327 protein-coding genes, 6 tRNA genes, 3 pseudogenes, 2 riboswitches and 1 other annotated feature are annotated in these 425920 nt (G+C 44.3%); of the genes and pseudogenes, 149 read left to right on the top strand and 187 right to left on the bottom strand.

Annotation, left to right across the window (positions count from 1 at the left end; translation table 11 throughout):
• From ATB74_RS09670 to ATB74_RS09685, 4 genes and pseudogenes are all read right to left on the bottom strand, one after another.
• The coding region (locus tag ATB74_RS09670; RefSeq protein ID WP_179946907.1) for a transposase at positions 1 to 343 on the bottom strand (343 nt) is incomplete at its 3' end.
• A gap of 79 nt (positions 344 to 422) precedes the next feature.
• A pseudogene (locus ATB74_RS09675) lies at positions 423 to 1049 on the bottom strand (tryptophanase); the annotation flags it as partial.
• 748 nt (positions 1050 to 1797) lie between these two features.
• A complete protein-coding gene (locus ATB74_RS09680) occupies positions 1798 to 3474 on the bottom strand; it encodes a GTPase family protein (RefSeq protein WP_061018264.1) in 1677 nt (558 codons plus the stop codon).
• A complete protein-coding gene (locus tag ATB74_RS09685; protein ID WP_061018266.1) occupies positions 3461 to 4576 on the bottom strand; it encodes a YcjF family protein in 1116 nt (371 codons plus the stop codon). The genes ATB74_RS09680 and ATB74_RS09685 overlap by 14 nt, the downstream gene beginning before the upstream one ends.
• 241 nt (positions 4577 to 4817) lie before the next feature.
• On the opposite strand from ATB74_RS09685, the gene ATB74_RS09690 reads away from it, so the two are divergent.
• Together ATB74_RS09690 and ATB74_RS09695 are read left to right on the top strand one after the other, a co-directional pair.
• Positions 4818 to 5327 carry a peptide-methionine (S)-S-oxide reductase gene (locus ATB74_RS09690; protein ID WP_061018268.1) on the top strand — a complete coding sequence of 170 codons (510 nt, stop codon included), beginning with the start codon at positions 4818 to 4820 and terminating at the stop codon, positions 5325 to 5327.
• 182 nt (positions 5328 to 5509) lie between these two features.
• Positions 5510 to 6118 carry a toxin-antitoxin system YwqK family antitoxin gene (locus ATB74_RS09695; RefSeq protein WP_061018270.1) on the top strand — a complete coding sequence of 203 codons (609 nt, stop codon included), beginning with the start codon at positions 5510 to 5512 and terminating at the stop codon, positions 6116 to 6118.
• A 228-nt stretch (positions 6119 to 6346) separates the two neighbouring features.
• Here the strand turns inward: ATB74_RS09695 and ATB74_RS09700 are convergent, their stop codons facing one another.
• The 3 genes from ATB74_RS09700 to speA form a co-directional block, all read right to left on the bottom strand.
• Positions 6347 to 26731, bottom strand: coding sequence for a retention module-containing protein (locus tag ATB74_RS09700; protein WP_061018272.1), 20385 nt, complete (start codon positions 26729 to 26731; stop codon positions 6347 to 6349).
• Positions 26732 to 27394: 663 nt separating this feature from the next.
• Positions 27395 to 28321, bottom strand: a complete 927-nt coding sequence (speB, locus tag ATB74_RS09705; protein ID WP_017105806.1) for an agmatinase — start codon at positions 28319 to 28321, stop codon at positions 27395 to 27397.
• Positions 28321 to 30228 carry an arginine decarboxylase gene (gene speA / locus ATB74_RS09710; protein WP_061018558.1) on the bottom strand — a complete coding sequence of 636 codons (1908 nt, stop codon included), beginning with the start codon at positions 30226 to 30228 and terminating at the stop codon, positions 28321 to 28323. The genes speB and speA overlap by 1 nt, the downstream gene beginning before the upstream one ends.
• A 561-nt stretch (positions 30229 to 30789) precedes the next feature.
• On the opposite strand from speA, the gene ATB74_RS09715 reads away from it, so the two are divergent.
• From ATB74_RS09715 to ATB74_RS09730, 4 genes are all read left to right on the top strand, one after another.
• A complete protein-coding gene (locus tag ATB74_RS09715) occupies positions 30790 to 32226 on the top strand; it encodes a coniferyl aldehyde dehydrogenase (protein ID WP_061018274.1) in 1437 nt (478 codons plus the stop codon).
• A complete protein-coding gene (locus tag ATB74_RS09720) occupies positions 32223 to 32810 on the top strand; it encodes a TetR/AcrR family transcriptional regulator (RefSeq protein WP_061018276.1) in 588 nt (195 codons plus the stop codon). Before ATB74_RS09715 ends, ATB74_RS09720 begins: the two co-directional genes overlap by 4 nt.
• A gap of 499 nt (positions 32811 to 33309) precedes the next feature.
• Positions 33310 to 34884, top strand: coding sequence for an ATP-binding cassette domain-containing protein (locus ATB74_RS09725; protein ID WP_061018279.1), 1575 nt, complete (start codon positions 33310 to 33312; stop codon positions 34882 to 34884).
• A 115-nt stretch (positions 34885 to 34999) separates the two neighbouring features.
• Positions 35000 to 36238 (top strand): leucine-rich repeat-containing protein kinase family protein, encoded by a 1239-nt coding sequence (locus tag ATB74_RS09730; RefSeq protein WP_061018281.1) that lies wholly within the window; start codon positions 35000 to 35002, stop codon positions 36236 to 36238.
• 138 nt (positions 36239 to 36376) lie between these two features.
• On the opposite strand, the gene ATB74_RS09735 is transcribed toward ATB74_RS09730, so the two are convergent.
• From ATB74_RS09735 to ATB74_RS09765, 7 genes are all read right to left on the bottom strand, one after another.
• Positions 36377 to 36826 (bottom strand): hypothetical protein, encoded by a 450-nt coding sequence (locus ATB74_RS09735; RefSeq protein WP_060982480.1) that lies wholly within the window; start codon positions 36824 to 36826, stop codon positions 36377 to 36379.
• 49 nt (positions 36827 to 36875) lie between these two features.
• Positions 36876 to 37190 carry a N(4)-acetylcytidine aminohydrolase gene (yqfB, locus tag ATB74_RS09740; RefSeq protein ID WP_017055195.1) on the bottom strand — a complete coding sequence of 105 codons (315 nt, stop codon included), beginning with the start codon at positions 37188 to 37190 and terminating at the stop codon, positions 36876 to 36878.
• A 212-nt stretch (positions 37191 to 37402) separates the two neighbouring features.
• Positions 37403 to 37756, bottom strand: a complete 354-nt coding sequence (gene rplT, locus ATB74_RS09745) for a 50S ribosomal protein L20 (protein WP_004733517.1) — start codon at positions 37754 to 37756, stop codon at positions 37403 to 37405.
• Positions 37757 to 37798: 42 nt separating this feature from the next.
• Entirely contained in the window at positions 37799 to 37993 is a 195-nt protein-coding gene (rpmI, locus tag ATB74_RS09750; RefSeq protein ID WP_004738430.1) for a 50S ribosomal protein L35, read from the bottom strand.
• Between the two features lie 104 nt (positions 37994 to 38097).
• Positions 38098 to 38655 carry a translation initiation factor IF-3 gene (gene infC, locus ATB74_RS09755; RefSeq protein WP_425598716.1) on the bottom strand — a complete coding sequence of 186 codons (558 nt, stop codon included), beginning with the start codon at positions 38653 to 38655 and terminating at the stop codon, positions 38098 to 38100.
• Entirely contained in the window at positions 38652 to 40580 is a 1929-nt protein-coding gene (thrS, locus tag ATB74_RS09760; protein ID WP_016768282.1) for a threonine--tRNA ligase, read from the bottom strand. Before thrS ends, infC begins: the two co-directional genes overlap by 4 nt.
• 497 nt (positions 40581 to 41077) lie before the next feature.
• Complete coding sequence (locus ATB74_RS09765) at positions 41078 to 42733, bottom strand: GMC family oxidoreductase (protein ID WP_155645139.1); 1656 nt, start codon at positions 42731 to 42733, stop codon at positions 41078 to 41080.
• Positions 42734 to 42931: 198 nt separating this feature from the next.
• Here ATB74_RS09765 and ATB74_RS09770 point away from each other — a divergent pair, with 198 nt between their 5' ends.
• The 4 genes from ATB74_RS09770 (at position 42932) to ATB74_RS09785 (ending at position 46918) form a co-directional block, all read left to right on the top strand.
• Positions 42932 to 44161, top strand: coding sequence for a TRAP transporter substrate-binding protein (locus ATB74_RS09770; RefSeq protein ID WP_061018284.1), 1230 nt, complete (start codon positions 42932 to 42934; stop codon positions 44159 to 44161).
• Positions 44162 to 44200: 39 nt separating this feature from the next.
• On the top strand, positions 44201 to 44770 hold the full coding sequence (locus ATB74_RS09775) for a TRAP transporter small permease (protein WP_061018286.1): 570 nt from the start codon (positions 44201 to 44203) through the stop codon (positions 44768 to 44770).
• The gene (locus tag ATB74_RS09780) at positions 44767 to 46050 is read left to right on the top strand and encodes a TRAP transporter large permease (RefSeq protein WP_061018288.1); all 1284 of its coding nucleotides are present in this window, start codon (positions 44767 to 44769) and stop codon (positions 46048 to 46050) included. The genes ATB74_RS09775 and ATB74_RS09780 overlap by 4 nt, the downstream gene beginning before the upstream one ends.
• A 73-nt stretch (positions 46051 to 46123) precedes the next feature.
• Complete coding sequence (locus tag ATB74_RS09785) at positions 46124 to 46918, top strand: IclR family transcriptional regulator (RefSeq protein ID WP_061018289.1); 795 nt, start codon at positions 46124 to 46126, stop codon at positions 46916 to 46918.
• 289 nt (positions 46919 to 47207) lie between these two features.
• Here ATB74_RS09785 and ATB74_RS09790 read toward each other — a convergent pair whose 3' ends face one another.
• Positions 47208 to 47951, bottom strand: a complete 744-nt coding sequence (locus tag ATB74_RS09790; protein WP_060982479.1) for a sporulation protein — start codon at positions 47949 to 47951, stop codon at positions 47208 to 47210.
• A 181-nt stretch (positions 47952 to 48132) separates the two neighbouring features.
• Here ATB74_RS09790 and hutC point away from each other — a divergent pair, with 181 nt between their 5' ends.
• From hutC to ATB74_RS09820, 6 genes are all read left to right on the top strand, one after another.
• Positions 48133 to 48846 (top strand): histidine utilization repressor, encoded by a 714-nt coding sequence (gene hutC, locus ATB74_RS09795; protein ID WP_017070233.1) that lies wholly within the window; start codon positions 48133 to 48135, stop codon positions 48844 to 48846.
• 113 nt (positions 48847 to 48959) lie between these two features.
• The gene (gene hutI / locus ATB74_RS09800) at positions 48960 to 50210 is read left to right on the top strand and encodes an imidazolonepropionase (RefSeq protein ID WP_061018291.1); all 1251 of its coding nucleotides are present in this window, start codon (positions 48960 to 48962) and stop codon (positions 50208 to 50210) included.
• Positions 50197 to 51222, top strand: coding sequence for a formimidoylglutamase (hutG, locus tag ATB74_RS09805; RefSeq protein WP_061018293.1), 1026 nt, complete (start codon positions 50197 to 50199; stop codon positions 51220 to 51222). Before hutI ends, hutG begins: the two co-directional genes overlap by 14 nt.
• Before the next feature lie 66 nt (positions 51223 to 51288).
• Positions 51289 to 52983, top strand: coding sequence for a urocanate hydratase (gene hutU, locus ATB74_RS09810; RefSeq protein WP_048615115.1), 1695 nt, complete (start codon positions 51289 to 51291; stop codon positions 52981 to 52983).
• A gap of 14 nt (positions 52984 to 52997) precedes the next feature.
• Positions 52998 to 54530, top strand: a complete 1533-nt coding sequence (hutH, locus tag ATB74_RS09815; protein ID WP_061018295.1) for a histidine ammonia-lyase — start codon at positions 52998 to 53000, stop codon at positions 54528 to 54530.
• A gap of 226 nt (positions 54531 to 54756) precedes the next feature.
• Entirely contained in the window at positions 54757 to 55482 is a 726-nt protein-coding gene (locus ATB74_RS09820; RefSeq protein WP_010438254.1) for a DUF3581 domain-containing protein, read from the top strand.
• 128 nt (positions 55483 to 55610) lie between these two features.
• On the opposite strand, the gene ATB74_RS09825 is transcribed toward ATB74_RS09820, so the two are convergent.
• Together ATB74_RS09825 and ydiJ are read right to left on the bottom strand one after the other, a co-directional pair.
• A complete protein-coding gene (locus ATB74_RS09825; RefSeq protein ID WP_061018297.1) occupies positions 55611 to 56072 on the bottom strand; it encodes a methyltransferase family protein in 462 nt (153 codons plus the stop codon).
• A gap of 67 nt (positions 56073 to 56139) precedes the next feature.
• The gene (ydiJ, locus tag ATB74_RS09830; protein WP_061018299.1) at positions 56140 to 59175 is read right to left on the bottom strand and encodes a D-2-hydroxyglutarate dehydrogenase YdiJ; all 3036 of its coding nucleotides are present in this window, start codon (positions 59173 to 59175) and stop codon (positions 56140 to 56142) included.
• A gap of 222 nt (positions 59176 to 59397) precedes the next feature.
• Between ydiJ and ATB74_RS09835 the strand changes: the two genes are divergently transcribed.
• From ATB74_RS09835 to ATB74_RS09865, 7 genes are all read left to right on the top strand, one after another.
• A complete protein-coding gene (locus ATB74_RS09835) occupies positions 59398 to 60081 on the top strand; it encodes a DUF3334 family protein (protein WP_017059770.1) in 684 nt (227 codons plus the stop codon).
• A gap of 209 nt (positions 60082 to 60290) precedes the next feature.
• Entirely contained in the window at positions 60291 to 60980 is a 690-nt protein-coding gene (locus ATB74_RS09840) for a DUF2786 domain-containing protein (protein ID WP_017059769.1), read from the top strand.
• Between the two features lie 113 nt (positions 60981 to 61093).
• Positions 61094 to 61759: an OmpA family protein gene (locus tag ATB74_RS09845; RefSeq protein WP_048607125.1), complete on the top strand. Its 666-nt coding sequence runs from the start codon at positions 61094 to 61096 to the stop codon at positions 61757 to 61759.
• 157 nt (positions 61760 to 61916) lie between these two features.
• Positions 61917 to 63017, top strand: coding sequence for a J domain-containing protein (locus ATB74_RS09850; protein WP_061018302.1), 1101 nt, complete (start codon positions 61917 to 61919; stop codon positions 63015 to 63017).
• 165 nt (positions 63018 to 63182) lie between these two features.
• Positions 63183 to 63371: a hypothetical protein gene (locus ATB74_RS09855; RefSeq protein ID WP_004733419.1), complete on the top strand. Its 189-nt coding sequence runs from the start codon at positions 63183 to 63185 to the stop codon at positions 63369 to 63371.
• Positions 63372 to 63713: 342 nt separating this feature from the next.
• Positions 63714 to 64121, top strand: a complete 408-nt coding sequence (locus tag ATB74_RS09860) for a SulA-like leucine-rich domain-containing protein (RefSeq protein WP_060982471.1) — start codon at positions 63714 to 63716, stop codon at positions 64119 to 64121.
• Between the two features lie 293 nt (positions 64122 to 64414).
• Positions 64415 to 65518 carry a phosphoribosylaminoimidazolesuccinocarboxamide synthase gene (locus tag ATB74_RS09865; protein WP_061018304.1) on the top strand — a complete coding sequence of 368 codons (1104 nt, stop codon included), beginning with the start codon at positions 64415 to 64417 and terminating at the stop codon, positions 65516 to 65518.
• A 172-nt stretch (positions 65519 to 65690) separates the two neighbouring features.
• Here ATB74_RS09865 and ATB74_RS09870 read toward each other — a convergent pair whose 3' ends face one another.
• A complete protein-coding gene (locus ATB74_RS09870) occupies positions 65691 to 66068 on the bottom strand; it encodes a hypothetical protein (protein ID WP_019821854.1) in 378 nt (125 codons plus the stop codon).
• 203 nt (positions 66069 to 66271) lie between these two features.
• Positions 66272 to 68656 (bottom strand): helicase-related protein, encoded by a 2385-nt coding sequence (locus ATB74_RS09875; RefSeq protein WP_061018306.1) that lies wholly within the window; start codon positions 68654 to 68656, stop codon positions 66272 to 66274.
• 183 nt (positions 68657 to 68839) lie between these two features.
• Here ATB74_RS09875 and ATB74_RS09880 point away from each other — a divergent pair, with 183 nt between their 5' ends.
• The 3 genes from ATB74_RS09880 to ATB74_RS09890 all read left to right on the top strand — a co-directional run bounded on the left by ATB74_RS09880 (position 68840) and on the right by ATB74_RS09890 (position 73069).
• Entirely contained in the window at positions 68840 to 70528 is a 1689-nt protein-coding gene (locus ATB74_RS09880) for an NAD-dependent malic enzyme (protein ID WP_060982468.1), read from the top strand.
• A gap of 172 nt (positions 70529 to 70700) precedes the next feature.
• Entirely contained in the window at positions 70701 to 71501 is an 801-nt protein-coding gene (locus ATB74_RS09885) for a SanA/YdcF family protein (protein ID WP_061018308.1), read from the top strand.
• A 197-nt stretch (positions 71502 to 71698) separates the two neighbouring features.
• Positions 71699 to 73069 carry an SLC13 family permease gene (locus ATB74_RS09890; RefSeq protein ID WP_048607137.1) on the top strand — a complete coding sequence of 457 codons (1371 nt, stop codon included), beginning with the start codon at positions 71699 to 71701 and terminating at the stop codon, positions 73067 to 73069.
• A 252-nt stretch (positions 73070 to 73321) separates the two neighbouring features.
• On the opposite strand, the gene ATB74_RS09895 is transcribed toward ATB74_RS09890, so the two are convergent.
• Together ATB74_RS09895 and ATB74_RS09900 are read right to left on the bottom strand one after the other, a co-directional pair.
• Complete coding sequence (locus ATB74_RS09895; protein WP_048659546.1) at positions 73322 to 73672, bottom strand: GlpM family protein; 351 nt, start codon at positions 73670 to 73672, stop codon at positions 73322 to 73324.
• Positions 73673 to 73795: 123 nt separating this feature from the next.
• Positions 73796 to 75091: a GGDEF domain-containing protein gene (locus ATB74_RS09900; protein WP_061018309.1), complete on the bottom strand. Its 1296-nt coding sequence runs from the start codon at positions 75089 to 75091 to the stop codon at positions 73796 to 73798.
• A 301-nt stretch (positions 75092 to 75392) separates the two neighbouring features.
• Here ATB74_RS09900 and ATB74_RS09905 point away from each other — a divergent pair, with 301 nt between their 5' ends.
• Complete coding sequence (locus tag ATB74_RS09905) at positions 75393 to 76217, top strand: DUF2797 domain-containing protein (protein WP_061018311.1); 825 nt, start codon at positions 75393 to 75395, stop codon at positions 76215 to 76217.
• 110 nt (positions 76218 to 76327) lie between these two features.
• On the opposite strand, the gene ATB74_RS09910 is transcribed toward ATB74_RS09905, so the two are convergent.
• Positions 76328 to 77578, bottom strand: a complete 1251-nt coding sequence (locus tag ATB74_RS09910) for a sensor domain-containing diguanylate cyclase (RefSeq protein ID WP_061018313.1) — start codon at positions 77576 to 77578, stop codon at positions 76328 to 76330.
• A 285-nt stretch (positions 77579 to 77863) separates the two neighbouring features.
• Positions 77864 to 78748 carry a LysR family transcriptional regulator gene (locus tag ATB74_RS09915; protein ID WP_061018314.1) on the bottom strand — a complete coding sequence of 295 codons (885 nt, stop codon included), beginning with the start codon at positions 78746 to 78748 and terminating at the stop codon, positions 77864 to 77866.
• A gap of 217 nt (positions 78749 to 78965) precedes the next feature.
• Here ATB74_RS09915 and ATB74_RS09920 point away from each other — a divergent pair, with 217 nt between their 5' ends.
• Positions 78966 to 79637: a type 1 glutamine amidotransferase domain-containing protein gene (locus tag ATB74_RS09920; protein WP_061018317.1), complete on the top strand. Its 672-nt coding sequence runs from the start codon at positions 78966 to 78968 to the stop codon at positions 79635 to 79637.
• Positions 79638 to 79744: 107 nt separating this feature from the next.
• Here the strand turns inward: ATB74_RS09920 and ATB74_RS09925 are convergent, their stop codons facing one another.
• Together ATB74_RS09925 and ATB74_RS09930 are read right to left on the bottom strand one after the other, a co-directional pair.
• The gene (locus ATB74_RS09925; protein WP_061018319.1) at positions 79745 to 80983 is read right to left on the bottom strand and encodes a cysteine desulfurase-like protein; all 1239 of its coding nucleotides are present in this window, start codon (positions 80981 to 80983) and stop codon (positions 79745 to 79747) included.
• Positions 80967 to 81623 (bottom strand): 2OG-Fe dioxygenase family protein, encoded by a 657-nt coding sequence (locus ATB74_RS09930; protein ID WP_061018321.1) that lies wholly within the window; start codon positions 81621 to 81623, stop codon positions 80967 to 80969. The genes ATB74_RS09925 and ATB74_RS09930 overlap by 17 nt, the downstream gene beginning before the upstream one ends.
• A 950-nt stretch (positions 81624 to 82573) precedes the next feature.
• On the opposite strand from ATB74_RS09930, the gene ATB74_RS09935 reads away from it, so the two are divergent.
• Positions 82574 to 84160 (top strand): AAA family ATPase, encoded by a 1587-nt coding sequence (locus ATB74_RS09935; protein ID WP_061018322.1) that lies wholly within the window; start codon positions 82574 to 82576, stop codon positions 84158 to 84160.
• A 13-nt stretch (positions 84161 to 84173) separates the two neighbouring features.
• A complete protein-coding gene (locus ATB74_RS09940) occupies positions 84174 to 85250 on the top strand; it encodes a hypothetical protein (RefSeq protein WP_061018324.1) in 1077 nt (358 codons plus the stop codon).
• 156 nt (positions 85251 to 85406) lie between these two features.
• On the opposite strand, the pseudogene ATB74_RS24415 reads toward ATB74_RS09940, so the two are convergent.
• Positions 85407 to 85469 (bottom strand): annotated as a pseudogene (locus ATB74_RS24415) (regulator); the annotation flags it as partial.
• A gap of 194 nt (positions 85470 to 85663) precedes the next feature.
• Positions 85664 to 85837, bottom strand: coding sequence for a hypothetical protein (locus ATB74_RS09945; protein WP_244270921.1), 174 nt, complete (start codon positions 85835 to 85837; stop codon positions 85664 to 85666).
• Between the two features lie 189 nt (positions 85838 to 86026).
• Between ATB74_RS09945 and trxB the strand changes: the two genes are divergently transcribed.
• The 4 genes from trxB (at position 86027) to ATB74_RS09965 (ending at position 92278) form a co-directional block, all read left to right on the top strand.
• Positions 86027 to 86986, top strand: a complete 960-nt coding sequence (gene trxB, locus ATB74_RS09950; protein ID WP_060982451.1) for a thioredoxin-disulfide reductase — start codon at positions 86027 to 86029, stop codon at positions 86984 to 86986.
• A 161-nt stretch (positions 86987 to 87147) separates the two neighbouring features.
• Positions 87148 to 88932: a heme ABC transporter permease/ATP-binding protein CydD gene (cydD, locus tag ATB74_RS09955; RefSeq protein ID WP_061018325.1), complete on the top strand. Its 1785-nt coding sequence runs from the start codon at positions 87148 to 87150 to the stop codon at positions 88930 to 88932.
• The gene (gene cydC / locus ATB74_RS09960; RefSeq protein ID WP_061018328.1) at positions 88925 to 90646 is read left to right on the top strand and encodes a heme ABC transporter ATP-binding protein/permease CydC; all 1722 of its coding nucleotides are present in this window, start codon (positions 88925 to 88927) and stop codon (positions 90644 to 90646) included. Before cydD ends, cydC begins: the two co-directional genes overlap by 8 nt.
• A gap of 225 nt (positions 90647 to 90871) precedes the next feature.
• Positions 90872 to 92278, top strand: a complete 1407-nt coding sequence (locus ATB74_RS09965) for a hypothetical protein (protein WP_061018330.1) — start codon at positions 90872 to 90874, stop codon at positions 92276 to 92278.
• A gap of 81 nt (positions 92279 to 92359) precedes the next feature.
• Here ATB74_RS09965 and ATB74_RS09970 read toward each other — a convergent pair whose 3' ends face one another.
• From ATB74_RS09970 to ATB74_RS10010, 9 genes are all read right to left on the bottom strand, one after another.
• Complete coding sequence (locus ATB74_RS09970; RefSeq protein WP_061018332.1) at positions 92360 to 94243, bottom strand: methyl-accepting chemotaxis protein; 1884 nt, start codon at positions 94241 to 94243, stop codon at positions 92360 to 92362.
• 297 nt (positions 94244 to 94540) lie between these two features.
• Complete coding sequence (locus tag ATB74_RS09975; protein WP_061018334.1) at positions 94541 to 96112, bottom strand: BCCT family transporter; 1572 nt, start codon at positions 96110 to 96112, stop codon at positions 94541 to 94543.
• Between the two features lie 271 nt (positions 96113 to 96383).
• Entirely contained in the window at positions 96384 to 97982 is a 1599-nt protein-coding gene (locus ATB74_RS09980; protein ID WP_061018336.1) for a BCCT family transporter, read from the bottom strand.
• 169 nt (positions 97983 to 98151) lie between these two features.
• Entirely contained in the window at positions 98152 to 98790 is a 639-nt protein-coding gene (locus tag ATB74_RS09985; RefSeq protein WP_061018338.1) for a response regulator transcription factor, read from the bottom strand.
• Complete coding sequence (locus ATB74_RS09990; protein ID WP_060982443.1) at positions 98783 to 100138, bottom strand: cache domain-containing protein; 1356 nt, start codon at positions 100136 to 100138, stop codon at positions 98783 to 98785. The genes ATB74_RS09985 and ATB74_RS09990 overlap by 8 nt, the downstream gene beginning before the upstream one ends.
• Positions 100139 to 100242: 104 nt before the next feature.
• Complete coding sequence (locus ATB74_RS09995) at positions 100243 to 101526, bottom strand: TRAP transporter large permease (protein WP_060982442.1); 1284 nt, start codon at positions 101524 to 101526, stop codon at positions 100243 to 100245.
• A gap of 9 nt (positions 101527 to 101535) precedes the next feature.
• Complete coding sequence (locus tag ATB74_RS24105; RefSeq protein ID WP_061018339.1) at positions 101536 to 102081, bottom strand: TRAP transporter small permease subunit; 546 nt, start codon at positions 102079 to 102081, stop codon at positions 101536 to 101538.
• Between the two features lie 177 nt (positions 102082 to 102258).
• Positions 102259 to 103353, bottom strand: a complete 1095-nt coding sequence (locus ATB74_RS10005; protein ID WP_061018342.1) for a TRAP transporter substrate-binding protein — start codon at positions 103351 to 103353, stop codon at positions 102259 to 102261.
• 535 nt (positions 103354 to 103888) lie between these two features.
• Positions 103889 to 104281 (bottom strand): hypothetical protein, encoded by a 393-nt coding sequence (locus tag ATB74_RS10010; protein ID WP_004733388.1) that lies wholly within the window; start codon positions 104279 to 104281, stop codon positions 103889 to 103891.
• A gap of 220 nt (positions 104282 to 104501) precedes the next feature.
• Here ATB74_RS10010 and ATB74_RS10015 point away from each other — a divergent pair, with 220 nt between their 5' ends.
• On the top strand, positions 104502 to 105302 hold the full coding sequence (locus ATB74_RS10015; protein ID WP_060982440.1) for a DUF2982 domain-containing protein: 801 nt from the start codon (positions 104502 to 104504) through the stop codon (positions 105300 to 105302).
• Between the two features lie 112 nt (positions 105303 to 105414).
• Here ATB74_RS10015 and ATB74_RS10020 read toward each other — a convergent pair whose 3' ends face one another.
• From ATB74_RS10020 to nrfB, 15 genes are all read right to left on the bottom strand, one after another.
• Positions 105415 to 106068, bottom strand: coding sequence for an MBL fold metallo-hydrolase (locus ATB74_RS10020; protein ID WP_010438163.1), 654 nt, complete (start codon positions 106066 to 106068; stop codon positions 105415 to 105417).
• A gap of 99 nt (positions 106069 to 106167) precedes the next feature.
• Entirely contained in the window at positions 106168 to 106716 is a 549-nt protein-coding gene (locus ATB74_RS10025; protein WP_048659567.1) for a YcbK family protein, read from the bottom strand.
• A 198-nt stretch (positions 106717 to 106914) separates the two neighbouring features.
• Positions 106915 to 108453, bottom strand: coding sequence for a L,D-transpeptidase family protein (locus ATB74_RS10030; RefSeq protein ID WP_061018343.1), 1539 nt, complete (start codon positions 108451 to 108453; stop codon positions 106915 to 106917).
• Positions 108454 to 108533: 80 nt separating this feature from the next.
• Positions 108534 to 109619 (bottom strand): DUF1513 domain-containing protein, encoded by a 1086-nt coding sequence (locus ATB74_RS10035; RefSeq protein ID WP_061018345.1) that lies wholly within the window; start codon positions 109617 to 109619, stop codon positions 108534 to 108536.
• Entirely contained in the window at positions 109609 to 110670 is a 1062-nt protein-coding gene (locus tag ATB74_RS10040) for an imelysin family protein (RefSeq protein ID WP_060982437.1), read from the bottom strand. The genes ATB74_RS10035 and ATB74_RS10040 overlap by 11 nt, the downstream gene beginning before the upstream one ends.
• Before the next feature lie 159 nt (positions 110671 to 110829).
• Positions 110830 to 112218 (bottom strand): di-heme oxidoredictase family protein, encoded by a 1389-nt coding sequence (locus ATB74_RS10045; protein ID WP_061018347.1) that lies wholly within the window; start codon positions 112216 to 112218, stop codon positions 110830 to 110832.
• A 110-nt stretch (positions 112219 to 112328) separates the two neighbouring features.
• Positions 112329 to 113588 carry an imelysin family protein gene (locus ATB74_RS10050; RefSeq protein ID WP_060982435.1) on the bottom strand — a complete coding sequence of 420 codons (1260 nt, stop codon included), beginning with the start codon at positions 113586 to 113588 and terminating at the stop codon, positions 112329 to 112331.
• A 176-nt stretch (positions 113589 to 113764) separates the two neighbouring features.
• Complete coding sequence (locus tag ATB74_RS10055) at positions 113765 to 114361, bottom strand: GTP cyclohydrolase II (RefSeq protein ID WP_009848836.1); 597 nt, start codon at positions 114359 to 114361, stop codon at positions 113765 to 113767.
• 248 nt (positions 114362 to 114609) lie between these two features.
• Entirely contained in the window at positions 114610 to 114786 is a 177-nt protein-coding gene (locus tag ATB74_RS24270) for a hypothetical protein (RefSeq protein WP_060982434.1), read from the bottom strand.
• Between the two features lie 89 nt (positions 114787 to 114875).
• Entirely contained in the window at positions 114876 to 115316 is a 441-nt protein-coding gene (nrfF, locus tag ATB74_RS10065) for a heme lyase NrfEFG subunit NrfF (RefSeq protein WP_061018349.1), read from the bottom strand.
• Complete coding sequence (locus ATB74_RS10070) at positions 115310 to 115867, bottom strand: DsbE family thiol:disulfide interchange protein (RefSeq protein ID WP_060982432.1); 558 nt, start codon at positions 115865 to 115867, stop codon at positions 115310 to 115312. The genes nrfF and ATB74_RS10070 overlap by 7 nt, the downstream gene beginning before the upstream one ends.
• Positions 115848 to 117764: a heme lyase CcmF/NrfE family subunit gene (locus ATB74_RS10075; protein WP_061018350.1), complete on the bottom strand. Its 1917-nt coding sequence runs from the start codon at positions 117762 to 117764 to the stop codon at positions 115848 to 115850. The genes ATB74_RS10070 and ATB74_RS10075 overlap by 20 nt, the downstream gene beginning before the upstream one ends.
• Positions 117765 to 117895: 131 nt before the next feature.
• Positions 117896 to 118870, bottom strand: a complete 975-nt coding sequence (gene nrfD, locus ATB74_RS10080; protein ID WP_061018352.1) for a cytochrome c nitrite reductase subunit NrfD — start codon at positions 118868 to 118870, stop codon at positions 117896 to 117898.
• A 2-nt stretch (positions 118871 to 118872) separates the two neighbouring features.
• Positions 118873 to 119559: a cytochrome c nitrite reductase Fe-S protein gene (gene nrfC, locus ATB74_RS10085; RefSeq protein ID WP_060982429.1), complete on the bottom strand. Its 687-nt coding sequence runs from the start codon at positions 119557 to 119559 to the stop codon at positions 118873 to 118875.
• A 3-nt stretch (positions 119560 to 119562) separates the two neighbouring features.
• A complete protein-coding gene (nrfB, locus tag ATB74_RS10090; RefSeq protein ID WP_017101427.1) occupies positions 119563 to 120147 on the bottom strand; it encodes a cytochrome c nitrite reductase pentaheme subunit in 585 nt (194 codons plus the stop codon).
• 481 nt (positions 120148 to 120628) lie between these two features.
• On the opposite strand from nrfB, the gene nrfA reads away from it, so the two are divergent.
• Both nrfA and ATB74_RS10100 read left to right on the top strand, forming a co-directional pair.
• Positions 120629 to 122059, top strand: coding sequence for an ammonia-forming nitrite reductase cytochrome c552 subunit (gene nrfA, locus ATB74_RS10095; protein ID WP_179946910.1), 1431 nt, complete (start codon positions 120629 to 120631; stop codon positions 122057 to 122059).
• Between the two features lie 127 nt (positions 122060 to 122186).
• Positions 122187 to 122531, top strand: a complete 345-nt coding sequence (locus ATB74_RS10100) for a rhodanese-like domain-containing protein (RefSeq protein ID WP_060982427.1) — start codon at positions 122187 to 122189, stop codon at positions 122529 to 122531.
• Positions 122532 to 122667: 136 nt separating this feature from the next.
• Here the strand turns inward: ATB74_RS10100 and ATB74_RS10105 are convergent, their stop codons facing one another.
• Together ATB74_RS10105 and gyrA are read right to left on the bottom strand one after the other, a co-directional pair.
• Complete coding sequence (locus ATB74_RS10105) at positions 122668 to 123297, bottom strand: TPR domain-containing protein (RefSeq protein ID WP_060982426.1); 630 nt, start codon at positions 123295 to 123297, stop codon at positions 122668 to 122670.
• Between the two features lie 173 nt (positions 123298 to 123470).
• Positions 123471 to 126131, bottom strand: coding sequence for a DNA topoisomerase (ATP-hydrolyzing) subunit A (gyrA, locus tag ATB74_RS10110; RefSeq protein ID WP_060982425.1), 2661 nt, complete (start codon positions 126129 to 126131; stop codon positions 123471 to 123473).
• 258 nt (positions 126132 to 126389) lie between these two features.
• On the opposite strand from gyrA, the gene ubiG reads away from it, so the two are divergent.
• The 4 genes from ubiG (at position 126390) to yfaE (ending at position 131439) form a co-directional block, all read left to right on the top strand.
• Positions 126390 to 127133, top strand: coding sequence for a bifunctional 2-polyprenyl-6-hydroxyphenol methylase/3-demethylubiquinol 3-O-methyltransferase UbiG (ubiG, locus tag ATB74_RS10115; protein ID WP_019821739.1), 744 nt, complete (start codon positions 126390 to 126392; stop codon positions 127131 to 127133).
• A 508-nt stretch (positions 127134 to 127641) separates the two neighbouring features.
• Positions 127642 to 129924, top strand: coding sequence for a class 1a ribonucleoside-diphosphate reductase subunit alpha (gene nrdA / locus ATB74_RS10120; RefSeq protein ID WP_061018354.1), 2283 nt, complete (start codon positions 127642 to 127644; stop codon positions 129922 to 129924).
• Between the two features lie 103 nt (positions 129925 to 130027).
• On the top strand, positions 130028 to 131161 hold the full coding sequence (gene nrdB / locus ATB74_RS10125; RefSeq protein WP_060982424.1) for a class Ia ribonucleoside-diphosphate reductase subunit beta: 1134 nt from the start codon (positions 130028 to 130030) through the stop codon (positions 131159 to 131161).
• Positions 131161 to 131439: a class I ribonucleotide reductase maintenance protein YfaE gene (yfaE, locus tag ATB74_RS10130; RefSeq protein WP_060982423.1), complete on the top strand. Its 279-nt coding sequence runs from the start codon at positions 131161 to 131163 to the stop codon at positions 131437 to 131439. The genes nrdB and yfaE overlap by 1 nt, the downstream gene beginning before the upstream one ends.
• A 171-nt stretch (positions 131440 to 131610) precedes the next feature.
• Here the strand turns inward: yfaE and napF are convergent, their stop codons facing one another.
• Both napF and ATB74_RS10140 read right to left on the bottom strand, forming a co-directional pair.
• Positions 131611 to 132126, bottom strand: coding sequence for a ferredoxin-type protein NapF (gene napF / locus ATB74_RS10135; RefSeq protein ID WP_060982422.1), 516 nt, complete (start codon positions 132124 to 132126; stop codon positions 131611 to 131613).
• On the bottom strand, positions 132126 to 132692 hold the full coding sequence (locus ATB74_RS10140) for a TorD/DmsD family molecular chaperone (RefSeq protein WP_061018356.1): 567 nt from the start codon (positions 132690 to 132692) through the stop codon (positions 132126 to 132128). The genes napF and ATB74_RS10140 overlap by 1 nt, the downstream gene beginning before the upstream one ends.
• A gap of 198 nt (positions 132693 to 132890) precedes the next feature.
• Between ATB74_RS10140 and ATB74_RS10145 the strand changes: the two genes are divergently transcribed.
• From ATB74_RS10145 to ATB74_RS10155, 3 genes are read left to right on the top strand one after another with little or no spacing between them, the layout of a single operon-like run.
• The gene (locus ATB74_RS10145) at positions 132891 to 135329 is read left to right on the top strand and encodes a DmsA/YnfE/YnfF family dimethyl sulfoxide reductase (RefSeq protein ID WP_061018358.1); all 2439 of its coding nucleotides are present in this window, start codon (positions 132891 to 132893) and stop codon (positions 135327 to 135329) included.
• Between the two features lie 11 nt (positions 135330 to 135340).
• A complete protein-coding gene (locus tag ATB74_RS10150) occupies positions 135341 to 135961 on the top strand; it encodes a DMSO/selenate family reductase complex B subunit (protein WP_061018359.1) in 621 nt (206 codons plus the stop codon).
• Position 135962: 1 nt separating this feature from the next.
• Complete coding sequence (locus ATB74_RS10155) at positions 135963 to 136808, top strand: dimethyl sulfoxide reductase anchor subunit family protein (protein WP_061018361.1); 846 nt, start codon at positions 135963 to 135965, stop codon at positions 136806 to 136808.
• A 161-nt stretch (positions 136809 to 136969) separates the two neighbouring features.
• Here ATB74_RS10155 and ATB74_RS10160 read toward each other — a convergent pair whose 3' ends face one another.
• The gene (locus ATB74_RS10160; RefSeq protein ID WP_061018363.1) at positions 136970 to 138208 is read right to left on the bottom strand and encodes a CinA family nicotinamide mononucleotide deamidase-related protein; all 1239 of its coding nucleotides are present in this window, start codon (positions 138206 to 138208) and stop codon (positions 136970 to 136972) included.
• Between the two features lie 210 nt (positions 138209 to 138418).
• On the opposite strand from ATB74_RS10160, the gene ATB74_RS10165 reads away from it, so the two are divergent.
• From ATB74_RS10165 to ATB74_RS10180, 4 genes are all read left to right on the top strand, one after another.
• Complete coding sequence (locus ATB74_RS10165; protein ID WP_050646058.1) at positions 138419 to 139327, top strand: DUF3943 domain-containing protein; 909 nt, start codon at positions 138419 to 138421, stop codon at positions 139325 to 139327.
• 267 nt (positions 139328 to 139594) lie between these two features.
• Positions 139595 to 140107, top strand: coding sequence for a glycine cleavage system protein R (locus ATB74_RS10170; protein ID WP_050646057.1), 513 nt, complete (start codon positions 139595 to 139597; stop codon positions 140105 to 140107).
• A gap of 190 nt (positions 140108 to 140297) precedes the next feature.
• Positions 140298 to 141938, top strand: coding sequence for a DUF1566 domain-containing protein (locus ATB74_RS10175; protein ID WP_061018365.1), 1641 nt, complete (start codon positions 140298 to 140300; stop codon positions 141936 to 141938).
• Positions 141938 to 142477, top strand: a complete 540-nt coding sequence (locus ATB74_RS10180; protein WP_048659590.1) for a DUF1566 domain-containing protein — start codon at positions 141938 to 141940, stop codon at positions 142475 to 142477. The genes ATB74_RS10175 and ATB74_RS10180 overlap by 1 nt, the downstream gene beginning before the upstream one ends.
• Positions 142478 to 142554: 77 nt before the next feature.
• On the opposite strand, the gene nspC is transcribed toward ATB74_RS10180, so the two are convergent.
• The 10 genes from nspC to uvrY form a co-directional block, all read right to left on the bottom strand.
• On the bottom strand, positions 142555 to 143688 hold the full coding sequence (gene nspC, locus ATB74_RS10185) for a carboxynorspermidine decarboxylase (RefSeq protein ID WP_061018367.1): 1134 nt from the start codon (positions 143686 to 143688) through the stop codon (positions 142555 to 142557).
• 211 nt (positions 143689 to 143899) lie between these two features.
• Complete coding sequence (locus ATB74_RS10190; RefSeq protein WP_050052945.1) at positions 143900 to 145150, bottom strand: carboxynorspermidine synthase; 1251 nt, start codon at positions 145148 to 145150, stop codon at positions 143900 to 143902.
• Between the two features lie 8 nt (positions 145151 to 145158).
• Complete coding sequence (locus tag ATB74_RS10195; RefSeq protein WP_179946911.1) at positions 145159 to 148098, bottom strand: pyridoxal phosphate-dependent class III aminotransferase; 2940 nt, start codon at positions 148096 to 148098, stop codon at positions 145159 to 145161.
• A gap of 970 nt (positions 148099 to 149068) precedes the next feature.
• Positions 149069 to 149144 (bottom strand) — tRNA-Gly (locus ATB74_RS10200).
• A gap of 32 nt (positions 149145 to 149176) precedes the next feature.
• A tRNA-Leu gene (locus tag ATB74_RS10205) sits at positions 149177 to 149263 on the bottom strand.
• A gap of 80 nt (positions 149264 to 149343) precedes the next feature.
• Positions 149344 to 149419 (bottom strand) — tRNA-Gly (locus ATB74_RS10210).
• Positions 149420 to 149455: 36 nt separating this feature from the next.
• Positions 149456 to 149529: transfer RNA gene (locus tag ATB74_RS10215), tRNA-Cys, on the bottom strand.
• A 266-nt stretch (positions 149530 to 149795) separates the two neighbouring features.
• Positions 149796 to 150353: a CDP-diacylglycerol--glycerol-3-phosphate 3-phosphatidyltransferase gene (gene pgsA, locus ATB74_RS10220; RefSeq protein ID WP_019821134.1), complete on the bottom strand. Its 558-nt coding sequence runs from the start codon at positions 150351 to 150353 to the stop codon at positions 149796 to 149798.
• Positions 150354 to 150399: 46 nt separating this feature from the next.
• Positions 150400 to 152232 (bottom strand): excinuclease ABC subunit UvrC, encoded by a 1833-nt coding sequence (gene uvrC / locus ATB74_RS10225; protein WP_155645141.1) that lies wholly within the window; start codon positions 152230 to 152232, stop codon positions 150400 to 150402.
• Positions 152233 to 152247: 15 nt separating this feature from the next.
• Complete coding sequence (gene uvrY / locus ATB74_RS10230) at positions 152248 to 152892, bottom strand: UvrY/SirA/GacA family response regulator transcription factor (protein ID WP_004729778.1); 645 nt, start codon at positions 152890 to 152892, stop codon at positions 152248 to 152250.
• Positions 152893 to 153318: 426 nt separating this feature from the next.
• On the opposite strand from uvrY, the gene ATB74_RS10235 reads away from it, so the two are divergent.
• Positions 153319 to 155682, top strand: a complete 2364-nt coding sequence (locus ATB74_RS10235) for a DNA polymerase II (RefSeq protein WP_061018371.1) — start codon at positions 153319 to 153321, stop codon at positions 155680 to 155682.
• Between the two features lie 82 nt (positions 155683 to 155764).
• Here the strand turns inward: ATB74_RS10235 and ATB74_RS10240 are convergent, their stop codons facing one another.
• Positions 155765 to 156532: a hypothetical protein gene (locus tag ATB74_RS10240; RefSeq protein ID WP_061018373.1), complete on the bottom strand. Its 768-nt coding sequence runs from the start codon at positions 156530 to 156532 to the stop codon at positions 155765 to 155767.
• Between the two features lie 137 nt (positions 156533 to 156669).
• Between ATB74_RS10240 and efpL the strand changes: the two genes are divergently transcribed.
• The 3 genes from efpL to ATB74_RS10255 all read left to right on the top strand — a co-directional run bounded on the left by efpL (position 156670) and on the right by ATB74_RS10255 (position 158209).
• The gene (gene efpL, locus ATB74_RS10245) at positions 156670 to 157239 is read left to right on the top strand and encodes an elongation factor P-like protein EfpL (protein ID WP_017055115.1); all 570 of its coding nucleotides are present in this window, start codon (positions 156670 to 156672) and stop codon (positions 157237 to 157239) included.
• Between the two features lie 10 nt (positions 157240 to 157249).
• Positions 157250 to 157579: an HI1450 family dsDNA-mimic protein gene (locus ATB74_RS10250; RefSeq protein ID WP_004741258.1), complete on the top strand. Its 330-nt coding sequence runs from the start codon at positions 157250 to 157252 to the stop codon at positions 157577 to 157579.
• A gap of 147 nt (positions 157580 to 157726) precedes the next feature.
• Positions 157727 to 158209: an RNA methyltransferase gene (locus tag ATB74_RS10255; protein ID WP_017061495.1), complete on the top strand. Its 483-nt coding sequence runs from the start codon at positions 157727 to 157729 to the stop codon at positions 158207 to 158209.
• A gap of 240 nt (positions 158210 to 158449) precedes the next feature.
• Here ATB74_RS10255 and rluB read toward each other — a convergent pair whose 3' ends face one another.
• The 3 genes from rluB to rnm all read right to left on the bottom strand — a co-directional run bounded on the left by rluB (position 158450) and on the right by rnm (position 161181).
• Positions 158450 to 159484 (bottom strand): 23S rRNA pseudouridine(2605) synthase RluB, encoded by a 1035-nt coding sequence (gene rluB, locus ATB74_RS10260; protein ID WP_017055112.1) that lies wholly within the window; start codon positions 159482 to 159484, stop codon positions 158450 to 158452.
• 159 nt (positions 159485 to 159643) lie between these two features.
• Complete coding sequence (locus tag ATB74_RS10265) at positions 159644 to 160264, bottom strand: L-threonylcarbamoyladenylate synthase (protein WP_009848751.1); 621 nt, start codon at positions 160262 to 160264, stop codon at positions 159644 to 159646.
• Between the two features lie 62 nt (positions 160265 to 160326).
• The gene (gene rnm, locus ATB74_RS10270; protein WP_048659601.1) at positions 160327 to 161181 is read right to left on the bottom strand and encodes an RNase RNM; all 855 of its coding nucleotides are present in this window, start codon (positions 161179 to 161181) and stop codon (positions 160327 to 160329) included.
• Positions 161182 to 161301: 120 nt separating this feature from the next.
• Between rnm and ATB74_RS10275 the strand changes: the two genes are divergently transcribed.
• The 7 genes from ATB74_RS10275 to trpA all read left to right on the top strand — a co-directional run bounded on the left by ATB74_RS10275 (position 161302) and on the right by trpA (position 168433).
• A complete protein-coding gene (locus tag ATB74_RS10275) occupies positions 161302 to 161427 on the top strand; it encodes a trp operon leader peptide (RefSeq protein ID WP_009848753.1) in 126 nt (41 codons plus the stop codon).
• Positions 161374 to 161488, top strand: a sequence feature (Trp leader region). It overlaps the preceding gene by 54 nt.
• Before the next feature lie 125 nt (positions 161489 to 161613).
• A complete protein-coding gene (locus tag ATB74_RS10280) occupies positions 161614 to 163221 on the top strand; it encodes an anthranilate synthase component 1 (RefSeq protein WP_061018375.1) in 1608 nt (535 codons plus the stop codon).
• Positions 163222 to 163223: 2 nt separating this feature from the next.
• Positions 163224 to 163832: an aminodeoxychorismate/anthranilate synthase component II gene (locus tag ATB74_RS10285; protein ID WP_017063544.1), complete on the top strand. Its 609-nt coding sequence runs from the start codon at positions 163224 to 163226 to the stop codon at positions 163830 to 163832.
• Positions 163833 to 163841: 9 nt separating this feature from the next.
• Entirely contained in the window at positions 163842 to 164837 is a 996-nt protein-coding gene (gene trpD / locus ATB74_RS10290) for an anthranilate phosphoribosyltransferase (protein ID WP_061018377.1), read from the top strand.
• A 25-nt stretch (positions 164838 to 164862) separates the two neighbouring features.
• Positions 164863 to 166314, top strand: coding sequence for a bifunctional indole-3-glycerol-phosphate synthase TrpC/phosphoribosylanthranilate isomerase TrpF (gene trpCF / locus ATB74_RS10295; RefSeq protein WP_061018379.1), 1452 nt, complete (start codon positions 164863 to 164865; stop codon positions 166312 to 166314).
• A gap of 122 nt (positions 166315 to 166436) precedes the next feature.
• Positions 166437 to 167627 carry a tryptophan synthase subunit beta gene (gene trpB, locus ATB74_RS10300; RefSeq protein ID WP_060982409.1) on the top strand — a complete coding sequence of 397 codons (1191 nt, stop codon included), beginning with the start codon at positions 166437 to 166439 and terminating at the stop codon, positions 167625 to 167627.
• Positions 167627 to 168433, top strand: a complete 807-nt coding sequence (trpA, locus tag ATB74_RS10305) for a tryptophan synthase subunit alpha (RefSeq protein WP_061018380.1) — start codon at positions 167627 to 167629, stop codon at positions 168431 to 168433. The genes trpB and trpA overlap by 1 nt, the downstream gene beginning before the upstream one ends.
• Before the next feature lie 116 nt (positions 168434 to 168549).
• Here trpA and ATB74_RS10310 read toward each other — a convergent pair whose 3' ends face one another.
• Both ATB74_RS10310 and ATB74_RS10315 read right to left on the bottom strand, forming a co-directional pair.
• The gene (locus tag ATB74_RS10310) at positions 168550 to 169347 is read right to left on the bottom strand and encodes a slipin family protein (protein ID WP_048664711.1); all 798 of its coding nucleotides are present in this window, start codon (positions 169345 to 169347) and stop codon (positions 168550 to 168552) included.
• An 82-nt stretch (positions 169348 to 169429) separates the two neighbouring features.
• Positions 169430 to 170836: an NfeD family protein gene (locus ATB74_RS10315; RefSeq protein ID WP_061018382.1), complete on the bottom strand. Its 1407-nt coding sequence runs from the start codon at positions 170834 to 170836 to the stop codon at positions 169430 to 169432.
• Between the two features lie 409 nt (positions 170837 to 171245).
• Here ATB74_RS10315 and ATB74_RS10325 point away from each other — a divergent pair, with 409 nt between their 5' ends.
• Positions 171246 to 172565, top strand: a complete 1320-nt coding sequence (locus ATB74_RS10325; protein WP_347876248.1) for a dicarboxylate/amino acid:cation symporter — start codon at positions 171246 to 171248, stop codon at positions 172563 to 172565.
• A 136-nt stretch (positions 172566 to 172701) separates the two neighbouring features.
• Here the strand turns inward: ATB74_RS10325 and ATB74_RS10330 are convergent, their stop codons facing one another.
• A complete protein-coding gene (locus ATB74_RS10330) occupies positions 172702 to 173475 on the bottom strand; it encodes an ABC transporter substrate-binding protein (protein ID WP_061018562.1) in 774 nt (257 codons plus the stop codon).
• A 10-nt stretch (positions 173476 to 173485) separates the two neighbouring features.
• Entirely contained in the window at positions 173486 to 174637 is a 1152-nt protein-coding gene (gene hisC, locus ATB74_RS10335; protein WP_061018384.1) for a histidinol-phosphate transaminase, read from the bottom strand.
• A 181-nt stretch (positions 174638 to 174818) separates the two neighbouring features.
• On the opposite strand from hisC, the gene ATB74_RS10340 reads away from it, so the two are divergent.
• The 6 genes from ATB74_RS10340 to ATB74_RS10365 all read left to right on the top strand — a co-directional run bounded on the left by ATB74_RS10340 (position 174819) and on the right by ATB74_RS10365 (position 178489).
• Positions 174819 to 175706, top strand: a complete 888-nt coding sequence (locus ATB74_RS10340) for a LysR substrate-binding domain-containing protein (RefSeq protein WP_060982402.1) — start codon at positions 174819 to 174821, stop codon at positions 175704 to 175706.
• 287 nt (positions 175707 to 175993) lie between these two features.
• On the top strand, positions 175994 to 176242 hold the full coding sequence (locus ATB74_RS10345) for a hypothetical protein (RefSeq protein WP_004736516.1): 249 nt from the start codon (positions 175994 to 175996) through the stop codon (positions 176240 to 176242).
• 125 nt (positions 176243 to 176367) lie between these two features.
• Positions 176368 to 176934 carry a septation protein A gene (locus ATB74_RS10350; RefSeq protein ID WP_061018385.1) on the top strand — a complete coding sequence of 189 codons (567 nt, stop codon included), beginning with the start codon at positions 176368 to 176370 and terminating at the stop codon, positions 176932 to 176934.
• 267 nt (positions 176935 to 177201) lie between these two features.
• Positions 177202 to 177600, top strand: a complete 399-nt coding sequence (yciA, locus tag ATB74_RS10355; RefSeq protein ID WP_017061510.1) for an acyl-CoA thioester hydrolase YciA — start codon at positions 177202 to 177204, stop codon at positions 177598 to 177600.
• A gap of 195 nt (positions 177601 to 177795) precedes the next feature.
• The gene (locus tag ATB74_RS10360; protein ID WP_004741234.1) at positions 177796 to 178092 is read left to right on the top strand and encodes a YciI family protein; all 297 of its coding nucleotides are present in this window, start codon (positions 177796 to 177798) and stop codon (positions 178090 to 178092) included.
• 1 nt (position 178093) lies between these two features.
• Positions 178094 to 178489 carry a GspS/AspS pilotin family protein gene (locus ATB74_RS10365; protein WP_017062026.1) on the top strand — a complete coding sequence of 132 codons (396 nt, stop codon included), beginning with the start codon at positions 178094 to 178096 and terminating at the stop codon, positions 178487 to 178489.
• Positions 178490 to 178583: 94 nt separating this feature from the next.
• Here ATB74_RS10365 and metE read toward each other — a convergent pair whose 3' ends face one another.
• Positions 178584 to 180929, bottom strand: a complete 2346-nt coding sequence (gene metE, locus ATB74_RS10370; RefSeq protein ID WP_061018387.1) for a 5-methyltetrahydropteroyltriglutamate--homocysteine S-methyltransferase — start codon at positions 180927 to 180929, stop codon at positions 178584 to 178586.
• A 281-nt stretch (positions 180930 to 181210) separates the two neighbouring features.
• On the opposite strand from metE, the gene ATB74_RS10375 reads away from it, so the two are divergent.
• Positions 181211 to 182122, top strand: coding sequence for a LysR substrate-binding domain-containing protein (locus ATB74_RS10375; RefSeq protein ID WP_061018389.1), 912 nt, complete (start codon positions 181211 to 181213; stop codon positions 182120 to 182122).
• 150 nt (positions 182123 to 182272) lie between these two features.
• Here the strand turns inward: ATB74_RS10375 and ATB74_RS10380 are convergent, their stop codons facing one another.
• Both ATB74_RS10380 and ATB74_RS10385 read right to left on the bottom strand, forming a co-directional pair.
• Positions 182273 to 182473 (bottom strand): DUF4250 domain-containing protein, encoded by a 201-nt coding sequence (locus ATB74_RS10380; RefSeq protein WP_004741624.1) that lies wholly within the window; start codon positions 182471 to 182473, stop codon positions 182273 to 182275.
• A 98-nt stretch (positions 182474 to 182571) separates the two neighbouring features.
• Positions 182572 to 183252, bottom strand: a complete 681-nt coding sequence (locus ATB74_RS10385) for a hypothetical protein (RefSeq protein ID WP_061018391.1) — start codon at positions 183250 to 183252, stop codon at positions 182572 to 182574.
• A 237-nt stretch (positions 183253 to 183489) separates the two neighbouring features.
• Here ATB74_RS10385 and ATB74_RS10390 point away from each other — a divergent pair, with 237 nt between their 5' ends.
• The gene (locus ATB74_RS10390) at positions 183490 to 185877 is read left to right on the top strand and encodes a YgiQ family radical SAM protein (RefSeq protein ID WP_081090098.1); all 2388 of its coding nucleotides are present in this window, start codon (positions 183490 to 183492) and stop codon (positions 185875 to 185877) included.
• 118 nt (positions 185878 to 185995) lie between these two features.
• Here ATB74_RS10390 and ATB74_RS10395 read toward each other — a convergent pair whose 3' ends face one another.
• From ATB74_RS10395 to ATB74_RS10405, 3 genes are read right to left on the bottom strand one after another with little or no spacing between them, the layout of a single operon-like run.
• Complete coding sequence (locus tag ATB74_RS10395) at positions 185996 to 186460, bottom strand: GtrA family protein (protein ID WP_061018395.1); 465 nt, start codon at positions 186458 to 186460, stop codon at positions 185996 to 185998.
• On the bottom strand, positions 186447 to 187934 hold the full coding sequence (locus tag ATB74_RS10400; RefSeq protein ID WP_061018397.1) for an ArnT family glycosyltransferase: 1488 nt from the start codon (positions 187932 to 187934) through the stop codon (positions 186447 to 186449). Before ATB74_RS10400 ends, ATB74_RS10395 begins: the two co-directional genes overlap by 14 nt.
• Positions 187931 to 188950 (bottom strand): glycosyltransferase family 2 protein, encoded by a 1020-nt coding sequence (locus ATB74_RS10405; RefSeq protein WP_061018399.1) that lies wholly within the window; start codon positions 188948 to 188950, stop codon positions 187931 to 187933. Before ATB74_RS10405 ends, ATB74_RS10400 begins: the two co-directional genes overlap by 4 nt.
• 125 nt (positions 188951 to 189075) lie before the next feature.
• Here ATB74_RS10405 and ATB74_RS10410 point away from each other — a divergent pair, with 125 nt between their 5' ends.
• The 5 genes from ATB74_RS10410 to ATB74_RS10430 all read left to right on the top strand — a co-directional run bounded on the left by ATB74_RS10410 (position 189076) and on the right by ATB74_RS10430 (position 194154).
• The gene (locus tag ATB74_RS10410) at positions 189076 to 189753 is read left to right on the top strand and encodes a response regulator transcription factor (protein ID WP_061018401.1); all 678 of its coding nucleotides are present in this window, start codon (positions 189076 to 189078) and stop codon (positions 189751 to 189753) included.
• On the top strand, positions 189750 to 191048 hold the full coding sequence (locus ATB74_RS10415) for a sensor histidine kinase (RefSeq protein WP_061018403.1): 1299 nt from the start codon (positions 189750 to 189752) through the stop codon (positions 191046 to 191048). The genes ATB74_RS10410 and ATB74_RS10415 overlap by 4 nt, the downstream gene beginning before the upstream one ends.
• Positions 191049 to 191175: 127 nt before the next feature.
• On the top strand, positions 191176 to 192105 hold the full coding sequence (locus tag ATB74_RS10420) for a pyridoxal-phosphate dependent enzyme (RefSeq protein ID WP_061018405.1): 930 nt from the start codon (positions 191176 to 191178) through the stop codon (positions 192103 to 192105).
• A 229-nt stretch (positions 192106 to 192334) separates the two neighbouring features.
• A complete protein-coding gene (locus ATB74_RS10425; RefSeq protein ID WP_060982390.1) occupies positions 192335 to 193072 on the top strand; it encodes a dienelactone hydrolase family protein in 738 nt (245 codons plus the stop codon).
• A 176-nt stretch (positions 193073 to 193248) separates the two neighbouring features.
• On the top strand, positions 193249 to 194154 hold the full coding sequence (locus ATB74_RS10430) for a MalM family protein (RefSeq protein WP_061018406.1): 906 nt from the start codon (positions 193249 to 193251) through the stop codon (positions 194152 to 194154).
• Between the two features lie 90 nt (positions 194155 to 194244).
• Here ATB74_RS10430 and ATB74_RS10435 read toward each other — a convergent pair whose 3' ends face one another.
• Complete coding sequence (locus ATB74_RS10435; protein WP_061018408.1) at positions 194245 to 197058, bottom strand: glycoside hydrolase family 3 protein; 2814 nt, start codon at positions 197056 to 197058, stop codon at positions 194245 to 194247.
• 141 nt (positions 197059 to 197199) lie between these two features.
• On the opposite strand from ATB74_RS10435, the gene ATB74_RS10440 reads away from it, so the two are divergent.
• A complete protein-coding gene (locus ATB74_RS10440) occupies positions 197200 to 198084 on the top strand; it encodes a helix-turn-helix domain-containing protein (RefSeq protein WP_061018410.1) in 885 nt (294 codons plus the stop codon).
• A 263-nt stretch (positions 198085 to 198347) separates the two neighbouring features.
• Here ATB74_RS10440 and ATB74_RS10445 read toward each other — a convergent pair whose 3' ends face one another.
• Positions 198348 to 199682: a carbohydrate porin gene (locus ATB74_RS10445; protein ID WP_061018413.1), complete on the bottom strand. Its 1335-nt coding sequence runs from the start codon at positions 199680 to 199682 to the stop codon at positions 198348 to 198350.
• Positions 199683 to 200137: 455 nt separating this feature from the next.
• Positions 200138 to 201736 carry a glycoside hydrolase family 16 protein gene (locus ATB74_RS10450; protein WP_061018414.1) on the bottom strand — a complete coding sequence of 533 codons (1599 nt, stop codon included), beginning with the start codon at positions 201734 to 201736 and terminating at the stop codon, positions 200138 to 200140.
• A 548-nt stretch (positions 201737 to 202284) separates the two neighbouring features.
• On the opposite strand from ATB74_RS10450, the gene ATB74_RS10455 reads away from it, so the two are divergent.
• A complete protein-coding gene (locus ATB74_RS10455; protein WP_061018416.1) occupies positions 202285 to 203280 on the top strand; it encodes a LacI family DNA-binding transcriptional regulator in 996 nt (331 codons plus the stop codon).
• An 84-nt stretch (positions 203281 to 203364) separates the two neighbouring features.
• Here the strand turns inward: ATB74_RS10455 and ATB74_RS10460 are convergent, their stop codons facing one another.
• From ATB74_RS10460 to ATB74_RS10485, 6 genes are all read right to left on the bottom strand, one after another.
• Positions 203365 to 206808, bottom strand: coding sequence for a hypothetical protein (locus tag ATB74_RS10460; protein ID WP_061018418.1), 3444 nt, complete (start codon positions 206806 to 206808; stop codon positions 203365 to 203367).
• Between the two features lie 74 nt (positions 206809 to 206882).
• On the bottom strand, positions 206883 to 207872 hold the full coding sequence (locus ATB74_RS10465; protein ID WP_061018419.1) for an ABC transporter ATP-binding protein: 990 nt from the start codon (positions 207870 to 207872) through the stop codon (positions 206883 to 206885).
• A 10-nt stretch (positions 207873 to 207882) separates the two neighbouring features.
• Positions 207883 to 208836 (bottom strand): ABC transporter ATP-binding protein, encoded by a 954-nt coding sequence (locus tag ATB74_RS10470; RefSeq protein ID WP_061018421.1) that lies wholly within the window; start codon positions 208834 to 208836, stop codon positions 207883 to 207885.
• The gene (locus ATB74_RS10475) at positions 208836 to 209813 is read right to left on the bottom strand and encodes an ABC transporter permease (RefSeq protein ID WP_019821070.1); all 978 of its coding nucleotides are present in this window, start codon (positions 209811 to 209813) and stop codon (positions 208836 to 208838) included. The genes ATB74_RS10470 and ATB74_RS10475 overlap by 1 nt, the downstream gene beginning before the upstream one ends.
• A gap of 20 nt (positions 209814 to 209833) precedes the next feature.
• Positions 209834 to 210808, bottom strand: a complete 975-nt coding sequence (locus tag ATB74_RS10480; RefSeq protein ID WP_061018422.1) for an ABC transporter permease — start codon at positions 210806 to 210808, stop codon at positions 209834 to 209836.
• 55 nt (positions 210809 to 210863) lie between these two features.
• On the bottom strand, positions 210864 to 212498 hold the full coding sequence (locus ATB74_RS10485; RefSeq protein WP_050651497.1) for an ABC transporter substrate-binding protein: 1635 nt from the start codon (positions 212496 to 212498) through the stop codon (positions 210864 to 210866).
• Positions 212499 to 212999: 501 nt separating this feature from the next.
• Between ATB74_RS10485 and ATB74_RS10490 the strand changes: the two genes are divergently transcribed.
• Positions 213000 to 213779 carry an ABC transporter substrate-binding protein gene (locus ATB74_RS10490; RefSeq protein ID WP_060982380.1) on the top strand — a complete coding sequence of 260 codons (780 nt, stop codon included), beginning with the start codon at positions 213000 to 213002 and terminating at the stop codon, positions 213777 to 213779.
• Positions 213780 to 213894: 115 nt separating this feature from the next.
• Here ATB74_RS10490 and ATB74_RS10495 read toward each other — a convergent pair whose 3' ends face one another.
• The 6 genes from ATB74_RS10495 to ATB74_RS10520 all read right to left on the bottom strand — a co-directional run bounded on the left by ATB74_RS10495 (position 213895) and on the right by ATB74_RS10520 (position 221445).
• On the bottom strand, positions 213895 to 215148 hold the full coding sequence (locus ATB74_RS10495) for a D-amino acid dehydrogenase (protein WP_061018423.1): 1254 nt from the start codon (positions 215146 to 215148) through the stop codon (positions 213895 to 213897).
• Between the two features lie 225 nt (positions 215149 to 215373).
• Positions 215374 to 216300, bottom strand: coding sequence for a LysR family transcriptional regulator (locus ATB74_RS10500; protein WP_061018425.1), 927 nt, complete (start codon positions 216298 to 216300; stop codon positions 215374 to 215376).
• A 253-nt stretch (positions 216301 to 216553) separates the two neighbouring features.
• Positions 216554 to 217768: a sodium/glutamate symporter gene (gltS, locus tag ATB74_RS10505; protein WP_060982377.1), complete on the bottom strand. Its 1215-nt coding sequence runs from the start codon at positions 217766 to 217768 to the stop codon at positions 216554 to 216556.
• A 254-nt stretch (positions 217769 to 218022) separates the two neighbouring features.
• Positions 218023 to 218113 (bottom strand) — tRNA-Ser (locus tag ATB74_RS10510).
• A gap of 180 nt (positions 218114 to 218293) precedes the next feature.
• On the bottom strand, positions 218294 to 218743 hold the full coding sequence (locus ATB74_RS10515; RefSeq protein ID WP_017062062.1) for an L-alanine exporter AlaE: 450 nt from the start codon (positions 218741 to 218743) through the stop codon (positions 218294 to 218296).
• Between the two features lie 248 nt (positions 218744 to 218991).
• Entirely contained in the window at positions 218992 to 221445 is a 2454-nt protein-coding gene (locus tag ATB74_RS10520; protein ID WP_061018427.1) for a hybrid sensor histidine kinase/response regulator, read from the bottom strand.
• Positions 221446 to 221616: 171 nt separating this feature from the next.
• On the opposite strand from ATB74_RS10520, the gene ATB74_RS10525 reads away from it, so the two are divergent.
• Positions 221617 to 222186 carry a UPF0149 family protein gene (locus tag ATB74_RS10525; RefSeq protein WP_017062064.1) on the top strand — a complete coding sequence of 190 codons (570 nt, stop codon included), beginning with the start codon at positions 221617 to 221619 and terminating at the stop codon, positions 222184 to 222186.
• A gap of 77 nt (positions 222187 to 222263) precedes the next feature.
• Here the strand turns inward: ATB74_RS10525 and ATB74_RS10530 are convergent, their stop codons facing one another.
• The 18 genes from ATB74_RS10530 to aspS form a co-directional block, all read right to left on the bottom strand.
• The gene (locus ATB74_RS10530) at positions 222264 to 223295 is read right to left on the bottom strand and encodes a potassium channel protein (protein WP_048659644.1); all 1032 of its coding nucleotides are present in this window, start codon (positions 223293 to 223295) and stop codon (positions 222264 to 222266) included.
• A 174-nt stretch (positions 223296 to 223469) separates the two neighbouring features.
• Positions 223470 to 224531 (bottom strand): quinolinate synthase NadA, encoded by a 1062-nt coding sequence (gene nadA, locus ATB74_RS10535; protein WP_017062067.1) that lies wholly within the window; start codon positions 224529 to 224531, stop codon positions 223470 to 223472.
• Positions 224532 to 224741: 210 nt separating this feature from the next.
• Positions 224742 to 225530 carry a tol-pal system protein YbgF gene (gene ybgF / locus ATB74_RS10540; protein WP_061018429.1) on the bottom strand — a complete coding sequence of 263 codons (789 nt, stop codon included), beginning with the start codon at positions 225528 to 225530 and terminating at the stop codon, positions 224742 to 224744.
• 33 nt (positions 225531 to 225563) lie between these two features.
• A complete protein-coding gene (pal, locus tag ATB74_RS10545; protein WP_017062069.1) occupies positions 225564 to 226106 on the bottom strand; it encodes a peptidoglycan-associated lipoprotein Pal in 543 nt (180 codons plus the stop codon).
• Positions 226107 to 226217: 111 nt separating this feature from the next.
• A complete protein-coding gene (gene tolB / locus ATB74_RS10550) occupies positions 226218 to 227570 on the bottom strand; it encodes a Tol-Pal system beta propeller repeat protein TolB (RefSeq protein ID WP_061018431.1) in 1353 nt (450 codons plus the stop codon).
• 12 nt (positions 227571 to 227582) lie between these two features.
• Complete coding sequence (tolA, locus tag ATB74_RS10555) at positions 227583 to 228650, bottom strand: cell envelope integrity protein TolA (RefSeq protein WP_052879046.1); 1068 nt, start codon at positions 228648 to 228650, stop codon at positions 227583 to 227585.
• A 13-nt stretch (positions 228651 to 228663) separates the two neighbouring features.
• Positions 228664 to 229107, bottom strand: a complete 444-nt coding sequence (gene tolR / locus ATB74_RS10560; RefSeq protein WP_017062072.1) for a protein TolR — start codon at positions 229105 to 229107, stop codon at positions 228664 to 228666.
• Between the two features lie 3 nt (positions 229108 to 229110).
• Positions 229111 to 229794 (bottom strand): protein TolQ, encoded by a 684-nt coding sequence (gene tolQ, locus ATB74_RS10565; protein ID WP_010437896.1) that lies wholly within the window; start codon positions 229792 to 229794, stop codon positions 229111 to 229113.
• The gene (ybgC, locus tag ATB74_RS10570) at positions 229784 to 230221 is read right to left on the bottom strand and encodes a tol-pal system-associated acyl-CoA thioesterase (RefSeq protein WP_061018433.1); all 438 of its coding nucleotides are present in this window, start codon (positions 230219 to 230221) and stop codon (positions 229784 to 229786) included. The genes tolQ and ybgC overlap by 11 nt, the downstream gene beginning before the upstream one ends.
• Positions 230222 to 230393: 172 nt before the next feature.
• Entirely contained in the window at positions 230394 to 230696 is a 303-nt protein-coding gene (gene ybgE / locus ATB74_RS10575; RefSeq protein WP_060982372.1) for a cyd operon protein YbgE, read from the bottom strand.
• Positions 230689 to 230796, bottom strand: a complete 108-nt coding sequence (gene cydX, locus ATB74_RS10580; RefSeq protein ID WP_000270284.1) for a cytochrome bd-I oxidase subunit CydX — start codon at positions 230794 to 230796, stop codon at positions 230689 to 230691. The genes ybgE and cydX overlap by 8 nt, the downstream gene beginning before the upstream one ends.
• Positions 230797 to 230827: 31 nt before the next feature.
• Positions 230828 to 231964, bottom strand: coding sequence for a cytochrome d ubiquinol oxidase subunit II (cydB, locus tag ATB74_RS10585; protein ID WP_061018435.1), 1137 nt, complete (start codon positions 231962 to 231964; stop codon positions 230828 to 230830).
• 13 nt (positions 231965 to 231977) lie between these two features.
• Complete coding sequence (gene cydA, locus ATB74_RS10590; RefSeq protein WP_060982370.1) at positions 231978 to 233564, bottom strand: cytochrome ubiquinol oxidase subunit I; 1587 nt, start codon at positions 233562 to 233564, stop codon at positions 231978 to 231980.
• Positions 233565 to 234115: 551 nt separating this feature from the next.
• Positions 234116 to 235132, bottom strand: a complete 1017-nt coding sequence (gene ruvB / locus ATB74_RS10595) for a Holliday junction branch migration DNA helicase RuvB (protein WP_017062078.1) — start codon at positions 235130 to 235132, stop codon at positions 234116 to 234118.
• A 103-nt stretch (positions 235133 to 235235) separates the two neighbouring features.
• Positions 235236 to 235847: a Holliday junction branch migration protein RuvA gene (ruvA, locus tag ATB74_RS10600; RefSeq protein WP_017062079.1), complete on the bottom strand. Its 612-nt coding sequence runs from the start codon at positions 235845 to 235847 to the stop codon at positions 235236 to 235238.
• Positions 235848 to 235939: 92 nt separating this feature from the next.
• Positions 235940 to 237400 carry a methyl-accepting chemotaxis protein gene (locus tag ATB74_RS10605; protein ID WP_061018437.1) on the bottom strand — a complete coding sequence of 487 codons (1461 nt, stop codon included), beginning with the start codon at positions 237398 to 237400 and terminating at the stop codon, positions 235940 to 235942.
• Positions 237401 to 237592: 192 nt separating this feature from the next.
• Positions 237593 to 238114 carry a crossover junction endodeoxyribonuclease RuvC gene (gene ruvC, locus ATB74_RS10610; RefSeq protein ID WP_008219936.1) on the bottom strand — a complete coding sequence of 174 codons (522 nt, stop codon included), beginning with the start codon at positions 238112 to 238114 and terminating at the stop codon, positions 237593 to 237595.
• Between the two features lie 171 nt (positions 238115 to 238285).
• A complete protein-coding gene (gene aspS / locus ATB74_RS10615) occupies positions 238286 to 240064 on the bottom strand; it encodes an aspartate--tRNA ligase (protein WP_017062081.1) in 1779 nt (592 codons plus the stop codon).
• Positions 240065 to 240365: 301 nt separating this feature from the next.
• Here aspS and ATB74_RS10620 point away from each other — a divergent pair, with 301 nt between their 5' ends.
• The 6 genes from ATB74_RS10620 to ATB74_RS10645 all read left to right on the top strand — a co-directional run bounded on the left by ATB74_RS10620 (position 240366) and on the right by ATB74_RS10645 (position 246839).
• On the top strand, positions 240366 to 241250 hold the full coding sequence (locus tag ATB74_RS10620) for a DUF72 domain-containing protein (protein ID WP_155645142.1): 885 nt from the start codon (positions 240366 to 240368) through the stop codon (positions 241248 to 241250).
• A gap of 139 nt (positions 241251 to 241389) precedes the next feature.
• Positions 241390 to 242118 (top strand): carboxy-S-adenosyl-L-methionine synthase CmoA, encoded by a 729-nt coding sequence (gene cmoA, locus ATB74_RS10625; protein WP_017062083.1) that lies wholly within the window; start codon positions 241390 to 241392, stop codon positions 242116 to 242118.
• A gap of 186 nt (positions 242119 to 242304) precedes the next feature.
• Positions 242305 to 243276 carry a tRNA 5-methoxyuridine(34)/uridine 5-oxyacetic acid(34) synthase CmoB gene (gene cmoB, locus ATB74_RS10630; protein ID WP_009846365.1) on the top strand — a complete coding sequence of 324 codons (972 nt, stop codon included), beginning with the start codon at positions 242305 to 242307 and terminating at the stop codon, positions 243274 to 243276.
• Positions 243277 to 243591: 315 nt separating this feature from the next.
• Positions 243592 to 244332, top strand: coding sequence for an ATP-dependent zinc protease family protein (locus ATB74_RS10635; protein ID WP_061018440.1), 741 nt, complete (start codon positions 243592 to 243594; stop codon positions 244330 to 244332).
• Positions 244333 to 244349: 17 nt separating this feature from the next.
• On the top strand, positions 244350 to 245855 hold the full coding sequence (locus tag ATB74_RS10640; RefSeq protein ID WP_060982366.1) for an inactive transglutaminase family protein: 1506 nt from the start codon (positions 244350 to 244352) through the stop codon (positions 245853 to 245855).
• A 3-nt stretch (positions 245856 to 245858) separates the two neighbouring features.
• A complete protein-coding gene (locus ATB74_RS10645; protein WP_060982365.1) occupies positions 245859 to 246839 on the top strand; it encodes an alpha-L-glutamate ligase-like protein in 981 nt (326 codons plus the stop codon).
• 131 nt (positions 246840 to 246970) lie between these two features.
• Here ATB74_RS10645 and fdhF read toward each other — a convergent pair whose 3' ends face one another.
• From fdhF to cmoM, 5 genes are all read right to left on the bottom strand, one after another.
• Positions 246971 to 251200 carry a formate dehydrogenase subunit alpha gene (gene fdhF / locus ATB74_RS10650; RefSeq protein WP_061018442.1) on the bottom strand — a complete coding sequence of 1410 codons (4230 nt, stop codon included), beginning with the start codon at positions 251198 to 251200 and terminating at the stop codon, positions 246971 to 246973.
• Positions 251201 to 251519: 319 nt separating this feature from the next.
• Positions 251520 to 255980, bottom strand: a complete 4461-nt coding sequence (gene mukB, locus ATB74_RS10655) for a chromosome partition protein MukB (protein WP_061018444.1) — start codon at positions 255978 to 255980, stop codon at positions 251520 to 251522.
• Positions 255977 to 256777, bottom strand: coding sequence for a chromosome partition protein MukE (gene mukE / locus ATB74_RS10660; protein WP_061018447.1), 801 nt, complete (start codon positions 256775 to 256777; stop codon positions 255977 to 255979). The genes mukB and mukE overlap by 4 nt, the downstream gene beginning before the upstream one ends.
• Complete coding sequence (gene mukF, locus ATB74_RS10665; protein WP_017055049.1) at positions 256758 to 258095, bottom strand: chromosome partition protein MukF; 1338 nt, start codon at positions 258093 to 258095, stop codon at positions 256758 to 256760. The genes mukE and mukF overlap by 20 nt, the downstream gene beginning before the upstream one ends.
• A 125-nt stretch (positions 258096 to 258220) precedes the next feature.
• Positions 258221 to 259006 carry a tRNA uridine 5-oxyacetic acid(34) methyltransferase CmoM gene (gene cmoM / locus ATB74_RS10670; protein WP_017063509.1) on the bottom strand — a complete coding sequence of 262 codons (786 nt, stop codon included), beginning with the start codon at positions 259004 to 259006 and terminating at the stop codon, positions 258221 to 258223.
• A 115-nt stretch (positions 259007 to 259121) separates the two neighbouring features.
• Here cmoM and elyC point away from each other — a divergent pair, with 115 nt between their 5' ends.
• On the top strand, positions 259122 to 259976 hold the full coding sequence (gene elyC, locus ATB74_RS10675) for an envelope biogenesis factor ElyC (protein WP_061018449.1): 855 nt from the start codon (positions 259122 to 259124) through the stop codon (positions 259974 to 259976).
• Between the two features lie 94 nt (positions 259977 to 260070).
• On the opposite strand, the gene torR is transcribed toward elyC, so the two are convergent.
• A complete protein-coding gene (torR, locus tag ATB74_RS10680) occupies positions 260071 to 260784 on the bottom strand; it encodes a two-component system response regulator TorR (RefSeq protein ID WP_060982359.1) in 714 nt (237 codons plus the stop codon).
• A 256-nt stretch (positions 260785 to 261040) separates the two neighbouring features.
• Between torR and torD the strand changes: the two genes are divergently transcribed.
• From torD to ATB74_RS10705, 5 genes are all read left to right on the top strand, one after another.
• Positions 261041 to 261688 carry a molecular chaperone TorD gene (gene torD / locus ATB74_RS10685; protein ID WP_061018451.1) on the top strand — a complete coding sequence of 216 codons (648 nt, stop codon included), beginning with the start codon at positions 261041 to 261043 and terminating at the stop codon, positions 261686 to 261688.
• A gap of 316 nt (positions 261689 to 262004) precedes the next feature.
• A complete protein-coding gene (gene purR, locus ATB74_RS10690; protein ID WP_060982357.1) occupies positions 262005 to 263009 on the top strand; it encodes an HTH-type transcriptional repressor PurR in 1005 nt (334 codons plus the stop codon).
• A 170-nt stretch (positions 263010 to 263179) separates the two neighbouring features.
• Positions 263180 to 263265: riboswitch (cyclic di-GMP riboswitch) on the top strand.
• Positions 263266 to 263392: 127 nt separating this feature from the next.
• Complete coding sequence (locus ATB74_RS10695; RefSeq protein WP_081090099.1) at positions 263393 to 263983, top strand: TfoX/Sxy family DNA transformation protein; 591 nt, start codon at positions 263393 to 263395, stop codon at positions 263981 to 263983.
• Between the two features lie 133 nt (positions 263984 to 264116).
• Positions 264117 to 264797 (top strand): TVP38/TMEM64 family protein, encoded by a 681-nt coding sequence (locus ATB74_RS10700; protein ID WP_060982355.1) that lies wholly within the window; start codon positions 264117 to 264119, stop codon positions 264795 to 264797.
• Between the two features lie 46 nt (positions 264798 to 264843).
• A complete protein-coding gene (locus tag ATB74_RS10705; RefSeq protein WP_061018452.1) occupies positions 264844 to 265161 on the top strand; it encodes a DUF2007 domain-containing protein in 318 nt (105 codons plus the stop codon).
• A 131-nt stretch (positions 265162 to 265292) separates the two neighbouring features.
• Here the strand turns inward: ATB74_RS10705 and ATB74_RS10710 are convergent, their stop codons facing one another.
• The 4 genes from ATB74_RS10710 to topA all read right to left on the bottom strand — a co-directional run bounded on the left by ATB74_RS10710 (position 265293) and on the right by topA (position 272204).
• Positions 265293 to 266090 carry an alpha/beta fold hydrolase gene (locus ATB74_RS10710; RefSeq protein WP_060982353.1) on the bottom strand — a complete coding sequence of 266 codons (798 nt, stop codon included), beginning with the start codon at positions 266088 to 266090 and terminating at the stop codon, positions 265293 to 265295.
• 286 nt (positions 266091 to 266376) lie between these two features.
• A complete protein-coding gene (glgA, locus tag ATB74_RS10715) occupies positions 266377 to 267831 on the bottom strand; it encodes a glycogen synthase GlgA (protein ID WP_061018453.1) in 1455 nt (484 codons plus the stop codon).
• The gene (gene glgC, locus ATB74_RS10720) at positions 267821 to 269050 is read right to left on the bottom strand and encodes a glucose-1-phosphate adenylyltransferase (protein WP_081090100.1); all 1230 of its coding nucleotides are present in this window, start codon (positions 269048 to 269050) and stop codon (positions 267821 to 267823) included. Before glgC ends, glgA begins: the two co-directional genes overlap by 11 nt.
• A gap of 523 nt (positions 269051 to 269573) precedes the next feature.
• Complete coding sequence (gene topA / locus ATB74_RS10725; RefSeq protein ID WP_061018455.1) at positions 269574 to 272204, bottom strand: type I DNA topoisomerase; 2631 nt, start codon at positions 272202 to 272204, stop codon at positions 269574 to 269576.
• A 439-nt stretch (positions 272205 to 272643) separates the two neighbouring features.
• On the opposite strand from topA, the gene ATB74_RS10730 reads away from it, so the two are divergent.
• Entirely contained in the window at positions 272644 to 272889 is a 246-nt protein-coding gene (locus tag ATB74_RS10730) for a YciN family protein (protein ID WP_017062104.1), read from the top strand.
• Positions 272890 to 272933: 44 nt separating this feature from the next.
• Here ATB74_RS10730 and aroA read toward each other — a convergent pair whose 3' ends face one another.
• Positions 272934 to 274214, bottom strand: coding sequence for a 3-phosphoshikimate 1-carboxyvinyltransferase (gene aroA / locus ATB74_RS10735; RefSeq protein WP_061018458.1), 1281 nt, complete (start codon positions 274212 to 274214; stop codon positions 272934 to 272936).
• Positions 274215 to 274376: 162 nt separating this feature from the next.
• Positions 274377 to 274832 carry a glycine zipper 2TM domain-containing protein gene (locus tag ATB74_RS10740; protein WP_004736438.1) on the bottom strand — a complete coding sequence of 152 codons (456 nt, stop codon included), beginning with the start codon at positions 274830 to 274832 and terminating at the stop codon, positions 274377 to 274379.
• Between the two features lie 53 nt (positions 274833 to 274885).
• Here ATB74_RS10740 and aat point away from each other — a divergent pair, with 53 nt between their 5' ends.
• The 3 genes from aat to infA all read left to right on the top strand — a co-directional run bounded on the left by aat (position 274886) and on the right by infA (position 276594).
• Positions 274886 to 275596: a leucyl/phenylalanyl-tRNA--protein transferase gene (gene aat / locus ATB74_RS10745; RefSeq protein WP_061018460.1), complete on the top strand. Its 711-nt coding sequence runs from the start codon at positions 274886 to 274888 to the stop codon at positions 275594 to 275596.
• Positions 275596 to 276294, top strand: coding sequence for an arginyltransferase (locus tag ATB74_RS10750; protein ID WP_060982347.1), 699 nt, complete (start codon positions 275596 to 275598; stop codon positions 276292 to 276294). Before aat ends, ATB74_RS10750 begins: the two co-directional genes overlap by 1 nt.
• An 81-nt stretch (positions 276295 to 276375) precedes the next feature.
• The gene (infA, locus tag ATB74_RS10755; RefSeq protein WP_001040192.1) at positions 276376 to 276594 is read left to right on the top strand and encodes a translation initiation factor IF-1; all 219 of its coding nucleotides are present in this window, start codon (positions 276376 to 276378) and stop codon (positions 276592 to 276594) included.
• Between the two features lie 162 nt (positions 276595 to 276756).
• On the opposite strand, the gene clpA is transcribed toward infA, so the two are convergent.
• Together clpA and clpS are read right to left on the bottom strand one after the other, a co-directional pair.
• Positions 276757 to 279030 carry an ATP-dependent Clp protease ATP-binding subunit ClpA gene (clpA, locus tag ATB74_RS10760; RefSeq protein ID WP_060982345.1) on the bottom strand — a complete coding sequence of 758 codons (2274 nt, stop codon included), beginning with the start codon at positions 279028 to 279030 and terminating at the stop codon, positions 276757 to 276759.
• 39 nt (positions 279031 to 279069) lie between these two features.
• Entirely contained in the window at positions 279070 to 279390 is a 321-nt protein-coding gene (clpS, locus tag ATB74_RS10765; RefSeq protein WP_004737430.1) for an ATP-dependent Clp protease adapter ClpS, read from the bottom strand.
• Positions 279391 to 279975: 585 nt separating this feature from the next.
• Between clpS and cspD the strand changes: the two genes are divergently transcribed.
• The gene (cspD, locus tag ATB74_RS10770) at positions 279976 to 280197 is read left to right on the top strand and encodes a cold shock domain-containing protein CspD (protein WP_004736548.1); all 222 of its coding nucleotides are present in this window, start codon (positions 279976 to 279978) and stop codon (positions 280195 to 280197) included.
• 326 nt (positions 280198 to 280523) lie between these two features.
• Here the strand turns inward: cspD and ATB74_RS10775 are convergent, their stop codons facing one another.
• Complete coding sequence (locus ATB74_RS10775) at positions 280524 to 282749, bottom strand: NADP-dependent isocitrate dehydrogenase (RefSeq protein ID WP_061018461.1); 2226 nt, start codon at positions 282747 to 282749, stop codon at positions 280524 to 280526.
• A gap of 320 nt (positions 282750 to 283069) precedes the next feature.
• Between ATB74_RS10775 and ATB74_RS10780 the strand changes: the two genes are divergently transcribed.
• Entirely contained in the window at positions 283070 to 283798 is a 729-nt protein-coding gene (locus tag ATB74_RS10780; RefSeq protein WP_061018463.1) for a pseudouridine synthase, read from the top strand.
• A gap of 136 nt (positions 283799 to 283934) precedes the next feature.
• On the opposite strand, the gene ATB74_RS10785 is transcribed toward ATB74_RS10780, so the two are convergent.
• Positions 283935 to 284942, bottom strand: coding sequence for a hypothetical protein (locus tag ATB74_RS10785; RefSeq protein ID WP_061018465.1), 1008 nt, complete (start codon positions 284940 to 284942; stop codon positions 283935 to 283937).
• A 517-nt stretch (positions 284943 to 285459) separates the two neighbouring features.
• Here ATB74_RS10785 and dinG point away from each other — a divergent pair.
• The 5 genes from dinG (at position 285460) to ATB74_RS10810 (ending at position 290358) form a co-directional block, all read left to right on the top strand.
• Positions 285460 to 287535, top strand: coding sequence for an ATP-dependent DNA helicase DinG (dinG, locus tag ATB74_RS10790; protein ID WP_017066711.1), 2076 nt, complete (start codon positions 285460 to 285462; stop codon positions 287533 to 287535).
• A 128-nt stretch (positions 287536 to 287663) separates the two neighbouring features.
• On the top strand, positions 287664 to 288443 hold the full coding sequence (locus ATB74_RS10795; RefSeq protein WP_050651534.1) for a sulfite exporter TauE/SafE family protein: 780 nt from the start codon (positions 287664 to 287666) through the stop codon (positions 288441 to 288443).
• Between the two features lie 22 nt (positions 288444 to 288465).
• Positions 288466 to 289014 carry a primosomal replication protein gene (locus ATB74_RS10800; RefSeq protein ID WP_061018467.1) on the top strand — a complete coding sequence of 183 codons (549 nt, stop codon included), beginning with the start codon at positions 288466 to 288468 and terminating at the stop codon, positions 289012 to 289014.
• Complete coding sequence (gene rsmS, locus ATB74_RS10805; RefSeq protein WP_017055021.1) at positions 289004 to 289174, top strand: pleiotropic regulatory protein RsmS; 171 nt, start codon at positions 289004 to 289006, stop codon at positions 289172 to 289174. The genes ATB74_RS10800 and rsmS overlap by 11 nt, the downstream gene beginning before the upstream one ends.
• Positions 289175 to 289224: 50 nt before the next feature.
• Complete coding sequence (locus tag ATB74_RS10810) at positions 289225 to 290358, top strand: cupin domain-containing protein (RefSeq protein WP_061018469.1); 1134 nt, start codon at positions 289225 to 289227, stop codon at positions 290356 to 290358.
• Between the two features lie 147 nt (positions 290359 to 290505).
• On the opposite strand, the gene ATB74_RS10815 is transcribed toward ATB74_RS10810, so the two are convergent.
• On the bottom strand, positions 290506 to 292623 hold the full coding sequence (locus tag ATB74_RS10815; RefSeq protein WP_061018471.1) for a methyl-accepting chemotaxis protein: 2118 nt from the start codon (positions 292621 to 292623) through the stop codon (positions 290506 to 290508).
• A 497-nt stretch (positions 292624 to 293120) separates the two neighbouring features.
• On the opposite strand from ATB74_RS10815, the gene emrD reads away from it, so the two are divergent.
• From emrD to xthA, 3 genes are all read left to right on the top strand, one after another.
• On the top strand, positions 293121 to 294326 hold the full coding sequence (gene emrD / locus ATB74_RS10820; RefSeq protein ID WP_061018473.1) for a multidrug efflux MFS transporter EmrD: 1206 nt from the start codon (positions 293121 to 293123) through the stop codon (positions 294324 to 294326).
• A 346-nt stretch (positions 294327 to 294672) separates the two neighbouring features.
• Positions 294673 to 296763: a S9 family peptidase gene (locus ATB74_RS10825; protein WP_061018476.1), complete on the top strand. Its 2091-nt coding sequence runs from the start codon at positions 294673 to 294675 to the stop codon at positions 296761 to 296763.
• Between the two features lie 169 nt (positions 296764 to 296932).
• Positions 296933 to 297739 (top strand): exodeoxyribonuclease III, encoded by an 807-nt coding sequence (gene xthA, locus ATB74_RS10830; RefSeq protein ID WP_060982334.1) that lies wholly within the window; start codon positions 296933 to 296935, stop codon positions 297737 to 297739.
• Between the two features lie 37 nt (positions 297740 to 297776).
• Here the strand turns inward: xthA and ATB74_RS10835 are convergent, their stop codons facing one another.
• From ATB74_RS10835 to ATB74_RS10855, 5 genes are all read right to left on the bottom strand, one after another.
• The gene (locus ATB74_RS10835; RefSeq protein WP_061018478.1) at positions 297777 to 300620 is read right to left on the bottom strand and encodes an ImpA family metalloprotease; all 2844 of its coding nucleotides are present in this window, start codon (positions 300618 to 300620) and stop codon (positions 297777 to 297779) included.
• A 227-nt stretch (positions 300621 to 300847) separates the two neighbouring features.
• Positions 300848 to 301525, bottom strand: a complete 678-nt coding sequence (locus ATB74_RS10840; RefSeq protein WP_060982332.1) for an ABC transporter permease — start codon at positions 301523 to 301525, stop codon at positions 300848 to 300850.
• A 2-nt stretch (positions 301526 to 301527) separates the two neighbouring features.
• Positions 301528 to 302268: an ABC transporter permease gene (locus ATB74_RS10845; protein WP_048659692.1), complete on the bottom strand. Its 741-nt coding sequence runs from the start codon at positions 302266 to 302268 to the stop codon at positions 301528 to 301530.
• A 79-nt stretch (positions 302269 to 302347) separates the two neighbouring features.
• Positions 302348 to 303118 (bottom strand): ABC transporter substrate-binding protein, encoded by a 771-nt coding sequence (locus tag ATB74_RS10850; protein WP_048659693.1) that lies wholly within the window; start codon positions 303116 to 303118, stop codon positions 302348 to 302350.
• A 136-nt stretch (positions 303119 to 303254) separates the two neighbouring features.
• A complete protein-coding gene (locus ATB74_RS10855) occupies positions 303255 to 304025 on the bottom strand; it encodes an ABC transporter ATP-binding protein (protein WP_004736532.1) in 771 nt (256 codons plus the stop codon).
• Positions 304026 to 304824: 799 nt separating this feature from the next.
• On the opposite strand from ATB74_RS10855, the gene ATB74_RS10860 reads away from it, so the two are divergent.
• From ATB74_RS10860 to ATB74_RS10880, 5 genes are all read left to right on the top strand, one after another.
• Positions 304825 to 306366, top strand: coding sequence for a DUF3360 family protein (locus ATB74_RS10860; RefSeq protein WP_061018480.1), 1542 nt, complete (start codon positions 304825 to 304827; stop codon positions 306364 to 306366).
• Between the two features lie 307 nt (positions 306367 to 306673).
• Positions 306674 to 308950 (top strand): formate C-acetyltransferase, encoded by a 2277-nt coding sequence (pflB, locus tag ATB74_RS10865; protein ID WP_060982330.1) that lies wholly within the window; start codon positions 306674 to 306676, stop codon positions 308948 to 308950.
• A 200-nt stretch (positions 308951 to 309150) separates the two neighbouring features.
• Positions 309151 to 310152, top strand: coding sequence for a lipid A deacylase LpxR family protein (locus ATB74_RS10870; RefSeq protein WP_060982329.1), 1002 nt, complete (start codon positions 309151 to 309153; stop codon positions 310150 to 310152).
• A gap of 164 nt (positions 310153 to 310316) precedes the next feature.
• A complete protein-coding gene (gene pflA / locus ATB74_RS10875) occupies positions 310317 to 311057 on the top strand; it encodes a pyruvate formate lyase 1-activating protein (RefSeq protein WP_010437353.1) in 741 nt (246 codons plus the stop codon).
• A gap of 220 nt (positions 311058 to 311277) precedes the next feature.
• Positions 311278 to 311778 (top strand): YfbU family protein, encoded by a 501-nt coding sequence (locus ATB74_RS10880; RefSeq protein ID WP_017066932.1) that lies wholly within the window; start codon positions 311278 to 311280, stop codon positions 311776 to 311778.
• Positions 311779 to 311887: 109 nt separating this feature from the next.
• On the opposite strand, the gene ATB74_RS10885 is transcribed toward ATB74_RS10880, so the two are convergent.
• Positions 311888 to 312643 (bottom strand): MipA/OmpV family protein, encoded by a 756-nt coding sequence (locus ATB74_RS10885; protein ID WP_061018482.1) that lies wholly within the window; start codon positions 312641 to 312643, stop codon positions 311888 to 311890.
• Positions 312644 to 312997: 354 nt separating this feature from the next.
• Between ATB74_RS10885 and ATB74_RS10890 the strand changes: the two genes are divergently transcribed.
• The 3 genes from ATB74_RS10890 (at position 312998) to ATB74_RS10900 (ending at position 317918) form a co-directional block, all read left to right on the top strand.
• Positions 312998 to 314932: a PrkA family serine protein kinase gene (locus tag ATB74_RS10890; protein WP_061018483.1), complete on the top strand. Its 1935-nt coding sequence runs from the start codon at positions 312998 to 313000 to the stop codon at positions 314930 to 314932.
• 140 nt (positions 314933 to 315072) lie between these two features.
• Positions 315073 to 316344, top strand: coding sequence for a YeaH/YhbH family protein (locus tag ATB74_RS10895; protein ID WP_017091537.1), 1272 nt, complete (start codon positions 315073 to 315075; stop codon positions 316342 to 316344).
• Positions 316345 to 316355: 11 nt separating this feature from the next.
• Positions 316356 to 317918 carry a SpoVR family protein gene (locus ATB74_RS10900; protein ID WP_060982326.1) on the top strand — a complete coding sequence of 521 codons (1563 nt, stop codon included), beginning with the start codon at positions 316356 to 316358 and terminating at the stop codon, positions 317916 to 317918.
• 186 nt (positions 317919 to 318104) lie between these two features.
• Here the strand turns inward: ATB74_RS10900 and sohB are convergent, their stop codons facing one another.
• The gene (gene sohB, locus ATB74_RS10905; protein WP_155645145.1) at positions 318105 to 319166 is read right to left on the bottom strand and encodes a protease SohB; all 1062 of its coding nucleotides are present in this window, start codon (positions 319164 to 319166) and stop codon (positions 318105 to 318107) included.
• Between the two features lie 147 nt (positions 319167 to 319313).
• Here sohB and ATB74_RS10910 point away from each other — a divergent pair, with 147 nt between their 5' ends.
• The 4 genes from ATB74_RS10910 (at position 319314) to ATB74_RS10925 (ending at position 325599) form a co-directional block, all read left to right on the top strand.
• A complete protein-coding gene (locus ATB74_RS10910) occupies positions 319314 to 320054 on the top strand; it encodes a YciK family oxidoreductase (protein ID WP_050621848.1) in 741 nt (246 codons plus the stop codon).
• A 154-nt stretch (positions 320055 to 320208) separates the two neighbouring features.
• Positions 320209 to 320916 (top strand): translesion DNA synthesis-associated protein ImuA, encoded by a 708-nt coding sequence (imuA, locus tag ATB74_RS10915; RefSeq protein WP_061018487.1) that lies wholly within the window; start codon positions 320209 to 320211, stop codon positions 320914 to 320916.
• A gap of 3 nt (positions 320917 to 320919) precedes the next feature.
• Positions 320920 to 322392: a Y-family DNA polymerase gene (locus ATB74_RS10920; protein ID WP_061018489.1), complete on the top strand. Its 1473-nt coding sequence runs from the start codon at positions 320920 to 320922 to the stop codon at positions 322390 to 322392.
• Between the two features lie 114 nt (positions 322393 to 322506).
• Complete coding sequence (locus ATB74_RS10925; protein WP_061018491.1) at positions 322507 to 325599, top strand: error-prone DNA polymerase; 3093 nt, start codon at positions 322507 to 322509, stop codon at positions 325597 to 325599.
• 336 nt (positions 325600 to 325935) lie between these two features.
• Here the strand turns inward: ATB74_RS10925 and ATB74_RS10930 are convergent, their stop codons facing one another.
• Together ATB74_RS10930 and mlc are read right to left on the bottom strand one after the other, a co-directional pair.
• Positions 325936 to 326877 carry a chemotaxis protein CheV gene (locus ATB74_RS10930; RefSeq protein ID WP_017062139.1) on the bottom strand — a complete coding sequence of 314 codons (942 nt, stop codon included), beginning with the start codon at positions 326875 to 326877 and terminating at the stop codon, positions 325936 to 325938.
• Between the two features lie 168 nt (positions 326878 to 327045).
• Entirely contained in the window at positions 327046 to 328263 is a 1218-nt protein-coding gene (gene mlc / locus ATB74_RS10935; RefSeq protein WP_048607464.1) for a sugar metabolism global transcriptional regulator Mlc, read from the bottom strand.
• 318 nt (positions 328264 to 328581) lie between these two features.
• Between mlc and pyk the strand changes: the two genes are divergently transcribed.
• Positions 328582 to 330027, top strand: coding sequence for a pyruvate kinase (gene pyk / locus ATB74_RS10940; protein ID WP_061018492.1), 1446 nt, complete (start codon positions 328582 to 328584; stop codon positions 330025 to 330027).
• A gap of 161 nt (positions 330028 to 330188) precedes the next feature.
• Here pyk and ATB74_RS10945 read toward each other — a convergent pair whose 3' ends face one another.
• Positions 330189 to 331403 (bottom strand): patatin-like phospholipase family protein, encoded by a 1215-nt coding sequence (locus ATB74_RS10945; protein WP_061018494.1) that lies wholly within the window; start codon positions 331401 to 331403, stop codon positions 330189 to 330191.
• 41 nt (positions 331404 to 331444) lie between these two features.
• Positions 331445 to 331534: a YnhF family membrane protein gene (locus tag ATB74_RS24555; RefSeq protein ID WP_122053551.1), complete on the bottom strand. Its 90-nt coding sequence runs from the start codon at positions 331532 to 331534 to the stop codon at positions 331445 to 331447.
• 145 nt (positions 331535 to 331679) lie between these two features.
• On the opposite strand from ATB74_RS24555, the gene ATB74_RS10950 reads away from it, so the two are divergent.
• Positions 331680 to 332273, top strand: coding sequence for an outer membrane beta-barrel protein (locus ATB74_RS10950; protein ID WP_061018495.1), 594 nt, complete (start codon positions 331680 to 331682; stop codon positions 332271 to 332273).
• A 112-nt stretch (positions 332274 to 332385) separates the two neighbouring features.
• Here ATB74_RS10950 and ATB74_RS10955 read toward each other — a convergent pair whose 3' ends face one another.
• From ATB74_RS10955 to yceD, 15 genes are all read right to left on the bottom strand, one after another.
• Positions 332386 to 332790: a hypothetical protein gene (locus tag ATB74_RS10955; RefSeq protein WP_061018497.1), complete on the bottom strand. Its 405-nt coding sequence runs from the start codon at positions 332788 to 332790 to the stop codon at positions 332386 to 332388.
• A 230-nt stretch (positions 332791 to 333020) separates the two neighbouring features.
• Positions 333021 to 334451, bottom strand: coding sequence for a PTS glucose transporter subunit IIBC (gene ptsG, locus ATB74_RS10960; protein WP_017062145.1), 1431 nt, complete (start codon positions 334449 to 334451; stop codon positions 333021 to 333023).
• Between the two features lie 444 nt (positions 334452 to 334895).
• Positions 334896 to 335663, bottom strand: a complete 768-nt coding sequence (locus ATB74_RS10965; RefSeq protein ID WP_060982317.1) for a TatD family hydrolase — start codon at positions 335661 to 335663, stop codon at positions 334896 to 334898.
• On the bottom strand, positions 335654 to 336619 hold the full coding sequence (locus tag ATB74_RS10970; RefSeq protein WP_061018499.1) for a DNA polymerase III subunit delta': 966 nt from the start codon (positions 336617 to 336619) through the stop codon (positions 335654 to 335656). Before ATB74_RS10970 ends, ATB74_RS10965 begins: the two co-directional genes overlap by 10 nt.
• A gap of 6 nt (positions 336620 to 336625) precedes the next feature.
• Complete coding sequence (gene tmk / locus ATB74_RS10975) at positions 336626 to 337258, bottom strand: dTMP kinase (protein WP_060982315.1); 633 nt, start codon at positions 337256 to 337258, stop codon at positions 336626 to 336628.
• 10 nt (positions 337259 to 337268) lie between these two features.
• On the bottom strand, positions 337269 to 338285 hold the full coding sequence (gene mltG, locus ATB74_RS10980; RefSeq protein WP_017062149.1) for an endolytic transglycosylase MltG: 1017 nt from the start codon (positions 338283 to 338285) through the stop codon (positions 337269 to 337271).
• Positions 338282 to 339157: an aminodeoxychorismate lyase gene (gene pabC / locus ATB74_RS10985; protein WP_061018501.1), complete on the bottom strand. Its 876-nt coding sequence runs from the start codon at positions 339155 to 339157 to the stop codon at positions 338282 to 338284. Before pabC ends, mltG begins: the two co-directional genes overlap by 4 nt.
• A gap of 104 nt (positions 339158 to 339261) precedes the next feature.
• Positions 339262 to 340506, bottom strand: coding sequence for a beta-ketoacyl-ACP synthase II (gene fabF, locus ATB74_RS10990; protein WP_010437291.1), 1245 nt, complete (start codon positions 340504 to 340506; stop codon positions 339262 to 339264).
• Positions 340507 to 340599: 93 nt separating this feature from the next.
• Positions 340600 to 340833, bottom strand: a complete 234-nt coding sequence (gene acpP, locus ATB74_RS10995; RefSeq protein ID WP_004737381.1) for an acyl carrier protein — start codon at positions 340831 to 340833, stop codon at positions 340600 to 340602.
• A 166-nt stretch (positions 340834 to 340999) separates the two neighbouring features.
• A complete protein-coding gene (gene fabG / locus ATB74_RS11000) occupies positions 341000 to 341734 on the bottom strand; it encodes a 3-oxoacyl-ACP reductase FabG (protein ID WP_029235138.1) in 735 nt (244 codons plus the stop codon).
• A gap of 24 nt (positions 341735 to 341758) precedes the next feature.
• Complete coding sequence (fabD, locus tag ATB74_RS11005) at positions 341759 to 342682, bottom strand: ACP S-malonyltransferase (protein ID WP_017630537.1); 924 nt, start codon at positions 342680 to 342682, stop codon at positions 341759 to 341761.
• 80 nt (positions 342683 to 342762) lie between these two features.
• Positions 342763 to 343713, bottom strand: a complete 951-nt coding sequence (locus ATB74_RS11010; RefSeq protein WP_017054985.1) for a beta-ketoacyl-ACP synthase III — start codon at positions 343711 to 343713, stop codon at positions 342763 to 342765.
• Positions 343714 to 343718: 5 nt separating this feature from the next.
• On the bottom strand, positions 343719 to 344744 hold the full coding sequence (gene plsX, locus ATB74_RS11015) for a phosphate acyltransferase PlsX (RefSeq protein ID WP_017062152.1): 1026 nt from the start codon (positions 344742 to 344744) through the stop codon (positions 343719 to 343721).
• 9 nt (positions 344745 to 344753) lie between these two features.
• Entirely contained in the window at positions 344754 to 344924 is a 171-nt protein-coding gene (rpmF, locus tag ATB74_RS11020) for a 50S ribosomal protein L32 (protein WP_004737376.1), read from the bottom strand.
• Between the two features lie 35 nt (positions 344925 to 344959).
• Positions 344960 to 345487 (bottom strand): 23S rRNA accumulation protein YceD, encoded by a 528-nt coding sequence (yceD, locus tag ATB74_RS11025; RefSeq protein WP_046222705.1) that lies wholly within the window; start codon positions 345485 to 345487, stop codon positions 344960 to 344962.
• Positions 345488 to 345636: 149 nt separating this feature from the next.
• On the opposite strand from yceD, the gene ATB74_RS11030 reads away from it, so the two are divergent.
• Positions 345637 to 346218, top strand: coding sequence for a Maf family protein (locus ATB74_RS11030; RefSeq protein ID WP_061018503.1), 582 nt, complete (start codon positions 345637 to 345639; stop codon positions 346216 to 346218).
• 378 nt (positions 346219 to 346596) lie between these two features.
• On the opposite strand, the gene rluC is transcribed toward ATB74_RS11030, so the two are convergent.
• The gene (gene rluC, locus ATB74_RS11035) at positions 346597 to 347541 is read right to left on the bottom strand and encodes a 23S rRNA pseudouridine(955/2504/2580) synthase RluC (protein WP_061018505.1); all 945 of its coding nucleotides are present in this window, start codon (positions 347539 to 347541) and stop codon (positions 346597 to 346599) included.
• A gap of 618 nt (positions 347542 to 348159) precedes the next feature.
• Between rluC and rne the strand changes: the two genes are divergently transcribed.
• Entirely contained in the window at positions 348160 to 351279 is a 3120-nt protein-coding gene (gene rne, locus ATB74_RS11040; protein ID WP_061018507.1) for a ribonuclease E, read from the top strand.
• Between the two features lie 258 nt (positions 351280 to 351537).
• Positions 351538 to 353085: a SulP family inorganic anion transporter gene (locus ATB74_RS11045; protein WP_017063477.1), complete on the top strand. Its 1548-nt coding sequence runs from the start codon at positions 351538 to 351540 to the stop codon at positions 353083 to 353085.
• Between the two features lie 157 nt (positions 353086 to 353242).
• On the opposite strand, the gene ATB74_RS11050 is transcribed toward ATB74_RS11045, so the two are convergent.
• Positions 353243 to 353692: a low molecular weight protein-tyrosine-phosphatase gene (locus tag ATB74_RS11050; protein WP_061018512.1), complete on the bottom strand. Its 450-nt coding sequence runs from the start codon at positions 353690 to 353692 to the stop codon at positions 353243 to 353245.
• 84 nt (positions 353693 to 353776) lie between these two features.
• On the opposite strand from ATB74_RS11050, the gene cobO reads away from it, so the two are divergent.
• Complete coding sequence (gene cobO / locus ATB74_RS11055; protein ID WP_061018514.1) at positions 353777 to 354382, top strand: cob(I)yrinic acid a,c-diamide adenosyltransferase; 606 nt, start codon at positions 353777 to 353779, stop codon at positions 354380 to 354382.
• Positions 354383 to 354603: 221 nt separating this feature from the next.
• On the opposite strand, the gene ATB74_RS11060 is transcribed toward cobO, so the two are convergent.
• From ATB74_RS11060 to apbC, 3 genes are all read right to left on the bottom strand, one after another.
• On the bottom strand, positions 354604 to 356730 hold the full coding sequence (locus ATB74_RS11060) for an AsmA family protein (protein ID WP_061018516.1): 2127 nt from the start codon (positions 356728 to 356730) through the stop codon (positions 354604 to 354606).
• Between the two features lie 106 nt (positions 356731 to 356836).
• A complete protein-coding gene (gene udk, locus ATB74_RS11065; RefSeq protein WP_004734002.1) occupies positions 356837 to 357478 on the bottom strand; it encodes a uridine kinase in 642 nt (213 codons plus the stop codon).
• 257 nt (positions 357479 to 357735) lie between these two features.
• On the bottom strand, positions 357736 to 358812 hold the full coding sequence (gene apbC, locus ATB74_RS11070; RefSeq protein ID WP_009848619.1) for an iron-sulfur cluster carrier protein ApbC: 1077 nt from the start codon (positions 358810 to 358812) through the stop codon (positions 357736 to 357738).
• A 157-nt stretch (positions 358813 to 358969) separates the two neighbouring features.
• Between apbC and metG the strand changes: the two genes are divergently transcribed.
• Together metG and ATB74_RS11080 are read left to right on the top strand one after the other, a co-directional pair.
• Complete coding sequence (gene metG / locus ATB74_RS11075) at positions 358970 to 361030, top strand: methionine--tRNA ligase (RefSeq protein ID WP_017062160.1); 2061 nt, start codon at positions 358970 to 358972, stop codon at positions 361028 to 361030.
• 220 nt (positions 361031 to 361250) lie between these two features.
• On the top strand, positions 361251 to 361730 hold the full coding sequence (locus tag ATB74_RS11080) for a DUF1456 family protein (protein ID WP_010437231.1): 480 nt from the start codon (positions 361251 to 361253) through the stop codon (positions 361728 to 361730).
• Positions 361731 to 361897: 167 nt separating this feature from the next.
• Here ATB74_RS11080 and fadR read toward each other — a convergent pair whose 3' ends face one another.
• Positions 361898 to 362737: a fatty acid metabolism transcriptional regulator FadR gene (gene fadR, locus ATB74_RS11085; protein WP_060982306.1), complete on the bottom strand. Its 840-nt coding sequence runs from the start codon at positions 362735 to 362737 to the stop codon at positions 361898 to 361900.
• A 640-nt stretch (positions 362738 to 363377) separates the two neighbouring features.
• Between fadR and nhaB the strand changes: the two genes are divergently transcribed.
• A complete protein-coding gene (gene nhaB, locus ATB74_RS11090) occupies positions 363378 to 364970 on the top strand; it encodes a Na(+)/H(+) antiporter NhaB (protein ID WP_048659726.1) in 1593 nt (530 codons plus the stop codon).
• 147 nt (positions 364971 to 365117) lie between these two features.
• Positions 365118 to 365627: a disulfide bond formation protein DsbB gene (gene dsbB / locus ATB74_RS11095; protein ID WP_048617897.1), complete on the top strand. Its 510-nt coding sequence runs from the start codon at positions 365118 to 365120 to the stop codon at positions 365625 to 365627.
• 124 nt (positions 365628 to 365751) lie between these two features.
• Here dsbB and ATB74_RS11100 read toward each other — a convergent pair whose 3' ends face one another.
• The gene (locus ATB74_RS11100; RefSeq protein ID WP_061018518.1) at positions 365752 to 366372 is read right to left on the bottom strand and encodes an SEC-C metal-binding domain-containing protein; all 621 of its coding nucleotides are present in this window, start codon (positions 366370 to 366372) and stop codon (positions 365752 to 365754) included.
• Between the two features lie 210 nt (positions 366373 to 366582).
• Between ATB74_RS11100 and ATB74_RS11105 the strand changes: the two genes are divergently transcribed.
• Together ATB74_RS11105 and dusC are read left to right on the top strand one after the other, a co-directional pair.
• Positions 366583 to 367137, top strand: coding sequence for a prepilin-type N-terminal cleavage/methylation domain-containing protein (locus ATB74_RS11105; RefSeq protein ID WP_061018520.1), 555 nt, complete (start codon positions 366583 to 366585; stop codon positions 367135 to 367137).
• Between the two features lie 71 nt (positions 367138 to 367208).
• The gene (gene dusC, locus ATB74_RS11110) at positions 367209 to 368165 is read left to right on the top strand and encodes a tRNA dihydrouridine(16) synthase DusC (RefSeq protein ID WP_060982302.1); all 957 of its coding nucleotides are present in this window, start codon (positions 367209 to 367211) and stop codon (positions 368163 to 368165) included.
• Between the two features lie 30 nt (positions 368166 to 368195).
• On the opposite strand, the gene ATB74_RS11115 is transcribed toward dusC, so the two are convergent.
• From ATB74_RS11115 to yfbV, 4 genes are all read right to left on the bottom strand, one after another.
• Positions 368196 to 369662, bottom strand: a complete 1467-nt coding sequence (locus ATB74_RS11115) for a GGDEF domain-containing protein (RefSeq protein ID WP_061018522.1) — start codon at positions 369660 to 369662, stop codon at positions 368196 to 368198.
• Between the two features lie 190 nt (positions 369663 to 369852).
• Complete coding sequence (gene malZ / locus ATB74_RS11120) at positions 369853 to 371700, bottom strand: maltodextrin glucosidase (RefSeq protein ID WP_061018524.1); 1848 nt, start codon at positions 371698 to 371700, stop codon at positions 369853 to 369855.
• Positions 371701 to 371897: 197 nt separating this feature from the next.
• Positions 371898 to 372863 carry an ABC transporter substrate-binding protein gene (locus ATB74_RS11125; protein ID WP_061018526.1) on the bottom strand — a complete coding sequence of 322 codons (966 nt, stop codon included), beginning with the start codon at positions 372861 to 372863 and terminating at the stop codon, positions 371898 to 371900.
• Positions 372864 to 373168: 305 nt separating this feature from the next.
• Positions 373169 to 373621: a terminus macrodomain insulation protein YfbV gene (gene yfbV, locus ATB74_RS11130; RefSeq protein WP_017099049.1), complete on the bottom strand. Its 453-nt coding sequence runs from the start codon at positions 373619 to 373621 to the stop codon at positions 373169 to 373171.
• Positions 373622 to 373962: 341 nt separating this feature from the next.
• Here yfbV and ATB74_RS11135 point away from each other — a divergent pair, with 341 nt between their 5' ends.
• Together ATB74_RS11135 and pta are read left to right on the top strand one after the other, a co-directional pair.
• Positions 373963 to 375159 carry an acetate kinase gene (locus ATB74_RS11135; RefSeq protein ID WP_017107306.1) on the top strand — a complete coding sequence of 399 codons (1197 nt, stop codon included), beginning with the start codon at positions 373963 to 373965 and terminating at the stop codon, positions 375157 to 375159.
• A 147-nt stretch (positions 375160 to 375306) separates the two neighbouring features.
• Positions 375307 to 377472, top strand: coding sequence for a phosphate acetyltransferase (gene pta, locus ATB74_RS11140; protein WP_060982298.1), 2166 nt, complete (start codon positions 375307 to 375309; stop codon positions 377470 to 377472).
• 101 nt (positions 377473 to 377573) lie between these two features.
• On the opposite strand, the gene ATB74_RS11145 is transcribed toward pta, so the two are convergent.
• The 11 genes from ATB74_RS11145 to moaA all read right to left on the bottom strand — a co-directional run bounded on the left by ATB74_RS11145 (position 377574) and on the right by moaA (position 388161).
• Positions 377574 to 378521 (bottom strand): glutathione S-transferase family protein, encoded by a 948-nt coding sequence (locus tag ATB74_RS11145; protein WP_061018527.1) that lies wholly within the window; start codon positions 378519 to 378521, stop codon positions 377574 to 377576.
• 355 nt (positions 378522 to 378876) lie between these two features.
• Entirely contained in the window at positions 378877 to 379863 is a 987-nt protein-coding gene (oppF, locus tag ATB74_RS11150) for a murein tripeptide/oligopeptide ABC transporter ATP binding protein OppF (protein WP_060982296.1), read from the bottom strand.
• On the bottom strand, positions 379860 to 380831 hold the full coding sequence (locus ATB74_RS11155) for an ABC transporter ATP-binding protein (protein ID WP_012603544.1): 972 nt from the start codon (positions 380829 to 380831) through the stop codon (positions 379860 to 379862). The genes oppF and ATB74_RS11155 overlap by 4 nt, the downstream gene beginning before the upstream one ends.
• Positions 380832 to 380873: 42 nt before the next feature.
• Positions 380874 to 381776: an oligopeptide ABC transporter permease OppC gene (gene oppC / locus ATB74_RS11160; protein WP_050647432.1), complete on the bottom strand. Its 903-nt coding sequence runs from the start codon at positions 381774 to 381776 to the stop codon at positions 380874 to 380876.
• Between the two features lie 15 nt (positions 381777 to 381791).
• Entirely contained in the window at positions 381792 to 382712 is a 921-nt protein-coding gene (oppB, locus tag ATB74_RS11165) for an oligopeptide ABC transporter permease OppB (RefSeq protein WP_017062174.1), read from the bottom strand.
• 114 nt (positions 382713 to 382826) lie between these two features.
• Positions 382827 to 384458 (bottom strand): ABC transporter substrate-binding protein, encoded by a 1632-nt coding sequence (locus tag ATB74_RS11170; protein ID WP_061018529.1) that lies wholly within the window; start codon positions 384456 to 384458, stop codon positions 382827 to 382829.
• Between the two features lie 652 nt (positions 384459 to 385110).
• On the bottom strand, positions 385111 to 385566 hold the full coding sequence (moaE, locus tag ATB74_RS11175; protein ID WP_061018531.1) for a molybdopterin synthase catalytic subunit MoaE: 456 nt from the start codon (positions 385564 to 385566) through the stop codon (positions 385111 to 385113).
• A gap of 2 nt (positions 385567 to 385568) precedes the next feature.
• Positions 385569 to 385814 (bottom strand): molybdopterin synthase sulfur carrier subunit, encoded by a 246-nt coding sequence (moaD, locus tag ATB74_RS11180; RefSeq protein WP_019823606.1) that lies wholly within the window; start codon positions 385812 to 385814, stop codon positions 385569 to 385571.
• Positions 385811 to 386290 carry a cyclic pyranopterin monophosphate synthase MoaC gene (gene moaC, locus ATB74_RS11185; protein ID WP_004734026.1) on the bottom strand — a complete coding sequence of 160 codons (480 nt, stop codon included), beginning with the start codon at positions 386288 to 386290 and terminating at the stop codon, positions 385811 to 385813. Before moaC ends, moaD begins: the two co-directional genes overlap by 4 nt.
• Before the next feature lie 12 nt (positions 386291 to 386302).
• Positions 386303 to 386815, bottom strand: a complete 513-nt coding sequence (moaB, locus tag ATB74_RS11190; RefSeq protein WP_004734027.1) for a molybdenum cofactor biosynthesis protein B — start codon at positions 386813 to 386815, stop codon at positions 386303 to 386305.
• Positions 386816 to 387171: 356 nt separating this feature from the next.
• On the bottom strand, positions 387172 to 388161 hold the full coding sequence (gene moaA, locus ATB74_RS11195; RefSeq protein ID WP_009848642.1) for a GTP 3',8-cyclase MoaA: 990 nt from the start codon (positions 388159 to 388161) through the stop codon (positions 387172 to 387174).
• Positions 388150 to 388302, bottom strand: a riboswitch (molybdenum cofactor riboswitch). It overlaps the preceding gene by 12 nt.
• A 194-nt stretch (positions 388303 to 388496) precedes the next feature.
• Between moaA and ATB74_RS11200 the strand changes: the two genes are divergently transcribed.
• Positions 388497 to 389384: a YvcK family protein gene (locus ATB74_RS11200; RefSeq protein ID WP_060982291.1), complete on the top strand. Its 888-nt coding sequence runs from the start codon at positions 388497 to 388499 to the stop codon at positions 389382 to 389384.
• Between the two features lie 90 nt (positions 389385 to 389474).
• Here the strand turns inward: ATB74_RS11200 and luxU are convergent, their stop codons facing one another.
• The 3 genes from luxU to uvrB form a co-directional block, all read right to left on the bottom strand.
• Positions 389475 to 389819: a quorum-sensing phosphorelay protein LuxU gene (gene luxU / locus ATB74_RS11205; RefSeq protein ID WP_060982290.1), complete on the bottom strand. Its 345-nt coding sequence runs from the start codon at positions 389817 to 389819 to the stop codon at positions 389475 to 389477.
• 24 nt (positions 389820 to 389843) lie between these two features.
• The gene (gene luxO / locus ATB74_RS11210) at positions 389844 to 391232 is read right to left on the bottom strand and encodes a quorum-sensing sigma-54 dependent transcriptional regulator LuxO (RefSeq protein ID WP_060982289.1); all 1389 of its coding nucleotides are present in this window, start codon (positions 391230 to 391232) and stop codon (positions 389844 to 389846) included.
• A gap of 302 nt (positions 391233 to 391534) precedes the next feature.
• The gene (uvrB, locus tag ATB74_RS11215) at positions 391535 to 393565 is read right to left on the bottom strand and encodes an excinuclease ABC subunit UvrB (RefSeq protein ID WP_061018534.1); all 2031 of its coding nucleotides are present in this window, start codon (positions 393563 to 393565) and stop codon (positions 391535 to 391537) included.
• Positions 393566 to 394073: 508 nt separating this feature from the next.
• On the opposite strand from uvrB, the gene ATB74_RS11220 reads away from it, so the two are divergent.
• Positions 394074 to 394149: transfer RNA gene (locus ATB74_RS11220), tRNA-Asn, on the top strand.
• A 169-nt stretch (positions 394150 to 394318) separates the two neighbouring features.
• Here the strand turns inward: ATB74_RS11220 and melB are convergent.
• Both melB and ATB74_RS11230 read right to left on the bottom strand, forming a co-directional pair.
• A complete protein-coding gene (gene melB, locus ATB74_RS11225; RefSeq protein ID WP_061018536.1) occupies positions 394319 to 395692 on the bottom strand; it encodes a melibiose:sodium transporter MelB in 1374 nt (457 codons plus the stop codon).
• A gap of 475 nt (positions 395693 to 396167) precedes the next feature.
• Complete coding sequence (locus ATB74_RS11230) at positions 396168 to 398285, bottom strand: alpha-galactosidase (protein ID WP_061018539.1); 2118 nt, start codon at positions 398283 to 398285, stop codon at positions 396168 to 396170.
• A gap of 947 nt (positions 398286 to 399232) precedes the next feature.
• Between ATB74_RS11230 and ATB74_RS11235 the strand changes: the two genes are divergently transcribed.
• From ATB74_RS11235 to ATB74_RS11285, 11 genes are all read left to right on the top strand, one after another.
• Positions 399233 to 402334, top strand: coding sequence for a beta-galactosidase (locus ATB74_RS11235; RefSeq protein ID WP_061018541.1), 3102 nt, complete (start codon positions 399233 to 399235; stop codon positions 402332 to 402334).
• Positions 402335 to 402619: 285 nt separating this feature from the next.
• Entirely contained in the window at positions 402620 to 403624 is a 1005-nt protein-coding gene (locus ATB74_RS11240) for a substrate-binding domain-containing protein (protein ID WP_060982284.1), read from the top strand.
• A 300-nt stretch (positions 403625 to 403924) separates the two neighbouring features.
• Positions 403925 to 404503 carry an electron transport complex subunit RsxA gene (gene rsxA / locus ATB74_RS11245; protein WP_004737335.1) on the top strand — a complete coding sequence of 193 codons (579 nt, stop codon included), beginning with the start codon at positions 403925 to 403927 and terminating at the stop codon, positions 404501 to 404503.
• A 2-nt stretch (positions 404504 to 404505) separates the two neighbouring features.
• A complete protein-coding gene (rsxB, locus tag ATB74_RS11250; protein WP_048611571.1) occupies positions 404506 to 405099 on the top strand; it encodes an electron transport complex subunit RsxB in 594 nt (197 codons plus the stop codon).
• 7 nt (positions 405100 to 405106) lie between these two features.
• Positions 405107 to 407845, top strand: coding sequence for an electron transport complex subunit RsxC (gene rsxC / locus ATB74_RS11255; RefSeq protein ID WP_061018543.1), 2739 nt, complete (start codon positions 405107 to 405109; stop codon positions 407843 to 407845).
• Entirely contained in the window at positions 407845 to 408891 is a 1047-nt protein-coding gene (gene rsxD, locus ATB74_RS11260; protein WP_061018545.1) for an electron transport complex subunit RsxD, read from the top strand. The genes rsxC and rsxD overlap by 1 nt, the downstream gene beginning before the upstream one ends.
• 13 nt (positions 408892 to 408904) lie before the next feature.
• Entirely contained in the window at positions 408905 to 409534 is a 630-nt protein-coding gene (gene rsxG, locus ATB74_RS11265) for an electron transport complex subunit RsxG (protein ID WP_061018547.1), read from the top strand.
• Positions 409534 to 410226, top strand: coding sequence for an electron transport complex subunit E (locus tag ATB74_RS11270; RefSeq protein WP_012603531.1), 693 nt, complete (start codon positions 409534 to 409536; stop codon positions 410224 to 410226). Before rsxG ends, ATB74_RS11270 begins: the two co-directional genes overlap by 1 nt.
• A 178-nt stretch (positions 410227 to 410404) precedes the next feature.
• Complete coding sequence (gene nth / locus ATB74_RS11275) at positions 410405 to 411040, top strand: endonuclease III (RefSeq protein ID WP_060982280.1); 636 nt, start codon at positions 410405 to 410407, stop codon at positions 411038 to 411040.
• A gap of 113 nt (positions 411041 to 411153) precedes the next feature.
• Entirely contained in the window at positions 411154 to 411570 is a 417-nt protein-coding gene (gene gloA, locus ATB74_RS11280; protein ID WP_019822356.1) for a lactoylglutathione lyase, read from the top strand.
• A gap of 202 nt (positions 411571 to 411772) precedes the next feature.
• Positions 411773 to 412207, top strand: coding sequence for a DUF2753 domain-containing protein (locus ATB74_RS11285; RefSeq protein WP_061018549.1), 435 nt, complete (start codon positions 411773 to 411775; stop codon positions 412205 to 412207).
• 102 nt (positions 412208 to 412309) lie between these two features.
• Here ATB74_RS11285 and motY read toward each other — a convergent pair whose 3' ends face one another.
• A complete protein-coding gene (gene motY, locus ATB74_RS11290; protein WP_060982279.1) occupies positions 412310 to 413191 on the bottom strand; it encodes a flagellar protein MotY in 882 nt (293 codons plus the stop codon).
• A gap of 188 nt (positions 413192 to 413379) precedes the next feature.
• Between motY and rnt the strand changes: the two genes are divergently transcribed.
• From rnt to ATB74_RS11310, 4 genes are all read left to right on the top strand, one after another.
• Entirely contained in the window at positions 413380 to 414024 is a 645-nt protein-coding gene (gene rnt / locus ATB74_RS11295) for a ribonuclease T (RefSeq protein ID WP_017061178.1), read from the top strand.
• A 65-nt stretch (positions 414025 to 414089) separates the two neighbouring features.
• A complete protein-coding gene (locus ATB74_RS11300) occupies positions 414090 to 415415 on the top strand; it encodes a Na+/H+ antiporter family protein (RefSeq protein ID WP_061018551.1) in 1326 nt (441 codons plus the stop codon).
• Positions 415416 to 415687: 272 nt separating this feature from the next.
• The gene (locus tag ATB74_RS11305; protein ID WP_060982278.1) at positions 415688 to 417031 is read left to right on the top strand and encodes a response regulator; all 1344 of its coding nucleotides are present in this window, start codon (positions 415688 to 415690) and stop codon (positions 417029 to 417031) included.
• 46 nt (positions 417032 to 417077) lie between these two features.
• Positions 417078 to 421436 (top strand): transporter substrate-binding domain-containing protein, encoded by a 4359-nt coding sequence (locus tag ATB74_RS11310; RefSeq protein WP_061018554.1) that lies wholly within the window; start codon positions 417078 to 417080, stop codon positions 421434 to 421436.
• Between the two features lie 39 nt (positions 421437 to 421475).
• Here the strand turns inward: ATB74_RS11310 and ATB74_RS11315 are convergent, their stop codons facing one another.
• Both ATB74_RS11315 and ATB74_RS11320 read right to left on the bottom strand, forming a co-directional pair.
• Entirely contained in the window at positions 421476 to 422105 is a 630-nt protein-coding gene (locus tag ATB74_RS11315; protein WP_060982276.1) for a DsbA family protein, read from the bottom strand.
• A 98-nt stretch (positions 422106 to 422203) separates the two neighbouring features.
• A complete protein-coding gene (locus ATB74_RS11320) occupies positions 422204 to 422542 on the bottom strand; it encodes a Grx4 family monothiol glutaredoxin (RefSeq protein ID WP_004741702.1) in 339 nt (112 codons plus the stop codon).
• 269 nt (positions 422543 to 422811) lie between these two features.
• Between ATB74_RS11320 and sodB the strand changes: the two genes are divergently transcribed.
• From sodB to ATB74_RS11335, 3 genes are all read left to right on the top strand, one after another.
• Positions 422812 to 423396, top strand: coding sequence for a superoxide dismutase [Fe] (gene sodB / locus ATB74_RS11325; RefSeq protein ID WP_060982275.1), 585 nt, complete (start codon positions 422812 to 422814; stop codon positions 423394 to 423396).
• 247 nt (positions 423397 to 423643) lie between these two features.
• Positions 423644 to 424147, top strand: a complete 504-nt coding sequence (locus ATB74_RS11330; RefSeq protein WP_279626280.1) for a VC2046/SO_2500 family protein — start codon at positions 423644 to 423646, stop codon at positions 424145 to 424147.
• Between the two features lie 278 nt (positions 424148 to 424425).
• Positions 424426 to 425109, top strand: a complete 684-nt coding sequence (locus tag ATB74_RS11335; protein WP_060982273.1) for an SDR family oxidoreductase — start codon at positions 424426 to 424428, stop codon at positions 425107 to 425109.
• Between the two features lie 188 nt (positions 425110 to 425297).
• On the opposite strand, the pseudogene ATB74_RS11340 reads toward ATB74_RS11335, so the two are convergent.
• Positions 425298 to 425920: pseudogene (locus ATB74_RS11340) on the bottom strand (iron-containing alcohol dehydrogenase); the annotation flags it as partial.

Genomic DNA, 425920 nt, shown 5'->3' on the forward strand with positions numbered 1-425920 from the left:
GTATCGCTCCTCTCGTTTTAGTCTTAAATGAAACCTCAACTTGCTTGGCTCTACGACTGATGCAGGTGTAATGCGGACAACTTAACGGTACATGGGCTAACCTAAATATCGAGTCGATAAATCCTTGAAGCGCTCTCAATGGCATAGAAAAAACTCGTTTCACCATGAGTGCTGTCGTGATAGCTAAATCACTGAACCGACGCGGCCTCCCGCGCTTATTCTGTTTACTTTGCGCCCACCCGCTTATTGCTTCTTCATCAATCCAAAAGGTCAGAGAGCCACGGTTAATGAGTGATTGGTTGTATTGCTTCCAGTTGGTTGTTTTGTAACGAGGCTTAGGCATAGGGCTACGAGAGAGGGGGGAGGTAGCTGATCAGATCGTAGGTTCTTGATTTAGTTCCATTGAATTACGCAACAAAGCCGTTGGCGATAGACACTGGCTGTCCACCAGCAGAGTTACAAGTAATGGTGCTCACAATATAAGGAACATTGGCCGCGCCCGCTTCTAATATAGCTTCTTCCAATTTGATGATATCGAAGTTGCCTTTGAAGTCGGCATTCACTGAGGTATCAAACGCTTCCTTGGTATAAACGTTTTTCGCCACACAACAATTCACTTGTGTGTGACCTTGTGTTGTATCGAAGAAGTAGTTAGACAAGGCAACCATTTTGCTGCGATCGAGCCCTTTCTCCATTTCACGCTTCTTGATAAGAACAGGAATGTAGATCTGCTCTGCACCGCGTCCTTGGTGCGTTGGAATCGTCAACTCGTAACCGAATATATCCTTAACCGCATTCGACAATTCGTAGTAACTGCGGCTGCCACTATAAGCTTCATCCCCCATTAACATCGCAGCTTGCATCCGCTGCGTGATAGAGCCGGTTCCGCTGTCTGTCAGTAAGTCGATAAATACATCATCACTGTCGAGCAAAAATGGGTTCATACCTGCTTCGACAATGGCTTGTTCACGATAGGCACGGGTTGTTCTTTTTACTGGCTCTACAACGCGAATACGAAACGGTTCTGGTAGATGTTTGAAGTTTTCCATAATAATACCTTTCAATACATTCCGATCAGGTCGAAATCTATTTCTTTAGATGTCACGAATCCTCACCATTAATTTAATAGATCCGTATAAAGACACACGGAAAATTAACAGTGAAAATAAACAAGTTAAATAATGACTTATTAATCAAACCTAAACAGAGGCTAAGATAATTATCGGGAACGACAAAACAACGAATACCCTGCACAGAATAATAAGTGCGAAATTCATGCGTTCAAAGGTTATCAAAGCTGCTGATAGGCAAACAAAGCGCGCTGCTTTGCTGGCGCGTGACGCCTAGAGGGTACTACTCTGAAGAAAGGTGGAACGAGAGCTGATGATCTAAAGTATACCAAGCTAACAAGGTTAGCCATGTTGTTGATTGCCATTTCAGATACATGTTCACAATATATCCCTACGTTGAAATCAAGATGATCCGAAATTTAAATATAGTGCAATAGTTTTATAAATAAAGCTTAGGTAAGTATAAATGTGATCAATATTTAGAATGGCAATTAATTGCGACAGCGTGTTATATAAACTGTGAATGCCATCCGTTTATATACTATTAAACTAGTTCGAAGGGATAATTAATAATAGTGGCTACCTTTTAAATTCAATGCTTATCGAATAAAGAACGAAGATAGCGACTTTCGAAAAAGCCAAGATCTAAAATCCTCCGTTCTAGAAAATCCAAGTTCTGATGAGACTCCCCCCTCATCAGAACCTGTCGCGGAGATGTGGTCGTAGATTACTTTTTCTTCACTACTTGTTTGATCGCCATCTCAGCCAGTTTTGGTGTCGCTGCTTTCAATGCACTTGGTGCAACCTTCTTACCCGCCTTAACAGCTTTATTTAGTTGGCTTTTAACTGACGTCCCTCTTTTCATTGCTTCTAAACGTTGGCGGTTTCTCTGAACGTTATTTGCATCAGCGATACGCTCGATCAAAGTCTGCCTTAAAGTATCTAAACCAAACTGCGCTTTTTCTGGTGCAATCGCCAGCGGCAAAGCAATGTCCGGCTGTAACAGTGTTTGATTGTATTCGAGTGCTTGAGCAATGATCTTCGCTTTGGCCGATGTTGGGTTATCTAAGTCATAAGGCGGTTGCCAATCGTCTACAGGCTTTAATCGGTCTACCTGATTAACAACCGAGACAACTATCGGCTTCTTGCGTGAGATGTTCTTAGAATCATCATAGAAAGCATCAAATCTATCTTTCAACTGCTTATCCAAATCACGTGCAGACTGATTGGCCTTAAGTACCCATAACACGACATCGGCTTGGGTCATCTCTTTCAGCATTAAGGCTTCGGTTTTAGGATTGCCATCAAGCCCTTGAAGATCAACCACGCGAACATCATTATCGTCGACAAACGCGTTGTACACCATTGAAGTGTCGGTTGATGGCAGTACATCCACTTCTGCAACCAACTCTTGCTTAAGCGCGTTGATAAGTGAAGATTTACCAGAACTGGTTTGCCCCACCAGCACAATTCGCACAGGTTCTAACTCTGGAGCAAAGCGTTGTTCGTCGAGTTCAGAAACATCAGACGCTTTCAGTGCTTCATCTTCAATGCTGAAACGTCCGCTATAGAGGTCAATCGCCACCGCCGCGACTTCATCTAACAAGGCTTGTTTGGCGGCATATTGCATGTCATCAACCACACCTCTTGTCATCGAAGCCGTCGCTTGTTCTCGACCCAAATCGGAAATCACTTTAAGCGGGTTCAAATAGAGGTTTTTGAGGTGATTACCCCAGATGGCAGCCTTAACGATCTTTTGCCCTAGCTCGCCATATTTGTCATAGGCTTCATAGCCCGCTTTGATGTAAGAAACCTTGAGATACTCAATGCCGGGTATATGCTCTCGTACTACCAATTTGTAACGTCGGCTGACCTCTTCGAACAGCTTTAGCCCTTCAGGAATCGAAAAATCGAGTGATTTCTTATCAAACTTTTTCGCAACAAATTCAAGTACCTCTAAACCGGTTTGGTCTAAGTTGCCCCACTCTATGTCGACCATTAATTGTTGGCGTACATGGTGTTTTGAATCATTCCAGATCGACAGTTCTTTCTGAGACCAATCAGTCGAAGCCTTAACCAATGCATCGTTGATATCAGCTTTGTTATGTTGTGATTCAGACTCAGAAGCATCCTCGCCAAGGTCGTCACTCTCTTTATTTGAGAATGGCTCCGTACTTGAAGATCGGCGTGAAGAACGGCTAGAAATAAACAGAGGAATGGTGAACACCAAGGTACTCACGGCAATGGCAATCGACATTTCGAGTAGGTAACCGTATTTGACCGCCAAGAAGACACCAAAAACCATCATGATAATGCTTGGGAAAATGGCCGAAATCAGGGCAATGCCCCAGCGGCCGCTCGATAGCACCGCCAGTAATCGAAATAGGTTTCTAATTTTCTTCATAACCCGACGCCGCCTTTCCTTTTTTCAGGGATTCTTTGTAGATCTTCTGCATCTCTTGTTCAGACACTTCTTCACCTTTGTTCTTATGATAGAAGTAAAAACAAGCCGCGCGACCTAAACCATAAGAGGTGCCGAAACTCATTGCCGCTGCAGCCACCGCACCTACCGTTTGACCATAAACTGGAATCAGCTTTATCAACTGTCGAGTGCCCAGCTTCATTCCGTATTGCAAAGCAAAGCTGCTTCCCAGAGTGCCTATTAACTCACTGAAGACTCTCTTATTCCATTCGACCCCATACTGGTTCGCCAAGCTATGAAGCATTTTGGCTTGAATCGCAGGTACCGATACCAAGCCAACGCCCGGAATTAGGTCACTCGCTGCTGCACTTCCTGCATACCAAAGCACTTCATTTTCTACTTGGTCAAAGTTGGCTTCTTCTTGGGTGGAATGCTCTTTGTCTTGCACCATCATTCCTATCACCGGAAGAATACTGGTCAGCTTTTCTAACAAGATGTCATAGTTGTAAACCGCTTCGCTGTTAGACATAGCGTTGTCATCCGTTTCGAAATCGACCGCTACCGATTCAAACTCTTTACCCCAAGCCTTCACTACTTGATTGGTGTTGAACTGAATTTGCCTTGCTCGATCTGTTTCACTGGAAGACAACACCGCCGTATGAACCAGCAGCAAATGTTTAATTTTCTTCTGTTTCTTAATCTGTTTTAGCGCCGTAAGCACAGCGGATTGTTCAGGTTCGTCGGCTTTCATCACAACGACTAACGCATTACCTGCCTGACCAATCTCTTCCAGATCCTCTTTCGCATCGTAATTCGCTTCACTTAAACCTCTAGTATCGAGAAACCGAATCACGGGTTTGTCTTGCGGAAACTCATACGACATCGCCGTCATGGTACAGGGAGCAAAACCATTGCCTACTTTTACAGAAGAGTCGCCAGTAACCGCTTGAATAAACGATGACTTGCCCGCCCCCGTTTTGCCCAACAGCCACAACGTAGGAAGATGCTTGCGCTGATATTCATGGGCCAGAGTCAAGTCTGGGTTCTTGCTCGGATTAATGAAGTCTTTTATTTGATCAAACATGTTTAGAGTAACGCTCACTTGATGTTGAGATTCGAGTTGATGACAAAGCAATACTGACTTATATAATCACAAATCCTATTAAACTTATGTTTGTTCAGTCGCACAGGTTTACAATGCCCAAACGCTTGTTTTTATTTGCGCGCTCATTTTTTATAGGCGTTTTTTTTATACGTGCGGGTACCATCGTATTGATTCGCATACCTAACGAACATCAACAAACACAGAGAGCTCAAAGAGAAGTATGGAACAAATTTATTTAGCTGGCGGTTGCTTGTGGGGTGTACAAGAATTTATTAAGTACGTTCCTGGTGTTATCAGCACAGAAGCAGGCCGTGCAAATGGAAGCGCTCAGCCAACAGAGAACAAGACGGTACAAAGCGACGGCACACAAAGCGATTACAATGGCTACGCAGAGTGTGTACAAATTGAATTTGATCCAAGCATCACGTCAGTAACGATTTTGATGGAACACTTGTTTGAGATTATCGACCCTTACAGCTTGAATAAACAAGGTGTCGATGTCGGAGAGAAATACCGCACAGGCGTATACAGCACTAATGCAGAACACTTAATCGAAGCTAAGCATTATATCGCTTCACGAGATGACGCAGACCGTATCGCTGTGGAGGTATTGCCATTGACCAATTATGTTGCCAGCGACGACATCCACCAGCATCATTTAAGTCACTTCCCTGAAGACCATCATTTATGCCACATCCCTTGGGATCTGCTGCATAAGTACAAACCTTAGGCTCAAGTACTTATCGATGGCTCGATTTCACCATCAAATCGAAAATGAAATAAAGTTCCCCAATACGACACACCAATAGTGAAAACTTGAAAACCAGTAATAAGTACTGACAGCCGTTCGGGAAAATGGAATGCTTTTAACACACCGATTACATTTTCCCCGTCCATTAAAAAGGTGTCATTATGAAGAAATACGTTCCAATCTTAATTGCTCTTAGTACGGTATCTTCTATGAGCTATGCGGCCACCAGCGAAGATGCTGTTGACTACTTACAAATGCGTAAAGGCGTGGCTTACCAAGTAAACCACTCAAAACCCTTTACTGGTCAATTTGAAGAGAAGTTCGATAATGGCCAAATCGCGACCCAGGCTCAGTTTGCCGATGGTCTAGAACTTGGCTTAGAAACCAACTGGTATCCAAATGGTCAAGTCGCTTCTAAAGTGAACTACGTCAAAGGTGAACTGCAAGGCAAAGCCGAAACCTGGTACCCCAATGGGCAGAAAAAAGCAGAGCTCAATTATAAAGACAATGAGCTGTCGGGTGTTGCTTCTCGATGGTATCCAAATGGCGAACAAAGCCTAACGGCAGAATACAGTGACGGACAAAAAGATGGGCTGGTAACGGATTACTATCCAAATGGCAACAAAGCTAGCCAAGCGAAATTTGACGAAGGCGAAGTGGCAAACGGGAAACTCACTCGCTGGAACACTAACGGTGACAAGGTTGAAGAACTGACCTTCAAAGACCACAAAGTCATATCTAAACAAGTGTGGATGCCTACCCAAAGCTAGCTTTATGTAAGACAACTTACAGAACTTCAACCTATATTATGAATCTCATAAAATTCATCTTATTTATCTAACAACAATGAAACGAACATTCATGTAACTGTGCATGAATAGGTGTTGAAGAAGAGTTTCTGAGCCACAACTCTTTGAAATAAATTGTTTTCGATTTATACCGTAACAAAAAAGAGGCCAGCATTACTGGCCTCTTTCATTATGGTTTAATGTTTAGCTTTAACCGTGAGTTATCACATTCTGCTGCACGAGTGCATCCAGGATATCTGACGGCATGGTGCCGCTTAACGTCAACTGAGGCGCGAGGTCTTCAACCACAATTACTTGCTCTGTGGTTCCTAAGCCATCTGGGTTGATCGTAAGCTCAATATCATCCCCGTCCACTTTCGCGTCTATCTGCTGCAGCAACGCTGTCATGTCTGGTGAAGTATTCTTCAACTCTGGCAACACTTCTCTTAGGTCGATCTGGTCTCCTTCAGACAGGCTGAAATCAGTGATGGTGTCTTCAACGCCATCTTCGATATTAAGCCATACAAACGAATCCATACCATCGCCACCAGTCAGAATGTCTGAGCCTCCACCACCAATCAGGGTGTCGTTCCCATCGCCACCAACAAGCGTATCATCTCCGGCTCCGCCCTCAAGACGATCATTGCCAGATCCGCCAGTAAGATTGGTATCAAAACTACTCGCTAAAAGTTGCACATCCTCTGTTTCAGAAGACAGATCGAGGTCTAATGGGTTCGCCACAATATTGAGATTTAGATCGATGTTTTGAGATATCGCAATATCGTTATTGTCCGTCTCTTCAGATACCGCCTCCACTTTCAACGTATAGTTACCCGGAGTTAACGGCTTACCAACTGATGGCTGCTCGACGAGTCTGAGACTATCAATCGCATCAGCCGTCGCTATCCAAGTGTCACCCACCAGCGAAACCGTCCCCACATCACTGGTTACGTCAACACCTTCCGGAACATCACTGATCTTCAGCGTCAACTCTTCAGTAATATCCGTCAATGCAGCGACAATTCCGACTAAAGCTATCCCACTATTAGCAACCACAGATGAGCTAGTCGTAATGTTTCTCACGTAGTTGAATGCCGGGTCAATAGACAAGGTTGGCGCATTCGCCACTGGTGTCACCGCGATGTTATAAACCACTGGCGCAGTTTCAATCGCGATACCAGAAGGGTTACCGCTGTCTTTGGCGATGACTTCCAATCCAATGCTATTGGTTGGAGATAAACTCGCATCGAGGTAAACACCACTTGGACTGATTGGCGTATCAATCAGAGCATTCAAATCGCTCAGAGTACCGACTAAGATGACCGAACCGGTATTGTTGCCGTTAACCATCACCGTCGTCCCTGTTGGGAGTGCTACATTCAATGTGCCGTAATCCACTGTCAGCGTGACTGTCATTAAGTCATTAGCATAGGAATCAACATAATCAGGGTCAGTAACATTAATGCCACTCAACAACTGACCGGCGTCTTCGTCAATCAAGTCAGTGACGTTGTCACCATTAACGATAGGCGTATCGTTAACGCCTTGTACCACAACACTGATTTCTGCGGTATCCGTTAGGAAGTCATCAATCCCGTTGGTTGTGCCATTGTCTTCCACTGTGTAAGTGAATTTAACGTCGCCATTGTAATCATCGGCCGCTGTGAATACCCAATATGGGCCGTTGATCGAGTTGTCATCCGCACCACCGACATTTTCGAACTTCTGAATCTGTCCCTGACCTTGGTCGATAACGACTCCAGTCACGGTAATGGCATCGCCTTCAGGATCAGTCGTCGCTGCAATCAGGTCTTCAGCTTTGATGATCAATTGGCCTTCTTCAAGCATGGTACCCAAGTCAACATTGGTTGCCACTGGCTGATCATTCACTTCTGTCACCACAACACTGATCTCGGCAGTATCCGTTAAGAAGTCATCAGCACCGTTAGTCGTGCCATTGTCTTCTACGGTATAAGTGAACTTAACGTCCCCGTTATAATCATCTGCAGCCGTAAATACCCAATATGGGCCATTGATCGAGTTGTCGTCCGCACCACCGACATTTTCGAACTTCTGAAGCTGCCCCTGACCTTGGTCGATAACGACTCCAGTCACGGTGATGGCATCGCCCTCAGGATCGGTCGTCGCTGCAATCAGGTCTTCAGCTTTGATGATCAACTGACCTTCTTCAAGCATGGTACCCAAGTCAACATTGGTTGCTACCGGTTGGTCATTGACTTCTGTTACTACAAGGCTGATTTCCGCATTGTCTGTTAGGAAGTCATCCATGCCGTTGGTGGTACCATCATCGATGATGCTATAATCGAATTTAACGTCACCGTTGAAATCATCAGCAGCCGTAAATATCCAGAATGGGCCCGTAATCGCAGCATTGTCAGCACCACCAGCGTTTTCAAAGCGCTGTAATTGACCTTGGCCTTGAGTAAGGGTCACACCCGTTACGGTGAGGTTATGATTTTCAAGGTCAGAGCTTGCTGTAATTAAGTCACCTTCAACGATAACAAGCTGGCCTTCCTCGGCAATCGAGCCTAGATCAACGTTGTTTGCCACCGGAGCATCATTCACTTCCGTCACCTTAATGGTGAAGGTAGTTTGATTGGTTTGAGCGGTATTCGGATCACCCGCGTCAATCAGACCGTTATTACCACCATCATCGAGCGCTGCATTAATCGTGACTAATCCACCCTGATTGAGGTAGTTTTGGTCTGGGTCTGGCTTGAAGGTCACCGCTCCATTGGTCAAAGCCGTATTGATGTCGGCCTCTTTACCCGTAATCACCAGCGAGCCATTAGGTTGCAATACAAACGTCACATCTGGAGAGCTTGTAAACTCAAATACGCCCTGTGCTCCCGGTAATGTTTGGTCAATTGCCAACGTCAGTACATACGGTGCATCCGGGTTATCAAAATTAGCGTCTACATCGTAGATGCTGAAGTTGTCAATCGCCACACCACTTGAGTCTTCTTGCGTTTCAATGTTGGTAACATTCACAAACGTTGGTTGATCGTTAATAGGATCAATCACTAAATCAACATCGAAGCTCGTTGGAGTACCCAAGTATTCCGTGTTATCAGCGTCCGTATCAACAGAGCGAACGGTAATCTGCAGTGGGCCATTGATGCCCAGCACATTACCTGTGTCACTGTTATGCTCACCGGAGTTAAATACGATCTTATCTAGCGACTGAGCCGGAACATCAAGAGTCCAGATCTGTGTCACTGGATCATAGCTAGCCAAGGTGGTTCCATCTGGATAGTAGATAGAGGCATCTTGAGGAACACCAGCAACTTCTACTCGAAGTGTCTCTGGCGCATTCTCGGTATAAGTGCCGCTTCCGGTTGCAGATAGCTCTTTATCCAAAATCGTCGCATTGATTTCGATATCAATGTTTTGACCTTCATTGCCTGTCACTGAATCGGTTGGGTTGGTATCTACATCATCGCCCACAGGTACCACATGCAGTTTGAAGCTTGGTAGATTTGCCGCCGCAGTAGGCACGCCCAACAAAGATTCTTGAGTGAAGACCTCAACGCCAAACTCAGCGGTACCACTGAAATTTTTAGGAGGTAAAATCGACAATTCACTCAAGTCAAATGACAGCCCTGAAGCTTGCGGTAGTTGAACACTCCATTCACCTCCACCGTTGTTCTTTATCGTGTAAGCTGAACCCGAGTCTGCACTCATCAAGAAGCCGTCTGGCACACCTGTAAACTTAACCGAAACAAACTGCTCAGAGCCATCGAGGTCAGTCAATGCAATAGATACTGGCCCAGTTCCAGACAGTGAAATAGGCTGATCTTCATTACCCGTAATCTCAATCACATCAGGGTCACTGCCCGGCCCTGTGACAAGTACATCATCGACAACCGGAACAACATCAAAACTAACACTCGTATTGAAAGTGTCGGAGTCTGCTGCCGTGCCTACAGGAGAAGCAGGATCATTATAGGATGCTGTATCTGTCACTGTGCCGCTGACATTAATCTGCACTTGGTTAATATCATTTCCAGTTGGATAATTCGCTATTGCCCTAAAGAGCACGTTATCGAGTGCACCAGCCGCGATTTCAGCTTGATTAAACGTCACAGTTGTTCCTAATGACGCGCCCGTACCGTCATAGAATGCCCCTATCGAAGGATCATCCAAGGTCAAGGTAATGGAGGTAAACTCTTCTTGGCCACCTTCTAAACCTGAAACTTGATCCGAAATGGTCGAATTGAAGTCGAGCTGAATATAGGTGTCTTCGTAACCCACTGGATCTTGTCCAGCCTGGCCGTCGTTATCAACAGGATTGAAGAGATCATCAAGAGAGCCTACAACATTAACTTCAATTGTTGGGTCCGTTTCTGCATCTGGTGCTACCTTAATAACTACCTCTGTGTCTAACGTCTTCTCATCACCCGATAGAAGGTCTTTAGTCACGATCGAGATTGGCAACCTAAAGTCACCAGAATAGTCTGCAGGTAAATTGAGCAGCAACCCAGCAAAGTCTGTTGAAACACCCTGTTCTACGGTTGTCTCAAATACATATTTTCCGTTAACGAAATCGATATCACTATTGCCAGATACGCTGATTGGGAATGTAACTTCATTTGGCGTTCCTGGATTTATAGTGATGCTGTCGTCGATAATAATCGTTACTTGGTCAGTCGAGTCGTCTTCACCCGAGAAGGTAATCAAGCTATTTAATGCTATACCAAGATCGAGTTGTGTATCTTCAATGGCATCAATAACACTGTCTGGCACTAAAGCAATGTCAGCAGCAACTTTATCTGGGGCTGTCAGCACTTCAGGATAAGAAAGCGTGACCTCTCCCGTACGTTGCACTTGGGCAGACGTCTCATTGTTAGCATCACCAGGATCTGATACCAAAGTGAAAATTGTCATCTTGATATCATTGAAATCAGTAACGACATCATCTGCATCATTGGCAGGGGTGAAATCTAGCCCACTAGGAGCACTGACACTGAAGGCATCTTCATTGGTTACAACCCAACGGCCACCACCTTCGTATGCAGCCCCGTTAACGACGAGTTGTCCCAACACTTCATCAGACAGCGCACTTCCGTCGGTATTAGTTAACTGGACGATCACTTCATCGACTTGTTCTTCTACTGTGCTTAAATCTGTTTCTTGGTATCGGACAACGTATTCATCCGAAATTGATGTGTTATCACTGTTCGTTGTAAATTTAATTACGCCATTAGCATCAGCCGTAATCGTAGTGAGATCTCCAGTGCCATTTTCATTTGAAACAACAATCTTGTTGTCGGCATCTCCAGGTTCAACAACGGGTCTTACACGTACATCTATAGTGCCGGTAATAGTGGCTGTCACAATACCTTCACCAGGATTTGTGGCATCAACGTATTCATGATCTCTTTCTTCAATCATGACAACCGTATTAAGCGTAAAGTCGGTGCTCGAATCTTGAGCTGGCGTTATCTGGATAAAGTTATTGTTCAGCGCGATCTGAGTAAAGTCTTCTGCCGTCTGACCGCTCTTCGGAGTGATGGTCAAAGTACCTGCAGCTGCATCGTACACCTGAGTTACGTCGCCGTTAACCACAACACTTTCAACATCAGTTGGAATACCACTGATGACAATAGAAGTGAAATGCTCATCATCATCAATATAATCCGTGCCCTCTGGGTGCCAATCAATGTTGATCGCGGTATCTTCATCACCATTAGTAACCGTGTTATACGTCGCAGAGGTATCGATTCTAGGTTCGACTAGCACTCGAATTTCTTGATCAAACGTAAGCGTGTGACCATCGTTCTCAGTCACAATCACTTTACCTTGAATATGAATATTCTCAGTTGAAGAGTCCACAGGTCTGATACGGATCCCTGACGTTTTACCCGCCTCAGTAATATTAGCTTCATAGATAGGTTTAGATAAGTCAGGGCTACCACCCGGCCCGGTTTCGTAACCGACAAAGTTAAGGTCAATAACCGTACCGTCCCCATCTTCCAAAATTACGCCGTCAGGAATACCCGAAAGGATAACGGTTATGGATTCTGAACCATCGTCCGGTAATGGTGTGGTGCCAGTCTCCGGCTTTCTCTCACCCGACAATACGGTGAAATCAAGCTCGGCAAAGCTATCGCCATTTTGGCTCTCTTGAATCGTCGTTTGCACACCATTTACAGAGCCGTCTGTAATGGCACTCCAAGCCGTGCCATTCGTTCCACCATAAGGAGTATCAGCAACGCCTTTCACCTCAACATTAACAGTTTTAGTCCCCAGGATTTCTTCGTCGACTTGAGCACCCGTTGATAGGTTTGCAGTGTCTTTGACCACGCCCGTTATATCGAAGGTGAAATCTACATTACTGTGTTTGGTTGGAACAACCTCAACGTTTGCCAAATCGGAATACGCTATTTCTTGGTAATCGATACCATTAATAGTGACTGTTGGAACGACATTCGTGGTCCCTAGGTAATAGAGCACCGCACCTTCAGTAATATTGCTGATACGAACAAACAATTCTTCAGAGCCGTCAGTGTCCACCGAGCCGTTCATGGTGATCACTTCGTCCAGCGTGAAGGCATCTTTGTTAGCCAAAGGACCGATATAATCTGGATCATCAATGTTGTCTTCGTTAATACGAATCCTGTTAACACTGAAGGTTCCCGGATCGGCATCGGCAGTCACATCAATGATAATATTCTGTTCGACAGAGCGAGCAGTTGTCTTATCATTTGCCCCGCCGTTAGCCGAATCATCGTATGGGTTGAGCGTCTCCTCAGTAATTGCCGTTGCTTTGAACTCAATTTGTCCAGAGAAGTTGTCGATTGGATTAACCACGGTGCTATTGATATCTGCGGCAGCAATCGTGTAGACACCATTAACTGGCGTTAACACATTGCCATTTTGATCCAACAGCTCAAACTTCCCGTCACCTTGAACTGCTTCTAGCTCATAGGTAATCGTCTCAGTATTACTGTTATCTTGCGACTCTGCATTCAGCTGAAGTGTCACATTGTCTTGATCTTCATTCACTTGATATTGATACGTACTATTCGCATCATCCCAAGTGGCAATATCCGCTACCGCTTCAATCTCAATTCTGAAGTTTGAATTTACTGTATGGTCAAGCGTGCCATTATTATCAATTTCGAGCTCATAACGAACTCGCCCACCAGTTTCATCCGAACTAGCGTGTTGGTCCGGAACAAAGAACAAGTTATCTATCGTCGCGATAGTTTGTCTTGGTTCATTCGGATTTGGAGCAAAGCTTTGTTCGAGCTGAGGAGGGCCAAATATAATGCTCCCATTTGACGCAGGCATTAATTCAATATAATCAGTACCATCGAAGTAATAAAACGTACCTTGATGACTGTCACCTCCGTTCGGGCTTTTAATCGTCAACTGCCCAATAGATTCAGCGTTGTCTTGGTCATACAGGTTAACTTGCAGTGCAACTTGCGCTGGTGCATTAGGCAAACCATTTTGGTTATCTTGAACATTCTCAAAAGCGGGTTCATCACCCGATGCGTAAGGTATCGTTAAATCTCTACCCGCATCCTCAAACGTAGTCACTTTCAGCGAGATAGCTGACGAGTTTCGATCTGTAATAGTGATATCTAATGGTGTTTCTGATGTATCTAAATCCCCATCTGTTGCAATCACATTAATAGAGAAATCTATTGTCTCACCGTCATGCTCTAGATAACCGTTAGCTCTAAACTCAACCTCACCATTTGAGTTAATACGCAATCGACCAAGCTCACGAGTATCAACACCTCCATTGGTCTGCTCGTATACTCGAACCTCTTGACTACCATTGTTTAAATCGAAACCATCACTGTAAGGCCCACTATTTCCGGTACGGAAAACGATATCAGCGCCATTGCTAGTAATACCTTCAATTCGACTCAGAACAGCACCATCAGCACCCACATCCGTCGTATTGGCAAACATGTCAACTTTGGAGTTACCATAGCCCTGACCTTCAAGACGAGTAATCGACTGGGTTGTCACCAGTGGAACATCATCAGTCACGGTAATTTTCAAATCGATAGCATTCGATTGGTCTTGGTCGAAATCTTCAGCCACGACTGAGAAATCAAGCTCTATGGTGTTTTCATCCGCGCCATCAGGGTGTTTAAGTGGTTTAAATAACTCAAATTGATAACTGTTGTTTGAGGTATCAAAAATAATTTCAAACACAGGCTGATTGCTGGTTACTGTCTGTGCAACATAAGTGAAGGTAGTGCCGCTTTGTGAAACAGGCAGCCACTCTAAGCTTTCTCCATCAGAGGTTAAGCCCGCGATAACTAAGTCTTCATCGACCAGTTCATACTTAACAACGCCATCAGCACCTTCATCAACCGTGAATAGTCCGTTAATAAGGGTATCTTCGGATTGATCCGAACCAATCCCAGTAAGATCATCTTCATCAACAACCGTTTCACCTGTTGGCGCACTCATTACTGGCACATCATCAAGCACTTCGATTGGCAATACATATTGATTAGAATCATCACCGTCACCATCAACCGCAACGACATCGAATGGAATCGTTAAGGTATTGGAATTCGGACTTGTTGGATGATTTAAAGGCCCTAATAGCGTAAATGTATACGAACCATTATCACCTAATTCCAACGTGAAGATTGGCGCCCCGCTTGTCGTCGTACCTTGATAGGTGGTTGTGTTAGCTGCCCCTGTGATTTCTGTAATAGAAATCGCTTCAGTTCCAGAGGTCAATGTCGCTTCAAGAGCAGAGATATTACGCAGTTCGTAAACCTCTACTTGGTCAGCACCTTCTGTCGTGACAAATGCACCTGTCGCTTGTGAAACCACAGAGCCCAAGTCATCTTCATCAACCACAAACGTGCTGGTCGCTGTCGTGTCAGTAATGACAGGCACATCATCGGTTATAGTAACGGTCAGAGGTTTCATTACAGAATCGGTATTGTCTTGGTCGACTGCGATCACTGGTAAAGTGAAGATTTGATCGTTGTTGCCTTGTACAGGCAGGTGATCGAGCTCTTCCAATAAAGTGAACGTGTATTCGCCTAGCACCACACTACTAAAAGTGATGGTGAAAATATCGGTTTGGACACCACCACTTTCAACGTAACCAATATAATGATCGCTGTTTAGAGGATCTTCTTTTAACTGAACCACCAAACCATCCGCTTTCAAATCGCCCGACGTGTTGAACTGGGTGGTATCAATACGGAAATGACTAACATCATCACTTCCCGCTGTGAAAGTAATGGTTTCAGTTTGGCTAACAGGTAAACCCGGTGAAGAGCCATCAATAAGATTCGCTTCTTCCAATGCAACTGTTGGTACCGTATCTATTACCGGTGGAGCGCCATCTGAGATCGTCAGTGTTACTGTCGAGGTGACAATATCGCCATCTTTATCTTCTGATGTCACGGTAATGGTCTTAACGATGTCACCACCAGAATGATCCAGATTTCTATTCGGCTCAAAGCGCATATCACCTTCAAGCGTGATAAACAGCGAACCTTCCGTAAATACGAACTCTTGCTCACCAGTGTTGGTTTGCACTAGAGATTCTTCAGGCTGGCTACCATAAGTAAATTTGGTGATAGTCGCACCATCGGCACTTTGCGCAGGCATCACATCAAATGTCGTTGTGGTAGGCGTGCCTGTGCTAGGCTCTGTGATGCTAAGCGCACCAGATTGCATTAATTGAACGTCATCACTGATGGTCACAGAAAGCGGTTTAGACGGTGAAATATCGCCATCGGTGTCTTGCGCATACACCGACAAGTCAAAGCTGAGATCGTTGTTTCCTAGTCCGTCAACATGATCCAAACGCTCAAGCAAAGTAAACGTGTACTCACTCGGATTCGTATCATCAAAATCTAGGGTAAAGATAACTTTCTCAACACCCGAGCCATCCGTTGTGAATGCTATGTAATCCCCTGAACCCACAGGCTCTTCACGCAAGCTCAATTCAAGGCCATCAGACTTCAATACACCGCTGGTATTAAACAGCCCTACTTCAACGACAATTTTCTCAATATCATCACTGCTTGCTAGTGAAGTAATAGTCTGGGTCACGCTAACTGGGTTGCCACTCGGTGTTGAACCATCAGCCAGTAAGCTTTCAGACAAGCTAACGCTCGGCACTACATTCAACGTTGGTCCATCACCATCAACAATTGTAAGAGTGACAGCTGATGAAAAGGTGTCCTTATCAAAGTCAGAAGACGTAAACACAATAGACTTAACAATGTCGCCTGCAGAGTGGTCAAGATTACGATTTGGCTCAAACCTTACATCGCCATCCAAAGTGACAAACAACGAGCCTTCCGTGAAAACAAATTCCTGCTCACCGCTGATGTTTTGATTCAAAGTAATCGCAGATCCACCGTCATAGGTGAACTGTGTAATGGTTGCTCCATCAGCACTTGGCGTAGGCAAGACATCAACGGTCAAGGTAGTTGGTGTGCCAGTATTTGGCTCTGTGATGGTTAAAGAGCCATCTTGCATCTGCTGAAGGTCATCTTGAATGGTGACAACAACATCACGCTTAACCGAGTCATCACCATCAGTATCAACCGCATAAACAGGCAAGTTGAAGTTAAGGTCGTTATTGAGAGCGCCATCAAGGTGATCGAGTGCCTCAATCAGCATGAAGGTGAACTGACCTTTATTGACACTATCAAAATCAATGGTGAATACATTGGTTACGTTACCCGCCCCATCATCAGTAAATCCGATGTAATCGCCAGGTGAAGCAGGATCTTCTTTTAGCTGAACAACAAGACCATTTGATTTCAGCACATCGCCAGGATTGAACTCGTTGGTCGCAATTCTGAAGTGACTCAAATCATCACTACCCACCGTGTAGGTAATGGTTTGTGTTGAGCTCACCGCAGAACCACTTGGTGTTGAGCCATCTGCTAGGTTCACTTCCGATAAGTTCACGCTAGGTACGACATCGATGACCGGATCAATACCATCTTGGATCGTCAATGTGACATCCGCGGTATCAGTATCGTTATCAAAGTCGCTGGTCGTTACAACAATCGTTCTAACAATATCACCCGCTGAGTGATCCAGGTTTCGATTTGGCTCAAAACGAACTTCGCCTTCAATCGTGATGTACAGTAAACCATCGGTTAAGGTAAATACCTGCTCTGTCGATACATTCGGATCCAAGGTGACGGCAGTACCACCATCGTAAATAAATTGGGTTACCTTTGCGCCATCAGCACTTTGAGTCGGCATAACATCAATGGTTGGCGTAGTTGGTGTGCCAGCCACTAGATCAGCCAGTGAAGGCTCAACAATATTCAATGAACCGTCTTGTACACCTTGTACATCATCGGTAATGGTCACTGTCATTGGTGACATCGCCGATTCATCACCGTCGGTATCCACAGCTAAAACAGGCACATCGAAATTTAAGGTGTTGTTCTGCAGGCCATCCACATGGTCTAACGCTTCAAGCAGTGTAAACGTGTATTGTCCTAAATTGGTGGTTGAGAAACTGATCGTGAAGACGTTGGTTTCTACGTTAGCACCGTCTTTTACAAAGCCAGTGTAGTTACCAGAGTTCGCTGGCTGCTCTTTAATCTCAACCTCTAATCCATTCGACTTCAAAGCACCCGAAGTATTGAACTGAGCAGGGTCAATTCTGAAATGACTAACATCATCACTACCCTCGGTATAGGTAATCACTTGAGTCATCGATACTGGATTGCCCGTTGGCGCAGAGCCATCAGCCAGATCGACCTCAGAAAGGCTCACACCAGGAATGACGTTGATGATTGGTAGATCACCATCCGTAATAGTTAGCGTTACTGTCGAAGTCACCACATCACTATCAGAATCACTTGAACTGACGACTATCGACTTAACGATATCCCCGCCCGAGTGATTAAGATCGCGGTTCGGTTCAAAGCGAACATCGCCTTGCAGCGTGATATAGAGCGAGCCTTCAGCAACCACAAACTTTTGCTCACCCGTATTACTCTGGTCAAGCGTAAACACGGTACCATTGTCGTAATTGATTTGGGTGATAGTCGTGCCATCAGCCCCTTCTTGATCAAGAACGTTGACGGTCGTGGTTGTCGGCGTACCCGCGGCTAAGTCAGCCACTGTTGGCTCTTCAATGCTGAGAGCACCATCCACCATGACTTGAATATCATCGGTAATCGTTACAGCCAGAGGTGACATCAGAGAGTCATCGCCGTCGCTATCGACCGCGTACACAGGCAAGTTAAACGTTAGATCGTTATTACCTTGAATTGGTGTATGGTCAATCGCTTCTAGAAGCGTAAAGGTGTACTCACCTAAAGTCGTGCTGCTAAATGCAAGTGTGAAGACTGTGGTTTCTACATTTGAAATGTCAGTGGTGAAGCCAATATAGTTACCTGACCCCGCAGGCTCTTCTCGAATCTCAATCACTAAGCCATCAGATGTCAGGGTACCGCCAGTATTAAACTCACTCGGCTCCAAACGGAATTTTTCAACATCATCACTTTGGTTGGTAAAAGTGATGGTTTCTGTTTGACTAACCGCACTACCACTTGGTGATGAGCCATCAGCCAGATCCGCTTCTTTAAGTGATACGCTCGGTACCGCATCGATAGTCGGGTTATCACCATCAGTAATGGTCAAAGTTACGGTTGATGTCACTGGATCATTATCAAAGTCATTGGATGTCACGACTATGGACTTAACAATGTCTTCGTTCGCGGAATGGTCTAGGTTACGGTTGGGTTCAAAGCGCATCTCACCTTGAAGCGTGATGTATAACTCACCTTCTGTGAAACTGAATTGCTGTTCGCCTACGATGCTCTGATCCAACGTTTTAACGACGCCACCAAAAGAAAACTCAGTGATGGTTGCACCATCGGCACTTTGGTTTGGCATCACATCAATGGTGTTAGTTGTCACCGTACCGTCAGCAAGATTTGGCTCAACGATATCTAGCGTGCCATCTTGCATGATTTGAACATCATCACCGATAGTCACATTCAGTTGAGACACAACAGAATCATCACCATCGCTGTCTACCGCATAGACCGGAAGATCAAAGCTCAGATCATTGTTCGCTTGGCCATCTACATGGTCTAACGCTTCCAATAAAGTAAAGGTGTATTCACCAAGAGTCGCGGTCGAGAAGCTAATCGTGAACACTGGGATTTCAGTGTTTGAACCATCGGTAATAAAACCGATATAAGTACCTGGACTCGCTGAATCTTCTTTAATCTCGACCACAAAACCATTCGATTTGAGAGCACCGCCGGCATTGAACTCGGTTGGTTCAATGCGGAAGCTGGTCACATCATCACTTTGATTAGTAAAGGTAATCGTCTCAGTTTGACTTACAGCACTACCACTTGACGCTGAGCCATCAACAAGGTTGCTTTCAGACAGAGTAACGCTTGGCACCGTGTCAATGGTCGGGATATCACCATCGATAATCGTCAGGGTGACGGTAGAGGTCACTGTATCCTTATCGAAATCGCTTGAGGTGACCTCGATCTGTTTAACTATATCTCCACCAGTATGGTCGAGATTACGATTCGGCTCGAAGCGAACGTCACCTTGGATAGTGATATACAGTGAACCTTCAGCAACAACGAACTTCTGCTCACCAGTGTTGTTCTGGTCAAGCGTTAACACAGTCCCGCCATCATAAGTAAATTGTGTGATGGTCGCGCCGTCTGCCCCTTCTTGATCAAATACATTAACGGTAGTTGTCGTAGGTGTGCCCGCAGCCAAATCAGCAACCGCTGGCTCGACAATATTTAGAGCTCCGTCTTGCATGATTTGAACATCATCACCGATGGTCACATTCAACTGTGACACCAATGAATCGTCGCCGTCGGTGTCTACCGCATAAACAGGAAGGTCAAAGCTAAGATCGTTGTTCGCTAAACCATCCACATGGTCTAACGCTTCCAATAACGTGAAAGTGTATTGGCCGAGGGTAGTACTAGAGAAACTGATCGTGAACACGTTGGTCTCGACGTTCGAACCATCAGTAACAAAACCGATGTAACCACCTGGTGTGGTTGGGTCTGCTTTTAGCTCAACCACCAGCCCATTTGATTTGAGCGCCCCACCAACATTGAACTCTGTCGGTTCAATGCGGAAACTCGCCACATCATCACTTTGATTAGTGAAGGTAATCGTCTCTGTTTGACTTACCGCGGCGCCGCTTGGTGTAGAACCATCACTCAAATTAGTTTCAGATAAAGTAACGCTCGGTACATTATCAATCGTTGGGATGTCACCATCGGTAATAGTCAACGTCACCGTAGAAGTAACAACATCACTATCTGAGTCGCTTGAAGTCACGACTATCGACTTAACGATGTCTCCACTTGTGTGGTCGAGGTTACGATTTGGTTCAAAGCGCACATCACCTTGCAGCGTGATATAAAGCGAACCTTCAGCAACTACAAACTTCTGCTCACCAGTATTGTTCTGGTCAAGCGTAAATACCGTGCCATTGTCGTAGTTGATTTGGGTGATGGTCGTGCCGTCAGCCCCTTCTTGATCAAGAACATTCACGGTCGTGGTTGTCGGTGTGCCAGCGGATAAATCGGCCACAGTCGGCTCTTCAATCGTAAAAGCACCATCTACCATGACTTGGATATCATCGGTAATCGTCACTGCAAGTGGCGACATGAGAGAATCATCGCCATCGCTATCGACCGCGTACACTGGCAAGTTAAACGTTAGGTTGTTATTACCTTGAATTGGTGTGTGATCAATCGCTTCTATAAGCGTGAAGGTGTATTCACCTAAAGTCGTGCTGCTAAATGCAAGTGTGAAGACTGTGGTCTCGACATTTGAAGTGTCAGTGGTGAAACCAATGTAGTTACCCGAACCCGCAGGCTCTTCTCGAATCTCAATAACTAAACCATCAGATGTCAGAGTACCGCCAGTATTAAACTCACTCGGCTCCAAACGGAATTTTTCAACATCATCACTTTGGTTGGTGAAGGTAATGGTTTGAGTGGAGCTTACCGCGCTGCCACTTGGAGCAGAGCCATCACTCAGATTAGTTTCAGATAAGCTAACCGTTGGAATAACATCAATGGTTGGGTTATCACCATCGGTGATGGTCAGAGTCACAGTGGATGTCACTGGATCGTTATCGAAGTCATTCGACGTCACGACTATAGACTTAACAATGTCTTCGCTCGCGGAATGGTCCAGATTACGGTTTGGTTCAAAGCGCATGTCACCTTGAAGCGTGATGTACAACTCACCTTCTGTGAAACTGAATTGCTGTTCGCCAGTAATACTCTGATCCAGAGTTTGAACAATGCCGCCAAAAGAGAACTCAGTGACGGTTGCACCATCGGCACTTTGGTTTGGCATCACATCAATAGTGTTGGTGGTCACCGTACCGTCAGCAAGATTAGGCTCAACAATATCTAATGTGCCATCTTGCATGATTTGAACGTCATCGCCGATGGTTACATTGAGTTGAGACACTAAAGAATCATCGCCATCGCTGTCTACCACATAGACCGGAAGATCAAAGCTCAGATCATTGTTCGCTAGTCCATCTACATGGTCTAGCGCTTCAAGTAAGGTAAAGGTGTATTCACCTAACGTAGTAGCAGAGAAACTAATGGTGAACACTGGGATTTCAGTGCCCAAACCGTTGGTAATAAAACCGATGTAAGTGCCCGGATTAGCAGAGTCTTCTTTTATCTCGACCGCAAACCCATTCGATTTCAGTGCCCCGCCCACATTGAACTCGGTTGGCTCAATACGGAAACTCGCTACATCATCACTTTGGTTGGTGAAAGTAATCGTCTCTGTTTGACTGACAGCGCTGCCGCTTGGTGCAGAACCATCACTAAGGTTGGTTTCAGACAAAGTAACGCTTGGTACCGCATCAATGGTTGGGATATCACCATCAGTAATCGTCAGCGTCACTGTGGAAGTCAGTACATCGTTGTCTAAATCGCTTGAGGTCACCACTATCGACTTCACGATGTCTTCGCTAAGCGTGTGGTCTAGATTACGGTTTGGCTCAAAGCGTACTTCACCTTCAAGAGTGATGAACAACTCTCCTTCCGTGAAGCTAAATTGCTGCTCACCATTGTCCGTTTGATCCAGTGTTCGAACTTGACCATCATAAGTGAACTGAGTGATCGTCGCACCGTCAGCACTTTGATTTGGCATCACGTCGATGGTGTTGGTTGTGACTGTACCATCTGCTAGATTTGGCTCAGTGATATCTAACGTACCACCTTGCATGATTTGAACATCATCACCGATGGTTACGTTAAGCTGAGATACAAGCGAATCATCGCCATCACTGTCTACCGCATACACCGGCAGGTCAAAGCTCAGATCGTTGTTTGCAAGACCATCAACATGGTCTAACGCTTCAAGTAAAGTGAAAGTGTATTGGCCTAAATTGGTACTTGAGAAACTAATCGTGAATACATTGGTTTCAACGTTTGAACCATCAGTAACAAAACCGATGTAACCGCCCGGTGTGGTTGGGTCGGCCTTCAGTTCAACCGCCAATCCATTTGATGTCAAAGCGCCACCAACATTGAACTCAGTTGGTTCAATACGGAGACCAGTCACATCATCACTTTCAGTGGTGTAAGTAATACTTTGAGTTGAACTAACGGCACTGCCACTTGGCGCAGAGCCATCATTCAAATTCGTTTCAGACAAGGTAACAGCTGGCACATTATCAATAGTTGGGATATCACCATCGGTAATGGTCAGCGTGACTGTTGAGGTCAGCACATCGTTATCGGAGTCACTGGAAGTGACCACGATTGATTTCACGATGTCTTCGCTTAGCGTGTGGTCTAGATTACGATTCGGCTCAAAGCGCACTTCACCTTGAAGCGTGATGAACAACTCACCTTCCGTGAAGCTAAACTGTTGCTCGCCATTATCATTTTGGTCAAGTGTTCGAAGCTGACCATCATAAGTGAATTGCGTGATCGTCGCGCCATCGGCACTTTGATTTGGCATCACATCAATAGTGTTAGTTGTCACAGTGCCATCGGCAAGATTCGGCTCGACGATATCTAACGCACCATCTTGCATAATTTGAACATCATCGCCGATGGTCACATTTAACGGCGACATCACTGAATCATCACCGTCACTGTCTACCGCATACACGGGTAAACCAAAACTGAGCTCGTTGTTGCCACGGGCATCTTGGTGGTCCAAGGCTTCAAGCAAAGTGAAGGTATATTCACCTAATGTGGTGCTAGAAAAACTCAGCGTAAATACCGTGGTCTCTACATTCGTCGCACTGGTAGTAAAACCAATATAGTCACCCGACCCTGTCGGATCTTCACGTAATTCAACAGCTAAACCGTTCGATTTAAGATCATCGTTGGTATTGAACTCAGTAGGCTCAATACGGAAACGAACCACATCATCACTTTGGTTGGTGAAGGTAATGGTTTGAGTGGAGCTTACCGCGCTGCCACTTGGAGCAGAGCCATCACTCAGATTAGTTTCAGATAAGCTAACCGTTGGAATAACATCAATGGTTGGGTTATCACCATCGGTGATGGTCAAAGTTACGGTAGATGTCACTGGATCGTTATCAAAGTCATTCGACGTCACGACTATAGACTTAACAATGTCTTCGCTCGCGGAATGGTCCAGATTACGGTTTGGTTCAAAGCGCATTTCACCTTGGAGCGTGATGAACAACTCGCCTTCAGTGAAACTAAACTGTTGCTCGCCAGTATCATTCTGGTCAAGCGTTCGAAGTTGGCCGTCATAGGTGAACTGAGTAATCGTCGCGCCATCTGCACTTTGGTTTGGCATCACATCAATAGTGTTGGTGGTCACCGTACCGTCAGCAAGATTAGGCTCGACGATATCTAAGGTGCCATCTTGCATGATTTGAACATCATCACCGATAGTCACATTCAGTTGAGACACAACAGAATCATCACCATCGCTGTCTACCGCATATACTGGAAGATCAAAGCTCAGATCGTTATTCGCTAGGCCATCCACATGGTCTAGCGCTTCAAGTAAGGTAAAGGTGTATTCACCTAACGTAGTAGCAGAGAAACTAATGGTGAACACTGGGATTTCAGAGCCCGAACCGTTGGTAATAAAACCGATGTAAGTGCCCGGATTAGAAGAGTCTTCTTTTATCTCGACCGCAAACCCATTCGATTTCAGTGCCCCACCGACATTGAATTCAGTTGGTTCAATGCGGAATTTAGCTACATCATCACTACCAGCGGTAAAGGTAATCGTTTCGGTAGTGCTGACCGCACTCCCGCTTGGAGAAGATCCATCAGCTAGATTGGTTTCAGAGAGAGTAACAGGCGGGACCAAATCAATGATTGGATCTTGGCCGTCAATGATACTTAGCTCAAGCGTTGAAGTATCAGTGTCTCCATCACCATCTTCAGTTAAAAATGAAAACTGTTTGACAATGGTTTCACTGTTTGTGTGGTCAATATCGCGCGCAACTTCAAAACTAAAATCACCATTCAGTGAGATGGTTACAACACCTTCAGTAAAACTGAAGGTTTGAGCAGCATCTGGCAGCAAACTCTGATCTAGCGAGTAATCAACACCATCATAGTTAAATGATTGAATTGTTGAGCCATCAGCGCCTTCAAAATTAAATAGGTTGTACGAAACAATCGTATCGCCGGCTAAAGTAGGCTCAGTAACGGATTCAACCTTATCAACCAGTTCAACAACATCATCTTTTACATTAACTAGAATCTCTGCGGCTTCTGGTGTACTCGAACCGCCAGCTAGTGCAGAACGATCTCCATCCGCATCCACCGCATAAATTGGCAGTGCAAAAGTTAATAACGCATCTTCAGCGCCTTGGTGCGACAGTTCTTCATAGAGGTTAAATTCATAGTTACCCAATGATGGGCTATCAATTTTAACGTCAAAGATCGTAATTCTCGAGCCATTGCTCTCAACATAACCCTCGTAAGTTCTTACACCATTGGTTTCATCCACCAACTCTAATAGCACTGCTTCACCATTAGAAACCAAGGTGCCATCAGTATTAAACTCAGTCGGTTCAAGCTCGTAATGGTCAATGATGTCACTGTTAAAAATATCGGCAGTGACACTACCACTTCCAGTTACTGGCGCTGTTCCCTCTTTTGAACCGCCAACGATGCCCGCTTCATCGACATTAATACTGTCAACATTGGTAATAACTGGGCTGTCGCCATCAGTAATAGCGATGTTGATGGTATTGGTTACTACATCTTGGTCGAAATCGGTAATCGTGATTGGTAATGCAAACGAAAGAGTATCGGTTCCAACTTCTTCTATCGGTTTGAACTGTTGGAAGTTATACGTGCCATCGGTATCAAGGGAGATGGTCAGAACAACCTCACCCCGCCCTTGAATAGACAGAGTGATCGTTGTGCCATCATCAGACAACCTTGCAAGCGTTGTTTGATTATCACTATATATCCCATCAAATTGGTCCAATGCACTAGCATCAAAGACCGCCGATTGAAGATGATCACTTCCAATAATCGAAAAAGTCCCTTCGATAGCTGTACTACTTGTTTCAACATTATTGATAGTCACGCTTTCTGCTGACGGGTCCTCCCAGTCAAACACCGTAACTTGTGCGCTGATTGGTGCTGCAATCGGGTTTCCTGCGGAATCTTCACCTTGAACATCAAAGACAATATTAATTTGATCGCCAGTATAAGAAACTTGGCCACCACCAATAGAAGGCACATGGTCAATAGGTTGAGAAACTGTTGTGGTCAGCGAGAGTTCAATGTTATTTCCAACACTGATAGCTTCAATATCAATGCGTAGTACTTCGTCGGAACCTAGAACACCGACGATAGAATTAGTCGCCGCATCATAAGTAAACGTAACGGGCTGACCACTTGAGGTAATATCACTGTTGAGTTCATTGAGTAGTGAAGCAAGGGATAGTGCTTCTGGAGCGAAGGAATCAGGAGAGAGAGCCAAACTACCAGCAACAATCGTTTCGCTAATCGTTAAGGATTGAGGATAGGTATTACCTGATATCGAGCCTTCATGGAGCTCTTCACTAATAGATTGACCACCAGCTGAACGGGTTATCGTTCTGAACTCTTCTCTATCTTCATCGATGGTTTGATCTTCTAAACCTGAGGTCTCAAAGAATGTCGATGGCTGAGTCTGTGTGTAGTTGTAATCAATCGTTACAAAACCTGCGTTTGCAGAACCTAACCCACCACCAGCGGCCGTTGCTTCTAAGATTTGAGTTGGATCGGCGCCACCTAAAATGGCTTCTTGAATGGCAGCGAGATCACCATCTGTAAAGGTACTGGCGTCAGCTTGCTGTAAATCGAAGTTAACCTCTCCCGCAATTGGAGCGTCTGTCCATGCGGCAGTCTCATCAACACAGCCAACACAATTCTCTCCAACCGGAATCGAATCATTCTGAACGCCTAATACAAGCTCTGACTTGTTGGCCGTAATCACGATCTCATTTTCACGGATGATATCGCCAACTGAAATCTTTCTTGCGCTGCCGTCAGGCTTAACTACGACGACATCTCCACTAGTTGCTTCAACTACCGCAACCTGGCGCGAAACTTCGATATCCATATATCCCCCGATGTCACAAAACACTATCTATTAGAGCTGTGAAAATTATTTGTAATGGTAATTACAGGTTTTCATTGCGCGTATACCTAACTCTTTTCATCGCTAGTCAATGATTGTGTCTCACTGGCATAACAAGAGAATAGTTTTCACCTGTTTTTTTATAGTTTACTTACTCTTAAGCCTAGTCTTCCCCATAAAAAATGCCATGTCTGTGCTAAACAACGCTTTTTCACAAATCGCTCATTCTCTATGGATTACTAGAAACACGAGTTAAAAGCTCGTAGGGTGTTGATTTATATGCATATAAACTCACAATAATATTACACCTCTTAATTTTATAAATATATACAGGATTAAAGTTAATAAATCATTAGAATTTATGAGCAATTAATAGAGCCCATCTATACCTAAACCACAAAGAAGAACTAAATCCCATATTTGAGACAAGGTTCAGCACAAAGCTGATGAGAAACTGTTAAAACACCGTATACGGGGTCAACTGAATACGCAACCACTAGAGTATTGAACGAGTATGCAGGAACAATGAGTAGAATTTGCCAATGGATATTTCAAGATACCAAGAACAAAAAAAGCCCACTAAGTTAAACCTTAGTGGGCTTTAAAATCAGTATATCGCGTTATGCTGTTAGCAATGACACACTATTATTTAGCAAGGCGATTTGCCGTCCAAACGTAAAGTAGCTCGAGGGCAATCGTCGCACCAGCCAATGCCGTAATCTCGCTTTGGTCATACGCTGGAGAAACCTCAACAACGTCCATACCAACCATGTTGATACCTTGCAAGCCACGGATAATTTTCAGAACTTTATCTGAATTCAAACCGCCGCATACCGGTGTACCTGTACCCGGAGCAAAAGCAGGATCCAGACAATCGATATCAAACGTTAGGTAAACTGGCTTATCACCAACAATGCCTTTCACTTGAGCAATGATCTCGTCCACGCTCATGTCGTTCGCTTGCATCGCGTTAATTACGTTAAAGCCGTGACCTTCCTGCTTGTACTCTGTACGAATACCAATTTGCACTGAATGTTCAGGCGAAATTAAACCTTCGTTTGGCGCATGGTAGAACATGGTGCCGTGATCGTAACGACTACCCTGACTGTAAGTGTCAGTGTGCGCGTCGAAGTGAATCAGAGCCATCTCACCGTACTTCTTGCCGTATGCTCTAAGCAAAGGCAGTGTAATGAAGTGATCGCCACCTAAACCTAACAAAGTTTTACCACTGTTTAGAATCGCATCAGCAGCAGCTTCTAAACGTTGAGTTAGGTCTTCTGCATCACCACAGTCAAACACAAGGTCGCCAGCATCAATCACCGAGGTATGTTCAAAGACATTGAAGTCCCACGGGAATTTCTTACCTTCCCACGCCAAGTTTACCGATGCACGACGAATCGCATCAGGGCCCATGCGAGCACCCGGGCGACCAGATGTCGCCATATCTAGCGGCGCACCCAAAACAACCACATCAGCATCGTTGTCGATAGGGTTTTGCACCAATGGACGACGCATAAATGTCATCGCATTGGAATACAGCGAGTAATCTGGTTTGGTAAATAGATCGTTCATTAAAAATCCTCAAGATAGGTGTAACCCATCAAGCCTTGCTCTAGCTCTTCAAGTACGCTTTGCTGCTCTTGCGCTGGTACTTTCGCTGTTACCAATTCTTTGTAGTTCTGACGAATTAGGTCCATATCAATGTGAACGTAACGCATCATGTCTTCTACCGTATCGCCTTCGTTGATGTAGTCAATGTTCGCTTCTCCGCTCTCATCAACATTCACCACAACACTGTGTGTATCACCAAATAGGTTATGCATATCACCCAAGATCTCTTGGTATGCACCTACTAGGAAGAAGCCCATTAGGTATGGTTCATCTGGGTTCCACGCAGGCACTGGCAATGTTGTTTCAATGCCTTGACCATCAACATACTGGTCAATCGTACCATCAGAGTCACAAGTGATATCCAATACTACCGCACGTCGCTCGTCCGCATTATCCAAACCACTTAGAGGCAATACAGGGAACACCTGATCGATACCCCAAGCATCTGGCAATGACTGGAACAGTGAGAAGTTCACAAAGAACTTGTCCGCTAGTCGCTCGCTCAACTCATCCAATATAGGACGGTGGTAACGGTTCTTAGTGCTCATACGAGTGCTAAGCTCGTAGTTGATACGCAAAGACATCTGCTCAGCCCAAGCACGGTGCTGAAGGTTCAGCATACCGGTCGCAAATTGGTTGTGCGCTTCTGCAATATCACTCTGCGTGTCGTTGTAGATCTCAATCAACGCACGGTCGTCGTTACCAGCATCGAGTTCTAAGAAGTTCTTCCACATGTTGTTAAGCAGCAGTGGTGCGTCTGCTTCTGGCGCTGCCATGTCTTCAGGTGAGTAGCTTTCAGTACCAATCACGTTGGTGATCAACACAGCATGGTGCGCAGTCAGTGAGCGGCCAGACTCCGAAATAATTACAGGTTGTGGTTGATTGTAGAGCTTACAAATATCCCCGACTGTCATCACGATATTACGAGCGTATTCAAGCAAGCCGTAGTTCATTGAGTTTGAAGATTGGCTGCGCGTGCCGTCGTAATCGACCGCTAAACCACCACCAACATCTAAGAACTTCAGTTGAGCGCCAATATCACGCAGTTCACAGTAGAAACGAGCCGCTTCACTCACACCATTGCGCACATCACGAATGTTCGCCATTTGCGAACCTAGGTGGAAGTGCACGAGCTCAAGCACATCCAGCTGGTCTTCAGCTTTCAAACGTTCGATAACAGTAAGCACTTGTGATGCAGACAAACCAAATTTCGACTTCTCACCACCACTTGCTTGCCATTTACCTGCGCCTTGAGAAGCAAGACGAATACGTAAACCCAAACGAGGTTTTACGCCAAGTGCTTTCGCTTCAGAAAGAACAAGATCAAGCTCTGACAACTTCTCTAGAACGATAAATACTTTGTGCCCTAGCTTTTCGCCAATAAGCGCAAGACGGATGTATTCTCTGTCTTTATAACCATTGCATACGATCACAGAGCTCGCTTTTTGAGCCAGCGCCAATACCGCTAATAGTTCAGGTTTACTGCCTGCCTCTAGACCTAGTTGCTTCTGCTCTAATTGAGCTTGGCTTGCTAAGATCTCGTCAACCACTTCTTTTTGCTGGTTAACTTTAATCGGATAAACCAGTAGGTAGCGGTTGTCGTACTGATATTCGTCGATCGCTTGGTTGAATGCGTTACAGATATTGTGCACACGTTGATGCACTATTTGAGGAAAACGCACAAGAGCAGGTAAACCAATATTTCTTTGCTCTAACTGTTTTACGATCTTACTTAGGGGAACTTGATGATCGGTTTCGCTCGGTGAAACATACACTTCACCGTTGTCATCAATTCCATAAAAACCTTGGCTCCAGTGCTTTACATTATACTCAGCACGGATGCGTTCCAAATTAACCGAATTTTCCAATTCTAGAGACCTCACACTATAGGGCCATCGACAGAAGATACCTCTTTGGAATAGCGAGGTATAACCCAACAAAAAACGCTCAAAAACGATTTGTTGGCTGCATTAACCGATATTATGAAGAGCGAGTCCAACCATAGATATTTGTGGTTACGATTACGTTTTTTTATCGACCGATCGACTTAAAATGACAGATAAGGAATTACAAGGTTTTAGGGCAAAAAGCAGGCTGAAGCGCATTAAATATAAAGCACTTTCTCATAAAAAATCAGGTGAATAAAATAGCATTTGCACCTAAAACTCTTGGCTAATTTGGTGATGTTAAGTCAGGTTTGTGACAAACATGCGCACTTCCCGATCACAACTCTCGCTATCACCAACACGGCTTGTATCCCTCGATTCGATGCCTACTAATACTTCATTCTTCCTACTAAAAATCGCCCAGTTCAATGTTGTAGCCGCTCAATTATTGAACTTTTCTTGCGCGCATCTTGTATTCGGTTGGATATTCTTGTAATTTTAACTGGCCGACCAATCGGTCAGCCTTCGAATTTAGGGGATACTATGAGCCATAATCTAGACCTTGAACCAAACACGTCAAGCACCAACGACATGGATCAACTGTTCAACCGACAACAAGATCACTACCGTAACAACGTTAATCCAACACTTGAGCAGAGACGAAATGATCTCTCAGTCTTGAAAAAACTATTAATGCGCTACCAAGAGCAGTTAATTGAAGCGGTATCAGAAGATTATGGCCATCGAGCAAAGCACGACAGCTTAATTGCTGACATCACCCCTTCCCTACACCAGATCAATTACAGTGATAAAAACCTTAAGAAGTGGTTGAAGCCTTCACGTCGAAAAGCCGGCTTGATGCTAACACCAGCCAAGATTACTGTGCATTATCAACCGGTAGGTGTGGTTGGCATCATCGTGCCTTGGAACTTCCCAGTTATGCTCTCTTTGGGTCCTCTAATTACAGCATTGGCAGCAGGTAACACAGCAATGCTCAAGATGTCTGAGTTTACTCCTGCAACTAACCGTGTTTTGAAAGCGATGTTGGCCGAAGGTTTCAGTGAAGAACAAGTGGCGATCATCGAAGGTGAAGCCGACGTTTCTGCTAAGTTTAGCCAGCTGCCGTTTGACCATATCCTGTTCACAGGCTCAACCGCTGTTGGTAAGCACGTAATGAAAGCTGCAGCCGCGAACTTAACGCCAGTGACACTTGAGCTAGGCGGCAAGTCTCCAACGATTATTGCCCCAGATTTCGATGTCGCTGACGCCGTTGAACGTATCTTGTTTGCCAAGAGCTTAAACGCAGGTCAAATCTGTGTCGCGCCTGACTACATCTTGCTGCCAAGAGAAAAAGTCGATGCGTTTATCACCGCTTACAAGCGCTACTTCAAGAAGCTCTATAAAGCGGGAATTGAGAGCAAAGACTTAACCTCAGTGGTTAACATGCGCCAGTACAATCGATTAAAAGGTGTGGTTGAAGATGCGAAGTCAAAGGGTGCTGTGATACACACAGTTACCGAGCAGGCACAAGACGATGTGAACCACAGAATGACACCGCACCTTCTCACCGAAGTGAATGATGACATGGTGGCAATGCAAGAAGAGTTGTTTGGTCCAGTGCTTCCTATCGTGCCTTATGATTCGATTGAAGAAGCGATAAGCTACATAACAACAAGAGAACGTCCACTTGCGCTGTACCTAATGAGTCACGACAAGAAAACCCAAGACCGATTCCTATCGGACACTCATTCAGGCGGCGTTTGTATCAATGACTCTTTGGTGCATGTGGCAGCAGAAGACGCACCGTTTGGTGGTATTGGCCCTTCAGGCATGGGACACTACCACGGTATTGAAGGCTTCAAGACCTTTAGCCATGCAAAAACCGTTCTAAGCAGAGGAAAAATCAACTTCACCAAGTTAATGCACCCTCCATACAACAACCCAATCAAGAAAATGATGTTCAAAGTACTGAATCGATGATTACAAAAAGGCAAAAAATCCTAGATGCCGCGCTCCTACTCTTTTCCCAACAAGGGTTAGAGGGCACATCTACTGGGCAAATAGCGAAGACCGCCGGTGTAGCGAAAGCGACACTGTTTCATCACTTTGAGAACAAATCTCTACTGATTGATGAACTGTTTCGTGAATTGAAAGTAGAGCTATTTTCTACTCTGGCTCAGCACACAGAAATTGCTGAACAAAATCGCTATCAAGCCTTTAAATTCATGTGGATGACCGGAATTGAGTGGGCATTGGAAAACCCAGTCGCCATGAAATTCTTCACCAATGTGCACTTTGACCCAACGACTCAAACTCGTGAAGTCATTGTTTCGCAGATGTTTGCGTCACTCGATGACATCATTTTGAAAGGACAGCAAGCCGAAGAGTTGATGGTGTTAGAGATTAATCTCGTGAGACACTTCATCCATAGCCACTTTTTGATCTGTGCGAACTGGCTTATTGATCAACAAGAGCCGCAGCCAGAGCAGTCAGAAAAGTACATCAACGACAGTTTTGATATGTGCTGGCGTGCTATTGGTGGTCAAGCTCAGTCGTCCTGTTAGCTAGATTATCTGCGAGCTATAAGCTAAATACCCTGCCATTTAGCAGTGTCAGGTTTCATCGAATCAATAAAAGCGTCCCATCGGCGCTTTTATTATTTGGGTACATTTTAATCACTTCACCCTGTTGACTTTCTAAGCCCGTATTCAGTACCATTCCACCATCATTTCAAAAGAGAATAACGCCATAATGAAGTACTAGCATCCTGACATCCGATTTATTTTTTAAAAATCATTTGGACACTCGGGGTTAGTGGGCGTTACTTCGTCATCTATTTTCGCGACAAATCAAGTTCTTAAAGATCCGTTTTTTACAAACAACCATCTTTAAGACCAGCTCCTCAAAGACAGAAATCACATCAACACCCTATTTCCTATCTTTGATTGGCATGCTACCTAAGTAACGTCTTTGGCGATCTATACATAGAATTCTGTGTAGGGTTCTATATAGAAAAAGCGCCTCACCCCTTTTACTCGTTTACACGTAAAGGGAGGTATTTCTATGCCTACTATATTAGCCAATAATCTCTCATTCCAACTCAATACTGGTGAGTGGTTATTCAAAGACATCACCTTCAATTTGAGCACTCGCCTCACCGGCCTAGTCGGAAGAAACGGGGCTGGAAAATCATTGTTGCTTTCATTGCTCGTTGGACAAAAACAGCCCACAACGGGCAGTGTTTCGCGCCAAGGTTCAATCGGCTTCTACTCTCAGTTACCCTCAGAGCTTTTAGATAGCGAAATCAACATTGCTGACTTCTTAGGTATCACTGAAAAGCTAAATGCCTTGCAAGCCATCGAGCAAGGTAGCTGCGAAATTCAGCACTTCAATATCGTTGGTGACGATTGGGATTTACAAGAAAGCATTCAACAGCTTTTAGCTACATTGAAAATAACCAGTGAGTTAACGACACCGTGCAACACATTAAGTGGTGGCCAACTTGCCCTCTTGCAACTCCATCGCTTATTTACCTCGAACCACGACATTTTAATTCTCGATGAACCTTCCAACCATTTGGATAGCGACGGACGTAATTGGTTATTAGAACAGTGCCAGTTGTTTGAAGGCAAAATACTAATCGTCAGTCACGACCGAAGCTTATTGAGGAACATGGAGGGGATCTACCACCTTAATAGTTTGGGGTTACGTTTCTACAAAGGAAACTACGATGATTACTTCAAACAAATGTCGAGCCAAAGTGAAGCATTGGACAAGCAGATTGCGCATCATCAGTCCGAAAAGAAACGACTCGAGCGTCAAGCTCAAGCCAACAAGGAAAAGGCGCAGCAGCGAGAATCTCAGGGAAACCGACTCAGAAAGTCAGGCAGCCAACCCAAGATCCTATTGGATGCGATGAAAGACAAAGCAGGACAAAGCCAAGCCGCGTCTGCGATAAGCCAAAGGAATCTCATTGACCAAAACCAACATAAACTTCAGTCGCTTAAAGAACAAAAGGAACGGCTGAAACCGCAGGCCTTGTATCTACAACAGAGTAATAGCAAGAAAAAGAACGCGCTGTTAACTGTTGAAGATTGCCGACTTGACTATGGATCTGGTGCCGCTATCCACTTTTCTCTATCACAAGGTGAACAATGTTATCTAACAGGCGCAAACGGCTGTGGTAAATCGACACTGTTGAAAGCGATTCACAACGAGCACACGAACTACACTGGTATCATCAAACGCTTAGGATCTACGGTATACCTTGATCAACATTTTGGTTTATTGGATACCCACGACACCATGTTCGATAGCCTTATGATACATAGTGATGAGCTCACAGAAAGTGATGTTCGGACATTGTTAGCAGCTATCGGCTTTAGGCGTGATTCCGTATACCGCAAAGTCGCTCACCTTAGTGGCGGAGAGAAAATGAAACTGGCGATGTTGATTGTCAGCCATAAGCAAGACTCTCCACTACTCCTGCTTGATGAGCCAGACAATCATCTAGACATCGACTCAAAGCAGATATTAGCGTCAGCTTTGCGTGAATACCGAGGTGCTTTTATCTTAGTCAGTCATGACGTGGATTTTGTTGAGGAGGTCGGAGTTAGCCAAAATCGTATTCAGCTTTAAGCTTGATATCAACGACCACTGAGCATAGATAGGCGAGTATTGTTGCGGATACTCGCCTTTCTCGATTGAGACAAGTAAACTACGCGCCTCGAACATCTAATCATAAGGCTAAGGTTTGCATACTCTAGAACAATTAAAATCAGGGCAACTTAAAGGTATTAAGCGCTTAAAATTATCAGAAGCTCTCACTGAGTTTCCATTGGAAATCTTGGATCTCGCCGATTCACTAGAGATTCTGGATCTTTCGGGGAATCAGCTATCAGACTTGCCTGAAGAGTTATCACAGCTTACTCACCTACGTATCATCTTTGCATCGAATAACCTGTTCACGCACCTTCCTGATGTTCTTGGGTCACTTCCTAAGCTTGAAATGATCGGTTTCAAGACCAACCAAATCAAAACCGTAAGTGAAGTATCTCTACCACCTCAATTACGCTGGTTGATCCTGACCGACAACGCCATCGAAGTTCTACCGAACTCACTGGGTGAAAGACCAAGACTGCAGAAGCTAGCACTCGCAGGTAACCAGCTTCGCGCTTTACCTGAGAGTATGGAAAAGCTATCCAACCTCGAACTGGTTCGCTTGTCTGCAAACCAACTGACTGAATTCCCAGAGTTCCTTATCAAGCTACCAAAACTGGCTTGGCTAGCGTTTGCGGGTAACCCGTTTTGCAAACACCCTAGCAGCTTAGATAGCGTGCCTGCGGTTAGCTCGCAAAGCTATTCACTGAATCAAGTACTTGGCCAAGGCGCATCTGGCGTGATCTCGCATGCAAGCTGGCTAAACAGCGACTTCGATTTTCCACAGGAAGTGGCGGTTAAAGTGTTTAAAGGCGAAGTCACCAGTGACGGCTACCCACATGATGAACTGGAAGCGTGCCTTCAAGCAGGCCACCATAGCAACCTAGTAAAGTCTATCGCCCAAGTGGACGAGCAAGATTACCTTGCATTGGTGATGGAGCTTATCCCAAGTAACTATTACAACCTAGGTTTGCCACCTACTCTTGAAAGCTGTACTCGTGATACGTTCAACGAAGGCTTTGAACTTCCGCTCTCGCAAATCGACAACATTGTGACTCAGATGATCGATGTATTTAATCACCTACATGACAACAAGGTTTGTCACGGTGACTTGTATGCGCACAACACCCTAGTCAATGAACAAGGCCAAATGATCTTTGGTGATTTTGGAGCGGCGACCATCTATGGTTACTTGAATGAAGAGCAGCAGCAAGGCATTCGACGTATCGAAGCTCGCGCTCTCAAGTACTTTATTGATGACTTGCTAACGGTTTGTGCGAAACAAGATGTTGGAAGTGAACTGCACTCTCGCCTAACAAACTTTGAAGCGTAAACGCAGTAGATAAACAGAATTCAAAGAATGCTAGCGCTTAGTTAGCTTCGCCAGAAACAACAAAGCCAACATCACTGTTGGCTTTTTGCTTTTTGCTTTTTGGAAAGTCGCCAGCTTGATCAAGCTCGACGAAAAGAATTAACGCTCAACTTGCACCAGCTTGAGATACGAATGCAGCTCGCCGTTCTTATATTCCACCGCTGAGTGAATATTAAGGTCTGCTCGAGCTACAACCGCGAATTGGTATCGGTTATCGCCTTTAGTAATCTCAACGTGCAGTAAGCCGTCTTTTAACTGCCATCGCCCTATCGTTTTAAAGCGGTCAAATAAACGGTATTCAGTAAGAGTGCCATCCGCTTTAAAATGCACTTCAGTAATGTATCCACCCGGGCAGCTTTTTACCCAAACACGGTTTTCAATATCACTGATAACAAAGTCGCGCTTGGTTGCACGCCAAACTAAAAACGCTTCGCTGTCGTAAAGATCGATGTCGAGATCGGTACGAGGAATTAACGGCTGGTCAGTTTGCTCACGACAATAAAGTTGAAGCAAGATTTGCGGTTTAGTGTCGTTCGATAACTCTGCCATAATCCCTCCTCCCCACCCAAAAACTGCACTAAACGTGCGTTGTTAGTGATTAAACCAGCTCGTAAGAGACAACGTAAAGCTGAGAAATACCTGGGTAGATATCTTGAATCACATCTTTCAGCACTTGCAGCGTCATGTTCTCTTGTTGTGCATGGAACTCACCCAGCTCATCGAACAGAATTGGTTCTACGCTGATGATCTTAAGATTACAGAACACGCGCCCTTCTTCTAACGTTGAGACTTCAACAACGCTGCCCGGTTGGTAATCACGCTCTGATTCATCGCGAATAGTAATGGTCTTTTTGCCAGAAAGGATGTCAGCTTCAAAACGTCCAAAGAACGTCATAGTAGTTGGTGCGGTCATTTATATCGGTCGCTTAACATTTAAAGGTTAGGTAGATGTTTATATACCAGAATGCCAGATCAAGCGAATAAAAATTAGATGGGGAAGTTCATCTCGTCATTCCCAAGACTGACGGTGGAAGGAGTTGGGAATCTCTAAAAGAGACAAATTACAGACAATAAAAAAGGAGAACCGAAGTTCTCCTTTTCTTAAACCTTTAAGCTAACTCTAAATTATAGAGATGCTTTCGCTTTTTCAACTAGAACAGCAAATGCTGCTTTGTCGAATACTGCGATGTCAGCAAGAATCTTACGGTCGATCTCGATAGATGCTTTCTTAAGGCCATTGATGAAACGGCTGTAAGATAGACCATTTTGACGAGATGCCGCGTTGATACGTGCAATCCAAAGTTGACGGAATTGACGTTTCTTGTTGCGACGGTCACGGTAAGCGTATTGACCAGCTTTGGTAACTGCTTGGAAAGCTACGCGGTAAACACGTGAACGTGCTCCGTAGTAACCTTTAGCTTGTTTTAGAACTTTCTTATGACGTGCACGAGCTTGTACACCACGTTTTACGCGAGGCATTATGCTTCTCCTAAACTAAACGAATTTATAAACTAAAAAGAATTAAGCGTATGGCATCATACGTAGAACTTGAGCAACTTCACATTTAGGAAGGATCGAGTTCGGACGTAGCTGACGCTTGTTCTTAGTAGTACGCTTAGTCAGGATGTGACGTTTACCAGCGTGCTTAAACTTAATACCACCAGCAGTTTTCTGGAAACGCTTAGCAGCACCTTTGTTGGTTTTCATCTTAGGCATGATGAATAACTCCGCATTGTTGAGTTGTTAATAACATAGTAATTAGGGCGAATAAAACCCCGCAACCTGAGGCTGCAGGGTTTAATTACTTGCAAAGCCGTTAATTACTTCTTTTTAGGGGCCAACACCATGATCATCTGGCGACCTTCAATTCTCGTTGGGAAAGATTCGACTACTGCAAATTCTTCAGTATCCGCTTTCAAACGATTAAGAACGTCAACACCGATTTCTTGGTGAGCCATTTCGCGGCCACGGAAGCGAATTGTTACCTTCACTTTGTTGCCGTCTTCTAGGAAACCAGTCAGGTTGCGTAGTTTTACCTGATAGTCTCCAATATCAGTTCCAGGTCGGAATTTAATTTCCTTGATCTGAACCTGCTTTTGCTTCTTCTTCTGCTCTTTCGCAGCTTTGCTCTTCTCGAAGAGGAACTTACCGTAGTCCATCACACGACAAACTGGCGGCTCGGCGTTAGGGCTGATCTCTACAAGATCCATACCAGCTTCATTTGCAGCTTCCATCGCTTCAGCGATTGATACTACACCAACAGCTTCGCCGTCTGCGCCAGTTAGACGCACTTCACGAACGCCACGAATGTCACCGTTTAAACGGTGCTGGTTTTGTTTGGCCGGTTGTTGGCCACGTCTTCCGCCTTTAATAGCTATTCCTCCAGATTGAGCTTACGGCTTGAAACCTCAGCTTGGATGTATGAAATAAAGTCATCCACTTTAAATTTGCCAAGGTCCTTACCTTTACGTGTACGTACTGCAATTTCGCCGGCTTCCATTTCTTGGTCACCACACACAAGCATGAACGGTACACGTTTCAAAGTATGTTCGCGGATTTTAAAGCCAATCTTCTCATTTCTCAAGTCTGCTTTGACTCTAAATCCACTTTTTTGCAGTTTTTTCGTAATTTCTTGTACATATTCAGACTGTTTGTCTGTAATGCCCATTACAACTGCTTGTTCTGGCGCCAACCACGTTGGGAAGAAGCCAGCGTATTCTTCAATAAGAATACCGATGAAGCGTTCTAGTGAACCTAAAATCGCGCGGTGGATCATAACTGGCGTGTGACGCTCGTTATCTTCACCTACGTAAGTAGCACCTAAACGTTCTGGTAATGCAAAATCGAGCTGCACTGTACCACATTGCCAAGCGCGGTCCAAACAATCATGCAAAGTAAATTCAATCTTAGGTCCGTAGAACGCACCCTCGCCTTCTTGAATCTCGTATGCAATGTCCATTGCCTCTAGCGCTTGCTTAAGGTCAGCCTCTGCACGGTCCCACATTTCGTCTGAACCTACACGCTGTTCTGGACGAGTAGATAGCTTAACAACGATGCTTTCGAAGCCGAAAGTTGTGTAAGTATCGTAAACCATTTCAATACAAGCTTTAACTTCTTGTTGAACTTGGTCTTCAGTACAGAATACGTGAGCATCATCTTGAGTGAAGCCACGAACACGCATGATACCGTGAAGTGCGCCAGACGGCTCGTTACGGTGACATGAGCCGAACTCAGCCATACGTAGCGGTAGATCACGGTAAGATTTCAAACCTTGGTTGAAGATTTGAACGTGACCAGGACAGTTCATTGGCTTAATAGCGTATTCACGGTTCTCAGAAGAAGTTGTGAACATTGCTTCAGCGTACTTATCCCAGTGACCAGAGCGTTCCCAAAGAACACGGTCCATCATTAATGGGCCTTTAACTTCTTGGTAATCGTACTCAGTCAGCTTCTGACGAATAAATACTTCTAGCTCACGGAAGATAGTCCAACCGTTATGGTGCCAGAACACCATGCCTGGTGCTTCTTGCTGCATGTGGAATAGGTCAAGCGCTTTACCGATTTTACGGTGGTCACGTTTAGCCGCTTCTTCAAGGCGCACAAGGTGAGCTTTAAGCGCCTTCTTGTCGTGGAATGCAGTGCCGTAGATACGTTGAAGCATCTTGTTGTCACTGTTACCACGCCAGTATGCACCTGCTACGTTAAGTAGAGTGAAGTGCTGGCAGAAGCTCATGTTAGGCACGTGTGGACCACGACACATATCGATGTATTCTTCGTGATGGTACAGGCCTGGACGATCGTCTTTAGAAACGTTCTCGTCCAAGATTTCAATCTTGTAAGTCTCGCCGCGAGCTTCGAATGCGTCGCGCGCTTCCTGCCAGCTAACTTTCTTCTTAACAACCTGGTACTTGGTCTTCGCTAGCTCTTTCATACGCTTTTCAATCTTTTCTAGATCTTCTTGCGTTAGAGAGTGCTCAAGGTCGATATCGTAGTAGAAGCCGTTATCGATAGTAGGACCGATCGCCATTTTCGCTTCTGGAAAAAGCTGCTTAACCGCGTGGCCTAAAAGGTGAGCACAAGAGTGACGAACGATCTCAAGGCCATCAACTTCATCTTTAGCTGTGATGATTTCTAGGCTTGCATCGTTTTCGATAAGATCACAAGCATCAACGCGCTCGCCATCTACACGACCAGCAATGGTTGCTTTCGCAAGACCAGGACCGATTGATAGGGCAACATCTAGAGTTGATACAGGGTTGTCAAATTGACGCTGACTACCGTCAGGAAGAGTAATAATTGGCATTATTTGTCCTTTACAGTGGTGTTGCACACCAAGCAACACATGAAAATGTTTAATATATGTCTTTCAATCAACTAGTACGCTGATTGGGGATATATGCATAATAAATATACCCACATAGAAGCAAATACAGATGCCACATCTGTGAGTAGCCGAACATTGTAACGAAATAATATGAAATAACAATGATGCGCTGTTGGTATGGCGCTGACGTCCCCTCTCTTCAGCTGTCAAATTCTAGTAATTTGCACACTTATCCTGTTCTCGACGTGATAAATCTTCTTATCATAGGACTGATGAAGCGAGAGAAAAGAAGCAAGTAGAGGGTATTGATATTCGGAGCCTAAACAGTTCCTTTAACTCTGAACAAAAATATAGGCTCATAAGAGTAATTTTTTGGAGTGTTTTCGTCAGTGGTTTGGCAAATGATTTATTAGCAGGAAAGACTATTTGGGGGCCGTAATACATCTAATTTAGAGATTAAATTTAGCCCCGATGCACTAAATCGCTTCTTCGCACAGTTCTGCCGACTTTGATTTAGGCATACTAGTTTCTTTTTTTATCATAGCTGCACATTTTTCACCGATCATAATAGACGGTGCATTAGTATTTCCCGACACAATAATGGGCATGATAGATGCGTCCGCTACTCTTAAGCTTTTTAACCCATGAACTTTTAGCTCATTATCAACGACTGCCATTGCGTCATTGCCCATCTTACAAGTACCAACAGGGTGATAGATGGATTGACTGTATTTTGTCGCAGCTTCCAACAATTGTTCATCCGTTTGATACTTTGAACCTGGTACAAACTCTTCAGAAATAACCGAAGATAAAGGACTAGCATCGGTGATTTCTCTCGCGACCTTTATCGCGTTTATTGCAACAGCTTTATCTTTAGGGTGCGAGAGATAGTTAGGTTGGATACTAGGGTGCACGGAGTGATCTTTGCTGGTGATCTTCACACTACCTCGACTTTCAGGACGCAATTGACAAACCGAAGTGGTAAAGGCCGAAAATGGGTGCACTCCTTCTCCAGGTTTGTCCGCACTGAGTGGCTGCATATGAAACTGTATATCAGGCCTTGTTAAGTCAGGGGAAGACTGAGTGAAAATACATACCTGACTAGCTGCCAACGTTAAAGGACCTTTACGAAACAGAGCATATTTAACTCCCACTGTCAGTTTATGCAAAGGTGTTCTCAACTCATCGTTCAGTGTTGTACAACTAGTTTTGTAGACTAGACGAATTTGTAAGTGGTCTTGAAGGTTTTCTCCAACTCCAGGTAAATGATGAACACAATCAACACCTACTGCCTCTAACTCCGCTCTGTTGCCAATGCCAGACAACTGTAATATTTGCGGTGAGCCAATTGCACCAGCACTGACAATAATCTCTTTAGCTGCCGAAACATACGTTGCTTTGCCATTGCAAAAAAATTCAACACCTTTCGCTGTCTTATCGACAATATCAAGCTTGGAGGTATGTGCATGAGTCAATATTGTTAAATTGTGGCGCTTTCGAGCCGACGTTAAGAAAGCTTTTGCACTGCTGCACCTCAATCCATTAAATGCAGTCTGCTGAAAATAGCCTACTCCTTCTTGGTGCTCACCATTAAAATCATCATTCCAAGGAATACCTACCTCTTGAGCTGCCTCCACAAATCGTTCGGCGATATCTCGTTTCAGTCTAAGATCTGACACTTTCAACGGCCCATCCACACCATGGTACTTATCTTTTCCTCGGCTTTGACATTCAGACATTTTAAAATAAGGAAGCACGTCGTCATAACTCCATCCCTCATTACCAAGTGACGCCCAGTCGTTATAATCTTCTTTTTGCCCACGTATATATAGCAACCCATTCAAGGAACTGCTCCCACCAAGCACTTTGCCTCTAGGCCATTGTAATTGTCGATTATCAATACCTTCATCACGATCGGTTAGATAACACCAATCGGTTGACGGGTTGTGCATGGTTTTAAAATAACCAACAGGGATATGAATCCAAGGGTTCCAATCTCGACCACCAGCCTCAAGCAACAACACCGAAACATCTGGATCCTCACTTAAACGACTAGCAATTGCGCACCCAGCCGACCCCGCCCCTACAACAACATAATCAAAGACACCCACATCCTTATGTAACCTTCCCATAACAAAACCCCTTTACTTTTTCATAAATCGAGACACAACGTCCCAAAAAACATAAATCAATAACAATAATTAGTAAATATCGAGAGAATATGAATTGTTTTTTGTTGACTTATCGCACATTAATAACAATCCAACTTGGACATTTAACATTTTTTAAACAAGTGTAATTGAGCTATTTAAATGAATCAGGATGGATACATGAGAACTTCAAAAGATAAACCATATAGTCGACGAGATTTTTTTAATGTCGCAAAACGTGTCGGGCTAACATCAGCTTTATTCGCAGCAGGAACATTAGGGGCAGGAGCTACACTAAGTAGCTTGGCAAATGCTTCGGAAAACGTATCTCGAACACGAGAAAAGAAAAAACCAATCGTGATCTTAAAATTTGGTGCATCAGGTTTTAACGAGCAAAACTTAGATATTCAAAAATCAGGACAATTATTTTTCGCTAGAGATCTTGAAGAAAGAACAAATGGTGAAATACAAGTTGAATTCTTTGGCTCCAATCAACTATGTGGGCAATTGGACTGTATAAGAAAAACTCAACAAGGAATCGTTGATATATATTCCGCATCTACACAAAATTCCGCTGCAGCTGCGCCATACATGAACGTTCTTGATTTTGCCTACATGTTCCCTACGCGCGCTTCGCAATTCCACTTTTTTTATGACCAACGAAGCGAATCATTATTTCGCGAGCCATTGCGTAAACGCCATAACATTCAATTCCTATTCACGCATTGTGACTTACGTGGGCTCATGTTAGGTAGCAAATGGAAAGACAAACCCTTAGTTACGTCGCTGGCCGATATTCAAGGAACCAAAAACCGAGTCACAGGAACCCAGTTAGGGCGCATTGCCATGGAACAACTCAATCTCAACCCTGTACCTGTTGCCTGGGCGGAAACAATAGATGGGCTCCGACAAGGACTACTTGATGGTGCGGAAACTTGGATGAGTGCAGCAGCATATTCAGGAATGACATCAGTAATATCGCAAGCGATTGATTTACGTATGTTCTCTGGCAACGAAAGTACAGCTATGAATTACGACGTTTTTGAAAAGTTAAGCGATAAACACAAAGAAGCGGTCATGGAATCAGCATATTGTGCACAAATTTTCACTCATGGAATGAATGAAGCAGGGTTGTACGAAATCATTGGTGCACAAACTCACCCTAACGAGAATACACAATTCCAACAAAATAATATCCGCTTTGCTGCACTCTCAGATGAAGAAAGATTTAAAGCTGAACAAATATGTTCACCAGAATACAACCCAGAACCATGGCAAAAATGGCGTAATCGTCTGAATGCTTGGGCTGGCGACATTGATATCTATCAAGAGATTCACGGGATCGCTAGAGAACTCCCTAACGATGCAGCGGTAGTCAACGTCAAACCACAACGTTGGTGGTTAGGTTAATGCTCTGACACCCCATTAAATAAACTAAGGCATGACATCATGAATGAAATCATCAGCACTGCCGTCTCCCCGGCGAACCCAGTCAAAAAATGTTTGTATTGGCTAGATAACAATATAGAAAAATATCTCATTGTGAGCAGCTACTCGATAATGACAGTTATTATCTTCGTAGAAATAATCAGACGTTTTTTCTTTAGTATTCAGGCTCCGTGGAGCACAAGTATCCCCGTACTACTATTTTTATGGCTTACCTGGGTCGGCGCAGCTGTTAATGTCAAGAACCGTACTCACTTATCACTCACCGAAATCAGATTACGCCTCCCTTATCAAATACAGTTTGTATGCCTCATATTAGACGCAGTTCTCTGGCTAGTTTTTGCAGGCGTCGTTCTTTATTTTGCATCAGATCAGGTCAGAATTGCTTACGACAACTTTGCAATTGTTCAAGGAACAGATGATGTAATGCAATGGTGGTTCTATATGGCAACACCCGTAGGCTGGGCATTAATAATCTATCGAGTGATACAGAACTTCTGCCAAGATTGTCAACGGTACATAAATAATGAGCCATTGGTACTCCAGACATCATTAGCGGAGAAAGAAGCATGAGTGAAGGTGATTTGATTAGCATTATTAGTGTCATCGTTTTAATTTTATTTCTAGCTGGCGTTCCTATATTTTTAATAATAGGGCTATGGGTAGTTGGGGTAAGTATCGTCATTGATTTTACCCTCGCGAACATCGGCGTAACGTTATTCGAAGGATTAAACTTTTTCGGCTTACTAGCATTACCTCTTTTCATTCTCACTGGCGATCTAATTAATGCTGCGGGCATTGCTAAACGACTATCTGATTTTGCGTACTCGATTTTAGGTTTCATTCGCGGTGGTATGGGTATGGCCGCGATTGGAGCTTGTGGGATGTTCGCAGCTATTTCCGGTTCTAACGCCGGGACAACAGCCACAATTGGCTCAATCATGGCACCTGAAATGAAGAAGAATGGTTACGATGAAAGGTTTTCTGCAGCAACAGCAGCATCAGGAGGAACTGTTGGAATTATAATTCCACCAAGCGTTATATTCATTGTATATGGCTTCATGATGAACCTTTCCATAACGGATCTGTTTATTGCAGGGATGCTGCCAGGTAGCCTCATGGTTTTAGCAATGATGTTCGCATGCCATCTTGTTGCTCGAAAACAAGGATGGGGAACAGTTATTCCTTTTGTTGCAAAGACCAGTTTCAAATGTGCAAGACGAGCTTACCTCGGCTTCATTACTATTGGTGTAGTCGTCTATGGTATTTACTCCGGAGCATTCTCGCCTACAGAGGCTGCGGCATTCACCGTTGGATTCACAGTTATCGCAGGCTGTATTCTAACCAAAGACTTACACTTCAAGAACATCCCTTCTGTGATGCTCAAGTCCGGACAGATAACGGGGATGCTAGCACCATTAATTGCGATTTCTGTTGTTATGCAACAATTACTTTCCATGATGGGAGTCGGCGAAATAATTGGTAACGCACTTAATGGGTTCGGAAGCTATTACGTAGTCTTATTTATGTGTATGGGAATTATACTTTTGGCTGGGATGCTCCTAGAAAGCTTACCGGTTACAATTATTTTAGCGCCAATTCTCGCTCCCATAGCTGCAGGCATTGGCGTAGATCCAGTTCATTTTTCAGTTATTTTCTTAGTCGGTGCTGCAATTGGGTTTGTCACGCCACCATTCGGCTTAAATTTATATGTGGCAAGTAGCGTAACTGGGATCCCTTATGGTAAGTTGGTGCGATTTGTCATTCCTTATTTCACAGCGCTATTTGTCACATGGATTTTGATTGCTTTGTTACCGAACATTTCATTGTTCTTGGTTCAATTTAGCGGCTAAAGTAGATTAACTGAATTTGCAAGCAATGACGTATCGCTTGCAACTTTATCAAAATAAACAAAGGAGAAGCCGCATGAATGATAACGGATCGTCTAGTAATTCAGCGCTGTCACGTGCTTTTAAGATTGCAGAGTTCATAGCTCATGAGACACGCCCCGTTACCGCGGTTGATATTGCTTTGTTCCTAAACCTTCCTAAGGCCAGTGTGCACCGAATACTCAGCCAACTTGAGGAGGAAGACATTATTGCACGAGATCTTCAAGGTCGTTTCTTGTCTATTGGTTCTCGATTTAAAAAAATGTCTCTAGACGTCCTGTCACATTTTGATGGGCGCGCGCCTCGCCAGATGGTTTTAAAAGAATTAACAGACGAAATACAGGAAACCTGTAACTTATCCGTATTAGATGGATATGAATTGTTATATTTTGAGCGAGTTGAGGCAAATTGGCCTGTGATGGTCAACTTAAAATTAGGGTCTAGGTTACCTCTTCACTGTACTGCCAGCGGCAAACTATTTTTGGCATTAATGCCAAGAAATAAACGAAAGCAGATACTTTCTACTCTAACGCTAGAACCTCAAACAAAACATTCGCTCACCAATATCGACGACCTCAATAAAGAGCTCGATGAAATTGGGATTCGTGGTATTAGCATAGACAATGAGGAGCTCATTGAAGGTATGGTTGCTATTGCTGTCCCAGTTTGTGATCAAGACGGAAATATGATTGCAGGCATGGCGATACACGCACCTACATTACGATTGAGTGTCAGTGACTTACTCACTAAAGCAGGGAGATTGAAGCTTGCAGCAAAAAAACTAGAAGGGCTAATGACGTTCCAATCCCAAGTTGCCGGTGAGATAGTATAACAACGTAGCATTAATCGATAAATCCAATAGACGTAAATACCGAGCCCACTAGTGGGTATCAGTTAAAATACAAAATAATAGGCGATATTGCTTCAATGATTCCTCATTAACTTACAGTTCTTTGGTGCACTGTGAGTATTCTTAGCTCTACTGTTCAAACTCACCTTTCGAACTAAGCTATATAGGTGTACCGAAATAATGATGAAGTGTGTATGGGAAAACGAGGGGGGGGGGGAGGCTATCGCTCATACCAGTTTTGCCCTTAATTGCCTCTATTAATAGAGAGCAACTACGCACTCATGATTCTTGAGACTGCATTGCGAATGTCCGAGTCGGCCGCATTGGCAGGCAGGCTGAATGAGATGTATTGGTCGCCACGGAAGCTCATTGAGCGGTCGATTTCTGCTAAGCAGTGAACCATAGAACCATCTACGATGAATGACAGCTCGATCTCTTTGTTATTCATAAAGCCACCGCTGCGAAATTCAATCTCTTGATAACAACCCGAACGTGAAGCGAAGGTGTTCCCCTTCAAGTAGCCCTTCTCTACGTCTGCTTTCACCATTGCCATGCCCGATGCTTCCACACCTTGGATGATTTTAGCGACTGTTGGCAGTGGATGAACGGAGATAAAGTCACGATCTTTAGGATCAATCGCGAAGCCGATATCTAAGTTGGTTTCAACCCACACATGACATTGGTTCATTTGTGCGTTCAACGCGGTGACTGGCGTTTCATCATTCAGTTTAAGACGGAATGGCACCAATTTGGTTTCACCTGGTTGGATCAAGAAAGGCTCAACGGCTTGAATACGACCCAGTGAAAAGGTTTCGTAGCTGGTGCTATCTTCCGTTTCGACTTTTACTTCTGTGTTGAGAACCAAGTTAATCAGGTCAATTTGTTGCTCAACGTCACCGCCAACAATGTGAACATTGCCAGACAACTCGCCACCTTGGAAAACTTCAATATTATCTAAGACGGTATCAACCTTTGCTGCACCAATGCCCAACGAGGCCTTTAATTTCTTAAACATATTATTTCCCTTTCTAATTATCTGATTTACGAATAGTTATTGCGTGACAATTTGCGACACTTGCCTCACAGAATCAAGTAATTTGCCCCATCTATGTTGAATAAGGTCACATTGCCCGAGGAAATGTTGAAATCATGAAAAAATCCGTTACTCTATTTGTATAGTCAAATAAGGTTTCATTATGTCGAAAGCGCCGCTCTACCTTCAGATAAAACAGTTCATAGACGACAAAATCACCAATGGTCACTGGCCGGTGGGTTATCAAATCACCACCGAACTCGAACTCACAGAGCAGTTCAACGTGAGTAGAATGACGGTCAATAAAGCCATTCGAGATCTTGTGTCTGAAGGCAAGCTCATCAGGAAGCCAAGACTAGGTACTTTTGTTTGTGAACCAGACGAAAAAGCACAATCTCCGCTACTTGATATCAACAACATCGCGCAAGAGATCAAAGACCGAGGCCAAACGTATACTAGCCAAGTTATCAAGCACGATAGCATCAAGGCTGATGAAAGCACGGCTACACGGCTAGGTGTGATGATTAACGCAGAAGTATTCTATAGTGAAATCATACACTTTGCCGACAATACGCCGATACAATTGGAAGCGCGCTGGGTGAACTCTCAAGCCGCTCCAAAATATCTAGAGCAAGATTTTTCAACCTCTACCCCCAATGAATACCTTTCAAAAAGCTGCCCGTTAAGTGCTATCGAGCACACGGTTGAAGCCATTATTCCGGACTCTCAAATTAGAACATCACTAAAACTTTCTGAATCAGAGCCTTGCCTTCTTTTGAATAGAAGAACATGGAGCAAAGAACGCCTCATCAGCTTTGCATTGCTCTACCATCCTGGCTCTAAGTACAAATTAAGCTCCAAGATACTTCTAGATTAAAGAACATCATCCTGATCGCCGATCACATTTTTGCAACATCAACTTGATTCGGGTCAGCGTTTAGCCTATTTATTTGTATATACATTTAATGTTTAGCAAAGATCTAGGTGATTATGAATTTGATCCTCAAAAACGCACGAGTGGTCTCCATGAGTTCGGGAACCGATGGTTATCAGCCCTCTTCCCCTCAAGATATCGTTATCGAGAACGGTAAGATCGTGTCCATATCTTGTTCAAACCACGAAGTACATGCTTCTGAGGTAGAACAACCAAGCACTGATAGCTCCGCGGATTACATCACCTATGATTGCAAGAACAAGCTCGTCACCCCAGGGCTGATTGATTGTCACACTCACCTCGTATTTGCGGGTAATCGCGCCAACGAATTTGAACAGCGTTTGAATGGTGTCTCTTACACCGACATCGCCAAACAAGGCGGTGGGATTCTAGCGACAGTTACGGCAACACGCGCAGCGCAAGAGTCTGAGCTAGTTGAAATGGCATTACCGAGACTCGATGGCCTACTAAGAAGTGGCGTAACCAGCATCGAAGTAAAATCTGGCTATGGTTTAACACTTGAAGATGAGCTCAAGATGTTACGTGCTGCTAAAGCGTTAGAGAATCATCGCCGAATTAAGATCACCACCACTCTCCTTGCTGCACATGCTGTACCGCCCGAATACAAAGAACAACCGGACAGCTATATCGATTTGGTTTGCCAAGAGATCATTCCCAAAGCCGCAGAGCAAGGGCTAGCCGATGCGGTTGACGTGTTCTGCGAATCCATCGGCTTCAACCTAGAACAAACCGAGCGTGTATTTGCGGCCGCCAAAAAGCATGGACTCGCGATTAAAGGCCACACTGAACAACTTTCGAATATGGGTGGCAGCGCGCTTGCAGCAAAATACGGTGCACTCTCTGTTGATCATGTTGAGTACTTAGATAAAGCCGGAGTAAAAGCGCTGGCAGAATCAGGAACAGTTGCCACCTTGCTACCCGGTGCTTTCTATTTCTTGAAAGAGACTCAACAGCCGCCTATCGCCCTATTTCGTGAACACAATATTCCAATGGCAATAGCGACCGACTTAAACCCCGGCACCTCTCCTTTTGCGGATTTAACGCTGATGATGAACATGAGCTGTACCCTGTTTGGTACGACGCCTGAAGAAGCATTGCGTGGTGTAACTTGTAACGCTGCGGCTGCCATTGGCAACTCACAAACCAAAGGCAAAGTCGAAGTTGGTTATGCCGCAGATTTAGCTATCTGGAATATCGACCACCCTGCCGACTTGAGCTATCAAGTCGGTGTTCCTCATCTGCATAAACGTATTGTTAGTGGCGAGGTATGTCATGACTCAATCTAATTCCAACAGCACTAACACAGTATCCACTACTCACAACTTTGTATGGACGGGACGCAATGATCTTGAAGATAGTGAGCTCGGTACTCGCGTTCATCACATTACCAAGCAAGTGCAAAGTACTGATTTAAATGACGGACTTAATGACAACACTGTTGCGTTGGTTGGCTTTGCTAGCGATGCCGGTGTTGCAAGAAATAAAGGACGTGTTGGCGCAAAACAAGCACCTAATTTGATTCGCCAAGCGTTAGCTAATATGGCTTGGCACAATGATGCTCGCATTGCTGATCTTGGCGATATCGAATGTAACGATGATCAATTAGAAGTGAGCCAGAAGCAGTGCGCTGATGTGATTGCCAATGCGCTATCCACCAGCAAAGTGATTACCCTTGGCGGTGGTCACGAAGTGGCTTGGGCTTCTTTCCAAGGTCTCGCTGAGCACCTAACTAAAGTTCAATCAGATCAAAAACCTAAAATCGGTATCGTTAACTTTGATGCTCACTTTGATCTTCGTGAATTTGAAAGCGACATTGCTGATGTTAAACCAAGCTCAGGCACGCCTTTTAACCAGATAAGTGATTACTGTCACTCGCATCAGTGGCCGTTTCACTACGCTTGCCTGGGTGTTAGTGCAGCCAGCAATACCCAAGCGCTGTTCAACAAAGCCGACCAACTTGATGTGTGGTATGAACAAGACCGCAACATGACCCAAGCGAACCAAGTCGCTCAACAGGCCAAGTTACAAAAATTCATCGCTGAGTGTGATTACCTCTATCTCACCATTGACTTAGACGTATTCCCAGCGGCGACTGCGCCGGGTGTCAGTGCTCCAGCAGCACGAGGCGTGAGCTATGAAGCGCTCGCACCTTTTTTAGAACAGATTTTTAAACACAGTGAAAAACTCATTATCGCGGACATTGCGGAATACAACCCAGACTACGACGTCGATGGCCAAACGGCTCGATTGGCGGCTCGTTTATGTTGGGATATAGCCAGTGCAATGGCCAGCGACTAATCCAGCTATACCGATAACTACAACTACAACTACAACGATATAACGTGAAACAGAAGGAATTCCAAAATGACGGAACACCACAACAGTGACCCTCGTCTCGACACGACTCGCGAAATTCGCGCACCTCATGGCACCACTTTGCGCGCTAAATCTTGGTTAACAGAAGCACCGCTGCGTATGCTGATGAACAACCTAGACCCAGATGTGGCAGAACACCCACATGCACTGGTTGTGTATGGAGGTATTGGTCGCGCTGCACGTGATTGGAAATGTTATGACAAGATTGTTGAAGTATTAGAACGTTTAGAAGACGACCAAACATTACTTGTTCAATCAGGTAAACCTGTAGGCGTGTTCCCGACTCATAAAAACGCACCTCGCGTACTGATCGCTAACTCGAACCTTGTTCCACACTGGGCAAACTGGGAACACTTCAACGAGCTCGATAAAGAAGGCTTGATGATGTACGGCCAAATGACCGCAGGCAGTTGGATCTACATCGGCTCACAAGGCATCGTGCAAGGTACTTATGAAACATTTGTCGCGATTGCCAAGAAGCACTTCCAAGGCGAAGCAAACGGCAAATGGGTTCTAACTGGCGGTCTTGGTGGCATGGGTGGCGCTCAACCTCTTGCTGCAACGATGGCTGGCTTCTCAATGATCGCCGTAGAATGTGATGAATCACGAATCGACTACCGCTTGCGTACTGGCTATGTAGACAAAAAGGCCACCAGCCTAGATGAAGCAATGGCAATGATTAAAGAATCAGATACACCTATCTCAGTTGGCTTATTAGGTAACGCCGCAGACGTGTTCCCAGAGTTAGTTGAACGCAATATCACACCTGACGTGGTGACTGACCAAACCTCTGCCCACGATCCTCTTAACGGCTACTTGCCGCAAGGTTGGACGATGGAGAAAGCCGCACAAGAGCGCACCATTGATGAAGCAAAAGTGGTGAAAGCCGCAAAACAATCGATGGCGATTCAGGTTCAAGCAATGCTAGACCTGCAATACCGCGGCGCAGCGACCGTGGATTACGGTAATAACATTCGCCAAATGGCACTGGAAGAAGGCGTGGAAAACGCATTTGATTTCCCAGGCTTTGTTCCTGCTTATATTCGTCCATTGTTCTGTGAAGGTATTGGGCCATTCCGTTGGGCAGCCCTCTCTGGCGACCCAGAAGACATCTACAAAACAGACCAAAAAGTAAAAGAACTGATTCCAGATAACCCACACCTACACAACTGGTTAGATATGGCGCGTGAACGCATTCAGTTCCAAGGCCTACCAGCGCGTATTTGTTGGGTTGGCTTGAAAGACCGTGAACGTTTGGGCCAAGCATTCAATGAAATGGTGAAAAATGGCGAACTAAAAGCACCAGTTGTTATTGGTCGTGACCACCTAGATTCAGGTTCAGTTGCGAGCCCGAACCGCGAAACTGAAGGCATGATGGATGGTTCAGATGCCGTATCAGATTGGCCTCTATTGAATGCCCTTCTGAACACAGCTGGCGGCGCAACTTGGGTTTCTTTGCACCACGGTGGTGGCGTTGGCATGGGCTTCTCGCAACACTCAGGCATGGTAATTTGTTGTGACGGCAGTGAAGATGCATCACAACGCATTGCTCGCGTACTTCACAATGACCCAGCAACCGGCGTAATGCGTCATGCTGATGCAGGTTACGATATTGCCAAGCAGTGTGCCAAAGAGCAGAAGCTTGATTTACCTATGCTAAACGAAGAACTTCGTCGCCTTTAATGTCTGGAGAAAACATGTTGAATTTATTACTTAAGCCAGGACTACTAGGCCTATCTGAACTGCGTAAAATCAGCCGTAGCCCTGTGAACCTTTCACTGGATCCAGCAGCAATCCCCGATATCGAAGCGAGCATGCAGGTTGTCGAGCAAGTGATTGCTGAAGACCGCACTGTGTATGGCATCAACACGGGTTTTGGCTTACTAGCAAATACCAAAATCGCCCCTGAAGACCTCGAAGTTCTACAGAAAAGCATCGTACTTTCTCACGCAGCGGGCATTGGCAAATTTATGTCTGATGAAACCGTGCGTTTGATGATGGTATTGAAGATTAACAGCTTGTCTCGCGGTTACTCGGGTATCCGCCTCAAGGTGATTAATGCTCTTATCGACCTTGTGAACGCACAGGTTTATCCGTGTGTTCCACAAAAAGGATCAGTAGGTGCCTCTGGAGATCTTGCTCCCCTCGCCCACATGAGTACCGTTCTGCTAGGTGAAGGCCAAGCAAGACACAACGGTAAAATCATCACAGGCTTAGAAGCAATGCAGATCGCAGGTCTTGAACCAATCACACTTGCGCCGAAAGAAGGCTTAGCGCTGCTAAACGGCACACAAGCATCGACTGCATTCGCGTTAGAAGGTCTATTCGCAGCGGAAGACTTGTTTGCATCTGCAACAGTGTGTGGTGCGATGTCTGTTGAAGCAGCACTCGGTAGTCGCCGCCCATTTGACCCTCGTATTCACCGCGTTCGTGGTCATCGTGGCCAAATGGATGCAGCGCTTGCTTACCGCCATATGCTTGATCAAAAGAGTGAGATTGGTGAATCACACACTTGTTGTGAAAAGGTTCAAGATCCTTACTCACTGCGTTGTCAGCCTCAAGTGATGGGTGCCTGCTTACAGCAGATTCGTAATTCAGCTGACATTTTAAATGTTGAAGCGAACTCGGTATCGGACAACCCGCTGGTTTTCGCTGATGATGGCGACATTATTTCAGGGGGTAACTTCCACGCAGAACCCGTCGCAATGGCAGCCGATAACCTTGCGTTGGCCATTGCCGAGATAGGTAGCCTGTCAGAACGAAGAATGGCATTGCTGATTGATAGCGCGCTAAGCAAGTTACCACCTTTCTTGGTCGATAACGGCGGCGTGAACTCAGGCTTTATGATTGCTCAGGTTACCTCTGCAGCATTGGCGAGTGAGAACAAAACCTTAGCGCATCCTGCGTCAATAGACAGCCTACCTACTTCTGCAAACCAAGAAGACCACGTATCAATGGCAACCTTCGCAGCACGTAGGCTTAGATACATGGCTGAAAATACCCGCGGAATATTGGCAGTAGAATACTTAGCAGCAGCACAAGGACTCGATTTCCGAGCACCAAACCTATCGTCCCCTCGTGTCGAAGAAGCGAAACAGATTCTGCGTGAAAAAGTCAGCTTCTACGATAAAGACCGATATTTTGCTCCGGATATTGAACAAGCTAACCTATTACTCAAGTTATCAGTGCATAACCACCTAATGCCTGAAGGTACTCTGTGTAGCTTTTAAGACAGAAACAATCTGAACAACACTCATTAGAGTGTTATATAAACAAGGGCTATTGATTAGCCCTTGTTGCATTGAGCTAATCACCATATCCTCCTTAAAATCCCAACATACCATCCAACGTATTTATCTAATCGATTGATATATAAGTAAAGTTAACTGGATAGACCATTAGAGCGAAGTTAGTTAGCTATAATCCACCCCAGATTTGATGACTAATAGCGATACTATGTTTCTGACACCTTACTTTTCTACTGAAGACAATCAATTTCAATTCACTCGTGAACAGGCTAGCCACTTTGCTAAAAAAGTAGCCGCTGACTTCAACCCAATTCACGATGAAGACAACAAGCGCTTCTGCGTGCCTGGCGACCTTTTGTTTGCAGTTCTTCTGCAGAAAGAAGGCATCAGCCAAAAAATGCGTTTTGATTTTTCAGGTATGGTGGGTAACGGTATTGCGCTAAGCGTTGACAACAAATGTGAGAAAGAAAGCTCACTGGTTGACGAGAAAGGCAAAGAGTACCTACACATGTCTTGTGAAGGTGAAAAGAGCCACGACCAAGCGTTCATCGAGCACGTAGTAACAAACTACGTTAAGTTCTCTGGCATGAACTTCCCTCACATCATGGTTCCTCTTATGGAAGAACAACAGATGATGATCAACTGCCAACGTCCTCTTGTGATTTACGAGAGCATGGAAGTTGAATTTACTCGCCTAGACCTGTCTCACCCAGAAGTTGAGTTCTCTGGCGCGACTTTTGATGTTGAAGGCAAGCGTGGCATCGTGACTCTGAACTTCGACTTCAAAGAAGACGGCGAAGTAGTCGGTAAAGGCGTGAAGCGCATGGTTGCAAGTGGCCTTAAGCCATACGACCAAGCTTCTGTAGACGACCTAGTAAACCGCTTCAACGAACGCAAAGAGATGTTTCTAGCTCAGTTCGCAGCTGCCGCTTAATCAGCATCCTTATTTACACCACGTGATGTAAATAACTCTAGAACAAGATCAATAAAGCCCAGCTTGATAATCTCAAGCTGGGCTTTTTTATTTCGAAGTCTAATTCCACTAAGCCACTCAAATCGGCACTAAATCCAGCGTCTAACCTTTTGTTTGTAATCAACATATTCCGCGCCGAACAATCGTTCTAGTGCTCGCTCTTCGGGTTTGATTTGGAACTGAGTCATGTACATTACAAATACAAAACTGAGTAAAACACTGAACAGGTTTTGGAAGAAGTAACCAAAGCAAAACAGTAGGATGAATAGTCCTAGATACATTGGGTTTCGCGTGTAGCCAAAGATCCCACTGTCCACAACTGCCGAGGCGGTTTCGACTTTGATCGGATTAACGGTGGTTTTCTGTTTTCGAAATTCCAATATGCCTGATATTCCAATCACACCACTCAGTGCGACCCCGATACCTAACACAACCATTCCATAAGGTAATGCCATTGTACCTTGGCTCAACTGCTGAGCGCAGAAGTACGAGGCTATGAATACAATAATGAACAGTGCAACGGGTGGTACTTTTAACTCTAGAAATCTCATAGCTTTCCTTATTAACAATTCCATTGTTAGTTTAGAAAAAAGCCCAGCAATTGCTGGGCTAAATGTATTAAAGAATTTTTGCGAGCGCCTGTAATGGGTGGGCAAGCTTCTCACCCTCAAAGCGCTTCACTTGGCTTCGGCATGAATACCCCGTCACTAAGCAACGCTCTTTCGGTAAGTCTTGCATCCTTGGCTTCCAACTTAGACCGTATATGTCTTTCGACATTTGCAGCTTATCAACTTCGTGGCCGAACGTACCCGCCATACCACAACAGCCGACAGGAACGCTGGTTAACGCAGCACCAAAGTGTTTGAAGATAGTGCCCCACTCTTTTTCGGCGTTCGGCATTTTGGTCTTTTCAGTACAGTGAGCAAACAAGTACCACATCTCTTCACTTGCTGAGCGTACTTCGAACTCACCTAACGATGGCATTAACCATTCATGCACGGTAAGCACATCAAAGTCGCCGCGTTTGTCACCTAAGATCTCGACGTATTCATCGCGGTAACAAAGCACGAGAGCAGGATCAACACCGACCAAAGGAATACCGATATCCGCCACCATCGACAAGAAATCCGAAGTCGATTTCGCCTCACGTGCAAATCGATTTAAGAAGCCCTTGATGTGTAGCGCTTTACCATTCGGTTTGAATGGCAGTAGTATCGGTGTTTTGCCAAGCTTTTGAGCCAGAGTGACGAAGTCTTCAATCACCTCTGCATCATAGAAGCTGGTAAACGGGTCTTGAACGATCAATACATGCTGTTTCTTCTGTTCCGAAGAAAGCCCTTCTAGGTACTGAATATCGAATAGTTGCAGCTCTTTGCTCGCCAGACGATTTTTCAGAGTAGGCACCGACATCAGTGGTGCATCAACATAACCAATCGTTTTAGCCGTTGCGGTTTGTATCCACTTTTGACCCAATGCTGCGTTCACCACTTTCGGCGCTTTCGCCATCAGTGGCAGCATGGTCTCGATATTAGCCACCAAGTAATCTTTCGCAGGACGTTGGTAGCGTGAGTAATAGATATTTAAGAATCGCGAACGGAAACTCGGCACATCAACTTTGATCGGACACTGGCTCGCACATGCTTTACATGCAAGACAACCGTTCATCGCTTCATGGACTTCATGCGAGAAATCGTACTCATGGCGTTTGTTCATCGTGTTGCGAACACGCTCAACCATGGTTTTAACGGGTGTGTTGTCTTTCAACGCTTCTTGTTCAAGGTCGAGAATATCTACACCTTGCTCAGTCAGTTGACGCAACCATTCTCGAACCAAGCCTGCGCGGCCTTTCGGTGAATGACGTCGGTCAGCCGTAACTTTCATTGAAGGACACATTGGCGAGCTCGTATCGTAGTTGAAACACAAGCCGTTACCGTTACATTCCATCGCTTGCTTGAAGCTGTCACGAACTTGTACGTCGATCTGACGGTCGTAGAAACCACGCTTAGTATCAGTGACCTTCACCAATTCAGCGTCACTTTCTAAGGGCGTACAGATTTTGCCCGGGTTCATCTTGTTATGCGGGTCAAATGCTGCTTTCACGCGTCTTAATTCGGTAAACAGCTCTTCACCAAAGAAGTCTGGTCCATACTCAGAACGGAAGCCTTTACCGTGTTCACCCCACATTAAGCCACCGTATTTCGCCACCAGCTTAACCACTTCATCAGAGACTTCGTGCATCAAGGCTTCTTGCACCGGATCACACAGATCTAATGCTGGACGAACGTGCAAAACGCCAGCATCAACGTGACCAAACATGCCGTAGTTCAACTCTTTTGAATCAAGCAGGACTCTAAACTCAGCGATGAAGTCAGCCAAGTTTTCAGGTGGGACACAGGTATCTTCAGCAAATGCGACAGGCTTAGCACGACCTTTCGCTGCACCTAATAGACCCACTGCTTTCTTACGCATGTTGTAGATTCGGCCAATGCTCGCCAAGTCGCTACACACTTGGAAGCCAATCACACCGGCTTCTTCGCTTTCAACCATGGTTTCAAGGCGTGCAGTCAGCGCTTGAACTTGTTGTTCAACTTCCGCTTCATCTTGGCCTGCAAACTCAACCATGTTGATGCCAAGCATCTCTTTGTTCGGAACGTCCATCAGCAGGTCGCTCACGGTGTGCCAAACAATGTCTTGCTTCGCTAAGTTCAATACTCTTGAATCGACCGTTTCAACAGAGAGTGCTTTCGCTTCAACCATAAACGGCGCATTACGCAGCGCAGAATCAAACGTGTTGTATTTCACGTTAACCAGCGTTCGCGCTTTAGGAATCGGGGTTAGATTGAGCTTTGCTTCAGTGATGAAGGCCAAAGAGCCCTCTGCGCCACACAGAACGCGAGTCAGGTCAAAACTGTCGTCTTGTTCGCTTATCGCGTTCTTTAGGTCATAACCTGTTAAGAAGCGGTTCAACGGTGGGAATTTATCTAAGATTTGAGCGCGCTTGTCTCGACAAACCGCCTCAGTCACCGCAAGTGCATGGTGAGCGAATTCACCCTCAACAGGTAAGCCGTGTGATAAATCAGATTCTAGACACGAACCATCTGCGAACACCGCTTGCAGCGACAACACATGGTCCGACGTTTTGCCGTACTTCAATGACCCTTGACCCGAAGCATCGGTATTGATCATGCCACCCAAGGTTGCTCGGTTACTAGTAGAAAGGTCTGGAGAGAAAAAGTAACCATACGGGCGAACAGCGTCGTTCAATTGATCTTTAACGACACCAGACTGAACTCTTACCCAGCCTTCTTTCTCGTTAATCTCAAGAACCTTATTCATGTATCGCGACAGGTCAACCACGACACCTTTTGTTAAAGATTGTCCGTTGGTTCCAGTACCACCGCCACGAGGGGAAAAAGTCACTCGTTCGTAAGCGGATTTAGAAACCACTTTACCGATAAGCACAACGTCTTGCGTTGTTTTAGGAAGGATGACCGCCTGCGGCAATTGCTGATAGACACTGTTATCAGTCGCCACAGCCAAACGGCTAGAATATTGAGATTCAATGTCGCCAGTAAAGCCCGCTGTTTTTAGTTCATCTAAAAAGCGTACGACAACTGGATCGACATCAGCATTGAGTTGAAGTCTTGGTAACATTTGCTTCCTGCCCCTACTTCGCTGATCCTATCAGCATTGGGTTATCTGAGATTTTTAATAATTTTCTTTGAATTTCGTCACTTTACTACTATTAAGATCATATAAAAAGGTGATCAAATCAGAATCTCAGTGCAAGAATGGAGAAATAGTCACTTTCGTCTTAATTCAGTAGCAATATACTGAATAACATTTTGTTTAAGACATCTCCACGAGCACATCACAATGAAAAAAAACAAAACAGTCACAACTGAAGATATCCTTCTTAAACTATGCCAATCAGTCTCAAGCGTACTTACTTCAGCGACGGCTTCTCAGGTGTCCTATTCAGCCATGGTTCAAAAGATCAACAAAACAAGCCTAAAGCCAGACTTTGGTTGCTTCGTTCTGTTTGACGGCGGCTTTTCTGGTCTTGTTGTTATCAATTTTACGTCCAAAGCAGCGCTAGAGATCTACACCAATTACATGCGCAATATGGGCATGCCTGAAAACGAGCTCGCTGTGCTTCATACTTCAGACGAAGTGGGTGATGTATTGGGTGAGTTGATGAACCAATTGGTTGGCGACTTCACCAATAAAATCCGCAAAGAGCTGCAAACCAACATCACACAAAACCAACCGAAAATGCTGGCTCTGAACAAGCAAGTTAACCTTTCTGTTGATACTAATCTCGATCGTCCACAAGCTCGTCGTGTTACTTTCTCTACCGCTAATAACAACATTTTCTACCTTGAGCTTGCGATGGATAAGACCGAATTCATTCAATTGGAAGAATTTGAAATCGCGGAAGACGAATGTCCAGACAGCATTCTTGAAGCGACTCAGAAAAAAATGCAAGAAGCGAACAAGCCAGCTCAAAGCTCAGGCAATGATTCTGCAGCAGATCTACTCGATGAACTGGGTATCTAGATTACTAATACTCTAGTTAATCAGGAAAATCGTGTCACTAACGCCATCAATACGCTTGATGGCGTTTTTGTTTTTGTCGCCAACTCGGCTCATGCAATCCAATGTTCACCACCTCCCTTGTTCATCAAACCAGTTTTGCCTTTCTGTTACCCGCGAAAACATGTAAAATGTTGGACTTTTAAAAATTTGCGGTACTGATTAAATTGTCGATGGATAAGAAAAAAGCCCTAAAGAAAATTGCCAAGTGTCTTGAGCTTGGAAATTCTGCGAACGTCAATGAAGCTGCCAATGCGATAAAAATGGCGCATAACTTGATGCTGAAATATGGTCTCGAAAAAGACGATATTGAATTTATCAAGATGGGGAAAACTCAGTCCAGTCACCTGTTACCTGCAAATATCAGTTCTACATTGCTGCGTGTTATTCGCGGTATCAACACCAAATTTGGCGTAGAAGCCGTGTTACTGAATCACAAAGGCCTTAAGCGTGTTGAGTTCATTGGTGAAGCCGACCGCGCGATCTTCGCAGCCTTTGCGTTCGATATTATTTATCGCGAACTGAATGAGCACACAGGCCAATTCAGAAATAGCTTTGCTGGCTCTGGCACAGGCTCATTAGAAGTGACACGCCGCGTGAACTCGTTTGTTTCAGGTTGGGTTGAAGGTGCGCTTGAAAAGCTACCAACCATTACTCCAGACGACGAATCAAACAACAAGATCAATAACTACATTGATAAAGAATTCAAAAATATCGACCGTGAGACCTTCAAGCAGCAACTGAGAGAAGCGATGAAAAACCTCACCGCCGATTATGAAGTTGGTTTGAAGAAAGGTCGTAAATTGTCTGTTAATCGACCAGTTGGCGGTACCCAGGCAGCTAAAAAGATAACTAAATCATAGAGCCACTTTACATTACTTCGACGTATTGATAAAAACCATCAATAAGATTTACAGGACTATGTTTGTCACTCGGATTCATTCGTTTGACAGAAGTACATGATGGAGAAAATACGTTGAAAAAAATCACACTAGCCCTAGCGCTTACTATCGCTTTAACGGGTTGTCAGGCAACTCAACGCCAAAACGCGACAACTGGCGAATCTGAGACTAACTCTGCAACTCAAGGCGCTCTAATTGGTGCACTTGCTGGTGCCGTTGCTGGTGCTGCAACTGGTGACTCAAAAGACCGTGGTAAACGTGCACTTATTGGCGCGGCAGGTGGTGCGGCTGTTGGCGGTGGTATTGGTTACTACTTTGACCGACAAGAAGCAGCCCTTCGTGAAGAGCTAATGAATTCAGGCGTTCAAGTTGAACGCGTCGGTGAGAACCAACTTCTACTTCGCCTAGAAAACGGCATCGGTTTTGATTCTGGCTCTTACGCTTTGGAATCAAGCATTCACAACACCCTTCGCGGCGTTGCTCGCATCCTAGTTGAATACCCAGACACTAGCCTAGTGATTGAAGGTCATACTGACAGCACTGGCAGCGAATCGACGAACCAAATTCTTTCTGAGCGTCGTGCTGAATCTGTTCGTGCATTCTTGATCTCTCAAGACGTTGCTGCAGGTCGTGCTATTGCTCGTGGTAACGGTGAGCGTTACCCTCTATGTGACAACAATACCTCTCAAGGTCGTGCTTGTAACCGTCGCGTAGAAATTCAAATCTTGCCGCTTAAGTAGCACGATTAAAGCCCAGTCCATCTTTATCTATTGAATTAACCTCTATATAGTTGTTTATCAGTTATGTTACTCAATTAACGTAATACTAATAACCAACAACCATAAAGCGTATTCATACTGACATATCGACTCTGGGCTTTTTTACGAGACTTATCTTTTGCTTATCCTATCCAACTTTTTGTCATCGTCACTGCTTAGAACTCTATTTCTAGCCCTCATCTTTTCCACGATACAGTTGTCCATACCACATTTCGTGCACGCTGCAAGTAATGATGAGTTTTCGCTAGAATCACAATCTCAAGATCCCATTTCTCAATACCAATTAGCTCAAGCTTATGAATCGGGTGTCGACGTCCCTCTTAGCACCAGTGATGCATTGTATTGGTACACGCAATCAGCAGAAAGCGGTAACCCAAACGCGCAATTTAGACTGGGTGAATGGTACTTGGCAGGCACAGGTGTTGAACAAAGTAACAAGCTTGCTTTGGAATGGTTTATTAAAGCAGCGTTGCAAGGTAACCAGCGCGCGCCTATCGAGGTCGCCAAACTCTACGAATCCTCGCTAGAACAAGACCTCCTTCAACCATTAGATAAAGCGCAGCTATGGTATGAAGCAGCCTTAAAAGATAATCCACAAGCAGAAGATGGTTACAACCGTATTTTGGAAGCGCAATTCAACCAGCAACGTGCAAAGCAGATCTCTTCGATTGAGAAGCTTAACGACAACGTCAAAACTGAAACCAGCACGAATCAAGGGCTATCTAGTCAAGAGCGAGCAAGCACTCTCCCTTCGGCTCTGCCATACGAAGAGCAGACGACACGTTCTAACCTAACGTATTCAGACTATCTGATTGGCACAGCCTTGGCCGTGTTGATTTCAATTATCAGTATCATTGCAACTCTCGTTATCTCAAGAAAAAGACAAACTCTAAAGTCGGGTGATTCGCGACAGCAACAACAATCACTGGAAGCGCAGCTTAGCTCGAAGGACCTTACGATTAAGCAGCAAAAACGACAATTGCACACTATGTTCCACGAATTGAAGAAGCAGAAAAACAGTAAAGGTCTGAGTAATTTGCAGGTGGCCTGCGCGCTATTTGGCTACACACCTAGCTCAATCCCTGATCAAAAAAGCATCAAGACCCGATACAAACAGCTATCAAAGATCTACCATCCAGATGGTCACGGATGTGACGAAGAAATGAAACGTTTGAACAATGCGCTAAAAACCATCTTACAAAATGTTACAAAACCGTAAACAAACACACATCTTCATTTTCCTAGATCCCAAAGATATCGATTTTATTGGTGTTGCAATCGATCCCCCTCTCAAAAACGGGTAACAAACTATTAACTAATGGGTCTTACTTGTGTCATAATTTGCGCCGAAAATACACCTGACTTAAACAGGTGAGGAGAGAATATGTTCACAATAGAAGGCGTTTGTGATTGGTGCAAAAAGCCAAGCCTAGTTAAAAAGCACGACTACCTAGATGGTAAGTGTCATCATGCATGTAAAGAGTGCAATGATATTGCAACCATTGATGTTCGCCAGTTCAATATTGGTGAAATGGAAATGAGAGCAAAACTCTCCCAAGCGACATTGAGATAAGCAACACCGTGAAATATAGGAAAGCGCCTAAGGCGCTTTTTTTGTGCCTGTGGTTTTAGATCTTCTCTATCTCTATCTCTATCTCTATCTCTATACAGGTGTATACAGTACTTTTCTGTCAAAACTACTGTATACACCTGTATAAAGCTCACATTTTTTTCAACTTATAAGACAAAACAGCAAATTCATTCAAATTTAATTTATCACATAATTTCAATGACTTAATTGTATTTCATTCATAACCTCACACGGAATCGTCCAATAATCCCGCAAAAAACGCTTGATCTTATAAGCAACTAAAACTACTGTATACACATACAGCATGTATATAAGGACAGCAAAATGATTCAAGCACACGTTAAAGCACAACACTCTAGCCCGCTAGTTCACTGCGCATTTACATCAGTTTCTCGTAAAAGCACAAATTCAAACGAGGAAGCGTTGTTTGCAAGAATGGCGTTGCTGTCCAATCAACATCAGTGGTTACTGTTTACGGCTCAAACACCAAGACCATCGGCTAAGCAGCTTAAGCAACATAATGTTTGCTGCGACCGCGTTATTCATATGAAAGCCTCTCATCAAATGACTGAAGTAGAGACCGTCGAGAAAGCAATCCGCTCTAAGAATGCGAGTGCGATTGTTGCAAGTGCATCGATTGATCAGTTCAGCCAACAGTACCTAAGAACACTAGGATCGCGCTTTCAGTGTGAAGTCTTCTTTATGGATGCGAATTCAGAGCGTATTCACTAAACCACCTTGCTTAATAACATTTTGGCTCAAAAACATAGCTCACAATCATAGCTCAGCCTTTAAGCTAACAAACATAGCTCAAAAACACAGTCCAAATATACTGCCTTCCCCTGCCCTACGATTCGCCTTTAATTTGGTGGATCGTTAGGCAGGGGGTTTTTATTTGATTAGCAGATTTAGCAAACGTTTGCTTTTTCTCTGGAAGCGAACGTTAGATTGGGTATAATGCCCGTCTAATCATGTGCACATTGCACTTCTCTGTATGACGTTTGATAAAAGATAGGAATGTCTAAATGAGCCTCGCTGATCAAGTTCTTGCCGTAAATGATGACCTCCCAATCCGCACTGATAAACCTGTCCACAGTGGCAAGGTTCGTTCGGTTTACTGGTTAACTGAAGAAGATAGCCAACGACTAATTAAAGAGAAAGGCTACGATGTAGCACCAGATGCACCTTTAGCAATCATGGTGATCAGTGACCGTATCTCTGCATTTGATTGTATCTGGCGTGGTGAAGGGAATCTGAAAGGTGTTCCAGGTAAGGGAGCAGCTCTAAATGCTATCTCTAACCACTGGTTCAAATTGTTTAAAGACAACGGACTTGCTGACAGTCATATTCTTGATATCCCTCACCCGTTCGTATGGATTGTACAAAAAGCTCGCCCAGTGATGATTGAAGCGATTTGTCGTCAATACATCACAGGTTCTATGTGGCGCGCATACGCAAACGGCGAACGTGAGTTCTGTGGTATCGAGATGCCTGAAGGCCTTGAGAAAGACAAGAAGTTGCCTGAGCTACTGATCACTCCTTCAACAAAAGGGATTTTGAAAGGTATTCCTGGCGTTCCAGAAGCTGATGATGTGAACATCACACGTAGCAACATCGAAGACAACTTCGCAGCCTTCAACTTTACTCAAGCAAGTGACATCGCGCATTACGAGAAACTTCTTAAAGAAGGCTTCAACGTAATCAGCCAAGCGCTAGCAAAAGTAGACCAAACCTTTGTTGATACCAAATTTGAGTTTGGCTACGTCAACGATGCTCAAGGCAAAGAAAAGCTTATCTACATGGACGAAGTTGGTACTCCAGATTCATCTCGCATTTGGGATACTCAGGAATACAACAACGGCAACATCGTTGAGAATTCAAAAGAAGGCTTCCGTCAATTCTTGCTTAACTACTTCCCTGATGCTGACATTCTTTTGAACAAAGAACGTATGCCAGAACGTGAAGCACTAGCTCGTGACAACGAACTGCCTCTTGATTCGCTAATGTCTCTGTCTCGTACTTACCTTGATATCGCAGCGAAAATCACAGGTGCGGAGATCGTACTGAGCGAGAATCCTAAGCAAGAGATCATCGATGTGCTGCGCGCTGACTATGGTCTAATCGACTAATTGCTTAACTGCTTAACTGCTTAACTGCTTAACTGCTTAATCTCAACATAAAAAGCTAGAAAGCTAATAAGCTCGTAAACACAAATTTTAGATACTAAAAGGGCCTCAATACTGAGGCCCTTTTTACGTGTACGTTTTACTATTCCTGAGAGAGGTTATCGGCGAACTGAAGTTACAGCCTAATCGTGAACTCTTCTCCAGAATTACCCGCAATCACTAAATGACTGCGCGATTCAATATACTCGATCTGCTCTTCTTCAAGAGAATATGGCATCACTACTTTGAGCTCATTGATTCCTTCTAGCTTCGCGAGCTTGAGTAAGGTCACAATGTTCGACTCATCACTTTTACGCGTCGACATTGATTTCAATGCCATCTGCCATAAACGATCTTCAGGGCTTGCTAGCTCTTTAATGCTATCTCGCCAGACGGTACTGAACACTGGCGCAATTGTGGTGAGTGCTTCCAGAAAAGTCCATTTTTTACTGCATGAGGCGCCAAGAAATGTTGTGTAATCGAACTCTACACGCGTCTCTTCCTGTTTATCCATGATGTCCCCCGACACTTTGGCAACACAATATACTCAATATCTATCAACTCTTTCTTTATAGCAATAGGATATAGAAGAATAGTCTTTTATGACCTTTTGATTGGTTAAAAAGGCATATAAAAATCAAACTTGTAACAAAATAAGCACTGAAAAATCATATATGCACCTATTTGATTAATATTTTAGAGATAAAACTTATCCATCTATTTGATATCAATTATTCGGCTCGCTTTTTTGTACTGAATACGCCAGCCTGACCATGTCGGCAGCTCCCAACGTTTTGGCGATAACTTTCGACTACCCGATTGATAGTGAACGTAAATCAGCTTTCTCGCGGGCAAGTATTCTACATCGAGTTGCAAGTCGGCAAGGCTCAATGCAAACGGATATTTTTCCGAAAATTCTGAATAGAGCCAAGTTGGAATGCCATCGAACGGTATGTCTGCGTGGTCAAACATTTCCAACTCACTGACATCAGTAACCCCTAACACTTCAAGCTGCTCTATAAACCATAGCTCAAAGTTAATGTTCTCAATTTCTGGTGTGTATTGTGTTTGCTCGTCGAGACCGAGTTTCACATACAGCTGCCAGTGTTTGATCTCTTGAGTGCGAGCCTTTGCAAAACCGGGAAGCTGGTCTCCATTTAACACGAGGTCGACGATAGGTTTTAACGATAATTGCCCTTCAGCCGCGACAAGCTTGGTTGTAATCGTACGGCCTGCGTACACCAACGCCATCTCGGTAAATACGCCATCGTCATTTACTACTGTTTCACCTTGCTCCCACTCTCCTAGCCGAGCATCTACTATAAGCTCAAGAGGAATAGGGGCCGTGACCGTCGCTAAGGTCAGTGTCTGCTTAACACCTCTTCCCGGCAAGCTGTGGGTATCAAGCACCAACATCGCTTGTGCATTGTCTGGGAAACGGTTCTGACGACCAAGTACTACCTCTAACGCTCCATTAGCAAACGCTTCTTTCCTTTTCAGTCGGCGCACAAACACCAATTCAGGATGCAGATTTACAATAGTCTTGAGCAGTTCAATGCGTTGGAAACGTGACGCGACTCCTAACTGAGGAAGTTCAAACACCTCACGCATTTGCTTCGCCAATCCTTGCGCTTCATTCAGTGCTTGTTGATCTATTTCTAGATGCGGATATTCGCGACCACGCACAATCTGAATCAACAGGCTTAAATCACACCCTTCCTTCTCCTGTTGCGCGAGCGCTTCTAGATGTTCTGCATTATTCGGTAACTGATATAAGCGAGCAGGAACGGACAACGCCGCTGTGAGATCGACCATCGCCTCTTTCAGTGCTTTGGTTTTGATTCGAGTAACGATATCGGCATACAAGGCATCAATCGGCAACGGATACAGCTTTTTGCCATGCTCGGTAACTTGATGGTTGGCGTTAATCGCTTCCATCGTCAGCAAGGAATGAGTTGCGCTATTTAGCGACTTATCAGGAATAGGATCGAGGAAAGACAAACTCTCAAGCGGAGATCCACAACATGCTGCGGCCAACATAGGTTCGGTCAGCTCTTCACGCTGCAATTCAGGCGGTGTGACTAACTCTAACGCCGCATGCTCACCATATAGACGCACACAAACGCCGTCCATGACCCTACCCGCGCGGCCAGCTCGTTGTTTGGCACTCGCTCGTGATATGGATTTAAGCATCAAAGTGGTTCTGCCATTACGCTGAACGGTGCGTCTCTCTAATCCTGAATCTATCACCACACCGATGTCAGGAATGGTTAATGAGGTTTCTGCAACGTTAGTCGCAAGGATGACCTTTCTCAAGGCATTACCGTTAGCATTGATATCGGTATTACGACCCGATAACGCTAAATCTCGCTCTTTATCACTGACCGACGCATGCAATTTAACGACTTGGATATCTGGATTTTTCGCTAAGGCTTGTTCGCATTGCACGATCTCTTTTTTACCCGGCAGAAAAACCAACATATCGCCGGAAGACGCAATCAGTTGATGATTCACTTCGTCCGCGATGCGCTGTTCTAGATGTCGAATATCAGGCAGGGTTCTGGATTCATTCGCTCGGTGTTCAATCTCAACTTGATAAGTTCGGCCTTCACAACTGATTCGATTCGCATCCAAATACTGAGCAAGGCGTTCACCCTCAATGGTTGCTGATGTGATCACCAAGCGATGACTCGCTTTTTGTTTCAGAATCGCCACCAGCAAGTCGATGTCCCAGCGTCTCTCGTGAAACTCATCCACCACGATCACATCAAAACTAGCTAATCCATCTTCTGATAGCCAACGCAGCGCGATACCGGGTGTCACAAAAACAACATCAGTTTGCTCGTTGTATTCTGATTCAAGCTTAATCGCATAGCCCACTTTGCTCCCAAGCTTCTCGCCCGATTGCTGCGCGAGATATTTAGCCAGTGATGTACACGCGATGCGTCTTGGCTCCACTACCAGCACTCGCCCATGTTGAGAAGCCCAAAGCGGCAGGCGCGTTGATTTACCAGATCCGGTTTCAGCCTCCACGACAAGGTGAGAATTAACGATTTGTTCGTGGAATACGTTTTGATAAGCATCGATGGGAAGTAATGACATAAAATGGCGAGTCGCGAAAAAGTGTGAGCAAAGTATAACGAATTATCGTGTTGAAATTCGATAAGTGTGGGACATGGGTAAGAATATCATTTTGTTTGCTCAGATCGCGGAGAAACTATTTACAATTGAATAACTAAACCGTTATCATTTTTCAGTTACCCTTTCTCCCATATTAGGCATCCAATGAACAACGATAAACGCCCTCTATATATCCCTTATGCTGGTCCTGCTCTACTAAGTACCCCTCTTCTAAACAAAGGCAGCGCATTCTCTGCTGAAGAGCGCAGTTCTTTCAACCTTGAAGGTTTATTACCGGAAACAACCGAAACAATCCAAGAGCAAGTAGGCCGTGCATACAAGCAATATTGTAACTTCGAAAGTGATATGGATAAGCATATCTACCTTCGTAACATCCAAGACACTAATGAAACGCTTTTTTATCGTTTAGTTCAAAATCACATCTCTGAAATGATGCCTATCATTTACACGCCAACGGTTGGCGCAGCATGTGAGAACTTCTCAAATATTTACCGTCGTGGCCGTGGTCTGTTTATCTCATACCCGAACCGCGATCGTATCGATGATCTACTGAATAATGCGACAAACCACAACGTTAAAGTTATCGTGGTTACGGATGGTGAGCGTATTCTTGGTTTGGGAGACCAAGGCATCGGTGGTATGGGTATTCCAATTGGTAAGCTAGCACTTTACACAGCTTGTGGCGGCATCAGCCCAGCTTACATGCTACCAATCGTGCTCGATGTGGGTACTAACAACCCCCAACGTCTTGCTGATCCAATGTACATGGGTTGGCGTCACCCTCGTATCACAGGTGCTGACTACGATGCATTCGTTGAAGAGTTCATCCAAGCGGTTCAACGCCGCTGGCCTGATGCATTAGTTCAGTTCGAAGATTTCGCACAAAAGAACGCAATGCCACTGCTTGAGCGTTACAAAGATCGCATCTGTTGTTTCAACGATGACATCCAAGGCACAGCTGCCGTAACGGTTGGCTCTCTACTTGCAGCATGTAAAGCGGCAAACAGCAAACTGTCAGATCAGCGTATCACCTTCTTAGGTGCCGGTTCTGCAGGTTGTGGTATTGCTGAAGCTATCATTGCTCAAATGGTGTCTGAAGGTATCAGCGATGCACAAGCTCGCTCTCAAGTTTACATGGTTGACCGTTGGGGTCTGCTACAGGAAGGCATGCAAAACCTGCTTGATTTCCAACAGCGTCTGGTTCAAACCAACGAAAACACCAAAGACTGGGAAAGCGACGGCACTGGTTTCTCTCTACTAGACGTTGTTCGCCACGCTAAACCGACAGTATTGGTTGGTGTATCTGGTGCTCCGGGTCTATTCAGCAAAGAAGTCATCAAAGAGATGAACCTGCACTGTGAACGCCCTATCGTGTTCCCACTGTCTAACCCAACAAGCCGTGTTGAAGCGACACCAAACGACATTATTCGTTGGACTGATGGCCAAGCACTTGTTGCGACAGGTAGCCCATTTGAGCCAGTAGTTCACAACGGCACGACTTACCCAATTGCTCAGTGTAACAACAGCTACATCTTCCCAGGTATTGGCCTTGGTGTATTGGCTGTGAATGCTTCACGTATCACTGACGAAATGCTAATGGAATCAAGCCGTGCACTTGCTACGTGTTCTCCACTTGCTATCAATGGTTCGGGCGCTCTACTTCCACCACTAGAAGAGATCCACACCGTATCTAAGAAGATTGCTTTTGCTGTTGGTAAGAAAGCGATTGAGCAAGGTGTTGCTCTAGAGATCACTGAAGAAGCATTACAACAAGCGATTGACCAGCACTTCTGGCAGCCGGTTTACCGTCGCTACAAGCGTACTGCATTCTAATAAAGCGTGCTGTACTTTGAATAAAGAGCGTTAATTCCTCTTCTAAGAGCCTCTGCCATTGCAGGGGCTTTTTTCTTTACACTGTCTTGTCTTTTTAACTGATTTTTCTCATTTTTATTTGGTATTATCGAGCACTCAAAAATTAATGCTCAGTCAAAGGACCATACCGAGAGTGAAATTTGATTCTCACATTATCCGTAGCTACTTAAATAAAGCTTACAAAAAACTGCAAGGTTTTCTGTTTAGCGCTTTCCTCGTGTTCTTAGTAGGCAGCGCTGCGGTTATTGCGATCGATTATTGGGTTTCATGGCAAGCGGAAGATCGCATCATCTACGATATAGATGAAGTGCCCGAGCTTGAGGTTGCCGTTGTACTTGGCACGAGCAAATATTTGGGTCGAACACTCAACGATTATTATAAGCACCGAATCGAAGCTGCGATTGAGCTGTTCGATCGTGAAAAAGTGGACCAATTTCTACTGAGTGGCGATAACGCTCATCGCTCTTACAATGAGCCGTGGACGATGAAGCGCGACTTGTTGAAAGCTGGCGTCCCCGATGAACGCATCAATCTAGATTACGCGGGGTTCAGAACCTTAGACTCGATTGTTCGCGCCAAAAAGATATTCGACACCGATAACTTCCTGATCATCACTCAAAAATTCCACTGTGAAAGAGCACTGTTTATCGCCAATTCTTACGATATTCACGCGCAGTGTTTAGCCGTTTCAGGACCAACCCACCATTCCGGAACCACGATACGTTTACGTGAAGTGTTTGCGCGTACCAAAGCATTCCTTGATCTGTATATTATGGGGACAACACCGAAGTTTCTTGGCCCTAAAGAGCCTATTCAACCGAGTCCAAAACCGGAATCATTTCCGATTCCAAACCCTATTACTGACCCCACTGTAAACCCTGTTGTCGACCCTACAACAAGCCCGATTGCAGCCCCTGAAGAGACCGATGTGTAGAAAACTACACATTTTGAATTTGTTGCCTCACACTTCCCCATTGTTAAGCAAAAACACACCAACACTCCTTTATTAACTTGAGTAACATTCTTCCAACAAAGTCTGACCCTACATCAAGCTATATACCTCGAAAATAATAAGCACGACTCAATGAAGTCGTGCACCAATAAAACGAGGATAAACAAAAGGAGCGTCTTATGACGGCACTTGTTACTACACTGAAACACTGGTTGTTTACCCGCAACAGCATGATATTAATTGGTAATTTCACGCTATTTGCAGTTTTGCTCAATACCCTGCCATTCGAAGCGCAAGTGAATACAGGTTTAAGTATTCTCGTGTTCGTTGCCATTCTATGGTTAACAGAAGCTATTCACGTCAGCATCACCGCTTTGCTCGTTCCCCTATTGGCTGTCTTGTTTGGTGTATTCAACACGCCCGCAGCGCTGGCTAACTTTTCAAACCCGATCATCTTCTTGTTCATGGGTGGCTTCGCATTAGCAGCCGCACTGAACAAACAAGAGCTAGATAAAGCGATTGCTGACAAAGTACTGCTGATTGCAAAAGGCAGAATGTCGGTCGCTGTGTTCATGTTGTTCGGTGTGAGTGCCGGTCTATCAATGTGGATCTCAAACACAGCCACCACTGCAATGATGCTTCCTCTTGTTCTTGGCATCATGAACAAAGTCGACCAAAGTGAAGACCGCAACACCTACGTGTTCGTGCTATTGGGTATCGCTTACTGTGCATCAATCGGTGGTATCGCAACCTTGGTTGGTAGCCCACCAAACGCAATTGCAGCGGCAGAAGTTGGCTTGAGCTTCACAGAGTGGATGGCGCTTGGCTTACCTATCTCAATGATCTTACTGCCAATCGCGATGATTATTCTTTACGTGATGACTAAGCCAAAGCTTGACCATAAATTCGAGCTAGACCATGCCCCAGTTGAGTGGACAAACAGCAAGAAAATCACACTGTCTATCTTCCTTTTAACGGTAACGCTTTGGATATTCGGTAAACCAATCAACGCAATGATTGGCGGATTCTCTAAGTTTGATAGCTTGGTCGCGATTGGCGCAATTGTACTGCTTGGCGCTTCTAGAGCGGTGGAATGGAAAGATGTTGAGAAGACAACCGACTGGGGTGTTCTTATCCTGTTCGGTGGCGGTATCTGTTTAAGTAACATTCTGAAAGCAACAGGAACCAGCGTATTCCTAGCACATTCACTAAGCGGATTTTTAGAAACAGCTGGCGTACTTCTTACGATTCTAGCCGTGGTAGCGTTCGTGGTATTCCTAACGGAATTTGCGAGTAACACAGCAAGTGCCGCATTGCTTGTTCCTGTATTCGCGACCATTGCTGAAGCGCTGGGTATGTCGCCGGTTATCTTGTCTGCACTGATTGCGGTTGCCGCATCTTGTGCCTTCATGCTACCAGTAGCCACACCACCTAACGCAATCGTGTTTGGCTCAGGTCACATCAAGCAGAAAGAGATGATGCGAATCGGTATGGTGTTGAACCTAGTTTGTATATTAGTTCTGACACTGTTCGCTTGGATTTTCTGGTAAGCACTAGCGTCCAATAGACTTATGTTTATAGACAAGTACTTTTAGGGAATGCTCCCCTAAACTGATTGAGCTTCCCCCGACTCAACCAGTACAAAAATGCCCGCTCAGTTTGAAGCTATCACTTAGTATGAAGCAACCACTGAACGGGCATCCAAAAAAACAATAAAACGCTTTTCCCTTTTGGTGGCTCTTCGCCACCTTTTTTGTATCAGCTCGCCATCAACCTATCATTACCGCTCTAAGACCTGGTTCTCACGCCACACTTGGCACCAAACGCGTCCAACCCAACAGCAACATAGATGCACACAATACCCATACTACAGTCGCTAACGAGAGTGTCGACACCAAATTGTATCGATAACTGAACACATACACTGCGCCAAGATAAGCGGCGTACGGGACAAGCGAAAACAGACCAAACAGCGCTGTGGTACGTAACTCCACCATGGTTTGTTCCGTGCCGACAATGTAGTGAGCAATCAGAGCAAAGGTCGGAAACAACGGCACTAAACCAGAGATGTAGAAGCTCTTACTCTTCGACAATAGCGCAATCAACAAAACCGCCGCTGCACCCAGCAAGCATTTAAAGAACAGGGAAATCATTTTTGTACATTTTCCAAACAAACTAACAAAGACTCTAGAGGGTAAACTCATCTAGCAGCCATAAAAACGCCACACGTCACATATGCACGCGTGGCTTATAAACTAATCAAAACAATTTTCAGATTAGTGACTCAAGATCACCTGATTTCGACCTGAATGCTTCGCTTGATATAAAGCTTCATCAGCGCGAGCAATGGTCTCTGTCACTCGCTCTTGTTTCATCTCAGCAACACCAATACTGCATGTCAGTGGATCGCCATGCACCCAAAGGTGCTGGCTCACTAAGAGTCGGATTTTCTCAGCCTTTCTTTGTGCTTCGCCAAGATCAGTCTCCGGGCAAAAAACAATAAACTCTTCACCACCCCACCTCACCAACTTGTCGGTAGCGCTGATCGAACTGCCGACCACCATGCTGAACTCGCGTAAAATATGGTCACCCATTTGGTGTCCGTATTTGTCATTCACGCTCTTGAAGTAGTCAATATCGAGATACAACATACTTAGCTTTCCATGCCCCTGCTTAACCTGCTGAGACTGCATTTTTAGCCAATCACGAATCGCGTGTCGGTTTAGTATTCCGGTCAACTCATCACGGTGTGCCATTTCAGAGAATTCAAAGTTTTGCTCTCTCAGTGCTCGGTTTACGTTCTTAAGGTGATGGTGTCTTTTTTCGGCAATCAGCATACGCTTTCTTGAACTGTTTAATTCAGAAAGCAAGAACACCGTGCCGGTTCCGACCCAAACAAACAGTAAAATAAGGAACAAGCTCTCGCCTGTGATGTAAGAGCCTTCAAACTCGATGCTACGGATAACGATTCTATGATGGCCAAGCTTCGCACCAGATGCGGTCGCAAACTCGACCATATTCACATTCGAATACTCAGGCGCTGAGTGCTCTAGCGCAATGTCGTTATCAGCTAACCACCATGTCATTACTTGCAGGTTTTTGATCGGAATCTCAATCACACCACCATCAACGCCTGGAGAAAACTCCATCCCGTTGTACTTATGTGTGTACTCATCATCAGGAACCGAATAAGCAGGATTATAATTACGTAGATAAGTTCTTAAACGACCGCTAGAATCGGCCTCCGCATGGTAATCGATGTTCACTCTAAAAGTGTGATACTGGGAAAGGTCAAGACCTGTGGTTATATCTGGATCGATACGAATCGATAAGCCGCAGTAAGGCCAAGGATACTCCGAGGCCTTCAACTCACAATCGAGAACATATAACCCATTTGCATAGGATAATTGAGAGGTACTCGTCCCCCTGTCAACTTGATCGCTGGTCGCGATAAACTCATATTTATCTGGCGTAATTGCCGTTATCACGCGATTTCCGCTCACACGGTAATACTGCACAATGGCAAGTGTTGCGATAACTAGAAAGATAACAATCTTATGGATCCACTTCACGTCTAAGCTTCCGGCTTATATCCCTAGAGTTGGGATTTCACGATATAAAATAAGTTACGCGAATTAGTGATACTAATACCAATAATCCGTTAAAAAACGTTATATCACGCCTGAACAAAATGTCATACTATATTTTTCGCTTACATTTCATGCTAATTATTTACATCGAGAATCAAGTATTATTGCGTATAAAAATAGACTCCATTTGTTATACTCATCGCATAATCATCGTTAACCGAACAGGCTGCTTACAGAGCATTCGAGTCGACGAAATAATAATCAAAATACAACGAGTAATGTCATGTCTTTATTAGCGAAAGGAACACTCAAGAAGATGAGTGCTTCCCTTGATGGCGCGGTAACTTACCGTTTGCCTGTAGGCGAAGAGTTTGTAGAACTAAACCCTCTGATTGGTAAAACCATCAACCTAACTCACACTGGCAATATTTTTTGCTGCTCTTGTGGTAAGAAAACCAAGAAGAGCTACTCTCAAGGCCACTGCTTTGTGTGCATGAAAAAGCTAGCTAGCTGCGATATGTGCATCATGAAGCCAGAGACTTGCCACTACGATGAAGGCACATGTCGTGAGCCTCAATGGGGTGAAGAGAACTGCATGGTTGATCACTTCGTTTACCTATCAAATACATCAAGCCTAAAAGTAGGTATCACTCGTCATACACAGATCCCTACCCGTTGGATTGATCAAGGCGCGACTCAAGGCCTACCTATCTTGAAGGTAAAAACGCGTCAGATTTCTGGCCTTATCGAAGTTGAATTGGCAAAACACATCGCCGATAAAACCAACTGGCGCACGCTGCTAAAAGGCGACGGCGACGATATGGAATTGGTAGAGAAAGCAAAAGAGCTGCTACCACTGGTTGAGGATAAAATCCAAGAGATCAGAGCAAAATTTGGTGACGATGCGATCGAAGTTCTAAGTGAGAACATCACTTCACTGAGCTACCCCGTTGAACAACACCCAGTGAAGATTGTGTCGCACAACTTTGATAAGAACCCTGAGGTGACCGGTGTACTTCAAGGCATTAAAGGCCAATACCTTATCCTAGATACTGGTGTGATTAACATCCGTAAATTCGGTTCTTACGAAGTTGAGGTTTCTGCTTAATCAGCAGAGCACCATCACAAGTGAGATACAAAAATGCCCTGAGGCTTCTGCTTCAGGGCATTTTTCATTTCAGATGAGACGATCAGCTTTAATAAAGCAACGTACAAATACTAGAGCGCGACCACATCTCCGTCGACACAGTTCTTGCCGTTGGCTTTCGCGCGATAAAGAGATTGATCGGTTAAATTCACGAGTGCATCAATAGTGACACCATCTTCACAGGCTAGGCTATCACTGATTCCGATACTAACACTCGAATTAAATCGAACCTGTTCATCAATTTTGAACTCAACGTGATGGAACTGTTGGCGAATCTCTTCTGACACCTCGTGTGCTGTTTCAAGAGACGCATTTGGGATAAAGATAATGAACTCTTCACCACCCCAACGCCCTGCGACTCCACCGACTTTCTCAGCATTGCGCTTAGTAATATTAGCCAAAGCACAAATGACCTCATCACCGACCATATGACCGTAAGTGTCATTAATCGACTTAAAATCATCGATATCCAACAACATACACACAAGGTAATTTTCAGAGATAATATGTTCTCTTATCCATTCATAAATGGCCCTACGATTGAGCAAATCCGTCATTTCATCGTAATTAGCTTGGTGAACCAACTGCTTTTCCAACATCACCTTTTGCGTCACATCTTCGAGCACAACCTGAACCGCAGGCTGACCTTTCCACGTAATCGCATTGTCGTAAATATTGAAAAATCGATGCACACCGTCAAACCCAATGTTTTCGACCACAGTGCTCGTTCCAGACAACTCACCAGACATAAGCGCATGATAGTGCTTATTGATGCCATCGGTGTTCTGCTTGGGTACCAACTCAAGGATCGAATCCAGCGCTAATACTTGCTCTATGGACGATCCACCTTGTAATTTGACCCACGATTGATTGACCATCAAAGGTTTAAAATCTCGGTGAACCAAGATTCCCTGCCCTGATTGCATGATCATGTCGTGATACATCTTATCTTGCTCACGCACCGCATTTTGCAGCTGAATCGCAGGGGAAAGATCGATAACCGTGACTTGCAATGCAGGTCTTCCCTGCCACTCCGTCACATGGTCGATAGAAAACACGGTGAACTCTCTGCCATTACGATCAACATTGGTATAGGTATGAACCTGAGGGTCTCGTTGACCACTGACCGTTTCAAGGTAATTTTGATAGGCTAGAACATGGTAATCTTCTGAGATTAAATCTAGAAAGCTATCGATATTAGAAAGTAGTTCTTCGGGTGATTGGTATCCATATATGCGAGCATAGTTAGCGTCAACACTAACTACATTCATATCTTGAATAGTTATTACACCGTACGTGGATTCGAAATTTATTGAAGACATTGCCAACTCCGCACTCTAGCTATACTTCATAAACTGGAGCATAACAACACATCCTGCCAACGCTTCCACAGAATCTTTCATGCGTTAGGGACATTAATATGGTATCTAGTATATCGTACTGTTGCGGGCTTCTCTACAATTCAATCGCTAACACCAGTTATCAAAAGTAGACAAGCATCTCAATCCTATTACTCGCGTCAAAAAACAAAAAAAGATAACGTATATCTATGTAAGCATTACCTTTTCTGCTTTTGGTTTTAAAGTGGTTAGCTGAAACCTTATCAGTTATTCATTCCAATCAGAAAAATAAGCAACCAAGAAATCGATCGCTAACCGTGCTCTCTGAGGTAAAAAACGGCGGTTTTGATATACGACCCAACTGCTGGTTCCTGCTCCCCAATATTCTTCAAGTACCGGGACAAGCTTTCCATTAGTCAGACCGCCATTGAAACTGCTTTTGGGAAGGTAGACAACACCAAGCCCCTCTTCACATGCTTTCAGTACTGCACTCGAATTGTTACTGCGCCATCGCCCGTGCACTCGCACTGCATTTAGCGATTTGCCCTCTTTCTCAAATAGCCACTGATCACTGTTTGCGATAATGCAGCTGTGCATTTTTAACTGTTCAGGATGAGTGGGCGTACCAAATTGCTCGATATAGTCTTTGCTGGCTGCGGCCGCCATTGGGCGATCGACGAGCTTTCTTGCCACCAAACCTGAATCGTCCAATCGGCCGTAACGAATGGCGAAGTCGATACCATCTTCGATGAAGTTAACCATCTTAGTATTGAAGTTCATTTCGATGGTGAGCTCAGGATGATCTTTGGCAAACTCCATCAACGCCGCCGCGACATGATTCTCGGCAAACGCACCTGCGGCACTCACACGCAAAGTACCGCTAAGCTGAGTTTGTTGAGAAGTCACTTGTTCATTCGCTTGCTGAAGCCCTATTACTAAGTCTTTGCACTGTTGATAATAGGTGTGACCCGATTCAGTTAGGCTTACCATTCGTGTAGAGCGTGCAAGCAACGCCACACCCACTCTCTCTTCTAACCTTGAAACTTGGCGACTGACATGGCTGGTACTGCAACCCAGTTGTTTTGCTGCTGCAGAAAAGCCGTGACACTCGGCTACCGCAACAAACTCATTAATCCCTTCAAAGCTGTCCATACTTCACCTGTTTACGTCTAACGAATTCACATTCTACTGTTGCTATATAGCAATAATGTTTTGTCTATTCGGCATATTATCACTCAAATGGTTTACTACTAGTATTACAGGTAACGAAACAGCGGCATCTCTATTAAAAAACTGATGTCTGTCTTAAAAACGCGGATGTCTAAACAACGACGCTGAAACTAAACAAACGTGCTCAAAGGGAAGAATCATGAAAAAAATACTAATACCTGTAACTAACCACGCAACACTAGGCGATACAGACCAAGCGAACGGGACTTACGCGCCTGAACTGACTCATGCTCTGAAAGAGATCTTGGCTGCGGGTTTTGAGTACGACATCGCTTCTATCAAGGGTGGTAAAGGTCCGCTGTATGGGACAGATATTGAAGGGGATTCAGTAAACGCGGAGATCTTGGCTGATGATGATTTCCAGAACCGTATCAACAATACGATTCCTGTAAGCCAAATTAATGCAGAAAGCTACGATGCTATCTTCTACCCAGGTGGATTCGGCTTGCTTTCAGACCTAGCAACTAACGAGCAATTCGCTGCTATTGCGGCTAAGCACTATGAAGATGGTGGTGTGATTGCATCAGTATGTCACGGCCCTGCGGCGCTGCTTCCGATTGTTTTAAGCAACGGCGAGAAGCTACTAAGATCTAAATCGGTGACTGGCTTTACACGTGAAGAAGAGATCGACTTTGGCACCATCAACGACATTCCGTTTCTACTGGAAGAGTCTCTTGCTCGCAGCGCTGCGCGTTTCAACAAGGTTCAACCTTGGCAAGAGCTTGTGATTGTTGATGAGCGAGTGATTACCGGTCAGAACCCAACCAGTGCTCACGCAGTAGGTGCCGCTCTGGTTAAGCAGCTGTCTTAGTAGACTTTACTAAAAAGATATAAGTTCATGAAACAAAAAGAGCATACTTCCACCTCAATATTCATGAGAGAAGTATGCTCTTTCTAATTCTGTAATAGCCAAAATTGTTAGTTACTACTGCGCAAAACTCCTTCAAGCACATTAAACAGCAAGTCGATCTCTTCAATCGAGTTGTAATGCATACAACCAATACGCACCACGCCCTGCTCTTCAATACCCAACTGTTTCACCAAACCTAATGCATAGAAATGTCCATTCCACACACAGATATTATGCTCACCCAGCTTCTTAGCGATGAACTCTGGAGAATGGTTTTCAAAGGTAACCGCAAAGGTTGGCGTTCTTAGGTTCGAATCAAACTCTGTTTTCCCGTAAAGCTTTGCCCCTTCAAGATCGGCCAAGCGTTTAAGGAAGTACTCACTCAGTTGGCTTTCATGCTTATTGTACAGCGCGTAGCTTTGCTCTAAACGAGAACGCAATGAATCGGTTGGTTCACCGAACTGCGCTAAGTAATCGACCGCTGCAATCACACCGGCAAGGCCTTCAAAACTTTGCGTACCTGTTTCAAAACGACCTGGGCCGATATTGGTTGCAGGCTCTACCTTGTAAGGTTTTAACGTGTGTAGCCATTGAGGTGCAACATAAGCAATGCCCACATGCGGGCCGAAGAACTTATAAGCTGAGCACGCTAAGAAATCACAATTCAGTTGCTGAACATCGATCAAGTGATGTGGTGCGTAATGCACGGCATCGACATAAACCTGCGCGCCATGCTGATGTGCAAGCTCAATAACTTTTGCCATGTCGACAATAGAGCCTGTCGTGTTCGAAGCAAACGTCACCGCGACAAGTTTGGTTTTCTCGTTCAGCAGCGACTCAAAATGCGCCATATCCAAACTGCAATCTGACTCGTCGACACGAACCTGGCGAACAATCGCGCCTTTGTCGTCTGCCGCTTGCTGCCAGCTCGACACATTCGAGTAATGATCTAACGCAGTGACGATAACTTCATCGCCTTCTTTCCAATCGCGGCTGATCGCTCGGCTCAATTGGAAGGTCAGCGATGTCATGTTCGCGCCGAACACAACGTTGCCAGAAGACTCCGCATTAAGCAGTACTTGCGCCGCTTCTCGCGCTTGCTGCATTAAGCTTGTGGTCTTTTGGCTAGAAAAATAGTGTCCGCCTAGGTTTGAATTAAAGTGCCCGAGATATTCCGTCATGGATGCTAAAACATTTTCAGGAACCTGAGAGCCACCCGGCCCATCAAAAAAGGTCACCGGCTTACCGTTATGGTATTGGCCTAGCGCGCTAAACTGCTGGCGCACATCATTAAGAGTGAAGGACATTGCGCGCATCCTTAGCCGTTAATACAAACACATCCATGTAGCCCATCTCGCCGTGGTCTATGGTACGAATCGGTTGCGCATTGTGCCAAAGCTTACTGTCAGCAAGCATTGCAACTTCTCCATCTTCGAGCACTTTTCTAAAGAATGGGGCTTCGTGGCTATCTTGATAAAGCATCACTTCACCACCAACGATGTTATGGCGAGTAACACCAATAATCGCGATGTGGTCAAAACCGTCTTGATGAACACCTTCTGGCGCAACTTGTGTCTCTTCAAAAATGGCAGCGATACGGATTTGATGGATTTCGATTTCTTGTCCGTCTTCAAGCCCGTTGGTTTCAATAAACAGTTCACACATCTCTTGCATGCCTTCACTGCTTAGAATCTTCGCTTCAATCGGCTCGAATTGGCGAACAACGTCACCTTGAAAGTGATTAATGTCTTCAGACTGAACAAAGTTATGTTTGTCTAGCTCAACGACTTGTCCATTACTGAATTCAACCACTGAGTACCTTCTCAATCGAAACTGACCATCCGCATGCTCTGTGCTTGGTAGCTTAGAGAATGATGGTGACAACTCCTTAACTGCGTGGTTACTGAGGTGGGTAATATGTAGGGTGTTTTCGTGAGCATGTAACATCATCGACTCCTTAATGATTGTTAATTAACTTTCGATATTTAACGTTTTATTTACATAAAGGATACTTGAAGATCTTGCCAAATCAACATTAAACAATCATTTATCCCGTCAGATTTAATAATTCAGACACTAAATCCAACCGAGAAATAAAAAGCAGTGTATAACACCAGAATAAAAGATGACCAACTCTTAAAACTAGCACACTCCACTAGCTAGTTATAAATACCTATAAATTTAACGATATTATTGACTATCAAACCAAGTTTCATATTGTGTAAGCCCTTTCCCTTTGATACGCCAACCTCCTTGCCTGAGTTCAGGTATCACACTTGCCATCATTCATTTCTATGCTTTTGCACAACGAAATACGACCTACCTATCAGTTGGCAAGCTATTGATTATTTACACAACAAACTGAAATTGGTTAATTTATCAGTACGCCAGAAACCAAACGCCTTTGCTTGCGCGTCTGGAACAGGTCGAGTTCGGGGGGAACTCGGCCGCCCTCAAATTAATTTGCTTCCTTTAAAGGCTAAGACTTCACTGATCTTTTCAGTCACGAAAACACTCAGCTTTAAACGATGTGCACCTAATTCGAATTGATGATGCGGTTTATGTGGATTGATTAAAGTGGAATATTGCGAGAGGGATTTACTTAGTATTTTTGACAGCCCAGAGCATCAGTAGGTGTTCACAAATATTAGGCGCTCTTCGCTAACACGTTTATGCTTTTTTTGGATAGACCTTTTACTCATTCACATCCTGTTTATGGGCTTTTTCCTATCAAAGGCTATCCACTCTTCTAATTCTGTCCGCTGTGAATCCTCATTATGTATCACGACAGTAAATTCGATTTACTTTCAACTATGCAACTAAACCAAAGTAACTGATTGCACATATAACATTGAGAAGTATAATGGAATTTATGTTACCTATTGATATATATAGACATGAAAAAGATTTTGATTACTGGACTTCGTTCTCTGCATGATACTGGGGTTGTCGACATTAAACCTATAAATGTACTTGTTGGTACAAATAGTTCCGGAAAAAGTACTTTCCTGAGAACATTTCCTTTGTTAAGGCAAAGCGTTGAAAAAAGAACTCGTGGACCAATTCTATGGAATGGTACATATGTCGACTTTGGTTCATATAGTAACGCGATCCATCAAAATGATGAGATTAACGGTGAAGGTAAGTCTATAGCACTTCATTTTAGTTTTGATTACAGATCTCGTGTCAATTGGAAGGACTTCAAATCAAAATCTCTCGCTATAAGTATAAATATTTTACCGACTAAAGATAAACTGTCATGTTATACAAATGTCTTTGCGGTAGGTTTCGACGATCATACATTTACATTCACTTTGGATAAAGATGGGAATCTATTAAAGGTTGATTCTCCAAGAGTTAATTGGGAATTAAACAAAGACGATATTAGAATGACATTGTCAGATCCAAATATTATTTTCCCAGTTATATTAAATAGAGATTTTAGCTATAACTTTAATGCTGATAGAAAGAAATCAAATCCTGGTAACAATCAAAATAGTTTCACTCTAACGACACTTAGGAGGACTATATTTGATTTAATTAAGGAATATACGGGCAGTCGTAGTGATAACAAAACAAATAGAATGACAAGGCAGTTCATTGGTATCCTCCGTACAGATAAAGAGAAACTAAGCCTCTTCTCTGAAATTAGCTCGACTTTAAAATGGTCTAAATTAACTTCTTCTTGGAATGAAAAAAGTTCAGATTTTTTATATTTATCTTCCTTGATCGACTTACATTACTTCTTAAGTAACAGCTATGAAATAAATAGTCAACTTACTCAGTCAATGCGCAACGTTAGATATATAGCTCCGTTACGAGCTTCGACTGAAAGATATTATAGATACCAAGACCTTAGTATAGATGAGTTAGATCATAGAGGTGATAATATCGCTATGTTTCTAACTAACATACCTAAGAGTTGGAAAAATAAACTAGATGAATGGACAGATACACACTATGGATTCACTATCCTTGATAAAAGAAGTACTGGTCATGTCAATATACAGATAAAATATGATGATGATAATATCTCTGACAATGTTACTGATATGGGTTTTGGATTCTCACAGATTTTACCCATAATCATTCAGCTATGGTCTGTTGCATCAGGTTATGAGAAAACATTAAAAAACAATCACGAATTACAGTCAAATAACCGTGCTCCTTATATCTTTGCAATCGAACAACCGGAGTTACACTTACATCCAAGGATGCAAGCAAACCTTGCTCCAATTTTCAACAATGCAATTGATCTAGGTAAAAAAAATAACATAGATATTAAATTAATTATTGAGACTCATAGCGAGGCATTAATATCTAAATTTGGCGACTTGGTTGCTTTGGAAGAATTAAATGAAGACGAAATACAAGTTATGCTGTTTGAACAGGACCGTAAGAAAAAGCTTACTCAAATAAAATATTCATCGTTTGATTCCGATGGTGCTTTAAAAGATTGGCCAACTGGTTTCTTTGCATATTAAGGAGGAATCACTAATGAAAATTGGCATTGACACCTCTGTGGGTTTTTCGATGATTGATGAAGGAGATTCGATGGATTCTCTTGCGTTTATTAACGATTTATGTTGTTTAAGGCGCCTTGGACATGCTTTGGTTTTGATAAAAAAGAAAACCGCACTTCTAATCTTAAAAAGTAAAAAGCTAAACATATTGAATGAGAGAATAGTAAGCCGATTGAATCAAGATTCAACTTTTATAAATCAAGTTGCGGAATATAATGATGCTCGTGTTGTTTATTTCCATTCTGACTACTCTGACTTTGAACAAATACCAAGTAATTATATTGATATTAAAGGTTATATCAACTCCAATCTGATAATATCCCATTCACATTTAGTTCTTGAGGACATAGTAGATGATTATGTGTACTCTGTTATAGGTAAATGGTCTATAAAAAATAAAGATGAATATTTACCATTTCATGTTTTTTACGAACCTAAACATGGTGGTGGTTCAAGAACGCCGGTTGTGTGCCAACATTTAATAAACGATAATAAAGCCACCTTCTCTATTTGTGATAGTGATAAGAAAACACCAGCTTGTAATATAGGAGAAACAGCTAGAGATACACTTGCTGTATTTGTCAACAATCAATTATCCGATAATTATTTTCAATTAGATGCGCATGAAGTAGAGAATCTTTTGCCTATTGACTTGTTAATAGACAAAGCACGGGAAGAGCAAACTCCGGCTTTGTTATTTTTACAGTCCACTGCACAAGAACATCCAAATGCTTATATTTACTATGACATGAAAAATGGGTTCAAATATAAAGATGTATACCAAAATGAAGGTAATATAAAAGACTATTGGCAAGATATTTATGAGGGTAGCGATGGAATTTTAGAATTCAAAAGACAATTGTCTTCAGGAGAAAAAAATGATCGTTCCGTTATATTTAACAAATTATCATCAATGTTAGTTCATGCTATAACAGATTTGCCTGACTTTTCATTCGAAAGTATCAAACCTACAGTAGTTGAAGAGCATTGGAATAATATTGGTCAACAGTTTTGTCATTGGTTTTTGTGCTCTAAACCACTGAATATCTAGCCTGATTAGAGGATTGACAAACCTCTAATTAAAAAGCTCCTTCCGGAGCTTTTTAATTTCATAATTTTAGCTAATACTATAGTAAATTCCAAGCCGCTCTCTACCTTTGGCCATTCGTATCAGCCTTTTACATTCGGGAGACATCGGCCTCCCCTAGTACCAACTCCTGATGGTTCTCACTATTTTGAAACACAGTTCTGTGACCTCTTCCTTGGTCATTTAGCACTCTAAATGTAATAGATTGTACTGACCCCATAAGATGTGCATAACTAGGCAAAGTACGTACTATATGAAGGCGTATTAATTGGCAATATTTGACTTATGAAAAGTAATTCATGAATTTCTAATTCAGCAAAGTTACTGGCTAATTTTTCTCTAGCTGTAAACTTAAGAACCGACGAATCTTATGCGCCCTAAAACATACAAGCTTCTTCAAGGTCGATTTCAAAATCAACGGGTGGCAGGTTTACTAACTGCTTGTTCGTTGCATTCAGTAGTTCGACTTTCACGGGCTTCCCTACTTCGTTTGTGTAGATAGTCGTTAGGTAAAGCTTGTCTAAACGGTGGAATGCATCGTGAAAACTCACTTCTTTGTAAACAAGCTGCCAGCAATGGTTTTCACTGCTCTTCCAGCCACGAAAACGTTTGTCTCGATTAAGTTCTAACGTATAACGATTAATTACACTTCAGCCCTTGTTTAACCTTTTATTGCCTCCATATTTTCCATACAATCCTAAGCGATTATAAATTAAAACAATTTCAATTTCGGAGTCCTCATGAGCGACGTAAAGCACTGTAATTTATTGATTCTTGGTTCTGGCCCTGCTGGCTATACAGCTGCAGTTTACGCTGCTCGTGCAAACCTAAACCCAGTACTTGTTACCGGTATGCAGCAAGGTGGTCAGCTTACAACCACAACAGAAGTAGAAAACTGGCCGGGTGATGCTGAAGGTTTAACGGGTCCAGCTTTAATGGATCGCATGAAAGAGCACGCAGAGCGCTTTGAAACAGAGATCCTGTTCGACCACATTAACGAAGTAGACCTTTCAAACCGCCCTTTCCGTCTTAAAGGCGATTCTGGCGAGTACACATGTGATGCGTTGATCATCTCAACGGGCGCATCAGCTAAGTACCTAGGTTTAGATTCTGAAGAAGCATTCAAAGGCCGCGGCGTTTCTGCTTGTGCAACGTGTGATGGTTTCTTCTACCGCAACCAGAAAGTAGCGGTTGTGGGTGGTGGTAACACCGCTGTTGAAGAAGCACTTTACCTGTCTAACATCGCATCTGAAGTTCACCTAATTCACCGTCGTGACACGTTCCGCGCTGAAAAGATTCTTGTGAAGCGTTTAATGGACAAAGTAGAGAACGGCAACATTGTTCTTCACACTGATCGCACGCTAGACGAAGTTCTAGGCGACGACATGGGCGTAACGGGCGTTCGTATTAAAGATACTCAGTCTGATAAGACAGAAGACATCGAAGTAATGGGCGCATTCATTGCTATCGGTCACCAACCAAACACTGAAATCTTCAAAGGCCAAGTGGATATGAAAGACGATTACATCATCGTTCAGTCTGGTCTTGAAGGTAACGCGACACAAACCAGCATCCCAGGCGTATTCGCTGCAGGTGATGTAATGGACCACAACTACCGCCAAGCAATCACTTCTGCTGGCACGGGTTGTATGGCTGCTCTGGATGCTGAACGCTTCCTAGATGGCCTTAACGATAAGTAAATCTGAGATTGCGGATTTGAATATCGGTGCTCTCGCCTTAGTAGATGCAGGGCGTCATCACATTTTGTTGTAAATCCCTAGAGCCCAGTGGTATATCCACTGGGCTTTCTTTTGTATACTAGCCGCCCTCAACAAATAATAATTATCATTAAGCCTTCATAATGGATAAGAAAAAACAACGCAGCTTGAACAAGTGGCTTAAGCAACAGAGTAAGTTAGCGAAACGCTGGCTTATGATTGCGATTAGCCTTGGCGTACTTTCAAGCGTGTTTTTAATTGCTCAAGCAGCTCTTCTCGCCTCTATTCTTCACCAACTGATCATCGAGAATGTCGATAAATCTGAACTGGTTGGTCATTTCGCAGGCTTGGCATTATCGGTCGTTGGCCGTGCTGGCTGTACATGGGGACGTGAGATCGCAGGTTATCGCTGTGGTGAACAAATCCGTGTCTACATCAGGCAACTCATCCTGGATAAATTACGTGAGTTAGGCCCTGCTTACATTAAAGGTAAGCCGGCCGGTACGTGGGCAACGCTGTTGTTAGAACAAGTAGAAGACATGCAAGATTTCTTCTCTCGTTACTTACCTCAGATGTCTCTGTCGGTAATGATTCCGTTCATTATTTTGGTCGTAGTATTCCCTGTAAACTGGGCAGCAGGACTGATCTTCTTGATTACTGCTCCACTGGTGCCGATGTTCATGGCACTTGTTGGTATGAAAGCAGCCGATGCAAACCGTAAAAACTTCAAAGCGCTTCAGCGTCTTTCAGGTCACTTTTACGACCGTTTGCAATCAATGACAACCATCCGTCTTTTCGATCGTACCAACGCTGAAACAGAAGTATTGAAAGGTGCATCTGAAGTGTTCAGAACGCGTACTATGGATGTATTGAAGATCGCTTTCTTGTCTTCTGCTGTGCTTGAATTCTTCACGTCTATCTCTATTGCGATGACGGCGGTTTACTTTGGTTTCACCTACATTGGTGAGCTTAACTTTGGTCACTACGGCGCAGGCATTACGCTATTCGCTGGTTTGTTTATCCTTATCTTGGCGCCAGAGTTTTACCAACCTCTGCGTGACTTAGGTACTTTCTACCATGCAAAACAACAAGCAGTTGGCGCAGCCGAAAGTATTGTCGAGTTCCTAGAAACAGACATCACTAAGGTTAAATCAGGCGACACTCAGCTCGATCCGGCTCAAGGCATCAATATTGAAGCTCAAGATCTCAAAGTGTTAAGCCCTGAAGGTGTTCAATTGGTTGGCCCTATCTCGTTTGCACTGAACACTCGCCAATCGACGGCGTTAGTTGGCCCAAGTGGTGCGGGTAAAACAAGTTTGATCAACGCCATCCTTGGTTTCATGCCTTATGAAGGAAGCTTGAAAATCAATGGCATTGAACTGCGTGATCTAGATTTAGCCTCTTGGCGTAAAACCATTAGCTGGGTTGGTCAAAACCCGTTGCTACTCCACGGCACGATTCGTGACAACGTCACGCTAGGTAAGCACAATATCACTGACCAAACGGTTCAAAACGCACTAGACCAATCTTTTGCTAGTGAGTTCGTTAATGACCACGGCTTGGATTATATGATTTCTGATCGTTCGGGTGGCTTATCTGTTGGTCAATCTCAACGTTTGGCACTGGCTCGCGCAATGATTCAAGACGGTCAATTCTGGTTGCTTGATGAACCGACAGCCAGCCTAGATACTCGCAGTGAGCAGCTAGTGATGAAAGGCATCAACAGCAATATCGAAAGCCGCACAGCTCTGCTTGTGACGCATCAACTTGCCCCGCTTCAATCGGTCGATAACATTCTGGTTATGCGCGATGGTGGTCTTGTTGAACAAGGTCATTACTCTCAGCTTTCGACTGCGGGTGGTTTATTCGAAGAGATGCTTAACGCGAACTTAGCTCAACAAGACAATAAGGGTAATTTAGATGCGTGATTTACTGCCTTACCTGAAACTCTATAAAAAGCATTGGTTTGGCCTGTCGCTAGGCATGCTATTGGCTTTCGCTACTCTGTCGGCTTCTATCGGCTTGTTAACGCTATCAGGCTGGTTCATTTCAGCTTCTGCGGTTGCTGGCCTTACGATTGCGCGTGAAACCTTCAACTACATGCTACCGGGCGGTGGTGTACGTGGTTTGGCAATGAGCCGAACAGCGGGTCGTTGGGGTGAACGTGTTGTTAGCCACAATGCGACATTCAAACTACTGACTGATCTGCGTATCTTCTTCTTCAAGAAGCTGGCTCCGCTGATCCCAGGTCGTATTTCAAACCTTCGTGATGCTGACCTTCTCAACCGTTTGGTTGCTGATGTCGATGCAATGGACCACGTTTACTTGCGCTTAGTAAGCCCAGTGACGGTTGGTGTGTTTGGTATCTTCTTCCTGACTCTGTTCTTGATGTGGTTTGATACTTCACTAGGCCTGATCTTAGGTTCTATCCTGCTTATCATGCTGTTGGTTTGGCCTGTCTTGTTCTACAAGCTGGGTAAACGTAACGGTGGTGAGCTTACTCAGAACAAAGCGGATCTTCGTGTAACTACGCTAGATTGGATTGAAGGCTACAGCGAGCTGACTCTGTTCGGTGCTGAAGAGCGTTACCGTAATGCGATTCTAGAAACGCAACGCAAGCTGATGGCGAATCAGTTTGTGAACGCTAACCTAACCGGTATGGCTTCAGCAGCGCTAATGCTGTTCAACGGTTTAACGCTTGTTCTTATGCTTTGGCTTGCAGCTGATGGTGTGGGTGGTAATGCGCCAGACCCGTTCATCGCGCTAATGGCGTTCGCAACCATGGCAAGTTTTGAACTGCTGATGCCAATCGCAGGTGCGTTCCAGCATTTAGGTCAAACTCTGTCTTCAGCACGTCGCTTGAACGAAGTGATTCTGTCAGAGCCTGAAGTTCAGTTTGCTGAAGAGAAGCTCGACATCAACAAACCGCTTGATATTACGTTCTCAAACGTGACGTTCAACTACCCTGATTCTGAGCGCAGTGTTCTGAACGCTGTCGACCTAACGATTCCTGCAACGAATAAGGTCGCAATTGTGGGTCAAACGGGTTCGGGTAAATCGACACTGATTCAGCTTCTGACTCGCTACTGGGACCCTAAAAAGGGTTACATCTCAATCGCAGGCATTGAACTGACTCAGTGGAATGAATCACAGCTTCGTGAATCAATCAGTGTAGTAAGCCAACGTGTCGACATTCTAAATGGAACTTTGCGTGACAACTTGTTGATTGCAAGACCAGAAGCGACCGATGATCACTTAGCGAATATCTTAAAAGACGTTGGCCTAGAAAAGGTGCTTGAGAATAATGCACTTGATAGCTGGTTAGGTGACGGTGGTCGTCAACTGTCCGGTGGTGAGAAGCGCCGTATTGGTATCGCACGTGCGATTCTTCATGATGCCCCTATCCTGCTTCTCGATGAGCCAACAGAAGGCTTAGATAAGCAAACTGAACAGAGCATAATGGCACTGTTTGAGAAGCATTTTGAAGGCAAGACGGTTATCTTCATTACGCACCGTTTGATTGGTCTGGAATCGATGGATTCGATCGTTCTGATTGAACAAGGCGAGATTGTTGAACACGGCTCCCATGAGAAGCTGTTAAACGAAGAAGGACGCTACTTCCAACTTCGCCAGGCAATCTAGCTCCTTCATAAGTTATAAAACAACCATTCAAAGCCCGAGTCCATGCTCGGGCTTTTTTATTGCCTGTGATTCGAGTATCGAGCAGCTGCCGAATGATAACCCTAGGGAATAACACCCCAACCATTTGTAAGTACAATCAATACACAACTTACAATAGCTTACCAAGAGCAAACGCCATTTCTTGTAACATGCAGGCTTTATAGCTTGCAGATAACGTGGTCTCCTATGGTACACAAACTCACTATTCCAACTCTTGTTTTTACAGCGATGCTTACCGCTTGTGGCGGAAGCAACGACGGTAATAACGCCAACGCATCAAAGAATGTCATCGACGCATCAAGCGCTAGCTCAGTGGTTAGCTTAGGAAGTAATTACTCACTGCAATTCAGCGTGAAGTCGATTGCTGCGGGTACAGACAAAAACGTGAACATTGATATTACTCAGTATGGTAATAATCTAAAATCTAGCGGCAGCTTCGCGCAAGTTCACGGTATTCCTGAGCGCAATTACAAAACCCAAAACGATGCTGATATTACCTTTTCAGTAACGGCAACAAACTCTGCAGGAAAAACGTTTAGCGTTGAAAACTTCGATATTTACTACGAAAACTTTAACTCAACAACGACACCTGAAATGCTTGCTATCGCAGAGGTCGAAAACAACATAAACAACGTCATTCGATGGAAAAAAGCGGATACCGTGACCATCAATAAGCAATTCATTATTGATAACAGCGGCATCAAATTTAATATCGACCAAATGAGACCTATGAACCTTTATGTTCGTGTCGGTAACACTTTAAGTAATGGCATTCAATTTGTTCCATCCTTCGCTCAAAGCGCCTCAGAGACATTCTCACGAGTGCCTACAGCTGACTGTTCTGTTATCTCAAATACAACGGGTGAGCTGCTTACAAATGGCATCAAGCAACAAACTTGCGTTGAAGCTCACGGTTATAAGATCCCACTATTAATTGAAGACAAATCTGCAAACAATTCGGAAGCAAAGGTCGCTCATGTTAAGAACATCATGCAGTACTACCTTGATAGCTTCCCTTCTGAAGTGACTAAGGCACTTTACGACAGTAAAGTTGCGATGGCATTCCTATCAGATCAAAACTGGGATAAGAGAGTTGGTGACTTCTTAGAAGACAATTACCGCTTCCAAGATCTTTTTGCTACCGAAACCACAGACACGACAACCGACGAGAACAAGCCTGACTTAGGGACTCAAAGAGACGCTGCGTTTGAAGAGATCATTCACTTTGTTCACGATTACGGTGTGATGAACCTAGCGGTACAATCATCTTCGTCGAAATGGGGTGTGATGCAGAAGGAGTTAGATAAACTGAATGAGAAAGCGATTCTTGCAAGCTCTTACTTTCCGAACGGAAAAGACTCGACGATTGTCGAAGCTGATTTAGACGCAGAGTCATACGATCAAGAGTACCTAGCCTATTCTCTTTATGCCTACTACGACCTGAACTATCAGGGTTACAGCGCGCAAGAGTTAAGTTCAGCAACCTTCACAGAGCTACAAGCGAACGATCCTGCGATGGTTAAATTTATGGAGCAGTACTTCCCGACTCGTGCGGCCCTTAAAGCTAAGTTTCCAGGTTACCCGAATAACTAGTTTGGGTCACAACTCTAATTAGCATGCACAAAAAAGCCGAATGTGATATTCACATTCGGCTTTCAAATTATCAGTTAGCGCTTACAGCTTGAAGCGGCTGATTTCGCTTTCTAGCTCGTGAGACAGCTCAGAAAGCTGCGCAGCTTGCTCTGCAGCTTGGTGTGCTTCGTCTGCTAGCTCGTTAGATACGTCACGGATTCCTTCAGTATTACGAGTAATCTCAGACGTTACTGACGCTTGCTCTTCTGCAGCAGAAGCAATCTGTGTTGCCATGTCGCTGATGCGTTCAACAGCAGCATGGATTTGCGTTAGGCTTGCAGCCGCTGAGTTCGCGTCATCAACACTGGTTTCAGCAAGAGTACGGCTATCGTTCATGATATTAACCGCTTTGCCTGTTGTACCTTGCAGCAACTCAATCGTTTGTTGAATTTCTTGCGTTGAACCGTGTGTACGTTGGCTTAGAACTCGAACTTCATCCGCAACTACTGCGAAACCACGACCTTGCTCACCGGCACGTGCAGCTTCAATAGCGGCATTAAGTGCAAGTAGGTTCGTTTGTTCTGCAATACCTTGAATGTTAGACAAGATAGCGTTGATGCTGTTGCCGTGCTCTTCAAGTTCTAGAATCACGTTGGTTGCGATTTGAACTTCTTGAGCAAGGTTTTGGATAGAACTTTGAGTCTGTGTTACTTGACCAGTACCGTGCTCACACGCGCCAACCGCTTCAGATGAGTTCTGTGCCGTGTGGTCTGCGTTACCTGCGATCTCTTGTGTTGCTGCAGCCATTTCGTTAACGGCTGTCGCTACCATGTTGATCTCGTCTTGTTGCATTTGGATACGAGCACTACGTTCTTCAGCTTGAGAAGCCGTTTGACGTGCTTGGTTGCCTAGCGCAGCAGATACTTCGCTTAGCTTGATCACCATGGTGTGCATATTGCCCACAAAACGGTTGAAGTTTGTAGCAAGTTGACCAATCTCGTCGTCGCTCTTAGGCTCAAGACGTTGAGTAAGGTCGCCCTCACCTGAAGCGATCTCTTCAAGTGCAGCAGAAACGCGGTTTAGGTCGCGGAATAGGAAGCTCACTAACCAAGAAACCAATACGATCACGATAAGCGTAATCACAACAGCTGTCATGATTAGCTGAGTAAGCAGTGTTGAGTGGTTCGCTTCTTCAGTCGCTCGGTCCATTTGAACCGCGAAGATCCAGTTAGTGTTAGGCACCTTAGTGAAGTAAAGCAGCTTCTCAGCGCCACGCTCTTTAATAATCTCGATGCTACCAGTACGCACTGCGTTCTCGATGATAGGCATAGAGATGTCGTTTGAAAGCTGACCTACCGGCTTCAGGCTCAATGCTGAATCTGGGTGTGCTAAGAAGGTGCCGTCAGAGGCATCAATTAACATTGCGTAAGCGTTGTCACCAACATCAAGGCTGATTACATCGTTAACCAATTGGTCGATAAGTACGTCTGCACCAACAACACCAACAAGTTGGCCGTTGTGGCGAACAGGTTCTGCGATCGTTACTAGAAGTGCTTTCGTGATTGCATCTTGGTAAGCCGTGGTAATGATTTGCTTACCTGCAGCGTTTGCTTCTTGGTACCAAGGACGTTGACGAGGATCGTAATCAGCACGATTACGTTCAGGGTGTGAACGGTACATTCCACCTTCTGGAGTACCTAAAAAGATATCGTCAAAGCCACCCGCTACACGAGCTTGCTTAAGGAAAGGAACAACATCACCCTCTCGTGAAAAGTCATTAAATGCTGATGCGATATCCGTGCGGATATCAATCCAGTTTTTAATACCTTCAGATGCTGCTTCAGATACGCTTTCAGCTCGTAGGTATACGCCATTACGAGTCTGTTCAAATAATTGGTTTGCTGATAACCAAGTCAACGCTGTAGCCATAACGACAACAGCAGATAGGCTAGCACCTATCAACTTCTGCTTTAGTGTTAGTTTCATGTCAAAGTTTCACGAGTGGTGGGAAATCCCGCGCATACTACCCAATATCAGTATTAAATTCGAGCGATTTCACAATTTAATATCGGAATATAATTTTAAGCAAACCATAAGCTTACCTAATGTCAATTCCTTGGCTTGTCGCCAAATTTAAGGCGCTATTTATTATGTGATTATTAGAAATAATGTCAGATTTAGTACGGTAAAAAAAACAAAAAGGCAGAAGAGTTTCCTCTTCTGCCTTCATATTATCTACCGCTCTACTGCGTATAAATTGCAGTAGATTTTAGCTTAGAAAGCCTAGCGTTTTTCTGTACGCATACCCATTAGCAAGCTCACACACATCAGTAATAGAATGATGGTGAATGGCAATGCCGTCGAGATTGCACCCGCTTGTAGAGCTTGTACTGCTTCAGTACCACCAACCCACAATAGAGCGACAGCAATCGCACCTTCAAGGAACGCCCAGAACACACGTTGAGGCACAGGCGTATCAACTTTACCACCAGCAGTAATGCTGTCGATTACTAGGGAGCCTGAGTCAGACGATGTAATGAAGAAGACTAGAACCAATACAACCGCAATGATTGAAAGCAGAGTACCGAACGGCAGTGCATCAAACATTTGGAACATTGCTAATGATACATCCGTTAGGCCGTCTTGACCAAGAATACCAACGTTATTCACGATTTGGTCAATCGCCATGCCACCGAATACTGACATCCAGATGATAGTCACTGTGGTCGGTACAATCAGTACTGCTGTGATGAACTCACGAACGGTACGACCTTTAGAAACACGTGCGATAAACATACCTACGAATGGAGACCATGAGATCCACCAAGCCCAGTAGAATACAGTCCAACCGTGCATCCATGTTTCATCTTCACGACCGTGAGGGTTACTTAGCGGAATGATGTTTTCAATGTATGCCATCAATGTTGTTGGGATAGAACCTAAAGTCACCGCGTAGCCGATTAGAGCCACTAAGATCAGCAGTAGGAAAGCAACCAACATGTTGATGTTACTGATAACTTTAACGCCACCATCAATACCACGAAGTACGGAGACAACCGCCAATAAAGTCACCGCTGTAATCACAATAACTTGCAGCCCTAAGCCCGCTTCGATGCCGAATACATGCTGAATACCACTTGCCGCTTGTTGTGCACCAAGACCTAACGATGTCGCCAGACCAAATAGGGTTGCAAGTACAGCAAGAATATCAACAATGTGACCTGCCCAGCCCCAAGCTCTATCACCTAAAATTGGGTAAAAGATAGAACGAATTGAAAGAGGCAACCCCTTGTTGTAAGAGAAAAACGCAAGTGACAGTGCTACTACGCCATAAATCGCCCAAGGGTGTAGACCCCAGTGATACATGGTTGCACCTAATGCCAGTTTTGCAGCTTCTGGTGTGTTTGGTTCAACACCTAACGGAGTTTCAAACCAACCCGTGAAGTAAGCAGCAGGCTCAGCCACACTCCAGAACATCAAACCGATACCCATACCTGCGGCAAACAGCATCGATAGCCAAGACATGAATGAGTAATCTGCCGTCGCATCAGCACCACCAAGGCGGATTTTGCCGTATGGAGAAACAATCAAGCCCAAGCAGAAAATTACGAAAATATTACCCGACCAGATGAAAAGCCAATCAAACGAATTGATAATCTGGCCTTTAACACCATCTAATGCAGCCTTTGCTGAAGCGGTATCTGTAATAAGAACACCGATCAGGAACAAAGCGATAAGTCCCGCACTGATACCAAATACTGGGTTATGAACATCAAAACCCCATTTTTGGACGTTATCTTGACCGACAGTGTAATCCGTACTGTCGATACTGTATTTATCTATACCTTTAGTCATTATCCCTCTCTACGGAATACTAATAGGGTCTATTGACCGCGTATTCCTTACTTACCTGCGACTTAATTACAAACTCGAACCTACGATCCAAGTAGTACAAGCTGTTGTCACAATAATTCAAATACTTGGATGTCTGAAGTTTAGCAGGTTAACTTGTTGTTTTCAGTAAACCAGAATCGGTTCGATGGAATTTCAAACAATATTCACGTAATTACTCAAGTTTATGACGAAAAAAAGGTCGACCCTGTCGACCTTTTTATCAAAAGTACTTTTAACTCAAAGCATTTTGATGCTTAACCAATTGATTTTCAGTTCGTAAACCTAGCAATAAGCTTAGGCACATAAGCAATAATATGAAGGCAAATGGTAGCGCCATTGATACCGTTCCAGCTTGCAGTGCTTGAATTGATTCCGTACCACCAACCCACAGTAGAACCGCTGCAATCGCGCCGCCCATCAACGCCCAAAATACGCGTTGTGGAACAGGTGCATCCACTTTACCGCCAGAGGTAATGCTATCGATAACCAATGAGCCTGAATCAGACGAGGTGATAAAGAACACCATAATCAAACCAATCGATACCACTGAAAGCACAGAGCTCATTGGTAGTGCATCGTAAGTATGGAAAAGAGAAAGTGTAATATCTTGCAGACCATTCACACCAATCTCGCCCACCTTGTTCGCCACTTGATCAATCGCGATACCACCGAAAATAGCCATCCAGATAATGATTACAGTCGTTGGAATGAACAATACAGCGACGATGAATTCACGAATCGTACGACCTTTAGAGATACGAGCGATGAACATGCCTACGAATGGTGACCAAGACATCCACCACGCCCAGTAGAATACCGTCCAACCTTGCATCCACGTTTCATCATCACGACCATGAGGATTACTTAAAGGAATAAAGTTTTCAATGTAGCCCATTAGCGCAGTTGGGATTGCTTTAATACCCGCCATACCACCAGCGATGGTTACGAAGATAAGTAAGCCCAAAGCAACCAACATGTTGACGTTACTTAGTACTTTTACGCCACCGTTGATACCACGAACCACTGACATTGTTGCTAAGAAAGTAACCACTGCGATAACAATCAGCTGCATGCCAATACCACCATCGGTACCGAACACATGGTTAATACCACTGGTTGCTTGTTGTGCACCTAAGCCCAATGAAGTTGCAAGGCCAAATAGCGTTGCAAGCACAGCGACGATATCAACGATATGACCAAACCAACCCCAAGTTCTATCACCCAAAATAGGATAGAAAATAGAGCGGATTGATAGAGGTAAACCTTTATTGAAGGTGAAGAAGGCAAGCGCTAGCGCAACAACTGCGTAAATCGCCCAACCGTGAAGACCCCAGTTGTAGATGGTTGCACCAAGAGCCAACTTCGCCGCTTCAGGAGAGTAAGCTTCAACACCTAATGGCGTTTCATACCAGCCAGTGAAGTAAGCCACTGGCTCAGCAACACCCCAGAACATTAAGCCAATACCCATTCCTGCGGCGAATAACATCGACATCCAAGATAGGTTTGAGTGCTCTGCTTTGGCATCATTGCCACCAATACGTATCTTGCCATACGGGGAGACAATGAGGGCAAAACAGAAAATAACGAAGATGTTTGCTGCCCACATGAAGAAACCATCGAAGTTACCGATGACTTTCCATTTGATTCCATCAAGCGCCGCTTTTGCGGTGTCAGGGTCTGCGACTAGAAGTGCCAGAAGAAAGACAATGATCGCTCCTGCACTGATTCCAAATACTGGGTTATGAACATCAAAACCCCATTTCTGAACGTTATCTTGTCCTACTGTATAATCGGTATTTTCAATACTATACCTATCTTTTACAGGCTCCATGCTTCCTCTCTAATTTGCAGCGCACAGTTTGCAACATTGCATTCGGCACTTAAATTTCGAAAAGAAGAATATCAACCTGTCGCAAAAATACTAAAAAAACCTCCATAAAGGAGGCCTAAATTACACATTTAGTAATTAAATTACACATTTAATGTAATTTAGCGTAGGATCAGTCGACAAGCCCGGAGCTGACCGCGTACTTAGCAAGCTCTGCTGTAGAATGAATATCCAGCTTGTGCTTAATATTTTGCCTATGGGTTTCGACCGTTCGATAGCTGATATTCAGTGCCTTTGCGACCTCTTTACTGCTCTCCCCTTTTGCGACTAATTTCAGCACAGCCTCTTCACGTCTGCTCAATGGATTTTTGACCGATGGCGTAGGAGTAATCGGCTGAGTAAACAAATTCTGCGTGACTTTTTCACAGAAATAAGTCGAGCCTTGATTGACGGTTTTGATTGCCTGCACCATTTTTTCAGCCGAAATCTCTTTCAACATATAGCCGACCGCACCCGACTGCCTCACCTTCATGATGTATTCACGGTTGTTATGCATAGTCAGCATCAGCACCTTGGCTTCCGGGTCTTCTTCTTTAATCAGGTGGGTCGCATCAATACCATTCATGATAGGCATGCTAATATCCATCAACACCACATTAGGGCGCAGCGTTTTCACTATCTCAACCGCTTCTAATCCATTACTGGCTGTGCCTATCACACTAATATCAGGCTCGAGTTCTAATCTCGCCATAAAGCCATCCAGTACGACTTGGTGATCGTCAGCAATCACAACTCGAATAACTTCACTCATTCACTAATCCTTCTAGTGTCAGTAACACCGTAATTTCCGTTCCGAAACCAATCTCACTCATCAACTCAAAATCACCGCCAATGAACTCCACTCGCTCTCTCATGTTACGCAGCCCGATCCCTCGTTTTTCCATCGCTTTATAGGTATTGAAACCGACACCATTATCTTGGATAAGCAGTTGCAACACGTTACCAATTTGCTGGGCGATAACCGTTACTTTGGTCGCTTGTGCGTGTTTCTCTATGTTATTCAGAGACTCTTGCACCACTCGATACAAGGTCGTTGCGGCTTCTGATTTTAACTTCCCCGGTTGAGTGCTAAATAAAGTTTCCACCTCAATGCCGGAGTGCGCCTGAAAATCTAATAACAACGAAGACAATGCCGCTTCTAAGCCTATGTCATCCAGTGAACTTGGGCGAAGTTGATGTGAAATGTGCCTCACCTCTTCAATCGCTCGCATCAGTGAGTGCTGTGACTTATTCAAATGTGCTTTAAGGTCTTCACTTTGTAGCTTATTACCGAGTAGCTCTAAGTGGCAACGACTCGACACTAATAATTGGTTAATACCATCATGTAGCTCACGCGCTAAGTGCTTCTTCTCGTCTTCTTGGAACATCACTGTCTTGTGCGCCAGTTCTTTTAAGTTGTTATCCGCAATCCGATGTTCATGCATGTTAATGGCCAAGGTCAGTACGATGATGACCGCGACCGTCACGCTCAGAATCACCACAATCGAAAAGAACGTGGTTTCAATATTCTTGTTTATTGCGGCCTGCATCGAGGCCACTTCTTGGTGTACATCTTCAATATACAAGCCAGTGCCAATCATCCAGTCCCAACGTTCTAACCAAGCGGCGTAGCTCAACTTAGACACCACCTCACCCGTCGACGGTTTTTGCCACAAATACTGGTGAAACCCGCCTCCAGTTTGCGCTTCTCTTAACAGAGCTTCTATCAGAAAGTCGCCATCCTCATCTTGCAGTTGCAGTAGGTTTTGACCTATCAGCTCTGGCTGTATTGGATGAACCAAGTTGGTCCCGTGGCGATCATAGGCGAAGAAATACCCATCAGAGCCATATCTAAGTTTAGACAATATGGTTCGAACTTCTTTTTTGGCTTGGGCTTCTTGGATATTTGGATCGTTATAGATGTGTTCTATGGCATCGAACGCAAGGTCAACCGTGTCTTTGAGGGCGTTTTCGCGCGACTTGATTAGGCTATCTCTAAAGATCTCAACTTCTTTATCACCCAATGTCTTGGTTTGATGTAACGAGATCCAGCTGATACTCGCAGTTACGAGCAGCAACGGGAGCAGCGTCAGCAAAATCAGCTTGGCTTTTAGAGGCATTCCTTTCCCTCACAAAAAACGGCTTACTGAACATCAATAAGCCGTTTTACTTTAGCAATTTATAGATAGCCGTTGAAACATATCATTCACATTCTAGGCTTCACTCACATTCCATAGAAAGAAGGGAAAGCGAGAAGTGATCCAAGTACGAGGATTTGAATCAAAATGAACGGCATCACGCCACGATAGATGTCCTTAGTCGTCACGCCTTTTGGTGCTACCCCTTTTAAATAGAACAGACTAAAACCAAATGGTGGCGTTAAGAAGGAGGTTTGTAGGTTCATCGCGATAAGGATAGCAAACCATGTCATGTTGATGCCCATTAGCTCGGCTACTGGCGCAATGATCGGCACGATGATGAAACAGATCTCTACGAAGTCGATGAAGAAACCAAGAATCAGAATCACCAACATAGTAATGATCAGGAAGCCCCATTTCTCACCTGGCAGTTGTAGCATCCACTCTTCAACCAGATAATCACCACCAGTGTAGGTAAACGCCATAGAGAATGCCGTCGCACCCAACAAGATAGCGAATACCATCGCCGTGACTTTCACCGTCTCTTTAGACGCGTCATACACCATTGACCAACTAAACTGACCGTATAGCAAAGCAAGTACCATAGCACCCGCACCACCTAATGCAGCAGACTCTGTTGGCGTAGCAACACCCGCAAAGATTGAACCCAGTACCACTATGATTAACGCGAGAGGTGGAAGAATCGCTTTCAGTGCATTAAACACTTCTTGTTTACGGCTGATGGAGTCATCACGTTCAATCGGTTGAGCCGCTTCAGGGTGTAGCTTTGCGTATATCAAGATATAAACAATGTACGCGCCGACCAGCATCACACCCGGCCAAATCGCCGCTTGGAACAAGTCACCAACAGGCACACCAAGAACATCGCCTAATAGAATCAAAACGATAGATGGCGGGATGATTTGCCCTAACGTACCAGACGCACAAATAGTGCCGCAGGCTAAGCCTTTATCGTAGTTGTATTTGAGCATTACTGGTAACGAGATAAGACCCATCGCCACTACTGAAGCACCTACTACGCCGGTTGAAGCCGCAAGCAATGAACCTACGAGTACCGTCGAGATTGCGATACCACCACGAACACCACCAAACAATCGCCCCATAGACTCAAGCAACTGCTCAGCAAGCTTGGTCTTTTGCAGAACAAGCCCCATGAAAACAAACAATGGAACGGCCATCAGCACCGTGTTTTCCATGATTGATTGAATTCGATATGGCATGAAGGCAAACATTTCGATGCCCTCAGCCCAAACACCAAAGATTAACGCGATACCACCAAAGGTGAACGCGACAGGGAAGCCAAGTAAAAGTGCAAACAAGGCTACGAAAAACATTACTATTCCAATCATGTTCAGCCTCTACTTGTTCTTTGTATGAATATTGTTTGCATGGATAAGGTGCGGATTAAAAATCTTGTTCAGTGAATGCAGGATCAAACCTACACCACTCAGTGCCATTAAGAAGAATGACAGCGGGATCATGGCTTTGATGATCCAGCGATATGGCAAGCCACCGGGATCGCCTGAGGTTTCACCAAGTTCATAACTCTCTTTGGCCACATCAATACCGAACCAAGCCACCAGCAAACAAAACGGCAGTAGAAAGATAAGCGTGCCTAACAGATCGATAATGGCCTGTGCTTTAAAGCTCAACTGCTCATAGAACACGTCGACTCGAACATGACCACCCGCTTTGATGGCATATGGCACACCTAATAGGAAAACGGCGGAGAACAGGTGCCATTCCATCTCTTGAAAGGCAATTGAGACATCGTTGAATGCATATCTCATGACAACGTCATAGACGACGTTGGCGATAAGTAAAATAAACAACATACTGGAAAGCCATCCCAGTGCATCACCGATACGATTAAATATGCGTTCAATATAAATTAGACTTCGCATTCCCGACTCCATGGAATTTGAAAAGACATCGCGCAGCGGGGTAACAAGCTGTTCGATGTAGAAAGGGTTCTTGGGCATTTAATTATTATGTTTAAAATGAACCCGCCGCTTATTCACTCTTAAATACTCAATAAGAAAAGCTTCGGGTTCATTTAGATTCAGTTCAACAAGGGGCGATTATTTCGCTTGGCTATTTAGGTAAGCTCTGTGTGAAATATCCGTCCATGAACGTACCTGCTCTAGGTAGTTTGCTTGAGAAGCTTGGATTTCTTTTGCCAATGCATCTTTCTCAGCGTGCTTAGCAAGTAGACGATCGTTCGCTTCTTTCAGTGCAGACATAACCTCTGGCGGGAAGTCTTTCACTTGTACATCTGGGTACTCAGTCTTCATTGAAACCCAGTTCTTGCCACTTTCGTGCGTAGCTTGTGTGTACATGTCGTAAGCCGCTGTACGCATTGCAACACGTAAGATTTCTTGTAGATCTTCAGGAAGCTTGTTCCATGTACGCTTGTTCACTAGGAATTGAAGCTCTGAGCCCGGCTCATGCCAACCTGTGTAGTAGTACGGCGCGATTTTGTGGAAACCCATACGCAGATCAAGTGATGGACCAACCCACTCTAGTGCATCAATCGTGCGACGCTCTAGAGACGTGTAAAGTTCACCTGGGGCAATATTCGTCGGTTTAGCACCTAGTTCAGCAAGAATCTCACCCGCAAAGCCTGGGATTCGCATTTTCAGACCTTGTAGGTCTTCAACACTATTGATCTCTTTTTGAAACCAACCACCCATCTGAATATCCGTGTTACCGCCAGGGAATGACATCAAGTTATGTGGAGAGTAAACCTGCTCCATCAACTCCATACCACCACCATGATAGAACCATGCATATTGTTCTGCTGGCGTCATACCGAAAGGCATAGATGTGAAGTAAAGCGTGTTTGGAACTTTACCTTTCCAGTAGTAAGAGCCTGAGTGACCCATGTCGTATTGACCAGACTTAACCATGTCAAAAACGCCAAGCGGTGCTTTGTGTTTGTTCGCTGAATCGATTCTGATCTGCAGTCGACCATTCGACATCTTCTCAGCCATCGCCGCCATGTTCTTCGTTGCATCACCGAAAACGGGGAAGTTTGGTCCCCAAGTTTCTGCAAGCTTCAAGCGGTAAACCTTATCAGCAGCAGTTGCACCAGTAGCGACCAAAGCTAAACAAGCCGCAGCAGTAACTGCAACGTTTTTGAAAACTCGTGTTAGGGAGTTAGAAATGAGACTCATGTTCACGTCCTTTGTTGGGTTAACACTCTTTCTATGAGCATTTTTTATGATTCAACATAAGAGTGCACCGTGATGAGGTAACAAGATATCAGGGAGAGCACGCACGACGGGCGTACACAAGCTGCGTATTAGACCAAAGGATTACGTAGAACTACGTAGGAGATGATGGAGTGATGTCGATTTTAAAGGAATCACCTCATTCACTAGAAGAATGTTTATTGATAAATACCTAAGTATTAATAATTAAATACCGTTAACAATTGATTGCTATTTCGTGATGAGGCTCTATTCTCACCACACATCAAATACGCACCTAAATGCACTCAATCCGAGAAAATCATAATTTCAGAGAATCAGAAAACCTACTTTGATGCTTATTGTTTTAAAACATAGGACACGCGAAAGACAGACTAAAAACGTAAGGGGTCAGCCAATTGGAAATAAGACGTTTGGGATTGGCATAATCCGACAAATACAAAAAAGCCTCGAAAATCGAGGCTTAAAAACTTAACGAAGCGAATATAATCCCAAAGGATTAGATAGCTTTGTAGATAACCTTGTTACCTGCTAGCTGCTCTTTCGCTACTAGGTTTTCTTCAAGAAGTTTTTTCAATGCGCCTGTTGCCCATGAAGCTGCTTTCGCGTCTTCTTGACCAGCTGCTAGGCCGATACCTTTAGGGTTAATGCCTTCAGCATTGCTAACAACGATGTCTAGAACTTGTTGTTGCTTAGGAGTCAGTGCTACTGCAACTTCTTTAGTTGCTGCTACTGCTTTTTCTACCGCTGGTTTTGCTGCTACAGTTTTTTCTGCTACAACTTTCTCTGCGACAGGCTTCGCTTTTTTCGGCGTTGCCACTGCTTTAACTACAGCCGCTTTAGTGCGTTTCTGCAGTTTAGCCTGCACCTTACGCTTATGAGCAAGTCTCATTGAATATTTCTCCAGTTCACTGCTCTTTTCGCAGTGGTGAAAATTTGAAGCGCGATTTATACCAAAAAACAGGAGCTATTTGTAGAGTGAAGCGTCGAAAGTCGACGAAAAATACCGATATTGTCTACTAGCGTCTATTATTTAAACATCGACTTATCAATTCAGGGTCATATACACTGGTTATCCATCCAGACAAAAATATGAAAACTTGGTGTTGCCTATGGACACTCGTCACCTTACTAATTTTTCTTTGCCTTCATTCACTCGCTCGTACCGTATCCTCGCCGTTATTTTAGGCTTCATTTGCTTGATCGTTGCGCTCTACAGTGACAACCCAAAGTTACTGATCGTGGGTGCTTTTTGCAGTATTGCCCTTCTGGGAGCCGGCTACTATTTGATGCTGCGCAGCCGAGTGATGTTCACACTTACCCCGACTCATTTTCAGCAGCATTTTTATAAAGGGGGGTGGGTCTTAAAGTGGAACAACATCCAAAAAATTGGGCTTTGCACCTATGAACAAGATGGCTGGCACCAACCTTTGCCTTGGATTGGTATCAAGGTTAAAGATTACTCGCCCTACCTCGATTCGATCTGCCCCAAAATCACCTGTGAGTTATTACTCAGCCAACGAGCACTTTTGTATCTAGGAGCCAAACAAGCGGGTAAAGAGTCAAACTTTGAAGATATGGTTCTCGACTCATCGCATTACCATGCCCGCTGTACTGAAGCTGGCTGTGTAGAGCTAAGTAAATTTAAAGAATCAGAAAACACTGAAGAGAGCTATTTCAGTGACAGCCAAACACTAGCTGCATCTGAACCCTCTAAAATATTAAGTGACAAGAAAGCCGTCATCAAAGATTATTCTGGACTACAGGCGATGCTCGCTAACAGAATGAAATATCAAAGAGGTTTTCACGGCTACGATATTTTTATATCAACCAATGACCTAAATATGAGTGGAGAAGAGTTTGTTGGACTGGCTCGACGCTACTTGGCTGCTGCTGAACGCCTTTCTGATTAAGGGTTGCCAGTAAATTTTCGCGCAATAAAAAAGCTTAGCTTTCACAACAAAAGCTAAGCTTCATTTTTCAATCAATCGACACGAATAATCAGTCTCTTAATCAAAGGTTTAATTAGTATAGAGGCATTTCATCTGCTACGAACGGGTTTGATGCGCGCTCGCGACCGAATGTCGATTCAGGACCATGACCCGGAACGAATGTTACGTCACTGCCTAGTGGCCAAAGCTTTGTCTTAATTGAAGCGATAAGTGTATTGAAATCACCTTGTGGGAAGTCAGTACGACCAATTGCGCCGTTAAACAATACATCACCCACAAACGCTAGACGTGCTTGCTCGCTGAACAGTACAACATGGCCTGGAGTGTGGCCCGGCGTGTGAATCACGTCGATCACTTGATTACCAAACGTGACTTTGTCACCCTCTTCTAACCAAGTGTTTGGTTCAAAGGCTTTACACAGTGGGAATCCAAACATTTGGCTTTGATTCTCTAGACCTTGAAGCCAGAAGTTATCGGCCTTATGTGGACCAACAATATTCACCTTCAAGATCTCAGCAAGTGGTACCGTACCACCAACATGATCTAAGTGACCGTGCGTCAGTACCAAGTTCACCACTTTAACACCTAGCTCTTCAATGATCGCAGCTAGTTGTTGAACATCACCGCCCGGATCGACAACGATGCCTTCCATTGTCTCATCACACCACACAATTGAGCAGTTTTGAGAGAAAGAGGTAACAGGTACAACTTGATACTTAAGAGACATATACAAACCTTAGAGGGCAAACTGAAATTTGGGCAAACTATGACATTGGATGTCTACTTTGACAAGTACCTAGCATTCGCTCGCAAATTCAACCTCACTCTACCAGCTACGTACTGGACCAGTATCGATATGGATAAAGTTGCTACGTGCATAATAACCTACACCACCGGCATTCAGGCTTTTGGCTACGTCTCTTAGCTCTTTCAGATCGACACCATCGATACGAAAATCGATCGCTTTACCAAGCATGTGATAACTCTTCTTCGCCACGCCACTCGACTTTGAGCGCAATGCTTCATTGGTCGCTGGAGAACGGTAACCAGAGATGATCTGGACTTCTTTTTGAATACCTAAGACATTTTGAATCTGAGTGATCTGATCAAACAGGTTTTTATCCATTGGATGAATTTCATTGCGGCGGAAATCGCGACATAGCTTGCTAAGGCGTGCCATCTCGTCACCAACATAGTTAGTACCATCGAAATAACAGGTCTCTAATCTTTCACCGGTGTGAAGGTTATTCATGCTAATCGTTCTTGGTTGATCCGGGTATGAAGCAAAAGCGATAGAAGGTGTAATTGAGGCGATAACAGCGGTACCACCAGCGTAAGTCAGAAACTGACGGCGAGAAAATAAACTTTGAGACATACAGCAAAAAAACCAATTAGATCGAACGAAAAATGCACGATACATAATGGAAATTGCTGCGTCAACGTACTAAAACCGCTCAAAAGGTTAGTATTTGTAACCTTTACGCGGTTAGTTATTGATCCACATTATAATTTTATCAATAGAAGCTTAGTTGTCATTTTTTAGTCAAGATCACCTTTATTGAACACATTTCAATCAACCACCCTCTTTATCATATTGGTAGATATCGCCACGGTACTGTATGCCCCCTTCTTCAAACAACACGGTTTGATAGATGATATGCACAGGAATTCGCTTTTTGAGGCGAACCTTAGTGTTCGGAGCAAGGTCATCATTTTGGTTCGGTACTTTCCTTACCTTAGTGGCAAACAATAACTCAGCAAGTTCTTCTGCATGTTCGACACGTATGCAACCTGAGCTATAAGCACGGAAGTCATCATTAAACAGACCTTTACTTGGCGTATCGTGCAGATAGATCGCTCTTTTGTTAGGTGTGTTGAACTTGTACAAACCTAATGCATTACGCGAACCTGCCTGTTGACGCATTCGATATGGGAATGAATTGAAATTGATGGTCTGCCAATCTATCTCGGTGGTATCGACCGTTTCCATGGTACGCCAGCCATCAATGACTTGGAAGTTGTGTGTCTCTAAATAGCTTTCGTCCGCTTTTACTTTGGGCAGGATATCTTTGACCATGATTTTCCATGGCACATTCCAAGTCGGGTTTAGAATGACAGAATCGAGGTTTATCTCTAAAAGCGGGGTTTTTCGCGATTTTCTTCCCACGACGACCTTAGACTCAAATACCTCTTCGCCATCTTCCCAATACTTCATATCAAAGCTAGGCACGTTGACTACTATAAGAGAGTCTCTATTCCTTGGCCACAAGCGAACACGCTCTGCATTCAAAGCCAAAGAGCTCAATCGATCATCGAAGCTCATGTTGATCCACTTGATCGTGTCTGGCCCAATAATCCCATCCGCAGTTAAGCCGTGCATGCGCTGGAAGGACTGAATCGCCACTTGCAGATCTCGATCAAACACAGGGAAATCGACAGCAATCATAGAGGTATCCACGCCGACTAACGCAATGCGCTCAACAAGAACCACTTTGTCTGAAAGCTTATCCCCCAAGCGTTTTAAGCCTTTCTGTCTGTACCGCTCAATATCGAGTTCAGACGCGGTTTCTAACACAGAATAGGTTGCTTTGAATTGGTCAAAATCCCCTACTGGCGGTGCGTAAGACAGCACCATCTCCAATAAGTAATCATTGGCGACACTGCTTTTTAGTCTCATCAAAATATGGGGGGACGGTGGAGGTAATTTGGAATGCAGCTTACCTGAGAAATACCACTCCTTACCGGCAAATGGTGCGTTTTCAACATAGCTTAAATAGTAGATAAAGGTGTCGGTGAGTAAGATGTCCAACTCTTGCCATTGTGCATGGGATTGATAGTGACGGATTTGCTTGAGTTGTCGTTCAAAGAGTGGTGCCATTTGTGCTTGTTCGAGCAGCGACAATTGAAATTCGAATGCCTTAACTAGTTCAGGCGAATCCCAAAGAATAGGGAGAGATGAGTCTTGATAAATGCTCTGGGTTAGTTCGGGATAAATCAGCATGAAAGATAGCTCTGAATCAGCCGGAAAGAAACGACCTTCATCAGAACTCGTATAGCTCCATGTGTGCACAGAAACTAAAACTAATAACCCACAGAAGTATTTCGCGAACATGCTTAACTCCATCACCAACCATCCCATAAGTATGGCAAAGAAATGGGAGTAAGCATGTTATTTTTAAGAGGCTTTATGAATCAGATTGAGCTCCAATGGTTATCCCATTGGATCGATGATTGCTGAGTTGATTTCTCATAAGGCTTGCGCTGACTAACCACACTTCCCGCCCCAGAGCTTAATCGGAACTCACCATCCAACAGCACGGCGCCAGAAGCATCAGACAATGCCGACAGCTCAACTAACTCTTTGGTTTCTTTAGACCAAATACCGTAGCAATTCCCTCTTGGCGAGGTCGCGATAATCCAATCATCTGAGGCTGCGATACTCGCAATATAATGATTGAACCTTGCCCATTGCTCCGGCTCCGCATTCAATGATTCAAACTGCCCACCTTTGATGTGCATCGCCAAAAGTGAGGGGTATTCATCCGGTTCGCCGCGATATTGCTGGCCACAAAGTACAGTCTCTGCCCCATCATGCGCTAAGTGTCGAATGCTCAGTTTTTTATCCATCAATTCAACTTGATCAAGTAACACACCTTCAGGAGAAACATAACTCAAGCTTGGTTGCATTGAATCCAAGTTTTTCGGTGTTCTGCCATCAGTATGAACGCCACCAACGCCTATCGCGAGATTACCATCAGGCATGATGATCACCTCATGGGGCCCAATACCAAAACCGCTGAACTCCTCGACCTTTCGATACCCTTGTGCGACATCGTAGACGCCAATCACGCCTTGACTGGTGTCGGTTTTCCCTTCAGTGGCATACAGTAGTGTGCCATCTAATGAGTAAACGCCATGACCATAGAAGTGGCGGTTGTTACCTTTCACCACCATTTTGATCTGCTGACCGTTTTTGTAGTCAAACACCATAAAATAGTCACCAGGACGACGGGCAAAAACCACCGCATGTGATGAGGTTGGGCAAATTGCGACGCCATGGCCACGCTCAGGGATAGGTAGCTGGCTCAGTGGCATGCCATACTCATCAGCCACAACCGCGGAATACTGGCCACGGCCATTAAGCGCACAACCAATCAACTGAGGTTTGTTCAATGAGTTTTCACCTGAACGGCTAGCACATCCGAACGGCAGCACAGGCACAGCAGCACACCCAAGTGCTGCTTTCAGTAAGGTTCTTCGTGTAGTATCAGTCACCATCGGTAGCATTAAATCCTATTACAACGCCAAGCTCTATCGCCACTTCTTCATGAATCAGGTACTTCAAACGTTCTAGCTTGTTGTATTGAGTCAGCACCTCGCGGTAACCTTCTTTGCTCTGCAGCAGAGCAAACAAGCTGGAATCCGTCGGCCAAGTATCTAGCGTCAATGTAAACTGGTCAGCAACACGATCGGCAAGGTCATTTAAGCCTTTCTCTCTCAACAAACTATCGAGACCATCTCCATCTGCGAGGTAAAGTTTCTCAAGCGCCGCTACATTGGCTTTCAGTTGAGTCATCGAGGTTTGAGCACGCCATGATTCTGAGAAATACGGACGCGGATGACCAATTTTAGCCATCGGACGACTCAGCTTTTTCATGCTGTAATCAAGTTGGTTGGTCAATAAAGCGATGTATTCAGATTCCCAACGCATCTCGTCTAGCGCTAGCCAAGGGTTAACCTGCCAAGCTTCAGCGATAGAGGCAGATTTCATTGCCAAGTTTTGTGCGATCGCTTGTGAAGATAGACAACCAGACACTTTGTCTTGCAGTAATGGGGATTGCTCGTCGTACAGAGACCACTCCAACGCACCTAAACCTTGAACAGTCACACTCTGCTGTGCGATTTCACCTTGAGACCAAGCTTTATCTTGCTGAGTCAGTTGGCGCATTTTTAGACCGGTGGTGTTCTTTTTGTCTGGCCAGAATTGAACATTCCAGCTCTCCTCTAATGCCGCTGTTGGGCCGCGCTCTTGCCCTTGCAATGCCATCCAGCTGTTCATTGTGATCTGCCATTGAGTTTTCAAAGCGTCTAACTCAACGTTATCCGTTTCACAGTAACCTTGCATCAGAGCTTCTAATTCGCTCGATTGCTTCGCGAATAGCACCGCAGAATCAAACTCTTGTCGATAAACACTGCGACTAATATGGGCTGTAGTGTCTGCTTGGTAAGACAAACCGTTAACCTCAGAGGAAGCAACTTGCTCACCTGACGATTGACAGCCTGCCATGACCAATACCGACAAAGGCATTAACAATAATTTCTGAGCCATGCTGTTACCTTACTTCCTAATTTTTTTCTAATTCTATGAGTTCATTAAATATGAAAACTACCGCTGCGCTCGTATTGCTACAAGTTCAGCGGTAGTCAGTCATTTGTTCGCTACTTGCTTCGCTCATTAAGCCGTTGGCTCAACTGAGTTCAAGACAGCTTATAGAGAATCTAAGAACGACAGCAGTGCTTCGCGTTCGCTGCTACTTAACGACAACACTTCCTGTTTCGCCACTTCAGCTTCTCCACCGTGCCAAAGTACCGCTTCCATAACGTTTCTTGCACGGCCGTCATGAAGTAAGAACGTATGACCATTCACTTCTTTTGTATAACCCAAGCCCCACAGTGGCGTAGTTCGCCACTCGCGTCCATTCGCTAGGTACTCTGGGCGATTGTCGGCTAAGCCTTCTCCCATATCGTGCAGTAACATATCGGTATATGGGCTGATTAGCTGTTTAGACAACGCAGGTAAGCCTTCACGTTCTGCTGTGCGAATTTCAGCTTGGTGGCAACTTTGGCAACCAATATCTTTGAACAGTTTTTTACCTTGAACAACCGCAGGGTTATCAACGTTACGACGAATAGGTACCGCTAGATGCTGAGAATAGAATTCAACAAAATCTAGGATGTTATCGCTGACTTCAGGTTCACCACCATTTGGAAAATCATCACAGGTTGATTGAGCTGATGTGCAGTTTTCGTTCGGGAACAAACTGCTTGTTAAGCCCAAATCACCGTTAAATGCTGCTGCATTTTGTTGCATTAGGTTTGGCTGTCCGGCTTTCCAACCAAATCGACCCAACGCCATTTCGTTAGTTTGAACATCAAGAACGTAATTGGCTTTGCCTGTTACGCCTTGGCTGTCCGCAGCTTGTTGCTTCGCGAAGCCAAGAATCGTTTCTTGTGGGATGCTCTCAAGCAGACCTAGGCCGATCATTGGTGGTGCAACACGAGCCGAAAATTCTGTTTTAGGGTGCATTTCACCAAACGCGAGTTCAGTGATTTTTAATGTTGGTTTACGCAGAGTAACAACCGTGCCGTCTTTGAAGGTAACAGGCACATCTGTGTAACTAATGTTCACCTTGCCCTCTGGTTTTACCCCTTGAAGTGCAAAGTCTTGTAGCTGACCGCCGTAAGTTGGCTCTGGAATACCACCATCGCGAATAAAGGCTTGTCTCTGCTCTGGCGTCTCCGCCGGAATGCTCAAGCGAACCAACATGGATACCGCGTTCTCATCACCTTTTTCAGGCGCATGACCTCGACCATCTTTGATATGGCAGTTTTGACAACCGTTGGTATTAAATAGTGGCCCCAACCCATCACGCGCATCGGTTGATGACGGTGCAGGAACCCAAGGATTTCTAAAGAAGCTGTTACCTACACTGAAATCTAAGCGTTTGCTCATTGGTAGGTTGGCAGCAGGAAGAGAAAAAGCGTTTGCTCCCTCTTTCTTCACGGTTGTTTTGCCACCTGAGTAGGTTTCATGGGCATGTAATGGAGCTAAGAAAAACAGTGCGGTTAATAGTGAGGCTGATAGATACGACTTCATACATTGCCTTGCTGTGTTTTTGGTTTTAGTTTTTATAAAGAAGTGGCTTTTTTCTTAGGAAACAATTAAGGGCTCTATCAGAGCCCTTACATTAGTTTCTGATCGGGTTCTTAGAACTCGTGATCAGCCGTATCTGGGTTTAGGCTATCAATGCCAATCACACCCGCAGCACGCTCAATTGCAGCGGTTTGAGACACTAGCGCAACAATTGTTTTGTTTACTAGTGCATTACCCGCAGCGTTGTTAGCCGCGATTAGCTGATCGAAGTGCTGGTTGTTTTTCTCAGCAGATGTGACGAGTTGACCAACTTGTGCACGTGCTAAGTCAAACTGCTTTTGGATCTCTTTCGCAGCTTGCTCATCTTTTTGCTCTACTAGGTCAAACAGGCTAGGACCTGAAAGCAGAGTACCGTCTTCACGCTTGTATAGACCCGTGTAAACGTTGTAGATGCCTTGCTCGTTGTAGTAGTGAGAGTTGTGCGTGTTATCAGAGAAGCAATCGTGCTCATCTTCAGTAGAGTTCGCCTCTAGTGCCACCTTCATACGCTCACCAGCAAGCTCACCTAGAGAAAGTGAACCCATGCCGAATAGCATTTTACGTAGGCCGTTTTCGCTAGATTCAGAAAGCAGTTCTTGACGGTAGTTACCTTTCTCGCCTTCAGCCCACTGCTTTTCCATCCACTCTAGGTCTTGGATAAGTAGCTCAGCAGATGCTTTTAGGTATGCACCACGACGGTCACAGTTACCGTTAGTACACTCGGCACCAACAACGAAGTCAGTGTAAGCACGCTCACCTGCACCGCTGTTTGTGCCGTTTAAATCTTGGCCCCAAAGTAGGAATTCAATTGCGTGGTAGCCAGACGCTACGTTCGCTTCAGAACCGCCGATCTCGTTCAAGTCTGCGATTAGCTCTGGAGTAATGTTAGTTGCATCAACAGTAGTCTGACCAATTTGGAAAGTCTTGTTAGCCACGATGTTTGCGCTAGCGCCTTCATTACCAAGCTCATATTGGTAATCAGAAGATACGTAGTCAATCAGGCCTTCATCTAGTGGCCATGCGTTCAATTGGCCTTCCCAATCATCAACAACAGCGTTGCCGAAGCGGAATACTTCTGACTGTTGGTATGGTACGCGAGACTCAAGCCAAGCTTGTTTTACTTGTTCAAAGTTGCCAGCAGAAGGAGAAGCTAAGAAGGTATCAATAGAAGAGTTCAACGCTTTGGCTGTAATTACGGAATCGGCAAACACGGCATGAGCAATATCTGCATAGTGTTCTACAACTTGATCTTGAGTTACTGCTGCAAAAGAAGAAGCAGAGGCAAAAATGAGTGACGAAGTTACTGCTTTTGTCACTAAAGATTTAATGGTCATGAAGCATCCTTGTTGAGCTTTAAATTATTATTCGTAGTAATAGTGCAAACCATTATCATTTGCACTACGGATTTGAATAATACAAACTTACAATTTTATTGCAAGATAAATACAAAAAAACCTCACATATGTGAGGTCTTTAAACATTTTTATGTTAAGCGCAACAAGCAAGCGAATCAGATATCTAGGTTATGCTTACCGTGTGAAACTTTCGCCTTCAGATAGCTTTCATTACCCGATTTGATATGAGCAGAGGTGTTCACCACTTCTTCAATCTCAATACCAAAGGATTTAAGTTCATTGATTTTCTTAGGATTGTTAGTCACCAAACGGATTTTTGTGGTGCCTAAAGCGCGTAACATTTCCGCTGCTTCAGTAAAATCACGTAAGTCATCACCAAAGCCTAAGTGGTTGTTGGCTTCGTAAGTGTTCATACCTTCGCTTTGCAGACGGTATGCATCGATTTTGTTGTATAAACCAATACCACGACCTTCTTGGCGTAAGTAAAGAATCACGCCGCCCGTCTCACCCATAATTCTAATGGTTTCGTCTAGCTGCTCGCCACAGTCACAGCGAGAAGAATGGAAAACATCTCCAGTAAGGCACTCAGAGTGCATACGAACTAGAGGTATGTCTTGTGTCTTATCTGCTGATTTAAATATCACAGCAACATGCTCTTTGTCTGTTTTCAATCCATGAAAAGACAGAAGTTCAGCATCAATACTGCTTGTTACCCCTACTTTGAAATCTATTCTGGCACGCACTTCCGCCATAGCTATACTCACTTGAAAATTCGATGTGTTTAACGACACTACATTATATGTCTAGGCAATATTTTGTAGCTAACTATCTAATGATAGACACTATGAGGCTGTTAACAATTTTTTTCAAGGTCGACTACGCACAAATTGTTATATTATAACAATAATTTTTCAGGTAACAAAAAACCCCATATTGGGATGACCAACATGGGGTTATAAATTAATCAGTTGCGGCTAAGACTACACTTTTTACAGAACGATCAACTTACTTGAGTTTGCTTCCAGATGACAAGTTGAACCCAAGCGTTTTCTAATTCAGCTAACTCTTCTTGAGTAAGCGTAGAAATGCTCGATTTCGCACTGTATTTTTCTGCCCATTTGTCAGAACGGACATGAGTATGGAACTCTTTCTTTAAATTTGAGATTACGTTATCCACAGATACATCCTTATATAACAGTGCTTAGCCTTTATAATCCTTTAATGTTACAAAATACAGGTCAATTGGTAAACAGTAATACATAATTTTTATGAGCTCTTTCTAACACTTTTTACTGATAGATATATAAATAAAAGAAGTAATAGGCTCGGAAGTAGCCAAAGTAATAAGTTTGAAACACTCATTGCCGGTTTATAGAGCACAAATTCACCGAACCTTTCTGTCATATATTGAGTAATTTCATTATTACTCTGCCCTGCTTTCACCATATTGAATACAACGAGGCGTAAGTCTTTTGCTATCGGAGAGTTCGACTCAATCAGGTTTTGGTTCTGGCATTGCGGACAACGTAGCGTTTTTGCCAATGTAATAGCGCGCTGCTGCTGTTCTGGGTTTTCAAACTCAAAGAGTTCAACTTGAATACTCGTGTCCTTATTACTGGCTGTAAACAAGTCTTCCGCCAAAGTCGGAAAACTAACAAACATAAGCGTAGACAACATAACGAGTGTTTGTATTAAAGACTTCACCATCGATTCACACCATCAAAATACATCGCAAGTTCTTCTTGCCATACGGATTCATTGATCACGCCCAGTAACTTCTTAATAATTTGGCCATCAGCGTCGACCAGATACGTTTCAGGGGTGCCAATTACGCCCAACTCTAACGCTAGCTTACCTTGAGGATCACTGATCACCGTTGAATACGGATTGCCGTCGTTTGATAGCACATTAATTGCTGCCGCAGAATTATCTCGATAATTGAGCCCAACAATTGGAATGCCTTTGTCATGAAGTTTGAGCAAAAAAGCATGTTCGGTTTTGCAGATACCACACCACGACGCCCATACATTCACTAGTTGATAAGGATGCTGAGTGACATCAGTCAACGTAATTTCCTGTTTGCTACTGATGCCTTCACTATTGGCTAACGCAGTAGACACGAATTCTGGAAATGCCCTCTTCTGCTCCGACACAGTCGTGGATTGCTGCTTATTATTGAGTGCAAAGGCAAACCCCAACACCATCACTAATGCCAAGACAATTAACGTGATGAGCTTGTTACGAACGCTGGTATGCATACTGTGACGCCTTTACGGTTTTCTTTTTACGATGAGTTAATGAGAGTAAAGCGCCGAGAATGGAGAACAACCCACCAAACCAAATCCAACGCGCATACGCCTTGTACTGAACACGGAATGCATAGGCTGTTGAGTCTACTTTCTCTCCCATGGTGATATAAACATCGCCATGCCAGAACCACTTCATTGCGGGCTCACTCATGTTCATGACTCGAACTTGGTAGTGTCTTCTTTCCGGCGAAATAGAAAAGCTCTGCTCGCCTGACTCTAGGTTAAGTATCGCCTTCTCTGCGGTAAAATTTGAAGCGACATACAGCTCAGTATCACGATGAGAAAGCGTCCAATCCATGAATTCAACTTCTGCGCCCAGGCTTAACTTATAGCTGCGCTCAAACGAGTGGTAGCTATTCATGGCAGCACCTACCGCTAATACCGCAACTCCAATATGAGCAAAGGTCATCACCCAGACTTTGCGTTGGAACTTGGAACTGTGCGTTACTGCCAAGCCATAAACGTGAGTGAATAAAACCCAAAATGCGAGTGACCATGTCATCAGAGCCATCACTTGAATCTTGTCTACTTGCAAAACGTAACAGGCGGACCCGAGACAAATAGATGCTAGAGCTATCAACATAATGGCGCCTTTCGACGCTTGAGGCTTAATACTCAACAAAGGGGCTAAGCCTAAGACGGCTAACGCAAGCAACGCCAAAGGTGCAATCAATAGATTAAAGTAAGGCGCACCTACCGATATGTTACCCAGTCCAAGCAGTTCAAATACCATTGGATAAAATGTGCCGAAAACGACCACGGCTGTTGCGAGAACAAAAATGAGTACCGCGACTAAACTCAAAAAGCTCTTACTGGCGAAGCTGGTAATAGGGCTTGATTCAAAAGATTCCCCTCTAACGATAAGCAGAGAAAATGAGCTCACCAGTACCAAAACCAATATAAGCAACAGTGCGATACCTTTGGTTGGGTCAACAGCAAAAGCGTGTACCGATGTAAGTACGCCAGAACGAACAATAAAGGTGCCTAAGATACTCAAACAAAACGTAATAAAAGCAAGACTGAGAGACCATTTCAGTAGTTGTTGCTTGCCCTTTGCAACGCCTAGGCTGTGCAGCAAAGCGGTCGAAGTAAGCCACGGCAACAAGCTGGCATTTTCAACAGGATCCCAGAACCACCAGCCACCCCAACCTAATTCGTAATAAGCCCACCACGAACCAAGAATGATCCCTGCGGTTAAAAAGATCCAAGCGACCAAACACCAACTTCGACAATGGGCAACCCAATCAAACTCAATTGGATCTACCAGTAAGGCTGCAACGGCAAACGCCAACACCACAGAAAAGCCGACATAGCCAAGATAAAGTAATGGAGGGTGAAAAATCAGCCCAACATCTTGCAGCATTGGGTTTAGGTCACGCCCTTCTAGCGGCAAAATCGAATTCATTTCAAATGGGTTTGATGCGAATAAGGTGAACCAAGCAAATATCGCGAGCAGTAGATTCATTACCCACAACACACGGCTTTGGTATTCATCCGAATAGTGTTTTTGTAAGGCGATAACGCCAGACCAGATACTGATCGTCAGCACCCAAAATAACAAGGAACCTTCATGGCCCGCCCATACGGCTGCTAGCTTAAAAAATGAGGGTAATTGAGTATTGGAATGTTCAGCGACATATAAGATAGAGAAGTCATCACTGACAAAAGCGTAGCCAAGCAATGCGACAGAAGTGAGAGAGAACAGCGCACTTGAAAGAGAGAAACTGCGGATTAAACCTATATTTTGCGTCCGTTTGTTTAGCATTTGATAAAACGAATGCACACCAATAATGCTACTGAGTACAGCAACCAACACTAAACTAAACAGCCCCAAAGAACCGACCATATCACCTCAATAAGGCTCCACCTAAGCAGAGCCAAGTTAAACCATTATTAGCTTCTTTACTCAAAGAAACAGAGAATTAGTAAGCAGATGCTCAGTATCCAACATCTGCTTATTCATTAACTTGAGCGAAATTAAGCTATCGTTAACTGCCCTGCATAAAGGACAAAAGTTCGCAGCATTAATACACCCATTAGGCTTAGCGAAGTCACAGAAAAAATATACACCGAGCTATGGCGGATCGAGGTTGGTGTAACGGCATTCAGCAACAACGGTAGAACCATGCCGACACCGATGACGCCGTACCAGAACCAACTCGCCCAGAAACCACTGCCAATTGCGTTCCATACTGCTTGCTCACTTTGACCACCAGCGAAGATAAGCCCAGTAAAGAAAGTAATAAGAACAAACAACTCAAACATCACGACCGGACGTTCGAATCCGTGGATCCATGAAATACTCGGGCTATGAGGTGATTCTTTAAAGACCAACACACCAAATAAAATACACGCCGCCGCTCCTGAAGATAAGCTCGAGAATAAGAACAAAATCGGCAAAACTGGGTTATTCAATAGTGGGAAGGTATTCAAAGCTGACAACAAGAATCCGGTATAAGCGGCAAGCATCAGAGCAAGAACAGCTAAGAAGATTTCCAAAGCATTCTCAAACACTTCTAATTTGCCAATCCAGTTACCTACGAAATCGAGTCGCCCTTTTAACCATGCTTGGTCGTTTAAGAATGTGACTATTTGATCTCGAAAGATAATGCCGATCCAAAGGAACAAGATCACCATATATACTTGAAATAAAATCACACCCATCGACATCACAGACGTTGGATTATAGAAGATCATGATCTTCCAAAATGATAACGGTTTTGTTAGGTGGAAGACCAAGATCAACAGACCTGAAATGATCCCAAATGGCGCAAGAAAAGCCGTGGCCTTTAACACACCATTATGAGCAGGATCACCTTCAATGACCTTACGTTTTAGGTAAATGGAGATCATTACGGCACCTGCCGACATCCCCGCGAGAAATAGATAGATTGCTATAATCCAGTCCCATACCACGGTACCAGACTGAAAAGCTGTGTCCCATGCACTCATAATCAGATCTCCCCTTTTTGGTGTGGCACTTTGTAGAGTTTTGGCTGAGTACCTAGATAAGCTTTATCTCTGTAAACCACCTCAGATTTAAGCACCTGGTTTATCTCACTCTTAGGGTCATTTAGATCGCCAAATACTAGTGCCTTGGTCGGGCACGATTCTACACAAGCAGGCAACTTCCCTTGTGCAAGATTGGTATCGCGACAGAAGTTACATTTATCGGCCGATTTGTTCTCTGGGTGGAAGAAACGCACTTGATACGGGCACGCTAACAAACAGTAACCACAACCGACACACTTCTCTTTATGCACATCAACAATGCCAGTTTTTTCATCTTTATAGGCCGCGCCTGTTGGGCATACCATCACGCACGGCGCGTTATCACAATGTTGGCAAGAGTTACGAGTAAAACGGTAATCAACATTTGGATATTCGCCTTGAGGCTCGCTCTTAATAATTTCTAAGCGCGATACACCTTCAGGCACTTTGTTCACTTCGCGGCACGCTTCTGTACAAGCAGTACAACCAATACAAGCGGTCTCGTCATGAATCATTCCATAACGCTTGGCACCATCTTCTTGAACATTAGCCAATGTTTTACGACTTGTTACTGCCGCCGTTCCAGCAACACCAGTGGTGAAGATAACGGCACCAGCGCCTGCTAAAAAGTTTCTTCTTGAGCAGCTCATAGATTACTCCTCTTCTTTCTTCTGGTTGAAGTCTGAATGGCAATCCACACACAGCTTGATGGTTTGCTTTTTATCTAAGCCCAACACCTTTGCTTCAGTCGCATGAACATCATGGCAGTTTGAACACGTTAAGTTTTGCGCGTGAACATCGTGGGTCCAACTCGCTTCACGCAGATCATCCGGTTTGTGACAATCTATACATTGGCTATTGGCATCTAAAATTAAGCTAGGGTCTAGGAATACCTTTTCGGTTCCCGGTTGTGATTGAGCCGCGCGATACTTCACCACTTCAGGCGCACCTTCACGGTGATCGGGGCTAATAGAACTATGACAGTCGGTACAATTTACTTCACGACCAAGTAAAGCGTGTGCACTTTCACCATGTGAACCCAATACCGTTTCTTTTGAATCTTTATGGCATTGAACACACTTGTAGTCTTTGTCACGTATTAATTCGACTTCATGTCTTGTTGACTCTCCTACTGGCGTAACAGCAGGCTCAGCAACAGCATGAATGGAATAACCATAGAGGCAGAATGCTAGAAGGGATTTAAGCATTATGACTATGGCCAATTTAATATTGCCCATTTTATCCTTTCCTTATACCGGCACTATTTAACTCTCAACTAAATAATATTCCGGTTAAACAAAAGTACCCTTAAACGATATTATTATCGTTTAAATGATATCAATTCTTATTTTGGATAAGCCACAACGCTTTCTACAGTTAGAATATACCTCCAATTGGGTAATACGAAATTTGAATGGGTTAATCTGTGAAGGCAATCACCCTATTTATATCATAGCCAATTCAGGTAATTGCTTGTTATATATGATAATAATTCTCAATTAATCTCGAATAAATGCAACCACCAATACCACTTTAGGGTTATATAAACTTCAACGTGATTGAAGTCACTACCATTAATTGATCTAAAACAAGCAATACTCAACACGTAACAAAATGTGTTTGTTTATGAATTAATATAAACAGGAATTCTCCAGTTCTTAATTTGAATAGCAAACTCACAACGCTTGGTATAAAAATCAGTATATTGGAGATATCACTGTGAAAAAGCATTGGATACGTAATTCGGTCACAGCACTATTAATGGTTAGCGCATCACTAGCAAGCGCGACCAGTTTTGCTGCGTCTGAACAAAAAGAAATTGGCGATCCTCGTAACGACCAGTTCGAGCAAAACCACCCTGATCAATATCATTCATGGAGACAAACTTCAGAAAGCGAAGCCATTGAAGATGCACTAAAAGAAGATCCAAATATGGTCATCCTATGGGCTGGCTATGGGTTTGCAAAAGATTACAACAAAGCCCGTGGGCACTTTTATGCCCTTGATGATGTACGACAAACACTTCGTACAGGTGGCCCAACTGACGAAAACTCTGGTCCAATGCCAATGGCATGTTGGAGCTGTAAGAGCCCTGACGTAGCACGTGTTATCGAAGAACGTGGCGAAGATGGTTACTTCGAAGGTAAATGGGCGCGTCTTGGTAGTGAAATCACTAACCCTATTGGCTGTGCCGACTGTCATGACACACAAAGTGAAGGCTTTAAAAACGGTGAGCCTGCACTGAAAGTGACTCGTCCTTATGTAGAGCGTGCGTTCGAAGCGATTGGTAAGAAGTTTGAAGACCAAGGTCGTTTAGATCAACAAGCTTCCGTTTGTGCTCAATGTCACGTGGAATACTACTTCACAGGGCCAACAAAAGGCGTGAAGTTCCCTTGGGATAAAGGGACTCGTGTTGAGCAAATGGAAGAGTATTACGATGACATTGGCTTTAAAGATTGGACGCACAAAGTATCTAAAGCTCCAATGCTAAAAGCACAGCACCCTGGCTATGAAACATGGCGTGAAGGTATTCACGGCAAAAACAAAGTGGCTTGTGTTGACTGTCATATGCCGAAAGTGACCAAAGAAGATGGCACCGTTTATACCGACCATAAAGTGGGTAACCCATTCGACCGCTTCGAAGATACGTGTGCAAACTGTCATACTCAGTCTAAAGAAACTATGCGTAACATCGTTTCAAGCCGTAAAGCGCAAGTGCTAAACATGAAGTTGACCGCTGAGAAACAAATCGTTGCCGCTCACTTTGAAGCCGGCGCGGCATGGGAAGCAGGTGCGACAGAGCAGGAGATGGAGCCTATCCTACTGGATATCCGTCACGCTCAATGGCGTTGGGACTACGCTATTGCGTCTCACGGCGTTCATATGCATGCACCTGAAATCGCTCTAGAAGTGCTAGGTACTGCCGTTGACCGCGCAGCAGATGCTCGTACTAAGATTGTTCGCCTACTGGCGAAGAAAGGCATCACTGATCCAATCGAGATTCCAGACATCTCGACAAAAGAAGCGGCTCAAAAAGCGCTTGGAATGGACATGGATAAGATGAACGCTGAGAAACAACACTTCTTAGACACGGTTGTTCCTAAGTGGGAAGAGCAAGCTGAAAAGCGTGAAGCCAACTACGAATACTAGTTTCTTCAATTAGACCATTACGTAAAAACCAGTCACACTATTATTGTGTGGCTGGTTTTTTTAGGTTTTGGGGCAACACACATCCATATCTCCTCCCCGATCCACTCGCCAATTCAAGGAATAAACAATGAAAACCTTACTTTCACTTTCAGCATTATGTATCGCACTACTCAGTTCAGGTGTTCACGCCTCTGAGCGTGCTGAGACAGGGTGGGAATTAATAGAGAAAGGCGCATTAGTGGTTGATGTCAGAACACCTGCAGAGTTCAAACAAGAGCATCTGGACAACGCCATCAACTACCCTCTTTCTGAAGTCGCTACTCACTTCGCTAAAATAGATAAAGACCAACCGATCGTTTTGTATTGCCGCAGTGGTAACCGTTCAGGACAAGCCTATCAATTCTTACGAGCTCAAGGGTTTACTCAAATCCATAACGCTGGTGGGTTAATCGAAATGCAAGAAAGCCAATAACTTGAGAGATTAATGGCTTTAGAGGCTAATCGCTTCAAAGGTAAGTCGTTTCAATGGCTAAACGTTTCAAAAGCAAATCGCTTCAAAGACAAATAGCTTCAAAAGCCAATCAGGAAGAACAGCCTATTAACCAAGCCTAGCGGATCATCTGTTTGGCTTGGTTGATCGAATGAATAATCGAAACACGATCAATGCCTTTTTGATTGGAATCGAGGATTTGAGTCCAGGCATCAATCGCTTGTTGATAGCGCATGCTGATGAAGTGATCGGTCGCAATCAGCATCAATGCCGTACGATCGTTGGGATCAAGCTGCATTGAGTGATCCAACAACGCATTCACGTCATCGCTCATAGCTTGGGAGCGAAGATAGTAAAGTGCGGTTGCTTTGGCAGCATAAAGGCCCGATGGTGCTTGAGGATCTAATCGAATCGCGTAGTCATAACAGGTGAGCGCCGCATCAAACTCCCCTTTCTGCATATACACACCACCAAGCTTAAACCACAAGTCAGATTGATTCGGGTCTTGTTTGAGGCTTTGTTGAAGCTCACCTTCGAAATCTGTTGCCGTGTAACTATTGCTATCATCCAAAGGAAGTTGAGGTGTCTCCTGTTTCAGTTGAGACCAGACAAGCACACTCAGAGCCACTGCAGTAAGGGAAATCACCACATTGCCTTTTAGATGACTGCCATTGTTGCTCGCGGCAATAACGACCACGATCAAAAACAGGCTCATTAGTACTAACGCAACCAACAACCAGATGTCCATTCCACACTCCTTTATCAACCCTTTAAGTTTACCACTTTCCCAATCAGGCAATATTGATCGAGACTTAGCTATTAGGATTTACGCCAATCAGAATAAACGAGCAGACAATAAAAAACCGAGCACTTAGGCTCGGTTTTTTCAATGGTAAGCTTAATTACTTAACGTAATCGAGATTACTCAGTGTCTTGCTCGTTATCACTTTCAGAGTCAGAAGCATCTGATGCTTGCTCTTCACTTGATTCAGAAACTTCAGTGTTGATCGTTTCAGCATTTGCTTCTTCAGCTTCGCCTTCTACAATCTCAGCTTCTTCTACTTCGTCGATACGTTGTAGACCTACAACATTCTCGTCATCAGCAGTACGAATCAGTGTTACACCTTGAGTGTTACGACCAACTTGGCTTACTTCCGCTACGCGAGTACGTACTAGTGTACCTGCGTCGGTGATCATCATCATCTCATCGCCTTCTTCAACTTGAACAGCACCAACAACTGGGCCATTACGTTCAGAAACTTTGATAGATACTACACCTTGCGTTGCACGGCCTTTCGTTGGGTATTCTGCTAGCTCAGTACGCTTACCGTAACCGTTTTGAGTCACAGTTAGGATATCGCCTTCGTTAGAAGGAACAATCAGTGAAACCACTTGATCGTCTTCTGGAAGCTTCATACCACGAACACCAGAGGCAGTACGGCCCATTGCACGTACTTTGTCCTCGTTAAAGCGAACAACTTTGCCCGATTTAGAGAACAGCATGATGTCGCTATCACCGTTAGTGATATCAACGCCAATCAGTGAATCGTCGTCACGTAGGTTAACTGCGATTAGGCCGTTAGCACGTACGTTTGCGAATTGATCCAGAGATGTCTTCTTAACTGTACCGTCACCCGTAGCCATGAAAATGAATTTCTCGTTAGAGAACTCAGAAACAGGCAGGATAGCCGTAATACGTTCACCTTCTTCTAGAGGAAGAATGTTAACGATAGGCTTACCACGAGCAGTACGACTTGCTAATGGTAGTTGGTAAACTTTCAGACGGTATGTCTTACCACGAGTAGAGAAACATAGGATGTTATCGTGAGTATTGGCAACAAGCAGACGCTCAATGTAATCCTCATCTTTCATCTTAGTTGCACTCTTACCTTTACCACCACGACGTTGAGATTCGTAGTCGCTTAGGATTTGGTACTTAACGTAACCTGCGTTAGAAAGCGTTACTACAACGTCTTCTTGAGCAATCAGCTCTTCCATGTCGATGTCATGAACTGCCGCTGTGATTTCTGTACGACGCTCGTCGCCATAGATTTCACGTACCGCTTCAAGTTCTTCACGGATAACTTCCATCAAACGCTCAGTGCTTGCAAGAATGTGCATTAGCTCAGCGATTTCTTCTAGAAGTGCTTTGTACTCGTCTAGAATCTTCTCGTGCTCAAGGCCTGTTAGGCGGTGAAGACGAAGTTCTAGAATAGCTTGTGCTTGCGTTTCCGTTAGGAAATATTGGCCATCACGGATACCGTATTGGTCTTCCAACCAATCAGGACGAGCCGCATCAGTACCAGCGCGCTCAAGCATTGAAGCAACGTTACCAAGATCCCAACCGCGTGCAACTAAGCCAGCCTTTGCTTCAGCTGGTGTTGGAGCGTTACGGATAAGCTCAATGATTTCGTCGATGTTAGCAAGAGCTAGAGACAACGCTTCAAGGATGTGTGCACGATCGCGCGCTTTCTTCAGTTCGAAGATAGTACGACGTGTAACAACTTCGCGACGGTGGTCTACGAAGCACTTAAGCATGTCTTTGATGTTGAACAACTGTGGTTGACCGTTGTTCAACGCAACCATGTTGATACCGAAAGTCGTTTGCAGTTGAGTTTGAGCGTATAGGTTGTTTAGAACCACTTCGCCTACTGCATCACGCTTACATTCAATAACAATACGCATACCATCTTTATCAGATTCGTCACGTAGTGCACTGATGCCTTCTACTTTCTTATCTTTAACCAGTTCAGCAATCTTCTCGATCAAACGAGCTTTGTTTACTTGGTAAGGGATCTCAGTAACGATAATGGTTTCTTTACCATTCTTCTCTACTTCGATATCCGCTTTTGAACGCATGTAAACCTTACCGCGGCCAGTCTTATAAGCATCAACGATGCCTTTACGACCACTGATAAGTGCTGCTGTTGGGAAGTCAGGACCAGGAATGTAGTCCATTAGCTCATCAATAGTGATCTCTTCATTATTGATATAAGCCAAACAGCCATCAACAACTTCACCAAGGTTATGTGGTGGAATGTTGGTAGCCATACCTACTGCGATACCAGAAGCACCGTTTACCAATAGGTTAGGAATTTTTGTAGGAAGTACTGCTGGAATTTGTTCTGTACCATCGTAGTTCGGTACGTAATCCACAGTTTCCTTATCAAGGTCAGCCAGTAGCTCGTGCGCAATTTTCGCCATACGAACTTCGGTATAACGCATTGCAGCCGCGGAGTCGCCATCGATAGAACCAAAGTTACCTTGGCCATCAACTAGCATGTAACGCAGCGAGAACGGTTGAGCCATACGAACAATTGTATCGTATACAGCGCTATCACCATGCGGGTGATATTTACCGATTACATCGCCTACTACACGAGCAGACTTTTTATATGGTTTGTTCCAATCATTACCTAGTACATTCATCGCGAACAAAACGCGGCGGTGTACTGGTTTTAGGCCATCACGCACATCTGGAAGGGCACGACCGACGATGACGGACATCGCGTAGTCTAGGTATGAACCTCTAAGCTCATCTTCAATATTTACGGGCGTGATCTCTTTCGCTAGATCGCTCATAGAGCCATTTTCCCTCTATAGTCAGATCGTATTTTTGAATACGTATAAGACCGAAAAATATAACACAAATTTACCTACGGAGGCATCACTTTCCCTCTCCTTTTACCATCTTGTGACCCTTGTAGCCAATCAATTGATGAGAAATTGCACCTCCGCATCATATCTTGCTGAAACATGGTCACTTTACATCCAATAAACTAGCAAAATTGTAGATCTTCTGGTCAGCGCGAAAAGGCAAGTTATAATGCCTGCAATTTCATGGATGCATTATTTAACTTGGAAATGCCGATTATGACTAAATCACAGAACGTAGACCCAGCAGAAATCAAGAAATTCGAAGACATGGCGTCACGCTGGTGGGATCTAGAAGGCGAATTTAAGCCGCTACATCAAATCAACCCACTGCGCCTAAATTACGTATTAGAGAAGACGGAAGGCCTATTTGGCAAGAAAGTCCTCGATGTTGGCTGCGGCGGCGGTATTCTTGCAGAAAGCATGGCGGTAGAAGGCGCGATAGTGACTGGCCTAGACATGGGTAAAGAGCCGCTAGAAGTAGCGCGCCTTCACGCATTGGAAACTGGCACCAAGCTCGATTACATCCAGAGCACTATCGAAGACCACGCAGACCAGAACCCACAGACGTACGATGTGGTAACGTGCATGGAAATGCTTGAACACGTTCCTGATCCGCAATCTGTTATCACTGCCTGTTCGAAATTGGTGAAACCGGGCGGCCACGTGTTCTTTTCTACATTGAACCGTAACTTCAAATCTTACTTGTTTGCGATTGTTGGTGCAGAGAAGCTATTGAAGATTGTTCCTGAAGGCACTCATGAACACGAGAAATTCATTCGCCCTGCTGAACTTATCAAGATGGTTGATAACACGCCGCTGCAAGAATTAGGGATCACAGGACTGCACTACAACCCTCTTACGGACACTTACCGTTTAGGCACAAATGTAGACGTAAACTACATCGTCCACACGCAAAACTTTGGCTAAAAAATATCGGTAGCCCTACCGTAAAACCTTTTGTAAAAAAGACGAATGAAAAGAGTTGCAATTACCATAAGTTTGCGACTTTTTTCAGTCTAAATTTCGTGCGCTAGCTTCCATTTTGACCACCTCGATTTAAATTTAATCGCCCAAAATCCATCGCCTATTTTGGTCAAAGATCAAGGGATTTTTTTTTATGGGCGTGCAAAAATAAAGCATCATTAAAAGCCGACTTTTATACAATCAAGTCACATCTAACCTCATCAGTTAGTGGTCACTTACAGTTTTTTTTCAATCCACCACTTATCCACAAGCAACCCAATTTCTTTACCTTGAAAAATATCAGTTGTAGCACTATCTTGTAACCCAACAAACAAATGACCCCTATATGTTGTGTTTGAACTACAATATATGGGTAGACCAAGATCACAAAGCCGAAACGTAATTTACAAAAGTTACACAGAAATACACAAAAACACGGCCTTGTTCAGTTTTGTTAGGGAAATTAAGCAGAATGAACCAACAACTTACTGTTACCAAGCGTAACGGGCGCAAAGAAACGATCGATCTAGAGAAGATCCATCGCGTGATTACATGGGCAGCTGAAGGCTTGCACAATGTTTCTGTATCACAAGTAGAATTGAAAGCTCACATTCAGTTTTACGATGGCATCACCACTACTGACATTCATGAGACTATCATCAAGTCGGCAGCGGATTTAATCTCTGAAGAGACTCCTGATTACCAATATCTAGCAGCACGTCTGTCTGTATTCCACCTACGTAAAAAAGCGTACGGCGAATACGAGCCGCCTGCACTGTATGACCACGTTGCAAAACTGGTTGATATGGGTAAATACGATAGCCACCTTATGGAAGACTACACGAAAGCTGAGTTTGACGAGCTTGACGAGTACATCGACCACAAACGTGACTTAGACTTCTCTTACGCAGCGGTTAAGCAGCTCGAAGGTAAATACTTCGTGCAAAACCGTGTAACGAAAGAAATCTACGAGAGTGCTCAGTTCCTTTACATTTTAGTTGCTGCGTGTTTATTCGCTAAGTACCCGAAATCGACTCGTCTTGACTACATCAAACGTTTTTACGACGCATCGTCTACGTTTAAGATTTCTCTACCTACACCGATCATGTCTGGTGTACGTACGCCTACTCGTCAATTCAGTTCTTGTGTACTGATCGAGTGTGGTGACAGCCTAGATTCTATCAACGCAACAGCAAGCTCAATTGTTCGTTACGTATCTCAACGTGCTGGTATTGGTATCAACGCAGGTCGTATCCGTGCGCTTGGTTCTGAAATCCGTAATGGTGAAGCGTTCCACACTGGCTGTATCCCTTTCTACAAATACTTCCAAACAGCAGTAAAATGTTGTTCTCAAGGTGGTGTTCGTGGTGGCGCAGCAACAGTGTTCTACCCACTATGGCACGGTGAAGTTCAGTCTCTATTAGTACTGAAAAACAACCGCGGCGTTGAAGAGAACCGTGTTCGTCACATGGATTACGGCGTACAGCTGAACAAGCTTATGTACTCTCGTCTTGTTCAAGGTGGCAACATCAGCCTGTTCTCACCTTCTGACGTACCTGGCCTTTACGATGCGTTCTTCGAAAACCAAGACCGTTTTGAAGAGCTATACGTTAAGTACGAAAACGATCCATCAGTGAAGCGTGAAACAGTAAAAGCTGTTGAGCTGTTCTCTCTGCTAATGCAAGAGCGTGCTTCTACTGGTCGTATCTACATTCAGAACGTTGACCACTGTAATACACACAGCCCGTTTGATTCTGAAGTTGCACCTGTTCGTCAATCGAACCTATGTCTAGAAATCGCGCTACCAACTAAGCCGCTTTCTAACGTAGAAGATGACGAAGGCGAAATTGCACTTTGTACGCTTTCAGCATTCAACCTTGGCGCAATCAATGAACTAGACGACCTAGCAGAGCTTTCTGAACTGGTTGTTCGTGCACTAGATGCACTTCTTGATTACCAAGACTACCCGCTTCCAGCAGCATACAAGTCGACAATGAACCGTCGTACTCTAGGTGTGGGTGTAATCAACTACGCATACTACCTAGCGAAGAATGGTGTTAAGTACTCTGATGGCAGCGCCAATGGCCTGACTCACCGTACTTTTGAAGCGATTCAATACCACTTGCTAAAAGCATCTGTTGAACTAGCGAAAGAGCAAGGTCGTTGCCCATCTTTCCACGAGACCAACTACGCGAAAGGCCTACTGCCAATCGATACTTACAAGAAAGATATCGACTTAGTATGTGAAGAGCCATTGCACTACGATTGGGATACTCTACGTGAAGAGATCATGGAGCACGGTCTGCGTAACTCTACGCTAACTGCGCTGATGCCTTCTGAGACATCGTCTCAAATCTCGAACGCGACTAACGGTATCGAGCCACCACGTGGTTACGTATCAGTGAAAGCATCGAAAGACGGCATCCTTAAGCAAGTTGTTCCAGATTTCCTAAATCTTAAAGAGAACTACGAGCTACTTTGGAACATTGGTTCTAACGACGGTTACCTACACCTAGTGGGTATCATGCAAAAATTCGTTGACCAAGCTATCTCTGCAAACACTAACTATGATCCAAGTGTTTACGACAGCGGTAAAGTTCCAATGAAGAAATTGCTTCAAGACCTACTAACAGCGTACAAATACGGTGTTAAGACGCTTTACTACCATAACACTCGTGATGGTGCTAAAGACGACCAAGGCGACGCAGTTCAAGTGCCGGAAGAAGATTGTGAAGGCGGCGGTTGTAAGATCTAAACCGTAATAAACATTAAGACCCCAGAGAAGAGTTATCTTCTCTGGGTTTAAAGCATTAACAGGGTCCGTTTTATTACGGGTCTTTAAAGGATTTGAGGCATTTATGGCTTACAGTACTTTTTCTCAGACTAAAAATGACCAACTAAAAGAACCAATGTTCTTGGGTCAGTCAGTTAACGTTGCACGTTACGACCAACAAAAATTCGAAATTTTCGAAAAGCTTATCGAGAAGCAGCTTTCTTTCTTCTGGCGCCCAGAAGAAGTAGACGTGTCGAGCGATCGTATCGACTACAACAAACTTCCTGAGCATGAAAAACACATCTTCATCTCTAACTTGAAGTACCAAACGCTTCTAGATTCTATCCAAGGTCGCAGCCCTAACGTTGCCCTACTTCCATTGGTATCTCTACCTGAAGTTGAAACTTGGATTGAGACTTGGTCTTTCTCTGAAACGATTCACTCGCGTTCTTACACGCACATCATCCGTAACATCGTGAATGATCCAGGCGTAGTATTCGACGACATCGTTGAAAACGAAGAGATCCTTAAGCGTGCGAAAGACATCGCATTTTACTACGATGACCTAATCAAGCTAACGGCTGACTACCACCGCTACGGTGAAGGTAACCACAGCATCAATGGCGAAGACGTTAAGATTTCACTTCACGACCTGAAGAAGAAACTTTACCTATGTCTAATGTCTGTAAACGCACTAGAAGCGATCCGTTTCTATGTAAGTTTCGCATGTTCATTTGCATTCGCTGAGCGTGAGCTAATGGAAGGTAACGCGAAGATCATCAAGCTAATCGCTCGTGATGAAGCACTTCACCTTACTGGTACTCAGCACATGATCAACTTGCTACGTAACGGCCAAGACGACTTCGCATTCATGCAGATCGCTGAAGAGTGTAAGCAGGAGTGTTTCGACCTATTCAAAGAAGCAGCAGAGCAAGAAAAAGAGTGGGCAGAATACCTATTCAAAGATGGCTCTATGATTGGTCTAAACAAAGACATTCTTTGCCAATACGTTGAGTACATTACCAATATTCGTATGCAAGCTGTTGGCCTAGGTACCGCTTACCCAGAAGCAACATCAAACCCAATTCCATGGATCAACGCTTGGTTGTCTTCAGATAACGTTCAAGTTGCTCCACAAGAAGCAGAAATCAGTTCTTACCTAGTTGGCCAAATCGACAACGAAGTAAAAGCTGACGACTTTGAAGGATTTGAGCTGTAATGCCAACAATCAAAATCAACAAGCTGATTTCAATTGAATCTAACCCTTCAAACACTCTATTGGAAACAATGGAACAAGCTGGGTTAGAGCCAGAATACAACTGCCGAGATGGCCATTGTGGCGCTTGCCGCTGCACGTTGGATTCTGGTGAGGTCGAGTATGTTGGTTTTGCTATGGCTTACACGCAAGGTAATGAAATATTGCCTTGTATCTGTAAAGCAAAGACTGAGTTATCGCTGAGTAACGTTATTCATAGAAACAAGCAGAAACGCGCATAAGCCAACTGGTTTAGGTCGCTTTGTTCGAATATCGTCAATAAGAACTAAAAAGGGTCCGCTTCCTTTAGGAATGCGGACCCTTTTCTATTTATGCCTTTGGTATCTAAGACGACTCGTCTATCACTCTACCAAAGTCTTCCTGTTGGTTTATGTCATACCGAAGCCAAACGTTTATTGCTGAGTCAGGTTAAGAGTCACAGAGCCAATATAACAAGCGCTTCGGCACTCTCCACAGCCGTTACACTTATCTTTTTCCACCGTAGGTAATTCTCCTACTTCGATGTATATCGCACCTGATGAACAAGCAGTTTGGCATGCCGAGCAGTCCATTTGCATGTAGTTATTGCAGCTATCAGAAAAGCTAGGCTTGAGGTCGATATAAGGCGTGACCGTTGGATGGAGCGCGCCAGTCGGACACACTTCACTGCACTTGTTACACAGAGAACAATGGTTGTAATCCAAATTCAGCAGCGCTCTGTCCTCTAGCATCTCGATAACACTATTCGGACACGCTTGCTCACACAGCCCACAACCGTCGCAAAGACGCTCAAACAGCACTTCATCAACAGCTCTTGGCGGTCTGGCATGCAAGCGCTGTGATATCTCTTCATAATTCGCGGCTGCTTTAACCGGTTTAGAAAGTCGAGTTAAGAAACCGCGTCTATTTGAATTTATTTGTTCAGACATTAGTCGATATATAACTTTTTAGTAGCAACGTTTAAATTATATTCAGATGTTAAGTACTTAAACCAATCTATTACATCAACCGATAGCTTTTTATAAAAAGATAGCTCTGATGCTTTATTTAGTTTTTCTAAATAAACAGAAGACCAAGTTAATAAGTGACCCTCAATTAATTCACCAGCTGAATTGATGTTATTATTTTCTAACAAATATGCATGAGCGAATAACATTAAACCAAATTGATCTTCCGGCTCTCTTAACCCAGTGTCTAATTCAATCTGATTCAATTCTAAAAACTGGCGATACTCTACAGTAGAAGCACCGAACACAACGCGATCTTTATCTAAGTACACAGACCCCCAAGGCGGAGCAGGCATGTCTCCAACGCCTTCAAACAGGCGACTGAACTCTGCAGCGAGCGCATCTTCGTCTTCGCCTCTCAATGCCTGCAAGCATTCCTCAGAGAGCACTTCGCTCTCAACCAAAGCTTCAACAATGGTGACCAACTGTTCTTTACTTGTCGCTTGATAAAATAGCGAACCCAATAATTTATGCGTATCGATAATCATTATTATTTATACCGTTATAGGTTTAAAGATAATTATATAAATAAGACGATTTAATTCTTTGATCTATTTTATACATTCGATTCATAAGATTTAAATTTATCTCTTATTTGATGCCAATCAATCAACAATCCGAAATAAAAACATAAAGAACAAACTACCTATAAAGTGCTAGTCATCAATAACAAAAGGCATCTTAGAATGACGAATAAGAAAGAATCTGGGGTAATGAATCTTACTCGAAGAGGCTTCATGAAAGCTTCTTCTGCAGTAGGTAGTGCAGCCGCACTTGCGGGCGGTATCGCGTTACCTTTCAAATCCAAACCAGTAGCGGCTGCGGTTGCTGAGAATGTGGACGAGAAAATCGTATGGAGTGCATGTACGGTAAACTGTGGCTCTCGCTGCCCGTTACGTATGCATGTACAAAACGGTGAAATCAAATACGTAGAAACCGACAACACAGGTACTGACGAATACGGTCATCACCAAGTGCGTGCGTGTCTACGTGGTCGCTCGATGCGCCGCCGTGTTTACAACCCAGATCGCCTAAAATACCCAATGAAACGTGTGGGTAAACGTGGTGAAGGTAAGTTTAAGCGTATTAGCTGGGAAGAGGCTTACGATGAAGTCGCTGGCACCATGCAACGCCTTATCAAAGACTACGGTAACGACACTATCTACCTAAACTACGGTACAGGTACACTGGGCGGTACGGTTACTAAATCTTGGCCACCAGCTCAAACGTTGATTGCTCGTCTAATGAACCTAAGTGGTGGTTACCTAAACCATTACGGTGACTACTCAACAGCGCAAATCGCGAAAGGCTTGAGCTACACCTACGGTGGTTGGGCAAACAACAACTCTTTCTCTGACCTAGAGAACACTAAGCTTAACATCCAATTTGGTAACAACCCTGCCGAGACACGCATGTCTGGCGGCGGTCTGATCCACCACTACGTTGAAAGTAAAAACAAATCGAACGCAAGAACGATCATCATTGACCCTCGCTATACCGATACTGCTGGCGGCCGCGAAGATCAATGGATCCCAATCCGTCCTTCTACAGATGCGGCATTGGTAGCGGGTCTTGCACACGTGATGATCACTGAAGACCTTGTCGACCAACCGTTCCTAGACAAATACTGCGTAGGTTACGACGAGAAGACTCTGCCTGCATCAGCGCCTAAAAACAGCGACTACAAATCTTACATCTTAGGTTTAGGTGAAGATGGCGTAGAGAAGACACCTGAATGGGCCTCTAAGATCACAGGCATTCCAGTTGATACTATCGTTAAGCTTGGCCGTGAAATGGGCACAGCAAAACCATGTGCAATCCACCAAGGTTGGGGCCTACAACGTACAGCGAACGGTGAACTAGCTTGTCGTGCAATCGCGATGCTGTCGCTACTCACTGGTTCTGTGGGTGTATCAGGTGGTTCAACAGGTGCTCGTGAAAGTGACATCAACATTCCGTTTGTTCGCTTCCCTACTGTGCCAAACCCAGTTGAAACATCAATTTCAATGTTCATGTGGACAGATGCGATTTACCGTCACCATGAAATGACCGACATCACTGATGGTGTTCGCGGTGCAGAGCGCCTTAAAAACCCAATCAAGATGATCTGGAACTATGCAGGTAACTGCATCATCAACCAACACTCAGACATCAACAAGACTCACGCGATTCTTCAAGATGAAAGTGCGTGTGAAATGATTGTCGTGGTTGATAACCATATGACTTCTTCTGCGAAATACGCCGATATCATCCTGCCAGACTTAACGACGTCAGAGCAAGACGACTGGTGTATGGATGGTAAAGCATCGAACATGCCTTACTTCATCTACGCGCAAAAAGCGATCAAGCCTCAGTTCGAAGCGAAATCTATCTACGAGATGTGTTCTCAACTGGCGAAACGCATGGGCGTAGAAAAAGAATTCACAGAAGGCCGTACTCAAGAGCAATGGATTGAGCATCTTTACGCTGAAACTCGTAAGAACGATCCAACACTGCCAACCTTCGAAGAGATGAAAGAGCTGGGTATCTACAAACGTAGCTATGACCACCACTACATCGCTTACGAAGATTTCCGCAAAGATCCTGAAGCGAATCCACTGACCACACCAAGTGGCAAGATCGAGATCTACTCAGAGCAACTGGCTGATATCGCGAAGACTTGGAAATTGAAAGAAGACGAAGTGATTCACCCTCTTCCGATTTACGCCGATTCTTTTGAAGGCCACAACGACCCATTAGCAGAGAAGTACCCACTTCAGCTAACTGGTTTCCACTATAAGGCTCGTACTCACTCGACTTACGGCAACGTTGCAGAAATCAAAGCAGCAGCACCGCAAGAGTTGTGGATCAACCCAATTGATGCGAAAGAACGTGGTATCGAAAACGGCGACATGGTGAGTATTTTCAACGACCGTGGCGAAGTACACATTCCAGCGAAAGTGACACCAAGGATCCTTCCTCGAGTTGTCGCGCTAGGCGAAGGTGCATGGTACGCACCAGATGGTCAGAAGATCGACCATGCAGGCTCTATCAATGTGCTGACCACTCAGCGCCCGAGCCCACTTGCTAAGGGTAACCCTCAGCATACAAACCTAGTTCAAATCAAAGCGCTAAAGAAAGCATAAGGTAGGTTGGAATGAAACAATACGGCTTTTACATTGATTCAAGTAAATGCACGGGTTGTAAAACCTGTCAGCTTGCTTGTAAAGATTATAACGATCTCGACATCAAAACGAACTACCGTCGCGTATACGAATACGCAGGTGGTGGCTTCACTCAAGATGGCGATACCTGGGTTCAGAAAGATGTTTTCTCTTACTACCTGTCTATCGCTTGTAACCACTGTACTAACCCTGCGTGTGTGAAAGTGTGTCCTTCGGGTGCAATGCACAAACGTGATGAAGACGGCTTGGTTGTGGTTGACGAAAGTGTGTGTATTGGTTGTCAGCACTGTAGCAATGCGTGTCCTTACGGCGCACCACAATACAATGCTAAGAAAGGTCACATGACTAAATGCGATGGTTGTTACCGACGTGTTTCTGAAGGCAAACAGCCTATCTGTGTTGAATCTTGCCCACTTCGTGCATTGGAGTTTGGTGAAATCAATACACTTCGCGAGAAGTACGGCTCTGGTGCGGATGTGGCTCCCCTGCCATCTTCAACAGAAACGCTACCAAACATCGTGATTAAGCTGAACAAAAACGCGAAACCGACTGGCGATACCAGTGGTCACTTAGCAAACCCGAAGGAGGTGTAAGATGATTTTTCATGAGTGGTCTTTAATCTTCTTTACAGTGCTAGCGCAAACTGCGGTTGGTGGTTACTTACTAATTGGCACACGTGCGCTGGTACTTGGTCATGACGAAGAGAAGCTGAACAGCTACAAGATTCCAATGTTCATCCTATGGGCACTGATGGGTCTTGGCTTCATGTTCTCGACAACGCACCTTGGCTCTCCACTGCGCGCGTTTAACGCTTTTAATCAACTAGGCTCGGCTTGGTTGTCTAACGAAGTGTTCTTCGGTGCGGCATTCTTCGCTGTCGGTGGCCTGCAATGGTTACTGTCGGTAGTTAAGAAAGGTGGCGTTGCTATCCAGAAAGCACTGATGGTTGGCGCGATGGTACTGGGTGTTATCTTCATGTACGCGATGATCAACGTATACATGATCAACACCGTACCGACGTGGGACAACATCTACACACCACTGAGCTTCATCATGACGATGGTTGTGGGTGGCTTGCTGTTATCTCAGTTCGTGATTGTATTCGCAAACGACAGTCGCTTTACGGTTGACCGTAACATCACCATGCTGGCTGTTATCGCTGTTGCTATCAGCTTGCTTGTGACAGTAGGAAAACTGAACCTAATCGGTGACATCCAAACTTCAGCGGCAAAAGCGTCTGAGTTAGTCGATGGTTTAGGTAGCTATGTGATTCTTCAAGTGGCACTGCTAATGGCAAGCTTGTTGATTTGGATTCTACCTATGCTGAACAAAGCAAAAGTTAACCCAGTTAACCTTGGCTTAGCACTGGTATTGTTCTTGGCTTCAGAGTTAATCGGCCGTGGTTTGTTCTACAGCCTACATATGACAAGCGGTTTGTAATCGAGTTCTTACAGACATGAGTTGCGTGTAAACATCGCTGCTTGTTTGGTTATCTAGAAGGCTAGATAACCAAAAGGCCCAACACCTATTTAGATGTTGGGCCTTTTTATTTCGTTTTTTCTAGCGTTTTTAATACAGACTTAGCGAGTTCGCTTACATAGCTACTTAATGATAGCCGCTGGAATAAACATGTCTTTCAATCGCTTAACCGAAGAATAAGTACCAAACATCGGTTTGTTGTCTAAATGCCTTCTCAGCATATCGGCGGCAACGGTCTTAATCACGTTGCGTTGGTCTTTACGCGAGTACTGACGATAAAACTCAAGTACCTGCCCCCACTCGCCTGCTTCAGTCGACAATGCAACGCTGAATGTGTTGCCTTCCAGTTTACCAGTCACCAAAGCCAATTCAGTTCCGCACTTCTCTCTTGTTGCTCCAGCCAGCGCAAAGGTCGCGGCTAATGGATCGCTCTTTTCAAGTTCGCTCTCTTTTGGCTCAGCCATCACCCATGAGTGTCCGAAGCAATCTTCTATCTGCTCATTCAATTGCAGCCACGCTGACAGTGAACCTTTGGTCGACACTTCAGACACAGATAACGTCTTCTTTTTTTCCGCCATGATGTGTCCAATATGGTCAATCATCGGCTCATCAACACTCACGACATTACTCTCTAGCAGCTTGTAAACCATCTGCAGAAGCTTAACGCGAGTTTCTAAGTCTGCCTTAGGACCAAACAGTTTAACCTCAATGAATGGCAGATAAGAGCGATAACCCAACTCATAACCTTCTGGCAGCTTTAGTTGGTCCAAAACATCAGAGATACCAGACTCAGACAAACCAAACGTAAACAGTCGACTGCATTCAGAGGCAACCACTTGAGGGTAGGTACGCGACAAGTCAGGAAGAATCTCAAACGTGACCATGCGTTTGAACTCACTCGGTACACCCGGCGTGAAATAGAAAGTCGCATCGTTGATTTTCAGTTTGAAGCCACAAGCCGTCCCCACAGGGTTATCGACAATATCTGAACTCGCAGGTAACAAAGCTTGTTTAAGATTGCTGTCAGGCATGGGCATGCCACGTCCGGAGAACATCTCTTCCATACGAGAAAGCCATTCAGGGAACATGACGAGTTTCTGCTCAGAAGCCGTTGCAGCGGCTGCAGCACTCATATCATCGGTTGTTGGCCCTAGACCACCATTAACGATAACCACATCATAGTTAAAGCTCAGCATCAACAGTTCTTCAACAAGAGCATTCATTTGATCACCCACAGTTGAGCGCTTAGCAAGAGCAAAACCATGCTGATAAAACTCACCAGACATCCAAGCTGCGTTTGTATCTACAATGTCTCCATGAAGAACTTCTTCACCTGTACTTAACATTGCGATTTTCGTCATATTTCTATCCCTTGTTGTCATAAAAAGACACTGCATTATTTACAAACTGGTCTATGGTTGAATTTGGAGCAATTCGCCTTTTCACTAATATTAATAATGTTAAACCTAAGGTTTTCTTAGGAAAAGCTATAAATTATTAGTTCCCTAAATCAGGCATTTAATAGATAATTGTGACCCTGATCAATTCCAAACTTTCTCATGGAGACCCTTGTGGCCAAATCACCGTTACTAGCAAAGGTTACTGCTGCATTTTCAATGCTAATGTCAGTTAACTCGGTTGCAAGCCAATACGACTTCGACCAGCCAATCAACCTTTCTTACTCGGATGAATGTGCTCAAGATTACTGTTTTAATGACAACTTGTATACCTACAAGCCTAGTACCAATTACGCACTGAGCGAATCGAGTGATGAGTACGACTTCTCAATCCAACAACCAAAACACATGTTGGTGAGCCAGGAGAAAGATTGGGATTACCTAATGGGTCAAACCTACACCATTCTAGGCTTAAGTGTCGCGACAGTGGGTCTAATGACTCTGCTCCCTGAAAGTATTACTAAGTGGGATGATGACCAACGTGATATCAGCTCATTAGGTAAAAAGTGGAAAGATAACGTTTCTGAAGGCCCAGTATGGGACCGTGACGAACACTTCCTAAACTACGTAATGCACCCATATTTCGGTGGTGTTTACTACACCGCAGCTCGACACGCAGGTTACGACGAGTTTGAGTCATTCTTATACTCTTGGACTATGTCGACGTTCTTCTGGGAATACGGCGTAGAAGCATTTGCTGAAGTACCTTCATGGCAAGATCTCTTCATCACACCTTTCTTCGGTGCGGTTGTGGGTGAAATAATGCTAGAAACCGAGCAAGATATCATTGCTTCAGGTGGCGAAGTGATGGGCTCTCAAACGATGGGTGATGTGTCGCTATTCTTCCTTAACCCTGTTGGTCATATTCATTACTGGGTAAGTGATGCATGGGGCGGTGACGCAGAAGTGAACCTGAATACTAACCCTTGGTGGGATAACCAAGACGCTGCGCGTTTTGCTTACGATGCTGGCGCACCATACGACTCTCAGTTTGTTGGCATGAACTTCAAAGTAACGTTCTAATTCGTCTCTAGTATTACTCAATATAAGTTATTGAATATAAGTTGCTGGATCATCAATCACAGTGACAATTCTTCTAAAAAGCGGCTCTCTAGCCGCTTTTTTTGTGCCCTACTCTTCATTCTCTTTTTTTGCATCGAAGCTTAGTTTCAAAAATTGACCTAGGTCAAACATTGTTCGATGTAACCTTCTACACTGAAATTAAAGAACTTTATCGCGTGATATCAAACATTTAATTAGCAAAGAATAATTGAAACCTTGGGGGCTGATATGAACAGTACATTTATCGTAAACTTTATCGGAAAAGCATCACCAGCAACAATCAAACAGCTTGCTGCGGTTACTCACGAAAACGACGGCAAATGGCTCATCAGTAAAGTGAACTTTATTGAAGACCAAGTCGCTGGCGTACTAAAGGTTCAACTTCCAGCCATCAACGAATCGATTGTCAAAGAAGCGTTTAGCGCCAATCCGGATCTCATCGTGCAGTTTGTCGATTCCGATCATACGCACAATGCTCAAGACACAATCCATCACTTAAGGCTCGACTCTAACGACCGAGCAGGTATCGTCAACGAAGTGACACATGTATTAGATAGACAAGGGATCAGCATTCTAGATATGGATTGCCACCGAGTCTTTATCGCTGGTGGAGGTGGTGTTAGTTCAAGCTTATTCACTTCAAAAATCGCCGTTAAGCTGCCAATTGAAGTTCAAATCGATGATGTTGTTAATGAACTCGAAACCCTTAGCGAAGATACTCGAGTAATGATTGAAAGCTAATTAAACTTTACCTCCTGACGGTGCACTTATCGTTAGGAGGTTGCCTCACAGCCCCCCTCCCTTACATAACTTACAAAAAAAACGCATCAAAACCCCAAAAACACATAACTATGACATATGAAATTAAGCATTTATATATTTTTTTTGATACGATAGATATCTTATATAATTTAGTAGCTTAGGTTCACACATGGAAAGAAAAAGGTCGAGTTGGCAGCTCAATGTCACCTCAGCAATCCTTCTTACGACACTGTTTAGCGGTTGCAAAAGTGGTCATGAAAATAACGATAGTGGAACAACTACTACGGGAACAACTTCAAGTACGTCATCTTCCCCTATTACGCTTAGCATCCCAAATAGTGTCTCATTTTCTGAACCACAATCAGGGTCGAAAACAGAATCCATTACCGTTTCTCTTTCCGAAGCATTAGCTCAAGAACTCACCTTAACTATCTTAACCAGTGACGTGACAACTCGCTCTAATGGCACCTTCAAAAACTACGATGCTATCTCAAGTCAAAACGTCAAAATTGCGGCAGGTGCAACCAGCGCTGCTCTACCACTAAACCTTGTGCACAATAATCTGTACGAGGGCAGTAAAACACTTCATTACTCTATTAGTGCTGATAACGGTGCAAATTACACTCTTTCAAACGAACGAACTGTAGTAACCATTGATGATAGCGATACTCAACCAACCGTTAGTTTTAGTAACGACTTAAGTACCGTTGTAGAAGGTGACAGCATTATTCAACAAGCTGTTTTGAGTCATTACACATATCAAGACGTAACACTTACCCTAACTCAAACCGGTATTGCCGCGCCTGAGGACTTTACTGTTGATATAGCAGGGTTAACTCTTAAATTGCCAGCAGAAACCCTATCAACAAATATCACTTTTTCTGCTCGTGATGATAGCTTCGATGAAGGTGGCGAATCGGTAATATACACAATAGCTTCCGTTGGTAACGCGACTATCGATTCGAGTAAAAACACTCTCGCGTTCTATATTCCTGGACAGAAAAGTTTCAATGATACTGGGTATGTCACTTATTTTGATGGAACAGACTACGACAGCGTCACTCCTCCAGCATCACATCCAAATCAAGATGCCGATTTTGGTTTAGATGTCACAAATGGAAGTGAACATTCGGATGGGGAATATGGCTTTCGCTACACCAAGCTAGATGCTCACGGAAACCCTCTAATACCTAGCGCTACTGATTGGCGCTGTGTTAAAGATGAGCATACTGGATTATATATTGAAGCAAAACAAGATCCGATAGCACTGCCCAGCCAGTCCGAGGTCGATACTTGGGTTAAGAACCATAAAGACGACCCTGACGCCAACCCTTACCCTTGGGGCAGTGAATCAAGCTCATGGAGAAGCGCCTCATACACATATACTTGGTACGACTCTGACAATACAACCAATGGTGGCTATGCCGGAGCACCCAATGATCTCTTGTATAGCGCCGGCCCGATATCTTCTCAATGTGCGTACATTAATGATGGTTCAGGAAGTAACTACTGTAATACAAGTAGTTATATTAGTAGTCTAAACAGTCGCTCTATTTGCGGTATTACAGATTGGCGCTTACCTTCACCTGTTGAAGCTCGTTCATTTATCAACTTCAATGTCGGCACTGCACCAGCAGGAGCCATTGATTTCTTTCCTAATCTTGGAGACCGACTCTTCACGCACTCTAGCTCTGTTAAACAAGATGGTAGTGCTAGATGTATCGACTCTCAAAATGGAGAGCTTGAGCTTTGTAATAAAAACATCGCAGGCTCGACAGGAATTGTGGCTGTAAGTGGGGGTATTGAGTAATGAAACTAAAACTATGCTTAGGTGTAATTGCCTCTCTGTTAAGTGCAAATACCATCGCGCAAACCTGCGTGCAAACTCAAACGCCCTCTCACCAAGACGGGCAATTTATTGACCGTAAAGATGGTACATTACTCGACGTAACGACTAATTTGCTTTGGTCAAAATGCAACCTAGGCGAAACCTACAATCAATCCAATGACACATGTGATGGTACCGCGATTAAATATCAAAATTGGCAGGATGCGCTCATCGCAACTGAAGATTCGAATCTGACCACTATCGCAGGTCAGGTTGGTTTTAGGTTACCTAATATCAAAGAGTTAAGTTCAATCGTTGACTATAGCTGTACTAGACCAGCAATTAACCTGACACACTTCCCGACAACAACCAACGAACCATATTGGACTAATACTCCTGACGCTCATAAAATCAACAGTGACTATGATGGTTTAATTATTGATTTTGAAGAAGCTTTGGAAGTCATTACCGACCCAGATGATATTCCACATCCTCTTGTTCGATTAGTGAAAACATTTTAATTAGTTTTTACGGTACAAATAATCAAAAAGAGCAGCTCATCCGCTGCTCTTTTTATTTTTCTGAACAATATAGTCCGTTACTTAACTGACCATTGTGACAATGAACGTTTGAAGTCTTCATAGCCAAACTCATTCAGTTTTTGAACGTCACCATTGCTGCGCTCGCAGTAGATTGAGGGCATTTTAAGGCCATTAAACCAGTTCAGTTTCACCATGGTGTAGCCTGCGCTGTCCAACAAGTGAAGTTTTTGACCAATCTGTAGTGGCTCATCAAAGCTCGCTTCACAGAACTGATCGCCCGCCAAGCATGAACATGAGCCAATCACATAGCTATGGCTACCACTTTCGGACGCTTCTAATACCGATGCTGGTTCATTGTAGATAAGCGTGTCTAAACGGTGTGCCTCGGTTGCTGAATCCACAATCGCTGTTTTCTTCACGTTCTCAACAATATCAACCACAGTCACAACTAGGTCGGTTGTTTTAGTGATGATCGCTTCACCCGGCTCAAGGTACATCTGCACGCCGTGTTTCTCAGAGAAAGCTTTTAGTGCAAGACCAAGCTTTTCGATGTCATAGCCCGGCCATGTGAAGAACACACCACCGCCCATGCTCACCCAGTCTAACTTATCTAGGTGCTCGCCAAACTGTTCTGAGATTGAATCAAGCAAACCAATAAAGGCATCGACGTCTTTGTTCTCACAGTTCATGTGGAACATCACACCATTAATCTCATCAAAGATTTCAGGTTTGATGTGGTCAGCTTGCACGCCCAAACGCGAGAATTGACGAGCTGGATTCGCCAAGTCTTGTCCTGCGTAACTCACACCCGGATTTAAACGTAAACCCAATGAAGCTTTACCTTCAACAATATGACGGTAAGCAGCAAGTTGGCTTTGCGAGTTGAAGATCATCTTGTCACAGATATCAGCCACTTCTCTCACGTCATCTTCGCTGTAACCCACACTATAAGCATGCGTCTCACCACCAAAGGTTTCGTGGCCAAGTTTTACTTCGTATGGACCAGAGCTTGTCGTGCCATCGAGATAAGGTTTGATGATGTCAAACACACCCCATGTAGAGAAGCACTTGAGTGCCAATACCAACTTCACACCTGAAATCTCTTTCAGCTGCTTAGCTTTCTCTAAGTTCGCAATCAACTTGTCTTCGTTGATCATGAAATAAGGCGTTTTTAGTTCGTTGTTTTGCATGTTAATACCTTGCGGCCCTCGAGTTCACGAAGGCACATGATAATCGAACAAAGCCGATGCAACAGCATCGGCTTGTAATTATACGTTCTCGTCAATCATATGACTTTGAATGGAATTCGCAGAGCTTTGCCCTTGTCGCCAGGACATCGCGCGGAGTTTACGAACGTAAATGAGCACGATGGACAACGCGACGAGGGCAAAGAACCAGAAATTACTTCAAAGTGTGGATCAGAGGTAAACCGGCTGTCGGCTCTAGCTCTTGAACGTGCCAATCTAGACCGATTTCAGGCATGGTTGCTAGGAACGGGTCTGGGTTTAGCTGTTCCATGTTGAACACGCCTTTATCAGCCCACTCGCCACGGAAGAACTGAAGTGCAGCAGTAATCGCTGGAACACCTGTTGTGTAAGAGATCGCTTGGTGCTCTACGTCTTCGTAAGCCACTTCGTGGTCTGCATTATTGTAGATGAATACGCTACGCTCTTTACCGTCTTTCTTACCTTGAACCCAAGTACCGATACACGTTAAACCTGTGTAACCCGGGGCTAGAGATGTTGGATCCGGTAGTAGTGCTTTAAGAACATGCAGAGGCTGAACCACAGTACCATCGTGCAGTGTTAGCGGGTCTGGGCTAAGAAGACCGATATCACGCATGCAGTTGAAGTAGTTCAAGTATGCATCACCAAAGCCCATCCAAAATTCGATACGCTTCGCTGGGATGAACTCTTTCATTGAACGAACTTCATCGTGTGCCATTGAGTAAACTTTGTGAGAACCACAGTTCGGGAATTCAAACTCAAGCATACGAGAGTGACAAGGTACTTGTTTCCACTCTTCATTTTCCCAGTAGAAAGAGTCGCCTTGGATCTCAAGCATGTTGGTTTCTGGGTCAAAGTTTGTCGCAAACTTCTTGCCGTGGTCGCCAGCATTCACATCCATTACATCAATTGAGTCAATCTCATCGAACAAGTGCTTAACCGCGTATGCAGCAAAGATTGATACCACACCTGGATCAAAACCAGCGCCTAGAATACCTGTGATGCCCGCCTCAGCGAACTTCTCACGGTAGCCCCACTGCCAATCGTAAGCTTGTGGTACTTGCTGGCCTTCAGAACATAGGTCAACCGCAACCGATGTATCTAGGTAAGAGACTTTAGTTTGGTAACACGCTTCCATGATCGCCATGTTTACCCATGGAGGACCAGCGTTGATAACAAGATCAGGCTGAACTTCTTTAATCAAAGCAACAAGCGCATCAACATCATCAGCGTCGACTGAACGTGCTTCTAGTTTCTTAGTTGAATCTTTAAGGTTGTTTTTGCCTTTGATAGATTCGATGATTTTTTCACACTTCGCGATTGTGCGAGAAGCGATTGTGATATCACCCAGTACTTCGTTATTTTGTGCTGCTTTATGTGCAACAACCCAACCAACGCCGCCTGCACCAATTTGTAGAATAGCCATAGTTTTAATTACCCTTGTTGTTCTGCTAGCTCAATAGCTAAAGTTTGAATTTTGTTAATTAGAGATTTGAAGTCTGATGTCGTTAAGCACGGATTCAAGATAGTGAATTTCAGCGCGCTTTTACCGTCAACGACCGTTTCGCCAAGCACGGCAACACCACGAGTCAGTGCTTCCAGTCTTAGCGTTTGATTCAGTTTGTCTAAATCTAGCTCACGGTTTGCTGACGGCTTAGATCGGAACAGCACAGTAGACAGTGACGGCTCAGCAAGCAGTTCAAAATCGTCTTGGTTTTGAATTAGGTCTGCAACTTGAAGCGTCTGCTCTAGAAGATGATCGTACATATCACCCAGCTGCTTTGGCCCAACGCTTTGCATCGTCATGAAGACTTTCAATGCATCGAAGCGTTTAGTAGTCGCAATAGACTTATCGACTAGATTCGGCAGCTCATCGTGCTCGCGATTCAAGTAATCTGCGTGATGCAGTAGGTACTTAAAGTTCGCTTTGTCTTTCAGCAGCACAGCACCACAGCTGATTGTTTGAAAGAACAACTTGTGGAAATCAACGCTGACAGAGTCCGCTTTCTCGATGCCTTTCAGGCGAGCTTTATGGCTACTTAAGATAAGCGCGCCACCGTAAGCACTGTCGACGTGGAACCAAAGATCTTGTTGGTTGGCGATGTCGGCAATCGCTTCAAGGTCATCAATAGCACCGTGATCGGTTGTACCTGCAGTACCGACAACAGCAAAAGGAATCAACCCTTGTGCTTTAAGCGCTGTCACTTCTGCATCTAACAAGTCAGGCTTGATAGTGCCGTTTGCATTGGTGTCAACACAGCACACTGCAGCTTCGCCTAGCCCTAGTAGAGAGGCTGATTTTTGAACCGTGAAGTGAGATTTCTTTGAACATAAGATGCGCAGCTTGCTCGCATATTCTGGTAAGCCAAGCTTTTGGATAGAATGACCATTATGCTTATCCGCAACCCAGTCTCTCGCAAGCAATAAACCCATTAGGTTACTTTGCGTGCCGCCGCTGGTGAAAACACCGTCAGCTTGTGCGCCAAGTTGGTATTTGTCACACATCCAATCCACGACGCGCTGCTCAACATAAGTCGCAGCCGATGCTTGGTCCCAAGAATCCATTGATTGATTCAACGCCGCGATAATCGATTCCGCTGCTACCGAAGCCATAAGAGGAGGAGTGTGAAGGTGTGCAATACAGTCTGGGTGTTGCACGAAGATGGAGTTTGCAGCGACAAGGTCTGCAGTGCTATCTACAACATCAACCAATGCATGTTGATTGTTATCGAGGTCGACAGCATTGATAGCAGCTTCTAGCACTTTTGGATCTAAACCCGAATAAGGGGTTTCAACCTGTTCAAAAACCGCTTTCATCGCTTGAGTGGTTTGGTTCATCACGCTAGCAAATTCGTCGCTACCGCCTAGGCCTGTGTGAATGAAGTGCTTGTTCCACTCTTGATTTGCTTGCTTATCTGAAGCTTGCTCTTCTTGAACGCCTCCGCCGGCAGCAATGATGGCTTCTTCCATCACTCGCAGGGCAAAGTCTATCTGCTCGAAAGAGATAATCATCGGTGGCAGGAAGCGAATCACAGATCCATCACGACCGCCCTTCTCGACCATCAAACCACGCTCTAATGCCGCGCGTTGAATCGCTAGAGTCAGTTCACCGTCTGATTTCGGCTCACCAAATTTATTGAGTTCACCGTTTGGTTGCTTGATCTCGGCTCCGAGCATCAAACCTTTACCACGAACTTCAGCAATACAGCTAACGCGTGATTGAATCTTCTCAAGCCCATGACGTAAGTATTGGCCTGCGATGTTCGCGTGCTCAACCAGCCCATCACGTTCGATGATTTCCAACGCCTTAGCGCCAGACACCATTGCTAATTGGTTACCACGGAATGTACCGGTGTGCTCACCCGCTTTCCATGTATCTATGCTCTTATCGAACACAAGCAGCGACATAGGCAGTCCGCCACCGATCGCTTTAGATAAACATAAGATATCAGGGTTAACGCCTGACTCTTCAAACGCGAATCGATGTCCTGTTTTGCCGACACCACACTGAATTTCATCAAAAATCAGTAGGATACCGTGCTCATCACAAAGGCGACGTAAACCTTGTAGCCAAGATACTGGAGCTGGAATTACACCACCCTCACCTTGCACGGGCTCAACGATCATCGCCGCTGGTTTCATGATGCCGGATTCATCGTCATTCAACATACGCTCGATGTAACGAATGCTCGCGTTGGCACCCGCTTCACCACCAATGCCAAACGGGCAGCGGAGGTTGTATGGGAAAGGCATGAAATGTACGTCAGACATCAAGCCGCTACGACGCTCTTTAGTGCCGAGGTTACCCATCATTCCCATGGTGCCGTTCGTCATGCCATGGTAAGCACCACGGAAAGCAAACATGGTGTTGCGACCAGTGGTTTGCTTAGCGAGCTTGATCGCGGCTTCTACAGCGTCAGCACCCGATGGGCCACAGAATTGAAGAACCGAGTTATTTGAAAAGTCTTGAGGAAGAAAAGCTTTAACTCGCTTGATAAACGTCTCTTTTGCTTGAGTCGTAATATCAAGAGTTTGGTATGGCAAACCAGAATCGAGCTGGTCTTTGAGTGCTTGATTAATCTCAGGGTGGTTATAACCCAGAGAAAGTGTACCCGCACCGGCTAAGCAATCGAGAAAGAGTTGGCCACGAGTATCTTCAACTAAAGCGCCACATGCTCGTTTAATAGCAATAGGCAGACGTCTTGGGTAAGAGCGAACATCCGACTCATGCTGTTCTTGCTCTAGCAAAATAGCGTCAGGTGTTAGGTCGTAAGTCCCCTCTAAGATAGGAACCATAGTTGAAAATGAATTTGCGATAGTATTGATATCGACTTCAAAGGCGGTAGTCATAAAAGTCCCCTTGAATGTATTCATACTCACCTCCATCAGACGCAATTATCCACCAACTCTCGTTAAATTTGGAGAGAGTTCATAGTGAAGCACGCGTATCGTCTAGAAATGAGATATAGCTGTACGCTCGCATAAGTCAAATGACGAATACGAAATTAAGCCGTCTTAAGACAGCGATAAATTGTTAGCGTGAGCTCAAGGTTCAGTAATGCTACTGTTTTGAAGAATTGGACATTTTTGCAGGATCGGGCAGCTATGAGGAGCTGGTCCCTTTGGAAATGCAGAGCTGATTAGCAATGTTGTAATTAGTGTGTTCAATGTTGGGTTTCCCATTAACATGGCGAACTGCGCCATAAGTATCCCGTCTATCAGCTAAAGGACTAGCCAATACCTACCCTACGTAATGTCCCAATCAGCAAGAATGGTCACTACGCGTATCCCCCAGAAGCAATCGTTGCTCTTCTTGAACATTGTTCATTCCGAGATTGCGCGGGAAAGTAACATAAAGTGAAATGAACGATCAATAGTTTTTAATAATAGCTTGATAAATAGCAGCGGTGGCTAAGCAATTGCTGCAAATATCGTCAACACTATCGTTTAGGAAAGAGATCCCCGGTTCATTCGTTCCTCATGCCCGAGGATGACGACGTAGGTATACAGGCATGTTAGTGATGGCTTTGAGGCTGTGGCGTCTTTCCCTAGAGCGAGGAGCGAGTTCATAGAGAATCTCACACTGAAACCAACAGAGTTCACTACATAGATAAAAGAATCGAAAGTTAATCACCTGCCCACGTTTACGTCATTCCCTAGTACGAGGAACGAGTTCATAGGGAATCTCGCTTTTAAAAACTAACTTATCTAAACGAACTTGATTGCGAAATTTTGAGATAGAGATGAATTCTAAGTGAGGGCTCGAGCAAGCAAAGTACTTACACGTAAAAGCTAAACGTCAGAAACCAAAAAGCCCGAACATTTCTGTTCGGGCTTTTTAATTTGGAGCGATACATCGGGTTCGAACCGATGACCTCAACCTTGGCAAGGTTGCGCTCTACCAACTGAGCTAGTATCGCATTTGCTTTATCGAGATAAAGACTTTAATAGATGGTGCCCCGGGCCGGACTTGAACCGGCACAGCGCGAACGCCGAGGGATTTTAAATCCCTTGTGTCTACCAATTCCACCACCAGGGCACGCAATTCTTTATTGCGATGCCGATTACTGAAAAGTAAAACACCATCTTAATGCTGACGCCAATCAACATTACAAAATTTGGAGCGATACATCGGGTTCGAACCGATGACCTCAACCTTGGCAAGGTTGCGCTCTACCAACTGAGCTAGTATCGCATTTTCATTCAAATTCTTTCTAGAAGAAAGAGAGAATGGAGGCGCCTCCCGGAGTCGAACCGAGGTCCACGGATTTGCAATCCGCTGCATAGCCACTCTGCCAAGGCGCCTTAGTAACTCCAATCGAATCGCTCATTGCCATCCTCTTGGGTACGGGATGCATTCTACGGATTCAGACGATTGAGTCAATAATATTTTTGTATTTTTAATTCGTTTGAATAGATTTCATACGAAACAGGCCAAATAGCTGACTTTATGTTCAAAACACACTGTGAGCGGGTTATTCAAAGGAGATCTATATCACATTAGATATCCAGTATTGATAACTTAACCTTAGATTAAAGATCAAAAAAGCGAGCCTCAGCTCGCTTCTTCATCAATGATGTTTTTCGTCTAACAAATCGTCTTTGGCAGCCATCAAGTATTGCGCCATCGACCAGTAGGTTAGAATCGTTGCAACGTAGAGCGCGATGTAACCAACCCAAACCATCCAATCGTCATAGCGCCAGATAAGCACCCACAACGCGAACATCTGAGAAACCGTTTTAACCTTGCCGACCCAAGACACTGCAACACTTGCGCGTTTACCGATTTCAGCCATCCATTCACGAAGCGCCGAAATGATGATCTCACGAGCAATCATGGTCACGGCTGGGATAGTCACCCAAATCGAGTGGTAATGCTCTGTAATCAGGATAAGAGCCGTAGCGACCAGCACTTTGTCAGCCACAGGGTCAATGAAGGCACCGAAGCGAGACGTTTGCCCTAACTTACGAGCTAGCATGCCATCAAGCCAATCAGTGAAACCGGCTACCCAAAACACCATTGCAGCAGCGAAAGGAGCCCATTGATAAGGTAGATAGAAAACGACAACGAATACTGGGATCAAAAATAGTCTCAGTAAGGACAAAATGTTAGGTATATTCAAACGCATATTATTGGGCTCTTATTAATTGCGCTTTAATGGTGCGGGATTTTTACTATTGTTTCAATGCTTGATAAATGTTTTCTGCCAAAGAATGACTAATGCCCGGCACTTTGGCTATTTCTTCGACAGTTGCACGCTTAAGTTCTTGTAAGCCACCCATATATTTCAGCAAAGCTTGACGACGTTTAGGCCCTACCCCTTCAATTCCTTCCAAAGCACTGGTTCTGCGCGTTTTACCACGTTTCGCCCTGTGCCCTGCAATCGCATGATTATGACTCTCATCACGAATGTGTTGGATAAGGTGCAGCGCTGGTGCATCACTTGGTAAGTTAAATTCTTCACCTTCAAGGGTTACCAAGGTTTCTAAACCCGGTTTACGAGTCACGCCTTTCGCAATACCCATCATTCTTGGTCTAAACGGCCAATCACCCCAGTATTGAGAAATGATCTCATGAGCGCGGTTTAGCTGACCTTTACCACCATCGATAACGATGATGTCTGGGATCTTGTCGACATCGAGTTGCTTCGAATAACGTCTCTCAAGCGCCTGAGCCATCGCTGCGTAATCATCGCCACCGGTAATGCCGGTGATGTTGTAACGACGGTACTCCGGTTTAACCGGGCCTTCTTGATTGAATACCACACACGACGCAATCGTGCTTTCACCCATGGTATGACTGATATCGAAACATTCCATACGTTTGATAGCATCCATCGACAGCACTTCTTGAAGCTCTTTGAAGCGCTGATTAATCGTCATCTTGTGATTAATCTTGGTGGTAATAGCCGTCAATGCATTGGTATTCGACAATTTAAGGTAACGACCTCGAGTACCTGAAGGGTTGGTGTTGAAGTGAATCTTACGACCTGCCACTTCACACAAGGCTTCTTGAATCGGTGTGACATCTTCCATCAAATCGGCATTGAGAATCAAACGAGTTGGGATGGTTCTTGCTTCATTATGCGCAAGATAGTATTGGCTTAAAAAGCTCGAAAAGACCTCTTCTCGCACCGTATTGTTTGGAATTTTAGGAAAATGACTTCTACTTCCTAAAACCTTGCCTTGGCGAATCATCAAGATATGAATACACGCTACGCCATTCTCTTGAGCAAAGCCCAACACGTCCATATCTTCCATTGAATCGTCAGATACGTATTGTTGTTCTTGCACGCGTCGAATCGCTTGGATTTGGTCACGGAAAGCGGCAGCTTGTTCAAAGCGAAGCTCTCGGCTAGCCTTGTCCATTTTGTCGATAAGCGTTTCAAGGACGAGCTTGTCTTTCCCCTGTAGGAATAGACGAACGTAGTCGATAAGCTCACTGTACTCTTCATCTGAGATAATAGAGCTGACACATGGCGCAGCACAACGGCCAATCTGATACATCAAACACGGGCGCGTTCTGTTGGCATAAACCGTATCTTCACACTGGCGTGCAGGGAAAATCTTTTGGATTAGGTGTAGCGTCTCACGCACAGCGCCGGAATCAGGGTAAGGACCAAAGTATTCGCCCTTTTTCTTCTTAGCACCACGGTGCATCGACAAACGAGGATGCTTGTGACCGCTAATAAAAATATAAGGGTACGACTTATCATCACGCAAAAGTACGTTGTATTTAGGTAAGTACTGCTTGATGTAGTTATGCTCAAGAATGAGCGCTTCTGTTTCCGTGTGCGTTACAGTGACATCGATCTTGTCAATATTACTGACTAGAGCGCGTGTTTTTTCACTGTCGACTTTTTTACGGAAATAACTGGAAAGGCGTTTTTTGAGGTTCTTAGCTTTACCGACGTAAATAACGACAGCCTCGGCGTTATACATTCGATAAACGCCGGGCTGCTCTGTTACTGTCTTGAGGAATGAGACTGAGTCAAACAAGTTGGTCACTATACGATCTCAGTGTTAAAGGGTCTCAGTGTCTAACATTCCGTGTCTAATCGCTAAATGCGTCAGCTCTACATCGCCACTAATATCCAGCTTGCTGAACAAACGGTAGCGGTAACTGTTGACTGTTTTAGGACTTAGATTGAGTTGTTCTGAAATATCCGTCACTTTCTGACCTTTGGTAATCATCATCATGATTTGAAGTTCACGTTCAGATAAGTCTGCGAATGGATTTTCAGACGCAGGAGAGAATTGGCTCAAAGCCATCTGCTGCGCAATTTCTGGTGAAATGTATCGTTGGCCACTGTTAACCACTCGAATTGCATTTACCATTTCATCCGGACCTGCTCCTTTCGTAAGGTAACCAGCAGCCCCAGCTTGCATCACTTTAGTTGGAAACGGATTTTCCGTATGAACAGTTAAAACGATGATTTTAACATCAGGGTTGAAACGCAAGATTTTCTTGGTTGCTTCTAAGCCACCAATACCAGGCATATTCATATCCATCAAAATAACGTCAGTATTGTTAGTACGACACCATTTTGCAGCATCTTCACCGCTTTCAGCTTCCCCTGCTACGTTCATTCCACGGACGTCTTCAATAATACGTCGTATCCCTGTGCGAACCAGCTCGTGATCATCTACAAGGAAAACATTTATCAAACTTGTATCTCCACACTATTAATTGGCTCTGCAACCACTGTGTCGTTTCATCTGTTTGAAACAATTAAACAAAGAAACAGTGGATCGCAGCATTGAGTACATCTTAACTTAATTACTAAAAAAAAGCTCTGTTGAATATGTGCTGAAACACGAACTTTAGCAAGTACTTATTAACAAATAAGCCAACTAAAACAACAAGCTTTTTCTAAAAATCAATCAGTTAAAACAACACCCAATAAAATTACACAAGATAAAGATATTTTCAATACCATTGAATAACCATTCGCGACAATTTCACTTATTTGCTTATAGAGTCCCGTTATTTGCCTCTGTTAACTAGAATTTAGTTAGTATTTTTGCTGCCTGTTGTGCGCTAAGGCTCGCTAGGTGGTAATATTCGATTCCCAATTTCAATAGGTTACTACATTGGATATTCAGCAAGGCTTTGTGCTCACAAGACAAGCAAGAGACTTTTCAGGGCGCACGCAAATCGACTTGTGGTTAAGCACCCCTCAAGGCCCTACTCTACTGACAATTCAAAATGAAAAGCCTGTATTTTTCGTCGCGCAAGCTGATGTAGAAGCATGTCAGGCTATCGTAGCGAAAGAGTCAATCAATTGCCAATTCAAGCCTCTAGAGCTAGCCACATTTGAGCAAACACCTCTAGCCGCGTGTTATACATCTCTGTCGAGAAGTAGTTTTGGTTTAGCGCAAGCCTTTCACAACGAAGAAATCCAAACCTTTGAAAGCGATATTCGACTCGCCGACCGATATCTGATGGAACGATTTATCAAGGGAAGTATTGAGTTCACCGGATCTGCTACGCAAAAAAATCAGTATCGTCGAGTCTCAAACGCAAAATGCCGAGCAGGTGATTACTTACCCAACCTATCAGTGGTCTCGCTTGATATTGAGTGTTCAGAAAAAGGCGTGCTTTATTCAATTGGCCTAGACAGCCCGATGGACAGTCGAGTGATCATGGTCGGCGAGCCACAACGAGCTGAAACCAATATCCAATGGGTAGCCAACGAGAAAGCGCTACTCGAAGCAATGATAGCTTGGTTCTCTGAATTTGATCCTGACATCATCATTGGTTGGAACGTTATTGACTTCGATTTTAGGCTGCTGCACAAACGTTCAGAATGGAACGAAGTGAAACTCAGCATTGGTCGAGACAATCAACCTAGCTTCTTTCGTAGCTCGGCACAAAACCAGCAAGGCTTTATCACCATTCCTGGGCGCGTTGTCTTGGATGGCATCGATATGCTCAAAACGGCGACCTACCACTTTCGCTCTTGGTCTCTTGAATCGGTATCGCAAGAACTGCTTGGGGAAGGCAAAGACATCCATAACGTTCATGACCGTATGGATGAGATAAACCGAATGTTTAAGTTCGATAAACCTTCACTCGCTAAGTACAACCTTCAAGACTGCGTGCTAGTAAACCGCATCTTCGAACACACTCACCTACTCGACTTCGCCATTGAGCGTTCTCGATTAACCGGTGTAGAACTGGATCGCGTTGGTGGCTCTGTTGCTGCCTTTACAAACTTATACCTGCCTCAAATCCACAGAGCGGGCTATGTCGCACCAAACTTAGAGCCGGAGAATTGGATTGCGAGCCCCGGCGGTTATGTGATGGATTCGATTCCCAACCTGTACGACTCGGTGTTAGTCCTCGACTTTAAGAGCTTGTATCCATCGATCATTCGCTCGTTTCTGATTGACCCAATGGGGCTTATTGAAGGGTTGAAGCTTGAACTAGGCCCAGCAGAAGACCAAGCCGTTGATGGCTTTCGCGGTGGACAATTCCACCGCTCTAAACACTTCTTGCCAGAGATGATTGAAAACCTTTGGGCAGCACGTGATGTGGCTAAAAAGAACAACGAGAAGGCGTTCTCTCAGGCGATCAAAATCATCATGAACTCATTCTATGGTGTGTTAGGTTCGTCTGGTTGTCGTTTCTTCGACACCCGCTTAGCGTCTTCGATTACCATGCGTGGACATGAGATCATGAAGCAAACCAAGGTTCTGATCGAAGACAAAGGCTATCAAGTAATTTATGGGGACACCGATTCAACCTTCGTTTCTCTGAACGGCAGTTATGATCAGCAAAAAGCCGATGAGATCGGGAACACACTGGTCGCTTACATCAACGATTGGTGGACGAATCACTTAAAAGAGACCCACAACCTAACCTCAATACTCGAACTGGAATATGAGACTCACTATCGCAAATTCCTGATGCCAACCATTCGAGGCTCTGAAACAGGCTCTAAGAAGCGCTACGCCGGTTTAATCAATCACGGGGACCAAGAGAAGATCATCTTTAAAGGACTGGAGAGTGCTCGTACCGATTGGACACCTCTCGCACAACAGTTCCAACAGACCCTGTATGAGATGGTGTTTCACGATCAAGACCCAACCGACTATGTCAGACAATTTGTTAATGAGACTTCAGCGGGTAAACATGACGATTTATTGGTTTACCAGAAGCGTCTGCGTCGTAAGCTACATGAATACCAAAAGAACATTCCGCCACAAGTCAGGGCTGCAAGAATGGCCGATGAAATAAATGCTCAGTTAGGACGCCCTCTTCAATATCAAAACAAAGGACGTATTGAGTATTTGATTACACTTAGTGGCCCTGAGCCTAAAGAATATTTAAAGAGTGGCATTGATTATCAGCATTACATCGACAAACAAATTAAACCAGTCGCTGAAGCTATCTTGCCCTTCATCGGTTTGGATTTTGAACGAGTCAGCGGGCAGCAATTAGGTCTATTCTAAGATTCTTATTGAGGTTTAATCAAAAAAAAGCAGAGGAATGTTCAATTCGCTCTGCTTTTTTATATCGATAGATTACGAAGCTCTATCCGATTCGAAACTCGGTTTTCTGATATTGCTTAACTAACCACTCACCAAAGCCATCTAGAATACCGATCACCGAACGTTTAGGGATCGGTCTACCTGATAGTAAAATACCCAACCTTTGAATTTCGACTTCTCTATCTGGGTGATACTTCAAGAACTGTTGGCCACACTCTACTGGATCATCGAACCAATATTTATCGCGATACATCACCAAAGAGTAACTCGCTCGTAGCAACTTCTTGGCGATAATCACCTGCGCGACGACTTGCTGTTCTGGCGTTGTTGCTCGGGCAATCTTGTTGCGATACACCGCTAACCAGTTTTCAGCATCCATATTCCAGTGCTTAGCAATTTCCCAGCTCGTCTCGAAATCGCCATAGCAATCCGATAAGTCTTCACCGTGCACACATACAGCCAAATGCTTAAGCATAAAGCCCCAGGTGAAGATGTTGTCGAAATCGACTATTTCGCTCACCAAGGTGGTTTTAATCGCCACTTGAGTAACCTGTGGGAAGCTTTTTTGGAAGCGCCATTTAATGGTATTTAGCAGCGTGGTTCGCTGATCAGGAAACGGGCGGTGTGTCACCACAACCACATCAAGATTTGAGCGACCGACGACGGCTTGCTTGCGTGCGACACTGCCATAAATATAGACACTGTGTAGATTAGATCCTAACCCACCTTTTAGAAAGGTAATCAGATCGTTAACCACAGGTTGAAATTCAGGTTGAAATGGCTGTGTTGGGTCAATAACGGGTAGCGGCATAGGTCGTTTCGGTAAATAAAATCATGATTTAACAGTAACTCTATGATCGCCTAGGTGACTTTATGATTCAAGCTATTCCTATTTATAGCATCTCCGAGATATAATCAGCGGATAGACCCACTAAGGACAAACACAAAATGCCTAGAGCAAGTGAAATTAAAAAAGGTTTTGCTATCACAGTAGAAAGCAAAACAGTGATCGTTAAAGATATCGAAGTAACAACACCAGGCGGCCGCGGCGGCCAAAAAATTTATCGCTTCCGTGGTAACGATGTAGCAACTGGCGTTAAAACTGAAGTTCGCCACAAGGCTGACGAAATCGTTGAAACTATCGACGTAACTAAGCGTGCAGTAATGTTCTCTTACGTTGATGGCAACGAGTACATCTTCATGGACAACGAAGATTACACACAATTCATCTTCAACGGTGAAACAATCGAAGACGAACTACTGTTCATCAACGAAGAAACTCAAGGCATGTACGCGATTCTTATCGATGGCAACGCTGCAACGCTTGAGCTTCCAACGTCTGTTGAGCTAGTTATCGAAGAGACTGATCCTTCAATCAAAGGTGCATCAGCGTCTGCTCGTACTAAGCCTGCTCGTCTTTCTACAGGTCTTACTATTCAAGTACCTGAATACATCGCGACTGGCGACAAAGTAGTAGTAAACACTGCTGAACGTAAATACATGAACCGCGCAAGCTAAGATACTTATTATGACCGAAGCTAACGACCTAATGTCTTATGACGACGCAATTGATACTGCATACGACATCTTTCTAGAGATGGCTCCCGATAACCTTGAACCTGCAGACGTGATCTTATTCACGGCTCAGTTTGAAGATCGTGGCGCTGCAGAACTTGTTGAAACTGGCGATGATTGGGTTGAACATGTTGGCTTTGAAGTCGACAAAGAAATCTACGCTGAAGTGCGCATTGGTCTTGTGAATGAAGCTGATGACGTTCTAGACGATGTATTTGCTCGCATGCTGATCAGCCGTGACCCAGAACATAAGTTCTGTCACATGCTGTGGAAACGCGACTAATACCGCTGTTGACGCTCATCAGCATGAGTAAACAAGTATTCATGTAAGCGAGTTAAAAGTTAGCCGAGCCGATTGCTCGGCTATTTTTATCACGCCATTTCTCATCGTGATTACTCACTTTCATCATCAACTTTAGATTCACTGATTATGACCAAAGCAAAAACAGACACACAATCAAAAGGCTATGCCTGCATTGGCCTAGTTAACCCAAAGACGCCTGAAAACGTAGGCTCTGTAATGCGAGCAGCTGGCTGCTACGGCGCCAACTCCGTGTTTTACACTGGCACACGCTACGACCATGCGCGAAAATTCCATACCGACACCAAAGAAAAGCACTTAGCCCTGCCTTTAATTGGTGTTGAAGAGCTGAAAGATATTATTCCAGTAGGCTGCGTACCGGTTGCTGTTGATCTGATTGAAGGTGCTAAACCGCTACCTGATTACAAGCACCCACCACGTGCGTTTTACATTTTTGGCCCAGAAGATGGCACGCTAAAGAAAGAGATCACAGATTTCTGTCGTGAGACGATTTACGTTCCGACCAACGGCTGCATGAATCTAGCGGCATCAGTGAACGTTGTGCTTTACGACCGACTGGCGAAGGGTGATAACTTTTCGAATCATAAGTAGAAGATACGAGATACGAGATACGAGATACGAGATACGAGATACGAGATACGAACAGATTATAGATGCGCGCGTACACGAAAGGCACGCTTGCTGTCGTTTATAACAGCATGTTTTCTATACTCGGTTACTCGCATCACGCATCTTCTATTTCTTCAGACGTAAAAAAACCTGCTAAGTTAGCAGGTTTTTTAGTATTCAGTGCTTTCAGCTAATGAAGCTTACGCGTAAGAACTTACGTAATTACTGACGTGTTCTTGGCTTAGCTGGTTTAGCCGGACGACCGTTGTTCAGTTTAGGCTTACTTTTGTTAGCCTGAGGTTTGCCTTTGTTTGCAGCTGGAGCGCTACGACCTGAATCAGGTGTTGTAGTACCGCGAGTTGCAGGCTTCTTGCGTTTAGTTTGGTTGCTACGGCCTTTTGGTGCGTTTGCACGCTCTTCGTGACGCTTAACAGCACGACGAATTTTTTGGCTACGAGAACGCTCACGCTTACGAGAAGTGTTTGAAGGATCAAGATCCAACAGTGTCTCTTTCTCTGGCTTAAGCTCAACAAGCTCACGCAGGTAGTTAACTTCTTGAAGATCTAGCTCTTTCCAACCGCCACGAGGCAGTTTCTTATCAAGGTAGATATCACCGTAACGTACACGTTTTAGGCGGCTTACTGTTGTTTCTTGAGATTCCCAAAGACGACGAACCTCACGGTTACGACCTTCGTTAATCGCTACGTAAAAAGTATGGTTCATACCTTCACCGCCAGCGTAAACCACATCTTCAAAACGAGCCATACCGTCTTCTAGTTGTACGCCACGAGTAACATTTTTAACTTTCTGCTCAGTCACTTCACCAAACACACGTACTAAGTACTCACGTTCAACCTGACGGCTTGGGTGCATTAGGCGGTTTGCAAGTTCACCATCAGTAGTGAAAAGCAAAAGACCCGATGTGTTTGCATCAAGACGACCAACTGAAATCCAACGAGAACCACGGATCTTAGGTAGACGATCGAAAACAGTACGGCGGCCTTCAGGATCGTGACGAGTACAAAGCTCACCTTCAGGTTTGTAGTAAGCAAGTACACGACAAACCACTTCTTCAGAAGCCTTGCCTGAAACAGTATGGCCATCGATACGGATCACTGAGTTCTCGTCTTCAAGACGCTCGCCCAGTTTCGCAACTTGACCGTTAACACTTACACGACCAGATTTGATTAAACCTTCTAGTTCACGACGAGAACCGTGACCAGCTCGCGCTAAAACCTTCTGTAATTTTTCGCTCATTTACTCTTTTCTACCTAATTGTCGTCTTCACAGACGTCGAATGAATTTTTCGCGACCAAATCGCGGTCGCGTATTATCGCAAATAACCTGCCAAAAAGCACTTGTTATTTACTCTGGCAGGTTTGCTGTATCGTTACAGACTGTTAATCAGTAAAGCGATTATTCAAACGGCGCAGGATCGCCAGCACCACGACGTAGAACCACGGCATCGTCGTCACTAAAGTCAATAACCGTCGTCGGTTGCTCACCTAAGTAACCACCATTCAAAATGACATCAACCGCATGCTCTAGGCTGTCACGAATTTCTTCTGGATCCGACTCAGTCGTCTCGTTACCCGGAAGAATCAATGACGTCGACATCAATGGTTCGCCCATCGCTTCCAACAAGTCGAGTGCAATCTTGTTGTCTGGGACACGAATACCAATCGTTTTACGCTTGGCGTTCATCAAACGCTTTGGCACTTCTTTGGTTGCTTTAAAGATAAACGTGTAAGCACCTGGCGTGTGTGCTTTCAGTAGACGGAAAGCCACGTTATCGACGCGTGCATACAGTGATAATTCAGAAAGATCACGGCATAACAACGTGAAGTTATGCTTGTCATCGATGCGACGAATTTTACAGATACGTTCAAGTGCTTGTTTGTTTTCAAGCTGACAGCCCAGCGCATAACCGGAATCTGTTGGATAAACCACTACGCCGCCATTGCGAATAATCGCAACCGCTTGAGTAATTAAGCGTGCTTGTGGGTTATCTGGGTGTACATAAAAAAACTGGCTCATTGTTGATCCTCGTTATCGAATCTCTCGACTCTATCATCAGAAGGAGCTGGTTCACCTAAAGACTATTCAGATGGTGAAACCGTTTGAAACTCCCAATCTTTCCATACTTCTTCGACCCCAGAAGGTAGCCAGAGATTACGTCCAAGTTCCATCCACGGAGATGGGTAATGGAAATCACTGCCTTGGGAGGCTAATAGTTTGTATTGTATAGCATAATCCGCGAGTGTGCGTCTTTCTTGTTGCGCTTGCTGAGGTTGAGCGACTTCCATCGCATCCCCTTTCGCTTCAACAAATGCAGCTAGCAAGCGCTTAACCCACTTGGCTGTAAGGCCATATCGCCCAGGGTGAGCGAGTACGGCTTGACCACCAGCAGCATGAATGGCCGTGACAGCATCACTCATTGAGCACCACGTCGGCGGCACATAACCTGGGTTATTGCGAGTAAGAAACTTTTTAAACACCTGCTGCATGGTTTTTGCGTAGCCGTTGTCGACTAACCACTTAGCAAAGTGAGCGCGAGTAATAGGCGCATCACCCGCAATCAATTTAACTTCTTCTAGCACCCCTTCACGAGTCGCTTTCTCAAGACGTTGAGCAATCATCTCTGCGCGTCCAATACGGTGTTGCTTCTGTTGCTCAATGAGTGCTTTGAGCTCTGGTGACTCAGGATCAACGTTTAACCCAACAATATGGATATCTTTGTTTTGCCAAACGGTCGAAATCTCAATGCCGTTGATCAGCTGAATAGGAAGGTTGTTATCAGCAATATAGCTGCGTGCTTCAGCAAGCCCATCAGTCGTGTCATGATCTGTAATCGCTAGCGCTTCGATATTAAAGCCAAGCGCTCGGTCAATTAGCTCAGGTGGAGTAAGTCGGCCATCTGAGGCTGTTGTATGACTATGTAGATCAATTCTCATATATTCTTTTTCATTGTTTTCAATTTTTATCGTTATATTTGTGTCAACACACTTGACCCGCAAGCAGAAAACTAGTTAACTAGTACACAAATACGAAGTATCACATTTGATAGGTTCACCATGTTACAAGAATTTAACCAAAACCATAAAGATAAAGTTTTAGAACTTTCTTCAGTAGAAGCAAGTTCAGAGCTTAATTGGTGGCGCACTTGGACAAGTTCTTGGTGGGCTAACGTGTACTTCTAGTTAAACAGTTTGTTTATAAAAAAGTTATCACTAAGCCCGCTTTAATAGCGGGCTTTTTAATTTGTCGAACATCTCACATTCAACTGACTAACAAATCATCGAATTGACCATATTCTAGATTGGGTGAAAGGTATCTTTATGCGACTATGTACGGCAGGAAATTTAAAGAATCATAAAGGAGGTCTTGTGAACAAGGCCATTGAAATCAAAAAGCTGGGAACCATTGAGGTCATCAATTCATCAGTTCCTTACTCGCAAGATCCAACCAGCGTTTTTCATACTCTGTGTGAAAACAAAACAGACAGTTTGCTGTTGGAATCGGCTGAGATTGAATCCAAACAGAACCTAACAAGCCTACTCCTTATCGACTCTGCTGTTCGTATCGTATGTCGCGGACATGAAGTAACCTTTCAAGCATTGACTAAAAACGGTCAAGCGCTTATCAAACATCTCACTCAAAACGTGAAAGCAGAAATTAAATCTGACCTTACTGATAACGTTTTGACGCTGACTTTTGTCGAGCCAAGCAACGAATTAGACGAAGACTCACGTTTAAGAGAAGCCTCTTCATTCGATGCACTGCGTTTGGTTCAGCACAGCTTTGAGCAAGACGCAGATAACAAACACGCGCTATTCATGGCGGGCTTATTCGCTTACGACATCGTGGCTAACTTTGAACCGCTAGGTGATGCTGAAGCAACCAACAATTGTCCTGACTTTGTATTCTACGTTGCGGAAACACTATTGCGTTTCGACCACCAAGAGAACGAAGGCCTACTTCATGCGAGCTTGTTCGCTCAAGATGACAGTATCAAAGCGCAATTAACTGACCGTTTAGCCGACATTCAAACTCAGTGCCAGTCACTGAAAGCAATCACTGAAGTAACGCCGCTCGACAACGTTGAAGCAGTACCGAGCGTTTCAGATGAAGACTTCTGCCAAACGGTTCGTGATTTAAAAGAGTACGTAGTTAAAGGCGACGTATTCCAAGTGGTGCCTTCACGCCGCTTTACTCTACCTTGCCCTGCTCCACTGGCGGCTTATAAAGAGCTCAAGCAAAGTAACCCAAGCCCTTACATGTTCTACATGCAAGATGAGCTGTTTACTCTATTCGGTGCTTCTCCAGAAAGTGCGCTTAAGTACGAGACCGAAACCAACCAAATCGAGATCTACCCAATTGCTGGTACTCGCCGTCGTGGTAAGCGCCCAAATGGCCAAATCGATTTCGACCTAGACAGCCGTATCGAGCTTGAACTGCGTACCGACAAAAAAGAAAACGCTGAACACATGATGCTAGTCGACCTAGCGCGTAACGATGTAGCACGTATTGCGGAAGCTGGCACTCGCCACGTAGCAGACTTGTTGAAAGTAGACCGCTACAGCCATGTAATGCACTTGGTTTCTCGTGTTGTTGGTCAGCTCCGTGAAGACTTAGATGCCCTACACGCTTACCAAGCTTGTATGAACATGGGTACGCTAACAGGCGCACCAAAAATCCGCGCAATGCAGCTTATTCGAGATGTAGAGAAAACGCGTCGTGGTAGCTATGGCGGTGCGGTAGGTTACCTAACAGGTGAAGGCACGTTAGATACGTGTATCGTGATTCGCTCTGCTTACGTTGAAGATGGCATAGCACAGGTACAAGCGGGCGCTGGCGTGGTATTCGACTCAGACCCACAAGCAGAAGCTGATGAAACTCGCGGCAAAGCTCAAGCGGTCATCTCTGCGATTCAAGCAGCGCATACTAAGAGCTCTACTACAAACCAACACTCATCAAATAAGAAGGAGTCGTAATCATGGCTGATATTGTATTCATCGATAACTTCGACTCATTCACATACAACCTTGTAGACCAATTTCGTTCATTAGGTCACAGCGTAAAGATTTACCGTAACAACATTCCGGCAAAGGTTGTTGAAGCGGCGATCAACGAACTAGACAACCCTGTTGCTCTGCTTTCACCAGGCCCAGGCGCTCCGGCGGATGCGGGCTGTATGCCAGAGCTGATTCAGCTGCTAAAAGGTAAAGTACCAATGATTGGTATTTGTTTAGGCCACCAAGCAATTGTTGAAGCCTATGGCGGCACCGTTGCAGGCGCGGGCGAAATCATTCATGGTAAGGTGTCGATGATGGAACACCAAAACCATGCGACTTACCAAGGCTTACCTTCGCCATTGGCTATCGCTCGCTACCACTCTTTAGTGGCAACGCATGTATCTGATAGCCTAACGGTGACCGCTGAAGTCGATGATTTGGTGATGTCAGTGGTTCAAGAACAAGACAAGGTTTGTGGATTCCAATTCCACCCTGAATCAATTATGACGACCTACGGTGCAACGCTTCTTGCGAACGCTATCGAATGGGCACTTGAGAAACCTCTTCGCCTTGAAAAGACTGGAAAATAGGAAACGATCATGGAACAGATTAATAAACTTTACGAACAGCAGTCTCTTACTCAAGAAGAAAGCCAACAATTGTTTGATGTGATCATCAAGGGCGAACTTGACCCAATCTTGATGGCTTCTGCGCTAACGGCACTGAAAATCAAAGGCGAAACGCCCGATGAGATCGCAGGTGCAGCGAAAGCACTGCTTGCGAATGCAAACCCGTTTCCGCGCCCTGATTACGATTTCGCAGACATCGTGGGTACAGGTGGCGACGGTCACAACACCATTAATATCTCGACGACTTCTGCATTTGTTGCCGCAGCGTGTGGCTTAAAAGTCGCGAAACACGGTAACCGTAGTGTATCGAGCAAGTCAGGCTCTTCCGACCTACTGGATTCATTCGGTATCAACCTAGCGATGACAGCAGAAGACACACGAACTGCTGTTGATGAACTCGGCGTAGCATTCCTATTTGCTCCGCAGTATCACGTTGGTGTACGTCACGCGATGCCGGTTCGCCAAACAATGAAAACGCGCACTATCTTCAATATTCTTGGCCCACTGATTAACCCTGCTCGCCCTAACATCGAGCTAATGGGTGTTTACAGCAAAGAGTTAGTACGCCCTATCGCAGAAACCATGCTGCAAATGGGCATGAAGCGTGCTGCTGTTGTTCACGGTAGCGGCCTAGATGAAGTGGCGATTCATGGCGAGACCATCGTTGCTGAAATTAAAGATGGCGAGATTCACGAGTACACCGTAACTCCGGCTGACTTTGGTTTGAACACTCACCCTCTTGAAGCAATCAAGGGCGGCGAGCCAGAAGAAAACAAAGCCATCACAACCGATATCCTGACGGGTAAAGGCACTGATGCTCAAGTTGGTGCAGTGGCAGTCAACGTTGCTCTATTGATGCGTCTATTTGGTCATGAAGATCTAAAAGCCAACGCACAGCAAGCAATTGACGCGATGAACTCAGGCAAAGCTTACGAGCTTGTGCAAAAGCTTGCTACTCACGCCTAACGAACGACGAATTGAGACAAAGAACATGACACAGACTACCGATAAACTGTCGACCCACGTTTCAGTCAAAGAAGCTGAAATGGCGGAAGTATTAGCAAAAATCGTTCGTGATAAATACCAATGGGTTGAAGCGCGTAAGCAGACTCAACCACTAGACGAATTTAAAGCGTCACTAACTGTAACAGACCGCAGCTTTTATGATGCTCTGAGTGGTGAGCAAACCGTTTTCATCACTGAATGTAAGAAAGCCTCTCCGTCAAAAGGTTTAATCCGTGACGAGTTTGACCTGGACTACATTGCGTCAGTTTACAACAACCACGCAAACGCGATTTCAGTGCTGACAGACGAGAAGTACTTCCAAGGTGACTTTGAGTTTTTACCTAAGGTTCGCAGCATTGCTAAGCAGCCTATTTTGTGTAAAGACTTCATGGTTGATACCTACCAAGTGTACCTAGCTCGTCACTACTCAGCTGACGCAATCTTGTTGATGCTATCGGTATTGGATGACGAAGAGTACAAAGCGCTGGCGGAAGTCGCTCATTCACTCAAAATGGGTGTGCTAACCGAAGTCAGCAACGAAGAAGAACTTCACCGCGCTGTGGCTTTAAAAGCGAAAGTGATCGGCATTAACAACCGTAACCTGCGTGACCTGTCGACGGATTTGAATCGCACTAAAGAGTTGGCTCCGCTGATTCGTGAACTGGCTCCAAACGCAGTCGTGATTTCAGAGTCTGGTATCTACACTCACCAACAAGTACGCGACCTTTCAACATTTGCAGATGGCTTCCTAATCGGCAGCTCTCTGATGGCTGAAAAGAACCTTGAACTTGCAGTACGTAAAGTGACACTCGGTGAAAATAAGGTATGTGGTTTAACCCACCCTGACGATGCCGCGAAAGCGTATCAAGCAGGTGCAGTCTTCGGTGGTTTGATTTTCGTTGAAGCGTCTAAACGTCATGTGGATATCGAAGGGGCTCGTTTAACCATGAGTGGCGCACCTTTGAACTACGTGGGTGTGTTCCAAAACCATAGCGTTACTAACGTGGCAAAAACCGTTTCTGAGCTAGGTTTATTTGCGGTGCAACTGCACGGTGACGAGTCTCAAGCGTTTGTCGATGAACTAAAGCAATCACTGCCTGAAAGCGTTGAGATTTGGAAAGCCTACGGCGTTGCTTCTGGTGCTGCTTCCGGTGCTAAAAGCTCGCTACCAGAATTACTGGAAAGCAACGTGACTCGTCACCTACTAGATACTAAAGTGGGTTCTCAAACGGGTGGTACAGGTCAAGCGTTCGATTGGAGCCTAATCAATAACCAAAGCGCAATCATGTTGGCTGGTGGTCTAAATCCAGAAAATGCTAACCAAGCGGCTAGGTTAGGCTGCTTAGGATTAGACCTAAACTCTGGCGTTGAATCAGCTCCAGGTAAAAAAGACGCAGACAAACTGCAACGCGCTTTTACAGCGATTCGTAATTACTAAGCTTTTCTAAATTACGAGCCTAATCACTAGAAACTTATTTGTGGGCTTTGCCTTTTGCGGAGCTCAAGCAAGATTAAATGACTTGGTGTGATACACATCAATAGAATTGAAGGAATAACACAATGGCTAAACTCGATGCCTACTTTGGTGAATACGGTGGTCAATACGTACCGCAGATCCTAGTGCCAGCACTAGACCAACTTGAACAAGCATTTATCGATGCACAAGCTGATCCTGAGTTCCGCAGTGAATTCATGACGCTTCTTCAAGAATACGCAGGTCGCCCAACGGCGCTCACGCTAACACGCAACCTGACAAAAGGTACAAAAACCAAACTGTACCTTAAGCGTGAAGATCTACTTCATGGCGGCGCTCACAAGACAAACCAAGTACTTGGTCAAGCATTGCTAGCAAAGCGCATGGGTAAGCAGGAAATCATCGCTGAGACTGGCGCAGGCCAACACGGTGTTGCAACGGCTCTAGCTTGTGCTCTATTAGGTCTGAAGTGTCGTGTTTACATGGGTGCAAAAGACGTTGAACGTCAAAGCCCGAACGTGTTCCGCATGAAGCTAATGGGCGCAGAGGTTATCCCTGTTCATTCTGGCTCGTCAACGCTAAAAGATGCATGTAACGAAGCGCTACGTGACTGGTCTGCAACTTATGAAGACGCACACTACCTACTGGGTACTGCAGCGGGTCCTCACCCATTCCCAACGATTGTTCGTGATTTCCAACGCATGATTGGTGAAGAGACGAAGAACCAAATTCTCGCTCGTGAAGGTCGCCTTCCTGATGCGGTTATCGCTTGTGTCGGCGGTGGTTCAAACGCTATCGGTATGTTCGCGGATTTCATTGAAGAAGAATCTGTACGCCTAATCGGTGTAGAGCCAGCTGGTAAAGGTATTGATACCGACCAACACGGCGCGCCACTTAAACACGGTAAAACCGGCATCTTCTTCGGTATGAAAGCACCACTAATGCAAGATGAAAATGGCCAAGTGGAAGAGTCTTACTCTGTTTCTGCGGGTCTAGACTTTCCATCAGTTGGTCCTCAACACGCGCACCTAAATGCCATTGGCCGTGCTGAATACGACAACGTGACTGATGACGAAGCACTAGAAGCTTTCCAAGCTATCGCACGTAACGAAGGTATTATCGCAGCGCTAGAGTCATCTCATGCTTTGGCTCATGCAATCAAAATGGCTCACGACGACCCAGAGAAAGAACAACTATTGGTAGTTAACTTATCTGGCCGTGGTGACAAAGACATTTTCTCTGTACACGACATTCTTAAAGAGAAAGGAGCATTATAATGGATCGCTATCAATCACTCTTCACTCGCTTAGCTGAAAAGAATCAGGGCGCATTTGTACCATTCGTAACGGTTGGCGATCCTAACCCTGAGCAATCACTTAAGATCATGGAAACGCTGGTAGAAGCAGGGGCTGATGCTCTTGAACTTGGCATTCCGTTCTCAGATCCGCTTGCAGATGGCCCGACAATCCAAGGTGCAAATATCCGCGCGTTAGATTCAAAAGTAACACCAGATGTGTGCTTCGATCTTATCGGTCAAATCCGTGCTAAGTACCCAGAGCTACCAATCGGCCTACTGATGTACGCAAACTTGGTATACGCACGTGGTATTGAAAACTTCTACGAGCGTTGTGCAAATGCTGGTATTGACTCGGTACTGATTGCAGACGTACCAACCAACGAAAGTGGTGAGTTTGTTGCGGCAGCGAAGAAGTTTGGTGTTCATCCAATCTTTATTGCTCCACCAACAGCAAGTGATGAGACGCTTCAATCGGTTTCTGAGCTAGGTGGCGGTTACACTTACCTACTTTCTCGTGCTGGCGTAACGGGTGCAGAAACCAAAGCAAACATGCCTGTGACTGCCCTACTTGACCGTCTGAACAAGTTTGATGCGCCACCAGCACTGCTTGGTTTCGGTATCTCCGCTCCTGAGCAAGTAAAAGAAGCCATCGAAGCTGGCGCTGCCGGTGCTATCTCTGGCTCAGCAGTTGTGAAAATCATTGAAAACAACGTTGAACAACCAGAAGCAATGCTTAAAGCACTTGCTGAGTTTGTTACGCCAATGAAAGCGGCTACGCAGAAATAATCGACGATCATTAAATAGACGCTCGTAATCAATGGTCAATAAATAGAACTAACGATTCAAATATCAAAAGGCTCCACAGATGTGGCGCCTTTTTTATTGCTGGTCATTCACGCTAGCTAATCATCCACTTTCATCGCTTTCTTAATAGCCGCTTCATTAAGTGTCGCTTTGATGGGGTCGGTGATCTTATCCACCAAGTCGACAGGCATCGGGAAGACGATGGTCGTGGTGCGTTCATTCGCCACTTCGGTTAGAGTCTGCATGTAACGTAACTGAATGGCGTTAGGTGCTTTGTTTAGCACTTCCGCGGCTTCTCTTAGCTTAGTGGATGCCTCTAACTCACCCGTTGCATGTATCACCTTAGCTCGACGAGAACGTTCCGCCTCGGCTTGTTTAGCAAGAGCTCGCACCATACTGTCATCAAGATCGACATGCTTGATCTCGACATTGGCAATCTTAATCCCCCAGTTATCGGTGTGTTGATCCAGTATCGATTGCAAATCTCGATTGAGCTCTTCTCGCTCTGACAATAGCTCGTCCAACTCATGTTGCCCTAGAACAGAACGTAACGTTGTTTGTGAAAGTTGACTGGTGGCCTCAAGATAGTTCTCAACGTTGTTGATCGCCATTTTCGGATCAAGCACTCGAAAATAGACCACAGCATTGACCTTAACCGACACGTTATCTCGAGTGATCAAATCTTGCGTCGGTACATCCAAAACGATAGTTCGTAGATCCACTCGCACAATTTGTTGGATAAATGGAATGATGATTATCAAACCTGGTCCTTTAACACCGTAAAAGCGCCCTAAGAAGAACACTACTGCACGCTCGTACTCGCGCAGAACTCTGAACATACTGGCTATCAACAAGATAACGAGCACGATGACAATACCTATAGTGTGTATAAACATAACCGCCCCCTAATGGTAACGATGGTTAAGCAATAAATAATTCAATAACGTTTGTCCTAGCATTCCACGCTAACAGTCCGCGCTAACTAGGTTTCGATGATGTCTCATCGGACAGCGCCTCAACATCTAACAGTAATCCAGTCAGTTTGGTCACCCTGATAGGTTGCCCAGCTTGCAATTCATTGGGACATTGAGCTTGCCAAATCTCACCTTCAACCAGAACTCGACCAGCCCCCGGGAAACCACTGACGACTTTGCCTGTCTCGCCAACCACCGCTTCCATCCCTGTAGTCACAGGCTTATTTCTCACTCGAACTAACATAGAGATAGTTACGACGATAAAGGCAACAGAGAACAAACTGATCCCGATAATTAACGGCAATGCGATTTGATAACCCGGCACTTCGGTGTCCATCAACATGATCGAACCGAGCGTGAACGCAGCAACTCCGCCCAAACCGAAAATACCAAAGCTTGGACTAAAGGCCTCTGCGACCATTAAGGCAATTCCCAATAGGATTAAGGCAAGGCCCGCGTAACTCACCGGCAGCATTTGTAAGGAGTACATCGCCAATAACAGACAGATGCCTCCCAATACACCCGGCAAACCTACGCCAGGGTTATAGAACTCAAGCAATAAGCCGTAGATACCGATTAACATGAGAATGTAAGCGACATTTGGATTAGTAATCACAGAAAGTAAACTGAAACGCCAGTCTTGCTCTCGCTCGACAAAGGTCACTTCATTAAGCTGAATCTCCTGATTGATGCCATTGATCGCGATGGTGCGTCCGTTACTCATTTCCACCAGTTGTTGTAAATCACTCGCAATGAAATCAATCACGTTAAGCGAGAGTGCATTCTCTGAGTCCAAACTCGCCGCTTCTCTTACCGCTTTTTCTGCCCACTCTTCGTTACGTTTGTGCAGCTTAGCCAAACTAACGATGTAGGCAGCAGCATCATTGATAACTTTCTTCTCCATCGCAGTGGTGGCTTTTACTTGGCCTGAATTCTCTTGTTTTGTTTCGTCTTGCTCACTCGCTGACGCGTTGTCATCTTTATTGGCATCGTCTTGAGGTGATAATGGATTAGTCGGCGCTTTGCCACCGCCAAGAGACACCGGCGTGGCTGCGCCCAAATTGGTTCCGGGCGCCATAGAGGCGATGTGACTAGCAAGTAGAATGTAGGTTCCCGCACTCGCCGCACGTGAGCCCGCAGGTCCAACCCAAGTTGCTATCGGAATCGGTGACGTGGTGATGGATCGGATAATGTCGCGCATCGACGAATCTAACCCGCCGGGCGTGTTCATTTTCAAAATGATGAATTTAGCTTGCTCATCGTGAGCTTGTTCTATTTCTCTAGTGAGGTAGTCACTGGTCGCAGGACCTATCCCTCCATTCACCTCAATAACCCAGACATCATCGGCCTGAGCAAATACTGAGCTGAACAACAGAAGAAACGCAAACAAGTACTTTAATATAAAAGTCATAGCCCCTCTCCTTACAACTGAGATGCTAGATAGACGTTTTATTTAAAGCGTAGAGATAACATCTTGGTAATAAATAGATACCTTAAGCATAGTTCAGGCGAAATTTCACACAACACGCATCTTTCAATTCATTCAAACATTCAGACTAAAAAACACACAAAAATGAAAACCAAATGTTAACAAAACGGCTCCAATACCAACGCCTCGAAATCATTCACAAAACACCCAACAAGAAGACTTTTATAAATCCAACAAATAATATCGCAATAAAAAACCAAAGCAAACGATTGCATTATTGTGCAAAATCAACAAATGACATTAGACCACCTATTTTTGGAGGACTTTCACCTCTGCTCATATTGATAAATGTAAAGGATACGTGTAAAACTCTTCGCGAAATATTAATCCAATGGTACATCGTACATTGGTGAGTAGTTCTGGGATTTTTATATTTAGTAGCACAGAGGTTATGGAAGTGTTAAAAGAAAAGAGTTTACTAAGCAACATCGGCGTTCAAGTCGTTATTGCAATGATCGTCGGTACTGTAGTCGGTGCGATGATGGGTGACAGCGCAACTATGTTCGCTCCACTGGGTGCTATCTTCATCAATTTGATCAAGATGCTGGTTATTCCTCTAGTCGCGGTTGCTCTAATTTCAGGTGCTGCAGGTCTAGGTAATAGCTCATCGGCTGGTAAAGTCGGTGTAACAACACTGGGTTACTTTGCACTAACGTCTGCACTTGCTGTAGCACTAGCGCTGGTAATGGGTGAAGTGTTCGAACCCGGTCGTGGTATCGATGTTTCTGGCGTTGAAGGCATGTTCTCTTCAGAATACGCTGCGAAAGGCGAACTTCCAACGTTCTGGGCAACCATCACTGGCATGATCCCTACCAACGTTTTCCAATCACTGAATGAAGCAAACATTCTGCAAATTCTCGTTTTCTGCTTATTCTTTGGTATTGCGATTTCTAAACAAGCAAAAGAGAAACGTGACCCTATCATCAACGGTGTAAATGCTATCGTTGACGCTATGGTATGGATGATCAACAAAGTTATGATCATTGCACCACTTGGCGTATTCGGCCTGATGGCAGAAGCAGTAGGTACATTCGGTTTCGGCGCGCTTATGGTCGTGTTCAAGCTGTTCATTGTTTACATCGCTGCGATTCTTATCTTCGGCTTTGTTGCTTACCCACTGATGATTCAAATCTTCACTAAGACTTCAGCTAAGAAGTTCCTAGTGGCAATGAAGAAGCCTCAAGCGGTTGCACTATCAACAGCATCGTCAATGGCGACACTACCAGTAACAATGGAAACGGTAGAGAAAGAACTTGGCGTTCGCAACTCTACGGCTTCATTCGTTCTGCCACTTGGTGCGACGATCAACATGTCTGGTAACGCAATTTACTACGGCCTAGTGGCTATCTTCTTTGCACAGCTGTTCAACATCGACCTGTCTATGGGCGCTTACGTTGCTATCATCGTAACGTCTACCCTAGGCGCAGTTGGTCAAGCTGGTGTTCCAGGTCCTTCTTTCCTAGTGGTTGCGGTTCTTCTAGCAGCTGGTATCCCTATCGAAGGTCTACCTCTGTTGTTCGCTCTAGACCGTATCTTCGACATGATTCGTACTGCTCTGAACATCACTGGTGATGCAGCATGTGCAGTAATCGTTGATTCTCTAATCAAAGACGAAGAACAAGAAGCTGAGCTACAAAAACAGCAAGCGTAAAGATTTAACGCTCAGTTGATGGTTGATTATTGATTATTGATTGAATTGATACCGCTGACATAAACGAAAAAATCCGAGAGCCTCACAGCCCTCGGATTTTTGTTTTTGGTGTTCTAGTTTTTAGGCGTTAGACGAATTACAAATCAGCGCCATAGATATCAAACGTGAAGTACTTAGCGGCAATCTTGTCGTAGGTACCGTTGGCTCTGATCTCTTCAATGGCAGCATTGAATTGTTTAGCCAGTTTTGAATCCTGCTTTCTTAACGCTAGTGCCGTGCCTTCGCCAATGTAGGCTTTGTCGGTCACTGCTTTGCCTTTGAATTCAAAGCCCTCGCCTTCTTTCTTGTCTAAGAAAGCCAATGACAGTTGATCTGAGTTACCGAAGGTTAGATCTAGACGACCGTTTTGCAGATCCAGATACACTTCGTCTTGGCCGGTATAACGCTTAATGTTTGCCACATCGCCAAACTTGTCTGTTACGTAGCGATCGTGAATCGTACCTTGCTGAACGCCGATGGTTTTGCCTGCTAAGCCTGCCTCATCAACGCTGAATTCTGCGCTTTTAGCAGCAACAAACACAGCTGGGGTCTGGTAGTACTTATCAGTGAACAAGATCTTGCGCTTACGCTCTTCGGTAATACGCATCGACGCCATGATCACATCTGACTTTCTTGCCAATAAACTTGGGATCAACGAATCCCAACTTTGTGAAACCCAAGTACAATCGAGTTTGGCTTGCTCACACAAGGCATCAGCTATCTCAATATCAAACCCAACAGGCACATCGTCACTGTTTTTATAGTTGAATGGCGGATACGTAAAGTCCGACGCCAAACGGATTTCTTTCGCCTGTACCGTTGTACCAAGTAAAGCGGCCGTACAAGCGAGTCCTAGTATTATCTTTTTCATCATTGCCATCCTAGATATGATCTTTATCGAGTTGAGATTGAATTTCTATATATTGATCTTGTTGATGCTGTCGTTTTTGCTGATCTTGTTGAGTCTGTTGTAGCTCGGTTTGGTAGCGTGTAAGTGACGTTATCACTTCTAGCATGCTCTCTTGGCTACCAATACTGATTCGAACACAGTTACGCAAAGCAGGTTCATGGTTTTGATTCCTTGTCACAATGCCATCCTTCGCCAAGACACTGAACACTTGGTGCCCAGCTTTTTGACGCAGCAAAATGAAGTTTGTCGATGAAGGGTAAACAGACTCGATGAAATCAAACTGCGTTAACTCACAAGCAAACCAGTTACGTAGCTCAACCAGTTTTTGCGTCGCATCTTGCATCACTGAGACTCGTTCATCAGACAAAGCGTCTAACACGATTTGAGATGAGCAATCTGGCATCGGATAAGGTGGAATCAACTTCGCGACATACTGCATCACATTTTGACTCGCTAAGATAAAACCACAGCGAACCGCAGCCAATCCAAATGCCTTAGACAAAGTGCGAATCACAACCAAGTGCGGATAACGCTCAATAAGACTAACGGCTGACGTTTGTGGTTCAAATTCGATATACGCTTCATCGACGACCACTAGCGACTTTCCAATCGTGCCTTCCAGTACCTGAACCAAATCCGATTTAGGAATCACATTGCCCGTTGGATTGTTTGGTGAGCAAAGAAACACGATATTCGACAGCTCTGCCTTATTCACAATATCAGCGACGTTCAGGCTAAAGTCTTCCTGCAATGGAGAGTCCAAGGTATTAATCGCCAATGCATCGGCGCAAAACTCATACATCGCATACGTTGGAGAACAGATAAGTATGTTATCGCTCGCTGGTTTACAGAATGTTCTGATCAGCAAATCAATCGCTTCATCGGCGCCACGAACGGCAACCGTTGCAGCATCAGTTCCGCAATACGCTTGGTAAGCCTTAGCAATATCTTGTGGTAAGAAGTCTGGGTATCGGTTGTGACTTGCTTCTCCTTGAAACAGCGAGCTTTCCAATTCGTTCGCGTTTAGCCAGATACGTCCATCACCACCAATTCTTCTTGCCGATTGATAAGGTATTAATTTTTTTACAGCCTGAGGCACTAAGCTATCAATAAAAGATGTCAAGAAGCTATCCCTTTCACAAAATCACAATGTCTTCATCATTGCCTTCATATTCACAAAATGCGCCCTATACACATATTGAATCACAAATGATGATTAAGTATTTACATTCAAACAGAACACTATTGATAAATGAATCGAAATAATCACATAATAGCCATGATAAAAAGTCATAGGTAAAGATATGAATCGCACACTTCCTTCTACCAAAACCTTGCTCGCGTTTTTGTCTACGGCAAGGCATCTCAACTTTACACGCGCGGCACATGAGCTCAATGTTACGCAAGGTGCAGTGAGTCGTCAGGTATTGTCGTTTGAAGAAAGCCTTGGCTGTGATCTCTTCTATCGCCATGCTCGTGGGCTGTCTTTAACGCCGAAAGGAGAAGAACTGGTTCCCCTGATACAAGGAACGATTCATCAGCTGCAATCGGCTCTAAATCAAGTGGCTAGCTCTCCCTCTAAGATCAAACTCAACGCACCGAGCTGTATTACCTCTTGGTTGTTGCCTAAGCTGATGTCTTTTCAGCAAGCCTATCCTGAAATTGATGTCGAACTCACATCGACCATCAAGCACGTCTTCGAACCAAGCTTTGACCCATTTGATGCCGTAATTACCTATGGTAAGAAGCCAAACCAGCAATCGATTATCAGCCAGTTATTGTTCAACGAGCAACTAGCTCCTGTCTGCCAAGCACAAAGCATTACGCAAAGCCATCTTGTCAACGGCGAGTCGACCATCATCAAGCCACACAAGCTTGCCCAATACACTTGGCTACACGCCAACAATGAGCAAAGTGATTGGCGACTTTGGTTAGAACACATAGGCAGCCACGACCTTTCAAGCAAGAACAATCAACAATTCGCGACACTCGATCAAGCGATGAACGCAGCCATTCAAGGGTTTGGTATTGCCATCGGCGACATCACGCTGGCCAAGCAAGATATTGATTTGGGTAGATTGGTGAAAGTGAGTGAAGGCAGTGTCTTCTCTGGAAATGGATACTTCCTATTACAACCCAAGAACCGTCAGAATGCCTCGCTATCAACCTTAGTCGATTGGCTAGTCGATTAACGGTTATCAAATTGCCAATTCAGGAGCCTAAAAGCTTCAGTAGATCGTCATAATGAGAATTTTACCATTCTCAAAATAAAACTATTTTTCGTCAGCTCCGTATTGGTGTTTAGAGAATAGAACGTGCGTTCCTTTAACTAATTGAAAAGAAATTCAATTCTATTTGGTAGGGAAGTTGTTCTGTTCAATTGGAAAAAATGGCATTCGAATTGCTTTGTCAAAGATAACCCAAGCAATATACAGCAGGTTGCATCATTTGAACTGCAGCTTGTCACGGAGGATAGGCTATGACCTTACAAAGACATACGTATTACGGCTTAATTCACCATGGAATTAAAACCCTGCTAATGGATCGAATTGGCCACTTCACAGAGCGTGAATATCACGAGTACCTAGATCTAACAACGGGTAAATCGACGTGTTTTGCCATGAGTGAGCAAGAACTCGAAAATACCTTAGATAGCTTGAAGAGCGAAGGCTACCTTGAAGACATCAAGAAACTGATACCTCGTTATCAAACCACATCAATGCGATAACGTGCTCCGACCCGATAAAGTGGTTAGATGTAATTAATTGGAACCCAATTGTCTCGGGCTATTTAGCATCGAGACAGTTTTCGTTAGACTGTCAGCAACTCAATTAACTGGATAGTCAGTGTCTCATGAAACAAATTCTTGATTTCATTCCTCTCATTATTTTCTTTGCGCTGTATAAGATGTATGACATCTATACAGCGACTGGTGCTTTGATCGTTGCATCTGCAGTTCAAATTATTTTGACGTACTTCATCTACAAGAAAGTAGAAAAAATGCAGATCATCACGTTCCTTATGGTTGCCGTATTTGGTGGCATGACCATCTTCTTGCACGACGACAACTTCATTAAATGGAAAGTCACCATTGTTTACGCACTGTTTGCTATCGGCCTGACGGTCAGTCACATCATGGGTAAATCGGCGATTAAAGGTATGTTGGGGAAAGAGATTTCACTGCCTGATGCGGTATGGGGCAAGATCAACTGGGCATGGACTCTGTTCTTTACTCTATGTGCCATTCTCAACGTTTACGTTGCTTTTAGCCTACCGTTGGATGTTTGGGTGAACTTCAAAGTGTTTGGTTTGCTCATCGCGACCTTGCTCTTCACCTTGCTGACTGGTGTGTACATCTACAAGCATCTACCAAAAGATCAGCAGAAAGAATTAACGGATAAAAATACCGACGAGAAGTAACCCTAAGGGATGAGTCCTCATTCCCTTTTTGATACAATTCTTATCAATATGCTATTTAACAGTGGCCAATGATACTCGTGATCATTGGCCACTGGCTTTTTTGTGTTGCGGAAACTGGTTAAAATAAAGCCTATTATTTAATGACAATCTCACTAAATTAACGGCCATCTGGTTTCTTGTTGTTCATTGCACTCATTTGCCAATGTACTCAACCAGTCAACACATCAGTTTTTATTTAAGATAATCAATACCACCAAGAGTACTACAATGACTATTCAATCAACTTTGAACCCTATTGGTTCTTTACTTCTTCGCACATTAGCGATGCCTTCTGATACAAATGCAGCAGGCCAGATTTTCGGTGGTTGGATAATGTCTCAGCTTGACCTTGCTGGCGGCATACTGGCAAAAGAGATCTCTAACGGCAAGATAGTCACGGTTTCAGTATCGAGTATCGAGTTCAAACAGCCGGTTTCAGTGGGTGATGTTGTGTGTGTTTATGGTGACTGCACTAAGATTGGTCGCAGCTCGATGAATATCGACCTAGAAGTATGGGTTAAGCCTGTACTTGACCACGGTATTGGTGACCGCTACAAGGTATGTGGCGCGACATTCAACTACGTTGCGGTTGATGAAAGTGGGAAGCCTCGCCCAATCAACAAATAACACTTTATATTAAGCGTGTGGCATCGATGGTCTTTAGTTTTTATAAATGAAATTGCTAAAGACCATACAACTCTCTCGCACCAATTCACAATTTCTTATCATTAGCCCTTCCAATACCAATTAGTTCGCGTAAATTAGCAAGATAGCGAATTTAAACGCCCCAAATTTAGTGAAGTAAAATAAGGATATCTCAATATGTGGTACGTGATTTTTTCTCAAGACGTCGAAAATTCATTAGAAAAACGCCTAAGTGTTCGCCCACAACATCTAGAACGCCTACAAACACTTCACGATGAAGGCCGACTGTTAACAGCGGGTCCAATGCCAGCTATTGACTCAGATAACCCTGGCGAAGCGGGCTTTACAGGTTCAACTGTGATTGCTGAATTTAACTCTTTGGAAGATGCACAAGCATGGGCAGACGCTGACCCGTACATTGATGCTGGCGTTTACCAAAATGTGATTGTAAAACCATTCAAGAAAGTATTTTAACGTGAAAAAATGGATTATTGGCTCACTAGCTTTAGCTCTGCTTGCAGGCTGTGCTTCAAGTGAGCAAGACGAACAAAGACAGCTAGAGATGATGGCACAGCACCGAGCTGGCGTTTTATCTGCAGGCCTGCCGATTGAGTATGGTCCACTGTCGGTCATGCGCGTGTTAGCAAAAAACACGGTTATCGAAATCATGATGATCTACAACCAAGATGCAAAAGGTGCTAAGCCTTTAAACCAAGTTGTAGACATGAGTGTGAATAGCTACTGCACCAACTCTGAAGTGAGAGCAAACCTCGATATGGGCTTGGCTTACAACATCAAGATTCGCAACACTCGCGGACAACTGATGGTTGAAAAGTTAATCAGCAAAGAGACGTGTCAAAGTAGCAGCTAGATTCGAACAAGTATAAAATCAGAAGGCCTCGTAAATGCGAGGCCTTTTTTGTGGTTCATCGTGGATTAGCGGATCAATCAAATCTTAGAGCGAACTATGCCTCAGCTGATTCCCACTCTTTGCGCAGTGCCTTAGTCGCAGAGACTAAGTTTGTCAGCGCCGCTTCTGTCTCTACCCAATTACGTGTTTTTAGCCCACAGTCCGGGTTTGCCCATAAACGTTCAGCCGGAATTTTCTCTGCCGCTTTCTTAAGTAAATCAACAATCCACTCTTGTGATGGAATGTTTGGAGAGTGAATGTCGTAAACACCAGGGCCAATCGCATTCGGGTAGTTGAACTCTTCAAACGCTTTAAGCAGTTCCATGTTTGACCGAGAGGTCTCAATGGTAATTACATCGGCGTCTAGTGCGGCCACTGAATCAATGATTTCGTTGAACTCGCTGTAGCACATGTGAGTATGAATTTGCGTCTCTGGTTTAGCACTCGCGGCCGAGATCTTAAAGGCATCGACGGCCCATTCTAAATATTCTGCGTGGTCACGTTTTTTCAATGGTAAACCTTCACGAATCGCTGGTTCATCAATCTGAATAATATTGATTCCTGCATCTTGTAGATCAGACACTTCATCACGCAGCGCAAATGCCAATTGATTAGTGATCTCTTCGCGTGAGATGTCTTCACGTGGGAACGTCCAGCACAAGATTGTGACAGGGCCAGTTAGCATCCCTTTCATTTGTTTAGAAGTTAGAGATTGGGCATAGGTAGACCACTCCACCGTCATCGGTTTCTCACGCTCGATATCCGCGACTACAATAGCTGGTTTCACGCAGCGAGAGCCATAACTCTGCACCCAACCGAATTTAGTGGTTTGGAAGCCAGCTAAGTTTTCTGCAAAGTACTCCACCATATCATTACGTTCCGCTTCACCATGAACCAACACATCCAAATCTAGCGCTTCTTGGCGTTTCACCGCATCCGCAATATGGCCTTTCAATGCGGTTGTGTATTCCGCTTCACTCAGTTTGCCGGTTCGGTAAGCACTACGCTGAATTCGGATCTCCCCTGTTTGTGGGAACGAACCAATGGTTGTGGTTGGTAATAGTGGTAAACCCAGCACCTCAGACTGATGAACCGCACGTTCTGCATAAGGAGCACTACGCTCTGCTAACGCTTTGGTAAGCGTGCTAAGACGAGCCTGTACTTGAGGCTTATTCACATGAGTCGAGCTCTTGCGTGCAACAATAGGTTGGCTATAAGTCTCACACGCCAAGATGGCATTTTGATCGCCGTCTAGCGCCGCACCCAATAAGCTAACCTCTGTAACTTTCTGTTTCGCGAAAGCAAACCAGCTTTTCACTTCATCGCTAAGTGAATCTTCTAACTCTAAATCAACTGGGCTGTGCAGCAGCGAACATGAACTTGCGACCCAAAGCTTATCGCCTAACTTCTCTTTCACTGGTTGCAGTTTCGCTAGCTGAGTAGCCAAGTCTGCTCGCCAAACATTGCGTCCGTTGATGACACCTGCAGACAACACCCAATCTTCAGGTAGTTTATTCACCACTTCATCAAGTTGCTGCGGCGCAGCGGCTAAGTCGATATGTAAACCGTTCACTGGTAGTTTTACGATTTTGTCTAAAGTGTCTGTCACCGAATCAAAGTAAGTGGTCAATAGCAGCTTCACATCACCTTGAATCACTTGATAAGCCAGCTTGAATGAATCAGCCCACTTAGTTTCAAGCTCCAGGGATAGTATGGGCTCATCGATTTGCACCCACTCAACGCCCAACTTGGAAAGTTTTGCCAGAATCGCTTGGTAAGCAGTAAGTAGACGTGGAAGCAAGGTTAAACGGTCAAAGCCCTCTTCCGCTTCTTTACCTAGATATAAGTAAGACAGAGGGCCTAGAAGAACTGGCTTAACCTTATGCCCAGCTTGAATTGCTTCATTCACTTCATCAAACAATTGAGGCCAGCTCACTTCGAACGAGTCACCTTTGCTGAACTCGGGCACAATGTAGTGATAGTTGGTATTGAACCACTTGGTCATATCTGACGCCGCTGCACCGTTTTTCGTGCCGTCAGAGGCGTGTTTCCCACTACAACAAGCGGCTTCAACTTGTGATTGCCCACGTCCCACTCGGAACAAGATATCCAAATCAGGGAAAGCTTTCTCACCTTCGCTACCACCAGCATGACGCTTTGGTACGTGCCCTAAAAGCAAAGTCGTTGTCAGTACATGGTCGTACCATGCGAAATCACCCGCAGTTGCAAAGCTTAGATTCGCATTAGCTTGTACATTCCAGTTACGATTTCTCAGCTCGCTACCTAGCTGTTTGAGTTCTGATTGGCCAATCTCACCGCGCCAGTATTTCTCTAATGTGAATTTGAGTTCGCGTTTTTCACCGATGCGTGGGTAGCCAAGAATATGCGTTGTCGTAGTCATGAACCTGTTCCTTATTCAATAATTATTAGTATCTTTTCAGACTGCCTATTGAAAATTGCGCTTTCCCTAAAAGGCGTCTGGATGGCTAAACTATCTACCGAATCAGCTCGATGAACAACGTCCAAATATTCATCTTGTTTATTAAAAATATTCATCTTGGGCAAAGCAAAGATGAATAACTCAAATCCATCCAGACATCTAGACGTTTACAAATGATAAAAAAAACCGTAGGGTGATTATTAAGAAATATTGAATTGGCTTAGGGAATATGAGGATTACTCATGATAGAGCTTAAACACCTTCGAACATTGACTACCTTGAGAGACAGCGGCTCACTGACCGCAACGGCAACCTCTCTTCATCTGACTCAGTCGGCGCTCTCTCACCAGTTGAAAGACCTTGAGGCACGTATTGGTGGTCAGCTTTTTCTGCGTAAAACTAGGCCAGTGAAGTTCACCTCTGAGGGTGAGATCTTGCTTAAGCTCGCCGATGAGATACAGCCAAAAATCGCTAAAGCAGAGAATGAGTTGGCGAGCCTAAAAGAGGATGTGAATGGTCGATTGCACATGGCGATCGAGTGTCACTCATGCTTCCAATGGCTAATGCCCGCTTTGAAGGAATATCAAATCGCTTGGCCAAGCGTGACCCTAGATTTCTCGTCAGGATTTGGTTTTGAGCCGCTGCCTGCATTAATGGCTGGTGAATTAGATTTGGTGATCACCTCAGATATACAGCCGCGTTCTGAAGTTCACTACGAACCTCTTTTCGATTTTGAGATGCGTCTTATCACAGCTATCAACTCGCCTTTAACTGACAAAACGAGCATTGAACCGCAAGATCTTAGCGATCTCACCATGCTCTCCTATCCAGTTCAAAAACAGCGTTTAGATGTCGTGAAGCACTTTTTGCAACCTGCAGGTATAGAACCTAAGAAGTGGAAGCAAGCAGACAACACCTTGATGTTGGTGCAAATGGTATCGGCAGGATTAGGTGTCGCGGCATTGCCAAACTGGGCGATCAGTGAGTTTTCACGACAAGGCTTAATCGCCAGTAAACCATTGGGCAAAGGGCTTTCAAGAAGGCTATTCGCTGCCGTTAGAAACTCGGAGAAAGACAAGCGTTATCTACAAGCATTCTTCAGCACTGCAAGGCAGCAGAGTAAGAGCCATCTGGATGGAATAAAGGTCGTTTAACGGTATTTCTGATTGTATTCGCTAAGACAACAAGCAAACGCCAGAACGCCAGACACACAAATCATAAACAAAAAAAGTCACAGATTATCTGTGACTTTTTAGGTTCAGTAGCGCTTGTTTTGCGTTATCTGTTCATTCGCGAAAAATAGACTATCTTGCGTATGACTTAAACTGATTAGTCAGCGGATCGTATTGATAGCCAAGCATGTCTAGCTTGCCTACGACACTTTCTATATCCATTTCATACATGCTAATGAGTTCTTCAAAACTGTCACATTCCAAGCGCAGTTTTTCGTTCACTATTCCCAGCAAAATAATGCTATCTAGGCTTTTGACGTTGCTTAAATCCATCTCGTACTCCTTACGAACACACTGACTAGAATTAAGTTTAGAACGCTTACCAAGGTCACGCTAAAAAACAGATCACACTTCTTAAATCAGACGAGTGGTTACAGTGCCCAAACTGGCGTTAAGCCAACAGCGGCCGTCAATAACATCAACAACGACACTGTAAGCTGAACCTTTTCTGGTGTTTTAACGAACAATAGGTGCCAACACCACACCACGATCGAAGAGATAAGCAGCGCAAAGCTGAACAACAGAGTTGAAATTACTGGTTCTAACTGAGCTTCAGAAAGTGAGTAAACGTTCACAACCGTCGCGAGTACCACTAACATCCCCGTCAATACACCTACAACTGGCAGCACACGGTGAAACGCCTGCAAGCGTGTTCTTGCAATTGTCAGCAGTAAATGACCAAACGCAGCCCCCAACAGTGCTACTAGCAGTAAAGTTGTAATGATACCGACAGTGGTTGCTTGCTCAGTCGCTTGAATTGCAACGTATGACAGCGCTAAACCACAAGCTAAGTACATCACCCAAATAGGGCCAGAATCGCGTGTCTTCTTGGTTTGAACTTGAGAATAGAAATAAAAGATTGCGAACACGACCAGAAAGGCTTCAATTTTTACTGAAGCGACGGCAAGCCAAAGCACGCCAATCGCAGGTAACATCTTGTGGATACGACCACGTTGCCCCGGACAAATATCCCCTTTCACCAAGATGAGGGTTAAGATCAGTTGGGCTCCTAAAAGCATCGGAGCAAATTGTACTAATAACGTTTCGACCATTGTGGATCTACTTCTTCAGACTTATTTTCGCGAATAATATCAAAAACTGCTGCGAACACTAATCAAAATCACAAATTAGCGACGTTACTCAAGGCTTCAACTATGCTGTTGTATGGCTCTTTTGTCGCCATCTACCGTAAAAAGACGAAAGACACCAGAACTAACAGGGGCATGTTCTACTGGCTAGTCTAGGCTCATGCCGCTATAATTCCCGCCTCAAAAATCAGAGGTTGAAATATGTACAGCGATATCACTCCTATTCACGAACACAAAAAATACTGGGCCGAGTGCTACGGAACTGCACCCTTTTTGCCTACCAGTAGAAAGGAGATGGATGCTCTTGGATGGGATAGCTGTGACATTATTATTGTAACTGGTGACGCGTATGTCGATCACCCGAGTTTTGGTATGGCTATCATCGGCCGTCTGCTTGAAGCTCAAGGTTTCCGCGTGGGCATTATTGCTCAACCAAAGTGGGATAATAAAGATGCCTTCATGAAGCTAGGTAAACCGAACCTATTCTTCGGCATCACAGCGGGTAACATGGATTCCATGATCAACCGCTACACCTCTGATCGCAAATTACGTCACGACGATGCTTACACACCGAACAATGAAGGTGGCAAGCGTCCTGACCGTGCAACTCTGGTTTATTCTCAACGTTGTCGTGAAGCTTACAAAGGCACACCAATCGTTCTTGGTGGTATCGAAGCGAGCTTGCGTCGTGTAGCTCACTACGATTACTGGTCAGATAAAGTTCGTCGCTCTGTATTGTTTGATGCAAAAGCTGACATTCTTCTTTTTGGTAACGCTGAGCGTGCACTGGTTGAAGTGGCACACCGTATTGCTGATGGCGAGGACATGTCTACGCTGACCAATATCCGTGGTACCGCTATCAACCTTCCTGCAGCCCCTGAAGGCTTCAAGATCATTGACTCTTCTCGCATTGAAAAGCCGAACAAAGCATATGTTCCGGTTAACCCGTACGAAGTTGAAACTCAATGTGATACGAAGAAAGACGAAGAGCCAAAAGCAGAACCAATCGTCATTCGTCCATCTCGCCACGATTCAAAAACAACCGCTATTCGTATACCTGCGTTTGAAAAACTAATAAACGACCGCATTTTGTATGCGCACGCTAGCCGTATATTACACCTAGAAACGAACCCACACTCAGGCCGAGCGCTCATTCAGCGCCACGGAGACCGTGAGTTATGGGTGAACCAAGCGCCGATCCCTCTAACAACGGAAGAGATGGACCACGTATTTGGCCTGGCTTACGCACGAGTCCCACATCCAATGTACGGCAAAGCGAAAATCCCAGCGTATGATATGATCAAAACATCGATTAACATCATGCGTGGTTGTTTTGGTGGGTGCTCATTCTGTTCGATTACCGAGCACGAAGGTCGCATTATCCAAAACCGTTCAAAAGAATCGATTCTAGAAGAGATTGAGGACATCAAAGAGAAAGTGCCAGGGTTCACCGGTACAATTTCTGATCTTGGTGGCCCAACGGCAAACATGTATCGCTTAGGCTGTTCGATTCCGAAGGCCGAAGCAACTTGCCGTCGACCTTCATGTGTTTTCCCGAAGATTTGCGACAAGTTAAACACCGATCATAAGCACACGATCGATTTGTATCGCTCTGCCAGAAAGATTAAGGGCGTTAAGAAAATCATGATTGCTTCTGGTGTTCGTTACGACTTAGCAATCGAATCTCCAGAATACGTACGTGAGCTTGTGACTCACCACGTTGGTGGTTACCTAAAAATTGCTCCAGAGCATACTGAAAAAGGCCCACTGGATCTGATGATGAAACCGGGCATGGGCACTTACGATCGTTTCAAAGAGATGTTCGAGAAGTACAGCGCTGAAGCCGGTAAAAAACAATACCTAATTCCTTACTTCATCTCTGCTCACCCGGGCACAGAAGATGAAGACATGCTTAACCTTGCAATGTGGCTGAAAAAGCACAACTACGAGTGTGACCAAGTACAGAACTTCTACCCATCGCCAATGTGTAATGCAACGTCGATGTACTACTCAGAGACCAACCCTCTGAAACGCGTGAAATATAAAAAGCGTGAAGATGTTCCTGTACCTAAAGGTGATCGTCAACGTCGTCTGCATAAAGCACTGCTTCGTTACCACGATCCTGAAAACTGGAAAATCATCCGTGAAGCGCTGATCAGCATGGGCAAACAGCACTTAATCGGCGACAAAGTAAACTGCCTAGTACCAGCAGAAGACTTTGATGCTCAAACGCCAGCACAACGTCGTAAGTCTGGTCGTCACGGTTCACAGCGCTTTGCGACTAAGCACAGTAAGTCTCAGCCAGGTCTTGGTGGCGAAAAGCCACGTAACCACTCTGGTAAGAAACCAGGAGGCAAGAAGCCGACTGGTAACGGCAACGATAGCCAAGGTAACGCTAACCAAGGTAACGGAAAGCAAAGCGGTGGTGGTAATGGCAACGGTCGTAAGCCAGCGACTGGCTTCATTAAGAAAGGTTCTGGTGGTCAATCACAAGGCAATGGCAGCGGAAACCGCAATAAAGCAGGTAATGGTCAAAGTGGCAAACCTACTGGTAACGGAAAGAATCGCCAACGCGCGACGCAACGCTAATACTGTTAACCAATAACTTTGTCAGAAAATACAAAGCGCAGCTGTTTAGCTGCGCTTTTTTGTATCTGTTACCAATGACTAACCAAAGTTTTCACTTGGCTATGTGATTACAAAGAATCTAACGAGTGAAGACCCAATACTGACTAAACAAATAGTTGGTGACCATGCCCACCAAGATTCCAGCGGCCATTGCGATAAACACCGCCCCAGTAAATACAGGAAGAAATTCCGTCATCAGCTTAAAGCACAACAAATTAGGTATCGCCGATATCGATGCGGAAAACATAAACTTTTGCCACTGAATCAGCTTCTCAGACCAATTCCCCTGCCCTTTGAAATCGAAAGTCAGCACTCGATTACCAAACCATGTTGTCGTTGCGGCTACCACGAAGGCTCCAACTCGAGCACTCATCAAGGGCAGTCCAACAACGTAATACAGCAGCGCAAACACCGAGCAATCAACAACAAACCCACCAACGCCGACCACAGCAAACCTCACCATCTTGTGGTGAGACTGTAGTCTCTGACTGTGTACTTGAAGCTTATTATTGAACATTCTTAGCCTTGAGTTAACGCTGAACATCACTTTCACTTCGAATATGACTCAACGACAAATTTGGTTTAATGTTTTGGCTATGACAACTGAATAAAGCACGCTTTATTTTTACTGTCGGCTCTAGAATACACGTTAATGCGTTGTCTTTAATCTTGGTTTCCACCTCAGATCTTTTTCCAATCAGATAGAACTTATCAATACCATCTAGCTGCTCGATATCGGTAAGTTTTTTCGCTTGCCCGTGGCTGTAAAATTGCCCAGAGAACGGTCGTTTACCAACATAAAAACTTGGCGATGAATCGGTGATCTGTTCAAAGATGATACGGTCACTCTTCTCGTTCGCTTTACCTAAGTTCAGGTAAACCATCGCTATCATCAGCAACACTGGCAGAACTAAAGCCACGCTCGAGAACCACTTCTTATCTTTTTCCACCACAAGTATAGCAACCAATAAACCAAGGGCTGGAATGCCCGGCAACACGTAAGCAGGAAGAATATTGCCCGCCATAGTGAAAAGAATCAGAGGTGAAATCAACCAACAGACAAGAAATGAAAACAACCCACTATTTTCGGCGTTAATTTCCGCAATTTTCTTACGACGAGCGAAAGTTAAAACAGGCAATACAATCGACCAAGGAGCAGCGGCTTGGATCCAGAATATCCAGATCATACCTCTCGCTTGGTCATGTGCAGAACCGTAAAGGTCCCCTTCCCAACCACTCACTACGAAACGCTTAAAGTGTTCGCCAACAATAAAGTAATCAATAAAGCCCGGTGTCGCCATTTCTGCCATGATGTACCAAGGCAAGGCAATCGCCAGCATCACACCTAATCCAGACAACAGTGGAAAGCGTTGCCATAACACTTTAAAAGCACCAAAGAAGCCATGTTGTAATACTAACCAAGGAAAAACTGCGATACCCATGATCACAATCGCTACTGGCCCTTTTGCAAGTAAGCCTAATGCCAAGCCAATAAAGCCGACGTAGCCCCAGTATCTATTGGTCTTCGCATTCCCTTCTCCTTTCCAACCCTCTCCTCCTAACCAACATAGATAAAAACCCAGCATGGCAATAGTCATCGCTAGCGTCAGCGCGATGTCTGTCATCACCGCACCCGCAGCGATAGAGAAAATTCCGCATGTCGCCAACACAACGGCTGCGACTAAAGCGCTTTGTCCTGTTCGTTTCGCCATGTAAGCGGTTAATAAAATCGTTGCGACTCCCGCTAACCAATGTGGTGCACGAACGGCAAATTCACTCAAACCAAACAACTCAATACCGACAGCACTCATCCATGTAAACAATGGTGGCTTGCCCCAAAAAGGAATGCCGTAATCGAACTGAGGTGTTAACCAATTCCCAGTTTCCACCATCAAGCGAGCCATTTCTCCATAGCGCGCTTCCGTAGTATCCATTAAAGGGTACGTCGCTAGAGATAAGAGCCTTAGAACCAATGCAAAAGCCAACAAATACCATAGGTGCGTTCGGTTCAGGCTCATGCTGACTCCTCTAATTTAAAATGTGTTTTTAATGCCGGTGTATCGACGACCGATTGGATCAAATACAAAGGACGGTTCTTGGTTTCAATGAAAATACGACCTATGTATTCCCCCATTAAACCAATACTCAGAAGTTGAATGCCGCCAAGGGCAAGTTGAACAACCATCATTGACGGGTAACCCGTGATAGGCTCACCAAACATCATGGTTTTGAACACGATGAAGACGCCATACACGAAAGCAGTAACTGCCACTAAACCACCAACAGCCGTCGCAATACGCAGTGGGCGGATAGAGAATGATGTGATGCCATCCATCGCCAATCCGATAAGCTTCAGGTAGTTCCATTTTGTCTCGCCACAGAAGCGAGCGTCGCGCTTAAACTGAATCGTTGCTTGTCTAAAACCCGGCCATGAAAAAATGCCTTTCATGTAACGGTTACGTTCTGGAAGCTGATTGATATGGTCGACAACTTCTCGGCTTAACAGTCGGAAGTCACCCACATTCTCAGGAACATCAATCTTCGCAGCCACGTTCATGACTTTATAAAAGCACGCTGCTGAAAACTTCTTAAACCATGTTTCACCGTCGCGCTGGCTACGCTGCATATTGACTACGTCATAACCTTCACGCCACTTGGCAACCATTTGCGGGATAAGCTCAGGTGGATCTTGTAAGTCAGCGTCTAGCAAGATCACTGCCTGTCCTCGACAATGCTCTAGGCCAGCACTCATCGCAGACTCTTTACCAAAGTTACGGCTTAAACCAATCACCGAGATTGAACTATTGATCGAGGTGAATGAACTCACCAAATCCAAGCTGTTGTCTTTGCTGCCATCGTCGACATAAACAATCTCGCTCGTAATCGGTAAGCTATCGAGAACCTTAGTGAGGCGAGAGTGAAACTCTTCCAACACCTCTTGTTCATCGTAGAAAGGCACAATGATAGACAGAGATACCGCAGGGTTAATCTGCGATGTAGATATCTTAGGGCGGCTAATATGAAGTTCAGACATAATACGTTCTTCTATTTTTTAATCTGAACCCAATCTACCCCCTCATAAGTGAAAGTTATGTCATTGACATATTTTTCACGCTCACTCAGGATAATATTACCGTCTATTTCTGTATGAGAATCAAAATGAAACGAGTTCTATTAGTCGAAGATAACCGTGAAATTGCAGGTGTTTTATTTGATTATTTTGAGTGTATTGGCATGGAACTCGACTACGCGGACAACGGCGAACTTGGCCTTCAGCTCGCAATGGAAAACTCATTTGATATCATAATATTAGACCTAATGCTGCCACGAATGGACGGCCTAACGGTTTGTAATAAACTGCGAGATCAAGGCAATGCAACGCCCATTCTGATGCTTACCGCACTAGATAGCCGAGATGATATGTTAAAAGGGTTTGAGCACGGTGCCGATGACTATCTAACTAAGCCTTTCGATTTGGATATTCTAGAAGCGAGAATGAACGCGCTTGTTCGCCGTTATCGCGGCAAAGTGGCGTCTTCTAAACTTCAATTTGACACTCTAACCATTGATCAAAAAACCCGCAAAGCCTATCGTCAAGACAAACTGCTCGCACTTAACCCAACCACTTACACCATACTTGAGATGCTTTGCCAAAATGCACCTGAAGTGGTTACTCGCGAAGATATTTCCTACAAATTATGGGAAGAAGACGAACCCAACAACGATGTATTACGTAGCCACATCTATCAACTGCGTAATCAACTCGACAAACCTTTTGACACCCCAATGTTGATTACCGTACCTAAAGTTGGATTCCGTTTGGAGCCATCGAATTGATCTTAAATGTTCTCACAAGCACCAAAACCTTAACTGGCCGCTTAGCGCTTTTCTTTGGGTTAATGGCCGTGATCGTATCTGCATTCGTCTATGTCGTTTTTGTTGCCGCGCTTTACATGTCAGAAGATCGGGTCGGTGAAAGACGTATCCTGATTGACCGAAATTATGCGGTAAGGTTATTTCAAGCAGGAGAAAGTGGTGAGTTAAGGATAGATGATCTGACAATCGCCTATAACGATCCTTCATTCATTCCTGCCAAATATTACAAGTTTATTAAAGATAAAGAGAGCTTCATTGGTGAAGTCGGCGAAGAGCCAGAATCTCGTATGGTGTATGTGGGAGAATACACTGACGAAGGAGAAAACTTTCCAATTATCTTGCTTTCCGAGATAGACCTTGTTGAGTTTGATGTTTCTGAACTCATGTACGCAACCACCTTTGTACTCACACTGCTTTCTATCTTGATTTTTGGCTTCGGAGCGTTGCTCTATCGCCTGTCTAAGAGACTGATTGAGCCCTTCAACTCTCTTTCTGAACAGCTTGAGTCGAATAAGCTCAACCTCAATGAAGAGTTTGGTGTGAGCGATGATGCGGCAGTTGAGTTTCGTCAGTTAACAGACCAACTCAATCAATACCGTAGAGATATCAACTCCTTGCTCAAGCGCGAACAAGCATTTGCTCGCTATTCAAGCCATGAGCTAAGAACCCCACTAACGGTCGCTCGTGGTGCGAATAAATTACTTTTAAGAAGCGAAACCACGGAATTTCAATCTCGCCAGGTTGAACGTATTGATGAAGCTATTGTTCAGATGTCAGAGATGGTCGACGCTCTGCTCGGTTTAGTCCGTTATGAGAGAGACAGTGACGACGCACCTCTGCGCTTGTTTAGCCAGCAAGAGCTAGAAGCCATCATTTCCAAGAACTCATTACAAGCGGATGAAAAGGAAATCAAGATATCCTTACACGTTCAATCAGAGCCAACTATTCAAGCCACCAGCGCAATAATGAATATGTTGATCGGCAACTTGTTGAGGAACGCCATTGCAGCGACTAATAGTGGCACTGTCACTATTAACCTGTCCCAAGAAAGTATCGTAATAGAAGACCAAGGCGAAGGCCTTCAGGAGCAATACAACCCGAATGGTCATGGATTAGGTTTATTGATTGTCGATGACTTGTGCCAACGCTTCCATTGGGGCTTTGAATTAGTCAACCGCAGTTCTGGTGGGTGCACTGCAAAAATCAGCTTGCAAACCGGTTCAACGTCACCAATTTTCGAGCGAATAAACTCGTAACGCAGAGCTCAATATCCAATGAAAACTTGATTTAGTTGGTTTACAGCACTCGCTCGCTACTAGATACTTACTAATCCTATTTGATATAAAAATGCTGGCTCTTTAGTCAGCATTTTATCTAAGTGCGATGAAACTAAATAATAGCCCTGTAACTCAGCATCAATACAATGAGCACACCTTTTTCTTAAAGCGTGACGATCAACTTCACTCCCACTTTTGTGGCAATAAAGCCCGAAAATTCATGAAGCTACTCGAAGACGAGCACCCAAACGTCACTACTTTAATCAGCTACGGTTCTGCGCAAGCTAATTCTCTGTTCTCGCTCGCTGCACTTGCTAAAATTAAAGGCTGGACGCTTGAATTTTATGTCGACCACCTTCCTCAATGGCTACAAGAACGCCCGCTAGGTAACTACCGTGGCGCTATCGATCTTGGGGCTAAGGTTATTTCAGTCAAAGAAACAGGCTCTGAGCTTCATCCACAAGAGTATATTGAGCAACTAAGACAGCCAGACTCTCAGTGCATTGTGTTACCGGAAGGTGGACGTTCTCAGCTTTCTGAATACGGTGTGAAACAACTGGCGATGGAAATACTCAGCTGGACTCGCTTCGAAAACAAACACGATTTCGTCGTTGCACTACCAGCAGGCACCGGCAGCACCGCACTGTATCTACATAAGCATTTAAAAGTGCATAACATCCCAGTTTTAACCTGTGCGTGTGTGGGTGGCAGTGAATACTTAACACAGCAATTCAATGAACTTGGTGAAACCGATCACCCGCAGATCTTACCGCTCAAAACCAAGCACCACTTTGGTAAGCTGTATCAACAGGACTATCAAACTTGGTTGGATCTACAAGAACAAACTGACATTGAATTCGATCTGCTCTATGACCCATTAATGTGGCAATGCCTACAACAATGGCAAGAAGACAACCCAACCAAAACCATCATCTATATCCATCAAGGTGGCATATTAGGTAATGAATCGATGTTGCCACGCTATCAACGGAAATATCCAGATATGAGCATCAACAGCACCGAGGCATCTTGGTAGTCACCAACTCAGTTTCTCAGATCTAACTAGAGAAGCCTCAGTAATGCGCTAGTTTAAAATATCATCATTGAGTGGTCGCTACATTCTCTCGCGGTGGCCACTTTTGACACTTCTATTCTCCATCTCAGCCTAGAGCTAGAACTTCAAATCAGACAAAGGAATCTGGCGAGAATCATCGCGTTATCTATACTTTGGATTGGAACGTCACTGTCATCGAAAGGAATAACGCATGCGAAAACTCACTATGCTAAGCCTGCTTTCAGTTTTACTGCCCTTCTCTGCAATGTCAGGAGAAAACGTTATTTACCAAGTTGACGGTATGGACTACGAAGGTTATTGGAGTGAAGCCAGTGACCAAGCGCCTTTGGTGCTGCTAATACACGATTGGGATGGCTTAACCGATTACGAAAAAAAACGTTCTGAGATGCTCAACGAGCTAGGTTACAACGTGTTCGCCATCGACCTATTTGGTAAAGGCATCCGCCCGACCGAAGTGAAAGACAAAAAACAACACACAGGCGAGTTGTATAAAGACAGAGAAAAAATGCGTGCACTACTTAATGCGGGAGCGATGGAAGCCAAACGACTTGGTGGTAACTTAGATAACAACGTGATGATGGGTTACTGTTTTGGTGGCGCAGCCGTTTTAGAAGCCGCTCGTGCGGGCATCCCATCGAAAGCTTATGTCACCTTCCATGGCGGTTTATCGACACCTAAAGGACAAGACTACTCTGAGACAAAAGCTCCGGTTGTCGTGTTCCATGGCACAGCAGATTCTATGATTACAATGGAAGATTTTGGCAGCCTTGCCGCTCAGCTTGAAACAACCAAGGTTCCGCATGAAATGATCACCTACAGTGGTGCGCCACATGCCTTTACCGTATTCGGCTCAAACAACTATCAACAAGAAGCAGACCAAAAATCCTGGGAACGCTTTACTCAGTTGTTAAGTTCGGTATCTCGTTAACGTTCAATCTAGGTAACAGCTCAACGGCAGCCTGTTACCTAATTCGTACTAATTATTAGCGAGTATTTCTTTAAATTTGGCGTCCGTCACTCAAAAAGAAAGCGCTTTCTTGTAGTGTATCTCTATTATCAATTAAGCACTCTGAATCTGATATGCTTTTTTAACTGTGAGAAATTATGAAATATTTAGCAATACTACCAGCGGTATTCGCACTAAGCGCCTGTTCAACAGTGACAGAGTCACCGGTTAGCTACCACAAAACTTCTCCGGGGCTTGAGTCACTACAAAACAACGAAAACTGCTGCGAAAGCCTGAGTACCATTCAATATCAAAGTGTTACGAATCCAGAAGAAACATCTGTTTCGATCACCACAGCCAGCCCTAAGATCGAGTTCAAATCTGGCCGATCCTTTGCTCGAGGGCTAAAGCTTCCTACAACACTAGATGCTATTCGTTTTTCAATGACTTCAAATGCTAATTATTCAGCATTCGTTCCGTCACTTTTGGTCTTAGACAAAAATTACCAGCCGCTAGATGTCATTGGCAATGAAAGTATTAAGTACCAACCACTTAGCCTGCTTGATGGTGCACAATATGGCGCACAAATAGAACTGCAAGAACGTTACTTAAACGGCGAGGCTCCTGCTTACTTAGTCGTATTCACAACCAGCGAAGCACTCGCGGAAACAACTCCTGTCGAAAAACCAAGTGATATGGCAATACGTTCTGGCGATATCCAGGCAAACATCGCTCACAATACGGACTACGCAATCCCCCACGCTGCAATCGGGAAAGTCTCCTTTGATTTTGAATTCACAGCAGTAACCACTGTTGTTGAAGAACAAAATCGTCAAAAGCGAGTTCAACAAATTATTCCTAAAGCAACCGCAATAAAGTCTGATCTATTAACGGAGAACCCCTTAAACCAGAAAGAGGTTTATAGCACTCTTATTGAAAACTCAGTTTCATCGGGAGACTTCAGCGCAGCACTGACTTACGTTGAAGAATCTGAACGACTAGGAATTGAAGGGATGCGAAACACCTTTGTTGACGCGATGAAACAATATCAAAAAGCACAATAACCTATCCTAAAAGCAGTCGTTTATTTTCCTCTTATTCCACATCCATTTTTGGTGAATGAGAATTCAATAAACGACTGCTACTTCTGAACTCTACTCGGGTATAAACGTGAATTCTAATTGCTCTAATTCTAAGCCTAATTTGATGAATTCAATATCCAACGAATAAAAGCCTTTATCAAGCTTAACGGACAGCCCCTCAACCGAAACTGTCTCGCCATTAGTACCATTCACTGATAGAGACATCGCATACACTTTATTGAGACTCAAACTACACGCAGATTGAGCCAAAGTACCGCTATCGTAGTTAACAATACCTGAACATCGATACACACCAGCATGCTTAACGTCCAAAATAATGCTCCGGTTTTCTTGGGTATTAAGTGGTAATACTATTACACGTTGCTCAGTAGTAAGCTGACAAAAATCACCATCAATCTTGTCCTGATACCTGTCTGAATTTTTCGTCGAGTCAAAGCTCTTAATCGGATCAAATGCAACTAAAGGTCTATCCATTGCCGGAGATTCCATGATAAAGCGGCAAATATTGATCGCGCTTCTTTGCAACTCACCTAAGCTCAACGTTCCGTTTTCAAGCGCCTGTAACGTATCGTCATTCGACACGTTATTTTCCGCACCATCATGCTCAACAACCATATACAGATCATTTTGAGAACGAAGCATAAAGGATGTGTAACTTCGACTTTCAGAACCACCTTTGATTGGGTCATTCATTTTTGCCCACCAGTCCGTCATCACGATCCCCTTATAACCCCACTCCCCACGAAGAATCGTGGTATTGAGGTCGTAATTGGATGCAGCCCAGTGACCATTAATAGGATTATAAGAGGTCATAACACTCGAAGCTCCTCCTTGCTTTACCGCTATTTCAAAAGGCCTTAGATGAATCTCACGGAGCGCTCGCTGAGAAACCACACTATCAACATCAAATCGTCCAGTTTCTTGGTCGTTTGCAACCAAATGCTTGATAGTACCGGACACGCCTGCAGATCTAAGCCCAGAAACCTGAGACGCCGCCATAGCTCCGGTCAAAAGAGGATCCTCAGAAAAATACTCGAAGTTTCGCCCGTTCAAAGGGTGACGATGAATGTTAATCCCAGGGCCAAGCAATGTATCAATATGATTGACTTGCATCTCTTTCCCTACTAAATGAAACAGTTGTTCATTCAGTTCTGTATTCCATGTGCAGCCCAATAGCGTGCCAATCGGGACTTGTGATGCTTTGTGTCCACTATCCATTCGGATACCCGATGGGCCATCAGCAGCCGCAACAATAGGGATACCTAAATCAAACAAGCTTGGTGATACGCCACCAAAAGCCGCAGCCGTGCCAGGGGTTACCTTGGGGCTGCACATACCTTCCCCACGAACAATTGTCGCTAACTGCTTTACAGTCATTTGCGAGATAAACTCGTCAATATCCGCCTGTCCCTGCTTCACATCAAGCAACTTGATCCCCTTATCGTCACTAAAAGGAATCGAAGCAGGGAGTTCACTGAGGATACGGTCGCTCAAATCTACGCTTCGTAGTGGTACAGATTCATAGTCGCAACTGTAAACCCCATTTTGCCCTATCTCTTTTGGAACGAGTCTTTTAAAAGCGGTGACGGGTGCCAGAGCTTCCGTTAGTTGCTCAACAACTATTAGCTCATCAACTGTTATGCTTTCGTCAACCAGCCTTGCTTGTCGAACGCTGCCTCCCAAATAAAACTGATATTCCCCGGCTTCAAGCACATAGCTATTTGGGTGGCCCGTCTTACCACTATCATCAAATGACGCTAACGAAGATAGAAGAAATGAAACCTTCACACGTGCTGTTTCGTTTGGAGCCAAAGTGGGTGTTTTTGCAAATCCTGTAAGTGCTCTAGATGGCTTCCCCAGCTGACCTGGAGGCGATTCAACATATAATTGAACAACATCCTTGCCACTGTATTGGTCGCCTATGTTTTTAACTTCAATATCAAACACCAACTCTTGTTCAGAGCCGCAACCAAGAATCGCTAGCGCATTTAATTGATTGGAAAAGCGGGTGTAGGACAGCCCAAAACCAAATTCAAATTGAACAGCTTTAGGGTTGAAAGTTTCAAAATACCGATACCCGACATAGACATCTTCTTGATATAAATTCCGGTCTTTATTTCCAAAATTCGAGCTCGAAGGGTAATCAGATAAAGAGTGCGCAATAGTGTCGGTCAAACGTCCACTTGGGCTAACATCACCAGATAAGACATCCGCAAGAGCATGCCCACCTTCCATACCTGCGGCCCAACTATACAGAACAGCCTTAATCGCAGCAGCACCTTTAAGTGAACTTGTCCATGACATATCGATAATGTTGGTCACGTTCAGTATCACAATGACATCATCAAAATGTTCTGTCACTTTCTCCAACATTTGTATTTCGAGCGCGGTTAAATTGTAACTGCCTTGCTGCTGTGCATTATCTTGATCTTCACCCGCCGTTCGACCGATAAAAATAATGGCTTTGTTAGATTTGGCGGCGGCATCCATCACAACAGAAGCTGAAAGAGGCATTTCATCTTGAAACCAAGGTTCTGCTGCCCAACCACCACCGCCGTCATTGAACGGGTTGTCCTTGATCCAACGTTGGTATACCGCCACCAAACTGAGATTAAGATTGATGTTTGGATTCTCATACAAGCCATGTAATGCATTAACGGAATAAGGTACATTCACCGCTCCACCAGATCCAGTGCCACTTCGGTAGGTATCAATCTGACAGCGACCAAAAAGAGACACCGTATCACGAGTCTGCAATGGCAATATTGAATCGCTATTTTTTAGTAGCACAATGCCCTCAGCAGCCGCTTGTCGACTTATTGGGGCAAGCTTCTTCTGTGCTTCGAGAATTTCCACAGTATTCATTTTGAGCCCTACTATTTTTTACTTAGAGCAAAAATTTGACCTCTCGCTCTAAAAGTTAATATTGTCTTTGTTCAAAAAATAGTAATCTTAACTACGGCGTGTAACTACCAAATAAGCGACAGAAATAGGTAAAATAGCGACATGAAAACCAAGTTTAAACTCCAAAGTCATCAGAGATATCCCCAGATAAAATTTGCCTATGTTGATGGTCATCACGATTTCGACTTTGACGTACATAGCCATGACTTTTCTGAACTTTTCTTAGTTGTGAGTGGCAGTGGAAAGCATGCGGTAGCTAGCCACACTTACCCTTTAAGTACAGGAGATGTATTTGTTATTAATGGGGATATTGAACATGGATTTTGTGAAGTAAATAAACTGAAGATTGTAAACTTGATGTTTGATACGGCATTGCCTTTTTTTGAGGTTCCTTCAATGCGTCAAATGCCAGGCTATCAAGCACTTTTCAAGGTAGAACCGATTGCTCGACAAGCATCTGAATATCAAGCAAAGCTTACGTTATCACTTTCTCAGTTGAAACGAATCAATGGACTTCTACAACAAATCAAATCGGAATACGACAATGCAGAACAGGGGTTTGAAATCATATTGACAAGCACAATGCAGCAACTTGCGATAGAACTTGCTCGGCGATATCAAGAACAGACCCATAGCTTACCAAAAACAACCCTAGCATTGAGCCGTGCTCTCGCACATATTGACCGTCATTACAAAGAAGTGGGATTAGATACAGAAACCATTGCGCAAGCGGCGTATATCAGCAAGCGGCAACTAGAAAGGTTATTCAGGCAGTTTTTAAATACATCCCCAAACCAATACGTCAAAGACCTTCAAATTCGACACTCGGCAACCTTATTGTTAAACGACAACAAAAGCATCCAACACATTGCTGAGTCTTGCGGCTTTTCTGACAGCAACTATTTCTCCAAGTGTTTTAAGGCCCAAAATGGATGCAGCCCTCGCGAATTTAGAAAGCAAAATTCTTCCCATAGAACTGAGTTTTGAGTATTAAAAGACTAAATGCACAGGCATAAAAAAACCGCCTCTCTCGAAGCGGTTGATGAGCAGCCTTTGGCAAGGAATTACTGAGATAGACTCAAAACATAAGCGACTCATAGCAATAAAAATGAATCTCTATGTGCTGCTAGGATAGAGCTCAACTATTGCAATAAATAGGATATCGAGAACCTTGCCCGCCCTAAAGGCAAGGCCGTCATACCACTCCCCCGGTATGCTCGATATCACTTAAGACCCGAAGGTAAAAGATTCTACCACCACATGTCAGCTTGAATACCGACAACAAAGTCACCCTCTTTACCCGTGCCGTCTTGCATTTCACCATCAAGGTAAGATGCCATGAAGCGAATTTCTGGAGATGGACCGAAGCCAGAGTGCACAACTAGAGTCGGTGCTACTGTTAGCTTGTAATCATAAGAATTCTTTGACTCACCATTACGGTCTTCGTAGTTGTACATGTAACCAGCTTCGGTAGCGATAAAGAAGTTTTCTGAAATTGGGAACGTTGGTCGCACCATTGCTGATACCCAGCCGTCTGTGTCGCCATTGTCAAAATCGTTGTACTGGGTTTGAAGAGAGTGGAAAATATTCACACCATTTTCGAAGAAGTAACCACCCCACACTAAAGCACGTAGTGATACATCGTCTTCATCAACAGCTTTGAGACATGATGTTCCACATCCTTGATGTTCAGTTATCAACCAACTTTGATAATCACTTCCAGGCTTGTACGTGTTGTAAGTTGTAAGTGTACCGCCTAAAAGATTACCCGAACCTAAACCTTTACCAGCTTGTGCTATGTACTTAGTAAAACCTTTATCCGACAAACCAAAGAACGACTCAGTGTGAACGATAGCTGTCATTTCATAACCATTCTCAGCGAATGCTTCTAAGCCATCACCTTTGGTTAAATCAACCATGTTATCTGGCATATACTTAGCCATAGCGTGAAGTTCAACACTGCCAAAGTTCACGCCAGCATGGAGTGCATGCATGATGTTGTTACTGTCGCCCCAGAAACTTGTATCTCCAGAGTCATCGCTAGCAATATAAGCAAAGTCCCACTTATTACCACCTAGCTCAACACCTTCAATACCAACACCAGTACCCGACATATCCGTGTAGAAAAAGTCGGTCATAAAGATGTAATTATCTTTACCATAAAAGCGCTTACCACCCCATACAACACCGGTTTCAGATACACCTTCAAACTCGACAAAAGTTTCTGCCATACCAATTTCGCTGTTGGCTGCATCGGCATTGGCACCAAGTTGGTTTGTTGCATACGAATCGTTGTTTGCAGCCGCACGGGTCTTGATTCGAATTTTCTGACCACCGTCATTCTCAAAATTTTTCTGCAGCGCAACTTCAAAGTGGTTATCCGATTCAACACCCAATCGACCTAAACGCTCTTTAGATGCTGGGAACTTTGCACGTTTAAAATCATCATTTTCACTGAATAGAACACCAGCACGGAAATAACCGTGAAATTCAAATCCATCCGATTTTTCGGCATGTACAGCAGGTGCAGTAGACAAGCCAGCAGTAGCGACTAAACAAGCAAGGGTAAGCTTAGAAAGTTTCATAATAACTCCATGTTCCAAATTATACTTTCAAAAAGAAAGCGCTTTCTTTATTTTTCTTAAAAAAACCAATCGAACAGATTTAAAGAAGATCAAATCTAAGCCCACATTCACTATGCACTCTTAACCTTATTGGCTTTAACCGCTCAGTTGGTATGGAAAGAGTATAAATCGATATCGTGAATATAAACCGTGATCAACCCCACCAAAGAAAGCGCTTTCTTATGCGTGAGTCACAAAAATAGAGATGTTAAGTATTTTGTTTGAACAATCATGGAACCAAGTAAAATGTCACTATTCACATATTAAGGACGAATTGCTCCGTTCAATCACTCAGAGCCTGTTTCGGAATACATCGTCGATTGCCTTCCTCAAATAATCGTCGAAATAAAAAAGGGAACATACATTGTATGTTCCCTTTATATTCAGAATTTTATTCACCCCCTTAGTTAAGAGGCTTACTTTTCAAATCGAATATTGTCTAATTTAAAACTCATTTGTCCTTGAGGCTCAAACACTAAAAGGTTGGTGATCATTGTTGGATCAGCCTGATTCCCACCAGCAAAACGGTTGTCTCTCTTTAAAATGTCAGCTATTGGAATACGTACCGTCTTCCATTCATTCATTGCTGATAGCGGCACGGTATAGTCACTTGTTTTCGGCCAGCCGCTGTCCATCTTAACCAGTAGTTCGACCCCGTCGGCCATACTCTCAACTTTCAAATCAAAGACCAGTTCACCCGTTTCTTGCCAATGTGTCACATCCGTTACAGGAGAACGAAAATAGATATTTCCTGATCCTTCATTCTTATTCACTTGTAGCACTATTCCACGATCTGGTTCGATCACTTCTTGATAGTCAACAATATCCAATGGGTCATAACTTGCATAAGCCAAGCTTGCGTTAAGAGTTTCGGTAAAAACCTCTAACGTTGGCCCATCAGCATAACTATCATCGGTTGCTAAGATCTCTGGAGCTTCGTGCCCTATTACTTGTATTGCGTGTTCAGAGCGGCTTGCACACCCTTTTCCTTTCCAACGATCAACCTTGCAACGGTATACCTTTACTGAATCAACTAACATTGTTTTCGGAAACAAACCTTCGTCGATGCCTTTATCATTTGCGTTTGCTGACCACGCTCCACCGACAGCTAAGTTCAATAACAAATGAAACTTTTCATCAAACGGAGCTGCTCCACTCGCATTAATGAGTTTCCCTTCTTCCGCTTCATATTGGCTGTACCAGCCCTCTTGAGTTTGAGTCGCGTAATGAATATTGTCTACATACCAACGAATTTCACCTTCTTCCCACTCAATCGCGTATGTATGGAAGCCCTCAGTAGGGTTCACACCGTTTGGCAATGTCGCGGCTTGCCCTTTATAAACATTGTCTGGCCAATTTCGTCCGTAATGTAACGTCCCGTAAACTCGGCTCTCTAGTTCATCATTTTTCGCTCCCGCCGCATCTGAAAGCGTGTTTAGGTTAACCGCTTCCATAATATCGATTTCGCCAGAAGCTGCCCATGTGCCATATTTATTGTCAGTTGGCAGCATCCAAATTGCGGGCCATGAACCTTGTCCACCAGGTAACTTTGCTCTGATTTCATAACGGCCATATTTGGTGTCACGCTTGTCTTTTGTGCTCAGCCTCGCAGAAGTATAAGGGAGTGTCTTAGTTGCTCCGCCAATCGTACCTTCGGCATTGTCAGGCCCAGTATGACTTTGCTTCAGCGCGACAATGTGTAAAAAGCCATCTTTAACAAATGCGTTATCAGGATCATCCGTGTAGCACTGTTGTTCATTGTTCCCACCTCCCCAACAGTTCGCTTCTAATGACCAATTACGTTTATTTATTTGCTCGCCTTCAAACTGGTCTTCCCATACCAATTGCCAGTCTGGACTTAAAGTAACTGGAGCATGGGATAGCACGATCGGTTTTTCAGTTTGAGCTAAGTCAGCACTTTCGGATACCGGCAGCTCTATCGCCGTGCAGCCAGACATCAAAGCGGCAGAAATAAAAGACGTTAATATCTTTACCTGATTGGTTAGATCTTGCATTACAACTCCTTGTATCACGACTTTCTATGCAGGCGACACGTAATATCGGAACCCATAAAAGAAAGTCGATTAGTGAATAACTCCCCGAGCATGGACCCAATATGCCATGCGCGACTTTTTCAAAATGAGTATATAAAAGTGCATAGTTCAAAAAAGAGACAACGCTCACCTTAAGAAAGCGCTTTCTTGTTGGGTTTCACATTTTGCTAAACTTCATTGCGGTTTATATAGATTCCCAAGAATCTTAATGACCTGATTATCAGCGATAACACCTAGTAGCCCTTTATCCTCAGACTTCTATTTTATCTAGTTCATAATTAAGATCAGAAAAACAGATTCACTTTCACTACAACGGCAAAGAAAGCGCTTGCTTGATATTTAATCGAGTCTATGAAAATATTCGTTACCTTACTTTGTATGCTTAACCTTCAAATTTAGCGTTAAGCAGTTCAGAGTTTTTAAATATTAATCATTGGATTACTAGGCTCTTATTGATCACGAAGGTAATATAGCTTAGTTCACTCCTTGTAGAGATAAGGCCACTACCATTGATCACCATTAAAGAAGTATCTGAACTTGCTCAAGTTTCTCAATCAACTGTCTCACGAGCATTAAATGGTCACCCTACGGTAAAGGAAGCCAATCGCGAAAAAGTATTCAAAGCTATTGAGCAACTGGGCTACAAGCCTAATGCTTTTGCACAAGCTCTTGCCTCCAGCCGTTCAAATAGCATTGGCATGCTAGTTGGCTCGCTTGATGGGCCTTTCTATGGGCCATTAATGCATACCGCTGAAGATACCGTTCGCCAAAATAATATTCACTTAATCGTTACAAGTGGCCAGGAATCACGAACCAAAGAGCTCGATTCTATCCAGTTTTTGCAATCTAAACTTGTGGATGGCCTCATTGTTCACTCAGATAAGCTCAGTGATGACGAACTGATTAAAATCGCGAAAGACAGTGAAACAATGATTGTTCTCAACCGTTTTATTCCTGAGATTTCTGATCGCTGTATTTACATTGATAATGAGCTTGGTGGCTACCTTGCAACGAAGCACTTACTTGAAAATGGGCATAAAAAAATCGCTTGTATCACAGGCCAGTTGAGTAAAGTTGATAGTAGAGATCGCTTTCAAGGATATCGAAATGCCTTGTTAGAGTACGGTGTCGAGTACAACGCTGGGCTGTTTGTAGAGGGGCGTTTTGATCATCAAGGCAACCATGATGCTGCGCGACGCTTGTTAGACCGAGACCCTGAGATCACCGCGATTTTCTGTCAAAATGACAACATCGCGCTTGCTGTATATGACGTAGCAGCGGAGCGAAACCTCATTATTGGGCGAGACCTTTCGGTCGTAGGCTTCGATAACGATACTCATAGCCAGCATATTCGTCCTCGCTTATCGACGGTCGACTTTCCTGTCCATGAGATGGGAGAAGAAGCTGCAAAAGGTGTTTTATCGTTAATTAATAAACGCGACTACCCATTGAAGCACAAACTAACACCGACATTGATTGTAAGAGAGTCTGTAGCTAAGCTTTGATTTTTGTATATCAAACACCCCATTTTTTATACTTAAAAGAAAGGCTCTAAGTATTCACTTAGAGCCTTTTTATTTCACTTTAAATTAGAATAACTGGTGCTTTGACAACACGACGACGACTTTCTCAATGAGACCACTACGAGAAAAGAGCTGTGAAGCCATTTCATGATTTAGCGTTAACGATGCAAATACCTCACTTGTTCCGTCTTTAAACTGAACTTCAATACCCTGTGTTGGCTCATCATTGAGTTGGTAGATAAATGGCACCTGACAGTAAGTAAAAGCCAGTTGCCCAGCCTGAACAATAAAGCTCTGCATTTGCCCTTCAATATTTTGGCAGTCAAAAGTCGCCGCTTTTTGTAAGAACTCTTTAGGACTAAGAAGTGAAGGGTTAATTACAATTGTGCCATCAACAACCTCTAGACCTAGCTCTCCAAAACGGGTAATCACTTCTTCCTTAACTTGCCCTGTCATCCCTGGCTGCTGTGCTCCAGAGTGCTTTGGCGTATGAGAATACGGATCCGTCGGAAACGCACCGTAGTTTTCTGGCGTTTTGTTGAAACCAATACCAGCTCTCACTTTGTAATAGTAATCCGCTAATTTAAGAGTTTCTTGGCTATTGGAATCCATACTCCAAGCATGCTGATAGTTTTCTTGCACTGCTAGCAGCAACTTAGAAACCATATGCCAGTAGATACAACCTAAACCCTCATAACCAAACATAGTTCCCGAACGCCCAGTAAAGGCTTTATGGTTGAATACACGCTCATACAAACTAGATATATGACAAAATTCATCATCATTAATTGACGGGTAATCGGCTTTAATTTCATCAATCGCAGCCTGAAGGAAACCTTTGTTTTCAAAACTTGAATTGAAGTGGTAAGAACCTTTGCTGTCTTGGTTTACTAATCTAGTATCTTTAGCAAGATTCATCATGCGTAACAATTTGCTCTGCTCGATGTCTTTAGCGTCTAAACAGTTTTTGTCCATAAAAGAAGCCAGCTCACGGTCAGGGTAAAGCATGAAGCTATTTTGATCAGCACGATACATGTCACTGGCAAACAACTTATCCAACAACTCAACCGCTTGTTTAGGTGATAATAGACCCGAGCTCAATACTGCAACCTGCCCTTCTAGCATCGGGTAAAGCTCTTCAACCATTAAGCTCTCACCAGAACAGCTCAAGATGTTATACGCATTGTATAAACCGTCTTCACGCAAGTTGTTTGTAATCGTAGAATCTAGGACTTTTAAGCTCGCGCCCATCAATTGAACAATCGCTTCTTTCTCAACTTTGGTTTTCCCTGAGAATCCATTTACTCGGTAAACACGCTCACGATAGTTAGCAGCAGATTTAGCCAGCTTAGTCAGCATTGCTTTACGAGTTTGACGAGTTACCGTATCTTGACGAATCTCTGTATTTGCCTCTGAAACAATCTGTGTAACAGAAGACATCCACTCAAACACTTCTTTGGAAATACTGTATGAAGATGGTGACTTCTCTAACAGGCGCTGCATAAAGGCAACATAGCGACGCATGTAGTACAAGGTTACCATTGACAGACCGTTGCCAACGATAGCGTTGTTTGCATCATTCCATTCTGGACGTTGTGTATTCAGCCAAATACCACCATCAAGCACTAAGTTACTCAATTTTGCCAACAAAGGTACGAGTATCTTCTCCATTAAGTTGACCATATAAACTTCTTGGTCACCCGTCATCAACAAGCGACCGTCACTGCCTAAGCTCTTGACACGTTGCTCTGTCAATTCCTGAAGGTCTTGGTTGAACTCTACGGTATCTTTAGGGTTGTCAAAGAGACCTTTAACTCCACAAAGCTCGTAAGGCACATTGGCATAACTAAAAATGTCACTTTCTAGTAATTCGATAAGGTCGCTTTGCTCAAATTTGTCTGCCAACTCAAGGAATTTTAATAGATAGATGATTTGATGATCGCCCCAGTAACCAATGTTACTCCAAGGATCATCCGCCTCTAACAGTTCCCAATCTACACCATCTTTAGTAATTCGATACGGATTGTAACCATCCACCGTTGAAGCATTAACAAACTTAGAGATGAATGATTTGATGAACCCTGGATAACTAAGAGCCATCGCTTCCCAGTTTTGGAAAATATCACGCCAGTTGCCTTGATAAGAAAGTAAGCGTTCGCCATTTTCATCTTTGAGCTTAATCTCATAGTGGTTCCAAGGGCGACTAGGGTCACCATGACGACGTCCAAAAGTAAGCGGTAGATACTCGTAGCTCAATCGAACTAATTGAGAATCTCCTGTCGCTTTGGCGCGCGAAACTAATTCGGAATGGCTGAAAACATCCCCTAACTGATCAAAAAAGTCCTGATGGCGGCCTGCTACCTGAGAGTTGGCCTTTTCCATAGTTTTAACTACGTCAGCCTTTTCTAACATATAGCCGTTTTCAAACACGCCACCACGCATGTTATTGAACAACACATTGGCATAATGGTGAACGCTGGTATTTTCTTCGGCTGTTATTTGCCACGCATCCGCGCCAGACATCAATGTGATCAATTCATTTTGATTATCTGCAATGCTCTTTTCTAAAGCTAGTGCTAGGTTAGCAGGAACAGAGAGCTCAGATTGAAGCTGACAGATATCGGAATGAGTCTTGTCTATATCAGCGACAATCGACCAAACTTTGGTTTGATGTGCTCGCAGCGTTAATGTCTTGTGGACTAAATAGCTGCCTCTGATCCCTTTAGTCAAAGGCTCACTGTCAATCGGTCGCCCTTTTCTAAATGCATTCACTTGAGTGCTAGTCAGTAAAATTTGACTAGTTTCTGTTTCTAAACTGAAGACTGTCGTCGCCAGCAAAGATTCAGCAGGATCCGCTCTATCACTCAATTTGGCATACATGCTGAATAGTGCTAATGAACTACCATCAACTTGCTCATTCCACTTGTAAGCATCAACTAATGCGCTTCTTGTTTGAAGAGCTGATAACGGAGCACCTGAAGGAAGTATATTTTGTAAGCCATCTAGTGCTTCGACTTTACGCTCGAAGCTCGCTAAGTTGGTCAGTTTTGAACGACGAATAAAGCCGTATTTTTCACTCGTATTCCAGCTGTATTGGAACTGTAATTGCAAAGTATGGTTTATCTCTTCAAATACGATTTTGTCTCCAATCGTATTTTTATAAAGATTGCGCTCAACATTAAAAATACCATCATGGAATGTATTAAACGGTTCCCAAAGTACAACCTTGTCGCCATGTTCAATACGGAAGATGGATTTTGAGCCGGTGTTTTCCGCATTTTCATGAATATGGTCAACAGACTTGTAAGGAAAAAGCGCATTTTCCGGACGAATGCGTCCAGCTGAAAGGCTGCCTGTTGATGAAATAAATAACCAGTGATCGCTCGACGATACAACGCTAATAAAGAATGGCGTCATTTGGTCAACATTAGAGATTTGGTAGTAACGCTCACCATCTAAATCAACGAACTTGCCATCGACCTCTGGTGTTGAGTTGTAGTCTTGTTTCATATCGAAATTCCAAAAAATTCTTACACTTAAATTTTGAAAGCGCTTTCTTTTGCGTTTCAAAAAGGATTTAAAGTTTACAAATGATGACAACGAGCAAAATGCTCTTCTGCAATTTGAGTCGGTTCTGGTATTGATTGTGTGCAAAGTTTGTCAGCTTTCAGACAACGGCTTGCGAACGGGCAGCCTACGCTACTTGGCTTCCAAGAAGGGATATCGCCTTTTTTCACATTCATGTCACGCTTGCCCGATTTACCGACCTCTGGCACTGCTGACAACAACAACTGAGAATACGGATGTTGCGGGTTCTGAGTAACGTTGTCGCTATTGCCCCATTCGACCATATGTCCTACATACATCACCGCAGTTTTCTCAGCAAAATAACGCGCCGTCGCAATGTCATGAGTGATGTACATGAACGAAATACCGTGCTTATCTTTCAAGTCAGCCATTAGGTTTAGGATTCCTAATCGCACAGACACATCAAGCATAGAGATAGGTTCATCAGCTAGGATAACTTCCGGGCTAACAGCAATTGCACGGGCAATTGCAACACGCTGTCGTTGTCCACCACTTAGTTCATGCGGGTACTTCTCTGCGGTCTCTTTAACTGGTGTAAGCCCAACCATTTCAAGCAATTCATAAACAAGGTTCGGAATCGCTTCTTTTTCTGCTCGTTTATGGATAAGTAATGGTCGCGCAATATGGTGGTAAATCGTGTGTACAGGATTCAGCGAGCCAAACGGGTCTTGAAAAATCATTTGCACTTGGCGTGCATATTCAAGCTCACCATATTTTTCAATATAGTCAGACAGAGGTTCGCCTTTGAATTCGATATCACCAGCCGTCTTATCATAAATTCGGGTAAGAATTCGAGCTCCTGTGCTTTTCCCTGAGCCAGATTCGCCAACAATCGCTAATGCTTCTCCTTTACGAAGATCAAATGAAACATCATTTACGGCTCGCATCATATTGCTTTTGACTGACTGGCCAAGTGGGAAATCTTTTACCAAATTCTTAACTGATAAGATAACTTCGCTTTTATCAACGTTCTTTAAAGTATTCATAATCTTTCGCTCAAACTAGGTGACAAGATACGTGATGCCCGGTCGCAATAGCGCCCAAACGAGGCTCACTTTTAATACACATTGAAATGCATTCGCCACATCGCTCTTGGAAGTTACATCCTTGAGGTGTATCCAAAAGGTTGACAGGATTCCCAGGGATCCCGTAGAGACGTTCTTTTGGCCCATGAATAGTCGGAAATGAAGAGATAAGCCCTTTTGTATAAGGATGCTTAGGTTCACTAAATACCGTTTTCGCATCACCTAATTCGATAAGGTTACCCGCATACATCACGCCAATTCGATCAGCAATTTCGCCCATTAGGCTTAAGTCGTGACTAATAAACAGAATAGAGAATCCAAACTTACTCTTCAGCTCATACAGTTCATTCAAGATTTCACGTTCAACCACTACATCAAGTGCCGTTGTTGGCTCATCCATGATGATCAGTTTAGGTTCCAGCGCCAAAGCAATCGCAATAACAACTCGCTGACGCATCCCTCCACTCAGTTGATGGGGAAAGCTCGACATTCTATCGCCATGAATCCCAACCGTTCCTAATAGCTCGACCGCACGATCGTGAGCCTGTTTATAAGGTATTTTTCTGTGCGCTAGAATAACGTCCGTTAGCTGCTCACCGATGGTAATAACGGGATTAAGTGAATTCATTGCGCTTTGAAAAACAATAGAAACGTCATTCCAACGGAAGTCACGTAACTGCTTGTTATTCATTTTTAAAACATCCTGCCCTTTGTAGAGTATTTCACCCTCAGAGATAAGCGCTGGTGCTTTATGTAAGCGTGATATAGCAAAAGCCAATGTACTCTTACCGCAACCAGATTCACCGGCAATACCGAGCGTTTCACCGGGCGCAATGGAAATACTAACGTTATTAACGGCTCTTGCTACGCCATTAGGAGAAACGTAATCAACACACAGGTTATTAATTTCTAATAGATTGCTCATTATAGGCCTCGGCGTTTATCTGCTTCTTTTTTAAGTTTGTGCCACAGTTTGATGTGTGGGCCCGTACGTAATTTAGGGTTGCTCACTTGGTCAATAGACATGTTAATCAATGCGAGTCCACCACCAGTAATCGCTAACGCTAGTGCAGGCACCAGCATTTCCCACCATGCACCGGTATACAACGATGAAGAGGTCTGTGCCCAATACAACATAGATCCCCAACTCACTTCTGTTGCATCACCTAAACCTAAAATACCTAGACCAGCTTCGGAGCCCATTGCGTAGATAACCGTGCCTAGGAAGCCACCAAAAACAATCGAAACTAAGTTTGGTAAGATCTCGACTAAAATAATGCGGATTTTTGATTCCCCCATCACCTCTGCAGAAATGATGAACTCTTTGCTTCTAATTGCCATGGTCTGTGCACGAATCACCCTAGCCCCCCAAGGCCAGGAGGTTATCCCTAACAACACGGTAATAACCAGCGAACCGACCTGCCCTAAGAATGCGGCGAGAACAATCAGCAAGGGCAATTGTGGAAACACAAGAAATACGTTAGTAATGAAGTTCAAGCGTTCATCGACTTTTCCACCAAAGTAACCAGATGAAACCCCAACTAGCACTGCTATTGTCATGGCTATTACGCCCGCAGAGATCGCAACAGTAAGCGACTTTCTTGCTCCAAATAGAACCTGGCTATATACATCACGTCCGCTACGAGTCGTGCCCATAATATGCTCAGAGCTTGGTGCAACATGTGGACGTGCTACGCGCTTTTCTGGGTTATGAGTCGATAATACAGGTGCAAATAACGCCCCAGCTAAGACAATCGTAAGTAAAAAAGTACCTATAATGGCCGGAGGGTTACCGTAGAAAAATGCGTAAGCTTTACCGAGAGTTTTCTTTACGTTTTTCCACGACCATTTTGGCTCACGTACTGGCATATTCGGCTGGTTAGCGGTTTTTTGAGTGTCCATTAAATTATCCATCATGCGCCTCAATTCGAGATTCTAGGGTCAAGCCAGACATATAGGAGGTCGGCAATAAAGTTAGCGGTTAGTACCGCTGTCACCAAGATAAGAAGAATGGCTTGGATAAGTGGGTAATCACGAGCAACGATGCCTTTAAGAAGGATGTTCCCCAAGCCTTGGTAGTTAAAAACCACTTCGGTCATGATTGAACCTGCGAATGAGAATCCGATTGCCATTGCAATAGCGGTCGCAACAGGAAGGATGGCATTTCGACCAGCATAGCGAGACATAACACGATAACTACTCAAGCCTTTGGCCTCAGCCATCGTTACGTAATCCTCACCCAACACGTTGATCATCGCATTACGCATATTGAAGACCCATGTTGCGATACCAACCAAGACCATTGAGCCCATAGGTAACACAGCGTGTTTGGCCACACTGAAAATAAACTCCCATGTAAAACCTGGCTCTAGCGATGGGTCATAGGTGTATGCCAAAGGCAATAGTTCAAGTTTTAAACCGAAGAAATAGAACAACAGTAACGCGGTCACGATGTACGGGAAATTACTAATAAATGCCAAAACTGGCGGAACAATTTGTCCAAACAGCCCTTCACGTCGATACGATGCATACGTACCAATACTGACACCAATGATGAGAGCGACAATCAGCGAACCAAGCGCGAGAAACATAGTCCACGGCAGTGCCATAGCAAGGACATCTGAGACACTTACAGGAAACATAAGTACTGATGGCCCCAAATCCAGAGTAAATACGCTTTTCATATAAGCGAAGTACTGTTCGAAAACATTGCCATCAACAAAACCGTACATTTCTCGAACAGCATCCATTTGAGCAGGATCCATTCGACCTTGAGCTGCAGCGAAAAGAGCATCAACAGGGTCACCTGGCATTAGGCGAGGCAACATGAAATTAAACGAGATAGCGATTAAGAAAGCGGTAAAATAGAAGCCAAATCGGCGAATTAAAAACGACATAAAAATCTTTTAACCTAGGGGCTACAACCTAAGCTGTAGCCCTCTCAAAAATAACTTACTTAAGGTGTAGATTGTTGAGAATAATTACTCTCTTACCACCGTCGTACCATACTGGCTGTACGTACGGGTCTTTTTCACTTGGCCAACCAACAATATGTTTAGTACTGTATTGGAACCAAGTTGGGTTAGAGAATAGAGGAATAAAGGGAAGGTTTTCAGCCGTAAACTCTTGAAGTTCACTCAACACCTTCTCTTGCTGCTCAGCATCACCAATTTTGCCAAAGCTATCGATCAATGCGTCGATCTCTGGTGAATTAACACCGTGACCAGCATGCCAAGTTTTCCCGATACGAGACGTTGAGAAGTACTCTTGGTACGCCAAGATTGGGTTTGTCGCTACCATTGACCAGTTAATTGACATGGTATATTTGCTTTCTTTCAAATTACTGTCATATACCGCCCAATCCACGGTCTTAACGTTTGCTTTCACACCCACTTCTTCAAAGTATTCAGATACCATCTGAACCACTTGGATCCAGTCGGTCCAACCGTTTACAACCTCAATATCAAACTCAACCGTTTCCCCGTTTGCTTTGTCGCGGAATCCATCACCGTTTTTGTCGACTAAGCCCGCTTCATCAAGTAAAGCGTTTGCTCTTTCAACATCGTACTTAGTTAGATAGCCATATTTCTTAGATACATTTTTATCAATGTGCGTTTCGTATAGCTCACCGATGCCACCAACATTGAAGTTTGCGGTCGGATAACCATAGGCAGCAATATCAACGATGGTTTCACGATCAAGTGCCATAGAAAGTGCTTGGCGTACTCTTAAGTCATCAAATGGCGCTTCTTTGGTATTTACGTAAAGGTGGATCGCATCATTCGCTGGATACCAAAAATGGTTATTTTCTTTATCCATATCGACAAATGTTGACTCAACGTCAGCAATAAAATTTGAACCCCAATCAATCTCACCTTTGATTAAAGCAGGTTGGATCTGAGAGTTGTCATTGTAAGAACGGAAGTTGATGCAATCTAAGTAAGGTCTATTTTCTAAATAGTAATTCGGGTTTCGGCACAACTCCATCTGTTGCGGTTTAATGTATTTAACCGTCGTCATTGGGCCGCTACCTACCGGATTAAGGTTGGTAAACGTTGTCAACTCTTCAACTTTCGACCAAATATGCTTTGGTACAATATGGTAACGCTCTAAGTTCCAAGCAAATGTAGAATCCGCTTCCGTCAGCTCAAACACGACGGTTCGCGCGTCAATAGATTTGATTTCTTTTAAGTTACCTGAAGACCAAATACCTTTCTGGTCAAAAGCTGGTGCCTCTTTAGTCAACATAAAGCTAAAAACAACGTCGTCTGCAGTTAACTTTGAACCATCAGACCACTTCAAATTCTCTCGTAACTTAAGCGTCAATGTTTTCAGGTCAGTTGAATACTCAACCGACTCAGCCAGGCGATAATCAACATCACCAGTCATGTTGTTGAATACGACCAATGGCTCAAACATTACCCCATGCAGCAAGTCTTTAGTTGTATAAGGGTTAAAGTTTTCAACAAAGCCAGTATTGATAATTGGCACCGTTAGTGTACCACCCTGCTTAACTTCATCTGCTTGTACAGAGGCTCCGAATAAAGCTCCAATGGCGAGCGAAGCAATCAATGTCTTTTTGTGCATCACGTTGTCCTTTTAATGATAATAACCAGAAAGAAAGCGCTTTCTTTTAACTTTAAAAAAAGGGGGGGGTTTTCGTATTCACTATCGGTTACTCGCATCAAGAAACCGCTTTCTTTAGATGGATAATAAGCAGATAGAATGATTCTTCAACTTACATTTCGGTGAAACGAACCATAGATCACAAATTTAAAATAGATTGAGAATAGAAACACGCAACAGTGCCATTCGTCACATTAATTGTTAATCAATACAAAAAACAAATTAAAAACAATAAGTTAAAATACAACAGTGGTACCTCCATCGTCTACGCTAATCGTCGAGTCTCTCACCCATCAATGAACTTATATGCTTTCTTTAAAATAGCCTTTCCGTCGCGATTCTCAATATTCATAAACTGTATCTATATAAGATTCTCTCAAAAACAAAAGAAAGCGCTTTCTTGATTACCAAACCTATGTCAGCATACCAGTCATGAAATGTAAGTTCCCCCTTAGGACAACTATGTTTAACTTTTGGAATGGCAATAAATCAGGTAAAAGACAGCACTATGAGTTGGAGCTAATTCATAGCTTGTTGAATTGGGATCCGAACGAACCTATTGTCGTTCACAGCGATAATACTGACTTTCCAAGAGCTGAGGATGAAGGAAATATATTCCGCAAGAATTATGATGTACTCGTCACGGTGGCGGGAAACCGTAAATTTGCAGATAAGCCTGCAATCAAACTCAACTCTCCAATTTGTAAAGGCTTACTAGGGCACCGTATCCTGATAATTAGGGAACAAGATCAACCTACATTCCATAATATCAACTGCAATCAACTGAAATCACTTATCGCTGGAATTCCTGCAACATGGGCTGATGCTGAGCTGTTTAGAGCAAATGGATATCGAGTACTAGAACAAGGAACCTTACCAGAGATTCTTAAACTGCTTTCAGATAATAAATGTGATTATGTGTCACTCGGTGCCAATGAAGTAGAAAGCATATACCAAGAACATACCAATTCCCTGGATGGGTTAGTCATAGAAAAAAGTATTGTGCTTTATTACCCTCTCCCACTGGTCTTCTATGTCCACCCAGACAAAACACAACTAGCTCAATTGCTGGATGACAAACTGCAAGAACACATGCTCAGTGGTAAGTTTGATTCACTATTTAACCAACATTTTGGGGACGTAGTGAGCTCCATTGGATTAGAACACCGTCAAGCTATTAACCTCATAAATCAGGAACTACCGCCAGAGCTAAGGTCATTTAAGTCTCAATTCATCTCGTGATTATCAATAGGAGAGACTTAAAACCAGCGCCTAGAATCACGACATTAGGAGCATCCGCTTATGCTCCTAATATCGATATCATCAAGCGATAGGCAATATAACTAACGGCTTGCTTTTACATATAGCGATGGATACTTAAGTCATCAGTTTTAATATCACTGGCAGAGCCACTGACCACGCTTGCCAAGATCTTTCCTGAGCCACATGCCATTGTCCAACCTAGAGTTCCATGGCCCGTATTGGTAAATAGGTTCTTGATAGGCGTCTTGCCGATTATAGGCGTACCGTCCGGCGTCATTGGTCTCAACCCTGTCCAGTATTCAGCCTTAGAAAAGTCACCCGCTTGTGGGAAAAGATCTTTTATCACCATATCAATCGTGGCTTTGCGTTTTTCTGGGATTAAATAATTAAAACCTGCAAGTTCTGCCGTCCCTGCAATGCGAATACGATCATCAAATCGCGTCATCGCTACCTTGTAGGTTTCATCCATAACAGTCGAGGTTGGTGACTTATCTGCATTCACGATCGGTAGTGTTAACGAATAACCTTTAACTGGATAAACCGGTATAGACAAGTCGACTTGTTTCAACAGATCTCGAGAATAACTGCCTGATGCAACTACGTAAGCGTCCGCTTTGAATACACCTTGAGTCGTTGTAATACTCTCGATGTTTTGATTCTGATGATTCAAACTTACCACTTCAGTATCAAACACGAACCTAACATCAAGTTGCTTGGCCTTCTCAGTCAGGGCTAAACAGAACTGATGACAATCACCGGTTTCATCATGAGGTAAGTATAAGCCGCCCACCAGCTTGTCTTTGACGTCCGCTAAACCCGACTCCACTGACAGACACTGTTCAACATCAAACAACGAGTGTTCGATTCCACTCTCTGTTAATAACTTCATATCCTGCTGAATAGCATCGAGTTGCTTCTCGCTTCGAAATACTTGCAAGGTGCCTTTCTGCCTGCCCTCATAAGCCAAATTTTCACTAGTTCTTAGATGAGTGAGACACTCTCGACTGAAGTTTGCCACTCTTAGCATGCGTGACTTATTCACGGCGTACTTGGCTTCGTTACAGTTGGCTAGCATCTTCGTTGCCCAAGCAACTAATTCCGGAGAAAGTGACGGTTTCACTTTTAAAGGCGCATGCTCTTGGGTTAACCATTTCATCGCTTTTAATGGAATACCCGGTGCCGCCCATGGTGAGGAATAGCCATAAGATATTTGTCCCGCATTCGCAAAGCTGGTTTCCTTGCCACTGCTATCTTGACGATCAATAACCGTCACTGAATGACCTTCTTTCGCCAGATACCAAGCACTGGTTAACCCAATAACACCGCTGCCAATTACAATAACTTCCATTCTCTTCCCCTAATGTCCGACAAGGCCAAAATCTGTCGAACACAGCTGTCAGTCTAAAACTCGTTTCGTTAATGATTTGTAACTTATTCCGCACGTGTTGACTTAACAATGGAGGTGGTGTTGACAAAAGCTCAATTCGACTTAAAAACGAATTCGGCAGTTTGGAACTGTGATATTGGCGGTATTTGGAACCTTGGGAGGCGTCGCTAAGTAAATCGATTAAGCCTAGATGTTGTAAGCGTCATGACTCAAGAAAGTAGCATTTTCAAGTAAGAAATCTAACAAGGTCTCGGCCTGTAGCGTGAGCGCGCGGTCTTTCAAAGATTGAACCTTAACCGTCGCTTTCGATAGCATTCCCAGCTCAGTCGCAACCACTTCGATCTGCCCTGACTTGATCTCATCAATCACGGTGAGTTTAGGCATAAAGGTTACGCCCAACCCTGCTGAGACAAAGTTAGTCAGTGCAGTTACCGAATTGGTTTGAAGCTTTGGCTGCAAGGTAAGATGGGAAATTTGTTCGGCCTGCTTTACCAGCCTCCCCATACCGGTCGAGTTATCGATCAAGGCGAGAGAAGCGTCTTTAATATCTTGCAGTGTCACAGGCGCTTCTTTCATCGTAAGGAAATGCCCTTTCGGAGCAATCAATTCGAGGGGATGGCTACGTTCAACATGTGAGTGTAGTTTAGGGTGCGGTGCAGAAGCATAGGTAATCGCAAAATCTATCTGTTGATCTTCCAACATCTTGACCGCATCCAATGCCCCAGCAATCTCAATTGATAAGTTGATATCAGGATAGCGAGCCATGAAGGTTTGCATAGGCTTTGACACCAAATTGGTAATAAATCCTTCCCCGATGGCAATGCTGACATTGCCTCCTTTGAGGTTTTTCAATTTGGTTAAACGAGCCAGCACCGCCGTTTCACTGCGAACAATGGAACGGTAGTAATTCAACAGTTCATTACCCGCTTCGGTTAACAGTGATTGGCGGTTGTTGCGCTCCCATACTTTCATTTCCGCTTGCGCTTCTAACTGTGTCAGCATTCTACTCATCGCGGCAGGGTCAACGTTCATCATCTTAGATGCCTTACGTAACGACCCATATTTAGATAACGCGTTTAAATACTCGAGAGCACGAATATTAAAGTGGTGCATTCAACTTCCTTGTGATTCAACTGACACTTAATCAAGCGTCTCACAAATTGAGCAACAACATGTATTCCAATTTATCAAGTTCGTAACTGAGCTTACTAACTTGTGCACCGAGTCACTTCAAGGCACCACATCAAAGGCTGATATAGGTGTTTTTAGCTTGCTGTAGATAAAATAAAGGCGACGACTTTCGTCATCGCCTTTATGGTCATGAATCAGGTGCTAGTCTCAAGCAGTTAACAACCCGTCACTTCACTTACAGACCAACAAAGAAACTAATCACTAGCGCGTTGATCAGATCGACAAAGAAACCACACACTAATGGCACCACGATGAATGCTTGTGGGCTTGCGCCATAGCGGTGAGTTACGGCTGTCATGTTAACAATTGCTGTCGCAGTCGAGCCTAAAGTGATACCACCGAAGCCTGAACATATCACCACGGAGTCGTAGTTTCGTCCCATCAAGTAATAAACGACGAATATCGTAAACAGAAGTGAAAGCAAGATCTGGATACCCATGACCACAGAGATATAGCCAAACAAGCCATCAAGATCCCAGATACGCAGTCCCATCAAGGCCATAGTCAAGAACATACCCAAACAGATGTCAGAGATCATCGCTAAGCCTTTGCGGCCTTGAGCGATTTTCTCTTGTGTACGACGCTTCTTAAACAGTGCGCGACCGACGTTTCCGATTAAGATACCTGCGATCAAACAGCTAACGAATAACGGCAGTTTTAGGCCCATTGAGTCGATAACTTCACTCAAACTGTAACCCAGCATCAGTGTTAAGTTAAGGATCAACCACGCCCATAGAACGCCGTAGTGACTTAGCTCTGTTTTTGTTTCACTCTCTTGGTATGCACCAACCGTCACTTCTTCTTCATTAGAAGGGCTCACTTTGTGTTTATTGAGTAGGTAGTTGGCAATCGGACCACCAATCACACACGCTGCAATCAAACCAACCGTGTTGGAAGCCACACCGAGCTCTAGCGCGTTAGCAATACCAAACTCTTCCACAAACATTGGCGCCCACGCTAGTGTCGTGCCAACACCGCCAATTAAACTGATAGATCCTGACAACAAACCCGCTTTCGCATCCATACCAAAACCCGACGCCACAGCCATGCCAACAACGTTTTGAAGGACAATAAAAGTCGAAGCGAGACAGAGCAGGATAAACAACGGCCGCCCGCCCTTAACTAAAGTTTTGATATCCGCTTGAAGTCCAATACCAGCAAAAAAGTAAAGCAGCAGAAAGTCTCTGACATCAAGGCTAAAGGTGATCTGGATTTCAAACAGATAGTAAAGCGCAGCTACGGTCGCTGCGCAGACAAAGCCACCAATCACAGGCTCTGGCAGTGAATACTTTCTTAATACTTCAGATCGCTCAATCAAACCTTTACCGATAAACAGTAACGAAATCGCGATCGTAAAAGAGAGCATTGGAGAAACTAGGGTTTCTGTCATGGGACTATGGATTCCTAAGAGTTAGATTATTCATAATATTGCGTACTATTAATAATCTAGATTCATGCAAAAAAATCAAGCGATTATCGATGATAAAAACACCTAATATGGTTGATTCTGCGACGGTATTAATAGAGGTAATAACTATAAAGAAATGATTAAAGGAACGGATGCTAGGGAGATATACAGATGGGGTGGAATATAGGGGCTCTAAAACGAGAAAACCCCAGCATTTCTGCTAGGGTTTTGAATAGTGGTGGAAGGATGGGGATTTGAACCCCAGATACGCTATAAACGTATACTCGCTTTCCAGGCGAGCGCCTTAAGCCACTCAGCCATCCTTCCACAAATTGTGTGTTGAGCATGTCACTCAACGAGGCGCTACTTTATTGATTCTGCTTGCTTTGGTCAAGGGGCATTCTCAAAAAAAGTGCCTTTTTCGGTTTGTTCGATTACAAATTAACTCATTAGATCAAAAACAAACCAAATTTCATTCTTTCACTACACTTACGCTTGTTGCTTTTCTTAAGCTTGTTGATAGTAGCCTGGAACTCGAAACCATTTACGACACATATCTAGAAAGTAGCCGTAAAGTACGCCCATACCGCACGAGATAACTGCATTACTGGTTACAGCCGTCACGATCTGGTCGCCTGAAGCACCCACTGCCAACAAAATACCAGCATACACAGGAGACTGGAATAACACGTATGCCATCAAATCAGACAAGTTTTTCATCAATGAGCTTTCTGAGAGTTTCGCACCATTGCGCAAGAACCAATCACGAAAAACGCCATAAGGCCAAGCGATAGCAATGTTTACCGGAATAGATAACGTTCGAGAAGCAAGAGATTGCTCAAACGTCATACCAGAAATAAACACTTCTACGATCATGCCAGAAATAAAACAGAAAACGACCATAGCAAATGTATCCGCAGCTGCGTTTCGAATACAAAATGGACCACGAGACTTCATTGACGACAAACCTAAAATATATCACTGCTTAATTAGTGATTTAGTAACATATAAACAAGGCACATTTGCACCTCACCAGATAATATCGCTATTAAATCACAAGATTAGTAGTCATACATTCCAAATTAAAAATCAAGTTGTAAATTAACAACCAAAAACCACTTTAAAAGCAGTCACTTTCACCAAAAAATTCAACCAAGGTCAAATATTGGACAATTCGTCATTTACTTACCGTAATTAAACAACATTTAAGCCATCGGTAGATTTACAGTAATGATATTAATGACATCTTGTGTTGGTGGTGATCCTAAAGCAACCTGCTCTAACGCTTTATCGACTTGTTCAGTAAGTTCCGCGTTGTTCATAGGTTCAACGTGGACACGTAGGCTCTCTAGTGCAAATTGAATCAGTTCTAGGTTGTTGTCTTCTAGCGCCACATACAGCGTCACTAACAGCTCTTCAGTGTTATCTTTGTTTCGAAGATCAGGTTTAGGCAGTGACTCGCTTTTACTTTTCGAATCGTGTTGTTTCGCGTCTTGGCTTTCGAGCTCATCCGCTTTCACTTCATGGTATTGATAAAGCTTATTTGAATAGCGGAACAAGGCATCATCCAGTTCACGCTCATCAATCGGCTTAGCGATAATATAATCCACACCCGCCCCCAGCATACGCTCGCGAGTCTCTTTAAAGACATCAGCCGTACAACCAAACACCAGTACCGATGACACATCGCCTATCAAAGCACGAATCGCAGTGGTTGATTCAACGCCGTCCATCACAGGCATATGGTTATCCATGAGCACCAAATCAAAGCGCTCAGCAACCACGGCTTGTATTGCAAGTTCACCGTTTTCGACGCTCTTACAAGTAAAGCCTTTACTGCTCATGAAGGTTTCAATGATCACCGTGTTAGTTCGGTTGTCCTCGACGATCAGTACCTTTAAGCCTGAGTAGTCTAGCTTCTTATGTGGCAAACTCTCGATTTCGCCTGGCTGACATGGCTGAATCTTCAAGCGAACATCAAAGCTCGTGCCTATCCCTTCTTCACTGGTGACGGTAATACTGCCATCCATCAACTGGGCAATTTTCTTCACAATCGCGAGGCCAAGGCCAGTACCGCCAAAACGCCTTGTGGTCGAAGACTCCGCTTGTTCAAACGGTTTAAAAATACGCTTTTGAGCTTCTTTAGAGATACCAATTCCAGTATCACGAACTCGAATACTCAGATAGGTGTCACTCCCCTCTACGACTTCTTTCAGGTACACCTCAACAAAGCCTCTGGAAGTGAACTTCACCGCGTTGTTCAATAGATTAAACAAGATTTGTCTTAGACGTGCTTTATCTGAGAAGTACCAACGACCCGAAGGCACCTCAGAATACACTTTGAATTGAAGCCCTTTCTCAGAAGACAATGTGTAGTAAACACTGTTAATACTGCCGATGATCGAATCAAGCGGGAAACGCGTTTCATCAAGATCCAATCTACCCTGTTCGATCTTCGAGAAGTCTAAGATCTCATTGAGAAGGGTCATCATATGATCGCCGGACTCATACAAACTCTTGAGATGCTTCTCTTGTTCAGAATTTAGAGGTGTTTTTAATAAGATCTGAGCAGTACCCAACACCCCATTCATAGGGGTACGAATTTCATGTGACAGTGTCGCAAGGAAAGCGGTTTTAGCATTGGTAGATGCTTGTGCTTTCACTTTTTCAGCTTCGAGATACACCGTCTTCTCATTGAAGGTTTTAATCAGGTGGCCGATTTCATCGTGGCTTGAATAATCAACGTCAATCACTTCACCGGCTTTCGAACTATTTACTTGAGTGGCAATGTTGGTGATTGGGCTGATTAAATAACGGTTAAGTAAGTAATAACCTGCCATCACACAGAGTAGTAACAAGGGTACAATACCGCCCTCAATACTCATTACCTGACGAAACACCTCGTCCGCTACCCGTGACTTGGAGTTCACCACATCCACTTGCCAACCGAAGTCACCAAATTGATTGCTACTGATGTAGATCCCTTCAACGAGATTGAAGTTATGGGACACCAACACTTGATTGAGTTTATCTCTGAGCATAATACCAAGATTGTACTCTTCGGCGTGGTTCTTGATGAAGCCAAGCAGCTCTTCAAGCGAGAGATCCACCGTCGCAACGCCGGAAAAAGCGCCTTCGTAGTAGTAAGGGGATGAAGCAGTGATCATCCGTACGTGTGTGTATGGATCTATATACACATCGCTCCAAGAGATCGTTCCTTGTTTTTTATTGGCTACAGAGGTGTACCAATACTCTTCTTGATACGGGGTATTTTTAGGATTGTTGTAAGAAAACAACTGGTCAATCTTGCCATCGTCTGCTTTATTGAAAAAGTGACTATTAAGGAGCTTTTTTGAATCGAGCGCATAAGGCTCTGGCCAAATACCTGCGCTAACGATCGTATCATCGCTCGCTGCCAGCATTGACTTCAGTAGCAGAGTGACGTCATCACCGTTACGATGCGCTTGTGCAAATCCCACTAAACTATCAACAAAGCCTTGAGAGCTGCTGAGTGGCTCTGTAATCAATGCGGATAATAGTTGCGTACGTAAGTCGAGGTTTTGTTGTAATTTGGCGCGCACAGGGGATTCTACGACGTAATACGTCACACTACCGACAATGGCAATAAACATCGCAAGGTATAATCCAAGCGCTACCATGCTTTTTTTCTTTAAAGACGACCGTATCTGCATAATTCTTTTATTGTTTTCTTTTCTGTTAAACCTAGTGTTTATCATCCATGACATCAAGCCTTTTTAGATTGAAGCTTGATTGGCACAAGTTCATTGGTACTATAAGCGCAAATATGTTCCCTTTTACGGTACCTCACTTTGACTTTACAAGATATTCTTGCGCTTCCAGAGTTGGAAGGAAAGCTAATCACAGAACACAAAACAATGGGCTTTGTCACGGCAATGGCAGCGGCACCGAATGTGTTAACCCCGCATGAGTGGCTACCGTTCTTATGGGGTGGCGAAGAAGTCGCGCCTTTTACGGATGGTGAACAGCTGGAAAGCTACATTGAAGTTATCATCGAGCTTTGGAATAAAACTCGCCCAGAACTAATTGAAGGTACTTGGGTTTGGCCTGAAGCTTGTCAATTAGACGACGAAGAAGTGGTTAACACTGCCGCTCGTGATTTTTGTGAAGGCTTGCTTCAAGGTTGGCAGATTGCTCGTGATGATTGGGAAACGCTAATGCCTGAAGAGAGCGAAGACAACGCGCTTGTTGGTGGCGTATTACTTTCGCTGAGTATGCTTTACGATCCAGAAACTTCAATTGCTACGCTTGCTGAGCAAGGCATCGAAGGCCTAGAGCAGTTCGAAGAGATCTTTAACGCTGTTCCTGTCATGCTTTGCGGTCTAACTCAACGTGGTATTGCACTGGCTGAAGCTCAATAACAGTGAGTTTTATACACGCCCAAAAGGCCTCATTATGAGGCCTTTTTTAGTTTTCAGTCGAAGTGAAAATAGTGGTTTTAGAAGCCTTTCCAATCGAAGTCATCAATGCGCTCATCAGCAATATAAAACAGCTTAGTACCACTACTTACCACTTGGTCTAATTCTGGGTTGAGTTCAATACCACTCCCCGTATCAATCGCGATCAGCGTTGCTTGATACTTCTCTTTAAACACAGAGAAAATAGGCGCAACGGTGACAGGCTCGGCGTCTTCAGGGAAATACGTTGAATACTGTGTCATACCTCTTGTTGAGCTCAATAACTCTTGATGAAGCGCACTTGATCCTGGGTCTACCGCAGCCTTTGCTAACATCTCAGCACCCACCGCTGGAATACATTCTGAGTTAGGGCAATGCTTGTGCAGTAAATCACTCAGCGCTTCGTCTTTAAAGTAAACAAGAAGGTGTGCCTTAGGGTTTCGGTTGGCACAGTAAAGCGCCGCAGATAACGTAATGTCGTCTTCTGGGTTATCAATCAAGATGCAACTTGCAGACTCAATGCCCGTTTTCTCCATCTCTTTGCCATCGGTGTAGCTGTTTACTTTAACGAAATTGATTTCACCGGGTAACGGGTTCTCGATATCTGAACGCGTACATAATACGATTGGTCGCTTACCTGTTTCTTCGTGTTGTAACATGCGGATGAGATGAATGGTTCTTTGCTCATTCCACCCCAACATCAAAATGTGGTTGTCCACTCTAACTCTCCTTTTTCCTAGCAAGCCCGCTCGCCAATATTCAACACCTTCTGTCGCCACTTTACCCAGTAATGCGGCGAAAAGGCTCAACCCACCGGGAATCACAAATAGAATAACAATCCACTGCCCCGCTACCGTGGTCGGTGATAAATCACCATAACCAACTGTAGAAGCCGTTACCACCAAATAGTAAGCGAATACGGTAACCGAACTGGTTAAATCTGTTTCACCCGCCAAATACAGCATCAGCCACGATAGAGCGATGTAGCCAAGAAAAGTGAACAGTAAGTTTTTGCCATTCAAAACAAAGATGTTTGCTTTGATCCAGCGTTTGAGTTGTAACCAGATTATCATTCGAGCCTCAAATCCTTCGATCTTACTTACATGCTAGAAAAAATACCTGATATCAACAAGATGTATAATCAGAAAAAGATACATGACCACAAGATTGGTATTGGCGGCCTATACTCAGGCACAAAAAAACCAGCACTATTGGCTGGTTTTTTGTTAATTAGATAAAAGAACGGCTTACGCGTTACCTTTTACCTGCACATTTAACTGCTCTGCAAAATCTAGCATGCGGTTCAATGGGATAAGAGACTTTACACGTAGCTCGTCAGAAACGAAGATTTCGTGTTGCTCACCACCATTCTCAAGTGCGTTTTCAATCGCTTCAAGGCCGTTCATTGCCATCCAAGGACAGTGTGCACAGCTACGACACGTTGCACCAGCACCCGCTGTTGGCGCTTCAATCAGCTCTTTTTCAGGAACCAATTGCTGCATCTTGAAGAAGATACCTTTGTCTGTCGCAACAATCATCTGTGGATGAGGCAGCTCTTTTGCTTTCTTGATCAGCTGGCTTGTTGAGCCTACAGCATCAGCCAGTTCAACCACGCTTGCTGGTGATTCTGGGTGTACCAAAATAGCCGCTTCTGGGTATACCGATTTCATTTTCTTCAAAGCATCAGCTGAGAACTCATCATGAACGATACACTCACCTTGCCAAAGCAACATGTCAGCGCCGGTTTGATTTGCGATGTAAGAACCTAGGTGACGGTCTGGACCCCAAATAATAGGTTTGCCTTCAGCGTCTAGGCTTTCAACGATTTCTAAAGCGATGCTCGACGTCACCACCCAGTCTGCACGAGCTTTAACAGCCGCAGAGGTGTTCGCGTATACAACCACGGTGTGGTCAGGGTGAGCATCACAAAATTCTGTAAATTTGTCAGCTGGACAACCAAGATCAAGCGAACATTCAGCTTCGAGTGTTGGCATTAGAATGCGTTTTTCAGGAGTAAGAATCTTTGCAGACTCACCCATGAAACGAACACCAGCGATGATCAAAGTGCTTGCTGAGTGACGGTTACCGAACTTAGCCATTTCTAATGAATCGCCAACGAAACCACCAGTTTCTTCTGCCAGAGCCTGAATTTCAGGATCGGTGTAGTAGTGTGCAATTAGGACTGCATCTTTTTCTTGAAGTAGTTTTTTGATGTTTGCGATGTGGGCCTGTTTCTGAGCATCGCTCAATGGAACTGGCTTAGGCGGAAACGGGTAAACTGTATCGATTTTATCTAGTATATGACTCATTGCTCTTGCTCTACGCAACTTCTTCCGAGAATTAGAGTATTCTACACAGGACAGCGATTGGGATCAAAAAGGATTGGTTGCAAGCGGTTACTAGCTAATGCTTAAAACGCATAAACAAGGCGACGTGTTGGCACCACAAAGAAGATAAGTAAACATTAAACGGAAGTAATCAGGTATAAAAAAGAGGCGCCTAAGCACCCCTATTTTGTTTTACAAGTGGGTTTTAGCCACTTTAGCCGAAGCACTGTTAGGGTACTCGGTTACGACTTGTTGGTAATATTTCTTAGCTTGCGTCGCGTTGTTGTTGCGCGCAGCTATGTCACCAAGCTTAACCAGTGCATCTGCTCGCTTGTTTGAGTCTTTGTAAGACACAACAGCCGCGAAGCTCTTCACAGCTTCTTTATCTTGCTTCTTAGCGAAATAAAGCTGGCCTAACCAGTAATGTGAGTTAGGTGTGAAGGTTGAATCTGGGAAGTCTTTTTGAAACTTTTGGAATGCTGCGATAGCACCCGTGTAGTCTCGTTGCTTTAGAATCATATCTACAGCATTTTGATAAGCGGTTTGCTCATCGACATCAGTACTGAACGTACCAGAAGCGTCTTTAGAGCCTTCGCTCGCTGCCGCTGCTACCGTTGCGGTTCCTGCTGCTTTCACCTCGCCTCTCACGCGATCCAGTTCAATGAACAGTTCACGCTGACGTTCTAGCATTTGCTTCATATCGTAGCTGTTTCGTTCCAACTCACCACGAAGTTCACTGATCTCCAGTGCCATGTCGTCGATTTGCTGTTGCATTTGAAGCTGAACAAGGTTGCGATTTTGAAGCAGGCGCTCTAAACGCTCAATATCTGATTCGTTAGATGCAGACGCTGCTCGAGAGGAAGATGATGAATTGGTTGCGGTGCTATTGAGATCGGATACTGGAGCTGGTGCAGCGAACGCGGTGTTCGCTGCACTTGCCAGTAACGAAAGCAAAATGACTCGCTTTGTGTTACTGAACATGAGGCAATTCCTCAATTATATAGTCTACTAAAATTAGTAAACTAGTACTGCGCGACGGTTTTTAGCGTACACATCTTCAGATTGACCTAGAAGAAGTGGCTTCTCTTCACCGTAGCTTACGATAGAGATTTGGTCAGCTTGAACACCTAGAGCTTGTAGGTATTTCGCTACAGCTTGTGCACGACGCTCGCCAAGTGCGATGTTGTACTCAGGAGTACCGCGCTCGTCAGCGTGACCTTCGATAGTAACGTTCATGTCAACGTTCTTAACTAGGTATGCTGCGTGAGCTGCTAGCATTTCTTCGTAATCGCCAGCGATAGTAGAGTTATCGAATGCGAAGTAGATTGTTTGAGTTTCACGTAGCGCTTGCTCTTTAAGCTCTTGCTCAGACAGTTGACCGTTAGCGTCAATTGGCGTTACAACAGTTGTGTCTACGTTGCCTTCTGAACCTGAAGTTGTTTGGTTGCTTTCTGTACCAGATGTTGCAGATGTTGCTTCATCAGTTGAGCTACATGCCGTTACTGCCATCACTGGTAGTGCAATCATCAAGCCTTTAAGAACTTTGTTAAGTTGCATCTTTTTTTCCTTACGTTATCAAACTTAGTTTCTACAGCGACTAAGTGCTATAGATAGTTAATTGCCACAATAGTTAACACTATCAATAGCTAAAAGAATGTATCAAATTAACTAGAGAAACGGTGACCACGCGGGTGCTCTTACGCGTCCGTTGGTTGCCGGTAATCTAGCTTTAAAACGGCCATCGATAGAAACCATCGATAGTACGTTAGTTTTGTTGTAAATAGAGCTATAGATAACCATACCTCCATTCGGTGCAATACTTGGAGATTCATCTAACAATGTTTTTGTTAGTACCTGAACCGCACCTGTTTCCAAATCTTGCTTAGCCAAGTTAAAACCTGAGTTACTGCGATTCACCATGATCAGGAATCGACCATCAGGGGTGATCTGGCCACCTAAGTTTTGGCTACCTTGCCAAGTAATACGAGATGTCGAATTATTTGACAAATTTACATTATAAATCTGTGGTTTACCACCACGATCCGATGTGAAAATAAGAGACTTGCCATCTGGGTGCCAGAATGGTTCCGTATTATTAGAACGGCCACGGGTAATTTGTGTCAGCTTACGGCTAGCAAGGTCAAGTGTGTACACCTGAAGGCTACCTGTTTTCGACAATACCAATGCCAATGTTTTGCCATCTGGCGAGAATCTTGGCGCACCATTGTGACGAGGGTATGACGTCACTTTCTCACGCTCACCCGTGTAAATATTCATGATGAATATTTCCGCTTGGCCATTTTGGAAACTCACATAAGCAAGTTTCTTACCGTCTGGTGACCATGCTGGTGACATGAGAGGTTGCTTAGAGCGAAGTACTAGGCGCTCATTGAAACCATCGTAGTCTGCTACGCGAAGCTGGTACGGGTATTTGTCTTTGTCGTTCACAACAACGTAAGAGATACGAGTTAAGAACGCCCCTTTTTCGCCGGTTAGTTCTTCATACACTAAGTCAGAGATGCGGTGTGCATACTCTCGCAAGCGTTTACCAGGCACTGTCGCTTTTTTGTTGAACAACACGTGGTCTTTAGAAAGTACCAATTGGCCTTCATCGCTTAGTGCGCGGCTTTGTCCTTTAGTCAGTTGACCACGAACAATGTCGATCAGTTGGTAGTTCACCACATACTGCCCTTCGGGATTTTTAGTGATACTCCCTGTTAGCAATGAATCAACGCCTAGGTTAGTCCAAGCATCAAAGTTAACCTCAGATTCGCTATAAGGCGTTTGAGGCATTTTGCTTGTTGCAACTGGGCTGAATTTACCACTGCGTTGTAAGTCAGAAGCGATAACGGCTGATACATCGTGTGGCAATGGTCCCGCGCCTTCCCAACGGAAAGGGACAATAGCGATAGGTCGTGCAGAGTTAATACCGTCTGTAATAACCAACTCCAGTGCCGCATGTGCGAACTGGCTGCTTGTAGCTATTAAGAAAACAAAACTCAGTAATAGTTTCTTTAACACAAGTTCGTCCTTTTACTCTGGTGATACAGTTAAGTTAATGTCTTTCAGTGAGTTCACAATGTCTGGGTCTTTAGGCAACGGGTAAGATTGCACTTGTGCCACAGCACGTTTGGTTGCTGCACATAGACGGCTATCACCATCTAAGATACTCAAACTACCCAATATCGCGTTAGAGCCGGTTGGAATTAGCTTAAGGTTCACTCGGCACGAACGCCCTCGATAGCTGTCTTCTAACAACAGGTTCTGCTGAATCAGTTGGGTATAGATAGCACCGTAACGTTGAGCTTCATCACTGATAAATTGTTGTCTTGCTGAAGAGTTTTGAGTCGCTTCAGTTTCAAGACCAGCAAAGATATCGTTCAATGCTGCTTCTTGTTGTTTACGCTCTTTTTCTGCTTTTGCTGCAGCTTCTTTTGCCTTACGGGCTTTCTCTGCTGCGGCTGCCGCTTCTTTCTCTTTCGCTATGCGTTGCTTTTCAGCGCGTTCAGCAGCTTCCTTCTCTTTACGAGCTTTGTCTGCTGCCTCTTTCGCGGCTTTTTCTTTTGCCACGCGTTCTTGTTCAGCTTTTGCGATTGCCGCTTCTTTGGCTTTACGCTCGTTCTCGGCTTTCACTAACGCAGCTTCTTTTAGCTTGCGATCAGCTTCGGCTTTAGCGGCTTTCTTTTTCTCTTGCTGTAAACGCGCTTCTTCAGCTTTACGTTGTTTTTCTTTCTCAACTCGACGCTTTTCCGCTTCACGAGTTGCTTTAGCTTCTTTCGCTTGCTGTTCTTTTAGCTTACGAATATTTTCTTCTTCGGCTTTACGATTCTTTTCAAGTCGTTCGCTTTCGCGTCTTAGTTTGTCTAAACGCTCTTGCTCTTTTTTGCTCGCCGCTTCTCTTTGTTGACGAATCTGTTGAGCTTGCTGGCGAACCAACTGAGGATCAATCACCACAGCTTGAACCATCTGCCCTGTAGGCTTTGGCTCTGACATCGTGAAATCCGCTCCCCAAATGAGCGCAACGAATAATATGACGTGCAGCCCAAGAGAAATAAGAAGCGGTGATCTGAAATTATTGGATTTTTTATTGTTCGCTTTCATGAATGCTACGGAGCTATTCCCTTATATCCGTTAAAAGGCCAACCTTTGGCACACCTGCACGGCTTAATTCATCAAGTAATAAAACCACTTCAGCGTATGGCGTTGCGGCATCACCACCTACCGCCACTGGAGAGTTTGGCTTCAAAGACAACTCAGCTTTCACTCGGACGATAATATCTTCCATGGATAAGCCACGTTGTACTTCTTCATCATTAACGCTCAAGCCAAGCTCACCGTCTTTGTTCACTTCAACGATGATGAAACTCGCGTTGTCGTCACCCAATAGATCTTGTGCCGACTTAGCCGTTGATGCCTGAGGCAACTCAACGTCAACGCCCTGAGTAACAAACGGCGAAGTCACCATAAAAATGATCAACAAAACAAGCATAACGTCGATGTAAGGTACAACGTTAATCTCTGCTGTCATTTTGCGTTTTTTAGGTTGGTATCCAGCCATCTATTATTCCCTGCCAGCCATCGCTTGACGGTGAAGAATACTGTGGAACTCTTCAGAGAAAGTCGCGTAGTTGTGCTCTAGCTTGCCTACTCGGCTGCTGAAGCGGTTGTACGCCATTACTGCTGGAATTGCAGCAAATAGACCCATTGCGGTTGCGATCAGTGCTTCTGCAATACCAGGGGCAACCATTGCGAGCGTAGCTTGCTTCACTTCACCTAATGCGATGAATGAGTGCATGATGCCCCAAACCGTACCAAATAGGCCGATGTATGGACTGATAGAACCAACGGTCGCCAAGAAAGGTAAGTTAGTTTCTAGTTCATCAACTTCACGAGCAACAGCAACGCGCATCGCACGGCCTGTGCCTTCCATAATGAAGTCAGGTGAAGTTGCATTCGATTTACGAAGGCGAGCAAACTCAGTAAAGCCTGCGTAGAAAATTTCTTCAGTACCAGAAAGCTCGTCTTTGCGTTTGTTGCTCTCTTGGTACAATTTTGCAAGATCAACGCCCGACCAAAATTTGTCTTCAAACACTTCTGTTTGTTTCGAAGCTTGAGATAATACTTTACTTCTTTTGATGATCATCGCCCAAGAAACAACAGACATGCCCATGAGAACTAGCATGACCATTTTAACTAATAAACTAGCTTCTAAAATTAGGCCTAAGATTGAGATTTCAGCAGTCACTATTCGTTAGCTCCGTAAGAATAAATGTTGGCATTGCTTTTGGTTTCATTTTTTGATTGTCGATACATGCTACCTTAACCATTGCTTTACACAATGCTTTGCCATCAGGATTTACGATCTCTTGACAGAAGACCAAGGTAGCTCGCTTCAACTCGTAAATATTTGTAATGACTTGTAAAGAATCATCAAGGCGCGCACCTTGAATAAAATCAATGTCCATATGTCGGACTACAAAACCGATGTTTTGTTCTAACAAGACTTGCTGAGAGACGCCAATTGAGCGCAACATCTCAGTTCGAGCGCGTTCGAAAAACTTAAGATAGTTTGAATGGTATACAACACCACCTGCGTCGGTGTCTTCGTAATACACTGTCACTGGCCACGTAAATGGCTTAGATAATCCCTGCAATTTGATACCACAACCCAAAACGATAAAGATCTCACTATAACCTAACTCCTTATCATTAATAGTATATCGCTGTGAATTTTTTGATTTAAGAGACGAAAAAAAAGGCCATCTGTATAAGATGACCTCTTTTTGGCTAAAAACCCAACAAGTATAAAGATTCACGTTGTAATGAACCTAAATCCTTTGCCTTTTATAAAAGGCGCAGCACCGTTAGGTAGAGCAAAATTGTGAGTGAAACGTATGGGCTAAACAGTAGCTGCCACATCCAAGCTCTTGGCTTAAATCCGATACCGTAAACCATGCTTGAGCATACTGCCCAGATAAACATTGGCCCGATGATCGCGTTAAAGCCACCGATGCTTGTCGCATACGCTTCAGGATCCCACATCACTAAACCCACATGCATAAAACCCAATACTAGTGATAAAGCTCTAAGTAGAGTCTTATCCATTGGTTGATGCAGCTTAGCAACTTGCTCTGCGAGATTACTCACTGTCTTTGTCCATCATTTCTGAATGCTCTAGCCATAGAGCATTAATGATGCCGAATGCACATGCTAGAAGTACACCCAAAATCCATGCGAAATACCACATAAAATTTCTCCTAAGTTATTTCACTTCTAGCTTAGTAAGCTGAAACGTCGTTATCTTCGATGTGTTTCTTATCTAGACGACCGAACATTTTGTAGTATGTCCAAGTTGTGTAGCCAAGAATCACAGGAACCATTACCGCCGCAACTGCGGTCATAAGACCAAGCGTTAGCTCACTCGCTGTTGAATCCCACATAGTCAAACTATGGTTAGGGTTCAGGCTTGATGGCATTACAAATGGGAACATTGCAAAACCAGCCGTTAAAATAACACCAGCGTTAGATAGACTTGAGAACAAGAATGCGAAACCACCACGCTCAAAGCGAGATGCAATCACAGCAAGCAGTGGCATTGCTACACCAAGGATCGGCGCAGCCCACATTGCAGGATACGTTTCGAAGTTTGTCATCCAAGCACCCACTTGAAGTGAGACTTCTTTGTTTAGTGGGTTTGAGTCTGCAAACGTATCGATAGTGCTCGTGATTACATAACCTTCGATAGATTGAACCCAGAAGCCCCCAATAACGAACAGAGCAATTGCAATTAGACCAGTGATCTGAGCAACGTTACGAGCTCGGCGATGCAGATCTTCTGTTGTCTTCATTTGAAGCCATGTTGCACCTTGCATTACGAACAACATTAGAGCCAACACGCCACATAGTAATGCAAACGGGTTCAGCAGAGCGAAGAACGTACCGTGGTACTTCGACATCATTAGACTGTTCAGATCAAATGGTACACCTTGTAATAGGTTACCAAATGCAACACCAAAAATGATTGGTGGTACTGTGCCACTAAAGCAAAGTGCGTAGTCCCAAGTTTTGCGCCATTTTGGGTCTTCAATCTTAGAACGGTAGTCAAGTGCAAGTGGTCGTAACCAAAGCGCAGCTAACGTCGCGTACATTGCGAAGTAGAAGCCAGAAAACGACGTTGCGTAAACCAGTGGCCATGCAGCAAACAATGCACCACCCGCAGTGATAAGCCAAACTTGGTTGCCATCCCAGTGAGGGGCAATAGTATTCAGCATAATACGACGTTCAGTGTCGCTCTTACCGATAACAGGAGAAAGAGCGGCAACACCCATATCGAAGCCATCAGTTACAGCGAAACCAACCAGTAGAACACCGATCAATACCCACCAAATAAGTCGTAAGCTTTCGTAATCAAACATAATATTCCCTCACTTATACTTCGACTGAACGGCTAACTTTGTCTTCAACAGAGTTATCGTTTTGTTCAAAGTGGTAACGGCCTGTCTTTAAGCTACTTGGACCTTTACGTGCGAATTTTAGCATTAGGTAAACTTCAGCAATCAAGAACACTGTGTACAGTGCCAGGATAGCGAATAGAGAAGTCCAAAGCTGTTCAATAGTCAGTGCTGATGCAGCAACGTTAACCGGTAGGATTTCACCAACCGCCCATGGTTGACGACCAAACTCAGCAACGAACCAACCTGCTTCAATCGCAATCCAAGGCAGTGGGATTGAGAATAGCGCAGCTTTAAGTACCCATGGTTTCTGTTCGATCTTCTGACGACACGTTTGAACAAACGCAGCACCGAATACAAACAGCATGATGAAGCCACAAGCTACCATCAGACGGAATGACCAGAATAGAGGCCAAACTGTTGGGATAGAATCATCCGCAGCCATTTGGATTTGGTCTTCAGTTGCGTCAACAACGTTGTCTGTGTAGCGCTTAAGAAGTAGACCGTAACCTAGGTCACCTTTAACTTCGTCGAACGCCGCCATGTTTTCTTCAGACTTATCGCCTGAACGTAGCTTTTCAAGCAGCTCGTATGCGTACATGCCCGTACGAATACGATCAACGTGGTCATCACGTAAGTCACGCAGACCTGTTACTTCTTTATCAAGAGAACGTGTTGCGATGATACCCATTACGTAAGGAATCTTAATTGCGTAGTCAGTATCCATTGTTTCTTGATTTGGAATACCGAAAACCGTGAATGCAGCTGGTGCTTCTTCAGTGTGCCACTCTGCTTCTACCGCAGCGAGCTTCACTTTTTGAACTTCACCAAGCTCGTAACCAGACTCATCACCGAGTACGATTACTGACAAAATCGCCGCCATACCGAAAGATGCTGCAATCGCGAAAGAACGACGAGCAAAGGCAAGGTCACGACCTTTAAGAATGTAGTATGAGCTGATACCAAGGATGAACATTGCACCCGTTGTGTAACCAGACGCTACTGTGTGAACGAATTTAACCTGTGCTACTGGGTTTAGTACAACTTCAGCGAAGCTCACCATTTCCATACGCATAGTTTCAAAGTTAAATTCCGCACCCACTGGGTTTTGCATCCAGCCGTTAGCTACCAAGATCCAAAGCGCAGAGAAGTTAGAACCAAGTGCTACTAACCAAGTTACCGCTAAGTGTTGACGCTTCGACAATCTGTCCCAACCGAAGAAGAAAAGACCAACAAAAGTAGACTCTAGGAAGAATGCAACAAGCGCTTCGATAGCCAGCGGAGCACCAAAGATGTCGCCAACATAGTGAGAATAGTAAGACCAGTTAGTACCGAACTGGAACTCCATGGTTAAGCCTGTCGCTACACCAAGAGCAAAGTTAATACCAAACAATTTACCCCAGAACTTGGTCATGTCCTTGTAAATTTGCTTGCCAGTCATTACATAAACTGACTCCATTATGGCAAGTAGAAATGCCATACCTAGTGTCAGTGGAACAAATAGGAAGTGATACATCGCTGTAAATGCAAATTGCAATCGCGACAGATCAACAACATCAATCATGGTAACTCCTTTGTGTCGGCTGAATGACACTTGTGTGATTATTCACCGCAAAAATCCATGTTAAAACAATTTATATGATTGTTATTACAAATTGAAATTTGTAGCAAAAACGTACCGTTATAGTTAGATTATTGTTAAGCATGAGCTAATATAGCTGGCGCTAATATTACTGGTAAAATCAGTATGTTTCAAAAGATTTATAGGAGAAGCCTGCGTTGATTTGTATCAATTTTATTCACGCAAATTAGAGGTATTTTTGAACAATCATGACTAAAATCACACCAATTTGAGCTCTGTTAATAAGAGCGCATGATATCTGTGACAAAAGCTCAGCACCGCTTCAACATACAAATTACAACTACCCATAAAGTATTAACAAAAATTATGACAACTTATTTCAATTCTTGTTAGCCAAATCAAACCTGAAATCAAAGTTTTCATTTTTGAAAGCTCTATTCGGCATTTTTATCGATTCGCGCAAAGAGTTGTTATTCAGTAAAATGCAAAAAATCCCAGCGCTTATGCAACTGGGATCTTTAAAAATGAATAATTTAACGATTTGACGGCTTATCTATACCGAAATGTAAATAGGCTCTGTCAGTCGCGATTCGACCTCTTGGTGTTCTTTGTAGATAACCTTGCTGAATCAAGTAAGGCTCTAAGACATCTTCAATGGTGTCTCTCTCTTCACCAATCGCGGCAGCCATGTTGTCGATACCAACCGGACCACCACCAAACTTCTCCATAATCGCCAGCAGAAGCTTTCTGTCCATGTAGTCGAAACCTTTAGCATCGACATCCAACATGTTTAGCGCTTTGTCAGCAACCTCTGGGCAAATATGTCCGTCGCCTTTCACTTCCGCATAATCGCGAACACGGCGCAGTAGACGGTTAGCAATACGTGGCGTACCACGAGCTCGGCGAGCCACTTCTAACGCCCCTTCAGACTCCATCGAAAGACCAAGACAATCAGCACTACGTTGAACAATGTTTTGTAGGTCTTCAACCTTGTAGTATTCAAGACGCTGAGTAATACCGAAACGGTCACGTAACGGCGATGTCAATGAGCCAGCACGAGTGGTTGCGCCAATCAAAGTAAAAGGAGGAAGATCGATCTTGATAGAACGCGCCGCTGGGCCTTCGCCAATCATAATGTCTAATTGGTAGTCTTCCATTGCTGGATACAACACCTCTTCAACCACTGGGCTAAGGCGGTGGATCTCATCAATGAATAGCACATCATTTTCTTCAAGATTGGTCAGCAGCGCCGCTAGGTCACCCGCTTTTTCTAGAACAGGGCCTGAAGTGGTACGAATGTTGACATCCATCTCATTGGCAACAATGTTCGCCAACGTGGTTTTACCCAAACCTGGAGGACCAAATATCAACAGATGGTCGAGCGCCTCATTACGCAGTTGTGCCGCTTTGATGAAAATCTCCATCTGGCCACGAACGTGATCCTGGCCTTGATAGTCGGCAAGTGCTTTAGGGCGTATTGCACGATCAATGACATCTTCATCTTTGAATACTGGGTTATCCGGTGCAATAAGGCGATCGGCTTCAATCATAAATTCTGCTATTCCTAACTATACTCTTGTTGACTCTGCGCTTCTTGACTCTGTGTAAAGGCAAAGTGAATGAGTCTATTTTGTCGAACAAGTATATCGGGTATTAAACCATCGATTTCAGAGCTTCGCGAATCAACTGTTCGCTGGTCATGCCATCTTTAGCCACTTGAGAAACCACCTTAGAAGCTTGAGTCGGCTTGTAGCCTAATGCAAGTAGTGCACTTACCGCTTCTTCTTCAGCGTCGTGAACGGTTGGCATAGAATCAATCGGAGCTGCATCCGTCGCTGGAGTAAACAGGTCACCCGCGCCCCACCCTTTCAGGCGGTCTTTCATTTCAACAACCAGACGTTCTGCAGTTTTCTTACCCACACCCGGAAGTTTAACCAGCGTAGAGATGTCTTCACGCTCAACACTCTGAACAAACTGGCTAGCCGTCATGCCTGAAAGAATGCCAAGGCCTAGCTTAGGACCCACACCGTTCGCTTTGATGACTTCACGGAACAGCGCACGCTCTTTAACTGTGTTAAAACCATAAAGTAGCTGCGCATCTTCACGTACAACAAAGTGCGTGTAGATGATTGCCTCTTCGCCCACGTTTGGTAATTCGTAAAAACAGCTCATTGGCATTTGAACTTCATAGCCAACGCCACTCACTTCGATTAGTAATTCTGGTGGCTGTTTTTCTATTAATGTACCGCGTAGACGTCCGATCACAATTCACTCTCTTGATGGAATATAATTTGAGGGACAGAATATAAAAGAACTGGATGCTTATCCAGTTCTTTGTGTTTATTAGGATGATTTATTTAAGCTTGCTTAGCTTGAGAAACCACGCTATTCAAGCTTTCGACCAGTTCTTTTACTGAGGTGACATGACATGTCAATTCTGAGCCGTAATTGGCGACTAAGCCTGAAACGGATTTGGTTTCTGCAACGCTCTGCGCCACTTCTGAACTCGCGAGATCGAGTTCTTTCAATGAGCTCATCTGCATCGCCATAATATTGGTCAGTTGGTTTACATCAGTAGAAATGGTTTGCACCTCAGAGATAATGCCGTTCATTTCATTGGCCGTAGTTTCAATGATCGCTCTGCCGTGTTCCACTTCTTCTTTACTTCGGTCTAATAAGGTTCGAATTTCTATCGCGGAGTGACTGCTTTTCGCAGATAGCTCTCTCACTTGGTCTGCAACTACCGCAAAACCTCGCCCTTGCTCACCGGCACGAGCCGCTTCTATAGCTGCGTTAAGTGCTAATAGGTTGGTTTGCTCGGCAACAGAGGTAATCAGATCAGCGACTTTCATGATCTCTTGATTGCTTTGAATGATCTGGCTGATTGCACTGGTTGAAGCTTCTAGTGATTCTGAGCTCTTCTGCGCTTTAGTTCCCACGGCTTCGCTACGCTCTTTTAGCTCACCCACAAATGAGTTTGATTCTTCGATACCTTGAGTCATTTGGTGCAATTGTTGGCTCATCTGTTCTGCTGCACTCGCCTGAGATTCGCAATTGATGTTCAGCACCTCAACTTGAGCATGCAGATCTTGCGACTGCTGGTCCAAGTGAACAGATACACCCTGTAAGCTTTCAGAGTTTGAGTTAGCTTGGTCAAGGACAATCGAAAGTCGTCCTTCACTTTGCGTCGCTTGATTGGCAACGTGTTGACTTTCTGAAATCGCATCTTCTGCCATTTCAATCGCCACCTCTTTTTGCTTAGCGGTAAACGCTTGAGCAATACAGATCACCACCAGCGGCATGATTACACCAGACCAGGTTTCAACGACCACGGCTTCCGGAGTAAGTACTAACTGCGGAAATTCAAAGCCATCAAGGTGAGCCGACGTCATCATCAATGACACGCCAATCACTAGCCCACTCCATACCAAGGCGACAATGCGTGTTCCCGATAAGAAAAAAGCGACTACTAACAAAGGAACCCAATAAGCCTGAGTCGATGCCACCACACCACCGCTTTGGTAAATGATATTCAGCGCGTGTACTGCCATGCCGACAAAGCCAAAATTCAATGCCAAACTAGGCTTGCGGGTAATGCGTAATAAAAGTGCAGAGACTAATTCAAAGGCGATAAGAAATACGGAAGTGGCAACTAGCAGTTGCTCTTCATGTTTGGTCCACTTAATGAGGCTGTAGACACCTACGAAGAAGGCGATAAAAGTGAAGAGTAATAAAATATCGGCTTGTCTGACTTCGTTGCTATTCCATCCATTACTTTTGGGTAGAAACAGCGCGCGCCACAGCTTGATTGGGTTCATCAGTGATCATCCTTGATTAACTTGTAAGACCTCCGACCAATGTTAATAACATGTTAAATGATACGCAATGTTATTATTTGGTTTGTGTTCGAAAGATCTCATTTCATCAAGGATTTAGGAGCGTCTTGCTTTGAGCTAAACGAGGCGTAAGGCTCATGGAATGCAAACTTTTAGAAAGCAGAGAGATGGGACTTAACGGTAGCGCCCTTTTCTCGCGCCTGTCGCCTTACCTGCCAGTGCTATCAAGGTTTTATTAGTGTTGGCGTGAGTGATCGCTACGCCAAGAGCATCGGCAGCATCGGCCTGTGGTTTAGCAGGCAACTTAAGCATGCTCATCACCATGTTTTGAACCATCGACTTATCAGCACCACCATTACCTGTCACCGCTTGCTTGATTAAACGAGCCGCATATTCATGGACGGGCAGATCAGCATTCACAGCAGCCACTATCGCACTGCCACGAGCTTGTCCAAGCTTAAGTGCAGAATCCGCATTCTTCGCCATGAAGACCTGCTCAATAGCGAACACATCCGGCTGAAACTGAGTGATGATTTCGCTCACACCGGCGTAGATTTGTTTGAGTCGACCCGGCAGTTCTTTTTCAGAGGTGCGAATACAACCGCTACCTAAGTAATATAGATGACGACCATTTTGACGAATCACGCCATAGCCGGTAATACGCGAGCCAGGGTCAATCCCTAAGATAATAGACATAACTTCAATACTGATTATTTATACATGCTTTATGAGCTTAGTATATCGAACGCAAAAAAAAATGCCCGTCAAATTAACGGGCATTTTCTAATTTACTGGCAAGTCTTGGCTAATAAATTAAGAGCTCTCTATCAACTAGGATCTCTTCATCAGCAAGAAAAGATAACAGGCTTACGCTTGCTCTTTTTTCTCTGCCAATTTAACTGCGATTGCTAGCTCTTCCAGTGATGCTGGGTTCGCTAGGCTTGGCGCGTCTGTTAGTAGACATGCTGCAGCTGTTGTTTTCGGGAATGCGATAACGTCACGGATGTTCTCAGTACCACAAAGCAGCATTGCTAGACGGTCAAGACCGAATGCTAGACCTGCGTGTGGTGGCGTACCGTACTTAAGCGCTTCAAGTAGGAAGCCGAATTTCTCTTGTTGCTCTTGTGCTTCGATACCTAGGATACCGAATACCGCTGTTTGCATTTCTGCGTTGTGAATACGTACAGAACCACCGCCTACTTCGTAGCCGTTGATTACCATGTCGTATGCATCAGAATTTGCTGCTGCTGGGTTCGCTTTAAGCTCTTCCGCGTTCACACCTAGTGGTGATGTGAATGGGTGGTGCATTGCGTGTAGGTTACCTTCGCCGTCTTCTTCGAACATTGGGAAGTCAACAACCCACAGTGGAGCCCATGCAGATGTGTCTGTTAGCTCTAGATCAGTACCTAGTTTAAGACGAAGTGCGCCCATTGCTTCAGCAACGATGCCCGCTTTGTCTGCGCCGAACAGAATGATATCGCCAGATTCAGCTTGAGTGCGATCTAGAATACCGTTGATTACGTCTTCGCTTAGGAATTTAGCAACTGGAGATTGAATACCTTCCATGCCTGCAGCACGGTCGTTAACCTTCATCCAAGCTAGGCCTTTCGCGCCGTAGATGTTTACGTGTTCAGCGTAACCGTCGATTTGCTTACGAGTTAGCTTAGCACCACCTGGAACACGGATAACCGCTACGCGACCTTTTTCGTCGTTAGCTGGACCAGAGAATACCTTGAATTCAACGTCTTTAACCAAGTCAGCAACGTCCACTAGCTCTAGTGGGTTACGTAGGTCTGGCTTATCAGAACCGAAACGACGAATCGCTTCAGAGAAAGGCATTACTGGGAATTGACCTAGTTCAACATCTAGAAGTTCTTTCCACATATCGTGAACAAGCTTCTCAGTCACGTTACGTACTTCTTGAGAAGTCATGAAAGATGTTTCGATATCGATTTGAGTAAATTCAGGCTGACGGTCAGCACGTAAATCTTCATCACGGAAACATTTAACGATTTGGTAGTAACGGTCAAAACCAGACATCATCAGCAGTTGCTTGAACAGCTGAGGAGATTGAGGAAGTGCGTAGAAGCTACCTTTGTGAACACGGCTTGGTACTAGGTAGTCACGAGCACCTTCTGGTGTCGCTTTCGTTAGTACTGGCGTTTCGATGTCTAGGAACAGGTTCTCATCAAGGAAACGACGAACGAAGCTAGAAGCACGTGCACGAAGCTTGATACGGTCGCTCATTTCTGGACGACGAAGATCGATGTAACGGTACTTAAGACGCTGCTCTTCAGAGTTCGTTTGGTTGAAGTCTAGTGGAAGCGCTTCTGAACGGTTGATGATCTCTAGACCAGTTGCGTAAAGTTCTACTTCACCAGTAGCCATGTCTTTATTTACTTGGCTGTCCGGACGAACTCGTACTTCACCAGTAAACTTGATACAGAATTCATTACGCAGTTGGTTAGCGATCGGGAAGATATCTTTCATATCTGGATCGACAACAACCTGAACGATGCCTTCACGATCACGCATATCAATAAAGATAAGACCGCCTAAATCACGGCGACGGTTTACCCAGCCGCACAATTCTACAGTTTGTCCCGCCAGGGACTTGTTCAGGTTACCACAGTAATGGGTACGCATAATGAATTTCCCAATCTCTTAATAATTTACTAATTTCCAAGCTGTAGGTGTCAAGATAGCCCTACAGAGCAAAGGATCATTTATACGCGGAAACTCGCTTAAAATCGACCTTCCACATTCGAATTTATTGTGTTTTATCTGGCTTTGCTGCTTTTTAGCCCATCAAGTGCGCAAAGATTCATCAAAACCGAAAAAATTGCGATAATTATATCTCGAAAGTACCTTAATCAGCAAAACTCTCGTACAGTAGATTTTCATTTCGATTAAAAGCAGTAATGTGATGACTAATGGTGCAAAAACGATGGACACTTTACCTCTAAGACTTGGATTAACCATGTGGTCTCACTCTGAGTGGCAAAGTCAGTTATATGGCAAGGGAACCAAGCCTGCGGAACGCTTAGAAAAGTACACGCAAGTTTTTCATACCGTCGAGGGCAACACGACCTTTTACGCTACGCCAAGTATGTCTACCGTTCATAATTGGAAAGCTGCCAGTCACGATGATTTCAAGTTCACCTTCAAATTGCCCAAATTCATCACCCACCAGCAGCAACTGAGGCACTGCCAAGCAGAGCTCAAAGAGTTCTTGATGACTATGTCGCCACTGCATGACCGCGTTGGTCAATGGACAATTCAACTGCCACATAGTTTTGAGCCCAGCATGCTGCCTGCCCTACAAAAGTTTTGCACCTTATTCCCAAAAGATATGCAGCTCGGCGTCGAAGTTCGCCACTTGGGTTTCTTTGATAAGGGCGATGCGGAAAAATGCTTCAACCAATGGCTGGTTGAGGAAGGCATCAATCGCATCATTATGGACAGCCGCCCCGTTTTCTCTGCGCCACCCACCACAGAAGCGGTGATCGATGCGCATCAGAAAAAACCGCGTGTTCCTGTTCATGCAATTGCGACCGCCAATAACCCGATGATTCGATTTATTGGTCACCCAGACCAAGAACCCAATATTGAGTTTTTTAAGCCTTGGTTTACCAAAATTCCAAACTGGCTAAGCGAAGGGAAACAACCGTATTTAATGATTCACACCCCAGACAATAATCATGCGCCTGAACTTGCCATCGCTATTTATGAGCTGTTGCAAAAGCAAGTGTCTGAAAATACGTCATTATTATTGCCCGATCTGGCTCAGTTTCCAGCTCAAAAAGGCAACCATCAAATCTCGATGTTTTAACCCATCATCTTTGAGTAACTTCGAACCTTGAGCTAAATCTCAGTTTTCGTGACAGTGGCGCTTTTTTTACGTAAAATACGTCCCCTTTTATTTGGTACGAATTTTGTGCCAATTACGCTGACTGTCGAGAGAAAATGCCATGAGCAACACAGACAATATCTTTTCCGCTCCTATTGATAAAATTGGAGACTTCACCTTTGATGCAAGGGTTGCTGAAGTATTTCCGGATATGATTCAACGCTCGGTGCCTGGCTATAGCAATATCATCTCTGCAATCGGCATGCTGGCTGAACGCTTTGTAAAGCCACATTCAAATATTTACGACCTTGGCTGCTCGCTTGGTGCTGCGACACTTTCTATGCGTCGTCACATTCAGCAAGAAGGCTGCACGATTTTCGCGATCGATAATTCAGAAGCTATGGTTGAGCGCTGCAAATTACACGTTAATGCTTACCGCAGTGACACGCCGGTAGAAGTGATTGAAGCTGACATCCGTGAAGTCGAAATCAAAGACGCTTCTGTTGTGGTGCTTAACTTTACGCTGCAATTTCTGTCTCCGGACGATCGATACGCTCTGCTTGAAAAAATTCATGCTGGCTTGCGCCCGGGCGGGATCTTAATCTTGTCTGAAAAATACGTATTCGAAGACGAAAGCTCAAATGAACTGCTTATCGACCTGCACCATGATTTCAAACGTGCTAACGGATATAGCGAGCTAGAAGTAAGCCAGAAACGCAGCGCAATTGAAAACGTAATGCGTCCGGATTCGATCCCTGTTCACAGAGAACGATTTGATAAGATTGGCTTCTCAAGCAGCGAAGTTTGGTTCCAATGTTTCAACTTTGGTTCAATGTTCGCGATAAAGTAAACATTTTCGATTACGTAACAGTCGCGACACCGTTAGCACGTACTAAAATGTCATCCTCAAGAGCGAGGAACGAGCGAGTTGGGGATCTCTTATCAAACATGATAAACGAGATTCCCTAGCATGTTTGTCCACACTCTTAATCGAGTGACAAATTTAATTTCTACACCACCAACTCAGTGAAAACCTATGTTTAATTTTGCCAATTTTTATCAACTTATTGCCCAAGATACTCGCCTTCAGCCGTGGCTCAATGTTCTGCCACAGCAACTGACAGATTGGCAAAATGCAGAGCACGGTGATTTCGACCGTTGGTTACGTGCACTAAACAAGATCCCACAAGGTGTACCAGACCAAGTTGACCTGAAGAACTCCGTGACGATTGGCAGCTCAACACCATTTCACACAGGTGAGCTTAAAAAGCTAGAAAGCCTATTAAAGACGTTCCACCCATGGAGAAAAGGCCCTTACACCGTTCACGATATTCATATCGATACTGAGTGGCGTAGTGACTGGAAATGGGATCGTGTGCTTCCACATATCTCCCCATTGAAAAACCGTTCGGTTCTTGATGTAGGTTGTGGTAATGGCTACCACATGTGGCGCATGCTGGGTGAAGGTGCTCGCTTAACGGTTGGTATCGATCCTTCTCATCTATTCTTAGTTCAGTTTGAAGCAATTCGTAAGTTGATGGGCGATGACCAACGTGCACACCTCTTACCTCTAGGTATTGAGCAACTGCCAAAGCTAGAAGCCTACGACACTGTTTTCAGCATGGGTGTTCTGTACCACCGTCGTTCGCCACTTGATCACTTGATTCAACTAAAAGACCAATTGGTATCTGGCGGCGAGTTGGTGCTTGAAACCCTAGTTATTGAAGGCGATGAAAATGCGGTACTGGTCCCTGTTGACCGTTACGCACAGATGAGAAACGTGTACTTCTTCCCTTCAGCTCGTGCACTGAAACGCTGGCTTGAACAAGTTGGCTTTGAAGACGTACGTATCGTTGATGAAAATGTCACGACAATTGGTGAACAACGCACCACAGAATGGATGACACACAACTCTCTTCCAGATTATCTAGATCCGAACGATCCAAGCAAAACGGTTGAAGGTCACCCAGCGCCAAGACGTGCGATTTTGGTAGCAACAAAGCCATAGATTCTCTGCCCACAAAGCAGTGGCATATTGAGTAAATAAAACACAAGCCTATATAAGGTAGCAAAACAATGGCTTACCATGGTCAAAAAGTCACCGTTGATTTCGCGGTGAACATTTGCTTCCAGAGCTCACGAGTTGAACAAAAATTGACTTATGTTTAATAAATGAGCTATTTAAAATAGCAATAATTGGCGTAGCGCTCACATTGCGATTCAATATGACCAGACTCTTACAATAGGATGCTTCACGCATCCTTTTTTGTGGGCTAAACTTCTAAATAGTCTGAACTATTCTCTAATTCTCAAAGGTTTTTTTATGTTTAAGCGATTATCGCCGATTGTGGCGGTTGGTTTGCTCTCTGGCTGTACTCTGACAAACGGTGCAGCCTATCACCAAGAAACTCTCGACGCTATTTCCCGCTCAGAGACAAACATCGCAAATAAAGTTCAAAATCTTGAACTGCAACTAAGCAATCAAAGTGATTATATTGAAAGCTTAGAAGACGAAATCACTCGCCTTTCTAGTCAATTAGATGTCCATCTAACAAATATGGAACACAAGGTTATTGAAGAACTAGAGGAAGAAGAACCTGTCGTCGTTGCAGCCGCTCCTGTCGCCCCTACGTTACAACCAACCATCCTTGGCGGCATCGAAAAAGTGTCTATTGACTCAATCAAGCAAAGCTTCGATGCTCGTGTGGATACAGGTGCAACCACCTCTTCTCTAAATGCTGTCGATATCAAAGAGTTCGAACGTAACGGTAAGAACTGGGTTAAATTCCACCTAGACGACAAAGCACAAGCTGAAAAAGACCAGAAATGGATTGAAGCGCCTGTTTTACGTTATGTGAAAATCCGTCAATCAACGAATGATCAGACTGAACGTCGAGCTGTGATCGAATTATGGGTGAAAGTTGGAAAAATCCATGAAAAAGCGCAATTTACATTGGCGGATCGCTCTCAAATGAGTCACCCTGTATTACTAGGGCGCGAATTTATCAAAGACATAGCGCTAGTGGATGTAAGTAAAAAGTACGTACAAACGGAAGTTAAATAACAATAGTAGGGTAAGCTATGACGTCAAGAATTCCATTTTATATCTCTATATTCCTGCTTATCGTTGCAGGTATAACACTGAGTATGTTCAGACATACCACCTACGGTGTACCTTGGACTCCTGGGGAAACCAGGCAGGTTTGGGACATTGAAGCTCGTATCGAGTTCAATGCAGTTGGTAAAGAAGCAAAAGTTTCACTAGCAGCTCCTCACACTCAGTCTAATTACACACTTATTGGTGAATCAGCTTCGTCACCAGGCTACGGCATCTCTTACTTGAACACAGAATCAGGTCGCCGTGCAGAGTGGTCTATTCGCCATGCTGATGGCCCTCAAACTATCTACTATAAGACTCAATTCCTAGTCGATAACCAAGCGAAAGTTGATGCTATACCACCAGAAGGTGAAATCACACAACCAAGCTTTGATGGTCCTGAAGAAGCTGCTGCGTTGGCATTGATTGACAGAGCAACTAAACGTTCAGCAGACAACATCACTTTCACTCGCGAACTTATCAAAACGCTTAATGACCCAGACAGCCAAAACTCAGCGCTGATTCTGAATAACATGAGCAAAGTTGAAGCGACACATAAGCTACTTTCAGCAGCAAACATCCACAATAAAGTCGTTGGCGTTATCGAGCTAGAAGATGGACGTCGTCGTCAATCTATTCAGCAAATGAACCAGATCTGGGATAACGACCAATGGGTTCTATTCTCTCCAGAATCAAGTGAACAACAAGTTCAGCCAAACCTGCTTATTTGGGATGAATCAAACGTATCTCTATTAGATGTGGTTGGCGGTCAGAACAGTAAAGTCCACTTCTCTATGATTGCTCAAGAGATTACTCCAACTGAAGCAACCAACAGTAAAGTCTCTGCAGACCAGTTATTGAACCTATCGATTCACAGCCTGCCGTTAGAAGAGCAAGCGATGTTTAAAACCATCATGCTGATTCCTATCGGTGCTCTGATTGTGGTATTCCTGCGTGTCATCATCGGTTTGAAAACGTCTGGTACGTTCATGCCAGTACTGATTGCGGTAGCCTTTGTACAAACACAATTGGTAACGGGCATTGTCGGCTTCCTACTTATCGTGGGTACGGGTCTGATTATTCGAAGCTACTTGTCCAAACTCAACTTGCTACTGGTCGCCAGGATATCCGCCGTTATCATTACGGTAATCATGATTATCTCGGTGTTTACTGTGGTCGCGTTTAAAGTGGGTCTGACAGAAGGTCTATCCATTACGTTCTTCCCAATGATCATCCTATCTTGGACTATCGAGCGTATGTCTATCCTATGGGAAGAAGAAGGCGCGAAAGAAGTTATGCTACAAGGTGGTGGTTCTCTATTCACTGCGGTTCTTGTTTACTTAGGCATGACTAACCCGTTCATTCAGCACTTAACGTTTAACTTTATTGGTTTACAGCTTGTTATTCTAGCGACCATTTTGCTACTAGGTAACTACACAGGCTACCGTCTAACAGAGCTTCGTCGCTTTAAACCGCTAGCGGAGGACTAAGTTATGTTTGATCAATTTACTTCACCGTTTAAGTTGAAAGACAAAGGCATAATGGGAATGAACAAGCGTAACCATAGTTATATTGGTCGCTACAATGATCGTTCCAAGTATCCACTCGTTGATGACAAGCTTAAGACTAAGATCATTGCTGAACAGGCTGGCGCTACTGTGCCAAAACTGATTGGCGTTATTGGTCATCAAGCTGAAGTAAAAACAATCCACAAGATGGTAAAAGAGTGGCCGGGTTTCGTAATCAAGCCAGCTCAAGGAAGTGGCGGTAAAGGTATCCTTGTTGTGATCTCTCACAAGGATGGCGTTTACACCAAACCATCGGGTTCGACTATCAATGAAGAAGATGTAGAGCGTCACATCAGTAACGCTCTCGCGGGTCTTTTTTCACTTGGTGGTAAAAACGATGTAGCGGTAGTTGAAAACCTCATCAAGTTTGACGAGTGTTTTGATGGCTTCAGTTACGAAGGCGTACCAGATGTACGAATCATCGTATTCAAGGGCTACCCTGTTATGGCGATGATGCGTCTATCTACTTCAGCTTCTGATGGCAAAGCTAACTTGCACCAAGGTGCTGTGGGCGTAGGTATTTGTATCGCTACTGGTAAAGCCGTTCGTGCGGTTCAGTTTGACCACCCAGTGACTCATCACCCAGATACGGGGAAAGAGTTGGCACTGCTTCAAGTACCGCATTGGGAAAAGCTACTCACGCTTGCATCAAGCGCTTGGGAAATGACAGGCCTTGGCTACATGGGTACTGACATGGTTTTAGACCAAGAAGAAGGTCCGATGGTACTTGAGCTAAACGCACGTCCTGGATTAGCAATACAGATTGCAAACGGCGCTGGTTTACTGCCTCGCTTGCATCATATCGAAAACCTAGGCACACCTGCTGAATACCCAAAACCAGCAGAGCGTGTTGCATACGCCGCTAAACAATTTGGTGTTCACGGTAACGAGATTGCTCCAAACTAAGCTCATCTAAATTAAAGCAAAACGACTGAGTAAGTAATTCATACTGAATATGGCTCATTAAAAAAAGCCGCATAACTCTGAAAGTTACGCGGCTTTTTAATGTCTGTCGCTAATTCGCTTTACGCTCGGAACTAAGCTTCTGCTGTTTCCGTTTCAGACTCACGAATGGGGTCAATACGAACAGCCGCCACCTTAAACTCAGGGATCTTCGCATGTGGATCAGTCGCTGTGGTAGTCAAGCGGTTAACCGGCGATTCAACAAAATGGAATGGAATGAACACCACACCCTTTTGCATTCGCTTAGTCACAAACGCCGCAATTTCTATTTCACCACGACGTGTTGACACTTTGAGCATCTGACCATTCGAGATACCCAACGCTTCAGCATCATGAACACTCACCATGGCACGCGGCCCTGCTAAGTTATCCAACCCTTTTGTTTTACGTGTCATGGTTCCAGTGTGGAACTGTTCTAAAATGCGGCCTGTCGTTAATACTAGCGGGTATTCCTCGTCCGGTAACTCAGCAGCGTATCGAAACGGAATCGCCTCCATTTGCCCGCGCCCACGCGTAAATTGGGTCTGGTGCATGATACGAGTGCCATCAGGGTTATTCTTATTACTTGGCCATTGCACGCCGTTCACCGTAATATTCTCCCAACGTAAACCACCATACTGTGGCGTTACACGTGCTATTTCATTGGTGATATCGGCAACAGTTTTATAGTCCCAGCCACCGCCCATTGCGTTGGCTAGCATTTGGATAATCACCCAATCTTCTTTCGCTTCACCTGGAGGTAATACCGCTGGGTTAATGCGCTGAACACGACGCTCGGTATTAGTAAAGTGACCAGACTTCTCAGCGAACGAGCAAGACGGCAGCACTACATCGGCATACTGGGCGGTTTCGGTTAAGAAAATATCTTGAACCACTAGGAAATCTAACGCTTCAAGACCTTCAATCACATGCGCTTGGTTCGGGTCACTCAGCACTGGGTTCTCGCCCATTACGTACAGACCACGAACATCTCGATGACACGCTCCATCAATAATTTCGGTCAGCGTTAAACCTGTTTCGGCAGGTAAGTCAGAAACACCCCACTCCATCGCGAATTTTTGACGAACCATTGGGTTATACACTTTTTGGTAGCCCGGAAGGTTGTTTGGCAATGCGCCCATGTCACACGCGCCTTGTACATTAGATTGACCACGTAATGGGTTTATACCACCGCCTTCAATACCAATGTTGCCGCACAAGAGTTGAAGGTTAGCGATAGAACGAACATTATCGTGACCAGTAGTGTGTTGCGTAATACCCATCGAGTAGTACACCGCGGTACGTTCTGCAGTACCGATCAAGCGCGCCATCGCAAAAATGTCTTCCGCTTTAACGCCTGTCACCAATTCCACTTTATCTAAGGAGTAGCTTGGTGACATGACCTCTTGTAACAAGGTATCAAAGCCGTCCACACGATCTTCGATATACTCTTGGTCATACCAACCGTGTTTGATGATCTGCTGCATCACGCCATTAATCAGCATCACGTCTGTACCCGGTCGGTGAGCTAGGTAAAGTTCAGCATGGTCGGCAATATCGATTCTCTTAGGATCAGCGACGATCAAGCGAGCACCGTTATGTCTTACAGCCTGTTTGATGTGTGAGCCGATAATTGGATGTGCCGATGTGGTGTCTGAACCAATAATAAAGATCACATCAGAGTGCTTGATACTTGGAATGTCATTGGTCATCGCTCCACTGCCTAGCGAAGCTTCAAGCCCAGTCACCGTCGAGGCGTGACAAAGGCGTGCACAGTGATCGACGTTATTGGTTCCTAGTTCACGACGAATGAATTTTTGGAACGCATAGTTATCTTCGTTGGTGGTTTTCGCCGACGAGAACCCCGCCAAAGCGTTACTGCCAAAGCCTTGCTTAATCGCCGTAAACTTCTCGGCAATGAGCTTAATCGCGTCATCCCAACTTGCAGGTTGTAACCTGCCATCTTTACGAATTAATGGTGTGGTTAAACGCGCATCGCTGCCAACGAAATCGAAGCCAAATCGCCCCTTAACACACAACATACCTTCATTGACCGGAGAGTCCCCACCTTCGATATAACGGATTTTATTTTTGTGCTCATCGATATGCATGGTTAGTTTACAGCCCACACCACAATAGGTGCAGATGGTATCGACTTTCTTGAGTACGTCTGTGTCTCCTTGCTTTCTATCACGAGCATCCACCATCGCACCAGTTGGACACGCCTGAATGCAAGAACCACATTGAACACAGTTTGAGTCGCCCATTAATGTTTTGTCTGCGCCAAAGTTAGGGCGACATTCAGGCCTTGATGCTGGCTTACCATCGGCTTGGTTCATGAAGCTAAGAACGCCGTGAACATTCTGCTCGCGACATGCTTGGATACACTGACCGCAACTGATACAGCGGTTAGCATCAAAGATTATGAATTCAGAGCTGTCATCAACGGCAAATTTTTGTCTTGTTAAACCGACCTTCGCTTCTTCTGCGCGAATCGCCTGCCAACTTTCATTTGAAGCCACATCAATTTTGTATTCTGGATATGTTTGAGTGGCTTTGTATTCGGTCGAATAGTCTCTTAGGTCGCAGTTTGTATTAGCTTGGCAGCCGCATTCTAAACATCTTGCTGCTTCTGCGATTGCATCTGCATTATCAAAGCCTGTTTCTACTTCCTCAAAACTTTGCTCGCGCTGCTCGGGGGTTAGCTCTGGCATGATCTTGCGCGCCATTCGCTGAATGGACTTGTACTGCTCAGGATCCACCGCTTTGAGCTGCTTGTGCTTTCTTGAGTTAAACGGTTTGACCGGAATGTTATCCATGTCGCCATGAAAGAAACGATCGATCGCTTGCGCTGCAATGCGTCCATCGCCAACGGCTTCGACAGCCGTCGCAGGACCGCGCCTGAAATCACCAATACTAAAGATATTGCCAGTACCGGTATGCATGGTTTGCGGATCAGCATCAGCGGTATTCCAACGAGTCAGTGGAATATCAATCGATTCGTTGTCCATAAAGCTCAGATCAGGCTTTTGCGACACCGCAGCGATAACCGTATCGAAGGCTTCGACAAAGAACTCACCCGTTGGTTTAGGGCTACGACGACCGGAAGCATCAGCCGGCCCTAAAGCCATACGCTCTAAGCGTATTTCTGATACATGGCCATTTTCATCAGCTATATTTTCGGCCGGGTTAGTTAAGAAGTGGAACTTCACACCCTCGTGCTCAGCTTCTTCAATTTCGTAATCTTCTGCAGGCATCTCATCTCGAGTACGACGATAAATCAACGTGGTATCCGCACCATCACGCACCGCTGTTCGAGCACAGTCAATCGCGGTGTTACCGCCACCGATCACTGCAACCTTTTTACCTGTGACATACTGCTGATCGGTCACGTAATCTTTAAGGTAATCGACGCCTAGGTAACAACCGCTAAGCTCGCTACCCGGATAATTCATTTCAACCGCTTGTGATGCACCAACAGCTAAACAAACCGCATCAAAATCGTTGCTCAAATCAGACAGTGTAAAATCAACGCCCAGTTTTTTATCACACTCTACCGACATCCCATTACGGCACATCAGCTCGATTTCTTTATCTAGAATCGACTTAGGTAAGCGATACTCTGGGATACCGTAACGCAGCCAACCTCCAGCTTTAGGCATCGACTCATAAACGATTACATCATAGCCTTCATTGGATAGATAATAACCTGCAGTAAGACCACCGGGGCCACTACCAACAATCGCTATACTCTTACCTTTATTTGGTTTCTGAACTGGTATATAGCTTTCTTGCGCCGCTAAATCTGCATCGGCTGCATGTCGTTTGAGTTGGCGTATCGCGATGGATTCATCAACCAAGTTTCGACGGCATTCAGTTTCACAAAATGCAGGACACACACGACCAATCGAAAGCGGCATTGGTAATGTCTTTTTGATCACCTCAATCGCTTTAATGTGATCATTTTGAGCAATATGATGCAGATAAGATTGAATATCGACCCCTGCAGGGCACGCAGTTTGGCATGGTGCCTCACAATCTGCGTAGTGGTCTGTCATGATGCGGTTCAACGCTTCTTGTCGATGGTTGGTCAACGGCTTTGACTGAGTCGTAATATTCAACCCATTAGACACTTCAAGCTCGCACGAGCGCTTCATACCTAAGCCATCAACCTCGACGACACATAAATCGCATGGAATCTTATCTGTTGTTTTGTTCAAACCACATAGAGATGGGATCTCTAAACCACATGTTTTTGCCGCTTCAAGTACGGTTTGTCCTTGTTCGACGATTCGAAATTTCCCATCAATAACGATTTGAATCATATTGAGTCCTGCCTTCCAGTTTGCGTAATAGTCACGCTCAAAAATATTAATTAGTCGTTCAGTCGTGTGTAGACACTACTGCCACACCATTACCATACATTAATTGTGGTTTTGTGCGTGTGACTTCAAACAAGTTCTATTGAGATTAGCCCTAATGTATGAGTGGTCATATCAGTAGTTCAAAGGGGGTAAGTTACGAGGTATATGAAGCGGATCAGGCCAAAGGGGGTTAAAACAATTGCAGAACGCTAGATTTAAGTACTAAAAAGCCCCTAATGATTAGGGGCTATGAATTAGTATCGTTGAATCGCTATCGAGCTTATTGCTCAGTTTCTTCGATAAGCTCTTGCACTGGAGATGCTGGCTTGTTTTGAGCAAAACCGCGCAAACCAACAACGTGTACATGTTCGTGGTCTTTAAATACCTTACGAACCAGTTTGTAAGTTGTGCCTTTCTCTGGGCTTATGTTCTCTGGCGCCGCGATCAGAAGTTGCATTCCTAAACGGTCACACAGTTCAAATAGCGTTGAAATAGATTTCGCATCCAGACGTGCCGCTTCATCAAGGAACAACAAACGACATGGAACGATGTCTTTACTACGAAGTCGACGTGACTCTTCTTCCCAGCTCTGAACCACCATCAATAGGATAGATTGGCCCGTACCGATTGCTTCACCCGTGGACAATGCACCAGACTCTGCTTGTAACCAACCATCTGAACCACGGTTAACTTCAACACTGAGTTCTAAGTAGTTACGGTAATCCAGCAACTCTTCACCCAGAACTTGCGGAGAACGTTGACCCATATCGATATGTGGGTTCACACGTTGGAACAATTTCGCCATTGCTTCTGAGAAGGTGAAGCGCGTTGATTCAAACAAGTCTTTGTGCTGCTCTTGCTGAGTCGCTAGCCCTGACAGCAAGATTTCGTGGCTTTCACGGATCTTAACGTTTAGACGCACGCCCTTAACCTGACCAAAGTAGATGTTAGACAGACCTTGGTTCAGCATTCGAATACGGTTCTGCTCACGCTGAATCGTCTTCTTAATGATGCTTGCTACCGACTCAGAGCTGATCGCTAAGCGATTTTCACGCTGCGTCAGTTCTTCTGTCAATCGAGCTAGCTCAACTTCCATCTCTTCGATTGCTTCAACCGGATCATCCGTATGAATGATGTCTTGGCGAATACGCTCGCGAAGATGTTGGTAAACTGCAATATAGAACAGAACTTTACGCTCTGGATGTGCGTTGTCTTCCGATAGACGCAGCGAATCACGTAAGTCGTCATTGTCAGCTACAGCCAGACGTAGCGCACCCAATGATTTATCCGACATTGAGCGAAGTTCGCCCGCCGTTAGGTAAGCCAGTTCACGCTTATGAAGACGACGTTCAACATCATTTTCACGAGCTAAACGAAGTACTGAGCACCAGCCTGCTTTTGCTGCAACTACGAAGGTACGAAGTTCTGTGTACTCTTTCTGTACTTTCTTAAGACGCTTAGCCAAGGCTTTCATCTCAAGTTCTGTTGACGTAATCGTACGCTCGTATTCACTCTTACGACTGCGAGACGTGTGTAGACGCTCTTGAAGCTCGTCACGACGACGTACAGCGCGTTCTTCAGCGCCTTCATCCGCATTTACGCCGAATTCTTGAAGCTCTTGCTTGAACTCTTGAACCGTTTCTTGCTTCGCTTGGTGTGAGCTCTTCAATGCCGCCAATACTTGGTTGTATTGGTTCATCTGTTCACGAGCTTGCTTCAAGCCATCACGGCCTTTGGTTCTTGCTTGTTCAGCTTGAACCAATTTCGCTTTTAATTGCTCGCTCAGTTCACTGCTCTTGTTAAGCAAATCAACAGAGTCCGCGTAAGCAAAGTAGTGACGACGCTCAATCAAATCAGACAGCGCGAACACTTTACCTTTTAGAGTTTGTAGCGCGTTATCAGCTTGACGATATTCGGCTTCCAAAGCTTCGAACTGCTCTGGGTCAGCGTCTAGTGCAGATACGATTTGCTCTAGAGAAGTAAGCGCTTTACCGTGAGTATTCAAATAAGACTTAGCTTCACTTAAACGCTCGAGTTGCGCTTCTAATTCAGCTAAGCGCTCAGCCAATGTTTCGTCTTCTAAAATACGAACCATTGGCGCTAATTTATCTAATGCACCAAGTGCCTGCTTGCTTTGTAGAAGCTGGCTACGTTGTTGCTGCTCTTTAGAGTTAAGCTCAGCCAGAGAACGAACAATTTGATTGCGCTTATCACGAATCGCAGTAAGTGCTTGTTCTGGGTCTGCGTTAAACGCAACGTGTAGGTGCTTCGCAACAAAGCTGTTGAATGCTTGGTATAAGCGATTCAGTTTTTGAGAGTCAAACGCTGCTTTCGCGTGGTTCTCAACCACAACATCACGCTCTTCGCGCAATTTCTCTAGGCGCTGTTCACGAGCCGCGCGACCAAACAGTGGGATCTCAGGAAAACGAGAGTAACGCATTTGGCGATCGTTCAGCTGAACACATACCGCGCCTTCAAGCTCATCGGCATTAAACGAGCTGTCATCAAACGCGTCTACATCGCCTTCTAGGATGTAAAGGTCTTCTGGACAATCATCAAGATCCACCAACTTCTCTTTAATACCATCAAGATCCGAAACCACAATCGCGTGACGAGCTGGGCCGTACATCGCACTAAAGTACGGCGCATCACCAATCGTGATGTCATCGTAGATCTCAGAAAGCAGTACGCCACCAAGCGTATCCGCCAGGCCTTTCAGGCGAGGATCGTTAGAACCACCTGGCGAAGCTAAACGCTCAATCTCTTGCTCAAGTTCAGCTCGGCGCGTTGCCAACTGATCTTTTGCTACCGCTTGAGATTTCTCGTCTCCAAGTACTTGCTGCATTTGAGTCATAACCGCTTGGCTATCTTCTAGATCAGCGTCTGTTTGATCTCTTAAAGCTTCAAGTGCATCGTTTGCCGTGATCCACGCAGGAGCAATTGACTCAAGTTTTTGAATCTCTTGGTCGTGGTTTTGTTGTACACGACGTTGCTCACTCTTCGCTTCACGCAGCTCTTCTTGAGCGAACTCAAGGGACTCGATCTGCATAGCGTGACGTTCACGTTCTTCATCGAAAACCGCTTCATCAGTCAGTGAGATGCTGTGTTGTTTTTGGTATTCAGTCGCAAGCTCTTTTGCTTGACGCTGCTGAGCCACATCACGAGCCATGTCACGGTGCTGAGCACGCCACTGCTGTTCGTTCTCAACAACGTGTTTTGCGTTACGGCCTTTTTCTAGAGCTTGCTTAGCACTGTGAGACGCTTCTTTACGCTCAACATCACCAACGATGCTTTTAACTAAAGACAGTGCTTTGTCGAACTGTGCAGAAGCTGCAGAAGACATGTCTAGCTTGTGCTTAGTAGACAGTAGCGTTTGAGTGCTTGATTCTTCTTGTGCTTTTAGCTCAGAAACAAGAGTTAATGCACTTTCTGCCGTAATCGATTCATCGCCAAGCAACTGCTTAGTTTTCTCTAATGCTTGAACCGCTTGCTGGTATTGAAGTGCACGAGTCTGCTGAACATCCAACGCTTGTTGGTAATCAGCAAGCTGAGTTTTCAGGCTATCCACTTCTTCTTCAGTGATGGTTGCCTGCTCTTCAGCAAGAAGTACTCGCTCTTGAGCTTCTTCCACTACCATCATCTGCTCTTCTAGACGCTCATTAAGCTCTTCTAGATCTTCACTGTAGCGTGCAATTTTCTCTTGCTGGCGAAGTGCAGTTTGAACCAATTGAAGATGATCCGAAGCCGCTTGATAATCTTGCTCTAGTGCCGACTCTTGATCGACCAACAGCTCTAATTCTTCTTGAACACGGTTCAACAAGTTGTTTTGATCATGCAAGGTTTCACGCGAACCAAACAGTTCACCACGGAACTTCATGGTTTGATCAAGCTTGTTACGACGATCGTTGGCATGGCGCATGTAATCTGCTGCCACGTAGTTCGTAGATTCAGTGATCAAGTGTTTGAACAGGTCACGGTCCGACTGAGTCGTTTTGATCGCTTCTAACGTCATACGGTTTTCGCGTAGTGCTGATTCCATGTCTTGGAATGCTTTCTTCACACCACCGTTTTGCGGTAGAAGATAATCACGCAGAGAACGCGTAATCGCACTAGAAATACCGCCGTAAAGCGATGCTTCGATCAAACGGTAGAACTTAGAACGGTCGCTGCTATTACGCAGTTTCTTCGGTACGACACCGTACTCAAACATCTGTGAGTGGTAATCAACAATCGAAGAGAAGGCTTTAAAATGAGCGCCTTCGTATTGCGCTACTGCCGCTTTCACATCATTCAACTGACATACGCGAGCGTGGCTGTCTGAAACGTTCTGAATCAACACATCCGTTGGTTTCACATGGCTTGGAAGGCCTTGGATTACGAACGGTTTGATGTCTACTTTCTTGTCACGACCGGCAACTTGCTGCAGTTTTACTGCAAACAATAGGCGTTGATTACGAGAGTTCACAACATCTAGCGCGGCATAACATGCGCCAGGTTGAAGCTTACCGTAAAGGCCTTTATCACGAGATGACTGTGAGCTACCCGCTTCCGTTGTGTTACGGAAATGCAGAAGGCTTTGGTCAGGAATCAGCGCTGTGATGAATGCCGCCATAGTGGTCGACTTACCTGCACCGTTACCGCCAGAAAGCGTTGTAACCAATCCATCAATATCAAAAGTACGCGCAAAGAAGCCGTTCCAGTTGACCATGGTTAATGATTGATACTTACCTCTTTCAATCATGCTTCACCTTCTACTTTTGTTTGTTCGCCATCGTTTGACTCAAGGTCAAAGTCAGCTTGATCGTTAAAAATGTCTTGTTGACCGTTTTCGTCCACGTCTACTTCTGATACGGCTTCCGCCTGTTCTTCATTCAACAAGCTACCTTGGTTAGGCTCTTGGGTATGAACCACAGCTTCACCGTCACGGATAAGACGTAATTGCGCTTCTTTCATATCATCGCCAACACGAACGTCAGCGCCAAAGCGGAATACCGCTTCACTGATACGGAACTTGCCGGTTTCACCAATCGCAATCAACATGCCGATACGGCGCAAACGACGTAAAGAAGTACGTACTTTTTCGAAGAGCTTTTCTTTATCTAAGTCAGAACCAGACGCACGGTTGGTTGCTAGCTTCATGAGTTTTTTCTCATCCGCTAACGACATCAATTCATCAAACAGTTCTTGGTTGGTGAAGATACCTTCATGAGCCAGACGTTCTGGGCTTAGGTATAAGAAACACAACACCTTGCCAACCAACATGTCTAGCTCAGACAACACACTACGACCAATCAGAGACGTAGAACGCGGACGCAGGTAAAAGAAACCTTCCGGTGCTTTTACCAGTTCCGTATTGTAGCGTTGATAGAAATGCTGAAGCTCAACTTCAAAATCAGACAGTAACGCGTGGTTATCTAGGTCTTCTGTTGAAACATGCTTACCTGAACGCAGCATGCTGTCTAGCGCAGGGAACAGTGGGTTCGCTATCGCTTTTACCAGTTTCTCTGGCATGTAATCATCAGTACTTGTTAATGACATTTGCTTGTACCTTTGCACCGAAATCGTTGATTGCCTGCCAATCTGGCTGAATAGCCTGATAGTCAGACTCTGAGTAACCTAAGCGTACGGCTTGGTCGACAACAATTCTGGCTAAATCAAAATGGTGTGTGCGAGGATGTGCAGCGAGGTAATCGCGTAACACAAGGCCAAGATCAATTGGCGCGCCTTGCTGTTTGTGAGCTTTTAACATCTCTGCAATTCGATCGGAAAGCAGGTCATTCACTTGCTCAAATTCTTCGTACTCTACGTCGATTGGCGCTTGTCCCATTACTTCGTCATCACGAAGCACGAGCGCTTCATCACGAAGGTCCGTCAGCTTCTCAGCATCGGCGTAGGTCAATAACCAAGGCGCATCAAAGTAGTCAGTGACTGACTGACGCAAGCGCTGGCTAAAGGCACGGTTTTTATCCATATCAATCGCGGTACGGATAAACTTGTGAACATGGCGGTCGTAGCCGATCCATAAATCGATGGCTTGTTGACCCCAACTGGTGATTCGGTCTAGCTTCATCTGCAAGCCGAACAAGGTTTCGCCAACGAACTCGAGTTCATCGTCACCGTAAACAATTTCTTGAATATCGAGGATCTGTGTTTGCAGTTCATCACCCGCCGCTTGCAAGGTGTCTTGCAACTCTTTTAGCGTGGACGAGGTTTCTGAAAGCAAGGTTTCACAGTTGTTAATCGCCTCTCGCCAATCTTTGTTTAAAAGGTCGGCAATTTGCTGCTTAACTGTTTGCTGCTGCTCATCCATAACACGTTGGTTAAGATCAATTTGATCGAAAATTTCACCAACAGAATACTTGAGCACGCCGTAAACATTCTTTCTCCAATGTCCTGGGGTTCCGCCTTTTTGTGCTGCTTCAATGGCTTTTGCCATCTCGTCCGCAACCATTGAAAGCTGGATAGACAGTTTTAACTTCGAGAACTGACGGTGGCGTAAGTAATAATCTGAAATACCAATCGCCAATGGTGATAAGCGATAAATACTCGCACCATCGGTGATTTCGCTGGTAAAGCGGCTAATCAACTTTTGTTTAACTAACTCGTTGATGGCATTGTTGGCACGAAACGCGGACGCTTCGCCAGTATCTTCAAACAGTCGAGTGACGATGGTAAATGCATCGTGCAGTTCCCCCTCGCCCAACTCTTCATCGAACCTTTCATTGCTTAGTACTGCGATAGCAATCAAAAATGCTAAGCGCTCTGGTGGCAAGTTTAATGAAAAATCATGCTGCTTGACCCAGCCCACCAACTCATCAATTGGCTGCTCTTCGGCAGTTTGAGTCATTTCACTCATTGTGGTTCCTGTTACTGTTCTTCGTCATATCGAATGTATTAGATATGACGCCTATTTCTTTATGACGCGGGCTTGTTACGATTGCAGAGCGCATGTTGTGGCTTCTTTTACCACATTCAGCGCTGTTATTGCGCAGGTTTTTGAGCCCAAACGTGAATATAACGGCCTAGTGACAGATATGGCTCTTGGCGACATAGCTGTTTTTCCAGTTCCAATACATCTTCAAATTGGTAATCGCCCATGTACTCCATATTACCTATGTAGTCACTGAAAGAGCGAATGCCTGATTTACCACAGATTTCTAGACCAGCGTCTTCTATCCATTGATAAACCTCTTCCGGCTTCAAGCCTTTTTGTGGTTGCAGCTTAAACCGTTTTCGATGTGGCATCCCATTCAATACATGAGGAATGTTGCCACAAATCACATTTTTCAGGACTAATCCGTGGTGGTTGTAAAACATTATCGAGGCAACGCCACCCGGTTTAACTTGTTCAAGCAATAAATCAAGCGCTTCTTTAGGATCGGCTAACCATTCCATTACGGCATGAAACATCACAAAATCGACTTTCTCATCGAGGTGTTCTGCGACTTTTTGTACTGGAGAATGGATAAATCGATATTGTTCTAGCAAACCCGCTTCGCTGATACTTTCTTCTGCGAGCTTCAGCATTTCAGAAGAGAGGTCACACAGAGAAACGTTATGCCCAAGCGACGCAATTTTTTGCGACATCTGTGCAAGTCCGCCTCCAGCATCAAGCACATGCAGTGGCGAAGCTGATTGTTCAAATTTGCTCAAAGCTTGTTCTAAATCTTCCCATACGATGATCTGACGGATCTCTCCTTTGTCAGAACCGTAAATATTTTTTGCAAATTTGTGGGCAATATCGTCGAAATTACGGTCTTCAGTCACGGCTACTTGAGTTATTATGTCCTATCGTGCCTGCTATTCTGTCACAGGAATTTCAGGAATAAAGAGGCGATGTCTCTTTTTACTACTAAGTGATGTTTTTTCGGACTATTCGGATATGTTTGAGCTGAAAAAAGTAGTGTCTTCGCTATTGATGCCACTGCCAGCAATGTTAATTCTCGCTTTTCTGGGTTTAGCCCTAGTGATGTTTACTACCAAAAGGAAGACTGGTTGCCTAATCACCCTTTCAGCCCTATGTGGTATTTTCCTAATCGCTTTCCAGCCAGTTTCTAGTCAACTTTTAATGCCAATGGAAAGGCAACACACCGCTTTTTTACCTGTCGATGAAACCGTCGATTACGTGATGGTTCTCGGAAGTGGTCACGTCGTAGATGACCAAATTCCACCGACATCAGAACTTAGTCGCACCGGCCTGATGCGCTTAAGTGAAGGGATTCGTATTCTACGCCTTTACCCTGGTGCAAAACTTATTTTGTCTGGCTATGGCGCAGGCACTGAAGTAAGTAACGCAAGAATGATGGCTAAAGTTGCATTAGCACTAGGCGTAGCAAAACCTGATATCATTCTGCTTGAAACAGCAAAAGACACCTGGGAAGAAGCCCGCCAAGCTGCTGCGTTTGTTAAGAATAAAAGAATGGTGCTAGTGACTTCAGCGAGCCATATGACTCGCGCACTGAATGAATTCAATGCTGCCGGCATGAAACCTCTACCAGCACCAACTAACTACCTTGCCCAAGAAGGGATTGTTGAGCCTTGGAATAAGTATATGCCAAAAGCTCTCTACCTTGAGCAGACTGAGCGTTACTGGCACGAAACCATGGGGTTGGTTTGGCAAAGCCTGCGTGATTGGCTTGATACAAGTAATGACCCGGTCGAACAGCCTATTGTTGTTCCCGAAGCATCCAGCCTTGTTGAAGGTGGCAGTGACGTTTCTGCAGCACAGTCTCAATAAGTAGACTGCATAAAATATTCAGTAAAAAAAAGCCGAGACATCAAAGATGCCTCGGCTTTTTAACATTCAAATATCCTAATACACTCAACGGGAATTAGTCACCAGCAAACATGTAACCTTCACCGTGAACCGTCACAAAAATTTGTGGGTTCTTAGGATCGAACTCCATTTTTGCACGCATACGACGGATTAGTACGTCGATGGTACGGTCATTAGGCGCATCCACACGGTGGCTGATCATATTGAGAATACGCTCACGGCTTAACACCTGATTAGGGTAAGAAGAGAGGGCAACCAATAATTCATATTCAGCTTTCGTCAGTTTAACCGGTTCACCGTTTTTGCTTAACGCACGACGAGGGATATCAAATGTCCACTCACCAAAACGAACCACCGATTCATCTTCTGATTCTTCAGCCGCACCGGCTGCCGTTTTACGAGCGGCAGAAATACGCCAAAGTAGGTTTTTCACTCGAACCAATAACTCGCGAAGTTCGAAGGGTTTAGTAACGTAATCGTCAGCGCCCATTTCAAGGCCTACAATTTTGTCGATGCTATCCGTGCGTCCAGTAACTAAAATAATTCCAATGTCTGATTGACTGCGTAATTCGCGAGTTAGCATCAATCCATCTTCGCCTGGTAAGTTGATGTCCAGCATAATGAGGTCAACGTTGTTTTCTTCTAACACGCCTCTCATTTGAGCGCCGCTTTCGGCTTCGCTCACTGTGTAACCTTCGTTCTGGAAGTATCCAACCAGTTTACTGCGGGTTACCACATCATCTTCTACGACTAATACGTGATAGCTCATCTACACCACTTTTCTTATTTAATAGTTTCAGTGACTATTCTATTCATAACTCGTAACAATTCTAGTAGTACACAAGATAAAAGCCAGAAACATGGATTTTTTTTGATACAAGACAATCTTAAACCTTGCTATTTATCTTCCATCGCAATTCAATATAGGCATTACTACTAACGAGTAACTTTGCGTTTCGCAAATAACCTTGTTATTCAGCCTTCGTACCCCAGGTATTACGAAAGACGATATTAGGATTAATCAAATGAAAGAAACGAAAGCATTCAACGAGCAAAGAGCCGAAATATACTGGTGGCTATCAAGCTTATTCGCAAAAGAGCTCACTCAAGAAGAGCTCGATCACTACCACTCTGTTGAGATTCGTTCTTTCCTAACTGGTTTAGGCGAAAATGAAACACTAAAGCCTGCGATTGATCGCTTAGTAGATGCACTGAACCGTCTCCAAACACGTGAAGATGCACAACTCGAACTGTCTGCAGACTTTTGCGATCTTTTCTTAAAGACAGACAAACACGGCGCTCTTCCTTACGCTTCCATGTATATCGGCGAAACTGGCCTTTTAAATGATAAACCTGCAAAAGATATGGAAGAGATCATGGCTAAGCACAACTTAGTCGTAAACCAAGATCTAAAAGAGCCAGCAGACCACATCGCTATCGAACTCGATTTTCTTGGTAATTTGATCATCCGTTCTAATGAAACGGATCTTGAAGAAGAACTAGAAAAATCGTTCGCCGTTCAACAGCAGTTTATCGAACAACAACTGCTTACTTGGGTGCCAAGGTTCAACGTAAAATGTCATGACGTTGACGAATTCGGTTTCTACGCTTCAGTCTCAGCTCTGCTACTGGCATTCTGCACATTAGACACTCAATACCTTGCTGGTGAATAAGTTTATTGGATGATTTGGTAAATAAATTCAGCAGAATGTGACAATTCACCCGGATTTCTGGGTGAATTTTATTGCGAGTAATTTCTAGTCAGTCTAAAATTGTGACCGCAAACGATAAAATATGAAACATTCACGAAATGCTATGCTTATTAAAGTTCAGAGCATTTCGGTGTTAAGACAAGCCGCTCAATAGCGGTTTTTTGTTTTTTAGCACTTTAGTACCCAAAGAGCCCTACAAATTTAAGCTCTTAGTTAGGTAGCTTAACGGCTACTTCATTCCGTACTTTGGGAAAGTAGCTTCTAATAGGATAAAACCATGGCCACTATCAAAGATGTCGCTCGCTTAGCCGGCGTATCAACAACAACCGTTTCTCACGTAATCAACAAAACTCGCTTTGTTGCTGAAGCGACTCAAGAAAAAGTAAACAAAGCAGTAGATGAACTTAACTATGCGCCAAGTGCAGTTGCTCGTAGTTTGAAGTGCAATACAACACGCACTATCGGCATGCTAGTTACTCAATCAACTAACCTATTCTTCTCTGAAGTTATCGATGGTGTTGAGAGCTACTGTTACCGTCAAGGTTACACTTTGATCCTGTGTAATACGGGCGGTATCTATGAGAAGCAACGTGATTACATTCGAATGCTTGCTGAGAAACGTGTAGATGGCATCTTAGTGATGTGTTCTGACCTAACTGAAGAACTGAGAGAGATGTTAGACCGTCACGCTGACATCCCTAAAGTAATAATGGACTGGGGTCCAGAGAGTTCTCAAGCTGATAAGATCATCGATAACTCTGAAGAAGGTGGCTATCTAGCAACCAAATACCTCATTGAACGCGGTCACTCTAAGATTGCTTGTTTAAGTGGCCACTTAGACAAAGCAGCATGTGTTGAGCGTATCGCTGGTTACAAGCGCGCACTCAATGAAGCAAAGATTACTGCCGATGATGATATGATCATTGAAGGTAACTTCGAGTGTGATACGGCTGTTCTTGCTGCAGAGCAAATCGTAGAGATGGAAGATCGTCCAACCGCAGTATTCTGCTTTAATGACACAATGGCACTAGGCCTAATGAGCCGCCTGCAAGAGAAAGGAATTCGCATTCCTGAAGATATTTCCGTGATTGGTTACGACAACATCGAACTGGCTGAATACTTCTCCCCACCGTTAACTACGGTTCACCAACCTAAGCGTCGTGTTGGTAAGAATGCATTCGAAATTCTGTTAGAGCGCATAAAAGATAAAGATCATGAAAAACGCGTCTTCGAAATGCACCCTGAAATTGTTGAACGAAGTACAGTTAAAACGTTAAATTAATTGACAACTCGAGTTTAATTGCATCAAGCGCACCTTTAGGTGCGCTTTTTTTATCAACAGCTATAATGAACCCATATGCACAACAGAAAGATCATTAATTGAAGCAATATCACATTTTGAAATATCAAGTGTGAGTCTCATTCAACAAAAACTTTATTCTATTCAATCAGTCACGCACAGGGCAAACCACTTGAAAAAGTGAGACGCAAAGCTTCCGGCCTAAACCACTCGTTGGTATGGTAGCGGGGTTACCGATGGCAAAATGCAGTAAGTACTAATAATTTAGTAATTTACGGCTTATTGACAATTTAATTGCAACATTTTGCTAATCTCTCGGACCTGCTTATTTGGTGGCGTAGTTCAAATACACCGAGATAAATAACATGGATAAACCGATACTAAAGGACTCAATGAAGTTATTTGAGCCCCTAGGAAAAATAAAATCACGCTCAATGTTTGGTGGCTTCGGTCTTTTTGCTGATGACACTATGTTTGCTCTGGTTGTAAATGACCAGCTGCACATACGAGCAGAAAAATGCACAACAAAACAATTCGAACAACAAGGGTTTCAACCGTACGTCTACAAAAAACGTGGTTTCCCTGTCGTTACTAAATATTTCGCTTTACCTGAGGGCCTGTGGCAAGACCAAGAAAAAATCTTGCAGCTTGCAACCACGTCTCTAGGTTTTGCTAAAGAAGAAAAAGCCGAGCAGTCTTCTGCTAAGCCTACTCGACTCAAAGATCTGCCTAACCTTCGACTCGCTACTGAACGCATGTTGAAAAAAGCAGGGATCGATTCCGTAGAACGTTTATATGAATCAGGCTCTGTAAACGCATTTAACGCCATCAAGGAATCGCATGCGTCTTCTGTCAGTATTGAACTACTTTGGGCGCTAGAAGGTGCGATCAATGGTACACATTGGTCAGTTATACCGCAGCAGCGTCGTGAAGAGCTTATCAATCGCGTCAATTAGCATTGTCAGTGCAAACTATCTACATAACTAAGCCGCATTTTTGCGGCTTTTTTTATATCTACTGAAAGTTAATCTAAGCTTTGCCTGTCTATCTATACTATCGGTATGCATTGAAAATTTAGAGGAAGTATCAATGAGTAAGAAAATGATATTGGGTATTATATTGGTAGTAATCATCGTCTTGTTAGGCGTCAATTTTGGCCAATACCTCACGCTTGAAAATGCTAAGGCCCAACAAGCCGTTTTAAATGACTACATTGACAGCAACTTTATTGCCGCCGCCGCTATCTATTTTATTGCGTATGTAATGATCACTGCTTTCTCAATTCCAGGCGCCGCTGTTGTTACCCTGCTTGGAGCTGCTCTATTTGGCTTCTGGAATAGTTTACTGCTGGTATCTTTCGCAAGTGCAATTGGTGCTACCCTTGCTTTTCTAAGTAGCCGTTATCTGTTACGTGACTGGATTCAAACCAAATTTGGTGACAAGTTAGCGACAATTAACAAGGGCGTTGAAAAAGACGGCGCATTTTACTTGTTTTCTCTGCGTCTAATTCCTGTGTTCCCATTCTTCCTTATCAACCTGTTGATGGGGCTAACTCCTATGTCGGTGAGTCGTTACTACATTACGAGTCAAATCGGGATGTTGCCGGGTACTGCTGTTTTCTTGAATGCTGGTACTCAACTCGCAGAAATTGATTCACTTTCGGGCATCGTGTCGCCTTCAGTACTATTGTCATTTGCATTACTAGGGATATTCCCAATTATTGCTAAGTGGTTGATGGGGAAGTTTCGCTCAACACCAGTGGCTGAATAACGTATATAGCTAAATAACGCATATAGCCAGATAAGGTTCTATTTCAATGAAGATCTTCAGTGCATCGAATCCGACAGAAGCCCACATCATCTGTGGATTACTAGAAAGTGAGAATATTGCGTGTGAAGTCCGTGGGGAGGGTTTGTTTGGTTTAAAAGGTGAAATCCCATTCACAGAAGAAACTGACCCTTACGTATGGTTATATGAGCCAGAATTGGCCAGTAAAGCCCGCACGATTGTTAATGACTACCAAAAACAGCAAGATTCTATTATCTATGAAGAGTGGCGTTGTAGTAAATGTCATGAAGTTAACGAAGCTCAATTTGGTTCATGCTGGCAGTGCGGCGCTGCTTCACCTGAATAGCAGAGTTTCAATTATCACAGAAAACGATTCTGTAAAAGACCGCCTCCAAATAAAAACGGGAAGCTAAAATTAGCTTCCCGTTTTTATTTTAATTCTATTCAAGCATCTGCTCTGATAAAGAACCTAGATAATCACTGAATTTGCTTTTGAATAAAAGCGATAGATTGTTGATTGAACTCTTCAGGGTTTTCGACATTACATACATGCCCACAGTTAGCGATCTCTACCAACTCACTCGACTTATGTGCTTCCACCATTTCTTTAACTGGCTTGATGAACATATAATCGCGTTCACCCATCAAATACAAAGTTGGAATCGGCAACTCTCTGTCTTTGAAGTACTTCATCAATGGATTTACATCTGCAGTGAGGATAAACCAACGTTTAAACTCTTTTTGGCACAGCTTTTTAGCTTCGCGGATAAACAGGTGACGTGACTCTTTCTGACTTTTTTGCGGCATCACAACATAAGCAAATAAGCTGTATAACCACATATAAGGAATAATATGCTTACTCAGGTTTCCTAATTTTATTAAGACTTGAGAGCGAGTGTTGAGTTTAGTTACCGCACCACCAAGCACCATTGAGCGCACTCTGCTCGCAGCCAATTCAGCCACGTTGCGAACGATAATCGTGCCCAAAGACATACCCACGAAGTGCGCAGAGCGGATTTTGAGATGGTCTAACACTTTAAGAATATCAAGCGTCACCGCCTTGAACGTATAACGATTCGAAATCAACTCTTTAAGTATATTGTCTGATTTACCATGCCCTCTGAGGTCGATGAGAAGCAAATTGAAATGCTGCTTATACGCTTTGATCTGCTTGAACCAAATGGAGGAACTGCCTCCTGCGCCATGCACAAATACAACCCACTCATCACTCGTAGGGTGAGTAAATGTTTTATGAAATAGTAAACTCTCAGACATACCTATCGCTTTAATTATTGGAGTGGAGCTCTGCCTCATCACGAGGCGATGACCAAGGATATCACGCTATTAAGAACTTTAAGTGATAATAGTGTCAAACCTAACATTAGTCATGTGAATACCTACCCTGCCTTTTCTACATGACTCAAATGAGTTTGCAAGCTTTGTCTTCGTAAACGAGATGTGCTCTGACCAGAAAACAAGAAGGCACTCTGTTATGAGAGTGCCTTCTTCTATTAAGAACTGCAATTGTTCATAAACTAACTTTTTAAGCTAAGTCAGCAAGTTAAAATGCAGAGTGGTACATCACAAGGTATTCTTTTGCCGCATCTTCCCAACTAAAATTTTGCTGCATTGCATAAAGCTGAACACGCTTAATTTCAGATGGGTTTTGAGCATAAAGCAACAATGAACGATGCAATACTGCCAGTAACGCATGCGGTGTTGGCTCTTCAAAAGCAAACCCTGTCGCTACCTCAGGATCCTGATCGTAATCATTTACACTGTCTTTTAAGCCGCCTACAGAGCGAACAATAGGCAAAGTACCATAAGCCATACTATAGATTTGATTTAAACCACAAGGTTCAAACTCAGAAGGCATCAAAAAGAAATCAGAGCCAGCTTCAACCAAATGCGCTAGTTCATTATTGTAGGCTTCTACGAATGAGAACTTGTCTGAGTGAAGTGCTGATAGCTCTTTCAACTGACTCGCTAAAACCGGATCACCTGTACCGACAATCACAATCTGAAGGTCGTTTTTCAAGAACTGCTCGATGATAGGCAGTAAGTAGTGAACGCCTTTTTGATTCGTCAGGCGACAAACCATGCCATAAACCGCACAATCGGCGACTGGTAAGCCAACATCTTGTTGCAGTTTTTGCTTACAAGCCGATTTTCCACGAACCATGCTGTGCTTAGTCGCTTTATATTTACGAGGAAGGAAAGCGTCTGTTTCCGGGTTCCAAGCTCCGTAATCACAACCATTCAAAATGCCGACTAGGTCAGAAGCTCTGTGTTGAAACTCAGCCGCCATACCGTGACTGCCGAGCTCTGTTTTTAGCTCTTCCGCATAAGTTGGACTTACTGCGTTCACTTTATCTGCGCACAGCACACCAGCTTTGAGCATAGTCACATGTGTATCACTAACGGCCGCTTCCGGAACATTACGACTGTGCATTTCAGGAAGACATTGCAGCTCATCGTAGGCAAACACACCTTTAAAAACCGCATTGTGAATCGAGATAACACTACGTGTATTTTCAAAGAAATCGTGTTGTTGATAACGCGACTTAAGCAAGAAAGGAACAAAACCTGTATGCCAGTCATTTGCATGAATGATATCAGGTTGGAAGCCAAGCTTAGGGAGCATATCAAGACAGGCTGCACTGAAGAACGAGAAGCGTTCTCCATTATCTGCATAAGCTTGATTGTTTTCAGCGTACATTTCAGGACGGTCGAAATATTTGGCACATTCAATACCAAAAACTTGGATACCCTCGACACTCAATTTTTTGACTTGATAAGCCGTATGAGGCCAATGTTCAAGCTCAGTAGACAAAATGACTTCAGCTGAATCAATGTTTGAGATGTTTCTATAGGCGGGGATGGTCACTCGAACGTCCTGTTCGAGTGTTTGTAACGCTTTCGGCAGTGCCTTGGCTACATCAGCCAAGCCACCACTTTTAATTAAGCCTTCAACTTCAGACGCTACAAAAAGTACCGAGAGAGTCTTAGTAACCAACTCGCGCTCCTTTAGGAATAACTACGACACCATCGTCAGAAACGTGGTAATGCTTTTTATCTTCTTTCAGGTTCACACCAATCTGTGTACCCGGCGCGATGTCCGCATCTTTATCGACAATCACACGACGAAGCACACAACCCTCGCCCACTTTTACGTCACCTAATAAGATGCTTTCGCTAATATCACACGCTGATGCGATATTGCTTCGGAAACCTAGTACACACTTCTCAATACGAGAACCACGTACGTAACTACCATTACACACTAAGCTGTCGATGATCTGAACACGGCCATTTGCCGAATCAGTAAACGTTGCTGGCGGTAATGGCGGGTAATAAGTGTGTAGTGGCCACTTGCGGTTGTATAACGAGAATGGAGCATCTTTCTCAAGAAGATCCATGTGAGCTTGCCAGTACGCGTCAATCGTACCTACATCGCGCCAATAAACCTCTTCCTTCTCGCCAGTAATACGGTTAGTGCTGAAATCGTAAACAAACACATCACCACGTGGAACCATGTTTGGAATAATGTCTTTGCCGAAGTCGTGTGTCGAGCCTTCTTTATCAGCGTCTTCAACAAGCTCAGCGAAAAGCTCATTAGCTTCAAATACGTAGTTACCCATAGAAACAAGTGCTGATTCAGGGTCACCTGGAATTGGTTTAGGATTGGCAGGCTTTTCTTCAAAACCAATCATGCGGCCTTCAGCATCCACTTCGATAACACCGAACTCTGATGCTTCAGCAAGCGGCATACGCAATGCAGAAACGGTTAAAGCAGCTTTCTTCTCTTTATGGAAATCAAGCATCTGCTTAATGTCCATTTTGTAAATATGATCTGAACCAAAAATACAAACTTGATCTGGTTCTTCCAACTGCATGAAGCGAAGGTTTTGATAGATAGCATCAGCAGTACCTTCATACCAACGTTTCCCTGTACGCATTTGCGCAGGAATCGGGTCGATAAAACGGTCTGTTATGCCACTGATATTCCAACCTTTTTTCATGTGGTGGAACAATGATTGTGACTTGAATTGCGTTAATACGTAGATCTTCATTAGATCTGCATTAACGAAGTTGTTCAAAGCGAAATCTATTAAGCGGTAGCTACCACCGAAAGGAACCGAGGGTTTGCTGCGAGATTCAGTTAAAGGTCTTAAGCGAGAGCCTTCACCACCAGCAAGAATCATTCCCAATACACCAGCCATTTTATTCTCCATATATTTATAGCTTGTCGATGTCAGCACTCGTAGAGGTATCTTCCTCTGGGGGATGAGTACTAACACTTATTTCGGTACTTAGCGAATATCCATTCACATACAATGAAAATATCCTAAGCCAAACGTTGTTATGCGTGCACTATTCTTTGCACTTGGTTTTATATACGTTATCGACTTTTCGGCCGATTTCAATTTTTAATACGCCATTCTGTGTTACGTAAGCTGATTGCTTTCCTAAGACTTAAAGCAGCTCACATTACACCGCCAGAGCGAAACATTACATTAACACCCGCCACACATCAGGTATACAACTAAACACTGATCTGCGAGTTACAATATTTTAATTAAGTTACATTCTCGTTAAAGTTGCATAAGAAGGTGTGATTAATTTCCTTGATTTATTTTACAGAGTGAATTTAATAAATCCCTGCAAGCGACGCAGCAAATCCACCAGTTGCATATTTAGTCATGTTTAGATCAAAAAAAGCAGCCTAATGGCTGCTTTTAAATTAATAACGTTCAGTTACTTCTCTTTAGGCTTTTTACGTTTATCCGTAATTTCCCATTTACCGTCAATGTACAACGCAGTCCAGCCGGATGGCTTTCCATCTACTTCAGTACGAACGTAGTTTTCTTTAGTCTTACGACTAAAACGAACCACTGTAGGCTTGCCATCAGGGTCAGCAACTGGCGCTGATGTTAGGTACTGGAACTTAGGTGAGATACGGTCTTTAAAACGAACCAGCTCTTCCACCAATGGTGCACGTGTTTCACGTGATTTAGGGAAGTTACTCGCAGCCATAAATAGACCAGAAGCACCATCACGAAGAACAAAGTACGCGTCTGAATTTTCACACGGAAGTTCAGGGAAATGTACAGGGTCTTCTTTCGGTGGCGCTACTTCGCCATTTTTCAAAATCTTACGAGTGTTCTTACAACCTTCACTCGTACAGTCCATGTATTTACCAAAACGACCGTTCTTCAGAACCATGTCAGAACCACATTTGTCACACTCAACAAGTGGACCATCGTAGCCTTTTACTTTAAATTCGCCGTGTTCAACCACATAACCTTCACAGTTCGGGTTGTTACCACATACGTGCATCTTACGCTTATCATCGATTAGATAAGCATCCATTGCCGTTTCACAAATAGGGCAACGCTTTTTAGCTCGAAGTGCTGCTGTTTCAACGTCTTCTTCAAGCACGTTGATAATGCCCTCTTCATCACCAAGGTTGATTGTTGTCTTACAACGCTCTTTTGGAGGAAGTGCATAACCAGAACAACCAAGGAATACACCTGTCGAAGCAGTACGAATGCCCATTTTACGGCTACAAGTCGGACACTCAATATCGGTTTCCACGATATGATTTGGCTTCATACCACCAGCGTCTTCGTCTAAATCTGCTTTTTCCAAATCGCCAGTAAAGTCTTCGAAGAAGTTATCTAGCACGCCTTTCCAGCTTGCTTCGCCTTCTGCGATTTGGTCCAACTTCTGCTCCATACGAGCAGTGAAGTCGTAGTTCATTAGGTCATTGAAGCTGCCATCTAGACGGTCAGTAACAATTTCACCCATCTTCTCAGAATAGAAACGACGCTGTTCAACTTTTACATAACCACGGTCTTGAATCGTCGAGATGATTGATGCGTATGTTGAAGGACGACCAATACCACGCTTCTCAAGCTCTTTAACTAGCGCCGCTTCAGTGAAACGAGCCGGTGGCTTAGTGAAGTGTTGTTTAGGATCTAGCGCGATCAGATCAAGCTTATCGCCGATCTGAACTGCAGGAAGGATCGTATCTTCGTTCTTACCCATAGGACGCTGAACACGAGTCCAACCATCAAATTTAAGGATACGGCCTTTCGCTTTTAACGTGTACTCATCTGCTTTAACGCTTACTGTCGTTGAATCGTATTGAGCAGGTGTCATTTGACACGCAACAAACTGATTCCAAATAAGTGAATAAAGCTTGTGTGCGTCTGCGTCTACGCCGTTTAGGTCTTCCGACTTAACATCTACACTTGAAGGACGAATCGCTTCGTGGGCCTCTTGAGCGCCCTCTTTGCTGCCGTATACAAGTGCTTTAGGTGGAAGGTATTGCGCGCCGTACTCAGAACCGATGTATTCACGAGCGGCTTCTACAGCTTCCGAACTCAAGTTGGTTGAGTCAGTACGCATATAAGTGATGTAACCCGCTTCATACAGGCGTTGAGCCAACATCATGGTTTTCTTTACGCCATAACCAAGACGCGTACTCGCCGCTTGCTGCAGCGTCGACGTGATGTAAGGTGCAGACGGCTTACTCTTTGTTGGGCGGTCTTCACGTTTACATACTTCGTATTGCGCTTTTTCTAAAACGCTAACAGCAGCTTGTGTTTGCGCTTCATTTTCAGGTTTAAACGCAACACCGTCTTTCTGCGCAACTTGCAGTCTAAAGTCGGTTTTCTCTGCAGTTTTAGTATCAGCATGCACATCCCAGAACTCTTCAGGGATAAAGGCGTTGATCTCGCGCTCACGCTCTACCAGTAGTTTTACCGCTACTGATTGAACACGGCCAGCGGACAGGCCTCGTGCTACTTTTTTCCAAAGCAGAGGTGACACCATAAAGCCAACAACACGGTCCATAAAACGTCGTGCTTGTTGTGCGTTTACGCCATCAATGTTTAGCTCACCTGGAGTTTCGAAAGCTTGTTGAATAGCATTCTTGGTGATTTCGTTAAAAACCACTCGCTTGTATCGCGTTTCATCGCCACCGATGATCTCACGAAGGTGCCATGCGATAGCTTCTCCTTCGCGGTCCAAATCGGTTGCGAGATAAACATGGTCTGCATTCTCAGCCAATTTTTGCAATTCAGCGACGACTTTCTCTTTACCAGGTAGGATTTGGTAGTTCGCTTCCCACTCTTTATACGGGTTGATACCCATCTTTTTGATAAGAGCTTTGCGATCTTTTTCTTTTTTGATACGAGCTTTATCTTCTGGGCTCATACCCTTGGTTGAAACTGCAGCAGCCTTTTGACCAGTACTTTGACCCGCCGTTGGTAAATCACGTACGTGACCTACACTCGACTTAACGACAAAGTCTTTGCCAAGATATTTATTGATAGTTTTAGCCTTGGCTGGCGACTCCACTATAACGAGCGATTTACCCATATTGACTCTAACGTCCTTAATCACGATGCTTCAGCACCAACAATTTAGCTTGTGGGCTTTTACGCATGATATTCTAAATTCATTGCTTCTTTTTTTACTATTGTGCGAGATTACTAGAAGATCAACCGCTTTTTTCAAAATTGGATCTGATCGCTCGACAATTCGACGACTCACAGATAAAAGGGTCACAATATAAAGAAGCTATAAAGTACTCACGAAGAATACTTGCAAGAGCCTATTCATCAGGCATTACGTCTAAACGGGCTCATACTAAGCTTGTCCGCGAATCTAACGCGAGCCCCATTCAATTATTTTTGCCGTAAATCACAAAATAAATTGTGGATGTTTGAAAAGACTCTCTTAATCGGTTGTGAAATCATTGAATTTCTAGTTCGACGCCATAAACTCAACGTTATATTCAGTTATCAGAGATAAACTCATGACAAAGAAAGTAATAGCAGAATTTGATTTACTGCTTATCGCAAACCAAATTATCCAATCACATGATGACTACATTGAAGGCATGCGCGCAAACAGCGTAGTAGAAAAAGACGATGTACTCGTCTTCAAAGGTGAATACTTCTTAGACAGCAATGGAATGCCGACCGAGAATACAACCGCGGTATTTAACATGTTTAAATACTTAGCGCACCACCTTTCGAAAGAATTTACAATTCAGCAATAATTAAAAAGCTTGCCATTTAGGCAAGCTTTTTTGTTCCTGAACCTTTACTGGCTCAGCATTTTCAACTTGTCGAAGTAGTCGGGGAATGTCTTTGACGTACAACCTGGATCATTAATCGTCACAGGCGTATCGCTCAAGGCAACCAGCGAGAAACACATCGCCATACGGTGATCATCGTAAGTATCAATCGCCGCGTGAGTCAGTTCTGCCACAGGGTTAACAATGATGTAATCTTCACCCTCTTCCACTTCAGCACCAACTTTGCGTAGCTCTGTTGCCATTGCAGCCAAGCGGTCTGTCTCTTTCACACGCCAGTTGTAGACATTACGGATTGCCGTTGTGCCTTTAGCAAACAACGCGGTCGTCGCGATAGTCATCGCAGCATCTGGAATATGGTTATAGTCCATATCAATGCCTTTCAGCTCACCACAACGAGAGATAACATAGTCGTCACCCCATTCGATTTCGGCACCCATTTTCTCAAGCGCATCAGCGAATTGGATATCACCTTGGATACTGTTTTTACCAATACCAGTAACCTTAATCTCACCACCTTTAATCGCAGCCGCAGCAAGGAAATATGACGCAGATGATGCATCACCTTCTACTAAGAAGTCGCCCGGAGCTGTGTAAGATTGCCCTGTCGGAATCACGAACTCTTGGTAGTCATTATTGATCACGTCCACACCAAATTGTTTCATAATGTGTAGCGTGATATCGATGTAAGGTTTAGAAACTAATTCACCGTCAATTTTGATGGTCACTTCGCCTTCCGCCAGAGGTGCAGCCATCAAAAATGCCGTCAAAAACTGGCTAGAGATAGAACCGTCGATTGAAACCGTACCACTCTTCAGGCCTGTACCTGTGATCTTCAATGGTGGATAGTTTTCGCTCTCTAAGTATTCAACGTCGGCACCGGCTTCTCTCAGTGCAGTGACTAAGTGGCCAATTGGGCGCTCTTTCATGCGCGGCTCACCAGTAAGAACGTATTCACCGCGACCTAAACATAGTGCTGCCGCCAGCGGACGCATCGCCGTCCCCGCGTTACCTAAAAAAAGCTCTAGGGCTTTGTCACTTGAGAATGCACCACCAACACCCGTTACTTCACAAACAGTTTTGTCAGCAGACAGCTGATAATTAACACCTAGTTGAGTCAAGGCATTCAACATATGGCGAATGTCATCACTGTCTAGCAAGTTTGTTAGGCGAGTGGTTCCCGTTGAAAGTGCAGCCAAAAGAAGTGCACGGTTGGAAACGCTTTTTGAACCAGGCAGGTTAACTTCCCCGTTCACTTTTTGAATTGGTTGTAACGTAAGGCTTTCCATTAAATCTTATAGTCCTTGTACCACCCGAACTCACTGGCGCGTATTTATTTTCGGGTGATGAATAATTCTTCGTACTTGCAGACTAACGAACTTTTCCAACGAACTCCAGAGCTAATCCCACCCAATTAGGTGATTAATCAGCCAATCAATAGTATTTACATACTAGTACACGAGATCAACTCGAACACCATCTGAAAAATAGAGAATTCGTACATCATCGCCTCGGTTGAACAACATTGAGTTATCGACATCTTGGATGATGTTAACCAACTTATCGTCTTTAGTTTTGACCAATAACTCGACCAGTTTATACTCTACTTTATATTGTGTGTTACCTCGGTTACGAGCAATACCCGCACCCGCTACTGCACCGACAGCTGTCGCCACTTCTTTACCGGTGCCGCCGCCAAACTGATTACCAATCAAGCCCCCAATCGCCGCACCCAATAAGGTTTCCCAACCATTCGCTTTCGATTCAACGATCTCTTGCTGAGTAATGTATCTGACCGTATCAATCTCACCATAAACCACCTCGTTTACTGGTCGAGCTTGGTTTCTGTTGTAAGCTGCATTTGCCAACATGGGCAAAACAAGTAAAATCCAAAGCAACTTCTTCATGGTAAAACTCCTAAAGACCTCTTGGTCAGTGATTAATCTGTAATGCGGTACTTATGACTATATACCTAACCGAACTTGATACTACTAGTATAGAGTTTCCTTCGCCCTTCGACGCGCTTGATGAACCCAACGGTCTGCTCGCCTTCGGTGGTGATTTAACACCAATGCGAATTTTAAACGCTTATAGCCAAGGTATATTTCCATGGTATGGCCCAGGTGAGCCTATACTTTGGTGGAGCCCTGCACCGCGAGCGGTATTTAATCCTAAGACATTCAAACCGTCAAAAAGTCTTAAAAAGTTTCAAAGAAAGCACAATTACCGTGTCAGCATCAACCAAGCGACGGACAGAGTAATTGGCTATTGCTCTTCACTAAGACCCGAAGAAGAAACCTGGCTAAACAGCGACATGCAGTCAGCCTACCGCAAACTTGCTTCATTAGGTTTCTGCCACTCGGTTGAGGTTTGGCAAGATGATGAGCTGATCGGCGGACTTTACGGCTTACAAAGAGGCCAAGTCTTTTGCGGTGAATCGATGTTCAGCCTAAAGACCAATGCCTCTAAAATTGCGCTGTGGTATTTTTGTGAACACTTTACACAATTCGGCGGACAACTGATTGATTGCCAAGTCATGAACCCTCACTTGGAATCCTTAGGCGCTATCGAGGTTGATAGGGATGAATTCCTAGGTTCTCTGCAATTACTCAAAGAGTTTTCCGTTGACGATGCATGCTTTAAAACCCAATGGCTAAAGGAAATGCCTTAATGAATCCAGATTTACAACAAATCAGAATTGGATTAACAGACAATCACGCTTGCAGCTACTTACCTCACCTCGAAGAGAGAGTGGCGGTCACGCTTGATGAACACATGCACACCTCAGATAACTATGAAGTTCTGCTTGCGAATGGATTTCGCCGCAGTGGAGCAACCATTTATAAGCCACATTGCGATAATTGCTCAGCTTGCCAAGCGATTCGGCTTTCTATTCCTGAGGTAAAGCTTTCCAAAAGCCAGCGACGAATCCTTAACAAGGGAAAATCACTGCGTTGGGAACTGAAAGATGAGATGGATGACAACTGGTTTGATTTATACAGTCGCTATATCACCGCTCGTCACCGTTCGGGAACCATGTATCCACCAAAGAAAGAAGAGTTTCTACAATTCTCTAAAAATGAGTGGCTTACTACAAAGTTCATGCACATCTATGATGAGAACAAGTTGGTTGCTATCGCCGTAACCGATATCATGACTCACTGTACAAGCGCTTTTTATACCTTCTTCGATCCTGATATCGACATTTCGATGGGAACACTTGGCGTTCTATTTCAGATCCAACATGCCCAGAAAGAACAAAAACAATGGTTATATTTGGGTTATCAAATCGATGAATGCCCTGCGATGAACTATAAAGTACGATTTCAACGTCATCAAAGGCTAGTAAATCAGCGGTGGCAAGGGTAGAATACGCGACAACTTTACATATTTTGATTTTAACGGCACAATCAAGCCGTTGAAAACCGCCAAATTTCGAAAGAGGATTAGATGGCTAAAGAAGACGTAATCGAGATGCAAGGCACTGTCCTTGATACTCTACCAAACACAATGTTCCGTGTTGAGCTTGAAAACGGTCACGTAGTGACAGCACACATCTCTGGTAAAATGCGTAAGAACTACATCCGTATTCTTACTGGTGATAAAGTAACTGTTGAGATGACTCCATACGACCTTTCTAAAGGCCGCATCGTCTTCCGTGCTCGTTAATTTTTAATTATCGACTACGATAAGAAGCGGAGCTTAATGCTCCGTTTTTTATCGCCTAAATTTTTTACCACTCCAACATCTCGCATCTCTCGCAAACATAAAAAAACGCACAACCGAAGTCATGCGTTTTATATTTAAACTTTTGAGTTATCAATCACTTCGTTAGTGCATAACCTCTTCTTTAGCACCTACATAAACAAAGTCTAGGTCGTCTTTCTTCAGGGATACCTTCACAGTACCTCCGTCGACTAAACTACCAAACAATAACTCATTTGCCAGTGGCTTCTTAAGCTTGTCTTGAATAACACGTCCCATCGGACGAGCCCCCATGGTCTTGTCGTAACCTTTGTCTGCTAACCAATGGCGAGCATCTTCAGAAACTTCTAAAGATACGCCACGAGCATCCAGTTGAACCTGAAGCTCGACAATAAACTTATCAACAACTTGGCTAATTACACTTGGATCAAGGCTGTTGAACCAAATGATATTATCGAGACGGTTACGGAACTCAGGAGTAAATACCTTCTTGATTTCGCCCATCGCATCTGGCGCATGATCTTGTTGGATCAGGCCGATCGATTTCTTCTCCGTTTCAGCTACACCAGCGTTAGTCGTCATCACTAAGATCACGTTACGGAAATCCGCTTTACGACCATTGTTATCAGTTAGCGTGCCGTTATCCATAACCTGTAGCAACAAGTTAAAGATATCTGGATGAGCTTTTTCGATTTCATCAAGTAACACAACAGAATGCGGGTTCTTGATTACGGCATCAGTTAGCAGACCACCTTGATCATAACCAACATAACCAGGAGGAGCACCGATCAAGCGGCTAACAGAGTGACGCTCACCGTACTCAGACATATCAAAGCGCAGCAGTTCAATACCCATCAACTTAGACAGTTGAACCGTCACCTCTGTTTTACCTACACCAGTAGGACCGGCAAACAGAAACGAACCAACAGGTTTATTGTCTGCACCCAATCCAGCACGAGTTAGCTTAATCGCTTCGCTCAATACATCAATTGCAGGATCTTGTCCGAATACCAACATTTTCATGCGGTCATCCAGTTTCTGCAGCGTATCTTTGTCTGAAGACGATACTGACTTCTCAGGAATACGCGCCATTTTCGCAACCATTGACTCGATATCAGCCACGCTTACCGTTTTCTTACGACGACTTGCTGGTGCCAAACGGCTACGAGCGCCCGCTTCATCAATTACGTCGATTGCCTTATCAGGAAGATGACGTTCGTTAATGTATTTAGCTGACAGTTCCACAGCGGCACGCAACGCTTTGTTGGTGTAACGCACTTCGTGGTGAGCTTCGTATTTTGGCTTAAGACCAATCAGAATCTTAGTCGTATCATCTAATGATGGTTCAACAATATCGATTTTTTGGAAGCGACGAGATAGCGCACGCTCCTTCTCAAAAATACTGCTGTACTCTTGGTAAGTTGTTGAACCGATACAACGTAATTTACCGCTGCTTAATAGCGGTTTAATTAGGTTTGCGGCATCAACCTGACCACCCGATGCAGCACCCGCACCAATAATGGTGTGGATCTCATCGATGAACAGAATCGCGTCTTCTTCTTTCTCCAGTTGCTTAAGAATCGCTTTAAAACGTTTCTCAAAGTCACCACGATATTTCGTTCCTGCTAGCAATGAACCAATATCTAGAGAATAAATTACGCTACTCTGAATGATTTCAGGCACTTGTCCTTCGACGATGCGCCATGCAAGACCTTCCGCGATGGCAGTTTTACCTACACCCGCTTCACCCACTAACAGAGGGTTGTTCTTACGACGACGACACAGAACTTGGATAGTACGCTCTAGCTCTTTGTCACGACCGATTAGTGGGTCAATATTGCCCTGCTTGGCTACTTCGTTAAGGTTGGTAGCAAAGTTTTCTAAACGGTCTTCGGAATTCGCTTCTTCAGCATTCTCTGCACCGCCAAATGAATCAGATGATGAAGGACTATCGCCTTCGTTACTGGCTTTGGTAATGCCGTGTGAGATGAAGTTAACAATATCTAAGCGACTAATGTCGTTTTTCTTAAGAAGATATGCCGCGTGAGATTCTTGCTCACTAAAAATAGCCACAAGTACGTTAGCACCTGTTACTTCGCTGCGACCTGAAGATTGAACATGAAAAACAGCACGCTGAAGTACTCGTTGAAAACTCAGCGTAGGCTGGGTTTCGCGAGTCTCGTCGCTTTCAGGGATAAGTGGGGTCGTTTGATCGATAAAAATATCGAGCTCATTGCGAAGAGCATCGAGGTCAGCCTGACAAGCTTGGAGCGCTTCCTTGGCCGCATCATTTTCTAATAATGCTAGTAGGAGGTGTTCGACAGTCATGAATTCATGTCGCTTGTCTCGCGCACGAGCAAATGCGCCATTTAAACTCGTCTCTAATTCTTTATTTAGCATAAGTACCTCCTAAGGGAACAACAGTGTTGTTCGAGCAATTTATACTTGCTCCATTGTACATAGTAGCGGATGCTCATTTTCCTTTGAGTACATCGTGACCTGCGCTACCTTTGTTTCCGCTATTTCAGCACTGTACGTGCCGCATATAGCTTTACCTTCATAATGAACCTTGAGCATCACTTCCGTTGCTTTTTCGATATCTAGTGAGAAGAATCGCTCTAGGATCTCGATTACAAAGTCCATGGGCGTGTAATCATCGTTATTTAATACAACGTTATACATTGCCGGTGGCTTTACTTTTGTTGCTTCTTTCTCCAGTAAATCTGAGCCTGGAGATGCCCATTCAAAGTTTCTGCTCATATCGCTTTGCTAAGGGTTATTTTTCGGAAGTCGTGAGTGTTTACCTAACTTAAATTTACCACATTCACGCTTTACGGTGTACTAAGAAACTGCACCGAGAAACAGTACCAAAAAATATTCCTCTATACTGAGCCTAATCCACCATTTCCATCGCTGCAAATAAAAGATCTCGATTAACAGGATTAACATATGTGATTGATTAAAAAGACACCATAACTATTGACACTGACGATAAGATCACCGCTAAGTTACTATTTAGTTAATAGTTTGCAGTTAATCTCGAATGTGATTTGTTATTAAAATTGATCACTTTTATACCAATTTGCTATTGACTGTACTCAATCATTAGCTACATTGGAGCTAAAAGGTTTTTTAATACATTTTTGCAACATGATTTAAAACCAGTAACACGCTTTAAAAATTAACAATAAGGAATAATTACGCAGGGTAGCGTTAATTTCCGTAAGCAATGTATGAGATTCAAGCTATCAGCTGAAATTCTTTAGCTGGTAAGAATGATATCAATTGAACTTACAACTATTGATATAACAACGTTAGTAACAAAATGCATGAGGGATGTATAGCATGGCTACAGGTACAGTAAAATGGTTTAACAATGCCAAAGGGTTTGGCTTTATTTGTCCAGAAGGTGAAGACGGCGATATTTTCGCGCACTACTCCACAATACAAATGGAAGGCTATCGAACCCTAAAGGCTGGTCAGCAGGTCGACTATGAAGTAGAAAGTGGTCCTAAAGGCTCGCACGCTAGCTCCGTTGTTCCTGTAGAAGGCAGCGCCGCAAAATAGGCGAAGCCAACTCATGTTAACCTCCATCAGTCGTCATTAACGGCTGACAGGTAAACAGAATATTGAAACCGCTCATTTAATACCTGTAATACAGGATTACGTGAGCGGTTTTTTCGTTCCGGGATCTCTAAAGCTGCTCACTGGACAATCAGTTCGAGGATGTATTCTATTAAACTAGGTCTTAGGAAGTATTAGAAAGAAAAAAGACGCTTTAACGTTATCGTTAAAGCGTCTTTCATTTTGACTTTATCTATGACTTAGCTATCAAGCCAAGTAACTCGTTAGAAAATCACGTTCATGGCTGACTAACGATGAGTCCAATATCACTATGCATCAATAAATGCGTTTAGTGTTGAGCTTGGACGCATTAGTGTTGAAACCAGTGCATCATCAAGTAGGTAGTAACCACCTAAGTCGCCAGCGACACCTTGAGCGTTGTTTAGCTCTGCAACAATAGCTTCTTCACTTTCAGCCAGTTGACTTGCCACACCTGCGAACTCAGCAGCAAGATCAGCATCAGCCGTTTGCTCAGCAAGCGCCTTAGCCCAGTATGCCGCTAGGTAGTAGTGGCTACCACGGTTATCAAGCTCACCTACTCGGCGTGAAGGAGACTTGTTGTTGTCTAGGAATTCACCCGTTGCTTTGTCAAGCGCGTCCGCTAGAACTTGTGCCTTAGCGTTACCCGTTACTACGCTCAGGTGCTCTAGAGATGCCGCTAGTGCCAAGAATTCACCTAAAGAATCCCAACGTGGGTGGTTTTCTTTCTCTACTTGTTGTACGTGCTTAGGAGCAGAACCGCCAGCACCTGTCTCAAATAGACCGCCACCGTTCATTAGTGGAACAATCGATAGCATCTTAGCTGATGTACCAAGCTCTAGAATCGGGAACAAGTCTGTTAGGTAATCACGTAATACGTTACCTGTAACCGAAATAGTATCGAGGCCTTCTTTGATACGAACCAGTGAGTATTGAGTCGCTTCAAGTGGAGCAAGGATCTTAATTTCAAGACCATCTGTATCGTATTCAGGAAGGTATGCTTCTACTTTCTTAATAAGCTGAGCATCATGCGCGCGAGACGCATCTAGCCAGAATACTGCTGGGACACCCGATGCACGAGCACGCGTTACCGCAAGCTTAACCCAGTCTTGGATTGGTGCATCTTTAACCTGACACATACGGAAGATATCGCCTTCCTCTACGTCTTGCTCTAGAAGCACAGAGCCTGAAGCGTCAACAACTTGAACCTGACCTGCAGCTTCAAGGATAAAAGTCTTATCGTGAGAACCGTACTCTTCAGCTTTTTGAGCCATCAAGCCAACGTTTGGTACGCTACCCATCGTTGTTGGATCGAACGCGCCGTTCTCTTTACAGAAATCAATAACCGCTTGGTAAATGCTCGCGTAGCTACGATCTGGGATCATTGCTTTGGTATCTTTTTGCTTACCTTCAGGATCCCACATTTGACCAGAAGAACGCAGCATTGCAGGCATAGAAGCATCAACAATGATATCGCTTGGAACGTGTAGGTTAGTAATACCACGATCCGAGTCAACCATCGCTAGTGGTGGTTGAGTCTCGTATACCGCTTGTAGATCAGCTTCGATTGCCTGTTTTTGCTCTTGAGGAAGCGATGCAATCTTCGCGTATACATCACCGATGCCGTTGTTAACATCCACACCAAGCTCTTCAAATAGCTGACCGTGTTTAGCGAATACGTCTTTATAGTAAACCTTAACCGCATGACCAAAGATCACTGGATCAGATACTTTCATCATGGTTGCTTTCATATGAAGAGAAAGCAGTACACCTTGCTCTTTAGCCGACGCGATTTCTTTCTCGAAAAACGCAACCAAAGCGGCCTTGTTCATCACTGACGCATCAATGATCTCTTTATCTTGCAGTGCAAAAGCTGGCTTCAATGTTTTCTTCGCGCCATCTTTGCCAACGAATTCAATGCTAACTTCCGTAGCACCTTCAATGGTTACTGATTTTTCGCTACCGAAGAAGTCTTTGTCGTCCATACTTGAAACGTGCGACTTAGAATCTGCAGACCATGCACCCATTGAATGTGGGTTTTTCTTCGCATAGTTTTTTACTGAAAGTGGAGCGCGGCGATCCGAGTTACCTTCACGTAGTACAGGGTTTACTGCACTGCCTTTGATTTTATCGTAAGTCGCTTTAACGGCTTTTTCTTCGTCGGTGTTTGCTTCTTCTGGGTAGTTTGGAAGTGCGTAGCCTTTTGACTGTAGTTCTTTGATTGTTGCTTGCAGCTGAGGCACAGATGCAGAGATGTTTGGAAGCTTGATAATGTTCGCTTCTGGTGTCTTAGCCAATTCACCTAGTTCTGCTAATGCATCACCAATGCGTTGCTCTTCGTTCAAATAATCAGGGAAGTTGGCAATAATGCGCCCTGCAAGTGAAATGTCGCGAGTATCAACGTTAATACCAGAAGAAGCTGTAAAAGATTGAATGATTGGCAGCAGAGAGTAAGTTGCTAGCGCCGGAGCTTCGTCTGTAATGGTATAGATGATCGTTGGTTTTTCAGTAGGCATGAAATTTCCCTATAGTTCTTACAAGCTCACTTAAGTAGTGAGAGTGTTATAAATTGACCAGTAAGCCACTCAAAGAGTGAAAACTGCTTACTCGATAGTCGTACTCTATCTTATTTTTCATGCAATCTTGATGACAGCATGAACCAAATCCGTGAGTGCGTTGTTATAATAAAACACGAAGGTATAATTAAACAAATCAGGCTTAAGAGTCCATCAACTTGTTCTATTTTGTGTCATTTAGGCGCGCAAATGATAGCTCAATTCCGTTTCAGTGAAAACTTTTCAGCACACTTCGTTTACATTTTTGCAAGGTAGTTAACATGTCTACTCGCTCACGCAGCGCATCTCGTTCAGACAAACCGGCTCGTTCTGGTGCAACATTAAAACAAAGCAGTAATAGACAGAGCCGAAGCAGTGATAAAAACAACACTGGCAGTTCGCACAAAAAAACGCACTCCAGTAAACATCGATATAAAGGTAAACCTACCACTGCAAAACCTAAGGTGGCACTCGAAGATCGTAAAGTAATTCTGTTCAACAAGCCTTTTGATACTCTAAGCCAATTTACAGATGGCGAAGGGAGAAAAACGCTAGCAGACTTTATTCCAGTGAAAGACGTTTATGCTGCAGGTCGCCTTGACCGCGACAGCGAAGGGTTAATGGTCTTGACCAATGATGGGATCTTTCAAGCCAAATTAACTCAACCAAACTCAAAATCCCCAAAGACTTATTGGGTGCAAGTTGAAGGCGCACCTTCTGAGGAAGATTTAGATAAATTGAGAAAAGGTGTCGAACTAAAAGATGGTATGACCATGCCAGCCAAGGTGGAATTAATGGCAGAACCAGAAGTCTGGGATAGAAACCCTCCGGTACGCTTCAGAGCCGCGATACCGACAACATGGTTAGCTATTACGATAATCGAAGGACGTAACCGCCAAGTAAGACGAATGACAGCCAATATCGGCTTCCCTACCCTGCGTCTTATCCGCTATTCAATGGGCAACATGAATGTGGGTCAGCTACAGCCTGGTGAGTGGAAAGAAATCTAAAATCACACAGCCTACAATATCAAAATTGCCGCTAATAGAGCGGCAGTTTTATATCTACTGATAAATTATAGATACAAAAAAGCCAGTCATAAGACTGGCTTTTATCAACATTTAACAATTACTAATTAAGTAACTATTAGAAGCTGTAGAATGCAGCAGCGAATACGTAAGTTTCTTCGTCGTTACCATCACCAGCGTCAAGGTCTTGAAGAATATCGATACCCATGTCTACGCGGTCGTTAAGCGTGTACATTGCTGCAACGTTAATGCGAGAAACATCTTTGTCAGCTTGGCCGTCTTCAGTAGTAGAGTTAGCGTTGTAACCAGCAGCAAGAGTTAGCTGTTCAGTTACTGGGTAACCAGCAGAGATGTAGTAGCCAACAGTTTCTAGGTTAGTAGTGTTTTTGCCAACTAGGTCGCTTGCGTCACCTTCGTTGATCCAGAAGTTAACACCTAGGTCTAGTTCACCAACTTTAGAGTTACCAGATACAGAGTAAACTTGGTAATCAGCTTCGTCACGAGTTTCGTAACCACCGTATACGTTTACGATTTCGCTTTCGTAACCTACGTAACCGTTCACACCTTTGTCTGCAGCATCGTGATCGTCATCAGTTTCGAAGTAAGAGATACCGTAAGCAATACCAGAAGTAGCACCTTGGAACTTAACTACGTTGAATGCGTCAGATGCGTCACCAGCAGAAGAACCGAACTCGTATGTGTTGTCGCCTGCGCCATCTACTTTATCAAGAGCAGTATCATTTTCCCAACCGAAAGATGCAACACCAAAACCAGTGTCAAAACCTAACCAAGCTTTATCTACGTCAGTACCGAATTCGTTCTTAACGCCCCATGGGTTTTTCTTGTCGTCTGTAGTCCAGTTAAGTTCGAAATCAGTCTCGAAGTAACCTACTAGGCGGTTGTTTTTGTAGCTAACTGCTAGAGTAAGAGCTGTTGCCCAGTCATCGTACATAGCGTTAGTTTTAGTGTCGTAGTAACCACCAAGACCAAGTGAACCAGAAACAGAGAACTGCTCTTTGTGCATTGGGTCAAATTCGAATGTTGGTTTTGCGTTTTCTAGGCCCACGTTCGCGAAAGCTGAAGTTGAAGCTGCTGCGATTGTTAGAGCTAATAGAGTCTTTTTCATAATAAATCCACTGCCTTTTCTAAGAATGGGAGATCCTTGCCCGGTTCCCTTTTTTTATTTTTTGTGACTGGTCATTACCACTCTTTGTTGGTTAATCACCGTCACTAAATTTCGAGGTCTAGATTGCAAAAGATTATCCTGCGTGTCAAATAAACTAAAAACAAACCTAAAAAAAACACAAACCAATCAAAATCAAACACTTACATTTTTTTTCATCATTTTACGAGCAGCTTATCCTTAGTTTTATCAGCAAATATAATAATCCAAAAAATGTAACAAATAGAATTAAACTCCAACTATAACTCAAATAATAGTCCACTAGCAGAATTTAACACCTATAGGTCAGTGTTTTTTAAAATTTATATTTCACAACATAAATAAAAACGTTAAGTTCCTGATGGTTCAGTTTTTTTTTGTGAACAAGATCTACCTTTGATTCAAAAGCAAGCTATTTTGCGGTAAATGTACCGACTAGTGATATGTGCTACTATCCTCGCTCCGTTACGTAGGTCACAGTATGCTAACTACTAAAATTCAAAAATCTATTCGCACCAGTTATCAAAACCTCCAAGATCAGTTGGACAACTTTGTACCTCGACGTGCTCAAAATTACCTTGTTGCAGAAATAGCGAAGACACTTTGTGGTCAATACCACAAAAGTAATCGCATGATTGTTGCAGAGGCAGGAACAGGGATTGGAAAATCGCTGGCTTATTTAATGGCTACTATTCCAGTAGCTGTACTCAATAACCGAAAAATAGTTATTTCAACAGCGACAGTTGCGCTACAAGAACAGCTCGTTAACAAAGATCTCCCTCTATATAGAAGACTTACTGATAGAGAGTTTTCTTTTATATTAGCTAAGGGCAGACAGCGTTATTGTTGTTCCGAAAAGCTAGCTGCGGCTTGTGGAGTTGATGGTGGTCAAATGGCCATGTTCGAATCTAAGCCAAAAAAGAAAGATATCGACCAACTTCAAACTATGTACCGTAGCTTGACTCAAGGTAAATGGGATGGTGACCGCGATTCGTGGCCAAAACCTATCGACAATATGATTTGGCAGATGATCGTCAGTGATAAGCATAGCTGCAACAACAGTATGCCAACTCATAGAGACTGCCCTTTCCAAAAAGCACGCTCAGAGTTAGATAAGGCAGACGTAATTATTGCCAATCACAGTTTAGTGATGGCTGATGCTGACTTAGGTGGCGGCGTGATACTTCCAGAACCAGAAAACAGCATTTATATATTCGATGAAGCTCACCATTTACCGCATGTAGCCAGAGATCACTCTTCTGCGGCTGCGAGCTTAAAAGGCGCGGCGTCATGGTTGGAGCGTTTGAATCAATCAATCACTAAGCTTTCAGGTCTCGCCGACGAAAAGCGTGTTCATCGATTTAGAAATGAGCTGCAAGACTCTGTGCAACAGCTGATCCCTACCCTAACTCAAATGAGTAAACAGTTTGACGCTAACCACTTTGAAGATGGCTTGTATCGCTTCGAACATGGCGACTTACCTGAGTGGCTAGAGAATGAATCTAAAGATCTCAAACAACTCACACAAAAGGCGAGTCAAGCCGTTGCGAAGATTGCAGATCTAATTGCAGAGCGAGTTAAAGACGGAGAGCTTTCAGCAAAGCTAGCAGAGCCTGCGCTTGCGGAGATTGGCTTCTATATACAAAGAACAGAAAACCTTGCTCAGGTTTGGCGCTTAATGGCCGAACCTAAGAGAGAAAAAGGGGCTCCTTTGGCTCGTTGGCTCGAACTGAATAAAGAAAGCGAAGGCGATTTCGTTGTGAATGTTTCCCCACTAGAGGTGGGTTGGCAACTGGATCAACAAATCTGGAGCCGCTGTGTTGGCGCGGTATTAGTATCTGCAACCATGAGGGCGCTCAACTCTTTCAGCTTTTTCTGTCATCAAGCAGGTATCAGCCAAAAAGCAGAAGATGGCGTACAATTTTTGGCTTTGGCATCACCGTTTGATTACCAGAACCAAGCTGAGCTGATCGTTCCGGCAATGAAGTACGAACCACAAGCACCTCAGTTTACCGAATATCTTATTGAAATTTTGCCTAAGGTAATAGAAGACAAAAAAGCCAATCTCGTTCTATTCTCTTCTTACTGGCAAATGAACAAAGTTGCAGAGGCTTTAGCAACAGATTTCGTTAAAAAGTCGTGGGCATTGCAGGTTCAAGGCGATACTTCACGAACTGAAATTCTAAAAAAACATAAAAAGCTAATAGACCAAGGTAAAACCAGCGTTCTTTTTGGAACTGGCAGCTTTTCTGAAGGTCTTGATCTACCGGGTGAGCTTCTTGAAAACCTCGTGATTACCAAGATTCCTTTTGGTGTTCCTACCTCTCCTGTAGAGCAAGCACATTCAGAATATATTGAATCACGCGGTGGCAACCCTTTTATGCAGATTACTGTTCCAGATGCGAGTAAAAAGCTTATTCAATCTGTGGGTAGACTACTGCGTAAGGAAAGAGATTCTGGTAAAGTCACGATCCTTGATAGACGCATAGTAACGAAGCGATACGGAAAGTCCCTACTCGATTCACTACCGCCTTTTAAAAGAACAATAAAATACTAATATCCTCTGCCCTTGAGGTAGTTATGGGCCTTCATCGCTAGGCCCTTGCATTCACAACCCAACATGACTAATCCATCGGTTTTTCATGTGGCTGCCCTATCAGCCGATAACGAGAACACTAGCTATTTATGGAAATGATTGAGCCAACCATGTTGGTCATACTTGCTCTGGTTGCATTTGCAGCAGGCTTTATTGATGCTGTCGCAGGTGGCGGAGGGATGTTAACCGTTCCAGCTTTACTGTCACTTGGTTTACCGCCACACATCGCATTGGGTACTAACAAGCTTGCAGCAACCTTCGCTTCATCTACAGCTGCATTCACTTACTACCGTAAAAAGCTGTTCAAGCCTGAGTGTTGGGTCAATGCATTCATATCTACTTTAATAGGTGCGACAATCGGCACACTCACTGTTGATGCCATTAGCACCGAGTGGTTAGAGAAGGTATTGCCGTTAGTCATTCTTGCCGCTGCGGTCTATACCATTTTTCATAAGACTCCAGATGTGAGCCATAATGTGTCTCCTAGACCTTGCCCTGTACTTAAGAGAAAACAAAAGTACCAAGGATTCATTCTTGGTTTTTATGATGGGGTTGCAGGCCCAGGAACTGGCGCGTTTTGGACGGTAAGCTCTATGGCCCTTTATCGCTTAAACATCTTACTTGCCTCTGGCCTATCCAAAGCCATGAACTTTACCAGTAACTTTACCTCTTTGGTGACCTTCGCGATTCTTGGTCATATTGATTGGGTTCTAGGTTTAACCATGGGTCTTTGTTTAATGGCAGGTGCGTTTGTTGGTGCTCACTCTGCGATTCGTTTCGGTGCTACATTTATACGACCTGTGTTTGTTACCGTAGTAAGCGTACTTGCGATTAAACTGGCATATGAAGCTTGGTTTGTAAACTTATAGGCAGTAGCCAACGGGAAGTGAAATGAATCAATTTTCAAAACTCAAAAGTGTCATTGATACCCTAATTGGCCATTGCTCTCAGGTTGATAAATCCCGAGGTGCTTACCATCAAGCCCTATTCGATAGAGCCTTATTCAAGTGTGGCACCTCTGTTTTGCTTCCTTATGCACTTGAAACTCAAGCAACGTACCGCACCATTGTACGTGAACAAACCACAAATCAACTGACCGCGTCCAGAGCTAACTACCTGACGGAAAAGCTGACAAATCAGATTGCAGCAATCCAAAGAGAGTTAGCTAACCATGATTTACGCTTAGACCGAAAAAGTAAGTCAGGGAAAACCCTTAACGACCTATACAACGAACTCGCTCAGCACCAAGATTGGCAAAAGCGATTAATCGATTTAGTACGAGTACGAAAGTTAGCGTTTGATTCTGCGCCTCGCCACAGTAAGAAAAAAGCGGAAGAGACTTGGCAGTTAGCAAAAGAACGATTAGAACGCTGTGAAGACTCAATGAAAAATATTGAGAGACTGATTAACTTAGAGAACCCTAAGCGAAATGAACACTGATAACACACCATCACCACTGGATAACGCACCAGAAGAAGTTAAGTTAGCTGTCGACCTGATCTATCTGCTCGAAAGTAACGAAATCGATCCAAAAGTCGCGTTAGAAGCAATCAAAATTGTCCAGCAAGATTTACAAGCCAAACTAGCATCTAGCATCTAGCATCTAGCATCTAGCATCTAGCATCTAGCATAAAAATATACAGGATTCACATGTACCAACTTAGCTTTTCTATGCCCGAGTTTCTTGAAAACTACTGGCATAAAAAACCAACCATCTTGAAAGGTGGCTTCCAAAACTTCATCGACCCAATTTCGCCGGAAGAGCTTGCTGGTTTATCGATGGAAGAAGAAGTGGATTCTCGCTTTGTCTCGAACCTCGACAATCAGTGGACTGCAGAGCATGGTCCATTCTCAGAAGAGAAATTTGGCGAACTCACTGAAACACATTGGCAGCTAATCGTTCAAGCAGCGAACCATTGGCACCAAGGCGCAAATCAGCTGACTGAAGCGTTCCAAGCGTTACCTAACTGGTTGTTCGACGATCTTATGATTTGTTACTCGGCACCAGAAGGCGGCGTAGGCCCACATATTGATCAATACGACGTATTCATCATTCAAGGCCAAGGTAAACGTCAATGGAAGGTTGGCGCGAAGGATGTTGGCCAATACAAAGAGACTATCCAGGCTTCTGCACTTCGTCAAATTGAAGGCTTTGATCCAATCATTGATGAAACCTTAGAGCCGGGCGATATCCTTTATATCCCACCAGGTTTCCCACATGAAGGGAACACATTAGAGCCGTCGATGAGCTACTCTATTGGCTACCGTTCCCCTAAAGAACAAGAGCTAATCAGCAACTTTGCCGATTTTGTGCTTGCTCATGATATGGGTGACGTTCATCTGCATGATCCAGAATTCAAAACGCAAGAAGGCTACGGCAAGATTCGTTCATCGGATTTAAGCAATCTCACTGACATGTTGAAATCTGCACTAGAGCAACCTGAAACCATCAGTGAATTCATGGGCTGTCTGCTAAGCCAATCACGCCACCAGCTTGATATCGTCGCTCCTGAGCCATTATGGACAGAAGAAGAGATTGCTCAACACTTAGAGTCTGAGGGCGAAATCCAACGCGTATCTGGCTTAAAAGCGCTCTACCACGAAAATGAAAGCAACACGGCTTACATTAATGGTGAAGTCGTTAAAGTTGAACAGGCAGATTCATCACTACTCAACATACTTTGCGATGAAACCGTGATTACTTCAGCTACTGCTCTATCTCCTTCGGGCGTAACGGTCGTGACTGAATTGGTGAACAAAGGTTACTGGTTCATCGAAGACTAACTTCGCTAATAGGTTTCGCGGACATAATCAACCCCTAAAATCTAAGAGACTTAGAACCTGAGAAAAATAAAAAAGGACAAATGAAATCTTCATTTGTCCTTTTTCTATTCAACAGGTAATAAGCTTAAATAACTAGACCGTGAATAACTAAACCTTGAACTGATTAACCAATTTCTGTTGTTGTTGAGACAGTTGGTCAATTTCATTACCCACTTGCTCAGAAGCCGCGGCTTGCTCTAGGATCTTCGCACTTAAGTCACGAATATTAACCACGCTTTGATTTACTTCACCGGAAACAGATTGTTGCTCTTCGGCTGCACGAACGATCTGACTGTTCATATCACTGATCGCCTCAATAGAAGTAAAGATCGAACCTAGATCTTCAACAGCTTTCTGAACGTGTAGTGCTGTGTCATTTGCAAGTATATTGCCTTCTTGTATCGCTTCAACGACATCTTGAGTTCCAGCATGAACCTTGTCGATCACCGCTCTGATCTCACCAACCGATGACTGTGTGCGACTTGCGAGGTTTCTTACCTCATCCGCAACAACAGCAAAACCTCGACCTTGTTCGCCAGCACGAGCCGCTTCAATCGCCGCATTCAATGCCAGTAAGTTAGTTTGCTCAGAGATCCCCTCAATAACACTTAAGATCTCGGTGATGTTGCCGTTATTTTTGGCCAATTCTTCAACAATAGGAACAGCACTCGACATACGTTCCACCAGCTTTCTCATTTCACCGGCTGAAAGCTCGATAACTTGTTGCCCTTGCTGAGCTGAACGATTCGCTTCGCACGCTGCATCAACGGCCACTTCTGCATTTTGTACCACTAAGCCCGCAGTTTGAGTCATCTCTTCTGCCGCTGTTGCTACCAGATCGACTTCTTTAAATTGAGACTCACTGCTTTCTCGGGTGCTTGATGCCGATGCTTTCGCCTGGCTTGTCGTACTCGCCACTTGCTCAGTGGTATGAATGACTTCTTTGATCGTGTGTTGTAGCTTATCTAGGAACAGATTAAAACCTTTCGCTAGCTGGCCGATTTCATCTTGAGATTTCACTTCTAAGCGCTGAGTCAAATCGCCTTCACCAGAAGCGATATCGTTCAGTCGCTCCACTACCTGACGAATCGGTTTCACAATAGACAATGAAGCAAACGCGATAATGGCTAGACCAAAGACAATAAAGACCATACCGGCAATCACTTCTGTTTTGATACCTTCACTTAGCTTGGTGCTAATGATGGAATCCAATTTGTTTGCATCAGCGACGACACTATCTCTAGGGATCTCAAACAGCACACCCCAAGTTTGGTTAGCCGCAACAACAGGAGCAAATGCAAGTAGCCACTCACCGTTCTCACTCCATTGTGTCGTCACTTCACCGCCAAAGATAAAGTCGGTCATTCGATCGCTGTTGGTGTTATCACTTTGGAAGGTAGAACCGACTGCAATACTTGAATCATCAGAAGCGATGACTGAACCATCTAGGCTAACCACATAAACTTTACCAGCACCATCAAATAAGCTCTGATCAGATTGAGTGACTACACTCGTTAAGCCGTCGAGTCTTAAGTCAATCCCAAGAAAACCAATCGCAACGTCGTCAACCAAAATAGGGACCGAAATAGAGGACGTGAGTAGTGTTACGCCACCGCTATTCACGACTCTCGGCGTACTAATACACGTTTGCCCTGAAGACAAAGGACAGTAAAAACGTTCGCTATTGCCGTCATCATTCAAGATAGATTCTGAAAGAACGTTCGCTAGAACATTTTCACCGTTATCTGCCACCTTCCAATAAGGAGCAAAACGACCTTTTTCGTTAGAACCAACATAATCAGCATCGACATAATTCGCATCTTCACTATCGAGTAAATCAGGCTTGAAAACTAGATACGCACCTTGAATAGAGTCGAAGTTTAAAACCGATCGACGCACCATTTCATCCAAGGCGGTACGAAGCTCTTCACTTGGCGTAAAGTTTTCGTCTGCATTGTTCTTTAGGAACTGAGCACTGGCCGCAAGCATCTCTGCGCGGTAAATAGCTTCATCTACATAACGTTGAGTTTCTTGAGCATTAAGCTGAGAAACAGACGCCAGCAACTGCTGAGTTTTATTAATAACTGATTCTGAGCTTTGAGATTTGATGACTTGTTGATTACTCGTAGCGTTGTAGATCGAGAAACCAATAAGAGACAGTGACGTAATGATTAAACAACAACCTGCTAAGAGGGTTATTTTCCACTGTACCGATAGAGAGCGCATTTAATATCCTTATTTAAGCCAAAAGACTTCCATAACCATAACTATCACACCGACAACAAATTGCTGTACACAATGTAAATGAGTTAGACGAATAGCTTAGCGAATAATTACAGCACAAATCGCTTACATATAAAACGAAAGTTTACATAAATGTTAACAAGCCATGCCTTTTACCTATTGCTTGTGCGATTTCAAAATAATCTACTCATACAATCATTGCCAATAGGCCTATTGCTCTAACATTTTTGGTATAACCTAGCATCGATATTTCAAGGAAGCTGACTCTCCCTACATCTTTAAAACGCCGCAATTTCGGATTATTTTTTCTAATCCAAGTTATAGATTTTTATCTTGATCAAGTTCACACTTTTTGATTGCTAAGTCGGCATTCAAGCTCTAATATCTCGCGCCTAGATTCCCTAATCACTTTATTCATTTGGCTCTCCTCAATGGAGCGCTTGGCTTTTTACGTCTTTAATTATTGGAGAGATACGCAAATGTCCGCCTCGTTTCCATTAGCGAAACTTACCTTTTTAATCGCTATTCTGACAGCCGTAGGTCAAATGACTCAAACGATGTACGTGCCTTCTATCGGTCATATGGCAGGTGAGTTCTTGGTTTCAGCGTCTTCACTGCAAGCGGTGATGGCGTGTTACCTGATCCCTTATGGCTTGTCGCAATTTGTCTACGGCCCGCTTTCTGATCGCCTAGGTCGTAAACCGATCATCGTCGTTGGTTTGATCATCTACATCATAGGTACATTGGTAGCCTTGTTCGCTCATGAATATGAATGGTTCTTGGTGGGTAGCTTTATCCAAGGTTTGGGTATCGGTTGTGGCGGTGCGATGTCTCGTACATTGACTCGTGACTGTTTTGAGGACGCAGAACTGCACCGCGCAAACAGTTTGATCAGCATGTGCGTGATTTTCTCACCATTGATGGCTCCTGTACTGGGCGGTTACTTGACAGAGGCTTTTGGCTGGCGTTCTAGCTACTTGTTCCTAGCGCTATTTGGTATTGCAGTTGTGATCACAATGATGACGAGCATGATGGAAACTCTACCAAAAGAGCGACGCAAAAACGAATCGGTTGTAAACAGCTATAAATTCGTTCTGTCTGACAAACGCTTCCAAGGTTTCTTATTGGTACTGGTGGCAACATTCGCGGGCGTAGCCGTATTTGAAGCAGCGGCTGGTGTATTGCTTGGCGGTGTACTTGGCTTGCCGGCAACCACCGTAAGCTTGCTGTTTGTTTTACCTATCCCGGGTTACTTAGTCGGTGCTGGCTTATCTAGTTACATCGCACAACGTCGTAGTGAGCGCCGCGCACTGAATGTTGGTCTAGTTGCTATCTTAGTAGGCTCAACAGTGGTGTTGATTCCGGGTCTGTTTGGTCAAACAACAGCATTAACTTTGATTGGCGGTGCAACCATTTACTTCTTGGGCGCTGGTATCTTATTCCCAGCAGCAACAACGGGAGCACTTTCGCCATTCCCATACCACGCAGGTACAGGAGGCGCGATCTTAGGTGGTATGCAGAACCTAGGTGCTGGCATCGCAACACTATTGGCATCGTTCTTCCCTGCTCAAGACCAGCTTCCGCTCGGTTGCCTGATGATTGCTATGTCATTTATCGTTATGCTTGGTTTACGTTGGGTCAATCGCAAGCCTGACCACTCAAACGAAGTACCATTGGCTATCTAAAGTAAAACGCAAATCTTACCTACACAAATAAGGGACATGCTGAAAAGTGTGTCCCTTTTTTATTGCCCGTTTACCCTCGCCTAGTGTCTACCACCAATTTCATCAAACATTACTTTGATTTTTTAGAAACAATAACAGACACTTACATTGAAAGTGCATATCCAGAATCCAATTATAAATAACATCACTGGAAGAAAACCAAGGTACCTAAGCTCCAACTACAAAGGATGCTGGCATTAAAACGAGTAAGGTGCACACTAAGGATATACAGATGCGTTTCGCTTTAACCACATTAGCCGTATCGGCCGCGCTTGTCGCCGGATGCAGCAACCAAGGAATAACAACCATGAAACACTACTCTCCATCGCAACTCGTCGCTCAGCAAACCCAAGCTCCTGTTGCTAAGAAAGTCCCTCATGCAATGAAGATTCATGGTGATACCCGAATCGATAATTACTACTGGATGCGTGATGATGAACGCCAAGACCTAGAGATCTTGCAACATCTTGAACAAGAGAACCAGTACGCAGAGACTGTGCTGAAGCATACAGAATCAACACAAAAACAATTATTCGAAGAGATCAAAGGTCGAATCGCGAAAGACGACAATTCGGTACCGGTGCGCAAAGGCAGCTACTACTACTCGAATAAAGTCACAGGTGACAACGAATACCCAGTTCACCTACGTGAAAAAAACTTTTTAGGCACAGACAAGCAAGTCATCTTAGATGTTAACGAGCTAGCAAAAGAACATGAGTTCTTCAGTATTGGTGGCTTAACGATCAGCCCAGACGAAAACTTGTTGGCCTATGGCGAAGATACGCTGAGCCGCCGCATTTACACCATCAAGATCAAAGACCTCACCACTGGTGAATACTTAAAAGATGAAATTGAAGGGGCTGCGAGTGCGATCGCGTGGCAAAACGATAACCAAGCCTTCTACTACATCAAGAAAGATCCACAAACGCTGCTGGGTTACCAAGTTTACCGCCATGTATTAGGCACACCTCAAACAAGCGATGAGTTAATCTACGAAGAAACCGACAGCGCTTACTACACCTCTTTGAGTAAAAGCAAAGATGGTGAACAGGTCTACATTTGGCACTCGAGCACAGAAACCAGTGGTGTTTCAGTCATCGATGCCAACAACCCAAAGGCTAAAGCCGAAGCTTTTTACCCAAAAGAGACAGGCATAGAGTACAGCATAGCTAAACTAGGTGATTGGTATTACATCTACACCAACTACCAAGCGGTCAACTTTCGTTTAATGAAAGTCGCAGCCGAAGATATGCATGACCGCTCAAAATGGGTCGATGTCATTGCAGCAGACGATAACACTCAGCTTGTTGATTTCGAGTTGTTTGATGACCATCTTGTTTACGAGCAACGTGCGGATGGCTTGTCTACAGTCACGGTTCGCCAACTATCAACAGGCAAAGAGTTCCCACTCGAATTTAACGACACCGCTTTCGCCGCTTACCTAACGAGTAACTATGAATTAGATAACTCAAAAGTTCGAATCTATTACAGTAGCTTGACTACGCCAGGTACTTACTATGATTTCGACCTAAGTACGGGTGAGTCTGAAATCAAGAAGCAAACACCCGTATTAGGTGATTTCGAAGCGGATAACTATCAATCAGAGCGAATCATGGTAACGGCTCGCGATGGTAAGCAAGTACCTGTCTCTTTGGTTTATCGTAAAGACTTATTCAAAAAAGACGGCACTAACCCAATTTACCAATACGGCTACGGATCTTACGGTTCAACTATTGAACCGACCTTCAGCTCTACTCGTCTCAGCCTGCTTGACCGAGGCTTCGTTTTTGCAATCGCTCACATCCGCGGTTCAGAAATGCTTGGTCGCCCATGGTATGAGGACGGTAAAAAACTGACCAAACAAAACACGTTCAACGACTTTATTGATGTAACCAAAGGTCTCGTTGAAGAAGGATACGGCGCGAAAGATAAAGTGTTCGCCGTTGGTGGCTCTGCTGGCGGTCTATTGATGGGAGCAATCATCAACCAAGCACCAGAACTGTACCGTGGTATTGGTGCACATGTACCGTTTGTAGACGTTGTGACAACCATGCTTGATGAATCGATTCCTCTAACCACCAACGAGTATGACGAATGGGGCAACCCTAACGATAAAACCTACTACGATTACATGTTGGGTTACTCACCATACGACAATATAAAAGTTCAAAGCTATCCGAACATGTTGGTAACAACAGGCCTACATGACTCACAGGTGCAGTACTTTGAGCCCATGAAATGGGTGGCGAAACTGCGTGAAATGAAAACAGACAACAATGTACTGGTGTTCAAAACCGATATGGAAGCCGGTCACGGCGGCGCTTCTGGTCGATTCAAGCGATTAAAAGAAGACGCACTTGAATACGCCTTCTTTTTAGACTTACTAAAGACTCAATAAATTCTACGTAACTGTAAGTATTCACATCATTTAATGTCGCCATTTTGTCTCGACAAAGTGGCGACAGAAATTATTAGGCATGGTTAAATACGATGAACCATGAAATCCACCAAATCAAAAACCCTTAAAAACAAGCAGTAAAAAAGGTTTACGAGAGGTATAAAAACAAATGAAAGTAATTAGCTTCAACATCAATGGCCTTAGAGCCCGCCTTCACCAACTGCAAGCTGTTATCGACAAACATCAACCTGACGTAATTGGTCTGCAAGAGATAAAAGTACACGATGAAGCCTTCCCAATTGCTGATGTTGAAGCAATGGGCTACAAGGTTTACTTCCACGGTCAAAAAGCACACTACGGTGTGGCAATGTTGTGTAAGCAAGAGCCTATCTCTGTGCAAAAGGGTTTCCCAACAGATAATGAAGATCATCAAAAACGCATGATCATGGCGACGTTTGAAGATGAAAACGGTGAAAAAGTTACTGTGCTAAATGGCTACTTCCCTCAAGGGGATAACATCAAGCATGAAACCAAATACCCGTACAAACGCCAGTTCTACAAGGACTTAATGACCTACCTAAACGATCACCACAATAAAGATGAGCAAGTGATTGTGATGGGCGATATTAATATCAGCCCTATCGACGCAGACATCGGCATCGGTGAGCCTAATGCAAAGCGCTGGTTAAAAACCGGCAAGTGTTCTTTCCAACCAGAAGAGCGCGAATGGTTGAAAACATTAATGGACTGGGGCTTTGTAGACAGCTTCCGCTTGCTACACCCAGAAGTGAACGATCAATACTCGTGGTTTGACTACCGCTCAAAAGGTTTCGTGGACAACCGCGGCCTACGCATTGATGTAGTACTTGCGACTCAAAAACTTGCTGACAAATGCACTGAAGCGGGTATCGATTACGAACTGCGCGGCATTGAGAAGCCTTCTGACCACGCGCCAATTTGGTCAACGTTTAAATAGAAAATAGGGAGCTCATGCTCCCTATTTACTTTTTAGATTAGTTGATTGGCCAAGGGGTTGTCCCGTCAACACTAATCGGTGTTGTGGCAAACTCATCGACACAATAGCCTTGGTTTGAGCTCGCGAAGTACGTTAGTGGCATTGGAGGCAAATTCAATGTCACTACTTGTTGTTTGGCTTTCTCCGTAAAACTAAAGCCCCACATATCTAGATAATTCCGCATATCCCGCTCGTTGACATAACTCAGTGCAACCAACAGCCAATCGTCATTGGTGATCTGGTTTGCTTCGTCTCTTGAATAGCTGTCAAAGCCAATGTTGTGCCTATGTGCAATCCACAACTCATCACTCGACTTTAAACGGTTGAACTCGCGCTCTATCAAGTGCAATCGCCCTAACATATGCCAGCCATAATCTAATACGCCTTGATCTTGTGCTAACATCATCATTTGAATGAAGACTCTCGCTCCCCAACTCCAACCAGTTTGATTCTGAGCTGCCATAAAAGCATTTGGGTCAGGTTGAATTCGACTCTGCTGCAAAACTTCATATTGCCCTTTAAAATCTAAGCCTTGGCAAGACGATACCTTTGCCGTGTCTTTATAATATTTTGATTTACTAAAATACGAATAGTAGTTCGTTGTAGAGTGCCCATCCCAACCGCTAAACCTAAATCGACCACGCTCTAAGCCATGCCCTAACTCGTGAAGATCACCATGCCCTAATGGATGAAACGACCAGTAGGCATCATACGGGTTTCCTGAACAACCATAGCCACAGTTAGCTTGGTCTGCGTTCATATGCTTTACAATGTCAATGGTCGCAATTTCCCAGCCCTTTGCCTCTCCGTATTGATGTATTTCAGCAATTTCATCAATACCCGGCCCTTTAAAGCCTGCAAGTGCATGAGGAAAGTTATGTACATAACGCTCTGTGGCGAGAGCCATATCATGAGGCTGAGCCCAGTCAGCAGCACTGATAGATTCCTTCATTTTGTCCAACTTAGAATGAACTTCAAACCCCGGAGTAATGAGTTCAGCCCAATCAAACTTTCCTTCTTCAAGCTGTGCAACAAAACTTTCGTTGTCTGCTTCACTGCGCCAGACAGGATGCTGCGCGACATTCTCAAAACGCAGCTCCACATCAATATCGTTAGTATCAAAATGAACCTGTAACGTCCCACCATAAGCAGACGTGAGATAAATCGTCTCTCCCGGGTTCACAGGATAGGCTACCGAGGTTAAAAACTTTGGTCTAGCATAGCCATCATCGCCCGAAAATTCGTGAGTAGCTCCACTACGTAGCGTATTAAATACTATCGATGTAGCTACTTCATTGCTGTCCAAACGAGTCACTTTGATTGTCTTACCAGGCAAAGCATACACGCCTGCCGCACGGAAGCTTCTCTTAGACTCTAGGGTTATATTTTGGCTTACTAGAGAGACATCCTCAAAGTTCTTGGTGCTAAAATTACCTAAGCTTGGTTGTGCCGCATTATACAAACGGCTGTTGTATGCGGCGTAATCACTATAGTAAGAACGAAGAAACTCGATTCTCTCCGTTACACCTTTACCCATCGGGTACTGAACATCTTGGCGATAACGATCCGCAAGTAACAGTAACAACTTTTCATATTCGTAATCATCGGTTGCAAACAGGTCTGTTTTTTTACTATCAAGAGTCGTTAGGTGTGAACGAATACTATTCGCCGCAGTATAGAACTCTTCATTCATGTTGGAATCGTCAGGGCAAGATTTGTCCTCACACAAATTCAGGTCAACGGTGAAACTGTTGTCTTTCAATCGCTGTAAAAGCGCTTGTTGCTGGACAATATTATCCGGTATTTGATCAATCAGTTGTGTAGAGTCCCAGTTCGACAAACCTAGCTTGCGCCAATAGTTATCGCCAACGTACGTCATGTGCATTTCTGCAAATAGTGCGTTACCTAAGTCCGTCATACCGCCATCAAGATGTAGGTATAACACTGGAATATTGTTACTGAACGCCAAGCGTAGCCCTGAAATCACATCTTCAATGTCATCGCCATCATTTAACTTTTGAGACAAAACTAGCAAGTCAGGGTTATTGGCTTCAAGACATTGGCTTAATTTACTGCCATCACAAGTATTGTCAGCGTTGATAACCATAGAAGCGTTAACATTGTCGATTAACCAGTTTCGTGTCGCTTGGTCATCAGGAAAGTAATGAGATTGATCAAGCTGAGCTAACACAACATTTTGTGGCGAGTCAGTACTAGAAGTCCACCGAACCAAATTCTTCAACCAAGTATCCATTTCTTCGTTGACAGAATCAGGAAAGCGCTGCTTAGTTCGAAACGGGTTGCTTGCTAATGCGGCATAGCGGTTGTCGCCTGATGTATAACCCGCAATACCAATGACAAGCTCTTGGTCGGCATAGCCATCTTGCATCGCTTTATTGGTTTTCAAGATGATATCGTTAAAACCATAGGTAGGTAAGATAATTGCCGTATCATGTGTTGGATCCCAATGAAGACTACGTAGAGGTTCCCCTTCTGCGTTTAGGGATAAAGCTTGCTTAATATGATTGTAGTCCGAGTTGTATTGAGCGACTAACGCTTGGCTTGCATCAATGAACTCTTTGGAATCAGTCACATAAGAAGCGTCACCTGTGAACAACGCCTTTTGAACGGCTGTCTGTGGAGTCGGTGTAATATCAGGCTCACCACCATTATCCCCCCCTCCAGAACCTCCAGAACCTCCAGAACCTCCAGAACCTCCAGAACCTCCAGAACCTCCAGAACCAGTTTGGGCACTTTCACCGCTACTACCACCACCGCATCCTAAAAGTGATAACGCGATAACACAAACAACCAAGCTCAATAGTAAGTTACTCTTTTTCATCATTATTCCATACAACAACAAAATTTTTCCGAGTCTATCTACCACCATACCTAAAGCAATTAATCTCATGAATATGTTAGTTTAATTTGAAGCAAGGTAACTATTTCGATAGAAGGTAAGTAATTGAAAGCCTGAAGGATTCAAAAGCTCACAATGCTTGTTTGGTGCCATTAAAAACGGCGCTATAGAAGCGCCGTTTTATTCACTATGACTTGTAAAGGATGCTATTAGCTAAGAGGTCTAAGGTAAGCAAGGAAACGTTTCTCCGCGAATTTGAAAATCGCGATGATGATAAACGTTAGCGCCATGTAGAACAGGCCTGCCGTTAGGAAAGACTCGAATGGAGCGTAGTAACGTGAGTTAACCAAACGAGCTGCACCAGTTAGATCCATAATAGTTACGATACCTGCTACCGCAGAGCCGTGAAGCATGAAGATGACTTCATTACTGTAAGCTGGTAGTGCGCGACGTAAAGCACTTGGTAAAATGATACGACGGTAAGTCTTCGGTGTACTCATACCATACGCTTTTGCTGCTTCAACTTCCCCTTTAGGTAACCCGTTGATGGCACCGCGAATGATCTCTGCTGTGTATGCTGATGTGTTAAGAATGAATGCCACCAGAGCACAGAACCAAGCGTTTTCCCATAGTGTGTCTTTCACTGGGAAGAATTGATCCATACCGTAATAAATCAGGTACAACTGCACCAATAACGGCGTACCACGGAAGAAATAGATGAACGACCAAGCCGGAGCGTTAATCATCATATTTGGACTGTTACGAGCGATAGCTAATGGTATGGCTACGAATAAGCCAATAATCAAAGCGACGCAAACCATCCAAGCTGTTGTCCACAAACCACCAAGGTAAATCGGCAGGCTTTCAATTATCAATGAAAAGTCCATAACTACCTCGCGTGGATACTGAATTTACGTTCAACCAGCTTAAGTAAGCCTGTCGAAACACTGGTGAAGAATAAGAAGATAAGCGCCACCGTCATATAGAAGGTAAATGGCATTTTGGTTGAACCTGCCGCCAATGCGCTAACACGGACCATGTCTTCTAGGCCGATAATCGAAACCAACGCGGTAGTTTTAAGTAGAACTAACCAGTTGTTACCAAAGCCTGGCAGTGCGTGACGAATCATTTGCGGTAATAGAATACGACGGAACGCTAAAACAGGTCCCATACCATAGGCCTTTGCCGCTTCCATTTCACCGCTATCAACTGCCATGATGGCACCACGGAAGGTTTCAGCCATGTAAGCGCCAAAGATAAAGCCAATGGTTAAGACACCAGCAATAAATGGGCTGACATCAATATAATCAGGTAGGTAAGACGTCCATTCGTGGTTAGGATCACTGGATGTGAACCACTCATTGAGCCACTCATTGATGGAATACAAACTGTTGTTTAAAAGGATCTGTCCACCAAAGAAAATCAGCATCATCAATACGAGATCAGGAATGCCTCGAATAACAGTTGTATAGAGGGTTGCAATAGCACGAGCCCAGCGATAAGGCGCTAGTTTTGCTAAGGCACCTAGCATACCAAGAACCATAGCTAAAATTAGCGACAGCAAGGCAACTTCGATTGTAAGCACCGCCCCTTTCAGGATCGAAGCTTCATATCCTTGTAAATCAAACATAATGAATTCCAACAGAACTGCGAAAAAGTTGGTAAGACAGGGAGAGGAGAACCTCTCCCTTAAGAAGTGACGCTAGAGATTACTGGCCGTATACGTCGTAGTTAAAGTACTTAGCAGCGATATCTTGGTAGATGCCTTTTTCACGTAGTGAAAGAATTGCAGCATCTAATTGCTTAGTCAGATCTTTGTCTTGCTTACGTAGAGCAATACCAAAACCTTCACCGAACCACTTAGGATCGGTTAGTGATGGACCAACAAACTCGTAAGCTTCACCACCAGCTTTGTTTAGTACGCCTTCTTCTAGAGCAGATGCATCACCCAGTACAGCAGCAACACGACCGTTAGCTAGATCAAGGTAAGCTTCATCAAATGAACCGTAACGAACGATCTCTACTGTGTCGCCGTAGTTATCTGTTAGGTACTTGTCGTGAGTTGTTGCTCGTTGAACGGCAATTTTTTGACCACTTAGATCATCAAAATTAAGGCCTGCACCTTTTTTAGCGATGAACTTGTTCGGGATAAGTGCGTATTTACCAGTGAAGTCGATCTTTTTCTTACGCTCTTCCGTGATAGACATTGCCGCGATGATCGCATCATATTTACGAGCAAGTAGAGAAGGAATAATGCCATCCCAGTCTTGTGCAACGATCTTACACTTCACCTGCATTTCAGTACAAAGTGCGTTAGCCATATCGACATCGAAGCCTTTCAGTGAACCGTCAGCTTCTGTCCAGCTAAATGGAGGGTAAGCACCTTCAATACCGAAACGTACTGTTTTCCATTCTTTTGCTTGAGCTACGCCCGTTGCAGCAGTTGCAGCAAGTGCCGCGACTAATAACCACTTTTTCATATCCCTACTCCTGTGATTTAGGTTTTTATGTTTTGCTAGTTTTAATATTGTGTTTGTTGTTACTTATTAACTTACTTGTTGTGTTTTATTGTTCACACCGTCGCTGTTTACCTTGGCAACGGTATTTCAATTCTGATTAGTAAATCGATGAGATAAATTGCTGTAATCGCTCAGATTCAGGTTCCGTAAACAGTTTAGCTGGATCACCCTGTTCTTCCACTAGACCTTGATGCAAGAACATCACATGGTTAGATACATCACGAGCAAAAGCCATTTCGTGAGTTACCACAAGCATGGTTCTTCCCTCTTCTGCTAGATCGCGCATTACACCAAGCACTTCGCCTACTAACTCAGGGTCTAATGCCGATGTGGGTTCATCAAACAGCATCACTTCAGGATCAACCGCTAGCGCTCGCGCAATCGCAGCACGCTGTTGTTGGCCGCCAGACAAATGACCCGGGTAGTAATCTTTACGCTCATACAGACCTACTTTCTTCAATAGTAGCTCTGCATTTTCAATCGCTTGTGCTTTAGGTACACCTAAGACGTGAACAGGCGCTTCGATAACATTTTCGAGAACGGTCAGGTGAGACCACAGATTGAAACCCTGAAAAACCATCGCCAGACGAGAACGGATTCGCTGTACTTGTTTTTCATTGGCAGGCACAGAAACACCCTGGCGATTGTTTTTCATTTGAATTAATTCACCATTAACCCAAATCTCGCCTGCGGTAGGTGTCTCTAACAAGTTGATACATCTAAGGAAAGTACTTTTACCCGACCCTGAAGATCCGATAATCGATACTACATCGCCTTTATGCGCAGAAAGTGAAATTCCCTTTAAAACTTCATTTTGACCAAACGTTTTGTGTAGATCCTTTATGTCCAGCGCTGGTACATCTTTCATGCGCTTTCTCTCCCAAGTTTGTGAAAATGCAAGGTACTCCGACCTTTTCATGCGATACAAACTAGCACCACACGGAATAACATGCAACAAATTATTAACCTAATAATTTGGAATAAATAGCGATTCACTCTGACTTATTATGCAAAAGGTAGCGTTTTCACCTCAATTTAATGAATGAGTTCTATCAATAAGCTGTAATTACCCCCCTTACATTGTTTAAATAAAGTTAATCAAAATGAGATTCTCGTAGCTTGATGTCTCACAAGAAAAACAGGTTTTGTGAACTTAGAAACATTGCAGCCGACAAAACATAGCGCGCACATTCAACACATCACCTCTCTATAAAGCACCATTATTTTGAGGTTACTGCATTGTAAGCATTTTAGTCAGAATACCGAGCAAGTGAGTAATAGTGAGATAACTCAGTAAACAAGGAGCATTCAGTTGATACCAGAGCGGTAAAGGCTCTAAGAAGATAAGAAAACGACAGTTTGTGAAAACTAATTACACGATTCATCAATGGGAAGTTAATGAATCGCTGCGTTTTGTAGCTTTCTTTCACATACACTCATAAAGTGATCAAGATCAATCACCCTAAAGGGTAAGCTTGTTAGACTCCTCAGCAAAGAATAAGGCATTAAAAATGCCAAACATTTCTTTTAACTTAGCTGCATAAAGCACATCAAGACCGTGCAACATAATGTTAATGAGTTATAACTAAGAAATAACGCAATTACGCAATTACGCGAACTTATAGAATTCAATTTTAGAATTACTAACATAAAAATATGAGGAATCTATGTCAGACGTTGTGAACAATGCGAACTCTGAAGTAGAAGAGAAAAGCTATAAAGAGCTACACCGCCCTGCTTCTGAATTTGAGAGCCGCTCAGATTATCTAGATCATGAGCTTCAAATCATGAAGCCTCGCCGCTTCGGTTTAAACCTTCCTGGTCGTGACTTCCGTTTTGAACTTGAAGACCTTGTTCCTGCACTTGCTGGTACCATTGGTATCATCGCGATGTACTCAGCAGTAATGATGTCTTGGGCTGATGGCCTAACTCAAGCTTGGGAGCACGTAAACCTTGGTAAAGAGTTTGCGATTGAAGTCGCTCGTGTAGAAATGCTTATCCCTGCACTGCTGTTCTGTATCCTTGCTTCTGGTTTCTTTAACCCTAAAGCAAACCTTGCCGGTAACCACGGCCCAATGATTCCTCTTATTGGTACCATCGCTCTAGCTGGTGCTCACCCTCTTGCATTGGCAATCCTTATCGGTGTCTTCGGTCTAATCCTAAGTTTCCTAAAAGGCGGCTCCAAGCTGGTTAACCTGACTTCGGAAGGTACCGCTGGTGGCTTACTTATCTTCTTAGGCCTAACGGGTACCATGAGCCAAATCAACTCGATTCAAACATGGGCGGTTGGTCTTCAATCTTCTACTGTTGAAGCGGGCAGCATGGGTTACGTTGGTTTAATCGTTCTTGCTATTACTATAGCTATCTACGCTTTCCTAGCAAAAGTGAATAAGCGTTGGTTAGCTATCCCAGTTTGTGCATTCACAGGCCTTGCTATTGCTTTAGCACTAGGTGCTGGTTTCGATATCGTATTCGAAACTGAAATGGGCATTCCAAACCTAAACCCAGTTTACTGGTGGGGTTCTACTTCTGAAGGTTGGATGCTTGGCTTGCCAAACGTTGAACACTTCATCGCATCTCTACCATTCGCAATTCTTGCAGTAGCCATGTGGTCGCCTGACTTCCTAGGTCACCGTATCTTCCAAGAACTGAACTACCCTAAAAAGTCTGAAAAAGTACTTATGGACGTAGATGACACAATGACTATGTGTTCAGTTCGTCAAATGGTAGGTACAGCAGTGGGTGGTGGTAACATCACTTCATCTTGGGGTACTTACATGATCCCAGCAGCAATCGCGAAACGTCCAATTCCTGGCGGCGCAATCTTGCTTGGTTCTCTATGTATTATTGTTGCGATTCTTGGTTTCCCAATGGACGTTGCAGTATGGCCACCAGTGATGCGTGTTGCGCTACTTGTAGGTGTATCTCTGCCTCTACTTGAGGCGGGTATGCAAATGGTTAAGGATTCAAAAGATTCTCAAGCAGCTGGTATCTGTATCTTCGGTTCTGCGGTTGTTAACCCAGTATTAGCATGGGCACTGACTATGCTTCTTGATAACAACGGCCTAATTGGTGATAAAGAGCGTGCGAAGCGTCTGTCATTTGTAGACAAGATTGTTATCCCAGTTGGCGTTTTAGTTATCTGTCTAGTAGCAATGCTTGCAGTTGGTATGCTAGAAAGCCAATATGGTCTAAAAGCTTGGCTATAATGGTCCTTACTACACAAAAGTAGTATTAGGATTAAAAAAAAGTTTGGGTGGCAACCCCTGTCACTCAAATTTTTTCAACTTTTTTTGGCATTTATTGATTTAGTTTAAGGTTTGCAGAAATTTTTTAGCGTAGTCTTGAATACATAGAGTAAAGACAACATATAGAAGGTAGTGACAATATATATAACCATATGACGCTTATATGCTCATATATATTGTTATTAATAAGAGTGTACTACCCTTACGAGGGGCGCTGGCTCAACAGTGTTAATGTACGTATTTTTTCTACTAAAAAGGTAGGTATGTCATGGCAGAGCAATTTGCTAAAGCTTGGGAAGATTTTGCTGCAGGTGAGTGGCAAAGCGAAGTAAACGTTCGTGATTTCATTCAAAAGAACTACACGCCGTATGAAGGCGACGAGTCTTTCCTAGTTTCTGAGGGTACTGAAGCAACTAACAAGCTTTGGTCTTCGGTAATGGAAGGTATCAAACAGGAAAACGCAACTAAAGCACCTGTAGATTTCGATACTTCTGTTATCTCTACCATTACTGCTCACGATGCAGGTTACATTGAGAAAGATCTTGAGACTATCGTTGGTCTACAAACTGAGAAGCCACTAAAACGTGCAATCATCCCTAACGGTGGTGTACGTATGGTTGAAGGTTCTTGTAAAGCATACGGTGAAACTCTTGACCCAATGGTTTCAAAAATCTACTCAGAATACCGCAAAACACACAATGCTGGCGTTTTCGATATCTACACTCCTGATATCCTAAAATGTCGTAAGTCTGGTGTTCTGACTGGTCTTCCTGATGCTTACGGCCGTGGTCGTATCATTGGTGACTACCGTCGTGTTGCACTTTACGGTATTGATTTCCTAATGAAAGACAAAGCTGCTCAATTCGCTTCTCTACAAGAGCGTTTCGAGAACGGCGAAGATCTTGCTGCAACAATGCAATTGCGTGAAGAGATCTCTGAGCAACATCGTGCTCTAGGTCAAATCAAGCAAATGGCTGAGAAATACGGTTTCGATATCTCTGAGCCAGCTCAAACTGCTCAAGAAGCTATCCAGTGGACTTACTTCGGCTACCTAGCTGCTGTTAAATCTCAAAACGGTGCTGCAATGTCTCTAGGTCGTACTTCGACTTTCCTAGACATCTACATCGAGCGTGATATCGCTGCTGGCAAAATCACTGAAGAACAAGCACAAGAAATGATCGACCACTTCGTAATGAAGCTGCGTATGGTTCGTTTCCTACGTACTCCTGAGTACGATGAGCTATTCTCTGGCGACCCAATCTGGGCAACAGAGTCTATGGGTGGTATGGGTATCGACGGTCGTACGCTAGTAACGCGTTCGAACTTCCGTTTCCTAAACTCTCTATACACTATGGGTCCTTCTCCAGAGCCAAACATCACTGTTCTTTGGTCTGAGCAACTACCTGACGGCTTCAAGCGTTTCTGTGCGAAGGTATCTATCGATACTTCTTCTATCCAGTACGAAAATGATGACCTAATGCGTCCTGACCTTGCATCTGATGATTACGCTATCGCTTGTTGTGTATCTCCAATGATCGTTGGTAAGCAAATGCAGTTCTTCGGTGCTCGTGCTAACCTTGCGAAAACAATGCTTTACGCAATCAACGGCGGTGTGGACGAAAAACTTAAGATGCAAGTTGGTCCTAAAGAAGCTCCAATGACTGATGCTGTTCTTGATTACGATAAAGTAATGGATCGTCTAGATCACTTCATGGACTGGCTAGCTAAGCAATACGTGACTGCGCTAAACAGCATTCACTACATGCACGACAAGTACAGCTACGAAGCGTCTCTAATGGCTCTTCATGACCGTGACGTTCGTCGTACAATGGCTTGTGGTATTGCTGGTCTATCTGTTGCAGCTGACTCACTGTCTGCAATCAAGTTCGCGACTGTTAAACCAATCCGCGACGAAGATGGCATCGCAACTGACTTCGAAATCGAAGGCGATTACCCTAAATACGGTAACAACGACTCTCGTGTAGATGACATTGCTTGTGAACTAGTTTCTACGTTCATGAACAAGATCCGTAAGCTTAAGACTTACCGTAACTCTATCCCTACACAGTCAGTTCTTACTATCACGTCTAACGTGGTTTACGGTAAGAAAACAGGTAACACTCCAGACGGTCGTCGTGCTGGCGCTCCTTTCGCTCCTGGTGCTAACCCAATGCACGGTCGTGATGAGAAAGGTGCTGTAGCTTCACTAACGTCTGTAGGTAAACTACCGTTTGCTGACGCACAAGATGGTATCTCTTACACGTTCTCTATCGTGCCAAACGCACTAGGTAAAGAACAAGATAGCCAACGTGCTAACCTTGCAGGCCTAATGGATGGTTACTTCCACCACGAAGCTGGCATTGAAGGTGGTCAACACCTTAACGTTAACGTTCTTAACCGCGAAACTCTTGAAGACGCAGTTAAGCACCCTGAGAAATACCCTCAGCTAACAATCCGTGTATCTGGTTACGCTGTTCGCTTTAACTCGCTAACTGCAGAGCAACAAGCTGACGTAATCGCACGTACATTTACTGAGTCTCTATAAGCTCACGCTCAATAGACAGTAAATAATATTAGCCTCGCCAATGTGCGAGGCTTTTTTATATCTGCTGTAAATCGCACTGAACTCATCTCCCCCGCGAAATGTTAGGTTGAGCAAAAAAGCACCCTATCATTCACTTTTTTTCCACAAATCCACTCAAATTACGGTAATATCGCGGTTCATAATTTAAGAGTAACTGCTCCATGAAATACCTGCGTTGTTTACCCCTGATTCTCCTCTCTTTTTCATCTTTGGCATCTGATCGTTCTACGTTAACTTTTGCTTTAGATAATGATGGTGTTTTTGGCGTCGACCAAGACTATACCAACGGCTTATTTCTGGGTTACACATCATCAAGTATTACACCATACAATTGGGTCAAACCATTGAGCCTTTCCTACTGGGGCGCTAGCTCTCTAGATAAATGGGAAATCACCATTGGCCACAAGATGTATACGCCTTCTGATATTGAAGCGGAAAAACCTCTGCCCAATGACCGTCCATATGCCGGTTACCTTCACACTGAATTCAACTACATCAGCTTGAATCCACAGCAAGCCCAGCGCTTTAACATAACGTTTGGAACGACTGGTGAAAGTGCACTTTCAGAAGACGCTCAAAAGCTGGTTCACTCGATCACTAAATCAGATGAGCCTATGGGGTGGGAATACCAAGTTGATGATGAGTGGGCGGGCAGCGTTGGTTATTTAAGCCATTTCAACCTAATGCGTAATCAAGCTCTAGCGAATACTGACTACGAAATCTCTAACGTTTCAGAGATCAACGTGGGTAACTTTAGAAGTGATATCTCGACTGGATTTATGTTCCGTTGGGGTACGGATTTAGGCGGTAACTTTGGTGCAGCCAACATCACTACAGAAAACCCATTCAAACCCGGCATGATCGGGGCATCAAACGCTGGTTGGTTTACCTATGCAGGCCTTGAAGGTCGTTACCGATTCAACGATCTAACAATCGAAGGCGATCGCTCTGGTGTAGATGAGTACGCGAGAAAAAACAACGAAGATCCCGCTATCTACGATGTTACTTTAGAGAATATTCAAGCGACAGCAGTGGTTGGTGTGGCTTGGTATAACCGATACGTTGGTGCCTCTTTCGCACTAACCGCAAAGACCCCTGATTATGAAGAAGCAAAAGAGTCAGTTTACACCACTGGTGGCATCACAATGTTTGCTTTCTTCTAAGCACCAGTAAGGGCTTTCGTCCTTTAATTTTCAAGTTTAATAAAGGCAATCATCTTCACTGGTGATTGCCTTTATTTTTAAAGACCTCGTTACCATTTGACCCTATTTTATGTACCGTTTTTGTAATAAAATAAACGGTATAAATTCCTCTACGAGAATAGCTCATGTCTACAACTGGTCGCATTCACTCATTCGAATCTTGTGGTACTGTCGATGGCCCTGGTATCCGCTTTATTGTGTTTCTTCAAGGCTGTTTAATGCGTTGTATGTACTGTCATAACCGTGATACATGGGATCTTCATGACGGAAAGGAAGTAACGGTCGAAGAGATCATCAACGAAGCAAAATCATACCGTCATTTCATGAAAGCATCGGGCGGTGGTATCACCTGTTCTGGTGGTGAAGCGATGCTACAACCTGAATTTGTTCGTGATTTTTTCCGCGCAGCTCAAGCTGAAGGCATCCACACTTGTCTTGATACTAATGGCTACATTCGTAAGCACACTGAAGTGGTTGATGAAGTCCTAGAAGCCTCTGATCTAGTTATGTTGGATCTTAAGCACATGCGAGATGAGATACACCACGATTTCATTGGTGTATCAAACAGACGTACTCTTGATTTCGCACGCTACTTGCACAAAATTGGTAAGAAAACCTGGATTCGTTATGTGATTGTCCCTGGCTACACAGATACGCCTGAAGATGCTCACCTGCTAGGTGAATTCATCAAAGACATGGACAACATCGAGAAAGTAGAACTTCTTCCGTACCATAAGCTTGGTGCACATAAGTGGGAAGCACTTGGTTTTGACTACCCTCTTGAAGGTACAAACCCGCCAAGCAAAGAGAAAATGGATGAGATTGTTGCTGTTCTTAGCCAATACCATTCAAACGTAAAATACTAATCTAGACTTACGTTGATATTGTTTTCAAACGCCTCAATTTCGATTGGGGCGTTTTCTTTTCGAGCAAAACAATCCTTTCACTTTTCTTTACAACTTTTGTTTATCAATTCAAAAAATCATATTAAATCCGTGTTGAGATCATGTTTCCACTCGTAGGAATGCTGTTACTCTTACTGCAACAAAAGAATATAACATTTAGTTTTTTAGTGAGGCTCCTCCCATGGAAATGACCAATGCTCAGCGTCTAATTCTATCAAATCAATACTACCTAATGTCTCAAATGGATCCTGAGAACTCAGCTAAATACCAACGTCTACAAACGATTGTAGAACGTGGTTACGAACTCCAAATGCGTGAGCTTAACAAAGAGTTTGGTTGTTTGACTGAAGCAGAATGTCGCGAAATTATCGACATCATGGAGATGTACCATGCAATGCAAGAGTCGAACAAAATGCTTGCAGAACAAGAACGTGCTGAAGTAGACCAACGTCGCCTTCAGTTCTTAGGTTTTGATATCGCTTCTGAAGCGCAGATCGTACATTACGTGCGTTTCCTTGTTGATTCTGAAGGTCTTTACCCTCAATTCGACAAAGCCGATCACCACTTCAATAGCCAAATGCCAATGCTAGAGAAGTACCGTCGCATGCTAACAACATGGCGCAACTGTCCTCGTCAGTACCACCTATGTGCGACAGAGCTATCTCAAATCTTTAGCGCTTAATACGTTAATAGATCAGCGATAACTTTTAAAAAAAGTTTCAAGAAAAAGGGTTACTCATCATGAGTAACCCTTTTTTAATGTTCGCACACAAAGAGAAAAACCAAAACAATTAGAAAACGTAAGCCACACCGACGTTCGCGGCCATGTTAATGCCACTTTCAAGTATTGGGCTATTCTCAATATCGCCTTCAAGGTTGGTATAACGAACGCCACCAGTTACTCGAACATTTGGCGTAACATGCAGATAGCCACCTAAACCAATAAAGTACTGACCATCCCAGTCTGCGTCGAATTCATCTAAGTTAGTTCTTGCCGCTTCAGCTGAACTCACACCATATAAGTGATTATTCAAACGCTCGCTGTTGTAGGCGTAACCAATAGATGGGGTAATCGCCCAGCCATTACGACGAATCGGTAGACGCCATGCCGCTTCCGCATAAATACCATTGTGCTTAAAGCCTAAATCTGAACCTGCTGTCGCTTCAAACATCCCAACCAGAGTAATCACTTGATAACTGATACCACCCAATACAGAGGCATCACGTTCATCCAACTTTTGAATATCAACGTTATCAGAGTCACCCGGCTTTAATGTTCTTGAATCATAAACGGCTCGAAACACAATATTTTGCGGTGAACCTGCAGGTAATAAGCGATAGCCTGCACTGAAACCACGCATAAAGAAGTGCTCACCTTCATAACCAATCATAGGGATCACGGCACGGTTTGACGGAGTGTCTTTGTAAACAGCAGGAGAATAAGAGGCAGCAACGCCGAGTGACCACTGCGAGATTTTTGCATGTGTTGCTGTCGAAGCCAGTAACGCAGCACTGATAGCCACTATTTTTAACCCATTGTTCTTCACTACATCTACCTATTTATTGAGCAATTTTTGATAACGCCGCGCATTATATGGTACTTCGTTCCAGAAAATCAATAGAGCCCAGTTATACATCTAATACACATAAATCCAGTGTGAGTATTATTAAGCGACCTAAAATCACAAAACAAACGGCTAGATCCCCTCGAATGTAAAATAATTTGATTCTACACGCCTCAAGTTGCCTATTGAGCTCGCTACGCTTTTCACACACAAAATTGTAAATAAATACATAATTGTTAAGCAAAATTGTCGAAGCGGGTCTAACCTTAAAATGTAGGGAGAGCCTATTTTTCAATCGCTCGTCAGTTTTGACTGGTTAACAAGGGGAATGTGACTATGAGTATTTTTGACCACTATCAATCACGTTATGAAGCAGCCAAGGAAGAAGAGCTGACATTGCAAGAGTTCTTAGCGCTGTGTAAAGACGATAAAAGTGCTTACGCTAATGCTGCCGAGCGCTTATTACTAGCCATTGGCGAACCGGAGGTCATTGACACCGCTCAAGACCCTCATCTGAGTCGTATTTTCTCAAACCGTGTCATCTCACGCTACAGCGAATTTAAAGATTTCTACGGTATGGAAGATGCGATTGAACAGATTGTTTCTTACTTAAAACATGCTGCGCAAGGTTTAGAAGAACGTAAACAAATCCTTTACCTACTTGGCCCTGTGGGCGGTGGTAAATCTTCTCTCGCTGAAAAACTCAAAGCCCTGATGCAGAAACTGCCAATCTATGTATTGTCTGCTGACGGTGAACGAAGCCCTGTAAACGATCACCCATTCTGTCTATTCGATGTTAACGAAGATGGCGACTTATTGAAGAATGAATACGGCATCGAGAAACGCTATCTTCGCTCAATTATGTCTCCGTGGGCAGCGAAACGTCTGCACGATTTTGGCGGTGATATTTCCAAATTCAAAGTCATCAAACTGCGCCCTTCTATTCTCGATCAAGTCGCGATCGCGAAAACAGAGCCAGGTGATGAAAACAACCAAGATATCTCGTCTTTGGTTGGTAAAGTTGATATTCGTAAACTTGAACACTTCTCTCAAGATGATCCTGATGCCTACAGCTACTCTGGTGCGCTATGTAAAGCCAACCAAGGTGTGATGGAATTCGTGGAGATGTTCAAAGCGCCAATCAAGGTATTGCACCCTCTACTAACGGCAACACAAGAAGGTAACTTCAACGGTACCGAAGGACTTTCAGCACTGCCATTTGACGGTATGATTCTGGCTCACTCGAACGAATCCGAGTGGCAGACCTTCCGTAACAACAAAAACAACGAAGCCTTCCTCGACCGTGTGTACATTGTAAAAGTCCCTTACTGTCTGCGCGTCTCTGAAGAAGTTAAGATCTACCAGAAACTGCTGGAACACAGTGAGCTGTCCAAAGCCCCTTGTTCACCAAGCACACTCGATCTGCTATCGCAATTCAGCATCCTATCGAGACTGAAAGAACCTGAAAACTCTTCTCTGTTCTCAAAAATGCGTGTTTACGATGGCGAGACTCTAAAAGACACCGATCCAAAAGCGAAGAGCTACCAAGAGTACCGAGATTATGCTGGTGTTGACGAAGGCATGTCAGGGCTATCAACGCGTTTTGCCTTTAAGATCCTGTCTCGTGTGTTTAACTTCGACCAAGCCGAAGTGGCCGCCAACCCAGTGCACCTGTTCTACGTTATTGAGCAGCAAATCGAACGTGAGCAATTTCCTCAAGAGGCCGCTGAGAAATATCTAGAGTTCTTGAAAGGGTATCTCGTGCCACGCTACGTAGAGTTCATTGGTAAAGAGATTCAAACCGCTTACCTAGAGTCTTACTCTGAGTACGGCCAGAATATCTTCGACCGCTATGTCACCTACGCAGACTTCTGGATTCAAGACCAAGAGTACCGCGATCCAGAAACCGGCCAGCTATTTGACCGTGCTTCTCTGAATGGTGAACTTGAGAAAATCGAGAAAACAGCCGGTATCAGTAACCCTAAAGACTTCCGAAATGAGATTGTAAACTTTGTGCTTCGTGCCAAAGCCAACAACAATGGCCAAAACCCAGTTTGGACGAGCTACGAGAAACTGCGCACTGTTATTGAGAAGAAAATGTTCTCTAACACAGAAGAGCTACTTCCTGTTATTTCGTTCAATGCTAAGACCTCAACGGATGATCAGAAAAAACATGACGACTTCGTTGCTCGTATGATGGAAAAAGGCTACACCGAGAAACAAGTGAGGCTACTATCCGAGTGGTACCTAAGAGTTCGTAAATCCTCATAACCAAACGGTATTGAGCTGCTCAATTGGGCAGCTCAATTGGGCAGCTCGTACAAACTAATAACTTTTATACCTTAGTAAACCAATAACTCTTATACCCGAATAAAAAGTAGGATCGCGACATCAGCTGAGAGGGAGTTCTTATGGCACAATTTATCGATCGGAGGCTCAATGGCAAGAATAAGAGTGCTGTGAATAGACAGCGTTTCTTACGACGCCATAAAGAGCAAATCAAAGAATCTGTGGCCGATGCAGTCAACCGACGCTCAATCACCAATACTGAAACGGGTGAAGACGTCACTATTCCCCATAAAGACATCAAAGAGCCAAGCTTTCACCAAGGTCAAGGCGGCGTAAGAGAACGCGTTCACCCAGGTAATGATCAGTTCATCACAGGCGATAAAATCGAACGCCCTAAAGGTGGCGGTCAAGGTGGTGGCTCAGGCCAAGGCGACGCAAGCCCTGATGGCGAAGGCCAAGATGAATTTACCTTCCAAATTTCAAAAGATGAGTATCTTGATATTCTCTTTGAAGATTTAGCTCTGCCTAATTTAGAGAAGAATCAGGTCAATAAAATCACCGAATGGAAAACACACCGCTCTGGTTACCAGAGTGCGGGGATTCCATCCAACATCGCCATCGTTCGTTCACTGCAACAATCTCTGGCTCGTAGAACCGCGATGACAGCAGGTAAAAAGCGTGAGCTTAATCTACTGATGGAGCAACTTGACCAAGTTAAAATGACGGAGCCAGCACAACCTTTTGAAGAAAGTCGCTTGAAAGAAGAGATTGCCGAGTTACGTAAAAAAATTGAAAGCGTGCCATTCATTGACACCTTCGACCTACGCTTTAAAAACTACGAGAAGCGCCCTATTCCATCTAGCCAAGCCGTGATGTTCTGTCTAATGGATGTATCTGGTTCAATGGATCAAGCCACGAAAGATATTGCTAAGCGCTTTTATGTCCTTCTGTACCTGTTCCTAAACCGCACCTACGAAAACGTCGATGTTGTGTTTATTCGTCACCATACTCAGGCTAAAGAAGTCGACGAGCATGAGTTTTTCTACTCCCAAGAAACCGGTGGCACCATTGTTTCCAGTGCATTGAAACTGATGAAGGAAATTGTCGCAGACCGCTATCCTGCTAATGAGTGGAACATCTATGCAGCACAAGCCTCTGATGGCGATAACTGGGCTGATGACTCTCCTCGTTGTAAAGAGCTGCTGGTCAATACGCTTCTACCAACTTGCCAATATTACTCTTACATCGAAATAACACGCCGCTCTCATCAAACGCTTTGGCACGAATACGAAAAACTCGAGAGTAGCTTTGACAACTTCGCCATGAAAAACATTAAAACGGTGGATGATATTTTTCCTGTGTTTAGAGAACTGTTCCAGAAAGAGACAGCGTAAGGGAGTTTGCCATGACAGCGAAATCAAACGTTGCAGAGAAAGACAAAGCTGCAAAGAAGAAAAACGACAAGATGCTGCCTGATGGTCCAGATTGGACGTTCAACCTCTTGGAGAAATACCACGTAGAAATCAAACGTGTTGCGCAGCATTACCGTTTAGATACTTACCCAAACCAGATTGAAGTGATTACTTCAGAACAGATGATGGATGCATACTCAAGCATTGGTATGCCTATCAATTACAACCACTGGTCTTTTGGTAAAAAATTCATTCAAACCGAGCAAAACTACAAGCATGGCCAAATGGGCTTAGCCTACGAAATTGTGATCAATTCAGATCCTTGTATCGCTTATCTGATGGAAGAGAACACGGTAACGATGCAGGCTCTAGTAATGGCTCACGCTTGCTACGGCCACAACTCTTTCTTTAAAGGTAACTACCTGTTTCAAACCTGGACAGACGCCGGTTCCATCATCGATTACTTGCTGTTCGCTAAGAAGTATATCAGTGGTTGTGAAGAGAAATATGGCGTCGCTGAGGTTGAGCAGCTCCTTGATTCTTGCCATGCATTAATGAATTACGGCGTAGACCGATACAAACGTCCTGAGAAGATTTCCATTGCAGAAGAAACAGCAAGACAAGAAGAACGTGAAGCTTATCTGCAATCTCAAGTCAATGAGCTGTGGAGAACTGTGCCTAAAAATCAAGACAAGGAAAAAGAGACCAAAATCCGCTTTCCTAGCGAGCCTCAAGAGAACATTCTCTACTTTATCGAGAAGAACGCACCACTGCTTGAACCTTGGCAGCGTGAGTGTGTTCGTATCGTTCGCAAGGTAAGCCAGTATTTCTACCCTCAGAAACAAACTCAAGTCATGAACGAAGGCTGGGCAACCTTCTGGCATTACACCATTCTTAACCATCTTTATGATGAAGGCTTGGTGAGTGACAAGTTCATCTTAGAATTTTTACACAGCCACACCAGCGTGGTCGCACAGCCCGCCTACAACAGCCCTTACTTTAGCGGAATAAATCCTTACGCGCTTGGCTTTGCGATGTTTAGAGACATCCGACGCATCTGTGAAGAGCCAACAGATGAAGACCGAGAGTGGTTCCCAGAGCTGGCAGGAAGTGATTGGTTAGAAGCAGTGCACTTTGCAATGCACAATTTCAAAGATGAAAGCTTTATCAGCCAATACCTTTCTCCAAAAATCATTCGAGACTTTAAGCTGTTCTCTGTACTCGACGACGACCGTAAAAACACCATCGAGGTGAGTGCCATTCATGATGATCCGGGCTACCGCCTGATTCGTGAGAAGCTTGCGGCGCAATACAACCTAAGTAACCTTGAACCAAACATTCAGGTGTTTAACGTCGATGTTCGTGGTGACCGCTCAATGACGCTGCAGTATGTACCTCATGACCGTATCCCGCTTGATAAAGGCTACGACGAAGTGATGAAGCATCTCTATCGCTTGTGGGGCTTTGATGTAATTTTGGAAGAGCTCAAAGATACGGGTCATAGAGAGATTCTGACGACTTGTCCAAAACGTAATGACTATGGAGCCAAGATTTAATACCCATCGCAGTTAATCGGTGATGGCTATAAAACTCCGCTCCCCCTACACCATAGTGGTCAACCCGCTCGGAAGTGGAGCAATAAAAAAGCGCATAAGTCTGATGACTTATGCGCTTTCTTTTTAAGGCTCAAACGTCTTTAAATAGACGTGAGCCACTAAAGCTAGAGCTAAAACTGAATAAACTTAAACAATTGGCTTTTGGCCGCGTTCAATCAGTTTCATCAGTATGCTGTCTGCAGATTTGCCTGCCACGCCCGCTAGTTTGTCTGAAAGCTTTTTCTTCTGTACGTAGTGAATCGCTAGAACCGTTTTGTTCTTACATGCCGCTACGACTAAATCATCAGAAGTGCTGATCTCATCCACCAGCCCAAGTTCATGTGCTTGCGTACCAAACCAGTGCTCACCCGTTGCTACTTTTTCAAGATCTAACGCAGGACGATGGTCACGGATGAAGTCTTTGAATAGGCCATGTGTCTCTTCTAGCTCTTCTTTAAACTTCTCACGTGCTTTATCGCTGTTCTCACCAAACATGGTTAATGTACGTTTGTACTCACCTGCCGTTAGCTGTTCGAACTCAATATCGTGTTTCTTCAGCAGTTTATTGAAGTTTGGCAATTGAGCGATAACGCCAATAGAGCCAACAATAGCAAAAGGTGCAGATACGATTTTGTCTGCGATACATGCCATCATGTAACCGCCACTTGCTGCTACTTTGTCTACCGAGATAGTTAGAGGCAAACCTGCTGCTTTGATACGATCAAGTTGAGAAGACGCCAAACCATAGCCGTGAACCATGCCACCGCCAGACTCAAGCTTAAGTAATACTTCATCGCCTTCACGAGCCACAGCCAGAACCGCCGTTACCTCTTCACGTAATGAAGCCACTTCTTTAGCATCAATGCTGCCGTTAAAATCAAGAACGAATAGATGTGGTTCACGCTTGCTATCAAGCTCACCCTCTTTCGCTGCTTTCTTCACTTCTTTACCACGTGATTTTACTTTCTCTTTTTCTGCTTTCTTTTCTGCTTTATCACGGGCTTTGATGAAAGCATCATCATGTAGATGGTGCTCTAATTGTTCAATCGTCTGTTTATGGTGTTCAGATAGGTTCGTGATTTCCAGCTCACCTTTAATTGCGCTTGATTTCCCACCCACAGATTTAGCAATCACTAAAATTGCGATGATGGCGATTACAACGGTCGCAATCTTGGCTAAAAACAAGCCGTAGTCCAACAAAAATTCCAATGTCATATCCCCTATTGTATGAATTAGTGTATTGTAACCATCTTGTCACGATTACCAAGAATTTCTCATCATTCCTGCGGTTATCTGTGTGATTAAACATCAATGGAATGACGAACATAATAAAAGAAAGAAGGAAGGATAAGCACAGTGGATTACCCAATCTCTACAGATGCCCTCAAAGATAAAGTAATTTTGGTTACAGGTGCCGGTGCTGGCATTGGTCGCCAAGCAGCACTAAGCTTCGCTCAACATGGCGCAACTGTCATTCTGTTAGGCCGCAATGTTAAAAATCTTGAATTCATTTACGATGAAATCGAAAGCGCTGGTTACCCACAACCTGCGATTATTCCATTGGATTTAAAAGGTGCGACAAAGCAGAACTACGTTGATATGGCAGAAACCATTGAATCACAGTTCGGTCGTTTAGATGGTCTACTGCATAACGCAGGTGTTCTCGGCACTCTGAGTCCATTTGAACAGATTGATGAAGAGACTTTTGATGATGTTATGCAGATCAATGTGAAGTCTGAATTCTTGATGACTCAAGCACTTCTGCCTGCTCTTAAGAAAGCGGAAGCAGGTCGTATCGTATTTACCTCTTCTACCGTTGGCCACTCTGGCCGTGCATTCTGGGGCACTTACGCGATCTCTAAGTTTGCTACCGAAGGTATGATGCAAATCCTAGCGGATGAGCTTGAAGACACTAACATCCGTGTTAACGCGATCAACCCGGGCGGCACTCAAACACGCATGCGCGCAAAAGCGTACCCAGGTGAAGATGCAAACAAGCTGAAAACGCCACTGGACATCATCCCACTGTACTTACACTTAATGAACCCAAGTGTGACAGACATTAATGGCCAATGTATCGACGCTCAACCTAAGTAGTTGATATTATAACCAATCGTAAAAAGTCGCTTTAATAGCGGCTTTTTTTGTATCTAAATCAAGCACCTAAAACTTAGTTCCTTTGATTTTCATCATTTTGCTTTGCATCTTTTTCATTGTTAAATATACTGTATATATATACAGGTGTTTAATTATGCATGAACTTATAAAAAACTTACAAGACCGCCAGCTAATCTGGAAAGGGTTACAATCAACAACGCAAGGAAGTACCACTTCAACAGGCTATCCTCAACTGGATAAACAGCTTGATGGCGGCTTCCCGACGCACGGCGTTATTGAGGTTGAATCACAACAAGGGATCGGCGAACTACGCCTACTCACGCCCTATTTATCTCAACAAAACTCGCAAAAACTGGCCATATTCATTAACCCGCCTGGGAAGATCTGTGCCGAGTTTTTTAGCAGCCAAGGCATTGAATTAGAGAACATTCTCGTTATCCAGCCTCAACGCGATCTCGATGCGTTGTGGGCAGCTGAGCAGTGCCTCAAAAGCGGTGCTTGTCACTCTGTATTGCTATGGGGTGCCGCTCTCGAAATCCACCAAACCAAGCGCCTACAAGCAGCCAGTGAAACCGGTAAGTGCCTTCAGTTTCACTTTAAAGCCACCAGCCATAATCAACTATCCCTACCCGTTTCTTTAAGCATGAAGCTGTCTTCTCACGCCCAAGGATTGAAGGTAGAGGTAACAAAAAGAAAAGGCAGCTGGTCGTATGGCAGCTTTATTTTAGACATGACACACAACTGGCCGTTACTCACAGAGAAAGTCGTTTATGAAGACAATTTAGACCGTGCTTTGTCAGGTAACACTGTGCTGGCTTTTCCTATTGCGAAGCAAGGCTAGCGTATGTTGTGGCTTTATCTGCACTTTCCGTCTCTGCAGTTGGATACCTTGTTTAACTCTAATGAATTAGGTTCGAGCGAAGACTCACGCGAACAACCTATTATCATCGTGGATGAAAAAGATCACCGTGTGCTGCAAGCTAACCCAGCGGCACTGCAATCGGGAATTTCGCTTGGTATGGGCTTAGGGTCTGCGGCGGCGCTGTGTCACAACTTACACGTCCACCCTTACAGCATTGAACTAGAGAAAAGTAAGCTCAAAGAGATCGCTCAATGGGCGTATTTGGTCACTTCTGATATGGCGTTATTGCCACCAAATGGTTTATTGATTAGAGCCTCTAACATGCTGTCACTTTACGACGGGTTAGATAACTACTGGCATGAGCTCAAAAGCCACTTGGAGACGCTCAATATCCAGTTAAGCTTCGCTACGGGTTATTCGCCGCTTGCTGCGATCCTTTTGGGTAAGCAAGCGATCAATCAAGCAACAAACAATATTGAGCAGATGAAAACTTGGGTCAATCAACAAGCATTGAGTTCCAGTGAGCTACCGACCAAGCAAGTTGAACGCTTAAACCGTGTCGGTATCAATACCGTTAAAGATCTATTAAAGCTACCTTTGCAAGAAATCGCACGCCGCTTTGACATCGACTTGGTGAATTATGTCGGTCGCCTTAACGGACAGTTCAAACACCCGATTGACTTCTATCACCCACCAGAGAATTTCCGGCAATATTTGGAGCTGTTGTTTGATATTGAAAACATCCTATTTATCGAAAAACCGCTGCTGAAATTACTGAATCAACTCGAGAGTTTTTTGAAGCTACGTGACAGAGTCGCGTTTGAGCTAACACTGACTCTGCACCTCAGAGATAAAGACGACCACCATGTCTCTTTCTATTCGGCACAAGGTGATTACCTTGCTGAAAAATGGGCAAACCTTACCCATCTAACTTTAGAGTCACTAAAGCTCACAGCACCGGTTCAAGGGCTGACCCTCAGCTTGGTTCGTCATGGAGAACCGCAAATGACCTATCATGATCTTTTTGATGGTAATACAGGAACACTTGCCGCGTTAGATTTGCTTTCACTATTGCAAGCAAAGCTTGGGCAAGCCTGCATTCAAACACCGAAAATACAGCAGGACCCTAGGCCAGAAAAAGCCAATCGCTATTCGCTTCCAACCCTGAATAAAACCGTAGCAAAGAAACAAGCCACCTTTGAGATTGTGGAAAAAGCAGCGCCGTCTCTCAACATAGGTCAGCAGCGACTCAGGCCCAGTATTTTACTGCCAGAGCCCGAAGCCTTAACCGAAAGCGTCACCTTATCTCAGGGCCCTGAGCGTATTGTTTCTGGGTGGTGGGATGGCGAAAAAATCATTCGCGACTACTTTATTGCTCACAGTGAAAACGGTCGATGGCTATGGGTCTTTAGAACGCCAGATAAACAGTGGTTTTTGCACGGCTTATTTAGCTAGTCGGTAAGAACGTAACTCAGCAAGACAATTTAGTTAAGTCGTCCGTTCCACGTACTCTATTTCAACATCCCTTTTCAATCATGTTCACTCGCAATGGTTAAGTGAGATTACGTTATGTCTCAGCAATACTCAGAGCTTTTCTGTCAAAGCAATTACTCCTTCCTTGAGGGAGCCTCACACGCAGAGGAGCTTGTTTTACAGGCCGATTTCTTGCGTTACAAAGCACTCGCGGTTACTGATGAGTGCTCAGTCGCGGGCATCGTTAAGGTTCACTCTGCGATCAAGCAACATAAACTATCACTCAAGCAAATTGTCGGGAGCATGTTTTGGCTAAATGACGAATGCCAAGTGGTTTTGCTATGCCCAAATAGACAAGCCTATGCCGAGCTTTGCCGCATTATTACCAATGCGAGGCGCCGAAGCAGCAAAGGACATTATCAGCTCTCTGAGTGGGATATCATGTCGGCTAAGCACTGCTTTATTCTTTGGCTTCCTCAACAGAAAAATGAAGACGCGCACTGGGGGCAATGGCTATCCCAGCATCATTCAGGTCGGCTTTGGATCGGCTTACAACGACACCTAAAACAAACCGACCAGCAGTACACAGATTACTGCGTTGAGCTGTCACAACATCACCAACTGCCTATTACAGCTTGTGGTGGCGTGCTGATGCACAACGCGAATCGCTTGCCCTTACAGCACTCACTCACCGCAATTAAATACCAAAAACCCATTACCGATGTGGGCAGTCACTTACTCGCTAATGCCGAGCGTTGTTTACGGAGTATCGATAAGCTCTCTCATATATTCAAAGCGGAGTGGCTAGAAGAGAGCAATCGCATCGCTGAGTTATGTGAATTTGATTTAGATAGCTTGCGATACGAATACCCAAGTGAGTTGATTCCTCAGGGTGAGACGCCCATGAGCTATCTGCGTATGTTGGTCGAAAAAGGAAAACAGACTCGCTTCCCGCAAGGCGTGCCTGACGATATCCAACAGATCATAGATAAAGAATTGGGGTTAATTGGCGAGCTTGACTACCCTTTCTTTTTTCTCACCATCCACGACATCGTGATGTTTGCCAAAAGCCAAGGCATTCTTTACCAAGGTCGAGGTTCAGCGGCCAATTCCGTGGTTTGTTATTGCTTAGAAATCACCTCTGTCGACCCAAGACAAATCTCGGTACTGTTCGAACGCTTCATCAGTAAAGAGCGTGATGAGCCGCCTGATATTGATGTCGATTTTGAGCATGAACGCCGAGAAGAGGTTATTCAATATATCTACCAAAAATACGGTAGAGAACGTGCTGCACTGGCTGCAACGGTCATTTCTTATCGCTTTAAAAGTGCAGTAAGAGATATCGGTAAAGCATTAGGGCTACAAGAAACTCAGCTCGATTACTTCATCAAAAACACCAATCGCAGAGACAAAAGCTTAGATTGGCAGGCTCAGTTAACTCAATTAGGACTACAACCTGATTCTTTGAAGGGGCAACAATTTATCCATTTGGTCAATGAGATCATCGGCTTTCCACGCCACCTATCTCAACACGTCGGCGGCTTTGTCATATCCTCAGGACCTCTGTATGAGCTGGTTCCCGTCGAGAATGCTGCGATGCAAGACCGAACCATTATTCAATGGGATAAGGATGATCTAGAAACCTTAGGCTTGCTGAAAGTTGATGTGCTCGCGCTTGGTATGCTCTCTGCGATTCGTAAATGTTTCGACCTGATCAAACGTATTCACGGGCGATCACTGACCATTGCTGAGATCACTCGCCTTAAGGACGATCCTAAGGTTTACGGGATGATTCAACGGGCAGACACGGTCGGGATATTCCAAATTGAGTCACGCGCGCAAATGAGCATGCTGCCGAGGCTTAAACCGAGGACTTATTACGACTTGGTGATTCAAATCGCTATCGTACGCCCAGGTCCTATTCAGGGCGATATGGTTCATCCGTTTCTCAAGCGTCGAGATGGCATTGAGCCAATCAGTTATCCATCTAAAGATGTGGAGTCGGTACTGTCGCGCACCTTAGGTGTTCCTATCTTCCAAGAGCAAGTGATCAAACTCGCGATGGTAGCAGCAGGATTTACTGGTGGTGAAGCAGATCAACTCAGACGAGCGATGGCCGCTTGGAAGAAAAATGGCAACGTATTTAAATTTAAAAACAAGCTTATCGAGGGAATGCAAAAGCGCGGTTATGAGACAGAGTTTGCTGAGCAGATCTTTAAACAGATATGCGGCTTTGGCGAGTACGGTTTTCCTGAAAGCCACTCGGCTTCATTTGCGGTGTTAGCTTATTGCTCTGCTTGGTTGAAATGTTACTACCCAGAGTGTTTCTACGCTTCTTTACTCAATAGCCAACCCATGGGCTTTTATAGCCCATCACAGTTGGTACAAGACGCACAACGACATAATGTGGTGATACTTCCGGTCTGTGTGAACGCCTCACAAGACAATCATATAGTCGTTGAACATCAGAATGGTTTAGCGATTCGCTTAGGGCTGCGACAAATCAAAGGATTCAGCGAGCATGGAATTCAAAGCGTGCTCGCCAATCGCCCACAATCCGGTTATCGCCACCCTAGTCAGGTGAAACAGTTATCGATGAATAAGAAAGATATCGAGCTACTGGCATCGGCCAATGCGCTACATAATGTCTCAGGAGACCGCTTCCAGACTCGCTGGGCGATCATGGACTCGGCGTCTGATCTACCTCTGTTTAGCCAAACCTATGACGATGCTGAAGCAGGACATGACGAACATGTACTGCACAAGCCGAATGAGATGCAAGATCTACTCGAAGACTTCACCAGTGTCGGAATTTCATTGAACAAGCACCCAATCACTTTGCTCGAAGAAGCGGGACGATTAGGTCGATTCACACATATGAAAGATTTAATACAACAAAGACACAAATCTATGGTCACCGTTGTCGGATTAGTCACAGGCAAACAATCTCCCGGAACCGCGGCAGGTGTCACCTTTGTCACGCTGGAGGATAGCACTGGCAATATTAATGTCGTGGTATGGGGAGCAACCGCGCGCGCTCAACAGCAAGCTTATCTGACAGCCAAGGCGTTAAAGGTACAAGGGATATTAGAAAAAGAAGGAGAGGTCGTGCATGTTATTGCGGGGAAACTTATCGATATTACCGATGAAATTGTTGGCTTGAAAACCAAATCTCGGGATTTTCATTAGCGAAGTACCAACTGTTCTCAATAGGTCACTGGCTAAAGGAGGAACGAGAGAAAGAGCAACGAAAAAGGGAAGCATCCGCTTCCCTTCGATTCCAATTGTTGAGTTATGACTCAACTTCAGCTTCCGTACGTCTTTTCTTAAATTCCCTATACAGTAATAAGCTCAAAGTCATGACGACTTTAGACGTTAACCATATCATTAAGAGGAACTACCTTAGATTGTGTGTGAAAAGTTACGCTAGTAGTTGAGCATATTTCGTTAAGAAAAATATGCTACGTGAATATTAGCAAACGTTTTCTATAAGGTCACTCAAAACAAACCGTACAGCAGCATTAATTATAAAATCTGACGCATTCGCTCTTGAGTCACTTCAACCAAGAGGTCCGGCTGGAACTTGGAAATAAAGCGGTTACACCCTACTTTCTCAACCATAGCTTCATTAAAACTTCCACTTAATGAAGTATTTAGCGTAATAAACAGGTCATGCATTCTAGGGTCAGTACGTACTTCGTGTGTCAGCTTATAGCCGTCCATTTCAGGCATTTCAGCATCGGTGATCATCAACAATATTTCTTGATTGATGTCTTTGCCTTCATCACACCAGCCCTTAAGTAAGGTCAGTGCTTCTAAGCCATCACAACACTCAATAATGTTCAAACCCAACTGCGACAAGGTACCTTTGATTTGGTTACGCGCTGTTGAAGAGTCATCAACGATAAGCACATTACGTCCTATCATCTCCTGAGCTAACTGTTCGTCTAAAACGCCTTCAGAGATCGATACATCGTAATCAATGATCTCAGCCAACACCTTTTCAACATCGATGATCTCAACAATCTTGTGCTGCTCTTCTTCTTGAATATGCGTGATAGCGGTTAGGTAGTTTGCACGGCCTGTTGTCTTTGGCGGCGGTTGAATTTCTGTCCATGTCGTGTTCACGATATTACGAACTTGTCCAACCAAGAAACCTTGTACGGTTCGGTTGTATTCCGTAATAATCAGGTTGCTCTCTTGAGATTCCGCACGAGATGGCGGAAAGCCAATGGCACTTCGCAAATCAATAACAGGCACCGATTCACCACGTAAAGAAGCCACACCCGTAATATGATGGTGAGAGCCCGGTAAGCGAGTGAGCACTGGCACTTTTAGGACTTCTTTCACTTTAAATACGTTAATCGCAAATAGTTGACGACTGTTTAAGCTGAATAACAAGAGCTCCAGACGATTTTCACCGACCAGTTTGGTTCTCTGATCAACCGAATTTAAAACGCCAGACATACAACACCTTAGTGACAAATAATAACTGTGGCTACAATAGCCTACTTCAATAGGTTAAAGCAAAGCGCCAATGCACAGAATGCTTAAACTAAGTACAACAAATGATGTTATACAAAGCTTAAGTACATAGAAAGGTTCAGGGTAAGGCTACAAGACGAGAAAAAGGGGTTAGCCTTCAATAACTTTCATTAATAGTTGACCATCGTATAAAGCCTGCTTAATGAGCGCAGCACCTGGCATGGTTGCCTGCTTATAAAAACGAGATTCCACCAGCTCTAAGTCTTTATGGTAAACAGATAGGCTCTGCTCTTCGATGCACTTTTGAATCGCTGGATATAACACACTCTTCGCCTGATTGATAACACCACCCACCAAGATCTTCTCTGGGTTGAATAGGTTAATCACAATCGCAATCGCAGAGCCTAGGTAACGACCTAACTGTTCAATCACTTCAACAGCCAGCGGATCCCCATCAGCAGCGGCAGCGCAGATCTGTTCAATAGTGACGTCTTCAAACACCGTTAGCGTTGATTCTTCACCATTTGCCAGTCGCTCTTTGACTTGCTCACGGATTGCTTGTGAACTCGCGACCGTTTCTAAACAGCCTCGATTACCACAGTGGCAAAGCTTGCCTTCCTTATCGATCTGGATATGCCCCAACTCACCGATGTTACCGTGACGTCCTTGCAGAACGCGACCATCAAGAATGATCCCGGCACCTAAACCGTGGTGAATCGAGATAAGAACAGAGTTGTCGTTGTCTTGTGAGTTACCAAACAGCTTCTCTGCTAATGCCCACGCTCGGGTATCATTGGCAATAAAAACTGGCAGACCGGTTTCTTTGTAGATCTCCGGCCCCAACGCTAAGTTTTCAACGTTGTAGTGCGGCATCTGCAACACAATACCTTGCTCTGAATTCACCAGACCTGGCAGTGTGATTGCAATACTTGTCACCCTGTCGAGTTGCTCGGCATAGGTTTGGAAGAACTCATCGATTTCATGAAGAAGACGCGCAAGCACATCGTCTTGGTCACGTTCGTGAATGTCGATCTTCGTATCGATAAGTACATCGCCGCCCAATTCATGGAGCGCGATCGTCAAGTATCCGCGACCAAGACGCATTGACAGAAACTGCCAACCTTCGTTATTGGTTTGTAAACCGACAGCAGGACGCCCACGAGTCGTGGCTTCTTGAACCGTCGTTTCGTGAATAAGGTGAGCTTCAATGAGTTCACGGGTAATTTTAGTAATACTCGCCGGAGCCAACTCACTTTGCTTGGACAGATCGATACGAGAAATAGGACCTTTAAGGTCAATTAGTTTATATACACGACCAGCATTGACCTGTTTGATATGATCAATATGGCCCGGTTGAGCCATGTACATTTTACGCTCCAGAAATCATCAACGAGGTAATTTTTTTACTTTGCGAAGTAATTGTGAAGTCACTTGGTATATCGCCGTGACCAGTATCACGTATATACATGAATCTTTGTGTATCGAGTCAAATAGTTCGAGGAAAATTAACACCCACATCGATAATTTACGACTTAATTTTCAGAATAAAACATCGTGTTTGAGCCCTGAATTCAATAATTACAGGTAAATCAAGAAATATCCCCCTAGCTCCCAATAAATTATCAATTAATGCATATACTTAATTCAGTCTTTTAAAAGATTACTGGCCTCACTCTAGGAGTATTCATGACAGCTGAATTAAGAAAAACGAAAATCGTCACAACGCTAGGCCCTTCTACTGATAAAGGTAACGTGCTTGAAGAGATCATCAAAGCCGGTGCCAATATCGTCCGTATGAACTTCTCTCACGGCACCAGCGAAGACCATATCCAACGTGCAGAAAATGTCCGAGCGATAGCCAAAAGACTCGGCACTCAAATCGCCATTCTCGGGGACTTACAGGGTCCCAAGATTCGAGTATCGACATTCAAAGAAGGTAAGATCCAACTTGCTGTCGGTGATCTATTTACTCTCGACAGTAGCTTAGGTTTAAGTGAAGGCAACCAACAAGCGGTTGGCCTTGATTACAAAGAGCTACCTAACGACGTGTCAGCCGACGACATCTTGCTTCTCGACGATGGTCGGGTTCAACTGAAAGTAACCAAAGTGGAAGGCTGCCGTGTTCACACCGAAGTTATCATTGGTGGCCCACTATCAAATAACAAAGGCATCAATAAAAAAGGCGGTGGCCTTTCAGCAGAAGCGCTAACAGAAAAAGACAAGCGCGACATCGTCACCGCAGCACAAATCAAAGTGGATTACCTAGCCGTATCTTTCCCTCGCAATGGCGAAGACATGCACTACGCTCGTCAGCTTGCACGAGAAGCTGGCTTAGAAGCTCACCTCGTCGCAAAAGTGGAACGAGCAGAGACAGTCGCCACTGTTGAGAATATGGATGACATCATAATGGCCTCAGATGTGGTCATGGTGGCTCGTGGTGACCTCGGAGTAGAAATTGGAGACCCAGAGTTGGTCGGTGTACAAAAACAGCTTATACGCCGTGCTAGAGCGCTTAACCGAACGGTGATCACCGCGACTCAAATGATGGAATCAATGATTTCTGCGCCAATGCCAACCCGTGCCGAAGTCATGGACGTTGCTAATGCGGTACTCGATGGCACCGACGCGGTGATGCTTTCAGGTGAAACTGCTGCGGGTGATTACCCAGTCGAAACCGTAAAATCAATGGCAGAAGTGTGTATTGGTGCTGAGAAGATGGCGGGGGTTAACCAATCTAATTACCGTATTGACCGCACCTTCGTTACCGCAGAGGAAACTGTTTCTATGGCGACCATCTACTCAGCAAACCATATGGAAGGCATTAAAGGTGTAGTCACTCTCACCGAGTCTGGCCGTACTGCCTTGATGATGTCTCGCTTAAGTGCTGACATGCCTATCTATGCGCTGTCTCGTAACGAAGGAACACTTAATCGCTGCACCTTGTACCGAGGTGTGACACCTATCTACTTTGAGACAGAGGCCGAAGACAGCTTTGATATTGCACTATCAACCCTCACTTGCCTAAAAGAGAAAGGATACCTGAAGTTTGGTGACCTAGTGATCATCACTCAAGGCGACATTATGGATGTCGCAGGGTCAACCAACTGTATGAGAATCTTGCCTGTCACTTAATGTTTGACCGTAAGGCGAAGCGATTAGCATAATTTCAAAGGCAAAAAAGGGTTATTGAACCAAGTTCAATAACCCTTTTTCATTTCAGAATACGACTCACTAACGATCGGGTTAAAACAGCATGATAAGCTAACTGCATACTAATTCATCAACTTCGAAAATTACTTGCCAGCAGCAATGGTGGCTAACTGTGGCATGTGCGAATTACGAGCGTTTTCCGTTGACGTATAGGTTTCTACAAATCGGTGACCGGCTTCTAAGCCCAGCTCGTAATCGTGCAACAGATCCTCTTTATCACTCATTAGTGAACTCGATTTCAGCGGCTGACTTGGCGCTATCTGGACAACAAACGCATCATCAGGTGGCGAATTCAAAAAGTCTTGTGTCAGTGAGTAAGTTTGGTAGTGCACCATCAGCATGTCAGCTAGCCCTGAATCAAACTTATCTCCGATTAAATGACTTAAGCGATAAATATCATCTGCACCAAATAGCCAGCGACCACCGTTCAGCAGGTCTAAATGCCCACGGTCACGCTTCTGCTCTTTTGAGCGCATAATTTGTTGTTGGAAGAATGAGGTCCAGTCGGTTTTCCACTGCTCCACTTTCTGTTGCCAATGACCTTGAACACTGTCGAAAGACTCACGAAACCATTCCAGTTCTTCGGCGGATATCGGTTTGGGTGTTTTTATTGAAGGTTTATTCACCTGAGATCCGGCAAAATGTCCTTCCTCTTCCTCAACCACGGGCTCAGTACGAATCACGACAATGGAACGAGCTTGTCTGCGCCACGCTTCTTGAACCGGTATACATGCTGATACACCACCGTCCACATAAGCACTGTCACCAATAAAAATTTCGTCATTGTACAAACGAGGAATGGCGCAGGTCGCAATCATCACTTTGTACCAGTCATCGCCCAATAGTGGGAAGTAGTGGTCTCGTAAGTCTTTTGAACCCGTTACAGCCGCATAAAAATGGCGATCACCTAGCGTTTGTCGTCCTAAATCCAGATCGAGCTTATATGGGTAAGCCATAATTTGTTCTAGCGCCCATTCTAATCCTAGGTTCTTTCGGTGTCGTATATAGGAAAAGAGATTGAAAAATTCTGGTGAGGTTGTGAGGTCGAGAACAAAAGAACGGCCAAGGCCTTTATCACGGCACAGATAAGCGCATAAGTTGAGAGCACCTGCTGAGGTACCAAAAAATTCGTCGAAGGGGTCAAAATTTGAGAGAAGAAAGGCATCCAGCACTCCAGAAGTAAAAATACTTCTCTGTCCGCCACCTTGAGCGACCAGTGCTGTTTTTCCAGCAATAAACTTAGCGTAATAATCCAAGTCTATTGCTGTATCAATATTGGTTATAATCCCACTATTCATTATTCCCTGAGCATAAAAACTCAGCCTCGCAATAGATGGTATTAGCTACCAATTGCAATAAAGCCAAATGAAAGAATGATTGTGTAGATAAACGCTGTTATTTGTAGAGCATTTTTCAGATTATGGTCCATAGACACCTCTGGCTTATTATTAATTTGTCGAGTCTCTATTTAAGTACTATCAGGTGTGTGAAGTATCTTCAAGAATCGTTGAAATTAGTCGCACAATATTGATGTAACCATCACAATTAGTAAGTGTATGGACAAGGATATACTCATGAATAACAAAGCAAATATGATGGCACTGGTTACGCTTCTTTCCATTTCAAGCGCGAATGCTTCGCCGGAAATCATCATTACTCCAATGGTGGGTTATACTGGCGGCGGTAGTGTCGAAGACCAGGATGGTAAAACTTATGACATGAAAGGCTCTGAAAACTACACTTTTGCAATTGAAACGCCACTTGAAAAAGGACGCATCGGATTTTTCTATTCCAATCAGAGATCTGAGTTGGAAACACTCAACTTGAGCTCTTCCATCCAATACCTGCACTTTCAAAGCAGCATCTACTACCCTGCTTCTCCTGTGTTGTCCGGCTATCTAGGGCTAGGTCTTGGGGCGTCTTACGTTGATGTTGACTGGGCGAAAGATAAGTATGGATTCTCCACCTCTATCTTTGGTGGTTTAGAGTACAAATTGAGTGACAACTTAGCTTTAAACACTCAAATCCGCTGGCTAGGCACAGTTGTCGATAACGACACATCCGGTGTTTGTAGTGTACCGAGCACAGGGCAAGACTGCATTATCCGCTTTGATACCGATTGGATGAACCAATTCCAGGCCAATATCGGGCTGAGTTTTACTTTCTAAGTCAAAGCCTGTTCTCAAGCGAAATGAGTGAGAAGAAATAAGGGTGTCTGATGAAACGACAAAGCCAGCTAAATGCTGGCTTTGTCGTTATTAAAACGTTTTTTACTTCGAGTTAGAACTTGTAGGTAACACCCAGAGCACCACCTACTTGCAACTCAACCCCTCTGTACATGTCAAGCTCAGGGTGAACTTGCGCGTAAGCATTCCAACCTTCATAGAAGTTAACCTTCACGCCTAACGGCAAGCGTAAACCAAAGTCATCATTCCATTCAGCCCAAGCACCAGCACCCACATACCAGCTCAGCGGAGCTTCAGTCTCGAACTGACCACGCTTCCAGATGTAGTCAAATGCAGCACCGTCATTGCCAATCGTAGCACGGTATTTCTGATCAAATTCCACAACGACACTCAGGTCTTGGTCAATGGCAAGTCCAACTTCCAAAGCTGGAGCTTCAGAAGCGTGAACAAAAGAGGCTACACTGCAGCACATAAGGCCGATCAAGTAACGATGTTTCATAATATTCTCAGACTGTATTTAAAAAACGGAAGTCTACTGGAATCTCAGCAAAAGGTGTCATCGCTAGGTAAAAGATAAAAGACACGAAAAATTTGGGAACGACCATCAAATGATCGAGTTGATCGGTAACTCTCTGAGTTAGAGGGGGTTAGACGCGGAAAGGCCTTTCATAGAGCAGAAAACAAAAAAGGAGGCCTTTCGGCCTCCTTTCAATTTATTGAATCAGTGAATTAACCGTTGTTACGGATCCACTCATCCATGTCTGTCTTAAGGTTGTCAGACTTAGTACCGAAGATAGCTTGTACGCCACCAGCAACTACAACAACACCTGCAGCGCCTAGTTTCTTCAGTTTGTCTTGGTCAACAAGAGCTGTATCAGCTACTGCAACACGTAGACGAGTAATACAAGCGTCAAGACCAGTGATGTTCGCTTTGCCACCGAATGCAGCAACTAGCTCACCAGCAAGTTCAGAACCAGTCGCAACTGACTCTTCTTCCGTCTCGTCTTCACGGCCTGGAGTTTTAAGGTCTAGAGCTTTAATCACAGTGCGGAATACGATGTAGTAAATTGCAGCGTAAGCAATACCACATACAACCATTAGGCCCATCTTAGACGCGTTGCCAGATAGAACTAGGAAGTCGATTAGACCGTGTGAGAAAGATGTACCGTGTACAAAACCTAGAGTGTTCGCAAGAACGTAAGCAGAGCCAGCTAGTAGAGCGTGGATTGCGTACAGAACAGGAGCAACGAATAGGAATGAGAATTCAATTGGTTCAGTGATACCCGTTAGGAATGAAGTCAACGCAGCAGAAGCCATGATGCCCATTACTTTAGCGCGGTTTTCAGGCTTAGCTGAGTGTGCAATCGCGATTGCAGCAGCAGGTAGACCGAACATCTTGAACATGTAACCACCAGCTAGCTGACCGAAGCCATTGCCCGCTGCACGAGATGCGTCATCAGCAACTAGGTAACAAGTAAGAACACCGTTTTGAGTTTCGCCAGCAGCGTTTACACAAGTACCAGCTTCAAAGAAGAAAGGTACGTTCCAAACGTGGTGAAGACCAAATGGAATCAGAGAACGCTCAACGATACCGTAGATACCAAACGCCACTTGTGGGTTTTGGTGAGCAGCCCAATCAGAGAACGCAGAGATAGCGCCGCCAACTGGTGGCCATACTACAGATAGTAGGATTGCTAGACCGATCGCAGAGAAACCTGTGATGATTGGCACAGCACGCTTACCAGCGAAGAAGCCAAGGTACTCTGGTAGTTGAATACGGAAGAAACGGTTGAATGCCCAAGCAGCAACACCACCGACTAGGATACCACCTAGTACACCAGTATCGATTTTATCAACGCCCATTACACCAGCCATTACGCCAAGTGTAGCAGTCATGATGCCGTAACCAACGATAGCTGCTAGACCAGCCACACCATCGTTGTTAGTAAAGCCAAGTGCAACACCTACTGCGAACAGTAGTGCCATTTGACCAAATACTGAACCACCAGCTTGTTCCATTAAGTTTGAAACGATTTCTGGAATGAAAGGAAGATCTGCTGCACCGACACCTAGCAAAATACCCGCAACTGGTAAAACTGATACTGGAAGCATCAGAGACTTACCAACTTTCTGCAGGCTAGCAAAAAGGTTCTTAAACATGTTTATGCTCCTGATAAAGATAAAATAATTATATGGGTTCTAACGGCACACCCCCGTAGCCTATATGTTAGCACCCAGTGAAAATGTAACCATGTATTGCATTATATTTTCTGCCGCTAAATATATATTGATGGGGAACTAACTTTCTAGTCACTTACGAAATTTAGTTTCAAAACACGTCTTGGATCACATGTCAAATCTAGAAATGCAATGCTTTACAAACGTTTAATTCATTGAAATTAATGGGTATTTTTCTTTAAGCTTATTATTTTACTGGGTAAATAAAATAGGAGCTAATGTTATTTTTAGTAACAAAATTACAAATGTTATAAATAGCCATCTCAAGTTCAACATAATTAGTAAACATTAAAAAAAAAAGCATTTTTGGTGATCAAAAACACAAAAAGGGAGCTTTCGCTCCCTTTTATTTGTTTACTTCGTTTTTTATCGCAAAAAAAGTTTTTGATAATTTTTGGTTGTTTGTTCAGCAACCTCTTTCATTGACAAGCCTTTCAATTGTGCAATGTAGGCTGCGACTTCTACGACATATGCAGGCTGATTCTGCTTACCACGATATGGAATTGGCGCCAAATATGGGGAATCTGTCTCAATCAATAGCCTATCGAGAGGAAGCTTCCTAACAACTTCTTTGAGTTCTGTTGCTTGTTTGAAGGTCACAATACCTGAAATTGAGATATAAAAGCCTAGCTCGATTGCCGCTTCAGCGAACGCTTGATCTTCAGTAAAGCAGTGAATCACACCACCACACTTCTCAGCTCCACCATCACGTAAAATAGCCAATGTGTCTTCACGTGCGTTACGAGTATGGATGATCAAAGGTTTATTAAGCTCAACGGCCAATTCAACATGCTGCTTAAATCGTAGCTGTTGTAGCTCTGCAGTCTCTGGTTGGTAGTGATAATCTAAACCTGTCTCACCAATCGCTACAACCTTGGGATTGCTCGCGTACTCACGCATTGTCTCTAGGCAGAAATCACTTTCAACATCGAGAGGATGAACGCCACAGGAGGCTTTGACGTTATCAAACGGCGAGATCATCTCGAGCATGTTTTCAAACGAATCTAGTGTCACACCGACAGAAAGCAATTGGTTTACATTGGCAGCCTTCGCCTTGTTAACTACATCTTCTACGCTGGTGTGTAAATCTTGGTAATCCAGTTTGTCTAAGTGACAGTGGGAATCTACGAACATGTTTCCTCGCAAGTGGCTATTAGCCAATTCATTATGAGTAGCTCCGTATTGAGCCCAGGGTGTTGCTTTAACTGCTCAATCAATATCAGCAGTTTATTCGATGCTGCATAAGCACTTTGATAAGACATCACCTCACACAGTGCTTTTGCACTCGGAGTAATAGCTTGGTTCGCCAAACCAAAATGCAGCTTCTGTACATCCGACAATAAATGCCAAAGCCAGCCAAGTTGAATTAAAGGGTCTTTGCTAAGCTCTGTAGAGAACTTTAGCATGTCAGGTTGAGTGCCTTTTATCACATTCACAAAGCCATCGAGCGCTTTTGTTGATGCTTCAACGCCATCTTGCTCAAACATCGCTTTTGCTTTTAAAGGCGCGTTGTCATTGAGTGCTAAAATATACTGCGGTACCGCTTTGCCCACTTCCCCATCTAACCACGCAGAACCCGCCTCTAACTGCGGGCTAACCACATTGAATTGCTGACAACGGCTGATAATAGTCGGCATTAAGCGATTACTGTTGCGAGTAGACAGAATGAAAATACACTTGCTTGATGGCTCTTCCAGAGTTTTCAGTAGTGCATTGGAAGCCGATTCGTTCATTGCTTCAGCAGGGGCAAGCAAGATAACGCGCAAACCACCTAACTGAGAAGACTCTTGAGCCCAGCGGTTACTAGCACGTACTTGATCAACCGTGATCGACTTACCTTCTTTTTCTGGTGAGATCACATGAAAATCAGGGTGACTGCCCGACTTCATTAATTCGCAGCTGTGGCAAAACCCGCACGACTCGCTTTCATAATTCGTGCACATCAATGCGTCGGTAAGTTGGCTAATCAACGCATCAACGCCGAGCCCTTCCGGTGCATTAACAATCACAGAGTTAGGGAAACGCTCCGCATCGAGACTTTTTTTCCACTCACTCCATACCGGGGTGAGCCAAGAATACACTTCAGCCATGACTACCTACTGTTTGTCGAGCCAAGCAGTTAACGCGACTTTAATATCAGCGGCTACTTGCTCAATTTCTTGCTGCGCATTAATCACAAATACAGAATCATCTTGTTCTGCAATTTCTAAATAGCGCTCACGCGTGCGGTCGAAAAATGAGATGTCCATTTTTTCAATTCGATCAAGCTCACCACGGCCTCTAGCACGCTCTAGCCCTACTCTAGGGTCTAGGTCCAAATATAGCGTTAGATCGGGTTTAAAGCCGCCTAGCGTGGTTGCTTTCAGTGATTCCATAGTCGTGCGTGCTATCTGACGACCACCACCTTGGTAAGCCTGTGAAGACATATCATGACGATCACCCAAGACCCATTTACCACTGTCGAGTGCGGGCTTGATGACGTTCTCTACTAATTGAACTCGTGCTGCGTACATCAGCAGCAATTCAGTCATGTCTTGAAGCTTCTCGCCTTCGTGCTCTTCTTTAACCAATGAGCGCATCTTTTCAGCTAAGACTGTACCACCCGGCTCGCGAGTATTAACAATATCCTCAACACCCGACGCTTTTAATGTCTCAACGATGGCATTGATTGCTGTGCTTTTGCCAGCGCCTTCAAGGCCTTCAACCACGATAAATTTTGACTGATTCATAATTATTTCTTTATCTGTTTTTTCTTAATTGCTTTAAGTAAGCTCGTACTGCACGGTTATGCTCAGTCAAACTCTTTGAAAATACGTGACCACCTGTTCCACTCGCAACGAAATACAAGTAGTTGCTCTTCTCTGGATTCAACGCCGCATTGATCGATGCTTTGCCTGCCATAGCGATAGGTGTCGGTGGCAAGCCACTCATTGTATAGGTGTTGTATGGCGTTGGTGTGCGTAAGTCTTTCTTACGGATGTTGCCATCGTAGCTGTCACCCATGCCGTAGATAACCGTTGGATCAGTTTGCAAACGCATACGCTTGTTCAGACGGTTAACGAACACAGAAGAGACGCGCTCACGTTCTGATGCAACAGCAGTCTCTTTCTCAATGATAGACGCAAGAATTAATGCTTCGTATGGCGACTTAAGAGGAAGCTTATCCGCTCGATTTTCCCACTCTTCATTCACCACGCTCATTAGATCTCGATGCGCGCGCTTCAGCAAATCTAAATCAGTTGTGCCGTAGGTGTAGTGATACGTTTCGGCTAAGAAAAGGCCTTCTAGCTTTTCGTTTTCAATACCTAACTTTTCAGCGATCTCTTTTTCAGAGACACCGTCCAACGTCTGTTGAATGAATTCGTTGTCTTTTAGTTGAACAAGCCATTCGTCAAAACGACTGCCTTCAACAAAGGTAATGGTAAACTGGTGCTCTTTCCCTTCAACAAGCACCTGTAGCGCCTGCTCTAAGGTTAAACCCGGTTCAAGCAGGAAAGTACCCGCTTTTACGTCTACAAGCTCAGGATGTAACTTACGGATTAATTTCTCGTAAGGAGAAGCCTCAAAAAGCCCCTCGTTAATCAACTGCGCGAGAACACGGTTAAAGCTGCTACCTGAAGCAACGGTAACCACCTGCGGTTTTTCTAATTGAATAACTTGTTTCAGGTTATCTTGTGCTTGGTTGTATACATAAAAACCAGCAGCACCGGCTGCGATTAGGCACAAGATAATAAAAATAAATAACTTTTTGATCACGAGTTTAGTTGTCCTTGAAGGCTACGAGTAACGGTTCCAATGTTAAATTGGGTATCACTAATACGGGTAACTGGGGCAACCCCTAAGATGGAGTTGGTCATGAAAACCTCATCAGCTTGCATGAGTTGAGATAAGCAGTAGTCACTAATTGTAACGGAAAGTTCAGCTTGATTCAGCGCGGTTAACACTTGCTTACGCATAACCCCCGCTACACCACTTTGAGTAAGTTGAGGTGTGTATATCGCCTGACCTTTGCGCCAAAACAGATTGGCCATAGTGGTTTCAATCACATTGCCCGAAATATCAAGAACCACACCATCTACTTCATTAGCCTGATCCATTTCATCTTTCATCAAAATCTGCTCAAGGCGATTATTGTGCTTATGGCCAGCAAGTAATGGGCTCAAACCTAACGCTTGTTGGCAGATACCAAGTTCAACACCTGAGTCTTGCCACGCTGCATAATGGCTTGGATAACCAAAGGTACTGATGGTGATTGTCGGCTTGGCGATATTCTTCGCACTGTAGCCACGACCACCAGATCCGCGGCTAACGTGCAGCTTGATCCCTGATTTTTCATTATGAGGCTTGTTTACATTATGGAGCTTCTTTGAACCATAAAGGTTTGTGCTATGAAGACCGTTGTGTTGGATGTGCTGAAGTGCTGTATCGAGCCAAAGACTAACAACACTCCAATCAAGAGCAGAAATGCGTAGCGCTTTAAGGCATTCGTCGACACGGTGCTGATGATCGTGAAAATGTTGTATCTCACCATCACTCACGAGCATTGTCGTAAAGCAGCCGTCTCCGTACTGAAACGAGCGATCCAAAATATCGACAGTTTGCTGGCTTTCTCCATCAACCCAAAACATGTTTTTCCCCATAAAAAGAAACGGCTCAATGCTAAAGCATCAAGCCGTTTAAAAACAAGTCTAATTGTGACTATCTACGAGTGTTTACGTCTTTAATAAGATGATTAAATCTTTTTGAAGATCAAACAGCCGTTTGTACCACCGAAACCGAATGAGTTACATGCAGCATATTCCATGTTGCTAACTTCACGCGCAGTGTGAGGTACTAAGTCAATATCTAAGCCTTCTTCAGGATCATCTAGGTTGATTGTTGGTGGAACAATTTGGTCAACCAGAGACATAGCCGTGATGATAGCTTCAGCAGAACCAGCAGCACCAAGAAGGTGGCCTGTCATTGATTTCGTAGAAGAAACCAATACTTGCTTGCTGCCTGCTTCGCCAAGAGCACGCTTGATGCCCTTAACTTCCGCTACGTCACCTGCAGGAGTCGAAGTACCGTGTGCGTTTACATAACCGATTTGTTCACCAGTAATGCCAGCATCACGCATAGCCGCTTCCATTGCTAGTGCGCCACCTGAGCCATCTTCACTTGGAGATGTCATGTGGTAAGCGTCACCCGACATACCGAAGCCAACTAGCTCACAGTAAATCTTAGCACCACGAGCTTTCGCATGTTCGTACTCTTCAAGAACCATCATACCGGCACCGTCACCAAGAACGAAGCCATCACGGCCTTTGTCCCATGGACGAGAAGCTTTTTGAGGCTCATCGTTACGAGTAGACAGTGCTTTAGCCGCACCAAAACCGCCCATACCTAGTGGAGTCGATGCTTTTTCAGCACCACCCGCTAGCATTGCGTCAGCATCGCCGTACGCAATCATACGAGCTGCGTGGCCGATGTTATGTAGGCCAGTCGTACATGCAGTAGAAATCGCGATGTTTGGACCGCGTAGGCCACGCATGATAGACATGTGACCAGCAATCATATTCACGATCGTCGACGGTACGAAGAACGGGCTGATCTTACGAGGGCCTTTTTCAGTTAGAGCTTGGTGACCTGCTTCGATCAAACCAAGACCACCAATACCAGAACCGATAGCAACACCCACACGTGGAGCGTTTTCTTCAGTAATAGTTAGGGCTGAATCATCTAAAGCTTGAATACCTGCTGCGACGCCGTACTGGATGAACAAGTCCATCTTACGAGCATCTTTTTTAGTCATATACTCTTCGCAGTTAAAGTCTTTAACTAGACCTGCAAAACGAGTTGAGAAATTGGTTGCATCAAAATGATCGATATTAACGATACCACTTTGACCAGCTAGCAGGGCTTTCCAAGAAGATTCTACAGTGTTGCCTACCGGTGACAACATACCCATGCCAGTGACAACTACACGACGCTTGGACACGATTTTACACTCCGGGGATTGAGGTGATTTAAGATGAGGATAGATGAGTTAGATAAAACACAGGCGGTCGAGGTGACCGCCTGGGAGAGATTATTACTGAGCGCTAGTTACGTAATCGATAGCTGCTTGAACAGTAGTAATTTTCTCAGCTTCTTCATCTGGGATTTCAGTGTCGAATTCTTCTTCTAGAGCCATTACTAGCTCAACTGTGTCTAGAGAATCTGCACCTAGGTCATCAACGAAAGAAGCTTCGTTTTTAACTTCAGCTTCGTCTACACCTAGCTGTTCAACAATGATTTTCTTTACGCGTTCTTCGAGGTTGCTCATTTTTTCTTTTCCTTTACAGAGTTCGCTTTATGCGATGTTTTCCGTAGTTTATTCAATCTATTGAAAGTTGCAAGGTCAACTTTTCTGGTCAAACCACAATTTTCACGATTTTAACCGAAATTACGTATGATCTTGACTTAAATCATGCACAAATGTTGCACATAATTTACACCATGTACATACCGCCATTGACGTGAAGTGTTTCACCTGTGATATAAGCTGCCGCAGGTGACGCCAAAAATACCACAGCTTCAGCGATTTCGCGAGGGTCACCTAGTCGACCTGCTGGTACATTCGCCAAAGTTGCTGCACGTTGGTCATCATTTAGCGCTTTAGTCATGTCAGTTTCGATGAAACCAGGAGCTACAGTGTTCACTGTAACACCACGAGACGCAACTTCACGAGCCATTGATTTAGTAAAACCAATTACGCCTGCTTTTGCAGCTGCGTAGTTAGCTTGACCAGCGTTACCCATAGTACCGACTACAGAACCAACGTTTACGATACGACCTTGACGCTTCTTCATCATGCCACGCAAGACTGCTTTAGACATGCGGAAGATAGGCGTTAGGTTAGTATCGATGATGTCATTCCACTCGTCGTCTTTCATACGCATAAGTAGGTTATCACGAGTGATACCTGCGTTGTTAACTAGAATGTCAATCGCACCGAATTCGTCGTTGATGGTTTTCAGTGTAGCAGCAATTGAGTCAGTATCAGTGACATTAAGAGCAAGACCTTTACCGTTCTCACCAAGGTACTCGCTGATTGCAGCTGCGCCGCCTTCAGATGTAGCAGTACCGATAACTTTAGCACCACGCTCAACCAAAAGTTCAGCGATTGCACGACCGATGCCACGGCTTGCGCCTGTAACTAGTGCAACTTTGCCTTCTAAATTCATCATAACTTCTCTATTAAGTGGTTATTACTTAGCAGCTTCTAGTGATGCAGTATCATTAACTGCAGCAGCTGTCATAGTTTTTACGATTCGTTTTGTTAGACCAGTAAGAACTTTACCAGGGCCTAATTCAAGTAGCTTTTCAACACCTTGCTCGTTCATCGCTTGTACACCTTCAGTCCAACGAACTGGGCTGTATAGCTGACGAACAAGTGCGTCTTTAATTTTTGCAGGGTCTGTTTCAGCAATAACATCAACGTTATTGATAACAGGCAATGCTGGCGTGTTGAACTCTAGAGCTTCTAGAGCTACAGCTAGCTTGTCTGCTGCTGGCTTCATCAGTGCACAGTGAGACGGCACAGAAACAGGTAACGGAAGTGCACGCTTAGCGCCCGCTTCTTTACAAAGTGCACCAGCACGCTCTACTGCCGCTTTGTTACCCGCGATAACAACTTGGCCAGGAGAGTTAAAGTTAACTGGAGACACAACTTCGTCTTGCGCAGCTTCTTCACACGCTTTAGCAATCGCTTCATCGTCTAGACCGATGATTGCGTACATTGCACCAACACCAGCAGGAACAGCTTCTTGCATCAGTTGACCACGTAGTTCAACCAACTTGATCGCTTCTTTAAAGTCGATAACGCCTGCACATACTAGTGCAGAGTATTCGCCTAGGCTGTGACCTGCTAGATTTACAGGTTGCTCTAGGCCAAGTTCTTGCCATACACGCCAAATTGCAACAGACGCAGTTAATAGAGCCGGTTGAGTACGAAAAGTTTCATTTAGATTTTCTACTGGACCATCTTGAACCAATGCCCATAGATCGTAACCAAGTGCTTCTGAAGCTTCAGCAAATGTCTGTTTTACAACATCATACTGTTCGCCTAGGTCTGCAAGCATACCGATAGCTTGAGAGCCTTGGCCTGGGAATACGATAGCAAACTTGCTCATTGTAATTTTCCTTTAAGCAAAGCAAAAAATTGAATAAGGCACATAAGTTATGTGCCTTGTTTGTTGATTATCGCTTGGGGTTAGAATTTAACTAACGCAGAACCCCAAGTGAATCCGCCGCCAAATGCTTCAAGTAGAAGCGTTTGGCCACGTTTAATTCGCCCGTCGCGAACAGCCTCATCAAGAGCCGTTGGTACGGTAGCTGCTGACGTATTACCGTGCTTATCAAGAGTAATAACTACTTGATCAAGCGACATCGTCAGCTTTTTAGCAGTAGCCGAGATAATACGGTAGTTTGCTTGGTGTGGAACTAACCAATCAAGCTCTGACTTATCCATATTGTTCGCAGCTAATGTGTCTTTAACTAGCTTAGAAAGCTGAGTTACCGCCACTTTAAATACTTCGTTGCCCGCCATGTGCAGCCATTTATCTGCGTCACCGCCACGCTCTGGTACTTCTAAGCTTAGAAGCTCCCCGTATTTACCGTCAGAGTAAATATGAGTAGACAAAATACCTGGCTCTTCGCTTGCGCCTACAACCACCGCACCTGCTGCATCACCAAATAGGATGATAGTAGAGCGGTCAGTCGGATCACAGGTTTTTGACAGTGCATCAGCACCAATTACCAAAACGTTCTTACACATGCCAGTCTTGATATGTTGATCAGCAACAGACAGTGCGTAGACAAAACCAGAACACGCCGCAGCCAAATCAAACGCAGGGCAGCCTTTGATACCAAGCTTGCCTTGTACCTGACATGCGGAAGACGGGAATGTGTGGCTACTGCTGGTTGTCGCAACGATGATTAAATCAATCTCTTCTTTGTCGATACCTGCCATTTCAATGGCATTTTCAGCAGCGTAAAACGCCATATCAGCAACGGTTTCGTTTTCCGCTGAAATACGACGCTCTTTAATACCAGTTCTAGCAACGATCCACTCATCGCTGGTCTCTACCATTTTCTCTAAGTCTGCGTTAGTACGCACCTGAGATGGCAAGTAGCTGCCAGTACCTAAAATTTTGCTATACATGAAGACTAATAATGCCTCTCGAGTAAAACCGCTTCCAAACGATCGCTAATGCGGCTGGGGACTTGTCGTTTGACCTCGTGTACTGCTTCACCAATCGCGTTGACGACTGCAGACACATCAGCACTTCCATGACTTTTAATGACAATGCCGCGCAATCCTAACAAACTTGCGCCGTTATACTGGTCGGGGTTCAAGGTTTTTAATTCAGTAAATAGCTCAGAAAACAACATTCTGGCAATCCAACCCTTTATTGTTGAAGCCATCATGCGCGTTTTTAGCTTATCAATAAAGAGCTGAGCTGTACCTTCGCATGTTTTTAAGCAGACATTGCCCACAAAACCATCACATACGACGACATCAGCAGCATCTTGAAGTAATTGATTACCTTCAATATAGCCTATGAAGTTCACAGACTGAGTATTAGACAACATTTCGGCACATCGTTTTACAAGGTCATTACCTTTAATTTCTTCAGCACCGATATTCAAGATAGCGACACGTGGCGCGCGACCTAAATGTTGTTCCGCTAATGCACTGCCCATTACGGCAAACTGAAACAATGAATCTGCGTCACTAGAAACGTTCGCCCCTAAATCAAGCATCCATGTACGGTTGCCAGAAGCAGTAGGCAAAGCTGAAACCAATGCAGGCCTATCAATACCGGGAAGAAGTTTGAGTCTGAAACGAGATAGCGCCATCAGTGCGCCGGTGTTACCACCACTCACACAAGCATCAGCCTGTGATTCAGCAACCAGATCAATAGCAGCACGCATAGAGCTACCCTGACTGTTACGTAAGGCTAGTGACGGTTTTTCAGAATTGGATATAACTCGATCACAATGCTGGATACTCAAACGAGAATCAGGCATTCGACCTAATGAAGATAATTGAGATGTGATCGCGTTTCGATCACCTATGAGAATGACTTTTAGCTCTGGGAAATACGACAGTGCCTGCACGGCGGCAGGCACTGTTACACGAGGACCGAAGTCCCCGCCCATTGCATCAAGCGCAACGGTTAGATTTTGCAAAGGTCAACCTTACTTGTTGATAACCTTTTTGCCGCGGTAGAAACCTTCGGCAGTCACGTTGTGACGTAGGTGAGTTTCACCTGAAGTTGCGTCTACAGAAAGTGCAGCTGTAGTTAGTGCATCGTGTGAACGACGCATGCCACGCATTGAACGTGATTTCTTGCTCTTTTGTACGGCCATTGACCCTACTCCTATGTAAATTCTTAAAGAAGCAATTACTTCTTTAAGCTTTTTAAAACATCAAATGGATTCGGCTTTTTATCTTCCTCAATTTCTTCAGGAAGTTCACCAAATACCAAATTATTTGAGTTAACGCTACAGTCCGCATCGTCGTGCATTGCTATTTGTGGCAATCCAAGGATGAACTCGTCTTCAACTAATTGAATCAGGTCTAACTCACCGTACTCGTTCAGATCTACCAAATCGTACTCTTCCGGTGCTTCCTCTTCACTTTTCTCACTGTAAACAGGAGTATAAGTAAATTGGACATCGCACTCATGTGCGAAAACCTCATTACAACGTTGACACTCTAAATCGACTTCGACGTTAGCTTTACCAGAGATAACGACTAATCGTTGTTCATCAAGCCCAAATGACATTGAGACTTGCGCGTCACGTTTTACGCCTTCAGTTGCTTCGGTTAAACGCTTTAAAAGACTGACCTGAATGATACCATTCACATCGAGTCGTTTTTGAGCCGTTCTTGCCGGATCAACTGTACGCGGTATTTTTTCCTTTTGCATAGGGCGCGAATCTTATCTTCCAAATCATGTTTAGTCAAAGGAAATGGCAAAAAAAATATACTTTCCTACCTTTCCTGTTCAGAGCATTATGAATAGCAGGATAAGTTACGTTATCCTGAACTAAATGCTTATACGAATTGTAAATTAAAATGAGAAATTACCAACTAGTTTTAGCTTCTACGTCTCCATTTAGGCAAGAGATCCTCAAAAAGCTACAGTTAAACTTTGTCACAGCTAAGCCTGACTGCGATGAAACGCCGCTTTCAAAAGAGACGCCTCAACAGTTAGTGATGCGTCTTGCCGAGGCTAAAGCCAAGTCTTGTGCTATCGAACAACCGAGCCTAGTGATTGGTTCCGATCAAGTGTGTGTGATTGACGGAGAGATCATAGGTAAGCCTCATACTCGAGAAAAAGCGATCGAGCAGTTATCTCGTCAAAGCGGCAAGAGCATTACTTTTTATACTGGGCTTTCGGTTTGGAACAACGAAACCAATCAAGCTGACACGCGTCTCGACACCTTTGTTGTGCATTTCCGCGATTTAACCGAGCAGCAAATCATTAGTTATGTCGAGAAAGAACAACCTTATTACTGCGCGGGCAGTTTTATGTGTGAAGGGTTAGGCATCGCGTTGTTCAAACAGATGGAAGGTAAAGATCCGAATACTTTGATCGGCTTACCGCTGATCGATCTCGTCGATATGTTAGAAGCGCAAGGAATGAGTGTACTGTAACGGATACGCTCTCTTTGTTAGAGATTCCCTACTCCTTCCTTCGTCAGTCTAGGGAATGACGGTAATCACTACCAAATTTAATAAGTTAGAAGTTCCTAATTCGTCAAGGTAGGCTTTTCGCTTAAGTCGTCTAAGCTCTTAGGGATAGAGTAATAATTAAACCTACAGCCTAGTTATTTGCTTGAGAGTATATGAACGAGATGACTGCGCATTGTGACTTTATACTGGAAACTTAAAAGTCGTCATCCTCAAGAGCGAGGAACGAGCGAGTTGGGGATCTTCTACAGTAGGCACAAACAAAAAAGGTTGACGATATTCGTCAACCTTTATCATCTTCAGATAGCTGATACTAAACCCTGAAAGAGTTCTCGTATCTTCTTAAAGCTTACGTAAACCAGTCAGTGCTTTTTCTAGTCGCGCTTCCATTGGCGCCGAGATATCCATCTTCTCTTCACTACCTGGGTGCGTGAACTTGATGTTTGCTGCATGTAGGAACAGACGATCAAGACCAACCTTGCCCGTGTAAGCGTCAAAACGACGATCACCGTAGCGATCATCCCAAGCAATTGGGTGACCAGTATACTGAGCATGCACACGGATTTGGTGTGTACGACCGGTAATTGGGCTTGCTTGAACTAATGTCGCTTCTTGGAATTTCTCTAAAACCTTAAAACGAGTTTCAGAAGCTTTTCCATTCGGGTTCACGCGAACAATGCTGTTTACTTCATTCTTCAACAAAGGCGCGTTTACAACTTTACAGCTGTTCTTCCATTCGCCCATCACTAAAGCGAAGTAGTATTTTTGAACCGTTTTTTCACGGAACTGTGCTTGAAGGTGTCTTAGCGCCGAGCGCTTCTTAGCAACAAGCAAAATGCCAGACGTATCTCTATCGATACGGTGCACTAACTCAAGAAAACGAGCATCAGGGCGAAGAGCACGCAATGCTTCAATCGCTCCAAACTTTAATCCGCTACCACCATGAACGGCAGTACCAGACGGTTTATTAAGAATCAGCATGTGATCATCTTCGTAAATGATGCACTGTTCTAATTCTGAAACCTTGTTGAGTTTCGTGCTTGGCACGTTCTCTTCTGTTTTCTCTTCAATAGTAACCGGAGGGATACGAACTAAATCACCAGCTTTTAGTTTGTATTCAGCCTTGATGCGTTTTTTGTTAACGCGGACTTCGCCTTTACGCACGATTCGGTAAATCATGCTTTTCGGGATGTTTTTTAATTGGTTGCGTAAGAAGTTATCAATACGCTGACCAGCCATATCTTCGTCAATGTCGACAAATTGGACTTGGGTTCTAATTTCGCTCATTGGGTTATTGTATCACTGTCACTTTTGATAATTGAGATTTTCTTACCCCTATTCAGAACTTATTTATTTCTAATCCCTACCGATCTATCCCCAAATGGTATTTGAAGTTCTATATTTCTTTGATTCTTCGAACAAAAAAGCACCAAGATTCCTCCAAATTAAAATATCAATTGATAAATTATTTATAGACAGTGAGTTAGAGCTATCAAAACCCAAACAAAAACTGTTTTTTTTACAGCATTCCGACAAAGCAGATTGCTGTGTTTACCGACCGCTGCTATAGTTCACAGCTGCTATCAGTGGTTTGACTATTATTTAAACAGCTAACCATTCATAAGCAAGTAAATGAGTAGATAACTCAGATTAGACAGTGCTGCAATCGGCGTAAGACACGGTCAACTGAGTTCCTTATCGCTCTACTCACGTACGCTCATGTTGAGTATTCACCGCCACATCGCGGATCATAGGCTAACTCCCTATGATGACTGACGTGCCCCAGAGCATCCCTCTCCAGCCGGGAGGCTGCACCGATAAAGCCATGGGATCTGGCACCATGAGAAACGAAATAAAGCGATAAGAACAATGATGAAAATAAGAAAAGACAATGAGAATTTCTAAATGAAAAGAATGTTAATTAACGCAACTCAAAAAGAAGAGTTGCGTGTCGCTTTGGTTGATGGCCAGCGACTGTTCGATCTAGATATCGAAAGTCCAGGTCACGAGTCAAAGAAAGCGAATATCTACAAAGGACGTATTACCCGTATTGAACCAAGCCTAGAAGCGGCATTCGTTGATTACGGCGCAGAACGTCACGGTTTCCTCCCTCTTAAAGAAATTGCCCGCGAATACTTCCCTGAAGGTTATACATACCAAGGCCGTCCTAGCATTAAAGAAGTGCTAAAAGAAGGCCAAGAAGTAATCGTACAAGTAGAGAAAGAAGAACGTGGTAGCAAAGGTGCTGCACTGACAACTTTCATCTCTTTGGCAGGTAGTTACTTAGTTCTTATGCCAAACAACCCTCGTGCAGGCGGTATTTCTCGTCGTATCGAAGGTGATGAGCGCACCCAACTGAAAGCAGCATTGAGCACTCTTGAGCTTCCTCAAGGTATGGGCTTAATCGTGCGTACAGCGGGCGTTGGCAAAAGCGCAGAAGAGCTAGAGTGGGACCTGAATGTTCTATTGAACCATTGGGGCGCTATCAAGCAAGCTTCTGATTCAAATGCAGCTCCTTTCCTAATTCACCAAGAGAGTAACGTTATTGTTCGCGCAATTCGTGACTACCTACGTCGTGATATTGGCGAGATTCTAATCGACAGCAATACTATTTTTGAACGTGCACAAGCGCACATTCAATTAATACGCCCAGATTTCATGAATCGCGTTAAGAAATACGATGGTGAAGTGCCACTATTCAGCCATTACCAGATTGAAAGCCAGATCGAATCTGCTTTCCAACGTGAAGTTCGTCTTCCATCTGGTGGTTCTATCGTAATCGATCCAACAGAAGCTCTGACTTCTATCGATATCAACTCTGCTCGTGCAACAAAGGGCGGCGATATTGAAGAAACAGCACTTAACACTAACCTAGAAGCTGCCGATGAAATTGCACGTCAATTACGTCTACGTGACCTAGGTGGTCTGGTTGTAATCGACTTTATCGATATGACTCCGGTTCGCCACCAACGCGAAGTAGAAAGCCGTCTACGTGATGCCGTTCGTTTAGATCGCGCACGTGTTCAGATTGGTCGTATTTCTCGCTTTGGTCTTCTAGAGATGTCTCGTCAACGTTTGAGCCCATCACTAGCAGAAGCAAGCCACCACATTTGTCCTCGTTGTACAGGTACTGGTGTTGTTCGTGATAACGAATCTCTAGCACTTTCTGTTCTACGTTTGATTGAAGAAGAAGCTCTAAAAGACAACACAGCACAAGTACTTGCTGTTGTGCCTGTTCCAATCGCTTCTTACCTTCTGAACGAAAAACGTCGCTCAGTAAACCACATCGAGAAAAACCAAGAAGTTAAGATCACTGTTGTTCCTAACTCAGACATGGAAACGCCGCATTTTGAGGTTATCCGTGTTCGTGAAGGTGAAGAGTTCGATCTACTGTCTTACTTGCTGCCTAACAAGCTAGAAGCTCTAAAAGAAGCGGAAAGCAAAGAGCCTGCTGAACAGACTATTCGTCCTAAGAAGATCGAAGAACCTGCTCTGAAAGGCTTTGCAGCTCCTGCTCAATCAGCACCAACTCCTGCTCCAGCACCTAAAGCTGTAGAAGAGAAGAAAGCTGAACCAGCGGCGACTCAAGAACCAGGCCTAATTGGTCGTTTCTTCAAAGCTATCGGTAGCTTCTTATTTGGCTCTTCAACTCAAGAAGAGAAAAAAGAAGAAGAGAAGAAAGAAGAAGAGAAACCTAAAAACAATCGCAACAACGGCAACCGTCAACGTCGTGATCGTAACGATAACCGTCGTCGTAACCAACGTGGTGAACGTGGCGATAATCGTAACGAAAACCGTGACAACAAACGCCGTCGTAAGCCTGCACGTGATGAGAAACCTGAAGAGCAGAAAGAAGCAGCTCCACAGCAAAATCGTCAGCCTCGTAAGCCTAAGCAAGACCGTCGCAATAAGCCACGTGATGAGCAGAAGCAACGCGAAGAGCAAGCACCATCTAAATTAGCAGAAGAAGGTCTACAGCTAGCGGCAGAAGCACAAGCTGGAAAACCGGAAGCACCTAAGGCTAAGCCTGAAGCGAAAGCAGCTAAGATTAAAGAGCGTCGTCAGCGTCGTAAACTGAACAAGCAAGTTCGTGTTAAAGACCAGCAAGCTCAAGCTGAAGATAATGCTGCTAAAGAACTATCTGTTTCAAAAGAACAGTCAGTAGCTCAAGAGCAAAAAGTTGCGGAACAAGTAGAAGCAACTCAAGCGAATGCAGAGCAAACTGAACAGGAAGAGCCGAAACAACGTCGTAACCGTCGTTCTCCGCGTCACCTACGTGCAAGTGGTCAACGTCGTCGTCGCGGTCGTGATCGTCGCCCTAACCCATTCCGCCTACGTAAAGGTGGTGTAGCTTCTCCTGAGATGGCTATGGGTAAAGTGATGCCTCGCTTCATTCCAAAACCTCACCACAAGCAGGCAAAACCTGAAGTGGCTGAAGTTCAAGTAGCAGTTGAAGCTCAAACATCTGTTCAAGAGCAGAATGTTGCTCTAGAGACGGCACCACAAAGCAACGTAGCAATGGCTGGCGGCTTCGCATGTCCTGAACTAGCTATGGGCAAAGTGATTATCCGTCGCGAAGAAGCTGCTGTTGAAGCTCAAGTAGCTGAGACTCCTGCTGTAGTTGAAGCTCCTGCAGTCGTTGAAGAAGCACCAGTGGTCGTTGAAACTGAGAAAGTTGAAACTCCAGTGATTGTAGAAGCGACGAAAGTTGAAGCGCCTGTTGTAGCAGAAGCTATGCAAGCAGAAGCAACACCAGTTGTTGAAGCTGAAGCGCCTAAAGCTGAAAGTGCAAAAGTTGAAGAAGCACCTGTTGTAAAAGCAGAAGCTCCTAAAGCGGCACCAAAGGCAGCAGTTGCTAAGAAGCAAGCCGGTTCACCAATGACTAAAGCTCCTGGTCCTCAAGAGATCAAAGAGATTGAAGTGATTGCAGCTCCGTTCCGCACTGAACGTTTTGTATCGAAAGGTGCAGGCAGTCAGGCAGCGTCGAACAAAGCTGGCGCGGCGATGACTAAGCCAAACTACTAGTGATTACTGATAGATAATCGCAAGTAAATAGAATCAAAGGCTGCTTATTAAAGCAGCCTTTTTCATATCTACTAATCGAATAAAAATTAACAGATATATTACTCAAAGTTAGGTTCAACCTTGAACTTAATCACATTTTTGGGTAGCATTCGCGCACTTATCTTTTCGACACTTCGCTATTGCCGCTCTTTTCCATCACTGTTTGGCTACGCAATACACCCGTGTCGGTAAATCCATCTTAAGCATAGCTGAGCAAACATGTTCGAATTCCCACAATTTTCAAAGCACTCTGTAAAGAATGACGTGCTTTCAGGTCTTACAGTAGCCCTAGCTCTGGTACCTGAAGCTGTAGCATTCGCCTTTGTTGCTGGCGTTGACCCAATGGTTGGTCTTTACGCAGCATTCATCGTAGGTTTAATCACTTCTGTCTTTGGCGGCCGTCCAGGTATGATTTCTGGTGCAACTGGCGCAATGGCCGTTGTTATGGTGAGCCTAGTGGCAACCCATGGTGTTCAATACCTATTCGCAGCCGTTATGCTGGCTGGCCTTCTGCAAATTGCAGCGGGTGTATTTAAACTCGGTAAATTTATCCGTATCGTTCCACACCCAGTAATGATTGGTTTCGTGAACGGTTTGGCAATTGTTATCTTCCTAGCTCAGCTTGGTCAATTTAAAGCGCCAGACGTAACAGGTGCGTTGACTTGGTTACCAAGCGGGCAAATGACACTAATGCTAGGTCTAGTAGCCCTTACAATGGCTATCATCCACTTCCTACCTAAGCTAACAACAGCAGTACCATCTTCATTGGTTGCTATTGTTACAGTAACAGCTTTGGTTGTAGGTCTTGACCTTGAAACTCGAACTGTTGTCGACTTCCTACGTACAATGTCTGGCGACGAAGCTGCAACGCTAGCGGGTTCTCTACCAACGTTCTCTATTCCCGCTGTTCCGTTTTCTTTTGAGACACTTCAGATCATCCTACCGTACGCAATTATCCTTGCGGCTATCGGCCTGATTGAATCTCTGCTGACACTGACAGTACTAGACGAAATGACAAACACTCGTGGTCAATCTAACCGTGAATGTGTTGGTCAAGGTATGGCTAACGTAACCTGTTCAGTATTTGGCGCGATGGGTGGTTGTGCGATGATCGGTCAATCGATGATCAACGTAAACTCAGGCGGTCGTGGTCGTCTTTCAGGTATTGTAGCGGCAGTTGCACTACTGATGTTCATCCTGTTCGGTTCTGCACTGATTGAAATGATTCCTCTAGCAGCACTTGTGGGCGTAATGTTCATGGTTGTTATCGGTACATTTGAATGGGCAACCTTCAAGCTTGCGCGTCGCGTTCCTAAGCAAGACTTCTTCGTTATCGTTCTTGTTACAGTAGTAACCGTACTGACTGACCTTGCGGTCGCTGTTGGTGTGGGTGTTGTGGCTTCAGCGTTAATGTTCGCTTGGCAACATGCTAAACACATCTACGCAGATACATCAGTAAACGCTGAAGGCTCTAAAGAGTATAAAGTTAACGGCCCAATATTCTTTGGTTCAACGGCTAACTTCCTAGAGTTATTTGACGCATACAACGATCCACAAGATGTCATCGTTGATTTCGCAAACTCACGCGTTACTGACCACTCTGCTATTGAAGCGATCGACACGATTGCTGACCGTTACGCGGCACTAGGTAAAACACTTCACCTTCGCCACCTAAGCCAAGACTGTGTTGCTATGCTGCACAAAGCAGGTAGCTTAGTTGAAGCGAACGTTGCAGAAGACCCAATCTACAAAGTAATGTCTAAGTAATCTTAGCTGTAGCTTTAAGTTAGATTTAGAAAGGCCGACATTCAATGTCGGCCTTTTTTATATCTATGTCCCGTCCTTAAATGTGTTTACACATTGAGGACGAATTATGATTACTTCGAATACTACCTACGTTAAAGGTACTCAGCGTGATTACACGCTACAATGAACGCAGTATCGCTTCGCTAGACTCTTCGATTAAATCCAACACCAATTCAAAGCCATTTCCCTCACCATAATAGGGATCGGGGACCTCTTGATATTGTGATTCTCCAAAGCTTAAAAATAACGCAAGCTTGTATTGGAGATGAGCTGGACACTGGCTCATTAAGTCGTCTAAATTGGCCCTATCTGCCGCGAGTATCAGGTCAAATTCTTCGAAGTCATTATCAACCACTTTACGAGAAGTAATCCCCTTAAAGCTGTAGCCTCGCTTCTCTCCTGCAGATTTCGAACGCGAGTCTGGCGGGTTGCCTTGATGAAAACCAATCGTCCCCGCAGAGTCGACCACAACGTCAATATCCAACTGTTGCGCTTTCTTCCTTAGTACTGCTTCACCTGTTGGTGAACGGCAAATATTCCCCATACAAACCACGAGTATCTTTTTCATCCCTAATCACCTGTTCTTCCGATGGTTTTTGCTATCGTTAAGTTAGGCTATGATAGGCGCAATCACAACTTAAAAGGATTTGTTATGTCGACTGAAGACAACAAAGAACAACGCCACAAAGCAAGACAACAAAAAGTAAAAGAACAAGTCGATGCTCGTGTCGCTGCAGCACAAGAAATAAAAGGCCTATTGTTGGTTATTACTGGTAACGGTAAAGGCAAATCAACATCAGGTTTTGGTACGATTACACGTGCAGTCGGTCATGGTAAGAAGTGTGCAGTGGCTCAGTTTGTAAAAGGGACTTGGGATAACGGCGAAAAGAACGTTCTTCAAAAGCTCGATGTAGAATTCCAAGTTATGGGTACCGGCTTTACTTGGGAAACTCAAAACAAGGCTCAAGATATCGAAGCCGCACAGCGCGTGTGGAAAGAGTGTCAGCGCATGCTAGCCGATGAGTCGATTGATGTGATTCTGTTTGATGAGCTAACTTACATGGTGAGTTATGGCTACATTGAACTGGATGAAGTAGTAGAAGCTCTAAACAACCGTCCGAAAATGCAATCAGTAATCATTACGGGACGTGGAGCGCACCGTACTTTAACGGACATGGCCGATACCGTGTCTGAAGTACGTAATGTGAAGCACGCATTCGAATCTGGTGTTAAAGCGCTTCAAGGCGTTGACTGGTAATCACATTCAACCAGAGATCCCCGACTCGGTCATTCTTCCCTATCTAGGATGACGACCACTAGACTGTCACGCCCTTGAACAAAGGACGAGTACCTGTCGTCATTCCCTAGAACGAGGTTCGGGTGTCATAGGGAATCTCTCTAAAATATTATAAGCATCCAAACAAAAGCGCCATTCCTACAACAGGAATGGCGCTTCTTTTATATACGAGTGAGAGAGGTTTAGTTAAAGAAACCTTTCAATAAGCCATCGACCGCTTCTTTGGTTTTCTCGTCTTTGATCTTGTCTGTTAACTTGTTCACACCACGATCAATTTCTTTCTGTGCTTTCTGTTTCAACACATCATCAAACACAAGTGCGAATTTCGGGTCAGCCCACTGGCCAGTTACTTTAATTGGGATAGTTACATCTTTCAGGTCGTCAATGCTCTTACCACCCTGACCTTCAAGCGAACCCACAATCGATGTACGAACAAGGAAGTCGACCGTTTCATTGATGAAGTTTGCTTTACCTTGGCCTGTCACACGTAACAGTGGCGACTGTGCAGATAAGTCGTTAGTTGAAACCCAACCTTTGTCGACCTTCAGCGTCGCTTTCATTGCACTGAAGTCCGTTTTTTGAGCTTCATTTGTGCTTTCAACTTTTTCGCCTTTGATCTTCGCGTAGTTTTCTCGAATCAGTTGAGCTACGTTGATGCCGTTAACTGCACCATCTTCAAAGTTAATCGCGATAGTACCGACCAAGTTTTTCTTAATACCTGTTGGAGTTAGGCTCTTACCTTTCACGTTAACATCGATATTACCCGTACCTTCCAGCATATCATTGTTCGCAACATCAACCAGTAACGGTTGTACTTTCACACCTTTGATTTTCTTCTTAGCTGTGTAAGTCGCTGGTGTTTTACGAGCGTCTAGCTTAGCAGTAGCAGAAATAGAACCTTGGTAAAGATTCGAGGTGAATGAGGTTAGTTCTGCGATACCACGGTTAACCGAAAATGCCGTTTTTACATTCTGCATCTTCGCGTTGTTCGCCTTGAACTTATCAATCGTAATGTCACCTTTCACGTCTAACGTTTTCAGAGCCGACAGATCAGGTTCCACTTCTTTAGCAGGAGCTGAGCTACCTGAGTTTGACGTTGAGCCACCAGCAGAACCAGAAGGAGCAGTGCTCGCTGTTTCTGTTGTATTGCCTAAGCCTAGGAACTCGTCCAAATCAATATTCGGGCTATGAAGAGAGAAACGAACCTTGGGTATTTCAGATAGGGTTACGTCTGCTTTACCGTCTAATGCAATAGCGTTAGCTTGTAGCTTCTCTAACACAAAGCTCAGGTGGCTCTTGTTAAGATCGAAGCTTAAATCGGACAGCATATCGACTTTCATTGGAGACTGAGGAAGCGTGTCACCTTTGAATGTTGAGTCTAACGTTAATTTGTTCAGCGTTACTTTTGAGATCGCGCTATCAACCGTAAGTTCACCGCCACCGTTAAGATCAAGGTCAAGGCCAGCCGCATTACCGACTACAGCGTAAGTCAGTTGGTTTACCTTATCGAACTCAAACGTATTCAAGCCAATTTTTGCTGACTCAATCGACGTCGCTGGATCATTGAACTTAGCGTTTAAATCAATGTTACGAAGTGCGTAACTTGCAAAGCCTTCAGCTAATTTGAATTCGGCACTGCCCTCCGCTGAGAACTTCTGTTGGTTGTTTTCACCAGAAGCCGCAAATGTCGCGGTTGTCCATGTATCAACGGCAAACTCAGAAAGGTTCAAAGATACATCGTATAGCTTAGTGAATGAACCCGCTTGCTTGTCGTCCATTTCAAACAATGCGTTTGAGACAGTTACACCTGCAAGGTTGATCGTCCAAGCAGATGCGTCTGTAGCACTTTGCTCTTGAGGGGCAGGTGTTGATTCAGAACTTGCGCCGGCGACAGGCTCAGACTCTTGAGGCGCTGACGCTTGCGTTAGCGCATCAATGTTCTTACGACCATCTTTAAGCGTTTCTAAGTAAAATTCTGCACCATCTAGAGTAATGTTGCCTATCTCTAGTTGGTTGCTAAATAGCGGAGTAACCGAAACATCAACGCCAACGGTATCAACCTTAAATAGGTTTGGTTGGGTGAACCCTTCAGGGTTACGTAATTCAGTTTGACCAAGCTCAAAGCCAATGGATGGGAAGAATTGCCAGCTGATATCCCCCTCGATCACGAGCTCTAGGCCTGTGTGTTTTTGGGCTTGTTCGACAATTAATGGCTTAAATTGGTTGGGATTCACTAACAGCACTAGTGCCAGAATTGCTGCAATTACAACAAACACTGGTACAGCTATGAAAATGAGTAGTTTCTTCATCCGCATATTCCTTGCTTAGATTCCAAAAGAAAGTGGCACTATAAAAGTGCCACTGATTCGGTAAAAAATAAAGCTAAGTGAGTCACTTAGGCAAAATTTTATTCGATTAAGACTTCAACAACTTCGCAATGTGCGCTTTTAGCACGTCAATCGCAATACGGTTTTTACCACCACGAGGAACGATGATGTCTGCATGTTGTTTTGAAGGCTCGATAAACTGCATGAACATTGGACGTACTGTTTCTTGGTATTGCTTAAGTACAGTGTCCATTGTACGACCACGCTCTTCTACATCACGCTTAACACGACGTAGTAGACAGATGTCTAATGGTGTATCCATAAACACACTTGCGTGCATTAGTTTACGAAGACGCGGGTCTGTTAGAAGCAGAATGCCCTCTAAAATGATCACTTTCTTTGGAGTAAGTGTAGTCGTTTCAGAAGTACGTGTGTGCTCTGTGTAGCTGTATTCAGGAACTTCTACGGCGTTGCCACTCATTAGCTGCTGTAGATGTTCACATAAAAGGTCATGATCTAGTGCATTTGGGTGATCGTAGTTAGTTTTAACACGCTCTTCCATACTCAAGTGGCTTTGGTCGCTGTAATAGCAATCTTCCGTGATAACACCAATTTGATGGTCGCCTACTTTTTCGCGCAATTCATTATAAATTGTACTAGCAATCAGACTTTTTCCTGAAGCTGAAGCGCCAGCGATACCTACGATGACACATTGATTATTATCAGACATTAATTTTGCACCCGATATGGTTTGGTGGTGGGAAGAGATAAACCGCCTGATTATAGGGGCTAAAGCACATAGATTCTAGTCGCGATTTTAGCTAATTGCAGTCAAATTGATGATCTCAATACATTTACTTAAGACAATCGTTTGCTTTCAAATAACTTGCCTACAACTATTTGCACAAGCCCAATGGCTATCAGCCTAAATCCAACCGCTGTTTATCTAGTCCAACATGATTTACACGACATTTAGAGTGGCCAACTTTATTCAACCATCGAGAAGTTAATCGCTTCTGGTCTCGCCTTACCGGTCCAAAACATCTTCGCAGCCACATTCTCAGCAAGCTCTAAGTAATGACGTGTATGTTCACTATCTGGACGACGAATCACCGTCGGACAACCTGCATCGATGTCTTCTCGCACATCAATATGAAGAGGGATCTGTGCTAAAATATCGAGGTAAAACTCTTCTGACATAGCTTCTGCACCACCAGCACCAAAGATATGCTCTTTCTCACCACAGTGACTACAAATATGATAGCTCATGTTTTCAACTAAGCCTGCGACTGGCACACTCACCTTATCAAACATCGCTACGCCTTTACGCGCATCCGCTAATGCCAAATCTTGAGGTGTAGTCACCACTACCGCGCCTGTCACTGGGATCTGTTGTGACAATGTCAGTTGAATATCACCCGTACCCGGTGGCATGTCGATAACAAGGTAATCCAACTCTGGCCATACGGTTTCATTAACAAGCTGCCCCAAAGCCTTAGCTGCCATTGGGCCTCGCCAGATTGCCGCATCGTCTTTCGACACAAGATAGCCAATAGAGTGAGTAAAAATGCCATGAGCCTCGATTGGCATCATCCATTTGTTGTTCTGTACTTCTGGTTTTGCGTCTAGCTGGCCGAGCATCATAGGCACTGATGGACCGTAGATATCCGCATCTAACAAACCCACTTTTGAACCAGACTTAGATAACGCAAGCGCAAGGTTAACTGACGTCGTCGATTTACCCACCCCACCCTTTGCCGACGTCACGGCGATTATGTTTTTAACACCCTTCAATGGCGTCGCGACTGTAGTTTCCAGCGCAGACGGCTTCACTTTCACTTCAAACTGAAAAGCGCTAACAAGCTGTTGTTCAATCTGAGAGTGGATCCACTGTTCCAATTCAACCGCGAGCTGATTAGCAGCAAAAGGCAAGGTGATAACAAATGATCCACGCGGATCTACCGATACAATATTTTGGTGTAGCGCCCACTCTGGGATGAGGATTGGTGACTCGAACTCATTCAACCATGAACAGAAATCTTGCTTAGAAGTAAAGTTACGCATTGGGGCTCCTTTTTTTATTTATGCTATCACCCACGAGATGAAGACTGAACCCCTAAAAAACTAAGGGAATCCTTTGTCTGATACCTTGGCGTATCACACGTTATAAAGTAGTATTACCTCTCAAATTTATACCTATCAAAAAAGCGAATTATTAAGTATGGCAACTGATCCAAGACAACTTTTGGTAACTTGTGCGCTTCCGTACGCTAACGGCTCTATTCACCTTGGCCATATGCTTGAGCATATCCAAGCTGATATCTGGGTTCGATACCAGCGTCTGCGTGGCAACACTGTAAACTTCATCTGTGCTGACGATGCTCACGGCACGCCAATTATGCTTAAAGCTCAACAGATGGGTATCACGCCAGAAGAGATGATCGCTGCTGTTAGTGAAGAGCACCAAAAAGACTTCGCTGGCTTTGATATCAGCTTTGATAACTACCACAGCACACACAGCGAAGAGAACCGTGAACTGGCTTCACACATCTACCTAGAACTTAAAAAGAACGGCTTCATTTCTAGCCGTACTATTTCTCAGCTTTTCGATCCTGAGAAAGAGATGTTCCTACCAGACCGCTTCGTAAAAGGTACTTGCCCTAAGTGTAAGTCAGAAGACCAGTATGGTGATAACTGTGATAACTGTGGTGAGACATACAGCCCAACTGAACTGATTAATCCTAAATCAGCGGTTTCTGGCGCAACTCCAGTAATGAAAGACTCTGAACACTTCTTCTTCGACCTACCTCAGTTCGAAAGCATGCTTAAAGAGTGGACTCGTTCTGGCTCTCTACAAAATGAAACTGCAAACAAAATGCAGGAATGGTTTGAGTCTGGCCTGCAACAGTGGGATATCTCACGTGATGCACCTTACTTTGGCTTTGAAATCCCAGGCGAAAAAGACAAGTTCTTCTACGTATGGCTAGACGCACCTGTTGGCTACATGGCTTCTTTCAAGAACCTATGTGACAAGCGTGACGATCTAAACTTCGATGAATACTGGAAGAAAGACAGCACAACTGAGCTGTACCACTTCATCGGCAAAGACATCGTTTACTTCCACAGCCTATTCTGGCCAGCAATGCTAGACGGCGCAGGTTTCCGTAAGCCAAACAATGTATTCGTACACGGCTACGTAACAGTGAATGGTGCGAAGATGTCTAAGTCGAAAGGCACATTCATCAAAGCGAGCACGTACCTAAACCACCTAGACCCTGAGTGTCTGCGTTACTACTACGCTGCGAAACTAAACAGCCGCATCGATGACCTTGACCTTAACCTTGAAGACTTCACTCAACGTGTAAACGCTGACGTAGTAAACAAGATTGTTAACCTAGCCTCTCGTAACGCTGGTTTCATCACTAAGCGTTTTGAAGGCAAGCTAGCTGCTGAATTTGCAGAACCTGAGCTATACAACGAATTCGTTGCTGCTGCTGAGCGTATCGGTGAGTTATACGAAACTCGTGAATTCAGCCGTGCGATTCGTGAAATCACTGCACTTGCGGATAAAGCGAACCAGTACATCGACGAAAAAGCACCTTGGGTTCTTGCAAAAGAAGAAGGCAAAGAAGCTGAGCTTCAGCAAGTGTCTTCTGTAGGTATTAACCTATTCCGCGTACTGATGGCTTACCTGAAACCAGTGATGCCAGAGCTTGCAGCTCGCACTGAAGCTTTCCTAAACGAAGAGCTTACGTGGGAAGCGATTGCGACTCCACTAACTGATCACGAGATCACTAAGTTCAAAGCACTATTCAACCGTATTGATCCTAAGAAAGTGGAAGCAATGGTTGAGTCTTCTAAAGAAGATGCAGCCGCTGAAGCAGCAGCAAAAGAAAAAGCAGAAGCTGAAAAAGAACAAGCAAGTCAAACTGAGCTAGACAAAGAACCAATCGCAGACGAGATTGAGTTCGATGCCTTTGCAGCAGTAGACATGCGTATTGCTCGTATCATCTCTTGTGAAGAAGTACCAAAAGCGAACAAACTACTGAAGTTCCAGCTGGACATCGGTGGTGAGACTCGCCAAGTATTCTCTGGCATCAAGTCAGCATACAAACCTGAAGAGCTCGAAGGCAAGCTAACCGTAATGGTAGCAAACCTAAAACCTCGTAAGATGAAGTTTGGTATGTCGGAAGGCATGATCCTAGCAGCGGGCCCTGGCGGCAGCGACCTATGGATCCTTGAGCCACACGAAGGTGCTCAACCTGGTATGCGTGTAATGTAATTCTGATTTCAGTCAGATAACAAGCACTCATAACTAAATCCCTAATGCACTTTTAACTTGAAAGAGTTAATAAGCATTGGGGATTTTTTATATCTACCGAAAATAAGCGTTCTCTGTTAGAGTCGCCGTCAACTATGCTATGTAGAGTAGAAATTGGTTTGTCGACGATAATGGACTAACCAACACCTCTTTACTCTAAAACCCTTTTTAGGAATTCCCAGTGACTAACAACGAAATCTTGCGTCGTATTCAACACGCACTAAACCTTAAAAACGCACAAATCATCAAAGCAATTGAACAAGCTGATGTAACTGTTGCTCATGACCAAGTGATTAACTGGTTAAAAGACGACAACGACAAGTCATGCTCTAAGATGAAAGATAAAGAGTTAGCGGTATTCCTAAATGGTTTCATCAACCTTAAGCGTGGCAAAAAAGAAGGCGAGCAACCTAAACCTGAAGTTGCACTGACTAACAACATGATCTTCATGAAGCTTCGTATCGCATTAAACATGAAAGCAGAAGATGTTTTGGACGTACTAGAAGTGGTTGGCATTAGCTTGAGCAAGTACGAAATCGGCGCTTACTTTCGCAAGCCAGAAAACAAAAACTACAAAGTGTGCGAAGACCAGCTACTTTGCGATTTTCTAAACGGTGTGCAATTTACCAACCGCCCAGACTCAGAAGAGTTTGCGGGGTAAGTTGCTACTCATAGATACGTTACTAGTTATAGGTAAGTATCTGCCCCACTGGTAAGTTCTAGCAACTATCAATAAATAAAAAGCGGCGAGATAATTGAATTATCTCGCCGCTTTTTCGTTTTTTTTACGTCACCGACTAAACAGGGACTACAAAGTAAACCTATGGCTTAGCTGTCGTCTTCTGTAAAGTTCGTTGGCAATGTCGTTTTCATTTCATTCCAAATTTGCGCACTTGCGATACCGTAGTTACGAATCACTAATGGCAAAGTTTCGCGCTCGCCACTTTCGCAGATAATGAACAACTCTTTATAAAAGTCCATCGCTAAACGTCGTGCTTCTGGGTTAGAGAAGTAGTAGCTACCGATACGGTCATACAGTTTACGTACACCGTTAAAGATCAGGCCGTAAATCTGGTTGCCTGAGTGAAATGCCAGACGCTGGAAAAGCATGTAATCATAGAAGTTGAAAGTCTTCGCGATTAAAATCGTCTGACGTTTCGCTTCATCTTTTTCCGAATCTTCTTTTACCGCTTGTTTGATCTTGTCAGCGTATGGCGATGATTCTAAGAACTCATCCCAAGTCGGTGCCGCAAGTAGCGCTTCACAAGATTCAATCACGTTACTGATCGTACGTTCTGAAGCTTCTTTATTTGCTTTAAATGCATAACGCATAAAGATCGGGCTGATATTCGTGCGCGCAGCAAGCAAATCTTCTACCATTTTGCTTGCGTTATCAACGTCTAACGTCATTAACGTATCTAGGATATGAAGACCTGAGGTTTCCATAAACTGGTTAACTTTAGTGGGTTTGCCGTGTTGGATTGTCAACCAACCGTCGCGAGCAAGACGTTGTAGTACTTCACGAAGCGTAGTACGTGTAACACCAATCAGCTCAGAAAGCTCACGCTCTGCGGGCAAGATAGAACCTGGAGGGAAACGGCCATTCCAAATACTTTCAATGATATACTTTTCTGCAAATCCTGCCGGGCTCTTCGCCTTAATGACCATCTACACTTCAATCCAATTTAATTATTCTGTTCTAATTTACTCATCATACCACTAGTTCACACCTAGCGGAAACACCCGCAAAAATTTTACTCACTCAAAATAGCAGTAGAGTTAAAACTCTAAAGTTCAGCACACGTTTGCACCCTAGATTTAGAAAGCAAGCGACTACAAATTACCATTTCAACAAATCATTAACACAACAAATTTTCTTTTAAATCAACTAGATTGGTCATATTTTCAAAGTTATTAATTTGCAATATTAAGTTGTAATAATCATATATAAACCGTCGTTATTCTGTAAATTTCAATCATTTCGCTGAAATATTGATTCTAGTCGGTTTTTATCACATTTTAAGTGGTATGCTTGCGCTACTTTGATCGCGTTTCTCAACAAAAAAGAGGTATTTTTAGGGCTACAGGGTTTTTCCTGTTGACTAAATGTTATCTAAGAGTAGAGTTGCGCTCAAAAATAAGCAGTGCTTGAGTTTCTAAGGGAGTGACTTGGCAAGACCACAGAACATTACATGGAATGTAGTTTTTCTAAGTCACTGTTAGTTATAGTTTTTAACAATTTCTATAGCTCGATTCTCAAAATGTTGTATTGCTTGTCTATTCATAATCAACATAAAAGAGTATTAACATGCCGATGTCTCTCGGAAACGCTTTTATCAAGAACTTCCTTGGTAAAGCTCCTGATTGGTATAAACTTGCCATCATTTCCTTTTTAATCATCAACCCGTTTGTTTTCTTCCTAGTTGACCCATTTGTTGCGGGCTGGCTGTTGGTGGTTGAGTTTATTTTCACTCTAGCTATGGCTCTAAAGTGCTACCCTCTTCAACCGGGTGGCTTATTGGCAATTCAAGCCGTCGCCATTGGCATGACCAAACCAGAAATGGTTTATCACGAGCTACAAGCAAACCTTCCAGTATTACTCTTACTTGTATTCATGGTTGCTGGTATCTACTTCATGAAAGAACTACTTCTGTTCATTTTCACGAAGATCCTGCTCGGCATCCAATCAAAAATCTTACTCTCTGTCGCTTTCTGTGTCGCTGCAGCGTTTTTGTCTGCCTTCCTAGATGCGCTGACAGTAATCGCTGTAGTTATTAGCGTTGCGGTAGGCTTCTACTCTATCTACCACAAGGTTGCATCGGGCAAAGGCACAACATCTGCGCACGATCATACTCATGATGAAGAGATCTCTGAACTAACTCGTGATGACCTAGAAAACTACCGTGCTTTCCTACGCTCACTGCTTATGCACGCCGGTGTTGGTACTGCACTAGGTGGCGTAATGACCATGGTAGGTGAACCACAAAACTTAGTAATTGCTAAGCAAGCGGGTTGGGAGTTCGGTGAATTTATCATCCGTATGCTGCCAGTAACACTGCCTGTTTTCTTCTGCGGTATTCTAACTTGTGCACTTGTCGAAAAATTCAAAGTGTTTGGTTACGGCGCAGAACTGCCAACGAATGTTCGCCAAATCTTAGTTGAGTTTGACAACAAAGAACGTGCAAACCGTACAAAGCAAGACGTAGCAAAACTATGGGTTCAGAGTGCAATCGCAGTTTGGCTGATTGTTGGCCTTGCGCTTCATGTCGCTGAAGTAGGTTTGATTGGCCTTTCAGTGATCATCTTGGCAACGGCATTTACTGGCGTTATCGAAGAGCACTCAATGGGTAAAGCCTTTGAAGAAGCACTGCCATTTACCGCACTTCTTGCCGTCTTTTTCGCGGTTGTTGCTGTAATCATCGACCAAGCTCTATTTAAGCCAGTAATCGATGCGGTACTTCACGTTGAAGATAAAGGCGCACAGCTCGCACTCTTCTATGTTGCCAACGGTATCTTGTCGATGGTTTCAGATAACGTATTCGTAGGTACGGTTTACATCAACGAAGTGAAAACTGCACTGGTTGAAGGCATCATCACTCGTGACCAGTTTGACCTACTTGCTGTTGCTATCAACACTGGTACTAACCTACCTTCTGTTGCTACACCAAATGGCCAGGCTGCATTCCTATTCCTATTAACATCAGCACTTGCTCCGTTAATTAGATTGTCTTACGGTCGCATGGTTATCATGGCGCTGCCATACACCATCGTATTGGCACTGGTTGGCCTAGCAGGCATTGTGTTCTTCGTAGAGCCAATGACAGCATGGTTCTACGATGCTGGTTGGATCATTCAACGCACTGGTGAAGTCGTTGCTCCAGTTATCTCTGGTGGTCACTAAGCTAAACACTGTGTCGCAAACCACAATAACTATAACTAACTAATCAAAAATATTAGTTGATTAGGAAACTTATCCAAGATAAAAAGCTCTGAGTAATCAGGGCTTTTTTATTTTATAGACGGGATTAAATTCGTGAACTTTTTTGCAATGCTTAAAGACTTCTCTAAGGGACGTTTATCTTGGCTTTTACTGCTGGCTTTTATTGTCTTTTTTGAGGCATGCGCTCTCTTCTTCCAACACGTGATGATGCTTGGCCCTTGCGTAATGTGCATCTATGAGCGCGTTGCGATGCTTGCTATCGGTGTTGCTGCAATCATTGGTGCTATCGCCCCTCATAACCCAATATCACGTTGGTTAGGCCTTGCTGGCTGGGGATTTGGTGCATACAAAGGTTTGACGCTAGCTTTAGAACATGTTGACTACCAGTTTAATCCGTCTCCTTTTGCGACTTGTGATCTGTTCGTGACTTTCCCAAGCTGGGCACCTTTAAACCAATGGGCTCCGTGGATGTTTGAGGCTTACGGCGACTGCAGCAAAGTTGTGTGGCAGTTTTTAGAACTTTCGATGCCACAATGGCTTGTGATTATCTTCGCCGGTAACTTAGTTGCTTTCGGTTTTGTAGTGATTTCTCAATTCGTTAAATCAAAGAATGACTAACAATTAGCTCATCATCTTCAAAAACAAAAAAGTCGACCCAAAGATCGACTTTTTATTACTTAAATTTTTAGCACTTAAAGAAAGTCTGTTATTCACTCAAGCTAAGTTGCTCAACAATCCTAGGTTAGCTGTTTTTACCGCAGCATTGTTTAAACTTCTTGCCGCTCTCACAAGGGCACAGGTCGTTTCGACCAATATCTTTAAACGGGTTCACGCTCTGGGATTTATTGCCCAGCATCGCTTCATCCGCTGCCATAGCCACTTCTGAAATCATCAGATCGACTTGACCCACTAAATCGGCAAGCGATGGTGGGTTAGTAAGCCCTGCAGCGATCATTTGTTGTTGAGTTTGTTCTTCATCAATCGCCAACATCAACGTTGTTAGGAGCGCTTGCAACATGCGCAGAGTGCCATCCGCAACGGTCACGCTCTGCCACTGCTCTTCCACTGTTGGCCAAACCATCATGAAGCCTTCAGAAAAATCGGCGAACTGCTCGTTAAAGTCACCTTCAGCCAAGACGTCTGTCAGTAAATATTCATTACGCTGAATCAGGTTGTGTTGACGGTTAATCTGTTCTGTAACCGTTGTTACCAGCTCTTTACCCGCTTCAGGCGCTACGATAGCAATCCATTCTTCAGGATCGAGTGGCTTTGTCGCTAAGTTCGACGCAAGGATTGCACCTTCCATAAACTGCGGAGTAATGTCTGTGATTGATTCAGGTAGGCTTAATAATTGATATGTCATGAAAGCTCTGGATATTGGGCATTTTCGATATTATAACGCCATACTCACCAAGATGTCGCCAACCACTTTCCTCTGTTTTCTCGCAAACAAACTTACGCAAACCATTGCTATTCAAATATCATCGACATTTTACTTATTTCGCTTTGATAATCAGAATATTGGGTGTAAAACGCCCACTGAAACATTCAGTTACATATAGGCGTATTCATCATGAAATTAAAGTCCCAAGGTTTTACATTACTCGAACTTATTGTGGTGGTCGTTATTTTGGGTGTATTAGCGGTAACCGCTGCGCCTCGTTTTCTTGGTGTTCAGCGGGATGCTCATGAAGCATTGGCACAAGGTGCGTTTTCAGCATTTAGAAATAGTATCGATATGTATCACTCGCAATGGCTTGTCGATGGTGAGCCTGCTTTTGATCAAGTGGTGAATTATGGTGAAGGTGATGTATATCCGTCAGAAACTGGGTTTCCAATCTCAGTTCTTGATACTCCGCCAGTTGAGACTCCACAAGTTAGCGGTGACCAATGTGTGGCACTTTGGAACTCTTTGATTGATTCTGATTTGGTCGCTCGTTCTCAATACGATACTGGCTTTATTTTGCCTTCCGATGAAGCCATTGTTAGTTGGTATACTGGAACACCCGAATGCTATTACTACTACACTCCAAGCTTTACAAGCTCTGAACGTTTACCCATTCTCTATTATTCACCAATTACCGGAGAAGTAAGAGTAACTCGAGAAATGGCGAACACCGCTCCTTAGTGACAATCTAGCTAACACGCCGTACAATCACGCCTCGAATTTTTCGGTTCATTCAGTTTTGGTAAAGCAGCATGCGCGTAATACTTGGCCCTATGGAGGGCGTTCTAGACCACCTAATGCGTGAGATTCTTACAGAGATCAATGATTACGATCTCTGTGTGACAGAATTTGTGCGCGTCGTTGATCAACTTCTTCCTCCACATGTTTTCCATCGTATTTGCCCTGAGCTGCATCAAGGTTCTCAGACCATGGCGGGTGTTCCAATCCACCTACAGCTTCTAGGACAACATCCAAACTGGATGGCCGAAAATGCCTTCCAAGCAGCCAATTTAGGTGCTAAAGGCATTGATCTTAATTTTGGTTGCCCAGCAAAGGCGGTAAACAAAAGTAATGGTGGAGCTTCACTGCTCAAAGAGCCAGAGCTTATCTATCAAGTGGTCAAATCCTGCCGAGAAGCGGTACCAGCGCACATTCCTGTGTCCGCAAAGATTCGATTAGGTTGGGAGCATCCGGAAGAGTGCTTTGAAATTGTCGATGCCATCGAACAAGCTAAAGCTGACGAACTCACCGTGCACGCAAGAACCAAAGTTGGCGGCTATAAAGCTAGCGAAATTAAATGGGATTACATCAATCAAATAAGAGAGAAAACTTCTCTACCCTTGATTGCTAACGGGGAAATCTGGAACTATCAAGATGGTCAAGATTGCATAGAAGCTACAGGCGTCGATTCATTGATGGTCTGCCGTGGTGCTTTCAATATTCCAAACCTTGGTAACGTCGTTAAGCACAACCACCAGAAAATGCCGTGGGATAAAGTCATTGAACTTTTGCTGCGCTATTCAGAGTTTCAAATTAAAGGGGACAAAGGTATGTACTACCCCAATAGAGTGAAGCAGTGGTTTGTTTATTTAAGTAAAGGCTACCCTGAAGCGAACGAACTGTTTAAAGAAATTCGCACTTTCAAGAAGGCGCCGCCGATTGTAGAACGTCTTCAACGTTATCAAGAAGAACGCCGCCAACCTGTTTAAGATGAAGCGCTTAACGATTCAACAGTGTGGCTAAAATTCTAGACGGTCTTTACCCGTCGTCTTAGCCACGTACAGCTTTTCATCGGCGTACTTAAATATCTCATCGAAATTAAGTTTACTTTGCTCAGTTTCAACAATGCAAACACCGCCAGATATCGTAAATCCATTTGGAATAATGTCGGCTGAAGTGGAACAAATCGCATTCTTCACCCGCTCTAAAGTTCTCATCAAAGTTTCACGATCTTCGCCTTTCATGTAAACGACAAACTCTTCACCGCCAAACCGTGCAGCTACGTCACTGCTCCGTACACTGTTACTTATCTGACGTGACATATAACGAATCACATCATCACCCTTGTCGTGGCCGTAGGTGTCGTTAATTAACTTAAAATCATCGATATCAAATACAGTTAAGGCAAACAGTTGATCGTGCTCTACGCTGCGCCAGAATGCTTCTAAGCCGCGGCGATTCAATAAACCTGTCATAGGGTCTTTGGCTGCGAGATCTTTGAAGTAACCACGTTCTATATTGGAATTAACGTAAAAGAAAATAGTTACAGAGAATAGATACACGATGATGGCAACAATAAGGCTGTCTTTCTCGTAGAGAAAAAAATGCTCCACTTCTTTGGCAAAATCCAATTCGTAATACATCGCATGATGGGACGCTACACCATCCAACTTGATCTCGTGATAAAAAGCCGCAGAGTCTATCGGATTAACTAAAGTCGTATCGATGATATCTATTCGACCTGCAAGATGCTCATTCGAGTTTGCAAGTAACTTATCAGCATCAATGTCAACGGAAAGCATCCCTTGATGAACACCTTGGTGGAACACAGGAATCGTCATGCTTATTACGCGGTCAAGAGAATCAAACCGATAAGTAGGGCCGGATAGTGTTAACTGTTCTGGGTTATTGGCTGTCTTTTGCCAATACGGGCGACTTTTTATAGTCGACAGCAATTCCTTGCTCAGCCCTTTAGCAAAGTCTTCCGGTGAAGAGATAACATAACCACTTGTGGCAATGAAATGTACACCATCGTGATACTCATCAAGCTGGGACAGAAATGAAAGAATAGGTGCGAGCGCAATCTTTTCTGATGCACTTTTGTAGCTGTCGCTGCTATCCGAACACAGGGACTCTTCACCAATCAGCATATAATCAATATCAACAGAGGGGATATCAGAGGTTTTTCCATCAGCGAGCAGTAGCACATCGATAGGCCAAATACGGCAGAGGCCATCGATCACCTGCTTGTTGTGGTCAAGGAAAAGAGGGTTAGCAGATTTGTAATAATTAGAGAAACTGTAGTCTAAGGCTGTGACAACTTTCGAGGTTCGGTTAAACGCATCTTCAATACGGTGAAACTCACTACTGATATCTTTTTCTACCGCGTCAAAATGATTCTTTCCTATTAGGCCAAGTAACATCGCGGCGATCACTGCGGGAAACCCGAAGACAAAGGTAAGACTAAAGTGCCTATTTACTTTCATATAATGTGCTCTTAGCGCTCAGCTACTTTCATTTGCCCCGTTAATATTATTACATTAATTGTCATTTCCCTCGAGGTAAAATAGTGTAAGTTGATATGAATTAGACCTTACCACTGAACAAAAGGTGCCTTTTGATAACGAACCCTGCAGTAAACAGGATTCGCGAACACAGTTTTAGGAAGCCTTAAATTCAATAAGTTACCACGTCATAAACCATAGCTTGCATTGCTGGGACAGCAATCTCAACGCTGCCATTAACAATTAGCGTGCCCTTCATCTGGCCTAACAACTCAACCAACTTCCCTTGCTCTTGCCCAAGCATCCACACAGGCAAAGACAACAGCTTTTCATCTTGTGATAAGTTCAGCACAACCAGTGTCTTTTCGCCCTTAAGACAGCGCGTAAACACTAAAGTCTCAGTATCACAATATAACTCTAAGTAGGCGCCACTTTGTAAGCTGTGACGTTCTGTTCTTAGTTTTATCAACGCTTGATGGAATGGAAACCAAGCCGAAGAGTGTTCCTTTCCCCAAGGGAAGCATCTTCGGTTATCCGGGTCTTGCCCGCCTTCCACTCCCACTTCTGTCCCGTAGTATAGACACGGGGTGCCGACATAGGTAAACAGCAAAGTCAGCGCCAACTTTTGTTTAGCCTGGTCGCCACCCAGTAGCGTCAGTAGTCGAGCCGTATCATGACTGTCCAGTTGATTTAACTGTGATAGCTGATTCAGCCATGGAACCTTCGCCCTCGCTTCAGCTAACCAATCAGAGAAATCTAACATATCAATTTCAATCGGCTCGTACGCGATGTCTTGCTTAGCCAATAGCGCACGTACTGGGTGAGCAAAACCATAATAGTTCATCGATCCGTCTTCTTGTGCCCCCTGTAACCACGATGTAGCCTCGAAGAAGTGCTCTCCTAATATGTAGGCTTCCGAATTCTCGGCTTTTGCTGAATTTCGAAATGCTTCCACATAATGCGCATTGTTATAAGCGCCCTCACCCTCGCCTAACATGTGAATCACATCGAAGCGCCACCCATCGACATTATAAGGTGCTTTCAACCAGTGCTTTATCACAGAGTCTGGTGATTGGTATATGTAATCTCGCACGGAAGCGTTGGAAAAGTTTAAGACAGGAAGAGAACTAATCCCTTTCCAACCGACATATTGTTGAGGATTGTCAGGGGCGAAAAAATAGTAGTCGTGAAATGCCGAGCCTGGGTCGTCATAGGCACCCGATCCTGTCACTTTCAGCTTATCGAACCAAGGGTGCTCGACAGAGGTGTGATTAAACACAGCATCTAGAACGATTCTCATATCACGTTTGTGAATGTCATTTGAAAGTGCAGCGAACTCGTCATTGGTTCCGAAATGCGAGTCGATGTTGTAGTAATCCGTTGTATCGTATTTATGATTACTAGGGGACTGAAAAATTGGATTGAGATACAGAGCGGTGATACCTAGGTCTTGTAGATAATCTAACTTGCTATGAATGCCTGCGAGATCGCCACCGAAGAACTCCGCAGCACCGGTTCCATTATGTCCTTCAACAGAGTCACCCCACTCTTTCACCACGACATCTAAAGTATCTTCTTTTAGGCGATACTCTCCAGCTTTAACGCTGATACTTGGGTTGCCGTTACAAAAACGTTCAGGGAAGATTTGATAGAAGACTTGCTCCGACACCCATGATGGTGGTCGATGGTGGATATTAAACTTAAAGTGAAACTCACGACTAGAAACACGGCGATGTACGCCTTTCGCATCAAGCCAGTACTGGCTCTTTGAATCGACAAGCTTGAACGCATAGTGAGTAACGCTTCTGTCTGTATTAGCTGCAAATGAGACTTGCCACAGCGTCAACCGCCCTTCAGTACCAACTCGCGTCATGTCGAGTAGATATTCTTCATTATCCGGCTCGTGCCTCAGCTGAACCTTATGCCAGTCATTGCGTTCAGATACTAATGTTACGGTTAAGACACCATCTTTTTCGTGGAAATAATCACAAGTTTGAGCATGAAAGATAAATGGATTCATAGCGGTTCTCGAGCAATGTTTATTTTGCTTAAGATATTAAATATTTCTTTGACCACAATGAGAAAAATAACATCAGTCAAAGTAGATCACGTTTTGTAGATCCACTTTGTTTAAAGCAAGTCGATTTCTCTCAAAATGATCAAATGAGTCGCTCATTTATCATTTCTTAAAGGGAGATCTAATTTAGAATTATTTTATCAACGGCTAATTATCGCTCGCTCGATCACAGACTGAGGCACTGTCACACCAAGCCCATGAGCAGCATCCAAATTCACAACCAATTGAGAACTCTGAGCGGTTTTGACACTCAGCTTGCCCGGCTTTTGTCCGTTCAGAATTGCCGCTACATAATCGGCGGTTTGCATCCCAACGTCGTAATAATCTAGGCCTAAACCAGCAATCGCTCCTTTCCCTACATAAGAAGTCGTTCCCGCAACCACAGGTGTGCCTGCATGGTTTGCCGCCTCAATAAGTCCTTCGATACCACTTGCAACCGTGTTGTCGGTGAGCGCATAGATAACATCAGACTTCAGGGCAACCGATTCGGCTTTTTCTTCTACATCATCAATGGTAAGCGCTTTTTCGGTGTGAAGTGTATAACCGAAATCTCGGGTCGCCTTTCTCAATAACCCAACTAACGCAACGGCATTCGCTTCGGCAGGGTTATAAACCACACCGATTGAACTTGCCTTAGGAAGAAGCTCTTTAATAAGGGAAACGTGTTGGGAGATCGGCGATAAGTCTGAAAGGCCTGTGACATTTCGTCCCGGTTTTTCTAACTGTTTGACAAGCCTTGCGCCGATTGGATCGGTGACTGCGGTAAACACGATAGGTATCGATCGAGTCGCAGAGACTAAAGCTTGTGAAGTCGGGGTAGCAATGCCGACTAACACGTGGGGGTTTTCGCTGACTAACTCTCTGGCGATTTTTGCTGCCTGAGCGGGATTGCCATCAGCTATTTCATAAGAGAATTCTAGATTTTTACCCGGCTCGTAACCTTTGGCTCTCAATCCTTCAAGAAGCCCTTGACGTGTCGCATTCAAATCTGGATGGTCGACAACTTGTGAAACCGACACTTTGGCAACGTTCGCCATTACATTGCTAGTACATAGTAACAACAAACAGCTTAAAACCGCTGCCAATACCTTTCTTACAGAACTCATTATCACTCCCTGAATCAAGCTCTACTCGTTATTACTCGCTCAAAGAGAACAACATCAAAATCACTATTGACATTATTACCAGTAACCATTGATAACTTGAAGCGATATTTAACAAAAACACAACAAGGCTCGAATTGTGTGATAAAAAGCGAGGTTGGTTATTTGAATGGTAAGAGACAGGTTGAATATCGAATAAACAAAATGAATAAAAGGCAAGCGAAGTCAATAACAAAGAGGAGCAAAGCTGAGAACAAGCCACCAATGTTGAATAGTTGTTCTCAGATAAGAGGGGGAATTGAGATTTTTTAGAACCAACGTTCCATTGAAGACTTATCTAACTGGCGAAATGCACGATTCAAAATAATCGCCAATTCTTTGTAACGAGGACGCGACTTCATAGGCTCTAACGCAAACCCTGTTTCAGTAATTTTCTCATGCAATTCGCGATACCACGAGACTAATGCAGGAGGAAGTTGTGTATTTGAGCGATTGCCCAACCACCACATACCTTGAAGCGGCAAACTGATTGCAAACAAAGCCATAACCACAGCTTGTGGCATCGCTTGGTAATTATTAAAGACCATTTGTGTGAGAACACTAATTGCAGCTATCGCGGGCATAACTTTTACACCAAAACGCGTCGCTTTAATAATGCGCTGTTCAGGGAAGATCGCGTTTAACTCTTTTCGGACGGGCCAGAGATCCATGTACTTTTGGCCATCTTTTAAACTACTAGCTAAACCAACTCTATTGCTCATATGAGTCTCCCATTAAAAAAAAGTTGAAACCATCAACTAAAAACACAAAAATTTGACGAAAAATAATATTCTTTCAAATTTTTTTGTTATATTTGCACAATATCGCTATTATTTGCAGACCTCAATCTCATTGTTGCCCTTATTTACAATTTAAGCAACTTTGAGAAGACTTCTGCAAGGAATGCACAAGCCTCTTTTTGATAAAGGGTGCTTTCACTTTATACGGAAATTAACGTTTTTTTGACCAAGGTTAGTACGCAAGCCTATGTGCTTCGACTATTCTTGAGATTAATTTTCATCCTTAACTGATTTCGATCAGAAAAATAAACAGGTAGTCATTAATGTCTAAGCTAGTTTTAGTTTTAAACTGTGGTAGTTCTTCTCTTAAATTCGCTGTTGTTGATGCAGAAACAGGTGCTGAGCACCTAACTGGTCTTGCTGAGTGTCTTGGTCTTCCAGAAGCTCGTATGAAGTGGAAACTTGATGGTAAGCATGAAGCACAACTAGGCGCGGGCGCAGCTCACGTAGAAGCACTATCTTTCATGGTAGAAACTATTCTTGCTTCTAAGCCTGAGCTTAAAGCTAACCTTGGCGCTATCGGTCACCGTATCGTACACGGTGGCGAGCAGTTCACTTCTTCTGCACTTATCACAGATGAAGTTCTTAAGGGTATTCAAGACGCTGCGACTTTCGCACCTCTTCACAACCCAGCTCACCTTATCGGTATCGAAGCGGCTCAACAGAACTTCCCTGGTCTACAAAACGTTGCTGTATTTGACACTGCGTTCCACCAAACAATGCCTTCTGAGTCTTACCTATACGCTCTACCGTACAACCTGTACAAAGAGCACGGCATCCGTCGTTACGGCATGCACGGTACTTCTCACCTATTCATCACTCGTGAAGTTGCAGGCCTACTAAACAAGCCAGTTGAAGAAGTTAACATCATCAACTGTCACCTAGGTAACGGCGCTTCTGTATGTGCTATCAAGAACGGTCAATCTGTAGATACTTCTATGGGTCTTACTCCTCTTGAAGGTCTTGTAATGGGTACTCGTTGTGGTGACCTAGATCCTGCGATCATCTTCCACCTACACGACGCTCTTGGTTACTCTGTTGAAGAAATCAACAACATGCTAACTAAAGAGTCTGGTCTAGCTGGTCTAACTGAAGTGACTTCTGACTGTCGTTTCGTTGAAGACAACTACGGTGAGAAAGAAGAAGCAACTCGTGCAATGGACGTATTCTGTCACCGTCTAGCTAAGTACGTTGCTGGTTACACTGCAACTCTAGAAGGTCGTCTAGACGCAATCACTTTCACTGGCGGCATCGGCGAGAACTCTGGCCCAATCCGTGAAATGGTTCTTAACCGCCTAGGCATCTTCGGTATCGAAGTTGACGGTGAAGCTAACCTTAAAGCTCGTTTCGGCGGCGAAGGTACTATCACTACAGCTAACAGCCGTATCCCTGCAATGGTTATCTCTACTAACGAAGAGCTAGTAATTGCTGAAGACACTGCGAAACTAGCAGGTCTTTAATTGATTTTCCTGACTAGCTTCACTCGAAGCTAGTCAGTTTTTCATATTAAGAAAATGGGGCTCAACTTCTATTCCTACCCCAATTTAAATATCGGTGGGAATAGCAGTTGAGCTTTTTTTATTTCCAATAGTCAAAGGTGTTCGTCAATGTCACGTACTATTATGCTTATCCCTACAAGCGCTGGTGTTGGTCTTACTAGTGTTAGCATGGGTGTTCTTCGCGCTATGGAGCGTAAAGGCGTAAGTGTTTCTTTCTATAAGCCAATCGCTCAACCTCGTAGCGGTGGTAACCAACCAGATCTAACGTCTACTATCATCAGCGCAAACAGCGACATTAAGATTGGTGAGCCAATCGCAATGACTAAAGCTGAAGCTTTGATCGGTAGCGAGAAAATGGACGTACTTCTTGAGTCTGTTGTTGAGCAATACAACAAAATCAACAAAGACGCAGAAGTAACGCTAATCGAAGGCCTAGTACCTACTCGTAAGCACCCATTTGCAAACCAAGTAAATGCGGAAATCGCAAAAACACTTGGTGCGGAGATCGTATTCGTTGCGACTCCTGGTACTGACAACCCTACGCAACTTAAAGAGCGTATCGAAGTAGCATGTTCTAACTTCGGCGGTACTAAGAACAAGAACATTAAAGGTGTAATCATCAACAAGCTTAACGCTCCTGTTGATGAAGCTGGCCGTACTCGCCCTGACCTATCTGAAATCTTTGACGATGCAGACACAGCTCAGCAAGCGAACCTTGAAGTAATGCAAATCTTCAACTCAAGTCCTATCCGTGTTCTTGGTTGTGTGCCATGGAGCATCGACCTAATCGCAACTCGTGCGATTGATATGGCTAAGCACCTTAATGCTGAAATCGTTAACGAAGGTGAGATTGCTACTCGTCGTATTAAGAGCATCACTTTCTGTGCACGTTCTCTACCGCACATGATTGAGCACTTCAAACCAGGTTCACTGCTAGTAACTTCTGCAGACCGTCCTGACGTTATCGTTGCTGCGGCTCTTGCTGCGAAAAACGGTGTTGAGATTGGCGCAATCCTACTTACTGGCGGTTACGACATTCCAGAAAGCATTGCTAACCTTTGTGCACCAGCATTCGCTTCAGGTCTACCTATCTTCAAAGCTCAAGGTAACACTTGGCAGACGTCTCTTAACCTACAGAGCTTCAACCTAGAAGTTCCTGCAGACGATAAAGAGCGTATTGAGTTCGTTAACGATCACGTTGCAAGCCACATTGATGGCCCTTGGATTGATTCTCTATCTGAAGGTACTCAAGGTATCCGTCGTCTTAGCCCACCAGCATTCCGTTACCAACTAACTGAATTTGCTCGTAAAGCAGCTAAGCGTATCGTTCTTCCTGAAGGTGATGAGCCACGTACAGTTAAAGCTGCGGCTATCTGTGCTGAGCGCGGTATCGCAACGTGTGTACTTCTAGGTAACCCTGAAGAAATCCGTCGCGTTGCTGCACAGCAAGGTGTTGAGCTTGGCGCTGGCGTTGAGATCATCGATTCTGCATCAGTTCGCGAAAACTACGTAGCTCGTCTAGTAGAACTTCGTGGCGCTAAAGGTATGACTGAAGTTGTAGCTCGTGAGAAGCTAGAAGATTCTGTATTCCTAGGTACTATGATGCTTGAAGCTGGCGAAGTTGACGGCCTAGTTTCTGGTGCTGTTCACACAACGGCGAACACAATCGTTCCTCCGTTCCAGATCATCAAGACTGCTCCTGATGCTTCTATCGTATCTTCAATCTTCTTCATGCTTCTGCCTGATCAAGTGCTTGTATACGGTGACTGTGCGATCAACCCAGATCCAACAGCTGAACAGCTTGCTGAAATCGCTATCCAATCTGCAGACTCTGCTGCGGCATTCGGTATCGACCCACGCGTTGCTATGATCTCTTACTCTACAGGTGAATCTGGTAAGGGTGCAGACGTAGATAAAGTACGTGAAGCAACGAAGCTTGCTCAAGAGAAACGTCCTGATCTAGTGATCGACGGCCCTCTACAGTACGACGCAGCAATCATGGAAAACGTAGCCGCTTCTAAAGCGCCTAACTCTCCAGTTGCAGGTAAAGCGACAGTATTCGTATTCCCAGACCTAAACACGGGTAACACGACTTACAAAGCTGTACAGCGTTCAGCAGACCTAGTGTCTATCGGTCCAATGCTTCAAGGTATGCGCAAGCCAGTAAATGACTTGTCTCGTGGCGCTCTAGTAGACGACATCGTTTACACAGTAGCTCTAACGGCTATCCAAGCAGACCAAGCAGCTCAAGCTGAAGAAAAAGTAATTAACTAATTTTTCTTTTGTAGAAAGCAAAAACCCTAGATTTTTATCTAGGGTTTTTTATGTCTGACAGATATGTTTTTTTGATTTACGACGGTTGGGTCACTGGGAAGTTAGCCCAAGTTTTCTCGACCGTGCGGTGATTCAAGATCTAACTCTGGCCCTTTGGGTACAATTTGAGTCGGATTGATACCGGTGTGGCTGTAGTAGTAGTGACGCTTGATATGGTAGAAATCGGTCGTCTCTTTAATTCCCTCTACTTGGTACAACTCTTTTAAGTAACCTTGAATATGTGGGTAGTCAGCAATTCGCTGCTTATTACACTTAAAGTGCCCAACATAAACCGCATCAAATCGAACCAGAGTGGTAAACAAGCGCCAATCCGCTTCTGTAATCTCATTACCCGCCAAATAACGGTGTTCACTAAGATGGGCATCCACTTTGTCTAACGCCTCAAATAACGCGTCATACGCTTCTTCATACGCTTCTTGTGTCGTTGCAAAGCCGGTTCGGTATACGCCGTTGTTAATATTCGGGTAGATATAATCATTCCATTGATCGATCTTGTTCGCTAATTCCCAAGGGTAGTAATCATCGGTGTTACCTGTTAGCTCGTTAAATTCTGAGTTAAACATACGGATAATCTCAGACGACTCATTGCTAACAATTGTGCTGGCTTTCTTATCCCACAACACTGGCACCGTTACTCTTCCCGAGTAATCCGGTTTGGCTTGAGTATAGATTTGATGCATACGGATATGACCGAACAGGGGTTCAGGCAACCCCATTTGCCAACCTTCACTCATCATGTCTGGGCAAACAACCGTCACGTCAATGTGATCGGTTAGGTCTTTGAGTTCGCGGAAGATAAGGGTTCGGTGCGCCCAAGGACAAGCCAGTGATACGTATAGGTGATAACGGCCGCTTTCCGGCTCAAACTGCGCGCCCGGTTTGTTCTCTATCCAGTGGCGAAAGCCCGCATCTTCACGAACGAACTTACCACCACTTTCTTTGGTGTCGTACCAAACATCATGCCAAACACCTTCAACTAACTTACCCATATCCAAACCTCTGTCATCCAAAATTTTTATACCAGTCACAGTAAGTAAATGTTCAGAAATAGCGCAGAGAAAAGGCTTGAGAACAAGGAAGAATTTTTCTGTTAGTAGTTATTCTACAATCAAAAATTCTAACGCCGTTATCGAGCGTTTTAACAAGCTAGGATGAGCAGTTATTTACTACGATTGGTATTAGTATAAAAAAAACCAACTTTTTCAAAACTAGAAGAAGTTGGCTTAGTTGTTCAAATTATTTGAAGAAGGTTATTTAATATAAATCTTCAGATACAAAAAAAGCGCGACTCTAAAAACTAGTCGCGCTTAAGCCTGTCACAGGCTGAACCGTTTTAAATAGGCTCTAGACTTGTACGTGCAAGCAAGATACTGCGTGAACGTCATCGCCTTGAATCGTTGGTTTCGTTTGCGCACAAGCCTCTGTCGCTTGCGGGCAACGAGTACGGAACACACAACCTGATGGTGGATTGATTGGCGACGGTAAATCACCTTCCAGCATCTGAATCGTTTTGCTGCGCTCTAAGCGAGGGTCAGGAATAGGGACAGCAGACATCAACGCTTTGGTGTATGGGTGCTTAGGATCAGAAAACAGTGCATCTGATTCACCAAGTTCAACCGCGTTACCTAAATACATCACCAGTACACGGTCAGAGATGTGTTTAACTACTGACAAATCGTGCGCGATGAATACCAAAGACAAGCCTAGCTCTTTCTGTAGTTCTTTCAGAAGGTTAACTACTTGAGCTTGGATAGATACATCCAGTGCAGAAACCGGCTCATCACAGATGATCATCTTAGGTTTCAAGATAAGAGCTCGTGCAATACCAATACGTTGACACTGACCACCAGAGAATTCATGCGGGTAACGGTTGATTACGTTTGGCAGTAGACCAACCTTTGCCATCATCTCTTTAACTCTGTCCTTTACTTCTTGTTTAGAAAGTTCAGGGTAGAAAGTCTCTAGAGGCTCAGCAATGATGTCACCTACAGACATACGCGGGTTAAGCGATGCTAGCGGGTCTTGGAAGATCATCTGAATCTCTTTACGAGTCTCACGACGCTTCACTTCCTGCATCTTAGTTAGGTCTTGACCTAACCACATCACTTGACCTTCAGTCGCTTCAACCAAGCCGATAATCGCGCGTGCAAAAGTCGACTTACCACAACCAGACTCACCTACTACACCGAGCGTTTCGCCTTCGTAAAGGTGAACATCAACACCATCAACCGCTTTAAGGTTTGATGGTTTTGCCCAAGGCCAAGCAGATTTAGCCGCAATGCTAAAGTGAACTTTCAGGTCTTTAATATCTAATAGTAATTCTTTACTCATTTTGTCCAAGTCTCCCAGTCTGAAAAACAAGCACGCTGACGGTCTTTAGCAAATGGCTGCAAAATCGGTGCTTCTTGCTTACAACGGTCCATTACACGGTGACAACGGTCTTGGTAAGGACAACCTGTTGGTAGGCGAAGTAAGTTAGGTGGGTTACCTGGAATCGTCGGCAGAATTTCACCTTCGGTATCCAAACGAGGAATCGCTTTAAGCAGACCTTCCGCATATGGGTGGCTTGGCTCGTAGAAGATTTCATCAACCGTCCCGTATTCCATTGTACGACCCGCGTACATCACAAGTACTTTGTCACATGAGCCAGCAACAACACCCAAGTCATGAGTGATCATGATGATTGCCGTATTGAACTCATCTTTAAGTTCGTTCAGCAATTCCATGATTTGCGCTTGAATGGTTACATCCAGTGCCGTTGTTGGTTCATCAGCGATAAGCAATTTAGGACGACACAGTAGTGCCATTGCGATCATCACACGCTGACGCATACCGCCCGAAAACTCGTGCGGGTACATGGTAATACGTTTACGAGCTTCAGGGATTTTCACCGCTTCAAGCATGCGTACTGATTCTTCAAACGCTTCTGCTTTACCCATGCCTTTATGCAGCATAAGTACTTCCATCAACTGATCACTTACTTTCATGTAAGGGTTCAGTGAGGTCATCGGATCTTGGAAGATCATCGCGATCTGTTCAGCACGAACCTTGTTCAGCGCTTTTTCAGGCAGGTTGAGGATTTCATTGCCTTCAAACTTTGCACTGCCTGAGATGATGCCGTTCTTAGCCAGCAGTCCCATCAGTGCAAATACCGTTTGTGATTTACCTGAACCCGACTCACCAACAATACCCAGCGTTTCGCCTTGGTTAAGTGAGAAGTTCAAGTCGTTTACTGCGGTTACGATACCATCTTGCGTGGTAAATTCGACGCGCAGATCTTTGACATCTAATAAGCTCATTATTGCTTCCTTAATCTTTTATAGCTTTTAATTGCTATTTCGTTATCTGTCTTTTGGATCAAGCGCGTCGCGCAGACCATCACCTACGTAGTTAAAGCAGAACAGCGTAACTACCATGAATGCCGCAGGGAATGTTAATTGCCAGATTGCAACTTCCATTGTTTGCGAACCTTCTTGAAGCAATGCGCCCCAGCTTGTCATAGGCTCTTGAACACCAAGACCAAGGAAAGATAAGAATGATTCTGTAAGGATCATGCTTGGAATAAGCAGCGTAGAATAAACAGCTACGATACCCAGTACGTTCGGTACGATGTGACGTGTAATGATCTTCCATTTACTTACACCACATACGTGTGCAGCCTCAATGAACTCTTTACTACGTAGGCTCAACGTTTGACCACGTACAATACGCGCCATATCTAGCCAAGCAATCGCACCAATAGCAACAAAGATTAGGATGATGTTACGACCAAAGAACGTTACCAGAACGATTACTAGGAACATGAATGGTACTGCGTACAAGATCTCTAGGATACGCATCATCACTCGGTCAGTGCGGCCGCCGATGAAACCTGAAGCTGCACCGTAAAGCGTACCAATCAGTACCGCTACAAATGCGCCCATCACACCAACCATCAATGAGATACGACCACCGATTAGAGTACGAACGTACAAGTCACGACCTAAGCTATCAGTACCAAACCAGTGATCCGCATTCGGACCAACGTGCATTGCGTACCAGTCAGTATCGTCATAAGTGTACTGAGCCAGCATCGGTAAGAAGATAACTGCCAGTACCATAAGCGTAAGAATAAACAGGCTAACCATTGCTGCTTTGTTTCGCATGAAACGAATGCGCGCGTCCTGCCACAAACTACGACCTTCAATCTCTAAGCTCTCAGAGAACTTTTCGATCGCTTCTAAATTTTCTTTTTTCTTCAACATAACCATGCGTCCCTGTTAGTAGCGAATTTTCGGGTCAATCAGCGCTAGCAAAATATCAACGATTGCGTTGAACAAAATGAATAGGAAACCAATCAAGATGGTTACACCCATTACTAGCGAGTAGTCACGGTTAAACGCGGCGTTAACAAACAGCTTACCGATACCTGGTAGGCCGAAGATGGTTTCAACAACAACTGAACCTGTGATGATACCTACGAAAGCAGGGCCCATATAAGAAACAACAGGCAGCATTGCTGGCTTAAGTGCATGTTTTAGAATGATGTAACGGTAACTTAGTCCTTTTGCACGTGCAGTTCGGATAAAGTTACTGTTCAATGTTTCAATCATGCTACCGCGAGTAATACGAGCAAAGGTGGCTACGTAAAGAAGAGACATCGCGATAACAGGCAGCACGATGTACATGAATGTACCGCCATGCCAACCACCTGCTGGGAATATGTTCCAGTGCAGGGAGAAAAGGTAAATAAGCGCCGGTGCCAACACGAAGGATGGCATCACCACCCCGAGCATGGCGGTCGACATTATGGTGTAGTCGACCCAGGTATTGTGCTTCAAGGCAGCAATCGTCCCGACGGTGACCCCCATCAATAGTGTGAAGATAAAGGCAACGAAACCTACCTTCGCAGATACTGGAAGTGCAACCGCGATCAGCTCATTTACTGTGTAATCTTGGTATTTAAAAGATGGACCGAAGTCACCTTGTAAGATATTTGTCAAATACGTAGTGTACTGTTCAAATACGGGTTTATCTAAGCCGTATTTAGCTTCGATGTTAGCCATAACTTCTGGCGGTAATGGACGCTCGCTTGAAAACGGGTTACCCGGAGCGAAACGCATGAGAAAGAAAGATATAGTGATCAACACCAACATGGTTGGAATCGCTTCAAATATCCTTTTCATAATGAATTTAAGCATAAACTCACTCTTTCAGTCTGTGACAATTAAAATTAGAAAGACGCTACATGCGCGCCCTGCGCATGTAGTGCCTGTATCGTTATAGTTATATTAACTTTTTAGAATCGAAGCTTATTATTGAGCTTTGATGTATAGGTCTTTCGAGAAGATCTTGTCTTCCGCGTTGTTGATTGGGAAACCACCAACATGCGGGTTAAGTAGACGTGATTTCACGTATTGGTAGATAGGAGCGATTGGCATATCGTTTGCCATTAGCGCCTCAGCTTCTAGGTAAAGTGCTTTACGCTCTTCTTCTGAAGTTGAGTTAAGTGCTTTATCGATGATTTTATCGTAAGCCGCACTGTCGTAGTGAACACCACCGGTAGTGTTGTTGCTCTTCATTAGCGTTAGGAACGAAGACGCTTCGTTGTAGTCACCACACCAACCAGCACGTGCTACTTCGAAGTCACCAGAATCTTTAGAAGATAGGTACGTTTTCCACTCTTGGTTCTCAAGTGTTACAGAAAGACCCAGTGTTTTCTTCCACATAGAACCTAGCGCTACAGCAATCTTCTTGTGGTTCTCTGAAGTGTTGTAAAGAAGGTTGAAGTTAAGTGGGTTATCTTTGCCGTAACCCGCTTCTTCAAGAAGACGTGCCGCTTCTGCGTTACGCTCTTTTTGAGACATCTTACCGTAAGCAGGCAGTTCAGGATCGAAGCCAGCTGTGATTTCAGGCGTTAGGAAGTACGCAGGTTTTTGACCTTGCGCTAAGATAGCACCTGTTACGATATCACGATCGATTGCGTAAGAGATTGCTTGACGAACACGAACATCATCAAATGGCGCTTTCTTCGTGTTGAAGATGTAGTAGTAAGTACATAGGTTACCCGCTACAGATACATCTTCCGCGTACTCTTTTTGAAGACGCTTGAAGTGCTCAGTTGGAAGTTCGTTTGTGAAATCGATTTCGCCAGATAGGAAGCGGTTCATTTCCGCTACTTGGTTTTCGATTGGTAGGAACGTTACTTTATTAAGAACCGTTTTGTCGTTGTTCCAGTATTGGTCGTTACGCTTAAGTACTAGACGCTCGTTAACAACCCATTTATCAACAGAGAATGCTCCGTTGCCAACAAAGTTTTCAGGCTTAGTCCACTGGTCACCGTATTTTTCAACAGTCGCTTGGTGCACAGGCTTCATTGTTGTGTGGCCCATCATCATTACGAAATATGGTACCGCTGTTTCTAATTCAACAACAAGCGTGTTTGCATCTACAGCTTTAACGCCTAGCTCACTCTTGTCTTTCTTACCCGCTACGATGTCCTTCGCATTCGCCATCTTGGTATATTCCATGTACCAAGCGTACGGAGAAGCCGTCGCAGGATCGACTGCACGTTTCCAGCTGTATACGAAATCTTGAGCTGTTACAGGATCGCCGTTAGACCATTTTGCGTCTTTACGTAGGTGGAAAGTGAATGTTTTGTTGTCTGTCGTTTCCCAGCTTTCAGCAACACCTGGAATAGTATTACCTTCGCCGTCTTGGTTCACTAGACCTTCTAGAAGATCACGAATTACGTGAGATTCTGGTACACCTTGAGATTTGTGTGGGTCGATAGTCGCAACTTCAGTACCGTTACCGCGAACAAGTTCCTGAACTTTAGCTAGTTCTGTGCCTGCTGGAACTTCAGCAGCGATAGAAAGAGTAGAAGAGGCAGCCACTGCCAAACCAGCACCTAGAAGAAGGGCCTGAGTGATTTTATTCTTGTACATTTAATAAACTCCAAGTTTTATGTATTGCATCCATGACTTCTTTGCTTAGCTCACTGAACGGCAGTGATTTAGATTTATTTAGCTCAAAATTTAAGCATAAAAATCTAAAACCTTACAAAGATTGAGGCACACACTATCAACCATTGAAGTAATTTGCCATAAACAAGTCGCAAAAAATCGGATAATTCTCCGATTTACTCCAGATATCAGTGCAAATATCTAATAAAAACCTAATGAACAGTGAGTTACACATAGGGATTCATCAAAAAACAGCCTTTAGTGTTGATGTATCTGTATTGATACTTTTTTTTAGCATCTTATGCTAGAACACTGTCGGCAAATTAACATTAATGCCACATGAAATCTAATTGCACATCACATATCACCTAAATAGACTCCACTATTTGTGAGGATTATCACTTTATACAAAACAGCATAATGCACTGCACCAAAACGGAAAATTCGATGCACTAATTCAGACAGAATTGATGGTTGAATTTATATGCAACAGCAGTGACTAACAATTAATCAAAACACTAGCTTTTTATAAATCAACTGATGACGGGCACAAAAAAGCCGACCTAAATGGTCGGCTTTTGACTGTCTCATATACAAATGAGTTAATGTTGAAGCAACATCACTTTAAGAGAAATTACTTCTCCCAGCGCTCTGCTGCTTTTGCATCTGAATCGCGAGAATCAACCCAACGAGTTGCTTCTGTAGTACGTTCCTTTTTCCAAAACGGCGCTTTGGTTTTTAGGAAGTCCATAACAAACTCACAAGCTTCGAAGGCTGCACCTCGGTGCGCACTTGATACACCAACGTAAACAATCTGGTCACCGATATCTAAGTCACCAACTCGGTGAATCACTCGCATCTTCTGGATAGGCCAGCGCGCTTCAGCTTGATCACAGATCTCGCTCAACGACTTTTCTGTCATACCCGGGTAGTGCTCAAGAGACAAACCAATCACGTTATCGCCAAGGTTCATGTCGCGAACTTTACCAACAAACGTCACAACTGCTCCCGCAGCCGTACCTTGAGCTAGATAATCGTATTCGTCACCCACAGAAAAGTCTTCAGCAGTCACTACTACTCTTGAATCCATGACTAACCTCCAGTGACAGGTGGGAAGAAAGCCACTTCGTCGCCATCTTTCACTTCAGTCGTCAAAGGTACGATTGATTGGTTAAGCGCAGCCAGAAGCTTGCCCTCTTCCAATGCGATATCCCATTTGCCTTCTTGCGTTACAAGGTGGCTGCGAATCGCTTCGATGGTACTGAATTGCGCGTCGACTTCTAGGCTGTCAACACCGACAAGTTCACGAGTTTGAGCAAAGAAAAGTACAGTAATCATGATTCCACCTTAAAGTGTCCTGATTTACCACCCGTCTTCTCTAACAGGCGTACATTCTCGATAACAATGTCTTTCTGAACAGCTTTACACATATCGTAAATCGTCAGTGCAGCAACAGAAGCAGCCGTTAGCGCTTCCATCTCTACGCCTGTCTTACCAGCAAGTTTACATACCGACTCGATACGTACTTTGTTTTCAGACTCGATAGCTTCAAGCTGCACTTCTACTTTGGTTAATAGCAAAGGGTGACACAGTGGAATCAGATCCCACGTCTTCTTAGCCGCTTGAATACCCGCAATACGTGCCGTTGCGAAAACATCACCTTTATGGTGGCTACCAGAGACAATAAGCTCTAGCGTTTCTGCCGACATTTGAACGAATGCTTCTGCTCTCGCTTCACGCACTGTTTCTGCTTTAGCCGATACATCGACCATGTTCGCTTCGCCAGACGCGTTAATGTGTGTAAATTGACTCATGTTCAAGCCACCTTATACAGAAAGGTGTGGCATGAAATTACAAGGACGGTGGCTAGCATCCATCTGTTGCTTGATGATCTTAGTCCAACCGGTACGGCAAGCGCCTGTAGAGCCTGGCATCGCAAAAATAACCGTATGGTTAGCAAAACCCGCGATCGCACGAGATTGAATAGTTGATGTACCGATCTCTTCGTAAGACACTTGACGGAATAGCTCACCAAAGCCTTCAACTTCTTTGTCAAATAGAGGCTTAAGAGCTTCAGGCGTGCTGTCACGAGATGTGAAGCCTGTACCGCCAGTGATCATGATAGCTTGTACACTCTCATCAGCGATCCACTTAGATACGATCGCGCGGATCTTGTACATGTCATCGATAACGATTTGCTTATCAACCACGTTGTGGCCTGCTTCTTTAGCATGCTCAGCTAGGTAACCACCTGATGTGTCATTTTCTTCTGTACGCGTATCTGAAACCGTTAGTACTGCGATGTTTGCTGCTTGGAATTTGCTTTCTGCGTGACCCATTTGTTCACCTATATAAATTTTTCAATTATGAGGGCGTGTTGACCTTTCGTGATTAAATTTTGTTCGAGATAAAAGCGTTTTAATCGCGGCGAGGGGGAAGTAGCCTAGTCATTCTAAGCAAATCTCCCTCAACAAAGAGTAAAACGCTTTTAGCCGAACCCTTCGGGCAGCGTTTGCTGGTCATTTCTACTACGTTATAGGCTTCTCATGTAGGCTAGCTACACATCAAAGCCTCTGCCTTGTATAAATACCCAGCAACTCGCTGCAAAAATCAGCTCGAAAGAGCAACACGCCCTAGACTGATTCGCCCAACCTAAGGAAGCTGAGCGATAAAATGCTTTAGAGTGTATAGCGGGTTAACCGCCGATTGACGCCAAGTTTGGAGTCATGCCGCTATTGCCATCATGTAAGAAGTGGCTAACGGACTTGGTTTGAAGCTGAGCCTGAATACGATCAATGAGCTCTTGCTCTTGTTGATCTTCTTGAATCAGATCTCTCAGTTCAACACCATGGTCGCCAAACAGACACAGGTGGAGTTTGCCAGTTGCAGAAACACGCAGGCGGTTACAACTCTCACAAAAGTCTTTCTCGTAAGGCATGATCAAACCGATTTCACCCTTGTAGTCTGGGTGGACAAACACTTGCGCCGGGCCATCATTAACGGCTTTGACTTTTAACAGCCAACCATTAGCAATAAGTTGGTTGCGAATTGCAACGCCAGAAACATGGTGTTTATCGAATAACTCGTCCATCTCGCCAGTTTTCATCAGCTCGATAAAACGTAATTGAATAGGTTTGTCTTTGATCCAATTAAGGAAGGCTGGTAGTTCCTGACTGTTGAGGTCTTTCATTAATACGACGTTTACTTTGACTTGTTCAAAGCCAACCTCAAACGCTTTATCAATCCCTCGCATAACCTCTGTAAACTTATTCTCACCAGTGATCTGATGGAACATACGCGAATCTAAGCTATCCACGCTCACGTTTATATGGGTTAAACCAGCATCACGCCATTGCCCTACTTGTTTCTCCATGCGGTAGCCATTCGTTGTGGTGGCTACTTTTTCGATGCCTGGAGTAGAAGCAACGGTATGTATGATTTCAGGAAAGTCTTTACGCAGACTCGGCTCTCCGCCTGTAATGCGGATCTTTGAGGTACCACAATCTGCAAACGCTTTTACTACGCGTTTGATCTCGGGAACACTTAAAAAAGACGAGTTTTTTTGCCCTGACGGTTTATAACCATCCGGCAAGCAGTAAGTACATTTAAAGTTACAGACGTCTGTAACCGACAAGCGCAAGTAATAAAACTTGCGATGGAATCTATCTTCGAATTGTTGCGCCACGGAACACCTTTCCAAACACGGGAGGCATAATCATTTCCAATTAAGCCCTTGTGACAACATGTCACTGGCTCTTGATGCGTATCGGTACAGCAAATACCACTGTGCGACTTAGCATGCGAGAGCTCGGAGTTATGGCAACTGCACGTTATATTCACACACGCAGTAGCTGAGTAATAAAATACTTAATATTTGTACGTGAATCTAGCTCTGATGGTAAAAAACGGGTCACATCGGCAAAAAAAACGTATCAAACGCTCAAAATAACTCTTGTTGAGTATATAGCGAGAAGCATTTAACCTAAATTATAGTTGGTAATAATCTAACAAGAACAAAAAATGAATATTTACTCTTCAAAGAAAGTCGTAGCAATCGGCGGTGGCCATGGCTTAGGTCGCATGTTAGCTGCATTAAAAGACTTTGGTAACAACGCAACTGGCATTGTTGCAACGACAGATAACGGTGGTTCCACCGGACGCATTCGAGATTGCCAAGGTGGCATCGCATGGGGAGATACACGTAACTGTATCAACCAATTAATCACAGAACCTTCAATCAGTTCGATGATGTTCGAATACCGCTTTCGTGGTCAAGGTGAGCTAGACGGTCACAACTTGGGTAACCTAATGCTAACGGCGTTAGACAACCTTTCCGTTCGCCCATTGGAAGCAATTAACCTGATTCGAAATATGCTCAAGGTCGATGTTAATATCGTCCCTATGACCGAACACCCGTCAGACCTTACCGCCCTATCTATGGATGGGCGCTGGGTAACAGGTGAAACCAATGTGGATGACATGACAGAAAAGCTACGCATGATGGACTTGTCACCGGAAGTGCCAGCAACTAAAGAAGCCGTTGCTGCAGTTGAGCAAGCGGACTGCATCGTTCTTGGGCCAGGGAGCTTTTTGACCAGTGTGATGCCTCCGCTCTTATTACCAGAGATCGGTAAAGCAATTGCTGAAAACAGGAACGCCAAGGTTATTTTCGTGGAAAACCTTTCTCCAGAACATGGTCCAGCAGGCAAGATGACACTTCAGGAACAATTGGAATGGTGCGAACGGACCTGTAAGGCAAGAAAGATAGACATTGTGTTAGGCAATGTGCCACACCCTGAACTTGAAGGGTTATGGAATTGCGTGACCACTGATCTTGCCTCTCCAAATCGAGATTGGCGACACGACCGCATAAAACTCCAACAAGCGATTAGGGAGCAGTTGGTTTAACTTGGTTAGCTGAGTCTGATTGCCAAACCCCAACAAAAACAAAAAGGAGCCTCATGCTCCTTTTTTTAATATATGTAATACCCGACCGCTTTAGATATCTGCCATCAACTGCTGGTATTCTTGGTAGGTGGATAACAGCAGTTTCTGCATATCTTGAAAGTCAACCTCAGTGACAGGCAGCGCTTGCTTCACTTTCGTATCCAAGCTAATCGCAAAACAACACAAAGAGTCCGCGCCAAAACTCGCGGCGCTGCTCTTAAGTGCATGACTGATATCAGCCAAGTACTTAGAAGTATCCGACTCCTTATTTATCTCTAGGTGTTCATAGTAGCCTTTCAACTCACCTAAAAAGATCTCCAGTAAAACAGGGACATTCTCTTGCCCTATTTCGCCGGCAAGCTCATCAACTTTTTGCTGATTTAATACTTTCGTCATTATGATTTTCTTATTGTTTGGTGATTACGGCTTCGCATTCCACGTTTGTAACTTGCGGTATATGGTCGAAGGACTCACATCTAGGAAACCTGCTGCTCGCGGAATGTTGCCGTCACACGCTTTAATGGCCTGTTCGATAGCCGTCTTCTCAGTGATCCACAATGGGAAAATATCTTTTACCGTGATGTCTTCGTTCTGCTTCTCTTTCAAGCGCAGACTGTTTTCAATCGGCTGGTTCAATGGTGGCGGAAGCATGTTAAGAGTAATCTCTTTGCCATTATTCAATACCACCACGTTCCGTAATACGTTTTGTAGTTGACGCACATTCCCAGGCCACTCATATTGATTAAAGCGATCAAGTACTTCCTGAGCAAAACGAACAAACGCCTTCCCCTCCTCGACCGACATATAGCCTAGTAACGAGTATGCAATCTCGATGACATCTTCTCCGCGCTCGCGCAATGGCGGCAAGTGCAGCGGAATCACGTATAAACGATAGTATAAATCTTCTCTAAAGCGACCTTCTTGTACTTCTTTCCAAGGGTCACGGTTAGTTGCACAAACAAAGCGCACATCAACGCTCTTCATTTTTGAAGAGCCGACTTTTTGGAAGGTACCGGTTTGAATGAAACGAAGAAGCTTAGTTTGCAGTTCAAGATCCATTTCACACAGTTCATCGAGAAACAGTGTTCCACCATCAGCAAGCTCAGCAGCCCCTTGGCGATCAGTTGCCGCGCCCGTAAAGGCACCTTTAACGTGACCAAACAGCTCACTTTCAATCAGATCTTTAGGAATCGCCGCACAGTTAATCGCAATGAAAGGCTTGTCACCACGCTTACTCGCCGCATGAATGGCTTCTGCACATACCTCTTTACCGGTACCACTTTCACCCGTAATGAAAATACTCGCCTTACTTGATGCAGCAGAATCGATAGTTCGGTAAACCTGCTGCATGGTCTGGCTGCTGCCGATGAAGCCTTGGTAATTTTGGTTTCCCGGGTGTTCCGAGCTGTTTTTAAGCTTGGTGGCTTTACGGATCGCATTGTTCACCGTAATACGGAGTCGGTCGGCTTCACACGGTTTGATAAGGAAATCTTGAGAACCATGACGCATCGCTTCTACGGCGGTATCGATAGAGCCGTGAGCCGTCATGAAGATAACCGGAACTTCAGGGTACTTTTGTTTTACAGCAAATAGCACGTCCATACCTGTCATATCAGGCAGACGTAGATCTAATAAAATAAGGTCTGGGATTCGATGATTCAAACTCTCGATTGCATCGCGGCCAGTGCCGACAATGTTGATATCAATTTCGAGCGGTGTAAGATACGAGCGATATAAAGCTGCTACCGAAGCGGTATCCTCTACCATCAACAAATACTTCGATTTGTTATCTAGCGTTTTTGATTGCATATCCTAGCCATTTATAATTTGCATTTCTTATTATAGTCGCATTCCGCTTTGCATTATGCAAATTAGCCACAATATTTGTAGTGTGTTTTTTTACTTACTTCAAACAATCAATGTTTTATCTATATGGCACGAACGATGCAGTAGTGTAAATGACCTTCGGGTCACCTAGCCAACTGACGTTGTTAGTGAACTGAGTGTTCACAAACGTAAGCCAGTAGAACATTTACTACTGGCTGTTTTTTTGTCTGAAACACTCTCAGTTTTTGTCTTGAGGGGATCAACTTCTTGAGTAAAACGCGAGATTAGCTATTAGTAATAAATTGCTTTCTTAGCTGCTCAATTTCATCACGTTTCTGTGCCGCTAATTCAAATTCCAGGTTCTGAGCATGCTGATACATCGCTGCTTCTAGCTTACTGATCTCTTTATCAAGCTGTTGCGGCGTAAGCACGGCATAACTTTCTGAAGACTCAGCCACTTTAGATAGTGGGACTTGCTTAGATTGACGCTGCTGTTTCGACTTGGTGATATCACCTAGCTCCATAATGTCTTTGATATTACGTTTCAGCGCTTGCGGCGTGATGCCTTGCTCTTGGTTGTAGGCCTGCTGTTTCTCACGACGACGATCTGTTTCATCAATCGCTTTTCTCATCGACTTAGTAATCGAGTCACCGTATAAGATCGCTTTACCTTCAAGGTTACGCGCGGCACGACCAATGGTTTGAATCAGAGAGCGCTCAGAACGCAAGAAGCCCTCTTTGTCTGCATCAAGAATCGCCACCAGCGACACTTCCGGCATATCCAAGCCTTCGCGAAGTAAGTTAATACCCACTAACACGTCGAACTCGCCCAAACGTAGGTCTCGAATGATCTCGACACGCTCAACGGTATCAATATCCGAGTGCAAATAACGCACTTTAACGCCGTGCTCACTTAGATATTCGGTTAAATCTTCCGCCATTCTCTTAGTCAATGTTGTGACCAACACGCGTTCTTCTTTCACTGAACGGATTCTGATCTCAGACAGCAAGTCATCAACCTGAGTCGCGACGGGTCTTACTTCAATAATTGGATCTAACAGACCAGTAGGACGCACCACTTGATCAGCAATCTCACCGTCTGATTTTTCGATTTCGTAATTGCCTGGTGTTGCCGACACAAAAATCGTTTGCGGGGCTATAGACTCAAATTCTTCAAACTTCATTGGACGGTTATCCAATGCTGAAGGTAGCCTGAAACCAAACTCAACCAATGTTTCTTTACGAGAACGGTCACCTTTATACATCGCACCGATTTGCGGCACAGTCACGTGTGACTCATCGATGATCAGCAGGCCATCGTCGGGCAGGTAGTCAAATAACGTTGGAGGCGCTTCCCCTTCCGCACGGCCACTCAAGTATCGTGAATAGTTTTCGATACCAGAGCAAAAACCAAGCTCCGTCATCATCTCGATATCAAATTGAGTTCTCTGAGAAATACGTTGCTCTTCCAAAAGCTTGTTGTTGTCTTTTAAGTATTGAGCACGATCGCGCAGTTCATCCTTGATGTTCTCAATCGCCTCAAGGATTTTCTCTCTTGGCGTTACATAGTGAGTTTTCGGATAAACGGTAAAGCGCGGCAAATCTCTTTGCTTCACCGCACCAGTCAGGGGATCAAAAATACTGATGCAATCTACTTCGTCATCGAACATTTCGATTCGAACTGCATCTTGGTCAGATTCAGCAGGAAAGATATCAATCACTTCACCACGAACACGGAACTGACCACGTTCAAACGCGACGTCGTTTCTCGAATATTGTAGCTCAGCCAAGCGGCGTAAGATGTCTCGCTGATCCATCACCTCGCCACGACTCAAATGAAGCATCATCTTCAAATAAGACTTAGGATCACCAAGACCGTAGATAGCCGACACAGAAGCCACAATGATGGCGTCTTTTCGTTCTAATAAGGCTTTGGTTGCCGAAAGCCTCATTTGTTCGATATGAGCGTTCACAGACGCATCTTTCTCGATGAACGTGTCCGTGGTTGGAACGTAGGCTTCAGGTTGGTAGTAATCGTAGTAAGAAACGAAATACTCAACGGCATTGTTTGGAAAGAAAGATTTCATCTCACCGTAAAGTTGAGCCGCCAGTGTCTTGTTAGGCGCTAACAGAATCGCTGGTCTTTGAGATTGGGAAATGACGTTGGCAAGTGTAAAGGTTTTACCTGAGCCCGTTACCCCTAGTAGAGTTTGATGTGCCAAACCAGAATCTAATCCGTCTAGTAATTTGGTTATCGCTGTCGGCTGATCACCGGACGGGCTGTAGTCCGATACCAAGTCAAAGAGTTTACTCATAGGTCGCCATTTCCATACTGTTTTTTTAATCAGGTCATTGTCACTCTAGGAGGAGTGTCGTTGCAACTATTATCTAGAGAATGCATCTTAAGATCAGATATCAGTTATAGCTTTTATTTTTAGAACTTGGTATTATCCGTGCCCCTGCAAGATCTCTTCAGCTAAATCACTCGATTTTTAATCCACTACTTTTCCCCAAAAAACCTAAAAATACCGCTTGTTTTACGGTTCGTTTTATAACCTACAAAAGTTATACAATCGCGATGTTTTTCTATAAATTCTTTAAATACATTACGTTAGATAAGATTATTACATTTTTCGATTTATCCCAATTATTGTTGTTAAAGTTTCACACACATACTTATCCACAATTTTGGTGGATAACTAAAGCAAAGCTAAATCCAATAAGGCGTTCAAGAAAGTAAAGTTTTTTATCTTACTTTTTTCTGATATTTTTTATTGACAGAAATCCGGACAATTATTAGAATTCGCGTCGCTAACAAGCAATTCCCCTTTAGTTCAGTTGGTAGAACGGCGGACTGTTAATCCGTATGTCGCAAGTTCAAGTCTTGCAAGGGGAGCCAAATTTAAAGAAGCCGCATCACTCGATGCGGCTTTTTGCGTTTTAGTCGAAACAAAAGCTCTACAGACACAGCTTTGATTAACTAACATCCATAAAAAACGCCTCACAAGGAGGCGTTTGGGCTTAGTGACAAACTGAATGTTATTCTAGATTAGACGTCGTTTTAGTGGTTATGCTTCTGCTGTAACAACATTCGTCTGAGTCTCTTTACCCGCTTGGGCTTTATCAAACCCTTCATGCAGGTGGTAGTAGCGCTTATAAACAAGAGCACTTACCGTCATTAGAATCGCTGGTAAACCTACCATCATAAACTGCAGTCCCATGATAGTGCTGTCAGACTGCTCCACATTTGGTACGTAACCCACCACAGACAATCCCATACCAACAATAAAACCACCAGCCGCGCCTGCAAACTTAACAAGCATCGTTTGAACAGAGAAGATAACACTCTCACTGCGACGACCTGTCTTGTGTTCACCGTAATCAACAACGTCAGCAAGCATTACGGTTTGCAGTGCGTTAGCGATACCCACACCAAACTTGATTGCAGCACCCGCGATGCCGATTAGAATCGCGTTACCTGGAGCGATAAGGCCCATGATAAGTAGAGTGATACAAGACAGCACTGGGAAGCCACAAGCCATAACCCATAAATGCTTACGTGGTAACACTGATGCAATGCGAGGGAACAAGAAAACGCCTGCAACTTCGGCGATACCTGCCACCATCATATAAACAGGGAACAAATCAGCGTTACCTAGAGCGTAAGAGAAGTAGTAAATCGCAAAACCACCCACCAACAAGTTTGCTATTTGGAACGACAATACGGTACCAATTAGTGCTTTTAGTTGGTCATTTTTACCAATGATAACCAGTACATCTTTGAAACTGAAACGTTCAGCAGGTTTAGCGTTCGCTGGTGCTGATTTTTCTTTTACATTACGAGCAATCAAGAATGCGCTCATCACGAACAATACCGCAATCAACATAGCAACGTTGAAGAAGCCTTGTCCTTGGTCACCATCACCCAACTTACCAACAATGTGTAAACCGTAAGTACCCGTAATAAACCACGCTAAGCTAGCAAACAGTCTCGGCCATACCACAAGCTTTTCACGCTCTTGACGAGAACTCGATAGCGCAGGAATCATAGACCAGTATGGAATATCCATGATGGTGTAAGTAAGACCCCATAAGATATAAGCAGCAGCCGCATAAATGTATAACGTAGTACCTTCAAACATGTGCGTACTGAAAAGACCAACGAGCACTACCGCATTTAATAGGGTACCAATAACAATCCAAGGTCGGAATTTACCAAACTTAGAGCGGGTGTTATCAACAATCACCCCCATCATTGGATCGGTTACCGCATCGACGATACGAGCGGCTAAAAAGATGGTACCCACGAACGCCGCTGAAAGCCCAGCAACGTCCGTAAAATAGAACATCAGGAAGATGTAGATTGGAGCACAGGCAAAGTCTTTACCTAAAGCCCCAAGTCCATACGATAATTTGGTTTGTAGAGTAATTTGATCAGACATAGTATTTCCTTCAGGCGCGTAACTTCATCTCCTAACAGACGTTGAAACGCTTACCTTTTATTTATAATAATTTATCCACTCAAGTTCTGTTTTAGAGCCACTCTGTGGTCGCTTCTTAAAACACTCAAGTATCAAGTCCGACGCTAATGTAACCATTCCAACGAACAGATACTGTGATCAACAACCGCTCAATGGAAACGTTTTCAGTCAAATCTTTAAAGTGAGAGATCGAACAATAAAACACTCGAATTGATAGAGAATATCGCTAATTAAAGTGATCAAAACAGTTCGTAGTGTGAAGTGGCGCATGAGAACGATTACATAATTGCAGTATCACGGTGGGAATACCTACAGCTCTCCAATCTATTAGGGCACATCAAATTGATTAAATAATTCATGACAGCTTATTAAAGGCAATAAAAAACCGCGTAATTTCACCTACGCGGTTCGTCAAATATAAGGCCTATGCTAAAACTTACTCGATACGTTCAAACTTAATCAGCATCGCTGTTTCTGCATCGAGTATTGGCATCGTCAGCCCCACCTCGGCACACCAAGCACCCGATAATTCACAACCAGACTCTGTCCATGGCGGTTGATAATTCACAATATCATCGTAATTTGACGGTTTATCAATCACAGATACCTTGTATAGGCTTTGTGGATCTAGCCCAGGTATGCGCAAATGACCACTCAACGAATTGGTTGGCATCGCCAACTGTGCAACCATCACCACAGCTTCTGACACATCTTCGGAAACTACCGCATGGATTTGATGAGCACTATCGTCCGTTGGAACTCGCCAAGTCCTACCGCTATGCAGTAAAGGACGCAGCATCTTATGTAGCTTAATGTAGTGTTCAAAGCCCTGCTTCTCTTCTTGAACTTCTTTCACAGGGTCTAATTCAATCCCCATATGACCAAACAGTGCTGTTAGGCCACGAAACTCAATACTATGACGACGACGTGTGCTGTGACAGTGGCTCGCGCCAATATGACTTCCCATCACCTCAGGAGGGAAGAAGTAACTCATCCCGCGCTGAATCGTTTGTCTTTCTAAGGCATCGTTATTATCTGAAGCCCAAAAACGTTGCGTACGCTTAAGAACCTCAAAATCGATACGACCACCACCAGCCGCACACGATTCAATATCAACCATAGGGTGCTTCTCTCGGACTTTATCGACCAACTCATAATAACGAGCGGTTTGTTGATGAGCCGCAGCCCTGCCTAGATGCGCAGGTTGTACAACCTCTCGGTTCATATCCCACTTAATGTAAGCAATGTTGAACTTACTTAAGAAGTGATCGAGGCGCTCAAACAGAAAGTCGAACGCTTGTTGATTCTGAAGATCGATAACATATTGATTGCGACCCGTTGGTTGGTCATAGCCGTCTATGGCGAGCAACCATTCTGGATGGGCTCGGTATAAGTCAGAATCCTTATTGATCATCTCAGGTTCGAACCACAATCCAAACTCCATACCCAACTGATTAACGTGTTCAACTATCGGCTCTAAACCATTTGGGTATTTTTCTTCATCTAAGAACCAATCCCCAAGTGCAGCCTTGTCTCCGCAGCGCCCTTTAAACCAGCCATCATCAATGATAAAGCGCTCTACTCCCATATCCGCGGCTTGGCTAGCCATCGACATAATATAATCAGGATCATGGTCAAAATAGATGCCTTCCCATGTATTAAGATGGATAGGTCGAGGCTTTTGTACGAAAGACTCCGGCAAGATGGAACCTCGCACATGGGAGTGGAACTGGTGGCTCATTCCATTTAAGCCTTCCGAACTGAAACTGGCATACAACCAAGGTGTCGTTAAGCTTTCACCTTCATCCAATGCAATCTCGCCCGGTAGATAAATAACTTCCGCTTGCACGTAGCGACGACCGTCTGCTTTTACATCCGCGCGCAATCTATGGTTACCACTCCAAGCGAAGTGGATGCCCCACACATCACCTGCCATTTCATTGAAGTTAGCGGTACCGACAACCATCGCTGGATAATGTTCATGAGATGTTCGTCCGCGACGATTCTCTTGTTGATAGCCCCCTTGCTGTAAGGGTTGACGCACCGTTTGGAACTCATGTACCCAGCGGCCGTAGTACGTCATCAACTCATTAGCTCTTGTTGGTAATGGCAAAGTATTGGCTAGACGGCTCACCTGATAAAGGCCGGCTTTAACGTTGGTTAAGGTGTGACGAGATTTCACAACATCATGTTTATCAAGGCATAACTCGGTTGTTAAACGTAAGCCTGCACGTACATCTTCACTCTCAATGAGTAGGCTAGATGATGTTTGTTGAATATCCGTAATAGAGAAAACAGGCGCCCAGTCCAACCCATCTCGGTGTCCTTCTAATGCCGGACTGCTGAATACACCGCGTCCGAGCTCTGGGCTCAGCGACATAGCGACATCATTATCAAGGCGGCCGTAAGGAACTGGCCTTTGAAGAGAAACACGAAAGTTCGCTAGATCGCCACGAACTGGAACTCCCCAATGCAGAATTTCGGCGAAATCACCAAGTTCAACGATCAGTTGCGAGTCTTTACCCGTAATTTCCACTAGGGATTTATTCGTCATTTTATTTAACCTTAACGCGTTTAATTACCCCGTATCATAATTATTGAGCTGAGAGTTTCTGTGATCAAACCCAAAATCATGAAAACGTTTCCATTAAATATTTTAAGATTAATAGAGTCAAATAATACTCCCCAATTCAAAGATTTATGCCAGGCACCATCTCAACTCATATCAACCTGTGCCCAAAGAATATGGATATTCCACATTAAATAAAGCGCTATAACGTTAAAATAAACAGGAGCTCAAAAACAACTAAACCCTTAAAACTCATTGCGTTATGGTAGAACTACCATTTGAAAATTAGCTCAAACACATTTCCTCTTGAACTCACTACACCACACTCGTATTCTTAACCTTTAGAGTACAACTATGAAGTGTCTCCCTGGGTCCTAACTTTTACATTCCAGCTTGACGGTATAGAACGCAATGCTTGTAGCCTAGCTTCGACATTGAATTTGATACTTGCTTCCTTGTCTCACATGCCCAGTTATCATTGACTGGGCTGCTTTTCCCCGCAAAAATAGCCCCAATCCCTTGCTAACTCTAGCCTTACATCACCATTACCTACATTAGAGCACAACGAGCAACGTCAACTCTAGCGCACGATCTCCCCCTCAACACCTCTGAAATAGAAAACGATTCCACTAAAAACCCACAAAAACCTCTATAAAACCGCCACTACAAGCTCAATAACCAGATCAAAATCACACAAAATAATCACAAACCCATCAATAGCGTAAAAATGCCAACCTCATCATGAAAACGTTTCCATTGTTTATTTACACTCTCACTCGAGTTAGGACTCAAACAGAAAAATATACACCGGTAAAAAATAGAGACACTTCATAAAGCCAGACACTAGCAACAATATTAGGTGTCACTGCAAAAAAAACCGATGACCCAATAGAATTATTACCAATATTGAACATTTTAAGAGTAGGAAGACTATGAAGGCATTTTCAAACATCATCCAAAGACGCGATTGGGAAAACCCACAGTCTGTGAATATCCACTGCCTTAATGCGCACAGCCCATTATCAAGCTACCGCAACCTCAAGCACGCTCGAGACGGCATTGAGTCACAACGCAGATCTCTTAATGGACAATGGAAGTTCAAATACTTTGATGCACCTGAACAAGTTGACGGTGAATTTATCGAAACAAGTTTCAATGACTCACAATGGGACGAGATTACCGTACCATCGAACTGGCAAATGCAAGGCTACGATAAGCCTATCTACGCCAACGTAAAATACCCATTTGAAGTGAACCCACCGTTTGTACCGGCAGAAAACCCAACCGGTTGTTACCGCACTAAAATTACGTTGACTAAGAATGACTTAAAGAACACTCAACGAATTATCTTTGATGGCGTCAATTCCGCCTTTCACCTTTGGTGCAATGGCAATTGGGTTGGTTACAGCCAAGATAGCCGCTTACCTGCCGAATTTGACTTAACTCAGTATCTAACTGTTGGCGATAATACGCTGTCTGTTATGGTGATACGTTGGTGTGATGGTAGCTATTTAGAAGACCAAGATATGTGGTGGCTAAGCGGTATTTTCCGTGACGTGACCTTGCTAGCTAAACCAAAGCAGTGCATTGAAGATGTGTTCGTTACACCGGACTTAGACGCATGCTATCGCGATGGTTCACTGTCTATTATCACCAAGATTACTGCACCAGACACTTACCAAGTTCAGGTTCAACTGTTTGACGGTGAAAATGCAGTGACTGAACCACATATCGATCGTCCTCATAATCGACGAATTGATGAGCGCGGCACCTACGATGATGTGGTATTCCAAACTCTGCATGTTCGAGAGCCAAAGAAATGGAGCGCAGAAGTTCCTAACCTCTACAGAATTGTCGTGTCATTGCTCGATGAACAAGGTAACCACCTAGAAAGTGAAGCTTATCAAGTTGGCTTCCGTAAAATCGAAATGACAGACGGTCAGCTAAAGCTAAACGGCAAACCGCTATTGATTCGCGGCGTAAACCGTCATGAGCATCACCCAGAGTTAGGGCATGTAATGACAGAAGAAGACATGATCCGCGATATCTGCTTAATGAAGCAGTACAACTTCAATGCTGTGCGCACCGCACACTACCCTAACCACCCACGATGGTACGAGCTGTGTGACGAATACGGTTTATACGTGTGTGATGAAGCGAACATCGAGACCCATGGCATGCAGCCTATGAATCGCTTGTCTGCGGATCCACAATGGGCACACGCTTATATGAGTCGTTACACGCAAATGGTCATGCGTGATAAGAACCACCCTTCTATCATCATCTGGTCTTTGGGTAACGAGTCGGGACACGGCAGTAGCCACAATGCGATGTATGCCTGGTCGAAACAGTACGACCCTTCTCGCCCGGTACAATATGAAGGCGGAGGTTCAAATACCACCGCTACCGATATCATTGCGCCAATGTACGCACGCGTTAACAGTACAATCGAAGACGATGCCGTTCCAAAATGGTCTATCAAGAAATGGGTTTCTCTGCCTAACGAGCAACGCCCGCTTATTCTTTGCGAATACGCACACGCAATGGGCAATAGTTTAGGTAGCTTTAATGATTACTGGGATGCATTCAGAGAATACCCTCGCCTACAAGGCGGTTTCATCTGGGACTGGGTTGACCAAGGATTAAGTCAGTGGGATGAAAACGGTGAACACTTCTGGGCCTACGGTGGAGACTTTGGCGACATCATCAACGACCGCCAGTTCTGCATCAACGGTTTGATCTTCCCAGATCGCAGCGTACACCCAACGTTGGAAGAGGCGAAATACTGCCAGAGAATGATCAATGTGACGTTAGCAGAACAAACTGAAGATCAATGCCACTTGAATGTAACCAATGAAAACCTGTTCAGAGCAACCGACAATGAAATCTTACGCTGGCAATTACTCAAAAATGGCATCGTGATTCAATCAGGGCAACAAGTCTTATCCGTTGCTGAAGATAGTAAACAAGAGCTAGTAATTGACCTTGCTTTCACGCCAGAAGCACAAGCCGAATATCATCTAAACACAGATATTACTCTGATTTATTCGACTAAGTGGGCAGAAGAAGGCCATGTTTGTGCAACAGAGCAGTTTGCTTTACGTAACCATGCTGGCTTGCAACTCCCTAGCACTGCAAATGCTTTAGCTCCTCAGTTACATCAGCAAGACAACAAAGTTGTCGTGTCTAGCCTAAATGAAACACATCAATGGCAATGGGATACAGAGAGTGGATCGTTGACCCACTGGATCGTTGATGGGCAACCGCAAGTTATCAAGGCACCTGTCGACAACTTCTATCGTGCGCCGCTTGATAACGATATTGGTATCAGTGAGATAGACAACATCGACCCAAATGCATGGGCTTGTCGTTGGGAACTTGCAGGCATTGGTCAATGGGAACGTCAGTGTACAAGTTGTGTCGTGCAAGCGCTCGCAGACTCAGTACAAGTAACGTCAGTATTCGCCTACCAATTTAATGGCCAAATCCAAGCGATTACAAAATGGCAATACACCTTAAATAACTTAGGTGAAATGAATATCGCGGTTGATGTCACCTTAGCCGATCACTTACCACCGATGCCGCGTATTGGCCTTGAAATGGAGCTGCCTTTACCCATCGAAACAAGCAATGAAACTCCGATTTCATGGCAGGGATTAGGCCCTTTTGAAAACTATCCAGACCGTTTAGCTGCTGCGCGATTCGGTTTACACAAACAGACACTGGATCAGATGCACACGCCGTATATATTCCCAACCGATAGCGGGTTACGTTGCGGAACCAAAAACCTGAATGTTGGAAATATCGGTATCGAAGGCGATTTTTCATTCAGTGTGAGTCAGTACAGCCAGCAACAATTAACGGATGCTAAGCATACCAATGACCTGACTTGTGAAGAGAAAATCTATGTACGCGTTGATCACCAACATATGGGCGTTGGTGGTGATGATTCTTGGAGTCCAAGTGTTCACCAAGAGTTTCAACTCACCGACAATCAATATCGTTATCAGGTTACGCTAACAAGCGCATCGTAAGTAGATTCAGGCCAAGCGCCTTACTCTAAAGCCACTTGGTGCCCTATTACTTTGGGTTACCTGTGATTGCCTTACCTAACTCGACAACAGTTCACACGCCAATGTGACTCAAAAGCCAAGCTCAAATCTAGAGCTTGGCTTTTCATTTTTAAACTGTCGAACACCCCTAAATAACCCTCAAACCCCATCATATTTAGCGTTTAGTGTTTGAATTGCCTAAGTATCCGTTGTTAAATGTCCAACCATCATAATCACACAGCGTTAAATTTAGAATAAGAGAGCGGAATGGCTACCATTAAAGATGTTGCGAAAGAAGCAGGCGTGTCAATTGCGACCACCTCTCGAGTGATCAACAATGCGCCTCACACCAGTGAAACCGCCATTACGGCAGTAAAAGCGGCAATGGAGAAGCTTGGCTATCGCCCAAATGCCAACGCTCGAGCACTGGTCAGCAAGTCTTCAAACGCGATTGGTGTGCTGGTTAATGATGTTTCTGCCCCTTTCTTTGGTTCGATGATCAAAGCCATTGATACCGTGGCAAGTGAACAAGAAAAACAATTGCTGATTGGCAGTGGGTATCATGACGCGACTAAAGAGCGCAATGCGATTAACTTGCTGATCAACAGCCGCTGCGAATCTCTCGTGGTTCATAGCAAAGGCATTAGCGACGAAGAATTGGTTAAGCTAGCGAATGAAGTGCCCGGCTTGGTTCTCATCAACCGAATTGTTCCCGATATCGAAAGCCGTTGTATTGCTCTCGACAACCGCCGCGGTTCTTACATCGCGACGGAATATTTAATCAAAAACGGTCACAAGCACATCGGTTACATCTGCTCGAGTCACAATATTGAAGATGCTCATGATCGCTTAGCGGGTTATTTAGACGCACTGAAAGACAACGGTATTGAGCCTAGTGACGAATACATAGAATACGGCGAGCCTGACGAGTTAGGTGGTGAACAAGCCATGGTTAACCTAATGGCAAAAAACACAGATATCACTGCCATTGCCACGTATAACGACTACATGGCAGCAGGCTGTTTGGCGTTATTACAAGAAAATGGCGTTCGTATTCCAGAAGATATGTCAGTTATTGGGTTTGATGATGGCCACATTGCTCGCTTCATCTACCCTAGATTGACGACCATTCGTTACCCAATTCAAGTCATGGCAAATCAAGCGGTTAAGTTATCTCTTCAACTCGCAAGCGATGAACCGAAGGAACAATCAGAACATAAGTTGTTTATGCCAATACTGGTGCGTAGAGCTTCGGTCCGAAACATTAGTTGATAATACTCGGGGCACTAAAAGCGTAACTTCATAAAACGAACAGTTACTAGGGCTTAGTGTTTTCGATTCCTGACATTTTTTACAACAAAGAAAATAGGATTGATTAGATGAGTTATCATTGAGTTAATCTTATTTTTCATTCCCAGCAAATACCCACCTATACTTAACCTGATCTATCTTAATCAAACGGTTACCCGTTGATTTTTTCACCAAGTGTCTAAATCCCTAGTGATCCTTGGTTGTTATTAGGTGAGCAAAGCAGGATAATATCGGGATCGGAATCTCAAGAATTAATCCATTATGACCGAATACCTTTTGTTGTTGGTTGGCACAGTGCTGGTCAATAACTTTGTGCTAGTGAAGTTTTTAGGACTATGTCCATTTATGGGAGTCTCCAAGAAACTGGAGACTGCGATTGGCATGGGCCTCGCGACGACTTTCGTTCTGACGTTAGCGTCAGTATCTGCATACCTAGTAGAAACCTACATCCTTACCCCTCTGGGTATTGAATACTTGCGTACCATGAGCTTTATCTTGGTTATCGCGGTGGTTGTGCAATTTACGGAAATGGTCGTTCACAAAACCAGCCCAACGCTATATCGCCTATTGGGTATCTTCCTACCCCTTATCACCACCAACTGTGCGGTATTAGGCGTGGCACTCTTGAACATAAATGAAAACCACAACTTCATCCAGTCGATCGTTTATGGTTTCGGCGCGGCGGTAGGTTTCTCTCTTGTTCTGATCCTATTTGCTGCAATGCGTGAACGTATTGCGGTTGCTGATGTTCCAATGCCATTTAAAGGCGCATCGATAGCGATGATCACAGCAGGCCTAATGTCTCTGGCATTCATGGGCTTTACTGGGTTGGTGAAATAAGCATGAGTACCATTTTAATTGCGATCATTGCGCTAGCTGTTTTAGCCGCTGTTTTTGGCGCTATTTTGGGCTTCGCCTCTATTCGCTTCAAAGTAGAAGCCGATCCTATCGTTGATCAAATCGACACCATTTTACCGCAAACCCAATGTGGCCAGTGTGGCTACCCTGGTTGTCGCCCATACGCAGAGGCGATCGCTAACGGAGACAAGATCAACAAATGTCCTCCGGGCGGCCAAGCAACCATTGAGAAGTTAGCAGATTTAATGGGCGTAGAAGTTGAAGACTCCGCTCATGACTTAGATAACAAAGTAAAAACCGTTGCCTTCATTCACGAAGATATGTGTATCGGCTGTACCAAGTGTATTCAAGCCTGCCCTGTTGACGCCATTGTTGGTGGCACCAAGGCGCTGCACACCGTCATCAAAGATGAATGTACAGGCTGTGACCTATGTGTTGCACCTTGCCCAACCGACTGTATCGAAATGATTCCAGTGGCAACAACGACTGAAAATTGGAAATGGCAGATGAACATCATCCCTGTTACTGATATCACTAACCAAGCGACTGATGCGGCTGCGTCAGAGCCTAAAGCATAGGGTTAGTATGATCTCTTTAATTGAACAAATTCGCACCGGATCTATTTGGAACTTCCCTGGCGGCGTGCACCCTGCTGAAAACAAGAAACAGTCAAATACTACTGATATCGTTCATGCAAGGCTTCCAGAAGAAATCGTTCTTCCTGTGAAACAGCACATCGGTAAGCCGGGTAACCTATTAGTTGCTGCTGGCGACGCTGTGTTAAAAGGTCAGCAGCTTACTGCCTTAGATACGGGTTTTACATTACCTGTACACGCACCAACATCGGGGATGATTACCGCTATCGAACCGCGAACCACCGCTCACCCTTCAGGCTTGAGCGAAATGTGCGTGGTTATTAAACCTGATGGCTTAGACACTTGGATTGAAAAAAATCCGGTTGAAGATTTTTCGACAAAGACTTCTGACGAACTGCTTGACGTTATTCGCCAAGCTGGTATTTCAGGCATGGGCGGCGCAGGCTTCCCTACGGCTAAGAAGCTTCAATCCGGCCTAGGTCGTACCGACATTTTGATCGTCAATGCTGCGGAATGTGAACCTTACATCACCTCTGATGACAAGTTGCTTCAAGAACATGCCGACGAAGTATTAAAAGGCATCGAAGTGGTTGAACACATTCTTCAACCAAAGCTGACGGTTATCGGCATTGAAGACAACAAACCAGACGCGATAAAAGCACTTGAGATTGCAGCGAAAGACAAAGATATCGTCATTCGTGTTATCCCAACTAAATACCCTTCTGGTGGTGAGAAACAGCTGATCAAGATCCTTACTAATAAAGAGGTTCCGGCTGGCGGCATCCCTGCAGACATTGGCGTTTTGGTTCAGAATGTCGGCTCTCTTTACTCGATTAAGCGAGCGGTAATTGACGGCGAACCTGTGGTTAACCGCGTTGTGACATTAACCGGTAAAACCTTTAAGCAACCTCGTAACGTTTGGGCGCTATTAGGAACACCTGTACGCGAGTTACTTGAAGAGTTTGGCTACAAAGCCGATAAAAAACTGCCGCGTTTGATTTTGGGCGGCCCTATGATGGGCTTTACCTTGCCACACGCCAATGTGCCAATTACTAAAACGTCGAACTGTATTTTAGCGCCAACGCGTCGTGAGATCTCACCAAGCACTTACGAGATGGAATGTATTCGTTGCAGCGCGTGTGCTGAAGCTTGCCCTGCGTCACTACTTCCTCAACAGCTGCAATGGCATGCGAAAGCCAACGAGTTAGATAAGTGTGAAGAGCTGAATATTAAAGACTGTATTGAATGTGGTGCTTGTGCGTTTGTCTGCCCAAGTGAAATCCCTCTTGTTCAGTACTACCGCCAAGCAAAAGCTGAAATCAAAACTCGAAAAGATGAAGCCGCTGCTGCAGAGCGCGCCAAGATTCGCTTTGAAGAGAAGAACGCTCGTATGGAGCGCGACAAAGCCGAGCGTGAAAACCGCTTTAAGAAAGCCGCAGATAACCGCCGTAAAGATATGAAAACATCTGGCGGCGATGATGCTATTGCTGCTGCGATTGCTCGTGTTAAAGCACAAAAAGCTGCTGCGGATCAGGCTCCGAATGAAGAGCCAGCAGTGAAACCTGCGGTTGCTGCCGCTATTGCGAAAGCAAAAGCGAAACAAGCTGCGGCTCAGAAAGCGGATGGAGCTGAACCAGACAACTCTGAAATGTCGAAATTGCGTGAAGAGCGTAAACGACAAGCGAGAGAGCGCAAGGCACAACAAGCAGCAACTGATACTCCTGCAGAAAGCTCAGGTGATGGCAAGAAAGATGCTGTCGCTGCGGCCATTGCGCGCGCTAAAGCGAAGAAAGCTCAGCAAGCGGAATCAGCTACTGAGGCTCCGGCTGAAAGTACTGGTGATGCTAAGAAAGATGCAGTTGCTGCAGCCATTGCGCGCGCTAAAGCGAAGAAAGCTCAGCAAGCGGAATCTGCTTCTGACGCTCCTGCTGAAAACTCTGGTGACGCTAAGAAAGACGCCGTTGCTGCGGCCATTGCTCGTGCTAAAGCCAAGAAAGCTCAACAAGCCGAATCAGCTTCTGAAACTCCAACTGAAAGTACTGGCGACGCTAAGAAAGACGCGGTCGCTGCTGCTATAGCCCGCGCTAAGGCCAAGAAAGCACAGCAAGCAGAATCAGCTTCTGAAACTCCTGCTGAAAACTCTGGTGACGCTAAGAAAGACGCCGTTGCTGCGGCCATTGCTCGTGCTAAAGCCAAGAAAGCTCAACAAGGCGAATCAGCTTCTGAAACTCCAACTGAAAGTACTGGCGACGCTAAGAAAGATGCCGTAGCTGCGGCCATTGCTCGCGCTAAGGCCAAGAAAGCACAGCAAGCAGAATCAGCTTCTGAAACTCCGGTTGAAAAATCAGGCGACGCTAAGAAAGATGCCGTCGCTGCGGCCATTGCTCGCGCTAAGGCGAAGAAAGCACAGCAAACTAAACAGGCTGAGACAGTAGAAGCTCCTGAGCCAGTGCTCGAAGTGGTAGCTGAAACTCAACCAGAAGCTGTCGATCCTAAGAAAGCTGCAGTTGCTGCCGCTATCGCACGTGCTAAAGCGAAAAAAGCCCAGCAAGTTAACCAGGTCGAAGTTGAAGAAATCGTACCTGAACCTGCAACTGAAATTAAAGCAGATGCTCAATCAGAACCCGTCGATCCTAAGAAAGCAGCCGTTGCTGCCGCAATTGCTCGTGCTAAAGCAAGAAAAGCGCAGCAAGAGCAAGATAAAAAGAACAATGAGGAGAAAGAGTAGTGGCCTTCTTTATCGCCAGCTCACCGCACGCACACAGTCGTAGAAGCACCCCAGATCTCATGAAATGGGTCGCTATTTGTGCATTGCCAGGTCTACTAGCTCAAACCTACTTCTTCGGATGGGGTACGCTCATCCAGTTAGTATTTGCTATCGCACTTGCGGTTACCTTTGAAGCGGCAGTCATGCTGTTAAGAAAACGCCCGCCAGTGATGGCATTACGTGATTACAGCGCTGTTGTTACTGCTTGGCTGCTGAGTGTCGCGATTCCTCCGCACTCACCATGGTGGATTCTAGTGATAGGCATGTTCTTCGCGATTATTATTGCGAAGCACCTATACGGCGGCCTTGGGCAAAACCCATTTAACCCAGCGATGGTCGCTTACGTTGTTTTGCTGATCTCATTCCCAGTTCAGATGACCAGTTGGAATGCACCAGCTAGCTTAACGGCTGAAGCAACAAGCTTTGTTGACTCATTCTTGATGATCTTTACAGGTTTCAATAATGAAGGATTATCTCTACAGCAAGCTCGTTTAGGTATTGATGGCACCACAATGGCGACGCCACTCGATGCCTTCAAAACCGCACTAACGGCAGGCAACACGGCTTCTGAAGCTCTGTCTCAACCTCAATTTAGCTGGTTAGCTGGCGTGGGTTGGGAATGGGTAAACCTTGCTTATCTTATTGGTGGCTTGGTGCTTATCAAGCAACGCGTGATTCAATGGCATATCCCAGTAGCGTTTCTGGGCAGCTTGACCCTATTTAGCCTAGTGTTCTTGATGTTTACTCCCGGTGAGACCGCATCACCGACCATTCATCTATTGTCTGGTGCGACTATGCTCGGCGCATTTTTCATTGCGACCGATCCAGTTTCAGCATCAACAACAGTGAAAGGTCGCTTAGTGTTTGGTGCTCTGATCGGTGGTTTAGTATTTATCATCCGCAGTTGGGGTGGCTTCCCTGATGGCGTGGCGTTTGCTGTATTATTAGCCAATATGTGTGTTCCACTGATTGACTACTACACCAAACCTCGTACATACGGCCACTAAGGGAGCGGATACCATGCTAAATGCAATTAAGAAAAACGGCCTTGTACTCGCGATTTTTGCGTGTGCTTCGACAGGTTTGGTCGCGGTAACTCACTACCTGACCAAAGATCAGATCAAACAACAAGAACAAGCTCAGTTACTGTCTGTTCTTAACCAAGTGATCCCACACGATCTTCACGACAACGAACTGTTTTCGTCTTGTACTTTGGTTCAAGCAGAAGAGCTTGGAACTGAACAAGCGATGCCAGCTTACATCGCTAAACTTAATGGTGAACCAAGCGCGATTGCGATCGAAGCGATTGCACCAGATGGCTACAATGGCGCGATTAAAGTGATTGTTGGAATGAATATCGACGGTACTATTTTAGGTACTCGCGTGCTTTCTCACCAAGAAACTCCAGGTTTGGGTGATAAGATTGATCTACGTGTGAGTGATTGGATTCTTTCGTTTACAGGTAAACAAGTAACGGATTCTAATCTTGACCGTTGGAAGGTTCGTAAAGACGGTGGTGACTTCGACCAGTTTACTGGCGCGACCATTACTCCTAGAGCGGTCGTGAAATCTGTCAAACAAGCGGTTCAGTACGTTAACCAAAACAACCAAGCATTGCTTGCTCAACCTCTAAATTGTGGTGGTGAATAATGAGTGACCATAAAACACTGATCAAAAATGGCATGTGGGCCAATAACCCCGCCCTAGTGCAACTTCTTGGGTTATGTCCACTGCTGGCTGTATCGTCAACAGTCACTAACGCGCTTGGGCTCGGCATTGCTACCTTACTTGTACTGGTCGGCTCAAACGTTTCTGTTTCTTTGGTTCGTAACCATGTGCCAAAAGAAGTGCGTATCCCAGTATTCGTAATGATCATTGCATCGCTAGTAACGTGTGTTCAACTACTGATGAACGCATACGCCTATGGGCTTTACCTATCTTTGGGTATATTTATCCCGCTGATCGTAACCAACTGCATAATCATCGGTCGTGCAGAGGCCTTCGCTTCAAAAAATGAAGTGCTACCAGCGGCTCAAGATGGTTTTTGGATGGGTCTAGGCATGACATCAGTATTGGTTGTGTTAGGTGCGATGCGTGAGATTATTGGTAACGGAACCCTATTTGATGGCGCAGACCTGCTCCTAGGTGATTGGGCTTCGGTGCTGCGAATCCAGATATTCCAATTTGATAACAGCTTCTTGTTAGCCCTGCTTCCACCGGGTGCCTTTATTGGTGTTGGTTTCTTAATTGCTTTGAAAAACATCATTGATAACCAAGCAAAATCTAGACAGCCTAAACAAGAAAAACCAGTCATTGAACGCGCTCGCGTTACCAATGCTTAATAAGTTACAGTAGCTTAATACCTGCTGAGTAGCTCAACCGCTCAGCAGCTAATTTGATTGACCAAGTACAAATAATAATGACGCTCATAAGAGCGCGTAACCGATGATAAAGCATGAGCCTTTTGGGATACTTTGAATACCGAAGCTCAAGCCCTAACTATTTGAAAGTAATGTCGCTATGAACAATGTAAAACGAGTAGAAATACTTGAGCGTTTAAGAGAAAACAATCCAAAGCCAGAGACTGAGCTTAACTGGAACAGCCCATTCGAACTGCTTATTGCGGTTCTATTGTCTGCACAAGCAACCGATGTCAGCGTGAACAAGGCGACGGATAAGCTGTACCCTGTAGCCAATACTCCGCAAGCAATTTACGACCTAGGTGTTGATGGCCTGAAAGAGTACATCAAGACTATCGGTCTGTTTAATTCGAAAGCAGAGAACACCATTAAGACGTGTCGCATGCTGCTTGATCTTCATAATGGTGAAGTGCCAGAAGATCGCGCTGCACTGGAGGCTCTTCCTGGCGTTGGCCGCAAGACTGCCAACGTAGTATTGAACACCGCTTTCGGTTGGCCAACCATTGCCGTTGATACACACATCTATCGTGTATCGAACCGCACTAAGCTAGCCATGGGCAAAACGGTCGACGATGTTGAAGCTAAACTGCTCAAAGTCATTCCAAAAGAATTCAAACTGGATGTCCACCACTGGCTCATTCTTCATGGACGTTACACCTGCGTCGCACGTAAACCACGCTGTGGCAGCTGTATTATTGAAGACCTATGTGAGTTCAAAGAGAAGACGGACGTCTAGGTTCATAACAGAGAGCTCGCAAGCCTACTGGCTAAGCAGCACTGTCGCACTTTTCTAGCGGCATTAAGCAAGAATTACAAAAACGTATACATAGTTAAAGCTAGGAGCAAATCATGTCAAACGGTCGTATTTTACACACCATGCTACGCGTTGGTGATCTAGATAAGTCTATCGAGTTCTACACAAAAGTAATGGGCATGCAGCTATTACGTAAGAACGAAAACAAAGAGTACGAATACACACTGGCTTTCGTTGGCTTTGGCGACGAATCTCAAGGCGCAGTGATTGAACTGACTTACAACTGGGGCACCACGGAATATGACCTTGGCTCTGCGTTTGGCCACGTTGCTATCGGTGTTGATGACATCTACACAACATGTGACGCGATCAAAGCAGCAGGCGGTAACGTGACTCGTGAAGCAGGCCCAGTAAAAGGCGGCTCTACGCACATCGCATTCGTTAAAGATCCTGACGGCTACATGATTGAGCTGATTCAGAACAAACAAGCAAGCGCCGGTCTAGAAGGTTAACCCCTTAACCTCTTTGCGAAATTCGGCTTGAATGCCTGATGAAATGAAAAAAAGAAGCGAGCACTGTGCTCGCTTCTTTTTTATCACTCTCCCCCATAATCGATATTCTTTACCAATTATTATTAACAATCTCACTGATGAAACTTTACATGATAATGATTATCATTTAAATTAACCACCTATTGATTAGTGAGGTAATACAATGATTAGCGAATGGGAAAAACACACGTTACTTGCCGATACTGCATTGCAGCTCGACGATCCTGTACGAAGTATTCTTCATTATCAGCAGGCTTTGAACTTAAGTGAAGAAATTACGGAACGCACCGATATTCAAGCCGATGAACGCTTATTGATCTCGGTAATTTCTTGCCACAACCTTGCTCAATTCTGGCGTTGGGCTGGCGATACTGAATACGAGCTTAAATACCTTCAACTGGCTTCCGAAAAGGTACTCACACTGATCCCTCAGTGCCCTAACACGCAATGTTCTAGCTTTATCGATTCTATTGGTTGCTGTAAGAAAGCGCTGATCGATTTCATGAAACGCCACCCAAACCCTAAAATTGCCTCTATGGTGGAAAAGATCGATACCGCGACCAACTGTGAGATGATTACTCGTTTCCGCCTGAACTAAGCAAGTTTCTTTCGCAGACGCAACGTATAGTTTGTTGATTCAGATATAAAAAGCCCGTCATGACGACGGGCTTTCTAATTTGAGCTTTAAATTTTATTGGAGCTAAACCTGCGTTCTACCTAAAGAGATCACAACGCGTCGGTTCTTGTCTTTACCAATTGGCGAGTTATTGTCTGCAATAGGGCGACGTTTACCATAGCCTTGTACTTGAATACGATCTTCTGGCAGGCCTAGAGATTTGAAGTACTCTCTTAACGATTCCGCTCTACGCTCTGAAAGGTTTTGGCTAATGCCTTTGCTGTCGACAGAGTCGGTGTACGTTGCCACCAGCACAAGGTCGATGTCTTGATTATAGCGAACGTAATCGGCGATCTGGCTCAGCCTTTTGCGCGACGACTTGTTCAATTGATCGCTGTTGCGGTCGTAATGCAAAATAGTGAAAGAGATATCTTCAAAGCTGTAAGGCAGCAGGTTAGCAACACAATCACTGAACACATTGTATTTTTCTTGGAACAACACCGATGACAACGACACTTCGATACGTTGATCTCGGCTCTGCCACTCTTGGTAGCTGAATGTCGGATAACGCCCTTTCTCCAACTCACTCAAGATGCCCCAAGCTGTTTGACCGCCGACATAGCCGTCAAATTGCTGGAAGAACTTAATGGTTGTCATGCGATCAGCACTTTCACCCGGACGCCAAGGTGGCGGCATAGAAATCAAGCTTACATTGCGTGTCGCACCCATTGGGCGGCGCATTTTAAGCTCAAAGTCCAAAATGATTTTTTTACTCGCGCGAGATGAGAACTCAGCATCACCAAAGTTTGGAATTGGGTGAACCAAGCGACATTCTAGTGGCGTGTTGGCCACCATCTCCCACTTCGACTGTTGAGGAGATGCTCCGTAACGCTTTTCTTGTGCCATGACCGATGACGACACAAGTAGCGAAAATAGCATTGAACCTGTTATGAGTTGTTTCTTCATAAAGTGGAGTATCTCTTAAGCAATTCGTTTAACAATGCAGCCAATTGCCGCATTTTTCTCTCACGTTTAAATATGCAATTATCAAGCCGCAATGGGTTAGGTAATTTGTGATTTATTGCCCTTCCCTAGTTTTTATCACTGCTATTATCTGCAATAATGCAGCCTTAATCACACTTATTTGGGCTAACATGACTGTAGAAAACGAAGCTCTGACCCTAAAAAAACGCTTTCGCGGCTATTTTCCAGTGGTCATCGACGTGGAAACCGCAGGGTTTAACGCTGAAACCGATGCATTATTAGAAATCTGTGCCATTACATTAAAAATGGATGAGAACGGAGATCTGCACCCTGCATCAACGCTTCATTTTCACATTGAGCCTTTTGAAGGCGCAAATATAGAGCAGGCAGCATTAGACTTTAACGGAATTAAAGACCCATTTAGCCCATTACGTGGTGCTGTGTCGGAACAAGAAGCCCTTAAAGAAATCTACAAGCTAGTGAGAAAAGAACAAAAAGCTTCAGATTGCAGTCGCGCAATCATGGTTGCTCACAACGCTACATTCGATTTGAACTTCGTTAATGCGGCAAGTGAGCGCTGTAAGCTTAAACGCGTCCCTTTCCATCCATTTGCTACTTTTGACACTGCAGCTCTTAGTGGTCTTGCCTACGGTCAAACCGTTTTGGCTAAAGCTTGCCGCACTGCAGGGATGGAATTTGACAACAAAGAAGCACACTCTGCTTTGTATGATACGCAAAAAACCACAGAGTTATTTTGCGGCATTGTAAACAAATGGAAAGCCCTTGGTGGTTGGCCTCTTGTTGACGAAGAATAAAAAATAGAGTCGGTAAACGTTCACTCGTATTGCCTTCATAAAAAACACAACATCCCGAGAATAATATGAATCCTGTTGTAATTTCAGTTTGCATCATGCTTGTTTTAGCTTTGATGCGCGTAAACGTAGTCGTTGCTCTCACGTTCAGCGCAATTATCGGTGGCGTAGCCTCTGGTATGGGCTTGAACGATGCAGTCGCGGCTTTCGAAAGTGGATTAGGTGGCGGTGCAACTATCGCACTTAGCTACGCTATGCTTGGTACATTCGCTGTTGCTATCTCACGTTCTGGTATCACAGATCTCCTTGCTCAAAGTGTTATCAAACGCATTCACGGCAAAGAGAACAGTGCAGCATCGACTGGTCTTAAATACGGCATCCTTGCGTCGTTGATCTTAGTGACCATGTCTTCGCAAAACGTGATTCCTGTACATATCGCCTTCATCCCAATCTTAATCCCACCTCTACTAGGCGTATTCGCAAAAATGAACCTAGACCGTCGTCTAGTTGCGTGTGTGCTTACTTTTGGTCTGATTACGCCTTACATGGTGTTACCGATCGGTTTTGGTGGCATCTTCCTAAACAACATCCTGCTTAAAAACCTTCACGACAACGGTCTTGAAAGCGTAGTAGCAAGCCAAGTTCCAATGGCGATGTTGCTACCAGCTGCGGGTATGATCTTCGGCTTGCTAACGGCAGTATTCTTTACTTACCGTAAGCCTCGTCAATACAAAGAAACCTCTCACACTGTTGTTTCAACAGAAGTGAAAGAGATCAACAAGAAGCACATCCTAGTTGCAGCGGCGGGTATCGTAGCAGCGCTAACAGTTCAACTATCGACGGGCTCTATGATCATCGGTGCTCTAGCGGGCTTCATGGTATTTACCTTCGGTGGCGTCATTGCTTGGAAAGAGACACAAGATGTCTTCACCAAGGGCGTTCACATGATGGCAATGATCGGTTTCATCATGATTGCAGCGGCAGGTTTCGCGGCAGTTATGAAGCAAACAGGTGGCGTTGAATCTCTGGTTGAAGCACTTTCAACAAGCATCGGCGACAACAAGCCTCTAGCTGCGCTACTTATGCTAGTGGTTGGTCTACTAGTAACGATGGGTATCGGTTCTTCTTTCTCTACGATTCCAATCCTTGCGACTATCTACGTTCCACTAGCGGCAGCCTTTGGTTTCTCGCCAATGGCAACGATCGCTCTAGTAGGTACAGCAGCAGCACTTGGTGATGCGGGCTCTCCGGCTTCTGACTCAACATTAGGTCCAACGTCTGGTCTAAATGCTGATGGTCAACACGAGCACGTTTGGGAAACTGTAGTTCCAACATTCCTGCACTACAACATCCCACTGATCGTATTCGGTTGGATTGCAGCCATGGTTCTGTAATTAGATTCTGTAGTTAAAGAGTCCTACGCTGACTTATATAAAGACCGCCCTGTGCGGTCTTTTTTTCTCTGGGATTCATTCCACTCTTCCTTCCTATCTTTTCAAACAAGCTAACCTTCTGAACCAAAATCACTTTCTATACATTACCCCGTGCACACTGATATGCAACTTATGGCTATTCATCAAATTCACTTCTACACTTAAGTGTTTAATAAATAAGCCGCCAATTCATAGAAAAAGCGGCAAAGCTCAATACGTCAGAAGGCTACTATATGGATATACTCGCCCGTTCGCGCTATCTCATCATTGATGACAGCAGTGTGATTCAAAGTGCAACACGCGCACTGCTTATCAAGTTAGGCGTACCAAATAACAATGTAATTAGTGCTTCCAATGCACAAAATGCGATTGGGGCTTGCCGCACACATCGGTTCGATATCTTATTGATTGACCACGATTTAGGCTCAGGAAGTAATGGCTTACAACTGCTTGAATTTTTGCAGCAAAAAGAATTGATCAAGCCACAAACGATTGTCTTTATCGTCACTGGTAATGACAGCCAAGATACCTTCTTTGGTTATGCTAATTTCGAGCCTGATGGTTACCTGATTAAACCAATACGTGCCGATGACATAATAAAAAGAGTTACGTCGGCACTCTCTCGACAACAATACTTTTCAATATTAGAGCAGGCCTATCTCAAGAACGGACTCAACGCGGTAAAGCCACTCTTTGGACAAGCACCTGACCCGTCGACATTGAAAGATGCCATTATCTATATGGCGAATATTCTGATAAAAAACCAACACCTCGATGAAGCACAAGCCATGTTGAATGGACTGTTGCAGCTTCATGATTACCAGCCTGCAAAGATCAAGCTCGTTGAAATCCATATCGCCAAACATCATTATCACGACGCCCTCAGTCAAATAGATGGCCTGATTGAAGACAACCCTCGCAATATCAAGCTACAACAGCTTAAGGTTAAGATTTGCTTAAATACCAGCGACTTCGAGTCAGCCAACACTCTCATTGAGCAAGTGCTCACCGTCAATGGCAGCAACATCGAACTGACCAACACCATGGTTTGGCTTCAACTGCTCGATAACAATGTCGAACAAGCGACTCTGTACCTCAAATCGCTAGCCCAATTACTCCCCCATTCGATTTGGGATTCAGCAGGTAAGCGAGCACTTATCTTGTGGGTAGACAGTTTAACCCTCTCTCAAAAAGAGTTAGCAATCTGGAAGCCAGAAGCAGCTTGGCAAAGGCTCTCTCACTCCGAAAAATCGCATACGCTCAATAAACCACTATTGAAGCTTTGCCGTACTTTGCAGCTCATTCAACTCGATCAACAAGAGGTTGCAAAAGAGCGTATCGAGAGCATTTCGATGAATGAGTTCTCAGACAATGATGTCGAAGCCTTCTTCTTATTGGCATTGTGTTATCAAGCCTTAGGTCTACACGACAAACTCGAACAAATTAAACGTCAAATTGAGGTTTATCTTAAAGCCGACCACACCAGCCTCGCCCTTTTGCAACGCATGGCTTTGCAGCAAGCAGACAATTTTGCATTACCCACACTAACCAAAGCCCCGCTAGCCGCCGTTAGTTGAGCATGCCGTCAAACCCAAATGAGTACGTAAACGACAGGATGTCTTTATGCAGCACAATGCTTCAAAAACGAAAACGTGGTGTGTCGCCTTTTTATTGAGTTGCCTTTCGGTGTTGATGTGGCCGCTACACACTTTCGCTGACAATACACCACAAAATCCCAACGAATCCGCATCAACTAACCAGGTGGTTTTGCGCGTTGGTCTGCCTTCATACGACATGGTTCCTTACAGCTATCAACATAAGACCCCCTCTGGAAACCTCGTATCCGAAGGGTTGTTGATCAGTATGTTGGATCAAGTCTCGGCCAATGTAGGCTTCAAATATCAAGTTGAGCTGTATCCAACCTTTAGCGCCGTGCTCAATGCATTTGAAAGAGGCGAATTGGATCTGCTAGTCGGTGTCTCTTCAACCAAAGAACGCCAAGAATACATGACCTTTAGTGAGCCGATGTTCTCCATTAGACGAGCTGTGATTACTCAAAATCAAAAAATAAACGATTTAGGTGAACTAGCAACCGCCAACCTAGCATTGGAGAAAGGATTTGCGCTCAATGATCTTCTTCCTAGTCTGCTTCCTGAGAGTCGAATTACAACATTAGACAGCACACAGGCCGCCTTCACTGCGGTACAAGAGAATAGCGTCGATGCTTACATTGGCGATGCGCTTGCCCTTTCTGCGCTGCTACGTGAACAGCCTCGAGACTCACTGACATTATCGGTACTTCCCGACCTACCCGCTGATCACTTGCACTTTGCAGTCAAAAAAGGAAAACACAAATTACTCAGCCGAATCAATTTCGCTTTAGAAGACATCAAGGAAGATTCATTGCAGTCAATTTACAACCAATGGCTTGCTCCCTCTCAACACTCTATGTTGCTAGATTACGGAACACTGAACTTAACCCAAGACGAAAAGAACTGGCTAGATAGCAACCCTAACATCCCAGTTGGCACACTCGCCAACTGGTACCCTTACGATTTTGCTAACGAGCAACAGCAACACTCAGGGCTATCTGCTGATGTATTAAAACTAATAGGCAATGTGCTTGGCGTATCATTCGAAAGCACCATTTACCAAACACCAGAGTCTGCAGAGGTCGCCTTCAATCGCGGCGAGACAATGATGCTGACCAATATCACACCAACCACAGATAAAGCTAGATACATGGACTTCACTCAAACCTACAGCCTTGAGCCTTGGGTGTTATTAAGTCGCTCAGATCGATTAGGTAACTTTACGCCAAGTGGAACCGAAGCCATTGCTGTGATCGAAAATTCTGGAGGTACAACGGTACTACCTTCTCTCTGCCTGACTTGCCAAGCCGTCCCTTACATTAATCATGTCAGCGCCTTCCAAGCATTACAAAAAGATGAGATCAGTTTCGCGCTCGTCTCGCTTCATCGAGCAGCCCCTCAATTGCACCAAGACTATGTTGGGCAATTTAAAATCACCGGCACCATCAACGAACAAAACAGCGCACCGCTGGCTCTCGCGGTTAACTTCCGCCACCCCATGTTGCTGAGCATTCTCAATAAGGCCATTAGTGCGCTACCTGCCAATGAATTAGAGCGCTTGGAAAACAAGTGGCTAACCTACGAATACCAAGAAGGCTTGTCGCCACGTGAAGTTGCTAAATGGTCTGCAATCATTGGACTTGGGATCTTTGTGGTCCTTTTCGTGATCGTATTTTGGAACCGAAAAATGGCGGCTGAAATCGAGCAACGAAAAGTCGCTGAGCAGAGAGCAAAAGCAGCAGAAGCCCATTTACAAACGCTGGCCGACAACATTGATGGGGTTGTGCTTAAACATATTCAAACACACCCTCTGCAGCCTTTAGATATCCGATTTAGCTTTGTCAGTGCAGGTGTAAGCGATATGTTCGGCTTATCTGTTGATAGCGTAAAAGAGTACCCTCAACGTCTTTTTGAGCTTATCTCGAAGGATGACTTACCACCATTTGAAACCAGTATGCTCGATGCGATTGAATCCGGGCATTGGGAAAATGAACAGCAAGTTCAGTTAGAGTCCGGTGAAGTGAAATGGGTGAAATTTAATAGCCAAGTATCGAGCGGCCAACTCATTGAGTGGAACACTGTGATCACAGACATCACCTTACTGAAAAAACAACAGCAAGCTTTAGATAACGCACGTCAAAAAGCAGAAAGTGCGACGGCTGCTAAATCACAATTCTTAGCGACCATTAGCCACGAGGTTCGCACCCCGATCAGTGGAATCTTGGGGCTATTAGAGTTAATGCAGGAACATCAGCTGAGTGAAGAGTTACTGAACTTACACGGTGGATTGAATCAGTCGGCTCGTAACCTACTGCACATCGTCAATGACGTACTCGATTACTCCAAAATTGAAGCAGGTAAACTAGAACTTAACCCGACCGAGATTGAGCTTGGAAAAGTACTCGCGCGTATCGTGCAACCGCAATCCATTCATGCACAGCAAAAAGGATTAGCCTTTCACTATTGGCAAGACCCAAATCTCGCTCAGTGGTTGTTCGCAGACGACATACGGATCCATCAGATTCTCAACAACTTCCTTAACAATGCGATTAAGTTCACTGAACACGGGACAATTTCGTTACATGTTGATGTGATTGAACAGAACGAACATCAGCAGAAAATTAACCTCACAGTTTCAGACACGGGTATTGGCATCCCAAAAGATAGACAACAAAGTTTATTCAAGCCTTTTGAACAAGCCGACAAAACCACCAGCCGCCGCTTTGGTGGCACAGGGCTTGGGCTGTCTATCGCATTGAAGTTGATTGAACAGATGGATGGCAACATAGGGCTGTCAAGTGAAGAAGGAAAAGGCAGCCACTTTACGGTTACTATTACCATCCCGACTTGTCCTCCTCAAGATACAGTTAGCAACGCTTTGGCTCTATCACAAACGCTGAATTACACTTCGGAGGCTGAGAATCCTATTGGACTAAATGTAGGTAATCACTCACACGAGGTATATATTGTCGGCTACGTTCTGCAACAAGAAGAGCTATGTCGATATCTGAAACACTTCGACCTTGAGCCAAAGGTTCTGCACATAAATCAAAAACACCTACTTAAAGAGATGGTCGTCAAACATCAGCCCAAACACATCTTTGTTGCGATGTCTGTGTGGCAACAACTGGCGATTACCGATGCTTGGATTCAGCAACACACGAGCTCAACACGCTTCACTGTGATCAACCAAAACCCAATGCTCTCACCAGAGCCTTTAGGTAACTCTTGGTGCTTGTCTGTTAACCCTCTGCTGCCCGATAACCTTGTGCATGTACTGACGAAACCAGTCAGTCACGACAATCTAATCTCGCCACTAGACAGCGAAACTAAAGTGCCTATCGCTAAAGAGACTCGCGAACAAGCTGAGAGTAATGGCAGGCTGATTCTGGTCGCTGAAGATCATCCCATCAACCAACAAGTGATTGCCAAGCAGCTCGAAAGTATTGGTGTCCACGCCGATATTGTCGATAACGGAGTACTCGCACTTAGTGCCTTAAAAGATAAGCGTTATGGGCTGCTTCTCACCGATTGCCATATGCCTGAGATGGATGGCTATACGCTCGCTTCAAGCATTCGTCAGATAGAACTACGCAACGAAGAACTTGATCAAGAAACTCGAAGGTTGCCTATCGTCGCATTAACGGCAAATGCCGTACAAGGTGAGGATGCTAACTGCTATGCTTACGGCATGGATGACTTCTTAGTTAAGCCTGTGTCCATTAAGCAAATGAAGCTGACCATTGAGAAGTGGTTGCCCACAATAAACGATTCCGTCCCAACACCTGAATACGATATTTCTGATTCAGAAAAACCAGATTCACACAGTCAGGATACAAGCTCTTCGTCAGACTCTTTACCTGCGGATCAAGAAGCCAATGAGTTTTCGATGCTGTTCCAAGGCATTGAACAGAGCTTTGCGGAAGTAGAGAACAGTAACCAATCAGAGCCTAGCCAAGACGTTACTCCTGCTAGCCCTCAAGACTCGTTCAACCGTACTAACCATCAGGTTATCGACTACGATGCGCTCTACGATCTATTTGAAGATCACGATGTGGTGATGACCTTGCTCGATGAGTTTTCCGCAAGCTTTATTGAAGATAGTGAACGGATAAAAACATATTGGGCGAGTAAAGAATACAAGGAACTAAAAACCGCAGCACACCGACTTAAAGGCGCAGCGAAAATGGTGGCATGTGGCGCGATTGCCTCGCCGCTAGCCAATATTGAGGCACAGTCAAACGATCTGGTCATCGAAGCTATTAACCTAGAGCAAGTCCAATCAAAAATTGAAGCGTCAATCGAGGAAGTGAATTCGACATTTGAACGATTTACTGAGGAAATAAACCAACTACGTCAGACAAAAGAAAAGGCTTACTCTTATGAGTAAGCCTTAGAAATCATTGCAACGCAGACAACTCTCGCTGAATTACGCAGCGGGAGCATTACTCACAAGAATTTCGCGAATAGACTTAAGCGTCGCTTCAGTTGAATGGTAATCCAATTCAACTTCACTAAAAATGCCATTCACTTCCAGCATTAACGTCGGGTAAGAAAACACACCCATCGCTTCTTTAAAGCCTAACTGGTCATCTAATTCACTTTCCAATAACTTGCTAGAAAGGTCATTTTCAAACTGTTGAACATTCATGCCTAGCTCTTGAGCCAACTGCAAATGCGTATCTTGGCTATGAGGCAGCATCGCACGAAGGTAGTAAGCATGTTGAATCGCTTCAAGCATCGCTTCGTAGTGGTCCTGAAAGCCTGCGGCAATCACGGCACGGCACGCAGGATAAGTACTGCGAACAGGTTGGCACTCAGTCCAAAACTCATGATTAAACTCAGTACCCAGTTTAGCTTCGATCTGCTTCCAAATCTCTTGTAGCTTACCTTTCATCTCTTCTGACATTGGCTCATCAGAATCCGGGGCCAAACCACCCACTATATAGTTAAACTCAATGCTCGCAGGCAATTGTTGTTTCAATAACTCAAGTGTTGGCTTATATCCCCAACACCAGCTGCACATTGGATCATGCACATAATGAAGTTTTACGTTCATTGTTCATTCCTTATCGAGTCAATGATTCGATCAATTCAAACAAAAAAGGAGCCTGATTAAGGCCCCTCATTTTAACTATTCAGCGCAAAGGCTAGAACTTATTCAGCGTCATCGCCAGCAACTTTAGCCGCTGCTTCTTTGATTATTGGCTGAAGTTCGCCTTTTTGGAACATCTCAAGAATGATGTCACAGCCACCGATTAGCTCACCTTCAACCCAAAGTTGTGGGAAAGTTGGCCACTGTGCGTAAGCAGGAAGCTCTGCACGAATATCAGGGTTTTGTAGGATATCTACGTAAGCAAATTTTTCGCCACATGCCATTAGAGCTTGAGACGCTTGAGAAGAGAAACCACAGCTAGGTAGCTTAGGAGAACCTTTCATGTACAGTAGAATAGTGTTTTCTTCAATTTGCTGTTTGATTTTATCGATAGTTTCCATTGCTTCCTCGTTAATGGATTACGGCTTTTATTGCCTTTATTCTACCCCAAACTAAAAGAATAAAAACCATATAAAAAAAGCGGTTAACAAGCTAAGCTAACAATTCACACAAAAGTAATGAAATAAGCTTTTAATAAAGTAAAAACTTGCTAAACTATATCGCAAGTCAGCAAATTGACCATGGTTGGCAGTATAGCGAGCCATGAATAATAATATCACTGGAAGCAATCGAAAGAGTTAACTCTTTCATATCAATGGAGAATTGAGCAATGGCATTTGAACTACCGGCTCTTCCTTACGCGAAAGACGCGCTAGAACCACACATCTCAGCAGAAACGCTAGATTTCCACCACGGTAAGCACCACAACACTTACGTTGTTAAGCTAAACGGTCTTATCCCAGGTACTGAGTTTGAAGGCAAAACACTAGAAGAGATCGTTAAGACTTCTACTGGTGGTGTTTTCAATAACGCTGCTCAAATCTGGAACCACACGTTCTACTGGCACTGTCTTGCTCCTAAAGCAGGCGGCGAACCAACTGGCGCTGTTGCAGAAGCTATTAACACTGCATTCGGTTCTTTCGAAGAATTCAAAGCGAAATTCACTGATTCAGCAATTAACAACTTTGGTTCTTCTTGGACTTGGTTAGTTAAGAAAGCTGACGGTTCTCTAGACATCGTTAACACTTCTAACGCTGCTACTCCTCTAACAGAAGAAGGTGTTACTCCACTTCTAACTGTTGACCTATGGGAACACGCTTACTACATCGATTTCCGCAATGTTCGCCCTGACTACATGGCTGCATTCTGGAACCTAGTAAACTGGTCTTTCGTAGAAGAGAACCTAGCTAAGTAATCTATTACTAAGCTGCGCTATTTATAGCGAGTTACCTATTGAAAGCTCATGCCTTGGCGTGAGCTTTTTTGTTTCTGCCGTATTCTAATCAATGTGAACATTGCGTAACGAATTATCCGATCAAGCCTACTTTTCAACCTATTTTTACCTTTCTCAGCCGCCCTGCATAAATTCTCTATTCGCCCGTAATTAAAGACTAAAGTTTGCCGACTCGATGCCGTTAAAGGTGTATCCAATGAGAGGCGACATGCAAATACATACTTTAGACAAAGCAGGAATCATCAACGAACTGAAGTTCGGCATCGGGATCAGCCAAGCGGTTGAGCAAGGTCGCCGTGCAGATTTCGCGTTGCTGCTATCTATGTTCTCTAATGATGTTCGTGATTGCACGCCGATAGACTCCCTTGAAATCACAGAGACAACTGAAGATCGCCTACGCAAGCAATTTGGCGTAGCAGAACCACAGCAACTGCGTTCGAACCAATCGTCGTATGAGATTTCAGCTCAGCAATCTAATCATTTTCATCAAGCAAGCCTTGCCAGTGCCAAGCTCATCCACTATTTGAAACCTGAAGCGCTTGCCTTTATGCCTGAAGATACGGCTGACTTACCCGAAGAAGTTTACCAAAACCTTTCTGGCCATGACCGACGTAAACTTGCAAACAAGCATTTACCTGATTTACCACACGCCACGCTCTACAATGGGCTAACAACAGCGCAACGTCAGTATCAAATTCAAGCTCAAGTATAGCGGTCACTTACCTTTCCCTTTTTCGCTGTCTATCCACCGCTATTCTTCGATTAACTCACGCCCTTAAAAGCATTCACACGAGTGATATGAACCACCAGCCTTAGGCAACCTAAAAACACCAGATGTTGGTTACCGCTTGAAGTTACTGCAAAATGTGACTTGCCACTAAGTTCATAAAAACTTATTAATGGGTACAGCTTAGTTTGAACCAATTCACACCCATCGTATGAAATTTAACCCATCCTTATCCGACATGGACAATTTGTTTAGGTACTGGGATGGAAATAAAAAGCTCAATCATATTGGTGACATCTGCCGGCTCGCGACTGGGAGGAACGATTGCGAACCACTTTGTTAACCTTGGAGCCACAGTCATCCTTTGCGATAAAGACACAGAAGCACTTCAAGCAACTTATTCGCAATGTACTCGATTCTCCGATTCTGTTTACCATTACACGCTCAAAGGAAATGACAGCCAAGCGATTCTCAGCGTATTTGATTTTATTCAATCGACCTTCAATACCACACCGGATGTACTGGTCAATAACTGGATCAGCTCCCCTATGCCTAGCCTAATTGGTGATCAGCCTGTTAGTACCTTTATTAATGACCTCTCATCTAAGGCATCGACCCTTTTCGCATTTGGACAAATCAGTGCAGAGAGGCTACGAGAAGAAGATAAAGAAGGCGTGATTGTGAATGTGATATCTCACGATGACTTCCATGATGTGTCAGGCTTAGAGAGCGCAAACTCCATGATTACCGGCTTTACCCATAGTTGGGCGAAAGAACTAACTCCATTTGGTATTCGAGTCGGTGGTGTTGTGCCCGCAGTTCATAACCCTGACGGTAAACTCAACCGATGCCATTGGGCTCAACTGCAGGATGAACTAACCAGAACAACAGAATACATTGTCTCTAATGATTACTTTAGTGGGCGAGTTGTGGCTGCTGAGGTTTAGTCCTCCCCTACTTCAAGTAAATGTGCGCAGTTCATTTATCATTAAGTCGTATCACTTTAGCCTTTCAAAGTCCGCAGACTAGCCAGCAAACATAAAAAAAGCCCCAGTCTCTCGACTGGGGCTTTCATCTTTTCCCGATAGATAAGTATCGTGCTAGCGAAAACTTATCTCAAACTAATGCTTACTTATTATGCGTTAGCTTTTTCTTTTTTAGCTTTTGGCGCTTTCGCTTCAGCTGGCTTTTGGTCTGCTTTCTTAAGGATAACTGTAGTACCTTCGAAAGTTTCGCCTTCAACGTATGGTTGGCCGAAGTAAGAAGTTGTTAGAACTTCTTTTAGCTCAGTGATTAGAGGGTAACGTGGGTTAGCACCTGTACACTGGTCATCGAACGCTTCAACAGCTAGCTCGTCTAGTTTAGCGATGAAGTCAGACTCGTTAACACCCGCAGCTTGGATAGATAGTGGGATGTCTAGGTCTTTCTTAAGCTCTTCTAACCAAGTCAGTAGACGTTCAATCTTCTGAGCAGTACGGTCACCAGCTTGGCTTAGGCCTAGGTGGTCAGCAACTTCAGCGTAACGACGACGTGCTTGTGGACGGTCGTACTGAGAGAATGCAGTCTGCTTAGTTGGGTTATCGTTCGCGTTGTAACGTACAACGTTTGAGATAAGTAGTGCGTTAGCAAGACCGTGTGGTAGGTGGAACTCAGCACCAATTTTGTGAGCCATTGAGTGACACACACCTAGGAATGCGTTCGCAAATGCTACACCAGCGATAGTTGCTGCGTTGTGTACTTTCTCACGAGCGATTGGGT

It is taken from the genome of Vibrio splendidus, from assembly GCF_001557875.1.
Lineage (GTDB): Bacteria > Pseudomonadota > Gammaproteobacteria > Enterobacterales > Vibrionaceae > Vibrio > Vibrio splendidus_F.

Excerpts from the sequence above, each read along its gene's own strand:
- rplT (WP_004733517.1), bottom strand. The coding sequence starts at position 37,756 with ATGCCTCGCGTAAAACGTGGTGTACAAGCTCGTGCACGTCATAAGAAA.
- ATB74_RS10640 (WP_060982366.1), top strand. The coding sequence starts at position 244,350 with ATGACGTCAAGAATTCCATTTTATATCTCTATATTCCTGCTTATCGTT.
- ATB74_RS10175 (WP_061018365.1), top strand. The coding sequence starts at position 140,298 with ATGGAAAGAAAAAGGTCGAGTTGGCAGCTCAATGTCACCTCAGCAATC.
- ATB74_RS10970 (WP_061018499.1), bottom strand. The coding sequence starts at position 336,619 with ATGGCTGAAGTGTATTCTTGGCTCACCCCGGTATGGAGTGAGTGGAAA.
- ATB74_RS10710 (WP_060982353.1), bottom strand. The coding sequence starts at position 266,090 with ATGTCTGAGAGTTTACTATTTCATAAAACATTTACTCACCCTACGAGT.
- ATB74_RS10965 (WP_060982317.1), bottom strand. The coding sequence starts at position 335,663 with ATGTTCGTAGATTCCCACTGTCACTTAGACAAACTGGATTACCAAGAT.
- yceD (WP_046222705.1), bottom strand. The coding sequence starts at position 345,487 with ATGCAAAAGGAAAAAATACCGCGTACAGTTGATCCGGCAAGAACGGCT.
- ATB74_RS10845 (WP_048659692.1), bottom strand. The coding sequence starts at position 302,268 with ATGTTTGATTTACAAGGATATGAAGCTTCGATCCTGAAAGGGGCGGTG.
- mlc (WP_048607464.1), bottom strand. The coding sequence starts at position 328,263 with ATGTACATGGCTCAACCGGGCCATATTGATCATATCAAACAGGTCAAT.
- ATB74_RS09860 (WP_060982471.1), top strand. The coding sequence starts at position 63,714 with ATGATTCAAGCACACGTTAAAGCACAACACTCTAGCCCGCTAGTTCAC.
- metE (WP_061018387.1), bottom strand. The coding sequence starts at position 180,929 with ATGACTACGACAACGCATATTCTTGGCTACCCACGCATCGGTGAAAAA.
- ATB74_RS09700 (WP_061018272.1), bottom strand. The coding sequence starts at position 26,731 with ATGGATATCGAAGTTTCGCGCCAGGTTGCGGTAGTTGAAGCAACTAGT.
- ruvC (WP_008219936.1), bottom strand. The coding sequence starts at position 238,114 with ATGTCTATTATCTTAGGGATTGACCCTGGCTCGCGTATTACCGGCTAT.
- acpP (WP_004737381.1), bottom strand. The coding sequence starts at position 340,833 with ATGAGCAACCTCGAAGAACGCGTAAAGAAAATCATTGTTGAACAGCTA.
- ATB74_RS10140 (WP_061018356.1), bottom strand. The coding sequence starts at position 132,692 with ATGATTATCGATACGCATAAATTATTGGGTTCGCTATTTTATCAAGCG.
- pflA (WP_010437353.1), top strand. The coding sequence starts at position 310,317 with ATGTCTACAACTGGTCGCATTCACTCATTCGAATCTTGTGGTACTGTC.
- ATB74_RS09785 (WP_061018289.1), top strand. The coding sequence starts at position 46,124 with ATGAATGATAACGGATCGTCTAGTAATTCAGCGCTGTCACGTGCTTTT.
- gloA (WP_019822356.1), top strand. The coding sequence starts at position 411,154 with ATGTCAAACGGTCGTATTTTACACACCATGCTACGCGTTGGTGATCTA.
- yfaE (WP_060982423.1), top strand. The coding sequence starts at position 131,161 with ATGCCAACAATCAAAATCAACAAGCTGATTTCAATTGAATCTAACCCT.
- dusC (WP_060982302.1), top strand. The coding sequence starts at position 367,209 with ATGCGCGTAATACTTGGCCCTATGGAGGGCGTTCTAGACCACCTAATG.
- ATB74_RS10785 (WP_061018465.1), bottom strand. The coding sequence starts at position 284,942 with ATGAAAAAGACTCTATTAGCTCTAACAATCGCAGCAGCTTCAACTTCA.
- topA (WP_061018455.1), bottom strand. The coding sequence starts at position 272,204 with ATGGGTAAATCGCTCGTTATAGTGGAGTCGCCAGCCAAGGCTAAAACT.
- apbC (WP_009848619.1), bottom strand. The coding sequence starts at position 358,812 with ATGCGTAACTTTACTTCTAAGCAAGATTTCTGTTCATGGTTGAATGAG.
- ATB74_RS11125 (WP_061018526.1), bottom strand. The coding sequence starts at position 372,863 with ATGAGTTCTGTAAGAAAGGTATTGGCAGCGGTTTTAAGCTGTTTGTTG.
- malZ (WP_061018524.1), bottom strand. The coding sequence starts at position 371,700 with ATGAATCCATTTATCTTTCATGCTCAAACTTGTGATTATTTCCACGAA.
- rsxB (WP_048611571.1), top strand. The coding sequence starts at position 404,506 with ATGAGTACCATTTTAATTGCGATCATTGCGCTAGCTGTTTTAGCCGCT.
- ATB74_RS09910 (WP_061018313.1), bottom strand. The coding sequence starts at position 77,578 with ATGTCTTCAATAAATTTCGAATCCACGTACGGTGTAATAACTATTCAA.
- trpD (WP_061018377.1), top strand. The coding sequence starts at position 163,842 with ATGGAACAGATTAATAAACTTTACGAACAGCAGTCTCTTACTCAAGAA.
- emrD (WP_061018473.1), top strand. The coding sequence starts at position 293,121 with ATGTCCGCCTCGTTTCCATTAGCGAAACTTACCTTTTTAATCGCTATT.
- ptsG (WP_017062145.1), bottom strand. The coding sequence starts at position 334,451 with ATGTTTAAGAACCTTTTTGCTAGCCTGCAGAAAGTTGGTAAGTCTCTG.
- yqfB (WP_017055195.1), bottom strand. The coding sequence starts at position 37,190 with ATGACCGCACCAACTACTATGACGTTCTTTGGACGTTTTGAAGCTGAC.
- trpB (WP_060982409.1), top strand. The coding sequence starts at position 166,437 with ATGGCTAAACTCGATGCCTACTTTGGTGAATACGGTGGTCAATACGTA.
- ATB74_RS10645 (WP_060982365.1), top strand. The coding sequence starts at position 245,859 with ATGTTTGATCAATTTACTTCACCGTTTAAGTTGAAAGACAAAGGCATA.
- ATB74_RS10890 (WP_061018483.1), top strand. The coding sequence starts at position 312,998 with ATGAGTATTTTTGACCACTATCAATCACGTTATGAAGCAGCCAAGGAA.
- ATB74_RS10375 (WP_061018389.1), top strand. The coding sequence starts at position 181,211 with ATGATAGAGCTTAAACACCTTCGAACATTGACTACCTTGAGAGACAGC.
- ATB74_RS11145 (WP_061018527.1), bottom strand. The coding sequence starts at position 378,521 with ATGGGTAAGTTAGTTGAAGGTGTTTGGCATGATGTTTGGTACGACACC.
- ATB74_RS10285 (WP_017063544.1), top strand. The coding sequence starts at position 163,224 with ATGGCTGATATTGTATTCATCGATAACTTCGACTCATTCACATACAAC.
- rsxC (WP_061018543.1), top strand. The coding sequence starts at position 405,107 with ATGATCTCTTTAATTGAACAAATTCGCACCGGATCTATTTGGAACTTC.
- moaB (WP_004734027.1), bottom strand. The coding sequence starts at position 386,815 with ATGGGTCACGCAGAAAGCAAATTCCAAGCAGCAAACATCGCAGTACTA.
- ATB74_RS10400 (WP_061018397.1), bottom strand. The coding sequence starts at position 187,934 with ATGAGCCTGAACCGAACGCACCTATGGTATTTGTTGGCTTTTGCATTG.
- ATB74_RS10930 (WP_017062139.1), bottom strand. The coding sequence starts at position 326,877 with ATGTCTGGCGTTTTAAATTCGGTTGATCAGAGAACCAAACTGGTCGGT.
- cydX (WP_000270284.1), bottom strand. The coding sequence starts at position 230,796 with ATGTGGTATTTCGCATGGATTTTGGGTGTACTTCTAGCATGTGCATTC.
- ATB74_RS10100 (WP_060982427.1), top strand. The coding sequence starts at position 122,187 with ATGAAAACCTTACTTTCACTTTCAGCATTATGTATCGCACTACTCAGT.
- ATB74_RS09820 (WP_010438254.1), top strand. The coding sequence starts at position 54,757 with ATGTTTCTGACACCTTACTTTTCTACTGAAGACAATCAATTTCAATTC.
- ATB74_RS10740 (WP_004736438.1), bottom strand. The coding sequence starts at position 274,832 with ATGAAGAAGTTGCTTTGGATTTTACTTGTTTTGCCCATGTTGGCAAAT.
- ATB74_RS10480 (WP_061018422.1), bottom strand. The coding sequence starts at position 210,808 with ATGTCGTTTTTAATTCGCCGATTTGGCTTCTATTTTACCGCTTTCTTA.
- tolR (WP_017062072.1), bottom strand. The coding sequence starts at position 229,107 with ATGGCTGGATACCAACCTAAAAAACGCAAAATGACAGCAGAGATTAAC.
- ATB74_RS10325 (WP_347876248.1), top strand. The coding sequence starts at position 171,246 with ATGGTACATCGTACATTGGTGAGTAGTTCTGGGATTTTTATATTTAGT.
- ATB74_RS11310 (WP_061018554.1), top strand. The coding sequence starts at position 417,078 with ATGCAGCACAATGCTTCAAAAACGAAAACGTGGTGTGTCGCCTTTTTA.
- tolA (WP_052879046.1), bottom strand. The coding sequence starts at position 228,650 with ATGAAAGCGAACAATAAAAAATCCAATAATTTCAGATCACCGCTTCTT.
- hutU (WP_048615115.1), top strand. The coding sequence starts at position 51,289 with ATGACGGAACACCACAACAGTGACCCTCGTCTCGACACGACTCGCGAA.
- ATB74_RS10315 (WP_061018382.1), bottom strand. The coding sequence starts at position 170,836 with ATGACTTTTATATTAAAGTACTTGTTTGCGTTTCTTCTGTTGTTCAGC.
- nrdB (WP_060982424.1), top strand. The coding sequence starts at position 130,028 with ATGGCTTACAGTACTTTTTCTCAGACTAAAAATGACCAACTAAAAGAA.
- ATB74_RS09875 (WP_061018306.1), bottom strand. The coding sequence starts at position 68,656 with ATGTCATTACTTCCCATCGATGCTTATCAAAACGTATTCCACGAACAA.
- ATB74_RS09720 (WP_061018276.1), top strand. The coding sequence starts at position 32,223 with ATGATTACAAAAAGGCAAAAAATCCTAGATGCCGCGCTCCTACTCTTT.
- torD (WP_061018451.1), top strand. The coding sequence starts at position 261,041 with ATGAAAGAAACGAAAGCATTCAACGAGCAAAGAGCCGAAATATACTGG.
- ATB74_RS10345 (WP_004736516.1), top strand. The coding sequence starts at position 175,994 with ATGACCTTACAAAGACATACGTATTACGGCTTAATTCACCATGGAATT.
- ATB74_RS10385 (WP_061018391.1), bottom strand. The coding sequence starts at position 183,252 with ATGGTCGAAACGTTATTAGTACAATTTGCTCCGATGCTTTTAGGAGCC.
- ATB74_RS10170 (WP_050646057.1), top strand. The coding sequence starts at position 139,595 with ATGAACAGTACATTTATCGTAAACTTTATCGGAAAAGCATCACCAGCA.
- ATB74_RS10880 (WP_017066932.1), top strand. The coding sequence starts at position 311,278 with ATGGAAATGACCAATGCTCAGCGTCTAATTCTATCAAATCAATACTAC.
- ATB74_RS10010 (WP_004733388.1), bottom strand. The coding sequence starts at position 104,281 with ATGAGACTTGCTCATAAGCGTAAGGTGCAGGCTAAACTGCAGAAACGC.
- ATB74_RS10850 (WP_048659693.1), bottom strand. The coding sequence starts at position 303,118 with ATGAAAAAGTGGTTATTAGTCGCGGCACTTGCTGCAACTGCTGCAACG.
- ATB74_RS10160 (WP_061018363.1), bottom strand. The coding sequence starts at position 138,208 with ATGACGAAAATCGCAATGTTAAGTACAGGTGAAGAAGTTCTTCATGGA.
- ATB74_RS10825 (WP_061018476.1), top strand. The coding sequence starts at position 294,673 with ATGAAACACTACTCTCCATCGCAACTCGTCGCTCAGCAAACCCAAGCT.
- infA (WP_001040192.1), top strand. The coding sequence starts at position 276,376 with ATGGCTAAAGAAGACGTAATCGAGATGCAAGGCACTGTCCTTGATACT.
- ATB74_RS10695 (WP_081090099.1), top strand. The coding sequence starts at position 263,393 with ATGGATAAACCGATACTAAAGGACTCAATGAAGTTATTTGAGCCCCTA.
- ATB74_RS10810 (WP_061018469.1), top strand. The coding sequence starts at position 289,225 with ATGTACCAACTTAGCTTTTCTATGCCCGAGTTTCTTGAAAACTACTGG.
- ATB74_RS09915 (WP_061018314.1), bottom strand. The coding sequence starts at position 78,748 with ATGGACAGCTTTGAAGGGATTAATGAGTTTGTTGCGGTAGCCGAGTGT.
- sodB (WP_060982275.1), top strand. The coding sequence starts at position 422,812 with ATGGCATTTGAACTACCGGCTCTTCCTTACGCGAAAGACGCGCTAGAA.
- udk (WP_004734002.1), bottom strand. The coding sequence starts at position 357,478 with ATGTCTGATAATAATCAATGTGTCATCGTAGGTATCGCTGGCGCTTCA.
- ATB74_RS11030 (WP_061018503.1), top strand. The coding sequence starts at position 345,637 with ATGAGAAATTACCAACTAGTTTTAGCTTCTACGTCTCCATTTAGGCAA.
- nth (WP_060982280.1), top strand. The coding sequence starts at position 410,405 with ATGAACAATGTAAAACGAGTAGAAATACTTGAGCGTTTAAGAGAAAAC.
- ATB74_RS11155 (WP_012603544.1), bottom strand. The coding sequence starts at position 380,831 with ATGAGCTTATTAGATGTCAAAGATCTGCGCGTCGAATTTACCACGCAA.
- ATB74_RS10340 (WP_060982402.1), top strand. The coding sequence starts at position 174,819 with ATGAATCGCACACTTCCTTCTACCAAAACCTTGCTCGCGTTTTTGTCT.
- ATB74_RS09985 (WP_061018338.1), bottom strand. The coding sequence starts at position 98,790 with ATGAGTGAAGTTATTCGAGTTGTGATTGCTGACGATCACCAAGTCGTA.
- oppF (WP_060982296.1), bottom strand. The coding sequence starts at position 379,863 with ATGAGTAAAGAATTACTATTAGATATTAAAGACCTGAAAGTTCACTTT.
- moaE (WP_061018531.1), bottom strand. The coding sequence starts at position 385,566 with ATGGATTCAAGAGTAGTAGTGACTGCTGAAGACTTTTCTGTGGGTGAC.
- ATB74_RS10860 (WP_061018480.1), top strand. The coding sequence starts at position 304,825 with ATGTCAGACGTTGTGAACAATGCGAACTCTGAAGTAGAAGAGAAAAGC.
- trpA (WP_061018380.1), top strand. The coding sequence starts at position 167,627 with ATGGATCGCTATCAATCACTCTTCACTCGCTTAGCTGAAAAGAATCAG.
- ATB74_RS11230 (WP_061018539.1), bottom strand. The coding sequence starts at position 398,285 with ATGACGAATAAATCCCTAGTGGAAATTACGGGTAAAGACTCGCAACTG.
- ATB74_RS10430 (WP_061018406.1), top strand. The coding sequence starts at position 193,249 with ATGAAATATTTAGCAATACTACCAGCGGTATTCGCACTAAGCGCCTGT.
- rsxA (WP_004737335.1), top strand. The coding sequence starts at position 403,925 with ATGACCGAATACCTTTTGTTGTTGGTTGGCACAGTGCTGGTCAATAAC.
- ATB74_RS09975 (WP_061018334.1), bottom strand. The coding sequence starts at position 96,112 with ATGACTAAAGGTATAGATAAATACAGTATCGACAGTACGGATTACACT.
- luxO (WP_060982289.1), bottom strand. The coding sequence starts at position 391,232 with ATGCAATCAAAAACGCTAGATAACAAATCGAAGTATTTGTTGATGGTA.
- aspS (WP_017062081.1), bottom strand. The coding sequence starts at position 240,064 with ATGCGTACCCATTACTGTGGTAACCTGAACAAGTCCCTGGCGGGACAA.
- gltS (WP_060982377.1), bottom strand. The coding sequence starts at position 217,768 with ATGACAGAAACCCTAGTTTCTCCAATGCTCTCTTTTACGATCGCGATT.
- uvrB (WP_061018534.1), bottom strand. The coding sequence starts at position 393,565 with ATGAGTAAACTCTTTGACTTGGTATCGGACTACAGCCCGTCCGGTGAT.
- torR (WP_060982359.1), bottom strand. The coding sequence starts at position 260,784 with ATGAGCTATCACGTATTAGTCGTAGAAGATGATGTGGTAACCCGCAGT.
- cydC (WP_061018328.1), top strand. The coding sequence starts at position 88,925 with ATGCGTGATTTACTGCCTTACCTGAAACTCTATAAAAAGCATTGGTTT.
- ATB74_RS09940 (WP_061018324.1), top strand. The coding sequence starts at position 84,174 with ATGAAAATTGGCATTGACACCTCTGTGGGTTTTTCGATGATTGATGAA.
- clpS (WP_004737430.1), bottom strand. The coding sequence starts at position 279,390 with ATGAGCAGAAACTTTGAATGGGCATCTCCAGGCTCAGATTTACTGGAG.
- nrfB (WP_017101427.1), bottom strand. The coding sequence starts at position 120,147 with ATGGGCAATATTAAATTGGCCATAGTCATAATGCTTAAATCCCTTCTA.
- ATB74_RS11045 (WP_017063477.1), top strand. The coding sequence starts at position 351,538 with ATGTTCGAATTCCCACAATTTTCAAAGCACTCTGTAAAGAATGACGTG.
- ATB74_RS10900 (WP_060982326.1), top strand. The coding sequence starts at position 316,356 with ATGACAGCGAAATCAAACGTTGCAGAGAAAGACAAAGCTGCAAAGAAG.
- nadA (WP_017062067.1), bottom strand. The coding sequence starts at position 224,531 with ATGAGTCATATACTAGATAAAATCGATACAGTTTACCCGTTTCCGCCT.
- ATB74_RS10380 (WP_004741624.1), bottom strand. The coding sequence starts at position 182,473 with ATGGATTTAAGCAACGTCAAAAGCCTAGATAGCATTATTTTGCTGGGA.
- ATB74_RS11335 (WP_060982273.1), top strand. The coding sequence starts at position 424,426 with ATGGAAATAAAAAGCTCAATCATATTGGTGACATCTGCCGGCTCGCGA.
- ATB74_RS10390 (WP_081090098.1), top strand. The coding sequence starts at position 183,490 with ATGTACAGCGATATCACTCCTATTCACGAACACAAAAAATACTGGGCC.
- rsxG (WP_061018547.1), top strand. The coding sequence starts at position 408,905 with ATGCTAAATGCAATTAAGAAAAACGGCCTTGTACTCGCGATTTTTGCG.
- napF (WP_060982422.1), bottom strand. The coding sequence starts at position 132,126 with ATGTCTGAACAAATAAATTCAAATAGACGCGGTTTCTTAACTCGACTT.
- ATB74_RS10395 (WP_061018395.1), bottom strand. The coding sequence starts at position 186,460 with ATGTTCAGCGTTAACTCAAGGCTAAGAATGTTCAATAATAAGCTTCAA.
- ATB74_RS09765 (WP_155645139.1), bottom strand. The coding sequence starts at position 42,733 with ATGGGAAGGTTACATAAGGATGTGGGTGTCTTTGATTATGTTGTTGTA.
- ATB74_RS09725 (WP_061018279.1), top strand. The coding sequence starts at position 33,310 with ATGCCTACTATATTAGCCAATAATCTCTCATTCCAACTCAATACTGGT.
- nrfD (WP_061018352.1), bottom strand. The coding sequence starts at position 118,870 with ATGAGTGCATGGGACACAGCTTTTCAGTCTGGTACCGTGGTATGGGAC.
- ATB74_RS09770 (WP_061018284.1), top strand. The coding sequence starts at position 42,932 with ATGAGAACTTCAAAAGATAAACCATATAGTCGACGAGATTTTTTTAAT.
- ATB74_RS10145 (WP_061018358.1), top strand. The coding sequence starts at position 132,891 with ATGACGAATAAGAAAGAATCTGGGGTAATGAATCTTACTCGAAGAGGC.
- ATB74_RS10405 (WP_061018399.1), bottom strand. The coding sequence starts at position 188,950 with ATGTCTGAACTTCATATTAGCCGCCCTAAGATATCTACATCGCAGATT.
- ATB74_RS11285 (WP_061018549.1), top strand. The coding sequence starts at position 411,773 with ATGATTAGCGAATGGGAAAAACACACGTTACTTGCCGATACTGCATTG.
- oppC (WP_050647432.1), bottom strand. The coding sequence starts at position 381,776 with ATGTTGAAGAAAAAAGAAAATTTAGAAGCGATCGAAAAGTTCTCTGAG.
- hutH (WP_061018295.1), top strand. The coding sequence starts at position 52,998 with ATGTTGAATTTATTACTTAAGCCAGGACTACTAGGCCTATCTGAACTG.
- ATB74_RS11135 (WP_017107306.1), top strand. The coding sequence starts at position 373,963 with ATGTCTAAGCTAGTTTTAGTTTTAAACTGTGGTAGTTCTTCTCTTAAA.
- mukB (WP_061018444.1), bottom strand. The coding sequence starts at position 255,980 with ATGATTGAAAGAGGTAAGTATCAATCATTAACCATGGTCAACTGGAAC.
- cmoA (WP_017062083.1), top strand. The coding sequence starts at position 241,390 with ATGAGCAACACAGACAATATCTTTTCCGCTCCTATTGATAAAATTGGA.
- ATB74_RS10495 (WP_061018423.1), bottom strand. The coding sequence starts at position 215,148 with ATGGAAGTTATTGTAATTGGCAGCGGTGTTATTGGGTTAACCAGTGCT.
- aroA (WP_061018458.1), bottom strand. The coding sequence starts at position 274,214 with ATGGAAAGCCTTACGTTACAACCAATTCAAAAAGTGAACGGGGAAGTT.
- tmk (WP_060982315.1), bottom strand. The coding sequence starts at position 337,258 with ATGAATCAGTCAAAATTTATCGTGGTTGAAGGCCTTGAAGGCGCTGGC.
- ATB74_RS09685 (WP_061018266.1), bottom strand. The coding sequence starts at position 4,576 with ATGTTTGATCAAATAAAAGACTTCATTAATCCGAGCAAGAACCCAGAC.
- ATB74_RS10460 (WP_061018418.1), bottom strand. The coding sequence starts at position 206,808 with ATGAAACAAGACTACAACTCAACACCAGAGGTCGATGGCAAGTTCGTT.
- ATB74_RS10435 (WP_061018408.1), bottom strand. The coding sequence starts at position 197,058 with ATGAATACTGTGGAAATTCTCGAAGCACAGAAGAAGCTTGCCCCAATA.
- ATB74_RS11170 (WP_061018529.1), bottom strand. The coding sequence starts at position 384,458 with ATGTACAAGAATAAAATCACTCAGGCCCTTCTTCTAGGTGCTGGTTTG.
- ATB74_RS10450 (WP_061018414.1), bottom strand. The coding sequence starts at position 201,736 with ATGCAAGATCTAACCAATCAGGTAAAGATATTAACGTCTTTTATTTCT.
- rnt (WP_017061178.1), top strand. The coding sequence starts at position 413,380 with ATGACTGTAGAAAACGAAGCTCTGACCCTAAAAAAACGCTTTCGCGGC.
- motY (WP_060982279.1), bottom strand. The coding sequence starts at position 413,191 with ATGAAGAAACAACTCATAACAGGTTCAATGCTATTTTCGCTACTTGTG.
- ATB74_RS11240 (WP_060982284.1), top strand. The coding sequence starts at position 402,620 with ATGGCTACCATTAAAGATGTTGCGAAAGAAGCAGGCGTGTCAATTGCG.
- ATB74_RS10485 (WP_050651497.1), bottom strand. The coding sequence starts at position 212,498 with ATGCACAAAAAGACATTGATTGCTTCGCTCGCCATTGGAGCTTTATTC.
- ATB74_RS09965 (WP_061018330.1), top strand. The coding sequence starts at position 90,872 with ATGGTACACAAACTCACTATTCCAACTCTTGTTTTTACAGCGATGCTT.
- ATB74_RS10440 (WP_061018410.1), top strand. The coding sequence starts at position 197,200 with ATGAAAACCAAGTTTAAACTCCAAAGTCATCAGAGATATCCCCAGATA.
- hutI (WP_061018291.1), top strand. The coding sequence starts at position 48,960 with ATGAATTTGATCCTCAAAAACGCACGAGTGGTCTCCATGAGTTCGGGA.
- ATB74_RS10070 (WP_060982432.1), bottom strand. The coding sequence starts at position 115,867 with ATGCATACCAGCGTTCGTAACAAGCTCATCACGTTAATTGTCTTGGCA.
- ATB74_RS10265 (WP_009848751.1), bottom strand. The coding sequence starts at position 160,264 with ATGAGCCAGTTTTTTTATGTACACCCAGATAACCCACAAGCACGCTTA.
- ATB74_RS10620 (WP_155645142.1), top strand. The coding sequence starts at position 240,366 with ATGGACACTTTACCTCTAAGACTTGGATTAACCATGTGGTCTCACTCT.
- ATB74_RS10425 (WP_060982390.1), top strand. The coding sequence starts at position 192,335 with ATGCGAAAACTCACTATGCTAAGCCTGCTTTCAGTTTTACTGCCCTTC.
- ATB74_RS10035 (WP_061018345.1), bottom strand. The coding sequence starts at position 109,619 with ATGGTGACTGATACTACACGAAGAACCTTACTGAAAGCAGCACTTGGG.
- ATB74_RS10075 (WP_061018350.1), bottom strand. The coding sequence starts at position 117,764 with ATGGTCGGTTCTTTGGGGCTGTTTAGTTTAGTGTTGGTTGCTGTACTC.
- ATB74_RS10025 (WP_048659567.1), bottom strand. The coding sequence starts at position 106,716 with ATGTCTCAAAGTTTATTTTCTCGCCGTCAGTTTCTGACTTACGCTGGT.
- gyrA (WP_060982425.1), bottom strand. The coding sequence starts at position 126,131 with ATGAGCGATCTAGCGAAAGAGATCACGCCCGTAAATATTGAAGATGAG.
- rsmS (WP_017055021.1), top strand. The coding sequence starts at position 289,004 with ATGAACACTGATAACACACCATCACCACTGGATAACGCACCAGAAGAA.
- cspD (WP_004736548.1), top strand. The coding sequence starts at position 279,976 with ATGGCTACAGGTACAGTAAAATGGTTTAACAATGCCAAAGGGTTTGGC.
- ATB74_RS10895 (WP_017091537.1), top strand. The coding sequence starts at position 315,073 with ATGGCACAATTTATCGATCGGAGGCTCAATGGCAAGAATAAGAGTGCT.
- aat (WP_061018460.1), top strand. The coding sequence starts at position 274,886 with ATGACTATATACCTAACCGAACTTGATACTACTAGTATAGAGTTTCCT.
- rne (WP_061018507.1), top strand. The coding sequence starts at position 348,160 with ATGAAAAGAATGTTAATTAACGCAACTCAAAAAGAAGAGTTGCGTGTC.
- ATB74_RS09865 (WP_061018304.1), top strand. The coding sequence starts at position 64,415 with ATGAGCCTCGCTGATCAAGTTCTTGCCGTAAATGATGACCTCCCAATC.
- ATB74_RS09920 (WP_061018317.1), top strand. The coding sequence starts at position 78,966 with ATGAAAAAAATACTAATACCTGTAACTAACCACGCAACACTAGGCGAT.
- cydA (WP_060982370.1), bottom strand. The coding sequence starts at position 233,564 with ATGATTGATGTTGTTGATCTGTCGCGATTGCAATTTGCATTTACAGCG.
- ATB74_RS09880 (WP_060982468.1), top strand. The coding sequence starts at position 68,840 with ATGAACAACGATAAACGCCCTCTATATATCCCTTATGCTGGTCCTGCT.
- mukF (WP_017055049.1), bottom strand. The coding sequence starts at position 258,095 with ATGAGTGAAATGACTCAAACTGCCGAAGAGCAGCCAATTGATGAGTTG.
- ATB74_RS11100 (WP_061018518.1), bottom strand. The coding sequence starts at position 366,372 with ATGACATATCAATTATTAAGCCTACCTGAATCAATCACAGACATTACT.
- ATB74_RS10815 (WP_061018471.1), bottom strand. The coding sequence starts at position 292,623 with ATGCGCTCTCTATCGGTACAGTGGAAAATAACCCTCTTAGCAGGTTGT.
- ATB74_RS10605 (WP_061018437.1), bottom strand. The coding sequence starts at position 237,400 with ATGAACCCAATCAAGCTGTGGCGCGCGCTGTTTCTACCCAAAAGTAAT.
- ATB74_RS10920 (WP_061018489.1), top strand. The coding sequence starts at position 320,920 with ATGTTGTGGCTTTATCTGCACTTTCCGTCTCTGCAGTTGGATACCTTG.
- ATB74_RS10180 (WP_048659590.1), top strand. The coding sequence starts at position 141,938 with ATGAAACTAAAACTATGCTTAGGTGTAATTGCCTCTCTGTTAAGTGCA.
- pabC (WP_061018501.1), bottom strand. The coding sequence starts at position 339,157 with ATGTTTTGGGTTGATGGAGAAAGCCAGCAAACTGTCGATATTTTGGAT.
- ATB74_RS09775 (WP_061018286.1), top strand. The coding sequence starts at position 44,201 with ATGAATGAAATCATCAGCACTGCCGTCTCCCCGGCGAACCCAGTCAAA.
- ATB74_RS09825 (WP_061018297.1), bottom strand. The coding sequence starts at position 56,072 with ATGAGATTTCTAGAGTTAAAAGTACCACCCGTTGCACTGTTCATTATT.
- pal (WP_017062069.1), bottom strand. The coding sequence starts at position 226,106 with ATGCAACTTAACAAAGTTCTTAAAGGCTTGATGATTGCACTACCAGTG.
- rpmI (WP_004738430.1), bottom strand. The coding sequence starts at position 37,993 with ATGCCTAAGATGAAAACCAACAAAGGTGCTGCTAAGCGTTTCCAGAAA.
- ATB74_RS10530 (WP_048659644.1), bottom strand. The coding sequence starts at position 223,295 with ATGATAATCTGGTTACAACTCAAACGCTGGATCAAAGCAAACATCTTT.
- ATB74_RS09995 (WP_060982442.1), bottom strand. The coding sequence starts at position 101,526 with ATGATTGGAATAGTAATGTTTTTCGTAGCCTTGTTTGCACTTTTACTT.
- ATB74_RS10795 (WP_050651534.1), top strand. The coding sequence starts at position 287,664 with ATGGAAATGATTGAGCCAACCATGTTGGTCATACTTGCTCTGGTTGCA.
- ATB74_RS10030 (WP_061018343.1), bottom strand. The coding sequence starts at position 108,453 with ATGTTCGCGAAATACTTCTGTGGGTTATTAGTTTTAGTTTCTGTGCAC.
- ATB74_RS10350 (WP_061018385.1), top strand. The coding sequence starts at position 176,368 with ATGAAACAAATTCTTGATTTCATTCCTCTCATTATTTTCTTTGCGCTG.
- ATB74_RS09735 (WP_060982480.1), bottom strand. The coding sequence starts at position 36,826 with ATGGCAGAGTTATCGAACGACACTAAACCGCAAATCTTGCTTCAACTT.
- cydB (WP_061018435.1), bottom strand. The coding sequence starts at position 231,964 with ATGTTTGATTACGAAAGCTTACGACTTATTTGGTGGGTATTGATCGGT.
- dsbB (WP_048617897.1), top strand. The coding sequence starts at position 365,118 with ATGCTTAAAGACTTCTCTAAGGGACGTTTATCTTGGCTTTTACTGCTG.
- ATB74_RS10420 (WP_061018405.1), top strand. The coding sequence starts at position 191,176 with ATGAAACTAAATAATAGCCCTGTAACTCAGCATCAATACAATGAGCAC.
- yciA (WP_017061510.1), top strand. The coding sequence starts at position 177,202 with ATGACTATTCAATCAACTTTGAACCCTATTGGTTCTTTACTTCTTCGC.
- ATB74_RS09905 (WP_061018311.1), top strand. The coding sequence starts at position 75,393 with ATGTCTTTATTAGCGAAAGGAACACTCAAGAAGATGAGTGCTTCCCTT.
- nrfC (WP_060982429.1), bottom strand. The coding sequence starts at position 119,559 with ATGAGCTGCTCAAGAAGAAACTTTTTAGCAGGCGCTGGTGCCGTTATC.
- trpCF (WP_061018379.1), top strand. The coding sequence starts at position 164,863 with ATGACACAGACTACCGATAAACTGTCGACCCACGTTTCAGTCAAAGAA.
- ATB74_RS11270 (WP_012603531.1), top strand. The coding sequence starts at position 409,534 with ATGAGTGACCATAAAACACTGATCAAAAATGGCATGTGGGCCAATAAC.
- rpmF (WP_004737376.1), bottom strand. The coding sequence starts at position 344,924 with ATGGCCGTACAAAAGAGCAAGAAATCACGTTCAATGCGTGGCATGCGT.
- ATB74_RS10195 (WP_179946911.1), bottom strand. The coding sequence starts at position 148,098 with ATGAATACATTCAAGGGGACTTTTATGACTACCGCCTTTGAAGTCGAT.
- fdhF (WP_061018442.1), bottom strand. The coding sequence starts at position 251,200 with ATGATTCAAATCGTTATTGATGGGAAATTTCGAATCGTCGAACAAGGA.
- ATB74_RS11330 (WP_279626280.1), top strand. The coding sequence starts at position 423,644 with ATGCAAATACATACTTTAGACAAAGCAGGAATCATCAACGAACTGAAG.
- clpA (WP_060982345.1), bottom strand. The coding sequence starts at position 279,030 with ATGCTAAATAAAGAATTAGAGACGAGTTTAAATGGCGCATTTGCTCGT.
- yfbV (WP_017099049.1), bottom strand. The coding sequence starts at position 373,621 with ATGAGCAATAGAGTTGGTTTAGCTAGTAGTTTAAAAGATGGCCAAAAG.
- ATB74_RS11315 (WP_060982276.1), bottom strand. The coding sequence starts at position 422,105 with ATGAACGTAAAACTTCATTATGTGCATGATCCAATGTGCAGCTGGTGT.
- rluB (WP_017055112.1), bottom strand. The coding sequence starts at position 159,484 with ATGAGCGAAAAATTACAGAAGGTTTTAGCGCGAGCTGGTCACGGTTCT.
- ybgF (WP_061018429.1), bottom strand. The coding sequence starts at position 225,530 with ATGTTCAGTAACACAAAGCGAGTCATTTTGCTTTCGTTACTGGCAAGT.
- ATB74_RS09870 (WP_019821854.1), bottom strand. The coding sequence starts at position 66,068 with ATGGATAAACAGGAAGAGACGCGTGTAGAGTTCGATTACACAACATTT.
- ATB74_RS10275 (WP_009848753.1), top strand. The coding sequence starts at position 161,302 with ATGTTACAAGAATTTAACCAAAACCATAAAGATAAAGTTTTAGAACTT.
- purR (WP_060982357.1), top strand. The coding sequence starts at position 262,005 with ATGGCCACTATCAAAGATGTCGCTCGCTTAGCCGGCGTATCAACAACA.
- ATB74_RS10005 (WP_061018342.1), bottom strand. The coding sequence starts at position 103,353 with ATGAGTCTCATTTCTAACTCCCTAACACGAGTTTTCAAAAACGTTGCA.
- ATB74_RS11320 (WP_004741702.1), bottom strand. The coding sequence starts at position 422,542 with ATGGAAACTATCGATAAAATCAAACAGCAAATTGAAGAAAACACTATT.
- rluC (WP_061018505.1), bottom strand. The coding sequence starts at position 347,541 with ATGAGCGAAATTAGAACCCAAGTCCAATTTGTCGACATTGACGAAGAT.
- ATB74_RS09930 (WP_061018321.1), bottom strand. The coding sequence starts at position 81,623 with ATGTTACATGCTCACGAAAACACCCTACATATTACCCACCTCAGTAAC.
- ATB74_RS10045 (WP_061018347.1), bottom strand. The coding sequence starts at position 112,218 with ATGAAGTCGTATCTATCAGCCTCACTATTAACCGCACTGTTTTTCTTA.
- nrdA (WP_061018354.1), top strand. The coding sequence starts at position 127,642 with ATGAACCAACAACTTACTGTTACCAAGCGTAACGGGCGCAAAGAAACG.
- ATB74_RS10515 (WP_017062062.1), bottom strand. The coding sequence starts at position 218,743 with ATGAAGTCTCGTGGTCCATTTTGTATTCGAAACGCAGCTGCGGATACA.
- mukE (WP_061018447.1), bottom strand. The coding sequence starts at position 256,777 with ATGTCATTAACAAGTACTGATGATTACATGCCAGAGAAACTGGTAAAA.
- speB (WP_017105806.1), bottom strand. The coding sequence starts at position 28,321 with ATGAACGATCTATTTACCAAACCAGATTACTCGCTGTATTCCAATGCG.
- pta (WP_060982298.1), top strand. The coding sequence starts at position 375,307 with ATGTCACGTACTATTATGCTTATCCCTACAAGCGCTGGTGTTGGTCTT.
- ATB74_RS10750 (WP_060982347.1), top strand. The coding sequence starts at position 275,596 with ATGAATCCAGATTTACAACAAATCAGAATTGGATTAACAGACAATCAC.
- ATB74_RS09980 (WP_061018336.1), bottom strand. The coding sequence starts at position 97,982 with ATGGAGCCTGTAAAAGATAGGTATAGTATTGAAAATACCGATTATACA.
- ATB74_RS09780 (WP_061018288.1), top strand. The coding sequence starts at position 44,767 with ATGAGTGAAGGTGATTTGATTAGCATTATTAGTGTCATCGTTTTAATT.
- ATB74_RS10040 (WP_060982437.1), bottom strand. The coding sequence starts at position 110,670 with ATGGCTCAGAAATTATTGTTAATGCCTTTGTCGGTATTGGTCATGGCA.
- ATB74_RS10870 (WP_060982329.1), top strand. The coding sequence starts at position 309,151 with ATGAAATACCTGCGTTGTTTACCCCTGATTCTCCTCTCTTTTTCATCT.
- ATB74_RS09890 (WP_048607137.1), top strand. The coding sequence starts at position 71,699 with ATGACGGCACTTGTTACTACACTGAAACACTGGTTGTTTACCCGCAAC.
- melB (WP_061018536.1), bottom strand. The coding sequence starts at position 395,692 with ATGTCTGATCAAATTACTCTACAAACCAAATTATCGTATGGACTTGGG.
- ATB74_RS10635 (WP_061018440.1), top strand. The coding sequence starts at position 243,592 with ATGTTTAAGCGATTATCGCCGATTGTGGCGGTTGGTTTGCTCTCTGGC.
- ATB74_RS10250 (WP_004741258.1), top strand. The coding sequence starts at position 157,250 with ATGACCGAAGCTAACGACCTAATGTCTTATGACGACGCAATTGATACT.
- ATB74_RS11060 (WP_061018516.1), bottom strand. The coding sequence starts at position 356,730 with ATGAAGAAACTACTCATTTTCATAGCTGTACCAGTGTTTGTTGTAATT.
- ATB74_RS09840 (WP_017059769.1), top strand. The coding sequence starts at position 60,291 with ATGGATAAGAAAAAAGCCCTAAAGAAAATTGCCAAGTGTCTTGAGCTT.
- fabG (WP_029235138.1), bottom strand. The coding sequence starts at position 341,734 with ATGAATTTAGAAGGCAAAGTTGCACTAGTTACAGGCGCAAGCCGTGGC.
- ATB74_RS10855 (WP_004736532.1), bottom strand. The coding sequence starts at position 304,025 with ATGAAAGATGTACCAGCGCTGGACATAAAGGATCTACACAAAACGTTT.
- ATB74_RS09935 (WP_061018322.1), top strand. The coding sequence starts at position 82,574 with ATGAAAAAGATTTTGATTACTGGACTTCGTTCTCTGCATGATACTGGG.
- ATB74_RS10330 (WP_061018562.1), bottom strand. The coding sequence starts at position 173,475 with ATGAAAAAGATAATACTAGGACTCGCTTGTACGGCCGCTTTACTTGGT.
- ATB74_RS10055 (WP_009848836.1), bottom strand. The coding sequence starts at position 114,361 with ATGGCGGAAGTGCGTGCCAGAATAGATTTCAAAGTAGGGGTAACAAGC.
- ATB74_RS11050 (WP_061018512.1), bottom strand. The coding sequence starts at position 353,692 with ATGAAAAAGATACTCGTGGTTTGTATGGGGAATATTTGCCGTTCACCA.
- ATB74_RS11300 (WP_061018551.1), top strand. The coding sequence starts at position 414,090 with ATGAATCCTGTTGTAATTTCAGTTTGCATCATGCTTGTTTTAGCTTTG.
- ATB74_RS10105 (WP_060982426.1), bottom strand. The coding sequence starts at position 123,297 with ATGGACATCTGGTTGTTGGTTGCGTTAGTACTAATGAGCCTGTTTTTG.
- hutC (WP_017070233.1), top strand. The coding sequence starts at position 48,133 with ATGTCGAAAGCGCCGCTCTACCTTCAGATAAAACAGTTCATAGACGAC.
- ATB74_RS10255 (WP_017061495.1), top strand. The coding sequence starts at position 157,727 with ATGACCAAAGCAAAAACAGACACACAATCAAAAGGCTATGCCTGCATT.
- ATB74_RS24555 (WP_122053551.1), bottom strand. The coding sequence starts at position 331,534 with ATGGACCATAATCTGAAAAATGCTCTACAAATAACAGCGTTTATCTAC.
- ATB74_RS10155 (WP_061018361.1), top strand. The coding sequence starts at position 135,963 with ATGATTTTTCATGAGTGGTCTTTAATCTTCTTTACAGTGCTAGCGCAA.
- ATB74_RS11115 (WP_061018522.1), bottom strand. The coding sequence starts at position 369,662 with ATGAAAGTAAATAGGCACTTTAGTCTTACCTTTGTCTTCGGGTTTCCC.
- ydiJ (WP_061018299.1), bottom strand. The coding sequence starts at position 59,175 with ATGTTACCAAGACTTCAACTCAATGCTGATGTCGATCCAGTTGTCGTA.
- ATB74_RS10475 (WP_019821070.1), bottom strand. The coding sequence starts at position 209,813 with ATGGACACTCAAAAAACCGCTAACCAGCCGAATATGCCAGTACGTGAG.
- ATB74_RS10775 (WP_061018461.1), bottom strand. The coding sequence starts at position 282,749 with ATGCCTACTGAAAAACCAACGATCATCTATACCATTACAGACGAAGCT.
- ATB74_RS10360 (WP_004741234.1), top strand. The coding sequence starts at position 177,796 with ATGTGGTACGTGATTTTTTCTCAAGACGTCGAAAATTCATTAGAAAAA.
- ATB74_RS10190 (WP_050052945.1), bottom strand. The coding sequence starts at position 145,150 with ATGGCTATTCTACAAATTGGTGCAGGCGGCGTTGGTTGGGTTGTTGCA.
- ATB74_RS10015 (WP_060982440.1), top strand. The coding sequence starts at position 104,502 with ATGGACACTCGTCACCTTACTAATTTTTCTTTGCCTTCATTCACTCGC.
- ubiG (WP_019821739.1), top strand. The coding sequence starts at position 126,390 with ATGGATGCATTATTTAACTTGGAAATGCCGATTATGACTAAATCACAG.
- nspC (WP_061018367.1), bottom strand. The coding sequence starts at position 143,688 with ATGCAAAACAACGAACTAAAAACGCCTTATTTCATGATCAACGAAGAC.
- pyk (WP_061018492.1), top strand. The coding sequence starts at position 328,582 with ATGACAGCTGAATTAAGAAAAACGAAAATCGTCACAACGCTAGGCCCT.
- glgC (WP_081090100.1), bottom strand. The coding sequence starts at position 269,050 with ATGGAGAATAAAATGGCTGGTGTATTGGGAATGATTCTTGCTGGTGGT.
- thrS (WP_016768282.1), bottom strand. The coding sequence starts at position 40,580 with ATGCCAATTATTACTCTTCCTGACGGTAGTCAGCGTCAATTTGACAAC.
- ATB74_RS10310 (WP_048664711.1), bottom strand. The coding sequence starts at position 169,347 with ATGTTTATACACACTATAGGTATTGTCATCGTGCTCGTTATCTTGTTG.
- ATB74_RS10780 (WP_061018463.1), top strand. The coding sequence starts at position 283,070 with ATGTCTACTCGCTCACGCAGCGCATCTCGTTCAGACAAACCGGCTCGT.
- metG (WP_017062160.1), top strand. The coding sequence starts at position 358,970 with ATGGCAACTGATCCAAGACAACTTTTGGTAACTTGTGCGCTTCCGTAC.
- ATB74_RS10500 (WP_061018425.1), bottom strand. The coding sequence starts at position 216,300 with ATGCACCACTTTAATATTCGTGCTCTCGAGTATTTAAACGCGTTATCT.
- ATB74_RS09990 (WP_060982443.1), bottom strand. The coding sequence starts at position 100,138 with ATGCCTCTAAAAGCCAAGCTGATTTTGCTGACGCTGCTCCCGTTGCTG.
- imuA (WP_061018487.1), top strand. The coding sequence starts at position 320,209 with ATGCATGAACTTATAAAAAACTTACAAGACCGCCAGCTAATCTGGAAA.
- rnm (WP_048659601.1), bottom strand. The coding sequence starts at position 161,181 with ATGAGAATTGATCTACATAGTCATACAACAGCCTCAGATGGCCGACTT.
- ATB74_RS10835 (WP_061018478.1), bottom strand. The coding sequence starts at position 300,620 with ATGAAAAAGAGTAACTTACTATTGAGCTTGGTTGTTTGTGTTATCGCG.
- ATB74_RS09855 (WP_004733419.1), top strand. The coding sequence starts at position 63,183 with ATGTTCACAATAGAAGGCGTTTGTGATTGGTGCAAAAAGCCAAGCCTA.
- pgsA (WP_019821134.1), bottom strand. The coding sequence starts at position 150,353 with ATGCGTTTGAATATACCTAACATTTTGTCCTTACTGAGACTATTTTTG.
- nrfF (WP_061018349.1), bottom strand. The coding sequence starts at position 115,316 with ATGGTGAAGTCTTTAATACAAACACTCGTTATGTTGTCTACGCTTATG.
- cmoB (WP_009846365.1), top strand. The coding sequence starts at position 242,305 with ATGTTTAATTTTGCCAATTTTTATCAACTTATTGCCCAAGATACTCGC.
- hutG (WP_061018293.1), top strand. The coding sequence starts at position 50,197 with ATGACTCAATCTAATTCCAACAGCACTAACACAGTATCCACTACTCAC.
- ATB74_RS10150 (WP_061018359.1), top strand. The coding sequence starts at position 135,341 with ATGAAACAATACGGCTTTTACATTGATTCAAGTAAATGCACGGGTTGT.
- xthA (WP_060982334.1), top strand. The coding sequence starts at position 296,933 with ATGAAAGTAATTAGCTTCAACATCAATGGCCTTAGAGCCCGCCTTCAC.
- ATB74_RS10950 (WP_061018495.1), top strand. The coding sequence starts at position 331,680 with ATGAATAACAAAGCAAATATGATGGCACTGGTTACGCTTCTTTCCATT.
- ATB74_RS09835 (WP_017059770.1), top strand. The coding sequence starts at position 59,398 with ATGAAAAAAAACAAAACAGTCACAACTGAAGATATCCTTCTTAAACTA.
- ATB74_RS10410 (WP_061018401.1), top strand. The coding sequence starts at position 189,076 with ATGAAACGAGTTCTATTAGTCGAAGATAACCGTGAAATTGCAGGTGTT.
- ATB74_RS10705 (WP_061018452.1), top strand. The coding sequence starts at position 264,844 with ATGAAGATCTTCAGTGCATCGAATCCGACAGAAGCCCACATCATCTGT.
- cobO (WP_061018514.1), top strand. The coding sequence starts at position 353,777 with ATGTCGACTGAAGACAACAAAGAACAACGCCACAAAGCAAGACAACAA.
- ATB74_RS09715 (WP_061018274.1), top strand. The coding sequence starts at position 30,790 with ATGAGCCATAATCTAGACCTTGAACCAAACACGTCAAGCACCAACGAC.
- ATB74_RS10490 (WP_060982380.1), top strand. The coding sequence starts at position 213,000 with ATGTTTAACTTTTGGAATGGCAATAAATCAGGTAAAAGACAGCACTAT.
- moaC (WP_004734026.1), bottom strand. The coding sequence starts at position 386,290 with ATGAGTCAATTTACACACATTAACGCGTCTGGCGAAGCGAACATGGTC.
- ATB74_RS10730 (WP_017062104.1), top strand. The coding sequence starts at position 272,644 with ATGACAAAGAAAGTAATAGCAGAATTTGATTTACTGCTTATCGCAAAC.
- ATB74_RS10050 (WP_060982435.1), bottom strand. The coding sequence starts at position 113,588 with ATGACCATTAAATCTTTAGTGACAAAAGCAGTAACTTCGTCACTCATT.
- ATB74_RS10840 (WP_060982332.1), bottom strand. The coding sequence starts at position 301,525 with ATGGACTTTTCATTGATAATTGAAAGCCTGCCGATTTACCTTGGTGGT.
- ATB74_RS11305 (WP_060982278.1), top strand. The coding sequence starts at position 415,688 with ATGGATATACTCGCCCGTTCGCGCTATCTCATCATTGATGACAGCAGT.
- ruvB (WP_017062078.1), bottom strand. The coding sequence starts at position 235,132 with ATGATTGAAGCCGATCGCCTTATTGCACCGGATAACCCAGTATTCAAA.
- oppB (WP_017062174.1), bottom strand. The coding sequence starts at position 382,712 with ATGCTTAAATTCATTATGAAAAGGATATTTGAAGCGATTCCAACCATG.
- ATB74_RS09695 (WP_061018270.1), top strand. The coding sequence starts at position 5,510 with ATGAAGAAATACGTTCCAATCTTAATTGCTCTTAGTACGGTATCTTCT.
- ATB74_RS10240 (WP_061018373.1), bottom strand. The coding sequence starts at position 156,532 with ATGCCGCTACCCGTTATTGACCCAACACAGCCATTTCAACCTGAATTT.
- elyC (WP_061018449.1), top strand. The coding sequence starts at position 259,122 with ATGTTTGAGCTGAAAAAAGTAGTGTCTTCGCTATTGATGCCACTGCCA.
- ATB74_RS10020 (WP_010438163.1), bottom strand. The coding sequence starts at position 106,068 with ATGTCTCTTAAGTATCAAGTTGTACCTGTTACCTCTTTCTCTCAAAAC.
- ATB74_RS10520 (WP_061018427.1), bottom strand. The coding sequence starts at position 221,445 with ATGGTAGCGCTTGGATTATACCTTGCGATGTTTATTGCCATTGTCGGT.
- ATB74_RS09790 (WP_060982479.1), bottom strand. The coding sequence starts at position 47,951 with ATGTTTAAGAAATTAAAGGCCTCGTTGGGCATTGGTGCAGCAAAGGTT.
- ATB74_RS24105 (WP_061018339.1), bottom strand. The coding sequence starts at position 102,081 with ATGCGAAGTCTAATTTATATTGAACGCATATTTAATCGTATCGGTGAT.
- ATB74_RS10470 (WP_061018421.1), bottom strand. The coding sequence starts at position 208,836 with ATGAGCAATCTATTAGAAATTAATAACCTGTGTGTTGATTACGTTTCT.
- ATB74_RS09925 (WP_061018319.1), bottom strand. The coding sequence starts at position 80,983 with ATGTCCTTCACTCTTAATGATGTGCGCCAGCAGTTTAGCGCGCTAGGC.
- ATB74_RS10465 (WP_061018419.1), bottom strand. The coding sequence starts at position 207,872 with ATGAATACTTTAAAGAACGTTGATAAAAGCGAAGTTATCTTATCAGTT.
- cydD (WP_061018325.1), top strand. The coding sequence starts at position 87,148 with ATGGATAAGAAAAAACAACGCAGCTTGAACAAGTGGCTTAAGCAACAG.
- ATB74_RS10925 (WP_061018491.1), top strand. The coding sequence starts at position 322,507 with ATGTCTCAGCAATACTCAGAGCTTTTCTGTCAAAGCAATTACTCCTTC.
- ATB74_RS10955 (WP_061018497.1), bottom strand. The coding sequence starts at position 332,790 with ATGAAACATCGTTACTTGATCGGCCTTATGTGCTGCAGTGTAGCCTCT.
- ATB74_RS09690 (WP_061018268.1), top strand. The coding sequence starts at position 4,818 with ATGGAACAAATTTATTTAGCTGGCGGTTGCTTGTGGGGTGTACAAGAA.
- moaD (WP_019823606.1), bottom strand. The coding sequence starts at position 385,814 with ATGATTACTGTACTTTTCTTTGCTCAAACTCGTGAACTTGTCGGTGTT.
- fadR (WP_060982306.1), bottom strand. The coding sequence starts at position 362,737 with ATGGTCATTAAGGCGAAGAGCCCGGCAGGATTTGCAGAAAAGTATATC.
- ATB74_RS11235 (WP_061018541.1), top strand. The coding sequence starts at position 399,233 with ATGAAGGCATTTTCAAACATCATCCAAAGACGCGATTGGGAAAACCCA.
- ATB74_RS09680 (WP_061018264.1), bottom strand. The coding sequence starts at position 3,474 with ATGAAGAAAATTAGAAACCTATTTCGATTACTGGCGGTGCTATCGAGC.
- ATB74_RS10445 (WP_061018413.1), bottom strand. The coding sequence starts at position 199,682 with ATGAAACTTTCTAAGCTTACCCTTGCTTGTTTAGTCGCTACTGCTGGC.
- trxB (WP_060982451.1), top strand. The coding sequence starts at position 86,027 with ATGAGCGACGTAAAGCACTGTAATTTATTGATTCTTGGTTCTGGCCCT.
- pflB (WP_060982330.1), top strand. The coding sequence starts at position 306,674 with ATGGCAGAGCAATTTGCTAAAGCTTGGGAAGATTTTGCTGCAGGTGAG.
- dinG (WP_017066711.1), top strand. The coding sequence starts at position 285,460 with ATGCTAACTACTAAAATTCAAAAATCTATTCGCACCAGTTATCAAAAC.
- luxU (WP_060982290.1), bottom strand. The coding sequence starts at position 389,819 with ATGACGAAAGTATTAAATCAGCAAAAAGTTGATGAGCTTGCCGGCGAA.
- ATB74_RS11200 (WP_060982291.1), top strand. The coding sequence starts at position 388,497 with ATGAATATTTACTCTTCAAAGAAAGTCGTAGCAATCGGCGGTGGCCAT.
- ATB74_RS09895 (WP_048659546.1), bottom strand. The coding sequence starts at position 73,672 with ATGATTTCCCTGTTCTTTAAATGCTTGCTGGGTGCAGCGGCGGTTTTG.
- ATB74_RS09970 (WP_061018332.1), bottom strand. The coding sequence starts at position 94,243 with ATGAAACTAACACTAAAGCAGAAGTTGATAGGTGCTAGCCTATCTGCT.
- efpL (WP_017055115.1), top strand. The coding sequence starts at position 156,670 with ATGCCTAGAGCAAGTGAAATTAAAAAAGGTTTTGCTATCACAGTAGAA.
- fabD (WP_017630537.1), bottom strand. The coding sequence starts at position 342,682 with ATGAGCAAGTTTGCTATCGTATTCCCAGGCCAAGGCTCTCAAGCTATC.
- ATB74_RS10945 (WP_061018494.1), bottom strand. The coding sequence starts at position 331,403 with ATGAATAGTGGGATTATAACCAATATTGATACAGCAATAGACTTGGAT.
- nhaB (WP_048659726.1), top strand. The coding sequence starts at position 363,378 with ATGCCGATGTCTCTCGGAAACGCTTTTATCAAGAACTTCCTTGGTAAA.
- ATB74_RS10800 (WP_061018467.1), top strand. The coding sequence starts at position 288,466 with ATGAATCAATTTTCAAAACTCAAAAGTGTCATTGATACCCTAATTGGC.
- ATB74_RS11105 (WP_061018520.1), top strand. The coding sequence starts at position 366,583 with ATGAAATTAAAGTCCCAAGGTTTTACATTACTCGAACTTATTGTGGTG.
- ATB74_RS11010 (WP_017054985.1), bottom strand. The coding sequence starts at position 343,713 with ATGTATAGCAAAATTTTAGGTACTGGCAGCTACTTGCCATCTCAGGTG.
- ATB74_RS10700 (WP_060982355.1), top strand. The coding sequence starts at position 264,117 with ATGAGTAAGAAAATGATATTGGGTATTATATTGGTAGTAATCATCGTC.